Here is a 461373-nt window from a genome sequence, read left to right on the forward strand (position 1 = left end):
CAATAAGAATAGTTTAGCACAAAGAAAAAGGCGTTCGAAAAATCGAACGCTCTTTTTGCATATTTTTTAAACTAATTGTAATTGCTTTTCTTCTTGGTAAGCAGCATCAATATTACCGCCGCCTAAACATTCTTCACCCTTGTATAAAACAAGTGCTTGACCTGGTGTAACTGCACGAGCTGGCTCATCAAAGTAAACATCAGCAGTATTGTCTGCGGCATGATACTTAACAGTCACGCCGATATCACATTGACGATAACGGAACTTTGCAGTACAGTGCATCTCAAAATCATGATCTGGCTTACCAGTAAAGAATGACATATCACTTGCCTTCAAGCGACTAGCATATAGAAGTGGACTATCATAGCCCTGCTCTACAATTAATTCATTCTTCTTAAGATCCTTGCCGACCACGAACCATGGATCAGTTGATTCCTTAGTTGAGCCCAAGCCCAAGCCCTGTCTTTGACCAATGGTGTAGTACATTAAACCAGCATGCTCACCAACTACTTTACCATCAGGAGTGACCATCTTACCTGATTTAGCTGGTAAGAATTCACTTAAAAACTTTCTAAAGTTTCTCTCACCAATAAAGCAGATACCTGTAGAATCTTTTTTCTTCGCGGTAGCTAAACCATTAGCCAAAGCAATCTCTCTAACTTGTGGCTTAGTTAGGTTAGCTAGAGGGAAAATAACCTTACTAATCTGCTCTTGACTCAATTGGCTCAAAAAGTACGTCTGGTCCTTGTTACCATCCTTAGGACGCATCATATGAGTAACACCATTGGCATCCTTAACAGTCTTAGCATAGTGCCCCATTGCAATGTAGTCAGCATCCAAGTCCATCGCAAACTCCAAGAACGACTTGAACTTAATCTGACTATTGCACATTACATCAGGATTAGGGGTTCTTCCCTTCTTGTATTCATCCAAGAAATATTCAAAAACGCGGTGCCAATACTCTTTTTCAAAATTAATTGAATAATATGGAATACCAATCTTATCGGCAACCTTTTTTACATCTTCATAGTCTTCAGTAGCTGTACAGACGCCTGAATCATCGGTATCATCCCAATTCTTCATAAAGACACCAACAACATCGTAGCCTTGTTGTTTAAGTAAAAGTGCTGAAACAGACGAGTCAACGCCACCACTCATACCTACAACTACTCTAGTCTTGCTATTGTCAACCATTATTCAATCAATCCTTTACTTCAAGCAAAATCTTACGCTCCTCAAGATCCTTTAAAATATAATCTAAAAGTTCTACAGTAGGAGCTAATTGCTTATTTTTAAAAATATTAACCTTCTGCAAACCGTTGCGATCAGTAATAACCATAGTTAAATGCGACAAGTCCTTATTAATGGTCATCTTTAACTTAGTAGGCGCGTTATAAGGTGAATCATTGTAAAGGGGATGTTCATAATTAAAATTACCCTTAGCTGTCTTCACAAAGCCAGCATCAATCAAAGCATAAAGCTTCAACTCAGGATTCAAAGTAAACTTACGTTTATCACCATTAATCACAACTGTATTTGCCATAATTTTCCTCACTTATTTATAATAAGATACTTTCTTTTTGAAAGCAACTATTTATTTTTAGATTGAATTCTTTGTACAATTTTTACTAATTCTTGAGCGAATTGCTCAATTTCTTCATCCGTATTATAACGCCCAAATGAAATTCGGATCGACTCATTTATTCTTGGTGAATTTTCTCCAAAACAAGCAATTAAAACATGTGATGGCTCCAAAGAACCAGCAGTACATGCTGAACCGCCTGACACGGCAAATCCATTCAAATCAAGATTTGTTTGTAAAGAAGTAGTAGATACACCATTGAGATGCAGATTAAGCACATGATGTGAGTAACCCGGACCATACCCACCATTAATTTCATAATTAATTTGATGATCGTCTAATTCCTTTAAAATAATGTCTTGATAATGAGCATATTTCTTTTGCAAAGCATCACGACCAATCTCGGATACTTCACGAACAGCTTCGCCAAAGCCGGCAATTCCTGGTACGTTCTCTGTTCCAGCTCGACGTTTGGTTTCCTGCTCACCGCCTAAAATCAAATTTGGAATATCGATATCCGCATTTTCATATAAAAAGCCTAAAAACTTAGGTCCATTAATTTTATGTGCAGAAACAGACAGAAAATCAATGTTCATGTCCTTAACATCAATTTTAATTGTGCCCATTCCCTGAACATTGTCAACATGAAAATATGCATTGGAGTCCTTTACCATTGCCCCGATTTCTTTGAGCGGCATAATGGTACCAACTTCATTGTTAACGGCCATAATCGATACTAAAATAGTGTCTGGCGTTAATTCCTTTTTTAACTGTTCTAAAGAAATTTGCCCGTTTTCATCGACATTCAAATAGACAATGTTGTAGCCCTCATTTTCCAAACGTTTCATTGGATTAAGAACCGAGGGATGTTCGATCGGCGTAGTAATAATCTTTTTACCAATATTTTTACGAGCATAGGCAGTTCCAAGAATCGCTGTATTATTGCTTTCTGAACCACCTGAAGTAAAAATAATCTCTCCATCTTGAGCATTAATATCTTGAGCAATCTGGTGACGAGCTCGATCAATTACATTTCTGGCCCTACGACCTAATTCATAGGTACTAGAGGCATTACCAAAATCATTTTTCATTTCATCGGTAATAATATCAATTACCTTGGGTGACATTGGTGTCGTTGCCGCATTATCTAAATAAATTTCACGCACGTTTAATTCATCTTTTCTACATAATCACTAATTAACTTAGCTGCCTTAGCGCCGACTTCCTTGACAAACTTGTCAAAATCATTGTCTGCATTAGCATCCCCATTATCGGAAATTGCACGCATAGCAACCAACGGAGTTTTAAAATGACGAGCAACTTGTGCAAAAGCAGCTCCTTCCATTTCTACTCCTAAAGCTTCTGGAAAGTTTTTCTTGATTAACTCTTTTTGTTCTTTTGATTGAACAAAAGTATCTCCAGTAACAACAAGCCCTTCCTTAAAATCTACGTCTTCTTCACCTAAATATTTCTTAAATGCTTCCCTTTCAGGCGAATTCAACTTAAAGGTAGCAGGCTCTCTTGGAATCTGACCTTCTACATATTCACCGGCACTAACACAGTGAGCATCGTGATAGGCAAAATCATTTACTAAAATCACATCTTTACGATGAACATCATCTTGTAATGATCCAGCAGAACCGGTCATAAAAATTACATCAATTTTTTCTTTAGTTAGTAAACTAGTCAGATTCATAGCGGCATTCACTTTACCGATACCACTTAAACCTAAATATACATCATTGCCATTAACAGAAAAATGTTCGAATTCTGTTGATCCGAACATTTCTTTTGTTTCTGCATGGAAATGATCACGATAAAATTCAGCTTCTTCCGCCATTGGGACGATAATCGCAATCTTCAATTTATTTCCTCAGTTCCACTATAAATGAAATAGTGCTAATAGCACCAATATAATTAAAACAATCACTATCAGGATAGCACGATTCAATCTTTTTTTCAGTCTTAAAGACTTCTCTTGGCGAATCGTTTCCTTATCACTCGATTGATTATGCTGATAAAATTCTTGTCCATCCCCAGCCAGAGGGCGTCTTCTAGGTTCCTCTTCAGAGCTATCCCGCTTAAAGTCAGGATTTACATCTACTTCTTCTGAATCATTATCAGAAAAGGAAGATTTTAGCTTACTAAGTAGGCTTTTTTTCTGCCTTTTACGATAATCAGAGCGTTTTTCTACCATAACTAATCCTTATTATCGGTCTGAGCATTACGCAACATCATATTCTCCCAAACAGTAATTGCATAAATTGTCTTTGCATCAACAATTTTTCCTTCAGCCAATAAAGTTTTTAATTCATCTAAACTATACCAACTAGAAGTTAAAAATTCATCTGCATCCAGTGCCCGCTTATCAGTCAATTTAGTTAAGGTATCACAATAGAAAAGATACATCTTTTCATCACAAAAACCAGGAGAAGAATAGAATTCACTGACCTTTTCCCAGTAATCTGCGCGATAGCCACCTTCTTCATTCAGCTCACGCTTCATTGCATCAAGCGGACTTGCATCAGTGGAATCAACCAAACCAGCTGGAATTTCCAAAGTAATCTGCTTAATTGGTTCCCGCCATTGCTTTACTAACAACATCTTTTGTTCATCATTAATTGCAATAACAGCCGATGCAGGCTTATGCTTAATAACTTCTCTAGTTGCAGTTTCACCATTAGGAAGCTTAATTGTACGAACAGCCAGATCCAAAATACGTCCTTGAAAAATCTGCTGTGACGAGATTTCTGTTTCCTTTAAATCCAAAATCCCAGCTCCTTTTTAGGCTAAATAAACATTTACACATTGCAGACCATTTTTACCTTGAGCTAACTGATATTTAACTCTTTGACCTACTTGCAAAGTTTTATAGCCTTCCTCTTTAATTGCTTTATAGAAGACAAAATATGACTTATGATTACGATCATCTTCAATAAAGCCATAGCTACTGCCTTCATCAAATTGTTTTACAGTACCTAACCGCATTAGTTTTCAAATCCTTCTTGAACAGCTTCTGGGTAATCTGCTTCAACGATTTTAGCACAACGACCACAAAGCATTGGTAATTTTGGATCTACACCAATATCAGTTCTAATCATTCGGCACCGCGGACAAACTTCGCCATCAGCACGTTCCACTACGATACTTGCATTATTAAGCTTCTCCGCTTCTGCTGGAGCTTCGCCGTCAGCAATAGTTAACTTAGATACAATTAAAATTTGTCTAAAGTCAGCACCCAAATCATCCAACATTGTCTTAGTTTCTTTATCTGGGTAAATAGTTACTGCTGCTTCAAATGACTTACCAATTAGCTTCTTGTTTCTTGCGTCCTCTAAAGCCTTCAAGACATCATCACGAAGCTTCATAAATTTGCCCCAGTTTTCCAAAAGTTCATCATGGTTAGCAAATTCTTCAACCTTTGGCATATTAGCAAGTTGAACGTAATCTTCAGGTTCTTTCAAAAAGCCCCAGATTTCTTCCATAGTGTGTGGCAAAATTGGTGTTAAGATCTTAGCCAATTTAACAGCAGCATCGTAAATAACAGTTTGCATTGAGCGACGATCATGGCTGTTTTCACCATCAATGTAAAGTACATCCTTAGCAAAATCAAGATAAAATGCAGAAAGATCATTAGAAACAAAGTTGAAGACCTTCTTGAAGACAGTAGTAAAATCAAACTTGTCGTAAGCAGCAAGACAGTCTTTAACTAAGTCATTTAATTTCACTTCCATGTATTGATCAACTGAACGAAGATCAGCATAAGCAACGCGATTTTCTTTTGGATCAAACTCACTAGTGTTGGCCAACATGTAACGGAAGGTATTTCTGATCTTACGGTAACTTTCTGCAGACTGCTGCAAAATTCCCATTGAGACTGCAACATCAGAAGTAGTATCAGCTTGAGCTACCCAAAGACGAATAATTTCAGCACCCATCTTCTTAATTACATCGTTTGGTGAAATTACATTGCCAAGTGACTTAGACATCTTGTGTCCCTTATCATCAAGCACAAAGCCTTGTGATAATACTTCTTTATAAGGTGCCTTACCAGTTACTGCAACAGACGTAATCAAACTCGAATTGAACCAACCACGGTATTGGTCACTACCTTCAAGATAAAGATCAGCTGGATAGTGTAAACCATCACGTTTTTCCATTACGCCTGACCAAGATGAACCAGAGTCGAACCAAACATCAAGAATATCTTTTTCTTTAGTAAACTCGCCATTTGGTGAATGTTCTGAAGTAAAGCCTTCTGGCAACAGTTCCTTAGCTGTATGAGTGTACCAAGCATTTGAACCTTCTTTTTCAAAGATCTTGGCAATATGGTCAATCGTTTCTGGAGTAACAATTGGGGTACCGTCTTCTGCATAGAAGATCGGCAATGGTACACCCCAAGCACGCTGACGAGAAATTACCCAGTCGCCACGATCTTTAATCATGTTGTAAAGACGAGTCTTCCCCCATGAAGGAATAAAGTTAGCTTGTTCAATTTGATCCAGAATTTGATCTCTAAACTTAGAAATTGAAGCAAACCATTGAGTAGTTGCTCTGAAGACAACGGGCTTCTTAGTACGCCAATCATGTGGGTATGAGTGAGTAAAGAAGCTTAACTTGAGCAAAGCGCCAGCCTTTTTAAGCTTATCTGCTACCACCTTGTTAGCATCATCATAGAACATTCCTACAAGATCTGGATCTGGAATATCTTTAGTAAAGCGACCTTGTGCGTCCATTGGACTGAAGACCGGGATACCATACTTTTGACCAACACGGTAGTCATCTTCACCAAAACCAGTAGCGTTGTGAACTAAGCCGGTACCGTCATCATCAGTAACATAGGTGTCATTCATTACCAAACCATATTGGCCTACACCGGTCTTACCATAAAGGGGATGCTTATAAGTCATCCCATCAAAATCAGTACCTTTTAATTGTTTAAGTACTTTGTAGTCCTTCCAGCCTAAGTCTTCTGCAACGGCTGACAAACGATCTGAACCAATTACATACTTCTTACCGTCAACTTCTACTAAGGAGTAGTCAAATCTTGGATTAACGGTAATACCCACGTTACTTGGAATAGTCCAAGGAGTAGTAGTCCAAATTACTAATGAAACATCTGAATCTAAGATACCTTTACCATCTTTAATTGGAAAAGCAACATAAATTCTAGGTGATTTAATATCATGGTATTCTACTTCAGCTTCAGCTAAAGTGGATTCACTTGACCATGACCAGTAAACTGGCTTCAAGCCCTTATAAATATAACCTTTTTTATACATTTCTCCAAAGACGCGAATTTCTTGTGCTTCAAAGTCATGTTGCAAGGTAATATATGGATTATCCCAATCTGCCATAACGCCTAGACGCTTAAAATCGGCCATTTGCTTTTGAACTTGTTCTTCAGCATATTGTCGACAAAGCTCGCGATACTTAGCACGATCCATTGTCTTACGGTCAACGCCTTGCTTAGCTAATTGTTGTTCAACAGGCAAGCCATGAGTATCCCAACCTGGTACGTATGGTGCATAATAACCGTTCATATTCTTGTAGCGAACAATGATGTCTTTAGAAATCTTGTTCAACGCATGTCCCATATGAATATTACCATTAGCAAATGGAGGACCATCATGTAAATCAAAACGAGGCTTACCTTCGTTTAACTTTAATCTTTGTTCATATAACTTGTTATCTTCCCATTCTTTTTGCCATTCAGCTTCACGAACAGGTAGATTACCGCGCATCTTAAATTTAGTTTTACCTAAATTAAGAGTATCTTTGATTCTCATTAACAAAATTCCTTTCTAAAAAAGAAAGCCTCATCCTAAAATTAGGACGAGGCTAACCGTGGTACCACCTAAATTGAACTTATTATAAGTTCCACTTAACTTTGCGTAACGTGCAAATACCGTTTAGATTAATTAGGCAGCTGATCAGCTCTTAGGCTCTTATGCTAGTCTTCCACCATCACTAGCTCGCTGAATTGCCTTCAAGCTTTACTGTCAATCTAATATGCTTATTTTTTATAGTCGTCAGGAAAAACAATTGTTGGGCCTAAAGGATCTGATTTCATTTCAGGCTTAACATTAATTGTTTCATGACTTGGACTGTCCCCGGTCATTGGTTTAGGTGCAGCATTTTCTTCATTATCTGCATCGTCAGAATCATCCGGTTGATCCAACTCCAAATCATCAGGGCCTTGAGAAGAGTTTACGTCATTTTCATCATCATTGTCAACATCTTCATCTTCAACGTCTTCATCATCAGCACTTACTGGCTCCGAACCATCATCTGGATAATAACGCTCTAAGTTGAAGTAATCATCCAATGCATGTTGCCACTTTTCATCATTCAAATTATCGATTTCAGTCTGTAGCATTTCTTGAATATTACTACGAAATTCACTAACTTGCTCTTTTACACGCATATAATCCGTAGAAATAGTATCTTGTTGATGCTTTTGGAAGTTAATATTATCTTCCGCTTGCTTTTTGGCATCCGCAATAATCTGCTTAGCCTCTGCTTCTGCTTTCTCTCTAATTTCATCAGCAGTTTGTTGTGCCGAAATTAATGATTTATTTAAAGAACGCTTTTTTTCGTTATATTCATTAACTTGATCTTGATAATCATCTACTTTTTCTTGTAAATCAGTTAACTTTTTATTTAAAGAAACTACTTCATTCTTCAAGTCAACCACTTGATCAAGTGTATCACCATAATCATCAACAATCTGATCTAAGAAGCTATCTACTTCAAGACGATCATATCCATTACGACCACGCCGTTTAAATTCCTTGTTGTGAATATCCATCGGGGTCAATTGTGTTTCTTTGTCTGCCAAAGTCTGAGCACCACCTTATATTTACCTTTTCTTGTAGTCGAAACATCCTCAATCAAAATCCGACCAAAGTGTCTTAAACTCAAGACATCGTCTTCTTTAATCATTATATTAGAATCTGCTATTTCATGCCAATTTAATTTAACCAGCTGACTATTAATCATCTTTTGAATTTGACCGCGGCTTTGTCTGCTAATACCCGATAATACAGCATCAATTCGCATTGAGGCAACTATTTCCGTTTTTTCAATCGAATCATCCTCAGGAACCAAAACTTCTTTGAAGCTAATCGGTCTCAGCTTTACTTTTGCTCTGCCAATGCGGTCAATTTGCTCTTCAAAAAATTCCGTCATTTCTTTTTTAGTGAAAAACTGCCATTTTCCTTGATTATCAGTAATAATATCGCCAAAAATACTTGTATCAATACCCGAATTCGCCAAGGTACCTAAAATAACACTATGATTTATTTTAGTAAATTTTTGCGGATATTCAATTTCATACGGCTGAATCTGATAATCACTCGGTCGCAGATTAAGCCATTCTTCACTTAAATAAACTCGCTTTTTCTCTGCATTAGGATAGCCACCATACTCTTGAACAAATGCATCATTACCAACAATTGTTCTTAAAATTGCTCGTTTTCCCGGATCCAAAAAATCAGTCAAAATTGGCTCATGCTTAAAAATCAGCTGATTAAAAAGACCAGTAAAATAGTCAATTACTGGTCTTTCCTCTTGATTAAAATGTGGGTAAAACTTACTTGCCTGTCTGCGTTCCATTACACCATCATCCTCAATAAAATATCAAATATCCATCTTAAAACATAGTTTTGAATGAAATATAAGATAAATAAAGCAATAATTGGCGAGACATCAATTCCAGTTGAATAAGCTAATCTCGCAAATGGACCTTTTCGAAACAAATTTAAATATGGATTTACAACCTTGTCTAAAAAGCGACCAACAACAGAATTACTTAGCATTGGTAGCCAACTCATAATTGCATCAATCACGATCAGCAGACTATAAAGCCATAAAATCCACGTAAGTGCCAAGTAGATTAAATTTAATATATTAACCATTAGCTTAAATTGTCTTTCTTATCCACTAAATCACTAATTTTGCCATCAGTAACAAACTTTGGTGGAGTTGCTAAAAAGATTTTATCACCAATACGTTGGATTTCACCATTTAATGCATATACAGTACCCGTGATGAAATCAACAATCCGACGTGCTGAACTGTCTTCCATTCTGCTAAAATTAATCACTACTGCTTTATTATTTAATAAATTTTGTGCAACATCCTTAGCATCGGAATATACCCGTGGTTCATATAAAACAATCTTGCTTTTAGCCGAATTCAAGCCTGATTTAATTGAAACCACATTATCGCGATTAACTGAGTTCAGAGGCAAGTCTTCATTTTCATTTTTAGTCTGTGAGGCATATTCTTCGTCATTTTCTAATTCATCATCATTAGAAATTCCGAAAAATCTTCCTAATTTATCAAAAGCCATTTATACTACCTCCAAAACTAGTTTTCACTACGATGTTTAAAAAATGGAATATCACTGTTATCGTCACTATCGTCCTGAGCGCTAGTTTCAATTTGAGAAATACTATCCTGGTCTTCATCACTAAAAGTATCAAAACCCTCATAATCTTTCTTAGGCTCAGTAGGTTGGGTATTTCTTCTTTGATTGTCTTCGCTATCATTTAGTCCCCAAACACTGGTTGGATCAACCATCGTTTGCTTAGGCTGCTCAGGTTCTTGTTTTTCAGCAGCAGGCTGAACTGTTTGTGGTCGATCAACTGGTTGCTTAGGTTCTTCAGCCTTAGGAGCTTCTTCTTTTTCTTTAACTGGTTGAGCCTTAATTTGGTGGCTACGACCTGGTAATTGCTTAGAAGCAGCTTCTTCAGCCTTAGAATCAATTCCAGTAGCGATTACAGTTACTACCACCTCATCGCCCAAGTTAGGATTAATTGAAGTACCGAAAATAATGTTTACATCGTCACCAGCAGCCTTAGAAACAATCTCTGAAGCATCTTGAGCCTCAAATAATGTAAGGTCAGGTCCACCAGTAATGTTAAGTAACACTTGCTTAGCACCATCAATAGAAACTTCTAATAATGGTGAAGAAATCGCCAGCTTAGTAGCTTCAACTGTTCTATTTTCACCGCTAGCACGGCCAATTCCCATTAAAGCTGCACCTTGATTTTCCATTACAGTCTTCACATCAGCAAAGTCCAAGTTTACGTAGTCAGTTGAAGTAATCAAATCAGAAATACCTTGAACACCTTGCTTCAAGACATTATCAGCTTCCTTGAAGGCATCCATCATAGGAGTCTTCTTGTCAACCATTTCAAGCAAACGATTGTTAGCTATAATAACCAAAGTATCAACATATTGCTTTAGCTGAGTAATACCTTCTGCAGCGTTTTTAGAGCGCTTAGGGCCTTCAAAACTGAATGGACGTGTAACTACGCCTACAGTTAATGCGCCCGTCTCACGCGCAATTTTTGCCACTACAGGAGCCGCACCAGTACCGGTACCGCCACCCATACCAGCAGTAATAAAGATCATATCTGCACCCTTAAGTGCATCTTCAATCGTTTGTTCACTCTCTTCTGCAGCTTTTTGTCCTACTTCAGGATGTGAACCAGCACCCAACCCACGGGTCAACTTAGGCCCTAGTTGAATCTTGTTTTCAGCTTTGTTGCTGTTCAAAGCCTGAACATCAGTGTTTGCTGCAATAAAAGAAACACCTTGTACGCCATCGTCAATCATTCGGTTAACAGCATTGCCGCCGGCACCACCAACACCAATTACTTTGATGACAGCATTCTTATTGTCGTCTGAATCGAATGTAAAATCCATTAAATTAACCACCTTTAATCAAAGAATTTCTTAAAGAAACTCTTCAAGCTATTAGTTTTTTCTTGCTTAGTATTATTTTCATCGTCTGGCGCAGATTCTGTTCTGGCAGACATTTTGCTTCTATTATAAGCTTCTTTGGCTTCACTTTCACTATTAGAAGTCGTACTTTTAGAAATCTTGGTACTTTTTGGCTGAGAAACGGGGTCTTCCACAGCGGGTTCACCAAAACCATAGATTACGCCATTAACAAGATAGTCAACTTCAGACATCTTATATGAATAGTGGACGATACCATAAGCAGCTGTATAAATCGGATTACGCATACCAATTTGATCTGGTTCATAAATTCGGGCCTTAACATTTAACCCATTAGCAGTCAGACTATCAATTCCTTGTAATAGGCTACTACCACCTGTAATCACAATACCACCTGGTTGCTTCAATGCATTATGCTTAACTAAACCTTTTCCTAAACGAGTCAAAATTTGTTCTAAGCGTGCATTAATAATTTCACTAAGATATACTTCGTCAACCATTTGCTGACTATTTGCACCAACACTATTAATAGCAAATTTATCGTTTTTTGAGGCAAATTGTGGATCCGCAAATCCATAGTCCAACTTAATTTGTTCAGCGTCCTTTTTCGAAATACTTAAAACAGCAGAGATATCATTAGTAATATCGCTTCCGCCTTCTAAATCGATGTTGGCATACTTAATTTGGCCATTTTTAATAACAGTTGCCGTACTTACGCCACCACCAAGATCGATAATTACCGAACCAAAAGTTTTTTCACTTTCATTCAATGCTACACTTGAAATTGCTAAAGGCGTTGGCACAAAGAAATTATTATGATAACCGGCTCTTTCAATAGCCTTCTTGATATTGTGCAAAGGACTAGTAGGTGCAGTTAATAAAATTCCACTAACACCCAAGGAACGTGCAATCATTTTTCTTGGATCATCAACTTCAGTTTTACCATCAATCAAAAAGCGACTCGGCAAAAATGTAATTGCTTCACGATCATCCTTAGCTGCTGAATGAATCGCAGATCTAATCGTTCTTTTTACATCATCATTATTTACTTCTTGCCCTTGTTCACCAACATTAGCAAAACCAGTTGCAGTTTCCAGTTGTAACATCCCTACCGGAATTCCTGTAACTACACTATAAATCTTGGCGTTTGTTTTTTCTGCTACACCTTTTAATGCACGACTAATTGCACTAGCAGTTTGATCAATATCTACTATTTGACCGTGTCGCATTCCTGAATTTGGCGTTGTAACTGCACCGATAACCTTACCAGAATCTGCAACAACGGCTTTTACACTTGTGGTTCCTATATCTAAACCCACTAAAAGATTTGAATTCTCCAAAATTAAGCCCCCATTAATATTTGCCTTGAAAAAATTCTAACATAAATAAACTTGCAAAACAGCTACGATATGCCATAAGCTTTCTTTTCACTAGAAGTTAATGGTCTACTAAATGCACCTATTTCTAAATCAATAAGGCTATGTTTACCAGCTTTAATTCTAATAGAATCATAATATTTTAGTTTGCTATTCAAAGTAGCAGTATTGCCAATCACTACATTACCGTCCTTCATTACTAAAATAATTTGTGAATTTCGTCTGGTATTCCCACTTAATAATTTTACCTGATTTTTAAATGAATTAGGTAAACTGTTAAATAACTTTAAATCATTTTTTAATTCATCTGATTTATTATAGCCAACAAAAATAGGTTTATCTTGGTTCACTTTTGTCCAAGGTAGAGCTCTCGTACCTATTTTTCCATTATCCAAAATCTTTCGGTAAGAATCACCATCTTTTAAGTAGCCCACGGTTTTACGTTCATTAATTTGTAAAATCAATTGATTAATATGACCTAAATGAACTTGTGCACTTTGAATTTCTGGATATTTTTGGGATAATCTTTGACTCAAATCTTTTTGTTGAAACAAGTAATCAAAAACTTTATCGCTAGCCTTGATCTTGGATACCTTAACAATTTCTTTAGCAGGTAAATGCTCTGCACCAATTATTTTAACAGTACTGATATTCGCTAAAGGTGAAATATAGTATCCTAAACCAGCTATCGCCAAAACTGAAACCGTCATTATCAGACCTAGCCTACGTCGTAATGATCGTCGTCTTTCTGCCTGTAAATTTGAGAGTGAGGCAGAAATCTTGGTCTGCGATTTTCGACTATTCCTTTGTTGGTTAAATTCATGATTCAAGTACGGAGACAACTCTTTTCTTGGATCAATCTTAGTTACTGGCTTTTTTGCCATCTGCCTCACCTACTTTTCTTAGCGTGAAATCTCTTCCATTACTTTAATTACTTGATCAGATGCATCAGGAACACCCAGTGCTTTAGAAGCCTTACTCATTTCTGTAGCATACTTTTCATCAAGTAAAATATGATCAATTGAAGAAACAAAATTATTTGGATTCAAGTCATCTTCTGGAATAACTAAGGCTGCACCTGCTTTTTCAAGATCGAGTGCATTTTTCATTTGGTGATTATGAGTTACGTTAGGACTAGGAATCAAAATAACGGGTACACCTAATGCAGTAAATTCTGCAATACTTGTTGCACCAGATCTTGAAACAACACAAGTCATTTCTGGCAATAGACCTGGCATGTTTTTAATGTATGGCAAAACTTTAATATTATTACCAATATCAACATTCTTAATTTTTTCTTGTACCTTATCAAAATAAAAAGTACCTGTTGCCCAAATAATTTGATATGGCTTTTGCTTTAGCGTCATTAATGACTTAAGCATAATTCTGTTAATTGCTAATGCTCCACGGGACCCACCAAATACTAAAACAGTTGGCATTTTTGGATTTAATCCCCATGTTTTTTCAAGATCAATTTTTTCTTCGTGCAAGCTTAAAACTTGTTGTGACCGTGGATTACCTGTCTTAACTAGTTTCTTCTTTTCTGAGAATTCCTTTGCAGCATCATCAAATGTATAACAAATTTTATCCACATAATGACCCAAAAATTTATTAGCTAATCCAACCACTGAATTAGATTCATGAATCATTGTTGGAATATGCATTTTAGCTGCTTCATAAACCATAGCACCGCTAACGTAACCACCTGTACCTAAAACGACATCTGGTTTAAAGTCCCGTAAAATTTGGCGTGCGCTTTTAGTAGCTTGTAAAAATAGCTTGATAGTCTCAAAGTTTTTTAACGGATGTTTACGGTTAAAGCCTTGAATCTTAATTGTTTTAAAGTTAACACCGGCTGCTGGAACAATTTTTGATTCCAATCCTTTTTGTGTACCTACAAATAAGATTTCATCGTTTTTACTAATACCGCGTTCTTTCAAACGTTCAATAATTGCCATAATTGGGTAAATGTGACCGCCTGTACCGCCACCTGTAAAAATAACTCTCATTTTATTTAGTCTTTAATTCCTCAACAAATCTAACAAAGTAATCGCCACGTTCTTCAAATGTTCTAAATTGATCCCAAGAAGCACATGCTGGTGAGAACAATAGTACATCGCCTGGTTCAACTAATTCCCAAGCACGAGGAACGGCCTCTTGTAGTGTATTAACAATTACAATGTCCTTAATTCCTGCTTTTCTAGCTGCGTCAGCTAACAAATATCTAGTTTCACCATAAAGAACAATTGACTTAACATGTTTTTTAAATAATGGTACCAAATCATCAAAAGTGAAGCCACGGTCTAACCCACCAGCAATCAATACTTCCGGTTGCTTAAATGATGGAATAGCTACAGTTGCTGCTTCAATATTAGTTGACTTAGAATCATTATAAACCTTGCAGCCATCAAGTGTTGTTACATATTGCAAACGATGCTTAGCGCCAGTAAAGGTGCTCAATACTGCGGCGATATCATCATTATCAGCGCCCATAATTTTAGAAATTGCAATAGCGACTAAACTATTTTGCAAATTATGAATACCTGGTAATTTAATATCAGAAATCTTCATAATCTTTTCGTTTTGACTTTCAAGATATTCATCGCCAATGAAATAATCAGCATTATGATCTGTCTCAGAAAAAGTTTGCATTTTAGCTAGTGAAACTTCTTTTTCCTTAGCCAAAATATCTTTTTGATCATAATTAGCAATAAAGTAATCATTACTGTTTTGCGTTCTAGTTACATTCAACTTTGCATTGACATAATTTTCAAAAGTCTTGTGATAATCTAAGTGGACGTTGTTGTAAATATCAACAATCGCTGCAACTTTAGGATCAATATCAGTTACACCCAAAAGCTGGAAACTAGAAATTTCAACTACTAAAATATCATCCTTAGTTGCCTTAGGTACAACTTCAGAAATCGGTACGCCAATATTACCAACTGCATAAGCATGATGACCAGATTTTTGCAAATGATGGTCCAAAATTCTTTGTGTCAGCATTACCGTAGTAGTTTTTCCATTTGAACCAGTCACACAAACATAGGGAGCATCACTACAACTTAAGGCAACTTCTGGTTCAGTAATAATCGGGATATTCAACTCCTCAGCTTTTTGAACCATCGGATTTTCATAGGGAATACCTGGATTTTTAACTAAATAATCAAAATGTTCTTTTTCAAGCAAATCAACTGGATGATGACCGCCAATTACGCGTACGCCGCGACTTTTCAATTCTTGTGCCTTAGCATTTTTCTCCAAATCAGCTTTATCATTTAAAGTTAAATTTGCTCCTAATTGCAAAAGGAGTTCGCTAACAGCAAAACCACTTTTACCCAAGCCTAGAACCAAAATGTTTTTATTATTATAAGTTTTAATATCCTTCATTTTATGATTATCCCCAAATTACTAAATACAAAATACTGCCAATTAATCCAACTAACCAGAAGACAATATCTACTTTCCATTCTGACCAACCCAACATTTCAAAGTGGTGATGGATAGGTGTCATCTTAAAAATACGCTTACCCGTAGTTTGGAAAGAAATTACTTGTAAAATTACACTAGCAGTTTCACAAACAAAAACAATCCCAACTAACAATAATGACCAGGGACGGTTAAGCATAATACTGATTGTTGCTAAACCGCCACCTAAAGCAAGTGAACCAGCATCACCCATGAAAATTTTAGCCGGCTTATGGTTAAAAATAAAGAAGGCAATTAAACCACCAATTACACTCATACAAAAGGCCAAAACAGCAAAATTCTTTTGTTTGAATGCGATATAGGCATATGTACCATATGCTACAACTGATAAACCTGTTGCTAAACCATCAAGACCATCGGACAAGTTAACAGCATTTGAAAAACCAACCAGCCAAAAAATAATAAATGCCACAAATAAAACTAAGCTATGGACAACCCCAGCAAAAGGAATATATAACCCAAATTGAAAATGATCACTTGTAGCAATCAAGACAATTAAAATTGCAATTATAATCTGTAATGCTAATTTTTGCCATGCACGCAAGCCTAAATTACGTTTGAAGTAAAGCTTAATACCATCATCAAGGAAACCGATAATACCGTAGCCTAAGAGACTGATTACCAAAATCCAAACAACTTTATTCAAGCTGTGCTGCATAGCAGCTACCCAAATAACAGAAATAACTGCTGCAATTACAAAAACGGTCCCACCCATTGTAGGTGTGCCAGACTTTTTTTGATGCCATTTAGGACCTTCATCACGAATTTCTTGTCCTTCGTGATGTGACCGCATAAATTTAATCAACAATGGAATAAAGATCACTGTCAAAACCAGTGAACTAACTAGGGCAATACAACTTGCCAACATCATATTCATTCTGAGTTACTCCTTTAACTTAATGTTTAATTTTCTTCCAGCTTTTAATTCTGTTCCTTTAGCCACGCTTTGACTCGCAACAGTGCCGGTACCTTTTATGCTTAACTTAATATCTGTCAAACTAGCAAATTGGTGTAAATCACTATAAGTCCATCCCGTCATATCAGGACAAATGATTTTTCCTGAAGTATTGACAAAAATCTTAGACCCAGACTCTAACTTTTCGCCACTCTTAACTCCTTGATTGCTAATCCGATCACCGCTACCAATTTTAACCAAATTAAGTCCTAATTGCTTAGTTTGACTTTCAGCTTGTGCAACGGTTTTAGTTTTTAAGTTTGGTACTTTTACAGTAGTTGATACATCATCATTTTTAGCAATCGAAATGATTCTCTGCATCATCGGTTTGAAAATTGAAGCCAAAATCTTTTCAGCTCCGCCTCCAATTAAGTGTGGTTGCTTAATTGTCAAATAAATACAGTAACGTGGTTTACTTGCTGGATAAATACCAACAACAGAGAAAATATAATTACTATCACCCTTTAGATAACCTCCACCTTTAGGGTTAGCAATCTGCGCAGTCCCCGTCTTAACAGCAATATCGGCGTTTCCCATCTTATAAGCAGAACCAGTTCCTGATTGCTTATTAAGTACCTTTCTCATGTTAGCCACAATTACTTTTCTGGTTTTAGCACTATATACTGGAGTACCAACTTTTTTAATCTGATAGCCTTGAATTGTATTGCCATCAGAGTCAGTAATTTTATTAACCAACTGTGGCTTTACCATTTGACCATTATTAGCCAAAGAACTATAAGCTTGCATCATTTGCATTACATTCACAGTAACGCCTTGACCAAAAGCAGTAATTGCTTGGTCAACTGGTGTTTTAAACGAAATCATCCCCGGCTGCTCACCTGGAAGACTGACTCCCGTCTTTTCACCAATTCTGAACTTCCTCAAGTACTTCTTCCAAGTCTTAGCACCCATCTTTTGTTCTAACTTAACAAAACCAGTGTTACTTGAACGTTCAAAAGCTTGAGAAAATGGAATTGTGCCCCAACCTGAAGTCAGCCAGTCATGGATAGTCGAACCAGCAATATTAACAGAACCAGACCGGTAATACTCATTAGGGTTGTAATTGCCACTGTTGACTACTGCAGCGAATGACAAAATCTTGAAAACTGATCCTGGTTCATAAGTATCTTGCACCAAGATATCCCGATACGACTTAGTTAATCCCTTCATAGTTTGAGGATTAAAAGTAGGGCGTTGAGAAGCTGCCAAAATTTTCCCAGTCTTCATGTCTTCAACTGTAGCAGTAATTGATGTTGGTCGGTAAGTTTTCTGTACTTCACTTAAGCGAGTCTCAAGCAAACTCTGCAACTGAGAATCTAGTGTTAAATACAAGTTGTTTCCATTTTTAGCAGGCTTATAAACCTGATTACTATTTGGAAGCTGATATTCAGATGCATCTACCGAAGAAATCCGGTAACCATCTGTCCCAGTCAAAGTCTTATTGAAATAGGCTTCAATTCCCATAGTTCCGACTAAGTTTTGTGCATTAGTCTTTTTATTCCAAATTGGTTGAGCCAATCCAACAGTATGTGATGCAAAAACACCATTGGGATACAATCTAGATGGTGTTTCCAAGAACTTAATTCCTGGTAATTTCATTGCTTCAATCTTTTTCTTTTGCCGCAATGTCAGTCCACTACCACCTGTCCCAAATTGTACCTGAAAGACCTTCTTTTTTGGGGTTAAATATTGGTAAATTTTTTCCGCAGGCAATGGTAAAACCTGTGCCAGCTTTTCAGCTGTCTTGGTTTTATTCACTACATACTCAGGTTTATTCTTATAGTTGATCGAAGTCTTATCTAAAATCGCATAAACCGTATACAAATGCGAATCTTCCGCAATTGTTAATCCATTTCGATCATAGATAGTCCCTCGCGTGGCCTTAATTACCTGATTGCGCTTATAAAGCTGCTTGGTACGCTGTGATAAATTTTGACCATTAACTGTCTTGGATATTCCGATATATAAAAATCTAGCCGTAAATACAAGAAAAACCAAAGCCACGGCCATTTGGAGAAATCTCCCCACCGTAAAGCGGTAGCCGTGGGCTTTGGATTTTTGTAATTTTAAATTACTGTTTTTTTTCATTAACGAATCGTCCTAATATTTTTGTTAATTAGAGTTAATCCTTTTTCACGTGCAATTTTATTTAAACGTGAAGTAGAGGTCAACTCCCCAATCTCTTGACGTAAATCGGTAATCTTATTCTGTTCCTTAGCAACTGTTTGTTGAGTTCTAGTCAAATCATGTTGAGCCGAAGTTGCAGAAATACTAGAAGAAACTAGAAAGATCATCATGCCCAACGTAATGACGCTTCCAATAATCATCAAAGCTTTTTCTATGCCACTATAAGGAACTTTACGCGGATCAAGGATAATTCGTTGTCGTCTTTGCGAACCATTTCTACTACTTGGTTCATATTCAATTTTTCTTGCTGAGCTATCAGCCATAACATTTTCCTCTTTATAACTTCTCTGCAACCCGTAGTTTTGCACTGTGTGAGCGGTTGTTGTTCTCTAACTCAGAAGTAGAGGCTACAATTGGTTTGTGATTTACCAAACGTAGCGTTGGCTTCATACCGTCCGGTATAAATGGCATTCCTCTTGGCACCTCAACTTCTGAATACTTCTTAAAAATCCTTTTAACGATCTTGTCTTCATGAGACTGAAACGTAATTACACTGATTCGACCACCTGGACGCAATATCTTAATTGCTTCCTCTAGCGAAGCTTGTAAAACATCAAGTTCGTGATTAACAGCGACCCGCAAAGCTTGAAAACTCTTCTTTGCCGGGTGCCCTCCAGTCCTTCGTGCATACGCAGGAATCGCATCTTTAATCACATCAACTAATTCAAAAGTCGTTGCAATTGGCTTTTCCCGTCGTCTTTCTACGATTCTGTGAGCAATTTGACGAGAAAACTTTTCATCGCCATATTGATACAAAATATCTGCCAGTTCTTTTTGACTTAAAGTATTAACTAACTGATAAGCATCTAAGTCCTGACTTTGATCCATCCTCATATCTAATCGCGCATCATAACGATATGAAAAACCGCGATCTGCTTGATCAAATTGAGGGGAAGATACACCTAGGTCATAGTAAATGCCATCTATTCCATCTGAGTAACCCAGTTTTACCAGGTCCTTTTCCAGATTACTAAAGTTGTCATGTACCAATTCTAACCTTGGCTCACTATCCGGTTGTAATAAATTCGCAAAGTTCAACTTCGCCGATTTTATCGCATATTCATCTTGGTCAAAACCTACAAGCGTACCGGTGTCAATTTTGCTGAGCAAATATCTAGCGTGTCCACCACCGCCAAAAGTTGCATCTACATAAAGACCACCGTTTTTTGGTTTCAAATTGTCGATAGTTTCGTGTAAGAGTACACTGGTGTGTTTGAATTTCATATTTTTTATAGTTCAATGTCGTCCAAATTTTCAGCAATATCATCATAGTCTTCGTTAGCTTCTTCTTCAAAACTAGTCCAACGTTCTTTTGACCAAATTTCAATTCGATCAGAGACACCAATGATGACACATTCTTTAATGAGTTTGGCATGCATTTTCAACGTTGTTGTCAGATTAACGCGACCTTGCTTATCAAACTCACATTCCATCGCACCAGAGTAGAATAAACGCATAAATTTACGTGTATTCCTCTTAGTCAACGGAAGTTTTGCTAATTTAGCTTCAATCTTCGACCACTCCTCCATCGAGTAGCCAAAAATGCAGCCTTCCATTCCTCGCGTGAATATCATCTTGTCGCCAATCTGATCGCGAAGTTTCGCTGGTATAATCAGGCGACCCTTGCTATCAAGATTGTGGTGATATTCACCCATGAACATGGTCTAGCCCCCTTCCACTAAATAATTTACCACAATTCCCCACTCTCTACCACATTCATAAGAAAAAAATACAGATTTTTAAATTTCTTTTTTATTGTGATTTTTCAAAATAAAAAAAAGTCACAAAATATTGAAATTTTGCGACTTAAGCATATACAAGTAATTTTATTTTATAACACTAGCATCAATAAAAGTCCGATATACCAGAAAACAGTACAGGCAGTCAAATAATCCCATAATTTTCTAACTGTTTTTCCTAAAGAAATATTTTTATTTCTAATCGCATCGTTCAGCGACACAACAATCACTAATACAAAATAGCATAAAAAACCATAAGGTAAAAAAGAAGGTTTATTCATATGTAAAGTAATTAATCCACAAGCTGAAAGAAAGAAAAATGGCATAACATCGTACCCTCTAAACTGTGCTTTAGGGAAAATTTTATTGATAAAAAAAGCAACTACTAAGCCAATAATTGGAATTAGGAAAATATAAAGCATAAGCATTCCTCCATTCTTTTTATTCTAAACTATAATTGATTTGAAAAAAACCGTTAATAAGCATAAAATATTGTTCAAATAGGAGGGCTGTTTATGGCACGAAAAAAGAAAAAGAAATCAGGTTTTCAAAAATTAACTATTGCAATGGCTTGGATCATGGCAATTATTACTTTAGCAGCTGTTATTGCTCAAGCTGCTATCTCACTTCAAAGTTTTTAAGGATTAAAAAGACGCGAAAGAAAAAATCTTCCGCGTCTTTTTTAAACTCGATAAGCGTTTAAATCAATTAAGAATGGATAATCCTGAGCTAAATTGCCCCAAATCCAATACAAGAGAAAAAAGAAGACAACTGCCCAACCTAAACTGACTAAAATGCTCATTAATAATACGTGTGCTGATGCAGCACTAATACCCACCATATTAAAAATGAGCCAACTATACGCAACAAAAACTGCAGTTCCTAATAAAACGACAATTAATCTAGCCCATAACATTTCCGGTAAAAAACGAGCTGTTTTTTGACAGATCCAGCAACTTGCAGGTAGGAAAACTGTATAAACACCGATAATGCCATAAAAATAGATATCAGCAACAATTCCTGCACCTAATGCTAACCAAATTTCATTATCATTAGTATCATCAAACAGACCAATCAACATTACACTGATTGGCAAAATGACGCTTGACGCTGCAAAGTTGTCATAAGTCATAAACTGATGTAAGTAAAGTGCACATACACCGTCTACTACCAATGCAATAAATAAGCCAATTGCCAAAACCCATTTTCGAAACGTAGACATTAATTAGCCACCTGTCTTTCAATTACAGTTACAACAGATGGATCACTAATATCACCTGCTGGTTTAATTCTAATCTGATCAGATAGACCAAATGAATCACGAGTTGTCGTAGTAACTGTCCCAATTAACAAGCCTTTTGGTGAGTTACCGCCCATACCACTAGTATAAACTCTCGTGCCGGCCTTCAGTTTGCGACCATCAACCACCTGTGTAAAGGCAAGATAATTATTGGAAGTAACTGTAATAATACCATGTACTGTTTTTCCATTCGCAGCATCCGCTTGAACAGAGAAGCGATTAGCCGACTCATCAGTAGTAGTAAGTAATTCCACCTTGGAAGAAGCAGCATTTGCTTCTACAATTCGACCAATAACACCGCCATCGCACATGACAGCCATATTCTTTTTAATTCCAGCTGAACTTCCTTTATTAATCACTAATAAATCTGACCATGTATCAGGCGACCGAGAAATAACAGAGGCGTTGACCATGGTATAGCCACTTAACGTATCTTTTAATTTCAATGCAGACTTCAATTGCCTATTTTCTTTTTCAAGAGCTGAATTGCGAGCCTTCGTCTGGCCTAAATTAGTAACTTCTCGCTTTAGATGATTGTTTTCTTCTTGCGTATTTAAAATATCATGAACACTATTTAATCCGCCTGACACGAGCCCTACTGGTACATCAACAATTCTAGTACCTAAAGCAACGACATCGTTACCCAAGCTTTGAATCAGTAAAGGTGTATTGCGCCTATTGCGCAAGCTAACACTCCCACCCAAAACGGCTAAAATAACAACTATTATAATAAATGCTGATAATAACTTTTTATTTTGCAGAAATTTTTTCATTAAGAATTGATCCTATAGAAAAACCGGCAACAGCCGGCTTTTTTATTATTTGCGACTTCTACGCATTACTTCAATATTCTTGAGTGATTCACCAGTACCAATTGCTACACAATCAAGTGGATCTTGAGCAATAAACACAGGAACCTTAGTTGCTTCAGAAATAACTTCTGGCAAATTCTTCAAGAGTGCACCACCACCAGTTAAAACAATACCATGATCAATAACATCGGCAGCAATTTCTGGTGAAGTTTGTTCCAAAGTCTCCTTAATAGCTACGATAATGTCTTGAACTACATCTTGAATAGCCTTGGCAACATCAACTGCTTCAATATCAACAGATTTTGGTAAACCAGTTACTAAATCACGACCACGAATATTCATTGATTCAATTTCTTTAGCCTTTTCAACTGAAGCTGAACCAATTTGAATTTTAATGTCTTCTGCAGTTCTTTCACCGATTAATAAGTTAAAGTTTGAGTGAACATAGTTAACAATCGCATTATTAAACTCATCACCGGCTTGACGAATTGAAGTTGATGAAACGATTCCACCTAATGAAATTGTAGCAACATCAGTAGTACCACCACCGATATCAACAACCATTGAACCAGTAGGGTCCATAACTGGAAGACCAGCACCGATTGCAGCTGCAAATGGTTCTTCAATTACAAATGCTTCACGAGCACCTGCAACTCTAGCTGCATCAATTACGGCACGCTTTTCAACTTCAGTAACACCTGAAGGAACACATACCATTACTGAAGGCTTGGAATTACCAACAGTCTTTTCCATAAAATATTTAAGCATTGCTGCAGTAGTATCGTAATCAGCGATTACACCGTCCTTCATTGGACGAATAGCTACAATGCTGCCTGGTGTTCTACCAATCATTTCTTTTGCTTCTGAACCAACGGCGATTACTTCGCCTGTTTGTGTATTCTTTGCTACTACTGAAGGTTCTCTAAGAACAATGCCCTTACCTTCCATATAAACAAGTGTATTGGCTGTACCTAAATCGATACCAATATTCTTTGTACCTAATCCAAACACAAAAATCTCTCCTTAACTGTTGCGGTCTCTAAATCTTGACTAATTATAGCATACTATAACTTTAAAGGCGCCTTTCACACAAATTTTAAAGAACTTTAAAACAATTTTTCTCACGCAAACTTAAATATTGACCTTCTCCCACGATAAAATGGTCTAAGAAATCAATTTTCATCATTTTTGCAGCTTGACGTAAACTTTCAGTTAATTCCAAGTCACTTGCAGATGGCGTTAATTTACCACTAGGATGATTATGAGCAATAAAAATTCCAGAGCAGCCATAAATAACTGCCCACCGAAAAATTTCCCGCGGATGAGCAATTGATCTATTCAAAGTCCCTTGAAATAGTTTCTTCTCAGCAATAATGTGGTTGCTATTGTCAATATACAATGCCCACAATTCTTCCTGCTTGTGTCCTATCAGCTTATCAGCTAAATACGTACCTACTTCAATGCTAGATGTCAAAATTGTCTTTCTCTTAGGTGAAGCGCAGCGCAAACGATCTAGTACTGCCTCAGCCGTAATAGCAAGTTCATCCGAGCATTCTGAACTGGTAATAAACTTTAATAGATCATTAAACGAATTTAACCCTGCGTTTTTCAGAAAAACATTTAAGTCCTGCAACGTATGAATTCCTTTATTTTCTAGTTGTTCAAATAATTGTGTCAATAGCTCTAAATCTGTTTTGACAAAGTAATGATTTGGTTTTCTTTTTAACATAAAATCCCCCTCATTACTTATTACGCAAAAAAGAGCTAAATTTTTTTCAGAAATTCAAAAAAGTTTTGACAAATCATCGTTGCATTCTGCTTATCTTTAACAGATGGTGCTTTCAAATCTGGTACCATCACACATTTTAACCTTGCATTAGCAGCTGCTTGAACACCGGTTGATGAATCTTCAAAAACTAAAATATTTTCTTTAGGTAAATTCATTTTCTTAGCTGCTTCTAGATAAATATCTGGTGCCGGCTTAGCCTTAATGTGACCTCTTTGTACATCAAGATAACTAAGATGAAAATCAAAATAATTTCTGATTCCAGTCGCCCACATAGCATGCTGAACTACATTTTCATAATTACTTGAAGCAATCGCCATCTTCAAGCCACGCTTTTCAAATTCGTCTAATGCTTCTTGAACACCAGGTTGCAGCTTTAACTTTCCCTCATCAGTCCATTGCCACACCAAGTCATCAGTTCGCTTAATAAAACGATCACGGTCTGCTTCAGTTTTAAAATATTTATGATAAAAATCCTGCATCTCTTTAACTGTAGCACCAGTTAACTTGAGATAAGCATCCCGCGGCGTACCCAAATTCTCTTCTTCTGCCGCCTGAATATTAGCATCCCAATACAGCTTCTCTGAATTAACTAGCAAACCGTCCATATCAAAGATAATGCCTTGAATATCATCATCTAGCCCTTGTACGCGCATCACGTTTTCCTTTCCAATTTAAAATAGCACTAACCAAATAAAAGGATCCACTAACAATTAAAATATCATTAGCTCCCAAGTGATCTCGCAGCTGGGTAAAAGCAGCTCGATAATCTTTTTCATAATTATATCTTTTTTGTACATCAATTGGAAAATCATCTTTTTTAGCTACTCGCGGATAAGATAAAGTTGTCAGTAAAACTTCATCTTTATCATCAAACAAGCTAAACACCTGCTCAAGATCCTTATCTTTCATCATAGTCACTAAAGCATAAAGCTTGCCATGCTTTTGCTGGATCATACGATGAACGACTGCCAGCAAATTACTCATTGCCTGAATATTATGTGCTCCATCTAAAATGATTAGCGGATTTTCTCGTAAAATTTGATAGCGCCCTGGAATAATCGTTTGATTAATCGCTGTTTCAACTTCTTCATTTGATAAAGGCAGTTTCAACAAAAAGAACGCCTGGCAGGCAACGGCAATATCATAGGCTTCAACTTGTGGTCGTAAAGCAAAAACTAGCTTTCTTTTGTGATCTTGATAAACAATTTGATTATCAAGTAAAACACTAAAGTCTCGTCCTAATTGATAAACTATCGCATGTTCTTCTTCGGCTTTACTTTTCAAAATTGGCCAAACAACTTCTGGCACGTTACCTAAAACTACTGGTCTTTTTGCCTTAATAATGCCGCTTTTCTCACGTGCAATATCCTGAATTGTAGGTCCAATAATTTTTTCATGATCGAGACCAATTGTAGTAATAATACTTACTTCTGGCATAATTACATTAGTCTTGTCATGTTCTCCACCAATTCCTACCTCGATAACAGCATAATCACACTTTTTTTGAGCAAAATAGACAAAAGCCAGTGCGACTTCATATTCAAAGGTTACTAACGAAAAAGTTGAGTCCTGCTGCTGCAATTTCTCATAAGTACCCTGCACAATATTAGCTGTTTTAACTAAATCCTGATCACTAATATTTTGATTATTTAACTGTATTCTCTCATTAAATTCATAGACATACGGTGAGACAAAAAGGCCAGTCTTTTGACCAGCCTTTTTTAGTAGGTTTGATAAATAGTATGAAGTTGAACCTTTACCATTAGTGCCCGTAATGTGAATCGTTTTAACTAGATCTTGAGGATTGCCTAATTCCAACAATAACCGCTTAATAAAAGACAAATTATTTTTAGGATGTAAATGAGGCAAAGCATATAAGTAATCGATTACTTCTTGAGCTTTAGTAAATTTCAATTATTTACTCTCTTTCAAATCTTGAATTCTTTCACGAACACCGGCTAATTGACTTTCGTAGTCAGCCTTCTTTTCCTTTTCCTTGTTAACAACTGCTTCTGGAGCATGATCAACAAAGCCCTTATTAGCAAGTTTCTTTTCACAGCGAGTTACCTCACCAAGCAAACGCTTTTCTTCTTTTTCCATCTTTTCTAATTCGTCATCAACATTAACCAATTCAGTCAATGGAACAAAGATTTGAGCGCCTGGAATTACAGCAGTCTTAGCTAATTTTGGTGCTTCAACTTCACTAGCTACAGTCAATTCCTTTGGATGCAAGAAGTTTTCAACATAATCAGCATTTTCGTCCAAAACGCGCTTGTTAGCTTCATCGTCTAATTGAATCATGATGTCGATTTGACTTGACATTGGTGCATTAACTTCCATGCGGATGTTACGTACTGCTTTAATAGTTTCAATTAAGAAGGCCATGTCTTGATCTGCTTGCTTGTTTTCAAATTCCTTGTGAGTAGTTGGATATTCAGCAACCATAATTGACTTACCTTCATGTGGCATTGAAAGCCATAATTTTTCAGTTACAAATGGCATAATTGGGTGAAGCAAACGCAAGATTTGGTCAAGAATCCAAATTAAGTTTTCTTGCTTTCTTGCCTTTAATTCTTCATCGTCACCATTCAAAGCAACCTTAGAAATTTCGATGTACCAGTCACAGAAGTCATTCCAGATAAAGTTGTAAGCTTCACGACCAGCTTCACCAAATTGATATTCATCAAACAAGCGAGTTACTTCACTAACCGTGTGATTCAAGCGGTCAAAGATCCAACGATCTGATAAGTCAAACTTAGAAACATCTGGCATATGAGCTGGCTTAGCATCTTTTGGCAAGTTCATAATTACGAAACGACTTGCATTCCAAATCTTGTTGATAAAGTTCCAAGCAGCTGACAATTTCTTAGGATCATAACGAGTATCTTGACCAGGAGCAGTACCATTAAGCAAGAACCAACGAAGGGCGTCGGCACCGTATTTATCAACTACATCCATTGGGTCAACACCGTTACCAAGTGATTTACTCATCTTGCGACCTTGTTCATCACGCATTAAACCGTGTAAAACAACATCATTAAATGGACGCTTGCCGGTGAAATGTAAACTTTGGAACATCATTCTTGATACCCAGAAGAAGATAATATCGTAACCAGTTACCAAGGCATTAGTTGGGAAGTAGCGCTTAAAGTCTTCTGCATTAGTATCAGGCCAACCTAAAGTTGAAAATGGCCATAATGCACTTGAGAACCAAGTGTCAAGTACGTCTGGATCTTGTTCCCAGTTTTCAATGTCCTTAGGTGCTTCTTCACCTACATAAGTTTCACCAGTTTTCTTATTGTACCAAGCTGGAATTCGGTGCCCCCACCACAATTGACGTGAAATACACCAGTCGTGAACATCTTCCATCCAGTGATCAAGAGTTTGTTCAAATCGTTCTGGAACAAAGTTTACTTTGCCATCAGTCTTTTGATTTTCCAAAACTTTGTCAGCAAGTGGCTTCATCTTAACAAACCATTGCTTAGAAAGACGTGGTTCAACTTGAACGCCAGAACGTTCTGAGTGACCTACTGAGTGAACAATTGGTTCTATCTTAATCAAGTAACCTTCTTCTTTAAGATCCTTAACTAAGGCTTCACGGCAATCAAAACGATCCATACCAGCATACTTGCCAGCTTCTTCGTTCATCGTACCATCATCGTTCATAACATTGATTCTTTCAAGATTATGACGGTTACCGACTTGGAAGTCGTTAGGGTCGTGAGCTGGAGTAATCTTAACTAAACCAGTTCCGAATTCTGGGTCAACATGTTGATCCTCAATAATTGGAATGTGACGACCAACAAGTGGCAAGATCAATTCTTTTCCAACAATATCCTTGTAGCGCTTATCACCAGGTGCTACCGCAACAGCAGTATCACCAAACATGGTTTCAGGACGAGTAGTAGCAATTTCTACATAACCTGAACCATCAGCAAACGGGTACTTAATATGGTAAAAGGCACCCTTATCATCTTTGTGAATAACTTCGATATCACTTAAAGCGGTTTGAAGTGCTGGATCCCAGTTGATGATGTATTCACCACGATAAATTAAGCCCTCATTATAAAGTTGAACAAAGACCTTCTTAACAGCCTTTGAAAGGCCCTTATCAAGGGTGAATCTTTCTCTTGAATAGTCAAGTGAAAGTCCCATTTTAGCCCATTGCCCCTTGATAATAGCTGCGTATTCATCTTTCCAGTCCCAAACTTGCTTAACAAAAGCTTCACGTCCCATTTGGTGACGATCTTTACCTTGCTTACGTAATTTTGCTTCAACCTTAGCTTGTGTAGCAATTCCAGCATGGTCCATACCAGGAAGGTAAAGAGTATCATAGCCTTGCATACGCTTAAAACGAATTAAAGTATCTTGAATTGCAGTATCCCAAGCGTGACCCAAGTGCAACTTACCAGTTACATTTGGTGGTGGAATAACAATTGAATATGGGTGAGCTTTTTTGTCACCTGATGGCTTAAACAAATCTTCATCAAGCCAGGTTTGATATCTACCTTTTTCAACCTCGTTTGGGTTGTATTTAGGTGCTAAATCTGTCATTAAAATTCCTCCAATAAAAAAGTCCTAGACATATTGTCTAGGACGATCAGTTAAACCGCGGTACCACCTATGGTTAAGCAAAATTATGCTTCTCTCAATAGCGATAACGGCGCGTACCGGATTAACCTACTTTTTATTTTCAATTAATCAGCTAATCAAGCTACTAGTCAACCTTCGGCCTCTCAGCTGTCTGGCTTTTCTCTGTTAATAAAGTCGACCTCTCTTGATTCTTGCTTTGGTTATGATTATAGCATGAATCAATTTGTAAAAAAAGTATCGACTTTATGAGTATTATCTTCTTGTCTAAATTATGCTGGCACCACTGTTAACTTCAAATTAAAACCTAGTCCTGCAGCATACTTACCTAGTGTGGTAAATGTTGGGATCACATCTAAATTCTCAAGACGTGCAATTTGAGGTTGCGTTAATCCAATTTTTCGACCAAGCTCTACTTGTGAAATCTTCATCTTAATTCTTGTAGCATGTAAAAATGCTAAAGTATCAATTAAAGTTTCTTCTTCTTTACTCATATTAGTAAATGTTGAAGGATCATTTTTAAAATCTTCCCATGTTCGCATTATCTACCAAACCTTTCAAACCAATCATCAGCTAATCGAATCGCATGATTTAATTGTTTAATATCTGTTTTGTTCTGATCTTTTGTGTAATGTGACAAAAGTACAAAGTTATCTTTCTGCCACGCTATAAAAAATACTCGTTCCGGTAAGGGTCTTAACTCCCAAATTGGATACTTTAAGCCTCTCAAAAACCTTGCTTGTGGATATTCTATTTGAGGCCCTAGTAGTTCTAATAATTCAAGTTGATAGCGTAACTTTCCAGCAACCCGTTTATCATTTAACTGCTTACTTGAAGAAATTCTCTTCAAATATTCTTCAACTTCTCGTCTACCATTTTTATCTTGGTAAAAAACGATTTTATACATCTGTACCTCTTTCTTAATTATATCATTTATGATATATACCACAAATGATATAATTTCTGTCTAATATTATTGTCTTCACTACTTATTACGCAAAAAAGTAAGGTTATTTTTTTGCGATTAGTTACTTTAGAAATTCTTAATATTTGTTGAAGCAAAGAAAAAACGCTATCTAGAAAAGATAGCGCTAATAAATTAGTATTCGACTAAAAATTTTTCTTATCGTTGGCTTAAAGCTTGATGATGTACCAAATTCCTTTGATAACGACCAACTTAAATGCAGACCAGCTTCTCTTTGCTCTTTGGTATCGATGGCAAAGAAACCACTAGAGATTCTCGTATTTCCAACAATTTGATCTAATTTTTCGATTGCAATTACGCTTAAACCATTGGAAACTGCCGCATCAGCTGCTGCTAATCCAGTTCCACCTGTACCTGCTACATCTACTGTATATTCCTTGTTCATTTTATTTATCTCCTCTGTAATCTGGTTATTTTTTGTTAGCGATTACATGATAAAGTGAAAAGAGTTACAATTGTAGAGTAAAAATTAACTAATAAATATTGTTTATATATCTTTTAAAGAGACGACAAAAACATGCAGGTTATTTATTATGATTCTAACAGTGTTTTAAAAACACTTAATTTACAACAGAACAAAAGCAAAAACTTTCACATATAATTTATTGAAGCCCTAAATCCATGTAAAATATTGGCTGGTAACACGGAATTTATTTTGGATCAATATGATATTGTTATTTCAAAGCATTTTCAGAATGTTAAGGTTATTGGGCAAACTAATCCAGTTATCCGCTGGTATGCAGTTGAATTAAAGTATCCAGCTCCATTAAATCAATACTTGGTTGCAGATAATGCATTAATTCACGACCTAATGAACATCAAAAATCAAAAAGTTAATTACATAGTCTTTCGTAATCTTGACAATCAAATTTGTCATAGTTATTTGAATTCATTAGAACTAATTATTAATCAATCAGATCATGATCAGTATTTTACCTTTCAAGCCCAAGGCATTACGGGATTGCTATTCACAGAATTGTTGCACAAGCATCGAGAGAAAATTGGAAAAAGTGTGTCCCGTTTTCCTTCAAATGATGTCAAATATGCCAGTCGCGATTCACAGTCCGGTGCGATTATGACCTATTTAGCGGTAAATAATGGCAACGTCACTCTACAACAAATGGCTGATCATTTTGGCTATCAAAAAAATTATCTGTCAAGATTATGTAAAAAGTTATTAAGGCTAAGCATATGACTCCTGCTTCTTATCGCAATCTTTATCAAAAACAGCAAAGTGAGAATGCCCATCCGGAAGACCCGTAAGATACAATTCTATTAAAAATGCGAGTCACTACAGGTGTCTACATCCATTTTTTACAATCCTCTATTAAACTTGCCAGCAAGCTGCTCTAATGGAGAAAGCTGCTTTTCTTCCTTCCCATTAAATTTTTCATGGAACCAATCAGTAGTTAAAGCCTGCCTAATATCATCTGTTTCAGATTTGCCTAACTGATATTTCACAGTCACAACTCTTAACTTGCCATTAGAAATATAACAATATTTTTCAGATGCATGTTGTTTGCCATCTTGAGATTTTTGCTCTAGTTCTTTACCCAACGCAACAATGTCTTTAACTAAATCAGGATGTTCTTTCAAAATTTTCAGTCCTGCTTCTCTTTTTTGCTCAAGATCTTTCTGTTTTTCAGCCTTATTCTTCTCAAGCTTCTCCTTTTCAGCACTATAATCTAATGAGTCATAACTATTGAAGTTTTCATAATCTGTACCTTTGTGACATTCAATTGGTAGCGGAGCATCCTGAGCTTTTTGCCATTGTGCAAAACCATCCATGAAATATGCTACAAGAGGACGTTGATTATTCAAGTAAAACTTATAGTTAAGATTCATTATCATTCCTATTTGAGCTCTATGATCTTCAGGCAATGGCTGCGTCTTTTTATCTACCAATAACTGGACCTTGCTAGGATAGGTTAATTCGTAGTCAACCTTGTCTTTATTGATAAAACCTTTATTGTATTGTGACACGCGCCCATTAAATTGGATAAGATCACCCGTCTCAAGCAAGCCCAAGTTTGCAAATCCTTTAGTCAAATTTAACCAAAGATGATCAGTCACCATCTTAGGATTCTCTGGATCATCAACAATTCGCACATTTCTTACTACCATAGTTGGACTATACAAATCGCCACGACTTTTGTCGTAATATCTTTTATAACCATATTTTCCAAATTCAGCCTGAAACGTATGACGTTCATCTGAACCAAGATTACCTAATATTTTTCGCATAATTCTTACTTTCTATTTTTATTATTCAAACATACGTTCAATTGTATCATAACAAAAAAGACGCCTCAATAAGCGTCTTAAAATTTTATCAAATTATTTTCTAACTATCTTAACAGCTTGAATTAAAATAGTTGGAATCAATGCTAAACCAGCAATCCATAATACTTCTTGACCGGTCAATGGTGTTACAGCAAATAAGCTGTGCAATCCTGGCACGAATAAAATTAAGGCGAGCAAAGCGGTACCTAAAGCAAAGGCAGCTAAGCTGTACCAGTTATTCTTAAAACCAATCTTAAAGATGCTGTGTTGTGAACGACAATTGAAACCATGCAACAATCTAGCAAAAGTCAAAGTTGAAAAGGCCATAGTAGTAGCCACAGCAGGATTATCCTTTAAGCCAATCAAGAATGCTGCAATAACACTTATTGAAATGATCAAACCTTGAATAGTAATTTGACTCACAAAAGGTTTATTCAAAATTCCTGCCTTAGGATCACGTGGCTTACGTTTCAAAATGTCTGGATCACCTGGCTCCATCCCAATTGCAAGAGCTGGAAGTGAATCAGTTACTAAGTTAATGAAAAGCAATTGAACCGCTACAAATGGCACTGGTAAGCCAGCAAGTGAAGCAAATAAAACAGTGATAATCGCAGAAAGGTTACCTGATAACAAGTAGCCAATAGCGTTTTTAATATTTTCATAAACTGTTCTACCGTTAGCAACAGCTTTGATAATTGTGGCAAAATTATCATCGGCCAAAATCATGCTGGCAGCATCTTTAGATACTTCAGTACCAGTAATCCCCATCGCGACACCAACATCGGCCTTCTTCAAGGCTGGGGCATCGTTAACACCGTCACCAGTCATTGATACGATACGATCTTTTCTCTGCCATGCATTAACAATTCTGATCTTGTTTTCAGGCGATACACGAGCATAAACCGAAATCTTCTCAATGTTTTGATCAAGTTCTTCATCGCTCAAAGCATCTAATTCAAGGCCAGTTAAAGCCATGTCACCTTCATTGAAAATACCAATTTTCTTGGCAATTGCAACGGCAGTCACCTTATGGTCACCAGTAATCATCACAGTCCTAATCCCGGCTTCCTTAGCACGAGCAACTGCAGCTACACTTTCTTCACGTGGTGGATCCATTTCTGAAACAAGACCAATGAAAGTCAAACCATCTTCTGCTTCAGTAGAAAGCTCTTCATCACTTTCTTTATAAGCAAAAGCCAAAACACGCAAACCATTTTCTGAAAAGTAATTGTTTTGTGCCAAAATTTCTTTACAATCTTCTTCAGTCATTGGACGAATTTCATCGCCGAAACGAATATTGACACAGCGTTTCAAGAGCACATCAATTGCACCTTTAACAAAAATAGTTGGTACAGTATGAATCAAATGCTTAGTACTCATCAGCTTACGATCTGAGTCAAATGGTACTTCTTCCAGACGCTTAGAATGTTCGCGTAATTCTTGTTCTGATAAGCCTAAAACACCATTACCTAAGTCAATCCCGGGCACTTGACGATACATTTCCAGCAAGGCTGACTCAGTCGGATCACCAATTGCCTTATCTTCGGACAAACTTGCATCGTTGTTAAGCACTACATCATAAAGCAAGTAGCGGTGAAGTTGATTACTCAAATCCAGCTCATTTGGCTTTAAAACTTTACCACCAATATAGATGTCCTCAACAGTCATCTTATTTTGAGTTAACGTACCAGTCTTATCTGAACAAATTACTGATACAGACCCTAAAGATTCTACGGCTGCCAAGTTTTTAATAATAGCATTTTCTTTAGCCATTTTTTGCGTACCCATTGCTTGCACAATAGTTACGATAGAGCTCAAGGCTTCAGGAATTGCAGCAACAGCTAAAGCTACTGCAAATAGCAGTGAATCAAGCAGCGGTTGACCACGCCACATTTGAATACCAAAGATCACAGCACACAAGATTAAAATAGCAGTAGCCAATCGTGATGAAAACTGGTCAAGTGATACTTGCAGCGGAGTGCGACGTTCCTTAGTTTCATTCATCAAGGAAGCAATCTTACCAATTTCAGTCTGCATCCCCGTTGCCGTTACCACAACCGTAGCACGCCCATAAGTTACTAAGGAACTGGAGTAAACCATGTTAACCCGATCAGCTAGCGGCACTTCTTTTTCAAAATCAGTGTCCAACTTGTCAACATTAGTCGATTCACCAGTTAATGAACTTTCGTTGACTTGCAGAGAATAATTTTCTAAAATTCGACCATCTGCAGTAACTAAATCCCCTGCTTCTAACAAAAGAATGTCGCCAGGTACCAGGTCCTTGGCCTCAATCTCCATTTTTTGGCCATTACGTAAAACTTTAGCTGTTGGCGCAGATAATGATTTTAGCGATTCTAGCGACTTTTCCGCCTTAACATGTTGTACCGTACCCAAAATCGCATTCAGAATCAATACAACAATAATTACCAACGTACTTTCCAGACTGCCCGTAAAAGCAGAAATTATTGCCGCGATAATTAGGATGATCACCATTAAGTCTTTAAATTGTTCTAAAAAGACCTGAAAAGTACTTTTCTTCTTTCCTTCAACTAAAGCATTTGGACCAACTTGAGCTAATTTCTCTTGAGCCTCTTTAGCGCTCAGCCCCTGCTTTAAATCGGTATTTAACTCTTTAGCTATCTCGTCTTTTTTCTGACGATAGTATTCCATGTAAAGCCCTCCCTAAACATAAGAGAAATAACTAATCAAAGATAATATATTATAAAGTGTTACTATAGCTTGTTAATATGTGATATAATCTCATCGTAAGGCGGTGAGATTATTTTTTATGACTGACTATTCTAATCGAATTATGTATTTAAAAGAAGCTGCTGCTTATGTTGGCAAAGCCCCTTTTACCCTTCAAAGCTGGGATCGTGCTGGTAAGCTAAAAGCGCACAGAACCGAGAACAATAGACGCTTTTACTATCAATCAGAGCTTGACGCTTATCTAGGCATTAGACATGACAAAGTTGATCATCGAAAAACTGTCGCCTATGCAAGAGTTTCTTCTAATGGTCAAAAAGATGATTTGCAGGATCAGATAGCCTTCTTAAGGCAGTTTATTAATGCCAAAGGTATTATTGCAGATGAATTTATATCTGATATTGGGTCAGGACTGAATTATAAGCGTCCTAAATGGCTTAAGCTGGTCAAGGAAGTGGATCAAAACAGAATTAAAGAAATCTACGTTACTTATGAAGATCGGTTTATCAGATTTGGCTTTAAGTTCTTTCAAGAATTCTGCTCTTGGCACAACTGCAAGATAATTGTGCTTAACAACGAAGATACCTCGCCAGATAAGGAAATGGTTGACGACTTGATAAGTATTATCCATGTCTTTTCTTGTCGCTTGTACGGCTTAAGAAGATACAAGAAAAAGATACAAGACGACCCTGCTTTAAAGAAAAAATAGGTCTATGAATAAAGAGAAAGGCGGTGAAATTATGTCTGATTATTATATTAAAACCCGCAGCTATGAGGTGTTTGCAAGCAAAGCAATGAAAAACATCTTAGACCGCAATTGCGACTACCGCAGATATTGTTGGAATCAAGCTTTGGCTTTATGGAATGACTTGTATTCAGCGCATCAAATCTATGACAAGATCTGCTATACTACTTTCACTCCTAAAAAGAATAAGAGAAGCAACAAGCTAAAGATCATCCAAAAAGATGTTCATTTAAATCCTAGTCCTAATTGGCGCTTAGTTCGTGACAGGCTGGTTGAAGACAAAGAAGATTGGCAGTTCACCTATTCTGCTCACTTGCTTCAACTAGCAGTACAAGACTTGGGCAAAGTTTGGAAGAGCTTTTTCGATAAAGCCCAGCCTGATTGGGGCAAGCCTCACTTTAAATCTAAGCGTGCCCCAAGACAAGGCTTTAAGAGCGATCAGGCCAAGCTGATTGATGGCCGGCTGTTCTTGGAAAAGCCACAAGGCTTAAAGAAAGATTGGGAGCCGCTTATTCTGTCAGAAAAGCCAATGAATTATCCTACTGGAGTCATGAGCTTTTATCGTGAAAATGGATGTTATTTTGTGTCTATTCCATATAAGATTCCAAAGCGCAAAATAATTAAGAAAGCTGATACCGGCAAGGCAACAGGAGTTGATCTCAATGTGGGTCATTTCAACTATCTTGGCGGAAATAAAAGCATTCTGCCTAAAAAGCTTGAGCAAACTTATGAAAAAATAAAGCATTATCAAAGACTGTTAGCTAGAAAACGTGAAGTCAATGGAAAAGAACAAGCAATGCAAAGCAAAAAGTACTTGAAGACGAAAACCAAGCTTCAAGCGGCATATCAGCGTGCTTCAAATATCCAAAATGACTTAATGCAAAAATTTACCACTATGCTGGTTGATAATTATGATTCGATTGTCATTGAAGACTTAGATGTCAAAAAGATGATGATGAGCCATGTTGCCTCAAAAGGAATGCACAGATCAATGTTTGGCAAGTTTAGGCAGGTTTTATCTTATAAATGTGAATGGTATGGCAAGAAACTAATCGTAGCCAATAAACTGTATCCTTCAACTCAAAGGTGCGCAGTTTGTGGATTAGTCAAAAAAGGTGATGAAAAGATCACCCTTTACGGTAATAAAAAGCACGGCACTAAACATAACGAATTTATTTGTTATAATCCAAACTGCCCTAACTATAATAAAAAGGTTGATCGTGACGAAAACGCCATGCTCAACTTAACAATTTTGATAAAACATCCAGAATTAAATAAAGCATTATAAATAAAGATTACGGGCGAGGCTACGTCCGATAAAGAAGCCAAAAGAGTCGGTCAATACGATTACTCCCAAGTTGGAATATCGGAAAACCGATGAAGACGTTGGTAAGAAGAATAAAATGCACGAAAGTCCAAAACGTATTCAAATCTAAATCGAGGAATACATTTGCATATGTTTTTCATAGCAGTAATTTAAGCAAAAAAATAGAGACTACTGGCTAAAACACTGTTTAGTCAATAGTCTCATCATTTAAACTTACAGCGGAAAATAAATTTCGTTCTGACGCCGTAAATACAATTTATGCCGATTACTCCCTATTTACTTGTACATAATTAAACCATATCAAGTAGGTAGTTGGCAAGCTATTTTAACTTTCTTTTAGGAAGTTTTCTAATTCCCGGATTTAAAATTGAAGTGCAACACCAAGTGTTAAACAAAAAGGCCATGAAGACCTAAACTTGAAGTGACGAAAAATCAAGAAAGGAAGATCTTCATGACCAATTCAAATTCTAGCATTTCTAAGCACTATCATCAATTAACCAGCGTACAACGTGGACAAATTCAAGCAATGCTGGATTCCGGCATAACTTCCCGTACTGTTATCGCTCAAGAAGTCGGCTGCCATAAGTCGACAATCAGTCGCGAAATCAAACGCGGAAGCGTCCTGCAAAGAGACAGCAGCTATTTATTGTATGAGCACTATTACGCTGATACTGCACAGCTTTATTATGAGAAGCGTCGCAAAAACTGCTATCAGCGCAATCCATTGAAGCATTATGCTGTCTTTTTGAGAATGCTCTCCAGACGCTTCAAAGCTAAATTTGATGCCACCAGCATCGATGAATTCGTTGGTGAATTCAAAAGGACTATGCCAGGCTACCCTTGTCCCAGCACACCAACTGTCTATCGCTATATTGATCAGGGCTTGCTGGACATAAGCAATATTGATCTGCCTATGAAGCTCAAAAGACGCAGGAACAAGCGTCATCACGGCCAGAGCGGTCATGCTTTGCACAAGAAGAATCTTGGCAATTCCATTGAACAGCGTCCTAAAGAGATTGAAGACAGAAAAACGCCGCTGCACTGGGAAGGAGATCTGGTTAAAGGCGTCAGACGCAAGAATCAGCCTGCTTTAATGACTTTGACCGAAAGAACCACACGCTTTGAAGTAGTTATCAAGATTCCTGACTATCGGGCAAGCACATGCCAAAGGCTGCTTCAAAATGAGATTGACAGACATCCTGCCTGGTTTAAATCGATCACGTTTGACAATGGCTCTGAGTTTGCGGATATGACCAAGATCAAAGGCTGCCAGATCTACTTCGCCCACCCATATTCTCCATGGGAAAGAGGCACCAATGAGAACTGCAATGGACTTCTGCGTCAATTCTTCCCTAAAGGCAAAAGCATGAAAGATAAGTCAGCTGCTTATGTTCAACAGGCAACTGATGCCATTAACCGCAAACATCGTCGAATCCTTCAATATCACACAGCAGAAGAACTCTTCAAGCAATATATTTCCTCATAGCCTAACTGTTGCACTTAATTTGACAATTCAGGAAGTTTTCTAATTGTTCATCGGTAAAATCAGAACCGTAATTTTGTTCAAGGAGATTCATGATCTCTTGCTTGGTATTACCAGCTCTTTTAAGTGAAGAAACTAAAATTTTGACACCTCGTTTAAGCCCCTCTTCACGCCCTTTTACCAATCCTTCCTCACGAGCGTCTTGTTCTCGCTCCAGTATTTTCTCTTCGTAGTCCATGATATAATCACTCCATTCCGAGCAATAAGATAATCATTTGTACTTCTTATCTTTCAATAATCCGTTAGCAATATCGGCCGAACTAACTGGTACACCGACTAAACGCTCATTTTGCCACAAATCAAAAAAATCAGCTGGCATCATTTGATCAAATTCATCATCTGAATTCATTAAATCCTTATAAACACGTGACTTCTCAAATAAATTTAGAGCCTGCTTAGGATAAATGTTTAATCTCTTAGCAATTAAGTCGCTAATTGCTTCAGCTAGTTGCTGATGAAATTGCTTTTCACTAATTTCGGGAATCATCTAACCAACTCCTTATCTATGAACGTTAAAGCTTTGAGAGCTCTTTCTGTCTTGAAACAATACTGCTCCGAATAAACACTCGGTTTTAATTTTAGCAGAGCCTCATCTAAATCTAGATTACCATGTTTCCAGCAATTAACAACAGAAAAAAGTTTACCATCTGCTGTTGGGCCAATGACGATATCAGAATTATCTTTTATATTATTCATTCTATTTTGAATGACAAACTTAATCCAATCAATATCTGCTTGGTAAACTAATATTTTCAAGTCGGGTTGATCAGCATCGAATACATATCTATTTAATGTCGGTTGACCTGAATATCTAGCCTTACGCTTTGCCCATTTTTCTGCTTGTCTACGATTAGCAGTCACATAAAAGCCATTACCAAAATCAGTTGTAAAAACATTTTTATTTATACGAGGCTGATAAACAGCCTGATTGCTTCCATGATACAAAATGACTTTGGTATTGCTTTTCATGAATCGTGATGTATGCGTATTTTTCATCGCGCACCTCTTTCATAAATAGTAGGACAGAATTATCCCTCACCATTTATTACGCAAAAAAGCACGCTTTTTTTGTGAGAAATTAAAATTTACAAACAAAAACGTCTGAGAATTATATCCCAGACATTCAACAATTTACGGCTCTTTCTCATTTCTCTTCCTTCACAATATAAATTGGTCGTTCTTTAACTTGTAAATAGATTTTACCAATATAACGGCCAATAATTCCGATACACAAAAGCTGCAAGCCACCAATCAATAAAATAATTGAAATTGTGCTGGCCCAACCCAAAATACTAGAACCAGGAACTATTAGTTTACGAACAATCACAACCAGGAGACCAATAATTGACAAAATGAATGAAGTTGTCCCAATCCAAACAGCTAAGTTAAGCGGTGCTTGAGAAAAATCAGCAATCCCGCCCAACGCATATTTGAATAATTTGTGAGTCGTCCAATCAGTTTCACCAGCTACGCGCTCGACATTGTGGTACTCAAGATACTTAGTCTTAAAACCAACCCAAGCAAAAATACCTTTAGAAAAGCGGCTGTATTCTTTCATTGATAAAACTGCGTTAACCATCTGCCTGGTCATCATGCGATAGTCGCGTACGCCTGAAACAATTTCCACTTTAGAAATGCGATTAATCACCTTATAAAATTGATTGCTCAAGAAAGACTTAAACTTACCTTCCCCTTTACGATCTACTCGTCTGCAGCCAACTGCATCATATTCACCAGTTTGCAAAATTTTGTACATTTTCGGCAATAGCTCCGGTGGATCCTGTAAATCTACATCCATTAAGACAATATAATCTCCCGTTGCAGCTGATAGGCCCGCATAGATAGCGGATTCCTTACCAAAGTTACGAGAAAAAGAAATATAGTGAACATGTTTGTCCTGCTCATGCAATTTTTTCAATTCGGTCAGTGTGTTATCATTGGAGCCATCATCTACAAACCAATATTCGGGCGTCACTTTGGGCATTTTAGCTAATACTTTTTGCACTGTTGGATAAAAAAGTGGAATTGTTTCTTGTTCATTAAAACAAGGAACCACAATTGATAATTTTTCCATTAGATTTCTTCTTTCTTAGCTTTTCTAAAAGTAACTACTTTATTAATTACAAATTGAATTAAGGTTGCTACAAAAGTTGCTACTATTTTAACGATTAAGTGCGGATAACCCAATTTAGTAACGAAAATAAATAGGGAAACCGTAGTAAATACCGTGGTAATCTGACCAACGATAAAATAAGAAATAAATCTTAATATCATGCGATCATGAACTTTAAAGTTAGTATAAGAATTCCATAAAAAGTTATTGATGATCCCGCAGGTAGACGAAATAATGTTAGCTATTTCAACATTCATCTTGAAATGCGTCAAAATTGTATAAATTCCAAAATCAACGACTAGCCCTAATACGCCAATTAGAACATACTTTACTAATTGAACAAAATCTTCTGAATAGATTGCTGTTTTGATTTTTTCCATAATTATTCCTAATAAAAAATCCAGACAAGAGGTCCTGGATTTCAACATATTTAACTAATATGGTCTTAATTATATCATTGTTTTTAAGCTCTACGTTTTCATTATTAAAGTTAAAACTTTAAATAGAAAAATACCCTCATTTAGAATTTCTAAATAAGGAATTATTGCCATTAATTTCGATGTTTTAATTTTGTTTCAAGAAATTTTCTAATTGCTCATCAGTAAAATCAGAGCCGTACTTCTGTTTAAGCCGTTGAAGAATTCTCTGATTATTCTCACCGTAATCTCGCATTATGGTAATCAAATTGTGAATCCCGTATACTATGCCTTCTTTGAAGCCTTCTTCTTTACCTTCCTCACGCCCTTTTATCAAGCCTTCCTCACGCGCGTCTTGTTCTCGCTCCAGTATTTTCTCTTCGTAATCCATGATATAATCACTCCATTCCGGATCTTCATTGAATTCTTTGATCTTTGCCATCACTTTATTATATCTTCCAACTTCAATTCCAGATATTCTCCCCGCTTTAAGTTAGCAGGCAAGGTTAACTTTCCCATCGAAATTCGCTCTAGCTCAACGACTTTCATCCCTACCGCACCAAACATACGCTTGATCTGGTGATATTTACCTTCACGAATTTTAATTTCAGTTGTAGACCTATCGTGCTCTTCATCCTGGGATAATATCTTCAATTCTGCTGGCTGCAGTTTGGTCCCATCGCCTAGTGTCATTCCTGAAGCAAAAGTTTTAACAGTCGTATCATTAGCTACACCAGCAATTTCAGCACGATAAACTTTATCAACATGCTTACCAGGTGCAAGCAATTCATGATTCAACTGACCATCATTCGTCAAAAGGAGCAAGCCAGTAGTATCCTTGTCCAAACGACCAACGGGTACGATTCCTTGATAGCGATCTTGCGGCGCCAGTATGGAAATCACTGTTGGCTGACTGCGGTCTTCCGTCGCTGACAAAACACCTTTAGGTTTATTCAATAAGAAATAATGATATTTTTGATAAGCAACAGCATCTCCGTTAACAGTGACCTGATCGCTTTCTTTAACTTGCTGCTTTGGCGTTTTAACAGTCGTGCCATTAACTGCAACAATTCCCTGCTTAATTAATTGGTGTACTTCTTTTCGTGATCCAACATTCATATTGGCTAAATATTTGTCTATGCGCATTATGTCTTTCTTTCGTTCTTATGTGTTGATTAATATTAATTATATAAGAAAGTTAACCCAATTTCGAATTGCGACACTAATCAAAAACGGTCGAAAACAAAATCGACCGTTTTTACGCGCGTTTTGCGCGCGATTATTTGCTTAAAATATATTTTGTAGCTCTGCCTTCACCCATTCTTCTAATATAACCTTGTTTTTCTAGTTGCCGCAAAATCTTCAAAACTTTCGTCCTACCAAACTTACTCATTTGGCTAATTTGCTTCGTAGTATCCGCACCTTCATGAATTATTTGATATACTTTCTTTTCATCATTAGACAGATCGTCCGTAATAAACTTTAAAACTGGCAATATTATCTTTATCGAATTATCAAAAATTTTAAACTGCGGTTGAACCAAACTACTTCTATAAGAATCATTTATTCTTCTTACACCTGTACCAAATTGCTCAATTAATCCTAACCTAAAGAAAACATTAGCAATAATTGGATTACGCAAAATGGAAATCTGACCTGAAAGATATTCTTCTTTGCTAAGTCCTTGTGGCAATCCACCTGGAAATACTACTTCAATTCTATCATCATACATAGAAATTTTAATTTGCGAGTTAATGTTCCAAACTCGATGAACTAAGGCATTGGCTATTGCCTCACGAAAAGCTTCTTCTGGAATCTGACTTACAATATTTCGCGTTGCTCCCTGTATTTCTTCATGTTGATAATATTGACGATATTTTTGAATTGCTTGCTTATACTCTTTAAGAATAGATTCATGCTCATAACTTGCTCGATCAAGCATAATATTAATGCTTTCACCAAACCGAACAATATCAATTCCACGATAATTATTTTTGTCTGCCAAAAGCTCACCGGCGTTAGTGTAACTAGTATCCTTATGCTCTAAATTAAGCGTAATCAATATATCAGATGTTAAACTTTTAATTCCTATCTTTTCTTTTAATGCTTCTTCTAAAATGTTAAATGACAAATTTTGGTTCATCGCGGTTAAACTATCATAGGTTCTATTTTCACCAATTAAGATTAACTGTGATAATTCAGATCGGTCCACTTCGATCGAAGCACTGTCATTACTCTTATAGGCCTTTGATTTGTATAAATATGGAGGATTAACTCCTTGCTTTACTGTTAAAGTAACCACATTAGTTTTAGGATCAATTTCTAAATTATAATCTGGATTTGGTTTGATCGAATCGTTGATTTTATTTTCAACATTTAAACAAAATTCAACTGGATTTTTCACACCAACGATTGATCCATCATCCTTTATTCCAAATTTAATTTTGCCACTGCCATAATTTGCAAATGCACTAACCGTTTTTAGAAAAGTATTCGTCAATTTCTCTTTAAATTCTAAATTTTTGGTTTCTCTCATTTAGATCACCGTTTCTAAACTATTTATTTATAATTATACTCTTTCACGCGCAAAAAAACGGTCGATTTCACTTTCGACCGTTTTTATGCACGCTTGCGCGCGATTAATTATTCTAAAGATCAAAATTTACTCTGCTGCAATGCCACCTAATTTACGTAGATCGGCAAATTTGGTATGAGCATATTTCCTAGCAAGTTGCGGACTGCGCCACATAATATCATGCAAACCACCAGCTGTCCCAATTTCCAGCAAAACAGGCTGACCTTTTTCTTGATGGAGAGCATATACTGTCTTTTCACCAGCATTTTGACACCAACCTGCTGTATAAATGCCACTAAAGCCATTAATGTTAGTCATATTAGCTGCCGCAATGTGCATTGTTTTATTCTGGATATCACGATTTTGTCTTTGCTTCTCACTAAAATTAGCAGATTGATGATGAAGCTCAGTCTTTTCACCATCCGCGACCATACTATGCGCCGTTAATTCTACTTTAGAATCACTGCTGTACCAAACACCGCGATAACTTGCTGGAACTGTGAAAATACCAGCATCCCCAGGAATATCAGACTTATTAGTCTTTGTATCATCAGATTTAGATTCATCAGCATCACTCGCATTACTTGACGAAGAGCCATCAATCGTTACCTTCTTTTGCAAGCGACTAATTTCTGAATCAGAATTTAACTTATTCAAAAATTGAACAATTTCCTCAACTGTAGCAGCACCAAGATAATGTCCTCCCTGATACAAAAAGATTTTCTGGCTGCTACCATCACCTTGCAAAGTATAATGCGTTTGCAAATCTTTTCCAGCATTCACTTCATAAATATAACCTTGACCGCGATAATTTGAACTATCGTCTCGCTTGATCAAAGACACATTTAAGCTACTATGTTCAGCATTTTGCAATGTACTTTGCCATGCACCGCGATATTTATTAGCCGCATACACAGTAATCAAGGCTACATTTTCTTGAGGACTGATATCATTAGCGGATAAAGTTCCCTTAGCCTTATGTTTGTGCACCACAAGAGATGCTTTATTTTTATCGCTTCTATTCTTAGCTTTCGTAGTAGACTTATTCGCGCCACAAGCAGTAAGGCCTAAAGCTACTACAGCTATTAATAAAACTGATATTTTTTTCATACTTACTTCCATATTTCAATGACATTAATTAGCATGTAAACTATAATACAAAAAGGCTCTAAATATAGTTGAAACTTAGATCCTCTTTATTAAATAATAGTTTATTATCTTAAAGTTACTTTACTTACTGGAACATACTGGTTCTTACCTGAAAGCTTATAGCAAATACCATGATGCTTAATGTTCTTTTTAGCAGAAAAACTATAAGTATAATGACCATACACATATCGGTGACTGAAGCGACCACTTGAAGTATATGTTCTCACTTTATGGTTGCGTCTTACATTGATATAACCTTTGGTACTAGACTTAGCTTTAACTGAAGCAGGCTGAACATTTAATGGAACAATAATGCTAGCAGCATTATCTTGATCATTATAAGCACCGTACCAATCTAAGTCATCATTTGAATCATAATCTTGTTTAAAAGCAAAGTAATCTTCACTATCTTTTAGTCCAGTTAGAGAATAGCTTAAAATTGCTACATAATTTTCATTAGCTTTCAGCTTATCGTTTTTACTTACTCTAGCGTTTAAATCCGGAGTACCATTATCAAAAGCTTTATATACATTGAATTGTGTTAATTTAGAAACTCGACCATAATTTGAAGTCACATCTTTAACTCTTCTCTTAGTAAGACTATCTACAGTTTCACCAGCATAAGCAGTAATATATGGCGTCTTTTTGCTTAACTTAACGAGCGGATCATCTTGATTATATGATTTGTAGTATGACTCCATTAGTTCATCAGGAGTTAATGTATCAGCCTTGACTATTTGAACTGAGTTTGCACTCATCACAACTGGTACAATTGGAGCGCTTGCAAGCAATGCAGCGCTGATTAACGCTAAAAGATTTTTCTTTCTCATAAATTAATCCTTTCTTGTCCCTTGAAGGGACAAACTATTGCAAGATTTAAATAATATTATCAACAATTATTATCTTAATTTTCTTTTTCATTAGAATTAGACAATCTATGAGACTGTAAAATAGTTTGTGTAAGGATGAATGATTCCTTAAATTTATTTCTTTAAACATTAGAAAAAGGAGTTCCTTTCTCGTATGATTGGTTTGAACAAAAAAACACATACAGAAAGAAGAACTCCTTCATGAATGATTTTACCAAAGATTTTGCTCAAGCTCTATTCAATCCAGACAAAATAAATGATTTATTGCGCAAAGAGCTACAACAGGCTGTTAATAACTTGCTAGAAGCTGAGTTGACTGCCTTTCTAGGCTATGATCCCTATGCCAGAAATGGCTGGAATACTGGCAATTCTAGAAATGGTGCTTATTTCCGCAAGGTTGATACCCAGTTTGGACCAATTGAAGTGCAAGTGCCTCGAGACCGCAACGGTCAGTTTCATCAGCACACGCTGCCTGACTACAAGCAGCACTCTGATGTTTTGGAAAGCACGATTATCAAGCTATACTCCAAAGGCGTAACTACCAGAGAAATCGCTGACTTGATTGAGAAAATGTATGGCAGTCATTATAGTCCAGCTCAAGTATCAAATATTTCCAAGCAGATGCTCCCCAAGATTGAGGCTTATCACAAGCGCAAGCTAAGCGACAAGTTTTTCTGTGTCTATTTGGATGCGACATACCTTCCTTTGCGCCGAGAAACGTTTGAGCGTGAAGCAGTATATATTGCCATTGGCATTAAACCTAATGGACATAAGGAAGTCATTGACTACTGCATTGCTCCTAGTGAGAACATTGAAGTTTGGACAGAGATGCTTCAAAACATGAAGTCCAGAGGCTTGAAGCAAGTTGAGCTTTTTCTTTCTGATGGTGTTGTTGGCATGAAAACAGCCTTGGCCAGGACTTATCCTAAAGCTCATTTTCAACGCTGCCTGGTTCATGTCATGCGCAATATCTGCGCTAAAGTACGCGTCGACGATCGTGAAAAGATCATGAACGAATTCAAGCAGATACATCAACAGACAAGCAAAAAAGAAGCTGCAGCTGTCTTGCACAAATTCTATGCCAAATGGAATAAAGCTTATAGCCATGTCATCAAAGGTTTGAAGGAAATTGAGCCCGATCTGCTAGTCTTCTACAATTATCCCAAACAAATCAGAGCTTCAATTTATTCAACCAATATGATTGAATCCTTTAACAACGTCATCAAGCGTAAAGCTAAGCCTAAGGCAGAATTTCCAACTGAACAGTCGCTTGATGCATTTATTGGCATCCAGGCAATGAGCTACAATGACCGTTATTTCAATCGAATTCATAAAGGCTTTGGTCAGGTTCAGGACACCTTAGAATCCTACTTTGATTAAATAAATAATTAAAAAATCAATTTACGAGAAAGATCTATTTACACAAAAGATTTGACAGTTTCATACTTCCTAGCTAAACTTCTACTCTTGAAGAACTTAGTACCTGTATAGCCATTAGAATAATCAAGATACTTAACGGTCTTGCCATTAACCTTCATAGTCTTAGCTTTAAACATGTCCCACTCTTCAAAACCAATCCAAGGAGCAACAGTGAAGTACTTACCACCAGCACGATTAGTATAGTAACCCGCTAGTTTGTTTCTAGTTGCATGTATCAAACGATTCTGTTCTCGCATCTGTGCCTTATTACTTGGATTCCAGATTCTTTCTGGAATAGCCTTCGTATTTTGATGATAAACAGTTTTACCATTATAAGTATGAGCAGTAATTCTAACCTTTCTAGATTTAGAATACCAAGTCCCACGCAAACTCTTAGGGATTGTATACATTTTCCCCATGCCATAAATCTTTTGTGCAGCATAAACAGGCGTTGGCGTGTTGACGGCTGTCATGCCAATTGGAGCCAATGCGAGCATCCCTGCCACTATTAAGCCGCATTTAAAAATCTTCTTCATCAGTTCTTACACTTTCTAAATAACTTTAAATTCTGTCTTATTGTATCTCTTTATTGAAAAAATACAGCCTTTTCTTCATATTTGCACAATTATTTATCAGATACATTCTCATAATCCAAATCTTCATCTTGCAGAAGATCAGCAATCAACTGAGCATTCTCAAAATTATTATCTAATAATTCTTCGTAATAAGTTGCTAGAATCTTATAGATTCCAAATTCAACCTTGTTTGGTAAAAGCTTCAAAAACTTGATTGCCTGATTCATCTCATTATTTCTTTTACCTTGCTTAAAACAAAGATCTAAATATTTAACTAAAATTCTAGACACCAAACGCATCGTATATTCATCTACATTTTTGGCATGATACTTATTGAAAAACATATCAATCAAATTTCGAACTTGGTTAAAATCATAAAGATCTAAGATAAAAAAAGTAAACCAGAGATTTTCTTCATTCCAGTTATTCCCCTGCAAACAATTGTAGCTCGGATCTTGCTGTATTATCTTCTTTGCCTCTTCAGTTTGCCCTTCAAGCTTAGAAATTAGCAGAATAATAAAACTTTTAATTCTCAGATCTGCAAAATTACCTTTATGATAAATATCATTCAGAACATCTACATCCTTTTTTAAATAAGCATATAAAATTCTCTCATGATAAGCATAAATTTGAGGCCGAGTATTGCCTAATCCTTGGCAAAATTTAACCATCGGCACTTCATGGGAATACATAATTTCCATCAAATCTCTGGCGTTAATCATGTTTTCATTTTTTTCAACTCGAGAGTAAAAAGATCGACTAATAGTACCAGATACCATCTGCGTTTTATTTAACTTCAAAGATTTACGGACTTCTTTTAAACGTTCGCCTACTAACATAATTAACCCCTTTGTTTAATAAATTCTCGGTTTACATAGCTAATTGATCATTTTTAACAAATTTATCAGTGAACAGGCAAAAAGAGCATTAGCCATTTGTGGTTAATGTTCTTTGCTTTGTTATCTAAAAATCAATTACTTCTTTAAAGCTAACTTCATTACTCAAATTTACATTTGACAATACTAAACTTGTTAATGCTAAAGCAGCAACACTAGTAACTTTAATCTTTTTATTCATCCTAATAATTTCTCCCTTGTTAACAATATTTATTCCATATTTAAAATATAGATAGTTGATACAAAAATCTTGAAATCTTCGTAAATGACTATTTTTATTAGGACAAATAAAAGAATTGCATCCCCTAAGCTAAACAGCTTAAGAAATGCAATTCTTTTTTCTTACAATAAATCTTTATCTTCCTGAGCCTTATCATCCAAAAACTTTTCATTTGGATAAATTGGCGTAATCTCAATACCAGCCATTGCCCTTTCAATCAGGCCTTCAACGTCAAGACGAGCTTCATATTCACGCGCTTTTTCCAACTTTGGCTTAGTCTTAGGACGTGGCGGAGCAAAAATAGTACAACAATCTTCAAATGGTTGAATTGATAAATCAAAGGTACCAATCTCTTCAGCCTTGGCAATAATCTCCGTCTTATCCATTGTCGCAACTGGACGAATAACTGGAGTCGTTGTTACATCATTAATGGCCACCATTGATTGCAAAGTCTGAGAAGCAACTTGACCAACTGACTCACCATTAAAGATGGCTAGGCCACCACGTTGAGCACGAATGCGGTCAGCTAATTGCAACATAAAACGACGTTGCACAGTCATCAAGTAGCCTTCTGGCAACTTTTCCTTGATCGTTTCCTGAATTTCCGCAAATGGCACAGCAATAAAATTAATCTTACCAGCGTAGTTTGCCAAAATACCAGTCAATTCCTTAGCCTTAGCCAAGGCCTTTTCAGTAGTGTAAGGTGGACTAAAGAAGTGAACCATTTCAATATCTACTCCGCGCTTCAATGCCAGCCATGAAGCAACTGGTGAGTCAATCCCACCACTAAGCATCATGACAGCCTTACCAGCAGTACCAACGGGCATCCCGCCAACACCATGAAGCAATTGATTGGAAATATAAACGGCATCTTGACGAACTTCAATTCTCAAGACCAAATCAGGATGCTTCATTTCAGCCTTCAAGCCATCCATATGATCAAACAAGTAGTCACCAACCAGATTATTCAATTGATTAGTGTCGTATTCAAACTTGTGGTCACTACGCTTAGTATTAACCTTAAAGGTCATCCCTGGCTTAAAAGTCTCTTGCATCAATTCCAAAGAAGTCTTTTCAATATCTTCAAGAGTCTTAGGAATCTTAATTGCTGGTGAGTAAGTTTGAATTCCAAATACCTTCTTCAGACGTTGGTCAACATCCTTGAATGATGCGCCATTCAGGACAATGTGCATCCTATCATGACGAGGATGAAATTCAATTTGTGGGAAATCCTTAAGAACTTTTTCAACGTTACTTGCTAAGCGATTGATGAAGTCCTTTCTGTTCTTCCCCTTAGTTGAAAGCTCGCCATAGCGAACCATAACTTCTGTGTATTCCATTAATTTTCTCCCAAATGATTAATTTTAGCAAAATGATTATAAATCTTATCAAAGACCTTAATAAATTCATCCGCTTCTTGAAGCGTATTCGTCTCATCAAAACTTAAACGAATTGCACTAGTAGCAATCTTATCATCAATTCGCATAGAAACCAAGGTGCTAGCCTCATCTGCCGTCTTTGACGCACAAGCAGAAGTTGTTGAAGTATAGATATCTTGATCTTCTAGCGTATGAACCAAAGTTTCGCCCCGAATTCCCTCTAAAGCAAAGCAAAGAATATGTGGTGCAAAGCCATCGCTTACTGGTGAAAAAATATCAATCCCCGGTTTATCTTTTAGATAATCAACAATTTTAGCCTTAATTTCTGCTTCACGCTGTGCTTTTTCTGGTTCATTTTCTAAAAGCAAACGAATTGCCTTAGCCATTCCCGCAATTGCTGGTAAGTTTTCAGTACCTGAACGCAGGCCCTTTTCTTGGCCACCACCATCATGTAAAGGTGTGAGCATCTTGCCCTCTTTTTTATATAAAATACCTATACCACGTGGTGCATGGAACTTATGTGCAGATAAGCTCGAGAGGTCTACTCTTGGTGTAAAAACCTTATCCCAAATATTTTTGCCAAGTGCCTGAACGTTATCAACATGGAACTGAATCGTTGGATAATTTTCAAGCAAATCGCTAATTTCATCAATTGGTTGAATGGTGCCAATTTCGTTATTAACGCCCATGATTGAAACCAAAGTTGTATCAGAATCAATCGCGTTTCTTAAGTCATTAACGTTAACTCGGCCTTCCTTATCAACTGGCAATCTGGTAACGCGCCAACCCAAATTCTCTAACGCGTTAAAACTATTGGCTACAGATGCATGTTCCACGCTAGAAGTGATAATATGCTTACCAAATTCACGCTTTTGAATTGCAGTCCCCTTAATTGCGGCATTATTTGATTCTGTTCCACCAGAAGTGAAGAAAATTTCATGCTGCTTAGTCCCCAGCAAATCAGCAATTTGTTTACGTGACGCCTCAAGCAATTGGTGTGCACGATCACCCATCTTATGCAAACTCGAAGGATTGCCCCAAATATTAGTTGCTACTTTATTGTAAGTATCCAATACTTGTGGATCTATCTTCGTTGTTGCACTATTATCAAAATAAATCACTATCATTACCCCTTCATTTAAAAAACGGTCAATCGCTTGACCGTTTCAAGACTTTTCAATTTTAGCTTAAATAATGAATCGCTTCAATTAATTACTCTTCTCTTCTGAATAATATGCATTTTCAAGTCGTTGATAACTACCTGGCTCTACCTTTTCAATTGCTGTAGCAATTGTATCAAGGGCTTCCTTATAGTTATATTCATTATATAGCTGCATTGCTGTCTTTTGTGCTTGCGCAATTGAATCCTTATCTGCATATTTATTTGAATACTGCATCGTCAATTCAACTAGGTTAGCGGAATTAATGATGTCATCTGCTTCACGTTTAAGCCGCTCCACATCATCAGAAATTTGAATTAATTCAGCTGAGATCTTTTCCATATTAATCCGGACCTGACTTAATTCGTTGCTGACATGGCCAATCTCGTTGACTACTAAAGTATACATTTGCACAAAGCTATCAGGATTACCTGGCAAATTTCGTCTTTCAAGTCGACGGTAAACTAATGAAACTTCTTGCTTAAAGCGCTTGATTGAATCATTAGCTACATTTTCAGAATCATAAAGTCCATCAACGTCAGTTGACATCTTAGCCTGCTCTGCATCAATTTCACGCAGGCGATCTAGCATCTGGAGCCATGAATCTTGAATAGCAGAGTAAACACCCTTACCATCTGCGATATTCTGTGTATCAATAGTGTACTGATGGTACATTTCATTGACTTCTTTTTCTAAGTCTTTACTCTTTTCCAATTCGCCATGAGTCAATTCATAGCTCTCATCAATATGCCGCAACTTTTCTACCAGCTTCTTTGACGCGGTTTGCTGATGTGAGATCAAAGTCAGCATTTTACTTTGATTTTTTTCAACAAATGGTCTTGCCTTGTATTCCTTAGCTAAAACATCATATAAATCATCAATTTCGCCAGAGATCTTTTTATTTTCCTTGGCTAATTCATTCACCTTAGTCTCAGCTAGCAATTTGCGCGCACCATCAATTTCATCATGAATTTCCTTGATTCTGCCCAAAACATCTACGCTAGTAAGGTAATATTTTTCTGAAATCATTTTTTTATAAGCATCAGACAATTCCTTAAGCTGATCTTGGAACACTACTTCAAGTTGATGATAGCCCTCTTTTAGAGGTTTTAAGCGTTTTTGTAAGTTACCCAAAGACATCCGAATCTTGGACAAAACTCGCTTAGCTTCAACATGATCACCTTGTGAAGAAAGATTTTTTGCTTCTTCAAAGTCACTCTCCATTGATGCTAGTTGATCTTCAACCTGATCAATCGCAGCACCATATTCAAAGGAATTGGCTAAGATATCTTTTCTTAATTCACGATAAACTTTAATCAAAGCATCATATTGAATTTGATTTTCCTTATTTGATTCAAGTAGTTCCGTGAAAACTGCCTTGGTGTTACGAGCATCTTCGAGCGTTGGCTTGATAATCTCCTGTGCTTGTTTAATATTCTTTCTTGCTTTAAACAAGCGATAAGTTGCATTTTCATTAGCAGCTTCTTCAACTAGCTTATGCACTCGCGGTAATTTTTTCTTAGCTGCTTCAGTGTAGCTCTTGCGCCAAGTATTTAATGTAGTTAAACTTTCGCCGGCCAAATCCATTTTATCCAGTCGCGTAATATCATCTTCTAGATGCATCTTCTCAATTTCAGTCACTGCTGCATCAATCGCTTCAATTTCTTTTAGTTGTTTACGATTGATCAATAGCATTGCTGCAACTACGACAATGATTAGGATCACCACGGCAATAATTATAATAGCTTGAATTGATGACATAGTTTATCCTCCAAAACTATCATAATTATAACAAAACCTGACCCTAATAGGTGCAAAAAGCTGTTCTATTTTCTTGATTTATTATTCTGAACTCTATATAATACTATTCGTGTAAAATATTTGCAGCAATAAGTGACAAGAACGTCAACATCTTGAAACGCTTTAGTGAACGAGTAACCCGCGCTGCATTGGGCGAAAATGTAAATCCAAGATGCACGAATGTTGAACTTATGCTTAATATTTTACTCCAAAAATTATTGTTTAAATTTTATGGAGGATTTTTTATGTCAAGATATACAGGTCCAAGTTGGAAACGTTCAAGAAGATTGGGTATTTCCCTTTCAGGTACTGGTAAGGAAATTTCTCGTCGTAACTACGCTCCAGGTCAACACGGTCCTAACAACCGCGGTCGTTTGTCAGAATACGGTCAACAATTGCACGAAAAGCAAAAGTTACGTTGGATGTACGGCTTAAACGAACGTCAATTTAGAACTTTGTTCACCCGCGCTGGTAAGATTCGTGAAGGTCAACACGGTGTTAACTTCATGATCTTGCTTGAACGTCGTTTGGACAGTCTTGTTTACCGTCTTGGTTTAGCTACTACTAGAGAACAAGCTAGACAATTGGTAAACCACGGTCACATTACTGTTGATGGTAAACGTGTTGACATTCCTTCATACGAAGTCAAGGTTGGTCAAACTATTGGCTTGAAGGAAAAGTCAAAGAACTTACAACAAGTTAAGGATGCCTTAGAAGCAGTTACTGCTCGTCCATCATTTGTTTCATTTGATGAAAACAAAATGGAAGGTACTCTTGTACGTTTACCAGAACGTGACGAAATGGAACCAGAAATTGATGAAGCCTTAGTTGTTGAATGGTACAACAAGTTACTTTAATTTTTACATTTTATTTTGTCGAAAGTCTTTCTCAATCGAGAAAGGCTTTTTTCTTTGCTACAATAAGTACATAAAAAGAAAGGATGATTAGATGACTGAAGATTTAAATAAACGTGTTGAACAAGCAGCTCAAGGTATTACTCCACAAACTAAGCCTGATGAACGCCGCAGATTTTTAGGTTCATTACGTGAGCGCTGCTTAATCCGTATGGACAATACTGAAGTTAAAAATCCCGAATTAACTGCCCTATTTCTTAAACATATCACTGACTTTAAGGGCTATACTATTTTGATCAATGGCAATATCACTGATGATGGCTTCTTGGGAGACGTTGAAGCCAGTTGCAGCAAATATGATATTCCCTTCACTTTAGTTAACAATGAAACCGCAAAAACAGGACCACATGATACGGCAGTACTAGTTGTAGCGAAGAACGCTATAAATCGACCACGAATTGAGCTAAAGCAAGTTTATCCACCTGAATTTCCTAAAGAAGAATTAGCCGCACCTAAAACAAAAGAAAGTTTTTGGCATAAACTTTTTCACGGAGATAAGTAAATGAAACCATTAGCATATCGTATGCGACCAACTAATTTAGACGAAGTTGTTGGTCAAAGGCATCTGATTGGTCCAGGCAAAATTATTCGCCGAATGGTGGAAGCTAGACTTCTATCTTCAATGATCCTTTACGGCCCTCCTGGCATCGGTAAGACAAGTATTGCTAGTGCTATTGCAGGCTCAACTAAATATGCCTTTAGAAAGCTCAATGCAGCTACTGACGGCAAAAAGCAATTGCAACAAGTAGCCGAAGAAGGCAAAATGAGTGGGACAGTTGTCTTATTGCTGGACGAAATTCATCGTTTGGACAAAACTAAGCAGGACTTCTTACTGCCTTTGCTAGAATCGGGACAAATCATTTTAATTGGGGCAACTACTGAGAACCCTTATATTTCGATCTCCCCTGCTATTCGTTCACGTTGCCAAATTTTTGAATTAAAGCCTCTTTCTACAGATGATGCGCGTGCTCTTTTGATTGAAAAAGGCAACGGTGATTTGCGGTCTACTTTGAATAGTTTAGAATTAGCTGTTCTTTCAACTAAGCAAGAATTGCAAGATAAACACCAAGATGATCAAAAAATTATCATCACTCAAAAAGAAATGGCTGATTCAATTCAAATGAAGGTGCAAAACTTTGATGCTTCTGGTGATGGACATTACGATCTAGTCTCAGCATTTCAAAAATCAATTCGTGGCTCTGATACAGATGCAGCGCTGCACTATCTTGCCCGATTAATTGAATCTGGTGACTTAGTCTCTATCTGTCGAAGGCTAGCAGTAATTGCCTACGAAGATATTGGACTAGCCGATCCAGCCGCAGCTGAACACGCTATAGTAGCCATCCAAGCTGCACAAATGGTTGGCTTGCCTGAAGCACGAATTCCACTGGCTAATGCGGTTATTGAGTTAGCTCTTTCTGCCAAAAGCAATAGTGCCATTTCAGCAATTGATGCTGCACTAGCTGATATTCGAAATAAAAAGGTTGATTCAATTCCCGCCAACCTAAAAGATGCTCATTACTCTGGTGCCAAAAAGCTTGGACATGGCGTGAACTACCTTTATCCTCATGATTATCAAAATGATTGGGTAGCACAGCAATACTTGCCTAATAACCTACTTCATGCCAGCTACTTTGCACCTAAAGGCAATTCTAAAGTCGAAGCTAGATATAAGGCAACCTATCAAAAATTAAAACAAATGCAATCTGATAACTTGCGCAATAATCACTAATCTCGCGCATTCAATATGGTTGACAAGCACCTGTAATATGCGTATTATAATAAGTGATCTGAGTTGATCGACAAGCTTAAATGTATAAAGTTGACCGATCAAACTATAAGACGTGGGGGTTGGCAAATAACTACCGAATCGGAATACTGCCTTGTTGCAGGATCCATATTCGCTGCGATGCCAGCTAAAATTTTGAACATTGCGGGTTCAACAAGCGTCATTATGCTATGTTTAGTCAACTCGGATTTCTTTAGAATATTAAAAAAGGCGGTCTCAATTGACCGTCTTTTTCTATAGTGGAGACTGTTAAATGGCAATAAAGATTGTAATGATTATTTTTATCCTTCTCCTACTGTTAACCTCATGGTACATGTGGCACAGAAGGAACGGACATTTTTTAATTTATGACATTGGTGGCGATCCACGCTTGAGCAATATTCTTAAGTGGACTTCAGTCGCCCTTTTAGCTGAAAGTATTTTAGGAATTATTTTGCTATTCATGGGTAATAAATATTTGAACTTAATCACCTTATTCTTAGCTTCATTAACTATTTTGGCTTTTGGTTTATCAATTACTCAAAATAAAGAATAATAATTCACTAATGACAAGCAAAATTTTGGTAAAATAGAATATAGGAAGAGGTGCTTATATATGCTTTCACAATACAAGAATATTCAAGTTGCAGTTGATGGTTCAAAAGAAGCTGACTTGGCTTTCAGCAAGGCTGTAGCCATCGCCAAGCGTAACCATGCAACACTAGAAATCTTACACGTAATCGATACTCGTTCTTTCCAAAATGTTTCAAGTTTTGATTCAGCAATGGTAGAACAAGTTTCTAAAGATGCTGAAAAGAGAATGAAGGATTACCAAGCTCGTGCTACTAAGGCTGGTGCTGAAGATGTTCACTACTCTATTGAATTTGGTTCACCTAAGACAATCATTGGACATGACTTCCCTAAGAAGCACAATATTGATTTAATCGTTGTGGGTGCTACTGGTTTGAACGCCGTTGAACGTCTGCTCATCGGTAGTGTTACTGAATATGTAACTAGAACTTCAAAGTGCGACGTATTAGTATGTCGCGCAGAAGAAATTGCCGATGCTTTAGAGGGCTAAGCTGATTTAAACGCAACACAATTTAGCATTAGATAGTTATGATTGACTGTCTAATGCTTTTTTGGTGTAAAAAAAGACAGCAATTAAGCACCTCGTACTCAATGCTGCCTAAATTTATTCTATGAAATCAATCATCATCAGATGAAGTGGCAATCTTAGCAAAACCTTTACGAACATCTTGGTTTGCAGTTTCTTTTACTTTAATTGCATTCCCATTGGTAGTTTGATCGACTAAAGCAATTGGTTGATTATCATGAATACAGAACAAATAGGTAATGTGCTCTTCTCCTCCATCACCATCGGAATTGAATATGGAAACTACATGATAATCATAATCCTTTTTTAATTCTGGATCCCAACCAATATTGATCTTCTTATTATTGCCAATCAATTCAAAATCTTCGTCATCAAAAATATTGGGATATTTTTCTCCAGCTATTGTTTTAAGTGGTTCATCTCCAGTATATTCAACATAATCCTGATCCATTTTATTACCAAAATCATCCATGAAGTCTGCTAATTTTTCCTCTTTAGTATCGTTCCATGATAATGATTTAGAATCTACACTATTTTGTTTTGTATCTGTTGATGAATCTTTTGTACTATCATCATGATCTGATACAACTACATTTTTACTATAGGATTGTACGTCATTCTTCTGCGCACCGCTTGCAACCTTCTGAGCTAAAGCGTGAAAATAAACTGGCTTTTCTGCTCCTTTTTGACTATTAACAAATGTCACTTGAGCTTTGTTAGGATGGTCCACATCAGAAACAACATAGCCTATGTCAGGACTAACTACATAAACGATTCCACCTGCTGGTGCTTTAACGTCATAATCTCCAAAAGTATATTCAGGATAAGAGGCTATATTTAAATCACCATTCTCTGCCTTATCAAAAACTTCATCCCAGTCAGGATCATCTTGAAAATGCATATGAGCATAAGCAATAGTAAAACCTGCCATATTTTTAGATGACATCTTCTTATTAGGCGAATAACCAATCTTTTCTGCCATTTTCTCACTTTTATTGTGAGTAACAAACGGTAACGAATTGGACGCATTTTCACTTTGAAGAGTAAAGAAAACAACTCCACCTGCTGCTAGCAACACTACACATGCCGCAACTATCAAGCAATTTCGTCTAATTCTACTTCTTTTAGCTGAAAGTTGATTACTTACTGACACTGAAGCTGGCTTTTTGATTTGAGATATAGGGACCGGTCGATTAGGCTTCTTATTCACATTAGAAACATCTGTACCACATTTATCACAATATTTTGCGTTTGCATCTAATCTATTTCCACACTTTGGACAATACTTCATTTTATTCCTTACCTCATGTTTTTCGTAGTTCCAACAAAAAAAGTCCCAAAATAGGGACCAACTCAATCTTAAAATATAAAAATGTTCAAACAAAAAATACTAATTTCTAAGAAAGAGCATTATGAGGATTTGCCTCACCTATAGTATAGCAGAAATACTCAAACAAACCAATAGTTAGTAATCCTCTGATTCGTTCGTAAAAACTAGTTTTTTAGCTAACTTCTTCACCGCACTCAGATTGTTGACGACTTCAAGCATTTGATAATCATATACTCTAACTGGTTCACTTTCATCTGCGTCAAAAAATGAAACCAGTTTTTGATTACCTTTATCTTGGTAGCCCAGACCTATTCCCTTTTCAAAAACATAGATATAGTTCTGACCTTGAGCCGAAACTGTTGCATCGCCAAAAGTATAACTATCATAACGACCAACATTATAATTATTGTTACTTAAAACATCATAAACACCTTGCCAGTTATTATCAAATTTTGAATCATCATTTCGTTTAGCATAAATCAAACTTAGAGCAAGCAACTGTTTAACTGACAAATTTGCAGCCTTCTCTTTCATAGTTGGTGCTTTATCTTGTACAACTTCTGTTTTAGTTGAGTTATTATTTGCCAATTGATAAATTTCATAACCAATTCCTATGATAATTACGATTCCAACAGCAACAAAACAAGAAATCAAAATTTTCATACTTTGTCCCATTTTTAATTTTTCATTTTTTAACTGATTACTTTGCGTCTGATTAGAATTACCCTTTGAATCATTCTTGTAAGCTAAATATTCTTGATAGGTGGCTATACCAGCTGGATTGATATTTGGTTTTTTATACCAAAGTGGATGTTTATTTTGCTCATCAGTTATTTGTACATCCGCATAAGGCCAAGCTTCGTAGCCATATGCATTAACTAAATAAATTAACAAATCATGATACTGACGCAAATCTGCTAGTGCTGAAACTTGATTGACACCCGCTGCCGTATAATGTGAGCCGATATTACCATAATTTTTAACTGAAAAACACAAATCCAACATTCGTTTAGGAAGCAAATGCAAATAAGCAACGTATGCTAATTTATTACTTAAGTTCGCCATTTGCCAACTTGTCCCAGGATTAATCTTATTAAGTTGCATTAACTCGTCAACATAAACTTCTATACCTTTTCTGATAGTATTCGACATCTGATCATATAGGCCCTGCTCATAAAGATTTAGAGTTTCGTCAACATTTTTGTCAAATCGACTCATTATTTCATTTTGTTTCAGGAAATCGAAATCAAAATCTTTGGGTGGTAAGTTTTTAATATTTGCTCCTGATCGATTAAAAGTCCTACTAAGAGATTGATTTTTCGCTTGAAAATTTTGCTTGTTCGCTACTGCTTGATTATGAGCAATAAGATAATGTACTTTTCTTTCTTTAAATGAACCATCTGGAAAAGTTATCTTTATTTTCCCATTAGTATATTTATTTTCATTTGTATTCGGAGCATCAATCCATTTGAAAGTTGTGCCTTTCGGAAAACTGTCTGCATCCTTAAAAACTTTACGCATCCCTTTAAATCCAGGTACTGGACTATTTTGTTCTATCACTAAGCCATTCTTGATGCTGACATTATATTGATCAGCATCCCTTTTTAATTGAGTAGCATAATTGGTATCAGCTTTTGCTAACCAGGCTTTTTGATCTCCTACACGATAATAAACTTGACCATTGATTTCTTTAGCTTCAAAGATGGACAAGATCGTACCATTCGGTTCAGTCTGGAACTGCATTTCTCCTCGTTCGTTATATAGATGCGCTGCCACGCCATTGATGGTTACAACTTTTACCTTAGCACCAAAACCTGGTTCATTTTTCAGTCCACTACTCACAGCTTTGCCTCACTTTTTAATAAATATTCATTCAAATTATAGCAGAAAAAAGTACTGCTAAATCATCTTCGATTCAACAGTACTTTGATACGATACCATTTATTAATTATCTTCATCACGTGAACTAATTAACTTACCATCACCAATCGTATTGATGAGGTAATCATCGCCATCTTTTTTAAGAGTGCCACCTGTATATTCGACTACTTGTTTCTTAGTATGGTCATCATATTCAAAAGTGTAATTAACTCTATAGTTGACTTTACTTTGATTACCTTTATCCGGATAAATAGATTCAATAGTCACATCTGTGTCATAGCTATCCATACTATCATCTTTATCCCAACGATCATTTTGTTGTTTAATTTGCCCATACCACTTATTAGCAGAGCCATTTACAAATGAATCATCATCGGGATCATGATAATTATCATCTAACAAACTCTTGGCATCATCCTTAGAAATAAGGCCCTTCCACTTAGGTTGGACTACATAAGTGCCATTTTCTTGAGTGACATCATCACTCTCTTGATCACTAGCATCATCGCTGTAGTAGTCGTCTTCATCGCTTTCATCAGTAAAATCATCAAATGAACTTGCCATATCATTAACAATTTCGGATTTAATACCATTATATAGAACATATAATTCCATATTTCTAGTAATTGGATATGACTTAAAGGTAATTTCACCATCTTTGTCTAAAGTGCCAACTTTTTTATCATTGATATAAACTTCACCTTTTGGAACACTCTTAACCTTAAACGTCTGGGTTTTAATATCCATACTTAAAGTTTTATTTGCCCAAATATTCGTGGTTGAAGTTGCAGATAAAGTTCTTCCTTCAACTTGGGACTTAACTGTAAAATGATATTTTCCTGGAAATACTAATCCCAATTTTTTTCCAAACTTATTATCACTCCCAGTTAACTTACCAACATTTTTACCATTCATAGTAATTACAGAATCACCATGGTTGGTCTCAACTTGAGGTTGGAAAGTTTGAACTTTCAGTTGATATTTAGGGAATAACAACCAGTAACGTCCATTTTGAATTAAACTAATATGATCATTAGCTGACTCCCCATCTTTGAGTTTTTGAGCCATACTTGTGACGGTAGTTTGGTGATCTTGGTAATACTGCTGTAACGGTTTAACTGTATTATCATTGACCTTCATCGTTGAAGTATCAGCAATAATATATTGAGAAATATCAGTTTTAGTATTTCTCAAGCCATCTGTGATTCGATCAATTTGATTATTTTTACTATAGTAACTTGATCCCCAAGCATAAAAACCAATAAGAGCTATTAATAAAACACCTAATATCGAAAGCAAAATCTTAGTCCGCAATTTCATTGGCTGACGTACTTTCTGTGAAGTAACAGGTTGAGCCTCCGGAGTTGAACTAGCCTTAGGTAATTCTTTGGTAATTAAATTATAGCCACAGTTATTACAAAAAGTTGCATCTGGTTTTATTGGATGACCGCAATTTGGACAAAAAACTTGTACCTTTTTTGCATGTGACGGCTTACTCTGCGACTTTTCATCATCTTCGGATGAATTTTCTTTTTTATCCGTAGAATCAGCTGATAGTTTGGAATTATCAGTTTGCTTACCTAATACTTTAGCTTGAGTAAGTTTCTTTTCTGGAATTGTTAACTTTGCACCACAATTTGGACAAAAAACTTCTCCCAATTTTACCTGAGTACCACAGTTAGGACAAATATTGAACTTGTTTTCTAAGTCATCTGTACTTTCAGTTTTTGGTAGTTCATAACCACAATTGGGGCAAAAGGTTTTATCGTTACTAACCTTAAAACCACAATTGGGGCAAAAATTATTTTTTTCACTCATTATTTAGAACTCTCCACATTATAAACCCGGAATTGATGAGCCAATTTGACTAAAAATAGTACCACCAATAATTAGGAACAAAATGACACCAGTAATGAATTGTAAAGCAATAAACAAAAAGTACCCATAAAACTTATCATGTATTGGATTTTGATCCCCTAAAACAACAACTGTCAAAGCCATTGAGAAGAAAATAGTTGCTAACCAAAGCATAATAGTTGAAATAACAATACCAGCAGGGCCCATGAGTGCCATGAAAACAAAATAAACTACAATAAAGATTGCGGATAAATTGCTTGTTTGAACAACATGGTTAGTTAATTCTAAAAAGTCTTTACTCTTACCATAGATAACTTTGTAAGTAAGATGTGCTGCCAAGATCCAAGCAGCTTCGGCTAAAGCTAAGAATAAAATAATTTCAATTACTGTACCAAAAGTAAAGTTTGCCGAACCACTCATTAGATTAGAATTGCCTAACATAGAATCTACTGCACCAGTAGCTCTTTGTTCACCAATAAATAAACCTAATCCAATAAGAACATCTTCAACTAACAAAGTTACCCAACCATACCATCTTTCACCATTTTGATCAGCAAATGGATGCTTCCATGAGGTAACAAACCATTGCCACATATTAGCAGCATGTGCCTTAACAGCTTCAGAATCAAAAGCGGGTTGTTGTGTATTTGAAGTTTGTTGTGCAGATTTCGTCTGTTGAGTAACATTATTTTGCGCTGAACTACTATTATCTGATTGATTTGCTGAATGTTGTTCTCTTCTAGTTTGCATAACAGGTTGTTCAGGTTGAACTTCAGGTTCAGGCTTTACTTCCTGAGAATTCATAGTAGAGTCTACGGGCACGTTTCTAATGTCAGTACCACAATTGGTACAAAAATTTACATCTACATCCATTTTAGAACCACAATTTGGACACGTCTTCATTAATTTTTCCTCCAAAATATAAATTTTTTTACTTACCCGGATTTAAAATTGAAGTGCAACACCAAGTGTTAAACAAAAAGGCCATGAAGACCTAAACTTGAAGTGACGAAAAATCAAGAAAGGAAGATCTTCATGACCAATTCAAATTCTAGCATTTCTAAGCACTATCATCAATTAACCAGCGTACAACGTGGACAAATTCAAGCAATGCTGGATTCCGGCATAACTTCCCGTACTGTTATCGCTCAAGAAGTCGGCTGCCATAAGTCGACAATCAGTCGCGAAATCAAACGCGGAAGCGTCCTGCAAAGAGACAGCAGCTATTTATTGTATGAGCACTATTACGCTGATACTGCACAGCTTTATTATGAGAAGCGTCGCAAAAACTGCTATCAGCGCAATCCATTGAAGCATTATGCTGTCTTTTTGAGAATGCTCTCCAGACGCTTCAAAGCTAAATTTGATGCCACCAGCATCGATGAATTCGTTGGTGAATTCAAAAGGACTATGCCAGGCTACCCTTGTCCCAGCACACCAACTGTCTATCGCTATATTGATCAGGGCTTGCTGGACATAAGCAATATTGATCTGCCTATGAAGCTCAAAAGACGCAGGAACAAGCGTCATCACGGCCAGAGCGGTCATGCTTTGCACAAGAAGAATCTTGGCAATTCCATTGAACAGCGTCCTAAAGAGATTGAAGACAGAAAAACGCCGCTGCACTGGGAAGGAGATCTGGTTAAAGGCGTCAGACGCAAGAATCAGCCTGCTTTAATGACTTTGACCGAAAGAACCACACGCTTTGAAGTAGTTATCAAGATTCCTGACTATCGGGCAAGCACATGCCAAAGGCTGCTTCAAAATGAGATTGACAGACATCCTGCCTGGTTTAAATCGATCACGTTTGACAATGGCTCTGAGTTTGCGGATATGACCAAGATCAAAGGCTGCCAGATCTACTTCGCCCACCCATATTCTCCATGGGAAAGAGGCACCAATGAGAACTGCAATGGACTTCTGCGTCAATTCTTCCCTAAAGGCAAAAGCATGAAAGATAAGTCAGCTGCTTATGTTCAACAGGCAACTGATGCCATTAACCGCAAACATCGTCGAATCCTTCAATATCACACAGCAGAAGAACTCTTCAAGCAATATATTTCCTCATAGCCTAACTGTTGCACTTAATTTGACAATTCAGGATAAGCTTCGGACTTAAAAAAAGCAATAATTATTTTAAAGAAATTTAAAGATTAAGGATAATTCATGAAACATAAGCTTTTATCTACCACTCTATTGTTAATAGGTACGTTATTTATACTCTCAGGATGTAGTCATTCTGCTAATAAAATCGTAAAAACAAATACTAAAACAAAACAATCTTCATCACCTAAAAAACATAATAAGAAAAAAATCGATAAGATTACTCGTATTCTAAATAAAATGACACTTGATGAAAAATTAGGTCAACTATATTTTGCACATAGCACTGGCAATTTTGATCAAATGAAACAAGATGTCAAAAAATACCATTTAGGAGGAATTACACTTTTTGCACCTGATTTTACTAATAGAACTCATGCTAAATTTTTAAACGAAATAAGAGCTTATCAGTCTAACAGTAAATTTGGCTTGTTGATTGCCACTGATCAAGAAGGTGGTACAGTTACAAGAATCGATTCAAATTCTCAAATATCTAAAAGACATTTCCCTAGCCCAGCTGAAATTTACCAGCAAAGTGGATTAACTGGAATAAGGAAAGAAGATTCTACTGTAGCAAAAATTTTAAGACAAAATGGGATCAATATGAACTTTGCTCCTGTTGCAGATGTTGCACTGAATAAAGATAGTTTTATCTATAAACGGACACTTGAACAGGACTATCAAACAACTGCAAAATACATTCCTATAGCTGTTAAAGCTATTCAACAAGAACATGTTGCTAGTTGCTTAAAACATTTTCCAGGTTATGGTGATGCGGCCGACACGCATACCGGCTTTGCACAAATTAATAAGCCTTTACTAAAGTATCAAACAAATGACTTATTACCATTCAAAACTGGAATCCATGCTGGTGTTGACAGCATTATGGTTTCTCATATCATCATTAAAAGTATTGATACAACTAAACCTGCATCCCTCTCACCTGCAGTTCACTATTTATTACGCCACAGCTTAAATTATCACAATATTATTATCACTGACGACTTACAAATGGGGGCTATCACTCAGTACGCAAATAAATATCACACAATCCCTGATATTTTGGCTCTTAAAGCTGGTAATGATATGCTCTTAGGAGGTAACTATCGAGCAAATATTCCAATTATTAAGAAAGCTGTTCAAAATAATGAAATTAATATCAAGCAAGTTAATCAATCCGTAGAAAGGATTTTAAGACTAAAAGAAAAACTTGGTATTTTAAGATAAAAGCTTCAAGCATTTCGGCTTGAAGCTTTTCATCTATTAACTGACTTGTCAAGAATTATTTTATTAGCTAGATTATTGACTAATTTCTTTTGATCCATAGTTTGATAATATTCATCGATTAAATCTTCAATTCCTACCCGAATAGTTTTAGTAGGCCAATCTATGGCCGCACCTTTATCTTGAGGTTTTATATATTTAATAATAAGATCTTCCCCTGAATATTTAAACCTAGTTCCACTAACAGCGTCAGCGCCTAATTGAAGACGATATTCACCATTTTCATCATTAAACAACATTTTTTCATGATGCTTATAATTAAAATTGATTTCTTCTTGAATATTTTTTTCAGAATCATGACTTAAAGCAGCCATTATAGCTGCTGTTCTTAAAGGTAATCTATACATATCTTTTCGTCTGTCAATTTTTTGTAATTCAGCATATTTATGTTGCCTTACTTCTTGATAGGCATTCAGTGTATTAACCCTTCCAACTATCTTTTTTCCATCAGATAGAACTAGCTCTGATTGTTTATTCGTTAATTTCTTATTAGTAGTAAACACAACTTGATTATTAATTACATAGACATAATTATTACCTTTAGCCATAATTGTTGCACCATGTAAATTGTATTTCTTATATCGTTGCACATCCATGATACCTTTTAAAGCTTCATCATAAGTTCTTTCCCAAGCCAGATTATGATAATGCGAGTGCGCGTAAACAATAGTCAGTCCGGCTAGCTTATGTTGGGACATCTTACTAATTTCTTTCAAAGTTTGTTGCTTGCTTTGATAAGAATGATAGTAGGCACATCCAAATGCAATTATTAACAAAACAATACCACTAATTAAACAATAGACTAACTTAGACTTTTTAGATGGTTTTACTGGATTCTCTTTCTTTAGTAACTCAGTCGAATTATCTAAACTTTGACCACAACGAATACAAAATTTATCGTCCTTTTCTACAGGATTGCCACAATTTGGACAAAATTTTTTCATCTATTTAGGCACTCCTTAGTTTGACAACGATTTTACCTTAGCATCATACTGTTTCTTGTCTAATAATTCTTTTGCCAAAGTATCTACCTCTTGTTTTTCAGCTTCAGTAGAATAATATTTGGAAACTAGTTGTTGCAAAGGGATACGTTTAGTTACCATAGGTGAACTGCCAACACTGTCACCTGTAAGATCGTTGTGCTTAGTCACTAGCATATTCCCCTCTTGCTTGAAAGTAACCACAGTCGTTCCATCACCATGACCATCAATATAATAGTTGTCATTCTTAGAATTATATCCCATGCACATTGTTCCTACCAAATCATTATCTTTTAATTTATTGGTATTTTTAATACAACCTTTTACCCAATCTTTACCTCCACGAGCAAATCCTGCTAAGATTGCCAATTGTTTTACAGAAAAATTAGGGATTTGGGTATTGCTTGAAATACTTTTGTCTTTGTTTCCTTCAGTTTTTCCGATGTTTTGCGTCATTGCTTTGATTTTATCTGCATAAGTTCCAAACTTATTCTTTAGCTCGGACTTGGCAGTTATTGTCTCACCATCACCCGTCACTTTAACAGTATCAGTTTGAACAGTAACACCTACACTTCCAAATTTATTAGTTAAAGTATATGAATTAGTTGATTCCCTGCTTGCTTTCAAGTCACCGTTATCTAAATCTTCCTTAACATCAGTAACCATCTCAGCATTATTGCTAATGTGACGACTATGAACGTAATTGTCATACGCATAGGCCATGTAACCCATCAACATCCACTGATCAGTCGTATATTTGTTATCTTGATCATTGTTAATCTTCGTTACACTAACTGAATTCCGATGCTTATTTTTCTTAATTTCAATCCCAACTTGACTCTTACTATTCTGCTGTCTAACCTGAGAATTATTGTTTTTAGTAAAAATAAATACAAGACAGATTAAGATTACCAATACTCCAACTATAATACCGCCTATTGCCTTTTTCCTCATTACTTATTCTCCCTCTTGAACTTTAACACTGTTTTATTTTACACCTATTTTATTCAAAAAAAGACATTTAGGAATTAACCTAAATGCCTTAAGCATCTCTTTTTCTAAAAATCGCCAGCCGTACTGAACATGTAATCACGATTATGGAACTTCATCGACAAGATTAATCCAATCCCAATCATGTTTCCCATCAGAGCTGAACCACCCTGAGAAACAAATGGCAATGGAATACCTGTCAATGGCAATAAATCAATATTCATCCCAATATTTTCAAATACGTGGAACAAGATCATCATGATAACACCAGTTGCAATGTATGAATAAAATACATTTCTGGTATCGAACGAGATTTTTACCATTTGAATAATCAGGTATAAATAAATCAAAATCAATGCTACACAGCCGACAAAACCAAAGTTTTCACCAATTACCGAGAAAACCATGTCTGATCCACGAACTGGAACATAAACACTAGCTTTGCCAAAGCCATTACCAAATAGCTGACCCGAACCGATTGCCTTCATACTTTGCCATAACTGATAAGCTCCTGATGAAGTATCACCAGATGGGTCGAGCCAAGACTTAATTCGTTCAAATTGATATGCTTGAAAGAAATGACTCAACAATGATTGCCCAGCCGACGTAGTTACTAATACAATAACCCCAATAGCTGCTAAAATCACAATACCATATAACGGTACAATAATTTTCCAAGAAATCCCTGATACTAAAACCACGCCACCAACGATGGCAATAAATACTAACATAGTACCAAAGTCATTCTGTAACTTTAGTAAAATTGCTACCGGTGCCAGCCAAGCAATAATTTTGCCTAATAACAACCAATCGGTCTTAATCGTGTGACCATATTTATCATTATGCTCTTTGACCACTCGAGCCAACATCAAGATAAAAGCTGGCTTCATAATTTCTGAAGGCTGAAAAGTAATGGGCCCTAGTTTGAACCAACTTTTCGCACCTGTATCTGCAGCTACGCTTCTGTTATATAAGAATAGCACCGCAATCAGCAAAAATATTCCGATTCCAAAGAAAATTGGCGCAATCTTAAACAACTGTTCTGCATCAAACTGCATCACAACCACAATAATTGCAATTGAAATCAAGTACCATAATGCCTGCATAACTACTGCCCTAACAGGTGAACCAATATGACTAGGATCACCTAATGCAGCAACATAGATACAATACAAGCTAATTAAAGCCAAGAGTAGCACTGGTATAATAATATTCCAGGCTAATCGATCGAATAGACTCGTTTCATTTTCAACTTTTGCCATTAAACAATCACTACTTAAATTTTATTTTTCATGTAAGGTGAAGTATGAAAGTAAATCGTTAATACTGCTTTCAAGACTATTAGCAAATAAAATATTACTAGTCTTAGAAGTAGTAGCGCGATAACGACCTTCCACCTTTTCAATTAAACCAATGGACTTCTTGTTAGGAATAATAACTTCCCAAGTTGGTAAATTCTTTCCTTTAAGTTCATTAACTTCAATATCAATATTTTCTAACTTTTTAGACATAAATCCTCCTACTTGCTATCCGGATGAAACTTAGAAGATATAATCGGGTCTTCATATCGTTCCGGATGTGGATTTCGAAAAATAGTAAAATTATCAGGAACTGGATCTACTCCGCCCCTAATAAAAGGGTTACACCTTAGTATACGACAAATTCCCATAATTAACCCTAAAATTGGGCCATGTTTTTTCAACGCGTCAATCATATAATTAGAACACGTGGGATAATAACGACAACTTGGTGGTAATAACGGTGAAATCACTGTCTGATAAATACGTACAATAAAAATCAAAATCTTACGCAAGTAATTTCCTCACTTAGTGACGTTGATGCTTTTCAATATTTTTAAGCAAAGTACCAGTTCCTAAAGCTACTGCTTCCAATGGATGATCAGCAATTAAAACTGGAACTTGCAAATAATAAGAAATCAACTTATCAATATTCTTTAATAGGGCTCCACCACCTGTTAGCATGATTCCGCGATCAATAATATCTGCTGAAAGCTCTGGTGGAGTTGTTTCCAATACTTCTTTAGCTGCTGCAATGATTGACATCAAGCCTGGTTCTAAAGCCTTTTGAATCTCTGGTGCAGTAACTGTAGTCTGCTTAGGCAAACCATCAACTACGTCACGACCACGAACAGTAATTTGTTCATCTTGGTCTGGTTCAAAGGCGCTACCAATTTCAATCTTAATTTGTTCGGCAGTTCTAGAACCGATTAACAAATTATGCTTATTCTTAATGTAACTGATGACAGCCTGGTTCATCCGATCGCCAGCATAACGTAATGATTGAGAAGTTACAATTTCACCCATTGATAAAACTGCAACGTCAGTGGTACCACCACCGATATCAATCACCATATTACCTTGCGGTTTAAAAATATCCAAGCCTGCACCAACAGCCGCAACTTTAGGTTCAAAGTCTAAATAAACCTTGCCGCCACCAGACTTTTCAGCTGCCTGAATAATTGCTTTTTGTTCAATTGAAGTAACTCCAGTAGGAGCACAAATCAAAATATTTGGCTTGGACATAAAGCCTTTTACATTTAATTTTTCAATAAAGTAAGACAGCATTGCTTCGGTAATGTCAAAATCAGCAATTACCCCATTCTTCAAGGGGCGAATTACTCGAATATTACCTGGAGTTCTTCCCACCATCTCATATGCCTCTGAACCAACTGCAACTACCTTGTTTGTATCGGTATTTACAGCTACAACAGAAGGTTCATTTAATACGATACCTTTACCAGAGACATTGATCAGTACGTTTGCTGTCCCCAAATCAATTCCTATATCTCGTGCCACGATAACCCTCCATAATTATTCATCGTCCATTTTACCATAAATAATCATGACTTTCCTTTACTGTCCTTGTTTTAACACAATCTTTAAAACAAATTACTCAATTGCAATAAATAAATATAATAATTGCGTTTCAAAAACATGGCCTTTACGAATAATTTTATCTAGTTGAATTGCTTTAACTGCTTGAAAAGATAAGCCAATCGCAATCAAATATATAATGATACTAATAATGGCATGAACGCCTAATTGAAACATATATTTTCCTCAATTTTGACAAAAAAAGACGGATGCAGCATTTTGTGCATTCGTCTCTTCCTTCTTCTAGTGACCTTTAGTATTGTACACGCTAATTCTGTTCATTGCTCGTCTTAAAGCAACTTCAGCACGTGCCATAGTTTGTTCGTCATGTTTTTCCCGTGCTTCCTTCAAACGTTGCTCAGCGCGTTGCTTCGCTGCCTCAGCACGAGAAACATCAATGTTTCTTGCGCGTTCAGCACTATCTGCAATAATCGTAGCAACATTATTCGAAAACTCAATATAGCCACCGGAAATCGCAATATGATCAACTACTGAATCCATTTCACGGCTTCGCTTAATCTTAACCTCACTAATAACTAGTGGAGTTAAAAGTGGTACGTGGTTATACATGATTGAACGTTCACCATCAACAGCGCGTACATCAACGATGCTTCCACGATGGGAATAAATCATTCCATTAGGAGTTACAACATTTACTCTAAAAAGCTTTTCTGGATCTGCCATTTGACATCACCCTACTTTTCTAGCAATGCTTTAGCTTCGGGATCACTTGGAGTTACACCCATAGATTGTGCTTTCTTCAAAACATCTTCGATCGGGCCAACACCACGGAAGGCATCTTCTGGTAAGTCATCAAGGTGACCATCCAAAATAAGCTTAAAGCCCTTAATGCTTTCCTTAATTGGAACATATGAACCAGGTACACCAGTAAATTGTTCAGCAACGAAGAAGTTTTGTGACAAGAAGAATTGAACTTTACGTGCACGTGCAACGATCAATTTTTCTTCATCAGACAATTCATCCATACCCAAAACAGAAATAATATCTTGCAATTCGTGGTAACGTTGCAAAACATGTTGAACACGAGTAGCAACTTCGTAGTGTTCTTGACCAACAACTTCAGGGTCAAGGGCACTTGAAGTTGATTCAAGTGGGTCAACGGCTGGGTAAATACCTTGTTCTACCAAACTACGTTCCAAGTTAGTAGTAGCGTCCAAGTGTGCGAATGTGGTTGACGGAGCTGGGTCAGTATAGTCATCGGCAGGAACATAAACAGCTTGAATAGAAGTAATTGAACCCTTCTTAGTTGAAGTAATTCTTTCCTGCAATTGACCCATTTCAGTTGCCAAAGTTGGTTGGTAACCAACGGCACTTGGCATACGACCAAGCAAAGCTGAAACTTCTGAACCAGCCTGAGTAAATCTGAAGATATTGTCGATAAAGAGCAATACGTCTTGTCCTTCAACATCTCTAAAGTACTCAGCAAGAGTCAAACCAGTCAATGCAACACGCATTCTGGCACCAGGCGGCTCGTTCATCTGACCAAATACCATGGCAGTTTTACTTAAAACGCCTGAAGCTTTCATTTCGAAGTAAAGGTCATTACCTTCACGAGTTCTTTCACCAACACCAGTAAATACGGAAATACCACCGTGTTCTTGAGCGATGTTGTGAATCAATTCCTGAATGATAGTTGTTTTACCAACACCGGCACCACCGAACAAACCAACTTTACCACCACGTACATATGGTTCAAGCAAGTCGATAACTTTAATACCAGTTTCAAGGATTTCTCTACTGGTAGTTAAATCTTCATATTTAGGTGCTTCTTTGTGGATACCTTCACGAGGGTGATCTTTTGAAAATTCTGGACCGCCATCAATTGGTTGACCCAAAACGTTGAACACACGACCTAAAGTATCTTCCCCAACTGGAACTGAAATTGGAGCACCAGTATCTTCAACCTTCATACCACGGCGAAGACCATCGGTAGATTCCATGGCGATCGTTCTTAAGACACCATCACCGAGTTCAAGCGTAACTTCAAGGACGATGCTTTCATCCTCTGATTTGATTACGCGCAAGGCATTGTTAATATCAGGTAAATTCTTATCGATTGGGAATTTAACATCGACAACTGGGCCGATTACTTGAACGATTTCACCTTCACTCAAAACATCTACCTCCTTTTCTTTATTACTCTAAGTTTACTCTAAGGCATTTGCACCACTGATAATTTCGGTAATTTCAGTAGTAATTTGTGCCTGTCTAGCACGGTTTAATTTTGTAGTTAAACTTGATACCAAATCATTGGCATTATCAGTCGCACTTTGCATAGCTGTCATTGAACTAGCATGTTCTGCAGTCTTGGCGTCTAGAATGGCACCATAAATTGTTGAACGAGCATACTGTGGCAACAACTTAGTAAGCACACTATTAATGTCTGGTTCGATATCATATTCTAATTCTTTATGTGCTTCAGCTTCTTTTACGCCGATATCCAAATCAACGATTGGCAACATCTTTTCAACACGAAAAGCAGATGATAATGAGTTTACATGGTGAGTATAACATACGTAAAGTTGGTCATAGACACCATTTAAATACATCTTAATTGCAGTTGAAACAATTGGTAAAGCTTCATCAAAGGTTGGCACATCTGAAACGCCATCTTTTTCGTAAACAACATTAACGTTGTTTTTCTTAAAGAATTGAGCGCCGACAGAACCAACGGCTAAAACTTTAACTTCATGTCCTTGTGCACGTTCATCTTCAAAAATGCTCATCATGTTTTTGATGACATTGCTGTTGTAAGAACCTACAAGACCACGATCACCGCTAATTACTAAGAAACCTGTAGTCTTAACTTTTTTGCGGGTTTGAATCATATCAGCAGTAATACCTAAACCAAACACATCAGTATAATCGATCTTCGCAACATTGTTTTTATCGATAGAGATGCTATTTTCACGCAGATTATCTACGACTTGGGAACTGATTAAACGAGAAATCGTTTTACGAACATAGTCGTTATAAACGGTATATTCTTTATCATGATTTTCAGTTTGATTCAATTTTGATGCTGAAACCATTCGCATGGCTTCTGTGATCTTACCGGTTTGTTTTACTGAAGCAATCTTTTTCTTTAACTCAAGTAAAGATGCAGGCATAATCTACCTCCTATTTTTCACTTGGTGTAAAGCTTTCACTGAATTCCTCAACGGCTGCTGATAATTTCTTATCATCAGGCAATTCACCAGTTTCACGAATTGTCTTAAGCAAATCAGCATGACTGCTGTCAAAGTTATCAAACAATTCATTTTGGAAGCGTGCAATATCTTCTACTGGGACAGAATCAAGGTAACCGTGAACCAAAGCATAAAGAATCAATACTTGCTTTTCAACAGGAATTGGATCATGAAGTGGTTGCTTCAATACTTCAACAGTTCTTTGACCTCTGTTCAACTTAGCTTGAGTTGCTTGATCAAGATCACTACCAAATTGAGCGAAACTTTCAAGTTCACGGTAAGCAGCAAGGTCAGTACGTAAAGTACCAGCAACTTTCTTCATTGCTTTAATCTGAGCGTTACCACCAACACGAGAAACTGAGTTACCAGCATCGATAGCTGGACGAGTACCGGCAAAGAACAAATCACTTTGCAAGAAGATTTGACCGTCAGTAATAGAAATTACGTTGGTTGGAATATATGCAGAAATGTCTCCGGCTTCAGTTTGGATAATTGGCAAAGCTGTCAATGACCCACCACCAAGTTTTTCACTCAACTTAGCACTACGTTCAAGAAGACGTGAGTGTAAGTAGAAGACATCACCTGGGTAGGCTTCACGACCAGGCGGACGACGGAGAAGCAAGGAAAGTTCACGGTAAGCGACGGCTTGTTTGGATAGGTCGTCAAATACGATTAATACGTCCTTGCCATTGTACATAAATTCCTCACCCATAGCAGTACCAGCATATGGTGCAATGTAAAGCATAGGTGCTGGTTCACTTGGGCCCGCTTCAACAACAATGGTGTAATCCATTGCGCCAAAACGCTTTAAAGTTTCTACTTGAGTTCTAACGGTTGATTCCTTTTGACCAATAGCAACGTAAATACAAATTACGTCTTGTCCCTTTTGGTTAAGAATAGTATCAATAGCCAAACTAGTCTTACCAGTCTTACGGTCACCGATAATCAATTCACGCTGACCACGACCAATTGGAACTAAGGCATCGATAGCTTTAATACCAGTTTGAAGTGGTTGCTTAACTGATTGACGGTCCATAACACCTGGAGCTTTAGCTTCGATAGGACGAGTCTTATCAGCTTTGATTTCACCCTCACCGTCAACAGGTTGACCTAATGGGTTAACTACTCTACCAATTAAGGCGTCACCAACAGGAACTTCCATGATTCGACCAGTTCTTTGAACACGGTCACCTTCACGAATGTTGTCAAATTGACCCAAAATAATGATACCAACATCATTGGATTCAAGGTTTTGAGCGATACCGTATGAACCGTTATCAAATTTTAACAATTCACCGGCCAATACATCGTTAAGTCCGTGAGCCCGGGCGATACCATCACCAACGTAAGTTACAACACCAACTTCGTTAATGTCGAGCTTATCATCGTAATGTTCAAGTTGTTGCTTGATCAAGGAGCTAATTTCTTCCGCTTTAATGCTCAATGGTTTCACCTCTTTTAATTTTTATCAATTATTTGCGCACGGATCTTCTTCAGTCTATTTTTAACTGATCCATCAATCACGCGGTCCTTCACTTGGAGGACTACGCCGCCTAATATACTTGGATCAACTTTATTCTCAAGACGCACAGCGTTTAAATCATACATTTTAGCATAACTATCACCTAAACGCTTAAGTTGATCATCATCCAGTTTAACTACAGTAGTTGCAGTACCAGTTGCGATCTTCTTTTCATCGTCATAAAGTAAAGCAAATTCATCGATAATATCGATTAAATCAGCAAAGCGGTTATATTCAAGTAACAAATTCAAAAAGCCTCGTACTTCATCTGAAAAATCTTTTTCAACTGCAGTTAAAAGAGACTTTTTATCTTTACTACTTAAAATAGGATCGCTAAGGACACTGATGAATTTAGGATTGGCAACTGCTGCCTTTTTCAATTCCATCATTTCATCGTAAACAGTATCCAGTACTTTATTATCTTGCGCATAACCGAACAAAGCAGTACCGTAACGTGCAGCTATTTCTTCTCTACTTAAAGCCATTAATCATCCAACCCCTTAATAAATTGGTCGACTAAATCCTTTTGGTCTTCAGCAGATAAATTCTTAGCAATTACCTTTTCAGCAATAGCTACAGAAATATCAGCAACTTGATCACGTGCAGAATCCAATGCATCTGATTTAGCCTTAGCGGCTTCTTCATTTGCCTTCTTACGAATTGCTGCAGCATCTTCATTTGCACTTGCTACGATTTCTTTGCCAGTTTTTTGCGCATTAGCTTTAGCGTCAGAGAGAATCTGTGTTGCTTCTTGTCTTGAGTTCTTCAAGGCAGCTTCACGCTCGTTAGCAAGCGTTTCAGCCTTTTTGCGATCACTTGCAGCTGAATCCAAGTCATTAATAACTTTTTGCCGCCGCTTTTCCATCATTTCTGATACTGGACCCCAAGCAAAGTGCTTGACCAATAATATCAAGATGGCAAAACAAATTAAATACCAAAGTGCATTACCTAGGTAAATATGATGTGAGGCTGCAAATAATGTTTGAATAGTCATTTACTGCCCTTCTCTCTTAAATACTTAAATCTTTTAGTTTTAAAAATTTTATTAAAGGAAAAGAATCAAGAAGGCAACAATGATAGCCAAAATAGGAACGGCTTCGATCAAACCAACACCGATAAACATTGTTGCTCTTAAGTTACCTGCACTTTCAGGTTGACGAGCCATACCTTCAATTGTCTTTGAGATAACTTTACCGTTACCTAATGATGCAGCTAAAGCAGCTAATCCGGCTGCAATGGCTGCAGCGAGATATTTAAAAGCTTCTGACATAAAAGTCATAAATTTATACCTCCAAAAATTTATTCTGTAGTAACTTTCTTACCAATGTAAACCATTGACAAAGTTACGAAAACATATGCCTGGATAGAGCCAATGAAGACAGAGAAACCTTGCCAAATCATGGCTAATGGAGCTGCTAGAATCAATGTAAATGGTCCACCAGCATGTGCTAGATCATTACCAATTAATGTTAGCAAAACTTCACCAGCATATATATTCCCATAAAGACGTAATGATAAGGTTAAGAAGTTGGTAAATTCTTCAATTACATTAACTGGAAGTAAAAAACCAACTGGTTGCGCATAATTCTTTAAATATCCGCCTACACCAAATCTTTGTACGCCGAATGTGAACGATAGAAGCAAGGTCATCATTGCAAACGACATTGTCGCTACTGGATCAGCAGTTGGTGATTTAATAAACATCCAATCATCAACTTTGACTTCTAGGAACATTCCCAATTGGTTCATAAACCAAATGAAAAGGAATAAAACGAAAGCATATAATGACAAGTGCTTCTGAGCATCTACATCACTAACATTATCTTTGACGATACCGTTAGTAAAATCGAGTAAATATTCAAAAACATTTTGTCTTTTGTTAGGTTTCATTTCAACTTTTCTTGAAAGCCAAATGCAGATAAATAAAACTGCTAAAGCCATTAGCGTTGAACCGATAATACCAGAAAGTTCAAAATTCAAGCCCATGAATTTAAAAACAAATGATTTCTCCATTACTTCGTGACCTCCCTTCTCGTGCTGAATAAAACTCGAACACGTAAATCATCTTAACACCAAAAAAGGTCTTTGTGTAAAATGAAAGCGCATTAGAGAAAATATTTTTCTAAAAAGGACGATTACTTAGTACCAAATAGTCTGTCACCAGCATCACCCAAACCTGGGAAAATATAACCATTATCCATCAATTTATCATCTTCAGCAGCTGCATAAATGTCAACGTCAGGATTTGCTTCTTGAACTGCCTTAATACCTTCTGGAGCAGCTACCAAAACAGCAAGCTTAATTTCCTTAACACCACGCTTCTTCAATGCAGCAATGGCATCATTAGCTGAGCCACCAGTTGCAAGCATTGGATCAACGACTAAACATTCACGTTCAGCAATATCCTTTGGAGCCTTGAAGAAATATTCATGTGGCTTCAAAGTCTTTTCGTCACGGTACATCCCGATAACGGCAATCTTAGCTGAAGGAACCATTTCAAGGACACCATTAAGCATCCCCATACCGGCACGTAAAATTGGCACAATTGTCAACTTCTTACCAGCAATTTCCTTTTGGACAGTCTTACCCATTGGTGTTTCAATTTCAACATCTTCAAGTGGCAAGTCTCTAGTGATTTCATAAGTCATTAACCCACCAATTTCACCAACAATGCGACGGAATTCATTTGAACCCGTATCTTTGCGACGAATAATTGTCAATTTGTGTTGAATCAATGGGTGATCCAAAACTACGAACTTTCCCATATATGCCTCCTATTAACAAATAACATAATTCACTAAACATTTTAATCAAAAACGCAAAGGGTTTAAAGCCCTTTGCGTTTTATTTTTTTATTTATTGAAATGATGTCCACCTGCAGCTTTATTCAATCGATTCATGTAAGCTAAACTTTCTTCACCTTCATGAAATCCTTGTACATAAATAGTTTCGATATCATCTTGATCATCGAAATAGCGCAAGCCACCAAATAAGTTATGATCGGCATCAACTAAATTTTTACCCAGGTCAAATTTATTTGCTTGAGGCAAATTGATTTTAGCTAAAACTGGCGCTAAAGCTGCTACACCAGTTTTTTCATTAAAATCAATTTTTGCAAAATCAGCAGGATCATCAACCACGACTACCGGCTCACTTGGCGCATAATGACGGTATTTCATCCCCGGTGCCTTAGGTATATCTTTGTCTGACACTTTGCCCGTGTTAATTAAAACTTTTTCACCTAAAACTTCGCTTAACTCTTCTGGAGTAATTTCACCAGGACGAAGAACGATTGGTGTTTCTACCGATAAGTCGATAATTGTCGATTCTAATCCCACACGAGTAGGGCCGTCATCAATAATTCCGGCAATCTTCCCTTTTAAATCATGGTAAACGTGCTCTGCAGTAGTAGGACTAGGCTTAGTTGAGGTATTAGCCGATGGTCCTACAATTGGATAACCCAATTTAGCAATTAAATCATGAGTCAATTGATCATCAGGACAACGAAATGCTACAGTATCAAGTCCCCCAGTAACTGCATCTGGCAGAGTTCCTGGTTTAACAAACAATAGCAATGTCAAAGGACCTGGCCAGAAATGTTTAATTAATTTCTTAGCTCTTTCTGGAACTTCTTTAGCATACTTAGCCATCATTTCTTCGTCAGAAACAGTAACGATCAATGGGTTATCGCTTGGACGTCCCTTAGCAGCATAAACGCCCTTCACAGACTTTTCTTTGGTTGCAATTGCACCTAGACCATAGACTGTCTCAGTTGGAAAAGCAACCAATTCACCCTTAGCTAACAACTTAACTGCATCATTGATTTGATCTTTTTTAAAAATCTTCGTTTCCATCGTTCTTATTTTTTCCACCTTCCATGAACCATGCGTGGCTTGCCGGCCATATCTTTTCTAAATTCGATTTCAAAATCAGGCAATTCTTTAGCAAACAATTCCTTCAGTTGTTCTTCTTCGCTAAAACCAAATTCTAAGAAAAATTCTCCATGGCTATTCAAATGCTCACGCACTTGCTTAGCAAATTTCTTATAGAAGTCTAGACCATCTTTGCCAGCAAAAAGAGCTTCTTTAGGTTCATTTTGCAAGACATTTTCATCCATTGCATTCTTTTCGCTTGTCTTAATATACGGCGGATTAGAGATGATCTTATCAAACTCTTCTAAGCCCAACAGCACGTTGGCTTTACGAGTAGTTACATCAAGATCATAAGTTAAAAAGTTTTCCTCACTTGTTCTTAAGGCAGTATCCGTTACATCACTAGCATATAAAGTTAAATCTGTAATGCCTTTCTTCTGTGCTTCTTTAGCTAAAGCCACGGTAATACAGCCAGAACCGGTACCCAAGTCAAGGACTTGATCACCTGATTTAAGTGTCTGCAATGCCCATTCAACCAATTCTTCAGTTTCAAAACGAGGAATCAAGACACCGCGTTGCACCATAATTTTATAGCCCAAAAACCAAGCATAACCCAAAATATACTGTGGAGATATGCCCTTAGCCAATTTTTCGATATCTTTATTGGCCTGCTTAATCTGGTCAGCAGTTAAGTCCATTTCTTGCTTCAGTTCAAATTCACTTGGTGTCAAGCCTAAGCGCTCTGCTAGAACATAATCAACATCCTCAGGACGCGCATTTTCAGCACTCTCACCCGCTTTAATACGCATCTGCTTTAAAGTCATTTTAGGCATTTTGATCAGCCAACTCCTCTAATTGCTTAGTTTGGTTGTAAAGAATTAATGCATCAATAATTTCATCAAGTTCACCGTTCATCACACGATCAAGCTTGTTAATGGTTAAGCCGATGCGGTGATCTGTTACACGATTTTGTGGATAGTTATATGTTCTAATTCTTTCGGAACGATCACCAGTACCAACTGCATTCTTTCTCTTAGCATCGTACTGAGCTTGATTTTGACTTTCATAATAGTCATAAACACGTGATTTCAAAATTTGCATTGCCTTTTCACGGTTCTGTTGTTGACTACGTTGATCCTGCATTGCAACTACAATCCCGGTTGGCAAGTGAGTCATTCTAACGGCACTAGAGGTCTTGTTAATGTGCTGACCACCGGCACCACTTGAACGGTAAACATCAACACGAATATCCTTAGGATCAATATCAATGTCTACTTGCTCATATTCAGGCATAACAGCAACAGTGGCAGTTGAAGTATGAACACGTCCTTGAGATTCAGTTACTGGAATCCGTTGAACACGGTGTGCACCATTTTCATACTTTAATTTCGAATAAACCTTGTCACCAGTAATCATGATTGCCACACGTTTATAGCCGCCAACCTCAGTAGGTTCGGAATCAATCATTGAAACCTTCCAGTTTTGACGTTCAGCATATTTTTCATACATTCTAAGCAAATCGCCAGCAAACAAAGAAGCTTCGTCACCACCGGCAGCACCACGGATTTCCATGATAATATCTTTATCATCGTTAGGATCCTTAGGCAACATCAAAATCTTGATTTGATCTTCAAGCTCGGGAATTTCTTTCTCAATTTCAGAATTTTCTTCCTTAGCCATTTCAATTAAATCAGGATCAGTTTCACTAGAGATAATTTCTTTATTATCTTCAATCTCTTTTTTGTCCTCTTTGTACTTCTTATATTTTTGTACTACTTCACGCAAATCGGCTTCTTCCTTAGAAATCTCCATGTAGCGCTTAGTATCATTAATAACTTCAGGATCAGCCATCATTTCCTGAAGTTCTTCATAGTGAGCTACTAGACCCTCTAATTGAGCCATAACTTTATCCATAAACTAAAAATCCTCTCTATCTTTCAACACCTGGGTGAAAGTAATGATAGCGACAAACAGGATAGTAACTTTCATCGCCACCAATTTGCACTTGTTCACCCTCATAAACAGGCTTGCCATTATTAATTCTCAAATTCATTGTTGCCTTGTGTCCACAATAATGACAAATGGTCTTCATCTCTTCTATTTTATCAGCAAAAATCAATAAATTTTCACTACCTTCAAATAGATGATTTTGAAAATCGTTTTTTAAGCCAAAGGTCATTACTGGAATATTGAACACATCCACAATTTTAGCGCATTCTAAGACATGATGTCTCTTCAAAAATTGTGCCTCATCAATTAACACACAAGCTAGTTTACCATCACCATCAGCAACATCTGCTTTGTTCATCTTTTTAATATAATCAAATAGATTCATATCAGCAGTAATTGGAATTGCTTCTCGGTGAAGTCCAATTCTAGAAGCAACCGTTCCTACACCGCTACGATTATCCAAGCCACTGGTCATTAGGGCAATCTTGCGCCCCTGTGCTTCATAATTGTGAGCTACTTTCAAGATCTCAATTGTTTTGCCACTGCTCATTGCACCATAACGAAAAAATAATTGCGCCATGCTGGCCCTCCCTTTTAACAAAAAGTCTTCGCCTTAATAGTATAGAGGAAAAAATAAATTTGTGTAGGTATTAAACCTCGTTTTCATCCTCGCTCTATGCTAAACTTAGACATAGTTTTAAAGTGAGGGATGTACATGAGTTTTAAATCAGGAATTGCTAAAGTTGCCGGTAAATCAAGCTATTGGTTTTTGCATAATGCCCTTAAGGGCGGCACCAGTTTCCCAGGCAAATTAGCAATGAAAATTGATCCAGAAGTTTTAAATTCTTTAGCCAAAGGCTATGAAACTGTTATTGTCACGGGAACTAATGGTAAGACAATGACTACTGCTTTGATTGTTGAAGCTTTAAAGAAAAAGTATGGTGATGTGTTAACTAATCCATCTGGTTCCAACATGCAACAAGGAATCGTGACCGCTTTTTTGGCTCACAAGCACAAGAGAGTTAAAAGAAAAATCGCTGTTCTAGAAGTTGATGAAGCAAATGTTAAAATGGTGACCAAATTACTTCATCCTAGCGTCTTTGTATTAACCAACATTTTCCGTGATCAGATGGACCGTTATGGTGAAATCTATACCACTTATGACAAGATCGTTAATGGTATTAAATTAGCACCTGACGCTACAATTATCGCTAACGGAGATGCAAGCATTTTTTCATCAGTTGAATTGCCTAATAAGAAAATTTTTTATGGCTTTAAACTTCCTGATGACAAACCTGAAAACGACTTCAAGGCTCCAGTCAATACCGATGGTGTTCTTTGTCCAAAATGCGACCACATTTTACATTATCATGAACGTATTTATGCCAACTTAGGTGACTTCTTCTGTCCTAACTGTGGCTACCACCGTCCTGATTTAACTTTTACAGTTAACAAGATTATTGATCAAACACCTAATAGCTCAACGTTCCAAATGGGCAACAAGCAATATTCCATTAATATTGGTGGTACTTATAACATTTATAATGCCTTAGCCGCCTATTCTGTTGCACGCCACTTTGGATTAACTGAAGCTGAAGTTGCTCAAGCTTTTGCAGAAAATAAACGGATCTTTGGTCGTCAAGAATTAATTCACTATGGCGATAAGGATATCGATTTAATTCTAGTTAAAAACCCAGTTGGTTTGGATGAAGTCTTGCACATGCTTAATACAGAAAAAGATGATTATTCACTAGTTGCCTTGCTTAATGCCAACCACGCTGATGGAATTGATACTTCTTGGATTTGGGATGCTGATTTTGAAGGATTAGACAAAGAAAAGATTAAAAAGATCCTCGTCGGTGGTCAACGCTGGCATGATATGGGCTTTAGACTTGAAATTGCTGGCTTTGATCCAGGACAAATGAGTACTAATCCAGATGATGATAGCCTAATTGAAGAAATTAAAAAACTGCCAACTAAGAAGGTCTATATTCTTTCAACTTATACTGCAATGCTTGCACTTAGAAAGAAGATGGCCGAAAAGAAAATCATTAAGGCTGGTATGTAAATAGAAAGGATTCCCGCGGGAATCCTTTTTTGTGTACAAAAAAAGCTGTAGCTCTAATGCTACAGCCTTTCTAATTATTGGGATATTGGGGCTCGAACCCAAACATCCAGGAACCAGAATCCTGTGCCTTACCAATTTGGCTATATCCCAGTAAATCACCCGTACGAGAATTGAACTCATAACTCCACCTTGAGAGGGTAGCGTCTTAACCATTTGACCAACGGGCGAATCAACATTTATAATTATGCTTTTTTCTTCTATGCTTGTCAAGTAATTTTGACTATAATAATGCTAATGGATGGTGAAACATGATCGACTTTAATAAAACACAGCATTTAATTGAATCAATGGTTTTTGAACGCGTTGTTCCAGGCGTCAATTACACTTTTATCAAAAATAAGCAAATTTTTACATCAACTACTGGTTTTGCTAGTATCTACCCAGAAGTTACTCAGCTGAGCCCTTTTGCAGAATACGACCTAGCTAGTTTGACTAAGGTTTTAGCAACAGAAAATGTCTTGCTTAAGCTTTATGACCAAGGCAAACTTAACTTTACTGAGCCCTTGCAGCAATTTATTCCTGAATTTAAAGACCCGCGTGTACGCCTTTATCACTTGCTAACCCATACTAGTGGCATTCGTGGCTGGATCCCCCACCGCGACAAACTAGATCATGATGCCTTACTACAAGCAATTATCAATCTGCCAGTAACTGACGAATTTGAACACAAGATGCGGTATGCCGATACAAACTTTATCTTACTTGGATTAGTTATTAAAAAGATTTTTGGTAAACCTGTCCAAGAAGTAGTCACAGAGCAAGTCCTCAATCAAATGCCGCTTGAAAATACTACTTTTTCACCACAAAAGGATGATTGCGTGCCTACTGCCCTAGTTGATGGCCATGTCTTGCAAGGTATTCCACATGATCCTAAAGCTAGACAACTTGGAATAGATTGCGGTTCTGCTGGCTTATTTTCCAATCTTCAAGACTTAGTTACCTTCGCCCAAGGTTATTTAGGACTAAAGGATGTTTTACCTTATAGTCAAAAGACTGTCAGCCAGCTATTTGATAATAAAAATCCCCAAGGCATAAAACCACGCTCTTGGGGATGGGACCTTCGGTTTGATCCAAAGCAAAATTATCCGATCATTTTGCACACGGGTTTTACTGGTACTTTAATTATTCTTGATCGCATCAAACGCTCTGGTCTAATTTTATTGACCAATCGAGTTCATCCGACTGGACACAACACTGTTTTCTTAGCTATGCGCGAAAAAATTATCCGTAGTTTTATCAACGAAAACGCCAAAATATAATTTATAGAAAAAAGACGGCTGTGTGTCAGTCGTCTTTTTATCTCTCACTAAATTTCATCATCCGTCTAGTATTATAACTTATTTTAACGCTAATGTACTAGTCAAATATTATTTTTCTGCTTTAAACATTTTCCAGTAGCTAATTAAAATGATCAATGCCATTAACAAGGTAAAGTAAAAGGCCGCCTGACTACCTTGAGCTGTCGCTAGTGCGTAGGACGTTGCACCCTTTTTCTGCCAGATCGACATAATTGCTGCTAAGATAGTCGTTCCTACAGAACCGGCTAATTGCTGGCTAGTCTGACAAACTGCAGTTGCATCGGCGCGCAATGCTCCTTTTTCCACCTTTAAAGCTTCAGCTAGCGTGTTAGAAAATGACATTCTGTGTCCTAACATCATGATGCCATAAATAATAATGATCATCATCACAGTCAAATTTAAGCCAAAAATAGCAAATAACAAGCAGCTGATCGCCATTAAGAAGCCACCTAAATAAAGTGGCAATTTAGCTCCTTTTTTATCATATAGGCTACCAAAATATGGATTGAGTAGCCCTGCAATAATACTACCTGGTAGCAAAATCAAACCACCAACTAAAGATGTTTGCTTTCCGACAATTTGGATGTAGTTAGGCAATACAAAACTGATACCAATATTATTAAATTGCAATAAAAAGTAAGCTAACGCACCATAAACAAACGCTTTTTGCTTAAATACGGCTAGATCTAACAATTTCTTGGATGATTTTTTAGATAATCTAACAAATAGCCAAATTAAAATTGCAGTCACAATTAATAAAATCCACATTAAAGGATTAACAAATCCATTACTAATTTGATTTACGCCTAATGTCAAAGTAATAAATGCTATAGCTAAAACGATAAATGATAGCCAATCAAAACTATTTTTAGTTTGTTCATGATACTTACCGACTACAAATAGCCCGGCAACAAAAACAATGATCGCAAAAATTGTAACAAAACCAAAAATCCAGCGCCAGTTAAGATAAAAAGTAGTGATACCGCCAAATGCTGGTCCTAAAGTCGGTGCCATAGCTACTACTAAGCCGGCGATTCCCATGTAAACGCCCCATTTTTCGCGAGGCATAACTTCGGTTACTAAGTTAAACATCAACGGTGTACTTAATCCTGCACCTAGAGCTGAAATCAGCCGACCTAACAGTAAAATAGGAAAATTAGGTGCTACAGCACTAATTACGCTTCCAATCATAAAACCAACGCAAGCAACAATAAACAATTGCCGCGCAGTAAAACGTTCATTCAAATATGAAGAACAAATCATAATAATCGCAATCGCCAATAAATATCCTGTTGTCGTCCATTGAATTATATCCAAACCGACACCAAATTGCTTCATCATCGTAGGAAAAGTGACGTTTAAACTAGTTTCCGTCAAAATTCCGACAAATGACATAAATGCAGCTGATAATACTGCTAAAACATTTTTAGTATTCTCTTTCACACAAAAATCCTTTCCACAAAAAAAGAAAGAGCAAAAAACCTTTGTTTCCTACTCTTTCTTTAATTAGCACAGCTAATTATATTAATACGCATACTATCAAATATGCTGAGTATTTTTATTAAAGACGCTTAGTTAAATCGTCGTGTAAATCTTCGTAACCTGGTTTGTTAAGAAGACCAAACATGTTACGTTTGTATTCTTCAACACCTGGTTGGTTGAATGGGTTAATGCCATTCAAGTAACCTGAAATAGCAATAGCTAATTCAAAGAAGTAAATCATGTAACCTAAAGTGTGTTCAGATTGATCTGGAATGTTAACAGTCATAACTGGAACACCACCATCAGTGTGAGCCAAAACAACACCTTCATAAGCACGATCGTTTACGTAGTTCAAGCTCTTACCTTCCAAGAAGTTAAGTTGGTCAAGGTTCTTTTCATCGCCTGGGATCTTAACATCATGACGTGGATTTTCAACACGGATAACAGTTTCGAATAAGTTACGTAAACCTTCTTGAATGTATTGACCAAGTGAGTGAAGGTCAGTAGTGAAGTTAGCGCTTGATGGCCAGATACCCTTGTTGTCTTTACCTTCTGATTCACCCATCAATTGTTTGCACCATTCACCAAACATTCTAAGACTTGGTTCATAGTTTTCAACAATTTCAGTAGTGTAACCCTTACGGTAAAGGATGTTACGAAGTGCTGCGTATTGGTATGGAGTTGCCTTTGACAAATCAGTGTCAGTGTAATCAGCACGAGCGTCTGCTGCACCCTTCATCAATTCATCAATATCAGCACCAGCTGCAGCAATTGGAAGTAAACCAACAGCAGTAAGAACACTGTAACGACCACCAATGTCATCTGGAACTACAAATTCTTCATAACCTTCAGCATCAGCTTCAGTCTTTAAAGCACCCTTTTGACGGTCAGTAGTTGCGTAAATTCTCTTAGCAGCTTCTTCTTTACCGTACTTCTTAATTAACTTATCTTTAAAGATTCTAAATGCTACTGATGGTTCAGTAGTAGTACCTGACTTAGAAATTACGTTAATGCTGAAGTCCTTGTCGCCTAACCATTCAATTAAGTCGTAAAGGTATGAACCTGAAAGTGAGTTACCACAGAAGACAACAGTTGGCATATCGCTGTCAGCCTTACCATAGAAGTTACTGTTCAAGAATTCAATTGCAGCTTGTGCACCAAGGTATGAACCACCAATACCGATACAAATTAAAACATCTGAATCGTTTTGAATCTTCTTGGCAGCCTTCTTAATACGAGCGAATTCATCCTTGTCATAATCTACTGGCAAGTCAAGCCAACCACGGAAATCGTTACCAGCACCGGTACCTTCACGGAGTTCAGTGTTAGCAGCATTTACCATAACTTGCATTTCACTTAATTCATTTTCGTGAACAAATGGAGTTAATTTACTACTATCAAATTTAATTAAACTCATAAATCTGCTTCCTAACTAAATAAAATATTTTTCACAAACCTATTTTAACAATCTTGATTTATAAATACCAGTACGCGTGGTGCTAGTTAAATCTTTCTAGACAATAAGCCAAATTATAAGCTAAAATTGCAATTTCCAACCGGCTTTGAAAGCCTATCAGACTACGTGCTCGATTGTTCTCGGCATTGTAATAGGTCAGAAGCGAAAAGTCGCTTTCAATTGTTCTGCGAATAGCCATCAATTGATGATCATTGTGCTTTTTAGCTCCTGTCATATTTTTACGATATGGTGTCCAAAGTTCATAACCCATTTGTTTTAGCTGTTGATGCAGTTCTTTGCCTAAATAGCCTTCGTCGCCAAGAAGATAGTAATTAGATGGATGTGCATTTTCCATCAGTTCAACTGTCTCCTTGGCATCATGAACTGATGCTTTTGTTACGACATAATCAAGAATGTAACCGTCATCGCTAACAATGGCATGAACTTTGAAACCATAGAAGTAAATTTTCTTGGTGGCCTTATAACCAATGTTGGCATAACCGCGAAAAATTTTAGCACGATAGTTGCGAATTGGTTGGCAAACAGGTACCGGAAAGCTGTCAATGATCAAGAAATGTCCATTCAGGTCAACCTTTTTATTCATTTCTTGCCGTATCTGATAAATCAATTGCAATAGCTGACGTGAACGCCGATTAAAACGTGAGTGTGATAAACAATTGAAACATTCACAGAATCTTCTTTGTGATTCAATTCCTGTCTTAGCTTGCCAGATAAGTAAAGCCAAAATCAGACTGTCCGTAGTTTTAATTTGATCAATATTTCGCCGATGAGTAAACTCAGCCGGTGCATACAAACGATACCAGTGCCGACAAATTATCACTAAATCTTTAAAACTAACTTGTAAATGGTGGCTAAAACGCTTAAGCTTAAGGCAGTTCAATCAGATCAGACTCTTTTCTATTATTACTATTTACAAGTCGAGTCTAACAAGATTGGACTTTTTTATTAACTAAAACGATTTAACTAGCACCACGCGTATACCAGTACATTATAAGCGCATTCAGGCTTTTTTGACAATTTTAAAAATCACATAACCCAAAATTGCTCCACAAGTATTGAAGAAAACATCATCAATATCGCTAACCCCCGTCACCAGCAAAAACTGCAGAGTCTCAATTCCCACTGAAAACAGCATCCCCATCAGTACCGTCCTTAAAAACGTTGCTCTTTTTGAAAAAACAATGGGGAAAAAAATGCCAAACGGCACAAAGCACAAGACATTGCCAAAAGAATTATAAAAGAAATCCAAATGACTGGGAGCATAGACTAATTTCCAAGTTTCCTTCATGAATACCAAGTTAATATCACTCAATGGCCTAGAGAAATTAAAGTCAAGCTGCCACGGAAAGTAGGTATTTCTAAAAGTTGTCAGCATCAAAACTAAGATTATGTAAAAAGAAAAGCCCCAAACGCTAGCTTCAGACCTAATTGATCTTCTGCGGCGCACCAAAAGAAGCCAAATTAAACGCAATACAGCAAAAATTAAAAAATAAAATATTGTTTTATCCAGCGCTAATAAGGTTAATTTAACTAATGCAAAGTGGTTAATATTAGTTGCATACTGTTTAGCTAAAAAACTATAAAGTGGGCCCAAAAATAGCATACTTTGCCTCTTTCCAAAATATTCATTATAGATTATACCTATTTTCACGGCTGGAAAATCTTAAAAAAAAGATAACTCTTAGCAAATTATTGTTTTAAAAGAGGTGAACCATTAAAATTAAAAGATGTTAAAGGAGCATTATATGGAAAAAAAGAAAATTATCAGTTTTATTCAAACACGAACGGGCTTTTTAACCCTTTTAGTTGTTTGTTTCTGGCTGAAATATATTTTTGCAGCTTATTTTGATTTCAATTTAGGCTTGAGCGACCCGTATCAACATTTCATTATGTGGCTCAGTCCCGTAGGGTCCGCCATCATTTTAATCAGCTTCGGTTTTTATATTCCTAAACCGCTGATCTCTTACATCACAATGTTAATTTTAGACTTTGCCAATACGGCATTGCTTTTTGCAAATATTATCTACTATCGTCAATTTTCGGACTTTTTAACAATTAAAACGATGTCTAACGTTGGTAAAGTTTCGCAGGGTCTAGGTAAAAGTACCGTTGCCCTTCTGCATCCAACAGATATTATTATCTGGATTGATTTGATCGTTATTGTTACTTTACTGATCATTCATAAAATCAAAATTGATCAAAGATCTTACGGCTTATCCACCCCATTTGCGATTACCTCAGTAGGCGCATTTGTCCTAACCCTTAACATTTTTTTGGCAGAAACCTCTCGTCCGCGCTTATTGCGCAACACTTTTGATCGCTCCTATGTCGTTAAATACCTTGGTATTGACACCTTTACCGCTTATGATTGCTTCAAGAGTGCGCAAAATGTTCAAGTCACTAAAAATGCCAACGCTGCAGACTTGAACCAGATTTTAACTTTCACCAAAAAACAAAATGCTGCTCCATCTTCCTCATATTTTGGTATTGAGAAAAACCGCAATGTGATTATCATCCACTTAGAAAGTTTCCAGCAATTTTTAATTAATCTTAAGGTTAATGGCAAAGAAGTGACGCCGTTTCTAAATTCACTTTATCAAAATAAACATACGCTCAGCTTTAACAACTTCTACCACCAAGTTGGTCTAGGTAGAACCAGTGACGCGGAAAACATGCTAGAAACTAGTACTTACGGTATTCCCGACGGATCTTTATTCACTTCTTTAGGTTCGGAAAACACCTTTCAAGCTGCACCGCAAATTTTGCGTCAAGATGGCTATACTTCCGCTGTCTTTCACGGCAACGTCGGTAGTTTTTGGAATCGAAATGATGTTTATAAAAATATGGGCTATAATTATTTCTTTGATAAAAATTACTATAGCTCCCAAAGTAAAGATGCAAGCGGCTATGGGTTAAAAGATAAGCTGCTTTTTGCCGAAAGCGTTAAATATTTAGAGCAGATGCAGCAGCCTTTCTATGCTAAGTTCATTACGGTAACCAACCACATTCCGTTTAACTTAGATAAAGAAGACAAGGACCCTAACTTTAAGACTACAAACACTGCCGACCAAACTATCAACAATTACTTTGAAACTGCCCACTACCTAGATGAGGCATTGCGTGAATTTTTCCACTACTTGAAGTCTTCTGGTCTTTACAAAAACTCAATGGTAGTCATTTATGGTGATCACTATGGGTTAAGTAATTCTGAAAATGAAACCTTAGCACCAATTATTGGTGAAAGCTCTGACACGTGGAATACTTACAATAATGTTCAAATGCAGCGTGTTCCATTCATGATTCATGCCAATAATTTGAAAGGAAAAATTAATCATGAAATTGCTGGTGAAATTGATGTCTTGCCAACACTGATGCATTTGCTCGGTATTAACAATAAAAACTATGTCCAATTCGGTAGCGACATGCTTTCGCCTAAAAGACAAAATTGGATCGTCTTTCGTAATGGGACCATTGTCAGCTCCAGATATATCATAGTTGGTGCTAAAGGAATCAAAGGTACCGTTTATGACCGAGTTAGCGGTAAACAAATCATTAATTTTACTCCTCAAGAGAAAAAAGAAATCTCTGAGCTAGCACAAAAGGCCAAGGCATCATTACACTATTCTGACTTATTAAACAACCACAATTTGTTACGCTTCTACACCCCAACTGGCTTTGTCCCTGCTGATCCAACCCAATTTGATTATTCCGTCAATTATCAAAAAATGATCGCTATCAGAAATGAATTAGCTGGCAATTCCACCTCGCTTTATAGCAGACATCGCGGTACAACTACTAATCTTTACCGTACTGATGCCGCTGAACTAAAAGATAAAAAACAAGAAATTACCCAAGTTCCTGACAGCGTTAAAAATATTAAAGAGAATACGAAAAACAAAAACAGTTCAGAAAATACCAATAACTAAAAAGAACGCACAGACCTTTCAAAAAAACTGTGCGTTCTTTTTTTAGTTTTTAGCTACAAACTGTTCATAGCCCTTGTCATAAAAGGTCACGGTGAATGTGGAACCTTTACCTGGTGCGGAAAATACTTCTACTTTGCCACCATGTTGCTTAATCAAAGAAGAAACAATCGCAAGTCCCAAGCCTGATTCGCCAGTTCCCATTCGAGCACGCGATGGATCAGCCCTGAAAAAGCGTTCAAAAATATACTTAGTCTGATTCTTGCTCATGCCAATACCATTATCCTTAACCGATAATTGTGTTCCATGCTCTATCCGTTTACCCGAAATAATAATTTTGCCATCATGAGTGAATTGAATCGCATTTTGAACTAAGTTAACCATTACCTGGGTAAAACGGTCACGATCTGCATAAATAGGCAACTGATCAGGTGCCTCTACAACCAGCTCATCGTTGGCTTTAGTTGCATTTTGTTTTAATTGCGACTTCAAATCATGCAGAATAATTGTGGCATTAAAGTTAGTCTTAACCAGCATAATTTGATTATTTCGAATCTTTTCATAGTCCAAATTTTCATTGACTAACCGAATTAATCGTTTAGTTTCGCGCTGCATTAACGCGATTGACTTCGGTTTAGAATCCTCTGGGATAGCATCGTATTGCAAGCCCTCTAGAATGCCATTAATTGTTGTCAATGGCGTCCGCATTTCATGAGCAGCATCAGCCATGAATTGGTCTCGTCGCTCTTCTTGAGCCTTAACCTCTTCGTTCGACTGCTTCAAAGCCTGCACCATTTTATTGAAATTCTCAGCCAATTGATCAATTTCATCGCTATCTTTATGCTCAATTTGCACATTAAAGTTACCTGATGCAACTTTTTGCGTAGCACGTGATAATCGCTTAATTCGTTTAGTTGAATAATAAGAAATAATAAAGCTCAGCAACAATCCAACCGCTACAGTAATTAACAATGCACGCAACAAATTGCGTTTAGCCATTAAAATCGGTCGCTCAACATGCTTTACTCTCGATCCTATCCAAACAATGCCAACAAGATTTTTGCCATTCATCCATGGAACCAAAACCCCCGTGTAGGCATCCTTAGTTGAACTAATCGGTGAATTTTCATTATGATTATTTTGAATTCTAATCTCTTGCCCATTTTTTAAAGTAGTAAAAACTTCTTGCGAAAGCTGAATTCTAGCCTTTGTTTTGGGATAAATCTGCTCATTTTTATCATTAAAAATACGTAAATGAGCATCATCACCACGAAGAACATATTCTAATTGATTCAAGAAGTTATTGCTAAGTAATGCAGTTCCATTTTGGCTATCAGCTTCCGCCAAGTTTCCCAAAGAATTAGCATAGCTTTCCATCCGCTGGTAGTTTTGCGTATAAGCTTGATTACGCGCATAACCAATCTCCGAGTAACCAATAATCGAGATAGTTGTCACAATAATGAGTAAGAAACTCAACATATTTTGGTAAATTAATTTCATTATTTGACCTGCGAATCATCAAACTTGTAACCGACGCCCCAGACAGTTTGGATCACCTTGGCACCAACCTTCTCTAATTTCTGTCGAAGCTTTTTAATATGAGCATCAACAGTTCTTTCTTCACCATAATACTCATAGCCCCAAACTAGTTCTAGTAATTGGTCACGAGAAAAGACTTGTCTAGGCTTTTGTGCCATTGTATACAGCAAATCAAATTCTTTTGGTGTCAAACCCATTACCGGCTGATTATCAAATAAAACTTCTCGTCTATTTTTTGAAATCTTCAAATGATCGGTCGTAATCTCATAGTCTTGATTATCTTCTTGAGTATGAGCTGGTTCTTCTTCCATCATCACGCGGCGATGCAAAGCCTTAATGCGGGCAATCAAAGCAATTGGGCTAAATGGCTTAGTGACATACTCATCAGCTCCGATACCTAGCCCCAACACTTGATCTGATTCACTGCCACGAGCAGTAAGCATAATAATTGGCACTGTCGGCGAAATTGCCCGTACCTCTTTAGCTACTTGAATCCCATCTTTTTTTGGCAAATTCAAATCTAACGTAATCAGATCATACTTATCCGCGTTCTTTTTAAACATATCGACGGCTTCGACACCATCAACAGCAATGTCTTGTTGCCAACCTTCTTTTTTGAAAAACATTCCCATCATTTCAGCTACGGAAGTGTCATCTTCGACCATTAATATTCTCAAACTCATTATCAATCCCTAAACCCTTTTGTTCTCTTATGCTTCACTTGATCAGGATCGACATAGTCATGTGGCAATTCATGTCGTTTAGACAAAAATGTTTTCAAACTTTTTTCGGTATAAACAATTGGCAATAAGATAAATAAATAAAATGTTAACAGCCAAATGAGAAAATAGCGATCCCAATTCAAATAGTGAATGATTACTCCTAACAGTGCTTGAATAAACCCAAACAGGATACAATACCAGCTTGCCCGTTTCTGAGCAAACTTAAAACTATCCTGGTTAACTTGCGCAAGATAAGATAAATAGCCATAAATTCGGTTGGGCCTTTTGGCTGGCGTAATCAGCCAAATCAACCCTACCGCCACCATAACTAAGCCACAAGCGACATAGATCACGATTTCTCACTCCTAATTCTGATAAATTTAAACGGTTATTCCTCACCTGGTGCAGACATAACTATTCTCATTTTACCAGTGAAAGTGAAATTCTTCATCTCATTTGGAATAATTAAATTAGTTCCCATCTTCAAATCATATGACTTGCCATCAGCTTCTAATTTTCCTTCGCCTTTGATAACGGAAACTAACAGGTATGGATGATCCTTTAAGCCGGTCTTCCAAGTACCATCAAGGTCAATTTGCCACAAATAAAAGTGTGGTGAAAGTGGTGGTTCAACCAATGTCTTAATTTCTGCATCTTGATCTTGGCTAGTCTTAACATCTAACTTAGGATCAACATGGGGAACAGTGGTCACATCAATTGACTTTTGAGTATGAAGCTCACGCTTTTTACCATCCTTGCCCACACGATCGTAGTCATACAAGCGGTAAGTTACATCACTTGACTGTTGAGTTTCAATTACTAAGCATCCCTTAGTTAAAGCATGAATTGTACCTGCTGGCACATAGAAGAAATCGCCTGCTTTAACCGGAACTTTTCTGAGCAACTTATCCCACTCACCTTTGTGGATCATATCAGCTAATTCTTCACGGCTTTTTGCATGATGACCATAAATAATATAAGCACCTGGATCAGCTTGCATTACATACCAAGACTCAGTCTTACCAGAATCATTTTCTACTTTGCGAGCATAATCATCATCCGGGTGTACTTGAACTGATAAATTATCATTAGCATCTAATAATTTTACCAATAATGGAAATTCCTTGGCCTTAGGGTTGCCAAACAATTCCGGATGCTTCAAGTAAACATCCCGCAATGACATTCCCTTAAGTGGCCCATCTGTTACAGTTGACGCGTCATCCTTGTAACCTGAAATAATCCAAGCTTCTCCAACTTTTCCTTCTGGAATATCATAGTGAAAAATATCATCTAATTTACGTCCACCCCAAATTTTTGGTCTAAAGTATGGGGTTAAAAATAATGGTTCCATTTAAATCACCTCAATTAAAGTATAAACTTTAAGGTAGAATAAATGAAACCCTTTTCTTAGATATATGTATACTATTTGTTTTACATGTAAAGCTACTTGTTATACTTACGAATACCTGTAGCTAATCTTTGCATCCCATCCTTGACCATCGTCAAAGGACAAGCTAGATTAATTCGAATAAAGTCATGGCCATTTCCACGATAAACACTACCAGCTGAAATAATCAGCCCAGTTTCTTGGCGAATGAACTCTGCTAATTCCTGTGAATCAGTACTGATCTTTTGCACATCGATCCACATCAAATATGTCGCATTGCCCGAAATGATTTGTACTTCAGGAATGTTTTTTTCAATAAAATTCTGCACATACGCAAAATTTTGCTTTAACTGTTTTTTCAAAGCATTAAGCCAATCATGGCCTTGCTCATAAGCCGCAATCGTTGCTGGAATCGCCAATAAATTAGGCTCGGCTACTTCATCACTATTTAAACCGCGGCTAACCATATTCCGTAAGTTCTCATCAGGAACAATCGCCGTAGCAGCATGAAGAGCAGCAACATTAAAGGTTTTACTTGGAGACACTAGTGAAATCACACTATTTTGTGCTTCACCTGTTACAGAAAAGGCTGGCGTGTAATCTGGACCTTGTCTAACTAGATCACCATGAATCTCATCCGATAGTAATGTTACATGGTATTGGTGACAAAGATCCGCAATTTTTTGTACTTCTTCACTAGTCCAAACTTTTCCCACTGGATTATGCGGATTACAAAAAATCATCAAAGTCGTTAACGGCTCAGCTAATTTTTGTTCCAAGTCAGCCCAGTTGATCGAATAACTTTTACCATCGAAAGCTAAATCACTCGACAAAACATGGCGCCCATTATTCAAAATGGAATTATAAAAAATATTATAAACTGGCTCTTGTACTAAAACATTATCACCAATATGTGAAATACGGCGTACAATTGATGAAATAGCAGGGACTACTCCAGTAGTAAAAATCATCCAATTTGTTTGTGGCCGATGATTATGTTCTGTTTCATACCAATCAGCGACAGCATTAAAATAATCTGCTTGTGGGAACTCATAACCAAATGCACCTAATGTCAATTTTTGTTGCATTGCCGCGATAATTTCAGGTGCCGTCTTAAAGTCCATATCGGCAATCCACATTGGTAATTCACCAGACTTCACATCCCACTTTACTGAATCAGTCTTTGACCTATCTGGTGCATTTTCAAAATCATATTGCATATATCTCACTAATCCTTTGGTGTTTGGTTCGTATCAGAATGAACAATTTTTGTACCTATTTTCGGACAATCAAGCTCGGTTTTAGATGGATCTACCTTATCTGGATCGATAATCAAAGTACCAATCTCAGGTACCGTAATTTTACCAGAAATTGGGTTTTTAATACTATCCATCTTTGTATTAAGCTCCACATCTAAATTAGAAACATATTCAAAAGCTAAATCTGTATGAATCAAGGAACCATTCTTAATCTCCAGGTGATCAATGTAGTTCAAGCCCTGATCACTTTCAATTTTACAATTAATTAACGTAATGTTGTTAGTATTCCAAGCTAAATATTCACCATCAATAATTGAATCGTAAATAGTGACATTATTGCAATTCCAAAAAGCATCTTTAGAGATAAAAGTTGAATTATGAACTTCAATGTTTTCTGCACCATCAAAAACATAATTTCCCACAACGGAAACGTGATCAAGATAAATATTCTGGCTATCTTTACCAAAATAATCACCATTAATTTGAGAATTGGTAATCTTAATATCATTACAAGTCCACATTGTTTCTTCTGCGTTAGCAAAATGAACATTATCTAAAATAATATGACTTGTCCTTCTGAATAATTTAGGTGCCTGTAAAGCACTATTTTTAATTGAAATATTCTTGGTATACCAAATTCCAGACCGTGACATAGTTTCAAACGTGGTATTTTCAACTTTCACATTTTCATCATACCAAAGTGGATATTTTCATTTAAAAATTGAATTCTTTAATCTGATATTTTTAGCTTCTTTTAAGGGAGATTCACCACTGCCAAATGTAATACCATCAAGGATTGCATCAGTTAATCCATAAAGAATTCTTTCACCTGCAAAATATTTATTCCCCGGATTTAAAATTGAAGTGCAACACCAAGTGTTAAACAAAAAGGCCATGAAGACCTAAACTTGAAGTGACGAAAAATCAAGAAAGGAAGATCTTCATGACCAATTCAAATTCTAGCATTTCTAAGCACTATCATCAATTAACCAGCGTACAACGTGGACAAATTCAAGCAATGCTGGATTCCGGCATAACTTCCCGTACTGTTATCGCTCAAGAAGTCGGCTGCCATAAGTCGACAATCAGTCGCGAAATCAAACGCGGAAGCGTCCTGCAAAGAGACAGCAGCTATTTATTGTATGAGCACTATTACGCTGATACTGCACAGCTTTATTATGAGAAGCGTCGCAAAAACTGCTATCAGCGCAATCCATTGAAGCATTATGCTGTCTTTTTGAGAATGCTCTCCAGACGCTTCAAAGCTAAATTTGATGCCACCAGCATCGATGAATTCGTTGGTGAATTCAAAAGGACTATGCCAGGCTACCCTTGTCCCAGCACACCAACTGTCTATCGCTATATTGATCAGGGCTTGCTGGACATAAGCAATATTGATCTGCCTATGAAGCTCAAAAGACGCAGGAACAAGCGTCATCACGGCCAGAGCGGTCATGCTTTGCACAAGAAGAATCTTGGCAATTCCATTGAACAGCGTCCTAAAGAGATTGAAGACAGAAAAACGCCGCTGCACTGGGAAGGAGATCTGGTTAAAGGCGTCAGACGCAAGAATCAGCCTGCTTTAATGACTTTGACCGAAAGAACCACACGCTTTGAAGTAGTTATCAAGATTCCTGACTATCGGGCAAGCACATGCCAAAGGCTGCTTCAAAATGAGATTGACAGACATCCTGCCTGGTTTAAATCGATCACGTTTGACAATGGCTCTGAGTTTGCGGATATGACCAAGATCAAAGGCTGCCAGATCTACTTCGCCCACCCATATTCTCCATGGGAAAGAGGCACCAATGAGAACTGCAATGGACTTCTGCGTCAATTCTTCCCTAAAGGCAAAAGCATGAAAGATAAGTCAGCTGCTTATGTTCAACAGGCAACTGATGCCATTAACCGCAAACATCGTCGAATCCTTCAATATCACACAGCAGAAGAACTCTTCAAGCAATATATTTCCTCATAGCCTAACTGTTGCACTTAATTTGACAATTCAGGAAAATATTTATTCTTATATTCAATCATTATGCTTCACCTTTTCGCTGATTATCTAAAGTAAGTTTTAAGTTAGTATTTATTATATGATTTCCTTCCTATAATGTTTAATACTTATTTTTATGGGTAATGCATAACATAAATTTATAATGCGAATCGAGATTTCGGTTAAACTTCGGTCAAACGGATATCTTAACAAAACAAAAAACCGCTCTAGAACAACATCTAGAACGGTTATCTATGGAGATGAGGGGAGCTATCTCTACTTTTAGTTAATTCCAATTACTTCTAAGTACTGAAATTAAGCCATTTTGATGTTGGTTGATTTTAATTAATTTTGAAGTTGGATACCTTTCTGGATACCTGATAATTTTGACAATAAAATTAAAAGCCTATATACTAAATTTTGTCAGGTTAGTATATAGGCTTCGTTTTTGTGTCACTAGATTTTGTCGCTAGTGACTTTTTTATTCTTCAAATTCATAAGAATCTGAAATAGCATTTATAACATCTTTTATAAAAGATGCAGGTGCATGATCCACTTTGTACCAGTGTCGTGCAGCTAAGTCTAAAGTTGTTTCCTGCTGTGCTTCTGCAACTCCATGGACTTTTAAGCCTTCAGGAACTGGAATATGTAACGGAAAATCATTTTCTGTTTTACTAATCGGTACTACTTTCACAAGTGATCTAGTTAACCTAGTAAAGTCATGATTAGATACAATTAAAGCAGGTCTAGTTCCTTGTTGCTCATGTCCTAAACTTGGATCAAAACCAATAATGATAATGTCACCTTGATGAACATCAATCATTTTTTCACCCCCCTTTCTATATTTTAGGTGACTTTCTTACCATTTAATTTCTTTACCTACAGGCTTGCCCCAATCAACTTCTTTGGATTCACCAGGATGTTCATTATCCCATTTATCCCAATATGCCTCATAATCAAAGCCCTCAAATCGTTGTGCTAGCTTGCTCTCTTTTTTTCTTTTCAAAATTAGTTCTTTATTCTTAACTTTTACCTCAAAAGTAGCTTTTTCAGTAGTAATTCCAAGATCTCTGAGTAGTGACTTAGAAAGTCTAATACCTTGGGAATTACCCCATTTTTGCAATGTAATCTCCATAAGAAAACCTCCAAAAATTACTTATCCTTTACTAAGTATATACTAGTGGATATACTTAGTAAAGGATAAAGTAGTAAAAATCAGTTTTATTGTTAGAATCTTTATCTCAGCATAACTACAATAAAAAGCCATCCTATGTGTCTTGATTTCTAGGATGGCTTTTTACAACAATACATATCATTTAAATATACGCTACATATATTTAAATGATCAATATCATCTACTTAATCTTCTTATTTCATTTCCAACCTTCCTTCTAAAATCACATCATTCAAAAAGCTAGAAGATGAGCTGTATCCATGTTCTTTTGCGATCTCTGTTAACTTTGTTCTTGCACTTGGTCTCAAGCTAAAGGTGTAAGGTCTTCTCTTTTCTCTCTTAATGTAATTACCTGATTCTTTAGAAGGTGCTTCCTTACTAGAGGCTTCACTAACTCTAGAAGTTTCTTTCAATACTTCTGCAAACTTTCTTCCTTGATTTGGGTTAAAACTCATTTAAAAATCCTCCTAATTATTCCTACACTGTACCTAACTTCTTGGTACCTAAAACAACATATCCTGGTACTTGCTTAAAAGTGGTCTTGTATGTGATCAAGCAATGAACCTCTCGTCCTGTGTAATTTGCGGTTGTTGGATTATACTCTTCCAACAATAGCAAATCTCCTACCTGATAATTACGATCATTTTTTCTAATTTCAAAATTTTTAGAGTTATTTACTTGTGCCTCAAAATAACTTGGAAGAATTTTTACTCGATGTTCTTTGATCTCATATATGCCACTTGATGTATATACTTTCATTAGCATTACCTCATATTTTATTTATACATTACGTATACTTAGTTTATATTTAATACGCGTGGTGCTAGTTAAATCGTTCTAGACAATAAGCCAAATTATAAGCTAAAATTGCAATTTCCAACCGGCTTTGAAAGCCTATCAGACTACGTGTTCGATTGTTCTCGGCATTGTAATAGGTCAGAAGCGAAAAGTCGCTTTCAATTGTTCTGCGAATAGCCATCAATTGATGATCATTGTGCTTTTTAGCTCCTGTCATATTTTTACGATATGGTGTCCAAAGTTCATAACCCATTTGTTTTAGCTGTTGATGCAGTTCTTTGCCTAAATAGCCTTCGTCGCCAAGAAGATAGTAATTAGATGGATGTGCATTTTCCATCAGTTCAACTGTCTCCTTGGCATCATGAACTGATGCTTTTGTTACGACATAATCAAGAATGTAACCGTCATCGCTAACAATGGCATGAACTTTGAAACCATAGAAGTAAATTTTCTTGGTGGCCTTATAACCAATGTTGGCATAACCGCGAAAAATTTTAGCACGATAGTTGCGAATTGGTTGGCAAACAGGTACCGGAAAGCTGTCAATGATCAAGAAATGTCCATTCAGGTCAACCTTTTTATTCATTTCTTGCCGTATCTGATAAATCAATTGCAATAGCTGACGTGAACGCCGATTAAAACGTGAGTGTGATAAACAATTGAAACATTCACAGAATCTTCTTTGTGATTCAATTCCTGTCTTAGCTTGCCAGATAAGTAAAGCCAAAATCAGACTGTCCGTAGTTTTAATTTGATCAATATTTCGCCGATGAGTAAACTCAGCCGGTGCATACAAACGATACCAGTGCCGACAAATTATCACTAAATCTTTAAAACTAACTTGTAAATGGTGGCTAAAACGCTTAAGCTTAAGGCAGTTCAATCAGATCAGACTCTTTTCTATTATTACTATTTACAAGTCGAGTCTAACAAGATTGGACTTTTTTATTAACTAAAACGATTTAACTAGCACCACGCGTATTTAATGTATATTTGCTTTATACTTTATTTGTAATGGAGCCAAAGATACCATTTAACTCATTGAAAAATGATCCATACATAGATTGCATTTTTTTATCTTTCATCATTGTACTGATTGCCACTTTATCTAAAGTGGAGCGGTTAAACAGCTCTCGATTGGGAATCTTAACAATGACACTTGGATCTTTTTGTAAAACTTCTACCAATTCACGAGAAGATCTAGTGTTGTTTTTAATCATGTTTCCAACAAATAGCAATTTTGCATCTACTAACGACTGTCTCGTACGATAATCGATTGTTTCTCGTTTAAGCTCCTTAAAGCGCTGCTCTAAGTTGAATTTGGCACTATAACCGTGTTCGCTCGGAGTAATAGGGCTAAGAATATCATCACTAATAATCACTGCGTTCTTTGTCGCAATTGAAAAATCAGGGTGGCAATCAATAATAATGTAATCGTATTGATCTAGTTTTCTAGTGTCATAATTATCTGCTAGCCACATGTATAGCAGCATATTTTTATCGACTTTAGTTTCAATGTCTGCTTCAATATCGTCTAAATGCATATCTCCTGCAATTAGATCAATATTTTCATTAATCTGATGGATTTTAACTTGATCATTCTTTAAGAAAATATTTCCTACTGTATACTCATTATCATAAATTCGATATGTTTGGGTCAAATTAGATTGATGGTCTAAGTCGATAAACAAAATCCGTGATCCGTGGTTAGCCAACCATTCGCCATAGTTATAGGCTAATGTGGTTTTACCTACTCCACCTTTAATAGCTGCAAAAGTAATAATCTTCATTTTCTTCTCCTTTAATTATACTGTACTCATACGTTATGTATAATTTACTTATGCTTAATTTAAACTGGTAACGCAGCAAAGAAACCTGTTGAAACTAGGTATGCCGAAACAGCAATTACTACTACCTGTGTTACTAACATCCAACCCACAAAGCTTTTATCAAACTTGTTAGCCTTATGCTTAGAAATAGTATTCATAATTGTTCCCTCCATATTCATATGCTATGTATAAGTTATTTATGTTTAACTTATATTTATATTATATATCATATTTATAATATTTCAACAACTATCGTTTTTATTTTTATAAGAATTCAAGTGTAAAATTAAAAAAGATAAAATTGCTGTTTTCCAATGTCATTAAGTTAAGGCATTGACAAATGAAGCTAGACTTTTTATGAATCGAATCATTTGGATTCGGTTCTTTTTTTTGCAAAAATAAAGGCGAAAAGACCTGCCTTTTCGCCTGCTCATTAAAATTTTAAACCTTCAAAATTATTACCAGAAAGTTGGTGTTAATTATGAAAGCCCTTCATAAGAATATTTTAGAGCGTCTTGATCAGATTATCAATAATACTGGGGAACATATTCATGATTTTATCGATAATTCACATGCTTTTACCAGAAAACGCACTTTAGATGCAGCTACAGTTCTTAAAACTACGATTAATATGCAAGGTCAAAATCTAACCAGCGAATTATTTAGAGCGTTTGGCAAAAAGGCAGCTAAAAGCAATGCCAAAGTGGTTAGTACTTCCGCTTACGTTCAACGCAAAAGTCAACTTTCTCCCGCTTGTTTTAAGCATATTTTGACTGTTTTTAATCAAGATCTATTTAATATTCAACTTCTTGATCATAAATATCGCTTATTTGCCGTTGATGGTTCAGATTTTAACCAGATATGGAATCCTAAGTCAAAGAATATTGTTCAATCTTCAACTCATAAAAACAAACCCTATTGTCAGATTCATGTTAATGCCTTGTATGATTTGTTAGATAACACTTATCAAGATTGTGTTTTTCAGCCCAAATCAGAGATGGATGAACGTAAAGCCGCTGTACAAATGCTTGAAAAATTGAATTGCGGTCCATATATCGTAACGATGGATCGTGGTTATACGAGTTTTAATATGGTTGAAAACTGTAATCGTCTACCAAATTGTCATTATGTTATTCGAACCAAAGCGAGTTGCGGCGGAATTAGAGAAGTAGCTGCACTGCCAGATCAGGAGTGCGATACTGATATTTCTTGTAAAGTAACTACTTCTAATTACTACTACATTACGCATAAAGATAGTGAAAATCTTCATCATGTCCAGCATCATTATCACCAATATATTAAGTATCGTTCTAAAAACACCCAGGATTTAAACTGGGATTTTAGCACGTTCTGTACAATAAAATTTCGTGCTTGTAAATTTAAAATTAATGATTCCAAATCAGATAAAGAAGTGTGGGAAGTTGTTCTGACTAATCTTGATCGGAAAAATTACCCGCTACACAGAATTAAAGAGCTTTATCATTTGCGTTGGGGTATTGAGACCTCCTTCAAGAAACTTAAGTATTCTTTAGGCAGCGTGGAGTTTCATTCTAAGCAAGATAAATTTATTGAGATGGAAATTTATGCTCATATGATCATGTTTAACGCAATCAGCCAAATAGATGCTCAAGCCTATATTCCACAAAGGCATTGCAAGCACCAATATGCCATCAACTTTAAGCAATCATGCTTTATTATTCAAAGCATGTATCTTAATTCTTCTTTATCTGAGACTTTTGAAAGAATTTTGATTCAAGTCAGCCATTACACAATTCCGATCAGACCAGGACGAAAAGATAAAAGAAATATTAAACCTAAATCAGCTGTATATTATTTATATCGCGTAGCTTAAAATATAAAATCTGTTCTAAGCCTTATTTGTCGTACAAAAAAACACCAATTTAACAAATCAAATGTTAAATCAGTGCTTTAAAAGGTTAGTCTCAGTTGTCAATGTCTTAACTTAATGACATTGTGCTGTTTTCTAACACCTTCTATTTTTTAAGCTTTATTTGTACCATAATGACATCATTTGTATGTTATAATGATGTCATAGCGTAAAGGAGTGATTGTTATGACATCATCAACTACAATCCGTCTTGATGACGATTTAAAGAGAAAAATGCAAAAGAATTTAGATGCTGCAGGCCTTTCAATGAATGCATACTTTGTAATGGCAGCTAAACAACTGGTTTTACAAAAAAAAGTTCCTTTTGAAATCTTGACTGAACCAGAAATTCCTAATAAAACAACCGAAAAAGCAATGCTTCTAGCTGATGCCAAAGATGAGGGCTTGGTTACAGATGATTCGCCTAGTTTTACTAATGTCAATGATTTAATGAAATCTTTGGATGAGAACTAATGTACACTATCAAATACGAGCCACAATTTAAAAAAGACTACAAAAAGTTCAAAAAAGAACATCCAGAGTTAATAAAAGATTTTAAGAATACAGTTATTCAGTTAACCCAAAAAGGAAAAGTCGGAAAGGACTATGACCTTCATCCGTTAGATAAATGTGGTGGTAATTACAGTGGTCATTTTGATTATCATTTAAGTGAAGGAACGGTCGATGTTGTAGTGATCTACAAGCCACACAAGACCAATTCAATAATTAGATTTGTGAGAATCGGAAATCATGGAGACCTATTTGAGGGTAAAGAAAAATAAACTATATAAATACGGATATATCAGTATTTTTGATATATCCGTATTTTGATATACGAATTAGAAATTTAGATTTTATTCTTTTTAAAACTCCGCTCACCATGTTGAAAAATCGATAAAAACAATGCTAAATGTAGAAAAAAGAAAAAATCATAGTAGTAAGACTTTAAAAAGGACGGTAGAACTACTTTAAGTACTACAAATTACAACAAAAATTTTATAAACTTCTACTTCATTAAGAAAAAATCCTGTAATACAGGGCTTTTTAAGCTAAAACGCAACTTTTACATTTTATTAATTAGTGATTCAGTAGTTAAAATTTCTCTATCCTTATACTTTACAGCCTCAGCAATCGTCAGTTTTTCAATTGCTCTAATGTACTTCTCCATGTAATTAAAGTCTAAATTTTTTGTATTACTTACAACTGGTAATCTTACACTATCACTTCTTATTTTGGCTTTTGAAATGGAGTCATCCCAACTATATTTTTTAGATAAAGCTTTTCTAACACTTCCTACAAAATATTGTTGAATTAGAGGGCTTTTATATCTTGAATCTTTAAAATATAGTGCCAAATTATGACTATCATTCGAACAAAAATCTTTTTCTTGATAAGTTACTACCATAGTTTTTCCACCAATGAAAACGCAATTGCCCTCATCGATCCATTCTTTAGGACAATTTATGTATTTTAAAACAGCATTATTGCCTTCTGCTGCTGTCAAGTATGGCACATTGCCATTTTCAAGGTTAGCTACTTGACTCTTCAATATACTATGAGTATTAACTACATTAAATAGATCAACTATTTTAAATTCTTGAAATATTGGCTTATATGCTAATATTTTCTTGTCTTCATCAGTTAGTCCATAGTCATTTAATCCTGTAGCTTTTAAATAGGAATCAAGCTCGGCGAGCCGTTGCTGTTCAAGCTCGGCGAGCCGTTGCTGTTCAAGCTCGGCTATATATTGTTCCATATAATTAAAATCTATTTCATCTGCATCAGTTACAGGTAGCCTCACCTTAGAGTCTCTAAACACATTATCCACGTGTCTAACAAGAACAGACAGTAACACCTTAGACAATCTACTAAAAATGGTATTAAAGTACAACGCAATTTTAGTATTAAGTTTAAATTTGGGAATAATTTTCCTTACGAACTGTCCTGCATACCAAGAACGTTCTCGATAAAAGAAAGTCATTTGTAACAGCCCCAAACTAAACGTATTAGGTTCATTGTAGGGGACATCACATACAAAGTCTGTTGTGCTTTCAATGCCATTATTCAAAGATGTTCGGGTAACATAGTCATATTCATTTGTACTTATATTAGGATTTACTAATTTAGACTTGTTGATACCTTTTACCTTTTGTATTTCAAATAAATCACCTAATTTAAATTCCTTATACTTAACCATTCTGACCACCTATAACTTGACTAACCTTCCACGATAGATAATCTGCCACAGTCCTTTTAAAGTCCTCTTCTGCAGGTGTTGTGTCAATTTTTAAATGCTGGTTATAAGTCCAATCATTGCCTTCTAGAGTGATTGTATCTTTAATTACTTTATGGTTTCGTTCAGTATAGTAATTCGTTTTAGGCTTTTTATCACTAACAATTGCAACTACTTCTTCATAACGTTCTTTGGCATGATCTGTATCACGTAAATTAACCTTCTGACCAGATTTTTTACGGTTCATTCTAGTATATCCATCTTCACTAAAATCTAAGAAGGTTACTAAATCATCTTCTTCATGTGGTCTAGCTACTTTAAATACATAAATAGCAGTCTGAACACTAGCTTTTCCACCAAATAAATCAGTTGGCATATGAATAGAGGCAACTAAAGTATTATTTTTAAGAATATTTTTTGTGTAAGGCAGCCCGTTGCCACTACCAGCGTTTTCTTGAATAATAATTGCCGCATAGCCTTTTGTCATTTGTGACAATGCTTCTTGAACAAAAATAAAACCTTTTCCTTCTGCAGAGTATGGAGGATTTAGCAAAAACACATTTGCTGGAAACTGTGTGTAATTTTTATACAGCTCATGACTATTACCATTAACCATATTGCTAGATCCATCTCCCATTAGGATCATGTTTAAAACGGCTAAAATGTAAATATTGCCCAGTATTTCTACACCCAGTAATTGATTTTCTTTAATATTTTGAATCTTGCACTCTAGTTTCTGTTTATCTTGAATTGTATTTTTAGCATCCTTAACCATAATATCCATTGCAGACACTAAAAATCCTGCAGATCCCATTGCCAAATCCCACACAAACGAATCTTTATTTGTATGAGCTAACCTAGCCATCATATTCGTTATGTATCTTGGTGTTAAAACCACATCATTTTGACGGTCATTATCAATTGATACCCAATCATTTAGAGAGTTCAAAATTTTACCAGTAAAATCTAAATGCAAATTTGATTCAAGCAAAGGAAGTATATCATTATAGACTTGCACATATATCTTATGAATCAAACTTTCACCATTTTTAGGTTGCCATAAAGCTTGTTTAGTAAAAATAGGTTGTAACAAAGCCATAATCATGTTAATTTTGCTATTTTCCGCTTTTCTTGCATTTAGGAAATCTGCAATATGATTTAAGATAATTTGTCCATCATTGTTTCTTTCAGTTATATTTCCTTTTAATTCAGCAGGCTCTAACTGTGATACTCCTTTTGTCTGTAGCCCCGCCATGATTAAACCAGTAAAAACATACAATTTTTCATTAGTTGTCAGTAGGTTTTGAATTGACTTATCGTCGTACAAAGCTTGATGAATTGATTTTATCCTTTTTTCTAATTCATCCTCAGTTTCTAATTTAATTTTTTCGAGTTCACGGTCATTTAGATTTAGTTTGTCTAATATGCCAAAAAGGGTATCTATATTGATTTGCTTAAACAAATCAAACGATGAATCTAGCTGTCTAATATGTTTTGGAACACCAGCATTAGCCTTAGAAATATAATAAGCTTTCTGCTCAGGATCTTTTAAATTGCCTTCAGTATCTAAAGTAGTACCATTAATTCCCATTATGATAACTTCATCACAGTCTGAGTTATCTAAGATCGCATTTCCATAATGCAGAGCACCATTAGTAGCATATGTAGTAATTGCACTATAATTAGGATCACCTTTTTTATGTGGATTTTTTGCGTTCGGCTTAGAATCTGAACCAAATTTAGTCACTTGAACAATTTGACCAGCCTTGTCTAATTTTTCTAACTTATTTTTGCCACCTTTAGCTTCAATCATTACTGGTACTCTTCGTGAATGATTATCTTCTAATAATAATTGAATATCAGGATAATTGTTGCCTGCACCACCAGATTTAGATTCAGCTTGTCGCAAGGCTGATGTAATTTCACTATTTATTTCTCCAGTTTTACCGTAATGCCTAATTCCTAGACTATCAAGTTCACTCTTAAAGTATTCTTCTACTTTTTCTTCAATTGATCTAACCATTTATCGCACCGCCTTTTGTTGCATGCAGTGCGTAAATGTTGACAAATGAATTATTTGCCCATAATTGATGTGATGTGATCATTTTATTCTCCTGTTCAATTCTTGCAATGGTTGATTGAATTGTATGTAACTTTTTAGCTAATTCTGTTCTGCGTTTCTTCAATTAATTTATCTAATACCCTTTTTTATGGGCAATTCCACTAGCTATATGATTTTACTTTTTTTATTATATAGCATGTCAACAATAGTTTGCCATACTAAATGGTTTTTAGGATCTTAGGCATTTGATCTTTATTTAAAACTAAATTTGTGAATCCTATTGAAAAGCCGTCAGAAACAACACTAAGTGTAGAAAAAATAAAAAATCATGGTAATACGCGTGGTGCTAGTTAAATCGTTCTAGACAATAAGCCAAATTATAAGCTAAAATTGCAATTTCCAACCGGCTTTGAAAGCCTATCAGACTACGTGTTCGATTGTTCTCGGCATTGTAATAGGTCAGAAGCGAAAAGTCGCTTTCAATTGTTCTGCGAATAGCCATCAATTGATGATCATTGTGCTTTTTAGCTCCTGTCATATTTTTACGATATGGTGTCCAAAGTTCATAACCCATTTGTTTTAGCTGTTGATGCAGTTCTTTGCCTAAATAGCCTTCGTCGCCAAGAAGATAGTAATTAGATGGATGTGCATTTTCCATCAGTTCAACTGTCTCCTTGGCATCATGAACTGATGCTTTTGTTACGACATAATCAAGAATGTAACCGTCATCGCTAACAATGGCATGAACTTTGAAACCATAGAAGTAAATTTTCTTGGTGGCCTTATAACCAATGTTGGCATAACCACGAAAAATTTTAGCACGATAGTTGCGAATTGGTTGGCAAACAGGTACCGGAAAGCTGTCAATGATCAAGAAATGTCCATTCAGGTCAACCTTTTTATTCATTTCTTGCCGTATCTGATAAATCAATTGCAATAGCTGACGTGAACGCCGATTAAAACGTGAGTGTGATAAACAATTGAAACATTCACAGAATCTTCTTTGTGATTCAATTCCTGTCTTAGCTTGCCAGATAAGTAAAGCCAAAATCAGACTGTCCGTAGTTTTAATTTGATCAATATTTCGCCGATGAGTAAACTCAGCCGGTGCATACAAACGATACCAGTGCCGACAAATTATCACTAAATCTTTAAAACTAACTTGTAAATGGTGGCTAAAACGCTTAAGCTTAAGGCAGTTCAATCAGATCAGACTCTTTTCTATTATTACTATTTACAAGTCGAGTCTAACAAGATTGGACTTTTTTATTAACTAAAACGATTTAACTAGCACCACGCGTATGGTAATATATGAAAGTACAAAAGAAGAAACATCTTGCATATGCGAGAAAATTAAGACACACAAAAATCGCTACTCTAAGTCCACAAATGAGTAACGATTTTTTTGTTTCACCAAAGTTTAAAACAAAAAAGCTATATGCATTGGCTAAGGATAGTGACGCTTGTGATGTTTTCTTGAGTTTTGCTTATGGATTTTACGCCTATGGCTATTTTGAGCAAAAATTCAACTTTTACATTTTATTAATTCTAATTGCTAATATACTTACTTAATCTTGACGCAATGCACCTTTAACCAATCTGCAGCAAAATACATATTCTCTTCTGAATCCTCACTATTAGTGATATATAAAATAAACTTTAATGCATCGTCTTTATCAGCTTTTAAGTGATATCCATTTTCTTGTAAAAAAAACGCCGCTGCATAATAGGAAGTCCGTTTATTTCCATCAGCGAAGATATGCTTTTTAGTAATCTTCTGTAAGATAAAAGCCGCTTTTAACCATAATGTTGGATATAATTCACGTCCAAATAATATTTGTTGTGGCTGTTTAACAACAACGTCTAGCCCCTCTGGATACTGCACACCTACAGTACCTTTACCAGCTTTTTCAAGCAACCGTTGATTCAAATGGATTAAATCTGTTTTGGTTAAATAGATCATTTATTCTCTAACTCTCGTGTTAATTCTTTATTTTCTTCATAAAATTGATCAATAAAGTTGTCCAAATCAGGATTAATTGAATCAACTATTTTAAACGTGATCTTCTTACCATTAGGATCATATTCTTTTTCAAGAACTGTTCCATCTTCTACATGAAACTTAGTTAAATCTTGCTTGGTTAAACGTACACTCAATGAATTACCAGCTTTAAAAACTTTAGTTGTATCTTGTAACATTTTAATCACCTGCTTTGCCATTTAATTGTTATAACGCAATAATATGATGTTATAACGTGAATGTCAATATTTTAACTTTTTTTATCATATAGCATGTCAACAATAGTTTGCCATACTAAATGGTTTTTAGGATCTTAGGCATTGGGTCTATATTTAAAACTAAATTTGTGAATCCTATTGGAAAGTCGTCAGAAAGGGCACTAAGTCTAGAAAAAATAAAAAATCATGGTAATATGAAGGTACAAAAGAAGAAACATCTTGCATATGCGAGAAAATTAAGACACACAAAAATCGCTACTCTAAGTCCACAAATGAGTAACGATTTTTTGTTTCACCAAAGTTTAGAGCAAATATGCTTAATGCTTTAGCTGTATGTTATCACGAAATCAAGTGGCTATCATAATATTGTCTAAAGTCCTCGGTACTGAAAGCACCTTCTAATCCTAAGCGAATGAAGCATCCATTTTATATTCTCATCCACCAGCTTATAATGGCTTTCAATTAAAAGAGCTTTTGCGGCTTTTTCATACTCGTCTTTCTTCATATACTTTCTCCTATAAACTGCTTATCAAGAACACGGCTAAATTATTGCCAAGGTGACTTACGTAAGAGAAGGTCAAATCCTTAGTTTCAAGATAAACTAAAGCTAAGACAGACCCACATAGTGAGTACAAAATGGTATATAAATCAATTTGTGGTTCATGTAAAAGTCCAAAAATTAATCCATTAATGAGAACAGCAATAAACAATGTTGATTTTTTGCCTGGTTTACTAAAAAACCAATTGAAAAAAATACCTCTAAAAATAATTTCTTCAAAAAGTGGTCCAATTGCAATCAGCATTACATTAATAATTGGATTCAACTGTTGCTGATGTGCAGCTATGTTTGCTTGATTAGTGGCTTCCCCTTTAATCAAAAATCCTGCTAAAATTTGCAAAATACAAATTACTAAAAATCCAAGAAAAGCTAAACTCCAATTTTTTAGAGTAAATCTTGGCATTCTAGTTTTATTGTAACTAGTAAAGTGCCAATCATTCACCTGATTAAGTCTTCTTTGGTAAATTCCGTAGGTCAAGCTCAGTAATGCAACCGTTAATCCAAATATAAATATAACGGCAACCCAGCTTAATTGTTTGGCTCTAATCATAAATAATCCTTGAACTACCGCATAAATAAGGAAAGTTACTATCATTTGACCAATACCAATTGATTTATCAAGAATCTTTTTCTTCATTTTTAAATTCCTTTGATCTTTCAATATCTGATTTCAGAGTCCCCATAGCCAAAAATCTTATTCATTTTCATAAACTACCTCTACTTAACAAATTTCTCATCAAAGCCAAAATATTTAAATTTACCTTTATAATCTTTATTTGGATTAGGCTTAATCTCCATTCGATAAGTACCTTTACGACCATTGAAAGCTACAATTTGCTTTTTTCCTGCCGCAATTTTCTTAATCTCTTCAGGGGTCCAACGATGACCTCGGTAAGTTTTCTTAAAATGATATTCTTTACCGTCTTTATATGTAATCACTACATAGACATTTGTATCTACAGGTTTAGGATTAACTCTAAAGCCCCAGAACCTGATTTTACGTCTACCTTCTTTCAATTCTTGTTCTATCAATTTTCCAGTAGCCATAAAGCTTTTTCCTTGCTTATCAGTCGCTTCAAAACTGATTTCTTCACCTGCCAACAAGCTGGTAATTTCTTCCTCACTAAAAACATGTTGTCCATATTCTTTTTTAAATTTAATCTCTTTAGCTAAAGGCTTATAGATTCCTTTAACGTGATCAGTATCTTCAGGAAACTCTACTTTCCAACCAACTCTGGTAATCTCTTTACCCGTTTTTTTACTTTTATACGTTTGTTCGGCTAAATAAGCCGTATGTTGTTCTTCTTTACCAAATTTTTCAATCGAATAGGTGATTTGTTTTCCTTCTAAAGCTTCTTGTTGCTCCACTTCAGTAGTCGTATGTCCATCAAAAATCGTAACTGGTGGGTTTACTGTTTTATTTGTTTGAGTAAAGACTCCGCTAAATCGTTCAATTGCTTTTAAATCACCAGCTAATTTTTTAACTTGTGTATCTTGCTTTAATAATGGGGCATTTTCTATCATAACTGCTTTATCATGTTCAATTGTCTTTTCTGCAACTGAGTAGACTATATCTTGCTTTGTGGGATCAGCCTTAATTTCATTTAAAATATCCTGCAATCGTTTAGTGATTTTCCCTGAAGATAAATACGTTCCTTTAGCTATGCAAGCAATCAATGCTCCAGTTCCTGTTACTTCAAATACTCCCTTTACAACTTTTAATTGGGGAATAACCTTTTTATTTTCTTTACCAATTGCTTGTAATTTACTGATTGTTTGCATTTTAGTTGCGCCAGTACCCAAGTTCCATTTATCCAAGTTATTCAAAATGAAAGTTAAAGTAGGTTTAGTTGGGGGCGTATTTGTACCTTGATATACTTCAGGGCTAGCGTTTTGAGTAAAATGTGTAGCCTTATTTTCTGATTGCTTTTCTTCATTTAAATCATTTTCGTTAAAAATCAGCTTATAGTTTAGTTCCTTAGGAACATTAATCGTACTCGTAAAATCAGGATGGTTTGCAATATGGGCTTTAACTTGAGTATATACATAGTCCTCAGCTAACATTGCTAGATATGATTTAGCAACTCGTTCATAAATATCTCGACCACATTTACCATATTTGTCTTCAACTTCTTCAAGTGATTGTGGTACTAATTTGGTTGGACGATTGGCTCCGTGATCCTCACTCTTAATTATGAATTTTTTGCGTGGGTCTTTATGACTTAAGAGTTTTGAATCAATTCCAACGACTGCTGCAATTTTATCTGCATATGGTAGTAACTCGTTAAAATCATCAATCGTAATTGCGTTGTCTTCTGTTCTCGGATAAGAAACAATCTTATCATCATACATTTTTTGATAAGTCTCAGTAATTTGTTCAGTTGTATATTCCTTTTGGAAAATCTTACCCAAGTCAGCCAAGTTGACTAACTTTGGCGGCTGGGTTCTTTTTTCAGTTGTGCTATCAATAATAATTTGATCTGTTGCATAATTTACTAAATCTTGTTCTGCTAAACTTTTATCTGAAAAACGCCAGCTGTCTCCGTCTTGATAGTCACGCTTAAACGTATTGCCATTAGCATCCTTATATCTTATTTCATAGAAAGGCTTTTTAACGTATGCCCTTCTTGCTCTATTTTGTTCATCAACTAAGCATGTAATATACGTCTGCAAGCGTCCTATTGAAAGCGCCTTACCTTTATTACTATAACCCCGTTCTCTTGCCAACTCAGTTGCAATTCTTGATTCTTCTAATCCTGTTAGAAAATCAAATCTCTGTCGTGATTTTCCTTTTACTAAAATTCCTTGAGCATCTTGTTCACTAACTGTAACCTTCTCAGGCTTATGTAAGGAATCAATTACATAGTTAGCTGAGTCATCACCTTTAAAACGAATTCGCCAGACTTCATTTTGCCAGTTTAAATAATCTACTATTTCCCAACCTAATACATCACCTTCACCAGATGGGTCATTATCGCTTGCAATAATAATTACATCATGTCCAGGCAAATTACTCTTAATATTATCAATGTATCTTTGCTTGGACTTAATAACTTGCTTTGACCAATTTAAATCGAGAGGATTCCAAGGAAAGTTATCTAAATTCTGCCAATCCGCATATTTAGCTGCAAGGTTTGGGTCAACCATTTCATTAGGCGCATTGAGTTGTAATAAATGTCCTGCGGCATAAACAATATCATATGGATTTCCTTCAAATTCGCCACTCATTCCACCTAAATAATCCGCAAATTTTTCTGCTTGAGACTTTTTTTCATTTAAAATAAGTAATCTTGTCACGTTACTATTCCTTTCTACAAAAAAAGAATACCTCACGGTATTCTTCACATAGCATACTCATTATCCAAAAATAGATTAATGGAGGTATTTATATTATATATCATTTTCGCGATATATAAAAGACTAGTTAATTTGTTTAATGCTTTCCAGAATGACTTTATTCATTTGACTAATCATCTTTCTAAAGTAGTTGTACAATTGTTGATCATTGTTACAATTGAGGTACTTAGAGTAGAAGTAGAAGTCAATTCCCTTGCTCTCTAGCTTTGCTTTTTCTTCCTGATAAATCTTGTCACTAATTACATAACCATAATTTTTTAGATAATCTTGGTTAATGTAAGTAATAAAGTCACTAGCTTGATCATGCTTTAGATTTTTAACATCAAAACCATATCTAATCAATTTCTTTTTGATCACAATCAAGGTATCTGATTTATTAAGTTGTGCTGGTTGAACGATATCAATTACATAATAGGAATTGGATAAGTCCTTAGCATAACCTTTTTTATTAGGTCTAACAACGTTAAACAATATATCTTCTAAGCTTGTAACTTCTTTCATAACTGACTATTATTTCTCCTTATCATAATCCAGACATTTCATTTATATCATATATTGAATTTGTAGTATACGATATTGCACTAACTAAAAAAATAAAGCGCCAAATTATATATTGTTACTTATATATTAAGCATAGGTAACATATATGCTAATTATAAACACGCAAAAAAACAGCCAGCTCTAAATACAACAACTTTAAAGCTAGCTGTTTTAACATAAAATTATTTTTTAGCGTTTTTACGAAGAAACTTAACTAATCTATGTGTGTCTTGATCACTTAATCTACCTATACACTTAACATTAGTATCTTTTTTAGATACCGAATAACGTCTATAAGTATCAATCCACGAATGTTTTTTCAAACCTGTAGTTTCATATTCTTTTATTTCGAAATAATACTTTTTAATTTTTTCGGATTTATTCTTAAACTTTGTCGTTATGTCAAAGAAAAAGACCTTATCCTCATTTTCCTGTAATATAAATATTGGTCGTCTTTTACCACCTGAAACCTGAACGAAACGAACATATGCTGTAGCAATATTTTTACTCATCTTTTGACATCCATTCTTGCAGTTTCTCAGGGCTATTCAGGTCTTCTGTTGTCCAATTTTTTGTTAAGTTTTGAATTTCTAATTCATCTTTCTCTCTTTCAGTTAAATTGGTTGAGAATGGTAACCCATTCTCAGCAATAAGACGCTTATAGAACATTGTGATAGCAATAGTAGGTGTTAAACCTAATTTTTTTAGAACAGCATTACCTTCTTCTACAACACCATCATCAATTTGTACTTGAATTCTCTTTTTAGTAATTGAAGCCATAGTAGTGCACCCCTCATATCATTTATACTGATATTATACTACTAAATCAATGGAATCAACCTATATAAGAGTAATATTTAGAAAATTATTTACTCACCACTTGTTCAATAAATTACTAACTGCTTTGCAATCCTCATATCAAATTTTGCATTTTTGATATTTTTTAACGATCTAATTCCTGTTCACCTTTTTGAATAGCAATTTCTTTTGCTTTTTCATTGGTCAGCGAACTGTTTACTGTAGCAACATGTGGCTTGCTAGTTTGCACTTCTTTATCATCAAGCAATTTAGACTTTTCTTGATTTTTTTCAATTTCATTTTGTAAATTGTCGGTTAACTTGCTATAGTTGCCATCTGCTGTCCAGCACTGCGTTTTATTAAATGCATCATCCAAATTTCTAACTGTATCTATTGTCATACTTTTTTCGATTTTTCTTAGTGCCGTCAATTCGGTCTTAAAATTAGTTCCATTAGTCTCATTGTCAGTAACTTCTTGCTCCATTTTTTCTTTTTGCACATACCATTGCGAGTGTTCAGGAGTATCTAAGAAGTTTTCCTTGACAATTTGACCCAATTTTTCTTGTTCTTTTTCGAGTAACTTATCGGTACTATTAGTTAGTGTCTTAGTAGCTGAACCAACATGCGTCAAAATTTGCCCTTTTACCCCACTTGGTAACTCATTAAACTTTTGTCCGTTGCTTGTCCAATTAGCTATATAATCAACTGTCTCTTGCTTAACATCAATTCCATAATGAGAACAATAAAGATAACTTGTAAGCTCCGCTTGCATCTCTTTTAATTCTCTAGGCAGGCCCTTTTCTTGTTTTTGGCTATTATGTAGCTGTGCATGTCCCAATTCATGAGCAAGCACTGATACATTCTCCGTTGAAGTGTTGTATCCATTTAACACAATTTCGTTAGTAGCCCTGTTAAAGTATCCCTTAGCATTTTGCGGATCCTTATATTTATCCCGAATATCTGCATTAAATGGGTCATAAGTAATGACTGGCATTTTCATGTCATTAGCTACACTTCTTAATCCATTCTCTAAGGAGTCAATCTGTCCTGGATTCTTCATATTAAAATCTTGGTGTCTATTAGGGTAAAGTTCTGGGTATTTTTCCTTTGGCATATTGGTTTGTGGAGCATCGAATACAGTGCCAATCTTATAAAAAGTTTTTTGGTAAGTTTCTATATTACCCGCCTCAATTTTTTGTTTTTCGTCTTTAGTGGCAGTCTTTAAGTTAGCTAATTCTTTGTTGCCATCCTTATTTTTACGATAGAAAACTGTAGCTTTAGTAGGAACAAATATTTTAATTCCTTTTTCACCTTTGTTGACCTTATAGCCCATGCTTTTAAACTTTGCAAATGATCCCACCGCAGTCGCACCTGGGCGCTGCATCTGAATCATCATTGCATTTCTTGAGGAATAGTTATGAAACTTATCCATAAAATCAAGCATTTCTACAACTTTCTCTGGTGATTGAGTATAATTATCTACTTCTTTAAGTAGTCCATTTTTTAAATCCTCAACGGTTTGAGTATGTTTCTTTTTCCAAGCTTTACGGTCAAAAGTCTTTCTAGGTCGTCTTTCAGACTTTAAAGCATTTTTATCCATATCCATTTTATCTTTAACTTGACCTGATACTAATTCTGGTTTTGATTTTTGAAGGCGATCAAGATATTATGACTGAAGTGAAATATCATCATTAAGACTCGATATCTCTTTATCAGTTAATGGTGCTGCCCAATCAGAAGTAAAACTAGATTTATTCCAATCTACATCGGCTAAAGTTCCACTTTCTTTTTCACTATCAATAACTTTTTGAGTTAGGGGCTTAATACCATTTCGATTAATCGTGTGCCATTGATAATTTCCTTCAGCGCTTGGTGAAAAAAGATAATGATACTCTACATCTGAATTAAGGTACTTACCGTCATTCTTTGATATATCGTTAATCATCGCAGATAAGTCATGATACTGTTTTCTAACAGGATCATCGATTCTTTGTCCATTAGAATTATATTCATCCATAAGTTTAGTAGCAGCTGTAGGATTTTCTGGAATATGGTTATCGTTATAGTTCCCTGTTTCAATTAACTTTTTGGCATCGTCTAAAGTACGATAATTATCTAGTAAATTTTGTCCTGTGAAAGTAAGTCCACCATCCATATGAAAATACTGAGTAGTAACTGAACCATTTGGATTTAAAATTGATACATTTGATCGTGTTGACATAATTTTTCCTTTCTAAGAAAACAAAAAAGACGCTTCATAATGAAGTGTCCTGACTACATACAAGTTATTTAGTTTTTACTACTATCACCTTCTTTCTAGTAATTTTAAATTTACACGTTTCTGCTGAAGATAATTTACTGTCTTAGCTGAGAATAAAAAACGCTGAAGTTTTGATAATTCAATGATTTCAGCGTTTTTTATACCATCTATTTAAGCCTTGGTGCGATTCTTTAATGTTACCTATCTAATTCTTGATTTTGGTAGAATGATTTAATTCTTTTAGTTTTTAGGTCATTAATGTCAATATCTTTTTGCGAAATTTCGTTGCTCAAATGATACGCAACTTCGTTCTTGCTAGGTAAAGTTTCTATCATTCGGTCCAAAGCTTTGTCTTCTTGTTCTCTAGTATCTGCACGATAAAATCTCATGAGGCTAATCATAAATTCAGCGTGGTCTATGTTGTCAAAAGGAAGGGTTAAATAATCTCTGGTTTCCCAGGTATCTCGAGCAGAGTTTGCGGCAATTAGCGCTGTTCTTTTATTTCCGTCCTGGAATGGTTGAAGCTTGGATAAGCTTGCAAATACTCTCCACGCATCTTTAGTAGTCTGTTTAGACGAGTTGTATTGTTCAATTATTTCATCTAAGTCTTCGGGGTAGACGTTTTCTGGAGCAAAGTATGCACCTTTAGCTGTGCCTTTAGGGTCTGTGATAATGACAATTGCGTCGTCTGGATTATAACTTGCATGTCTTAAGCGCCCTGGAATACTTGGGTCTTCTTCTTCGCTATGGGTAAAGGCTTTATTAATTTCAATAATTCCTTGTCTTGTAAATCCGAATTTCTTTGCTGCAGCTATGCCATCTAAAGCATCTTTTAAGATGGCACCATCGTGGTGTTGATGTACAAGCTTAGATAGGTCATTAAGATCTAAGGCTCTTTTTGTTTGCAACACAGTACTACTGTAGTCATTCATACTACCAAAAGAGACTATGAAGTTTGCAAGGTCTAGGTTTTCACTCATTTGTTCTCACTTACTTTCCATTTAGTTAGATTACTTACAATTTTAGCACTATTTAATTAATAATCCTTGTTTTTGGAGCGGCACATACGCAAGCGGTATGTGCTTCTTTTTTACATTAAATTAGCAGTTAGTTTTTGATTAGCTGCTCTTTCTTATTATTTATCTTTCTAATCTTTGATCTCTTCTTCGCATAATATGATATCCATGAGGTATATATTTAACCTGCTTATTCAAAGTTTGTTCTAATCTCTTCACTTTTTTTCTCCTTTACACTACAATAAATTTAATTGAAGAAGCAATTTTCAAATTAAGGTTTTGAATTTTCAATTCAGGTGGCTCGCTGCCTTGTCGTATGGCAAAAGAGAGCGTAGTGCATTGCTTTTCAAAAAGTCCTTCGATGTTTGGAGGGACTTTTCTTTTACACTTTTTCTTATTGAATATGTGTTAAAAAAAGTTTAAGAATAGCAGTAGAAATTAAGGATCATTACTTGATCATGTTGCCCACTGCCTTGACGATATGCTAGTCAGAATGTCTATTATTCATTAATTTATCCTTTCATGTTACAATGTAGGTAAAGATCACAGTGCAAATTAAAGAGTTGTATTTACAACTTGGCTGCCTACTACCTTAGCGATATGCTAGCTTAAAGAAGGCGAGGAATAGATCAGTGAGACTCATTAAAGAGCGGCGCATACGGAAAGCGGTATGTGCTTCTTTTTTTGCATTAAATTAGCAGCTAGTCACTGACTAACTGCTTTTTCTATATGCTTATCTTTCTAATCCTTGGTCTCTTCTCAAATAAGCCGATCGCTTTTCAAATTCTTGTCCTGGTAATGTTCTGGTTGTATGCTTAGATTTTTGTTTTCCTTGTTGCATTTTCCGAAAAGCTTTTAAGGTGTCATTCCAATCTTTACCTAATTTTTCACTAGGTTTACAGTATTTAACTTTAGGAAATTTAGATTGAATATCTTTAACAAATCTTTTTCCAGCTTCATCATTATCTACACCTAAACCTACACTTTTAAGAATTCGACCTTCTTTTTGTAATTGTGCTGCTGTTTGTGTTATATACGAGTCAAACACTTCTTTTTTAAGGCCATCCATCGAAACAAACCTAGTATTTTTCATTCCACCCTTTACTTTTACCTTAGACAAGTCAAAGAAACTAATTGCATCAATTGGTGATTCAAAAAATCTAATATTTTCTGGAGTTTTTCCATTCATACCTGGTGAATCGAATGAAAAACCATATCCCTTGGTAGAATTTTTTTCAATCATTTTGAGGGTTCCTCTTCTACCATATTTTTGATGATTAATTTTTGTACCTTGTTTTGATACTCCTTTAACTTGTCGTCTATCTTGAGGATCAAGCCACAAAAAAAGTGCGTTACCCAATTTATCTTGTGCAAGCACTTTGTCTCTATGTAATTGATCTATAGTTTGACTCGAAATTCCACGTTGATTGTGCAAGTATCCCCATACTCGATTAATTTTATTTTCTGAATCTATTTGATTTTTATCAAACTTGAAGGATTCTTTTTGGACCTGATAAACTTTGCCATCACCTACTCCACTAGTTAACACCTTATCCATTGCCTTTAGGAATTTCTCTTTTTCATTTAAATTGCTACCTGACAATTCATACAATGTAGAAAAGCTTAATGCACCTTTTCCATGAACTTGTCTTGAATTCCAGTAAAAAGAATTTTTGGATGGTGTAATTACCAATGAATCATGTTCTACCCCTTTAAATTCATCGCTGCCTGTTTGACGTAAATCAATTCCTGCACTCCTTGCATATTCAACAATACTTGCAGAATTTGCTGCTTTAATTTGTTCTTTTGTAAAAGCAAGCATTTCAATTTCTCCTATCTTTAACAATAAAAAAACAAGTAGTACAAACTACTTGCTAATTTCCCACCTATGCCCGACTAATATTTTTAGCCAATAATTAAGATGATCTTATTCTAATTCTTGCTCAACTTCATTTTGTAATTTTTCAAACTCACGTAAATTCTTTTTAGTTTCCTTATCTGCATTTATTTTTTCGAATACTTTTTCTTGATTCGATTTTATTTTTCGGATTTGACTTTGACTAATAAAAGGCTTTTTTAAATAATTGTGTCTTTTGAAAGACTTTTTAGACTTTGCACGCAAATGTGGTCTATATGAATCATCTAATTTTGACTTTTGTTCTGCTGCATCCTTCCGAATTTCTTTTAATGCAGATTGAATGTAGTCATTTGGATCAACTTTATCTTTAAAACTGATCCTGTGTCTTTGATTGTGGTTTGCTTCCTTATCGATTTTTCTTAAGTCAGCAAGCAACGCATTACCATTTCTTGCATAAATACCTTCTTTGCCATACAGTTGGTTGATTGCATAATTTTTATTTTCACGTTTACTTTTACCGTATAAAGCTTGTCGGTCATCCTGCATTTTCCAAACTAAATCTTTATATCTTTGAAAGTCGGAATTATCCTTTAACAATTCATCAACCAAATGATCCGACATTTTTTGTTGGCTTTTATCTAATTTGTTGTAAAACCATTCTCTTCTTGACTCAGGCAATGCTCTAACAAATTGATTTATCTCTGCTTGAAAAGTTGGCTGTTCAACTTGACTAGTCAAATTAACCTGAATTGCTTCTCTAATAGCTTGACGTCTCTGAGATAATTCTTTAGTCATCTCTGAAGAACCAATCAGTTCATTTGCAAAACCACTTTTCATATGATCAATTATTTTTTGTGGTCGCCTACCCTTAGGTTGACTAATCCCTTCACGGTTTATAATTTTTCTTCTTGGGTCTTTCTCAACTGTTGCAATGTGAATATGAACATTATCAGTATTTCTATGAATGGAAGCCACCCAGTACATCTCATTTAATGGTGGATCCATTTCCTTTTGAAAAATACTCTGCATTTTTTTAGTTGCCTTTTGTAGTTCTTCCTCATTTAATATTCCAGTTGTACTAGATAAAATCCCCTTCTTTTTTAAAAAACTATTATCAAAACTAACAACATCTTGCCACAAGACAGAATTATTCTCTTGTCCTTCATTTAATTGCTCACGAATATAATCTAAATCTTTCAACTGAACAATATCTTTGTCAGAGCTAAATACTCCATCTAAAACTTTTTCTTTGGTTGGATGAATTTCACTCAGCTTACTTGCAGCTTGCCCTATTCTTTCCAATTCAGTTTGTTCTTTGGTATTTAGTCCCGTTTCGTTCTTTTTCTGATTTAATGCATCAATTCGTACCATATACCCAAGATACTTATCAAATTCCTTATCATTCAAATCAAAAAAATTTCTCTTTTCCATTAACTTTTCAGCAGCTGCTTCTCGTTCAGAATGTTCTTCACTTTTTACTCTAGTAAAGTTGTTTTCCTGATTTAATTTTCTTACTTGTTTTTTAACTCGACTTAATTCATCTTTTTCTTCTGCAGTTAAAAATTCTTTTTCTTCTAATGCTTCTTTTCTGGCTATATATCCAACGTAACGTCCAAAAGCTTTTCGTGAACTCGGCACAGAAAATTTTGAAGTTAAAATTATAGCTGGTCGTCCCAAAAATTACCTCCTACAAATAAAAATTCTATGAAGCAAGTTGATTAATTATTTTGCTCTTTCAATTTTAAAAGCCGTAGAATCGCAATCTCAGCATCAAAACTTACTCAAGTTGTCCGCCATTTTCCTCCATTCTATTATTAATTCTTTCTTTTACTTTTCTCTTTGCAGATTTATAAACTTCTGCATCAATTCCATTTCCGACAATTTGCATTCCTTGAGTCATCAAAAACTCACTTACCATTTCTGTTAGAATTGCAACTTGTTCTTTGGTAAATCGCTGTTGTTTTCTAATATCACTTAAATCTTTTGTCCACTTAGAATTTTTTTCATTTTCTTCTGCTAACTTCATAAGATGATGAATTACTTCAGCATTATTTTTTAAATCGTGTTCCTCTTTATAATCTTGAATCCAATCTAAATCTGTATCAGAAATTGTCGCTCTAAAAGTTGTCTTAATCATTTTTTCTGGTCCTCTTAATCAGCGTAAGTTTCTTGTCTTTTTTTCAAAGCATTATCAATCTTTTGATTAATTTTTTGTAACTCTTCCAGTTCTTTTTCTTTTTGAACACCTAACATGGCATTGAAGAATAAGAACTTATAAAGTTGACCATTATTATCAAAGCAATGTTCTTTTCTAATCTGCCTAATTTCTTCCCATTGCTTATCGTTGAGTCGAAATTGCAAAAAGTGCTGTCGTCCCATTTCTTGCCCTCTTTCTAAATTTAATCATCTTCTTTTGCCGTGTCTTCTGACAAACTATCTAACAAATTTAATGCTCGTTCGGTGTCATTAACATCTCCACTAATGAAATACTTTGCAAGAACATTCAGCCCTAATAAATTTTCCTGCAGAAGTTTATTCTGCTTCTGAATCAATAAACTAGTTTGCGAATCTTCATTTTGATTTTGAAAATTAATTGGAATTTGTTCAATTTGTTCTCTCAAAAATTGATTTCTGGAAATTTTCTTACTTGAATTTTGATTTAATTGATTAACAATCCGATCAATTCTAGCCAAGTTTTGTTCGCTGATTCCACGGATTAAAACTTTTACCATAATTTTTCTTTCCTCTGATTTCTAGTTTCTAGTTTTCCTTCTAGTTTCTACTCTGAAATTTGACTAAAATCTGCTTCTTTTAGTTATCTCTAGTAAAGAGCATAAGGGAAATCTGACCCCACGCCTTTTATCAAGGTGTGCTGGGCTTGGTTGTACCAAGCGATTTCGCATTTTTAGAAGTGATATCACTTCTGATTAATTTGACGTCTGTATACTTCTAAATTGTTCGTCTTTTACCTGACATTACGTCTTGATACGTAATGTTTTTTAGTGATATCCGAACAGGACGTATTCTTACGTAGCTCATTACGTCCAAGACGTAACATTTTTTAGCTAAATTTTGCACCTAATTATCAAAATCACCGTCCTTAATGTCTCTGATTGTGTCTTCATATTTAGAAATTGCTTGCTGACTTTGTGTGATAGCTGCTTTGTTTTCTGAAATATCATTTTCCAAACTACTAATTTGTGTTTGGTAATTTTCTTTTTGACTATCACCAACTTTTTCTAACTTTGCCTTTGCAGAATCTAAATTATTTTGAGAATTTTGAATCGTAGCTTGAGCATCCTTAATTGTATTTTGTTCTTGACTAATCTTCTTTTTATTCCAATTAATCAGATATTGACGATAATCAAGGATATAGTTTTGATAGCTCTTAGTTACTTTGCTTGAAGTCAGATCAACCTTATTCTCTTTAATGAAGAACTCAATATAATTATTTTCAGAGAAATCTTGCATGTTAACTCGCTTATTAACTTTTTGTGGCAGAATATCAATCTTTAAATCTCCAAAGCCATTTTTGATTCCGCTAACCTCAATTACTAAAAAGTGATTATTGATTTTCTGTGATTTGATCGCAAGCTCTTCTCCATCTTCTCCGCCACGTGACATGTTTACTACTCTTATAGCATACTTTAAGTTGCTTAAGTCTGAATCGTCACTAGTAGATGTTACGTCTGTAGAGTCCCCAAGATAATACTCTAGCAACATCTTTTCGCTTTGCTTATTGTAAATAGAATTTGCTAGGTAAAATGATGAATTGCCTGTCACTACATTAACAGTTTGCTCAGTGTCAATTGATTTTCCTGTCCAATAGGGACTAGCAACGATTGCAATAAAAATTGCAGCCACCACTCCAATGAATGATAAATAAATTTTGCGATACTTATGTTTTTGGTGTCGCTTCAATTCATTTTTGTTTTTGCTTTGAATCATTTTTTGCCTTTCTAATTGTCATCCGAATGTACACGATAGTTTTTGCTATCATTTAATTCCTGTTTTAATTCAGTAATCTGCTCCTGTTGATCTCGAATTTGTCTTTGACTTTCTGAATCTGGATTATCACGATTAAAGTAAACTGTTGCCATTAGTTGTGCTGCTGATAACAAAAACAAAACTAAGGCAACTAATTTCAAACGATGATTTGATTTTTTTAGTTTAGTTTTTTCTGATTGATATACAATTCGACTAGACATTTTTAATCACCTCTTATGACCTGATCTATCTTTTCTATGTTAGTTCCCGTATATTTTTCTACTTGTTTTCCATACTTTAAATGGATAAAAGTTGGTACCTTAGTTAACTTATACTCCGTAATATAGTGTCGGTTTTGTGGTTGATTAGTATTTACAAACTGTATATTCTTTCTAAATAAATCTTTTTTCATTACAGCGTATGAAAAAATAGAACGACAGCTTTTGCAGTCATCTCGATAAAATAAAACTGTTGAGTCATCATTAGTTTTGATTTTAACGATGTTTTTTTGATTTAGTTCATGATTAACATGTTGATTAAAACCAATAACTCCTATGAACAACAAAAAAATCATTGCACAACTAACTGCAATGATTTTTACCTTAGTTTCTTTTTTCGGTTGCATCTTAATCTGCCTCACGATCAATTTGATAGCGACCAAAATACTTAATTGAAGTAATTTGATTAGTCGCTGTATCATAAATCAGCTGGTAAGCATCAGTTGGTGTTCCCAAAGTTCTATCATCTTTTGTCATTTCAAAATAAACTTTGGCATATACAGGCACTTGGTTATTTTCTAAAATACCTGTCTTCAAATCTAGTTCATCAATCTGACCTGTCATATCTGCCCCACTATATTGGAGCTCTAATTGCTTATCATTTTTAAACATAGAATTGTTCTTTAAGACTTTTTCACTTACTAAATGTGTATCTTTCACCTTGTCTGGTATTTTTAATTTTTCATCACCACTATCATACGTGTAAAGCAGTTTTAGCAGTTTACTTACCTGTTTCTTGGCTTTTGTCTGTGCTACATCCTGCTCAGCTAGTTTCTCTTTGCTGCCTCCTTCCTTCATAGCAATATGCTTTTGCGAATTTCCAATTTTAGCATCTACATTTTTTAACTCATCTTGCTTTTTAGCCAACTCAGTTCTTGCCTGATCAACATGATAGTCGATAGCTTTTTGCTTGTTAGTCTCATAATTGATTACGCCTAATTCGAGCATGATTCCGAGGATTGCTCCACCTAAAAGATATTTTTTATTCATCTTAGTTCCTCTCTATGTTGATTTCTTTAAAGCTATTTATTCTTTGGGTCTTAAGATTATAATCAAAGTCCCAACCATAAGTAACTTCTTTTTTATTGGCACTTTCGACTAGGGTTACTACTGTAATCTTAGTATGACTTACATCTGTTAAGTCACCAAAGTAAACCGTTGTACTCTTGTTTCTTAAATAACCATAAGAATCTCCATTATTTTTGATGAAGTTTTTGCCCTCTTTACCTGGAAAAATTTTTGTCCAAGCACTAAATTCTTCTTTTTGTTTAGCTGACGAAAATTTTCTTTTAGTATAGATAGCTGGTATCACTTTTAGAAACTTGTCACGTGCCTCTTCTTCTGCACTCACCACATCAAACTTTTGTTTATATGCAGAATTCTTTGTTTGACTATTTTGCTCTTGAACTATTTGCTTCTCAACAGTTTTAATTTCTGCCCTAATATCATTCAGTTCATCATTTTTAGGAACTCTGGCAATTGCAAACATTCCCAGAACAGCGAATAATACTCCAGCTGTCATCATCCATACTTTCAGATTGGACTCTCGCTCCTTTTTCTGCTGCTTCATCTTTATCCTTCTTTCTTGGCATTAATACCAGGTATGTTTCATCCAGAATTTTTGTGCATTACGCCATGAACCATATCTGCCTTTTACATATTTATTTGCTACCCTTGTTTGATTCTTATGACTGTAATCACCATTAAGATATTCTCTCTTTAATTGATAACGTCCATAAACACTTGGGTTAGCTGGGTTAACTGCGTCCCATCTACCTCCAGATTCTCTCTGAACAATCCAGTCACGTGCTTCAGATTCAGTTTTTGATAAGCCATCATCTTCTTCAGATTCTGCATCATTGTTCAAACCATCTTTAATTAATTTAATTGGGTCTTTCCAAGTACCATCATCTTTGTACGCAGAGAGCTCTGCGGTAGCAAAATCTTTTTTAGTTGCACCAATGTGAACGTGAGTAATACCATGTGCATTACTTGCTAAGTGACCTATTTTATCTCCTACTGAAACTTTGTCGCCTACCTCTACCTTGACGTATTTCAAATCTGCTTCATCAAAGCCGAATTCCTGATAAATGACATTCCAACCATCGGAGCCTTCTACCCAGACGTACATTCCTAGACTATCTTGAGTATGTCCTTGAAATGCAATTTTCTTAACGGTTCCACCATGAATTGCCAAAATATCTTGTCCACCATATGGAACAGTACCAAAGTCAACACCATCATGAAAGCCACCTGTTCTTGTAGATGACTTACCAAATAATTGCTCACCTGAGATTGTATTACCTGGTCCTTTTTTAGGAATTGACTTGAATGGCCACCCCCATTTGCCGCTTATTGGCTTACAATCTTCCTCAGCTGAATTATCTGAGCCACTAGACCCATCACCTTTAGCTAGTGATTTATTGCCTTTCAAGGCATCATATTTTTTAGCTTGAGCTTCCATACCTGCTCGGTAATCACTTTCAGCTGCGGTATAGTATCCTGCTTTTTTCATTGCATGAGCATATTGAGCAACTGTAGCATCTTTTCCTAATCCAGCTTTTTTAAAACCATTCTGAACTGTTACAGCCCACTCGGTCGCAAAATCACTTAAGTTCTTGTAGTGAACGTAATTACCACCTTCACTACCACGGCTTTCACCTTTGGTACCGATAGTGCTTCCTTCTGAATAAGTCATACCACCAAAGTTATGATCATGCTTGGCAACGGAACTATCACCATTACCTGTTTCTTGTCCCATTTGAGCAAAAAGCAATCTAGCACTAATCCCTGTTTTTTCATGTACAGCATCTGCTATATGCATCATAGCTGTCTGCCCATACTTAGGTGATTCAATGACACTAATTCTTCCTTCTACTACCCCTCCTTGTTCTCCTCCTGTGTCACATTCATCATCTGTTGCAGCACCCATTGCTGCAATCAAAATTACAATAAAATATACAACTGATAAGACAGCTAAAATTCCTAATAAAAAAGCGGCTAATCCAGCCCATCTTTTTGTCTGTCTTAACCGCTTAATATTTGTTATCATTATTGACCACCTGCAAAAATTTCAAGTTGTCGTTCAGATGGTTTCATCTTGACTTGATATCTTTCTCTTCCTCCCATCGTGACAATTGCTTGTCCTGTCTGCAAGTCAGGAATGTTACTGTAATCTGAACTATTTAACGCTTCGCCTAATAGACTTTTAATTTTCTTAAGTTGAGATGGATCCATACTCATTAGCCATTTGTATTGGCAAAGTTCAAATACCACCTTTAAGCTTGATAGTTGAGCTGATTCTACTGAATCGGGAACCATTTCTTCTGGTGATTGTGTTGCAAATATAATACCTGCATTAAACTTTCTCATTTCTCGTTCAAAGTTTTTAACATAATCAACCGCAAAAATATTTTCATAATTTATGATGTTATGACATTCATCCAGGAACACATCAAAATACTGTACATCTTGACGTGTGATTTTTCCTGCCTTTAACAGAGCATTCTGTTTTCTACCATTTATCAATGCATGACTCCAAATCAAACTTAGAGCCATATACAATTGTGCCTGATAAACATTTTGGTTCATTGTTGAAATGGCTGAAGAATCAAATAGCAAAAGCTTAGTATCTGTTAAATCTCTCATTGTAGAATAGCCATCAAATAATTGACCGTAATTTTCAATCATTGATTCCAATGCTACCTTGATTTTCTCATAAGTTCTTATTCTTTCAGCTGTGAATTGATGTTGCTGATAGTACATTGGCGTAGCCAACTTTTTTAGCCAATTTAAAAACTGACTAAAAGTTGGATATTTTTTACTATCTAAGTTAGTAATTTTTATATTTTCTTTGTTTTGTTGAAAATTTCTAGGTAATAATCCCATGTCTACATAAAATCCACGTAACAATGAATCAAATTCTTGCATTTCAATATTTGCAAAGGATCCCTTATTAATCATTTGAAATAAGATATCAACCTTAGAAATATGTTGATAAAAGCTTGATAGTTCATCAACTTTACCAGTATTTTCATCTACAGTAGTCGCCATTACTTCAAGTGGATTAATCATACCTTCTGACCCATCCAAGCTAACCACGGTTCCACCATAATGTTTAATCAAGGGAATATATTCCTTAGTTTTGTCGATCCCCCGAAAGTACATATTTCTTGCTATTGAACCTTCAACAAGCATTTTCATTAAAGTTGATTTTCCTGCACCCATCTTCCCTAAAATCATCATGTTAAATGATCTTCTAATATTGGTTGATCTAAATTGATCAAAATAAAAGGCTCCTCCAGTTGAAGTACGACCTAACCAAACACCTCTTGGATCTTTTAAACTTTGAGCAGAAAATGGATTACCAGCACCAACCGTTAAAGCAGGAATTGGTTGTTCTGGCAATGCTGCCAAATCTTTTTCTTGTTCTGATAGGGGCAATGCCATTGACTTAAACTGCTTATCTTGCATAAACATATAAACTGCAACATTATAACCTTCACCCCGAAGTTTGCCACGAAGATTAGACACCGATTGATCTAATGCTTCAATGGTTGGAGCATAAACAAAAATTCTAGTTAGCATCAATTTAGGAATTTCACCGCCTTGGCTTAATTCCAATGCATACTTTTCTAGTGATTGCATATCCTTTTGTGCATTTAATGCATCAGTAGCTTTTCTCGCATTAACTTGTCTATCAGCTAATTCTTCAATTGACCTGTTCAGTTGTCGCTTAATTTCATAGCCAGAATCAGTTTTTACATCAATTGTAGTTAACGTTGAATCATTCAATGCCACTTGAGTCATCCAAAGTAATAATGGATCGTTAGGATAATGAATTACCGATAAACAAGCCGCATATCCATCACTAGCAATTGCATAATTGTCTGCAAAAGTAATCCCGCCTTGTGGCTGGACTTCTGCTAAAAATTTGGTATTATAACCATTTTTTTGCAGTTCTCTTTGCTTTTTTAAACTAGTAACCTGTCTTGGATTTAACTTTACAGTTACTTTTTTCTTTTTATGTTTCTTTGCTTTCAATAAACTAGAAATTCGCATTTTTTCTCCCTTACTTACTATTCAAATTATTTTCTCTAAAGAGTACCTTAACTGTTTCCTTATAGTTCAATGGTCTTAATCCCATTAATCCCTGATCAGCAAATTGAGCGGTTCTAGTGTTAACTCTAATATCGTGCAAATCTTCTCCAAAAATCATAATGTAAAACTGCACATCAGAGTAATCTTCTGTATTTCTTGACAGCATTACTGATTGCAACAACATTTCATTAACTAATCGTAAACGCATTTTTTCATATCTGGTTTTGGGTGAACGAATCCCATTCTTTAAATGGCGAAAATACTGTTGTTGTTCACTAGTATCAATTCTCGTCGACATGACTACAATTTTATAATCGTTGCTATAAATCCGATTAAATGTAGTAAATGAATCTAGGTATTTACTTCTGGTTTCATCATCAAGTGAATATAAATCTGTCGAATGTACACGCAAATAGCGTGCTTGGGTGCCATCTACTAAATCAAGTATCCCGTCTTTTGAGCAGTTACTATAGCCCAAGTATTCAACTATTGATTGATCTCTTGCATCTTGTCTTGATCCTTTATCTAAGCCAAAAGCTCTAAACAAGCTAGGAGCTTTGCTCCTACTGTTTCTACTTTTTCTTTTTGTTCGCATTATTTTCTCCTTCTAAAAATAATGGATAATATCTGCTTTGGTCTTGTCGCATAATGCTTAACAAAACACGATAATTTCTAATCTTTGGTGCTAATGGGGTTCGCATTACTAGCAGAATTCCTACTACAACTCCAAAACCTGTCATTACTAATTGCCAAGTCGGTTGTAAATTAAATAGAAAAGAAATTTGTTGTCCTGCCATACCCCCAATGAAAAGAGCAAAAACATCAAACATATCTAGGAAAAAGATTTGGATAGATACATTAGTTGACTTAGGAATCATTATTTTTTGATATTTATCCATGCACTAATCCTTTCTTCTGCTATCTCCATGACCTAATTTGCCAATGTTGGTAGAACTTGGTGATTTAGTTTCAGCAGAGTTTTCAACTTGCTGATTGATTGTGGTCTTATCATGCTTAATTTCAGTCACCGTGTTAGTATTGCCTTGAGTTTCAACGGTTCTATTAGTGTTTGAAGGTACGCTGCTCTTCATAGCATCCTTCACACTACTCATTCCTTGATTGCCTACATCATGAGTAGATACTTCAGTTCTGCCAGCCTTTCTTTCAATATCTACATGGTTGGTACCAGCAGTTTCAGTTACTTTACTATGACTGTCTTGTCCCTTAAAGTCTGAAACATTGCTTAAGTGTCTACCGCCTTCACCAACTGGTTTTGGCGGTGTGGTTTGTTGATTTGAACGGTGTTGACTTGCTAACTTACTAGTGGATTTTTGAGTATCTCTCAAGCTTGGTAATTCATCGACCGCATTACTACTTGTTGGTGAGCTTGAAGAGCTATTTGCTTCACCACGCTTTGAACCTGAACCAGTAACTGAAGCACTGTTAGTTCTAGGATCATTTGCTGTTTCTTTTTTACCAGTCTTTGAACCATTCGTTGCTTCACCAACTGTGGTATTTGGAATTTTTGCATCATTACCAGTTGTCTTAGCTCCACCTGTTGACTTAATAGAGCCGTCAGTTGAACTTTCCTTAGCAGCATTTGATTTAGGCTTGCTATCATCGGTCTTAATGCCTTGGTTTTGAATATTATCAGGTTTAACTGATGTATTCTTACCTTGGTCATTTACATTTTTAGCTGAATCAACATTGCTTGTTGCAACTGTTTCTTTCTTGCCATCATAGTTTGGATTTCCTACAAATGAAGTATCACGTCCAATACCTGTTGGTTCTGCACTGCCACCATTCTTTTCAGCTCTGTTTTGCATGTATGGATTATGATGTAAAGTGTTGTACTGATTATCAGTTAAACCACCATTTCTCATCATTCTAGCGGCTTCATCTTGTACAGTTTCAGATACAGCGCCAGAATTTACTGCCCTGTTCCAATCAACTGCACTGCCACCATTCTGCTTAAAGTCGCTATGAGCTGAACGAAAGGCTCTTCTTGCATAACTGCCAGCTTGTTTTGCTTCACTATTGCTTGCTCCATTTTCTTTAGCAATAGCCTTAGTAGAGCTACCAGCTTGCCAAGCTTGAGCTTCACCAATCGCTGCCCCTGCTAACTTACCAGAACCTCTGGCAACTCCAACAGCGCCTTCAGCTAAATTTTTACCTTTACCAGCAATATATTCAGTTGCTGCAATTCCTCCAGCAACTTTACTCCAACCTTGCTTAAGTCCAGTATCCAAACCAAAGAATTTTTGCACCTTGCTTGAACCTTCCCAAAGTGCCCAAGTTAAAGCAATCATTCCAACTGCATATAAATAAGGATTATCATGAATCTTTCCTGCATCTGATGAACTCATCCACACGGCTACAATTCTATAGAACGCTAATTCAAAGCCTTGGAATGCAATTAACAACGCTGAACTAAAAATATCTTGTACCGCAGCTTTAGTACGCTTTCCAGTTTCCAAATCAGTGGAGAAAATAATGATTGATAATACTTGCATAATTGCCAATTCCACGAATGCTCTTACTGAAACAAAGCAAACTAGTAAGAAGGCAACTGTCATTGAAAGTAAGGCAACTACAACTGGGAAAAATTGTACTGAATATCGTTCATATCCACCGTTAAAAATTTTGAAAAAGGCAGTATTGCTTTGACTTACTTGGGTTGCATAATATCCTGAATATGCTTTTCCCTTTACATTTGATTTCGTACCAACGCCTGTAGGAGCTAATTTATAACGCAAATTGTCAGGATCCCATGCTGGTTTTTCCTTAGACTTATTTGCTTTATTACTTAATTTCTCAGCTAAATCAGCTGAAATAGTAGTTGATAAATCGCCTGATGTTGCAGTATCAAAATCAGACTTGTTCATAGCAAATGAACCATAGTGAACATCTTTTTGTCTCTGGTCTTTAATTTCACCATTTTTATCTTTAGAAACACCTTCCCATTTGGTATTAGTATCCCCATTATTGATTTTGAAGCCACTAAAATTATTAGCTATGATTGCTAATAGGTCATTAGAATTGGCTTGTACTACCTGATATGGCAAGCTTGACGTCCCTTTATCATTATCAGCCTGTACAAAGCCTTTATATACACCTGTAGACTGATCAACCACCCAATTTGTAATTGGCTGAATATTTCCGATTAAGAACGCTGAAATTGCTAATTGCCAAACGACATTTTTTAATTGAGGAGCTTTACTTGAGGTACCAATTTTAATTCCGATCCAAGTTAAGGTTAAAATCATCAACCCTGCAGCAATTCCCATTACCCCATTAATTAAATTAGTATTTAATCCTGTGGATTTTAAGATTCCTGAGAAATCCAAACTATCTGTTGCTAGTTCACTTGCCCAATTGGCAAATCCATAAAAGATCTTAACTATGCCCCATTTTGTCTGATTCAAAATACGTCCCAAAAAATCATCATAATGTAAATAAGGTGCCGCATTTTGTAGAGCTTCAGTTACTTTTTGTAATTTGGCTGGATCATAATCACCTGAATTGGTTGATTTTTGCCACCAATCTACCAAACCACTAAAAATATCAAGATACTTAGGATTGATGAAACTAGTTAAATAGAATAACCAATTTGTCATTAATTTTTCCTTTCTTTAAACAAAAAGATAAGTAGTCATTATCGCTACTTATCTTGATAATATTCATTAAAGCTTTGGCTAAATTCCTGTGTTAACTCATTCTTTTCCTTGTTCTTATCTTCTAATTTTTTATCTTTATAGATGATATTAACAAAAGCTATTGAACTTGGTTTTTGTCCTTCAGGCACATCTTTTAATTTTATAGCCTCGTTCAATATTGCTTGTTTTGTTCCATCACTAATATCACCATCATGTTCCGTTAACCAGTTCGTGATAAATGGTGGAATCTGATTTTCTTCTTCCTTTAAAGACTTCTTCATTTCTTGTTCTTCTTTAGCATCTTTAGTAGTTGCTTGAACATTTGCGTCACTTTGATGATATTGGTTATACGCCTGCAAAGCCAAATTTTCTTCTTCTACTACTGCATTTCCATCTTCATCTTGTTTGGTAACTTGCTCAGTCCAAGTTAACCATTTGCTCCAATCGATTTCTAATGCTTTTAAATTAATATTGGCGTGTGCATCAATCTTTTCAACTAAATCTGGATTAGTTTTAGGATTAAAGTCATCAGTTAAGAATGTATGTGCAAACGGCATTAATGTTTTTCCTGTGTTAAAAATAGGATGTGAAACTACCGCCCAGCCCCATTTATTCATTCTTGTTAAAGGTCTCAAAACTAATCTTTCACCGCCAGCTAAATGTTCTAATCGTTCTGGTAGTATCAACGGTACTTTATCTACGCTAACACTAACATTTTTGGCTAAACCATTTTGATCTTTAGAAATATTGCTTGTCTCAATCGTTTTATTGCCACAAGCTTCTGAAAATTCTTTGTTAGTGGCTGAATCAGTAGACATAATCAAACATTTATTCTGACAATTTTCTTTAATAACTTGTCCGTCTTCTTTGCCATACTTACTGTAGAGCTGGGCATAAGACTGGATAACTAAAGTAAATAGAATATTACGACCTGCTGAAACTGTCATAATCTGATCCATATTCTGCAGCGGAATCATACTACCAAACTCATCAAAAATACATTGTACTCGTCTAATTGTCTTTCCACCTTGAACCAGCCGACACTGACGTGATAATTCTGTATATAATTGATTAACAAAAATTGTAGCTAGCAAGTTGTTTGAAGCATCTGAATCTGGAATTTTCATAAAGACTGCAATTGGCTTATCACTATAATGCATCTTAAAGTTTTCCATCTTAATTTCAGGTTTTCCTACCTGACTTACTTCAACCTTTTTAACTTTAGGATTAATCTTTAACTTAAAAGTATTCTTCAAACGCTTATGTCCTGCAATAGCTTCAATTTCAACAAAGCTTCCTGTTTTTAGATTGACATCAAAGTTGTTTTCAACAAATCCTTTTTGACTAACACGAATCTCATTCGTTTTCAGTTTTTTATTATGATTATCTCTAAAATTGATTTTAATTAACTCACCATATAGTCGTTGATCAAGCAATTGAAACTCCAAATATTTTGGAAAACCAATTGATTTCATTTCTAGTGTGTTCATACTGGTCATGCGTGAGTTTTTCGGTAAAGTGAAAATATCTAGTTTCTGTACAACAGTTGAAAAAATTGAGCCTCTTGCCTTATCACCTGAGAAATTTGTGGAACCGAATTCTTTTTTAGCAATAGATCCCTGTTCCAAATGCTTAAAGTATTCACTTAAAACGTTGTGTTGAGTATATGGATCTGATGGATTAGTATAATCTATCTGTCCTAACTGATTAACTAAATCAGCGATATTTACAAAAGTAATATATTCTGGATGGGCTTTTTTATCTCTAAAGTTTTTAGGATTCATGCAATACTCAATCAAAGCAATAATCATACCATTAACAGCTGATTGTGCGCCGTCATTAACCCACTTGTTTTGACCTGCTTGTTTATCAAAATAAAGCGAGTAGGTAATTGAGTTAACTAATTGCATTGCTCCTTCAACATCGCCCTGCTCCCAGCTTCTAATGATTAACTGTAGCGGATTAAATGCGATTCCTTTGTTTGGGTCATCTAAATTTAATTCATAAACATCATAGCCACGCTTCCTCAACGTATTTACAGAAGCAACATACAGTTCTCCTTTAGGATCATTCACGACTAGTGACGATTGTTTTTCAGCCCTACTTACTAGGTCGATTTGTTCTAATATAGTAGTTTCACCTTTACCAGACCGTGAAGTACCAACAATCAAATTATGAACTGTACTTGTATCAATGAAATAATAGCCATGTTTAGTAATAAATGGAAATTTTTGGGTTAATCCTAATCTATTAATGTGAGCAATGGGAAACCCACCAAAACCTTTAAAGCTAGGCTTTTTAGGATCTAACCCTGGTTGACTATGATCAGGCACTTTTACATAGGTGTCTTCTAATTCCTTAACTGTAGTAAAACGGGCATTTCCCTTTTGCCCATGAGCGACTTTTTGACTTTCAAAGTGAAATTTTTGACTTAACAATCCACCAATAATTACGCTAGCAGCAAATACCTCTAAAATTTCCATGGGCTTCAACTGTGTCTTAAAGAAATTCAAGCCAGCTAATCCCACTTTATCTAAATCGAGACCATTCGTGAATAAGTTATAGTTTTTACTTTTAGTTTGTAACATGACATTATGGAATGCTCCTAATAACCACATTATTACTAGAAAGATAAAAATTCCTATAACCAACGTTGTTATCAGCTTCGTATAATTAAAATTAATATTGCTAGACTGCTTGTTTTCATTTTTGGGACGATGTAATTGTCTTTCAACTTGATACAAGCCCTTTTTTACAAGATTCTTTTCCTTGTTTCTAGCATTTTTTAGATTTATTCGTGATCTTCTTTTTTTAGTACGCATATCTAGCTAACCACCCATCTTGCCAATCAGCAATATCATAGAAAGCCAATGCGACAGCTTTTTTAGCTGAGTTGGAAATTTCTGTTCGCTGATCATCAGTTAAACTTAGCCAAATATCCCTTGTCTGAGCTTTGTCTTCATTAGCAATGGCACTGTACAAACTAGCAATTGGATTTGAATATATTGTAGCAATCTTCTTTAAATTTCTTGCGTCACCTTGCCCTAATAAACCATCTAGCATATCTCTCTTTTGTGCCCAAGTCTTAGTTTCACGATATTGTTTTAAAATAGCTTGTGACCTAGTTAAATAAGTTGGAGTAGATTTAGTCTTTGATTTAGCATTAGTTTTTTGATTTTTAGCAATATCTTTTTTAGCAGATTGCTTACTACTTGATTGCTTGTTTTTCTTGACATGCGAGTTTGAACTTGATCGTTCAATTGAAGCTTTTTGTTCATTATTAGAATGGTTATTAGTATAAGCCCATGTACCACCCAAAGTCGCAGCTGCAAGGCAAACTAATGAGATAATTTCAGATTTATAGTGATGTTTCTTAGGACTGTTATCCTCGGTTTCTGGCTTTAACTCTGAATCTTCTTCATTTGATTCAGAATCAATTGGTGCATCATTTTTCTTAGTATCATCTAAGTCTACTATTTCACCATCAACATGTGGCACAGGCACTAAAGCATTCTTTCCATCATTATTTAAAGTAATTTTTACGTTAGGATTTTCTAAATTATTTTGAGTAATTGCTGCAGCAATTGCTTTCGCAAATTCCTCAGGCAACTTTGCCATATTTTCTTGTTGCAATTTTGCTAAAGACTCATTCTGCTCAATTGCTTTTTGCTTTAAATCAAGTTCACGTTCTTTGCGAGCAGCTTCTGCTTCTCGCTGACGCTTTTCCTCAGCCTTTTCTTGATCAAGTTGCTTTTGTTGATTTATTTGTTCTTTAGCTAATCGAACTTTTTCTTGAACCTTCTTTAAATTGTCTTCAAATAAATCATTATTCTTGTCATAGTTATTTCTAACTGCATGATCAAAATCATTACTAATGGTTGTTCTACTATCATCTAACTCAGAATTTCGTTTTTGTACTTCTTCATCACGCGCAACACGTTCTACTTTAGCTTTATCAGCCTTTAATTGCTCATCAATTTGTTCATTAGCATTACGAGTTTTAAGCTCTTCTTGATCATTAAAATTTTTCAAAGCTATATTGCGTTTTTCTTCTAATTGCTTCTTATACTCAGCTAATGCGGCTTCATCATTAGTCTTTAGTTCTAGTGCCTTGTTTTCTTTTAATTTACTCAAGTCAGATTGATTATTTTGCTTTTGATGAGTTGCTTTAACTACCAGTTGTTGAATCTGTGCCGCTGTTCTGTCTTCAACAATTTTATCTAGTGACTCTTTAGTAACTCTGTTATATGCTTCCTTTAATCTATCTACAATTGCAGCCTTTGATTTCGCTAAACCTTCATCATATACACGTTGAATATCTTGCATTGAATAATCTCTTAACGCCTGATCAATTTTATCATTCAACGCTTGATCATATTGATCTTTAGGATTATCTAAATAGCCTAAATCATGACGAATATTATTTAGAGCAAATTGATTTTTATCATATCCTCTTGGCAAACGGTCAAGAATATCATTGGCATCGGTATATTTGCCATAGCTAATTACTTCACTGCGACTAGTTTCTGTTTCAGTTGTTTGACCTGCTTGAATTGGTAAAGCATCAACCTCTTCAGGTAATTGTGTAGGAACATTATTCAAACTAGGATTGGTTGCGGCATTACTATTTGATTCTTCTGTTGGACTGTTATCCTCAGTCTCATCATTTACATCATTTTCAGGAGGTATTTCATCACGCACTTCATCATCTGAATCTAGAATTTGATTATTATTAAACATGAACCCATTGTCTTTATTTAAGTCCTCTTCATCATCACTCAAACTAGGTTCAAGTTCATTAAAGATTTGATCCTTTAGTGTTGTTACTGTTTCTTCTTGATCACGAGTTAAATTTTCATTCTCTAAATCACGATCAATCAAGTTTAAAATACCCCCGTCTTGATCCTCAGGTAAAATTTGTGCTTCAAAGCTGCTCTCTTCACGATCCTCATCTTCATCATCAAAGATAGTAAATGTAACATTAGAATCAGCTTCTTCTAAGCTCTTTGCATAGTCCTTAACTGCATCATCTGCAGTTTTAATGTCTAATTCAGGCGATTTTCTACTTAATTTATGCTTAAATTGAAAATATTTTTTCGCCCCTTTTGGTACCTTATCAAAGGTAACTAATAGCATAATCTTCTCTCCTTCTTCAACGCCCACCATCAACCCAGTAAGTCTTACTTACTTCACCTTACTTATAAATTAACTATCTAGCATTCCAACCAAACATATTTGCGAATGATGGTACTAAACTTGCAGCTAAAGCAACAATGGCAACACCTACCAGCGCATACATCAATAATTGCTTTGCATTTTGCGACATTCTGTTACCAAAAGCAAAAAGAATACCAGCCAAGATAATAACGACAATGAACAGACCTTTGGCGATATTCTTCAGGTTCTTTTCGGTACTACCAGTAGCCTTATTAATATTTCTCCAAACATCAAGTAAAACTGGATGTTCGTTTAAAAAAGCCTGGGTACCGATTAAGCCGCTCCAAAATAAGTAGGTCAATTTGGTATAAACAGCTAAAAACATTGTTAATCCTCCTTGTATAAAAAAAGCATTTAGTTAGCTAAACTAAATACTTTTACTTGTCCCATTAAAATCACTTGTAAGCTTATTATCATCTTTTGATGACGTAACCTTATCATTTAAAGTCTTATCAGGTTCAGCAATCTGTAGTTTCTCCAGCTGCTCAGATAATTCTTTTTTACCTGCCACTTCTAAAACTGCATCTTTATATTCACTTTTATTACCTGAAATCAAATCTTTTACAAACTCAATCATAACTTTTTCTTCCCAAGCCTTTTGTGTTAAGCCTTGGGAATTATGTAGCTTGCGCAAAATGGACTTGTCTTGTTTACTAAGAGCCATTTGATCCTCCTTAACTATTGCCCACCGTCTCACCCGAAAGAAACAGAAGGATTAGACTTTCACACCATTTTATCTAATCCTTTATATGCTATTCATCTTTGTCATTAGGTAATGTTTCAGTTTCACGTTTATTATCTTTATCAGTGTTTTTGTTCTTGTTCCCATCTCCTGTTGGGTCAATATCATCACTGGTATAATCGCCTGAAACCTCAATCTTCTTATCTGCAGAAGCCTTTGGCGTATTTGGCGTTACGTGAGTAATATTACTTGGAATGTCTTCTTTATTGAACAAGAAATGAGATTCGTTTGGAACTTCAATCATATTGTTGTCCTTGTTCAAATAATCCAAAAGCTTTGGTGTGTTAATTAAAGTAGTATCAATAAACATCTTTAAATGTTTACCATGCCAATTTGCTGGATTATTGGCAGTCCATGACACTTTTCCTGTCTTATTATCGATTTCAAGTTTACCTTGATCAGTAATTTCTTTTGCGTTTCCTGCAGCATTCTTGTCATCATAGTCATAAACTTTAACGCCCTTGATATTTTGAACTTCTGGTTCAATAGTATCTTTAAGAGCTAAGTAATCAATGTCTACATTATCTGGAACCGTAGCTTCAACACGATAAGTATATTTCTTACCAAAATCTACATCCTTAAGAGACTTAGTATCTCCTAAACCGTCGTATGATACAAATTTTTCGTCTTTTTCATTAGTGAACGGGATATTCGTGGTAACAATATTTGAATCAGCTGAACCATTATCAGTAATTACCTTTGACTGGTTATCAATTACGGCTTGATTTTTATGCTTAGGATCAGCGTGATCCTTTAGACTCTTACCTGGTTTAACTGTAGCATCAAAGCTGATCTTATAAGTTTCACGGTAGAAATCATTAAGAGCCAATGTATCACCATTAGCAATTACTGATAGATTATTGCCACTGGATAGAGTTACAGTGAACATGTGGGTAACATCTTGATTTTCACGATTATAAACACGGATTGAACCAGTATCAATGTTCAAAATATTATCTAAATTATCAGTAATTCTATATTCACTATATTTAAATCTATCACGTACATCTGGTACAGAATGAACAATTTGATAGTGATATTGTTCATAACGATTTTCTAGCATATCGTGAGTTACAGATTTAATACCACCAATTTCACTAGGAACATTAGTACCTTCATCCTTATCTGACACAAACTTTTTAGGATCAAGCGGTTTATCTGGAAGTATAGCCCTGCCACCAAAAGCTAAATATGCATGGTTAAAATTACCATTCCAAATTGATGAAGCAATTGTTCCAATTTTATTTTTTTGTGCATCAGCGTCATAATTAGAATCATTTAATTGCCAATATCCATTATTTGCTAACAATTCATTTTGTGATTCGACAGCATGTTTACCTGTATTAGTACCATAAACCCAGGTAATATTCATATGGTCTGTATTGGATAAACTAGTTGTAAATCCACCATATAGGTTAGAAGATTTTACAGTACCTGACCCATCAGGTAAGGCTTCATGGTGAAGGTTGGCATCAGAATAAATATATTTTTTACCCATTTTATCCATATATGATAACCAATTTTTACCCTCTTGATCGCCATAGTAAACATTATCAATATGACTATAAGTCGAGGAGTCAAAACCTACCCACTGATTACCGTCAATGTCGAGAAATGTCATTTGAGTATTTAATTTTAGTGGTTTTCCTGTATCATGATCAATAAAATCAACACGATAAGCCAAGGCACCATCACCAGGAGTAAAAACTTCAAAATCATCAACACCAAATGCAGCATATGGATTTTCTAAAGCTACCTTTTTGGCATGATCAGTTGAATGATCCCATTTATAAGCATTAATCTTCCAATCATTTAAAGTTATTTTCATATCAAGTGTTTTGCCAGAAACTGGATCTGAGCCAACATTTGAATAATAAACACCGATTTTACCCTTTAAATTTTCATTACCTTTAAGCCTAAAAGCGTCCCAAGAGTGTGATTTACCTTCTGTATTTGTAGATGAAGTTGCCCAATCTGCAGAAGTACCACCAAAAGGACTTACCTTAGTAATTCCTTTCATAATTTTAGGTCTAAAACCATACTGTCCTGGAATTTTAGCACCTTCAGCTTTGACTCCCTTAGGTAAATCTTGCATTTGTGCATTATCAGCCTTAACAGTCGTACTTGTAGCAAATCCTAATGAAACGATTGCTAGAGCCGCTCCTGCTAAGCCGATTACCTTAGTATTTTTTAATTTTGTAGCGTCTAACACTTGGATCTCTCCTTTACTTCTTAATCAATTTATTCTTGATTCCAGTGATCTTTTCTTTGAAATCATCATTTGTCTTGTAAAGATAACTACCAATTCCACCTGCAATGGCAACTAATGCGGCAATAAACCATCCCGCATGTTGCATCATAAAGTGACCAGTTCTAGGTAAGAATCCATTTTTACCTGTAATAGGGTTATTTGATCCTGGATTGTTTGACCCTGGGTTATTAGGGTTGTTAGGATTCTCTGAGCTATTTGTAGGGTTCTTAGGATTATTGACATTACTTGGTGATTTCTTATCCGCTTGTGGTGGAATTACATTAACAGTATTTGACTTAACGTCTCTATCATTAACTTTCATGTTTGCAACGTTTGGAATTTCACCATTTACCTTTGAGTTCTTCTTCAACTTAGCTGTAATGTTAGCAGTGTACTTTTTGCCACCCATCTTGCCTACTAAATCAGCCTTAGGCTTCCATGAGAACTTTTCAGTATTCTTATCAAGCGTAAGTTCACCTTGGCTAGTTATATCATTCCCATCAGCATCAGTAATGGTTACCTTTTCAAGATCAAGGACATCTTCTAAGTCGTCCGCAAATTCAACAGATTTAACATCTTGTTTATCACCGACAGTATATTCAACCTTGTAGTCAAAGTCTTTGCCTTCTTGAACCTTATCTGATTCACCCCATTGACCTGATTCAGCCTTAACTTGCTTATTTACCAAGTTTCCATATGGGTCTGGGGTCTTACCATCTGGTTTAGAAGGATCGTTAGGCTTATCCTTCTTAGGATCTTCAGGGTTTTTTGGATCACCATTAAGCGTAGTATGAACAACATTAGTTGGAATATCTTGACCGTTAATTTGCATATGACCTGTATTAGGAATACCGCTATTGTCATAGCTTGATACATCTGCATTTGGTTTAATGTTAGAAGCAATTGCAACATATAGTTTCTTACGTGAGAATTTAGCTGGATCATTAGCAGTCCAAGTAAAGCTTTCATCTTCATCTGAAGTAACTAGCTTACCTTCATTAGTTACATTATTGCCATCACTATCAATGATGACAACATTCTTTAAGTCAAGCACATTTTCCAAATCATCACTTAATACAAGTGACTTCATATTTTGAGAATTACCAATATCAAACGTCAACAGATAATCTACAGCATCACCACGTGAAGCCTGATTGCTATCTACTGTTGAAGAATTAATAATTTCTTTCAAATCTTCCTTAGAAGTTGGAGATTTAGTAGTAACTTCACTAGCGTTTTGTGATGAAGACTTAACAGGATTCTTGTACGGCGTTTGAAGAATTTTTACAGCTTCTTCATATTGCTTGTCTGTTACCTTATCGTTTGCCTTGCTCCATACACCAGTATTAGGGTCAACCTTAACGTATTCCTGCGCCTTTTGATAATCCTTTGGCAATGCACCATCACCATCAGAGTCTTGCCCTGAGGAAGTTTCAGACTTGTTGCCAAAGAATTTTGCCCAATCTGAAGGATTCTTAACAATTCCTTTATGCGTCTTAGGTTCCTCTACCTTTGGGGTCACAACTGGAGTATTTGATGGTGTGTCTTTACCATTCGCCTTAAAGTGAGCCGTATTTGGAATTTCGATGGTATTGTTTTTAATATACTTTTGTAAATCTGCATTGTCTTTGACTTTAGCAGTAACTTCAACTGTATATTTCTTGCCAGGCATAATCTTAACCAAGTCAGCATTTGGTTGCCAGTTAAAGCTTTCATTCTTTTCATCAAGCTTAAGTGTACCTTGTTCAGTGGTAATATCTTTACCATCGGCATTCTTAACAACTACCTTTTCAAGGTCAAGGACATCTTCTAACTTATCGGTAAACTCAACATCGGTTAAATGTTGCCCTTCACCTGCAGTATAGTCAATCTTATAAGTATAGTCCTTGCCAACCTCAACATTGTCTTTATCTTCATGATAGGAACCTGATAGTCCCTGAACACTCTTAACTACCTTATTTTCGGCTGGAGGTGGAGTTTCAACCTTAACAGGATTTGAAGGAATATCTTTATTGTTGTACTTCATATGAGCAACATTAGGAATTTCGTAATTCTTTGTTGCTTTATTCAAGTAACCACTTAAATCTGCATCGGTCTTCAGCTTGACAGTAATATCTGCAGTGTAGATATGCTTTGGCATTTGAGTTAGATATTCTTTAGAAGGTTGCCAAGTAAAACTTTCTTTATCTTTATCAAGTTTTAAATCCCCTTCTTTAGTAACTTCATTTCCCTTGTCATCGGTGATCTTAACGTCTTCAAGATCAAGAACCTTTTCCAAATCGTCATAGAAAACAACATTACTAATGTCTTTACCATTTTCAGGAATTGAATATTGAACTCGATAATGGAATTCATCACCAGCGTCATGCTTGGCTTTTTCACCATATTGACCGTTCTTATCCTCTACTTGCTTAATTGCAGTAGGTTCTTCATCATTCGGTGTATGAACATAAACAGGTGGGGTCTTGATCTTTTCATCGTTATAGATCATTTGACCAACATTAGGAATGTTGTATTGATTCGTATTCTTATCCAAATACCTGTCTAAGTTAGCATTCTTTTGTAGCGTGGTCTCAATTCTCATGCTTAACTTTTTACCAACCCAATCTTGAGGCTTTTTAGCTGTCATATTGGTAGTATTCGTACCTTTATCAAAATCAGCTGTAAATTGATCAGTAACATCGGTATTACCATCAAAAACTCTGGTTTTATTATGAGTAAACACTGGCTCCAATTTATCGAAAAGAACCAATTTCTTTAGATCTACATTGTATGGAACTTGGTAGTAAATATCAAAAGCAATATCTGATCCCTTTTTAAAAGTAGCATCACTCACATATTTCACATCAGCTGCTGCATCAGCTTTAACAATATTAGGGTTTGCATTATGATTAGCGACAGCTACACCAACGCCAACACTACCTAGAGTAGTTACTACACCTAATGCAGAGAGTAATTCTCTAGTTTGCTTTTTTGATAGCTTTTTCAAGGCTATTCCTCCTTAATTTAACAAAAAAACACCTGCATTTTTGTCAATGTCACAAATCAAAACATTGATTCATATGTAGGTGTTTTCTAATAATATATAATTATTGGCAATTACTTGTCTTTTGATAATTGCTTGATTTTGATAGAAAATGGTTTATTTGTACCATCTTCTAACCATGCATAATCAAGTTGTGCATTTTCACTATCAGCGAGATCATTAGCTTTTTCTGTATCATAGTGTAATTCAATATTATTGTCATACAGCTCTCTTAAGCAAGCATAACCAAGAATTGCCAAGAAATAATTCTTATCCTTAGTCTTATCTTCAAAGACATCTGGATACAAACGACTCATTCTTTCCATTGCATCAATATATTCACTTTCCAACATTACGGTTTGAAAAGCATAAGGTCTATCTACCGCTGTATAAGGAGTATATGCTACATATGGAAAACGTCCATCATACTTGCTAGCCAAACCTTCCGAATACTTAAGGAATAACCAGCCAGCCCACAGAATTCGAACTGAGGCTACTCGGTTATCTTTTCTATCTACTAGCCATGCAGGAAACTTCTCTTTAATAATTTTATTTGTATCAGCAAGCATAGCTTCTGGTAATTCGAAATCTACAAAAACTTGTTTTGCCATAACATTTTCCTTTCTAAAAATTAAAGGAGCCTCTAACATACTTAGAAGCTCCCTTATAATCTTGTGAACCAGTGTATTTACCACGAATAAAAAGTCTGCCTTGACCTGTCCAGTCACAAGTAAACAATGATATCACTGGTTTTTTCTTAAACTCTTTATTATTCCAAGCTAATCTTAAATTATAAACTGAAATAAATTGTGAAGATGTGATCTTGTAATAATAAACTTTCTTATAATCTGTTAGTAAGATTGTTGTTCCATTAGGTAAATTTCCTCTGACCTTTGCAGTATATAATGGGCTAAAGAACGAACGCCCATCATCCATATTATGACCTGCTAAAGCGTAGTTTCCTTCACCCATCTTTTGATATTGGTTCATTGTTCCTGCACCTAAGTTCAGTTCCACATTACCAACTCCACGATAGATATTTAATAGAACATTATGATCTCTTATTGCTATCTGTCCTACAGCTCGATAATCTCTTCTATGCTGATATGCATTGGCAAGAGATTGAGGTGATACAGGTTGGACAGCCTTCATATTAAAACTTGGCTTTTTCTTCTGTTTGTTTTTTCTTTGACTCGACAAATGATTAGTTGCCACATAGTTAGCAGCTTGTCCTTGAATATGGTCAAAATTAGCAATGCAGTAAATCGCAACCCCAATTAAAATTAACGCAATAATAGCTATTACTGTACCAATTTTTTTCTTTTTATCACTTTTTCGCTGTTGATTAATAGCTAATCTACTTTTTTTTATTTTCATTTTAGGACCCGGATTTAAAATTGAAGTGCAACACCAAGTGTTAAACAAAAAGGCCATGAAGACCTAAACTTGAAGTGACGAAAAATCAAGAAAGGAAGATCTTCATGACCAATTCAAATTCTAGCATTTCTAAGCACTATCATCAATTAACCAGCGTACAACGTGGACAAATTCAAGCAATGCTGGATTCCGGCATAACTTCCCGTACTGTTATCGCTCAAGAAGTCGGCTGCCATAAGTCGACAATCAGTCGCGAAATCAAACGCGGAAGCGTCCTGCAAAGAGACAGCAGCTATTTATTGTATGAGCACTATTACGCTGATACTGCACAGCTTTATTATGAGAAGCGTCGCAAAAACTGCTATCAGCGCAATCCATTGAAGCATTATGCTGTCTTTTTGAGAATGCTCTCCAGACGCTTCAAAGCTAAATTTGATGCCACCAGCATCGATGAATTCGTTGGTGAATTCAAAAGGACTATGCCAGGCTACCCTTGTCCCAGCACACCAACTGTCTATCGCTATATTGATCAGGGCTTGCTGGACATAAGCAATATTGATCTGCCTATGAAGCTCAAAAGACGCAGGAACAAGCGTCATCACGGCCAGAGCGGTCATGCTTTGCACAAGAAGAATCTTGGCAATTCCATTGAACAGCGTCCTAAAGAGATTGAAGACAGAAAAACGCCGCTGCACTGGGAAGGAGATCTGGTTAAAGGCGTCAGACGCAAGAATCAGCCTGCTTTAATGACTTTGACCGAAAGAACCACACGCTTTGAAGTAGTTATCAAGATTCCTGACTATCGGGCAAGCACATGCCAAAGGCTGCTTCAAAATGAGATTGACAGACATCCTGCCTGGTTTAAATCGATCACGTTTGACAATGGCTCTGAGTTTGCGGATATGACCAAGATCAAAGGCTGCCAGATCTACTTCGCCCACCCATATTCTCCATGGGAAAGAGGCACCAATGAGAACTGCAATGGACTTCTGCGTCAATTCTTCCCTAAAGGCAAAAGCATGAAAGATAAGTCAGCTGCTTATGTTCAACAGGCAACTGATGCCATTAACCGCAAACATCGTCGAATCCTTCAATATCACACAGCAGAAGAACTCTTCAAGCAATATATTTCCTCATAGCCTAACTGTTGCACTTAATTTGACAATTCAGGTTTCATTTTAGGAACAAAAAAAGGCAATTAGCATAACTAATTAACCTTTATTTCTAATTTCTACTTAGCAGCTTCCCAAGCCTTAATCCATTCTGGCGAATAACTTCCCACAACGGTAAAGTTTAATTCCAAACCGTGATCGATATAATCTCCCTCATTATTGAATCTAACTTTTAAAGCAGCATAAGCATATTTATCTTTATGTCCTTCAAGTGTTCTCAAGTCTATGTTGTCTTCTTCTCTTGTATAAGCATTAAAGATTTCATCTGCGACTTTCTTGGGATCTCTTTCTTTTAGATTAATGAAGTGCTGTTTCACATTATTATATCTGAAGGCATCTAAATCATTAAGACTTCTCGCACTATCCATTCCTAACGCCTTTAATTTAGGTAAAAATTTAGCTAAGGTATCAGTATTTTGAAATGTACCAATACCATCACCTAAAGCGTTATATTCAGGAGTACCTTTTTGCATAATTCGATTTACAAAGTTATTCAACTCTGGATTTGTCTTGTAGGCAGGATAACCTTTACTTTGGCGATAAGCATTGATTTTTTGCCATAAATAATTTTGAATTTGGGATACTTGGTCATCAGTAAAGTAGATATAACCTTTTTCTTTGATCCATTCTTGTTTTTTAGATTGAGAATTTGAGCTATTATAATTATTAGTCTTTTTTTCTGCTGTTGCAGAATTGCCAGTAGTATTACCTACTGCAGTATCCGTAGCATTATTGTTTACTTGGTTATTAGCACCTTCAGCCGAAGTTGATTGTGCATTTGCAGCCTTGACGTATTGACCATTGCCTAAGAATAAGTAATTCTCACCATTAATAGTCTTGGTGCCAACTACTGTAAAAATATGACTCTTCTTTAAAGTGTCAGCGCCTTTAATTCTCTTGCCTTCTGCATTATAAACATAAGCATTATGAGTTAAATAGTATTGTCCACCAACTGCATTAGCTTTACTGGTCTTCTTAGCAAAATTAGCAACCTTAACGTATTGATTCTTACCAATGCGGTAGTATTTCTTACCATAAATCTTCTTTGTACCGAGAATCTTAACTGTTTTGCCCTTCTTCAATACTTTCTTGCCATAACGATTGCCATTACTCTTATAAATATAGGCATTATGAGTAAGCTTGCCATTTTTTACTGCTGCTTGTACAACATTTGTATTATTAGCAACACCATTTATTTCATTAACACCTACTGCTCCAACTGATAACAATGTTGCAACAGATAAACTTACTAATACATTCTTTTTCATAAACATAATTTGCTCCTCTTTCCTTCAAATAATTCAGCTTAAATTACTCGCTAACTTTTCCCCGCTCTCACCTGCTTTCATTATACTACATACGCAACATTATAGCAGCGGGATATCCGTTAATTTTTATTATTTTAAAATATACTCTTGCGTACATCTTCCAAAACGATCATATGTAAAAGATAACTTCACTTGATCATTCTTTCGGGAAAGTAATGCACGTAATGCTAATGTTTCTTTTTGCCTTAAAGGCGTAAAATCTTTAGGGTATTCCCTCGCTAATTGATTGCGATAACGGACATACTCATCCGCCGTTAATCTTGTAACATCTAATTTTTTCATTACATTAACCAATCGATCAACGTAATCAAAATTATTCATAACTTTTCATCTTAATTTCCCTATTATTATAGTTTGTGATCTCTTTTTAATTACCAACGGTTTTACGCTATGACCGATAACGATGATGGTTTCTTAGTTAGCCATCAAACTGTAAGTTTTTGTACAGTACGTAGCAGATAGCTTCACCTATCTCTAACCTCTCGCTTCACGCATTCCGCAAGCTATCCTCTTATCAATCCTAATCAAAGACTCTTTCTTGCCCTTCAGTTACTACAACACTTAAATAATTAAGTTTATTGACTCACTTACTGTTCTTGATCACACTCCGACTTTTTATTTACTCTTGAGTTTTTCATCAAGGTATTCACATGTTAAAACAGCCAAAAAGAATGTATGCTTATCTTTTAGTAGCCTATTACAGCTATTACTATTACTTTAAATTTTAAATTTCGTTCAAACTAAGACTTATCATCAAGCCAAAAATAATAGTAATCTTTATTGATGGACGGCTATCTCCATCTCGGCAGGTGTGATTCTTTCTTCTTCCACCCGTTGTGCCTTCAATTCTCTGTCTTACAAATCCTATTGAGTCGGCTCAATAGTCATGCACACGTCCTACACCCGTTGCAGAGCATAGTTGACGCTTATTCTGTTTTCAATGTACTAGTGGACTGTCTACCAGTCCTAAAAGAAATAGCTGAGTTGAACAGCTAAATTATTGATCAAAAATCAATAATTGTACCGACTTTCTTAATGATTAACATTCTAAGGATTTTGCCTCTTTTACTTGATTTGTCACGACTACTGCCACAATAATTGCTCCTGTCACAGCTAACGCAGTTAAAGCAAACTTGCTAAACTTTTTCACGTTTATCATCTCCTCTGATTTTCGTTTACCCATTTCTTCAATGCTGCTTTATCAATTTTTCCTTCTTGATAGCTTCTCAATAATTTCAAATAATTGCTTCTAGCAACTTCTTTTTGTGTAATTCGTTGCAGTAGCTTTTCTTGTTGCTTCTTGGCTTTCTTAAGCCCCCTATTAACGGAAAAACTTGGTGGGAAGCCCTGATTTCTTGCGATTGTTTCATTAACTTCTGTTAACTGTTTTCGCAAATCATTAATTTGACTGTCATACCTAATAAGGAGTTCTTTAGGATTATCATCCATATTTTTCTTCAAATTTTTCATGTTTGAATACGCTCGCCAGACGTAATAAACAATATAAATACCTACTGCGACTGTTATTAACTTATACATATTTTTCCTCACTAGATTAGAGCGGAAAGATTCGAACTTTCATTGCAAGTATTAAGTATTGAGTATTAAAGTATTAAAAATAGGGATATATATGAATATCAACTTTTTGATTCAAAAGAGGAGCAATTCCTTTAACAAATATTCATTCCAACTTGCATTTTACCTATTAAATTACGCCCTAGTTTTACATTAAATAGCTCCAGTAATATCCGATAAATAAAATCATGATCCATAGAATAATTCCAAGAATCGATAGCAGAACTGTCACTAATTCATCCAATTTTTCAAAAAAGTTAGCAAACCTTGTGCCTGCTAAACTTGGCAAAGATGATATTGCCATAAGAATAATTATGAATAAATTCCCCGCTCCAAATGCGATCACTATGTATCGAAAATGTTCTAATATAAATGAACTGATCATAATATCTTACTTGCTAACATCAATTAGCGGCTTTTTCCTATGATGAGATTCAGGATATTTTCTTTTACACAATAACCTGCGATGTCCTAATTTAGGATTTACTTCAAATCCAAAGCCTAAATAAATTTGATCATAAATCTCACTTACTCGATAAAAAGTTACTTTTTTATATCCAGTATTGTATTTATAAGACTTTAGAGACAAAAAATTTTTTGGATTTTTTATAAATAACCCGTCAATATTCCAGTAATGGTACCCATCTATCGTCAGAATTTCATAAACTTCTTTTTCCACTCTGAATACGCTAAAGCGTCTATTTTTTACTGATTTTTTTGTCATCCAATACTCACCAATCGCATTATCTTTATTAAAATGGTAAATCAGCATCTGTTAGTTGTACTTCTTTCTGACTTCCAAAAGGTTCTTCTGCCAATTTATCTTTTTTGTTTGCTTCCACAATGGTACGGTCAGCTTCTGGCTCTTCATCATTTGCTTGATTTGAATTCTGAGGAATAGCTTTTGTAGACACTTCATTTTGACTTGTTAAAACATCAAATGAGTTAACCCAGATATATTCATATGCAACCTTATTACCATTTTTATCAATAAAGCTTCTAGTCCTTTGTTCACCAGCTAGAATAACTTTTAAGCCTTTATGTACTTTAGCAACGAGATCTTCAGCTACTTTATTCCATGCAACTGCATGATGCCATTCACCAACATAACATTTTTGAATCTTACTATAACGATTTTGACAAATGGTAAAAGACACATATTTCTTTAAGGATTGTGTCGTTTTTAACTCTAAATCTTTTCCAATATAGCCATCCATTACGATCTGATTAATCACTCTCTTACTCCCCCCTATTTTTAAATGTTTTCTGATATTTATATTATATATCGTTTTTACGATATTTCAAGACAAAAAAGAATATACATAATTTTTATATTAAGCACAATACTAAAAACAATCCACAATAATACTAATAAGATATTCATTTTATTCTTCCTAATTATGAACTGTGTATTTTTGCAGTTCTCTATTTACTTTCTTCTGAAGCTCCTTTTCCTGATGCTTTTTCAGCCATTGTTGATTGATAACGGGCTTCCCATTTTTATCAATTCGAGGTGTGATTCCTCCATCATTTTCAATCAAGACATACTCAACGCCTGTTTTTTCGTCAACCATGATCCTTTCAACACCTTGATCAATTTCTTCACCAGCTTTACCCTCCACTTTTAAATCAAATGCTCTAACACCAAAAACAGAAGTATTATTGAAAAGAAAACTATAACTAAAGGTATTAACACACATAGCGCCTTCACATACTTACGTTCAAAAGTTAAACCTGGTTGCTTTAAAATCCAAAAGCATACCAACATAAATAAAACTAAGATAGGAATTGCTACTATACAGGTAATTGCTAACGATTTTGCTTCCGCCATTTCTACTTCACTCTTTTCAAAAACTCACTTAGCTTACGTCTACCTAGCACTCTTTTAAACTCATCACTCATTGCTTGGCTAATATAAGCTGCCTGTTTTTCTTTAAAATCTTTTTCAGTACCACCTTGAGCTAAATATTCATGATACATAGACATTAAAATTTGATCATCAATTTCGAGATCCATTTCATTCATTCCTAAAATTGGTAACTGCTCCGAACCATATGGATGAAGCCTAATTATCTTAGTCATGCTTTTACCTTCTTTGTTTCCTTGTTCTGCTTTATTTTCCGCTTAATCCAAGCAATCCCCATAGATAAACCCTTAATTCCTAGAAAAATCACACCAATTACCAGCGCAATTCTCCATACACCATCCATCAGTGTTAACAGAGCTGGAAAAATCAGATAGATTCCGAAAGCAAGCCAAACCAATTTCCAGAGATGGAATGCTGAAGCAAGAATAAAGACCCAAACCATAATCCAAAACCAATCTGTTTGTGAAAGTACTAAAAACATAGCGTTCTCCTTAGCATTAATAAACTCTTATTACCTTTGTCTGAACTTGAGGAATATTACCTCTAGTATTGATAACTACTTGCAAATCGGCTTCAATTTGCCTTGCTTGCTTAGCTTTAAAAACTTTTATTTGATTTTTAGGTACGATTGCCTTAATCACTATAGGGGTATCGTCCTCAAAAGAATGATGATCATTTGATAATAATTCAAGCATCGAACATCCTTGATTCATATCAACATTCATTACTTTAAGCGAGACAGACTTATAATTCACAGTTTGTTTGTCTCTTTTGGTAACTCTATTAACATACTTTTCTTCTGCGTCTGTCTTGTTAAAGACTACTGCTATCCAAATCAAACTCGTAAGAAAGTAAGCCAAATATATGCTTAAAAATAATTTCATAGCTAGCTCTTTTCAACTACTACGAGCCATTTTCCTTCACCAACATACTTAATCTTTTGATTAGCCTTAATGCTGATAAAATGACCATTAAGCTGCTTAACGCGAACATAAAAGCTATTACTATCCAACGGTTGAATTCCAAGCACCTCACTTCTAAAGCGCCAAGTAAAAACTTTAGCTAATTCTGCAGGTGTAGCTAGCATTCCAGGATATAAATCATATTTATTCATCATGAACCCCCGACATATTCATATAATCTACAAAAGCTTTCTCAATCAATTTACCCATTTTTGCTAGATAGTCTGGGTTATAAATTCTATTGTTTAATACTTCTGGACTGTTTCCCATTAAGCCCAATGCTTCCCCTGCTAAATAGCTGTTTAACTCTAGCTTCCGCTTACTACTAAGTCGTTGCCCATCTAGTTCAAGATCATCTGCCATGCTAAGAAACGCAATGGAAAACAGTCTATCTTCAATTTCTTGAATATCAACTTTTCCATCAAGCAAGTCTTGTGCAACTTTTTTATTTTTAGGATTCATTCTTACAACCTCATATCCGTCTAATTATCTATTTATCAATATCTTACGATCTTATACAAAAGTATCGCAAAAATGATATATTAATAATGATTTACTACATAGAATTTAAATTTTTAAAGGGGCATATTATGAAAGATAAACTTAAGCAATCCATCATCGCAATTACTAGTGCCAATCTCAAAAGAATTTTGTACAATCAAAAACTAACTCAAAGAGACTTAGCAGCACTAACAGGAATCTCGATCCCATCAATTAATCGCTATTATTTAGGAAATGGCGCCATACCACAAAATAACTTGGTAAAGATCGCTAAAGCCTTGCATGTTTCACCTAATGAACTTGATCCTTCATATCAGCCCACTAAAGACTTTTTATCTCAACTAGCTGAAAAAACTGATGACCCAGATTTAAAATTTAGAACTGATTATCTTAAACAGTTAATTCAGACCAGCAATTTATCTGTTCAGGAAATTGCCAGTAGGCTCAATATAAAGCCTATTACAGTCTATAAGTGGCTGGCAGGGGTAAATACCCCTAGCAAGGAAAATACAGCCAAATTAGCCGATTTATTTAGCGTCAGCGTTAATTCCTTAGCAGATGCCTCTAAAGAAATTCGATTAACTCCTCAACAGAGCAAAATATTAAACGCTCTGCCATCAGATTTAACCAATCAGCAAACAGATCTAATCATTTCTCTGATCAAATCCGTTTTAGAAAATGCTAATTAGTCTTTTGGGCATTCATACATGCTTGAAATTCCACTAATTAGTGCTAGCTGGCAGTTAATTCTCCATTGCCACCAGTTAAGTATGTATTCGACTTGATCATTTGAATCTAGCATGGTTACTGAGCTAGTTGATACTTGTAATTCCATATCTTGAATGGTTGTCTTAATCTGAATTGCAACATTATCAGATGTCGTTACAGTTTCTTGCTTAATCTTAAGTCGCTTATTACCTAACATCTCATTTAATAATCTAGCAGAGTCGGTTAAACTCAATGGCCAGTTGATAGGCAGTGAATCATTAATGGCATAACCAAGTTCATCTACTTTAACCAAAAATTTATCAAAATTTTCTTTTTTACCTGTTAATTTTAAATTCATTTGTTTTTTCTCCACTTTGCTATATTATTACGCTCTGCTATTCTGTAGAGCGTTTTTTGATACTAATTTGATAATCCGATGTCTTTAATATCTTCCACTAAATATTCTTAATTAAAATATTCAAACTCAATAAACATTGTTGCATTTCTGGTTCCAGAATATAATTCCCAGAATTCATCTGAGTTTTCTTTAATCATTACTTAGCCCTCCTAACTAGTAATTTTGGCGTTCCAATCAATTTCATGTTGATGCTTCTGCATCCATTCACAGGCTTCTTTAGCAAAAATAATTGTTGTTTTGCCTTCAGAAGTCTTTCTAGGATTTACTACAAAACCACCATTTTTGTAATTAACTTCTGGAAACTCATCGAAGATAAAAGTTCTCACCCAGTTATCACCCTTACCTCGACAACAAGTCTCCCTAAATTGCTTAATATTCCAAGTTTTGCCAGTTAAATCTTTTTTATCCTCTTCGACAGCTTCTTTGACAATACTTTTTACAAAGTTTGTAAGACTTGGAATGTTGATTAAAGCTTTAGTCATGTCTTCTTGCATCTTTATCCCCAGCTTTCATAATTTTGGTCATTTGCCAATCCATCTCTTAATAGCTTTAACAAATATGCAAATGGCTTGCCGACCATATCCCACTCCATTCGCTCTTTGAATTTATCTTTTGTAACTTGCAAAGTACTAACATCACATTCATATAGCAACTTTCTCATTTGCTTAATTTCATCAAGAGATGGTCTAGTTGTTTGATTTTTACGGTTATCGTTCATTCTTGCAATAAAGAAAAAATCTTTGTAGATTTTTTCTCTTTCTGGATCTTCTTCTTTCTTCGCAGAAGAAGATTTATTAACTGTTCTATTAGATGATCTATTAATACTGCTATATTTATGTGACGCTGGTGACACTAGGGGCATGTCATCAATGTCATTACCCTCATGACACTCAGTTCCCCACCCTAGTGACATATGTGTCATGAGGGCTGATCCAGCATGAATTTTTCTTCCTAAGACTGCACCATTTTTATCACTAACAACTTTTTCACGCTCAATTAATTTTTTCTTTTCAAGCAAGTCTAAATATCTATTCACTTGGCGAATAGATACTCTTAAATGCTCTGCTATTTTTCTGTTACTCATGAAAAACTCTCCAGTAACATTAAGCATTGAGATAATCTCACCCATTAAAAGTATTGATTTAGGGTTTTTTAGTAAATCCTCATCTCGTGAAATTGATGGTGGAATCATTAAAAAAGCTCTAACACCTTTAAATTCATTTTCCATTCAGTTTCCTCTTAACCATTTTAATTAGTTATATGATTCAATTCATTTAGTATTTTACTATTTTAAATAGTTAAAAGCGCTAAAAAAAATATCGTCTTTGCTAACTCCAAAATAATCAGCAATTTTCTGCATCATAGGCGGTCTTGGAGTAGATCTGCCTGTTTCCCATGCTGATACTGTCACTTGTGTTGTACCTAAAGCTTGTGCAAGATCCGATTGACTCATACCTTTTTTTACTCTTAAAATTTTTAGTTTAGTTAACATTTGCTACCTCCCTTTAACTACATTTATATATTATACTAATCTAATTAGTAAATCAAGGCAATAGCCAAATTATGACTATTTTTATTAGTATTTAACTAATTTTATTAGTATTAGTAGTAATATAAATATAAATTATTAGTTAAGGAGTCTAGGAAATGAAAGATTATGATAGAGCAATATTAGCAAATAACATCAAAACACTCAGAAAACAAAAAAATTTAAATCAAGCAGAATTAGGTAAAATTTTACATGTTTCTCAACAAACCATTGGGTCTTGGGAAACAGGTAGAGCAATTCCTGGATCTGATACACTAAACATATTAGCTGACTACTTTCAAGTAAGCACTGATGAATTACTCGGAAGAAAAACATCTGATTCTGTAAATGACTCGGACTTAAGCAAAATGATTGAAAATGCTAGATTCTTTGATGGTAAACCTATTGATGATCATGATAAAGACCTAGTTCGAGGCATCTTAAAAAGAATTTATAATGAGAAATAGAAAAAGGTGTGCATTATGGACACTGAACTAAAAAAATTGCTCAAAGAATCAAACATAAGATTGGAGTTTGCTCCCTTACATTGCCCAGGACTACTTGTACATGGAAAAAACAGCAAGCCTGACGTAATGATAATTAATTCAAGCTATGATGATGAACAAGCTAAAAATGTAATCTTGCATGAACTAGGACATATGATATATGACAAAGATGTTCAAGGAGATTACCAAACTAATGATTGTGCTCATACTTACAGTGAACATGGAGCAAATTCTTTTTTAATACGTGAGAGAGTCAAACAATATATTGCCTTAGGCAATGATCTTCAAACTACTAACTGGTTAGACTTTGCTAAAAGCATCGGCACACAAGACTACTTTCAAGTGCAAGAAGAACTAAATAAATATAAATTTGAAGAGTGAACATATGCTTATAACAATTTCAAATTATTTAAAACACCCACCTACTCAAACAAGTAGGTGGGTGAATTCATATTAAAGCACATATAAGTAATTTATACGTAACACTTAAATAATATATAAGTAACGTAAGTGTATGAGGTAATGAATATGGCACATTTTGAAAAAAGAGGTACTAAGTGGCGCGCACAAGTATCTTGGTATAACCCTCAAGGTAAACGTCAATTTAAAACTAAACAAGGCTTTTTAACTAAATCAGCAGCTAGAAAATGGGCTAATGAAATGGAAGTTGCAAAAGACGATAATCAAATATCTAATCAAGACCCTATTTTTGCTGAGTATTTTAAAGACTGGTACGAAACCTATAAAATTCCAGGTAAATCAAATAATACTCAAAATAGATATAAGCACATTTATGTACTACTACAACAGAATTTTGGTAAAACCAGAATTTCAAAAATCACTCGACGTTCTTACCAGAATTTTATGAATTCGTATGGAAAAAAGCATGTTAAAGATACAGTCTATAAGACTAATGGAACAATACGGACTTGTGTAAAAGACGCAATGAGTGAAGGATTAGTTAAAATTAATTTTACTGAGCGAATAAATCTTACATGGAATGAAGAACGTTCAAGAAAGATTGAATATTTAAGCTTTAAAGAAGTCCAAAAACTTAAAAAATCACTTTTGAAAGATATTACTCCCTCCTACATAAGCCGCTACATGTTACTAACAATAATTTATACAGGAATGCGTCCAGGTGAAATTATGGTGCTAACATGGCATGACATTGACTTTAAGAATCACACTATTAATATCTCTAAATCGTGGGACTATGATAATAATAAAATAATCAACTATGATTCTGATGAAATAAATAAAGAAACTAAAAATAGGTCATCTACTAGGATCATCAAGGTAGACCAAAATTTATTGAATATTTTAGATCAACTAAAGGTTAATCATCATGAACGACTATTCATTGGAAAGGATGGAACTATACCTTCATCAAATGCCGTAAACAAAGTTCTTAGAAAACAACTGGTAAAAAATAAGATTAAAAAAGATGGTTTTCATTTTCACAGTTTAAGACATACTCATGTAGCAATGTTACTATTTAAGGGAGTTGACTTATATTCAATAAGTAAACGACTAGGTCACTCAAATATGAGTATTACAGCTAACACCTACGCTTACATGCTAGACGAATTAAAACAACAATCTGATCAACAAATAGTAAATATTTTAGATCAAATTTAATTAAATAGATACCTTTGGGATACCTTTGCAAAACAAAAACCGCTCTAGAATAGCATCTAGAACGGTTTATCTATGGAGATGAGGGGAATTGAACCCCTGTCCAAACGCATCTCGTCACTGACCTCTACGATCATAGTTATATTACTTGAACTTCACTAGCTCAAAACGCCATATAACAGGGCTAGGATGGGCTAGCTAACCTGTTAAGACTCTTTTTAACTATTCAGGTGAGGTAGTTAAACGTAACTCGCTAAAGTTGATACTCGGTGTCAGCCACGAGTAAACCGACAAGGAGCAACACATGCGCTTAAATTAAGCAGCTAATGCGTAAGAATTTTTGTTATTTGCAGTTATATTTAACTGTAACGTTTTTACGTAGTCGTAACCTACGAACCGCAGTCAATGCGGGTCTACGCCTGTCGAATCCCAAAACATCCCCTTGAGATACTTATTCATTATAGCATAGACACACATTACATGCGATAAAAATGCTTAATCAATATTAGTCAAACGTACCACATCACGTTCAATCATCAATTCTTCATTAGTTGGGATAACCATTCCTGCAACTTTGGAATCTGTTTTTGTGATTAGTCCTTCACTAACACTTTCATTAGCTTCATTATCTACAACAACACCCATATATGCGAAAGCGTCAAGAACCGCTTTTCTCACACCAGTATCATGTTCACCAATACCAGCAGTAAAGATAATTGCATCAACGCCGCCCATTTCGGCAATATAAGCACCAACGTAGCGAATAATACGATTAATGAAAATTTTTCTTGCTAACTTAGCCCGTTCGCTATCACTTTCACGCACATCGCGCATATCTGGTGAAATTCCTGACAAGCCCAACAAACCAGACTTATTATTCATGATATAAATCATTTCATCCATCGACTTATGCTCTACCTTCATTAGATGTTGCACGAGTGAAGGATCGATATCACCGGTTCTAGTAGCCATTGTAATTCCGGCAATTGGACTAAAGCCCATTGAGGTATCGTAAGACTTGCCATCCTTAACTGCAGTAATTGATGCGCCTGATCCCAAGTGACAGATGACTAACTTTAAGTCTTTTAAATCTTTACCTAGTAATTTAGCAGCACGCGGTGCTGTATAGCGAATTGAAGTACCATGAGCACCATATTTACGTACACCATATTTTTCATAATATTCATAAGGAAGTGAATACAAATAATGTACTGGATCAAGATTACGGTGATAAGTAGTATCATAAACCGCAACTTCTGGCACATTTGGTAAAACATTCATAAAAGCTTCAATTCCGCGAGCCTCAGCAGGATTGTGAAGCGGAGCATAATCTGACAATTCGTAGATCTTAGGCAGATTTTCCTTAGTAATAATAGTAGAATCCTTAAAGTACTCTCCACCATTAACAACACGATGTCCTACACCGACAATTTCAGTTAGTTCTTCAACAACATGGTATCCTTTTAAAAACTTGATCAATAAGCTAACTGCAGCTTCTTGATCTGGGATTTCAGTTTTTTCAACGTGCTTAGTACCATCAGCTAACTTAATCTCAAATGATGAATTTTCAAGACCTACACGATCAGCCATTCCTTTGGCAAGAACCTTTTCATCTGGTAATGAGAATAATTTGTACTTAAAAGATGAACTACCAGAGTTAATTGCCAAAACTTTTTTCATAAAAATTAATTCCTCTTCTTTCAAAAAAATAAGTGCTTTATCAATTAATGGTTAATCTTTGCATACCACTCGTTAAGTTTAACATTAAATTGAATTAAAGCCTCTTCTTTTTTCAAGGAACCGAGTTTGGTAAGTAAAACTTCGCTTGCTTTAGCCTCATCACCGTGATTTTGGAAAACTAAAACCGATTTTTGATTAAACTTGTTCTTAAACATATCATCTGGCAATTCTACAATTGCCTTCAAGTAAATTTTCTTAGTTAACCATGGCATAAAATCAGCGCCAATCTTGCCTGACAAAATAGACTTAGGAACTACCAAAAAGGCATAGCCATTAGGCTTTAAATTATTAATAATTTGTTCGATTAACAACAAATGAGCAAAAGAATGACCTTTCTTAGCCTGATTTTCAAAATTCTTGGCATTCTCATCAACTGGATAATAGCCTACAGGTAAATCACTTACAATTGCATCAGCGTTAGGACACATCCAAGGCATTAAAGCGTCTTGATGATATAACTCAATGTCAATATTATTCAGATGCGCAGCCACATCTGTCAAACTTAACATATCTTCATCGTTATCAATCCCTACCAATTGATAATTATCCTTAGAATGATTGAGTGCCTTAAGTTGAGAAATAATTGAAAACAACAAATTCCCTGTACCCACAGCAGGATCAACGATTTCCATCTTTTGATCTTTTAATAATTTATGCATCAACATTGCTACTACTGTAGCAATTGCAGGTGGAGTAGGCATTTGGTTAACATCAAAGCCATCATCATTAACTGCCTTTAAAGTTAGAAAAGTAAAGACTTGAGCCTTTTCTTTTTGGCTAATTTCGTCATAATCTATTGCTTGATACTTTTGACTTAATTCAGCCACTGTTTTTTCATCCGGTGCACCATTTTCAACCTTAATCTTGCCACTTTCTAAGTTATCAAAAGTCTCTACTAAGGCTTCTGTAAATGAAACATTTAATGCCGTTTGCAAAGTTTGCACACAGTCTAAAAACTGATTAAAAAGTTTTTCAAAATTTTCCATAGCGGTCCCTCCATACCTTAATTATTTTATAGAAAGGGATAAAGAGGTGCAAGGAAAGTCAATCATCCGTTAAGCATTCGATAATTAGGCGATTGTTCTCCATGCTAGCATGATAAATATCTTGATACATTTTGATAAACAAAAGCGTGGTCATTAAAACTAATACACTACTTAGTAAGGCACTGCCTTTTACGTTATGCGTCTTTTTCTTTGGTTTTAGCATTTTTCTTTTCCTGTTCCTCATCAAGCTGAAAAACTAAATCTGATGCACCCTTATTTTTCTCTGTTACCCTAATAATGATGCTATCTTTAGTGGTTTTAAAAGCAGCCTTTTCAACGTTAAATAATAACGGCATATAGCCTTTCCCTGCACCAGATACTTTAAGTACGTTCTTTTTATAGTATTCAATTCGGTAAGTAGTTGCATCGCCTTTTTGATCGATGCACTTAAAGGAAGCACTATTACTTATAGCTAATTTAGTTACTGGATACACTGCCTTAATTTTGTCAGCCCGCATAAAATTTTCTAGCTGTACATAAGCATAGGCTACTTCATTGACATGCTGATTTTGATTCAAGTTTGCTTTTTTAACACTCAACAATAAATTTTGTAAAATTAGCAGCACCATCATAGTAATAAAAAGCGAAAACATTGCTTCAGCTAACATAAAACCTTTACTCTTTGACCGCAAAAGTTTGTTTAGTCGTTGCATCCCAAACATGATTACGTCCTGCCTTTTGATAAATTCGATCGTGAACTGTTACTTGCTCCAGGTCAGTTTTAGTCAGTATATGGTAAGCATAAGCACGATCTGTTTTTAATTCCATCTCACGACCATTTTTCTGATTTTCAGCTACAGTTATATAAAAGCAACTAACAGCAATCACAGCAATTATAATTGCTATAAAGCTCTCAATTACTAGAAATCCTTTAACTTTTATCATTCCGCTACTCTCCCCCACAGCATTTGATATTTCAGGCTTTTTTCCATTCCGTAGCCACTAAAAGTCACCGTACCTGGTTTAGAATAACCAGTCAGGTTGAATTTAAAATGATCCAAGCCAGTAATTTTGATATTTTGATCAACTGGAATACTTTTGTGATATTTTCCGCCAGAGAATAAAATTTGATTGGATCTAGCTAGATATGATACGCCAATAGTAACCTCCTTGATCGTACTGTACCTCGAAGTTTGATCAAGTGCCGTCGTAACTCTTTTAACAGTATTATCAAAAATCAGTTTTTCTTGATATCTTTTTAACTGCAAACTACCAATCAACAAAATGCCACAGCAAACACCAAGTGTAATTATTACTTCTAGTAGGGAAAAGCCGGCTAATTTATTTCTTTTCAACGACTTCGCCACTGTCTAACGTGAAATTCTTTTTAGCTTTAGTAATTTGATCACCAGTTAAGTAATCGTCCTTTTTTAGATCTTCAAAATCTTTAGGTTCACCATATTTATCCTTATATAATTCAACTTGCGTTTGCACAGTAGTCCTAAATGCATCCGCAGTTTTAGTTTCAGCATTCTTCTTTTGATTAATCAAATTAGGCACAATTAGCAAAATCAAAATCACGATAATGGCAATTACCACAACCATTTCAATCAAAGTAAAACCCTCTTGCTTGCGGCGCTTAGCCATAATGTTTGCTAAATACTTCTTCATCTTCTCTTTCATTTTTAACTTAATCCTCTTCTTCACTCTATTTTTTTACTTTTATCTTTAACGTCACTTTTTCTATAGTCCTTGCATCATTGAATACATTGGTAATAACAGCTTCAAATACATTCCAATAATGCATAAGCCAATTAAAATAAAACAAGCTGGTTGAACATTGACGACTAATTTCTCAATTTTTTCAGTTAAATCCAAAAATAGGCTACGTCCTAATAACAAACAGCGCTTACTCAAGCTCTTTCGCTCAGAGCCAGTCTGCAATAAAACTAATAAACTATTAGGCAAAAAATCCTCTGCATTAATAATTTCTTCTAAATTTTTTCCTTCAGCTAAATCGTGCCCTATCTTTTGTCCCAGTGCTTGCTGCAATGAACCTTTCTCTTGATCTGCCGCATATTCGCACATTCGCTGCAATGAAAAGCCACTAGCTAGCAGCAGTCCAATGTCATAAACCAACAAATAATGAATATACAGCATAACTACCTGCCCAATTAACGGATATTTACTCAGTTTTTTCATTGATGAATAATCCTGTTTATTGAGCAAAGTAACGATCTTAGCAAAAAAATATAAGCCCAGCAATACAATAATGATCAGACCAATCATGACCATATCTCCTGAATGATCACTGCTATCGCTGAATTGTGTCGAAATAAACGATTGCATAAAGACCAGTAAAATCACCATCATTATCGCTAAAACCAACGGATAAGATAATTCAGCCCGCAGTTTTTTCATCTGCTCCTGTTTTAGTCGATTCAACGTTGCTAAATGCTGCAAACATTCAACTAGGTTTCCTTGCTGTAAAGCCAAATTAACCTGAGTTACTGTCGTTTTAGAAAAGCCTAGTTTAAGCAGTTCAGTACTAAAACTTGCTCCTTCTTTCATGCGACTAGCCATTCTTTCCATCAACTGACGCCTTTTTGGCCACAATGCCGGCATTAATTCAATTGAATTGAGCAAAGAAAAACCATTATCTAAACTATGTTTTAAATAATCCAAAAAGGCCAATTGTTCTTCGCCATTTAACTTATCCTTTTTGGAATTGCCAATATACTTCATGATTAATTTCTCCTCCTTTCCACAAACGCTCTAGATTTTCCTGCCAATTAACGAATTCACCACGAACCGATTTGCCTAGCTCTTTTTTTAGCAAAGAATCTGCCGCAATATCCATCAAGCACTTTAATTTTCCTTGACTGACTAATAATCGCTGATACGACACTGCAGTTAGACAATTTGTCAGTTCGTCAAACCTAATACCTAATCCCTCTAGTCGAGAAATAGTTTGCAAAGTACTTTTAGCATGAACTGTCGCAAAAACCAGGTGTCCACTTAAAGCTGCATCAACTGCTAAACGTGCTGTTCCTTGATCACGAATTTCTCCAATAATTAAAATATCTGGACGATGCCGTAATGCCGCCTTTAACAGGTTTTGGTAATCAATTCCCGCTTCGTTATTGACTTGTGCTTGCAAAAAAGAAGACTCATGAATTTCAACAGGATCCTCGATTGTCATCACTACTTTGTTTTGGCTCATTTTCTTAGCAATTTCATACATTGTCGTTGTCTTGCCCGAGCCAGTTGGACCACTAGTAATAATCAATCCGCGACTCTTAGCCAGCTTTTCAATTGTTCCAAGCTGCTCTGGAATAAAATATTGACTATGGTCAATCCCATAGATGACTCGAATAACCAGTGACTCTTGATCGGAAAAATCTCCTAAGCTAGATAAACGCAAGAAATATTCATGTCCTTCATTCTCATATGTCATTGCGCCAACCTGCGGGCGACGATGTTCTGCAATATCCATCTGAGCACTGTACTTAAAAAAATTGATAATTTCCTTTCCCGTCTCCAAAGTAAAACCTGCATATTCAATTAGACCCTTACCGGTCCGAAATTTAACCATCAAGTTTTCTTTTTTCGGGAAAAAGAAAATATCACTTGCTTTAACTTTAATTGCCTCAATCAATAATTCACTGACAATTTCTTTGATCTTCATAAAAATCCTCCTTTTTTGCCTCACATTATTTATTACGCAAAAAAAGTCGATTTTTTTGTGAGAAATTGAAAAAAACACAAAAAATTTTCTCAACTCTAAAAAACGTTGATCTAACAGCATTTCAAGATTAAAAAGTAATTAAAAAAGTACACAAAAAAATAGCTTAGCCATTGGCTAAGCTATTTCATCATTAACTAATTAATCTTCATCAGCCGCTGCAGTATAAACATTTTGAACATCGTCACTATCTTCAAGAGCATCAACTAAATGTTCAAATTGTTCCTTCTTATCTGCTGGAACTGGAGTGGTGTTTTGTGGAATCATAGTTAATTCAGCATCTGCTAGTTTGTAACCATCCTTAATTAAGGCGTCACGTACACCTGCAAATTGCTTTGGATCAGTGTAGATTTCGTATGCATCATCACTAGTTTGAAGATCGTCACCACCAGCATCCATAACATCAAGTAATACTTGATCTTCATCAGCATCAGTAGTTGAACGATCAATTACAATGTAGCCTTTACGGTCAAACATGTAAGCAACTGAACCAGTAGCACCAAGTGAACCACCGTTACGAGTGAAAGCAACACGAACGTCTGAAGCTGTACGGTTCTTGTTATCAGTCAAAGCTTCAACAAAGACTGCAACACCACCTGGAGCGTAACCTTCGTAAGTAATTTCGTCGTAGTGTTCTTCTGAACCACCTTCGGCCTTCTTGATGGCACGCTTGATGTTATCCTTAGGCATGTTGTTTGAACGTGCCTTATCAATTACCATACGTAATGTAGGATTCCCATCAGGATCAGGACCACCACTCTTTGCAGCCATATAAATTTCACGAGATAACTTTTGGAAAATTTTACCTCTCTTTGCGTCTTGCGCATTCTTGCGGCCTTGAATATTGTGCCATTTTGAATGTCCTGACATAAGGATCCTTCTTTCTTTTTTCTAATATTAATTAACGTTATTATCTTAACTCACAGTACTTTAAAATTCAATGGTGTCAACCATTTAAACTTGTTTTTTCTGGTCAAAAAATCTGTGTTTAATAAACAATACTAGCATTATCAGCAAAATTGCCGTTAAAGCCCCTGCTCCATCAAGCATTACATCGTGCACGCTCGGTGTTCTATCACCTGTTAAAAATTGATGATATTCATCAAACGCAGCAAATGCAATTGCCATAAACCAAGTTAAAACTGGTGCTACCCATTTGATTTTGAAAATTCTTCTTAATCCTAAATAGCCAAAACCACCTAGTAAAAAATAAGAACCAAAGTGAGCCATTTTACGTAAAACAAATTGGGCCAGCCCTGCTCGACCATCAACTTGCACATTGTGAATACGACCACCGTAAGTAAAATCCCAGCCAGCAACGATATTCTCTAACCAGCCAAAATAACGGTTAATTTTATTGTCATGAATTTCCTGCTGTTGATAAGTCATTGAACTAGAAATGAACAATGCAACTAGCACCAATAAAGCAAGCAGTAAAAAGATTTTTTCTCGTTTAGTAAAATGAAATTTATCCATTGCTATTTCTTCTCTCTTTTTTACTTCTTACTTTAACAAAAAAACGGGTTAAACTTGACCCGTTTTATAAATTATTTAACTTTGCTTAATGCTTCATCAATTGGTGTGTCCCCATCATGCATAATAATTACTTGATGAATCGTATTATCATACTTTAGGCTATCAACCAATACCTGAGCAACATCATCAATCGAATTTTCTCCACCTTCTGGAGTAAATGATGTCTTACCCGTTGCTGGCTTCTCCATTAAGTTACCTGGTTGAATGATCGTATAATCCAAATTAGTATTATGAATTAACCATTCATCGGAAAAGTACTTAGCAATATCATAATCAATAATGCTTGCAAGAGAAGGAATTTCTGCCCACTTGTCTTGGTCAAGCGCAAAGGCGGAGCTTAGTTGAACGTAACGCTTAACGCCATTAGCTTCAGCAGCCTTCATCAGCTTAACTGCGCCATTTAAGTCAGTTTGCAATAAGTCCTTTCCACGAGAACCTGCTACAAAAATCACTGCATCTGGGTGACCAATTTCATCCTCAATCTTTGCCAATGAATCATGAAAATCTAAATGTTGAACAGTCACATGTTCTGGATCGACGACTTCTACAGCATTTTCACGTCTAGCTGCAGCAATTACATCGTATCCTTCATCAACTAATCTTTTAATGACAGCCTTACCAACACGACCTGTTGCACCTGCTACAAGTACTTGCATAATCAATTTCTCCTATTCATTGTGAAGTTTACCAACTAGCCTTCTTAACACCTGGAAGTTGACCTTGATGAGCCAATTCTCTCATGCATTCTCTGCATAAACCAAACTTCCGATAAACTGAATGTGGTCGCCCGCAGCGTTCACAACGGGTGTACTCTCTAGTTGAATATTTTGCTTTTTGCTTATTACGAATAATTTGTGATGTTTTTGCCATATTAAACCTCTATCTACGTCTTTCTATTCTTTGAGGCGACGGCTTCTTATCTCTAGTTAACAATCCCAACGCCAAAATAATAATTCCAATTGCCATTACTTGTCCAGTCATACGTTTTTCTTCCTTTCAATTTGCTTTATTAGTCTCTTACTTTTCGTCAGTAATTATTATACCACTTACATTTAATAAGTGAAGCATTTTTATCAAAAAAATAGAAAGCGTTTAACACTAGTCATCAACACATATAATAGTTAGAATCTATTTAGATACTTTCACAATGAGGAGAAAAAATGAACGAAAAATGTAAAAACAAATCGCCAGCCTTCTTATTCTTTTAAGAGAGTAAAAGTTTTTAAAGAGAAGGATGAGAATTAATTGGACGATTTAACTTCAACAAATAAAATGAAGACCATCACTTGGCCTGTTTTGACCCTAATGGCTTTATGTACAGTTATCGGTTTAGACGATATCATGTACAACTTTCAAAACCAAGGGATGCCTGTTATCACCTCTTGGATTATCATGTGTTTACTTTATGTCACACCTTATTCACTAATGGTAGGGCAACTAGGTTCTACTTTTGATAAAGAAGGCGGCGGACTTTCTTCATGGGTACGTGGTACTGACGGTGAATTCTTAGGTTACTTCACGGCTTGGACTTATTGGGCTGCTTCCATTCCTTATGCAGTTGACTCTGCCAATGAAATTATCGTTGACTTGGGTTGGGCTGTAACTGGAACTAAAGACTTTCAAGATAAGATCCCAACTTCACTGTTTGCTATTTTAACTTTTGTAGTGTTTATTGTTTTCATCATCGTCGAACACCACTTTTCTAACTCAATGGAATTTCTTTCCACGATTGGTGGTGGATTGATGATTATCATGGTTATCTTATTCGTGATTTTAGCCTTCTTCGGCTTGGTTAAATCTGGTGGCCATATGGCAACCAAAAACTTTGGCTTCCATTCAATTGTGCCTAACTTCAACTTACACTACTGGTCAACAGTTGGTATGTTGATTTACGCCATGAATGGTTGTGAATTGGTTGCACCATACGTAACCAAGATGAAAAAACCTAAAACTGATTTTCCTAAAGCCATGATTGCTTTAGCCGTAATGACTGCCTTCTTGACTATCTTAGGTTCATTTGCCCTAGGTATTTACTTCGATGCCAACCATATTCCTAATGACTTGAAGATGAATGGTGCTTACTACCTCTTCGATATGTTAGGTAAACAATTCGGCATGGGCCACTTCTTGCTTTACTTCTGGGCTTGGACATCATTGTTCTTCAACTGTGCTTTGGTTGCCGTCTTACTTGACGCAATGACCAGAATGTTGATTTCAGATACTGGCGACAAGTACATGCCTAAATTCTTGCGCAAAAAAGACAAGAACGGCTTACCAGTTAACGGTTATATCCTAACCGTTGCTCTTTCATCATTCATTATGATCTTAGGTATTTTCTTACCTGATATGAATGATATTTTCAATTGGTTATTAAACCTTAACTCAATTATTTCACCAGGTGTAACCTGCTGGATCTTCTACTCATTTATGCGGGTTAGAAAAAACGCCAAGAAGTATCCATCAAAATATGTTTACATTAAGAATGATAAGATTGCCTGGCTAGTTGGTCTTGCACTTTTAATCGTAACTGCTGTCGCCAATATTTTGGGCTTTGCACCACAAGATGTTAAGCAAGGAACTGGCTTATGGTGGTATGAATTAATCATTAATATCGTTGCCGTAGTTGTCTTAATTGGTTTGGGTGCTATCTTACCAGGTATTAGACGTCGTGAAGTTGAATACGGTGTTGCTTTTGATAAAGCTCAATGGATTTGGATGGGAATCTTGATTATCGGTTCAATCATCTTAGATATTTGGTTAGGTAGCACAAAATTACCGATGAGAATTGCTTTGATTGTTATCGAAGCAGTTGTTGCTTTGATTTTGACTTGGTTAGTTGGCCGAAGAAAGCCAGCTAATGCTACGAAATAATAAATTATTCTATTCAAAAAGGAAGGCACGCACCTTCCTTTTTCTTATACATATTTTTTCAAAAATTCACTTACACGACGTTGATATTCTCTAGGGTATGTCTCAAAAGAACGAGCATGTTTTGCCTTTTTAGCAATCCACAACTGTTTTGGTCCTTTAGCTGCCTTGTAGTTTGCATAAACCATTTTCGTCGGCACAAACGGATCTTTCCCACCATGAATAAACAACATTGGCTTATTGTTTTTCTCGACAGAATTAACCGCCGAAGCATCCCCTAAATAAAAGCCTAGATTTGCTTTAGCAATAACACTCAATCCATTCACAAAAAATGGACCAACTGGACCGGGCAAATGATAAATATCCTTAGCTTCATGCAAAAATTCATCCCTAACACTAGTATAGCCACAATCTTCAATATAAGCCTTAACCTGGCTCGGCATCTTAATACCACTTGCCATCATCGTCGTGGCTCCACCCATGCTGACACCGAAGATGACAATCTTCTGCTTTTTGCCTTCCTCAGCAATCAACTTTCTCACCCATTTACGCACATCATACTTTTCAGGCCAACCATAGCCAATATATTTTCCCTGACTTTGCCCATGTGCACGCGCGTCTGGCATCAACACGTTATAACCCATTTGATGGAACATTGCTGCATACGGTCCCATCGTATCCTTGTTATTGGTAAAGCCGTGCAACAAAACAACCGTCTTATCAGAATTTTTCTTCGGAATATAATTTGCATCTAGCCGATAATCACCAGTATTAGACTTAATATACCATCTCTGTTTTTTAGCATCTTCATACCAGCGCTTCTTCTCCGCTAACGGATCTTTTTTATTTTTACTCGAGTATTTATTCAAAACAGCTTTTTTACCAGGCACAAAGGCCACATTGAAAAAATATGCTTCTCCTACTCCAATGAACGCAACTAATACAGCAACGATAATTTCAATCGTCACCCAAAATCTCTTTATGTGTTTTCTATTCAAAATGTCAACTCCTATATAAAACAGATAGAATTAATTATACGCTTTTGAATTTTATATGGTATATTGACATTTTTATCAAAATATTGTTCAGCCCTGTACACAAAACTTCTAATTTTAGAATAAAAAGATGATGAGATCTGCTGTCTCATCATCTTTTTAACTAGTATAGCTTTAATCTAAATCTGCACCATTTGAAGCAATAACTTTCTTGTACCAGTAGTAAGAATCCTTTGGCATTCTATCTAAAGTACCTTTACCTTCATCATCACGATCAACATAGATAAAACCGTAACGCTTAGACATTTGACCGGTACCAGCTGATACTTCATCAATACAGCCCCAAGTAGTGTAGGCACGGACATCAACGCCATCTTCGATCGCACGATTCATTGCCTTAATGTGCATTCTAAGGTAATCAATGCGGTAATCGTCATGAATCTTACCATCATCACTAATCTTATCAACGGCACCTAGACCATTTTCAACTACCATCATTGGGATTTCGTAACGGTCATACATAACTTCAAGGTAGTATTGCAAGCCATCTGGATCAGTTGCCCAACCCCATTCTGAATACTTAAGGTATGGATTCTTAGCACCAGCGGCGAAGTTACCACCAACCTTATCTTTTACTTCATGAGTTGTGATAACGTTGCTCATGTAGTAAGAAAAGGTGTACATATCAACTTTACCTTCCAACATATCCTTCTTATCTTGCTCAGTAATGTCTAAGTGAACATTGTGTTCTTTCCAAAGACGCTTAGCAAATGTTGGATACTTACCCTTGCATTGTGCATCCCCACAGTAGAAAATATTTTGTTCCCACATATGGCGGTTAGCCAAAATATCCTTTGGATCTGGGGTTAATGGGTAATCAACGATCCCACAAATCATATTCCCTACCACATAATCAGGATCAATTTCATGAGCCAACTTAACTGCCCGAGCACTAGCTACGAATTGATAGTGCAATTTCTGATATGCATGTTGGTATGCCTTATCATCAGTCACATTATTGCCAAAAGCACTAAGCATCAACAGGGTTGAATTGATTTCGTTAAAAGTAAGCCAGTACTTAACTAATCCCTTGTATTCTTCAAACAAAGTCTTAGCATATTTCACATACATATCGATCATTTTACGATCTTGCCAGTCATGATATTTTTCACTGAGGTAAAGTGGATCTTCATAGTGAGAAATAGTAACTAAAGGTTCAATATCATATTTTTTACATTCTTCAAATACTCTGCGATAAAAGTCAAGTCCAGCTTGATTTGGCTTTTCCTCATCACCCTTAGGGAAGATCCGAGTCCAAGCAATTGATAAACGGAAGGTTTTGAAACCCATGTCCGCAAACATCTTAATATCATCTTTGTAATGGTGATAAAAATCAATCGCTACATGGTTAGGATAATATTCATTAGGATCAATTGCACCAACTGCCCCTTCAGGAAGTCCCGCACCTGGAACTCCTGGTGTTTTTTCTAACTTACCATTTAACTTGTAAGTCAACATTCTAGGTGCATCTAAGCTACCTGCAGTAGTAATATCTGTTACTGATAGGCCTTTACCATCTTCATCATATGCACCTTCGATTTGGTTAGCGGCAGTTGCTCCGCCCCATAAAAAGTTCTTTGGAAATGACATTATGATTCTCCTTTTTTGAAAGCATTTACATTAATTATAGACTAATTGGTTTGAACTTGACCAGTTGTTTTAACTTCTGCGTTACTGCCTTGCAAAGACAAAATTTCTTGACCAACTTTAACTTCACCTTGAGCTACTTGCTGTACAGATTCATATTTCTTAGAATTCGTAACAACAACTGGAGTAGTCACTTCATAGCCAGCAGCCTTAATTTCTTTAATATTAAATTTAACCAATGGATCACCTGCTTTAACCTCTTGACCTTTTTCTACTAAAGTCTTGAAGCCCTTACCTTGCAGATTAACGGTATCCATTCCAATGTGCATTAACACTTCTGCGCCATCTGTAGTGTTAAGTCCGACAGCGTGTCCTGTTGGGAAAACTAAAGCAATCTTACCATCAGCTGGGGCATGAAGCACACCTTCGCTTGGTTCAATAGCAACGCCTTCCCCCATTGCACCGCTTGAGAATACTTCATCTTTAATTTCTGACAATGGTTTTACTTCACCGTCTAATGGTGAAACTAATTTGGTTGAAGGATTTTCCTTTTCTTCACTTAAAATTGCTTGTACAGGAGCACTCTTAGTAATATTAGCTGCTTCATTAGCGGCGTCAGCAACTTTTTGTGCTTGTTTTTTATTATATTCAGCATCAACTGATTTTTTACCAAAGAGCATTTGAAGTGCAAAACCAGCTATAAATGCTACAATACCGGCAATAATTACGCCGACAATTGTTGTCATTGATCCTCCCTTAGGATTAATGTAGGCCGGAATTGCAAAGAATCCCATTGATGGCATAATGTACAATACTGAATGAAAGGCACCAATGATTGCACCTGAGACTGCACCAGCAATACAGCTTAAAACAAACGGCGTTTTTCTTGGTAATGTAATACCATAAATTGCTGGTTCAGTAACACCGAACAGTCCTGAGAAAAATGCACCAGTAGCAGTTTCTTTAAGTTTTTTGTCCTTAGTTTGACGGATAATAGCTAAAACAACACCAATTTGCGCATAACAAACCATGCAGGATAAACCTAGAATTGGGTCATAACCTAATGCGGCTAAATCTGCAGTAGTTACGGCAACGATTCCCCAGTGAACACCGAAAATAACAAGTACTTGCCAAAGAGCACCCATTAATAAACCAGCAATAATTGGACTAAAGTTGTAAACACCTGACATCACTGCACCAATTGCGTCCCCAACCCAAGTCATTACAGGACCAATTACTATAAATGCAACTGGTAAAGCAATAATCATAGTGACAACTGGAACCAAGAACATTTGAACAACTGATGGAATCCACTTTTTAGCCCAGTGCTCAATAATTGAAGCAAACCAAACGGTAAATAATACTGGTAAAACTGTAGAAGTATAATTCATCGTGATAACCGGAATGCCAAAGAAAGTCGTGTGAATCTCTGAGGCAAAAGCCGTTCCTTTAAACAATGTACCTAGAACAGTCTTACTTGCAGCTAATTGAACCATAGTTGGATAAGTTAAGGTTGCACCAATTGCTAATCCGATAAATTGATTCATGTGAAATCTACGTGCTGCAGTTACCCCTAAGAATACTGGTAAGAAGTAGAAAATACTATCACCAATTGCATATAGAATTTGGTAAGTACCTGATTTAGTAGATAGCCATCCCATTGCACCTGCTAAAACTACTAGACCTTTAATAATACCGCCAGCACTAAGTGGAGCTAGAATATCTGTAAAAATGCCTGAAATCAAAGCAACGGCTTTATCCACAAAGCTAGAATTATCTTCAACGTCATCATCAGGAACTTGTCCACCGCCATTAAAGCCGCCTTCTTTGACAACAGCATCATAAACATCAGCAACTTCATTACCAATGACCACTTGATACTGACCACCAGCTTTAACAACGGTTACAACACCATCCGTATCTTTTAAAACATCATCGGTAGCCTTTTTTTCATCCTTTAATTTAAAACGCAAACGAGTTGCACAGTGAACAACACTGGTCACATTATCTTTGCCACCAACATTTTGAATGATGGTCTTGGCTAATTCATCATAGTTCTTAGCCATTTGCCTTTCCTCCTTAAAATAAAAACCCAAGCTACTCAAAAACTAAAGAACATAAATGTTCAACGTCTTTCAGTAACTCGGGTTCATGCCTAATTTTTTAGTAACATACCTAAGTAACTTAGATATTTAATTATCTTGACGACTAGTTACGCGCCAAATATGTAAAACAAGATAAAATTCATCATCTGAATCTAAATCCCATCCCATTTTTGCATGTAAGTAAGTGGTGATCCGCTCCGCTGTCTCATACGCTTTGCTATATTTGATTTTCATAAAACCTAGCATTGCAGGATCAAGTGAAGCCTCCTCCTTTTGCTTATTTCGTAAAAATCTAACTAACAAAATGCGCAAATGCGAAACAAACCTACTATAGTTAAAGGAGCTCGTATCAAGTTGCATTGAATATTGCAATTGAATAATATCGATTATCCCACGAATCAAATTTGTAATCTGAATTGTTTCTTGTACTTGAGAAACATCACTCTTAGCATTAACCAGGTGATAGGTCATCAAAACCGACTCACTCTGCGGCAATTTAATCTGCATCTCCTGATTAATTAGATTGACCACTTTTTTAGCTGCCGCAAATTCTTTTGGAAAAAGATTTTGAACTTCCCAACTATTGTTAGCGGGAGCTATATCAATATGATCTTTAATTCGCGTAACTGCAAAATCAATGTGATCTGCTAAAGCAAGATACTGAAAGTCATTGAACTTAATCTGAAGCAGAGATTCGACCAGCTGAAGTACCTTATTAGTTACTTCAATTGTTTTAGGGTCAAAGCCCTTAACTTGATCCACTTCGTCTTTAGTAACGAAGCGACGTTCAATTTTGCTTTCATCAACAGGATCACCTTTTTTTAGACCAAATCCTACGCCCTTGCCTAGGACTATTTCTTCTTGACCTTGGTTATTTTCAATTAAGGCAGCACTATTATTAAATGTTTTAAGAAATTTCATAATAATTCACCACCTTAGCAAAAAAGAAAAAGCTATCACAAATAATGATATACCAACGCAACATTATTTGTAATAGCTAAGACCTGATCGTATCAGTAATCCGCTCACTTACAGTTATTATAATAGCCAACATTGTAAGCGGTGTCAATATAATTTTGTGAAAAAATGCAAAATATTTTACAATGAACTAAAAAGCGAGGTAATTAAAATGAAATTCGTTCTTGCACCTGATTCATTTAAAGAAAGCATGACAGCAAAAGAAGTCTGCATTGCAATGAAAAATGGTATTCAAAAAGTTATTCCCAATGCACAAATAATTGCGGTACCAATGGCCGATGGGGGCGAAGGTACAACTGATTCACTCGTTGATGCTACAAACGGTCGAAAATACCAAATAAATGTTACCGGTCCGCTTAATCAAAAAGTATCAGCTTATTATGGCATCTCAGGTGATGGACAAACTGCAATCATCGAAATGGCACAAGCTAGTGGTCTCTCCTATGTTGCAAAAAGTAAACGAACTCCCGAAACAATTTTAAAGACTACAACTTATGGAACCGGCGAATTAATTAACGCAGCTTTGAAGCACAACGTCAAAAAGATTATTATCGGCCTTGGTGGCAGCAGTACTAATGATGGCGGTGCTGGTATGGCACAAGCACTTGGTGTTAAATTTTTTGATCAAAATCATCATGAAATCACCCAAAAGTTAGCAGGCGGTGCTTTAGATCAAATTGCTAATATTGATCTTTCTTCAATTAATCCTCGTATTAAAGATACCAAATTTTTATTAGCCAGTGACGTAACCAATCCTCTAACTGGACCTAATGGTGCAAGTAGCGTCTTCGGCCCACAAAAAGGCGCAGATGATACAACTGTTAAAATTCTAGATCAAAATTTATCTCACTATGCACAAGTAATTGAACAGACTATTGATAAAAACGTCGCCCAAATTTCTGGTAGTGGTGCCGCTGGCGGCCTAGGCGCTGGCCTGATCGCCTTTACTAACGCCAGTATTCATCCAGGCGTGCAATTAATTGCCCAAGAAACTAAGCTTGAAGCCAAGATCAAAAAAGCTGACTATGTTTTTACCGGCGAAGGCGGAACTGATTTTCAAACTAAATTCGGTAAAACCCCTTTCGGAGTTGCCAAAATAGCCCAGAAATATCACGTACCAGTTATTTCTTTAGCAGGCTATTTAGGTCAAGGTATTGATCAACTCTACAATGAGGGTTTTACCGCTATTTTCGGGATTCTTGCTAAAGCAGAAGATATTGAGCAAGCCCTAAAAGATGGACCAACAAACGTAACCCGCACAACTGAAAATGTTGTCCGTTTAATTGTACAAAAATAAGATGAGCTCGATGCCCATCTTATTTTATTTCGTTAATTTCTTAATTAAGCCTTCACAGCCACGATAAATTTCATTATACGCTGTTTCAAAATCATTTGTATACCAAGGATCATCGACATCAGCATAAGAGCCAGCAAACTCTAAAATTTTATGTTCTTTATGCTCTGGGTCTCCACCAGTAATGCGATTCATATCTGCGAAATTTTCTTCATCCATGCAGATTAAATATTCATAATTATCATAGTCTGAGCGAGTCATTTGACTAGCACGATGACCACGATCATATGGAATATGTTTTGCAACTAATTCCCGTTGTGCACGAGCATCAATCCCATGACCTAAAGCATCCTGCGTAGTTGCTTTAGATTCAGCAGTATATTGATCTGCTAGGTTATTTTCTTTTAACAAATATTGCATCACGGCCTCTGCCATTGGTGAGCGGCAAATATTGCCATGACAAACAAACAGAATTTTTTTCATTACTTTTTCTTCCTCTTAGTTAGTCTATTTATAACCGGCCAAATAATCGCCGTAATAATTCCAACTGTTAAGCCAACCCAAATCTCCTGCGACAAAGTTACAAGAATGCCACTATAAACTCGACTTTGCAATGCGGTCATCGCCTCATTTGAGGCAAGCCACAATGCCACAAATGAAGCAATAGTAGTTAGTGCTAGTGGAATTGACGCCGAAGAGCGACCAAATAAAATCAAAATTGCGGCTAACAAAAATAACAAAGCCACTGCAAAAATTGAATACTCATAAATTGTAATAATATGGTTCACATCTTCTGAATCTTCCTTCAATTTATGATTAATTTGCTTGACTAAATATTCATTGATAATTTCTTCCAACTTACTTTTACTAGTTAAGCCTAAATCTTTAGTGGTCAATTTTCCCTGATCATTATATTTTTCACACAATCTATATAGATCAGCATATGATAAGTTAACTTGATATTTCGGCGGCAATTGTTCTAACAATGTCTTTTCCAAACCAGATGCTTCGAGTAACTCAACCCCTGCCTTCAAATTAGGATTATCTGAGTCATCCACTACTCGATTGATTACTTCTTTGCCCATCGCCTGTGTATCGTTTATTTTTAAACTCACATTGCTATTCATTAATAACCAAAAAGATACTGCGGCTAGGCCGACCATTATCAAACGTAGTATTATTTTGACGATGTTCTTCATTTAAAAATCTTCCCCTAACATCTACTTTTTTCAGATGGCAAACAATTGCAAGGCACCATGTCAGGAGCATCCTTTTCTTTCAATTTAAGTTCTTGCTGCATCGTCTTAATATCGCCCTTAGAAAGCGGTGCTTCTTTTAGCAACTGAATTAATACCTCACCCTTGTGCATATCACACATGTTTTGCATCATATGTAAAGTAACTTCAGACATCATTTTGCGCTGACTAATAGTCGGCTTATAAACAAAACACCGGCCTTCTTTACGCGTCTTTAGCAAGCCCTTTTGCACTAAACGCCGCATTAGCGTTTTAATTGTGGAATCGGACCAATCCTTTTTATCTTGTAGTTCTTTGATTACTTGGCCAGTACGAACTTCTCCTAAGGTCCAAATAATACGCATAACTTCCCATTCTGATTGGGTAATGGAATTACGATCGTCTTTAGTTTCTGCCATAAAACATCACTTCTAAATCCAAATTTTTTACTAAAGAACAAATTTTTTCAAAGCCTTTGCAATCCCGTTGTGATCATTATCATCAGTAACATAATCAGCCTTATCTTTGATCTCACTAATGGCGTTACCCATCGCTACTTTCATGAAGTTGGGATTAGAAAACATCGAAAGATCATTGCCTTGATCACCAAAAATCATCACGTCTTTTTGGGCAATTTTTAGCCGTGAAGCCAAATCCATTAAAGCATTACCTTTTGAAGCTCCCAAGGCATTTAATTCAATAATACTGTCAAAACTGCGAACAATGTCATAAGTCTGAAAAGCCCAGTCGGGGAAACTATTCCACAGTTTTTCTACCTGGTCAGCTCCTTCAGTTGAAGTAAAACCGACTTTGTTAAAAGTAAAATCTTTTGGAATTTCTTTTCGGTCTCTAACTTTCATAATATTATCGGTCAAAGCCGCATTAATTTGCATTTGCACAGATAAATCCCGATCAGTTGTAATGAAATACTTAGTCGTCTCAAAATGTACATTTACATGACTTAAACGCTGAAAACGCAACATATTATTGAAGTCTTGATAATTCAATTCCTGACTCATTAAAACACGACCAGAAATTGTTTGAATTACTGCACCATTAAAGACGATTGCGTATTGATCATCACCTTCAATTCCTAATTGCTTAGCAAAGTTCAATACTCCTGATAATGGTCGTCCAGTAGCTAAAACAACCTTAATCCCATTTTGTACTGCGACACGCAACATTCTTTGCGTTTCTGGCAAAATAGTATTATTGCTTGATAATAAAGTTCCATCTAAATCAACCGCGATCAATTTAATAGCCATTTTAACCCCTCGGATCTTAAAAATTACATCTAGCATTAATTATACAAAAAGCCGTGATTTAACTCACGACTTTTTACTTATCGATTATTCAATTAGGATTTTACTTACCCATTTCCTTTTCGACCACTTTAACGATACGGTCTACATAGGCATCAGTTTCTTCTTGAGTTGGTCCTTCAGCCATTACTCTAAGCAAGTCTTGAGTACCTGATGGACGAACAAGTACACGACCATTTCCAGCCATATCCTTTTCCACTGCAGCAATTTCATCAAGAATTGGTTGGTGTTCTTTCCAGCTCTTCTTGTCAGCAACCGGAACATTAACTAGGCATTGTGGGTAATCTTTAAAGTCTTTCAAAAGTTCACTTAATGACTTACCAGTCTTCTTCATTACGAGCATTAAATGCAAACCGGTTAACATACCATCACCAGTATTATGATAATCACTCATAATAACGTGACCTGATTGTTCGCCACCTAGATTGTAGCCGTGAGCACGCATTTCTTCAGAAACGTAACGGTCACCAACTTGGGTACGAACATTCTTCAAGCCTTCTTTTTCAAGAGCCTTAGTAAAACCAAGATTACTCATTACAGTAGTAACAATGGTATCTTTCTTCAAACGACCATGTTCTGCCAAGTATGAGCCGAGTACGTACATGATGTGGTCACCATCAACTTCATTACCATTTTCATCAACAGCAATGCAACGGTCAGCATCCCCATCAAAGGCTAAACCAAGTTGAGCACCTTGCTTAACAACTTCTTCTTGTAACTTTTCAGTATGCGTTGCACCAACATGATCGTTAATGTTCAAACCATCTGGGTGAGTTGCAATAGTAGTAAAGTCAACGCCACAATCAGCAAACAGTCTTGAGATCAATGCGCTTGAAGCACCGTTAGCTCCATCAATAACTACCTTAATTCCACCCAAGTCTTCTGGAATAGTATTTTCAATAAATTGCAAGTATTTAGCTGAACCTTCGTGGAAGTCAGTTACAGTACCTAATCCCTTAGCAGATGGACGAGGTAATTTATCTTCCTTAGCGTCAATTAATTTTTCAATTTCGCCTTCCATTTCATCTGAAAGCTTCAAACCATCGCTACCAAAGAACTTAATCCCATTATCTTCTACAGGGTTGTGTGAAGCTGAAATTTGCACCCCTGCATCGGCGCCTTGTGCTCGTACTAAGTATGAAAGACCTGGAGTAGTAATTACGCCAACCTCAAGCACTTCAATCCCAACTGAAAGAAGGCCTGAAATCAAGGCATATTCAAGCATTTGGCCTGAAATACGAGTATCACGAGATACTAAGACCTTAGCTTGTTCGCCGTCTTTTTTGTTCTTAGTTAAAACATAACCACCATCACGACCTAATTTAAAAGCCATTTCTGGAGTTAAGCCTTGATTAGCTACGCCACGAACACCATCAGTTCCGAAATATTTTAACATTTAATAAACAACCTTTCTCAAATTAATTATTTGCATTCTTTACTTTAATTGATATCTGTACATTTTCAGGATCAACGCGAGCAACTCCCTTAGGTAAAACTAAAGGGTAATTCTTTACAGTTGAATATGAGATCCCTTTCAGATCTACATCAACATCCAACTGCTTAATCTTTGCTAATGTTTCCTTTTGTCCATACAGTGTTACCTCATCATTCTTGGCAGTAACCGAATAGACTTTATTATTTTTTTCATTTTTAGGCTTTAAATTTAGCTTAACTTTCTTTTTGAAAAGCGATATTGGCAAACTAGCTTTTACTGTAGATGGATTAATCACTGCATTTAATTGACGCCCTTTTTTATCTTCAGCTATCAAAATAACTTGACGCTCATAATCATGATTAATGCCATTAGGTAAAGGCAACTTGGCAACGATCTGATCAATCTGATTTACTTCGCTTCTAGCACCAGTAACCTCAACTTGCTGCGGATCAACACTAGCCGTACCAATATTATATCCATTAGCAACAGCATTTTTATTATACTCTATTTGAACGGGCATGGTACGAGATTTTCGCCGTTCAATATCAACATTAACTGTTGCCGGGTTAATCGTGTAAGATAATTGACTATTTAGTCCCGTAACTTCTACCTTTACGGTTTGCTTACCTATTTTCTTATGAGTTAGATCAATATAAGCACGGAAGCTTTGAGTATTAACAGTCGAAGTAACTAACGCATTCGAACCCTCCAAAGTTATCTTAACCTTTTCAGGATAACCAACAACATAGTATTTATCTGTATTAACCGAAACTTGCAGAGGAACACTAATTGTCTGCGTTTCATTAGCAGTTTGCCGTGTCTTCTTAGATTCACCCTGTGTAACAAAACCTGTTTGAGTAGAGTCAATGTAAACCACTAATAAGATCGCAAACAGCAATGAGATTATTCTGATTACCCAGCGTTTATCCCAAAAGTCTTTCATCGATCTGCACCCCATTTCCAGACTTTATTAATCACACGACGAATCCATGGAACCTTCTTCTCTTCCTTAGGAACAAGTTGAGCATTCAAATACTTCAAATATTCTTCACGAGACAAATCTACTAAAAAGCGCCCGTTTCTAGTAATAGTTACGCCACCAGTTTCCTCTGAGACGACGATCGTTACCGCATCGGTAACTTCAGAAATACCAACGGCAGCTCTGTGACGCGTGCCTAAACGCTTAGGAATCATGCTGTTATCTGACAGTGGTAAATATGCTGCCGCAACAGCAATTCGATTATTATTGATAATTACCGCACCATCGTGCAACGGCGTATTAGGGATAAAAATATTAATTAACAATTCACCAGAAATATCCGCATCCAGCTTGATTCCAGTTTCAATATAATCATCTAGCCCCGTATCTTGTTGAATCGTGATTAAGGCACCAATTCTTCTTTTAGACATGTATTGAATCGCTTTATCGAGCTCCTGCACCATCTTAACCGACTGTGTATGAGCACTCTCACCTCGGCCATTAAAAATCGGCGTGCGTCCTAGCCGCTCTAGTCCACGACGAATTTCCGGCTGGAAAATAACGATAATTCCGATTACTGCCCAAGAAACAATTTGGTCCACAATATAAGTTACCGCATGCAGTTGCAATAAGCCGGCAATAATTCTAACAATAAAGATAAAGACGATCCCTTTTGCCAGTTGTACTGCTTTGGTACCACGAATCATCATGATCAAACGGTAAACTAAATACCAAATGATTAAAATATCTAAAGCAATGGAGAAATTATTCCAAGTAAACAGATTAGAAATATTAAAATGCATTGATTGCTCCTTTCTTCTTTAATTATAACCGCCCCAATTTACCGTGCATACATTTTAAATTCTAAAAATAGGTCATTATATTCTTGGGTCTTCTTAGGACCTAAATCTCTAAAGACCTGTAGATTCTTCAACGTACTTTGAATAGGATAAAACTGCCGGTCATCTCTAACTCTTTTCGGCAATAATTTTTGGGCTGCGGTATTTGGGGTTGCATATCCAACATATTCCGCATTTTGCGCTGCATTTTTAGGTTCAAGCATAAAATTAATAAACTTAAGTGCAGCTTTTTTATTTTGTACAGTTTTAGGAATAACAAAATTATCAAACCACAAATTTGATCCTTGCTTAGGCACAACATAATGCAAGTGAGGATTTTGTTCCATCATTTCATGAGCCTCACCAGACCAGGTAACGCCAATTGCTGCCTCATTTTGCACTAGGTACATCTTCATTTCATCTGAAATAATCGCCTTAATATTGGGTCCCAGACTATTAAGCTTAGTTTGTGCCAAATGTAGTTTAATACTAGATGTGGTATTCATTGAATATCCTAAAGAAACCAATGCCATCCCCATTGCATCCCTAGCTGAATCAACTAGTAAAATTTGCCTGCGATACTTTTTACTCCACAGGTCATTCCAAGTCTTAATTGCCCCTGGCTTGACGAATTTATCATTATAAACAATTCCTAGTGTCCCCCAGAAATATGGCACAGAATAATCATTATTTTGATCAAATGACTTATGTAAAAAACTCTTGCCAATATATTTCAAATTAGGAATTTGCTTTTGATCCAACTGATCAAGCAAATGAGCCTTGCGCATTTTAGTTACCATATACTCAGAAGGAATGGTCAAATCATATGCCGTTCCGCCTTGTTTGATTTTGGTATACATCGCTTCATTGGAATCAAAGGTCTCATAGACAACATGATAACCTGTCTGCTTTTCAAACTTTTTTATTAACTTTGGATCTAGATAGTCGCCCCAGTTATAGATAATCAAGTTTTGTTTATTTTTCCCGGTAGACGATTTCTCCAAATGATGGGATAAACCCCAAAGGCCTGCACAGGCAATTAAAATAGCTGCAATTGCCATCATAATCTTTTTCATTTAACTAGGCCTCCCATCACACGATGATTTTTCTTTCTGCCCTTTTTAGTAGTAATAAAATAATAGATTCCTACAAGCAACAAGACAAAAATGAACATTACGGTACTTAAAGCATTAATCTCAAGATCGATTCCTTGTCGTGCCCGAGAATAAATTTCAACTGAAAGAGTTGAAAAACCATTCCCAGTAACGAAAAAAGTTACGGCAAAATCATCTAGTGAATAGGTCAACGCCATAAATAAACCGGAAAAGATGCCTGGCATAATAACTGGAATTAAAACATCACTAAAAACCTGCCATGAATTCGCCCCTAAATCACGTGCTGCATCAATAAGCGACATATCCATTTCATTAAGTCGCGGCAAGACCATCAAAACCACAATCGGAATAGAAAAGGCAATATGACTTAACAATACAGAACCAAAATTTAAGCCAATTCCCAATGCTGTAAAAAAGATCAAAAAACTAGCACCAATAATTACATCAGGTGACACCATTAAGACATTGTTTAATGCTAAGGTTGTTTTCTTATTAGATTCTTTTTTCATCGCAGCAATTGCAATTGCACCAAATGTCCCAATAATTGTTGCTATTAAACTGGACAACAGCGCTAGTAGGATAGTTTCCAAAAATATCGCTAATAAGCGATTATCTTGAAATAAAGTCTGATAATGAGCCCATGTAAAGTGCTCAAATTTATTCATGTTTTTACCACTAGAAAATGAAAAGTAAATCAAATAAAAAATGGGTACATATAATAGGATCAAAGTAAAAACAAGATAGATCTTAGCGATTAAATGTCTGTTTCTCATAAATCTACCTTCTTTCTTCTAGCCTTTTTGCTAGTAATCAACATGACTACCACCATCAGCACGATTAAAATTACTCCAATTGTGGCCCCCATATTCCAGTTCATTGTGGTCATAAAATACTCTTCGATAGCAGTCCCTAATGTGATTACCCGATTGCCGCCGATCAGCCTTGTTAACATAAATAATGACAATGATGGGATAAAGATGGCCTGAACGCCGCTTTCAACTCCTGGACGAGAAAGCGGCCATAAAACATAGCAAAAAGTTTGCCATTTACTAGCACCCAAATCCTCAGAGGCATGAATGACTGCAGGATTAATCTCTTTAATCGCATTAAAAATTGGCAAAATCATAAACGGAATTTCAATGTAAGTCGCCACAAAAATAAAAGCAAAATCAGTAAACAAAATATTTACGGGACCAATACCAAATAAATGTAAAAATTTATTTACTAAACCGTCATTACCTAAAATGCCAATAAATGCATATGCTTTAAGCAGCAAATTAATCCATGTTGGCAAAATGATCAATAACAGCCACAGCTGCTGGTTTTTCATTTTAATTAAAAAATACGCTGCCGGATACGAAATTACCAACGTCAACAAGGTGATCAAAAATGCATACCAAAATGAGTTAAGCATCATTTTTAAAAAGGTACCATTTTTAAAAAATTCAACGTAATTTCTGAGCGTGAATGCGTTATTACTATCAGTAAACGAATACCAGAGAATCAATAAAATCGGCAAAATGACAAAGAGAATAATCCACAGCAGATATGGAATCATAAAAAACATCTTTTTATTTTTCATTTTCATCCGCCTCATACTTTTCTAGTCGAGCATCAAAATCGTGTTGGCTTTCATTTAACCGCATGACGTGAATATCTTCTGGATCAAAAAAGAGCCCAACACGTTGTCCCAATTTAACTCCATTAGTAGAATGGATCAGCCATTCATTTTCATTGGCATCAATTGCCTTAATCTCAAAGTGATCACCTAAAAATAATTGCGTCTGTGCTGTAACCACAATCTTCCCATCTTCTGGTTTAACAATATCCAAGTCTTCGGGACGAATAACTACTTCAACCTTTTCATTAGGCTTCATCCCACCATCGGCACATTTAAATTTATTATTAGCAAATTCCACTTCGTAATCATGAATCATTCGACCAGATAAAATATTGGAGTCACCAATAAAACGTGCTACAAAGTCATTCACTGGCTCATCGTAAATTGCTACCGGATTACCACTTTGTTGAATCTGCCCATCATTTAAAACAAAAATTTTATCACTCATTGATAGAGCTTCTTCTTGATCGTGCGTAACAAAAATAAAGGTAATGCCTAGCTTTTTCTGAATTGCCCGTAATTCAAATTGCATGTCTTTTCGTAAACGTTTATCCAAAGCAGATAGCGACTCATCTAATAGTAAAACCTTAGGTTCATTAACAATTGCCCGGGCAATAGCTACACGCTGCTGCTGTCCTCCACTAAGTTCCGAAATTTCGCGGTTAGCGTAACCGTCTAGACGAACCATATGCAAAGCATCTTTAACAGCTGGCTTGATTTCACTCATTGGTCTTTTCTTAATTTTCAAGCCAAACGCCACATTTTGAAAAACATCCAGGTGTGGAAACAAAGCATAATTTTGAAAAACTGTATTGATATGTCTTTTTGAAGCATCAAGGTCAGTAATATCATTACCATCAAAGAGGACTTGACCACTAGATGGCTGAGTAAAGCCAGCAATAATTCGCAAAATTGTCGATTTTCCCGAGCCACTAGGACCAAGTAGTGAATAAAATTTACCAGATTCAATAGTTAAATTTATATCTTTTAATGCTACAAACCCATCATCATATTTTTTGGTGATGTGTTTTAGTTTGATAATATCCATTTCCATCCCTCACATAAAAAACAGCTGCAAGCCTTCCAGCCTGTAGCTTGTCTTTGCTAAAATATTTTACTTTTCTTTGCCGATAATCCTAACTTCTGTGTGTAAGTCAATGTCAAACTTTTCTTTAATTACCTTTTGGATCAAATGAATTAAATTCAAATAATCTGTTGCAGTAGCACCGCCTTTATTCACGATAAAACCTGCATGTTTCATTGAATCTTGAGCGCCACCGATTTGTTTACCTTGTAAACCAGCTTTAATAATCATCGGACCAACAAAGTGCCCAGTAGGCCGCTTAAAGACACTGCCACAAGATGGATATTCAAGTGGCTGCTTATAACGACGTAAAGCATTTAAATAATGCATATGATCTAAGATCTCTAACTTATCGCCTGACTTGAGTGCAAAAGTGGCGCTTAATACAATATCGCCATTTTCTTGAACTAATGAATGTCGGTAAGAAAAGTTCATTTCTGCGTTTGAATATGTTTTAAATTCTCCTGCTCTGGTTAAAACATTAACGCTTTGCACTACTTCTTGCATCTCACCGCCATAGGCACCAGCATTCATAAAAATACCACCGCCAATACTACCAGGAATTCCAGCAGCAAATTCCATTCCGCTCAAACCATGATGAGCAGCCGCAAAAGCTGTATCGATAATCCGTGCACCAGCATCAGCTGTAACTTGATTATCTTCTACTTTAATCTCTTTTAATTCAGTCAAAATAATTACTAACCCATCAATTCCGCCGTCACGGATGATTAGATTTGAGGCATTGCCAATAATTGTTAATGGAATTTCATTTTCACGTGTGACTTTTACTAATTGTTCTACTTCATCAGTCGTCTTAGGAAAGGCCAAATATTCAGCTGGTCCACCTGTCTTAGTAAAAGTATATCTGCTTAATGGGATTTGCTCTTTAATATCAATCCCTTTTTCTTTCAAATCAAGTAATTCCACGCTGTTGCCTCCTTAAAGTTTCTTGTTTTATTTTACCGCATAAAGGCGTTAGCTTCATTAATATTAATGATATACTTTTTTAAAAGGAGAATTTTATGAATTTTATTGCAATGGACTTTGAAACAGCCAACCATTATCCAGAAAGTGCCTGTTCACTTGCTTTGGTAATGGTGAGAAATAATAAAATTGTTGATCGCTTTTATACAGTAATTAATCCTCAAATGCCATTTGACGCGCGAAATATTCAAGTACATCAAATTACAGCTGAGGACGTTAAAAACGCTCCAACAATGGCAGAGGTCTGGCCCCACATTAAAGAATTGTATCAACCAGGAATGCTTGTAGCCGCACATAACGCTCGCTTTGATACTAATGTCATGCGGCAAAGCCTGGCACGTTACGGTATTGAGGAGCCCCACTATTTGGTCATTGACACTTTAGCTAGCAGTAAATTACTCGAACCAGAACTGCCTGACCACAAATTAGACACAGTTTCTGAGGCCTTAAACGTTGAATTGTGGCACCACCATAACGCATTAAGTGATAGTGAAGCATGTGCTGGGATTTTAATCAAGCAAGAAGAGCAATTTGGTGATGAAGCAATCAAAAATTTGGTTTATCAGATATGAAAAATCTCTAGGAATTTTGATCCTAGAGATTTTTGCTTTACTTATTAAATTCAGTTAACGCAGCTTTGACCCATTCTTCATTGCGCTTACCATGAGGAGTAAATTCAACAACCCGTTTAGTTGAATCCCAACTATCGTCCACTCTGGTAATCGTGAGTTGCAAATACTCATCTGGCAAATCATTCATTACTAGTTGTGGCCATTCAATTACCACTAAACCTGGTTCTGCTAAATAGCCCTCCAAATCAATCGAGGATAAATCATCATTTTCCAAACGATAAAAGTCCATATGAAAGAGCGGCAACTTAGCTTCTCGATATTCACGCACAATGGTGAATGTAGGACTCTTAACAGGCCGATGTATGCCTAATGCTCGTCCTAATCCTTGAGTCATGGTTGTCTTGCCTGCACCCAAATCACCATTTAATAGTAATAAATCGTGGGGCTGGGCCGTTTTGGCTAGGGATGCACCTAATTTCTGCATTCCATCAGCAGAATTAATTTCTAACTTTGTCATTACTTTTCATCCTTTGCTAAAGCTTGTGCGGCAGTAACAATTGCTAAATCATAAATATCTTGTTCACTGCAGCCTCGAGATAGGTCATTCACTGGAGCTGCTAAACCTTGCAAAATTGGGCCAACAGCAGTGAAGCCACCTAATCTTTGAACCATCTTATAACCGATATTGCCTGATTGTAATTCTGGGAAAACAAAGACATTCGCATGTCCAGCTACCTTTGAGTTTGGTGCCTTCTTTTCACTAACTGCAGGTACAAAAGCGGCATCAAATTGCAATTCACCATCAGCTGGAATTTCTGGATGATCCTTTTGGAACATAGCTGCTGCATCATGTACCTTATCAACCATTGGTCCTTCGGCTGAACCCTTAGTTGAAAAGCTCAAAAATGCGACCTTAGGATCAATTTCGGCCATCTTGGCAGTCAGAGCAGATTGATAGCCAATTTCAGCTAAAGTTTCTTCATCAGGATTAATGTTGATGGCACAGTCGGCAAAAATGTAACGCTCATCGCCCTTTTCCATTACGAAAGCGCCGGATACTCGATGCATCCCCTTAGCTGCATGAATTAATTGTAAAGCTGGCAAAACAGTGTTAGCCGTTGAGTGAGCAGCACCGGAAACCATACCGTTTGCTTTTCCCATCTTCACCAACATGGTACCAAAGTAATTACCTTGGGCTAACTTGAGCTTTGCTTCAGCAATACTGGTATCTTTTCGTCTAGCTTTAACAAATTCCGCTGCCATTTGATCAAGTTCATCATAATGATTGAGGTCATAAATCTTAACACCAGCTAAGTCTAAATTATTTTCTTTAGCTAACTTAGCAATCTCATCTGGATTTCCAATTAAAATTGGTTCGATAATGCCATCTTTTTTCAAATTAGCTATGGCAGTAAGAATTCTTAAATCATCGCTTTCTGGAAAAACAATTCTTTTCTTATCTTTTGCTGCTTCAACTTGTTTTTTGAATAATGAAAATACGCTCATTTTTTACCTCTTATGCTAAATCAGACTTACTTATCGTTTCTGGCAATTGCCAGTCAATCGGCGTTTCATCAAAGTTCTTCAATGCCATATTACACCGCGAAAACGGTCGCGAGCCAAAGAACCCTCGATCAGCCGAAAATGGACTTGGATGTGATGATTTAATGATAAAATTCTTACTTTGATCAATTAATGGAATCTTGTTTTGAGCAAATCGACCCCACAAAATAAAGACGACTTTTCCACGCTCACTCAGAGCCTTAATTGCAGTATCAGTCACATCTTCCCAACCTTTGCCTTGGTGACCGTTAGCATGCCCATACGGTACCGTCAAAACCGCATTCAGCAAAAGCACACCTTGATCGGCCCACTTTTTTAAGTAACCGTGATTAACAGGCCGAGCTCCGACATCATCATAGAGTTCCTTATAGATATTTTTAAGTGATGGCGGCAAAGTTGTACCTGGCATGACGGAAAAACTCATTCCATTAGCTTGACCAGGATTATGATATGGATCTTGACCCAAAATTACCACTTTAGTTTTAGCAAACGGTGTTAATTTAAAAGCCGTAAAAATATGATACATATCAGGATAAATTTGTTTAGTAGAATATTCTTCTTTTAAAAAATTATGCAATTCGTGATATTTCTCACTTGCAAAAACAGGATCCAATACTTGATCCCAATCGTTGCCAATTAATTCTTTAGCCAAGTCTTACACCCTCTTTTCTTCTCCTCTTTATGGTATCATTAATTTAATACTAAATGGGAGAGAAATTATGATCAAATTAGTTGCTTGTGATCTTGACGGCACGTTGTTTAATTCAGAGATGGCTGTTTCTGCTGCTAATGCAAAAGCTGTGAAAAATGCACAAAGTAGCGGCATTGAATTTTTAATTGCGACTGGCCGGGCCCCACGCGAATCACGTTCAGTTCTCAAAGATGCTGATTTGCATACCGGTTTTATCAATCTTAATGGTGCCCTGGTTTTTGACGAAAATGAGCAATTAATGATCAAACACAGCATTCCCAAGGCAAAAGCACAACAGCTAGTGCATTTACTACATCGAGCAGGCTTTTACTTTGAAATTTTAACCGCCAATCAGGTTTATAGTGAAAATCTAGATCAACGTATTTCAAATGTAGCTCATTTAATGGTAGATCTAAATCCTCTACTTGATTTTCGTCAAGCTGTAGCAATTTCTGCTGGTAATAAGACTATTATGAATATGAAACAAATCCACAGTTTCGATAATTTATTGCAAGATCCTAAAATAGAAGTAATGAAAATTATTGCTTTTGACTCTCGGGGACATGAAGCTTTTACCGATATCAAAAAAGAAATCGCTACAATGGGCGATCTAGTAGTAACTTCAAGTTCATCTTCTAATATTGAAATCAATGAGCAACATGCTCAAAAAGGTCTTGCCTTACTTGATTATGCCAAGTTAAAAGGTATCAAGCCTGAGGAAATCGCTGCAATCGGTGATAATTTAAATGATGAGAGTATGATCCGAACAGCAGGTACTGGCGTTGCGATGGGCAATGCGATTCCAGCTATTAAGAAAATAGCTCAGGTAGTCACCAAGCGAAACAATGAAGATGGAGTAGCTTATATTTTAAATAAATTTATTGCAGATAATAACAATATTTAAAGTTATGAGGTGAGTAAGTATGCGATTTTGGCTAGAACTTAATCAGGAAAAGGATTACGGTCAAATTCCTGTGCTTAATCAAAATGGAAAAGCTGAATTTTTTATTCAAGGCAATCTTGATAATCCAAACCACACTTTATATCTAAATAATTTCCGTAAACAGGAAGTGGGACGTCTGTTTTCTGATGGTGCGGGCCTAATTGCTTCGTTCACAATTGATGTCGTCAACCACTCTTTAGTAGGCGTAAAAAAGTTAAACACACCTACTGCAAACATATTCTATTTGACCCAATTAAAGTATATTGTTACAGGTAGTATTAAACGTGGTACTTATACTTTTCGTTCTGGAATCAAGAGTGTAGCAAGTGTCCAAACAATCATGGGAGATCGCGGAGGCGTTTTAATTTGTGATATTACTAAGCCTGAAGACGTCCCCTTTATTCTTTTGACATCCGTTCTATTTACACAATGGCATGTTACGCCTTTGAAACTGCCTAGTTTTCCGCCAATTGGATTTGAGGTAAATCCAAATTAAACAAAAAAAGCAGTCATGAAAATTTTCATAACTGCTCTTCTAGAAAGTGATATAGATGTAGATGTATCTTCTGCCATAAAGTTTATATTTATTAAGTAATAAGGAATTATTAGGCAGAGACTGAATAATGAAGGTTAAATCTAATTTGATTCAATCTCCATAGCTTATTATACTTCGTTCAGCCAAAAATACAAGGGCTAGATGTTATTATTTTACTTTAAAGACAGCTAAATAATGTCTTTAGAGCTAGCTTATAGCTTAATAATTTGTTATTTAACTTAGTACATCTATTTTTCTAAACAAGACAACTTTAATTTCTATTAAAAAATATAGTGAAATGATCAAGTGATTTATCAATGGCTTGATCATTTTTATTTACTTTATCAACGAACTTGTTTTTAACTATCAAACTATATAAAAAAGAGCCAAATCTAATGATTTGACCCTAAAAATTCTAGATTATTAATCTAAATTATTTTTTATGAATTAGTCTTGGTAGTTTACCAATTCTAAGAATGATTCTGGTACTAATGAAGCACCACCAACCAAGCCACCGTCAATATCAGGCTTAGCCATTAATTCCTTAACGTTAGCTGGTTTTACAGAACCACCGTATTGAATACGAACGTTTTCTGCAGTTTCTTCGTTGTACAAGTCCTTAACAGTTTCACGAATAGTCTTGCACATTTCTTCAGCTTGATCTGATGAAGCAGTCTTACCAGTACCGATAGCCCAGATTGGTTCGTAGGCAATAACAAGTGAAGATACTTGTTCAGCAGTTAAGCCGTCTAAAGCAGCCTTAATTTGAGCAACTACCCAGTCTTCTTGCTTGTTAGCTTCACGAGTTTCAAGTGATTCACCACAGCAAATGATTGGCTTCAAGCCATTAGCAAAGATTGCCTTAGCCTTCTTGTTAATGTCTTCGTCAGTTTCGTGGAAGTAACCACGACGTTCTGAGTGACCAATAATTACGTAGTCCATACCCATTTCTTTCAAGACCTTAGGTGAAGTTTCACCAGTGTAAGCACCTTCGTCTTCAAAGTAACAGTTTTCTGCACCGATATGTAAGTTTGAGCCTTCAGCAGCTTTTCTCAAAGCGTCAAGGTCAACTGCAGGTGCACAAATAAGTGATTCAACCTTACTTGGGTCTGGTAACTTATCCTTAACAGCGTTAACGAATTCAGTAGTTTGTTCTGGATTCATATGTAACTTCCAGTTACCAGCAATAATTGGTGTACGACTCATTAATCTATTGTCCTTTCCTTACTATTACTTGTCTGAAACGCAAGCGATACCTGGCAATTCCTTACCTTCAAGGTAGTTAAGTGAAGCACCACCACCGGTAGAAATGTGGGTAATCTTAGGAGCAATGCCTAATTGCTTAGCAGCAGCAGTTGAGTCACCACCACCGATGATAGTAGTTGCATCCTTAAGGTCTGCCAATGCACGACCAACTTCCAAAGTACCTTCAGCGAAGTTAGGCATTTCGAATGCACCCATTGGGCCGTTCCAAACAACAGTCTTAGCATCCTTCAAGATTTCCTTGAACTTTTCAACAGTCTTAGGACCGATGTCAAGACCCATCATGTTGTCAGGAATATCATCACCAACAACTTCACGTGAAGCATCATTTGAGAATTCAGTTGCGGCTACGTTATCTACAGGAAGAACGATCTTGTCGCCAGCCTTAGCAAGTAATTCTTTAGCAAGGTCTACCTTGTCAGCTTCAAATAATGATTTACCAATGCTGTGGCCTTGAGCTGCTAAGAATGTGTAAGCCATACCACCACCGATTAAAATGTGGTCTGACTTAGGAATTAAGTTTTCGATAACACCAATCTTGTCTGAAACCTTAGCACCACCAAGAATAGTTACGAATGGGTGTACTGGGTTTTCAACAGCATCACCTAAGAACTTGATTTCCTTTTCAAGCAAGTAACCAGCTGCTGCAGGCTTGCCAGCTTCCTTCATAGCAGTTGCGATACCAACGTTTGAAGCGTGACTTCTGTGAGCAGTACCAAATGCATCATTTACAAACATGTCGCCAAGACTTGCCCAGTATTCGCCAAGCTTAGGATCGTTACCTGATTCACGCTTACCAAAGTCGTTGTCGATGTCTTGGAATCTAGTGTTTTCAAGAACGATAACGTCTCCATCCTTCATGTTGTTGATAGCGTCTTCAACTTCTTTACCTTCGTTTGATGGTACAAAAGTTACAGGCTTCTTAAGAAGTTCACTTAAACGTTCAGCAACTGGCTTTAATGATAATTCCTTCTTGTCAGCATCTGACTTAACACGACCTAAGTGGCTAAGTAAGATAGCCTTGCCACCGTGTTCAATGATGTACTTAATAGTTGGAAGTGCAGCAACGATACGGTTGTCGTCACCAATAACGCCATCCTTAATTGGAACGTTAAAGTCTACACGTACTAAGACCTTTTTGCCTTTAACATCAAGATCGTCAACGATTAATTTAGCCATTATAATCCTCCGATTATTTTGATATTTTTTCTTCAAAAAAAGGCGGAAGGAAGAATCTCCCTCCGCCTTCTCAATTACCACTTAACTATATAATCAGTTAATTAAAATTAATGATTAAAGAGTTGCAAAGTGTAATAAAGTACGTACCATTTGGCAAGTGAATGAGTATTCGTTGTCGTACCAAGCAACAGTCTTAACTAATTGCTTGTCACCTGCAGTGGTTACCATAGTTTGAGTTGGGTCAAAGATTGAACCAGCAGTCATGTTAAGAACATCGCTAGAAACAATGTGGTCACCGTTGTAAGCAAATGATGGGCTTTCGTACTTCTTCATAGCTTCGTTAACTTCGTCAGCAGTAACCTTCTTGCTCAAGATTGATACTAATTCAGTTTCTGAGCCATCTGGAACTGGAACACGTTGTGCGTGACCGTTCATCTTACCGTTCAAGTTAGGCAATACCAAGCCGATAGCCTTAGCTGAACCAGTAGTATGAGGAATGATGTTTTCAGCAGCAGCACGAGCGTCTTGTTCCTTACCACTACGTGAAGGACCATCCAAAGTCATTTGAGTACCAGTGTATGCGTGGATAGTAGTCATAGTAGCAACTTCGATACCGAATTCCTTGTCCAAAGCGTTAGCCATTGGTGCAAGTGAGTTAGTAGTACATGAAGCAGCTGAAACAATCTTGTCATCAGCAGTCAAAGTGTCTTCGTTTACTGAGTAAACGATAGTCTTCAAGTCGTTACCAGCTGGAGCTGAGATCAATACACGCTTAGCACCTGCATCGATGTGAGCTTGTGACTTAGCCTTGCTAGTGTAGAAACCAGTACATTCAAGAACAAAGTCAACACCATCGTTCTTAACCCATGGAATGTTTTGTGCTTGTGGTTCTGCGTATACGTGGTAACTCTTACCGTCAACTACGATTGAATCTTCAGTTGATGAAACTTCGTGGTTGAAAGTACCATGAGTAGTGTCGTACTTAAGCAAGTAAGCAAGCATTGCTGGAGTAGTCAAGTCGTTGATAGCAACAACTTCAATGTCCTTTGACTTTTCGCCAAGGTCCATAATACGACGGAATGCTAAACGACCGATACGGCCGAAACCGTTAATACCAATTTTAACTGTCATAACCTAAAGTCCTCCTTAAGAACTATAAACAACATTTATTTTAAACGGGATTTCATTTCCCCTTTAAAATCATATTTGAGGCGCCCTCATCAGTGATTAGCCAGGTTTGATGAGGCGCATTAGGCATATAAGCTTTAATTGCTTGAGCCTTTCGGGCACCACAAGCAAAAGCAAATATGTGGGGTATTTTGTATAGGTTCTCGAACTGCAATCCAACCTGGGTGATGCGGTCAACAACCTTGCCATGTTCATCGAAGAAACACCCGAAACATTCGGTGACGGCTCTCTTCTCACGAAGTTCAGATAGCTTAATTGAATTATAGCCTCTGCGCTGTGCCATCTCTTGAGCTAACCCAATACCATGAATCACAGCATCACTTTGAGAAATGTCTTGCAGAACATCTGCGATCGAGGACTCACGAATCAAAGATTTGTAAGCATCATCTGAAACCTGCTCAGGTAAATATAATGTCTTATAAGTACCTGAAGTCTTAGCAGCCATTTCTTGGACGATTGTATTACTTTGCGTCTCTACATTTTCGCCCAAAGCTCCTCGACCTGGAACAAATTCCAACTGGCGATTGTTAGCTAAATCTGGTGATAAATACTTAGCAGATCTAGCTAACGCCGCTCCACCTAGAATTGTAACTATTGAATGGCCTAAAGGCAAGAGTAAATTCAAAGCTGAACTTAATTTTTCTCCCATCTCCTCATATACTCGGTCTTGGAAATCCGCATTACCAGGAACGATCAATGTTCTTTCAATCCCTAATTTTTTGGCTAATGCTACTTCCGTTTCACCGGCATTAAAGAGGCGATCAAGCAATGGTCCTGCATCTTTTAATGTTTTCTCACCCTTTTCAGTTAAAAACATCCCAAAACTTTTTGTTTCAATCAATCCTAATTGACTTAAGTACTCAGTCTCAGTTCTGATGTTTCTCTCTGAAAGCCCTAAATGCTGAGCAACACTCCGGCGTCCAATTGGCGCATGTAGCGAAATCTGCTCAAGGACAAGATACCTTTGTCGAAGAATCTTTAAGACGTCGGGAACGAGCGCTTCGAGCAAAGAAAAGTCCGAATCCATCGTTCCCTCCTTTCCATGGGACATCTATCGACCACCTACGTGTCGTTTTGTGTCCCAGAATGCTTAAAAATATAAGAGAAACGTACTTTTCATTCAATTCATACATTTCCCAATCGACACTGTTAGTATAACAATGTATTTTTCGTAATTCAAGAAAAAGATACACGATTTTAAAAAAGTCGTAAATCGAGTAAAATCATTTTTATTTCATTACTTTTTTTGATATACTACCATTTGAGAATCATCTGGGCCCTTAGTGTAATGGATCGCACATAAGATTCCGGTTCTTAGAATCTGGGTTCGACTCCCAGGGGGCCCATATAACTACATGTTGAAGAATACCGCCATCTCGGTATTCTTCTTTTTTTTATACCAAAAAAGCATTCCTCACGGAATGCCTTTTTCAATATCACAATTATTTAGTGCTTGTAGTCATCAACTCAGCACGTTGTGCTAACTCAGTGTACAAAGTTGAGCCTGAAACAGATAAACCTTCAATTTCACGGCGAGTGTTGAAATGATGGCTACCCTTATAAGTACCATTTGCTGCTACACGGAAGATGTAGTCGTTAAAACCAATATAGAATTGATTGTGGTTGCTGTCATAAGCAAAACCTTGAACTGGTGAACCAGTTACGAAATTACTTTGAGTAGCACCGATTTCTTCTGGAGTCCAAGTGTCACCATTTCTAGTTAACTTCCAGTATTCATATTGGTGACGACCACCATTGTGGAACAATGCATACATAGTGTTGTCGCCAACAAAGGTTGCATTATGGAAGTAACGAGGATATGCACTGCTGCCGTTCCAGGTCTTAACAGTCCAGATTTTGTTAATCTTCATATCACTCTTTCTTACTTGCATAATTTCTTCTGAAGCTGTTGAATTAGCAGTCTTATTGTTATTAGCCAAAACATAAATGTAGCTTGAAGAAGAGCCAAGTGATTGACCATGACCTAGCTTAATGTATGGTGAAACTTTAATATTGTTTGCGTAGCTTCTAAAAGTGCTCCATCCCATAGTAGTTAAGTTTTGAGCAGCATATTTACTCTTAATTGCATTCAAGTTGTAAGAAACAAGATGTCCTCTTGAGTCGCTACTGCTAGTGTACATAGAAGCTGTAAAAATACCATCATTAACAGTAATACCTTCAGGAATTACCCCAACTTGTCCCATTGCATCAGCAGCTTGACCATAGCCTAAGCTGACAAAACGTGGTTGGAACAAACGAGTGCGCAAAGTCATGCCGTTACCTGAATAGCTATTTGAGCTAGTTTCTGAACGATAACCGTGTGCCTGATTCCAATTTCTTGATGATCCCTTTGAGCCACCATTCCAAGTATGAACTGCCTTAGGACCACTCTTAACAGAAGCACCTGCACTAGTAATTCCTTCATTTGTATCTGAACGAACAGTTACATTAACGCTTGCCTTTGCCTTACCATATGAATAATCTACCTTAGTAGTGCCGGCACGGCTTGAACTAACAGAGCTATGTGAAACATTAACCCTATCTGGATTAATTGCAGTACCTTGTCCATCTGTTGCATAGTTAATTGCATCCCTAGTTGGAAAACTGTAGTTGCTGTTGTGAACTAAGCTAACATCTTGAGCTACTGAAATTTGGTTTCTAGCAAAAAAGTTTTGACTTACCCAACCTACATTGCGTCCATCGACAATAATGTACCAGAAGTTACCTTTCTTGGTAGAAACATACTTCTTAGATTGAATTTGACCATGCTTAAAGTACTTGGTATTTGAAAATGCACCTGATGGTCCTTTTTTAGATACATTATGATAAATAGCGTAATTACCATTGCCAGCAATCTTAGTAACTGCCTTGCTGTAGCTTTTGGCATCTACCTTGCTTTGACTAATGGCAAAAACACCACCAACTAATGCAGCACTGGCCACAAAAGTTAATAACATCTTTTTCCCTTTTAACATCCTTATTAATCCTCCCATATGAAAAAATCACGTTCATTTTAGCACAAATTTATCAAATGAAACATCTAATTATTAAAAAATTTCCTGAACAACAAGACTTTGAAAACGCTTCTGTTATATAATTAAAAAGTTCACATAAATATATAAATAGTAATAGGGAGAAATTTTATGGTCGAATCACAAAATAATTCCAAAAAGATGATGTGGACCACCCTAGCAATGATGGCCTTCTCTACCGTGTGGGGCTTTGGTAACGTTGTTAATGGGTACGTCTACTTTGACGGGACAAAGGTTGTCTTTAGCTGGATCGTCATGTTCCTTCTCTACTTTGTCCCTTATGCCTTAATGGTTGGTGAACTTGGAGCTACCTTCAAGAATGCTGAAGGTGGGGTTTCCTCTTGGGTAAATGCCACTATGGGCGCAAAATGGGCCTACTACGCAGGTTGGACCTACTGGGCTTGCCACGTTGTTTATATTTCCAGTAAAGGTACTGGTGGTTTAAGAGCGATGGCCTGGGGTATCTTCGGAAATACAAAATGGTATGATGGCTTACCTACCGCTTGGACACAATTTGCTACATTAGTAGTCTTCTTGCTTTTCTGTTGGGTTGCAAGTCGTGGTATTCCAGTATTGAAAGGCCTAGCAACAATTGCTGGTTCTTCAATGTTTATCATGTCAATCTTATTCATCATTATGATGTTTGCCGCACCAGCTATTAATCCTTCTGCTGGTTTCCACAGTATTGACTTTAACTGGAAGAATTTGATGCCAACCTTCAACGTAAAATGCTTTACTTCTCTTTCAATCCTAGTATTTGCCGTTGGTGGTTGTGAAAAGATCTCCCCTTATGTTAATAAGGTTAAGGATCCTTCCAAAAACTTCCCTAAGGCTATGATGGCTTTAGCAATCATGGTTATGGTATCTGCTATTTTAGGTACTTTTGCCATGGCATTAATGTTTGACCCTAAGGTGGTTAATGCCAACCTTAACGAATACATCTCTAATGGTGCCTACATGGCATTTGACAAGCTGGGCGAATATTACCATGTTGGCGGCTTGTTCATGTACATCTATTCATGGTGTAACGTAATCGGTCAATTCTCAACATTAGTAATCAGTATCGATGCACCACTTAGAATGCTTTTGGGTAGTAAAGAAGCTAAAGAATTTATTCCAAAGGGCTTATTAAAACTCAACAAGCATGGTGCTTACATCAACGGTATCTGGATGGTTGTTGTCCTCTCTGGTGGCTTAATTGCTATTCAAGCTTTAGTACCAAATGCTCAAGCTGTTATGGCACAATTAGTTAAATTAAATTCAACTACTATGCCACTTCGTTACCTTTGGGTATTTGCGGCATATGTTGCTTTAAGAAAACAGCAGCAAAAGTTCAACACTACTTATCAAATGACTAAACATCAAGGCTTAGCCTATACTGCCGGTATTTGGTGTTTTGTAGTTACTGCTGCATGTTGTATCTTGGGTATTTACTCACCAGATCCATTTACCTTATTCCTTAATATCTTGACGCCAATCGTCTTGATTGCATTAGGTTTAATTTTGCCAGGAATTAAGAAACATCAAGAAGCAAAGGCAAAATAAAATTTAAATACAGAATTTTAAAAAGGAAGCAATTTCAAAAGACTGCTTCCTTTTTAGTGTATATTTTTATTTATTAGCCCAAGCATTTACCAATGCCTTGTACTTGGCAACGCTAATTCCTGCACCTTTACTGCTTCCTAAATACGAATCAGCATTTCCATAACCAGTATTGCTTACATTGGCAAAGCCCATTACTCTATAATTTCTGTTAATCAAATTCAAGTAGTGTCCTGCCATTTTATAGCCATTCGTGCCCTTTACGGCCGCATCATAAGTTGCCGTCCAAGTTGGACTATACTTCGCCGGCTTCAACGAATGATTCTTTTTTACATCATAATTCCAACTTTTCTTTTCAGAGAACCAAGTATCAACCGGATCTAAACCCACACTTTGAGTAGCGATGTTTTCCAAACCAATCGACTTGAAATAATGAGTATGCTTTAAGCCACCACGTTTTTGATAGTCAGCATTTAACATTGAGGCTGCTGTCAAAAGTGGTGACACCTTTAATGACCGAACCCCTTCACTTCTACGTGCTCTATTGACACTATCCAAATAAGGCAATACAGCTTTAATATTCTTTGCACTAGTTGCATCATCATTTGAATGCAAGTCAACATATTCATTGTACCAACTTGCCTTAGGCTTTTTACCTAAGCGACCTGTTTTCAATAATTTCACTGCTGATCTAGCAGAGCTTCTTTGCCCTTTAGTCAAAGATTTGTTTTTAGATAGATATGTCATAAAATCGACGGCTTTTTTGGCTGCCTTAACTGGCTTGGAATTCAATGCAGTTAATGACAAGGTCAACATCACAGCAGAAGCACCTGCAATTAAAAATCGTTTCTTCATTCTTTTTCTCCCATAATATATGTGAACTACGATTTAATTGTAGCACATACACTAATGGAAGATTTTCCTTTTAAATTGCATTATTATTCATCTTTACCATTCCGCTTTTTAATCTGACGATTAATTTTTTGAATATCTTTTTCTTGCGTCAATCTAATCACAATCCAAATTATGATATATACAAAAATGAAGATACATAAAGTTTGCCAATCTATAAGCCAATGATTGAAAAGCATCATAATAGAAAACAACGTAAATGTACCAATTAAATGTAACAACAACGCAATTAAATATGACAGGTTAGTATCAAATAGAAAACTCAATTCACCAATCAAACCACTACAAATGAAAACAACAATTACGCTCATTAATGGGATATTAATTTCACCTACACTATTTGATACTATTCCTAAAATAAGCAAGCAAGTAATTGCACCAAATCCCATTCCAGTTACAAAAAAATCTAAAATTTTATGCCAAATTTTCATTTTATAATCCCAGTTTCTTTTCTAATTCAGGTAAATATCTTCTTGAAACATCAGTCTTCTGTTTAAAAGCCAGTTTTGCAATCATATTGCCCGTAAATCCCGCCTCGAGTGCTTCAAGATAATTCAAATTAATAATCCCATGTTTTGATACCTGTACAAAGTCATTATTTAATTTCTCTAAAACTTGATATAAGCGACCTGTAGTTTTAATGACAGCACTTTTAGTATAAAAAGTTAATTCTGTTTTTTCAACCTCAACTTTGATAATTTCTTCAATTTTAATAGTTAAAATCCGATCTTCAGTTTTTACCGGCAGAATTGAATCTACCTTTTTACCAAAATCTTGAATATAAGCCAATAATTTTTTTACTTCTGCTGTTTCCTCTAAAGAAATTACTTTGATCTTAATTTGATCTTTTTTCAAATTAGAATCTGACTGAAATTCTACATTCACGTGTTAGTTCTTCCTTCTATCAAGCATGACTGCGAGACATATTACTATAACTGTCAATAAGAGTGACATAGCTATTATTACCAATACATTATCCCCGTTAGTTAATTGATGAGACCCAAATTTAAAATGAATCCCTAAATATTCAATCAATTTTTGACGCATTTCATCTGGAACATCTTCCTGACTTAATTTATTTAAGAGCAAGCTTCTAAAACTTGCCGCTTCATAACTACTTGGAAACAATTTTACTATATTTTGCGCAGTTTTTGATAAAGTTCCATAAGGCATGTAAGTTGCAACCATAAATCCAGCTGCTGCTCCAATTACCGCCGACAAACGACTAAACGTTGTTGAAGAATTGATAAATAAAACGATAACTAAGTTTAATAAAGTTGCGCCAATTGCACCTAATAACATAAAACCTAATGCTGACCAATATACAGTTGATTGAATATTCACCTTATCAACCACTGAAAAGTAAATTTCCATCACTAGAAAAGTAATAACCTGCATCAAGAAGCTTATTATTAATGCTGAACCTACGTAGGCCATGCTTTCACTAATTGGAGTTAAATTCGTTAACTTCATATCATCAATTGCTCGGCTTTCCCTATCCTTCACCATTTGACCAAGTGCTTGAAACGAAGTAGTAATGCCTGCAATTGAAACAATACCGCCAAGCATCCAGAGGTCCAATAATTGTTTTGCATGACTAACATTTTGCCAAGAATCAACAAGATTTTGTTGTAAAAATCCAATATAAATTACAAATGAAATTAGTGCACCAAAACATGACATTACTACACCTGGTTTATTAGCAAAATAAATTTTGATATTTCTCTTCATTAAGGCGAACATTATTGAAGCTCCTTTCCAGCAATCTTGATAAATGCATCATCAATTGACCCTTTTCGATATTCAAATGTATCAATCTTATCTTCAAACTTATGTAAAAGGTCTATGACCTGATTACTATTAAGCCCATCGATTTCAATTTGATCATCTGACTTAGAAATTTGTTTAAAATTAGTAGAAAAAGTTTGCCCTTGTTTTAGGCGAATTAGCAGCCGATTGGGTGCATACATCTCTTTAATTTCTTCTGCAGAGCCTTCTGCTAAGACATTGCCATTTTCCAAAATATACATCTGATCAGCATTTTCGGCTTCCTCTAAATAGTGCGTAGTTAAGAAAATAGTCAGCCCCTGTTCTTTTTGAAGCTTTTGCAATAAATCCCAGATAACAATTCTTGTTTGTAAATCTAACCCTGTTGTTGGTTCATCCAAAAATAAGATATCTGGATGATCAATTAACGCTCTAGCAATATCCACTCTTCTTTTTTGCCCACCAGACAAAGTACCGTATTTTTGATTGAGGAAACTTCTAATACCAATCAACCCAATCAATTTTTCTAACCACTCTTTAGAAAAAGTTTTGTACATCCTTGCCCTTAAATATAGATTATCTTTGACAGTCAATACATCATCTAAAACACTATTCTGAAAGACTACCCCGATTTTTAGATCCTTAGCATACGTGATAGTGCCACTAGTTGGTTTCAATAGGCCAATCAGGATGTTAATAGTAGTAGATTTACCTGCACCATTCGTGCCCAAATAAGCTACCAACTGTCCACGATTAGTCTTCAAATTAACCTTGTTCAAAGCTAACTTCTTACCATATTTTTTAGTTAGATTAAAAGTTTCAATTAACATAAAAAGACTTCCTTTCTGAATTCATAATCAGAATACAGAAAAGAAGCCCTTTTGTACTTAAACCTCAAATAAGTGGTTCATTTTTACACACAAAGTGCAAAATAGCTAAATCAAAATTGCATTATTCATCCATCTTAACGTATTGTCCTTTTTCATCTACAACACCTTTGAAATGGTGCATGCTGCCATCTTCAGCCTGAAATTCACCTAAGTCAATTTCCCCATAGCCCTTTGTAGAATCAGTAACCTTAACATCATCAAAAGTTTCTCTGAAAAATTGATGAACAATTCTACTCTTCAACCGTATATCCTTTGAATGCTCAAAGGCTGCAGACAACGTAAAGCCCTCATCTAATTGTTCCTTGATAAAAACAATTAGATACAAGGTCGCTAAATTATAGCGGCGCACACCACTTTGATCATCTGAAATCGGCTTAATGTAGCCCTTAGTTTCCCAATAGCGCAATTGCCTTTGAGAAACACCAGTCAATTTACTAACTTCACCGATTCCAATTTCTAAATTTTTAAAAATGTCATGCATAATTTTTTTAGATTTCATCCTGATACCACCTTACAGTATAGTTATATTTTATATATTGTTGTTATCTTTTGCAACACAAATGTTAATTTATCTAACTTATTTGTAAGATTATTTGACAATGGCAAATTTTAAGCCTATAGTTTTTATAGTTAACTTTTATAAGAGAAAGGAATATTACATGAATAAGCAACCAACGGATATTCATGGAAAAGCTTATAATCGAAACCTACTAGTTTTAGTTTTAATTATAGGTTCTTTCTGTACTGTATTAAACGGAACACTGCTTTCAACAGCGCTTCCTTCAATTATGCGTTCATTTAACATCAGCACCGCAACTGCTGAATGGCTTTCAACAGCCTTTCTGTTAGTTAATGGTGTTATGATCCCAATTTCTGCATGGCTAATCAATCGCTTCGGTTCAAGAAAAATGTATTTGTCAGCCATGTCAATCTTCTTTATTGGAACAGTGATCGCCGCAATTGCACCCAACTTTGGCACCCTGCTTGCTGGGAGAATCATTCAAGGATTAGGCGTTGGCGTTACTATGCCACTTTTACAAACAATTATGCTTTCTATCTTCCCAGCTAATAAGCGTGGTGCAGCAATGGGAACTGTTGGGATTGTTATTGGCTTAGCACCGGCAATTGGACCAACATTATCTGGTTGGATTGTTGATAACCTTTCTTGGCGTTACCTCTTCAGCATCATTGCCCCAATTGCGGGAATAGTAATTATCTTAGCTTTCTTTTTAATTAAAGATGTTTTACCAACTAAGAAAGAAAAAATTGATGTTTGGTCAGTAACAACCTCTACTCTAGGCTTCGGAAGTCTGTTGTATGGTTTTTCAGAAGCTGGTAACAAAGGCTGGACCAATCCCGAGATTTTAGGATTTATTGGATTTGGAATTATATTTGTAATCCTATTCGGTATCCGCCAATTGAAAATGGATGACCCATTTTTGGACATTACCGTTTTTAAACACTTTGAATTTTCACTGGCAGCTGCCTTAAGTGGTATCACCAACTTAGCGATGGTCGGCATTGAAATGGTTTTACCATTATATATTCAAAATTTGCGTGGCGTTTCTGCCTTCCATTCAGATTTAATGTTACTACCTGGTGCATTGATGATTGGTATTATGTCGCCAATTACTGGCCGTTTATTCGACAAATATGGTGCACGTAAAATGGCAATTACTGGTATGACTTTGTTGACCATTGGAACCATTCCATTTGTCTTTTTAACTGAGCAAAGTTCGTACACGATGATTATCATTCTTTATGCAATCAGAATGGTCGGTGTAGCTTTGGTAATGATGAATGTTACTACATCTGGTATGAATTCTTTACCATTAAACAAGATTTCTCACGGTACTGCTGTTAACAACACTTTCAGACAGGTATTAAGTTCAATTGGTACTGCAATTTTGGTATCTGTTTTAACTACAACTACCAATAATAATATGCCTGGTAAAAGTTTACTTCATGCACTGCCACTTGAATACAAGACTAGAGCAATCAGTGCAACTTTAGACGGTTTTCATGCTTCATTTGCAATGAGTATCCTCTTCTCATTAATCGCATTAGTTCTTGCATTCTTCTTAAAGAAGGGCAATCGAGCACGTGAACATCAAGAAAAGGTGGATGGTTAAATGATACTTTTAATTCTAATCGTAGCTGCAATTATGTTTATTTACTTTAACATCATCCCTGGAAAAAGGCATACTTTTATTGCATGGCTATCATTAATCATAACAATTCTTTGTGTTGTCGGCATTGTAGAACATGATTATAATCACTGGGGAATGAAAACTAAAACAACCTCAAGCACTAACACTCTAGTTTCCAGTGCTACTCCTCGCCTGCCAATTTTGCTTTATCAGCCTTTAGGTAATGGAACTGAAAAAGTTTACCTTTATAAAACTGGTCAGCTTCAAAAGAAGCCAAAATCTATTAAATTAGATAAAGTATCGACAAAAGTAAAACGAAACAGCCAACCAAAAGTAACGATTAAGACTACTCGCTACACCTATAGCAATACCTTTAATCAAATAATGTTTGGCGTCTTTGGTCATGACAAGGAGTTAAAACACAGAGAATATATTTTTTCTATTCCCTCCAACTGGAAAGTAATGTCAGTTAACGATGCCAAGCAGTTGCAAAAACAAATGATGAAAAAACAGCAGTTTTTAAAACAAAAATCAGCCCAATAAAATAATGAAGCTCAAACTTTGATCATGATATGAACCCCGAAATTCGGACATGAATTTCGGGGTTTTTTATTTATGGCTAAATTATCTAAACATGACAAAATTGATATTTACAATAGCTGGAAAAATTAAATTCATTTTAACTCAAATTTTACCATATGATTTAAGTTAACTTAAATCACCTTTACAAACGCTTATGAAATATAATTTAACTAAATCTAAATGTAGAAAATTATTTTTATCACACTGCCTATTTCAATTGCATCCTATCATTAAAGTAATTTTTATAAGCCAAATAGCCACTAATCACGGCTCCAAGGCCAGTGGCAGAAAGCAACATAAATGTAATCATAATCTGATACTTAATTGCATAAATGGGATTTACACCAGAAAAAATTAAGCCGGACATCATTCCTGGCAAATTTACTAATCCTACAGTTTTAGCCGAATCTATCGTAGGCTGCATCGCAGTCTTAATGCTCCTTCTTAAAATTGACATCGATGCAGTTTTAATATCACTACCCAAAGCCAACTTTTCTAAAACTTGTTGATGCAGATCATTAAAGCTATCATTCAACGCTTTATAGCATAAGCCAACTGCCACCATTTCATTTCCAGCAATCATCCCCGTAATGGGAATGACCTGCATAGGGACTGGTTTAATTACGCCAGAAAAAATCAGAATTCCTAATGTCACGTAAGTCCCTACCGCTTCGGCTATTATCGAATTCCAAATATTCCGCCCCGGATTAGGATCACGCTGATTAGCATTCCAAGATGCATTAAAAATTATCACAATAGTTGAAACCAAAGTTAGCCACAAGGCATTAACATGAAAAATAAACTTCAAAACGTAGCCGATTACGACTAACTGAATTATCGCCCTAATCACGCTAATTAAAATATCCTTGGTTAGTCCTAATTTTTCTTTCGCAGAAATTCCAATGGAAACTAACACCAGTGCAAAAGCTAATACTAACGACCAGTTGCTAACTACAACATTTTTCATTCGATTATTCCGCCTTTTTTTACTCTTAAAATATTGCTTGCTTCATCAATTTCACTTTGATCATGTGTAACTTGAATAATTGTCACGCCTTTCTCAGAAACATCTTTAATCAAATTATGTACAATATCTTTACTTTGATTATCAAGCCCGGTAGTTACTTCATCTAAGAGCAATATCTTTGGTAAAAATATTATGTTTCGAATTAACGCAACTCTTTGCTTTTCACCACCTGATAAAGCAGTAATCTTTTTATCTAAAAAATCAGCAGAGAGATCAACTTGATTAAGTAAATCAGCTATTTGCTTGTCATTTACATCTACTTTTCTAATTTCATACGGGAAAATCAAATTATCTCTTACTGTTTGCCCAAATAAAGACGGCTGCTGAAAACAATATGAAACTTCTCTACGATATTGAACTGGATTTAAGGAGCTAATGTTTTTTTCTTGATATAGAATATCGCCTGAATTAGCACTAATTAAATTTGCAATCAATCGTAAAATCGTACTTTTTCCTGCACCTGATGGGCCAATTAAGGTTAGAAAATCGCCTTTATTAACCTTAAATGATACATCTTGCAATATTTGTTTTTTATCTGCACTATATTGGATATGTTTTAATTCTAATATTTTCATGAAACTGTCAAATCTTTTGTGTAAATAGATCTTTCTCGTAAATTGATTTTTTAATTATTTATTTAATCAAAGTAGGATTCTAAGGTGTCCTGAACCTGACCAAAGCCTTTATGAATTCGATTGAAATAACGGTCATTGTAGCTCATTGCCTGGATGCCAATAAATGCATCAAGCGACTGTTCAGTTGGAAATTCTGCCTTAGGCTTAGCTTTACGCTTGATGACGTTGTTAAAGGATTCAATCATATTGGTTGAATAAATTGAAGCTCTGATTTGTTTGGGATAATTGTAGAAGACTAGCAGATCGGGCTCAATTTCCTTCAAACCTTTGATGACATGGCTATAAGCTTTATTCCATTTGGCATAGAATTTGTGCAAGACAGCTGCAGCTTCTTTTTTGCTTGTCTGTTGATGTATCTGCTTGAATTCGTTCATGATCTTTTCACGATCGTCGACGCGTACTTTAGCGCAGATATTGCGCATGACATGAACCAGGCAGCGTTGAAAATGAGCTTTAGGATAAGTCCTGGCCAAGGCTGTTTTCATGCCAACAACACCATCAGAAAGAAAAAGCTCAACTTGCTTCAAGCCTCTGGACTTCATGTTTTGAAGCATCTCTGTCCAAACTTCAATGTTCTCACTAGGAGCAATGCAGTAGTCAATGACTTCCTTATGTCCATTAGGTTTAATGCCAATGGCAATATATACTGCTTCACGCTCAAACGTTTCTCGGCGCAAAGGAAGGTATGTCGCATCCAAATAGACACAGAAAAACTTGTCGCTTAGCTTGCGCTTGTGATAAGCCTCAATCTTGGGGAGCATCTGCTTGGAAATATTTGATACTTGAGCTGGACTATAATGACTGCCATACATTTTCTCAATCAAGTCAGCGATTTCTCTGGTAGTTACGCCTTTGGAGTATAGCTTGATAATCGTGCTTTCCAAAACATCAGAGTGCTGCTTGTAGTCAGGCAGCGTGTGCTGATGAAACTGACCGTTGCGGTCTCGAGGCACTTGCACTTCAATTGGTCCAAACTGGGTATCAACCTTGCGGAAATAAGCACCATTTCTAGAATTGCCAGTATTCCAGCCATTTCTGGCATAGGGATCATAGCCTAGAAAGGCAGTCAACTCAGCTTCTAGCAAGTTATTAACAGCCTGTTGTAGCTCTTTGCGCAATAAATCATTTATTTTGTCTGGATTGAATAGAGCTTGAGCAAAATCTTTGGTAAAATCATTCATGAAGGAGTTCTTCTTTCTGTATGTGTTTTTTTGTTCAAACCAATCATACGAGAAAGGAACTCCTTTTTCTAATGTTTAAAGAAATAAATTTAAGGAATCATTCATCCTTACACAAACTATTTTACAGTCTCATTTTCATTCTTTTGCCTAACTAAATAACTCATTTTTCTAATTATACAACTAAAAAAATAAAGGAAATCCAATATTTTCATTGAATTTCCTTTATTTAAATTAATATCGATAATGATTACTTAGTCAACTTTTGTTTACTTTCAAGTAATTCAGCACGTTGAGCTAAGTTCATGTATAACTTGTTGTTGTAGGTTGCGATACCTTCAATTTCACGACCAGTGTGGTATTGGTAAGTATCCTTAACTTCACCATCAGTTGCAATCTTAGCAATTACGTCATTGAATGCAAGGTAGAAGTTATTGTTCTTGGCATCATAAGTAAACCCTTGAGTGTATGTGTTTGCTACAATGCCACCCTTAGTTGCACCTACCATAGTTGGATACCAGTTATCGCCTTTGCGGTTGAATTCCCAGTATTCAGTTTGGTCTTTTTCTTTATTATAAAGAGTTGTGTAAAGCTTGTGATCATTTACAACAACACCATTATTGAAGTAACGACCGTCTGAATCACTACCGTTCCAGCATTTAATAGTCCAAATCTTGTTAATGCACATATCGCTCTTCCGAATTTGGATTAACTCTTCAGACATATTGCTCTTGTATGAAACCTTATTATTGTTATTTAGAACGTAAATGTATTTATCAGTTGAGCCCATTGCTTGACCGTGACCAATTGGAATATATGGACTAACTTTAATGTTCTTAACGTAAGAATTGAACTTCTTTTGGCTCATATCAAGTAAGTATTGTCCGTTAAATGCATTGGTTAAATGGTTAAGATTATATCCTACAATATGACCATTGCTAATCAGAGTACTGCTTAATAAACTAGTGTACAACCAGCCATTTGACATGGTAATTCCTTCAGGAATATGACCTACACGGTTAATATAGTCATCATTTTTAATGTCACGGTAAACACTTAATAAAACTGGTTGGAAGAAGCGAGTAGTGAAATCTAATTTTCCGCTTTCACTATCATAAGCATGCTTATTCTTATCAGGAGTAAAATCAGTCTTAGTTACATAGTTAGCAGAACTTCCGTAGTAAGTCTTCCAGGATTTCAAATCGCCGTTAAATGGCTTAGCTTGGACTCTATCAGCATGAGCAATTCCTTCCTTAGTACTCTTTCTGACAGTTACCTTAACAGTTGCCTTTGCTTTACCATAGCTATATTTAACATTATAGGTACCTGGAGTTGAGCAATCGATTGCATCTTCTGAAATCTTAATATCTGCTGTATCAATTACAGTACCCATATAATTGGTTACATAACTTACTGCATCAGTTGGATCAAAATCGTAGTGACTATTTTGTACTAAACTGATAGTCTTTGGTACAGCGATAGCATCTCTTGTAAAGTAGTTTTGGTTAACATAACCAACTTTACGACCATTTACATAAATACGCCAATAAGTTGCATCCTTTGTCTTAATTCTCTGGTCAGATTGAATATGAGCATATTGATAATCGCTAGCATCAGCAATCTTACCGCTAGGTTTACCATTACTAATCTTTTTATAAACAGGATAATTCTTATTGCTACCTACTTTAACCATTAAGTCATAAGAAGTACTTGTTTGAGCTGGTCCCTTCTTCGCACTGGAATCAGTCTTAGCAGTATCTGTATTACTATCAGTAGTTTTAGAATTATCTGCAAATACTGCATTTGTAGAACCAATTAACAAACCAACACCCAGTGCTACAGCTGAAGTAGCAGTTAAAATTTTATTTGAATACTTCAAACCTATCCTCCGTATCTTATATTTTGCATTTTACTTTTATATTATAATATATAAACACTGTTAGCTAAAATACATTTTTATTACCATTGTTACCATTGAGCTTATTTATTTGACACTTTCATTACGAAGTGATTTAATTAGCACTGTACTTGAAAGAGTGCTAATTAATACGAAATCAATTAGGAGGCAAATTTATGCTAGTACCTACAGTTATTGAACAAACTGCTCGTGGTGAACGTGCTTATGACATTTACTCACGCTTATTAAAAGACAGAATTATCATGCTTAGCGGTGAAATTAATGACCAAATGGCTAACTCAATCATCGCTCAATTACTCTTCCTTGATGCTCAAGACAATACCAAGGATATTTCACTTTATATCAACTCACCAGGTGGTGTAATCACCTCCGGCTTAGCTATCATGGATACCATGAACTTTATTAAGTCAGACGTATCAACTATTGCAATTGGTATGGCAGCTTCAATGGCTTCTATCCTCTTGACTAGTGGTACTAAGGGTAAGCGTTTTGCACTTCCTAACTCAACTGTTTTAATTCACCAACCATTAGGTGGTGCTCAAGGTCAACAAACTGATATCCAAATTGCAGCTAACGAAATTTTGAAGAGCCGTAAGAAGATCAACGAAATTTTGCACGAAACTACCGGTCAACCTTTGGAAAAGATCCAAAAGGATACTGAACGTGACAACTACTTAACTGCTGAAGAAGCCAAGGAATATGGTTTGATTGACGAAATCATGGTTAATAAGAAGAAGTAATTAATTATTAAAAATTATTCACACTCTAAAAGGAGCTTGCACTCATTGTGCAGGCTCCTTTTTCTTATTCTCTTAAACTCTCAGCTAACTCATGTAGTTTCTTAAATCGGTGATTAACTCCTGACTTCGAAATCGGACCATCCGGAATTTGATTAGCTACTTCCTTTAAAGTTAATTCTGGATGCGCCAATCTAAAACGCGCTAAAACTTGCAATTTCTCTGGTAGATCATCTAAGCCGTTTTCTTGTTCAATCAGCTGGATGTCTTCTACCTGCTTAGCTGAAGCTGAGGCTGTTTTTTTCATATTCGCGGTATCACAATTAACCAAGCGATTAACCGAATTTCGCATATCTCGCATAATACGCAAATCTTCAAAGTTAAGCATTGCATTAAGTGCACCCACTATATGCAAAAAGTCGCCAATTTTTGCGGCTTCTTTTAAATAAACAATATAGCCTCTTCTACGTTTAGTTGCTTTAGCATTTAAATAAAAATAATTATTCATCAACTTACATAAATCCTCATTATGGTCCTCATAAGTTGAATAAATCTCCAAGTGATAACGACTCGTTTCTGGATTATTGACACTACCTCCGGCTAGAAATGCACCGCGTAAATAGGACATTGCTCCTTCACGTGAAGTCATAATTCTCTGCGGAATTCGCGTTACCAAACCTCTTTCAGGATCCCAGATTTGTAAGTTTTCTAGGATTTCTTGTACCTTCTGATTCAATCGTACCAAATATTGATTATTTTTTTTCAATTTCATCTTGCGCGAGACAATCAGCAATGGCTCAATACCATAAGCAATCTTAATCAGCTTAAAAATTCGTCGAGCAATCGCAGGATTTTCTGTAGTGATATCCAGGCTAAATTGATGATCGTGCAAGTTTAATACACCATTCATTCGCAAAAAAGCAGCTAACTCCGCTTTGGCATGCTCTGGATGCACCTCAAGCGAAGTTAGCTCCTTTTTGACTTCACTAGCATAACTAGCCATCATTTTCCTTCATTCTTTTACGTGACATTGATTCAAATGCCAGATTAATAATTTCTTTTCCTACCTTTTCACCATCATGAAATACCAATCCATGACGTTGATCGATAAAGTCATCAGTAATGACACGGCAGTTTTGCTTTCTTAAGCCTTCAAAGTCATTCTTAACAGGCTCAAGATAAGCATCATAATCTTCTGGGTGAAATTTGCTCATATCAATTTTGGCACCATTAACCAGAGCGGTATTGATATAATTTCCACCTAAGTGATCGTTAATTACCTGTACGTGTTCCGCATCACTAAAGTGATCTGTCTCACCACGCTGAGTCATGATATTGCAAATATAAATAACCTCGGCGTCAGTCTCACGCACTGCTTCACCTAAATTAGAGATCATTAAGTTAGGTAAAATTGAAGTAAATAAACTACCTGGCCCAAGTACGACTGCATCAGCTTGCATAATCGAAGCCAGTACTGGTAAAACAGCTCTAGGCTCTTCATCCGAATCAGTATCGGTCACCCAGACACGCTTAATCCGCTTATCTTTAGATGTGATTTCAGTTTCACCAGACTCCGTAGTTCCATCCACGAATTCTGCGTTTAAAGTCAATGGTTCATTGGAAGCTGGAAAAACATGACCATCAATTTTCATCATTTTTGACAAAGATTGAACTGCATCAAAGATATTGCCATGCATTTCATTCAATGCCGCAATAATTAAATTACCGATTGCATGTCCTGAAAAAAAGGAATCGGATGAATCAAATCGATACTGAAAAATATTCTTTTCTTCCTGAGGTAAGTCACTAAGTGATACCAAAACATTACGGATATCACCAGGTGGAACTACGTTAATAAAGTTACGGATTGAACCAGATGAACCGCCGTCATCTGAAACCGTTACGATTGCAGTAATTTCCGCGTTTTGATCTTTCAAGGCATTCAAAATAACTGGTAAACCCGTACCGCCACCAATTACGACTACACGGGGACGTCTGCCTTTAATCACGCGAACAATCCTTGTTTCTCCATATGGCACAGGTGCGCACCTACTTTCTAATATAACGACTCACTTCACGGTGAGTAATATCGACTGGATATTTTTTAGCTAAATCTCGTGCCAACTGTTGGGCAATTGAAACACTCCGGTGTTGACCCCCAGTACAACCAATTGCAATGGTCAACTTTTCCTTCCCCTCTTTGATATATCCAGGGATAGCTGTTTCAAGCAAATCAAGCAATTTTTTATAAAAGACCTGTGTTTCTTCTTTGTTCATCACATAGTCAAATACACGCTTGTCCAGTCCCGTAAATGGTCTTAATTCTGAAATATAAAATGGGTTAGGCAAAAAACGCACATCCATTACAATATCTGCATCAATTGGCATCCCATACTTAAAGCCAAATGACATCACTTCAATTGAAAATGGTTGCCGCTTGCGATCACTAAATGTATTGATTAATTTTTGCTTTAATTCCTTAGTCGACAAGTTTGACGTATCGATAATATAATTTGATCTATTTTTAATTGGCATTAAAATACGACGTTCTTCTTGAATGCCATCAAGCAAGCGACCTTTGCCATTATTGGCTAAAGGCGGAAGACGCCTTGTTTCTTTATAACGAGCAACCAAGACATCATCGGAAGCATCCAAAAATAGGATAGTAGCTTGCACATTGCCATTATCTTCAAGTGAATTAACTTCATCCAATAAATCGCGATAAAAGAGACTGTAAAATAGTTTGTGTAAGGATGAATGATTCCTTAAATTTATTTCTTTAAACATTAGAAAAAGGAGTTCCTTTCTCGTATGATTGGTTTGAACAAAAAAACACATACAGAAAGAAGAACTCCTTCATGAATGATTTTACCAAAGATTTTGCTCAAGCTCTATTCAATCCAGACAAAATAAATGATTTATTGCGCAAAGAGCTACAACAGGCTGTTAATAACTTGCTAGAAGCTGAGTTGACTGCCTTTCTAGGCTATGATCCCTATGCCAGAAATGGCTGGAATACTGGCAATTCTAGAAATGGTGCTTATTTCCGCAAGGTTGATACCCAGTTTGGACCAATTGAAGTGCAAGTGCCTCGAGACCGCAACGGTCAGTTTCATCAGCACACGCTGCCTGACTACAAGCAGCACTCTGATGTTTTGGAAAGCACGATTATCAAGCTATACTCCAAAGGCGTAACTACCAGAGAAATCGCTGACTTGATTGAGAAAATGTATGGCAGTCATTATAGTCCAGCTCAAGTATCAAATATTTCCAAGCAGATGCTCCCCAAGATTGAGGCTTATCACAAGCGCAAGCTAAGCGACAAGTTTTTCTGTGTCTATTTGGATGCGACATACCTTCCTTTGCGCCGAGAAACGTTTGAGCGTGAAGCAGTATATATTGCCATTGGCATTAAACCTAATGGACATAAGGAAGTCATTGACTACTGCATTGCTCCTAGTGAGAACATTGAAGTTTGGACAGAGATGCTTCAAAACATGAAGTCCAGAGGCTTGAAGCAAGTTGAGCTTTTTCTTTCTGATGGTGTTGTTGGCATGAAAACAGCCTTGGCCAGGACTTATCCTAAAGCTCATTTTCAACGCTGCCTGGTTCATGTCATGCGCAATATCTGCGCTAAAGTACGCGTCGACGATCGTGAAAAGATCATGAACGAATTCAAGCAGATACATCAACAGACAAGCAAAAAAGAAGCTGCAGCTGTCTTGCACAAATTCTATGCCAAATGGAATAAAGCTTATAGCCATGTCATCAAAGGTTTGAAGGAAATTGAGCCCGATCTGCTAGTCTTCTACAATTATCCCAAACAAATCAGAGCTTCAATTTATTCAACCAATATGATTGAATCCTTTAACAACGTCATCAAGCGTAAAGCTAAGCCTAAGGCAGAATTTCCAACTGAACAGTCGCTTGATGCATTTATTGGCATCCAGGCAATGAGCTACAATGACCGTTATTTCAATCGAATTCATAAAGGCTTTGGTCAGGTTCAGGACACCTTAGAATCCTACTTTGATTAAATAAATAATTAAAAAATCAATTTACGAGAAAGATCTATTTACACAAAAGATTTGACAGTTTCCGATAAAATGTCTTAACTCGTAAATCAATTACTACGGCTACCTTATGAAAGTCATTGGAATTATTAATTAAATCCCAAAAACTACCTAATAAAGTTGGAGGAAGATTATCGACTACAAAGTAGCCCATATCTTCTAAGTCATGAGCGACCACAGTTTTACCTGCTCCGCTCATGCCTGTGACTATTAATAATTGTTTTTTCTCATCAGCCATGCTAAAATCCTCCTCTTTACAAATTATATCATACCGGGTGTGTCATAATTGTGCAAAAAAAAGAAGCCTTTCGGCTTAAATTTTTATCAAATATTAACGGTGCATAAATGCAACCACAATTTCATTAATGCCAAAGACTAATAACCAGAATGCAACTAACCATACTAAGCTTAAGGCTGCGATTACTGGATTAATAATTAAGAAGAAGGCAATAATCAAACTTAAAATATTCAAAATCAAGTTAAATACAAAGTATCCGGTTGAAAATGCACGTAAGTGCCATGACCAAGCAATACCTACAACTGAATCAACAAAGAACCAGATTGCAAATAAGTAAGCGATAGTCAAACCACCAATATCATATGAGCAAATGAACAAGATACCGATAATGATATCTAATACACCTGACACAATTGCTACCCAACTACGTGAGAAAAATTCACGAAAGCGTGAGTAAGCAGCCAACCATACAATACCTTGAACGATTGATACAATAGCAAAAATCAAGACAAATGCATGCAACCCTTTAGCTGGGTGACGTAATAACACGAACGCAACTACGACCATTAAGATACCGGCAATAAATGCGCCCCAGTCAAAGCCGCGATTATCTCTAGAACTAGAAAAAATATCCATTTTTATTCCTCCTTGCAGACTATTTTACACTTATTCAAGGTTAATAAAAACTATTGGCTATTGTCTTCTAGCCTATTTTTTTGCTTCTTTTGTTAGTTTAGTATCGCGTTCTAAGACTGGTTTCAAATACTGACCAGTATAGCTTTCTTTAACTTTCGCTACTTCTTCTGGCGTACCGGTAGCCACAATTTGACCGCCACGTTCCCCTCCTTCAGGACCTAAGTCAATCAGCCAATCTGCATTTTTAATTACATCAAGATTATGCTCAATAATTAAAACCGTATTGCCTTCATCTACCAACCGCTGCAAAACTTCTAATAAACGCTTGATATCATCGGTATGCAAACCGGTAGTTGGTTCATCAAGAATATAGAAATTTTTACCAGTAGAAAGTTTTTGCAATTCAGCAGCTAATTTCATTCTTTGAGCTTCACCACCAGATAAAGTTGTAGCGGATTGACCTAATTTCACATAGCCCAAACCTACATCAACGATAGTCTGGAGTTTACGCTGAATCTTAGGAATATTTTCGAAAAACTTAGTTGCCTCATTAATCGTCATATCAAGCACTTGAGCAATATTCTTTCCCCGATAAGTTACTTCCAATGTTTCAGAATTATAACGAGTGCCGTGACAAACCTCACATGGTACATATACATCAGGCAAAAAGTTCATTTCAATCTTGATAATTCCATCACCATGACAGGCTTCACAACGTCCACCTTTGACGTTGAACGAAAATCTTGCTTTAGTATAACCACGCAATTTTGCTTCATTAGTTTGAGCAAATAAGGTTCTGATATCATCAAAAACACTAGTATAAGTTGCAGGATTACTACGTGGTGTTCTACCAATAGGGCTTTGATCGATATCGATGATTTTTTCAATATTCTTGTAACCCTTGATTGACTTATACTTACCTGGCTTAGTTGAATTATTGTTTAATTTTTGGGCTAAAGCGCGTTTCAAGATCATATTAACCAAAGTAGATTTACCAGAACCTGAGACACCACTGACCACAATAAATTTGCCCAACGGAAAATCAACATTAATATTCTTTAAATTATTTTCTTGAGCTCCAGTAATTGTAATCTTTTTACCATTGCCTTTACGACGCTTCAATGGAACCGGCACAAATTTTTTACCAGACAAATATTGCCCCGTTAAAGAATCAGGATTCTGCTCTACTTCTTTAGGAGTTCCTTGTGCCATAACTTTACCACCGTAAACACCGGCACCAGGTCCCATATCAACCAAATAGTCAGCTTGCCGCATTGTTTCGTCATCGTGCTCCACCACAATTAAAGAATTGCCTAAATCACGCATTCTCTTTAAAGAAGCGATCAGCCGATCATTATCGCGTTGATGCAAACCGATAGATGGTTCATCCAAAACATACATAACTCCCGATAAGTTTGAGCCAATTTGAGTTGCCAACCGAATACGCTGAGCTTCACCACCAGACAAGGTATTAGCTGATCGAGAAAGAGTTAAATAATCTAATCCTACACTATCCAAGAATGAAAGACGATCGCGTACTTCCTTTAAAATTGGCTTAGCAATCATAGTCTCTTGCTCGCTTAATTTGACGTCCTTAAAGAAATCAAGTGCTTTATCAATAGAAAGCTCCGAAGCTTCCGCGATATCCTTGCCCATGACTTTCACTGCTAATGCTTTTTCATTCAAACGCTTGCCGTGACAAGTTGAACAAGTAAGTTCAGTCATATATTTGCCCATCACATCACGCATAAACTTGGACATTGGTCGTTTATAACGCCGCTCAACATTGGCCATTACTCCTTCAAATGGTTGAACGGTATCATTAACGCCAAAGTCACCAGTTACATGGAATTTCACCGGCTTAGTTGAGCCATGCAGAATAATGTCGCGTTGACGTTTAGTTAGTTTATTAAAAGGCTTATCCATCGGAATTTTTAATGCCGTGCAAGCTTGTTCCAACATTTCAGTATAGTAATTGGAAGTCTTCCATGGAGCCAGTGCACCTTCAGCTAAAGATTTTGTTTTGTCCGGAACAACCAAATCTTCGTCTACTGCTAACTTCATCCCTAACCCATCACAATCAGGGCAGGCACCAAATGGTGCATTAAAGGAGAACAGTCTTGGTTCCATTTCACCCACAGTAAAGCCACACTTTGGACAAGCATAATACTCAGAAAAGTTAAGCATTTCACCGCCAATTACATCAACATTCATGTAGCCATCTGACAAACGAAGTGCAGCTTCAACAGAATCAAATAAGCGAGACTTAATGCTATCCTTAACAATCAAACGGTCAACGACAATATCGATTGAGTGGCGCTTGTTCTTAGCTAATTCAAAATCCTCACCAATTTCGTGCATCTCACCATCAACAATTACACGAACATATCCTGCACGTTGTACTCGCTTAAATACTTCCTTGTGTTCTCCACGCTTAGCACGAATAACTGGCGCTAAAATTTGAATTTTCGTTCTTTCTGGTAAAGCCATCACTCGGTCAACCATCTGATCAACTGATTGTCGTTGAATCAGCGTCCCATCATTAGGACAAATTGGATGGCCTACTCTGGCCCAAAGCAAACGTAAATAATCATTAATCTCAGTGACGGTCCCAACTGTTGACCGTGGATTATGTGACGTTGTTTTTTGATCAATTGAAATTGCTGGATTTAAACCATCAATTGAATCCACATCTGGTTTATCCATTTGCCCCAAAAACTGTCTAGCATAACTAGAAAGTGATTGCACATAACGTCTACGCCCTTCTGCATAAAGCGTATCAAAGGCTAAAGAACTTTTACCTGAACCAGATAAGCCAGTAATAACTACTAACTTATCCTTAGGAATAGTTAAATTAATGTCTTTTAAATTATGTTCACGTGCTCCGCGAATAACGATCTTATCATTTGCCATTAAAATTCTTTCCTTTTCTTGTCTTCGGTTTTCTTGATGATTTTTGCAATTCCATAATTGCATCCCGCAAGTTAGCAGCTTCTTCAAAGTCAAGCTTCTTAGCTGCTTCTTGCATTTGCTCTTGCAAGTTGCTAATCATTGTCTTCTTTTGCTTAGCCGTCAATTCATCAAAATTAAGATCTGCAAAACTATCAGATTTTTCTTCTTTTTCACTCGACGGTTTAGTAATCGAAATTACGTCTTGAATCGGCTTAATGATTGTCTTAGGCGTTATGCCATGCTCCTTGTTAAATTCCATCTGAATTTTACGCCGACGCTTGGTAGCTTTAATCGCTGCTCTCATGGAATCAGTAATCGTATCAGCATACATGATTACTTCACCATTGGCATTACGGGCGGCCCGTCCCATAGTCTGAACCAGCGGCCGATATGCTCTCAAGAAGCCTTCCTTATCTGCATCCAGAATTGCTACCAGTGAAACTTCCGGTACATCGATTCCTTCCCGCAACAGGTTAATTCCAATTAAGACATCGAACTTACCTAACCGTAAGTCACGCAAAATTTGCATTCTTTCCAGCGTCTTAATATCAGAGTGCAAATAACGTACTTTAATTCCTAAGTCCTTCAAATAATCGGTTAAGTCTTCCGCCATTTTTTTGGTCAAAGTAGTAACAAAGACTCGTTCATGACGGTCAATCCGTTTATTAATTTCGCCAACTAAATCATCAATTTGCCCCTCAATTGGCCTTACTTCAATCTTGGGATCAAGCAATCCGGTTGGTCGAATAATTTGTTCAACCTTATGATCTGTTCGTTCAAGTTCATAATCACCTGGGGTAGCTGAGACATACAAAATTTGATTAACATGCTTTTCAAATTCGGATAGCTTTAATGGACGGTTATCAAGTGCAGATGGCAAACGGAAACCATAGTCAATCAAGGTTTGCTTACGATTACGGTCACCATTGTACATTGCTCTAATTTCAGGCATAGTAGCATGTGATTCGTCAATTAAAATTAAGAAATCATCTGGGAAGAAGTCCAACAAAGTATACGGTGGCTCTCCTGCTTTTCGTCCTTCCATATGCCTTGAATAGTTTTCAATTCCGTTGGTATAGCCAACTTCACCCATCATTTCCATATCATAGGTAGTACGTTGCTTGATTCTTTCAGCTTCAAGCAATTTGCCTTCGCCTTCGAACTTTTTAACCTGCAATTTCATCTCTTTAGAAATTGCTCCCAAAGCTCGCCGCAATTGCTCGTCATTGGTCATAAAGTGCGTAGCTGGGAAAAGCGAAATACTCTCACGCTCACCGATCACCTCACCGGTTAACGAATCAACTTCAACAATGCGATCAATTTCATCACCAAAGAATTCAATTCGATAAGCATGATTAGAATTGCCGGCTGGAAAGACCTCAACTACATCCCCGCGGACCCGAAAACGACCGCGTTGAAAGTCAATATCATTACGATCATATTGAATATTTACCAAATCACGCAACAAGGTATTACGGTCATATTCTTCGCCTTCATGGATCATCAAGACACTGCGCGCATACTCTTTAGGATCACCCAAACCATAGATACAAGAAACCGAAGCAACAACTACTACGTCATTACGCTCCATTAAAGCTGAGGTAGTAGCATGCCGCAACTGATCAATTTCATCATTGATTGCCGAATCCTTTTCAATATAAGTGTCTGATTGTGGAACGTAAGCTTCTGGCTGATAATAATCATAGTATGAAACAAAATATTCAACTGCATTATTAGGAAAGAAACTTTTAAACTCACCATATAGCTGCCCTACCAAGGTCTTATTATGCGTAATAACTAATGTAGGCTTATTCAGCTTAGCAATAATATTGGCCATGGTGAAAGTTTTCCCAGTACCAGTTGCACCTTCCAGAATCTGTTCTTTATATCCTTTTTTAAATCCAGCAGTCAGTTTATCAATAGCTTGCTCTTGATCACCGGCTGGTTTAAACTTTGATACTAATTCAAATTTGCGATTTTTTTGTCGTTTAATCATAAAAAACTCCTCAAGAAAAAAGTTGGACAAGCATAGTCCAACTTTTTAATTAGTATCTATATTTTACTACCGCGAACGTGCTTTCGCACGAAAAATGCTTAATTATTTAAGTAAATCTGCTAAAGCCTTTTGATAATCTTCAGCTGCCTTTTCTGCAGTAGCAATGTCTTTTTTGTTTACACCAACATAGGCCTTAATTACTGGTTCAGTACCTGATGGGCGAAGTGCTACCCAGGTTTCATCATCTAAGAAGTACTTCAACACATTAGATTCTGGGAACCCTTCTAATGGTGTCTTCTTACCATTTTCAATAGTTTCTTTTTGCAAGAAATCTTGAATCTTAAGCACTTTACTACCGCCGATTTCGGTTAAGTGCTCATTACGCAACTTGCTCATTAATTCGGCCATCTTCTTTTGACCACCAATACCTGGCATTTCAATTGCACGGGTAATTTCATAAGCAACGCCATACTTTTGCCAAATTTCTTGCAAACCATCAAAGACAGTCATCCCACGTGAAGCATAGTATGAAGCAACTTCGGCAAACATCAATGCACCCTGCATGGCATCCTTATCACGAGCAAATGGTTTAAACAAATAGCCATAGCTTTCTTCAAAGCCCATCAAGAACTTAGCATCACCAGCTTTATTCATCCGGTCAACTTCTTCACCAATGTACTTAAAGCCCGTCAAAACATGCTTAGTCTTAATACCAAAGTCCTCTGCAATCTTAAATGGCAAAGCACTAGAAACAACTGAAGTAACGATCTCATAATCAGGGGTTAATTGACCATTTTCCTTCATATGAGCCAATAGGTAGTAAGCCATCAAAGTAGCAATTTGGTTACCAGTCAAAACTTGGAAATCACCATCAGTTTTTCTAACTGCTGCACCCATTCTATCAGCATCCGGGTCAGTAGCAATAATGACATTAGCATTTACCTTATTTGCCAACTTAAAACCAGGTTCAAAAACATCACGGTATTCTGGATTAGGCTTAATTGTGGTTGGAAATTCTGGATCAATGATTGATTGACTTGGCACAGGAATCACATTATCAAAGCCGCCTTGTCTGAAAGCACGATCATAAAGCATCTTGCCTGTACCATGAAGTGGAGTATAAATGATCTTTAACTTGTCAGCGTTGGCCTTAACCATCTCTGGATCAACAGTTACTTGCTTCAATTCATTCAAGTAATCTTCATCAACATCTTCACCTATTAACTGCAAGGTGCCATTAGCACGCAATTCTTTTACTGGTGCAGCCTTGACAGCAAAAATATCAGTTACTTTTTGAGCATAAGCAAAAAGTCGATCTGCATTATCTGGTGCCATTTGTGCACCATCTTCACCGTAAACTTTATAGCCATTGTATTGCTTAGCATTGTGTGAAGCAGTGATATTAATTCCAGCGAAAGTATGCAAATGACGTACTGCATATGAAAGTTCTGGTGTCGGTCTTAAATCATCAAATAAGTAAACATGAATTCCGTGTGCACCTAAAACTCTGGCAGCATGTTCTGCAAACTCTCTTGAGTGATATCTTGAATCAAAGGAAATAGCTACCCCACGCTTTTTAGCATCAGCACCATTTTCTTCAATTAAACGAGCTAAGCCTTCAGTTACTCGACCTACAGTAAACAAGTTAATCCGGTTGGTACCGGGTTCAAGACGACCACGCATCCCCGCAGTACCAAAATTAATATCCTGTCCAAAGGCATCTTCGATCCATTTTTCATCCTTGCCCAAAGTATTTAATTGATCTTTTAAATAATCTGGTAAATTAGTAGCTTTTTGCCATTCTGTATAAATTTCTTTAGCGTCCATCAATGTCCTCTATTCATTAAAAATCGGATTTCGAAACTGTCAAATCTTTTGTGTAAATAGATCTTTCTCGTAAATTGATTTTTTAATTATTTATTTAATCAAAGTAGGATTCTAAGGTGTCCTGAACCTGACCAAAGCCTTTATGAATTCGATTGAAATAACGGTCATTGTAGCTCATTGCCTGGATGCCAATAAATGCATCAAGCGACTGTTCAGTTGGAAATTCTGCCTTAGGCTTAGCTTTACGCTTGATGACGTTGTTAAAGGATTCAATCATATTGGTTGAATAAATTGAAGCTCTGATTTGTTTGGGATAATTGTAGAAGACTAGCAGATCGGGCTCAATTTCCTTCAAACCTTTGATGACATGGCTATAAGCTTTATTCCATTTGGCATAGAATTTGTGCAAGACAGCTGCAGCTTCTTTTTTGCTTGTCTGTTGATGTATCTGCTTGAATTCGTTCATGATCTTTTCACGATCGTCGACGCGTACTTTAGCGCAGATATTGCGCATGACATGAACCAGGCAGCGTTGAAAATGAGCTTTAGGATAAGTCCTGGCCAAGGCTGTTTTCATGCCAACAACACCATCAGAAAGAAAAAGCTCAACTTGCTTCAAGCCTCTGGACTTCATGTTTTGAAGCATCTCTGTCCAAACTTCAATGTTCTCACTAGGAGCAATGCAGTAGTCAATGACTTCCTTATGTCCATTAGGTTTAATGCCAATGGCAATATATACTGCTTCACGCTCAAACGTTTCTCGGCGCAAAGGAAGGTATGTCGCATCCAAATAGACACAGAAAAACTTGTCGCTTAGCTTGCGCTTGTGATAAGCCTCAATCTTGGGGAGCATCTGCTTGGAAATATTTGATACTTGAGCTGGACTATAATGACTGCCATACATTTTCTCAATCAAGTCAGCGATTTCTCTGGTAGTTACGCCTTTGGAGTATAGCTTGATAATCGTGCTTTCCAAAACATCAGAGTGCTGCTTGTAGTCAGGCAGCGTGTGCTGATGAAACTGACCGTTGCGGTCTCGAGGCACTTGCACTTCAATTGGTCCAAACTGGGTATCAACCTTGCGGAAATAAGCACCATTTCTAGAATTGCCAGTATTCCAGCCATTTCTGGCATAGGGATCATAGCCTAGAAAGGCAGTCAACTCAGCTTCTAGCAAGTTATTAACAGCCTGTTGTAGCTCTTTGCGCAATAAATCATTTATTTTGTCTGGATTGAATAGAGCTTGAGCAAAATCTTTGGTAAAATCATTCATGAAGGAGTTCTTCTTTCTGTATGTGTTTTTTTGTTCAAACCAATCATACGAGAAAGGAACTCCTTTTTCTAATGTTTAAAGAAATAAATTTAAGGAATCATTCATCCTTACACAAACTATTTTACAGTCTCCGGATTTCTAAAGCGCTTTCAAATTATTAACGATTTTCTATTATCTGCTATTAATTATAGAACTTATTAGTCATTAATTTAAGCTTTAGACAAAAAAAGACATGTCCAATACGAACATGTCTTAATGAAAAAACGAATAAATTTAATTTTTCTTGTCTTGTAAGTCTTGGTAGTAATTATATGCAGCTTGACCAGCTACACTACCTTCACCAACTGCATTAGCAATTTGGCGTAAATCTTTTTGACGAACATCACCTAAAGCAAAGATACCAGGCACCTTAGTTTCCATATGATCATCAGTTACAATCCAACCATGGTCATCCAAGATACCAAGATCCTTAAAAGGTTCAGTTTGTGGTAAAACACCCACGTAAATAAAGACACCAGCAACTGGAATTTCTTTTTCGGCACCAGTTTCCTTATCGCGGTACTTAACCCCTGTGACTTTCATGTCATCGCCTAAGATTTCTTCAGTTTGTGCATTCCAAATGAAATGCATCTTCTTGTTTGCAAATGCACGCTTTTGCAAAGTTGGTTGTGCTCGCAATTGATCACGGCGGTGAATAACTGTAACGCTCTTAGCTAATTGTGAAAGATAAATTCCTTCTTCAATTGCTGAATCACCACCACCGATGACAGCTACATCTTCATCTTTAAAGAAAGCGGCATCGCAGACGGCACAATATGAAACACCTTTGCCTGAATATTCTTCTTCTCCAGGCACATTCAAATGCTTATGATCTGAACCTGTAGCAATAATTACGATCGGTGCACGATACTCATTGCCATCATCAGTTTTAACTAACTTATCCTCGCCATCGAGTTCAACACTTTGTACGTTGCCATACTTATAATCTGGTTCAAACTTCATCATTGTGTCGTACATCTTTTGACTAAGTTCTGGACCTTTGATTTCAGAAAAACCAGGATAATTGTCGATAGCATCAGTATTGTTCATTTGACCGCCATAGGGACCGCGATCAAGAACAAGAATCTTTAAGTTAGCACGCGCAGCATATAAGCCAGCAGTCATTCCACCAGGACCTGCACCAATAATAATTACGTCGTATTTATCAGCCATAATCTATCCTTCTTTCTACTTACTTTTGATAAGTAAATAATACAATAGATTTACCTTCTTGCCAACTATTTTGCTTATCTTTTATAAACGAATTTCAGGCTTTGGTTCTCTACCCATCATTTTCTTAATTTCTGTATCAACATCAGCATCTTCATAAAGAACACGGTAGATTGCCTCTGAAATTGGCATATCAATGCCCTTTTCTTCACATAATTCGTGAACAGCTTTAACAGTAGTAGCGCCTTCGACAACTTGTCCCATATTTTTCAAAACGTAATCTAAAGTCTTGCCTTCGCCGATTTGTTTACCAGCACGCCAATTACGTGAGTTTACTGAAGTACAAGTTACAATTAAGTCACCAATACCTGACAAGCCTGAGAAGGTCATTGGCTTAGCACCAAAGTATTGCACACCCAAACGAGTGATTTCTGCTAAACCTCTAGTCATCAAGGCAGCTTTGGCGTCATCACCATATCCTTGGCCTACTAAAATACCTGCAGCAATCGCAATTACGTTCTTAACGGCACCACCAACTTCTACACCTACTAAATCATCGTTAGTGTAGAAACGAACGTAGTCATTGGAGAACAATTCTTGTACCCGCTTAGCATTTTCTTCATTAGTTGATGCACATGCAATCGCGGTTAAATCTTTTTGAGCAACATTTTCTGCGTGACTAGGACCTGAAATTGCAACAATCTTATCTTCATCATCTGGATAAATTTCTTCAGTTAAAATTTCAGAAATAAGCTTCTTACTGCCTGGTTCAATCCCTTTAGTTGCAGTAACTAACAGTGGCTTAGCACCCGTCTTATCTAAAACCTTGCGTACGTTTTTAGCAACGATTCTAACTGCCTTAGTTGGCAAAACAAATAAAACAAGTTCTGCCCCATCAAGAGCTGCTTCCAAATCACCAGTAGCCTTGGTATTCTCATTTAATTTCCAATCCTTCATATAATGGCTATTGGTGTGGTGAGCGTTAATTTCTTCATTAACACTATCAATGTTACCGTAAAGAGTTACATCGTTACCATTATCGGCTAACATTGAACCCAATACTGAACCCCATGAACCATTACCTAAAACTGCAATCTTTATCATTTTTTCTCTCAAACTTTCTAATTAAAATCTTTTATTAATTCTAATCTCTTGAATACGGGTATTTTAATCCACTACCATCCAAATACCATTTTGGCTTAACGACTTTCCGCCGATAAATCCATAAAATAATTGTAGCAATAAAGAGGATTAAACTTAATGCCTGTGATACTCGTATTATACCAAAAATATACAGACTATCTGTCCTCATTCCTTCAACGAAGAACCTTACTACACTATACCAAAGAAGATAGGTCATGAAAACTTCTCCCTGCTTGAAGAGATGTTTTTTATGACGCAAGGATAGAATTAAGATTAAGCCAATCAAATTAAAAAATGATTCGTACAAAAAAGTTGGTTGATAATACGTCCCACCTATTTTCATTTGCTCAATAATAAATTGTGGTAAGTGTAAGCTTTGTAAAAAATGAAGAGTAGTTGGTGCGCCGTGCGCCTCTTGATTAACAAAATTACCCCAGCGCCCCAAAATCTGAGCTGCCATGACTCCAGGAGCAATGATATCCAGCATTAAAAATGGAGGTAGCATTCGTTTATAACAGAAAATCAACAGCACAATTAAGCCGGCAATTAAACCACCATAAATCGCAATCCCACCATTCCAAATCGCAATAATTTGCTCGGGATGCTGTGAATAATAACCCCATTCAAAAATCACATAATAAATACGTGCTCCAACATACCCTAACGGTACTGCCCACAATAGCAAATCGACAAAATCATCTGGAATAATTTGACGTTTTTTTCCTTCGTTAATCGCCATCCAGCAAGCTAACACAATGGCTACTGCCATAATGATGCCATACCATTTGACACTTAAATTCCCTAAATGAAAGGCCACCGGATTAATTACTAAATTAGTCATTATGCGGCACCTTATTCGTATCTTCTTTTGAGTGCTCTGAAATCAGACTAGTCAAATTATTATCAAAAGTTTGAGTTGCATCATAGCCCATCTTCTTAGCTCTGAAGTTCATCGCTGCAACTTCAATAATAATTTCAATATTGCGTCCAACCTTAACTGGAATATTAACCTGTGGAATTGGTACATTGCAGATTTCACGCGTATTTTCTTGAAAACCTAGGCGATCATAATTAGCTTTTGGATCCCAATTAACCAAATTAATTACCAGTTGGATTTCCGTTCTATTTTTTACGGCACCGGCACCAAATAAATTCATCACATCAATAATGCCAATTCCTCTGATCTCCATTAAGTGCTTTAAGATCTTTGGTGCTTCACCCACAACGGTATTATGGTCTTTTTGAAAAGCATCTACTCGATCATCCGCAATTAATCTGTGTCCTCTTTGAACTAATCCCAAAGCAGTTTCAGACTTACCAACACCAGATGCACCAGTTAACAGCACACCCATCCCTTTGATTTCAACTAAAACACCATGAATGCTGGTTCTTTTGGCTAAACGAGCACGCAAGTATTCAGTTAAAATACTGGATATATAGGTAGTTGACTCTCTTGTACGCAAAATTGGGATTTTGTGTTCCTCTGCTGCCGTAGTTAATTCTTCCGGTACAGGCAAAGATCGAGAAATCAAAAAACACGGTGTAGCCTTAGTACACATTTTGTTAAAGACATGCATTCTAATATCATGGTCCAAGCGTGCCGCATATGAAATTTCTGTCCGACCCAATAACTGAATTCGTTGCGCAGGATAAAAATCAAAATAACCAGTTAATTCTAATCCAGGGCGATAAATATCAGAAACATAAATTTCTTCATCTTTGATATATTCCTGTCCTTGGTAAACTTCAAGGATACTCTGATTGTCCTGGATCAATTTGCTTAATCTAACTTCATCAGCCATATTAGGCCTCCTAACTATTTATCAATATCTTTAGTGGTGACATTTCTAGCTTTTTTTCTTGGTCTAGGACCAGAAGTACTAGTAGCCTTAAACCACTCACGATAACTTCCACTACTTGGCATATTATCTTGATTTTTCCTTCCAGTAAACCGATAAATAAGCCAAATGATTAAAATCGCAATTACAGCTACTGGTAAAAGTAAAATAAATGCCTTAAATAGAACAAACAATAAACTTAAAATAATTAGCGCTACTAAAACAAGCGTTACAATTCCCATTAAACTCATTTTTTAACCTAATCTGGATTCTCTTGACTAAGCAACCACTGTAAATAGGAATAAATAAACGGTTGCAATTTTCCGTCCATTACTCCTTGAGCGTCAGCTGTTTCATGACCTGTCCGCAAATCTTTCACTAGGTTGTAAGGATGGAAAACATATGACCTAATTTGTGATCCCCAGCCAATCTCCTTTTGATCGCCTTTCAGAGCCTGCTTTTGCTTACGCTTTTTTTCTTCTTCTAAGTGAAAAAGCTTTGCTCTTAATTCATTCATCGCAGTTTCACGGTTTTGCAATTGTGAACGCTGTGCCTGAGACGTAGTCACAATTCCTGTTGGTAAGTGCGTAATTCTAACGGCACTAGAAGTTTTATTAATATGCTGCCCACCAGCACCACTAGAGCGGTAAACATCAATCCGTAAATCCTTAGGATCAATATCAATTTGAATACTGTCATCAACTTCTGGAATCACTTCTACAGAAGCAAATGATGTATGCCGTCTTTTAGCCGCATCAAATGGCGAAATTCTAACCAAACGATGGACACCATTTTCTGATTTAAGCATTCCGTAAGCATTTTTACCTACAATTCGCGCACTAACGCTCTTCAGCCCAGCTTCTTCACCAGGCTCATAATCGTTGATTTCAAATTTAAAACCAGCTGTATCACAATAACGTTGATACATTCTTAGAAGCATCTGTCCCCAGTCCATCGCTTCTGTACCGCCAGCACCAGGGTGAATTTCCATCAAAGCATTATGGCTATCATACTTACCCGACAAGAGCAGGTCTAACTCATAATTATGAAAATCTTCTTGCAGCGTAGCTAGATCCGCTTCAACTTCTTTTTGCAAGTCAGGATCTGGTTCTTCACGCAAAAGTTCAACCGCAGTAGTTTCGTCTTCGTAGCTAGTTTGCAATTTTAAAAATGAATCACGTTTTTCCTTTAATCGGTTGGTTTCACTAATTAATTTTTGCGCTTTTTCCTGGTTATTCCAAAAATCAGGCTGCGCCATCTTGTTTTCATTAATTTCGATGCTTTCATCAATCGCATCTAAGTCAAAGAGACCCCCTAAAGTGATTTAGACGTTTTTTTAGTTCATCTAACACACTTTGAATTTCACTAATTTCCATTTTTACCTACCATCTTTTATTTTATTGCAAAAAAAGGGAAGCTCTTAACTCCCCTTTTTCTTTATTAACGACTAAGATTTTGTCTAATTTCAGCCTTCATGAACAAACGAGTTACATCAAATTCAATATTTGAAATCATTTCTTCAAACATTCTGTAACCAGAATCTTGATATTCAACTAATGGGTTCAATTGACCGTATCCACGAAGACCAATTGATTGACGCAACTGATCCATTGCATCAATATGATCAGTCCAACGATCATCAACCACACGCAAGATAACTACCTTTTCAAATTCAAGCATTTGGCTAGGATCGCCTAAGGCCTTTTCCTTATCTTCGAAGTTTTGCTCAACAATGTCATAAAGCTTCTTCTTCAAATCTTCAACACTAATAGTCTTGAAGTCAATTGAGTCAGTTACCTTGTCTGAAGTCAAACTTGAGGAAATGAAATCGCGTAATGAGTCAAGACGCCATTCCTTGCGTTCACCTTGAGTAAACATTGCTACTTGGTGATCAATTGTTCTGTGAATCATTGGAATTAAAACATTCTTCAATGACTTATCAGCTTCAATGACCTGCATTCTTTCGCCGTAGATAATTTCACGTTGAATACGCATAACATCATCGTATTGCAAAGTTTGCTTACGAGTATCATAGTTATTACCTTCAACACGTTTTTGAGCAGATTCAACTTGGCGAGTAATCAAGCGACTTTCGATAACCTTATCATCATCATTATCTGATAAACGATCCAAGAAGTCCTTAACTCGATCACCACCAAAACGCTTCATCAAATCATCTTCAAGCGACAAGTAGAATCTGGTGTAACCTGGGTCACCCTGACGACCAGAACGACCACGAAGCTGGTTATCAATACGACGTGATTCGTGACGTTCAGTACCAATAACTGCCAGTCCACCAAGTTCCTTAACACCAGGCCCCAACTTAATATCAGTACCACGACCAGCCATGTTAGTAGCGATAGTTACCGCACCACGTTGACCCGCATTCATAATAATTTGAGCTTCTTTAGCGTGGTTTTTCGCGTTCAAAACTGCGTGCGGAATACCAGCTTCATCAAGCAAATGACTAAGTCTTTCTGAACTTTCAATGGCAACAGTACCAACCAAAACAGGTTGACCATTAGCGTGACGCTTCTTAATTTCTTCAACTACAGCGTGGAACTTAGAGTCCAAAGTTGGATACAAAATGTCTGGCATGTCTCTTCTGGCAATTGGACGGTTAGTAGGAATCGTGATTACCTGCATGTTGTAAATTTCACGGAATTCTTCCTCTTCAGTCTTAGCAGTACCAGTCATACCTGACAACTTCTTGTACATTCTGAAGAAGTTCTGGTAGGTAATAGTAGCTTGCGTTCTTGATTCTTCTTGAATCTTAACGCCTTCCTTAGCTTCAATAGCTTGGTGCAAGCCATCTGAGTAACGACGGCCTTCCATTACACGACCAGTGAATGAGTCAACGATCAAAACTTCGCCATCTTGAACAACGTAGTCGATATCCTTAAGCATGATGTAGTTGGCACGAAGAGCTTGGTCAATGTGGTGAACCAACTTTTGGTTTTCAACATCGTACAAGTTCTTTAGGCCAAAGTGTTGACAAGCCTTTTCAATACCAGTTCTGGTAAGTGAAATAGTCTTAGTTGACCAGTCAATCTTGTAATCGCCGTGATCTTCATCATCGTCGGCATCATCATCGCTCTTGTCTTCAGTCAAAGTCTTAACAAAGCGGTCAGCACGGATGTAATCACTGTTTGCTTGTTCAGCTTCACCAGAAATAATCAAAGGAGTTCTAGCTTCATCGATTAAGATAGAGTCAACTTCGTCGATGATAGCGTAGTTCAATGGACGTTGTACCATTTGTTCCTTGTAAACAACCATGTTGTCACGCAAATAGTCAAAGCCAAGTTCTGAGTTAGTTGAGTAAGTAACATCACAGTTGTAAGCTGCACGCTTTTCGTCTGGTGACATTGAGTTCAAGTTCAAACCAACAGTTAAGTCAAGCCACTTGTAAAGTTGACCCATTTCTTCTTCGTCACGACTTGAAAGGTATTCGTTAACAGTAACAACGTGTACACCCTTGCCTTCAAGTGCGTTCAAGTATACTGGCATGGTTGCTGTCAAAGTCTTACCTTCACCAGTCATCATTTCGGCGATGTTACCGTAGTGAAGTGCAATACCACCCAAAATTTGTACGTGGAATGGGTAAAGTCCTAATACACGCTTAGCACCTTCACGGGCAACCGCAAAAGCTTCTGGTAAAATATCGTCTAAACTTTCACCTTTCTTTAAACGATCACGAAATTCTGGTGTCTTTGCTTGCAATTGCTCATCAGATAATTTGCTCATCTCATCTGCATGAGCTTCCACCTTATCTGCTATTTTTTCAAACTTTTTAAGTTCTCGTTTATCATCGTTATATAGTTTCTTTAAAATATTTGCCATTAAATCGGTCCTTATATGTCGTAAAGTCTAAAAATACAGATTAATTTTAACATGATTGCTATCAAAAGAAAAATATCTCACACAAAAAACCCCACGCAAAACTCACGCGAGGTTCCAATGTGTAAAAGTATTTTAACTCAATTATTCGTTAGTTTCAATCAAACCGTAACGACCATCGTTTCTACGGTAAACAACGCTAGTGCCGTTAGTTTCTGCATCTTCAAATACGAAGAAGTCATGTTCCAACATGTCCATTTGTAAAATAGCTTCTTCTGGATCCATTGGCTTTAAGCTTACACGCTTGTTACGAACAATATCAAATTCGCTAGGCTTCTTTTCTTCTTCTTCAGGTTGTTCTACAAAGAAATCTTGTAATCCCTTTTCACGACTCTTTCTATTTACACGAGTCTTGTACTTTCTAATTTGACGTTCGAGTTTTTCAGAAACGAAGTCAATGCTACGATACATGTCATCCGTGGTTTCTTCGGCTCTCAAAACTAAGTATGGTAAAGGAATAGTAACTTCAACTTTAGCTGAGTGATCACGGTATACTCTCAAGTTTACGTGTGCAATCACATCTTGATTCAATTCGAAGTACTTCTCTAACTTGTTTAACCGCTTTTCTACATAGCTTCTCAAAGCATCAGTTACTTCAATATTTTCTCCACGAACATTGTACTTTAACATATAAGATTCTCCTTTCACCGCTATACGGTTTTTCTTTACAAATTTATTATACCAAAAAATGTAAGCGTTTCATAACAAATCTAATGACAAATTGAAAAGCTTTCAATTTTCATTTCAGGAAAACCTTGCTGCAAACAGTCTCGCGCGTGGTATAACGTGCGCCCAGTCGTGTAAATATCATCCAAAATTAATACTTTTCCTGAAATTATATTTTCCTTGATTTTGATATTTTTATCAATTAAAAAGCTTTGAGGCGTTTTAAGCCGTTCCTCTTTGTTTTTCTCCCCTTGGGCATGACTACCCGACTTTTTAATTAAAAACGGCGTCAGTGGCAAAATATCAGCATAAATAGCAAAAATTGTATCAAACTGTCGTCTTGATTGATGTTCAGGTGAAGTGGGCACGGGCACATAAAAGTCATAGTTAGTTTTACCCAAATAGTCATAACACAAATCTTGCAATACTTCCCGCAAAACATAATCTCCACGCCGCTTATAAGCAACCATCAAATCATGAAAAGCAGAATTATAACGATATAAAGCATGATTATGCAGAATATTTTTGCCATAAATGGCTTGCCAGTTTCGACAATCGCTACACATAAAGCCTTGACTTAGTTCCTTATCACAGCCAGAGCAGCGATTGTCTGCTAGCTTTTCAAATTGTTTTAAACACTGTAAACAAATCTTATTTTTTCGCGCTGGTTTAAAAGAAAAAAGCTGTGCAAATTGTACTGGTGGAGTAAACTCCTGCTCACATAATAAACAAGTTCTCATCTATTCATCCCCTTGATCTGCTTAATACTCTGTCGAATATTCTTGGTATAACGATGATAACAATACAAAACTAAGCCCGTTTGGTCATCGTGAGCCCGACCAACTCGACCTGCAATTTGCACCAAACTAGCAGCAGTATAAATTGCATCATCTGCTGCAATAATAATTACCCAAACATTTTTAAAAGTTACACCACGCTCTAAAATTGTGGTTGTCAACAATAAGTCATATTTACGATCACGAAAAGCCTGTACTTTTTCTAATCGTTGCGGATCTTGTGCATGAACACCGGCCAATTTAATTTTATTTTGCAACTTTTTTCGCAAAGCTTCTTGATAAAGCGGAATTTCTTCAATCCGTGGTACAAACAAAAGCAAAGGATGACCACTTTGAATGACTTTTTTAATCTCCTGCATTAATTTAGGATGAATTTGTCCCTTCCGCAAAAACGGCCTGATAAAAAGCCTTTCTCTTGGTACAGGCAATAATCCACCATGAAAACGCCGATTTAAGCGCAAAATTTCTAACTTCCCTGTTTTAGCTTCCAAAAGCAAATCGTTCGTTGGCGTTGCGGTTAAATACATTCGAGTCCCAGTTGTTTTAACCGCATTTTTGGCCGCAAAATGTAGTTGCGGATTACCTACATAAGGAAAAGAGTCTACCTCATCAATTACCAATAAATCAAAGGCACGATAAAACTTCATCAATTGGTGTGTAGTACAAATTGTCAACTGCTCTAGCCCTATTTCCTTAAATTCACGGCCATGATACTTACCGATCTCAACTTGGGCAAATGCTGCCGAAAATCTTGGAAACAGCTCATTTACCACATCAATTCTTGGTGTAGCAATACAAGCGCGCTTTCCTTTTTTCATACATCGAGCAATCAACTGAAACAACATCTCAGTTTTACCCGCCCCAGTTACAGCATGAACCAATGTATTTTTTCTTTGTTCAAAATTTTGTACTAATTTATCCGAAATATTCTGCTGCAATGGGGTTAGTTTACCTTGCCAGCTTAATCCCCCGTTTTTAACATGAGAAAAAGTATTATTACTGTCTTTTCTAATAAGCCAATCGCCCTCATTTGCACGTCCCAAGCCAATACAACCACGACAATAATATTTACCATTAGGCAGTCGACTATTAACTTGGCTGCCACAGCGATTGCATTTACCTTTTTCAATTACTGGAATTTTGCGGCATCCCTCAAATGTGCTAGAATCCTCTTGACTAACAATCCATTGACGACCTGATAATAGAGTCAAATCTTCCATATTTTTACCTCCCTATTATCTATTACGCAAAAAGAGGCGATTATTTTGTCAGAAAAGGAAAATTTTTTAACTATTAAAGAAAACGGCACCGGTGAATTAATTATCAAAAAGAGCAGATTCATTGCCAATATTGCCCGCACCACTACTACTGATGCGGCAAACGATTTTATTCAAAAAATCTCTAAAAAATATCGCGATGCTTCGCACAATACCTTTGCCTACACGATCGGCTTAAATGACGACCAGGTCAAAGAAAGCGATAATGGTGAGCCATCAGGTACGGCTGGTGTTCCTGAATTAAAAGCATTGCAATTAATGAATTTAAAAAACGTTACAGTCGTAGTAACCCGTTATTTTGGTGGAATCAAATTAGGAGCAGGCGGTTTAATTCGTGCCTATTCCAATAGTGTCACCAATGTTGTTGAAAAAGTCGGCGTCATTAAACGCGTTTTACAACAAGAATTAATTTTTAGCGTACCCTATAACCGCTTCGATGAAGTTGATCATTACCTAAAACAGCAAAAAATTTTTATTGTCAATACCGAATACGGTGTAGATGTTAAAATTCATATTTTTGTTAACGATGACCAACAAGCTAAACCTAAGGAAGACCTAACTAATTTATTGGCCGGACAGGTTACCTTTACTAATGGTGAAAAACGCTATAATGAAATTCCTGTTGAAGCTAATAATTATCATGAACAATAAAAAGAGCATTTGGATATTTCCAAATGCTTTTTTGCTACTTATTATTTTTTTTACTCTTCAATTGATCTGGTTTTTCGTCTCCTAAGTGCCAAACTTCAATTGTTGGATCAGTCTTACTCTTTTGATTAATAATTTTCTGAATTACATGCATCAAAGGATGGTATTTTTCACCCAATAAACCAATTGATTCCACAAAATACTCTAAGGCAATCAGCAAGCCTAAGATCAGAAGCCAAGTGCCCCAAGTTGGCGAAAGCAGGAATAATAAAGAAATAAATGAGAAAACCAATGATAATGCATAAATAGTCAATACCGTCTGTCGGTGCGTTAACCCCATTCGCATCAGCTGGTGATGTAAATGATGCTTGTCTGCTTCTGAAATTGGCTTTTTGTTTAGCTTTCTCCGAATCATTGCATAAACGGTGTCAGTAATAGGCACTCCCAAAATGATAATTGGGACCAACAATGAAATAAAAGTTACATTCTTTAACCCCTTCAGAGATAAAACGGCGATCATAAAACCAATATAAAGTGCACCCGTATCACCCAAGAAAATTTTTGCTGGATGGAAATTATATGGTAAAAAGCCCAATAAACAGGCAGCTAACATAAAACAAGCAATTGGGACATATAGCTGATGAGTGTGCAAGAAGAAATAACCTACGATCCCCATGGTAGTCAGAGAGATCATTGAAACCCCATCAGCTAGACCATCAAGTCCATCAATCAAGTTAACTGCATTAGTTAAAGCTAAGATCCAAAAAATAGTAATTGGGAAACTCCACCAACCTAGATTTACTTCATGTGCAATGAATGGCACCTTTAACACATTCATTCTGATTCCAGCTAAAAAGTAGATAATCAATGAAGCGATAAAAATCCCAAACATTTTTTGTCTAGGTTTTAACTCCAAAATATCGTCGATCAATCCCGTCAAAACAATTACGCTTGAAGCGAGTAAAATCGAAAAAATTTCATGAGTCGGAAATTGCTCACGCAACAGAACAAAAGTACCGATATTAAAAGTAACAAAAATCCCCAGTCCACCAATCGTTGGCATTGGTTTCTTATTAACTCGCCGGGCATTAGGATTATCAACAGCTCCTAAGACAAAGGCAAGACGTCGAATAAACGGTGTAATTGCCGCTGAAATAATTACTAATAAGAATAATTCAACAATAATTTTAAACATATTTGGCTACTTTCCTTATTTACTTGTTCTAATTATACAAGTAGTCAGTATTTTGCACAAATAGCAAAAAAAGTTTGGAAAAATTATCTTCCAAACTTTTTAATTTATTTAGCGATCGCCACAACTCTTTTTTCACGGATAACGGTAATCTTAATATTACCTGGATAATCAAGTTCTTTTTCAACCTGATTACGAATATCACGTGCCAAAATAACTGTCCGATCATCTGAAATTTCGTCAGGTTCAACCATCACACGAACTTCACGTCCCGCTTGAATTGCATAAGCCTGCTTAACGCCTTGGTAGCTCTTAGCAATCTTTTCCAATTCGGTCAAACGTCTAATATAATTTTCCAAACTCTCGCTTCTTGCACCAGGACGAGCACTAGAAATCGTATCTGCTGCAACAACAAGTTCAGCAATAAACGACAACTTAGGCACATCGCCGTGGTGTGCAGCAATCGCATTTACTACAACATCTGGTTCATGATATTTCCGAGTTAGTTCAACCCCAATTTCTACATGGGAACCTTCAATATCATGATCGATGGCTTTACCAATATCGTGTAATAACCCCGCGCGAACTGCTAATTTTTCATCCAAGCCTAATTCTGCAGCCATCGTGCCTGCTAGCTTACCAACTTCAATTGAATGTGACAAAACATTTTGTCCATAAGAAGTACGATATTTAAGACGACCTAGCGTCTTAACTAATTCAGGATTCATCCGGTGAATTCCCAGCTCCATCAAAGCACTTTCACCTGCTTCATAGATGTCATCGTTAACTTCTTTTCTGGCCTTATCGACCATTTCTTCAATTCTAGCTGGGTGAATGCGGCCATCCTTGATTAAGCGTTCCATCGCTCTTTTGGCAATTTCACGTCTAATTGGATCAAAACCACTCAAGGTAACAACCTTTGGCGTATCATCAATAATTAGATCTATTCCAGTCAAAGCTTCAAATGAACGGATATTGCGTCCTTCACGACCAATAATCCGTCCCTTCATCTCTTCATTTGGCAGATCAACAACAGATACAGTTGTTTCGGCAACTGTATCTGCCGCGCTACTTTGAATAGCATCCACAATGACCTGATTAGCATAATGATCAGCTTTAGCTTTTACTTCTTCGTTACTATTTCTGATCATCTCGGCTCGTTCTTTGACTAGTTCATCAGATAATTGACTAAGCACAATCTTCTTGGCTTCTTCCTCATCCAACTTAGCTACGTCATAAAGCTTTTGCCGTCTAGTTTCTACTAATTCTTCAGCCTCAGTTAATTTTGCCTTTAAGCTAGCATACTGCTGCTTTAATTGGTCTTCCTTTTGCGTGAGTCCACTTTCACGTTCATCTAATAAAGAATTCTTATGATCTAAGGTATCTTCACGTTGTTGTAAACGATTTTTCTCCCGAGCTAAATTATCTTTCTTGGAATTTAACTCATCCTCGGTCTTTTGCCTAAAATCACGAATTTGTTCTTGAGCTTCAAGAATTTTTTCTTTTTTAGTATTTTCTGCACTTTGCTTAACAGCCGCTGCTGCTTGCTTTTGTGCATTAACTTCAGCTTGTGCTGCAGCAACCTGTGCCTTAGCATCAGCTAAAATGTGGTCAGCATCATTCTGGGCATTTTGAGCTTTTTGTTCCCAAGAATGCTTGCGAATTGCATAACCAACCACTGAACCCACCAAGAGTGAAACAATGGCAGTTGCGACGGGAATCATAATTGTTAAAATATTATTCATGATTACTATCGCCTTTTTTAGAATTATTCACACAACTTTTATGATAAAGAACCTATCTGTTCATGTCAATTAAATCAAAAAACCTTGGAAAATAAATCCAGGGTTTTTGACATAATTATTTAGCTTGATCAGACTTTTTATCTGTAGCAGCTTCTTTTTCTGTCTTGGCTTCTTCGCGCTTCTCCTTGATCTTTTCTGGATCTTCACGATCAGCAATTGACTTTTCATCAATCCCGTAAGCTTGACGCACTTGCTTTTGGATATCTTGATAAATATCTGGATGCTCTTCTAGATACTTCTTAGCATTCTCACGTCCCTGACCAATTCGATCACTCTTGTAAGAGTACCAAGAACCTGCTTTATCGATAATGTCCTTATCAGCAGCCATGTCCAGTAATTCACCACTTTGTGAAATTCCCTTACCGTACATAATGTCTACTTCTGCCACCTTAAATGGTGGAGCAACCTTGTTCTTAACAACTTTAATTTTAACTCTGTTACCAAGAACATCTCCTGATTGCTTAATCTGTTCAGCTCTTCTTACTTCCAATCTAATAGTTGAGTAAAACTTAAGAGCACGACCACCTGGGGTAGTTTCAGGATTACCAAACATTACCCCAACTTTTTCACGAATCTGGTTAATAAAGATGGCAATAGTTTTGGTTTTAGAAATATTACCTGATAGCTTACGCAAAGCTTGACTCATTAATCTCGCTTGTAAACCAACATGGGCATCCCCCATCTCGCCTTCAATTTCTGCTCGTGGTACTAAGGCAGCAACAGAGTCGACTACTACAATGTCAATTGCCCCACTGGAAATCAAAGTATCAGCGATTTGCAAACCTTCTTCACCAGTATTAGGTTGTGACAAAATTAATGAATCAATATCTACACCTAAAGCTTCAGCATAAGCAGGGTCCATCGCATTCTCTGCATCAATATAAGCTGCAGTACCACCACGCTTTTGTACCTCAGCTACAGCATGAAGGGCTACAGTAGTCTTACCAGATGATTCTGGGCCATAAACTTCAATAATACGACCACGAGGATATCCACCTACACCGATAGCAGCATCTAAAGCTAATGAACCTGTTGGCACTGTTGAAATTTGCGTATCAGCTTTTTCGCCCATCCGCATTACAGCACCCTTACCGAAATTCTTTTCGATTTTTTTAAGCGCTGCATCTAAAGCAGCCTGTTTTTCGTCTTTGGCCATTAATGTCCTCCTATTTTTCGTACCTAATAATTATACTTTGACCGCCGTCCAATTTGCAAGAGAAATGCAAACGAACGTTCAAAGGATTTTTTACCCTCTATTATTTATTACGCAAAAAATCGCCATTATTTTTTTACAAAATAAAAAAGAAGCAAATGCTTCTTTTAATCATTCTTGACTTAATACTATTTTACATTGAGCCCTTGAATACGCCCCATGATTGGTGGAAGTAATCGTAACCTGAGTAAATAGTAAAGATCAACGCAAGGTAAAGTAAGATAGTACCAATGTGGAAGAAGTCACCAATCAATAAGAAAATGATTGATAACATTTGGCAAGTAGTCTTAATTTTACCAGGCATCTTTGCTGCTAAAACTTGTCCTTCATTTTCTGCTAAGATCAAACGCAAACCAGTAACAGCCAATTCACGACAAACGATGATAGCTACTACCCATGCTGGAGCAAGTTTCAATTCAACTAAGAAAATGAAAGCAGTCATAGTTAACATCTTATCAGCTAATGGATCAGCAAACTTACCAAAATTGGTTACCATATTACGTGAACGCGCAATGTGACCGTCAAACCAATCAGTAGCCGAAGCAACAGCAAAAACGATAGCAGCAATAACACGACTCCAAACAACAGTTGAGCCTGCTGCTTGAACACTAGCATTCCCACCAAAAATGATGATTAACATAAATACTGGAATCAAAAAGATTCTAAAAACAGTAAGTTTATTAGGTAAATTCATTCTAACACTCCTAGATTTTAATTGTTGTTATTATTTCCACCATCATTGCCATTGTTAGTGTCTGCTGATGATTGAGTAGTAGATGATTGTTGAGTTTGACTACTTTGTTGGGTTTGTTGGCTACTTTGAGTAGTAGTAGATGATTGTTGACGACTGCTTTGATGAGTAGCACTGCTTTGAGTAGTTGTACGGCTTTGGGTAGAACTACTATTGGTTGTATTGTTATTAGTAGAGCCCGTATTATTAGAACTACTATTATTTTGACTAGTAGTTCCCTTAGCCTTACCAATCAACAAAGTAATTGTCCTGTACGCATTGTTTGCTGTATATGGGATTTTCTTACCTGCAATAGTGATTGAAGTACCATTATCGTTGCCTAAAGTAATCACTACTCTCTCTGCATTGCTTGGCAAAGTCATAGTGTGCTTTTGATTAGCAAGTAAAGTTGATTGCCAGCTATTAGCATTACCATTGACTTGTACACCTGCTGAAATATTTTGGTTTTCACCAGCACGCACAACTAGGCGACGGTTTTTATTCAAGCCAGTAACTCGGTACTCATTGTCACTAACCTTAGTAACCTTAACTTTATTGACTACTACTTTTTTAGCTTTCTTAGAAGATGACGATGATGACTTTTGTGATGAAACAGTTACATCATTATTATCAGCTTGGTTCTTTTGACCACCTGAAGAAAGACGAGCATACAAAACGTACACTACAAGAATTACGATAATTACACCAAGTCCGATCGCAATTCGTGGCAAGTAATTCTTCCACAAATTTTTCTTATTGTCGGTGGTTTCTCGTACTTCTTCACTCTTATTATCAATCGAGTTTTCTACGTACTCATCTGGCTTAGCTTCTGGTACATCATCGTGGTAATCACTTAATAACTCCTTACCATCCAAGCCAACAACTTGTGCATATTGACGAATAAATGCTCTAACATAAAAATCGCCTGGAAGTTTATCAAATTCATTCTTCTCAATCGCTTCAAGATATCTGCTCTGAATTTTAGTAGCTTTTTCAATATCTGCAATTGAAAGTCCCTTAGCCTCTCTGGCGCTCTTTAATTTATCTCCGATATCTGCCATATTTACCTCTTCAAATTTTAATTTATCATGTTGAGTATACCATAAAATTCTTATTACAACGTCTTAGTTATAAAAGCCATCCACCTGTAACATAAATTGTCTGTCCTGTTAAATAACTACTACGTCGATCTAGCAGTGTTCTAACCCAGTATGAAATATCACTGCCATTGGCCCAACGACCAACTGGGATTTCATCTTTTACCTCTTGAATCGTATCCTCAGAAAAGAATGCATTCATTTTGGTTTTAACCGCACCAGGCGCAATTACATTAACCGTTAAGTTATTGGAAGCAACTTCACGCGCATAAGCCTGAGCGAACCTGGTTAAACCACCTTTAGTTGCACTATAGACGCTTTCTAATGCACTACCTGCACCACCATAGACTGAGCCTAAATAAACTATACGACTAAAATCTCGTTTCATCAGTTGTGGCTCTAACAATTTAGTTAACTTAATTGGCACAGTAAGATTAATATTAATCAGATCAGTGATATTTGCTAATTTTTCATCACCTAAAAAACCATACTTAGTAATTCCTTGAGCAAAAACTACTGCATTAACTGGCAACAAGTTTTTAACAAAATCTGTTAACTGTGCATCCCCTGTCGCAAAATCCAACTGTAGCGACATAAAATCCTGGTCAGGATGCTTAGCAAACAGCTCTTGAACTAAATTTTCAGCTTTTTGAGAATTAGAATGATAATGCAAGTATAATGACCAACCGGCATCTGCCAAATCTCGACAAATATCTTGACCAATACCGCCAGTTGCACCAAAGACAATTGCTCGCTTCAACTTTATCAACCCCTTACTTGTTTTCTAAGTAAGCAGAACAAAGTTCACTGTCTTTCATAATCTTTTGGCAGTAGTCATAAAACTGATCAAAATTCATCGCCTGCAATTTAGCTATATTTTGTGTTAAATTTTCATGATCTAAATTTTCTTCAATTAATTCAATTGCCAAATAAGACAGGTCATTACTTGTCCTAGCAGTGCGTGCTAACCATTCTTTCTTTTGCAAAATGAAGTTTTGTCTAATAAAACGGTATTCCGCTGAATTTTTCTTAATTGGTTCCGTCAATACCCTCTTTATTTCTGCAATTACTTCTTGAGCTTGAGGACTTACACCAAAAATAGTAGCAAAATCGCCCTGCCTGGTGTAATTAACAGAAATCTGCAGCGAATCCATTAACAACTGCTTTTTTCTCATTTCTTCAAACCATGGTCCCATTGCACTTAGTTTTGATTCTAACATTATTTCTAACAGAATTTGAGTCAAATCAAAGCTTAATAATACTTTCTTAAAGTTTTTAAAGCGAATTCCTAAACCAAAGGAATTAGAATTACCTCTGGCTGGCAAGACTTGATCATGTAACATGCGAAAACTAACTTGTTTTTCAGCTGTGCTTTTACCTTTCCCGTGCAAATATTTTTGCTGCAGCTTTCCTACTTGCCGCAAAATCGTTTGCACTTGATTATCAGAAAAATCACCGCAAGCAACAAATTGCATCTTTTCTGGCACATAATTAGCCTCATAAACTTGGGTCAAGTTTTTCACTGTAACTTGATTAATTGATTCTTTCGTACCTACAACTTCGATCCCTAGATTAGAATCACCAAACATATCATGCATAATCGCATTATTTACGCTCCAAGTTGGGTCATCCTGATACATGGCCAATTCTTGTTCAATAATCGGAGCCTCTTGCGCGATATTTTCCTTAGTAAAATACGGCTGCCCTACCAATTCAAACAAGAGATCGATCATTTTAGGCGTATGCTCAATTCCACTACAATAAAACATTGTTTCATTAAAAGACGTGAATGCATTAACGTCAGCACCAATATCTTCAAATTGCGTTGACAGATCACCATCTTTTTTGGCAAATAGCTTATGCTCTAAGAAATGAGCCGAACCGGCAACCTTTTGTGGATCACTACTACCAAAGTCAACAATTATACCGAAAAATCGTTGATAAAAATGTGGCTTTAAAATAATTTCGGCTTTAAAGCCTGACTGATATTCTTTTTTGATAATTTTTGGTGTCATCATTTTAAAACATAACTTTCATTAAAGAATAAATTTTGTACGAAAGCTACTAACTGCTTAGGTGTAGCTCTCCTAATTGCATTTTCACGATCAAAGTCTAAATATCCCGAGAACAATTCATCACGCAACATTTGACCCATCTGCCAGTTTTGACCGTCTAGACCAATCTTCATATTACGCAAAATTGCCTTTTTAGCCTTTTTAAATAAATCATCTTCTACTTCGCCCTGAACTAGTTTACCCATTTCGGATAAAATAATTTTTCGAGCCGCTGCAATCTTACTAGGATCAAGTCCTGCACTGACTAAAAACAAAGAATTATTGGCAAAGCAGCTTGCTTCAACATTATAAGCTGCTCCCAATTGCTCCCGAATTTGCGTAAATAATTTAGATGATTGATCACCTGCCAAATATTGCGATAATAATATTCCCATTACTTGACCGCGATAATCAATACTTTGTTCTAAACCAAAGCCCATTAACAATTGAGCTTGCACATTTCCTTGATCATCCTCTTTTTCAATCAACTTTCTTTTAGCTGGAATAGTTAGACTAACTGTTTGAAATGATTTAGTTAAACCAGTTTGTTGAAACATAGCCTGAGCTAATTTAGAAACCAGATTATTATCCCTGGTCATTCCTAAAATTTGCATTGGTACATTAGCTAAATTACGCCAATAATGCATCATAGTCGTGCTAGTCGCAGCTTTGATTTCATCTAGTGAGCCAATAAATGTCTCCGCATAATCAGGTTGATCCTGATACCACAATTTAAAAAACTGCTCCAACGCATAATTAGATGGTTGTTCAATCAGTTCTTGATATTCTTCTGCTAATTGACGTTTAGCATATTCCACCAAAGGTTCCGCAAAATTAGGTTGATTAACTATTTGTGCAATCACATTAAGAATTTCTTCATACGTATAATGTGGATCCAAAATCTCAATCGGCTCAACAAAATTGGCATAATAAGTCAAAAGTATTTCTTTACCAAAAACTTGTGGCATAATCTCCAGCTGTAAATCATATAATTCTGCCAATCTTTTTTGTTGTAAAGCAAGTGACGGATAACTTAAGCTGCTATTCATCTGTATTCGCGCTAGCAAACTAGCATAAGCTAAATTATGTTTAGTCAGCGGCAAACGCAAAAAACAGCCAATAGCGGCTGTTGTAAACTTTTTATTTTTTCTAATTGCAATATTAGTTGTGAGCATTGTTTGAATTACCTTCATTCTTTATTGGTGGCACTAAAACTTGTCGTGGCTTAGAGCCTTCAGATGGACCAACAATCCCTTTAGCTTCCATTTCATCAACAATTCTAGCAGCACGATTATAACCAATTCTAAACCTACGCTGCAACATTGACACGCTAGCCGTCTGTTGACGTCGTACTAAATCAACAGCTTGCTCATAGAATTCATCTGCTGGCTCATCATCTTTACTATCAGCATTTGATGAATTTTCACCTTTTTTAGGAATCATTGTCTCATCATAACTAACCTCTTGTTGCTTCTTAACCCATTCAATCACGCGTTCAACTTCATCACTAGCAATATAAGCACCTTGAACACGTTCAGGTTTAGATGCCCCAATTGGCATATAAAGCATATCACCACGACCAAGTAATTTTTCTGCACCTGTTTGATCCAAAATAGTCCTTGAATCCACTCCACTTGATACAGCAAAGGAAATTCTCGATGGTACATTTGCTTTAATCAGACCGGTAATAACATCAACACTTGGACGCTGAGTTGCCAAAATCATATGAATTCCGGCAGCACGTGCCATTTGTCCTAAACGAACAATCGCGCCTTCAACATCGTGACCACCAACCATCATCAAATCACTAAGTTCATCAACTACAACTAGAATATAAGGTAACGGCTTCATCACTGGTTTAGTTTTATCACGATTGTTTTCAGCAACTTTTTGATTATATTCACTCATGTTTCGCACGCCACCAGCCGCAAATAGCTTATATCTGCGCTCCATTTCTTTAACAACTTTGCGCAGTGCATTTGCGGCTAGCTTAGCATCGGTCACCACAGGGATCAATAAATGCGGCACACCATTATAAACTGAAAGTTCGACCATCTTTGGGTCAATTAAAACTAATTTAACTTCTTCAGGCCACGCCTTCATTAAAATACTGGCTAAAATTGTATTAATCGCTACGGACTTACCAGAACCAGTTGAACCAGCAATCAATAGGTGTGGCATCTTAGCTAAGTTGGCAGAAATAATGCTTCCAGTTACATCTTTACCCAATGGTACATCCATCGGATCGCTTTTGGCTTTATTATCTTGATGTTCCATCACGTCTTTGAATGAAACAACAGACGTTGCTCGGTTAGGTACCTCAATTCCGATAAAGGGCTTACCAGGAATTGGTGCTTCAATTCGAATATCTTTAGCCGCAAGCGCCAAAGCCAAATCATCCGCTAAGTTTACAATTCGACTTACCTTAACGCCAACAGCTGGCTGGACTTCATAACGCGTAATAGTTGGTCCTAAAATAGCTTTTTTAATAATCACCTTAACGCCAAAACTCTTAAACGTTGATTGCAAAACTTGGGTATTTTTCTTAATTAAATCACGGTCAGTACTCTGATCAGTCGATTTAATTGGATCAAGTAAGCTTAAAGGTGGCATCTTATAAGCTTTATTGACTGGCGCATCAGTTTTTAGTTCACCATGATCGACATCGGCTAATTCCTGCTTTAACTTTTGATCATCTTCCGCAAAAGAATGTGACTTAGGTAGTTCCTTTACCCCGTCATCATGTTGTGGTGCAATTTGAATTTGCGGTTCTGGATCAGGTGTGGTCTCTGGCTCAACTTCTACGTCTTCAGCCGTCGGCGTTACATCGTCATCAGTTGGATCGGCAGGGTCAAAGTCTGCTACATTAGGAAAAATCGGTTTATCGTCATCAACTAAATCTTCGTCTTGTTCCTCTTTTTTCTGACGCCGCTTTTCCAAAACGTCATTATATTTATCTTTGACCTTTACCCCAGCTTCTTTATTCTTTTTGATGAATAATTGACTAACTGTCTGGAATTTTTCGATAATTGTTCTAAATTTAACATCAAAAAACATCAAAATTCCAATTGGCAGCAATAAAATAGCAAAAACACGGACACCGATTTGCCCTAGTAGTGGATAAAAAAGTTGATAAGCTAATGAACCAATTAATCCACCACCAATGCTCTCAGTGACTCCAGCACGACCAAACTCCGCGGCCATTGCATGCCAAAAAGAATTCAGGAAATTACTGTTAACTAATTCATGTTCAAAATACAAGTTACATTGAATTAACAGAATTCCCAAAAAAGCGATTGCTAACCCCAAGCTACGCTTAATTGTTAAGTGAATCGGTTGATTATAGATTAAATTTACTAGGCCAAAAAGTCCCAGTAAACCTGCCGCAAACAAATAGGAATCCCCGAAGAACATTCGAATCAAATTTGCAATTTGCTTACCCAAAATACCGAAACGGACAAAAGCTAGCCCCGCTATTAAAATCAAGACTAAACCACAAATACTCCAATTAAGATTTTGCTTTTTGTTTGCTTTTCGCTTATTGTAGCTCTTTTTGGCCTTTCTTTGTTTCTTTTTTGCAGGCATGTACTCACCTGATTAATTATCGAATTCAGCCTTGAAGTTCAAGTTAACCGGCTGACCCAAAGTTAATTGGGTTGTTTCATAGATCAAGGTCTCAAGTTGCTCAACTAATGGTCGAGTTAGTAACTGCCAATCTGAATTACTAATGTCAGAGCCATCACCATGGTAATCTTTTAATTGCACGATTTGATGAATCAAGCCGCTTGCTTCAAACATAGCTGGTGCAGGAATTACATCATATTGAATAGCAACATCATAGTAACTACCATTTTCTTCTGAATGCTCATCGTCACCGCTAACATCTAATTTTCTAATTCCTGGTCTAACGTCACTAATTGGTTTGGTATCTTCATCAACTAAATCATAATGAAATGCCTGTACGATAATATCTGTCTGTTTTTCAAAATCCATTATTTATTCTCCCCTAGATTACGTTCATATCTTTCAGGACGATCATAGTCATCTTTTAACTTGTCATTTTCATAATGATGGGTTGTTTCCATATTAGGAAAACCTTGCTGGCGTAAAGCTTCTAGCAAAACCATTGCTACAGAATTAGACAAGTTATAGCACCGAATGTTATCAGACATTGGGATACGTAAATTACGGTCATAGTATTCACGCATAAAAGTTTCTGGCAAACCAGTTGTTTCTTTACCAAAAACAAAGTAATAATTCTTGTTAGGATCAGTATAATCGACTTGTGCATAATTTTTTGATGAGAATTTAGAAATTAAATACATCTCATCATTAGGCCCTAAGGTCTTCAAAAAGGCATTCAAGTCATCATGTCTGCGTACATCGACCTTGTCCCAATAATCAAGACCTGCTCGCTTCATTTTTTTATTATCGATTTGAAAACCAAGTGGTTCAATCAAATCAAGGACAGTGTTAGTCCCCGCACAAGTACGAGCAATATTACCAGTATTAGCTGGCATCAATGGTTCATACAAAACTACATGATTAGTCATTCAAAAAACTCCTTATCAAAAAAAGCGTAGCTTTTAAGCCACGCTTTAAAACTATCTAGTATTTATTCGCTTTCGTCATGATCTGCATCCCCCGTGGTCGAAGAAACAGCATTCTCTTCAAAGAGTTTAGACTCTCTTCGATAATAATTGTACACGCGAGACACAATAATCTTCAAGATCGCATAAATTGGAATACCGAAAACTACACCCCATAAGCCCCAGACGGCACTAGCACCAATCAAGAGTAAAATTGTTGTAATTGGGTGCATTTCCATTTTATTCCCCATTACCCATGGGCTAAGAATTCTTGATTCAATTGTTTGTTCAATAGCAAAAACAATTAAGACCTTAATTAACATTGAACCTGAAGTCATAATTGAAATTACAATTACAGGAATCATTGCTAATGGTGTACCAAAGTATGGGATTAAGTTCATAAACCCAGCTAAAATTGCCAAAGCCACGCCATATGGTAAACCAATTAGAATGTAACCCAATGAGAACATCACACCTACCCAAAAGGCAACAGTAATTTGACCACGGACATATGAAGCAACAGCATAGTTAATATCATATAATAATTTGCTAAAACTAGGTTGCCACTTTTCAGGTGCAAACTTGGTAATATATGGCCGCAGTTGATGACCATCTTTTAACATGAAGAATAAAATAAACGGTGCAGTTAACAAAGTCATAGCCACCATTGTAATAATGCTGACGGCAGATGAAATATTGCCGATAGTTGCATTGATGGTACTTTGTCCAGATTTAAATAAGGTCTTCTGCGTATTATCAATCATGCCTTTGATACTGCCTTTAAATGAATGTAAACGCGGATCTTGCAACGCATTTTGTGTTGCATTAACCGCATCATTCCAAATATGAGGCCAGTTCTTTATCAATGAATTAATCTGATTCTGTGCAATTGGAACCAAGATATTAATAATCCAAATTAATGCGACAACTACTAGTAAGAATAAAACTATAATTGTCACCACTCGCGGAATCTTAAATTTTCTTTCACACCAATCAACAACCGGATTCATGATATAGTACTGAATTACCGCTAATAATAATGGCGGTAAAATTGCACTAAAGAAGATCCAGGCAGGATTCAATACAAAAGATACCTTATTAAAGACCCAAATAATTAAAAAGAATAGCAGGACGTTTAATAAAACAATACTAAAACGATTATCTAAGAACCATTTTTTAAAAACAGTTCCACCCCTATGTTGGTTATTTTCCATCTATTCATCCTAATTTTTAAATGTGTTCATAAACAATATCATCATCAACCTTAAAATTAGGTAATGGTTGATCAATATCCGGATCAAAGTAGATCGCATTAGCAAGTGGCGTCTTAGAAACGGGACGGTTAAAGAACAAGGTTGCGTGTCCCAATGCCTTCATGTTGCTCTCTACCATCGGACCAACATAGTTTGCAACATAGGTTTGACCATCAACAGTGATTGTATCGCCTTTTTTAAAAACAAAACCACTAACTGGCGTCTCAGTACTGAATTTTTGAATGACAGAAACGTCTTCCAAATCCTTATTAGCACCCTCGCCAAATAAAATTACCATGCCATCTTTATTATCGACGGCCTTTTTACCAATTTTTTTAATATTTGCAATCCATTTCATAATATAATCTCTCCTTAAAAATAATTTTAGCATAAGAAAAGCTGCTTAAAAACTTAAGCAGCCCAAAATCGGCGATTATTTTTTGCTCAACAGGAAATCGTGTTTTTAAGCGTCTAATCCGCTTTCATGCTATACTTTATTTTAGACTTATTTTTATTTAGAGATGGAGGCCCACATATATGAAGGTTTTAATCGGAGGTTACACCAAAAAAACTTCCAAAGGGATTTATGAATTACCTATTACCGGTGCAGCAAATGATGCCCGTTTAGGCAAAGCTGAGAATATTATTAGCGTTGGTGGTCCAACTTATTTCCGAAAAGATGGTAATTTAATTTTTACTGTTAATAACGCTGGCGATAAAGGTGGAATCAGCGTCTTTCAATTAAGTGATCAAGGCGCAAACGAAGTTGACCACTATTTAACTCCAGGCTCTTCGCCAGCTTATGTAGGAATTAACCGCACCAAAAAGTTGATTTACACTGCTAACTATCATACTGCTGTCTTGTCCGTTTTCCGCTACAACGACAGTGGCAAGCTCGATCTAGTTGATACTATAACTCACAAAGCTGAAACGTTGGGTCCGCGTCCTGAACAAGTTGACGGTCCTCACCCTCACTTCTTTGATGAAACCCCAGCTGGTAACTTGGTTAGTTGTGATCTAGGCAATGATACCGTTGATTTTTATAGATTAGAAAATGATCAATTAAAACACATTGCTCAATATAAGTGCGAAACTGGCTTTGGTACACGTCATATCGTCTTCAGTAAAGATGGCAATTACTTCTACGTTGTCGGTGAACTTTCTAGTCAAATCAATGTCGTTAAATTTAACGAAGACACTTGGGACTTTGAAAATATTGCTACTTATAAGACAATTCCTGCTGATTTTACTGACCATAACGGAGCTGCTGCTTTATATATTAGTCAAGATGGCAAATATGTTTACACTTCCAACAGGGGACATAATTCAATTGCTGTCTTCAAAGTTAACGACGATCATACTTTGAGCCTGGTTCAACGTGTATCCACTTTTGGTGACTTCCCTCGTGATTTTAATTGGGATAAAGATCAGCGCTACGTCGTTGTCGCTAATCAAAATACAGATAATGCTACTCTTTACACAAGAAACGCTGGTACTGGTAGCCTAACTCCTATTCAAAAAGAAATTTCCGTACCAGAAGGCACTCGCGTTCTTTTCACCAAATAGTAATTAACATTAGTACCAAAGTCATGGCGCAATAGAACGTCATGGCTTTTTTATTCCTACAACTTAAAGTAAAATAGAAATAAATGAAACAAAATATAAGAAGGTGACAAAGTGAAAAGAAAAATAATTCGAATATTACTTTTCATTCTTGGCGGGATATTAGGGTTACTACTTCTGTATAAACTCTATTTAAATTACCGTCCTGAATTGAATTTATTACTTCATTTTGATCACCATAATGAAGAAGTACTCGTTAACATGGTCCGTAGCCATGGTATTGAAGACTTAGCCTTTTTATTTTTACTTAATGCGATCTGTGTAGCAATTCCTGGCTTATCCAACGGAATCTTTTGTGTTCTCAACGGAATCCTTTATGGCCCTGCCTGGGGATTTATTGTTAATTGGATCAGTGACATTTTAGGCCAAATAATTTTAATGGAACTTTTGCAAAAACTCTATGACATGAAAAAGATGTCTAACAGTAAAGTTTATAAGTTATTGACTGGATTAAAATCACCAATGCTTGGATTAATTATTGGATATATGATTCCATTTATTCCGAGTGCGACAGTTAGCTATGTCAACATTATGATTAATAAGGGGCAACGTAAAAAACAGCTAATACCAATCATTATCGGTGTCATCCCCTTCGCTTACTTATATGCTTATGGTGGCGATTCAATCTTGCACTTAGACGGACCACGATTGATTAAAGTTGTAATCTCATTCGTTGTCATTGCTTTAATTGCAGTAGCTATTTTGCTTAGTCTGAGAGCAATCAAAAAGCGTACAAAAAAAGCTTGAATTTACTCAAGCTTTTTTATTATGCCTAGCATATTTAAACTAAGTTAGCTTCTTCTAACAGTTCTTCGACCCAAGTTCTCTTGATTTTCTTCATCCCTGTTTTGAGAGCTAACTTCTCAGGTAATGGCATCTCTTGATCAACTAATTTCTTCTTGTCAGACATGTAGTACATCGCACGAAGCAATTGACGAATATCATAAATTGAGTCAAATACTTCAGGTACACCACGGTCAACGTTAAGCAATGTATAAACAGCTTCCATGGCAGTTCTGACAGAATATTCGGTGGTAAAGACAGTGTCTCTAGTTGGTGATTCGGCAAAATTGCCAATAAAGGCAATATTAACTGATCCTTCTGGAACAACATCTGGACGGTCCCCATCATGACGAGGCATAAAGTAACTAGTGATATATGGCATGTAAACTGGTACGGTATTCATATTTTCTTCACTAGCCAATTCGCTGATTTGACTCTCTGGTACGCCTAAGTGATAGAGCATTTCCTCGGCAATTTCTTTACCAGTACAGTCAACGACTCTCTTCTTGATGTAATTACCCTCAGTATCAGAATACAAAGCATAAATCCAAACAACGATTTGATCTGGATTCTGGCTCTTAAAGTGAGGTTGACGGTGAATAGTAAAGCTAAGTTCCCAATTAGAGTCAACAACAGTGATAATTCCACCAGTATTAACTTTACCATCGTAAAGGCTGCGCTTAGTCAAGCGTTCAAAGTATGGAGCTATTTTCTTATTTTCCAAGGTAGCTGTAGCTGATACGAACCAACTACGCTCTGGCAAGTTTTCACAGAAGACATCTGGATGACCAAAGTCAGGATCTTGTTTAGCCAAATTTTCCCATAATTTCCATGAAGAGCCCTTGTCGTGAGTAATTGGTGCTGGGGTATTTTGATCACCATAAGTAGAACTTTCAGTGATTGAACCGTTAGTCACAAAGACAATATCATCTGGGGTTAAATCAATATCACTTTGCTCACCATTCTTGGTCATCACGATCTTCTTGGCAACCTTTTGCTTGCCCTCATGATCAACAACCACGTTATCAACGTGACAATCATATTCAAATTGAACACCGTGATCTTTTAAATATGCCAAAAGTGGCTTAACCATGGACTCATATTGGTTATACTTGTTAAACTTCAATGCGGTAAAGTCAGGCAAACCATCAATATGGTGAATAAAGCGCATTGCATAACGCCGCATTTCGGCTGCTGAGTGCCATTTTTCAAAGGCAAACATTGTTGCCCAGTATGTCCAGAAATTAGTCTTAAAGAAGTCATCACTGAAGAATTCTTCAATTGTTTCACCTTGGAGTTCCTTTTCCGGTGTCATGATTAACTTCAAGATTTCATTAGCGCACTTACCTAGACCATATTGACCATTACTTGGTAAGCGATCACCGCGATTATAAATTAGACGGCAATTGGATGAGTTAGGATCTTCTTTATCAAGCCAATAATATTCATCTAAGTATGATGCGCCAGGGATTTCCAAACTTGGAATCGATCTGTACATATCCCACAAACATTCAAAGTGGTTCTCCATTTCGCGGCCGCCCCGAACCACGAAACCTGCATTAGGACGCTTAGCACCATCAAGTGAACCACCAGCTACGGGTAGCTCTTCTAAGATATGAATATTTTCACCCTTCATTTGTGCATCACGAACTAAAAAGACAGCTGCAGAAAGACCGGCTAAACCACTACCAATAATATAAGCAGATTTTTTATCTACGCCTGCGGGCTTTTTGGCATCCGCAAAAGCCTCATAATTACCATTGGAATAGTACATAAAGATATCCTCTTTTCTGTATAAGTATAGTTTTTAACATTACGCTTTAATTCTAAAGAAAGCGGTTACTGGATGCAAGTTTTTTAGAAGTTTTAGCTAATAACTTTAGAATTCTTTATTAATTAGTTTCTGCCACAGTTCTTGCATATCTTTTGGATCATTCAACTCAATTGTTTTACATTTTTGCTGGCTAAATGGATCCGGAAAATTTAAATAAAAGCAATTTAAGGCTTGGCGTGAAAACCCATCTTGAATTCCATATAAAGGATCACCATATAAGGGGTGTCCCAGATAAGCCATGTGAACACGGATCTGATGGGTTCTACCGGTAAGCAAGCGTAACTCTACCAAGCTAGCACCTGTAACCTGATCTAGGACTCGATACGCGGTTTGAGCGTCCTTTCCATCTGCCACTACCGCACGTTTAACCCCACTACCCTTTTTGCCAATCGGTTGATCAATTAAACCAGTTAACTCATTCGGAGCAAAATTGCCATGTACAATTGCATGATATTTTTTGACAAATTTCTTCTTGCCAATTTTACTAAAACGAGCATGGGAAATTGCATTTTTCCCCACCAATACTAAACCAGATGTATCTCGATCTAATCTAGTAATAACATGCGGCTTCAAATTTTTCTGTCCTTTTTGGGCAAAATAACCCAACAATCGATTGACCACCGCATCATCATCTTCATAGCGTGAGGGAATTGACAACACACCTGCAGGTTTGTTAACTACAAGATAATTTTTATTCTCCAACACAATTGATACTGGATTATTCGATGGCTTTAAAAAATCATTTTTCTTTTCTTCACCACTGATAAAAATCACTTCATCCCCAGCACGCAAATTAAAGCTAGTATATCTTCTTTTATGATTTACTAAAATCATGCCATGATGGTGTTTAGCATTGTTTAACGCTTGATGCGAAAAACCATTTTTTAACAAAAAAGGACCCAGCTTTTTGGGGTCTCTTTCTTGCACAATTAGTCTAAATAAACTAGTCATTTTTTTCATTATCTCCAATAAACGCATTTTGTACGCGTGACCAAAAATGATGGTGGCCAAATTGATCAAACTGAATCGAATGCCGCGAAATTCGATATTCAATCTTCTTAGCATTACGTACATCAATTCTTGCTCCATCAACTGTCATCACAAAATGATCTGCATTAGGAACAATCGAAATCCATTGATCAGGCGCAATCACAATTGGTGATGACAAAGTTCTAAAAACTCGATTATTAATTGAGGCAATTTCAGTCATTTGCAACGCTTTTAGCCGGGGATGAATTACTGCACCACCTAGTGATTTGCCATAAGCAGTCGAACCTGTTGGTGTTGAAACGCAAAGACCATCGCCTCGAAAGTTTTCAAATAATTGATCATTAATGTACACATCGGCCTCTAATGTATGTGAAACTCTTTTAACCGCTGATTCATTGACGGCTAAATGGTAATGAGTTTCACCTGATTCAGTGAGCATCTTTATTTCTAGTAAAGGATACTTCGCTGGTTCACCCTTGGTTACTGCTAAAGCATCAACCATTTTTTCAATATCATAGTTACGCCAATCAGTATAAAAACCTAAGTGGCCAGTATGAATCCCAATAAAGCGCACAGAATCTACTTGATTTTCATAACGGTGGAAGGCATTGATGAGGGTGCCATCACCGCCAACAGTGATCACTACATCAGGATATCTAGCATCAAAGATAAAGCCCTTTTCCTGAAGCAGCTTCTTAAGCTGCGCAACTGTCTTTAACGTTTCATCATAGTTATTATGCGCTATTGTTACTTTCATAATTTTTCTTTGCCCTTATTTTTGGTAAAAATTTTCTGAGCTTCTTGGACCTCATCCTTAATTGATGACATTTCTTCGTCTAGTCTATAAGCGGCTTCAGCCGTTGATTTTAATCTAGCTGAAATGTCATCAGGATAGACACCTTGATATTTGTAATTTAAAGTATGCTCGACAGTAGCCCAAAAGTTCATTGCCATAGTTCTAATCTGAACTTCCGCAATTAATTTTTTCGGACCTTCTGGTAAGTAAACCGTATAGTTAATCACCATGTGGTATGACCGATATCCACTCGGCTTAGCATTTTGAATATAATCACGCTCCTCAACAACTTCCATATCATCTCGAGCATGAATCAAATCTACTACCTTATAAATATCGTCTACAAATTGAGTAACAATCCTAATCCCTGCAATATCTTGCATATCAGTCTCAATGACATCAGGACTAATTACTCGCCGTTTCATTTTTTCCTTGATAGAATCAACTGTCTTTACCCGGCCAATTACAAATTCAATAGGTGAATGTTCTCCCTTAGTTAAAAAGCCTTGTCTAAGGGAACGAAATTTAACCTTTAACTCGCGAACAGCTTCGTTATAAGGCCACAAGAAGTTATCCCAATCTAATTCCATGAGAAAACATTCCTTTCTTAAGCAAACAAACTCATTTTACCATATAATTAAGTTAAACAGTTCGGAGGAAAAACAGATGAGTAAAAATCGAGAAATTGAAGCAAAAATTCTTTTAAATAAAAGCGTTTATGATCAGATCACTGCCGCTTTTCCAATCAAAAGTGACTTTACCCAAGAAAATTATTATTTTGATACAGCAGATGATTTATTAAAAAATCATCAAATTAGCTTGCGTATTCGAATCTATGCTACTCACGCAGAGCAAACAATGAAGGTACCGGATCCTAATCCTGTACAAAAGAATTTCCATGAAGTAATTGAAATTAATGATGAATTAACTCACGCTCAAGCTAAAAAATTAGTAGCAAAAAAGCATTTTAAATTCACTGGTAATATTGGCGCATATCTAGATAATCATTTTGCCAATGACCAAAAAAAGCTACGTCTTTTCACCTGGAGCAAAACCCGCAGAATTTTGATGAACGGGCCACAAAACTGTGAATTAACTCTAGATGCTACGTCTTATCCAGATAACTATCAAGATTTTGAATTAGAAATCGAAAATACTAATCCTGCTTTAATTCAAACAGTATTAACTAAACTTGAACAAGAATATGACTTTGAACAAACGGCTGCTAACACTAATCAAAGCAAAATAGCTCGTGCAAGCGCTCACCAAAAATAGTATATAGAAAATAAGGCATATTTTTTGTCACTTATTTTTTTTCTTGCTAAAGTAACTAATAGTAAATCACCAAAGAGGTCGAGATTATGTTTGAGATTTTTCTATTCATCAATCCAATAGGGATTTATTGTTATAACACTGAAAAACAGATTCGTAAAACCGTTGATGAATTAGGGGTCGACGTTTGTTATCACTATATTCCCATTGCAAATGTTTGTTTAATCAATGATGATGCGATTCGCCGACGCAAAGATGACCAGAAGTTGCCTGATATTAGTAATTTTTCTAGAGCAACTTATGAAGCATTAGAAAATTACCACGCGATTAGGCTGGCCTATGGCAACAAAAAAGCCCGTCAATACCTGTATGAATTACAAAAAAACTTGAGCAAAGATGCTTCCGCTTATACACCTGAGCTGCTTAAGCGGATTGCAAACAAATTACATATCAAGGATGCGGATATTCAGGCAATCAAACAAACTGATTACCTGCGTACTTCTATTGAAGAAGATCAAAAACTAGCCAACCAATGGAATATTAAAGCTACTCCTACCACCGTTATCTTTAACGAAGACAACGAGCAAAATGGAGTATTGCTAGAGGGACCAATCAATCAACAGGATTTAGTTAATCTAATGCTTCCAAATTGTCAAAAGTGTTTTTCAGACTATTTACCTGCGGAGCATCATTTACGCCTTATCTAAAGGCGTTTTATTTTTGCAAAAAATCACTAACCCGATCTCTTTCACCTGGGTTACGCCAAGTAGCAAAAACTTTATCAGGTAAATCATCAAGAGTTAATTTGCGTTCATAAAGCATCTCTCCTATTTTCAATCCTAACTTTGTTTTTTGCATAATTTGCTGGCGTAAATATTTTCTTTGAGTTGCAATGTTCAAAGAATATTCTTTTTTGAATGGCTTAAAGCGCCAAAAATCTTTTATCCCCAATTCATCAAGGAAAAATGATTTACTTTGATAAACCAATTTATTAGCTATCGGTTCTTCTAAAACATTATATTTTAAGCAAAAACGATTTCTCTGTGGATTAATTTCTAAATAGTAATTCCCCCAAGCTTTATTTTGTCGAAAGAAAATCAACTGTGTGCGTTTCAATCGCCGTTTCAAATAGTGTCGCTGCCCCACAATCCAAATATCTTTTACACCAATTTTTTGATAAAGCTGATGCCGATGGTTAAATTCTTGTTGACTCAACGGCGCACATTGAACTTCAAACGCTAACTTAGCAGTTGCTAAGACATCTGCACGCAATTGTCCTTCAGCTAATGGAATCTCAACTTCTGCCGGAAAACCAGCTGCCGTCAAAGCTGACTTCAACAGCATTTTCGATTGGTGATGCTCCTCTTTTTCACCCATTAAGTTACTGTACTTCACAAGATGCTTAAAAAAGGCTGCTTTTTGCTCCGACATAACCAAAATTACTTTTTTATTGCAATGTGGACAGTGATAATTATCACGATTCAATTTCTTTTGCCTTGCATTAACTAAACATGCTTCGTCAACTGCAAGGACTAATTTCTTATTTAACATGGCTGCATACATTTTTCTCACCCATGTTTTATTACGTAAAAAAGAGACGGAATTTTGTCCCGTCTCTTTTTCTTTAAAGAATCTTAATAATTAGCTGCTTTTAAAAAGTAATGTCGAATCTGGCCTAAAGCATTTTGCATCAATAAGCATTTGCCTGTTTCTTCAACTACACGCATCTTATCACTATCGACCTTAAAACCAAATTCGTTGGCTATTGTCCACGCATCTGCTGGTTTAAGCTCCTCATATTCTTCATCAAGAAATGCCAAATTTAAGAAATATTGTCCATGCAAGTAATACAAGCTAGAAGCTAAATCATTTGCCTTAAGGTTATCAGCTAATTCAATTAGACTACCTAAATCATCAAAATAGTAAGCCTGAGTCTTGCGCGATCTCCAATCAGTTGGCTCATTGTTTTTATCATCTTGGTTAAAAAAGTTGTGAGTAGCTGGTCCTTGAGGAGCCGAATTTGAATTCGTACTCTCCTCATCTAAATCAAAGAAACTTTTTGAATCATCCGAATTCGTTGATGATTGCTCATCCTTAGGAAAGCTATCACCCATTAGTTTCCTTAAATTCTGTGCATCGTCCGGCTTAACTTTGGTGATCATCAAATCTAATCCCCCATTATTAGGCATTACTTGAAATGATACTGGAGCACCATTGGCAAATTCATGGTCTTCATCGACCTCATCAAGAATTTTATAGAAGAAGTCTTGAATCTTTTGTCTATTACCTAATAAATCAAGCATTCCCATCCCACGACGAGCCAATTCAGCTTTATCAATTCGAACTCTGATAGTATTCTTATCAATATGATCTACCTGCACAGGATCTCACCTCCATGAATTAATATATCTATTGTAGCGTATTTTTCGTTTAAAATAAAAGTGTTAGTCTCAACAAAAGCCTTAACTAACACTTTTCAATCATTTTATAAATCTGCAATCTTTTGTGCTTCAGCCAATTCCAACCGACGAACTTTTCGTGGCAAGAATCGACGAATTTCATCTTCATTGTAACCAACTTGAAGTCGACGATCATCCATAATGATTGGTCTTCTTAACAAGCTAGGATTCTTTTCTACTAAATCAAGTAACTGATCAATTGATAAATCATCTAAATTGATTCGCAATTGTTGAAAAGTTCTTGAGCGGGTAGAAATGATTTCCTCAGTACCATTTTCAGTCATCCGCAAGATCTTTAATAATTCTTTTTTAGTCAATGGTTCAGAAAAAATGTTTCTTTCCTCGAATGGAATATTATGTTTTTCAAGCCACGCTCTTGCCTTGCGACATGAAGTACAACTAGGAGAGACATATAAATCTACCATAAAAATCACGCTCCTCAGAACAAATATTTGTATACGTTTCATTACTCATAGCTAGTATACCATATAAGCTTCTTTTTCGTAAGTGCTTAATTTATCGTTTACCTCTGCTATTTACTTAATACTAAAGATAAAACGTGAATTATTTGTGAAGATTTCGTTCATTTTGTTTAAAATTATTAAAAATAAAAAAAGAGACATCACAGTCTCTTTTTGCAAATTAAAACTACTTGTTCAATTTTTTCATTAAATTATTAACTAATTTTTCGTTGTCTTCAGCAGTTTCTGATACATAACAAGCTTCGTTAGCTAATTTCTTAATGTCAGCAGTGTTCAATTTCTTCATTAAGCTTCTGATACGTAAGATTGAAGTTGCACTCATTGAGTATTCATCAAGCCCCATTGAAAGTAAGATTGGGAACATAGTGTTATCACCAGCAGCTTCACCACACATACCACACCAAATACCGTTTTCATGAGCACCATCAATAGTGTGCTTAATCAAACGAAGTACTGATGGGTTATATGGTTGGTACAAGTATGACACATTATCATTACCACGGTCAGCAGCCATAGTATATTGAATTAAGTCATTAGTACCAATTGAGAAGAAGTCAACTTCCTTTGCAAATTGATCAGCTAAAACGGCTGCAGCAGGTACTTCAATCATCATACCGACTTGCAAGTCATCACCAATCTTAACGCCTTCTTTAGCGAGCTTATCTTTTTCTTCAGCTAAAATTTGCTTAGCTTCACGTAATTCTGCTAAAGTACCGATCATTGGGAACATAATTCCTAATGGACCGTATGCAGATGCACGAAGTAAAGCTCTTAATTGAGTTCTAAAGATATCCTTGTATTGCATAGAAAGACGGATAGCACGAACACCTAAGAATGGGTTCATTTCTTCTGGAAGATCCCAGTAATCAAGGTGCTTGTCACCACCGATATCACAGGTTCTGATAATGGTTTGTTTACCATTCATACCTTCAATAACTTCCTTGTAGGCATCAAATTGAGCTTCTTCAGTTGGAAAGTCACTAGAGTCCATGTACAAGAACTCTGTTCTGTACAAACCAATGGCTTCCGCACCATTATCCTTTACACCTGGCATATCATTAGGTGTACCAATGTTAGCAGCAATGATAAATTTCTTGCCATCTGCAGTAACTGATGGTTCATTCTTAAGCTTAGCCCATTCTGCCTTTTGCTTAAGGAATGCTTCACTCTTTTGCTTGTAATCAGCTACTTGAGCGTCACTTGGATCAATAATTGCATCCCCGTCAAGACCATCAGCAATTAACATATCGCCGTTCTTAACATCCTTAGTAATTGAGTCAGTACCAACAACAGCTGGCAATTCAAGTGAACGAGCCATAATTGCTGAGTGTGCTGTACGACCACCAATATCAGTAACAAAACCCTTAACATACTTTTTGTTAAGTTGAGCAGTGTCACTTGGAGTTAAGTCGTGAGCTACAACAATTACTTCATGATCGATTGAAGCAGGATTTGGTAATTCCTTACCAAGAAGGTGAGCCATAATACGCTTTGAAACATCACGTACGTCAGCAGCACGTTCTTGCATGTAAGGATTATCTGTCATCCCTTCAAAAATAGCAATAAACTTCTTAGCAGTCTCATCAAGAGCAGCTTCTGCGTTGATCTTTGAATCCTTAATTTCATTCTCAATGGCACCAGTAAATTCTGGGTCATTTAAAATCATTAAGTGTGCTTCAAAAACTTGAGCTTCTTCATCGCCCAAGCTTTCTTTAGCAATATCATGAATCTTTTCAACTTCAGCAGTTGAAGTCTTAATTGCATCGTTGTAACGAGCTACTTCAGCTTCAACATCAGCAATTGAAGATTTAGAGAATGAAAGATCAGGCTCCACAAGAAGATATGCTGGAGCAATAGCGATACCATCACTTGCAGCAATTCCTTTTAAAGTCTTGGTCATTATTCAGCTAAACCTTCTTTTTTCATAGTGTCGGCAATTGCGTCCAATGCGTCCTTTTCGTCATCACCTTCAGCAGTGATAGTAACATCAGCATTTTGACCAACACCAAGTGACATAACACCCATGATTGACTTCAAGTTTACTGACTTACCGTTGTATTCCAAGTTAACATCTGAGCCAAACTTTGAAGCAGCTTGTACTAAAAGAGTAGCTGGACGTGCATGAATACCTGTTTCTGCAATGATATGAAAATCGCGTTTTTCCATTATAAATATCTCCTTTAAATTGAAAAATTAAACTGGTAATAAATACCCATTCGAGTATTAGATTATCATGTTTTTACAGATTAGACAACTGCAATGTAACAGTTTACATTATTTACGCGTGGTGCTAGTTAAATCGTTTTAGTTAATAAAAAAGTCCAATTAGACTAGACTCAAGTTGTAAGTAATTTAAATAGAAAAGAGTCTGATCTAATTGAACTATCTCAAGCTTAAGCGTTTTTCTCACCATTTACAAGTTAGTTTTAATCGGTTAAGTGTGATTTGTCGCTCGCTATATAAGCTTTATGCACCTGATGGACTTAAAGATCGTAAAAATGTTGATTAGACCAAGCTTCCTGATAGTTCTATCTTAGTGATGCTCATTTGGCAAACTGAAATTGGAATTGAATCTCAACGAAGATTCTGTAAATTCTTCGTTGGCTTATCTCATTCTCGTTTTAACCGTCGAGCTCGAATGCTCTTGCCTCTAATTCGTTGTATCCGTCAGGCTTGGAATCAAGAAGTAAAGACAGCTGGAGAATTTTTGATTATTGATAGTTTCCCAGTGCCAGTTTGCCAGCCTGTTCGCAATTATCGTGTCAAGATCTTTCGGGGCGTAGCTGATATTGGTTATAAAGCAACCAAGAAAGTCTATTATTATGGCTTCAAGGTCCACGCAATAGTAAGCGATGATGGCTATCTGCTTGACTATGCAGTTACTAAAGCGTCAGTACATGATGCCAAAGAGACAGTAGAATTGATGATCAATGCTCATCCAGCCAACCATTATCTTTTAGGAGATGAAGGTTATTTAGGCAAAAATCTAGCTACTAATCTAAAGCGCATGGGATATGTGCTTTGGACGCCATATCGTAAAAATATGCAAGGAGCTAGAAGGCATAATGATCATCAATTGATGGCAATTAGAAGAAGCATTGAAAGCGACTTTTCTTTGCTTAGTTATTACAACGCTGAGAATAATCGAGCAAGAAGTCCAGTAGGCTTTCAACAGCGGCTAGAAATAGCTATTTTAGCTTATAATATGGCATATTGTCTAGAACGATTTAAAATTGAAGTGCAACACTAAGTGTTAAACAAAAAGGCCATGAAGACCTAAACTTGAAGTGACGAAAAATCAAGAAAGGAAGATCTTCATGACCAATTCAAATTCTAGCATTTCTAAGCACTATCATCAATTAACCAGCGTACAACGTGGACAAATTCAAGCAATGCTGGATTCCGGCATAACTTCCCGTACTGTTATCGCTCAAGAAGTCGGCTGCCATAAGTCGACAATCAGTCGCGAAATCAAACGCGGAAGCGTCCTGCAAAGAGACAGCAGCTATTTATTGTATGAGCACTATTACGCTGATACTGCACAGCTTTATTATGAGAAGCGTCGCAAAAACTGCTATCAGCGCAATCCATTGAAGCATTATGCTGTCTTTTTGGGGACGCTTTAAAGCTAAATTTGATGCCACCAGCATCGATGAATTCGTTGGTGAATTCAAAAGGACTATGCCAGGCTACCCTTGTCCCAGCACACCAACCGTCTATCGCTATATTGATCAGGGCTTGCTGGACATAAGCAATATTGATCTGCCTATGAAGCTCAAAAGACGCAGGAACAAGCGTCATCACAGCCATGGCGGTCACGCTTTGCACAAGAAGCATCTTGGCAATTCCATTGAACAGCGTCCTAAAGAGATTGAAGACAGAAAAACGCCGCTGCATTGGGAAGGAGATCTGGTTAAAGGCGTCAGACGCAAGAATCAGCCTGCTTTAATGACTTTGACCGAAAGAACCACACGCTTTGAAGTAGTTATCAAGATTCCTGACTATCGGGCAAGCACATGCCCAAGGCTGCTTCAAAATGAGATTGACAGACATCCTGCCTGTTTTAAATCGATCACGTTTGACAATGGCTCTGAGTTTGCGGATATGACCAAGATCAAAGGCTGCCAGATCTACTTCGCCCACCCATATTCTCCATGGGAAAGAGGCACCAATGAGAACTGCAATGGACTTCTGCGTCAATTCTTCCCTAAAGGCAAAAGCATGAAAGATAAGTCAGCTGCTTATGTTCAACAGGCAACTGATGCCATTAACCGCAAACATCGTCGAATCCTTCAATATCACACAGCAGAAGAACTCTTTAAGCAATATATTTCCTCATAGCCTAACTGTTGCACTTAATTTGACAATTCAGGTATTAATTATGATCCTCAGGAGCGCTTCAATGGCAAGAGCGCAGGTAAGGTTAGAAAAGAAGCTAAGAATAATCCAGAGAATATAATTTCATATCCAATAAAACAAGATAAACGATATAAAGACTTTTGGAAAAAGATTGATGAAAAGAAAAATCAGCTCGCACAATAGCGAACTGATTAATCAAATTAATTTATATATTTAAGCTGTCTACTTGACACGGTACGGATCAGAAAAGCAAAGCGTTTTTTAGCATAAGCAATATTTGCATTAACCCTTATCGGCACCAGCAGTAATTCCGTTAACGTAGAACTTCTGCATGAAAACGAACAAGATAGTAATAGGGATAGCGATGATTACACACCCTGCAACGAATTGAGCGAAGTATGCAGTCGCGTTACCTTTAGCTGTGTGCACCATGTTATACAAACCATAAGCAACTGTATAAGTCTTAGCATTTCCTGAGGTTGAAAGAATAATACCTGAGAAAATGAAGTCTGTCCATGGAGCGATGAAGGCAGTCAAAGCAGTATAAACAATCATTGGCTTTGAAAGTGGCAAACCAATATGTAAGAATACTTGCCACTTAGTAGCACCGTCGATTTCGGCAGCTTCGTCGATTGACCGAGGAATAGTATCAAAGAATCCTTTAGCAACGTAGAAGCCCAAACCGGCACCACCAACATAAACTAGTAACAATCCGAAGAGGTTTAACATGTTAAGACCCTTCAAGATGTAATACAAAGCGATCATTGACATGAAGCCTGGGAACATTCCCAATACCAATGCGATCTGTAAGAATGGCTTTCTAAATGCAAAGCGAAGTCGTGACAGAACGTAGGCAACTGAAATAGTTAAGAAAGTTGAAATTACCATTGAAAGCAATGAAATAACTAAAGTATTAATGATCCAGTTACCAAATGGATATTGTGGATTAGTAAAAATCCCAATATAGTTCTGCAATGTGAATTTTTCCGGCCAGAAGGTCGAAACGAATCCAGTATCATTGAATGAAAAACTTGCTAAGACGATCCAGACAATCGGTAAAATCCATAGAATCGCTAAAACAATTAATAGGATATACCGAAAGATTAATGAGAGCCGTCTTTGATTTGAATATGACTTCATGTCTAGCCCTCCTTAAATGCATTAGTACGACGATATGCAATCAGTGAAACAGTTGCACTAATAATGAAGATTAAGATACCCAATACGGCACTGGCGTTATAACGCTGTTCCTGACCGAAGGTCAAGTTATATAACCACGTTACCAACAAGTCAGTCGATCCAGCACCGTTATACTTACTGTTCATTGGTGCACCACCTGTCAGCAAGAAGATAACATTGAAGTTGTTGATGTTACCAATAAATTGTTGGATAAGTGAAGGTGCCATCACAAATAAAATTTGTGGAAAAGTGATTGAACGGAAAATTTGTGCAGCATTAGCACCATCAATCTTAGCAGCTTCAATTTGATCTTGTGGCAAGTTTTGAATAATCGCTGTTGAAACCAACATAGAAACCGGAATACCGATCCACATGTTAACAAGAATAACGGTAATTCTTGCAACTAAAGGTGAAGCTTGATTATCAATAAAGTGAATTGGTGAACTAATCCAATGCAAGTTCATCAAGATATTGTTCAAAGCACCTTGGTAGTCCAAGAACTGCGCCATCATCAAAAGTGAAACGAATTGTGGTACAGCCCAAATGATAACAAAGATTGTTCTCCAGAATCCCTTGTGCTTGATTCCTTTTGATTCAATCAGAAGAGCGAGCAAAACACCAAAGAAGAAAGTCGTAGCAGTAGCTGCCACAGCCCAGATCAAAGTCCAGCCTAAGACTGGGAAGAAAGTACCAGCTAAGTCACCACTCAAAACATTGCCAAATGCTTGGAAGCCTGTCCATGAGAAAGCGATTGGGTGTTGACGATCATAGTTGGTAAAGGCCATTGAAATCATGAAGATCGTTGGCAAAATCGTAAAGAACAAGATACCCAATAATGGAATAACCATCAAGGTTGCGTGTAACCGAGTATCAAGCAAACTCTTAAGTTCTTCAACGTTAGTTGGAATATGGTCCCCATCACGCTTCAAAATATAATTATGTCTAGTTGAGCGTAAGTTGACAATGTATAGATAAATGATTGCTACACATAAGATCAAGGCCAATACACCGAATAACAAAATCAAAACTGAGTTTGATGGTTGCTTGGTTACATAAACGCCTTGTGCGGCATCATAAACAACTTTTTTGGTTTTAATAGTACCTAATGTAGCTAATGAATTTAAAGTAGGGATACCACTGAGGATAAACCAAACAATAAAGATAATTTCTGAAAGTAAGAATGAAATACCTTTTACCCATTGTTTGTTTGCCAAGGCGTTACTACCCATTAAGAAGAATGATAACTTGGTAGCAATGTCGCCTTTTGACCAAACCTCGCGATATGTTGCTTTAGGAGCTACATGCTTTTTCTTTAGAAACATAACTTCTCCCCTTCTTAGGCAAAAAGGTTGGACAATTTTTATTTAGCCCAACCCTTGCTTATGCTTTTAGCAAATTATTTCTTTTCAATATTCTTAGCGAGCTTAGCAAGTTGTGCCTTGTATTGTGATGGCTTAATCTTACCGTCGTAAGAACCACTGATAAGTGGAGCTGAACCGTTCCAGAATGCAGCCATTTGTGGAAGTTTAGGTTGCAATACTGAGTTACCTGGCTTAGCCATTTCAATTACAGCTTCAGCAACCGGGTCACTCTTAATAGCACTTGAGTTGACAGCGCTCTTCAATACTGGAATTTGACCAGCGTTCTTATGAGCAATTAATTGTGACTTCTTGTTAGTAATGTAAGCAGCTAAATCTGAAGCAGCCTTAGCATTCTTGGTGTTAGCATTAACTGCGAAGCCTTCAATACCAAGGAATGCTTCCATTTGTACGCTCTTACCACCAACTTCAATCTTAGGATACTTAGCAACTGCGAAGTTCTTACCCAAGATCTTCTTGATATTAGCAGCGTTCCAAGGACCGTCCAAAATAGCTTGTGCGTTACCCTTCTTCAATTGGTTCAAAGCGTTTGAAGTTTGCATTACGCTCTTGTTCTTCTTTTGAGCTGCGTACCACTTCAAAGCATTAACACCGTTTTGTGAGTTGAAAGTTGAGCCCTTAAGGTCTTCACCATTCTTACCGTAAAGTGTAGTACCTGCTGAGAACATTACTGGCCACATTACGTAAGCGTTAGTAAAGTCGGTAGCTACAACACCCTTTGAAGTTAAAGTCTTCCAGTCCTTAACGTCGTTAGCTGATAACTTAGACTTGTTGTAGTAAATGGTTTGAGCTTGTTGTGCGTATGGGAATGCGTAAACCTTGCCCTTCCAAGTTACACCCTTTGAAGCAACATCGACATAGTTGTCTTGGATATCCTTAGTTGCTGATGGTGAAAGTGGGTTAATGTAACCAGCTTCAGCCATTTGACCTAATTGATCGTTAGGAACTTCAAAGACATCAGCAGCCTTTGATGGGTCCTTACCAACGTCTGTCTTAGCGTTAGCTGAACCGTTAGGACTTTGAACTACACGAACCTTAATATTCTTGTTCTTCTTAGTAAAGTCCTTAGCAATTTGCTTGTAGTAAGGAACTTGTTCAGTATCCACCCAAAGAGTCAAGTTAGCCTTCTTGTTTGAATTACTGCTACTTGATGATGAATTACTTGAGCCGTTTGAACATGCTGCTAATGATAATGCAGCAAGAACAGCAGTACTACCTAAAGCCATTTTCTTCCAAATCTTCATGACTTTTTCCTCCTAAAAATCAAAACAATAAACAATTCTTAACAACAGTAGCTTCTGCTACATATGGTTGTAAGCTTAATTAATAATTATCTGTACTGCGTTTTCAGTACCAGATTAGTTAACAATCGCCTTCGTGGAATCTTTATCAAAGAAGTGAGCTTTGTTAACATCAAAGCCCATCTTAACCTTGTCACCTGGCTTGTGATAATCACGTGAATTTACAATAGCAGTAAATTCAGTACCATCAACTTCTTGGTGAAGCTGAATAGTTGCACCTAGAAGCTCTGAAACAACAACCTTTGATTCAATTACTGAATCTGGCCATGTTTCCATAAATGCTTCTTCTGAGTGAATATCTTCTGGACGAATACCGAAGACCAAGTCTTTATCGTTGTAGCCCTTTTCTTCCAGCAGTTTTGCCTTACCTTCAGGAATACCAATATTCAAGCCTTTGCCATCAGAAATTCGACCGTCCTTGTAGTGAACATTGAAGAAATTCATTTGTGGGGAACCAATAAATCCGGCAACGAACATGTTAACTGGATTGTTGTAAACTTCAAGTGGTGAGCCGATTTGTTCAACTCTACCAACAGACATTACAACAACTCTATCAGCCAAAGTCATCGCTTCAGTCTGATCGTGGGTAACATAAATAGTTGTAGTACCCAAGTCTTGGTGAAGCTTAGCAATTTCAGTACGCATTACCACACGCAATTTAGCATCCAAGTTTGATAAAGGTTCATCCATCAAGAAGATAGGTGCCGCACGAACGATTGCACGTCCTAATGCAACACGCTGTCTTTGACCACCGGACAAAGCACCTGGCTTCTTATCCAAGTACTCTTCAAGGCCTAACATCTTAGCTGCTTTTTTAACCTTTTGATCAATTTCATCTTTAGGCGTGTGACGCAACTTTAAACCGAAGGCCATGTTGTCATAAATGGTCATGTGTGGATACAAAGCGTAGTTCTGGAAAACCATCGCAATGTGTCTGTCCTTTGGAGCAACATCGTTCATTACTTTATGATCGATTTCCAAAGTACCCTTACTGATGTCTTCCAAACCAGCAACCATTCTCAAAGTAGTTGACTTACCACAGCCAGATGGACCAACGAAAACGATGAATTCCTTATCCTTGATATGTAAGTCAAAGTCGTTAACAGAATATCTGTCGTTACCTGCATATTTTTTGTAAATATGGTTTAAATCAACCTCAACCATTGTTTCCCCTACTCTCTTTAATTATTTTTCATTAAAAACTTTTTCAATTTCACTCAATTTCAACTCAGCAGTTGTTGGAACGATGTAATCAGCTTCTTTCAAAAGCTCCTTATCACCAATTCCTACGGCAAATTGACCTGCGGCCTTGATTGCTTCGACCCCAGCTTTGGCATCTTCAAAACTGATTACTTCATCAGCCTTTAACCCTGCAATTTCTTGCGCTTTGATGTAAATTTCAGGATCTGGCTTACCATGATGAAGCGTTGCTGGATCAACAATGCCATCAAATTCATCCATAATACCTAATCTAGTTAAAATCTTAGGAGCATTCTTAGAAGCAGAAGCAATTACCATCTTTAAGTTTTGCTTCTTAGCATCTGCCAATAACTCAGAGATCCCAGGCAAAATGTCCTTTGGCGTCATTGTTTCTACTTGTTCAACAAATTTAGCGTTCTTTTCTGCAGCAAACTTTTCTTTTTCTGCTTCGGTGTATTTGTCTTCTTGACCACCGTACTTCAAGATCAGGTTAAGTGAATCCATTCTTGAAATACCACGCAAGCTATCAAGTTGAGCATCTGTTAAGGTAATGCCTAATTCCTTAGCTAAATTGTTCCAAGCTGTAAGGTGAAACTTAGCTGAGTTAGTTAAAACACCATCTAAATCGAATAACAATCCTTTAAGCATTTGTAGTTTCACCTTCTTTAAGAGTAACTTTCTTATCGTGAACTAATACATCAATATCTTCACCCTTAAGCAAAGTAAGCTTAGTTCCTTCATGATCAACATAAACTTCGATCAAGCGACCACGGTAGTTGATCTTGAAGCTGTAGTGATCCCAACCTTCAGGAACAAATGGGTTAAACTTCAATTGGTTGTGATCGTAACGCATGCCTGCGAAACCTTGAACAATTGTAAGCCATGAACCACTCATTGAAGTGATGTGCAAACCATCAACGGTGTCGTTGTTGTAGTTATCAAGGTCAAGACGAGCAGTTCTTTGGTAAAGCTCAACAGCCTTCTTTTGCTTGCCAAGTTCAGCAGCTAAGATTGAGTGAATACATGGTGAAAGTGAACTTTCGTGAACTGTTAATGGTTCGTAGAAGTCGAAGTTCTTTTCCTTTTGTTCCACAGTGTATTCATCGTTCAAGAAGTAGATACCTTGTAAAACATCGGCTTGCTTGATGAATGGTGATCTCAAGATCTTGTCCCATGACCAGTGTTGGTTAATTGGACGTTGATCTTCGATTTCGCTAACTGGACGAATATCCTTGTCTAGGAAGTCATCTTGTTGTAAGAAGATGCCTCGTTCCTTGTCTTCTGGTAAGTACATGTTATCTACGATGTCTTGCCATTTAGCCTTTTCTTCGTCAGTTACGCGAACTCTTTCTTGAGCTTCCTTAGTAGCAAGTGGCAAACGTTCCAAAGTGTATTTGAGAAGCCATCTTGCCATGGTGTTGGTGAACCAGTTGTTGTTTACGTTGTTTTCGTATTCATTAGGACCCGTTACACCGTGCATTACGTACTTGTTACGCCACTTTGACCAGTGAACTCTAGCTGCCCAGAATCTTGCGGTACCAACTAAAACGTCCATACCTTCGTTCTTAACGTAGCTGTCGTCGCCAGTGTAATCAGTGTACATAGCGATTGCGTGAGGAATGTCCGCATTTCTGTGAATTTCTTCAAAGGTGATTTCCCATTCATTGTGACATTCAATCCCGTTGAAGGTAACCATTGGGAACAATGCACCTGGTAAGCCTTGTTCTTTAGCGTTATGGTATGCGCCTGGCAATTGATCGTGACGGTATTGTAAAAGTGCCCGAGTAACACTAGGATCAGTAACACATAAGTACATTGGAACAATGTAGGCTTCAGTATCCCAGTAAGTAGCACCACCGTATTTTTCACCGGTAAAACCTTTAGGACCAACGTTAAGACGTTCATCTTCACCGTAATAAGTCATGAATAATTGACAAATGTTAAAGCGGATACCTTGTTGAGCGGCATCATCACCAGCAATTACAACATCTGATTTGTCCCAGCGCTTTTGCCAAACGGCTTCATGATCAGCTAAGTTTTCTTCAAAACTCTTAGCTTGAAGCTTGGTCATCAATTCAGCTGCCTTAGCATCTTGATCATCTGGTTTGACGTCACGACTAGTAACAACAATGACATCTTTTTCAAGATCGTAGCTTTCGCCTTCATTTAACTCAACTGAAAGCTTTTCATGAAGTTGGGCTGCTTCAGTTGAAACATCACCCTTAACTACTTCACCATTATGACGAAGACTTTGCTTAAGGAGGACTGTAAATTGTGGAACCTTGTATGGGTTAGCCTTAGTTTCAACCTTAATAGTTCTTGCTTCAGCATTTTCACCTAAAGGCATCCAGAATTTTGCATCGTAGTTACTGTCTTCGTTAACAACAGTTCCATCAAGTGCTGCATCAAAGTCGATCTTAGCTTTACCACTTAAAACGATAGCCTTAACTTTAATTAAAGCTGCTTCTTTTAAGGTAATATGTAAAAACCTTTCGAATTCGAATTTAACCTTAGTATCCTTACCTTCATAAGTAAAACTTCTAGTCAGAAGACCTTGGTGCATATCAAGTGCTAAGTAGAAATCACTAAACTTAACTTTAGCTAAGTCAAGTTTTTCACCATTAATCGTAATTCCCATGTTGATGAAACTTGGTGAGTTAGGAACCTTACCAAAGTACTTTGGATATCCGTTCTTCCACCAACCAACACGCGTCTTATCAGGGAACCAAACACCAGCAAGGTAAGTACCTTGTAAGCTGTCACCTGAATAGCCTTCTTCAAAGTTTCCTCTCATACCCATGTAATCGTTGCCGATTGCAGTCATACTTTCTTGCAATCTTTTATCTTTTGGTTCGAACTTATGGGTAACGACCTTCCAAGGATCAATTTCAAAAATTCGTTTCATATATTCTATCTCCCGTAATATTCGAGGTGCTCTCTTGTCTACGCTTTCATTGTCCTTTAGTTGAAAGCGGTTTACAATATTAAATCTACTGTTACCGTTATCAGGATTAGTTAATAGAAAAAGAAGGTAGATCTTAATCTGCCTTCTTTTTTTGCTTATTAAAAGTAACTTTTAATGAACACTCACTACAAAGCCTTTTGGTGCCAATTGATTATTCTCATAATCTTGACTAAACGTGTTCTCACAATTGATCTCTACTGGATGATCGGTCGTGTTAAAGTATGCTTTAATGCTTTCATTCCCCTCACGATCGACCTCAATTAACCCATTCTCTGTTACGTGTAACTTAATTCGACCTTTACCGAAAGTTTCATCATGTTGCAAACGAAAGTCAATCAATTGATGAACTCGTTGCCAAACCGGGCCGTCTTCTTTTGCCCAATCCATTGGTTTACGACAATCAGGATCGTTGCCACCAGTCATACCCATTTCAGTTCCATAATAAATGCATGGACTACCCTTTTGCATAAATTCAAAAGCTAAGGCTTGCAAAGCCAAATCTTGGTCTCCATTAGCTACTGTCAAAATTCGGGCTGTATCGTGTGAATCAAGCATGTTCATCATGGCTGCATTGGTAGCATCCCGGTATTTCATCAACTGGTCGGTCAGACGACTAGTTAATTCTTGTGCTGACAGCTTATGCTTGAAAAAGTGATCTTCAATCTGCAATGTATATGGGTAATTCATTACGCCAGTAAATTCATCACCATTAAGCCATGGCTGAGCTGAGTGCCAAACTTCACCTACAATATAAAAATCAGACTTGATATCAGTAACGGCCTTGTGGAATTTCTTCCAGAAGTGGTGATCAACTTCGTTAGCCACATCTAGCCGCCAAGCATCAATATCAAAGTATTTTACCCAGTAAGTAGCAATCTCTAACAAGAAATCCTGTACTTCTGGATTAGCTGTGTTCAGCTTTGGCATATGCTTTTCAAAGGCAAAAGTATCGAACTTAGGACTACCCTCACCCTTTAATGGATCGCGGTAAGGTTCAACTGGATATTCATTAATGTGGAACCAACTAGCAAAACGAGAACTTGGACCATTTTTAACAACATCTTGCCATTGCATTGATTGATCACCCAGGTGGTTGAAAACCGCGTCCAGCATGACCTTCATTCCGCGGGCATGAGCTTCATTAACAACTTTCGCAAATAAATCCTTGTCGCCGAATGCCGGATCAACTTGCAAATAGTCAATCGTATCATATTTATGGTTAGAACTGGCTTTAAAAATAGGACAGAAATAAAGGCCATTAACACCCAGTTTCTTCAAGTAATCTAGATGGTCAAGCACGCCTTGCAGGTCACCACCATAGAAGTCTTCGCGGCCAGGATGATCCTCCGGATTCCACGCTTTAACCCCTTGGGGATCATTAGACTTATCACCGTTTGCAAAACGTTCTGGAAAGATTTGGTACCAAACAGTATGTTTAACCCATTCTGGCGTTTTCACCATATCAATTTCATGGCAATATGGCACTTTGAAATAAGAACCATCTTCCATAATGGCCTTGTCTACATCACCGCTAATTGCACGATCACCGACAACTACACTAGTGCCATCACTGCCAATTACTTCAAAGGTATACTTCAAGCGATGATATGGTGCTTCAAGCGTAATGCCCCAATGATCTTCACATTGCCCTACGCCAATTTTTTCCATCTCACATGTTTTAGCCTGTTCAAGTGGCAAATAATTATCGCAGTAGTGAACAATTACTTTTTTAACGTCATTTTTAGCACTGTGAAAACGCACGCGAACATGACTTGGATCAACTACAAAACTATCTTCACTTTCAGTTCGGTGTCTTAAAGCTGCTAATTGCATATATTAATTCTCCTTTTTCAACACAACACCTGCATAAGGCATCAAAGTTAATTTTTCATTAGTTAATTGATATTCTCCCGCTTTTAGTGTTGCAACAGTATAACCGGCTGGTATTTCAACAGTTGTCTTTTGATCACTCAATGAAACAGCTACAATGGCACTTTCATCATGTAAATCACGTTGATAAACATAGCTATTCTTATCCGTTGAAATCATATAATACGTTCCAGTCTGGAATAAGGCTTCTTTTTTGAGTTCCAGCAGTTCTTTGTAAAAATTAAACATGCTGGTGGTATCGTTAATCTCGTTAGCTACGCAAGCATCATCCTGTTTAATACCTGTTATCCATGGTTTAACTTCACTAAAACCATGGTTCTCAGTTGCATCCCACGGCATTGGACCACGGGCCGGCAATTTATGTGTTTCACTAACCATAGCTAAGGCCGCATCTTTGCTCAAAACTTTTTCTGCATCCTTTAACCATGGCGCTACAGTTTGATCTTCGAATTGATCTGCACTAGTGAAATGTAGATTCTTTAACCCTAATTCTTCACCGTAATAAATTACTGGAATTCCGCGTTGCAAATACATCAACATCGCCAAGCTCTTAGCCTGAGTCTGTGTTCTAGCTACGCGTGTAGCCAAACGGGCCATATCATGATTATTCCAATAAAGAGTAGGCTGCGATACGCCTGCTAATGTTTGTTGCCAAACCACTTGATTTTGTTTAAAGGCCGTCAAGTCTAACTTTTTAGGCTGATATTGCTTTGAAAAACGCTGATCACAATTAGAATCATCATCGGTAAAGTACCGGAAGGTAATTACACTATCCATTAGGTGATTACGCTTAGTCGTGTAATCAACAGCTAGATTGACACTAGCACTTGCAGCTTCACCTAATAAAAGCGTATCTGGATAATCCTGCTTAATCTGCTCACAGAAAGGCCGCATCCATTCCTGCACCTGTGGTAAGTTAGCGAAAAATGGTTCCGCAACAATTGGCTTGTTCACGTCCCCATCTCCAGTTGGATAATTTTGTCGCAAATCTGCCTTGCCAATATGGATAAAAGCGTCTAAACGCAAACCATCAATCCCTTTTTTCAGCCAATACTCTGCCACTTCCAACATAGCATGTCGAACTTCGGGATTTTTCCAATTCAAATCAGGCATCCGTTTATCAAACAAGTGAAAGTAAGATTGACCTGTGCCTGCTGGATCTGGCTCCCATACACTGCCACCAAAGAATGAACCCCAGTTATTAGGTCGCTTGCCATCATGACCAGCGAAAATATAGTAGTCTCGATAAAGGCTATCGGGGTTCTTGATGGCATCTTGGAACCAAGGATGTTGATCAGATGTATGATTCAAGACAAAATCCATGATGAGGTGAATTCCTGCTCGATGTAGATCCTTGATTAAGTTCTCCATATCTTCCATTGTTCCCATGTGTGGATCGATTGCGAAGTAGTTTGAAACGTCGTAGCCATTGTCCACCTGTGGTGAAACAAACACCGGATTTAGCCAAACAGCGTTAACTCCTAGATTTTTCAAATAAGGGATGCGTTTGCGAATACCATTAAGGTCACCAACGCCATCGCCATTGCTATCTTGAAAAGACTTAGGATAAATTTGATATATAATTGCGTGATCGTACCAATGTGCCATAATTAATTTCCTCCACGCATAGTGGAACGGATTGAAGAAACCGTTTTCAATATCGTATCTACTGTTATCGGTATCAAAAAAGCACAACTCGCTTTTGAGTTGTGCCTTTTCTTCTATTCAATTACTAACTTTTAGTTGTGCTTACGTTTCCGATCAACACCAAAGCCTAAAAGACCTGCAATTGAAGCTAATGCTAAACCAATAATAGATACTCTGTCTTGTTTTTCACCGGTTTGTGGTAATGTCTTAGCATTCTTTTCAGCTTGAACAGCAGTATTATTACTGTTTGCGCGCTTACCATGAACATTGCTATTGTAGCTGTGATTTTCACTATTCAATCCTGCGGCCTGATTATTCCCTGAATTATGCTTAGTCTCGGTCCGAATATTTTGACCATTATTTTTGGCTTTATGATGATCTACTTTCTTACCCGAATTATCATCTTTTTCAGGTGTCTTATCAGTTGGGTTATTATCTGAAGGTGTAGTATTACCTCCATTATCAGTCTTAACAACTGGAACAGTAATTGATGAACTTACTGAAGCTGAAGTTGGAGCATTGTAACCATCTTTGATCTTATATCCGGCTGGCACACCGTTTTTAATGGCACTTGAAGGATCAATAGTTGAACCTTCAGTACCTGAGATAGTAGTTCTGCCAACTTCATTGCCATTAGCATCACGGTAGATAATAGTTACTTGACCTTCAGTTGGGCCAGTAATATCTCCACCACCATTATTGTCATTAGTATAGGTAATGGTTACAGTCTCAGCTGGAGTTTCTGCAGATACTGTCTTTTTAGCAACTGTACTTTGACTTGGAGTGTAACCACTAAATGTTGGAGCAGTAAATTCAGGCCATTCAGCTTTACCAGTTGGATCAGCAACAAACTTATCATTTTCAACCTTACCTAATTGCCACTTACCATAAGTTGGTTTGACATTTGGATCAGTTGAAACAGTCTTGGTACGGCCGAACCATACGGTTTGATGAGTAGTTTCAGTTTCACCAGTTACTGGGTTTTCAACATTGATTGTTCTAGTTGGACTAGCAAACATGTCACTGTTGTCGCCTGGCTTGTTTGGATTGATTGTTGGATCAGTTGGTTGCAAAGTTTGAGTGTAAGTTACATTAACAGCTGCACCATTTTGTGGGACACCATCTTTTTCTGTTACTGCAGCTGCTGAAACTTCAGTTGCCTTTGTTCCATCTACGTATGAATCATAACCTTTAATTTGTTCTACGCTAGCTGAAGCAAATTCTGCTTTGCCACCTTCAACGAACTTGTTGTTTTCAATCTTACCAACTTTCCAGTCTCCGGTACCAGTTACTACACCAGTTACTAGGTCTTCAACACCATTACGTCCAAAATCAACGTATTGAGTATCAATCTTAGTCCTAGTTTCACCTGGTTTAGTTTGGTAAATGTCACGACTTACACTAGTGAACATATCCTTGTATTTAGGATCAGTTGGGTTAACACTTGGATCAGTTGGAGTAATATTCTTAGTTCCGTGTTTAACATTGTAATCTACAGGTCGTGGATCATCTGAACCGAACTTGTAAGAACTGATAGTTTGTTGATTTGGAACTAGTTTCCAGTTAGTTGGAACATGTCCAGGTACATCAACATTAACAGTTTCATCAGTCTTACCAGGAACATTGTAAGTACCTTCTACAGTACCGTTACCATCAACATAATTAATTACTAAAGTATGTTCGTTAGCAGTGTAAGTTACATTAACAGCTGCACCATTTTGTGGGACACCATCTTTTTCTGTTACTGCAGCTGCTGAAACTTCAGTTGCCTTTGTTCCATCTACGTATGAATCATAACCTTTAATTTGTTCTACGCTAGCTGAAGCAAATTCTGCTTTGCCACCTTCAACGAACTTGTTGTTTTCAATCTTACCAACTTTCCAGTCTCCGGTACCAGTTACTACACCAGTTACTAGGTCTTCAACACCATTACGTCCAAAATCAACGTATTGAGTATCAATCTTAGTCCTAGTTTCACCTGGTTTAGTTTGGTAAATGTCACGACTTACACTAGTGAACATATCCTTGTATTTAGGATCAGTTGGGTTAACACTTGGATCAGTTGGAGTAATATTCTTAGTTCCGTGTTTAACATTGTAATCTACAGGTCGTGGATCATCTGAACCGAACTTGTAAGAACTGATAGTTTGTTGATTTGGAACTAGTTTCCAGTTAGTTGGAACATGTCCAGGTACATCAACATTAACAGTTTCATCAGTCTTACCAGGAACATTGTAAGTACCTTCTACAGTACCGTTACCATCAACATAATTAATTACTAAAGTATGTTCGTTAGCAGTGTAAGTTACATTAACAGCTGCACCATTTTGTGGGACACCATCTTTTTCTGTTACTGCAGCTGCTGAAACTTCAGTTGCCTTTGTTCCATCTACGTATGAATCATAACCTTTAATTTGTTCTACGCTAGCTGAAGCAAATTCTGCTTTGCCACCTTCAACGAACTTGTTGTTTTCAATCTTACCAACTTTCCAGTCTCCGGTACCAGTTACTACACCAGTTACTAGGTCTTCAACACCATTACGTCCAAAATCAACGTATTGAGTATCAATCTTAGTCCTAGTTTCACCTGGTTTAGTTTGGTAAATGTCACGACTTACACTAGTGAACATATCCTTGTATTTAGGATCAGTTGGGTTAACACTTGGATCAGTTGGAGTAATATTCTTAGTTCCGTGTTTAACATTGTAATCTACAGGTCGTGGATCATCTGAACCGAACTTGTAAGAACTGATAGTTTGTTGATTTGGAACTAGTTTCCAGTTAGTTGGAACATGTCCAGGTACATCAACATTAACAGTTTCATCAGTCTTACCAGGAACATTGTAAGTACCTTCTACAGTACCGTTACCATCAACATAATTAATTACTAAAGTATGTTCGTTAGCAGTGTAAGTTACATTAACAGCTGCACCATTTTGTGGGACACCATCTTTTTCTGTTACTGCAGCTGCTGAAACTTCAGTTGCCTTTGTTCCATCTACGTATGAATCATAACCTTTAATTTGTTCTACGCTAGCTGAAGCAAATTCTGCTTTGCCACCTTCAACGAACTTGTTGTTTTCAATCTTACCAACTTTCCAGTCTCCGGTACCAGTTACTACACCAGTTACTAGGTCTTCAACACCATTACGTCCAAAATCAACGTATTGAGTATCAATCTTAGTCCTAGTTTCACCTGGTTTAGTTTGGTAAATGTCACGACTTACACTAGTGAACATATCCTTGTATTTAGGATCAGTTGGGTTAACACTTGGATCAGTTGGAGTAATATTCTTAGTTCCGTGTTTAACATTGTAATCTACAGGTCGTGGATCATCTGAACCGAACTTGTAAGAACTGATAGTTTGTTGATTTGGAACTAGTTTCCAGTTAGTTGGAACATGTCCAGGTACATCAACATTAACAGTTTCATCAGTCTTACCAGGAACATTGTAAGTACCTTCTACAGTACCGTTACCATCAACATAATTAATTACTAAAGTATGTTCGTTAGCAGTGTAAGTTACATTAACAGCTGCACCATTTTGTGGGACACCATCTTTTTCTGTTACTGCAGCTGCTGAAACTTCAGTTGCCTTTGTTCCATCTACGTATGAATCATAACCTTTAATTTGTTCTACGCTAGCTGAAGCAAATTCTGCTTTGCCACCTTCAACGAACTTGTTGTTTTCAATCTTACCAACTTTCCAGTCTCCGGTACCAGTTACTACACCAGTTACTAGGTCTTCAACACCATTACGTCCAAAATCAACGTATTGAGTATCAATCTTAGTCCTAGTTTCACCTGGTTTAGTTTGGTAAATGTCACGACTTACACTAGTGAACATATCCTTGTATTTAGGATCAGTTGGGTTAACACTTGGATCAGTTGGAGTAATATTCTTAGTTCCGTGTTTAACATTGTAATCTACAGGTCGTGGATCATCTGAACCGAACTTGTAAGAACTGATAGTTTGTTGATTTGGAACTAGTTTCCAGTTAGTTGGAACATGTCCAGGTACATCAACATTAACAGTTTCATCAGTCTTACCAGGAACATTGTAAGTACCTTCTACAGTACCGTTACCATCAACATAATTAATTACTAAAGTATGTTCGTTAGCAGTGTAAGTTACATTAACAGCTGCACCATTTTGTGGGACACCATCTTTTTCTGTTACTGCAGCTGCTGAAACTTCAGTTGCCTTTGTTCCATCTACGTATGAATCATAACCTTTAATTTGTTCTACGCTAGCTGAAGCAAATTCTGCTTTGCCACCTTCAACGAACTTGTTGTTTTCAATCTTACCAACTTTCCAGTCTCCGGTACCAGTTACTACACCAGTTACTAGGTCTTCAACACCATTACGTCCAAAATCAACGTATTGAGTATCAATCTTAGTCCTAGTTTCACCTGGTTTAGTTTGGTAAATGTCACGACTTACACTAGTGAACATATCCTTGTATTTAGGATCAGTTGGGTTAACACTTGGATCAGTTGGAGTAATATTCTTAGTTCCGTGTTTAACATTGTAATCTACAGGTCGTGGATCATCTGAACCGAACTTGTAAGAACTGATAGTTTGTTGATTTGGAACTAGTTTCCAGTTAGTTGGAACATGTCCAGGTACATCAACATTAACAGTTTCATCAGTCTTACCAGGAACATTGTAAGTACCTTCTACAGTACCGTTACCATCAACATAATTAATTACTAAAGTATGTTCGTTAGCAGTGTAAGTTACATTAACAGTTTCATTTGATGAATCTGGAGTAATTGGTGCTGAAGCTGGAACATATTGCTTACCATCAACAGTTTCAATAGTTGCACCAGTTGCAGTAGCAGTGTAGCCAGGTTTAGTTACTTCATATTGTGAGAACTTCGTTACTGCTTGACTTTCACTATTCTTAGCAGATGCCCAGGTAGTGTAAGTTACTTGTTGACCTGCTGGCTTAGAAAGATCAGTTATCTTAGCACGACTGTAAATTACATGTTGAACAACTGGAGTACTTTCGCCTTCAACATTAATCGTACGAGTAATATCACGATAAATGTCGTGGTTAGTCTTATCATCAACACCTTGATCAACCTTGATTACATTTACAGCTACTGGAACATCAAGGTAACTCTTATCAGGGAAGTTAATTCGTACTGTTGCAGGAGCTTGAGCATTAGCTTTATCAAGACTTGGTAAAGTTTGCCAGTTTACTGAACTAATTTCAGAATTATGATCAGCAGTTAAATCACTAGTATTTACAAGCTTCGAAGCATCCCCTAAAGCAGCCCTCAAATCAGTAACGTCGGAGTTAACACTTGGAATAGTACCGTTAGCTTCTGCACCATAAATGTAAACTGATGGGAATGGATAAGTTGATACTGGACCATTACCATAAATTGGCCAGTTTACACTTGAACTGTCAACAACAGCTGAATACTTAGGATAACCAAATTGATTATTTACCCGGTTAGTATAAGTAATCGTCTGAGTTCCACCATTGTTCTCTGATACCAAACTTGTTGGTTGACCATTACCCTTGATTGCACCTAATGCATTATTGAATAGAACAGTGCCTGCTTCAGTCCAACTAATCTTAATGTCACTAGCATTAATAGATTGTGGAGCATTAACAGTTACACCAGCTGGATTATCACCAGTTTGGGTAAGAACATATGCAGTCTTGTCAGCATTCAAAGTGTAAATATATGGCTTGCTGTAGTTTTGACCACCTTGGTAGTAGCTTAACTTGAAGTTTTCAATTACTGGTCCACCAATGATGTTCTTGTCAGAAGTCTTGTGAGTTACAACATTATTGGCATGAAGGCTGAAGACATGACCATTATCGATAACAGTAACATCACCTTGACCATTTACAGCAACCGGAATTGTTACTGTTTCAGTAGTACCATCTGGATAAGTTACAGTTGCCGTGCCAGTAGTTGCACCAGGCTTTGAAGTATTTGGTTTAGTAGTCCAAGTTGCACTTGTTGGATAACCGTCAACTGGAGTAGTACCACCATCATTCAAGTTGGCAATTCCTTCAGTGGCAGCTGGATTACCGCCAACAGTAGTAGTAATTGATTTAATCTCTGGCTTAGCATTAACAACTACATTAGTTGGAACTTTGTCCTTAGAACCATCTGGGTAAGTTACTACAATAACTGCTGATTTCTTACCTGGAGTAGTAGTTTTGGGAGTAGTTTGCCAAGTATAAGTGGTTCTACTTGGCAAAGTTTCCTTATTACTAATAGCTTCATCAGCCTTGTTAGTTAAATCTTCGCCTTTATTGGCTTTAACATCTTGTCCTTTTGGAATGTACTTTTCAGCATCAGTAGGTCCAATAATATGTAATGGAATCTTGACAAAGTCAACTGAACCATCAGCATAAGTCACCTTAGCCCAAGCCGAATCATTAGTCGTCTTCAAATTACCTGTTGGGTTTTGTGGTTCTGAATAAGGAACTTTGGCACTTGGATCCTTGCTGTCAGTCGGCTGGATCATGATCTTGTTCCATTCAATCTTATCAGTGCCTGAATTGTACCAAGTAACTTTATTAACTAGATTATCAAAATCAGTAATTGCCTTTTCGTCAGGGCCAATTAAGTCCTTAATACCTTTCTTAGCATCAAGATCATCTAAAGTTTGATTAGTTTTACCATTAATGGTTTGTACTTCTGGTTGATATTTATCAAAATCATTAATCTTAACATTTGGGGTATTATTTAATTTGCTACCCATGGCAATTCTTTGTGGACGCCACCAGTTAAAGTTGTTTAAGAAACTGTTTAAGTGCAGTGCTTCTTCAACTTTAGTTGGAATAGCACCATTTTCGTACTTATCAGCGCCTTGGTTTTTTGACATTAAAAAAGTAGCATTAGAATTATAAAGAGTATCAACACCTTTATGGGCAATTGAAGTATTAGGCTGTTGACCTTTACCCATAAATTGACCAGAATTGTTACCCCATTGGTTCTTTGTGTTCAAGTATCTTACATACCAAACATCATTAGGAGTTGTAGTCTTGTTACCTTGATCCCATTGAGCAATTGGAGTTGGTCCGCTAATAGTTGAATTGTTGTACACACCTTCCATCCGGATCAAAGTACCACGAATACTGCCAGTCCGTTGTAAGTTGACATATGCTGGGTTATTAATTTCTAAGACATCAGTACCACTAGTTCCCCATAAATTAATTAAACCAGTAAATGGTGAGGCAGGTTCAGTACCAGCTTTAAATGTACCTGCATTATCTTGTAAATCGAGAGTAGCACCATCACCAACAACAAATTTCAAAGTGGTATTAGTACTTAAACCACCATCACCCATTGAAATTAATGGTACAAGTGTCTTTTCAGTAGTATCACGTATAATAGTCAAACTACCATTGTTAATTAAGCTGGCCGTTTGCTTAGATAATGGACTGGCAACACTAGTCATTGGACCAGCATCTAATGAAATTGGAGCATAGTGGGTACCATTATAATTAGATACTGAATTAGAAGTATTATTTTCAACACCATCAGCCTGATTTGTTTGCTTGGTATGGATAGTTACATTACCCTTTTTACCAATTTCAAGATCATGTGACCAAATTGCAGTTGAGTGACCAGCTGCCATGTTGGCATTCAGAGTACCATTAATAACAGTAACGCCATAGATTGGCTGACCAGCTAATGTTTGACGCCCAGCATAAATACCACGTAAGTCATCTGACTTAGCATTAATAGTAACCCTTGCCCCTTCATTAATTAAAGTTGAAGGATTTTCACTATCACTAGCATTTTCAGTTGAACGAATTACCCAGTTGTTAGAATTAATAGCTTTTCCAGTTACTTTACTATCAACATTAAAAATAGTATCACCAGAGTCAAATCTTACAGTCTTACCAGTTACTAGATTGTAACCACTTGACATATAGTTAAGTGTAATATTGTTTTTACCAGCAAAGTGAACTGGTAAGTTTTCACCATACTTATCAACTAATGGCCGATCATTCAAGTTTGCAGTAACACCATCAAAAGTTAATTTACTCTTTTCGGTATTAGCTTCACTACCATAGAATGACAATGGTGCATAGTCATACTTGCTACCTTCAATTGTTACGTCCTTTAAAGTAATATTCCAAGGGCCAACAGCATTAGTATAGTTCCTGTCTTGGAATGCCAAACTAAAGCCAGCAAAGTTAATGGTGTGACCATTACCATTGATCACTAAATCACGAGCTGAGCCTTTAGAATCAAGCCTAAGGTAATGCCTCTTTGAATCACTTAATCCACAAATAGTTGTACCATTAACCTTATCAGTAATGGTAATGTCACTAGTAACGTTGATCGTGCCAACATTACCATTGTTCATAGCATTAATTAAACTTTGGAAGTCATTTGCATCTTGTGACTGAGTATTTTGAGGAGCTTCTATGAAAGCACTACGTAATGCACTAGCACCTTCCTGCGTTACTTTAGATTCTGCGAGAGTCTTTGCTACATCTTCACTAGCCTTAGTTTGTGCTTTTTGTACGTTTAATACATTTCCACTCTTAGACTTAGCTTGATCTACTGTAGTTTCATTAGCAACTTTAACAGCAGCATTTTCTTGTTGTACTGGCTTACTGATTTCTAAATCATTAGCATTTTGCGTGTCCTTATCAGACTTAGCAACATCAGTAGTGGTCTGCGATTGATCTGCAACAGTTTCACTTTGTTTTGCAGCTTTATTAGCCTTAACTTCTGAAGTCTTATCTTTCAGATCATTGACTTGAATGTCACTCGCCACATTATCACTGGTAGTAGCATTCTCATCTTTTTCAGTCGATGTATTAGTATTATCAGTTGTATCAGCCTTAACTGTTTGAGTATTATTCAAGCCAAAAATTGTAAACCCAATTAATACTGAAGCAGCACCAACCGTGAATTTTCTAATTGAGAACCGTTCTCTTCTTGGCTCCATCTTGCGTAAGCGTTCTTTATAATTATTTTTTGAAAGCATTATAGCAATCTCCTTTTTAACCTAATTATTTATTGTGTCAAATCCAAGTAGAGAAACACTACCCCTACATTTCACTTTTATATCATAACACGCGTGGTGCTAGTTAAATCGTTTTAGTTAATAAAAAAGTCCAATCTTGTTAGACTCGACTTGTAAATAGTAATAATAGAAAAGAGTCTGATCTGATTGAACTGCCTTAAGCTTAAGCGTTTTAGCCACCATTTACAAGTTAGTTTTAAAGATTTAGTGATAATTTGTCGGCACTGGTATCGTTTGTATGCACCGGCTGAGTTTACTCATCGGCGAAATATTGATCAAATTAAAACTACGGACAGTCTGATTTTGGCTTTACTTATCTGGCAAGCTAAGACAGGAATTGAATCACAAAGAAGATTCTGTGAATGTTTCAATTGTTTATCACACTCACGTTTTAATCGGCGTTCACGTCAGCTATTGCAATTGATTTATCAGATACGGCAAGAAATGAATAAAAAGGTTGACCTGAATGGACATTTCTTGATCATTGACAGCTTTCCGGTACCTGTTTGCCAACCAATTCGCAACTATCGTGCTAAAATTTTTCGCGGTTATGCCAACATTGGTTATAAGGCCACCAAGAAAATTTACTTCTATGGTTTCAAAGTTCATGCCATTGTTAGCGATGACGGTTACATTCTTGATTATGTCGTAACAAAAGCATCAGTTCATGATGCCAAGGAGACAGTTGAACTGATGGAAAATGCACATCCATCTAATTACTATCTTCTTGGCGACGAAGGCTATTTAGGCAAAGAACTGCATCAACAGCTAAAACAAATGGGTTATGAACTTTGGACACCATATCGTAAAAATATGACAGGAGCTAAAAAGCACAATGATCATCAATTGATGGCTATTCGCAGAACAATTGAAAGCGACTTTTCGCTTCTGACCTATTACAATGCCGAGAACAATCGAGCACGTAGTCTGATAGGCTTTCAAAGCCGGTTGGAAATTGCAATTTTAGCTTATAATTTGGCTTATTGTCTAGAATGATTTAACTAGCACCACGCGTATTATTTATTCATCGGTATTCGTAGCGGTATACACAATCGCGCCGCCTCTTTCTGCCCTACCGGTAATATATTGTCTTTTTCCATAATTTCTAATAGTCTTTTGAAGATCAAACGCATCTTTTGGCTCAACTTTATACTCTTTTATCTCACCTGAGACTAATTGATCTAGAATTTTCTGATAATCCAAAAATATCACCACTCTTTTAAAATTTTATAATTTTTCCACTATTAATTCTACTATTTATATTCAATTTTCAAAAATATTAATATTTTGTTTGCGGTAACAAAAGCATTTCTTACAAAAAATAAGTGTTTGAGTCTTAGCACTTGACTACAAAGAGTGCTAATAATATAATTTTGGTACAGTTGAAAAGAAAGGCGGTACTATATTTTGCTTTGCCAAAATTGTCATGAGCGGCCCGCTTCTATTCACCTTTTCACTAAGGTTAATGGCCAAAGCCGCGAAATAGATTTATGTCAACACTGTTATCAAGAATTAAAAAATCAACAAGGAAATCAAGGAAAAATGAATAATAATGAATTTTTTGGCGACTTTGATGATTTATTCAACGCATTAAACGGAAATAACAACAATGCCGCAAACAATAATAATGAAATGAGAAATAACGACCCTAGAATGCAAATGGGGGGAGGCGCTGGTAATGGTGGTCAAAACGGCAGAAGCCTACTTGACCAATACGGAACAGACTTAACTGCCCTTGCTAAAAAAGGCAAAATTGACCCAGTAATCGGTCGTGATAAAGAGATTGCTCGGGTTATCGAAATTTTAAATAGAAGAACTAAGAACAACCCTGTTTTAATCGGTGAAGCAGGTGTTGGTAAGACTGCCGTTGTCGAAGGCTTAGCTCAAGAAATCGTAGATGGATCAGTACCAGCAAAATTGCAGAACAAACGAATTATTTCATTAAATGTTGTTTCACTTGTTCAAGGTACCGGTATTCGTGGTCAATTTGAACAAAGAATGGAACAATTAATTAAAGAATTACAACAAAACGACGATATCATTCTTTTTATTGATGAAATTCACGAAATCGTTGGTGCCGGTAATGCTGAAGGTGGCATGGATGCCGGTAACATTATTAAGCCAGCTTTAGCTCGTGGCGAATTGCAATTAGTTGGTGCTACTACCATCAAAGAATACCGCGATATTGAAAAAGACTCTGCTTTAGCTAGACGTTTTCAACCAGTTGAAGTTAAAGAACCTTCAATTGACGAAACAATTCGCATCTTAAAAGGTATTCAAAAACGCTACGAAGACTATCACCATGTTCACTACACTTATGAAGCCATTGAAGCTGCCGCAAAACTTTCAGCACGTTATATTCAAGATAGATTTTTACCAGACAAGGCTATTGACCTTCTTGATGAAGCAGGTTCTAGAATGAACTTAACCATTCCTTATATTGATAAGGATAAAATGCAAGAAAGAATTAATGCCGCAGAGCAATTGAAGGAAGAAGCCTTAAAAAACGAAGATTACGAAAAAGCAGCCTACTACCGTGATCAAATTGAAAAATATGAAAAGGTTAAAGATCAAAAGGTAGATCCTGACAAGTCCCCTGTTATTACTGATAAGATCATGGACAAGATCGTAGAAGAAAAAACAGGGATTCCTGTTGGTGATATTCAAAAGCAAGAAGAAAACCAACTGCAAAATCTAGCTGCTGATTTAAAGGCTCACGTTATCGGCCAAGACAAGGCTGTTGAAAAAGTAGCTCGTGCCATTCGTCGTAACCGAATCGGTTTCAACAAGTCAGGCCGTCCAATTGGTTCATTCCTCTTCGTTGGTCCAACTGGTGTCGGTAAAACTGAGTTAGCTAAGCAACTGGCTAAGCAAATGTTTGGCTCAGAAGATGCAATGATTCGTTTCGATATGTCTGAATACATGGAACAATACTCAGTTTCCAAATTAATTGGTTCTGCCCCAGGTTACGTAGGCTACGAAGAAGCTGGTCAATTAACTGAACAAGTTAGACACAACCCATATAGTTTGATCTTGCTTGATGAAATTGAAAAAGCTCACCCAGATGTTTTGAACCTCTTCTTGCAAATTCTTGACGATGGTCGTTTAACTGACTCACAAGGTAGAACAGTTTCATTCAAGGATACCATCATTATTATGACTTCTAATGCAGGACAAGGCATTAAGAACGCTAGCGTTGGCTTTACAGCAGAAAACGAAGATGAAGCTAATGAATCTGCTAGAAATAATATGAGCCAATTCTTTAAGCCAGAATTCTTGAACCGTCTTGATGATGTAATCGAATTTAATGAATTGACTAAGCCAGACTTGCTTAAGATTGTTGACTTAATGTTGCAAAATACCAACAATATGGTTAAGGATCAAGGCCTACACATTGATGTAACTGCTGCTGCAAAAGATAAATTAGTTGAAGATGGCTTTAATCCTGCCTTAGGTGCTCGTCCTCTTCGTCGCACCATCCAAGAAGAGATTGAGGATAATGTGGCTGATTTCAAACTTGATCATGCACAGGCTAAGAATTTAAAAGCCGATGTTGTTGATGGTAAAATTGTAATCAGTGATGAGGCAAATAATGAATAGGATTTAATAAAAGACAAAGTCCAAGTTATACCAAAGGATTTCGAAGCAATATTCGAAATCTTTTTTCTTAAAAATAAAAATATGCTACTCAATTTGAGGTATACTAAATTAGAAGAAGTAAAGCTAACAGAAACAGGTGAATTCCATGCATTTAATTGATGTAACCAATAATTACTCTGATTTGGTTCACAGTCAGCTCAACACTACCGATGCAAACTATGTTAAAGTTTATTCTCTTGGTAATACTTCAGTTATTTATACTGAAAGTAAGGATTCTATCGGTATTGCACTTGAAAACCATGACCGTCGTGTTCGCGAAGATGAGATTGAATTCGTAATCAAGCGTTTAATTAAAGATTATGATTCTTCATACACTTTGACTGTAGACAAGAGTCGTCATGTAATCGAAATTCACGTTGACAAGTAATCCAAATATTGTTGTATCAAAAGTGTCTGGAAAAAATAACTTCCAGATGAATGAAAACGATCAAGATTTTCTTTTTCAAGAATCTTGATCGTTTTTTCGGTCTCTTTAAATTTTTAACAATAAAAGATGGTCCTTCATCCATCTTCTTTGCCCATATTTGTTCAAAACCATCATAAAGGCTATGCCAATATCGGTTTCGACCTCTTTTTGCCTCGCAGATGCGTTCTGCGCATGCCAAATACGTTCTTCAAATGCCCGAAAACTGGCTCTAAGGTTTTAAAATCTGTTGGGTTAGGAAAAATGGCATAATCTACTACATATTGATCAGTAGTCGCTGCTTGAATATTGTAGCCTGGCTTCAACTGACCGTTTTTCATGTGGTCTTCCTTCATATGCATAAAAGTAGCGTCATGATCGGTCTTAGAGTAGCTGTTACGCCTAGCAGAAATTCTTCAGTCAGCTGGTTAATTTCTTCTTCAGTTTCTCGAGCCAATTTCTCCAAGCCTTGACTAGTTTGAACCTTTTCTTTTTCCATTTTTTTGACTACTTCTTTTTCTTTAGTAATCAATTCATCGTAAAGCTCAACTGCTTGACCTTTCAGCTTTTCATGATACTTTTCAACCGCTTTGCGCCAAACAAAAGTATAGCGGTTGGCATCAGCTTCGATTTTCGTACCATCGATAAAGACAGCACCTTCATTGATTAAGCCTTCATCTTCCAAAAGGTTGGTAAAGTAGATGAAGCTCTTTTTAATCAGTTCATTGGCATGATTGCTTGATTTATTTGTCCAATTAGCCGGTAAAGTATCTTACACGCGATTGTACTGCCATGTTTAGTAATGCTTAAACTTAGAGTTCATCTCTCCAGATTGATACCGCTCACGATCGATCCCAATAAAGACACTGATCTTATTTAGATTAGAAAATCTGCGTACATCGCCTAGTTCAGCCAGGACTCTGACTGCCATGTTTTGGGCAAAAACAGGTATGCTTTCCAAGCTTTCTCTTTTTTGACTGAGCTTGATCAATCTTGTTACATAATATTTACCTGCAAGATTTCTACGCTATAACTGGCAGCCACAGGGTAAGCCTCTAACATTTCTTTAGCTTAGCAGCAGTATTTCGTGCATATCTTGTACCAAAGCCCTTTAAATCTAATAGCCAGTTAACAAGATTCTCTTCTTATGTTTGCCGCACTAAATTGCAGTGAGGACAGTACTCGATTATTTTCCAGTAATTATAGCCTGAAGTCGTACTGAATAAAGTTTCTATTTCAAGCAAAGTGGATTGCAGTACTTGATATAACAGTTACTTGCGGTCCGTTATTACCGATTTGAGTATTACTAAAATCTAATTAAGAAATCTTACACTACGGTAGTTATTACTGCATAAAATGGTAATAAATTTTTATTACGTTTAAATTTGTCTATCTTTTCCCAATTTTTTGGTATAACTTGCTTAACCGGTCTATTTACAACATGATTACTAGAATTATTCATACATATAGTCTGTGCAAGAGCACCTATTTTTTCAAGGTAAATTTCCAAATTGTGAGTATTACATACACTTAAGTTTAATGCTAAAACTGTAATTACAGATTCGAAAGTGGGATGCAAAAATGGATATTCCTTTTGAATAAATTCATCGGTTAAATAATTCTTTGAATTTTTATGATTCGTATAAGAAATAGGAATTACACTTTGAACATTTTCATCTGTTAATTTTGAAATTCTAGCTATATCAAAATTAGAAATTTCATTAAACTTATAGTTATTACGATTTAAATTCCAATTTGAAAGCATCCCATAGTATCTACCACTAGAGCGATGCTTAAATTTATCTATTACGAACCCAAATTTATCATAAATATTAGCTAATTTTGAAATATTTGTAAATGTAACAGTATTATAATCGAAACTGTCAAATCTTTTGTGTAAATAGATCTTTCTCGTAAATTGATTTTTTAATTATTTATTTAATCAAAGTAGGATTCTAAGGTGTCCTGAACCTGACCAAAGCCTTTATGAATTCGATTGAAATAACGGTCATTGTAGCTCATTGCCTGGATGCCAATAAATGCATCAAGCGACTGTTCAGTTGGAAATTCTGCCTTAGGCTTAGCTTTACGCTTGATGACGTTGTTAAAGGATTCAATCATATTGGTTGAATAAATTGAAGCTCTGATTTGTTTGGGATAATTGTAGAAGACTAGCAGATCGGGCTCAATTTCCTTCAAACCTTTGATGACATGGCTATAAGCTTTATTCCATTTGGCATAGAATTTGTGCAAGACAGCTGCAGCTTCTTTTTTGCTTGTCTGTTGATGTATCTGCTTGAATTCGTTCATGATCTTTTCACGATCGTCGACGCGTACTTTAGCGCAGATATTGCGCATGACATGAACCAGGCAGCGTTGAAAATGAGCTTTAGGATAAGTCCTGGCCAAGGCTGTTTTCATGCCAACAACACCATCAGAAAGAAAAAGCTCAACTTGCTTCAAGCCTCTGGACTTCATGTTTTGAAGCATCTCTGTCCAAACTTCAATGTTCTCACTAGGAGCAATGCAGTAGTCAATGACTTCCTTATGTCCATTAGGTTTAATGCCAATGGCAATATATACTGCTTCACGCTCAAACGTTTCTCGGCGCAAAGGAAGGTATGTCGCATCCAAATAGACACAGAAAAACTTGTCGCTTAGCTTGCGCTTGTGATAAGCCTCAATCTTGGGGAGCATCTGCTTGGAAATATTTGATACTTGAGCTGGACTATAATGACTGCCATACATTTTCTCAATCAAGTCAGCGATTTCTCTGGTAGTTACGCCTTTGGAGTATAGCTTGATAATCGTGCTTTCCAAAACATCAGAGTGCTGCTTGTAGTCAGGCAGCGTGTGCTGATGAAACTGACCGTTGCGGTCTCGAGGCACTTGCACTTCAATTGGTCCAAACTGGGTATCAACCTTGCGGAAATAAGCACCATTTCTAGAATTGCCAGTATTCCAGCCATTTCTGGCATAGGGATCATAGCCTAGAAAGGCAGTCAACTCAGCTTCTAGCAAGTTATTAACAGCCTGTTGTAGCTCTTTGCGCAATAAATCATTTATTTTGTCTGGATTGAATAGAGCTTGAGCAAAATCTTTGGTAAAATCATTCATGAAGGAGTTCTTCTTTCTGTATGTGTTTTTTTGTTCAAACCAATCATACGAGAAAGGAACTCCTTTTTCTAATGTTTAAAGAAATAAATTTAAGGAATCATTCATCCTTACACAAACTATTTTACAGTCTCTTATAATCATCATAGTCTTTAAAAACAAAACTACAATCAAATAAAGTACTAATATAATTATAACATCCTAAAACATGCCCACTTTCAAGTACTTGCAGTGAATTATGAATAGAACTATAAGTACTTAGTGCTATTTCACGTTCTTTTACTATGTAAATTCTATATTTCTCAAACTCTAAACTATTACTTACATAATGACCCACATTTGAAGTTCCTGGAATTAATCCTACTAACTCTCTATTAGATATTCCAACAAAAATTTTAATTGTATAAAATGAACGTGCAGAAGGATAGCCTAAATGTTCAATTTATTATTGCAATTTACGTTAAAAAATATTTACCAATTTTCCATTTTCTAAGTCAAAATGATGCGTAAATTTCTTCATCGTCGTTGATGAAATATGGTGGTCAATTTCAATTACTGTTAATGGTGAATTCAAAAAGACATTATGAATTTGCTCAGCAGTTTGCGGATCAAGTGAGGCAGTTCCTTCATCAACTACTAAAATTTCTCTTTGGAAGAGAAAAGCACGCGCTAATTCAATTCTCTTTCTTTCCCCACCTGAAAGATTATGCCCATTTTCTTCAATTACGGTATCTAAGCCATGTTTTTGAAGGTAATTAGTTAATCCTGCTTGTTGAGCCGCAGCCACGATTTGCTTTTGATCAAATTGTTTACCAAGAGTTAAATTAAAGCGTAAAGTCTCATTAAAAATTTGCGAAGATTGTTGAACTTCACTAAAAATTTGCGTTTCAACAGCCTGATCATTAACCAAAACTCTTCCCTTCTGCGGAGATAATTTACCCATTAACACCTTAAGTAAAGTAGATTTGCCTTCACCAGACTTTCCAGTTAACAGAATTTTATCTCCTTTATTAACACATAAACTCACATTATTAAGCACTGGACTATCAGCTTGATAGCCGAAAGTTACATTGTCCATATTTAATTGCTTAAATTTGACTGAAGCTTCATCTTGCTTAGTCGTTAAAGGCTTGAAAGATAACAACTTAGCGGTCATTGGTTTAGTAGCAGCAATCTGATTACGAATACTATTAATACTAAAGAAACTATTTACAATCCAAGCGCTAGAGTATTGAACGGCAACAAAAGAAGCCAAAGCAATGTGTCCTTGAATTACCATAATAATGCCGATTCCAATTGGTAAGAAGTCTAGTGAGTAAGCTAATAAATCAACGTAAAAATCACTTTTAGCAATTGTATCGTCACGTTCACGTTTATTCTCAACAGAATTTTTAATTACTTTACTACCCTTCTTTACAAATAGAGATAATACATTGTAATTTAAAACCGTATTGATATTTTTGAGTAAATCCGACATAAACGTTACATAACTACCTGTTGATTTACTCCAATTGGACGACTGCTTGGCTGTTTTCTTGCTAAACAAACTAGGAATAAGGCTTGAAAGACTGGCAAAAGCAACAAAGACTAATGTCAGGACTACACTATTTATCAGCGCAACAGTAACGATACCAACAATTTTAACCACAGTAGATACTAGTGAAAATAACTGTCTAAAGTACTTTTCTTCAATCAGGTTAAGATCATTATTAATGAAAGAAATTCGATTAGAAATTTCTTTTTCTCCTGTTTTTACAAAATCCGTCTGCATCAGATACTCACGAACTTCTTGATTAAATAGTGCTACATTACGATTAATTACTCGATTATTTAAGTATTCTACAATTACAAGTAAGATTTGCAATACTGTAATTACGATAATCATTCTCACCGTATTTGGAATACTTTTACCTGTAATTAACGCAAAAATTTCGGAGTATGACCATGTGCTAAAAGGCAAAGATAATCCGCTTAAACATGACAGAATAATACTGAGCGAAAACCATTTGAGGTCAATAAACTTTTTCATAAATGAATCTCCCTTTCAATTAAGTTGGATTCATTATCTGCTTTAGTTCACGATAAAAATAGCTTTCTGCAAAAATGATCTTCAATCTGCATATATGCAGATTATTCTGGAAGAATAGACAGAATATTTTCTAAATTACTTGCCTTGATCAATTTCTTAATAGCTAATACCTGCTCTGTATCTCCAGCAAAATAGCATTGATAAAAATGACCAATGATTTTATATAAGACTAGAGATGGCGTTTGACTTAATTGCCCAAGTAAATAAATAGGCTCTTTATTATCTTTTACAAATTTATTTTCAGCACAAGTATATAAATAATTCACACAAATAGTGGCAATTGTTGTTTGCATTTTTTCTGTCTGCTCAGACATTTTATCATTATAAGTAGTGAAAATTTTTTGAAAGAAAAAAGTAAAATCATCATGAGTAAAGATAGAAGCACCAAAATTTGCTAACAAATCTAAACTAAATTCATCTTGAAGCCAATTATCGCCTGCAAATAAACGCTGCAATATTATATTTTTATCTTTGACATCAAATTTACGTTTTCCTTCAAGTAAGGTAAAAATCAACTTAGCTTTGATTTTTAGAAGATCATGATGCGGCAGTTGTTGAATTTTTGTTACCAATTTTCTAACTTGGTTAAGATCTTGATTATAATAAGCAATCTGTAATTGATCACCTAAACTGTTTTCATCGTCAGCTTGTGAGATCATATTTTGCTTAAAGAATTCAGCAAATGAAATTTTATTTTTCTGCAAAATTGCCATTAAGTCCTTAGCTGATATGTCATGCAAGCCACGCTCAATTTTAGAATAATGAGCTGGTGATAAAATTCCTGCTACAAATTGTTCTTGTGTCAGTCCCCGCGATTGACGTGCTTTTTTTAGTGCCGCATTAATTCCCATAGCTTTTATTTTGCTTAAAGTTTTTCAGTTAATTTAACATCTGGATATTTATCGTGGAAGAAGCGCTCAGCAAATTCATTTTCAAACAAGAACAATGGATTACCATAGCGATCTTTTACCAATAAGTTACGACTATTGGACATCCGCGGATCAAGTTGCTCTGGATCAATCCAGCGCGCAACACGATGACCAATACTGTTCATTTCAACTTCAGAATTATATTCATTCTTCATTCTGAATTGGAACACTTCAAACTGCAATTGACCAACAGCACCAAGAATATACTCATCCGTTTGATAATTGCGGTAAAGCTGAATTGCACCTTCTTGGACTAGCTGGTTCATCCCCTTATGGAATGATTTTTGCTTCATCACGTTCTTAGCAGTTACTCGCATAAATAATTCAGGTGTAAATTCTGGTAATGGTGGATAAACAATCTTGCGCTTACCAGCATAAATACTGTCACCAATTTGAAAATTACCAGTATCGTATAAGCCAACTATATCGCCAGCTACCGCATCAGAAACTTGTACTCGCTCGCTTGACATGAATTCAGTCGCATTATTTAAACGAATTGGCTTATCAGTTCTAGCTAAAGTTACGTCCAACCCTTTCTTGAATTCACCAGAACCGACTCTAACAAAGGCGATTCGGTCACGGTGATGAGGATTCATATTAGCCTGAATCTTGAAGACAAAGCCTGAAAATTCTGGATCTTCTGGACTTAGCTCCTCATCCCCATTAACTGTGTGACTCTCTGGTGCTGGAGCCAAATCAACAAAGCTGTTCAAGAATGTCTCAACCCCAAAATTGGTCAAAGCTGAGCCAAAGAAGACAGGAGTTTGATCACCCATAGCAATCTTCTCGCGGTCAAACTTATTCCCAGCTTCTTTAATCAAATCAATTTCATCCAGAGTATCCTGGAATTGAGGATCTTGACTAAGTGGCTCACTATCAGGCAACTTACCATCTTGATCTAATGGTAAAAAGCGATCTTGATCATTTTTGCGGTAAAGCTCAACACGATTATTAGCGATATCATATAGACCCTTTAAAGTTTGACCTGAACCAATTGGCCAGTCCATTGCTACACCCTCGATACCAAGCAAATCTTCCAATTCCGCAATTAAATCTAATGGTGGACGTCCATCACGATCAAGCTTGTTCATAAACGTGAAAATTGGAATACCACGTTGCTTAACAACCTTAAACAACTTCTTTGTCTGTGGCTCGATACCTTTAGCAGAGTCAATTACCATGACTGCCGAGTCCACTGCCATTAAAGTACGGTACGTATCTTCTGAGAAATCTTGGTGACCTGGCGTATCCAAAATATTGATCCGCTTGCCTTGATATTCAAACTGCATAACCGAACTAGTAACAGAAATCCCACGCTTCTTTTCGATTTCCATCCAGTCACTAGTAGCAAAATTGCCAGTTTTACGTGCCTTAACCGTACCTGCTTTACGAATTACCCCACCAAACAAAAGCATTTGTTCAGTAATCGTTGTCTTACCTGCATCGGGGTGAGAAATAATTGCAAATGTTCTTCTCTTTTTTACTTTATTTGCTAACTCTTTGTCCATTAGTCCTCGCTATCTTCTTCCTTTTTTGATTCATCAATCGTTAATAATACCGTCAACAAGCGTGACCCCTTCATCCTTCTAGTGGTCAAAGTCATCCCATCACCAATATCAACTGTTAACTTTTCTTCCTTAGCTGGAATCACTTTTAAAGTATTGATCACATAGCCTGCTATCGTATCAACATCTTCCATTTGAAGATTAGTACCAAATTGCTCATTAAAATCATCTAATGGCATCTTACCGTAAATAATGTACTTATTTGGAGCTATTTGATTAAAAAGAATCTCAGTGTGATCAACCTCATCATCAATATCGCCCACAATCTCTTCAACCAAATCTTCAATTGTAGCTAATCCAGTTACACCGCCATATTCATCTGTCAAAATTGCTAATTGTCGTTGCGTTTGCTGCATTTCCATCAACAAATCGCCCAGCTCGGCAGTTTCTGGTGCAAACAGCGGCTCAGTCATGACATCTTTATAGTCAAGATTATCAAAACCCTTTTGTTTAGCCTTTCGTAAAACCGTTCTGATATGAATAATCCCTACAATCTTATCCTTATCACGTTGATAAACGGGAATTCTAGAATATGGCTCACGAAGGATTTCATCTAGATTGTCTTGAAAACTGACTTCTCGATCAACCATGAAAGCATCCGTTCTAGGTACCATTACTTCACGGGCTGTCTTACCCTGAAAGTCCAAAATACCTTCTAGCATTGAAAATTCTGTATCATCAATTTTATGACTTTCATGTAAAGTAACAATTTCTTTTTCTAAATGATCTTTAGTCCCCACTTTTTTATCGCCGGATAATCTATTTTTTAAGCGACCAAACAGAGTTCCCGCTCCAGGATCACTATTCATTTTCGTACTCTCTTTCTTAAAAAAGTTATCTAAATATAGCTATTATAGCATAGAGCCAATAACAATTATGTTAAAATAGCACATAAGACTAGGAGGTTCGTCATGAAAAAAAGTCATGTCTTACTCGTTTTTACATTTCTTTTGCTAATTCCATATATCTGTAGCTTAGCTATTATTGGAATCGGCTATAATGCATTAGTTTTACATTCAGCTGAACTTTATCGCACATTAATCGGCTCATTAGTTGGCGCAATCATTATGTTTGCTGTCAAGGCTACTATTCAACGGCCTGTTGATTTATTAGCTGTTCAAACCAACGATGGCTTACTGAAGCAGCTTTTACGTTTCTTCAGTATCAGACGACGCTACTGGCTTTTAGCAGCTAATATTATCTTAGACTTTGTTCTTTGCTTTGCTGCTACCTACATAATACGTGCTCTTTTAACACTTGATCAAATCGTAGGCAGCTCCATCGGCTTTGTTTTGTTAATCATGTTTGTTTCAACTTGTCTTGGCGCTTATGTTGAATACGATAACCTGTCAATCGACCCTGAGCAGCATTAATTACTTGCTGGCCTTCAAGTACATTACTTGGGCCAGTTTTTTTGTATCCATGTCAAGATCCCAAGTAATATATGGCGTGTCACTGTCACCCAAATTTTCATGTACTTCAATTCCGCTAGCAACTACTTTTTTGGCAAAATTTGGCACGGTACTAGTCAACGGTAAGTTGAAAAAGACTAAAGTTTGATTCTCTTCTACTTCCTCCGCTACCTCTGCAGCTGGTAATTCAAACTTCATTAAACCCGTTGGCACTTCATCTTTTGCTACATCTGCTAAAACGCCATACCAATACATAAAGCTGTCCTCACCTGATACCACTAGGACAGAACGCTTATTTTCTAAATTATGATCAGCTAAAAATTTTTGAAAAGTTTCATCATTTTCCATTTGCTGATTAGCTTCCATAAAGCTCTTTTGAGCATTCATCAAACCAGCTGGAAATGGACGACCAATAAATAATCTTGATTCAATATTTTTCTTCATTTTTTCTCCTAATATTCTACTAATTCGTCTAAATCAATTATTTCACCGTTTAAAAAGGCATCAATCTCACCTGATGAAAAACCGTGACTAAACAAATATTTTTTTATTTTAAAATTGCGTTCAATTTCTGGAAGATTTCTAAAACGTTTGTAAGCCTTAATTCCTTGTTTCTTCAAAGCTTCTGTTTGTGCATTCCCATCTTCTTTAAGATCCATTGCATCAATAATAACGTTACTAATCCCGCTATCAAAGCCATGCGTTAATAATTTAGTACGCATCTTACGCTCTAATTCACGCTGTGAAATCTTGCCAACTTGATGGCTCATCGACTTAATCACGCGTTGGCCCACTTCGAGCCAATCTTCTTCATCAATTTCATCTAACTTATCCTGACTAATTTCAGGATCAACGCCTTTTTGCGTCAACTTTCGTAATAAACTTTTAGGGCCATCAGAGCCAACACGCAAATCATTTTTGATAAACAGCTTGGCATATTGACGATCATCAAGATAGCCTAATTCATTCAATTGACTAACAGCACTATTGGCTGCTTCATCAGAGATTTCGTGTTTTTTTAAATATTGCAGCACCTCAAAGATGGTCCGAGGCTCGTAACTCAAAAAATGAGCCGCTAAATCACTAGCCTTAGCATCAGCATCAAATTGCCTAATCTTTTCAACCTGCTCATCATTTAATTCTTTACCTTTAAGCAGCACAAATTCTGCCAACGTTTTCTCTCCGGCAGAAAAAGCATATTTTCCATCAATAAAAATATTATAGCGACCTGGCCGTTTTTGTGCACTTACTTTGGTTATGATCAACTTGTTTCACCTCGCATATTTTTCTACATCCATGCTAGCAAATTTTGCTAAAGCTTGCTAAGAACTTTTTCCAGGTAGTACAATTAATTGAACACAATTTAGTTTTTAGTAGAAAGAATTAACGATGAACAGAAAATTTACCCATAATAAACCAAAACATGAAAAAGACGTCATCATCACTATTAAAAGTTTAGGAATTAATGGTGAAGGAATTGGTTACTACAAGAAAAAGATTATCTTCATTCCTGGTGCCTTGCCAGACGAAGTAGTAGTTGCCAAGATTGTTAAATCATATCCACACTACATCCAAGGCGAACTGGTTAGAATTAAAGAAAAAAGTCCAGATCGCGTAGACTTCCCTGAAGGTGTTGATCCCGAGATTGGTGGCTTAGAATTAGTACACTTGTCTTACGACAAACAACTTGAATTCAAGAAGAACAATATGCTTGAATCATTACGCAAGTACCATCCTCGTAATTACAATAAGTATAAAGTTAAAAATACTATCGCTGCTCCTGACCCATGGCATTATCGCAACAAGGCTCAATATCAAATTGAAAAAGATCATGGTCAACTTAAGCTTGGACTTTTTGCTCCAAATTCCCACCGCTTGATTGACTTACCAAAGATGCCAACTCAAAGTGAAGATACACAAAAAACGGAACGTAAAATCAAGGTTTTAATTGAAAAATTGCATGTTCCTGTTGCCAACTATCGTCGTCATTTACCTGGCATTAAGACCGTAGTTGTCCGTCAATCAGAAGCAACTAAGGAAATCCAGGTAACCTTGATCACGATCGGCCACAAGATTAAGAACTTAATCCCTCTTGCTAAAGAAATTATGAAACTTGATCATGTAGTTTCTGTCTATCAGAATGAAACCGAATGGCAGAATCCACAAGTTTGGGGAAATAAAACCGAAAAGCTTTTGGGCAAGAATCAAATCACCGAAGAAATCTTAGGTAAAAAATTCGCCTTATCACCACGTGCCTTCTTCCAATTGAACCCAGTTCAAACCATCAATCTTTACTCAGAAGCATTGAAATACTTAGACCTAACCCCCGATCAAACCTTGATTGATGCCTATAGTGGTGTTGGTACCTTAGGTATTTTGGCAGCTGACCGCGTTAAGCAAGTTGTTGGAATCGAAACCATTCCAGAGGCAGTCAAAGACGCACAACATAATGTCGAGCTTAACCACATCAAAAACGCTGATTATATTCAAGGCAGTGTTGAAAAGGTTTTGCCAGAATTACAAAATAGTGGTGTTGCAATCAATGCTTTAATCGTAGACCCACCAAGAACGGGCTTAGCTAAAAGCTTGATCAAAACCCTCTTGCGGGTTAAACCTGAAACTTTTGTCTACATCTCATGTAATCCCTCAACCTTAGCTCAAGACTTAGTTTTACTTAGCGAGGCATATGATGTTCGGGTCATCCAAAATGTAGACATGTTACCACAAACCCCACGCTGTGAGGCAATTGCTAAGTTAGTGCTCAGAAAAGATAGATAAATCCAACAACCTAGTCTTGGGCTAGGTTGTTTTTGTATATAAAAAAGCGGCTACTGGACAATCCTGTCCCTTAGTAGCCGCAATTTCAAGTGGATGAGGTAGCTCATCAATTGATAGTCACGATTTTTAGTTGTTTGGTATGTATTTAAACAATGGCATTATCGCAACCAATATTAACATTCACTTGTTCGGGTCTTTACATAAAATGTAACTTTTAATAAATTGGAGTTGTTGCGAACAGCCAATGATAATTAATCAAATAATTTTTAATTAAGCTATTTATGGCTGACACCTCTACGTATAGAGAATCTTTCAAGTTTCCAATAATAATACAATTCTGGAGATAAAAACTTACTTATATTTTTTTATAGTTGTTAACTTTTATTTCTACCTCTTCCACACTATTCATTATATCTAGTTGTGAAACCGTTTACAAGAACTAACCCACATATTTTTGCAAAAATCTTTCTACTTGTTGTCGATATTGCTTTGGATACATTGGATAAGACAAAGCATGCCCTGCAAGTGGCGCAAGCCAAATTTGCTTTGGAGCAGCTGTTGCCGCATAATTTTGCCAGACCATCTTAGTTGGCACAAAGTGATCCTTGCCGCCATGAATAAATAAAAATGGTCGCGTATTTTTATTTAACTGAGCAACCGCAGAAGCATCTTTTAAATAAAAGCCATTTTTCACTCTATTAATTCCACTAACCAAATCAACTATTGGAAACCGTGGAAAAGCCTTCATATGAAATAAATTTTGAGCTTGATAGTTAATTTCACCTTTCACGGTTGAATAACCACAATCTTCAATAAAAGCTTTCACTTGTGGTGGCAAAAGCATACCGCTTACCATCATTGCCGTTGCACCACCCATGCTTTGACCCATAATTACAATTTTGGCATTTGTACCAGTTTGATCAATTACTTGATAGATCCAACGCAAAATATCATCTTTTTCAACCCAGCCATAGCCGATATACTTACCTTCGCTGCGCCCTTGGGCACGTGCGTCTGGAACGAGAACATTATAACCAAAATCATAAAACATTTTGGCAAAACCAGCCATACTATCTCCATCACTCATAAAGCCATGTAATAAAATTGCGGTTTTTTTGGCATGTTGATCAAGGTACTGGGCGAACAAAGTTATGCCGCTATCAGTTTTTAAAGTCCATTTTTTCTTAGAAAAATCTCTAAACCAAACCTTATCACGATAAAGTGGATCCTTGCCTGATAATTCTTTGGAGTCAGCTTTTTTATTAAACGGTGTCATCGCCATCTTGAAAAAGTACTCGCTTGCCGCAAACAAGCCAGCTCCAGCAATTAATGCGGAAGACAATAATAGTTTCTTTTTCATCTTTTAACACTTCCAAATTCAATTATTTCACTTTTCATTTTATAATTAAATTGCTGAAAATTTACAATCCTTATGACTTAATTATACTGAAAAATGCGCTTAACAGACTTGCTTCAATTAATCGATGACCTGAACCTGAATACTAAATTTTATCTAAAGCATGATGACAAACTACTTAAGTGGGGAAAACTCACTATTGCCGAAGGAAAATGTCTGCTGCTACCCGGGCAAACAGCAATGACCAAACAAAAATTGATTAAATTAGTTGGCCGCATGCGTGGTCGCGGCATCCCCTTGTTAATGGTCATTGACCAAAAAGAATATTCCATTTTCGGCCTACAGATTCGCGAAGATACTGGACAAGCAATTTTAATGTAAAAAAAGAGCACAAATGTGCTCTTTTTCTTATTCTTTTACGCGGTATTGACGAATATGATCCTTAGTACCAGCAAAATACCAAGTACCTACTTCATCGTCGCTAGTTAATTCTAAACCATCCTCAGGATCTAACAAAGCCGTATTGAAGACGTCTTCATATTGCTTAACTGTCAGCTTCTTCCGCCGATCAAGCATTGCTTGATCAGCTGTAGGATCAATTTGTTTTTCATATCCTTCAACCAACTTGCCACTATAAAACTCAGCCATTGCACCTGAACCATATGAAAACAGGCCAATTAATGAGCCAGCGGGTAATTCACCATTCTCTAGCAAACTAAGTAAACTCATATAAAGTGAAGCGGTGTAGATATTACCTACTCGGCTTGATAATTGTTTAGCAGCCGCAAAACTACGCTCCAACTTGATCATTGTTGCTTGATCTTGCCACTCAATAGCAATATTGTTAGCCTTCATCCCCATCTTAGTAAATGGCAAATGGTAAGTAATCGCATCAAAGTCGCTTGTTTTCAATCCTTTTTGCTTCTTATAATCAGTAAAGGTCTTCTTGAAGAAATCCAAGTAAACTTGAGTCGAATACTTGCCGTCAACTAAAGCGGTGCGAGAATAATTTGGTCTCCAGAAGTCGTTAATATCTTCGCTGTAAGCTGAATGACCATTATTTAGGGCTAAAATGCTTGGGTCAGCTTTGATGAGCATTGCCACGCTACCGGCTCCTTGTGTTACCTCACCAGCAGTATTAACACCATAGCGAGCAATATCACTACCGATGACAATTGCGGTTTGTTCAGGATGTACCCGAACAAAATCACGTGCCATCATTAAGGCTGCCGTTAAACCAAAGCAAGCTTCCTTTACTTCAAAAGTTCTTACTTCTGGCTTCAACTTTAAGGCTGTTTTTACAAATAAAGAAGCTGACTTTGATTGATCAATACTGCTTTCAGTCCCAAAAATTAATAGACCAACTTTGTTCTTATCAATCTTGTCAATAAACTTTAAAGTCGCATTAATTCCCATTGAAACTGCATCTTGCGTAATATCCGCAACACTCATCTCTCTTTGACCAATGCCAACTAAAAACTTATTTGGATCTTGCTTTCTTGCGTTCGCCAAATCGACCATATCAACGTACTTGTCTGGCGTAAAAAGTCCAATTTGATCAATACCTACTTGCATTATTTTTCCTTTCTTATTTTTGCTAAAAGCTCCTTAGCATGACTTTCAGAATAATTTTTTTCACTAATCATCGCAGCTAGTAGCTGCTTGCGCTCATGTTCGTCATCGGTTAATTCAGTGACTACATTTCTAGCCTGCAATTTCATATGCCCTGCTTGAATGCCGACAGTAGAAATTGCCAGTAAAGCGGCTAAATTGTTTGCTAGAGCAACACTAACAATGATCTCGGCTAATGTTTTACTCGTGATTTTTTGCCCCAAAATAGCAAAGCTTTGCTGGACATCATGCCGAGCTTTAATTGAACCGCCAACTACTCCAATCGCCATTGGCAAAGTCAATTCGCCAACTAAATAACTACCCTGCATCGTCCACTTTGATAAACTGCGATATTGGCCATCATGATTGGCTAAAACTGCAGTGGCTGCTTCAATTGCCCGATAATCATTGCCTGTCGCAATCAATACGGCGTCGGCACCATTCATAATTCCTTTATTATTGGTAACTGCGCGATAAGGATCATCAAGCCCTATTTTCCCCAGTAGAGCAACACGCCGTGCAACTTGCAATCCCCCAATCGTCTCAGGATCAATTTTTACCTTAACTGTGGTCAATTGACTAGGATAATTTGACAAAATGGCAAATAATTTTTCATCAATTCCCGCATGAGCTTCTAATTTAGTAGCTAAAAATTCTAGAATTGAGTTGGTTTTATTTGCGCCCATTGCTTCGGCTGGATCTACCAGTACTTTCAAATAAAGTAAATTTTCCTTTTGAACAGCTGTGATTTTTTTAACGCCACCGCCATGACGCACTAGGCTAGTAAATTTTTGATTAACCAACTCAACCAACTTAGGAAATTCCTTTTCTAATCCAATTAGTGAAAAGGAAGCATTCACCTTCAAAACGATTTGACCATAAATCCCTTGTCGGTCGCTGCTAGCTGTCACACCACCATTTCTAGCAAAGATACTAGCTCCATGATTGGCGGCAGCAACTACTGAAGGTTCTTCAACAGCCATTGGCACCCAGTATTTTTGTCCATTGACTATTAAGTTTTGTACTACGCCTAAAGGCAAACGCAGCTGCCCTACAACATTTTCACTCAATTCATCTAGACGTCTCAAAACCGTATCATCGATTTGCCCTAATGCAATACCTTCGTCCTGTAATAACTTACGTCTAGCTTCAGGCTCTAATTGATAAAATTTCATTCTGCATTCTCGATTTCATAAGCAATCGCCTGACCGCCACCGATACACAAAGTAACCAGGGCACGTCTGCCTTTTCTCTTCTTTAATCCACTAATTGCACTAGCAACTAAGCGTGTACCCGTTGCACCTAAAGGATGACCTAACGCGATTGCGCCACCCATAATATTCAATTTATCAGTTGGAATTTGTAAGTCGCGAGCTACCGCTACGCTTTGGGCCGCAAAAGCTTCATTTAATTCGATAATATCATAGTCATCAAAATTACGTCCCGTCTTCTTAAGCAGTTTTTTAACCGCATAATATGGAGTATAACCCATCAGTGCAGGATCAAAGCCAGCTTCCGCAAATTCACCTAACTTGGCAATTGGCGTTAAGCCTAACTCTTTCATTTTCTCCTTAGTTGCCAGAACTAACATACTTGCACCATCAGTCAAAGGAGACGAGTTTCCGGCAGTCACTTCACCATCCGCCTTAAAAACAGGCTTTAAGTTACTCAATGCCTCAAGCGTTGTATCCGGACGAATTGGTTCATCATGATCTAAACTTTGACCATCAATCTCCACATCCAGGATCTCATTATCAAAAAATCCGGATTTAACTGCTGCAGCTGCCTTTTTATGCGACTGCAATGCAAATTCATCCATATCCTGACGACTAACATGATATTTTTCTGCTACGTTTTCGGCAGTAATTCCCATATGCTTGCCAGAAAAAGCATCCATCAAACCATCGTTAAGCATAGTACTTACTAGGTGATCTGCTGGATCATTTTTGTTTTCTTTTTTAACAAAATAAGGCGCATTAGTCATGCTCTCACTACCGCCGACAGCTACTAGATCCAAATCGCCTAGTTCCATCTGTCCTTGAGCTAGACGTAAAGCTTTCAGACTTGAGCCGCAGACTTCATTAATTGTAACGGCTGCAGAAGCTTCACTCATCCCTGAATGTAAGGCAACTTGGCGAGCCATATTCTCACCTAAGCCGGTATCCAAAACATTCCCCATAAACAGTGCTTGAACATCAGCTGGCTTAATATTGCCCGCCTTCATTGTTCCTTTCAAGGCCATTACACCCAAATCAATTGCAGAAGCATCCTTAAAAAATCCTCGGTACTTGCCAAAAGGTGTTCTTTTAGCCGCAACAATATAAATGTCCTTCATATATTTTCTCTCCATAATGTATATTTTTTAACAAATATGATAATAGCAAAAAAATATTAAGAAAAACATAAAAAGACTACGCCGCAGCGTAGTCTCCCTAATAATTAAGCTTATTTTTTATTTTGCTTACCTTCGGCTTCAAACTTCTTGCTCAATTGCATGATATATGCCCGCAATTGTTCCTTAATTTCTGGGTGCTTCAAACCATATTCAATTGAAGTTTCAAGGTAGCCTTCTTTGTTACCAACATCATGACGTTCGCCTTTAAAGACATGAGCAAAGACACGTTGAATCTTGTTCATTGTATCAATCGCATCAGTCAATTGAATTTCACCGCCACGACCTGGTTTTTGGTTAGCCAAAATATCAAAAATTTCAGGTGTTAATAAGTAACGACCAATAATGGCATAATCACTAGGTGCTTTATCAATATCAGGCTTTTCAACGAATGACTTAACATTGATCAGTCCTGGCATGATCTCATTTTCCGGTTCGATGACACCATACTTAGAAACTTCTTCATGTGGCACAGGCATAACTGCAATTGTAGAACCATGCGTCTTGTTATAGCGATCGATCAATTGCTTGGTCAATGGCACCTTATCTTCCATTAAGTCGTCGCCCAACATAACTACAAACGGTTCATCCCCAACAAAACTGCGAGCACGGAAGATGGCGTCTCCTAAACCTGCTGGATGCGGTTGACGAGTGTAATACAAGTTAACGCCTAAATCAGTAATTCCTTCGGTTAGGCGAAGCAATTCTTTTTTACCCTTTTCTTCCAAATCTTGTTCTAGTTCTGGATTAGAATCAAAGTGATCTTCAATTGGGCGTTCGTTCTTGCCAATTACAATTAAAATATCTTCGATTCCTGACTTTTTAGCCTCTTCAACGATAAACTGAATTGTTGGTTTATCAACGATAGGTAACATTTCCTTAGGTAAAGCCTTAGTTGCAGGTAAAAATCTAGTACCCAAACCAGCTGATGGGATAACGGCTTTTCTTACTTTCATAAAAGCACACTTTCTATTTCAATTTTATAAGTTCATCATAACAAAATATGCATTTTCCAGCTACTTAGTTTTTCGTCTTTTCTTTTGAATATAACTGGCAATACGACCAGCAGAATATTCAACTTGTCCAACACGGTTTCGCACAATAGCAGCGTTAACACCAACGCCAAATAAAAATAATACTGCTGCAATATTCAACCAGAGCATAAAGATGATAAACGTACCAACAATGCCATAATTCTCCCAAGTAATCGGGAAATGGTGTAAATAGAAACTAAAAAGAAATGATAGGGCTAACCAGCCTACAACAGTTACAAAAACTCCTGGCCAAATTACTCTCTTTTTGAGTTTTATATTAGGCAAAACATAGTTCAAATACCATAATGCTAGCATTATAACCAATATTAATACTGGATAGCGATAACTAAAGATCTTGCTAATTTCATTAAGTGGTAGCTGAAAAATCGGTCCTAAAAAGTTGAGTACTTGTTGCCCAAAAACCAAGGCCAATGTAGCAATTGTAAATACTAGAATCATCAATCCTGTAAAAACAAAAGTAATAGTTCTAGTCCAAAGAAAATTAAGCATTGATAATTTTAATTCAACTTGATGAACCCCATAAAGTCTATTTTCTCCAAGACGAATTGCATTAACCATATTTGATAATGACCAAACTGCAAACACAATACCAAAAGAAATATAGCCTGTTGATGTAGTTTTCAATAAAGAATTTATAATTGGCATAATGAATTTAGACACTTGGTCTGGAAAAACCAAGTTCAAATATTCAGCAATAGGCGCAGTATCAATGTGAAACAACGGTAACACGTTACCAATGATAATAATAATCGGAAAAATAGAAAACAAAATGTAGTAGGCAATAATAATTGAACTAGCAAATATCTCTCCTTGAGATAAGGTGGTTCGTAATGTAGAAATAAATTGCCCAATTTTTAAACCAAAATGGTTTTTACCATTTTTCATCCATTATCCTAATCATCCATCTCATCAAAGTGAGGGATGTACTTTTCTAAGCCATCGTAAGGATGCTGCAGAGTCAAGATCTTAGGACCATCTTTTGTAATTGCAAAGGTGTGTTCAAATTGAGCAGCATTAGAACCATCTGGAGTTGCGTAGTAAACCCAATCATCGTTAGGATCGTCAACAGTACGTTGGTCGATGTGCCAGTCGCCACCAGCTTCTACCATAGGTTCACAAGTAATAGTCATGCCTTCACGCAAGCGAAGACCATGACCTGCCTTGCCCCAGTGAGGAACTTCTGGATCTTCATGAATTGATGGTTGAATACCGTGGCCAATTAATTCACGTACATCACCGTAATGATTTTCATCTTCAACATAATGTTGGATAGCAGCACCGATATCACCAATTCTGTTACCTAAAACAGCTTGGTCAATTCCGAGATACATTGCTTTTTTGGTTACTTCAATTAATTTCTTATCAGCTTCGGAAATTTCGCCAACTGGATAAGTAGTACATGAATCTGATTCATAACCGTTCAAGTTGCAAGTTACATCAACCTTAACAATATCGCCTTCCTTTAAGATGCGATCTTTTCTTGGAGTTTGGTGGGCAATTTCATCGTTAACCGAAATACAAGTACCATACTTATAACCTTCAAAACCTTGTTCTGAAAGGCGGCCGCCACGACTTGATACGAAGTCTTGACAAAACTCTTCAATTTCCCAGGTAGAAATGCCTGGCTTAATCACATCACGTAAGCCTTCAAACATAGTTGCAAGAAGATGTCCTGAAGCTTGCATGCCTTTAAGTTCACGAATTGATTTAATTGTAATCAAAATAATTTCTCCTTTATAAATTTTTATTTAGTTTCAGATATTTCTATTATACCGTTTTCCAAAATACTTTTAAAAGGTCGGGTTTTTGTAGAATCAAAACAAAACTCTAGAAATACCTGAAATATTTTCCCGGATTTAAAATTGAAGTGCAACACCAAGTGTTAAACAAAAAGGCCATGAAGACCTAAACTTGAAGTGACGAAAAATCAAGAAAGGAAGATCTTCATGACCAATTCAAATTCTAGCATTTCTAAGCACTATCATCAATTAACCAGCGTACAACGTGGACAAATTCAAGCAATGCTGGATTCCGGCATAACTTCCCGTACTGTTATCGCTCAAGAAGTCGGCTGCCATAAGTCGACAATCAGTCGCGAAATCAAACGCGGAAGCGTCCTGCAAAGAGACAGCAGCTATTTATTGTATGAGCACTATTACGCTGATACTGCACAGCTTTATTATGAGAAGCGTCGCAAAAACTGCTATCAGCGCAATCCATTGAAGCATTATGCTGTCTTTTTGAGAATGCTCTCCAGACGCTTCAAAGCTAAATTTGATGCCACCAGCATCGATGAATTCGTTGGTGAATTCAAAAGGACTATGCCAGGCTACCCTTGTCCCAGCACACCAACTGTCTATCGCTATATTGATCAGGGCTTGCTGGACATAAGCAATATTGATCTGCCTATGAAGCTCAAAAGACGCAGGAACAAGCGTCATCACGGCCAGAGCGGTCATGCTTTGCACAAGAAGAATCTTGGCAATTCCATTGAACAGCGTCCTAAAGAGATTGAAGACAGAAAAACGCCGCTGCACTGGGAAGGAGATCTGGTTAAAGGCGTCAGACGCAAGAATCAGCCTGCTTTAATGACTTTGACCGAAAGAACCACACGCTTTGAAGTAGTTATCAAGATTCCTGACTATCGGGCAAGCACATGCCAAAGGCTGCTTCAAAATGAGATTGACAGACATCCTGCCTGGTTTAAATCGATCACGTTTGACAATGGCTCTGAGTTTGCGGATATGACCAAGATCAAAGGCTGCCAGATCTACTTCGCCCACCCATATTCTCCATGGGAAAGAGGCACCAATGAGAACTGCAATGGACTTCTGCGTCAATTCTTCCCTAAAGGCAAAAGCATGAAAGATAAGTCAGCTGCTTATGTTCAACAGGCAACTGATGCCATTAACCGCAAACATCGTCGAATCCTTCAATATCACACAGCAGAAGAACTCTTCAAGCAATATATTTCCTCATAGCCTAACTGTTGCACTTAATTTGACAATTCAGGCCTGAAATATTTTTAAAGTTTGCTAAAACTAAACGTTTTTGCAATAGTTTCATGTATAATAAGATGTCGTATAATGCAGTGAAAGGTATGAAAAATCATGAAAGCAAGAATTGTTTATGCCAGCATGACTGGTAACGATGAAGACATGGCTGATATTTTAGAAGAAGATCTTCAAGATTATGGCTTTGACGTTGAAACAAGTGATGTCGGCTTCACTGATGCCAATGACTACTTAGATAGTGATCTTTGCATTTTTATCACCTACACCTATGGTGAAGGCGTAATGACTGATGAATTGGCAGACTTTTATGGGGAGTTAAAAGACTTAGATCTAACAGGCAAACATTTTGCTGTGATGGGTTCTGGCGATAAGACCTACGGTGAACACTTTTGTGAAAATGTTTTTGACTATGAAAAAGCATTCAAGGATTGCGGCGCAACTGAAATTACTAAACCCGTAACAATTGAAAATGCGCCAGATGATGATGCAGTCGCTGCAATCGATCAAGCTGCAAAGGAAATGGCCGATAAGTTAAATGGCTAATAACAAAAAAGACGTCACAGCTGTTGATCAGGCACAAATACGCCGTCTAGGTCAAAAATTAATCAAGCGACACCGTAATCTTTGGGTTTACATGGTTTTCGGCTTTGTCGCTGCATTAATCAATACCTTAGTCTTCATGGTCTTACACTCATGGTGGCATAATGTGATGGTAATTTCTAACACCATCGCCTTCATCGTCTCCAACCTGGCATCTTTCTGGTTTAACCAAAAGGCTGTTTTTATCAATAATGTCGATCATGAACACAGCACGTGGCATAAACTAATCGTCTTTTTCACTTATCGCGTCATCAGTTTAATCCCTGATACATTAATTATGTTAGTCGGCTTATCCTGGCTGCATTTAAACGCATTACTAGTCAAAATTATCGACCAAATTTTAGTCGGTGTATTCAATTACTTAACTACTAGATCAGTCTTTCAAAAGCAAGAACATACTATGATTGAACGTGCAAAAATGCGCATTCAAGAACAAAAAAATAAAAGAGACAGCAAAAATTAAAACTGTCTCTTTATTTTTTTACTCAAAATCCTTTGGTTTACTTTCACTATCTTGATTAAAGTAATAATAAATATCATCCATAATTCGATCAGCTGCATGTCCATCTCCATATGGATTTTTGGCATTCGCCATCCGATCATATTCGTTTTTGTTTTCTAACAAAGCTAGCATTTCTTCACGCACCTTGTCGACTTCAGTTCCAACTAACTTCAAGGTACCGGCCTTTACGCCTTCAGGACGTTCCGTCGTATCACGTAAAACCAAAACTGGTTTACCTAAACTAGGAGCTTCTTCTTGTACGCCACCTGAATCAGTCATGATAAAGTATGAACGTTTAGCTAAGTTATGGAAATCTACTACATCAAGCGGCTCAATCAAATGAATCCTTGGATCACCACCAAGCACTTCATTAGCCACTTTTTGTACTCGTGGAGATAAGTGAACTGGATAAATAATTTCTACATCAGGATGCGAATCAATTACTTGCCGCATTACTTTAAATACTCGGCGCATTGGCTCACCTTGATTTTCTCGACGGTGCATAGTAACCAAAATCACCTTATTACCAGGAGTAATTGCGTCCATTACCTCATGATGATAATCTTGTTGTACAGTCTGTGCTAAAGCATCGATTGCCGTATTTCCAGTAACGAAAATAAAATCAGAATGGTGATTTTCCTTCAGTAAATTAGCCTTACTCAATTCGGTCGGTGCAAAATATAAATCGGCTAAATCATCAGTCATCTGCCGATTCATTTCTTCAGGATATGGTGAATACTTATTCCAAGTTCTCAGACCTGCCTCCACATGTCCCAATGTAGTTTGCTGATAAAAAGTAGCTAAAGAAGCCGCAAAACTAGTCGTCGTATCGCCGTGAACCAAGACAATATCTGGTTTCTCTTCTTTGATCACCTTAGATAAATCAATCATCACTTTAGAAGTAATTTCTTCTAGAGTTTGATTTTGGTGCATAATATTAAAGTCATAATCTGGTTTAATTTTAAAAATATCTAGCACTTGGTCCAACATTTCGCGGTGTTGTGCGCTAACGACCGTTACTTCTTCAAAACGATCATCTTTTTTTAGTTTCAAAACAAGTGGTGCCATCTTGATTGCCTCTGGACGCGTTCCAAAAACAGTCATTACCTTAATTTTCCTCATTAAAAAATTCCTCCGCTTAACTATTTTACTATACCTGATTTTAGACTATCTTGCACCCGCTTTCTGTGTTTTAATGGAAGTATTAAATTGAAAGTTGGTCGATGCATGAATTCATCATTACTATTATTAATTACAACTGGTTTAATTATTTTGATTGGAACGTTTTGCCTTGTTTTTGGTATGGACAAAAACAGACCCGCTAAAACTAGAAAATATTTACTTTATACTGCACTAATCTGTGTTTTCCTAGTTTGGGGCTTAATTACTGCAATTATGCTTCAACCCTTAGGATAATAAAGATATCTTTTGGATAACCAAAGCATGTAAAAAGCCTGCAAGACCAATACTTGCAGGCTTATTTCTATGACCCCGGTGAGATTCGAACTCACCTCTACGGTTTAGGAGACCATTGTTCTATCCAGATGAACTACGGGGTCAAACCTAAGATTAACTTTACCAAAAAAAGTGGTAATAGTTAACCTTTTTTTAGAATTGTGGATTAAAAAATGTTTTCGGATGGTTGGTATCAGCAATCTTATCAGCTGCTTTAACAAAAGGCATCCAAATTAGCAAAGTAACAATCATATTTAAAATGCTTAAAACAATTGCACGCCAATCATAATTGCAAGCCAGAAATGGGCCAATAACTGGTGGCATGATGCTAGGTACTGCCACTTGAACTGGATTAACCAATCCCATAATGCTAACCCAATAAGAAAAGGCAACATTAACTAGTGGCGCTAATACAAATGGAATTAGATACACTGGATTTAGCACTACAGGCAGGCCCAAGAGAATTGGTTCGCCAATGTTAAAAATTCCTGGAGCTAGTGAGATTTTGGCAATTGTGCGATAATCACTGCGTTTAGAAAACATTAAAATCGCCACAATTAGCATTAAGGTTCCACCAGCACCGCCAAACCAGGCAAAGACATCAAATGAGCCACGTACCCATACATATGATGGAATATTTCCATTACTAATCGCTGTGATGTTATCATTTTGAGCAGTCATCCAAATTGAATCCAAAATTGGTGATAGAACCCCTATACCATTAATTCCAAAAAACCAAAATAACTGCACTAATAAAGTAACGACAATTACCGTACCAAAGCCTTGTCCCCACTTTACTAATGGAGTTTGAATTGTGGTAAGCAACCAATTTCCAAAATATTTACCGGTAAGAATTTGGAACAAATAATTAATTCCGCCTACACCAAATATTGCAATCATTGCAGGTAATAAAGAATCAAAAGCAGCTTGTTCAGCATGGGGCAAGTTCGATGTCACATGCAAAATAATCCTTGCTTTATAGCAAGCATAATAAATAAAAAAGCCTAATGAGCCAAACAAAATAGCAGTAAAGAGGCCAGTAGTTGAGAACTGACTAATGTCAAATGCATTATGCAGTGTAACATTATCACCATGAAATTTAATCTTAGCTATATTGGCAATGCTTAGTGCAAAAGAAGATAATGCCACAATTGAAGCAGCAAGTCTATTTCCTTCAAAAGCTTTTGCTAGTTGATAGCCTAAAGCCAATGCTAAGAAAAAGGCAAATAATGAAAATGTTCCTCGCCAAACTAAATTACTGATTGCTACCAATGGCTGCATCGCAAAAGCAAAGGCATACCAACCTAAATGATCATGAGCTGCTTCAATTAAGCTCTTAATTAAAACTGCTAATGATCCTGCCATTGTAATTGGCATTAATGAGACAAATGCATCCCGTAAAGCAACTAGCCATCTTATCTGACCCCATCTACTAGCTAGCGGCAAAACATAGTCCTCTAGCCATCTAACTAAACGAATCATTTCTTTCCTTTCAAGTAATGTGGATGATATCCCTTGTTCTTATTACGTTTCTTGCGTTTTTTAGTTTTATTTTTCTTAGTCGAAGTCTTAATGGGCTGCTCTTTAGCCTGCTTCTTTTCCTTCTTGAGTTTAGGCTTTTCAGTTGTTAAATGATAGCCTGCAAAGTAGACACGCTCTATTTGTAATTGATCTGCCAATAATTTCTTCAAATCACGAAAATCGTGATCATCGCCTAAAGTAACCACATAACCTTCAGCGTTCATTCGACCTGTTCTTCCTGCCCGGTGCATGTAAGTATTAGTCTCGCTCGGAATATCAAAATTAATCACATAGGTAAGGCCTGGAATGTCCAACCCACGCGCAGCCAAATCCGTTGCCAGCAGCAATTTCGTCTTACCAGTAGCTAGGTCATTTAAGGCTTTTTCACGGCGTTCTTTACCAAATTCATTAGCTAATAATTCGAACTTAGTCTTAGTATGCCCAAAAATACCAGCAAAGCGCATCATCGTTTTATTTGAATCAAAAAACAAAATTCCCTTAAAGTGATCCAACTTAGTCATTCGCTGCAAAAATTCAATCTTGTGTTGATTGTCTACTTGCAAAAAATAATGTTTAGTCGCTGAAGCTTGTTCATTTCTGACATCTACTAACAAGAAATGACGGTTAAAAACTTGCTCCGCATCCCGTGTAATCTCAGAATCTGTTGCTCCAAATAATAAGATTTGACTGTCTGGACCCAGATTTTGCCCTAATGCTGATAACAATTCCATTTTAGTAAATTCTAAAATATCATCGGCTTCATCAATAATCAAAGTCTTGATCTGGTTTACTTTAATTCGACCACTTGAGAAGAAGTCAAAAAAACGGCCTGGTGTAGCTACGACCACTTCAGGATGCTTTTTCTTCAGATTGTCTTCTTGTCTCTTTCTATTGCCAGCACCAACCAAGCTGACGCCTTTTAATCCTAAAGCGTGGATGTAAGGATTAATTGCATGACGAATTTGTACAGCTAATTCAGTCGTTGGCGCAATAATTACCACGCTGTTAGCATTACCTGGCTGTGCTTTTTCCAAACTAGGAAGTGCATAAGCCAATGTCTTACCCGTACCTGTCTTAGCCAATCCAACCAGGCTCGCGCCATTGCGAATGGCATCATAGCTTTCTTTTTGAATTAAAGTTGGCTGGTCCTTGTGTTCTCTAATTAAAACTTGTTTGATTTTTTCTTGATACATTATTACTGTGTTAATTGCCCATACTTTTGCTTATATTGACCAACGGTCCCGTTATACGCGTACATCGTTACCTGGCTTTCTAAGCCTGAAACATTCCTTACGCGTCCGTTAGTAGTGTAGCACCAAAATGAATACTTTAATTTATTCGGTGCCTTACTGTCTGATGACATAAATAACGTTTGCGGATTAAAGTAATGTTGATATTTATGATCAACTTTCACCATGACTCTTTTGCCAGCTGCTTGCAATAAAGCCGCAAACTGCCCCATTGACCGCAAATATCTCGCTGAACGAGTAGTCACTGCCGGTACAATTAGAATTGGCAGCGAGCCCGTATTTTGTCCTACTTGCTTAAAAAAGTAGCGGTAATGCTGCATCGGAGTCGATTCATTGCTATAGGAAATCTCACTACCAAATGCCAAGTTCGTTCCTAAAATTTGGTCACGATAAGACAGATAGTTTTCATCAAAATATGATCTGCCTTGGGTTGCTTTCAAATATATAAAGGAAACGCCATTAGATTGCAATTTATGTAAATCAACATAGTCAATATCTTGATTTAACTCAATCCCAATCGCACTTGAATTAGCATCTGGCGGTAAAGTTGTTTGCCGCTTAAAATTGAAAAAGCCAATCAAAAGAAATGCAATCGCCAGAATTAATAAAGTCAAAATCGCTGGCAAAGTATACTTATGCTGAAATCTTTTCATCGGCTAAATTCCTCCCTTAATTATTTTAACCGAAAAGCCTATCAATACAAAAATTTCTAGTCGATGTGCTAAAATTTAAATAATGTAAACGAAGGGCAACAAATAAATATGAAACGACAAATCTCATTCGGCCAAGCATTGGCTACCGTAGTCGGTTCTGTCATCGGAGCTGGCGTATTTTTCAAGATCGGAACAATTACTGCACAAACTGGCAGCACTTCAATGACCCTGTTTGTATGGATTTTAGCTGGGATCATTTCAATTGCATCAGGTTTGACCATTTCAGAAATTGCCGCCAGCTTAAAAATTAATGGTGCCATTAAGTATCTTGATTATACTTACGGCCGCGTGTGGGGTTTTCTTTTTGGCTGGGCACAAATGATTGTTTATTTTCCAGCTCAAATTGGTGCCCTAAGCTCAATTTTTGGCGTTCAGTTTGTCTCCTTATTTGGAATTAAGGCGAGGTATTCTAACCTAATAGCTATCTTGCTAGTGCTTTTTCTCTTAGGAATTAATCTAATCGGAACTAAATTTTCTAGCAAAATGCAGTCGGTCATCACTATCCTAAAAATCATTCCAATTGCTTTAATTATTATTTGGGGATTATTTAATCCTACCAAAATACCTGCACCAATTATTCCGTTAACAGTCGGCACTGGACATTCATTTCCAACCGCCATTAGTCAAGGGTTACTTTCTGCGTTATTCGCCTTCGAAGGCTGGATTGTAGTGACTAATTTGGCTAACGAAGTCAAAAATCCAGAAAAAGACCTTTCACGGGCAATTATTTTAGGTCTTTCAGCAATTACATTGATTTATGTTTTAATCAATTATACTTTCATGACCGTTTTACCTATTGATCAATTAACTAATAACAATAATGCCGCGTTTCAAGCTTCAATGAAATTGTTTGGTCAATTTGGTGGAAAACTAGTCACTGTGGGAATTTTAATTTCTGTTTACGGTGCGGTTAACGCATTCATGCTGACAGGGATGCGCACGCCTTATATCTTGGCTCAAGACAATTTATTGCCATTCTCCAATAAAATTGGCAAGGCTAATATCCATACCGGTGTCCCAGTAGTTGGCGCGTTTATTGTTGATGCTATTGCAATTGTCATGATTCTACTAGGTAATTTTACTGTTTTAACTGACATGCTAGTCTTCGTTATGTGGACTTTCAACACAATGTTGTCAGTTGCCGTAATAATTTTGAGAAAGCGTGAGCCAGAATTAAAACGTCCATTTAAGGTTCCATGGTATCCGATCATTCCAATTATTTCCGTGATCGGTGGTATCTTCATCGTTGTCTCAACAATTATCAATCAATTTGTTCTTTCAATTATTGGTATTGGTTTAACATTGTTAGGACTGCCAATTTACTATTACATGCAAAAGAAAAATAATTAACGAAAAAAGCCGCCGATTTTGGGCGACTTTTTGTTTAAGTAAATATATTTATTAATGTTGTGAAGCACCGCTAGTTGCATCATTTTCTTGATGATCTTCATAGGCAGTATTGGCAGCAATTCGACCAAAAGTGAAAATATCTGCCAAGGAGTTACCACCCAAACGATTACCAGCATGAATGCCACCAGCATTTTCACCAGCAGAATATAGGCCATCAATAATTTGACCATCTTTATTCAAAACATGTGCCTTAGTATCAATTACTAAGCCGCCCATAGTGTGGTGAATAGCAGGCTTTCTCGGAGTAGCATAGAATGGTGCAACTTCACATTTGAGGCCTAATACATTCTTATGGAAGTCTGGATCCTCGCCACGATCAACGTAAGAATTATAATCCTGGATAGTTTTAACCAAAACTGCTGGATTCATTCCAATTTGTTTTGCCAAATCTTCAAGCGTATCAGCTCTAAACAAGGTTCCAGCCTTAACTTGCGCATCAAGTGACTCTTGGGTTGTATTGTAAGCAGTGTCCTTAATCTTATCGTCCGCAATTTGATAAATCAAACCACCATTTTCGATAACTGCCTTAGCCAAAACATCCCGTTCCGCAAATTCATTAACAAACCTCTTACCCTTTTTGTTAACCATAATATAGTTAGCAGGCGGAGTTACAACACCAGTGAAAAGCTCACCGGTCTTTGGATCAGCTACTGGCATTAATTGGATAAAGCCCATACCGAATAAGTCTGCACCAGCTTCAAGACCTAAGTTAATCCCATCGCCAGTAATTGCAGGTGAATTAGTTGTTGTACTATCGTCTGCAATGTTTGGCCAATAGGTATTGTATTTTTGAACCATCTTAGTATTGGCACCAAAGCCACCTGCCGTTAAAATTACTGCCTTAGCATGCACAGTCAAAGTACTACTGTCAGCGCGTGTTGCAATTACACCGCGTACTTTGCCATCTTCAATAATTAGTTTTTCAACACGAGTTTCAAGATATGGATCGACACCATGCTCTCTTATCCAATCACCCAAAACGTGAATAAAGGCATAACCTAATGGCTCTACTGGCTTATGACCTCTGCGCCACAAACCACCAACTGGTTCTGTAACTTGAGAATTATCAAACTTAACACCCAAATCTTGGAGCCATTTAACAGAATTTAAAGCATTAGTTACCAATTCATGTACCAAAGCATATTTACCATGAATTTCGTTACCTTTTAAATCCGTCCTTTTACCACCTAAATAAGTTTGAATTTCATGGAGTAAAGTCGAATCAAATAAATAATCTGTACCAGAATCAATATATTCTTTGATTTGTCTTTGTAATCTTTCAAAATCAAAGCGGTATTCTAAATCAATTTGTTCAATTGGCGTATTAGCCAAGTCTTCTAAAGTCTGTTTTTCACCAGGAAGAGCCTTAAATTTACTTTGCCATTCTGGTTCAGCCGCATTCATTGGACCACCAGCACGGCTAGTATTACCACCGATCTGTGGATACTTTTCGAGAACAGCCACCCTTTCACCATGTTGAATTGAGCGAACTGCAGCTGCTAGACCAGCGCCACCTGCACCAACTACAGCTACATCAACAGTAATTTCTTCATCTTCTACCTTTGTAGCAGCGGGCTTTTCACGGTTTTTCCATTCGGTTGAATCGCCGCCTGCTTCATCAATTGCTTCGGCTACGCCATCAATCACACCATGACTGGAAATAGTCGCGCCACTGACCGCATCAACGTTTAAAGTTTGATTTTCCACAATTGTTTTAGGCAAACGTCTAAATACTTCATCGGCTACTCCCTTAGTTTCACCTGATGAATCTACTTTGATTGAAGTAACTTTATCGCCATCAATGTCAACTTCCATTGGCATTGATTCGGAACCATGACCTTTAGCTTTTACTTGATATTTTCCTGACTTCATTGTTTACACCTCTAATAAGTTTAATTTTATCCACAAGTTAATATTAGTGCGTCATCTGTTGATGTATCAAATATCAATTTCACTATACTTTCATAACAAAATTATTATGAAATAACTATGTTTCGTTCTCCAAATAAAAAAAGCTTAATGCAAATAGTTATCCACATTAAACTTTTTAATTGCATGCTTTAATTAATAAACTGAAACTTGAAAGCTAAGATTAACGCTCCTTCCCCGCGCCTCTTGGCTTTTTCTTATCAAAAATAAAAACGCAGGATCTCTCTGCGTTATACTTTAAGTGTCGAAATAAAAAGTAAAGGAGATCCTACGCAATGAACAGTATAGAACAAATCGACACAGAAAACGATACTAAATCCTTAATTTCTTCATTTATCAAACTAATCGGTCTAGCTAAGTTAACTAAACAAGTCAACTTTAAGCGTAAATCTACCGTTTCATTAACCATGATCATCTCTTGGTTGATGTCAGTACACTTTGCTCGGCTTTCCTTATTCAGAGCTAAGAGTGACAAGCGTTTTTCCGTTAGAACTGCTCGCAATGTACTTAACGATGGAAGAATCAACTGGCAAAAACTATTATGCTTGATTGCAGCTCGGCTCATTGGCTGCTTCAAACATCCGTAAAAAGAAACATTATCTTTATTCAAGCATAGTTGAGGCTCAATATCATGGACATAGCTTTTTATTAAAGCTCGTCTTTGTCTCCAACCGTGGAAACAAGAACAAGTATTTGGTTTTAGCTACTATTCAGACAAAGCTTAGACCTGAAGAAATCGTCCAACTTTATGGCCGTAGATGGCAAATTAAAACATATTTTAAGACGTCTAAGCAATATCTTACTCTAGATAAATCTCAAGCTCAAAGCTATGACGGCCAATGTGGCTATATCGCAGTTACAGCAATAACTTATGATCTATTGGCCTGGCAGGAAAGACAAAATACAGATGATAAGACAATCGGAGATTTATTCTATCTAATGAACGAATCCTTACCTGATATTAGATTCGTAGATGCATTGGTCTACTTAATTTCAGAATTAAAAGAGCTTAAACAGAATAGTTTTGAAAAGATAGATGAAGTAATCAATGACTTTATTAACCAACTGCCACGATTCATACAAATTGCACTGAAACAGATCATATAAAAACTAATTACGTCTAGAAAAGCTCAATAGTGACAGGACTTGAGCTTGATTTTGGTGCTTTCAAGTTTCAGATATTTAAATTAAGCTTCAGAGGCGCCTGATACAGCATCTGCTTCTTGTTCATTTGAAACAGTAGAATAATTATAATTGGTATTATCCGCAGCAGTCGTACCTGCAACAAAACCAGAAGCATAGCTCCAAGAATTCATCATACTTGGCATTGAATCATGACCATTAGCACCACCAACAATTTCTCCTGCAGCATAGAAGTTACTTACGGGATTCATATCATTGTCAAGAAGCTGCATTTGATCAGTAGTTTCATATCCACCCAAAGTTGTGCAGAACAGAAGTTTTTGTTCAATTACATAATATGTATCGCCTTCGAATTCATGCATAAACTTCTTGTCTCTACCAAACTCAGGATCATAATCTGCTTTAACATCTTCAGTATAGTTATCAACAGTTTCCTTCAGCGTTTGATAATCAATACCTGCTTTTTCTGCCACGGTCTTCAAGTCGCCTTTGACCAGAACTGGACTCTTCTCGCCATTCAAATCAAAGAATGATTGAACTTCTTCTTTGGTAAAGCCATACTTAAGCATTAATTCATAGAAACGGTCCCAGGTTCTTTGATCCATGACAATGTAAGCTACCTTACCCTTTTGTTCGGCAATCGCATCCCTAAAATGCGTATAAGGTGCAGATTCGTTAACTATTCTCTTACCATCAGTATTAACAAAAATAGCCCCCATATCGGTCGCCTCTTTAGTTGAATAAGTTGTTAGCTTAGCAATACCAGGTTCAACTTCCAATCCATGTGGATATACCTTATACCAGTCTAAGTTACGAGTAACCAAATTCATATTTTTGGCAAAATCAAAATAATCACCAGTTGAAGTCATTGGACCATAATATGGAATATCAGTCTTATGAGCCTGATAATCACGTGCACCCCAACCACCAGCAGCTAAAACAAGTGACTTGAAATTGACATTAATTGTCTGGTGCTTGCCTTCAGCGGTTAAAGATACCAGTTTGCCAGCCTTATCTTTATTCAACTTTTCAACACGGGTATCTAAGATAATTTGTCCGCCTTTTTTTTCAAATGCCTCAGCCGCCTTAGTCACTAATTCATATGAGCTTTCACTAGGCATTTCAATTTGACGATTTACACTATGTTCAACTGTTTGGGTTTCCGCTTTTTGATAAGTCAAATTTGCAAATTCAGTAATAAAGTCTACGGCCCTACCAATATTGTTAGCTAATAACTTTGACAAGATTGGATAATTGGTACCGCGGCATTCACGAGTAATATCTTCAACTAGTCTATTTGGCGAATCCTTCTTTGCCGTTTCACCAAATAATTCTGCAGAAACTTTAGAGCCAGTTCCTACAACATTTGAGCCATTTAAAATAGTTGCTCCACCTAAATAGCCATTTTTTTCAAGTACAACTACTTTTTTACCCATCGAAAGAGCACGACTTGCCGCCATTAACCCGGCCATACCGGAGCCAATTACAGCCACATCAACATTTAGTTGCCTTTCTTCATGTACGACTTCTGGCTTTTTTCCGTCAAGAGCAATGTTATTTTCGGCTAATGCTTTTTTACCAGAATCTAGCATTGCTTGAGTCATCAATGATGCCCCAGAAACAGCGTCCACGTCAAAACTTTGATTATCAATAATATTTTTCTTTAATTTACCAAAAGCTTGATTAAAAATTGCAGGAGTTTCCGAATTCTTGGTTACTTTGACATCGCTAATTTTATTGTTTTCTAAGTCAATCTCAAAATCAATTTGACCATTGCGACCATCTGCTTGAGCTTTAATAGTTTGTTTGGTCATAAAAACTACTCCTTTACTTGTTCTTTTTACTAAACCGCCTACATTATAACCACAATATTAAATCTAAAAAATAAATTTAATTTGATATTTTAATAGAATTTTTTTATCAAAAGCAGTAAATAAAAGCGAGTGATCATTCTCACTCGCTTGATTCTTTATCTAATTTTCATCCTTATTTATTAGCGTAATGTTGAATAACTTCTGGCTTCAATACCCCAACATAAGGAAGGTTACGATACATATTTAAAAAGTCCAAACCATAACCCACTACGAATTCATTGCCAACCTTTGAACCATAATATTCTAATTCAACATCGGTAGTTCTTCTGGCTTCCTTATTTAGCATTGCACAACACTTAACGCTCTTAGCGCCACGTGCCATAATGTGTTCTTTCATGAATTTCAAAGTTAAACCCGTATCAACGATATCTTCGACAATTAAAACATCGCGATCCTTCACGTCAGTTACCAAATCTGATACTATCTTGACCTTACCAGTTGACTCAAAGCCATCACCATAACTAGAAACATCGAGAAAATCCAGTTGATGTGCTACGTCCATTTGTCGAGTTAAGTCAGTCAAGAAGTAAATTGCACCCTTCAAAGCCCCAACAACTACCGGCTTTTTACCAGCATAGTCCTCAGTTAATTGCTTACCTAAACGGACGCACATCTCATGAATGTCATCTTCTGTGAATAATTTGTGATCTATAATTTGGTCAATATTGTCGCCTTTTGCCATTTAATCTACCCTTCAATTCAATTTACATATATTATTCCTAATAAAAAGAATTATAACATCTTTAAACAAAAAAAGCGTCATTTTCAACGCTTCCTCTGAATAATTTCTAATTTTCATCCTTTGATTGATCGCCTTTTTGATCTTTATCCTTAATCGGTTCAACGATAAACCAGCGCATAAAGCCTTGTTCGATACTGTCTAAGGTAAACTTATATCCTTCAAGTTCAATTGATTCACCCTTTTTCAAGTTAGGATAATGTTCCATCATGTAACCACCAATGGTAATAATATCGCTATCTTGAAAGGCCTTCAGATCTGTATGGAAGAAACGCTCAAAGTCATATAAAGTCGTCTTACCTGAAACATGAACTTGACCATCCTTGTCCTTGATAATGTAATCATCTGAAACATCATCAATTTCATCCTTAACAGAACCGAAAAGCTCTTCATAAATATCCTTATCAGTAACGATCCCACTAGTACCACCATATTCGTCAACTACTAAGACAATTGGTGTGTGCTTAGAAATCATCAAGTGCAAGATATCTTGAATTGGCATTGATTCAGGTACCGTGATAATAGTTCTAATAATTCTTGTTACTGGTACGTTGCCATCAATTTGGCTTTGTTGCACAATGTCGTACGCATAAACATAACCCACAACGTCATCTTTATCATTATCACGCACAACTGGAAAACGACTGTAGCCTTCTTCCAAGTATTTTTTCAAGGCATAGGCAATTGTATCAGTTGAATCAAGTACTGACAATCTTGTTCTGTCAGTCATGATATCCTTAGCAACCTTATCGTTTAATTCGAAGGCTCTTTCCATATAAGTTAAGTCTTCTTTATCAAGCGAACCACCATGAACCGCATTACGTGACAACTTGATGATTTCAGATTGTGAATAAACTTCATTTTCTTCATCAGCTGGAGTAAAGCCCATCAATTTTAAGATTCCATTGGAGCTAGTATTTAATAGCCAAACGAATGGATAAACAATCGTATGGAAAATATGAAGTGGCGTAACGATCCCCATCATCATCGGTACTGGCTTGTCAATCGCAATATTCTTAGGCACAACTTCAGTTAAGACAACTTCCAAATAAGTTAATAAAACTACGCCTAAGATTGCACTAACTGACTTGATGAGTGATTCATTCATTGGCGTCAAATGGAAAAGATCTTCCAAGATGGTTGCGAATGTATCAGCCGAGAACCAACCCAAGACTACACCAACCAAAGTGGTACCAACCTGAGTAGTTGACAAGTACTCATTCAAGTTGTGCGTCATATGCAAAGCACGACGCAACTTTTTCTTATTTCCTTGACCCTTAGCAAGCATATCTTCGAGCTGACTTGGTCTAGTTTGAACTAACGCAAATTCCGCAGCAACAAAGAATGATGCAACGATAAATATTAATAATGTTGCAACTAAATTAGTTACTATTTGAGCTGGACTCAAAGTATTATCACCTTTTTTTACAAATATATTACTAAAACCTATTTTACCATTTCTTGCCTAAAATAGTGCAGTTTTACACAAGGGATAACGGTTTTTTGTAATTTATTCGACCACCTTGTAAATTTCATTAAACGGTACACGCTTTGGAATAAATTTAGGATCATTAATTTCAGCATTCTTGTCGATATAGCCAACTGCAATTGCCATTCCGACAGCTTCATCATCTGGAATTTGGGCATATTCTCTAACCAATTCTGGGTATGAAACCATTGAATGAGCTGGCATCACACCTAAGCCACGGTTAATGGCTAAAAGCATGATACTTTGTGCAAAAATTCCTAAGTCAAAAACGGACCAAGCTGGAGATTTCTTCGGAACCGTTAAAAAGATAATTGCTGGTGCATTGAACATTGTTTTATTCGCATCATTAAATAATTGAAGCTTATTTCTGAAAAAGAAACTTTGGGATGCACCCATCGTAGCCATATTACGACTTGGATAAGTATCCCAGTCTAGTGATAGCATTGAAGCAAAATCTTCATGTGCAGCTTCTTTATCATCAATCTTTTTAGCTGAAGCAGCCTTAAACTTGCTTAAAGCATCCCCCATCAAAACATATGCACGCCATGGCTGAGAATTAAGCAATGAAGGTGATTGCTGTGCCATTTTAACGATTCCAGCAATTGTTTTTTCTTGTAATTTTCTATTAGTAAACTTCCGCGTTACATGTTCCTTTTCATAAACATCCTTAAAATTCATTTTTCCTCAATTCCTTTTTGCTTATATAATAACAATCTATATTTTATTATAGTAAAAAAACTGTTAAAAAGCTTAATTATTGCTCTTTTCTTGCTTTTTCTTTTCTGCTGCCTGTTTTTTTAAATAAGCACTCATTGCAAGATCATTTTTTCGCATAGCAATAAACGCAGTAATGGTTAAAGTTAATCCGCCAAGACAAATCACAAGTAAGCCAATCGGAAACAAGAAGTCTGCTCCCTTAGGAATAAATGATGCCTTAATTACCCAGCATGCTATACCAATTAACATCAAAACTATACCCACAATGACTGCCTTAGTGTTCGGTCGATATCTTTTCATAAATGCCCTTCTTTCTTAATTAACATTCTAACAGAAAAAGCTTAGCTTCAACGTAGAAGCTAAGCCGAAAACTAGAGAAATAGTCGTTAAATTTTTACATGAGAGAGGGGAAAGTTGACTATTTAAGTTCGATAGTTTGTACTTTTTGGGAATGTTCAACACTGCCTTTTTCAATCGAAGTAACTGACTTAATCAGGTCCATGTTGGTGTAGACAACGATGCAGCTGTCATCGTATCCCTTGTCTGTAATCATTTGGAAATCCATTGTGGCTAAGGGTTGACCTTTCTTAACTTTATCGCCTTGACTAACATTCACTGTAAACGGAGCACCTTTTAGTTCAACAGTATCAAGACCCAAGTGAATCAAAAACTCAATACCTTGGTCATTCGTGATACCAATAGCATGTTTAGTTGGGAAAAGTGTGGAGATACTACCATCAACTGGTGCATAGATATGATTATCCTTAGGCTTGATAGCATAGCCATCACCTAACATCTTAGTTGAGAAGACATCGTCTTTTACATCAGTAATTGGCATAATGTCGCCATCAACTACCGCATCTACTTCAATACCCTTATTCTTTTTCTTAAAGAAATTAAACATAATTAATAACCTCTGGATTTCTAAAATTCAAGTAATAATATCAACATAAAGCTTGCGAGTAATAAACCAGCTGCAGTAAGTGAAATTGCGATTATTACTCGACTAACACCATCTTGCGTTTTCTTCAAAGCTTTTGCTCGATAAAAACCTAAGATAGCTAATACTACGCAAAGCAAGTTGCCAACAAAGAGCTGAGCAATCATCTGACTTCCCATCAAGAAGCGATAAGTCTGTCGATTGATTAAAAACTGCTTGTGGTTTAACAACATATAGTAGCCTAGTATGAAGTCAACGATAGCAACGATTGTACTAATCGCAATCATCGGCTGCTTCATAATCATCATCCGAATCGATTGACCAGAAGCACCGCTTCGTAGTGCAATCATCGCCCAAAACAATAGTGGAGCAATGAAAAGTACGTATGAATACCAAGTCAAAATCTTCTTAGTATCCAAGTGCATGCTTTCGGTTATTCGATCGATAAAGTTGCCAACTTTTCGTTTACTAATTGCCCACATTGATCTCTACATCCTCTCCTTGACTCTGTTGCCAAGCTACATATTCACTAATTACCAAATCAATTAAGAAGTACGCTGGGGTAAAGGCAACCTTCCCGCTCTTAAAGTCGGCATCATCAGTAAAGGCAATCGTTGGAAAATAAATGTTGTGCTGCACTAATGAAGCTAATTTATTTTGCTTCAGGTTAGTGAACGAAACATATTTGAATTTATCATTCACTAGTTCCAACTTAGTGATTTCCTCATTGATCGTTTTATTATCACCCGTAAACGAGATAATAAACAAAACATCGCCTTTTTGAGCAAAGCGTCCCGCAGCTTTTAATTCCTCTAATGCTGATGGCAAAACAGTTGCATGCTTGCCAACTACAAACAATTCATGAGCCAAATATTGTGCGATTAACTCTTGTTGCCAACCAGTAGAGTAAATGTAAATTGTCCCTGCATTATCTAAATCGCGATACAAGCTATTGAAATCACGTTGCTTGAAATATTTCAGTACATCTAAATTTACTTTACTAAGTTCCCGCGCAAAATTATTTTCAATTTTGATTGGTTTTTGCTTCGATTCGGCTAATTCGACCAAATCAAATTTAAGCTCACTGTAGCCACTTAGTCCTAGCTTTTTACATAACCGGAAAATTGCGGATTCGGATACATAAAGCTTTTTAGCTAATTTGGCTAAGCTTAACTTGCTACAGTCTCTCGGATTATTTAGAACATATTGAACTATCTGTTTTTCAGAATCATTCAACTTATGACTATTGTCATAGACCATTGATCTCAAATTTGCCATAATACCTGTGCCCTTATCAATATATAATTTATATATTAATGATAACACAAGCGCTTTCAGATTATAGCAATTGTTTCATTTGATCAACAACTTGATCGGCATCCAATCCGACAACGATGTCAACCTCGTTGTTATCTTTATGTTGTACTTCGTAAGAATCTGCGATCTTCTTGAATTCTGAATCTGGAGCGACCTTCTTAGGATCAACGACATGAGTTCTTACTCTAGTTGAGCAAGCAATGACATCTTGAATGTTGGAGTCACCACCAAGCAAGTCAACGATACCAGTAGCTCTTTCAATATAAGGATTATCTTGTTCAGTTGATACCTTAGCGTCGCCACCTTGTTGTTGCATTAAAGTGTTCATTTCATCAAGAACTTGAGGTACGTCCAAACCTACGATAACTTGGATAGCCTTACCGTGGTGTACGACATTGACAGCCTTGTTTGCTTTAAATGCGGCATCTGAAGCAACTTTATTTGGATCGGCAACAGATACACGTAATCTAGTAGCACATGAACTCAATTCTGTAATGTTTGAAGGACCACCTAATAATTCAAGGTAAGCAGTTGCTCTTTCAATGTAAGGGTCATTAGCGTCCTTACCAGCAGCTTCTGCAGCCTTCTTAGCCTTGTATTCTTTCTTTGAAAGAAGGTGAACATCTTGATCATCGGCTTCACGACCTGGAGTAATGTAGTTGAACTTCTCGATCATGATCTTGAAGACGAAGTAAGTGATAATACCGAAGATAATACCAACGATAAATTCCATGACGTAGGTCTTCCAGTGGTTTTGCCAAAGTGGAATCCAGTTCATTGAAGCGATACCGATCGCACCATCTGACATGAATCCTCTTAAACCAAAGGCCCACATAACTGTGTTCATCGTGGCTGACAATACTGAGTAAACTACCCAAAGAACTGGAGCAGCAAACAAATAAGTAAAGTCGATAGGTTCAGTAATACCAGCTAATACTGAGGTTAAAGCAGCTGGGATAAGCAAAGCTGAAGTTTGCTTCTTCTTGTTCTTCTTAGCAGTTGCGTAGAAGGCAAGACAGATAAATGGTACTAAGAATACCTTTTCGTTACCGTAAAGTTGGAATCCTTCAACTGAAGCGATTTGTGAAAGTGGTTTAGTACTTGCAGCGTATTCAGCAAGGTGTTTCAACCAGTATGGTTGCAAACCGCCGGCAACAACGGCTGGACCGAATTGGAATGGAATGTATACCAAGTGGTGAAGACCAGTAGGAATCAATACACGGTTCAAGAATTGGTAAATCCAAACACCGATAAATCCACTATCTACGATGAAGTGTTGCATGCTGGTGATACCCATTTGAACTTTTGGCCAGCCCCAGCAGGTAATGAGTGCTAAAGGAATCATTACGAAGAATGCTAAAGCGTAGACATAAGTTGAACCTTGGAAAGTACCAAGCCAGTCTGGCAACTTCTTGTCAAAGTACTTGTTGTGTAGCCATACAACAATCAAAGCAACAACCAAGGCACCTAAGATACTAGTGTCAAGAGTCTTGATACCAGCAATGTTAGTTAAACCGTGGTTAGTAGCGTTAGCAACAATTTGAATCTTGTCAAAGTTAGGAATACCAAATGCTGCACCCCAGTGGGTAAGCATTGCACCGATGAAGTAGTTGTAAGTCAAGTAAGCAATAACTGCTTCCATGGCTGCTCTACCTCTAGCCTTGTTGGCTAAACCGATTGGCAAACCTACAGTAAACAAAATACCTTCTTGGTTGAACACTGTCCAACCACCAGCTGAAATTGTGTCCCAAACTGAATTCCATGTAGTTCCCGGGTTGGCAATTGAACCAAACAGAGTCGGGTTATTGAACAAACTACCTAAAGCTACGACAATACCCGCAAACGAGAACAGCATAACTGGGACGAACATAGCGGCCCCAAACCGCTGTATTTTCTGCATCATAATCGTTTACCTCTGAAGAAAAAAATTAAATCAATAACTTATTCTTACATCTACACCTGCATCTACATCTTTATTTCATCAGATCAAGTCAACCGCAAGGTGCTCATACAATTGACTTTTGCCATTTGTGCTTCACACAAATATTTACTCCTCAAAAATGTTTTAAGATAAAACGTCCAGTTGATATCAAATTCTGAACTTAACTCTATCTTAGTAGCTAGCTTACATTTTTATTTATACCATAGTTTTAAGCTAATGTAAGCGTTTTTTAAAACTATGACTTATTGTTTCATAAAGTTAAGATGATATTTCATTTCATGAAATTTATTTCAGCCCTTCAATGATGTATATACCAATATTTATACCCCCTTTATTTTGCTTGTCGCGCCTATGTTTAATCATTTACTTTACATACAAAAATAACATGTCAATAAATATGCTATAGACATTCTCTATTTATACACATAAAATCCTCTGCAATATATTTCATTTCATGAAACGAAACAAGTGATAAAACCTTTTTCCTTTCCAAGATGAACTACTTTGCTTACTGAAATAACACAAAGTCTGGCATAATTAACGGTAAGTTAAATGCACAGGAGGAATTATTATGACAATCAAATTTATTGCACTTGATACCGATGGTACCTTGCTTAATTCAACAGGTAAGATTTTGCCCAGTACAAAAAAGGCAGTTAAAACAGCTTTAGACCAAGGAATAAAAGTTGCTTTATGTTCTGGTCGGCCAATCGCAGGATTAAAACATTTTATGGACGAATTAGGAATTATTGGACCTGATCAATATGCTATCACTCTTAATGGCGCAATTACCCGCACAGCAGATGGCAAGATAATGACTAAAGATCTAGTTTCTAATCGACTTTATCGTAAAATGTATGCTTTTGCTAACGAGCATCATTTACCTTTTAACGTTGTTTCCCCTGATTCAAAAATAATTACAGGAGATCATGATGTTGATTTAATGGTTTATACTCAAGCTTACGAAAATAGTGCGACTTTATACATTAGAGAGCCAGATGAATTGCCTAGTGATTTTGAAATTGCTAAAGGTTGTTTTGCCACTAAAGCTAAGTTGTTAGACCAATGGGAGGATAAAATTCGCCAAGAATTTGGGCAAGAGCTGTATATTGTTCGTGCCGACGATTGCTTCTTAGAGCTACTTCACCCTAATGTTAATAAAGGAACCGGATTAAAAGAATTAACTGAAAAACTTGGCATTACTCCAGAAGAGGTCATGGCAATTGGAGACGAAAGAAATGATATTACCATGTTTGACTTTGCTGGAACAGCTGTTTGCATGGGTAATGGCTCCGAAGAAGCGAAAAAGCATGCTGATTATGTTACCACTTCAAATGACGAAGATGGCATCAGCAATGCTTTTGAGAAATTTTTATAATCAACCTAAAACAAGTATCTGAGAAGTGATTAATCTTTCCTAGATACTTGTTTTATTATTTGTTCAAATATTCACGCAAAGTTGGCAAAATTTTCTCCGCCTCAACTCGTCCGCCCTCATACACTCGTCGCATCTCTTTTTTATCTGTTTCTAAAGTGCCAATTTCAAGCGGAAACGGTGGACGAATAATAAACGCCTTGCCAGCTTCTTCATCCTTTTCCATTTGGTCAAGCACTGCGTTATAATCCTCAGCTCTAGTAGCCAATTTTTTTACTACTGCAGGGTATTTCCTTAAAATTACTTTTTCCAGTGGATAGAGCTTACTCTGCTTTTTGCGATAAGACTTCGGCTGTGTAGCAATGACTACCTTTTTATCACAGTTTTGCTGCTCTAAAAAATCATACGGAATTGAATCAGATACACCGCCATCAAAGTAATAATGCCCATGAATTGCAACTGGATGAGCAAAAAATGGAATCGACGACGAGGCTCTAATCCACTCTAAGTCAACATAACCTGCATCATGTAATTGATGATAAACCGGCTCACCTGTTGCAGCATCAGTTGCAACACACCAAAAGTCCATTGGATTAGTCATAAATTTTTCTTTATCAAAAACATCCAACTTATCAGGCAAAATATGGTAACAAAAGTTAGCCGCATACAAATTGCCTGACCGCCGCCATGACTTCCAACTAGCATAATATGGTTTCCCCGCAAAGCGCATGTTGTAGCGCAATACTCTTCCCTTTTGCTCCGACTTCAAGTTTACGCCAAAGGCAGCACCGGCTGAAACGCCAATTGCTAAATCAAAGGTTATGTCATTTTCTAAAAACGCATCAATTACGCCAGCTGTAAACAGCCCACGCATTGCTCCACCTTCAAGTACTAACCCACTTTTCATATTTTCCCTCTTTATCAAAAAAAGACCTACGCTTTTCGCATAGGTCTAATTTATTCTTATTTTAATTTTACTTCAAGCCCGACCATTGCCATTCAGTTACTTCTGGCATATCCTTACCATTGTCACGAATGTATTGATGGTGCTTTTCAAGCAAGTCATCCATGTGACTTATGAAGTCCGCATTCTTGCCCTTCAAAGCTGGGATGCTTTCTACGGCATCCTTAGCTAGGTCAAAGCGATCAAGATGATTCAATACCCGCATGTCAAATGGGGTAGTAATATCACCATTTTCTTCATAGCAGTGAATATGAACATTGTAGCGCTTGCGAGCAAACCAGATGGATTCCATCATGCTCTTGTAGCCATGCCATGCAAAGATTACTGGCACATCCTTAGGGAATAATCTGTCAAATTCTTCAGTTGAAAGACCATTCTTGTTGTCCTTAGGATCCATGAGCTTCATGACGTCAACTACGTTAATGTAGCGAATCTTCAAATCTGGGAACTTCTTGTGCAAGATATCGATTGCGGCTAAAGTTTCAATAGTTGGTTCAGTTTCAGTTGAAGCAAAGACAACGTCTGGCTTAACGCCCTTATCAGTTGAAGCCCAGTCAATGTAGCTTAAGCCCTTGTCAACCAACTTTTGTGCTTCTTCAATTGAGAACCATTGTGGACGAGGCTGCTTAGAAGTTACCAAGACATTGATGCATTCTCTGTCTTGCAGTGCCTTGTTGCCCACTGCCAAAAGCGTATTAGTGTCTGATGGCAAGTATTCATGAACAAGATCTGGACGGTTCTTTTCATACAAGTGAGTCAAGATACCTGGATCTTGGTGAGTGTAACCATTGTGGTCTTGTTGGAATACAGTTGAAGTTGCGACAAAGTTAAGTGATGGATAATCATGACGCCAGTATTGTTCCTTAGCTTTTCTTAACCACTTCATGTGTTGCGTGAGCATGGAGTCAACTACTCGGCCAAAGGCTTCATAAGTAGCGAAGAAGCCATGACGACCAGTCAAAACATAGCCTTCAAGGAAGCCCTCATCTTGGTGTTCTGACAATTGTGAGTCAATCACACGGCCACTTGGAGCCAGGTTTTCATCATTTGGTTCATGAACTTCTGGTTCCCATTGGCGCTTTTGATCATCAAGTAATTGGAACAAGCGGTTTGATTTAGATTCATCTGGACCAAAGCCGCGGAAAGTAGTTGGGTTGAGCTTAGCAACTTCATCCAAGTACTTAGCCCATTCAACCATGTCTTGGGCTTCAACTGAACCTGGCTTGTCAAACTTCAAAGCAAATTTGCGGTAGTCTGGCAAGTTAAGCCGCTTAGGATCAAGACCACCGTTAGTGATTGGGTTCATGGCCATTCTATGTTCACCCTTAGCAGTGTTTTCAGTTACGATTTCCTTAGGTGAACCGTCTTCATTAAACAATTCTTCCGGCTTGTAGCTTTCCAGCCAATCAGTAAGCATATCAACGTGTTTCATATTGCCTTGAGCAACTGGAATTGGAATTTGGTGAGCCCGGAATGAATTTTCAATTGGGTTGCCATCCAAGTCCTTCTTTGGACCAGTCCAGCCCTTAGGGCATTGGAAAATAATCAGTGGCCAATGTGGCAAGGTAGCATCATTGTTTTCACGGGCATGCTTTTGAATAGCCTTGATTTCTTCAATGACTTCATCCATGGTCTTAGCCATTTCTTCGTGAACCTGCATTGGGTCCTTTTCACCGTCAAAACGGCCGCCCTTAAAGACTGAAACAAAGTGAGGATCCCAACCCATGCCGCGGAAGTATTCGGTTAATTCTTGATCGCTCATGCGAGAAACAATGGTTGGGTTAGAAATCTTAAAGCCGTTGATTTGCAAGATTGGCAGAACTGCACCATCTTTAATTGGGTTAATGAACTTGTCACTAAACCATGAAGCAGCTAAGGGACCAGTTTCAGCTTCACCATCACCAATTTCAACAGCGGCAATAACATCTGGATTATCCAAAACAGCACCAGTACCGTGTGAAAGTGAGTAGCCTAATTCCCCACCTTCATGAATTGAACCTGGAGTTTCAGGAGCAGCGTGAGAAGCAACACCACCTGGGAAACTAAAGCGTTTGAATAGCTTAGCCATCCCCTTTTCGTCCTGGGTAATCTCTGGGTAACGTTCAGTATATGAACCATCAAGATATGAGTTAGAAACCATTACCTGACCACCGTGACCTGAACCCTCAATATAAAACATGTTCAAGTCATACTTCTTAAGCACACGATTCAAGTGAGCATAGATAAAGTTTTGTGGTGCAATCGTGCCCCAGTGACCAATTGGCTTAGGCTTAACGTCTTCTGCCACCAACGGAGTCTTGAGAAGCGGATTCTTCATCAAGAACAATTGACCAACTGACAAGTAGTTGGCTGCGCGCCAATATGCATCAACGCTCTTTAAATAGTCTTTTGAGTCATAATCAACTGCCATCTTATTCTCCTTTGAGCATTTAAGAGTGCTCTTGTTCATTTGTTCTTTTGTTTACACTTATATCATACCAAATTATCTAAAAAGTTCAACTATTTTTATAATTGGATCCTACCAATTTAAAAAATAAGTATTTAATTTAAAATTGCATCCCTTTTTTGTTGCTATATCAACCTTTTAATGCTTTGATATAAGTATTTAATTGCTTAAATACTGATAAGTACAGATAAACAAATATCAAATACTGACATAATCAGTGCAAAATTATTCATTCATGTTAAATTACTAAATGGAGGGCATGAGATGACCCAAGAAGAAAGATTAATACAAATTAAACAGTTACTTGAAAAAAAGCACCAATTATCAACTAGACAGATTGCAGCTCACTTCAATGTATCATTTGATACGGCAAGACGAGATGTAATTCATCTAACTGAAACTGGTCAAGCAATTAGAGTTCATGGTGGTTTGATGGAAATTAATTGCAACAGCGTACCTGATTTTTTAGCAAGAAATCAAGTACAATCACCGGTTAAGATGAAAATGGCTAGAATGGCAAAGAGATTTGTTCATCCAGGTCAATGTGATTTCATCGGTTCATCAACTACGTTAAAGCAGCTCTGTCCAATGCTTAATGGTATTGACATGCAGATCGTCACGAATTCAATCGACAACGCATTAAGCTTATTAGCAACAGAAATCCCATCAGTCAGATTGTTGGGCGGCGTTATCAACAAAAAGCAGCGTTTCATTTATTCTGAAACAGCATTAGAAATATTGCGTCAAATCCATTTCAATACTGCATTTATTGGTGGATCTCGAATCAGAGATGACGGCGTATATACACCAAGCATGGCTGATTCCAAAATTATCGAAACCGCCGCTAGTCGCGCTAATCAAGTTGTATTAGTTGCCGAAAAATATAAATTTACTAATCAATCCTCTTCGCCATACATGTCTGTCCCCCTCAATCAGATCGATGTCCTTATTACCGACACCCCATTGCCTGAGGAATTAAAGCATCATTTTAATCCAAAAACGCAAATTATACCTGTTTTAAAGGAGTGATAGTTATGTTCAGTCTCTTTAACCAAAAGAAACAAAGCGAAAGTCGTGAAGTATACCAAGATTTGAGGCATTTTTATAATAGTTTTTTTAGCAATATCTACAATGAAATGAATATTGGTCGCTATCGGCAGATTCGCGATGCAATTGGGCTTGTTCTTAATAAGTTCGACAGTGGTGATCATCCTCTTGAATACACTAGCAAATTGGTCATGTATATTCAGGCTCGAGTTGCCATGAATCACCTGCATCTAACTCATGAACAGCAAGACCTAATGAAAAAGCTAAGTGACGCTACCAAATATGTAAATCTTTCTTATGTTTATCTGAGTCCGCTCACTTCGGTAGAACAATTTGTTAATATTTAAGTGTATCTAGAACCTGCTCTAGATGAAAAAATGAATCCAAAAAGACCGAGTAGCTGATCTGCTCGGCCTTTTTATGCAATAATATTGTTAAAAGATATAGATTTTTTCAAAGGAAATAATTATGACAAAATTACCATTCAAAGTTGTTGCTGTCGATATGGATGGCACTTTCATGCATGATGATCAAACTTTCGATCACAAGCGCTTTGACCGCATCTTAACAGAATTACACAAAAAGGGGATTCACTTTATCGTTTCAAGTGGGCGCCCTTATACCAGATTACGCAAAGATTTTGCTGGCTTTTTAAACCGAATCGACATGATTGCTGACAATGGCTCGCTTTTGCTTCAAGATAATCAAATTATTAGCACTCATTTGCTCACTTATAAAACAACCTTAGATCTAATAAGTTTTATCAAAGAGCATTATTCCAAGAGTTCAATTATTGTCACTGGGATCAACAATTCATATACAACTATTAATGCTTCTCCTAGTTTTAAGCAGACGATGAACTTCTATTACCCCGATCGAATTGAAGTTACTGATTTAGCAGCGGCTATCAATCCGCAGGATATGATTACTAAAATCACCTTAAGTTATCAATATGATTTTTCCGCGGAATTAGAAAAAGAATTCAACCAAACCCATGCCGAGAAGATTCACTGTACTTCTAGTGGTTTCGGTTTGCTTGATATTGTGCCTTACAGCGTTAATAAAGGGAGCGCTCTAAAATACTTCTTACGCTATTTTGGTGCTAAACCCAATGAATTAATTGCCTTTGGCGACGGAATGAATGATGCTGAGATGTTAAAACTAGCCGGTTACAGTTATGCGATGGCTAATGCAGAAGATCAAGTTAAGAAAATCGCCAAGTATGAGGCCCCGAATAACAATGATGATGGGGTTTTAGAGGTGCTTGATTCATATTTAGCTAAAGTAGAGAAATAATAATTACTGTAAACTAAAACCGTCTGAATGAGCAAAATAAAAAAGTAGCCAAGTTTTCTTAAACTAATTGACTTAAGAAAACACAGCTACTTTTTATTTACCCAAATTAACAAAGGTATTAAAGTTCATATAATGATAATGCACGCGCATATTTGATACTTCAAACGGCGTCCCATCATCCAAGAAGAAGATCCCTTCCATTACACCAACAGGTTCAGTCGACTTCAAATTTAGCTTCTGCTGATCTTCTTCATTCGATGGTTCAACAGTGATATTCAAGAATGACTTAGTAACGGTCTTTCCCTGTTCATCTTCCAAATAGTTAAACAAAGACTTTTGTAAAGTCTCTGGCTTTAATTCCGGCACAATTTTAATCGGCAAATATCCAGTCTCAATTAAAAATGGTTGTTCATCTAACAGTCGTAGACGCTTGAATTCATAAACAAAATCATTTTCATTTAAAAATAAGTCTTCCGCAATTTCTTTAGTTGCCTTAATCACATGAAAATCAAGCAACTTAATTTGTTGTTTTTTACCAGGGACTTTAAAAGAATCAGTGATTCCAAGATTCGATCCATCATAACGAAACATTGCCCGATTGCGCAAATATAGTGGATTAATAAAAGTTCCACTACCTCGCTTTTTAAAAACGATCCCTTGTTGAGCCAACAGCTCCAGCGCACGCTTCATTGATGATCGACTTACCTGATAGTGTTCGGCTAGACTGCGTTCATCAGGCAGTCGCATCCCCTCATACTGATTATTCAAAATATTCTGTTTAATGTCATGCATAACTGTCCGATAAACATAATCTGCCATTATTCTCGTCCTTGATCTGCCTTTTTAATACTATCAATAAACCAAGTTGCAAACTTATCCAAGTCCACATCTGTCGCAATCTCCGCATTGGCATGTTCTTGGTCCATAAAATCCATTACGCTGGCACCATAAGTATATTGCCCGCGCAATTCAATATTCACGTTTGCCTTTTTCATTGTAAACATTTCCGGATGAAGCATAATTCCAACTGCAGTCGGATCATAAATCTTAATTCGCGGATCACCGTCTGGTTCATGAATGTTAGAGAAAAGTGAATACAACATATTACCCACTTCACCACATGTCTTAACTTTATCCATTTGCTCTGGTGTTAAATGGGCCTTATTTCCAATTTCAAGTGGAGCAACCTTAACTGGTAATCCACTATGAAAAACTACCTGCGCTGCTTCCGGATCTCCCGCAATATTATATTCCGCAAATGGGCTATGATTTCCGTGACCAATATTACCACCCATAATTACAATTTCCGCAATATTTTCTTTAACTTCAGGATATTGCTTAAAAAGTAAGGCAAAGTCAGTTAATGGTCCAATGCCCATCAGAGTTATTTTTTCTGGACTACTTTTAATTTCCTTAGCCATCAACGTTGCAGCAAGACCAGGTTCAATTAAAGAATCATCAGCTTGTTCAAATTCAAAGCCGGCAATCCCTGTTTTACCATGAACCGAAGCAGCACTAATCATTGGTGCCACCAGTGGTTGATTAGCACCCACTACGACAGGAACCTTAGTATGCAAAAACTTTTCTAAATTTAAGGTATTTTGCAAGGTATATTTCAGTGCCACGTTACCCCAAGTAGGCACAATCATGCGCACATCAAGTTCTTGTGCAAAAAGACTAATCGTCATGGCAGCAATGTCATCAATGCCAGGATCAGTACTGATAATTAAAGGTCTCTTGTTCATAAAATTATCCTCTCGTATTAAGTACTTTTATAATAGCAAAAAACCAACCAATTAAGAAAGTGGTTGGTTTTATTCTAATAATTATTTTTCTTTTTTGGGTTTAATACGTTGAATGTGTTCTTCTTCATGGTCACCTAATACTAATGGCACACGCTCAACCACAGTATCGGCATACTCCAGTCCGAACCAAGATGCAGGGTTAGAAGATAAATTCTGCAGCCATACTCTTGCTTCAACCATGAACTTTTCATAGCCTGTCAATTTAGTTAATGGACTAATTACGTCGTTAACAATTACAAAGGCGAAGTCCCCTACATCACGACCCGGTGTAGTAGTGAATTGTTGTGGTTGAACTTCAATCGTTCCATCAGCGATCAAATCATGAACAATTTGCCGCAAATAAACATTTACACTGGTTTGTTTTCTAAAACCTAAATACAACTGAACGTTAATTACATTCTTAGTACCATAAGTATTGACCGCGTATTCTGCAGTATATGGCTCGTTAGTAACATTAACAGTTACAAACCAGTAAGCCTTAGCCCGTTTAGGTCTCTTATCCAAAATTGAATAAAGCATTTCGCGCTTAATGAATTTATTATACTTAACCTTAGCCATATAAACTACATTCGTAGCGTAAACTGGATAATCATCACAGTGGCTCAACTCAGTCAACATATCTGTATATTCATCTAAGCGAACATAAGCATTCTGCTCCTCACGCTTATCACGGATCTTATTGCCATAGAACCACACGTACATGATTGCCAAAATAAAACCAGCAATTAAAACAGTGACGTAACCGCCATGCAAAAACTTAGTTAAGCTTGAGAATAAGAACATCCCTTCAATAAAGGCAAAGACTACTAAGAAAATGCATCGTATTGATAGCGCGGTACCTTTTTTACCCAGATATTCAAATAATAAGATAGTTGTCATCAACATGGTAACCGTGATGGCCAGACCATATGCTGCTTCCATATGATGTGAAGTTCTAAATAAGAAAACAATTGCAACTGTAATGACACAGATCATCTTATTAATTGAAGGAATATAAATCTGTCCCTTCTCATTTGAAGGATAGATAATATTCATTCTTGGTAAAAATTTTAAACTACTTGCTTCAGCTACTAAAGTGAATGAACCCGTAATCAAAGCCTGAGAAGCAATAATAGCGGCAATCGTAGCCAAAGCAATAGCAAACAATCTTAGACTACTTGGTACTGCTTCAAAAAATGGATTGAAATCACCATTACCAGCATGATAATTAGCATTTTGTAAAATCCAGACGCCTTGCCCTAAATAGTTTAAAATCAAGCAAACAAACACATAAGGCCAAGAGCCCATAATATTACTTTTCCCGACATGTCCGACATCTGAATAAAGAGCCTCAGCACCAGTAGTTGCCAAGAAAATTGAACCTAAAATCAAAATACCCACTTTATTAGCAGGACTAAATAAAATACGCAAAGCATGAATTGGATTAATTGCATCAAGCAAACTCCAATCATGGCTTAAGTTCATAAGTCCAATAAGCCCTAAAAAAGTAAACCACAGGAGCATGATTGGACCAAAGGCCTTACCAATCACACTCGTTCCCATTCTTTGAATTGAAAATAGTAAAACCAGGATAACAATAGTAATCAAGATAACCATATCTTGCGACGAAACTGGAATTACATCACCAAAGCGCATATTTTTCAAGCCTTCAATTGAAGTTGTAACAGTCACAGCTGGAGTTAATGTCCCATCAGCTAACAATGCTGCTCCACCAATTAAAGCTGGGATAACTAGCCATTTAGCCCTCTTTCTAACCAATGCATAAAGAGAGAAGATCCCTCCTTCACCATGATTAGTCGCCTTCAAGGCAATTATCACATATTTGACCGTTGTCAATAATGTAACAGTCCAAAAAATCAACGAAATGGAGCCAACAATTAGTTCACGGTTAACATTACTAATTCCACCATTTTCAGTCACAATCGACTTCATAACATACAAAGGACTAGTACCAATATCACCATAGACAATGCCGATAGCAATTAAAAGGCCAGCAAAAGACACCTTTTGCTTACCAGATATTTTATTCATAAGTTTTTATCCTCTATTTCACTTAAAAATTAAAATTTTTACTAGTATAGAAAAAGTCTAGATTTTTTGCAATAAAAATATATCTTTTTTGAAAAAATAAAAAAGGAGATGAAATCTCCTTCAGTCACTTAATTTACTTTTTCTTATCTTCGATGGTGCCATCACTATGAGCAATAATTACTTCGTCACACATATCCAGGAACAAGCCATGTTCAACTACGCCAACAGTATGATCAAGGTAATCAGCTAAACCATGAGGTGCTGGAACAGGATCTGCAGCCAAATCAATAATATAATTTCCATAGTGAGTCACATAACGTTGATTGCCATCCATACGCCACCGAGGCTTTAATCCTTCTTGTTCAAAACGTTTAAAGTTTTGTTCACAAGAAATTGGTAAAACTTCAACTGGTAATGGGAAGCCGCTTAAACGATGCACTAATTTTGATTCATCAACGATCCAAATGATCTTCTTAGAATTGATTGCTACATTTTTTTCTAAAGTTAATGCACCACCGCCGCCTTTGATTCCATCCAAGTTATTGGCAACCCGATCAGCACCATCTACAGTTAAATCAGCTTGATCAATATCGGCCAATTCACTAACTTTAAAGCCTAAGCCCTCAAGTTGTTTTTTACTACGGTTACTAGTAGTTACGATAGCCTTCAGTTTTAAGCCGTCTTCATCTTTGCGCTTACCTAAAGCATCAATGAAAAAGGCAACGGTTGAACCTGTACCAACGCCCAATACCATACCTGATTTAACCATGGCAGCTGCTTTTTCTGCTGCTTCTTTTTTCAAACGATCTTGTTCTTGCTTGTTCATTATTCATCATCCTCCATCGCCTGTTTAACTTCCTGTTCAGTTGGAATTGAAGGCTGAGCACCTAAACGTTGTACGGCAATTGAAGATGCACGACTTGCAATTTTAGCTGCTTCTTCAAAGTTAGATAGGTCAGAATTCAAATTGCTTACCAAATATCCAATAAAGGTATCTCCTGCACCAGTAGTATCGGCTGCTTCAACTTTATAAGCTGGTATTAATTCTTCAACATCGGGAGTTGAAATATACGCACCCTTATCACCATAGGTAATAACCACGTTTTTTACACCAAGCATGTGTAGTTTTTCTGCATTAGTGGCCAGCGTTGAATTATCTTTAATTGCAATGCCAGTGATCTTGGCACTTTCAGTTTCATTCGGTGTAATGATATCAGTATATTGCAGTAATTCTTTAGGAATCTCATCAACTGCAGGAGCTGGATTTAAAATAGTGATTTTTTTGGCCTTTTTAGCAATCTTAAATGCTTCAAGCGTCACATCTAATGGGATTTCGAATTGAGCAATTACACAATCCCAACTCTTAATCAAATCACCAGCTGCACGGATATCTTCCACTGTCAGTTCATAATTTGCGCCGTGATCAATAATGATGTCATTTTGCCCAGCTTCATTCAACGTGATATAAGCATGGCCTGTCTTTGCTCCCATTGTGGTTTGCACATAAGTTGTGTCCACGCCATAACTCTTGAGCTGATGCGTGATAAAATTTCCTTCACTATCTTCACCTACACGGTTAATAAAGTAAGTTTCAGCTCCACTTTTAGCAGCTGCAATTGCCTGATTAGCACCCTTACCGCCACCAGCAGTAGTAATGTCTAGCGCATTAATTGTTTCACCAGGCTTAGGAAAGTCTTTTACATGTAATGTTGTATCAACATTACTTGAACCAATAACTACAATCTTCTTCATTATGAGCATCCTCTTCTAAAAATGGATTTATTCAACCTCAATTATAACAAAAAACGTATTCAAAATATTGAACACACATTTTTGAAATCTTACTGTAAAATACCACCATTAACGAAGCCTTTTAAGCGCTCAGCTTCCCACTTCAATGTATCTGAATCGTCAACTTGCGAGATCTTATACCCAACGAAATATGGTGAAGCATAGAATCGTGGAATAATCTTGCAACAAGTACCTTGACCATCATTAATTGGATAGAAAAATAAGTTATAAGAATCAACACCATGTGACAAGACTGAACGCACATATTGTGTGCCCTTTTGAATCAAATCGGCCCAAGTATTCAAATTAGTATTATCATGTGTCAAAATATTTACTTCTTGGTAGCCTTGAACTGGACGCGCTGATAAGTTCATTTCAACTGAACCCGAACGCCCGACTTCAAATCCTTTAAAGTTATCAGCGCCAATATCGTGATAGCCATCTTTATGATATAAGCCCACGATCTGCATATGTGGATGAGTTAAAGAACCATCAGACTTGGGACCAAAATTTTTATACCAAAGCACACTCTGATAACGGCCTGAATTATTCATTTTTTGAAAACACTTCAAGCCAAACTTCATCAACTCTTGATTATCTTCACGCGTATAAGTTGAAATATCTCCCTGGTGATCACTTGATTCAATTAAAATTGTTTGATTAGTATCCTTTAACGTAGGGTACTTATTCTTCAACCAAATCTTATCGCCATCTTTTTCATAAATATTAATTAGATGCTGCACATCACAAAAAGGACAGCCAGCATTCTGATTTCCTTGCCGATTACCATAATCATAATCATATGGCTTACGCTTACCAATTGAATATTCATACACTAAAGGATTCTTGTCCATATTTTTCACCTGCTAAACCAAAGATATCATACATTTAACATCATTTTAACAATTTTATCGGTTAATTGTGAACATTTTTATTAATAAAGCTAGGAATAGTACGTCTATCTATGATAAACTACCTTTGTAAAAGAAATACATGATATACATGAGAGGAAGAATCATGAAATTCTATAAAAAATTGGTACTTACTGGTGCCGCAGCTTTAGCTGTTCTAGGCTTGAGTGCATGTTCAAATAATAATTCTAGTTCATCTTCATCTAATAAGAAGATTCCAACTAAGATTAACAAGAAGACTACCGTTACCTTTTGGTATTCACTAACTGGTAATGCGCAAAGCAGTTTGCAAAAATTGACTAAAGATTTTGAAAAGAAAAATCCTAACATTACTATCAAGTTGCAAAGCCAAGGTGGCAACTACTCTGATTTACAATCTAAGTTGGTTTCAGGTTTGCAATCGCCAAAGGATTTACCGACAATTACTCAAGCTTATCCTGGCTGGCTTTACAATGCTGCCAAGAACAATATGCTTGTTAACCTAACCCCATACATTAACAATTCTGAAATTGGCTGGGGCTCATATGCTAAGAGTGGCATTAAGAAATCTCTTTGGAATGGTGCAAACATCAACGGTACACAATATGGTGTTCCTTTCAACAAGTCAGTTGAAGTACTTTTCTACAATAAGACCTTACTTGATAAGTATGATGTTAAAGTCCCAACTAACATGAGTGAATTGGCTTCTGCATCCGCAAAAATTTACCGTGAAAGTCACCACAAAGTACGCGGTGTTGGATTTGATGCTTTAAACAATTACTACATGATGCAAATGAAGGAAACTTACGGCAAAGACTTCAATAAGAACTTAAACTTTGCTGCCAAGGATTCCGTTAAAGCCATCAACTACTACGCTAATGGAGTAAGAGCCGGCTACTTCATGCAAGCTGGTACTGAAAAGTACATGTCAACTCCATTCAACAATGGTCGCGTTGCTATGTTCATCGGTTCAACTGCCAATGAAGCTTACCTTAAGCAAGGACTTAAGAAGGGTTACACTTATGGTGTAGCTGCTCGTCCAAGCACGATGAACGTACAACAAGGTACTGACATTTATATGTTAACCGCAATGCAAAAGTCAGCTGCGTTTAAGTACCTTAAGTTCTTAACTTCTAAGTCATCACAACTTTACTGGGCTAAACAAACAGGCTACATGCCAGTTAATACTGCTGCTATCAACGACAAGGTTTACCAATCTGCCAAGAACAGCAAGATCCCAGCAATTATTGCCAAGACCTCTAAGAACCTTTACTTCTTACCAGTAACTAAGAATGCTACTGCCGCATATGATCAAGTTAATGCTAACATGCAAACCATTTTAGCTAAGGCAAGTAAAAAGCAATCATGGAATAGCGATATCAAGACTGGTAAAGATAAGCTTGATGCTGCTTGGAAGCAATAATTTTTCAAATAAAATATATATCAAAAAAAGAAGTTCAGTATTAATTGAACTTCTTTTTTTACCTAATTATTTACTAAAAATGGATATTGAATTTGATCATTATCAGTTACATTCAACTTGTAACGAGCACGATATAAAGCCTTTTCTACCGCTAATTGCCCTGCAGTTGTGGCCATTGCAATCGAATATGACTTGTGTGGTGAATTGATCAGGATTTGACTGATAGAATGCTTAATGTATGACTGGATTAGAATGACATAATTCGATTCCTTACATGCACGTAAAACATTAGAAGCCTGTTTCATCTCGATAATTCGAGCTACTCCATTGTGTGCTTCAATCACCTTAGCCAAGTTAGAGGTTAAGCTCTTGTCTCCTATAACTCGTTTTTTATCGAGGTCAAAATCAATTCGGGAAGTATAGTCTTCATTTTGCTTTTCAGACGACTGCTTCTCCTTTTTTTCTAATTGATGCAATAAAGACTTGTGTCTACCTTTAGTCTTGTGCTTTTCCGTTTCTTTATTTTTATCCGGCTTTTCCTTCTTTTCTGGAATAGTAACTTCAGCTTCGGCATAACGCCATCTAACCCTAATGAAGGATGGATCACTGACTCGCCAAACAATACTAATCAGGTCATTTTCGTGTAAGTTAAAGTGACTTACAGTATTCATGTCTAAGTATAAAATAGCTTTTTCAGGATTTACTTGACTTAGGTTTTTGCCATTAGAGTCCTGCTTGATGTATAAACCAAAAGAATCACGGTGAACTACCGCTGGACCAAATTCGATAATTTCCTCATCTGGCGCAAAAGACTTTGCATGATGCTCAACTTTAATAATTGGACGATTGCCACTGTCATTTAAGTGATCTAGCAAAGTAACTGTATCACCGTTTTCCAGCTTTTCAATTCTAGTCAAGTGTTCATTAAAATATTGTACTGAATGACCATTCTCATCCACTGCTTCTGCACCTAGCAGCTTACGTCTAATCTCATATTGTTTTTCCTTTGGTTTAGCCACAGGAATTATTTTCTTAACCACAGGCTTAGGAATAGGAGTTATGGTCGCATATTTGTTTTTATTCTTTAAAACCGTAGGACTCAGAGCTTTAGCAGCTTCTTCTTTTTTAGCTTTTTCTTTTTCAAGCTCTTCCTTCGTTTTTTTCGGCTTTATTTTTTCTACAGTATTTTCATCATTTTCTTTTTTAGTTTCTATTTCAGTTTTATTTTCTAGCTTATTCTCAGTTTTTATTTCTGGCTCATTTTTTACAGCCTGATCAGCTTTTTCCGCAATTTTAACGACTTCATTCTTATTCTCAGGTGGATTGCCTAGTACTGCCTGGTTATATATTTTACTAATAATTTTCAACGCAATCATTGACTGCTTCAGTGATTGGGGATCGCTCCCCGTCGCCTGCATTAAATCAATAATATCTTTTCTATAATCAATCGTCATATATTTACCTTCTTATTTCTTAAATATGAATATTATACAAAAATTCGAGACTGTAAAATAGTTTGTGTAAGGATGAATGATTCCTTAAATTTATTTCTTTAAACATTAGAAAAAGGAGTTCCTTTCTCGTATGATTGGTTTGAACAAAAAAACACATACAGAAAGAAGAACTCCTTCATGAATGATTTTACCAAAGATTTTGCTCAAGCTCTATTCAATCCAGACAAAATAAATGATTTATTGCGCAAAGAGCTACAACAGGCTGTTAATAACTTGCTAGAAGCTGAGTTGACTGCCTTTCTAGGCTATGATCCCTATGCCAGAAATGGCTGGAATACTGGCAATTCTAGAAATGGTGCTTATTTCCGCAAGGTTGATACCCAGTTTGGACCAATTGAAGTGCAAGTGCCTCGAGACCGCAACGGTCAGTTTCATCAGCACACGCTGCCTGACTACAAGCAGCACTCTGATGTTTTGGAAAGCACGATTATCAAGCTATACTCCAAAGGCGTAACTACCAGAGAAATCGCTGACTTGATTGAGAAAATGTATGGCAGTCATTATAGTCCAGCTCAAGTATCAAATATTTCCAAGCAGATGCTCCCCAAGATTGAGGCTTATCACAAGCGCAAGCTAAGCGACAAGTTTTTCTGTGTCTATTTGGATGCGACATACCTTCCTTTGCGCCGAGAAACGTTTGAGCGTGAAGCAGTATATATTGCCATTGGCATTAAACCTAATGGACATAAGGAAGTCATTGACTACTGCATTGCTCCTAGTGAGAACATTGAAGTTTGGACAGAGATGCTTCAAAACATGAAGTCCAGAGGCTTGAAGCAAGTTGAGCTTTTTCTTTCTGATGGTGTTGTTGGCATGAAAACAGCCTTGGCCAGGACTTATCCTAAAGCTCATTTTCAACGCTGCCTGGTTCATGTCATGCGCAATATCTGCGCTAAAGTACGCGTCGACGATCGTGAAAAGATCATGAACGAATTCAAGCAGATACATCAACAGACAAGCAAAAAAGAAGCTGCAGCTGTCTTGCACAAATTCTATGCCAAATGGAATAAAGCTTATAGCCATGTCATCAAAGGTTTGAAGGAAATTGAGCCCGATCTGCTAGTCTTCTACAATTATCCCAAACAAATCAGAGCTTCAATTTATTCAACCAATATGATTGAATCCTTTAACAACGTCATCAAGCGTAAAGCTAAGCCTAAGGCAGAATTTCCAACTGAACAGTCGCTTGATGCATTTATTGGCATCCAGGCAATGAGCTACAATGACCGTTATTTCAATCGAATTCATAAAGGCTTTGGTCAGGTTCAGGACACCTTAGAATCCTACTTTGATTAAATAAATAATTAAAAAATCAATTTACGAGAAAGATCTATTTACACAAAAGATTTGACAGTTTCAAAAATTTTTAATGCTAATCTAATTCTTTATAGATTTTTATATTATTTTTCCTGTAAAACCATTATAATAAAAGTAGTTAAAATATCCTTTATTAAACGGAGGAAACTACTATGAAAAAGAAACTATTACTTTTCGTACCCTTTTTAGCCGGTTTATTGTTCTTGGTATCTACATCAACTTATGCTAGCAAGCTTCCTAAAGGCTATGGTATTGCTAAAACCTTTACCACACCAAAAGCAACCCGTGGCACCTGGTATTATCGCGAAAAGGGTGATAAAACAATTTCTAAGGTAAAGATCACTGCTCATAGCGTAGATGGTAAAAAGCTTTACGTACCTTCACAAAAGTTCTTCGAGAAAAATGTTTACAACGTTTCAGCTAAGAAGCGTAATCAGTTCATCAAAAAAACTGAAAATATTTATGCTGCAGCTAACTATAAAAAGGGCTTCAATGTCAACAATTGGGTTAACTTAGCTGGTGATGGTGAATACTACATCCCTGTTACTAGAACTGTTAACGGCAAAAAGGTTAAGGCATTAAGAATAGCTACTGGTGCTGGTCCTTATACTGCTGCATATGCATACAAAACTAAGGCATTGGTTAAATAATCATTGTCTAACGAAAAAGCAAATTAGCATAATTTGCTTTTTTTCTACCCAAAGTCAAGTATTATCAATGATTTAAGAAAATAAATTTACTTGTTTTAATGATGCGAATAAGGTTAAAGCAAATAAGAGTTTAAATTTAAGAAAAAGCGAAAGTACCACAAATAAGCCTATGAATACTTGTAGTTTTTCCATAGGTTGCTTATACTTAAGTTGATTATTTGATTTCAGCTAAAGTCTTTTATTTTCGGTGGCTATGTTGTAATCATATAATTGATCATGTTTGATAAGAGCAAACATTGTGCGTATCAGTTTATGGACTGATGCAATGGCGATTTTCTTATAGCCTTGGCTATTTGAAGATCGTTTTTTCTTGTCATAATAATCAGTTATATGGCAAGGCTGCGTAGCCTTTACCGTCTCCATTTGAGTAATAACTCGATAAAGTATTTTTCTGGCAATATGATTGCCATGCTTGGTAATGCCAAGAGAACTGTCTTTTTCACCAGATTGGTACCTTCCTGGATCAATGCCAACAAACGCATCAATTTGAGCTGAAGTGCTAAACCGTCTTAGATCACCGAGCTCTGCTACTAATCTCACTGCTGTAATTCTAGCAACCCCTGGGATACTCAAATAGATGGATAAAGCACGAGCGTTTACTGCTTTAGCCAGCTTTTCCATGTAGTTAATTACATAGTCGCGTTCTTGCTGGAGTGAAAATAAATTAGAAATGTTCCTTTGAATAGCTCTAACGATAATACTATCTTTGGAATCATAAGGATAAGCTTCTCTAGCAAAAGCGTATAATCTTGTGGTTAAGTACCGTGCCCTTTGTTGTCCTATTCCAGAAATAGAATTAAGCATTTGAGTTACCTGTGTCTCATTCTTTTCTAGAACATATCCAGCATGTGGGAAAAGACTAACAAGCGCCCAATAAATTCTGCCAGATGGATGAGACAGTATTTCTTCAATTTGTGGGAAAGTGGATTGGAGGTTGCGGTGCAATTGATTTTTAGTAGTAACTATACTCCTAGTAAGTTCTTCATAATAGCGACTGGCATTCTGAAGTTCATGATACTCTCTGGGCTGTGGATCACGCAGCTTTTGCGGGGCATTAAATTGAATTAAAGCCAGGCGATAAGCATCTACCTTATCAGTTTTATTATGGCGTAAATTATTGTCCATTAGCTTTTTCGCTTTAAGCGGATTAAGCTTCAAATACTTAATATGATAATCCTCTAAGAAAGCTTGCAGGCTTAGAGAATAAACACCAGTAGCTTCGAAAACAACTAAAGGAGTTATCAAATATTGGTTCAGTTGCTCATAAAGTTTTTGATAGCCAAAGGAATCATTAGAGATTCTAAAAGATTCGCCTTGTTTGATCCGGTCATTAACCACACAAACTGTGGAAGATTTACTGCTAACATCAATACCGAAAATAATTTGTGATTCCATAATATAACCTCCGCTGTGAAGATAAACCTCTTTATCAACCTATTAATTCTAATTTTCTAAACACGGCATCTAAGTGCCCACAGACTTCGAAGAGACTTAAGAATAGGTGGTAAAGCAGTCCGTTTCTTTTACGACATCAAGTGTCTAAAAAGCTGAAGACTTGATTTGCTTTATCTTCACTTTCTATTTTAGACAAAATAAAAAGTGCCAGATCGTGAATCCGTCGATTCATGATCCAACACTAGGTTAGTATGTTTCTTTTACCGATTTTTACCTTTCCGTATTTCTGCTATATAAAATGTAGAAAAGCATGGAAGAATGGTATTTTCCATACTTCAAAGGCTTATATTTTTCCTTTCCATTTTACATTCGCCACCGTTAAAACGCCGGTATTCTGATATTCCAACTAGGGAGTAATCGCATTGACCAACTATGATGGCATCGTTATCGGTCATAGCCTGACCGTGGATAATTTATATTGCTTTATTTAATTCTGGATGGCTGATTAACAGCGTCAAGTTCTTCATGGCATTTTCATCGCGATCAACTACTTTGCCATAATTTGGGCAGTCCGGATTATAACAAATATATTCATTATGCTTAGTGCCATGCTTTTGATTACCCTTTAAGGTGACTTTTTCATCACCTTTTTTGACCATACCACAAACTGCACATCTTTGTGTTGACGGATAAAGCTTATTAGCCAAGATCAGTTCTTTATCATACCAATCACACTTATAAGCCAATAGCTGTCTAAACAGTCCAAACATTGATCGATGCATACCTTTTGAAGCAACGTGACTCATAAGCATGCCTTTTACGTCTAAGTTTTCAATTACTATTTGGTCATAATCATTAACCAGTTTGGTTGTAAACTTGTGCATCAAGTCGTGCTGAATATTGGAAACACGTTCATAACAAGATTGAAGCTTGGTTTTCGTCTTCAAATACTTATTACTTTGTGTCCCCTTGATTCTGCCATTAACTGTCCGCTTCTTAGCTAAACGCTTTTGATAAAACTTGATTTTCGCATAAAGCCTCTTTAGTGACTTAGGCAAGACTAAACACTGTCCATCTTGATAATTAAAGTGACCTACATTAATATCAACTCCTGTACCTTTGCCAGTTTTAGCCTTGGGTAAAGGCTTTTCTAGCTTATAAGGTATAGAAGCATAATACTTATGGTTTACTTTAAAAATTGAAACTACACCAATTTTACCCGATAAAGGCTTATTTGAAAGCTCGATCCCTGCCCAACGATCCTTATATGGGGTATCTCTAGGCATTTCTAACCAAAGTAGTCCATCCTCTATCTTTGCTCGATCAGTTTTAAAGCCTTGGCGCGGATTTTTCTTAGAGCGGAACTTAGGCTTGCCCCAATCAGGCTGTGCTTTATTAAAGAAATTTTGCCATGCTTTGCCTAAATCCTGTACCGCTAACTGTAAAGTGCGAGCAGAGTAGGCATACTGCCAATCTTCCTTTTGTTCAATCATTAGATCTCTTACTAAACGCCAATTAGGACTAGGATTTAAGTGATAATCTTGATGAGTCATGCGCCATTTCTTAGTCTTTTTATTCTGCTTAGGAATAAAGGTAGTGGCAACTACTTTATCAAAAATAGTATGTGCCATATACAAGTCTTGCCATAAAGCCAAGGCTTGATTCCAACAGTATCGACGGTAGTTACACCAATCGTCCAAAATTTGCTTCATCGCCTCATCTGGTTTTAGACGGTAAACGCGTGTTTTTACTATCATTTATTAGTCAACTCCTTGTCTTCGCTAATCTTATGCTTGTATTTACGTAAGCCGTAAAGACGACAAGAAAAGACGTGTAAAATACTTAAGACATCTTGAACCAATTCTTCATTAGGTGACGTTTCTCGATTGTTTAAGACTACTATTTTAGTGCCATTTTGATTACATAGTTTTTCAAACCAATCATAACCAAAGCGGATAAAACGATCTTGGTAAGTAATGTAAATTGTTTTAATCTTTCCTTGCATTACTTCATCAAGAAGCTTATTCCACTTTTTGCGCTTATAATTCAGACCGCTACCAATATCGGTGATCATTTCATCAAGAATAATCCCTTTAGTGTTGACAAATTCGCGTATGAACTCTTCTTGATCTTTTAAATCATCCTTTTGATTAGCAGTTGAAACGCGTGCGTAGCCAACTACGTTGCGCTTATCCTTCTTAGGATCAGAATTATTATTAATGTACTTAAGATAATCCTGTTCAGTATAGTAGCGCTTATTTGTTGGAGTACGATGTGCTGGAAAAATTCCTTTACGATCCCACTCCTGTAAAGTGCGCACTGTCACACCCAAGCGTTCAGCCATCTCTTTAGGTTTAAGAACTGCCATAATCTTCATCTCCACATATTATCTTTAGTAAAGATTAAAGCATTTGCTTCTACTAAATTCTATAAATTTCTATTTCTTTCTATGGCTTAATTTATCATTTCTTTCTATGGCTTAATTTATCATTTCTTTCTCCTTCAAAAAGAGCGGCCAATTTTGCCAAACTCTTATGATCAGGATAGCGTTGAACTAATTGCTCAATTTTATCGGTAGCTAATTTTTTTACTTCTTCGGCTGAGCCCATTTTCTCTAAAAAATCTGCCAAATCACCTGAACGAGCAAGTAACTTACGCTCACTACGACTTTCTGCCAGAAAAGCTTGATCAACCTTACGTAACTTCAAACTACCATCTGCATTAAAGTTATATCCTCCCCACATATGCTGCTTAATTGGTTGCATCGGTTCGCTATCCACATAACACAATTTTCCTACCATATGGTGCGTCTCAGTAATTCCTAACGTAACCGGGTCATAAATATCGACATAGTTAAAAATTTTCTCCCGCATTTTAGCCACCTGACGTCGTTCAGCTGGCGTCAGTAACAGCCAAATATTGGTTCCTTCATACAGATAAGCAGCTGCAATTGCTTCTGGATGACGACAATTAGCTAAAGCAAACTGAGCATTAATTGAACCTAACGAATGACCATAAATATAAATTCTACTACCTTTAAATTGATTAATTGTCTGATTCAATAAGTGAGCAGCTGACTTTAATTGGCTAGGAATCGTCCGTTTTCGTGCAAGCAGTGCTTTTAAAATTGGTAGATTAGTTTTAATCCATTCATCACGCCAAGTTTGTGGAGTCCCCTTTTTAAAACCATATGATCCTTTAAATAAGATTGTTATTTCATTCGGACTTGAAATGACGAAGGCTCGCATCCCATCCTTAGCATAAACATTACGACAAACAGTTCCAAGATAATGTTGATCTATTTTGATAGTATCACCCAGCTGCAATTCATCATATGCCTTTTTAGTTAATTCAACTCGTTCACGATCTGTTAACTGTGCATTTACACTCATAATTTTTCCTAAAATAAAAAACTAACTCTTACTATTATGTTAGCATGAGTTAGTTTTTTGGATAATTTGAGCCTTTAATCATATTTTTTCTGCAAGTAATTTGCAATCGTTGACAAGCAGAAACAGACAATAAAGTACATGATTGCAATAATCACATACATTGGAATTAAGTAAGTCGTGTTCTGACTGTAAATAATTTGTGCGTGGTATAAAAGCTCTGGCAAAACAATGATAGTTGCCAATGAAGTATCCTTAACCAATGATACAAATTGTGATAATAATGCCGGAATCATATTGTGCAAAGCTTGTGGCATAATTACATGATACATAGCCTGACCATACGACATCCCGTTGGAACGGGCACCTTCCATTTGACCCGAATCAACTGAGCCAATTCCTGAACGAACAATTTCTGCTAGCATTGCACCTTCAAAGATGACTAACGCTGCAATTGAAGCTGTCGTTGGATTCGTTACAATACCTAATTGAGGTAAACCAAAATAGGTAAAGAAGATGATCAACAATAGCGGCAAGTTTCGAATAATATCAATAATAAAGCCTACAATTGCAGACACATACTTAATTTTCATGTAGCGAACTAATCCTAAGATTAATCCTACTACGAAGCTTAATGCAATTGAAATTAATGAAACATAAATCGTTACCCAAAGTCCTTGTAATAAGAAGCGGATATCGACCCATGAATATGCATGAATAAAAGTTTCCATTCTCTATCCCCTTCCTATTAGTTGACTAATTTTTTCTCTAAATGACGCATGTAGTAACTAAGCGGCAAAGTCAAGATCAAGTAGAACAATCCAACAATAATATAAGTATCAATTGTTTGGAATGTTGAGAACGCAATCAATTGTGCTTGATACATCAAGTCAAAACCGGCAACAAAGGCCAAAACTGAAGAGTTTTTAACCAAGTTGACAAACTGGTTGCCTAGTGGTGGAATCACTATCTTCATCGCTTGAGGTAAGATGACATAACGCATGGCTTGCACATAGGTCATACCGTTGGAGCGAGCACCTTCCATTTGACCAGTTCCAATTGAATTAATTCCCGCACGAACAGTCTCTGCAATAAACGCTGATGTATAAAGCGTTAAACCAATTGTCCCCGCTTGAAATCCTGACAATTTCACAATATAACGTGGAACGATCAAATAAAAGATCATGACAATTACCAGCAAAGGTATATTTCTAAAAATCGCAATATAGATCTTCGCGATCACTTGGCCAAATTTAGATGGTGCTACCTCAAGCAAGGCAAAAATCACGCCTAAAATCAAACTGAAAACTAGAGCAATAATACTACTTAAAATAGTATTCCAAAAACCTGTTAGGAAGCTGCCCCAGTTGTTAGTAATAATTTGCCACATTATTTCAAAACCCCCTTTAGACTAAAACCAGGAATTCCAGCAAACCACTTTTTAATCAAACGGTCATAAGTACCATTCTTTTGTAATTCATTCAAAGCTTGGTCGATATGATCAGCCATTTGTTTTTGTCCCTTATTAACAGCAATTCCGTAAGGAGCATTACTATAGACGCCGCCGACTAACTTATAACCAGGATTTTCTTGAGCGATACCGGCAAGCAAACCATTGTCAGTAGTTAATGCCACACCTTGGTTAGCCTTCAATGCAGACATTGCTTGACCATAGTCATCATATTGCAAAATCCGCGCTTTAGGGGCATACTTATGTACATCATCAACTGCGGTAGTTCCTTTAACGGCCAAAACAGTTTTGCCTTCCAGATCCTTAACATTCTTGATCTTACTATTATTAGGCACTAACAAAGATGAACCGGCTGGAAAGTATGGCTTAGAGAAGGTTACTTGCTTGGCACGTTCTGGTGTAATAGTCATTGTGGCTAAAACAGCATCAACATTTCCATTTTTTAAAAGTGGGATTCTAGTGTTGGCAGTAGTAGTAACAAAATCGGTTTTAGCATCTTTACCTAGCATTTGCTTAGTTAAAGCCTTAGCCAAATCGATTTCAAACCCTTCAATATGTCCTGTCTTAATGTTCGTTAAGCCAAACAATCTAGTATCTGCTCTAACGCCCCAAACAATTGTCTTACTTTCTTTTACCTTTTGATAAACATTATTGCTAGCATGCTTGCCACAAGCTGTTAAGGTAAACGCTAATAGAATCAGCAAAGGCAAGAAAAGAAATCTTTTTATCTTTTTCATGGCGTGTCACCTTAATCTTTAGAAATAACTTTGCTTAAAAATTGCCGAGCACGTTCAGTATCTGGATGAGCAAAGAATTCTTCTGGCTTGCGATCTTCTAAAATATGACCATTATCAAAGAAAATTAAGCGATTGCTTACTTCTCTAGCAAAACCCATCTCGTGGGTAACCACAACCATAGTAATGCCTTGTTCAGCAACATATCTCATAACTTCTAAAACATCTTCAATCATTTCTGGGTCAAGGGCACTAGTTGGTTCATCAAATAAAATCACCTTAGGGTGCATTGCTAATGATCTAGCAATCGCTACTCTTTGTTTTTGTCCACCAGATAATTGACGAGGATAAGAGTCAATTTTATCGGCCATACCTACTTTTTCAAGATATTGCATCGCTACTTTACGGTTCTCATCATCAGGACGCTTTAGCACAATCTTAGGCGCCAGCATAACGTTCTCTAACACAGTGTGATTATTGTAGAGATTAAAGTGTTGGAATACCATCCCAACATTTTTACGAATCTTATTAATATCGGTCTTTTTATCAGCCAAATCATACCCAGTTACAATTAATTGACCGCTATTAATTGGTTCCAAGCCATTCATAGTTCTAATTAAAGTACTCTTACCTGAACCAGATGGACCAATAATTGAAACCACTTGGCCTTCATCAATCTTTAAGTTAATATCTTTCAATGCATGGAGCTTTCCATAGTACTTATCAACATGCTTAAATTCAATAATTGCTGTCATGGCTTCTACCTTTCTTTCCTTTGTCTACACAATATAATTATTTTACTCTTCTTAAAGCTAAAACTAAATATTTTAGCAATTCAAAATAGTATAATAGCCTGCTAATCTTATAAATTTATTCGGTTTTAGCAAAATATATTTGTATTTAGCTAGATTAAAATAATCATATTAACGCTACTTACGAATTTATTAACTACTAACTTTTAGGATAAAGAAAAAGTCCCTCATCCCTAAACTGGGACGAAAGACTTCTTTCCGCGGTACCACCCACATTGCCTATTAGATATAGACCTACTCATGAAGCACTATCATGCTTCACCGGTGTGGTAACGTACCGGAGACGTCTCAACCTACTCTAAGAATTGTTATTTCGGTGAGCTGCTAAAAGTGTTTTTCAATAGTTCAGGGTCTATTGGCTTTTCACTAGCACCAACTCACTGTTAGAAATAAACTATCTACTTGTCTTTTTCATAGCCTTTTAATTTATTTATATGTATTTAACCTTATTTTGGGATAAAAAGCAAGCAAAATTTCTTATACTTCAAAATGAATCCGTTTTTAATACAAATAAATGCTGTTAATATTCGGAAAATAGCTTAAAATATTTAGTGATATATTGAAAAACAAAGGAGTTTGAAATGGGAAAACTTGAAAAACCCGTTATCATTGGAATTGCTGGTGGTTCTGGAAGCGGCAAAACTACCATCGCTCATGAAATTGCGGATAATATTAATGATCAAGATCGCATTATGATCATGACCCAGGATTCTTATTATAAAGATAATACTGGTGTATCAATGGAAGAAAGAATGAAAATTAATTATGATCATCCTGATGCTTTTGATATGCCGCTACTTGAGGCACAATTAAGTCAGTTAATGCACAGAAAACCGATTGAAATGCCAACTTATGATTTTACCGCTCATACTAGAAGCGATGAAACTATTCATGTTGAGCCGGCCGATATTATTATCTTAGAAGGAATTTTAGTCCTCTTCAATGAAGATATTCGCAATTTGATGGATATTAAAGTTTATGTTGATACCGATGATGATATCCGTTTTATTCGCCGACTTGAGCGCGATATGAAGGAACGTGGTCGTTCACTTGACTCTGTTATTAATCAATATTTGGGTACAGTTAAGCCAATGTACAAACCAATTTATTGAACCAACCAAGCGCTATGCCGATATCATCGTACCTGAAGGTGGGGAAAATGATGTTGCAATTGACATGTTAACTACTAAGTTACAATCTGTTTTGAAATAAGCAGCAAAAGACCTGATAATCACAAAGCGAAGATTATCAGGTCTTTTCTTTATTCTAAATTATCTTAATTTTGATTATCATCTTGTGCATTAGCTGTGTCCAAAATTCGGTTATACTTCTTGGCAAAGAAGACCAAAAGCAAGACACTAGCAATAACATAAATTACCGCTGCAATGTAATAGGCATTTGCATAACCATCTTGGGTAGTAAATAAGTAAAATTCGGTGAAGAGTCCATCAATGACACCGACAACAGCATAAGCAATCTGAACCACACCGGTAAAGGCTGGACGCAAGTCCTTATCAACAATAACCATCTGAACTTCTTGTTGAATTGGCATTGTGGCATTGGCTAATCCTGTTCTTAAGAAGAGCAAAAGACCGACAATTACAAACAAAACTGTCCCGCTACCTAAGCGACGACCGTTAGCCAGCAACAACATAACTGGCACACAGGTCAATGTACCTGCAGCAACAGAAACAATCGCCCCCATCTTCTTTTCCAAGAATGGCGCAAAGAAATATCCAATTAGCATCGCTGCTTGAACAAAGGTGTTAATGGTAGAAGTAACATCACGTGGAATGTGCAAATAACTATTCAAATAAATCGGCACATAAACAGCAACTAAACGAGCACCAAGTTGAATACCGGCAATATAGACAATCCACATCAATGTCTTCTTGCTCAAAAGCTTTTTATACATAGCCATCTTCTCTGCTCTGCTAGGCTCCTTGTCATCTGCAGTAGAACGATAATCACGTGGCACATCATGAATAAACAAAGCCAAAACAAAGGCTAACATGGTTACGGCAGCCGTAATGTAAAGCAGGATTCTGTATGAATTTGTATAATCTGCTAAAGTTTGACCAGTTAACATCTCTGACTTACCAGAAAGAACAGATGCCTCATGATAAGGAATGCCTCTAATCAAACCAAAGAACCAAACGACAGCTTTCCCACCTAAAAACGTACAGATCGTTTGTGTAATCAAATTAACAATCATTACTGTTGAGAACATCTTAGTTCTAATTTTTCCCGGAACATATGAGGTCCACATTAATGGATACATCAAATCATAAACCCCAATTGCTGTCCAAGAAATAGTATAAGCAATCATGATAACGAGCTGGTTAGTCGTGATACAAGTTAAAGCCATAAAAATCGCAGTCATTGGCGGCAAAATCAACAAAATCTTGCGATAACCCCACTTGTGAACTGTAGCGATCATTACTGACATCAAAATAGCAGTTGCCGCATTAAAAATGTTTAATCCAGAAATCAGGTGTGGCGCTACAATTTTGTAATAAGATAGAGCCGCATCATTCGTAATCCCAGTTACTGCACCCAAAATGCCGTAGATCCATAAATAAATAATAACATTATGTTTGTAACGCGGATTCCAGTTCTTAATTGCTTCTGCCTCAGCTTCCTTTTCTGCATTACTTCGTCGAGCCATATAAGTCCCCTTTTTTTGAAAACGCATACAATACATCTAACCTTATTCTATCACTCAAATGGTATTAATAAAGTGTGTGTATACGAAAAGGTATGGTTTATAGTTTCTAGGCAACTTTAGGTTTTAATGCTTTATCGAAAAGATTGGTAATCAATTTCACTAGGACACCATCAAACAGTAATGATGAAATCATACTTACAATAAACATCAAAATTTGTACATTAACCTGATAATGACTCCAACCAAACAAAAAGTAACTTGGTATAAAACCACCTAAATTGGCAAAGAAAGCACCAGTCAAAACGCTCTTCCATGAGAACTTTTCATAGCGTTCTTTTTTAGGGAAAAAGCCGATCTCGTTCATTGCTCCTTGAATTAACCCCTCAAAAATAGTCAAGGCTCCCCACTGGCCACCGATCGCCATCTCAACCGTGGCAGCCAGCAATTCACCAATAGTTCCAGCTCCCTTAGTTGGTACAAAATACATCGCTAAAGGAGCAGCCATATACCATAAGCCAGTAAAAACGTTGTCAACAACCGGTGCATAACCGGTGGGTAAAAAGCTTAATTTTACTAAGTTATACACATTGTTAAAGCCATAAGTGTAAATCACACCCATGATGATCCCGATTAAGGCAACTAAAATAACTGATTTTACATTCCATTTTGACGATCTAGTAAACATAAAAAATGCTCCTTACTAACATACTGTCAGTAGGAGCACACAAATAAAAGTTAATTCTCTTGTTAGCACTTTCCCTTGCGCAAGTATTATCTTGTTCAGGTTCGAAGGGTATTATCTCAGCATTACGCACCCCTAGTGACATTTCATTTATTTATCAATTAAGTCAAGTATAGCACATTGTTAATCAAATGCCATTTGATCTGTGTAAAGTTTGTAATAAAATCCCTTTTCTTTAAGCAGTGCCTCGTGGCTGCCTTCTTCGATCACATTACCATCTTTTAACACAACAATCTTATTAGAATTCAAGATCGTCTTTAACCGGTGAGCAATCACAAAGCTTGTTCGTCCAGCAATCACAGTATCCATTGCCTTTTGAATCTTTTCTTCTGTTACCGTATCTACGTTAGAAGTTGCTTCATCCAAGATTAGGAATGGTGGATTCGTTAAAATTGTCCGAGCAATTGACATTAATTGCTTTTGCCCAGTTGAAAAGATTGAGCTAGCATCGCTAACTTGAGTATCGTAACCATCAGGCAAAGTCTCAATAAAATCATGGATATTAGCCTGCTTAGCCGCTGAAATCACTTCATCCATTGAAGCATTCGGCTTACCATAACGAATATTGTCCGCTACAGTACCAGTAAATAAGACAGAGTCCTGCAGGACGATCCCAACATTATTTCGCAATGATGTTAGTTGAATATCACGTACATCTGTCCCGTCAAAGGTTACTTTACCTGAATTAACATCATAGAAGCGATTTAACAGGTTCATAATCGTAGTTTTACCTGAACCGGTTGGTCCGACCAGAGCCACTGATTGGCCCTTATCAACCGAAATATTTACTCCGTGCAAAATTTCTTTATCTTTATTGTAGCCAAAATGAACATTTTCTAGCTTGACACCATGATTCAAACCACTAATGACCTTACCATTTGGCACTTCGTTTTCATCTTTTTGTTCTTCAACTGTAGCTAATCTTCTTGCCCCAGTTAAAGCTAATTGAATCATGGAATAAATTGAAGTAATTTGTGTCAAAGGTTGGAAATAAACTTGTGAATATTCAACGAAAGTTACAATCAAGCCCAATCCAATAGCCTGAGAAATTTGACCGGAAATAATCATCCAAGACCCCATAGCGATGACAATTGCCAAATTAAGTAAGTTCAATCCGTTCATCAATGGGAATAGGATTCCCGAATAAAATTGCCCCTTAAACAAAGCGGTTCTTACTTTATTGTTGTAGACCTTGAAGGCATCAACCGATTCTTGACGCAAACCATTGGTAATAATCACCTTTTCACCATTGATCTGTTCGGTAATATAACCATTTAAATCGCCAATTTCATCTTGCTGCTTATCGATATAAACGCGAGCTTTTTTCATTAAAAGGACACTAATAATCAAAATGAATGGTGTTGTCGCAATCGTAGTCCAAGCCAAAGTACTATTAATCGTGAACATCACAATAATTGTTCCCACGAACATAATTCCCTGGGAAATAATTTCAAAAATCGCATTGTTCATTGCGTTGAAAATATTATCCAAATCGGAAGTAAATAGCGATAAAAGTTTACCATCCTGATGAGTATCAAAGTAGCGCACTAACATCCGTTGAAACTTGGCAAATAGATTCTCACGCATGTCATTAGTTGAATCCGCATTGAACTTGGACATTACCATCCAAGCAATAAAAATCGCTATCTGGCTCAATAAGTAAAACAAGAACATCGACCATAACGCGCTATAGAACGTGTTCATGGATGCTGTACCCTTTTTTAAATCAACCAAATAAGTAGTTAAAGCGGTAACTGAACGGCCTAAATATGTAGGTGCCATAACCTGTGCACCACTCGAAATCAAAGAAAGGATAACCACAATAGTGATTCCCTTCCAATAAGGCTTCAAATACTTAGCAAAATAGCGCAATGCCTTTTTCGTATTACTCATTTATTCATTTCCTCCTTTCTTACCTTTTTGTGTCTTGAAGATTTCTTGGTAAACCGGCGAAGTCTTAAGCAATTCTTCATGCGTACCTTGTGCCACTAATTTACCGTCATCTAACACTAAAATTGTATCGGCATTAATCACTGAAACAATCTTTTCCGCAATGATAAAAGTAGTAGTATCAGGCAGCTCATGCTCTAAAGCTTGCTGTACTTTCTTCTCACTTTCCGCATCCAGAGCAGAAGTTGAATCGTCCAAAATCAAAATTGGTGCTTTAGCAATCAAGCCACGTGCAATAGATAGACGTTGCTTTTGCCCACCGGAAAAGTTAGCAGAACGCTCCTCTACTTCATGATCGAAAGAATCGTTATAACGCTCAATAAATTCTGATGCTTGCGCCATATTGGCAGCACGCTGCAATTCATGTAATTTAGCCTGAGCATTACCTTGACGCAAATTAGATGCTATTGTACCTGAGAAAAGAACTGCTCGCTGCAGCACAAAAGAAACAGTTTTGCGTAATGCAGCTTCAGTTACATCCTTAATATTTTGACCGCCAATTTTTACTTCACCCTTAGTTGGATCATATAAACGAGCAATTAATTGGGCCAAAGTTGATTTACCAGCACCTGTTGCCCCAACGATACCAACCATTTGACCTGGCTTAATCTTAAACGAAATATCCTTTAAAGTAGGATCATCCCCATCAGGATAAGTAAAGGAAACATGATCAAACTCTACGCTACCGCTAAGAGGTGCAACCGAACCACTTTCCACAAACTTGACATCTGGTTCAGTCTCCAATACCTCACGAATACGTCCAAGAGAAATATTAGCTCTTGAAAATTGCATTAAGGTCATTCCGGCAATCATGATCGTAAATAGCAGGGTTAAAACATAGTTAACGAATGGACTGACTACCGCAATATCACTTGGATGTGCCGTAATATTTTTACCAATTAAATAAACAATTAAAGCAATTACGGTATAAGCGATCATCTGAAAAGCTGGCATAATTGCAGAGAACCAGTAACCAATCACAATGTTGTAGTCATTCAATTGGTCCGAAGTTTGATCAAACTTTTTAATTTCTTGTGGACCTTGATTAAATGACTTAACCACTCTCACACCTTGCAATGTTTCTTGTGCTTGATTAGAAATTCGGTCCATCATTTCTTGGAATTTGGTAAACAAACTATTCATTTGTCTTAAAACGTAAGCGCCAAAACCAAAAATAAGTGCAACCATGACCACTGGTGCCCACCAGAAGCGCGGAATAATCACGATACAGAAGATAAATGAACCGACAATTAAAATCGGCAACCGCAACATCTGCATAAATAGCTGCATCATCATGTTCATTACCTGGTTCATATCGTTGATCAACCGTGTAGTTAGAGAACCTGCTGAAAATTTCTTAATATTACCAAAAGAGAACGTTTGAATCTTAGCATAGGTATCTTCACGTAGATCACTAACTACTCCTTGTGCAATTTTCGCTGCAAAATAAACGTTAAAAATACCCGAAATAATTGCAATTATACCTAGGACTACTAGCCAGATTCCATCAGACAAGACTGCTTGCTTCTGATTCGCCATCAATGCCTTTTGAATATTTTCCAATAATTTAGGCTGATATAATCCAGAAAACGCTGAAACTAAGATAGCAATAATTGCACAAACAACATCTTTTTTATAACGCTTTAAGTATGGAAGAATTATTTTAAAGTTTTCCATTTTTACTCCTTTCTTCACTTAAAAAATGCCAAAAAGTAGTGCTCCATTCTTCTGAAAGCTTAGCTAACAATTTCATTTTGTCAGTTCCCATGGCTTGAGCCGTTTTTTCCTCTAACTCAAATAGAGGACGCAACCTGTCATAAGCATATTTCCGCCCTGCTTCGGTAAGCTGGCAAAATCGAACTCGCTTATCGCTAGGATCAACAGTCATCGTGATATGATCATGATCACGCAGAATCTTAATTCCTTTGTTAATCGACTGCTTGGGTAAATCACTCAGATTTACTAATTCTCTTTGCGTCAATTTTCCCCGAATCAGTAATTCATACATGATTACCACTAAATAGTCCGGCAAGTCATGATCCTGCTCCCATTGGCTATAAGCACGGCTGCCATGGATAATTGATAGATTTAATTTTTCTGTCTCACTAATTTTCATTACTTCACCACCATATTTAGTCTACATGCATACCAAATATATTAGTATGCACATGGACTATTGTCAAATCATTTTGTCAAAAATAAGACTATAATTAAAGTAAAGAAACAATTTTTGCATCTAAATTTCAAATTGGTATAATAAAAAAATCATCAAGTAAAACAAGGCAGGGATTATATGCGTAAAAAGTTTTTATTAATAATTTCAATAGTGGTCCTATTTGCTTTGCCATTAAGTGGCTGTAAGCAAAACAAAAAGCAAAACGTTTATCAAGCAGTTAAAACTAGTAAAACCATTAACTGGGGCGTCAAAGCCGACACGCCATTATTCGGCTCAATAAATATTAAAACAGGCAAACTTAATGGCTTTGAAATTGATTTAGCTAATGCATTAACCCATGAAATGCTAGGCAAAAATGCCAAAGCCAATTTCATAACAACAACGGCCAACACCAAGATTCAGCTTCTAAAAAACACGAATGTCGACGCCGTCATTGCAGCAATGACCATTACGCCTGAACGTAAAAAACAAGTCGAATTCAGTCACCCTTACTTTCCTGCTGGACAGTCAATTATGGTTGCTGACAGTAGCGCCATTAAAAATGCTAAAAATTTGAATAACAAGAAAGTGCTTGTAGTTAAAGGAACTACTGCCGCCGATGCTATCCATCAAGTTGCTGCTAAAGCGGAAATTTTACAATTCGATGATTACGGCCAAGCTTTTGCCGCATTAAAAGCTGGACAAGGAGATGCCTTTGTAACTGATAACGGAATTTTAGCTGGGATTTTGCGTGATAGTTCCGGCTATAAATTAGTTGGCGGCACCTTTACCAACCAGCCATATGGTATTGCAGTTAATAAGGGGCAAAATGACATGCTCAAGCATATCAACACTGCATTAGCAAAACTAGAAAAGAATGGCACATATAATCACCTAGTTAAAAAATGGTTTGGCAACATTCCTGGTATGAACATTAAAGAACTAGAAAAGAAGTAAGAAAAAGGCTAAGATCAAAATTTTGATCCTAGCCTTTTCGCTTATTTAGCAATGAAATCAAGTAAAGTAAACATTACATCTTTATTTTTCTCAGGCACACCATGATTAATAATCTCTGTAGGCGTTTGATGTAAATCATTATTTTCTAAAGCATATGCTCCATCATTAATAGCAATCTCACGCACATTATCAATTTGCGGTTCAAAGTGGAACTGCAACCCAATTACATTATCTCCCAGTAAAAAGCCTTGATTCTTAACTAGATCACTAGAGAATAATAACTTAGCTTCGGTTGGAATTTCACTCATTTGTTCATGCCAATGAAGAGCTGTTAACTTATCCGGAATTCCTGTAATAGTCTGATCTTGCAAATAAACTGGTGCCCAACCTACTTCCTTAGCGGGTGCATCAAGTACCTTATAGCCCAAAGTTTTAGCAATCTGCTGGCTACCAAAACAAATTCCCAAGATCGGCTTGTGTTGATCTAACATTTGTCTAATCAACACACGTTCATTTTTGACCCAATCAAGATCATCATTAGGACTGTTTGGACTGCCTAGGACTACTAATAGATCTGTTTCATCAACAGTTGGCAAAATACCAAAATTCCCTGGATGGTAAACGAACATTTCGTTATCTCTAGCATGGCACCAGGCTTGAATAGAACCAGGTCCCTCATTAGGTGCATGCTGTAATACATTAACGCGCATGAAATCCCTTTCTCACTCAACAAATATTTTTGTTTTTCATTTTATACTCAATTCTAGTGGTAAACAAGAAGAATTCAGTTAATCTTTTACTGTATCTTTAGAAACTATATGTCACCTTATATGATATAATGTTATACATATTTTTACATCTGGAGGACTTTTATGGACAATCACCTTAAACGCAGTATTGGCTTAGGTTCTGCACTTTCAATTATCGTTGGAACCATTATCGGTTCTGGAATTTTCTTTAAACAAGCTTCAGTTTTAGATAGCGCAGGCTCAACCTTTATGGCACTTTTAGCATGGATTTTAGCTGGGATTATCACATTAACCGCCGGCTTAACGATTGCGGAAATCGGTGCCCAGATGCCTTATACTGGTGGACTTTACGTCTATATTGAAAAAATTTACGGCCGCGTTTTAGGTTTTATGGCTGGTTGGATGCAGGCTATTGTGTACGGTCCTGCTATGATAGCTGCAGTTACCGGTTTTTTAAGTATTATGGTGACTAATCTCTTTGGCATCGGCACCGAATGGCGTATTCCCATTGGTTTGATCACTATCATCGCTATCGGCGGTTTAAACTTTTTAGAAAATAAAGTCGGTGCAGCCTTTGCTATAATCACTACAATTGCTAAGATGATCCCTATTTTTGCAATTATCTTCTGCGGCATCTGCTGGGGTGAGCAAAACGCTGTCGCCCAAACTGTGACTGAGCTGAATCGATCAACAGGTGGTCTTGGCGTAGCTGTTCTCGCTGCCCTTTTTGCCTATGACGGTTGGATCTTTATTGCAAATTTAGGTGGTGAAATTAAGAATCCACAAAAATTATTACCCAAAGCAATCATCATTGGAATCACTACAGTATTAGTAATTTACGCGTTAATTACTATTGGTATTTTTAGTTTCATCCCTGCCGATAAAATTCATGCATTAGGTAAAAATTCAACCACTTATTTGGCTGACGCTATTCTTGGTCCAATTGGCGGTAAAGTTCTATCTGTCGGCATTATTATCTCAATGCTAGGCACTCTTAATGGAGAAATGCTCACCTTTCCTCGTGTTATTTACGCTATGGCTAAGCGCGGGGATTTGCCTTTCTCAAGATTTTTATCATACGTTACACCTAAGGGAAAAGCACCAGTTATGGCTACTATGCTCTTAATTACCTTAACTGGAATTATGATGACTTTCTTCGATCCTGATTACCTATCAAATCTCTGCGTCTTCACAATTTATAGTTTCTATGTTTTAGCATTCTTTGGCTTATTCATTTTAAGATACAAAAATAAGGACCAACGTCCTTTCAGCGTGCCATTTTATCCCCTAATTCCTTTAGTAGCAATTGCAGGCGGGCTCTTCGTTTTAGTCAGCCAATTCTTCAATGATCCCGCTGGCGTTTTGCTTTTTACTGGAATTACCGCTGTCGGCTGGCCAATTTTCTTTTTAGTTAAAAAGATGAGCAAAGCACAGAATACGATTATCGAAGACTAAAAATCTCAAATTTTTCTTGTTCATTTTTAATAATTATGATATTCTAATTAAAATTAATTTAGGAGATTCAATTATGATTTATCAAGACACCACATTGGCATACTCATCTAGCTCAAGTTCCAACTGAACTTGAGTGATTTTGGTGTACGTAAATCAGCAGCCGGATTCACTCAATCGTTTCTAGACGATAAGGTGAATCCGGCTATTTTTGTATAAAGGAGAAAAAATGGACAACAAGCTTAAACGCAGTATTGGTTTCGGCTCAGCTTTTTCAATTGTAATCGGAACTATCATCGGCTCTGGTATCTTTTTTAAGCAGGCTTCTGTTCTTGACAGTGCAGGTTCAACTACAATGGCCTTACTAGCTTGGATTTTTGGTGGTCTAATTACCTTGGCTGCAGGTCTCACCATTGCCGAGATAGGGGCGCAAATGCCCTACACTGGTGGTCTTTATGTCTACATTGAAAATCTCTATGGCCGCATTTTAGGCTTTATGGCTGGTTGGATGCAGATCATCGTGTATGGTCCTGCAATTATTGCCGCCGTTGCTGGTTTTATGAGCATCATGATGACTAACTTTTTTGGTTTGAATCATTCATGGCGCATTCCTTTGGCTTTAATCACAGTTTTAGCAATTGGAATCATGAATTTCTTCGAAAATAAGGTAGGTGCAATCTTTTCGGTCATAACCACGATTGCCAAAATGATTCCGATTGCTGTAATCACCATTTGTGGAATCTGTTGGGGTCAACAAGATGCGATTAACCAGACTGTAGCAGAGGTTAGTCAACACACTAGTAACTTCGGTGTTGCTGTTTTAGCCACTTTATTCGGCTACGATGGCTGGATTTTAATCGCTAATTTAGGCGGCGAAATGAAAAATCCCCAAAAATTATTACCTCGAGCAATCATTGCAGGAATTACAGCTGTTTTGGCTATTTATACCCTAATTACAATTGGGATTTTCCGCTTCATCCCCGCTAATCAAATTCACCAACTAGGCGAAAACACTACTACTTATCTAGCTAACGCGGTTTTCGGTGCAATCGGAGGTAAAATTCTTTCCATTGGCATCATCATTTCAATGATGGGAACATTAAATGGGAAAATGCTGACCTTTCCTAGAATCGTTTATGCCATGGCTAAACGAGGAGATTTACCTTTTTCTAAATACTTAGCCTATGTTACTCCTAAAGGAAAATCTCCCGTTGTTGCTACTTTGTTTATCGTCCTTTTAGCCCTTTTAATGATGATTTTCTTTGATCCAGACCACTTATCAGATCTTTGCGTCTTTACAGTTTATTGCTTCTATCTTTTAGCCTTCTTTGGAATTTTTATCCTAAGAAAAAAGAATAAAGCAGAGCGTCCTTTCAGTACTCCACTTTATCCTTTTGTGCCTATAATTGCTATTTTAGGCGGTTTGTTTGTCTTAATCAGTGAATTAATTAATGATCCAGCTGGTGTTTTACTTTTTGCTGGAATTGTCATTATTGGATTACCAATTTTTTACGCCGTTAAGCGCATGAACAAACATCGTTTGCATTAAAGCGACCTTTCTACACTGTAGCTTGCTCGCCACAACTCTTCCATTTTAGCTAAACGATGCCAATCCCCTTTTTGACACATTGTATATAAAGCATGTGCAGGATCATAGGCAATTGGATTACCTTCTGTTTCCTTCAAATAAGCTCCAACAATGTTGATTAACATCATCCGAAAGCGTTCAATCTCATTTCGGCTAAAGTAAGTTTCAAAATACTTGCTGGTTAAGCAATCAACCGTTGCTTGCGAGGCCTTATGCAAAGAAGCCGGATTCTTACGATAGTTATATAAAGTATAGGTTGAAATTCCTGTTGCCTTACTTAAACTAGTAATCTTCACATTGCGATCAGTTACCAATTTTTCTGCTCTTTGTACATCGGTTAAAATTTTCGGATGCTTAATGTGAGGAGGCATCGGAATACGTTTGCTTAACTCTGCAATTACTTTTTCAGCAGCTTCCCTCATTTGCTGAGTAGCTACTGTCTCACTTACCTTGTCATCAAGCAATTCTCCTACAACGAAAGTATGATCAGTCACTTCATACCTTCTAGTAATTGCATTATAAAAATGGCCTTCAACTCCTGTGATCTTAACTGCATCAGTTCCAGCTTTCTCATAGTCAAAAAAGATGTGTTGTTGATCACCAGTTAATGGTGAAAATGGTAAATTATCTAACGTAAAAACTTGTACATTTAAAGTATAATCTGAATGAACGGAATCTTCTGCATCACTACGATACATTTTCACTTCCCGATCATGAATAAAATCTTCAAAAATAAGATTTTTTCCATATTTTTTTTTCATTTCTTAATCCCCTTTTATATAGTCCTATTATCCATTATAAGCAAAAAACTAGCTTTTAAAAGCTAGTTTTTTGTTTTTATTAGAAAATATTCGGTTTAGGGCAAATAATTACCAGCAGCTAAGTATAAATCGTACCACTCTTGTCTAGTCAATCGAATCTTGGCACCTTTAGCAGAATCCCTAATGTGTTGCGGATTCATTGATCCAACTAGCATTTGAATATTTGCAGGATGACGTAAAATCCAAGCTGCAGCGATCGCATTTTTACCTACCTCATACTTATCGGCCAGTTTTTGCAACTCTTGATTCAACTTGGGGAAGTCATCATTATCAATGAAGGTCCCTTCAAACATGCCATACTGGAATGGTGACCAAGCCTGCACAGTAACTTTGTGTAGACGGGCATAATCAAGAAATTGGCTATCACGATCAACTGATGGTTTATCTACCATATTCATATGCATCCCAAAGTCAATCATTCCTGTATGTTTCAGGCTAAATTGTAATTGATTGAACATCAAGCGCTGGCTCAAGCAACTTTGTAACAATTTAAATTGAGCCGTATCAAAATTAGATACGCCGAAAAAGCGCACCTTACCTGCTGCCTGTAGTTGATCAAAAGCCTCAGCTACTTCTTCTGGATCCATCAATGCATCTGGTCGGTGAAGTACTAATGAATCAAGATAATCTAGTTGCATTCTTTCCAAAATTTCATCAACACTATGCAAAATATGTTCTTTAGAAAAATCATAACGTTTTCCTGGAACAATTCCTGTTTTAGATTGAATAAACATCTCTTCACGCTTGATCTGCATTTGGCTAAAAGCTTGACCAAAAATCTCTTCTGATTTTCCACCGCCATAAATATCAGCAGAATCAATGAAGTTGATCCCAGCATCATAGGCGGCTTGAATTGCCACTTGAGCCTCTGGAACTGATTTTTGATTCATTCGCATAATGCCAAGTGCCATCGCTGGAATGCTTAAAGTAGTACATCCCATTTTAATTCGTTTCATAATGTAAGTCCTTTCATTCTTTATTTACCTCACATCATGAACCAAAAATAGCTAAGTTTCAACCACAAGAAATTCAATAATCTTTTATTAATATATCTTAGCTACTGCCGATTGAATTGATTCTTTATCCAAAAATTCATCATAACTCGTATCTTGGCGACTAACAATACCTTTAGGTCCAACTTCGATAATGTGGTTAGCAATAGTCTGAATAAATTCATGATCATGTGAGGTGAATAAAATTGAACCTGGATATGAAACAAGGGCATCATTTAATGCAGTGATTGACTCAAGATCTAAATGATTAGTAGGATCATCCATGATCAATACATTAGCCGGTTCAAGCATCATTCGGGACAATTGACAACGAACCTTTTCCCCACCGGAAAGTACTTTGATCTTCTTTTCAATTTCTTCCCCACTAAAGAGCATTCGACCCAAGAATCCACGTAAGAAAGTGTTATCGTCTTGTTCCTTAGTAGCATATTGACGCAGCCAGTCCAAAATTGTTAAGTCATCATTATTAAAGTTAGCGTTCAAATCGCGTGACATGTAGTTAAAGGCCGTTGTTTGACCCCATGTAACGGTACCAGTATCTGGCTTAAGCTTACCAGCAACGATATCAAGCAGCGCAGTCGTTGCTAAAGCGTTACGTGATAAAAATGCTACCTTATCACCAGGACGCACGATGAAAGACACATTATCCAGAATCTTTTCACCATCAACTGAATAAGAAACATTTTCTACCTTAACTAGGTCATTACCTAAATCACGGTGCATTTCAAACTTTACAAATGGATACTTACGACTAGATGGCTTAATATCATCTAAAGTAATCTTATCAAGTTGTTTCTTACGAGAAGTTGCCTGACGTGATTTAGATGCATTAGCAGAAAAGCGGGCAATAAATTCTTGCAATTGCTTCATCTTTTCTTCTTTTTTAGCATTTTGGTTAGCAGCTAATTCATTAGCTAGTTTGCTTGATTCATACCAAAAGTCATAGTTACCCACATAAAGCTGAATCTTACCACGATCAACGTCACACATTTCAGTACATACTTGATTTAAAAAGTGTCGGTCGTGAGAAACAACAATCACAATGTTAGGGTAATCAGCCAAAAAGTCTTCTAACCATTCAACGGTATGAACATCCAAACCGTTAGTCGGTTCGTCCAATAGCAAAATATCAGGATTACCAAACAAAGCTTGGGCCAATAAGACCTTAACTTTTTCGCTTTCAGGTAAATCCTTCATCATCATTTGATGTTCTTCTTCAGGAATCCCTAATGATTGCAGCAGCTTAGCCGCATCCGCTTCCGCATTCCAACCATCAAGTTCTGCGAACTTGCTCTCTAATTCAGCTGCCTTAACCCCATCTTCATCACCAAAGTCAGGTTTGGCATAAAGAGCATCTTTTTCTTTCATTACTTGATACAGTTCCTTGTGCCCTTGAATTACTGTGTCCATGACAGAGAAGTCTTCGAAAGCAAAGTGGTCCTGGTTCAAGCTGGACATGCGCTCATTGGGATCAATTGAAATTGAACCTGTTGTTGGTTCCAGTTTCCCCTCTAACAATTTAAGAAAAGTTGACTTACCGGCACCATTGGCACCAATTACGCCGTAGCAGTTGCCTGGAGTAAATTTTAAGTTAACGTCTTCATAGAGTGTGCGGCCACCAAATCGTAAACTAACGTCGGATACTGTAATCAATCTCTTTACCTCGCTTAAAATATAAAATTATGTTTAAGTATATCAAAAAAGATGGTCCCTTATAATAGAGAATCCATCTTTTTAAGCAATTTATTAAAACTTTTTGAAGCTATTTAGCTTTTCCTGGGTAATATCACGAATAATTGCAGTAGCTAAATCAACTGAAGCCTTAAAGTCCTTATAACTACTGAAACAATATGGTGAGTGTTCATAGCGCACCGGAATACCGATGACAATTGTTGGCGCACCATTTTCGTAGTAAATTGCAGCACCATCCTGACCGCCACCGGTTCTAACTGAACGAGTATATGGAATATTATTTTTATCAGCTAAATCACATGCATATTGTTGGAACTTAGGATTTGGTAAAAATGTCGTATCCATATCGCGCAACATTGGGCCACGTTTTAGACCAGTTTGAGAAAGCCAGTCAGGCGTAAAAGTATCATCAGCTGGACAGCTTTCGAGTACCAGACAAAGATCTGGCTTAACTTTTCTAGCCGTTACATAGGCGCCACGCAAGCCAACTTCTTCTTGACTAGAAAGTGCAGCCACCACGTCAAAGTTAGTTTCTTCACCCTTCAAATTATCAAGCACATCAACCATCGCACCAGCACCAAAACGATCATCAAAGTCTTTACCGAAGAATAAACCGGACTTTTCATGATATTCACACTTAACATCAACAAAGATAGGGCAACCTGTATCAATCTTGTAGTCCTTGATTGTCTCCTCACGGCTAGAAGAACCAACATCAATTGACATATCTGCCACATCAGGTACATTATTGCGCTCAGCTGCTGTCATGAAGTGAGGCGGCTTAGTTGCTACAACGCCAGGGATATATTCTCCATCACGATTGCGCACTTTAACGCGCAAGGCTGGAATATTATATTTTACCCAACCACCAAGTGGAACAAACTTAATTAAACCATTAGGGCGAACAGCTTGCGTAATGAAGCCTACAGCATCTGAGTGCGCATCAAGTTGAATTACCGGTCGATTTCCCTTATTTTCTTTCTTGGCGGCATAAACATTGAGCATCCCATCTACCTCAATATCTGCCGTTTTTTCCGCATAACTAGTAAACAGCTTAACGAATTCTTCCTCAAAGCCCGAAGTTGAATTGGCATCTGAGAATTCTTTCAACATTTGGATTTCTTGTTCTTTTTGCATAATTTTTCCTTTCTATAAAAAACGCTTAATTTAATTTTACCGAGAAAAACAGTCAAAGTAGACTATAATTAAAAATAATTATTGCAAAGGAAAAATAAAATATGAAAAATAAATTTTCAATGATAATTCTTTTCCCCCTGTTTTTTAGCCTATCAGCCTGTTCCAACCGTTCTAGTCGTCCCGCTACGGTTAACGAAACAGTAAGCAGTTCTGCGACACATAAAGCATCCAAACGGGCAAATGAGTTTAAGCCTAATTTAAAAAAGAAATATCCTGGCTCTAAGTTAACCAGCATCCCCGAACAATTTCGCGGTACCTGGTATCGTAGCGATCCACTGAGCAAATCAGCTCGCAAATTAATTATCAACAAGCATACAATTGGTGACTCAGTAGTTTATCGACAAGTGGATAAGTCCATTAAACTAGATCATAATTCTGAGCAAAAGAATAAAACCTATTCTGGTGGTGATTCCATGATCGCCATCGAACAACATCAAGGGCAGACTTGGATGCGCGTTCGTGAGTTTTTAACAACTGTAGATATTATTTATATTACTGGTCAATTTAAAGGACATCCTTGTTTATATCTTGCATATTCTTCCGGAGATATCCACAACGCACTTTTCAAAAACAAAGCACTAGCAATTAAGTATAAAAACTATGACTTTTCTAAAATTAAATCATGAAAGATATTAACAATCTACTACAACAAAAAAGTAACTTACTCTTAAAAATTAGCTCGTTACCCTTAAACCTATTCCCTTATTTAGTATTCAGCTTAATTATTAAACAAAATACTGCAATCAACGTGCTGCCTTTTGCACTCTTCTATGCCTTTCGGCGCACAACATTGTTTCTATTTAAAGGCGGCAAAAATGAAGATAATGTTATTGGCTGGTTCGGTTTATTGGCAGCATTATTTGGCTATTTCTTAGGGATTTTCGGCATCTTTTTACCAGCCCTTTACTGCATTAGCGCATCCCTTGCCGGAATAGGCGCCGCATGTTTTCCTAGCGTTCAAAAACAAATCGCCATTCAAAGCGACTATCATCCAAGCAAGAATGATCTTTTTGCTTATTTTGGCGCAATTTTAATTTTACTAGGAATAGTTGTCTTTGTTGAACCACATCTGCCAACAATTTCATTTATCGCAATGCTCATTTATACGCTAATTGCTATACTCGGCTTTAAATATTCTCCATTTAGAGCACATTCACGGGAAATTGTATTGCAGTGGCAAAATGTCTGGTTAACTCTTGGTTTGCTACTGGCTATTCTCTTAATTCGAGAAGGTTGGAACTCGGGAAAAGACATCTTCTCTATTTTTGGCATTATCGTTTCAGCAGTAGTTGTTATTAGCTATCTGATCAAATTAGCTTTAAGCCAAAAACATGGTAAATTATCTCGCAAAATGCGGTATCGCCTGACAATCGCAGGCCTCTGCCAAGACTTTACCACTATCTTTTCAGCCGTTTATATTTCTGTTTTATTTGGTGCAAAAAATTACTACTGGTTATTTGTCATTATCTTAATCGCCAGCTTTATCAAACGTCCATTATTAAAAACGCTACGTGAATATTTACCATTTGATGACTTCACCATTCAAAGTTGGGGCATTGTTCTCGGTCTAGTTATTACGCTCTTTAGGCCAACATACTTTGCAGGGATTTTTTTGATTCGAATTTTCTACAGTTTACAAAATACTGACACCTTAGATCTTATCCGTGATCATGTCGATACAAATATTTATATGATCAACTATCGTTTTCGCACTGCTGGAGGCTTCTTAACTCAATTAATTCTGTGGGGTGGCTTGCTTTTATTCAATGGACCGCACATCTTTGAGCAAATCTTTAACTACCATATTAATAAAAGCGTTATGAATTCTAGTCAGCCCTTATTTTTAACTCACTTAATCTTGGTGCTATTCATAGTCAGCTTTACAATTTATACTTTAAAACTTAACAAAGGGAATAAAAATGAATGAAAAACCTATTTGGAAAAAGAATCTACTTGTCTTATCTATTGCGGTCTTTATCGCTGGTATCGCCTTCTCTGAAGTAATGCCGTTTCTGCCATTATATATTGATACGCGTGGTGCTAGTTAAATCGTTTTAGTTAATAAAAAAGTCCAATCTTGTTAGACTCGACTTGTAAATAGTAATAATAGAAAAGAGTCTGATCTGATTGAACTGCCTTAAGCTTAAGCGTTTTAGCCACCATTTACAAGTTAGTTTTAAAGATTTAGTGATAATTTGTCGGCACTGGTATCGTTTGTATGCACCGGCTGAGTTTACTCATCGGCGAAATATTGATCAAATTAAAACTACGGACAGTCTGATTTTGGCTTTACTTATCTGGCAAGCTAAGACAGGAATTGAATCACAAAGAAGATTCTGTGAATGTTTCAATTGTTTATCACACTCACGTTTTAATCGGCGTTCACGTCAGCTATTGCAATTGATTTATCAGATACGGCAAGAAATGAATAAAAAGGTTGACCTGAATGGACATTTCTTGATCATTGACAGCTTTCCGGTACCTGTTTGCCAACCAATTCGCAACTATCGTGCTAAAATTTTTCGCGGTTATGCCAACATTGGTTATAAGGCCACCAAGAAAATTTACTTCTATGGTTTCAAAGTTCATGCCATTGTTAGCGATGACGGTTACATTCTTGATTATGTCGTAACAAAAGCATCAGTTCATGATGCCAAGGAGACAGTTGAACTGATGGAAAATGCACATCCATCTAATTACTATCTTCTTGGCGACGAAGGCTATTTAGGCAAAGAACTGCATCAACAGCTAAAACAAATGGGTTATGAACTTTGGACACCATATCGTAAAAATATGACAGGAGCTAAAAAGCACAATGATCATCAATTGATGGCTATTCGCAGAACAATTGAAAGCGACTTTTCGCTTCTGACCTATTACAATGCCGAGAACAATCGAGCACGTAGTCTGATAGGCTTTCAAAGCCGGTTGGAAATTGCAATTTTAGCTTATAATTTGGCTTATTGTCTAGAACGATTTAACTAGCACCACGCGTATATTGATACACTAGGCAATTTTACCCATAAGCAGTTAAACTTTTGGTCTGGATTTATCTACTCCGGTACTTATTTTGTATCGGCGATAATTTCTCCCTGGTGGGGAAAACTAGCAGACAAAAAAGGCAGAAAGCCGATGACATTACGAGCTTCATTGGGAATGGCTATCGTCCTTGGCTGTATGGGGCTAGTTACCAACGTTTATCAATTATTTATTTTAAGAATGTTACAAGGTGTTTTTGCAGGCTTTGTTTCTAATTCCAATGCTCTAGTTGCGACTGAAACTCCGAAGGAAAAATCTGGACAAGCACTTGGCACTATGGCGTCTAGCTTTACTGCTGGCAACTTACTCGGGCCATTTATTGGTGGAGCCTTAGCGTCTATTTTCTCCTATCGCGTTACCTTCTTTATTACAGGTGGTCTATTATTAATTGCATTTCTTTTGTCATTGTTCTTTGTCCATGAAACAGACTTCAAGCCAGTAACTGAAAAGAAACTTGATAAAGCAAGCGGAGTAATTAAAGAATTACGCTCACCGCAATTAATCTTTGGCTTGCTTTTAACTACTCTAATTATTCAAGCTGCAAATAATTCGATTAACCCGATCGTTTCACTCTATGTTAAACAATTGATGGCTAACCACGGTAATGTCGTCTTTATTTCCGGGGTAATAGCTGCTTTGCCAGGAATTGCTACATTCCTTGCGGCATCGCGCTTCGGTGCACTCGGTGACCGCATTGGAACTCATAAAATTATTATTGCTGGCTTTATTGGAGCCACAATCCTCTTCTTTTTGACTGCTTTTGTACAAAATACTGTTGAACTTGGTATTTTACGCTTTTTAGTCGGCTTTACTGATGCTTGCTTGTTCCCTCAAGTGCAGACTTTGCTTACTAAAAATACGCCAGCAAAAATCACGGGGCGAATTTTTTCTTGGAATCAGTCAGCTATGTATATCGGTAATATTTTTGGACCGCTACTAGGTTCAACTATCTCTGGATTAACTAATTACAGTACCATTTTTATTGTTACTGCTGGAATTGTCGTCTTTAACTTGATTTTGTTTAGATTTAATGTGATCCCGGATTTAAAATTGAAGTGCAACACCAAGTGTTAAACAAAAAGGCCATGAAGACCTAAACTTGAAGTGACGAAAAATCAAGAAAGGAAGATCTTCATGACCAATTCAAATTCTAGCATTTCTAAGCACTATCATCAATTAACCAGCGTACAACGTGGACAAATTCAAGCAATGCTGGATTCCGGCATAACTTCCCGTACTGTTATCGCTCAAGAAGTCGGCTGCCATAAGTCGACAATCAGTCGCGAAATCAAACGCGGAAGCGTCCTGCAAAGAGACAGCAGCTATTTATTGTATGAGCACTATTACGCTGATACTGCACAGCTTTATTATGAGAAGCGTCGCAAAAACTGCTATCAGCGCAATCCATTGAAGCATTATGCTGTCTTTTTGAGAATGCTCTCCAGACGCTTCAAAGCTAAATTTGATGCCACCAGCATCGATGAATTCGTTGGTGAATTCAAAAGGACTATGCCAGGCTACCCTTGTCCCAGCACACCAACTGTCTATCGCTATATTGATCAGGGCTTGCTGGACATAAGCAATATTGATCTGCCTATGAAGCTCAAAAGACGCAGGAACAAGCGTCATCACGGCCAGAGCGGTCATGCTTTGCACAAGAAGAATCTTGGCAATTCCATTGAACAGCGTCCTAAAGAGATTGAAGACAGAAAAACGCCGCTGCACTGGGAAGGAGATCTGGTTAAAGGCGTCAGACGCAAGAATCAGCCTGCTTTAATGACTTTGACCGAAAGAACCACACGCTTTGAAGTAGTTATCAAGATTCCTGACTATCGGGCAAGCACATGCCAAAGGCTGCTTCAAAATGAGATTGACAGACATCCTGCCTGGTTTAAATCGATCACGTTTGACAATGGCTCTGAGTTTGCGGATATGACCAAGATCAAAGGCTGCCAGATCTACTTCGCCCACCCATATTCTCCATGGGAAAGAGGCACCAATGAGAACTGCAATGGACTTCTGCGTCAATTCTTCCCTAAAGGCAAAAGCATGAAAGATAAGTCAGCTGCTTATGTTCAACAGGCAACTGATGCCATTAACCGCAAACATCGTCGAATCCTTCAATATCACACAGCAGAAGAACTCTTCAAGCAATATATTTCCTCATAGCCTAACTGTTGCACTTAATTTGACAATTCAGGGATTTAATGTGATTAAAAATTTGCAGTAAAAAAAGTGTTTGAGTTTCTCTCAAACACTTTTTCTCTATTCCGCAGCTTTCTTTGCTTCATGATGATTATAAATAAAGTTTGCAACATACCCACAAATAATTAGCAACAACGATACAATCATAATTTCTCTGATTCCAGTATGAAAAATAGTTCGCATTGTTGGCATTAACGCCTTAGGCAAACTCTTCGCAGATTCTGCGTCACTCAACTTATTCATCATGGTCATCGTAATATTGTGGTGTCCAGCAATTCCACGTGCTAGGGCTAAATTCATAATCACCCCATAAACGGCAGCCATAATAGTTTGCGCTAAAATTCTAATCAAAAAACTAAGCGATGTAGCAGGTGCCATATCCTTTTCACCAGCGTCAATCTGCACTTTTATTTGAAGAATAACGAAGATTGAGCCTACACCTAAACCAGATAACGCTGCAATCGACATCAAAATCTGATATGGCGTACTAATCGGTACAATAATTAAACCGATTACTGTTATTGCAATCAATGTAAAATCGAAAATTAACAAATGATAATTATTAAAATGTCTGAGTAAATGCGGCGTACTTTGTGAACCAGCAATATCAAAGATTGAGTTAGGAATCAACGTCATCCCACCGATTAAGGCCGTTGTCCCTAAGATTGCCTGCGACCACATTGGCAAATAAGTGTTAACTGCAATATATGCACCCCAGGCAAAGGCAAAAAGAATGAAGTCACCAACTAAAGCTTTATTAGTAAAAACCGATAACGGCACGATAGGACTAGCAGCTTTTTTCTCAACTAAGATGAACCAGACAAGCATTACGATCCCGATAATCACGAAAATAGCCACTAGAAAATTACTAGCTAGTCCTAACATCTGAATTCCAATCAAAAAGCAAGTCAAACCGCCAATTAGGGTAAAAGCACCTAGTCGGTCAAAGACAGTATTGATGTTTGGCTTACGAATGCCACGATAAAAAAGAAAACTCAAGATAATTGATATCAATCTTAATGGAACATTGATATAAAAGACCCAGTGCCAGGACAAAGCATCAACAATCCAGCCACCAACTAGTGGACCAGCAATACAAGCGGCCGAAAAACTAGCTGCAATATAACTCAAGATGACCGTCCTGCGTTTGATATTCGGATAAATATAGCCAACAATCACATAAGGAAGAGAACCCATTCCACCAGCACCAACGCCCATCAGCACTCGAGAAATAAGGAAAAAGTAAATATCAGGAGCAACCCCTTCTAAAACTGAACCTAAAATAAATAAGGCTAGTGACAATTCGAAGGCAAATTTGTTACCCATTCTTTCACCAATTTTACTCCAAATTGGCACTGAGACCGACATTCCCAGTAAAAAACAGGCAACAATCCACCCCATATACTGAATTCCGTGTAGATCGGACACAATTGCTGGAATCGCCGTATTAATAATTGTCGCATCTAGCCCTGACATAATATTAGCCAGCAACAAAGACAAAGTAACCATTGATATTTGCTTCTTAGTCATTTAATCCCACCTTTTTAACTCTAAAAACTACTATTACTCATAGTATGCAAGATTTAACTAGCAAAATAAAGCACAATATTTTTCCACTAAATCTTGACAATCTGTGTTTTTCCGAGTTAAATATAAAGAAAATAATAGTGATGACCTTTAAAGTTAGTCCCGTGAGGCTAAGAAGGAAATCTGCACAAGCTAATACTTTTTGTCGTTAGCTAATACAGAAGGACCATCTTGAGCCATGCGCTCTTGGTGGTCTTTTTCTTTTGGTCATCCAGAAAGGAAAAACTATGGCAAAAGAAATAATCGATGCTTTAAGCATGAAACGCGCCTTGATGCGAATGACCTACGAAATTGTCGAACGCAATAAAGGTACTAAAGATCTTGTATTAGTCGGAATTAAAACTCGCGGCTGGTACTTGGCCGAGCGAATCGCCAAAAATTTGAAAAACTTGGAAGATGTTGAAGTCCCTGTAGGGGCAATTGACATTTCTCAATACCGCGATGATTTACCAGAGGCTGAGAAGGAAAAGATGATCCACAGCCAACAACTTGACTTCGATATCACCGATAAAAACGTTATCTTAGTTGACGACGTTCTTTTCACAGGTCGGACAATTAGAGCTGCACTTGATGCATTAATGGATCAAGGCCGTCCAGCTAAGATTAATTTAGCTGTCCTAGTTGACCGCGGTCATCGTGAATTGCCAGTTCGTCCTGACTTTATTGGAAAGAATATCCCAACGGCAATGAACGAGAAGGTCAAAGTTGCAATGACTGAAGTCGATGATAAAGATAGTATCGAAATCGTTAAATAGGAGTTTTTTGAATGAATAAAAAAGAAAAGTACAGAAATCCGGAGGCCGTTTTAGACGTCTATGAAAAGCCGGAATTCGGCCAAGGCGTACTGCTATCCTTACAGCATATGTTTGCTATGTTTGGTTCTACCGTTTTAGTGCCAATTTTAATTGGAATTAACCCAAGCATCGCTCTACTTTCATCAGGAATCGGTACCTTGGTCCACATGCTCTTGACCCACTTCAAGATTCCAGCATACCTCGGATCAAGTTTTGCCTTCGTTGCTACAATGCAAGCCTTAATGAAGGCTGATGGCTACCCGGCAGTTGCCCAGGGTGCGATCGCTTCTGGTTTAGTTTACGTAGTTGTTGCGATCATCATTAGCAAAATTGGTTCAGGCTGGGTTAACAAAGTTTTACCACCAATCGTAGTTGGACCAATCATCATCGTTATTGGTTTGTCACTAGCAACTACTGCCGCTAATGACGCTATGATGAATAATTCTAAGTATGATTTGACTTACTTCGGTGTAGCTATCTTCACTTTGGTCATGACTTTAGTTTTCCAAATGTGCTTCAAAGGCTTCACCAGTTTGGTTTCAATTATGCTAGGAATTATCTGTGGCTATATCTTATCCTGCTGCCTCGGAATTGTTGATTTCTCTGGCGTGGAAAAAGCAGCTTGGTTCACATTGCCAGCACTTGATGTGCCTGGAATCAGTTACCACTTCAAATGGTATCCTGCCGCTATTTTAGCCATGGCACCAATTGCCTTCGTTACGATGACAGAGCACATGGGCCATATTATGGTATTGAATTCATTAACTAAACGTGACTTTTTCAAGAATCCTGGCTTACACAGAACGATGATGGGTGATGGTCTTTCAACGATTATCGCTGGTTTCATTGGTGGTCCTCCTACCACTTCATACGGTGAAAATATCGGTGTGTTAGCTATGACTAAGGTTTACTCAGTTTGGGTATTAGCCGGTGCTGCTGTTTCAGCAATTATCTTCAGCTTTGTCGGTAAACTTGCCGCATTGATCGAATCAATTCCAATGCCAGTTATCGGTGGGATTTCCTTCTTACTTTTCGGAACAATTGCATCTAATGGTTTAAAGATCTTAGTTGATGATCAAATTGATTTTGGTGAAAAGCGCAATATGTTGATTGCTTCTGTCATCTTGGTTATCGGGATTGGTGGAGCTTACTTACAACTGGGCAATTTCCAACTTACCTCAGTTGCCCTTTCCACCATCATCGGAATGCTTTTAAACTGGATTTTGCCTAAGAAAGCAGCTAGTGAAAAAGCTCAAGAAGAAAAGATTAAGCAAGAAAAACAAGAAGGTAAAATTTACCAATAGATAGAATAAGCCATTCAAAAACCCGTTAGTTATCGCAATGATAGCTAGCGGGTTTATTTTTTACTCTCACTTTGCGCGCGCAATGTTGTAAGTTGCGCGAAAGTTGGCGAAAGTTCGTGTAAGTTACGAGAGCAATAGTATATAATTTATTTACACAAATAAGTTTAAGTCATGAGGTGACATTAAATGGACTTTTTAAACTTCAAAGCAATTACACAAACTGGTAATTTTAAAACACCATCTGAAAATGAAAACATCGAATACAAAGAAGCTAGTTGGAAATTACCTAAATCATTTTGGGAAACTGTTAGCTCTTTTGCTAATACTTTAGGTGGAATAATAGTATTAGGCATAGCAGAAGATAAGAGTAAACATGAATTTAGTATAACTGGTGTAGACAATGTTGAAGACATTGAAACACAAATTTTCAATGAAAATAACAATATTTCATGCCTTAATCGACCTGTAATCCAAAATAATGGAGACTGTAAAATAGTTTGTGTAAGGATGAATGATTCCTTAAATTTATTTCTTTAAACATTAGAAAAAGGAGTTCCTTTCTCGTATGATTGGTTTGAACAAAAAAACACATACAGAAAGAAGAACTCCTTCATGAATGATTTTACCAAAGATTTTGCTCAAGCTCTATTCAATCCAGACAAAATAAATGATTTATTGCGCAAAGAGCTACAACAGGCTGTTAATAACTTGCTAGAAGCTGAGTTGACTGCCTTTCTAGGCTATGATCCCTATGCCAGAAATGGCTGGAATACTGGCAATTCTAGAAATGGTGCTTATTTCCGCAAGGTTGATACCCAGTTTGGACCAATTGAAGTGCAAGTGCCTCGAGACCGCAACGGTCAGTTTCATCAGCACACGCTGCCTGACTACAAGCAGCACTCTGATGTTTTGGAAAGCACGATTATCAAGCTATACTCCAAAGGCGTAACTACCAGAGAAATCGCTGACTTGATTGAGAAAATGTATGGCAGTCATTATAGTCCAGCTCAAGTATCAAATATTTCCAAGCAGATGCTCCCCAAGATTGAGGCTTATCACAAGCGCAAGCTAAGCGACAAGTTTTTCTGTGTCTATTTGGATGCGACATACCTTCCTTTGCGCCGAGAAACGTTTGAGCGTGAAGCAGTATATATTGCCATTGGCATTAAACCTAATGGACATAAGGAAGTCATTGACTACTGCATTGCTCCTAGTGAGAACATTGAAGTTTGGACAGAGATGCTTCAAAACATGAAGTCCAGAGGCTTGAAGCAAGTTGAGCTTTTTCTTTCTGATGGTGTTGTTGGCATGAAAACAGCCTTGGCCAGGACTTATCCTAAAGCTCATTTTCAACGCTGCCTGGTTCATGTCATGCGCAATATCTGCGCTAAAGTACGCGTCGACGATCGTGAAAAGATCATGAACGAATTCAAGCAGATACATCAACAGACAAGCAAAAAAGAAGCTGCAGCTGTCTTGCACAAATTCTATGCCAAATGGAATAAAGCTTATAGCCATGTCATCAAAGGTTTGAAGGAAATTGAGCCCGATCTGCTAGTCTTCTACAATTATCCCAAACAAATCAGAGCTTCAATTTATTCAACCAATATGATTGAATCCTTTAACAACGTCATCAAGCGTAAAGCTAAGCCTAAGGCAGAATTTCCAACTGAACAGTCGCTTGATGCATTTATTGGCATCCAGGCAATGAGCTACAATGACCGTTATTTCAATCGAATTCATAAAGGCTTTGGTCAGGTTCAGGACACCTTAGAATCCTACTTTGATTAAATAAATAATTAAAAAATCAATTTACGAGAAAGATCTATTTACACAAAAGATTTGACAGTTTCAAATAATGATGTTCAGATCTCTGTTTTTCAAAATAAAACTATTATTCAAGTAATAATTCATCCAGAATCCTTTAATACCCGTCCAATAACTGCTTTCGGTAAAGCATATATCAGAACCGGTGACGGAGATCGAGTAGCTACTAAAGAGCAACTTAAATATTTTACAGTTGAAAGTCAAAGCGAGATTAATACTCACTTACTCCCTTCGACCTATACAATAGAAGATCTAGATGCAGAAAGTATCAAAGAATATCGCAAAATAATTGAAGAAAAAGGTATTATTAATACTAATTCTCAACTTAGTGATCAAGATTTTTTATATTCAATCGGTGTTTTCAGAAAAGACCGATTAAGTAATTCAAATGAATATCATCTTACAGATGGTGGTCTCCTTTTCTTCGGAAAATATATTTCGATAACAGATCGTTTTCCACGCTTTCAATTGGATTACCAGCAATATAATAGTGATAATTCCACTAACTGGAATGATAGAGTTTCTGCAGGTGACATGAATTATCCCACTTTAAATATCTTTTCTTTTTATAATTTAGTTTTAGCTAAAATAGAAACAAATATACCTGATCCATTTATTCAAGGTAATGACCTTAGTAGAACGTCCTACCATAACGATTTAATCATTGCAGCTAAAGAAGCTCTAGTTAATTGTTTAATGCACTCATATTATGATGGTATGGTAGGTGTCAAAATTGTGGACAGACCTAGTTACTTCGAATTTACAAATCCTGGTACTATGCGTGTAAGTAAAGAATCATTTTTACGTGGACAATATTCTTCTATTAGAAACACTGAAATCGCTAGTTTATTTAGACGAATTGGTGTCTCTGAAACCGCAGCTAGTGGCGGCCCTAGAATTCTTAATACTGTATTGCAAAATAATTTAAATGATCCTGAAATTAACATTGATTATGAAATCAATACTACTCGCATTCGTATTTTTAAGACTTTTGCAATTGATAATCAAGAAAAACTAACTGAACCAGAGAAATTTATTATGTCGTTTGCTAGAAGAAAATCTAATTTTTCAATAAATGATATTGTTAAGGATCCTCAGAATCACTTTGGTAAACAAACCACTATTAGAAAATATGTAAATTCATTAGTGGAGAAGCATTTACTATTCAATGAGAAAATTGGCAAAAAATATATCTACAATTTACAGAAAAACAATGATTATCTAAATCGCGTTAAGCACCTTAAACATCTTGAAGATAATTTACTCAAATAGATCATTCAAAAAGCTCAACCTACAAAATTCATGCAGATTGAGCTTTTTCATCTTATTTATCTTCAAATATTCTAGGCTTATCGTCATCAAGTGAAACATGCGGAATTTCGGTGTTATTTGTCTCAACTTGATCCTTCTCAGACAATTCTGCCTTCATTAACTCACTTTTGGCTTTACTAGAAGTATTGCCTAAAAGTAAAGTTTTCTCCTGCGGCGTATTCACCATTGCCTGTTTTTCTTTGAATTTTTTATAAACAATCGCCGCTACTGCACCAATAGCTCCAGCAACACCGATAATTGTGCCGATTAATCTCATCTTTTTCATAGGGATCACCTCGTATTTTGAAATCACTTTCTTGTTCTTAATTATATCTAATTACGAGGCTGAACACATTTTTAATGCCTACTACCGAAAACTTTCCGCAATTTCCGGATCCATCTCATCTTCTAAAACACTGTAGCCTTGATCCAAAGTCTTGATCAATGCCATATCCTCATCATCTAGTTCAAAGTCAAACACATCAAAGTTTTCCATTAATCTGTTTTTATGAATTGACTTAGGAATCACCACATAATTTCTTTGTAAAAACCATCTCAACATTACCTGAGCAGTAGTCTTATGATGCTTTTCTGCAATCTTTTGCAAGACAGGATTAGTGAAAATGTGGTTGGCTCCTTCCGCAAATGGTGCCCAGGCTTCAGGTTGCACGCCCTCTTTTTCCATATATTGCTGTGATTTCCATTCTTGATTCCAGACATTAGTCTCAATCTGGTTCACAGCCGGCTTTACATCATTAAAAGTAATCAAATCAGCTAAGCGTTCATTCCAAAAACTACTTACACCAATTGCCCGAATGCGTCCCTCTTTATATAAACGTTCTAATGCTCGCCAAGTGCCATAGTAATCGTTATATGGCTTATGAATCAGATACAAGTCGATATAATCTAACTGCAACTTTTTCATTGAATCATCAAAAGCTTGCAAGGTATGATCATAGCCATACTTATCGACCCAGATCTTGGAAGTGACGAAAATATCCTCTCGTGGGATGCTGCTATGCACAAGTGCATCTCCAACCGCCTGTTCATTTCCATAAATTTGGGCAGTATCCACAAGTCGATAGCCGACTTCTAAGCCGTTTTCCACAACTTGCTGCGTTTGAGCCAAGTCATCAATTTGATAAACACCAAAACCCAAGCGAGGCATTTTGACACCATTATTTAAAATTACATAGTCTTTCATATTTCTTCTCGTTTTCTAGTTAATTATTGCATTTTCATTTTATTTTAACATACATCATACAGTTTAGATTATATCCTATTCAAAAAACTTAGTTAGCAATCTTATGAGAATCACTAACTAAGCTTCTTTCAATTTTTATTATCATGTTTACGAAAATAATCTACTGCCATCTTGCTTACATATAGTCTAGCTTCAATAGGGGCGTGCGTATCAAAAGCAAAAATAGTACACATCTCGGTCTTAGTTTTGAAGTATTCAAAACAAGACAAAAATTCATTCCAGTTTACACACATGCTAAACTTTTTTTCTAATAAATAAATTGCAATAAAATCAGGTAGAAATTCTCTATAAACTTGTTTTAAATTCAAAAATATTTTTTTCTTATCAGTCCTTAGATTTATTTGACTATACTTTTTTCCTAAATAATAAAAGATATCTTGTATCATCTTTATTTTATAGATTTGAGGTGAATTTTGATCTAAAACAGCATGTCCTAATTCGTGAAACAGAAAGAAGTTAAATATCTCATGGTCTAATATGTTATTACTACTTTTTAATAACATAAATTTATACGGTAAAATTATCTTATTCTTGCTTACCACATAAAATGGTGTTACTGCCTCAGTATCAAAATCAATTTCGATTTTAACTTTAAAATTAAAATTAATTTCAAGAAATTCTTTTAGCCATTTTACTGCTTTTTTATTACACAAATTTTCCATTTCTTGAAGTTCACAATACGTATACTTCACATTTAAATTTTCAATTTGATTATGGATTAGTTTTACAAATAATGATATATGGTGTTCTTTGTTGTTTACTAAAACATCATTTGCATAAAAAAGTGCCCAATCATTCATCAACTTAATCCATTCTTAGTTAATTTTCGGATTTCAATACCATACTGCTTAACTAACTCGGCATCGATATTGTGTGCAACCTCTACAGTCATGATTGGTAAAGTGTAAATCAGCTTTCTGATCGCATGCGAATTTTCTTTATCTAAGCTTGAAGTAATCTCATCAAGCAAAAATAATCGTTTATGTCTCAATAATCCTCGAGCAATTGTTAGTCGTTGAGCCTGTCCACCTGACAAATTGCTCCCTTCACTCTCAATTTTAAATTGTAGTGGTTTATCTCCTAATTCATCCCAAAGATGGACCTTTTTCAAAACTTCTTCCATTTCTTCATCAGAAAAATTTTCATACAATGAAAGATTATCAGCCACGTTTCCAGCAAATAACCATGACTTTTGAGAAACCAAAATCGAATCCCCAAGAGAGATTGACCGGTTGCCAAATTCTACTTTACCTTTGGTTGGCTTTAGCTGACCTGAAATAATATTCAGTAAAGTTGACTTACCTACTCCTGAATCACCATTGATAATGACTTTATCACTGTTCTTCAATTGTAAGTTTACATTTTGAAAAATTTCTTTATCACCACGATCAAAAGCCACATCTTTTAAAGTTAAGCTATTTTCGCCAACTTCTGAAGCCTGAACGCTATTCTTATCTTCTTCAATTCCAATATCTCTAATACTCTTAGTACTACTAATTTGCGTTTGGTAACCAACGATTTCACGTACTCCACCCAAAACATGGTCAGCAGTTAAGGTTAATGTCACAATTGTCCCGATCTCAACACCACCAAAGTGGTTGACAACCATCAATAATCCAATACCCATTGGTATTACACTTGCTAGAACTGCACAAACCCATGCACAAAATTGAACTGTAAACTGAACTTTGTTTAATTGAAAATAATTTTCTTCCTCAGTATTTAACGAATTGGAGAATTTTTTGAAGAAGAGATTCTTAACATCAAATTTTCTAATCTCATTTTTCCCTTCAAAAATGTCTTTCATGATTGTGACTAAAGATGAATTAGATTGACTCCAATTGTCTGTTTTTTGATTCATCTGTTTTTTACCAAGCTGGTTAGGAATCATACTTAATGCTGAAAGCAATACATATATCATACCTAATAACAGATTGGTCTCTAATACTACAAATGTTGTAGAAATGACCGTCATAATGGCTTGAATCAAATAAAACAAAGGCTGGAAATAATGTCCTTGAATTTGATTGGAAATGTTCGTCACATTATTAATTACATCAGAAGAATTTGAATCAGCTTGATTTTCTTGATAAAAGCTAGAAGCAAAAAAAGCAAATTTTAATTTTTGATTTAAAATTTGAATTGCCTTTTGATTCGTTAGCAAAAATAAATACGCCGAAACATAGGTAATCAAATAGGCTGCTAAAACCAATAAAACAAAAGTCCCAACACCAGCGAAATTATTAAAAGCAATGTTAGTCATTTGTCCCATAACATACCCATTGATCACTCCCTCAAATGAACTAGTGATTGATAAAACTATAATCGCAATTGTAAACCTAACGGGCAAAACTGATAGAACCCATCTTAAATTAATTTGTATTTTCTTTTCATTCATCAGGTAGCCACCTCCAATTAAATATCCATAAATTTATCATAAAAACAAAAAAATAATTTAATCGTGGTCAAAAAACCACAACTAAATTATCCATTTCCTAGCTATTTCATATCCAACATCAATTAATTCTCGCTTTATTTGCTCAGCTCGCTCTTTATCCCCTCGTATCGCAGCTAAACTTAATTTGACTACACCTTTATATACGAGGAAAGAGGAATCATCAATCTCCATAATATAGTTTTCAATTTCTAGCATAGAATCATTTAAAGGAATTTTTCTTTCATAGCAAGCTCTCAAATAATTGACACTAGCAATTGCAAATCTTTTTTGATCCGAAATTGACACGTCATTTCTTTTAATAATTTTTGAAATATAAATGTGCATTAAGTAATTCAACTGCTCGTTGGTAAACACTGGCATTGTATTTGCAAACAGCTTAATCGCCTCAATATTATTGCTCAAATCATCATTCTTATCTAATTGATCAAATATTGCTTTTTTAGTTTGTTCGCTCAAATTTTCAACGTTATTTTTTAAATACGCAATTGCGACTATAGCTCTTAGCTTAAGAACAGGCTTTCCTTTAAGCTCTTGAATTTTCCTACATACTTCTTCTGCTTTCTTAAGATCGCGCTGGTTAAAAGCCACTCGCATCTGCTGATCTAAGTATTTCTCACGTACAGTAAATGCAGGCGCATAAGAATCCTCTAATTTGGAGAAAAATTCATTGATATCTATGTTATGCAAAAACAATAGTCTGACTAGTGCATCAGATCCGATATTTCGCATCCCTTTTTCCACCTTATTATATGAAGAGGGATCAATAATATCTCCTACCATTTTTCTAATTGATAATCCTCGCTTAATTCTTTCTTCTTTCAGAGCTTCTCCTATTGTCATCATATGTGCCTCCCTTCTTTGTTAAGTTCAAGAATACCGCAATAATCAAAAAAAGCCTAGCCAGCAATCTGATCTGCTAACTAGGCTTCTTTTATTTTTCAACTTTTGCTTGATAAAATCCAAAGCTCATCTGCTTCAACATTCTAGTAAAACTATCAATGTCTAGCTTTTTACCGGTAGTCAAAGCTTCAAATTCACCATCAGGATCAACCAATTTGCGGTCAGTCCTGTGAAATCCATTTCTTTCATAGAATTTTAGGCGACTAACACGCTGCTTATAATTTTTCGCTTTCTTGGTAACTGGCTCAATATCAATGACAATTTGCTTATCAGGGAATCGATCCTCTAACATCATCAAGATCTTGGAACCATAACCTTGTCCTCGCAATTTTTCATTAATGGCTAAATAGGTCAAATAGACTGTATTATCATTCTCAGCATAATAAGTAATGCCGCAAAACTGACCATCATTATAAATTGCGTGAAACTTAACATTTCGGTGTAATGACATTGCTAAAAGAGAAAACATGGAGAATCTTTCCCAAGCTGGAAAAGCCTTCATATATAACTTCTTAGCGTCACGATATGCTTTTGTGCCCCATCGGGCGGGTTTAGAGTCTAAAATAGTATCCTTCTTTTCTAATTAAAAATTGATTGTTAATAACTCTGAATAACACTATTATACACAAAAAATTTGATAGTTTCTTAAAATTATTTTATATCCGTTCAAGCTAATCTAATTCAAATTAGTTTAATTTTTACCTCAACTTTAACCTGTAATTCAAATTAATTTTAATCTCTTAAGACTTTTGAGATAAGTTTTAAGTTAACTTGAATTTGCTGAAAATTTTACTGCTAGATTTAAATAAAAAGAAAGCTTGTCATCTAACAAACTTTCTTTTTTCATATAATAATCGTTAACTACATCAACTTATATTTCTTCATCAATTCTTCGATATAAGTGCCTTTAACCTTCTTAAGCATCCCTTTAATCGCAAACTTTTCAGGCATTGGCAAATCAAGATCAGCCAACTTCTTCTGGTCATTCAGGTAATACATCGCATTCATCAACATTCTGACATCAAATGCGGAAGCGAAGACTTCTGGTACACCGCGGTCAATATTAAGCAAAGTGTAGACAGCTTCCATTGCCGTCCGAACTGAATACTCTGTCGTAAAGACAGTGTCTCTTGGAGTTTCGGCAAAGTTACCAATAAAGGCTAAGTTCTTAGAATGATCTGGAACAACCTTTGGGCGGTCGCCTAAAGCTCTTGGCATAAAGTAAGAAGTAATATATGGCATGTGAACCGGAATTGTTGTAGCTGCGGCAGCTATTTCAGGAATTCTTTCTTCCGGCACACCCATGTGATAGAGCCACTCTTCACACATTTCGAGCCCATTACAATCAGGCATCGTCTTTTCCACATAATTACCTTTGGTATCAGAGAACAAACCATATAACCAAACAATCAATTCATTTGGTTTTTGCGCCTTAAAGTGTGGCTGACGGCTGATTGAGTAACCTAATAGCTAATTAGAATCCTTAATAGTAGTTGGTCCACTAGTTACGATTGAGCCACTGTGTGGATCCTTTTTATTAACAGCTTCAATAAATGGCACAACATCATCATTCTTAAAGGTAATAGTTGCGGACATCCGCCAGTTTGCCTTTGGAATATCTTTGCAGAAGACATCAGGGTGGCCAAAGTCTTCATCTTGAGCTGCTAAGTTCTTCCACAATTGCCAGCTTGCACCCAATTCATGCTCTGCTGGAGCGGGATGCAGTTGATCTCCATAGGTAGTACTCTCAGTAATTGAACCATTAGTAACGAAGACTAAGTCATTTGGTGTTAAGTCAATGGTCTTCTTTTCGCCATCTTCGGTTAAAATAATTTGTTTAGCAACCTTTTCGCCGTCAGAGCGGTTAACAAAGATATTATCAACCACCGTATTATAGTGGAAGATTACACCACGATCCTTTAAATACTTGACCAGCGGCAAAATCAATGATTCATATTGGTTATACTTGGTAAAACGCAATGATGACAAGTTCTTTAATGTAGCTACGTGTTGAACGAACCGCATCAAGTAACGGCGCATCTCCATCGCACTTGCCCATGGTTCAAAAGCAAACATTGTTGACCAATATAACCAGAAGTTAGATTCAAAGAATTCCTTAGTGAAGACTTCATTAATTTTCTTATTTTGCAAGTCTTTTTCGGGAGTTAAACAAAGATCAACAATTTCCTTCACTGCCTTTGGTGTCAAAAGAAGTTGCCCATCAGTCGGCAAAGCTTGACCACGATTTACAATTACTCTAGTTTTAGCATAACTTGGATCTTTTCTATTTAAACGATAGAAGGAATCCAAAATAGATTCACCTTCATGGTCAGGCGAAGGGATTGATCTAAATAAATCCCACAAACATTCAAAGTGCGGCTCCATTTCACGACCGCCACGAATGATGTAACTTTCCTTTTCTTTATTAAAGATCCCATCCATTGAGCCACCAGGCAGACCTAATTCTTCAAAAATGTGAATTTTCTCGCCCTTCATTTGGCCATCACGAATTAAAAAGACAGCAGTAGCTAATGCAGCCAAGCCACTACCAACAATATAAGCAGATTTTTGATCAACATCTTTAGGTTTATCAGCCTTAACAAAGGCTTCATAATTGCCATTACTATAATGCATAATTGACACTTCTTTCAATAATCGTTACACTTGTAACTATTTACGCTTATAATATAATGTAAGCGGTATCAGTTGTCAAACATTTTACATTTGGGGATGATCTTGATGAATATGAAGAGTCTGCATACGCAGCAACAAATTGAACATGCATTATTCAAATTACTACAAAAAAAGCCTTATACGGAGATCTCTATTGCAGAAATCACCCGTAAGGCTAAGGTATCTCGTACTTCCTTTTATCGCAATTATGACCAAAAAGATGAAGTCATTGCGCAATTTTTATTTAATCAATACCATAATTTTATCGCTGATATTGATCAACATAATTTGAGAACTTTTAAGCAGCAGCTTACTGCCTACCTTGAATTCTTCAAAGATAATCCTCAACTAATGAAATTACTGCTTGATGCAGGATTTGAAGGAGAATTACTTAATTTTCAAACTAAATATTTGAAAAAGCTGATGTCAGTTTACCATTCTGATGTCCACCTACCCGACTATGCAATAGCCTATCAATCTGGTGGAATCTATATGCTGTTAGTCTGGTGGGTTAAGCAAAATTATCAGACCAGCTTGACTGATTTAATCACTTATGCCGAAAAACACATTATGCTGTAACTAAAAAAGAAGAGCTCACAAATCGAGCTTTCATTTTCAAAATTATTACAATTTCTTGCATTTTTTACCAAAGTTAAAGTAGAAATTCATTACAAAGGCGATAATTAACAAAATCAATGAAACCAACATAATTTCCTTAATACCGCCGTGGAAAATAGTTCTCATTGTTGGCACTAAGTTTTGCGGCAAACTCTTGGCACTTTGCGCATCACTCAATTTATTCATCATGGTCATCGTGATTCCCTTGTGCGTTTGAACTCCGCTGGCCAAGTTCAGATTCATAATTACGCCATAAACAGCAGCCATTACTGTTTGAGCTAAAATTCTGATCAAATATGAAGTTGAAGTGGCCGTTGCCATATTCTTTAGTCCCGCATCAAGTTGTACCTTTAATTGCAAAGCAACAAAGATAAAGCCAACCCCAATGCCAGAAAATGCACCAATAAAGGTCAACATCTGCACAGGCGTATGTATGCCAGAAATAAACAAACCAGCTGATGAGATAATCATGGCAACTATTCCAATCAAAACTAATTTAAAGGTTGTCATATGCTCCTGAATCGCTGCTACACTTTGAGATGCGATAATTTCAACAATCGAATTTGGAATTAACGTCATCCCACCAATTAAAGCTGACAAGCCTAGTAATGCCTGAGCCCACATTGGCATATAGGTGTTTACTGCTAAAAAGGCACCCCAAGTAAAGGCAAATAATAAAAAGTCGCCATCTAAATCTTTATTTTTAAATAAAGAAATTGGAATAATTGGATTGTCTGCATGACCTTCGCGAATAAAGAAAAAGACGATGAAGACTAAACTAATTATAATCAATCCAATTATGATCCAGCTAGCGGTTAAACCAACTAGTTGCACGCCCATCAAGAATAAAAGCAGTCCGATTACTAATAAAGTAGCACCAGGGATATCGAAAACCGGTGTCTTTTTTGGAGTAACCGGTTTGTAGTAAATTAAACAAATCAAAAATGCGATTAAGCCAATTGGAATATTGATATAGAAGACCCAGTGCCAAGAGAAAGCATCAATTAACCAACCACCAACAAGTGGCCCTAAGATCGCAGCCCCATTCCAGCTGGCAGTTAAATAGCCTAATACTTTGGTTCTCGTTTTAATATTTTTAAACACATAACCAGCAATGATATAAGGTAAAGAACCCATACCACCTGCACCGATTCCCATGATAAAGCGAGAGCACAGAAAGAAAATAATATTTGGCGCTATCCCTTGTAGAGCCGATCCCAAAACAAAGAGTAGCAATGAAAGCTCAAAGGCTCGTTTGTTAGTGATTTTCTCTCCGATCTTTGTCCAAATCGGAATCGAAATCGACATTCCTAATAAGAAAATTGCCACAATCCAACCCATGAATTGAATTCCGTGCAAGGCCGCGACGATGGCTGGAATAGCGGTATTAATAATAGTTCCGTCTAGCCCCGACATCACGTTGCCAAGCATCAAGGCTGCCGTCACCATTGTAATCTGTTTTTTATTCATGCTTAACTTCTTTCTATGGTATGTAAAAAGCGTTAGACAAAAATTTCTAACGCTTTTGAGTAAAAAAATATGGAGGATACAGGGCTCGAACCTGTGACCTCCTGCTTGTAAGGCAGATGCTCTCCCAGCTGAGCTAATCCTCCATTATGGGGCGGAATGTGGGAATCGAACCCACGCATGCTGGATCCACAAACCAGTGTGTTAACCCCTTCACCAATTCCGCCATCAACGGTCCATATGGGATTTGAACCCATGATCTCCTCCGTGACAGGGAGGAGAGATAAACCACTGCTCCAATGGACCAAACTAGAGGAGGATGTGGGATTTGAACCCACGCGCGGCATAACCGCCTAACGGTTTTCAAAACCGTCCCCTTAAGCCACTTGGGTAATCCTCCATAGCCGAACAGATACTAGTATACCAAAGTGAGAAGATAACGCAAGACCTTTTTTAAAAAAAAGCAAAAAAATAAAGCCTTTCGGCTTCATTAACTATGTAAATTTTTCTGGAACAGCAAATACTTATATTCTTTGCCAGCAATTTCAATAAAACGTTGGGTAGCAATATTACGCCAGCCAAAGTGCTTAAAGAATTCTTGTGCATCTTTATCTTCAGCCAGACACCACAAGTAAATCTTGCCATAACCCATCTTCTTCAGTTCATTTTCTGCGGCATTTAGCAAGGTCTTACCTACATTGTAGCCTTGAAAATCAGGTTTAACATATAATGCCATCAACTCACCGCAGCCAAGCATTCTAGTGTCACGTGGACGACCATAGCTAACGGCTGCTTGAACCTCGTTATTATCGTCTTTAAAAACTAAATTATGACGACCACTCTCATTGAGTCGTTTTACCCAAGCAGTAGCCGGAATATTATCCAAAAATACATCTGGTAGCACGCCTTTATACGTCTCTTGCCAAGTTGTTTGGAAAAGCTTACTTGTTTGTTTTGCTTCGTCTTCACTAATTAATGGTTTAATAATCATATTTACTTCTTCTTTGTCAAAACAGTCACAGCCTCTACATGTGGCGTTTGTGGGAACATATCAACAGGATCGATTCGCTTAAATTCATAACCTTGTTCTTGGAACAAAAGCAAGTCGCGAATCATTGTTGCAGGATTGCACGAAATATAAACGACCTTCTTAGGTCCAGTCTTAACTGTCGCATTAATAAATTCAGGTGTCAACCCTTTTCTCGGTGGATCAACAAAAACCACATCGGTCTTCATACCCTTTTTAGCCCAACGCGGCATTATTTCTTCAGCCTTGCCTAAGTAATACTTTGCGTTTTCAATACCATTTAGCTCGGCATTGTCCTTGGCATCCTTGATCGCATCCCGGACAACTTCGATTCCACGCACGGCCTTCACATGCTTAGCTACACTCAAACCAATCGTTCCAATTCCCGAATATGCATCAATTACTACATCATCCGAACCTAAATCTGCTTGCTTAATCGCTAAATCATACAAGCGCGGTGTTTGCAGCGAATTAATCTGGAAGAAACTTTGAGGTGAAATTCTAAACTTTAAATCACCAATTTGATCAGTAATCTGGTCATTACCGAAAACTAGGTAATCCTTTTTACCCAAAATCACATTGGTCTTCTTAGGATTATAGTTCAAGACTAAACCTGAAACCTTAGGAATCTGGCTAATCTCAGCTGCAACACCCGTCATTTGTGGGAAATCCTTAACCCGGCTGACCAAAATAACCATTATCTCGCCATTAGCCTTACTACGACGCACATCAAGATAGCGTATAATTCCCGTATTGTTTACCTCGTCATAAGGCGCAATCTTGTACTTGCGCAACACATCACGCACTGCAACCAATACACGATCAATTTCCGGATCAGTGGTAAAGAAATTTGTCAAAGGCACTAAATCATGTGAATGTCGTCTAAAAAAGCCAATCTCAAGTTGTCCATTATATTCTCGCACAGGAACTTGGGCCTTGTTGCGATACCCTGTTTGCTCAGGACTAGGCAAAGTTTGTCCTACTTCAATCTCATCTAAATGTGCCTTCTTAAGTAAGTTAACAACTTGATTACGCTTGAATTCAAGTTGCTTATCATACTTGATATGAGCTAAAGAAGCGAGTCCCGTTTGAACCCATTGATTCAACTTGATCTTAACTCGATCAGGACTTTCTTTTTTTATTTCTTCAATTTTAGCAAAAGCAAAGTTCTTCTTAACCTTTAAAATCTTTGCACTAACCACTTCGCCTGGAAGTGCATTAGTAACAAATACGGTCATTCCCTCGTAATGGGCCACACCCATTGCTTCATACGAAAGATCGGTAATTTCTAAATCTATAATTTGATTCTTTTTCATACTCACTCAACCTTAAAAAAATAGCTCTCTATTATTATAATACTTGACCAATCTTTGTGCTTCAAAAAATAATCGACTGCTTTTTAGAACCAACTATCACCCATATACGCATGCAAAATGTGGTTAGCCGCTACTTTCAACCTCAAATAATTAATATTATTAGAAAATAGCATAATCATACGCTTGGTCTTGTAATTCGCAACAAAGCAGCAATTATAACCAGGGATACTGCCATTAGCGCGAATGATGTCACCATTAAAATACACTCCACCAAAATAAGCTACCGTCTGATGCTGGGCTTGGTGGTAATACTCGTTTACCATTTTAGGATTTTTCAGCACATCGTTATATACAAACTTCCAATAATCAATTGGTGACATGAATAAGTTCCCTGCTCCAAAGTCCGACGACGTCGTCACTGTCACTTGGTGCCAGTCAACATTTTTACTCATTGGCTGAGGGATCTCGTTTTGGTTAACCTCAGAAAAATCCTTAACTTTCTGGAGCTTAAGTGGCTTAGCAAAATCGGTCTGAATATAAGCATTATAACTTAAATTAGTCTGCTTGCTAATAATAGCTGCTAGCAATTCATAATCAACATCTTGGTAATCCCAAGTATGAAGATGATCATTCTCCATGTGATTAAGCATATAAGCTATTTGCTCTTTCTGATTTTTAAGCGGAGAAGATGGTCGAGCATTGTTAACCAAGCCACTAGTATGATTCATCAGCTCATGAATTGTAATATCTTTACTACCTGAAACTTGAGGATAATAGTTAGATAAAGAGGTATTCCAACCTAATAACTTTTCTTGTTGCAGCTGATAAATTGCAGTTCCTGTCATAATTTTTTGTAGCGAAGCAATCGGAAACAATTGATTAGCGTTAACTATTTGGCTTGAATCAGTGGTCTCCTTATTTTGGACAACAATCGGTTGCCCCTTTTTATCATTAATTAACATTACACCGTTGATATGATGAAACTTCATATAATCATGCAGCTGTTCTTTCTGATTCTTAATGCCATTATCCAGCTTATCCCCTGGCTGCACAATGAATAAAAATATTGCAAAGGCACAAAGTGCCAAAAAGATGGATAAAGCTCGTTTTTTATGCATAAAGATTCCTCTTAATTACTATCCCAAGCAATGTAATAACTATATTTCCTCAATTGTAAATCTAGTATCTAGGAAGACTCAACTATTTGGTTAATTTTTGCATCTAAAAATATTTTACTTAAATCTATTGACATACTTTTTTAATCTTGCTATCATATTGCTCAACAAGAAACGAAAAGTAGCAACTTTGCTCAGCGTTCAGAGAACTGGTGGTAGCTGCAAACCAGGCAGGCAAAGCTTGACGAAATACATCGTTATAATGTTGTTCGGAAAAATTCAGAACCGTTACCATCTGATAGAGATTCAAGTTCTTATGCTTGAAAGAGTGGGTGGTACCACGGCTATTGTCGTCCCGTTGACTAATAAGTCAACGGGATTTTTTATTTGGAGGAATATAAAAATGAAGAAAAAGAAAGTTTCCTTTACTGAATCAATTATTATCTTAATTGCACTCCTCACTATTCTGGGATTGGCAGTTATCAAGCTTGCCCTTTCTCCAGAAGTGCCAGTTTTATTCATTGTCCTTTTACTTACCTTTTGGGCTAGACTGCGTGGCTTTTCCTGGCAAGATGTTCAAGATGGCATCAAAGAAGGAATTAGTGTAGCCATTATTCCGATTTTTATCTTTATTTTAATCGGCGCTTTGATCGGGATCTGGATTAAAGCGGGAATCATCCCTTCCATCATGGTCCTGGGTTTCCACTTAATCAGTGGTAGTTTCTTCGTTCCATCTGTTTTTATTGTTTGTTCAATTATTGGGATGGCAATCGGTAGTGGTTTTACCACAATCTCAACTGTTGGGATTGCGCTTTTTGGGATCGGAACTAGTATGAACCTTAATCCTGCCTTAGTTGCTGGGGCAATTATCTCTGGAGCTGTTTTTGGCGATAAGATGTCTCCTTTATCCGATTCAACCAACCTTTCTTCAGCAGTTGCCGAAAGTGAATTATTCGCCCACATTAAAAATATGATGTGGTCAACCATTCCTGCTTTTGTAGTTTCATTAATTTTATTCTGGATCTTAGGCAACAGTGGCAACATGGATCCAACTAAGATTGAACGTACTTCACATATTTTACAAACTAACTTCAGTATCAGCTGGTGGGCAATTGTCCCAATTATCTTGATGATCTTTTGTGCTTGGCGCAAAATTTCCGCAATCCCTACGCTCTTTTTAAACATTGCGATTACTGTAATCATGATTTTTATTCAAAGTCCCCACGAATCTATTCAATCGCTTAACAATTTAGTTATGAACGGCTTTGTGGCTAAAACTAGTGATGCTTCTGTTAATGCCTTATTAACCCGTGGTGGTATTTCCAACATGATGGCTACAGTAGCTTTGATCATTTCTACCTTATCTTTGGGTGGGATGCTCATGAAGTTCAACATTGTTCAAAGTGCAATGGAACCACTCGTTAAACATTTAACCAAGCCTGGTCGTTTAATTACGGTCACCATTTTATCTGGTATCTGTATCAACCTTTTTGTTGGTGAACAATACCTATCAGTTATCTTACCTGGTCGTGCATTTAAGCCGGCTTTTGATAAAATTAAGCTTTCACCATTAGCCCTTAGCCGCGTACTTGAAGACGGCGGTAGCGTAATTAACTACTTAATTCCCTGGGGTGTTGCCGGTTCATTCGCCGCTTCAACTTTAGGTGTGCCAGTTTTACATTTCTTACCATTCGTCTTCTTCAGTCTTCTTTCACCAATCTTCTCTATTTTGAGCGGAATCACCGGAATCGGCTTGAAGTGGGCTAAAGAAAAGTAGAAAATAATCATATCAGTAAAAAAGTTCCTAAGACCATCGTCTTTAGGAACTTTTTTACGCAATCTACTAGCTAACGGTTGTGTCATGTTGCAACCAATTATTACTCTTTTCTTGACATTACCATTCGATCATTCACAGCAGCTCTTTTTGGTATCACTTTATAACCTCGTCAAATTCACTTCACCAGCCTTCATTTTTGGGATTGTCTTTACCGTAATTAGGAAAAATGACCAGCAGGCAAAATTACCTTTAAAATCATATTTTTCCGACCAGTGGGATAATAACTTCTTTCCTACTTTTGCTTGGACTTTATTTTATCTCATTGCTATGCCTAATCTGCAGCAACACGGGCATTTTCACAATATTGCCACATTCATCTGGCAATTCTTCAGTGATAATGCCACACCTCATCTTTGGTACAGCGTCATGATGCTGCAATTTTTGCTTATCATGCCTGGAATCAAATCAGTCTGCAACTGGGTCCAGCATTCTTATCGACGACTACTAATCGCAGTTATTAGTTCCGGAATTATTTACTTTGCCTGGTTAATTTTTTATGATCACTTCATTTTAAATGGTCCCGAGGCTACCCATTGGTATTTATTAGATCGTATCTTTATCAGCTTTTTGATCTTTGGGCTCTACGGTGGCTTAAGCTGGAATTTTCATCATGAAATTCAAACTTTTCTGTTTACATATTGGTGGCTAATTGTGGGATTTTACCTTTTAACCTATTTTAGGACCAGAGATTTATTTTTAGCCACTTTCAAATTAACAGACCTAACCAACGACAGTTATTACCTACCTTCAATGGCAATTTATGCTTTAGCGGTTATCCTCTTGATTTACCTAATCTGTATTGCACAAAAAGTCTTTAATATGAACTACTGGCTAAAATCAATTCACTTTCTAGCTTTTTATGCTTATCGAGCATTTTTAGCCAATGTTTTTTGGGATCGTATCTTTTGGCAATATTTTAATTTTAAACAGCTAGCTTTACAAAATATTTATTTAGCTGTCTTACTACTTTGGATTTGTACATGGTGTGCTTCATATTTATCTGTTTATGTAGTTCACCACCTTTGGCTTAAAATTAATGGTTCTGTCGGTCCATCCTAATTTGCGCACGTCGATATTCCTGACTGTCACGCGTAGGTTGAGCAACTATATCTGTAATTATTATTTCATGATCATTTCGTTCAAAGACGATTGCTTGGTCTAATTCCGCATTTACTTTTTTATTGATAGTGGTATCTTGATTAAATTTTAAATCATCAAGCTCCCGATCAATAAATGTTTTTTGCGAACTCGTCAGCTGATGATATTTTTCTGCCGCTTCTGGAGTAAAGGACAAGATCGTCTCCCGTCTGAATTCACCTATTTTATCTGGATATTCACTTCTTTGACCACGGATGCCATTGTCAATATATCTTTTTTCCATCAAAATCACTTCCTTTATATCTTCACTATACAGGAGGCGATTTTCTTTAGACATCTTTCTGCCTACTTTAGTTTTTTCATAAGAAAAACTTTACTATTATTCATTTGACCACTAAATACGGTAAAATAGATAAGACAAGTAAATAAAAGGAGTGTATATTTCATGGATAACTTTTCAAATACTCCAGGACGGCGTCAAGTCCAGGATATTTCTGCAGTTAACAGCTTCTTGACTAAGATGTACAGTCTCATGATTTTGGCTGTTTTAGTTTCTGCAGCAACTGCATTCTTGACTACGACTGTGTTTGCATCTGCAATTGCTAACATGTCACAAGCCGTTTACTGGATCATCGTATTTGTTCCAATTGTTTTATGTATGACAATCAGCTTTAAGGCAGCAAAGAACCCAACATTAGGCATCGTTCTTCTGTTGATTCTTTCCGCAGTCTACGGCTTCGAATTTGCCTTTATCGCAGGAGCATTTACTTCCGCTTCAATCGCTGGTGCCTTTTTATCAGCAGCTGGCGTGTTCGCAGCAATGGCCGTCTTCGGTTCTGTAACTAAGCGCGACTTGAGCAACTGGGGTTCATACCTTGGCGCAGCTTTGATCGGGTTCTTAGTTGCATGGCTCGTTAACGCCTTCTTCATTAGAAGTGGCGCTGCAACCTTTATCTTCTCCTGCATCGGTGTGTTAATCTTCACTGGCTTAACTGCCTACGACGCACACAATGCTAAGAAGATTTTCATGACCTACGGCGGTCAAGTTTCAGATACTGGTTTAGCCGTTATGGGGGCTTTAAGCATGTATCTCGACTTCATCAACATCTTCATGTTCTTGCTACAAATCTTTGGCATGGGCGGAGATCGCGATTAATTAATTTCCATACAAACATAGCGTTGATTAGCTTTTACACTAGTCAACGCTATTTGTTTTGCTTAAATTTTATCCACCAACATAAAATTCAATATGCTGTTGCAAATTGTTAAATTCAACTGGACAATAACCACCGATCTCACCATCAAGATTAACTGGTAAGTCTTGCCCTTCACTTTTACCAATCAACTCGGCCTTCAGGCTACGCGTTTTGGTATAAATGATATTGGGATCATCAACATGTTTACCATTCAAAGCCAATGCCATCAACTTCATCATGCTAACAGGGTCAGAAGGCTTGACCACGATCAATTGGAATAATCCATCACTAAGCTGTGCATCAGGCATAACTTGCTCAAAACCACCAATTGAATTAGTCATTCCTAGTAGGAACATTGATAATTTTCCTTCATAAACGCCATCATCATAAGTCAAACGCATCTCATTCTCAGTCAAGTGTGGCAACATTTCTGCCCCCTTGATTAAGTATGCGGCATAACCCAAAGCTGACTTAACCTCAGATGGTACGCCATATGTTAACTCAGTTAAAGAACCGCTGGCAGCAATATTAACGAAATATTGAATTTGGTCACCAAAAACAGCTTTACCGATATCCATTTTACGAGTTTTATTCTTTAAGATTACTTTAGCAGCATCTGGAATATTATCACGTGGAATGGCTAATGCACGAGCATAATCATTAGTAGTCCCAGCAGGAATAATTGCCATTTTAGGCCTGTTTTCTAAAAAGGCAATCCCGTTAACTACTTCATTGATTGTACCGTCCCCACCAGCTGCTACGATTAAATCAAAGCCTTCCTTAGCAGCACGAGTAGCTTCATTGCGAGCACTATTTTCTTCAGGTGTAGTTCTAAAAGCACTAGCTTCGTAGCCTGCTTGTTCTAATACATCTAAAATATCGGCCACATTCTTTGGCATCTGTTCGTGACCTGATACAGGATTATAAATTAATCTTGCTTTTCTAGTCATAATTACTACCTAACGTTCTAAAAATTAACGACTTTGCAATTCTTGGTTAAGTAACTTGTTAACCATCTTAGGGTTAGCCTTACCACGAGTTTGCTTCATGATTTGACCAACTAAGAAGCCGATTGCACGATCCTTACCATTCTTAAAGTCTTCAACAGATTGAGGGTTATCATCAACAACCTTCTTAACCATTGGAGCTAAAACAGAAGTATCTGACAATTGAACCATACCATTATCTTCAACATACTTCTTAGGATCAGTACCATTTTCAATAGTTTCGGCAAAGACCTTCTTAGCAATCTTAGATGAAATAGTACCGTCCTTGATTAACTTGATCATTTCTGCCAAGTGTTCAGGAGTTAACTTAATATCCTTCAATTCAATACGGTGATCATTCAAGTAACCATTAACTTGAGTGTTCATCCAGTTAGCTGCAAGAGTTGGATCTGCGCCAGCTGCAACAGCTTCATCAAAGAAGTCAGAACTTTCCTTAGTTTGAAGCAAAACGTTAGCGTCATATGGCTTCAAACCATATTTATTTACATAGTCATCGTAACGAGCAAATGGCCCCTTTGGTAATTCCTTAGCAATTTCATCGATCCATTCTTGTGAAATATGATCTGGTGCAATATCTGGTTCTGGGAAGTAACGGTAATCCGATGCGCCTTCCTTAACACGTTCCAAAACAGTCTTACCAGTTGCTTCGTCAAAACGACGAGTTGAAAGTTGAATATGACCACCAGCTAATAGAACTTGTTCTTGACGCTTTTCTTCGTAGGCAAGTGAACGACGTACGTGATCGAATGAGTTCAAGTTCTTCATTTCGACCTTAGTACCAAGTTCCTTTTGACCTGCTGGACGGATGGAAATGTTAGTATCAACACGCATTGAACCTTCTTCCATCTTAACGTCTGAAGCACCAGTAAACTGAACAATCTTACGTAACTTTTCAAGGTAAGCGTAAGCTTCTTCTGGATCTTCCATATCTGGTTCAGAAACAACTTCAAGAAGTGGCACACCCTGACGGTTTAAGTCAACGTATGAATAACCGTTAGTTCCGTGAGTGTTCTTACCGGCATCTTCTTCAATGTGCATTTCGTGAATACCGATTCTCTTCTTCTTACCACGAACTTCAACTTCGATGTAACCATCACGAGCAAGTGGTTGGAAGAACTGAGTAATCTGGTAAGCCTTAGGGTTATCAGGATAGAAGTAGTTCTTACGGTCGAAGTGAGTAGTTGGCAAAATGTGAGCGTGGGTTGCGATGGCAACCATGATTCCCAAACGGTAAACGTTCTTGTTAACCATTGGCAAGGTACCAGGCATAGCCCAGTCAATTACATTAGTCTCCGTGTTTTGTTCAGCACCATATGTTACTGGTGAAGGAGAGAAAATCTTACTCTTTGTCTTTAATTCGAAGTGGACTTCAAGTCCGATAGTCGATTTAAAATTCATTCAATTAGTCCTCCATTCCAGTTGGTGTTTTTTCATAAAACTTGTTAGTGCGTTCGATAAAGTCAGCAGTCTTGAAGACATTACCTTCATCAAAACGCTTAGCCATAACTTGTAAACCGACAGGCATCCCATCAACTAAACCAGCTGGAACACTAGCTGCAGGAATACCTGCTAAGTTGGCAGAAATAGTTAAAATATCATTGTTGTACATCTTAATTGGGTCTGAAACTTCTTCGCCAATACCAAATGCTGGCTCAGTAGTAGTTGGTCCAACAATTACATCATTTTCTGCAAAGATCTTGTCAAAGTCATCACAGATCAAGGTTCTAACCTTAGCAGCTTGTCTAAAGAAACGGTCATATGAACCAGCTGAAAGGGCAAATGAACCAAGCATAATTCTACGCTTAACTTCAGCACCAAAGCCTTCAGAACGTGATTTAACGTAAACATCAAGTAAGTTCTTAGTGTCCTTAGCACGGTAGCCGTAACGAATACCATCGTATCTTTGCAAGTTTGAAGAAGCTTCACTTGAAGCAATGATGTAGTAGTCAGGAACAACGTATTTAGTATGTGGCAATGAAACCTCATTGATCACTGCACCAGCATCCTTCAAAGCATCGATTTGCTTTTGAATAACTTCACGCATCTTACCGTCAACTGCTTCCATGTATTCCTTAGGAACAGCTACACGGAGACCCTTAACATCTTGACCGATAAACTTAGTAAAGTCAGGTACTTCACGGGTTGAAACAGTTGAGTCATGCTCATCTGCACCAGCAATTACGTTTAATACTTCAGCTGAATCCTTAACGCGCTTAGTCATTACACCAATTTGATCAAGTGAAGAACCAAATGCGATAAGACCCCAACGTGATACACGACCGTAAGTTGGCTTAATACCAAAAATACCGTTAAATGCGGCTGGTTGACGAATTGAACCACCAGTATCTGAACCAAGTGCTGCTACAACTTGACCACTAGCAACTGCAGCTGCTGAACCACCAGATGAACCACCAGGAACTTTATCTAAATTCCATGGGTTGTGAGTAGCACCATAATATGAGTGTTCAGTTGATGAACCCATGGCAAATTCATCCATGTTGGTCTTACCTACAAAGGTTACGCCAGCCTTCTTAAGCTTAGAAATAACTGTTGCATCATACATTGGCATGTAGTTGTACAAAATGTGACTAGCAGCAGTTGTCTTAATCCCGTTAGTGATGATGTTATCCTTAATTGCGATTGGAATACCTGCTAACTTACTCTTGGAGTAGTCAAGGTTATCTGCAGGCTTAGCATCATCTAAAACAGTGATCCAAGCATTTAACTTCTTATCTGTATCCTTAATGTTTGCCACAGTGTCTTTAGCTAACTTATCTGCTGACAAGTCACCGCTGGCAAGCTTTTTGTTTAATGAATCAATATTTTCGTTTAAGTAATTCATTACTCGTCCTCATCCTTATTAATAATTACAGGAACCTTAATGTAGCCGTTTGCCTTTTCAGGAACGTTAGCCATCAATGTTTCTCTGTCTTGTCCTTGCCAGTGTTCAGGTTTATCTTCTCTGAAGACAGTATCACGATCAACAACTTGAACTGTTTCATCAACACCCTCAGTATCAACTTCACTAAGTTGATCAGCCATATTGATAATTGATCCCATTTGATCAGTAAATTTATCTAATTCTTCTTCATTAAACGCAAGTCGCGAAAGAGTCGCAACGTGTTTAATGGTATCTTTTGTGATTTCCACGCAAATACCTCCTATTCGCCGCCATAAACATGGACTTGATAATCACTATCGCCGGTTTCTTTTGCAACTAAAGCTTGTACATCATCTACTGAACCAATTTTGATTTCAATTGGGATATTGCCAGACAAGTACTTTTTAGCTGACGACAAAACCAAACGGGTAAAACTTTGAATTTGTTCATAGCCATAAAATTGCGTTGTTACGGAAATGTTTTCTTGTGAAAGCTTACCGTTTGTATAACGCAAAGTTGCCGTTACCCCACTAATATTAGGGAAGTAGTTTTGAATAGCCGTCTTGAAATCATTGAAGTGCGATGCATCATCACTGTTAATTGCTTTTTCACTACCAGTTGTCGGTAAAACTTGCATTTTTTCCGACATGGATTTCCATTTAGATATTTTACTACTATTAGCGGCCGCTGTCCCGTAAGCGAAGTAAGTTCCACCAACTAATGAATCTTTTCCAGTCTTGGAGAATAAACCAATCGTAATCGGAATATTCTTTAAAGCTTTCTTCTTACGCAAGCGAGCAACAATTTCATTAGCTATTTTTTCACCTTGAGCTTTTTGCTCAGCACGTGAAATAGTAGTTTGAAATTCTGCACCGTTACGCTTTTTCTGATAATAATCAACCGAATTCATGGCTAAGCCCAAGCTCATACCACCTAAATTATACTTGGAACCAGATCCAGTCAAATAATCTTGTTCGATAATTTCTTCCAAATAAATTGGATTACGCGTATCGGTTCCGGTCTTACCATTATTTACTGGGTTTAAACCATCAGGATTTGATTTGGATTTACGCATTAACCAATCAGTTACAGTTGAGGTATCCAAATATTGTCCTTCTTGGAAGACGTATTGATTAGGCGAAAATTGATTCTTAGAAATTTGAATCAGCCCTCGCTCTAATTCACGCGTATCAACAGAATTATCATTATCAGTAGCTGTTAATCCTGCAATCGGACTAATATTATAGCGACCATTTTTCATTAAAACGGTATAGCCATTCGTTCCCGTGTTAGTAGTTTGATAGCTTTTTTTCTTAGTGGTTGAAGTGGTTGTCGCATTATTTGCTAAACTAGAATCCTTCAACTTACCACAACCACTTAGAGTAAGCGCGATTCCAGCTAAAGCCATTACTTGCAAATATTTTTTCACAATAATTGTCCTTTATTCAATTTGTGCAATTGCTTCTTCTTCAGTCAAAAGTGGTACGCCTAAAGTCTGCGCTTTAGTATACTTAGAACCAGCATCTTTGCCATAAATCACGTAATCGGTCTTATGCGAAACTGAACCCGTAACTTTGGCACCTAAAGCTTGTAATTTTTTCGTAAACTCACTTCTAGTATAATGCTCTAATTTACCTGTTAGCACTACAGTCTTATCCTTAAATGGATTATCTTCAATTTCTGCAGGCTCATCTGCACCTAGGTAATCCATATTCAGGCCGCTCTCACGCAGCTCATCAATTACCTTCTGTGCTTCTGGTTGAGCAAAATATGTTGTCATTGATTCCGCAATCGTCATGCCTATTGTATCGATAGAAGCTATTTCTTGCACGTCTAGAGACATAATCTTTGCCAGATTTTTAAACTTTTGAGCAATTAAGCGTGCTGCTTTGGCCCCAACATGGTCAATTCCCAATCCAGTAATCAATAATTCAACTGAGTTTTGCTTTGAATTGTCTAAGGCAGTTAACAAATTATTGATCGATTTTTCCTTAAAATGATCGAGTTGTGCTAAATCATCTGCAGTTAAGTGATAAAGATCAGCCACATTATGCACTAAATCTTTAGCAATCAATTGTTTAACGATCTTTGGCCCCAAACCGGCAATGTTCATAGCTGGTCGAGAAGCAAAGTGCGTAATGCCCTCCTCAACTTGAGCTGGACAAGATGGATTGATGCAGCGCAAAGCTACTTCATCTTCTAGGTGAACTAATTTTTGCCCACAGGATGGACAAGTCGTTGGAATCTGATAAGCTACAGAATCTGCCGGTCTTTTAGCCATGACGACTTCAGAGATTTCTGGAATAATATCGCCTGCTTTATGCAGTTTAACGGTATCACCAATCCTGATGCCTTTTTCATTCAAATAATCTGGGTTGTGCAATGAAGCCCTAGCTACAGTTGTACCAGCTAGTTGCACCGGATCCATGACCGCAGTTGGAGTAACTACTCCGGTACGGCCGACAGTCCAAACGATATCCCGCACTACAGTTTCTTGTTCTTCAGGTGGAAATTTATAAGCAATTTCCCAGCGAGGCACCTTAACAGTGTTGCCGAGCTCTTGTTCAATTCCTAGATCATCAATTTTTAACACAATGCCATCAATACCATATGTTAGGCTGTTTCGTTTAGCTGTGTATTCATCGATAAAGGCAAAAACTTCATCTAATGTTTTTAACTTACGACCGGTTTCATTGGTATGAAAGCCTAAATCATGCATTTTTTGAATTGCTTGGTGCTGACTAGTAATTTCTTCAGGCGGATTAACCCAAGTATAAATAAAGGTACTAAGTTGACGCTTCTTGGTAACTTTAGGATCAAGTTGACGCAAAGAACCCGCTGCAGCATTACGTGGATTAGCAAAAACTGCTAGACCTTGCTCTTCTCTTTCTGCATTCAACTTGGCAAAGGCTTCCTTGCTCATGTAACATTCACCGCGCACTTCAGTTGTTAACGGTTCAGGCAAAGTCTGTGGAATATCACTAATATACTTAGCATTAGCTGTTACATCTTCACCAACATAACCGTTACCCCGCGTTGAGGCACGAACCAACTTACCATTTTCATATTCAAGCGATAGTGATAAGCCATCGATCTTTAATTCCACGTTATATTCAACTGGATGACCAACTAATTTTTGCATCCGTTGATCAAAATCCTTCAGTTCAGCTTTGGAAAAGACGTCCCCCATTGACAGCATTGGAATCGGGTGCTCTACCTTGGTAAAATCACTATCAATCTGTCCCCCAACTCTTTGGGTAATGGAGTCAGGTGTCACAATCTCTGGAAATTCTTTTTCTAATTCAAGCAAGCGGTTGTAGCTTTGGTCGTAAACATTGTCTTCAACCTCAGGCGCGTCCTTAGAGTAATAGGCCTCAGCCCATTCATTAAGCTGTTTTCTAAGTGAAGCCGCTTCTTTTTTAGCTTCATCAAGAGTAATTTCTGCCATTTTTCCCTCCTGATCCAAATCAATCTTTCTTTAATTATACCTTCTTAATTGGCGCAAAGGCAGCCAAAAGCCGTTTGATTCCTTTACCAGGGAAAGCAATATCCAGCTCCATATCTTCACCAGTGCCATTAACTTTAGTTACAACACCATGTCCCCAAGCTTTATGCTCGACTTGGTCGCCTACATTCCAGCCCTTCTTTTCAGCACCGACAGCGCCTGAAGCTTTCTTAGCAGTATAAACTTCGGCTTTGCGAGCAAATGGTGCCGTCTGTTTCTCAAAGCTAGATTGGATAAAGCTGCTTTGTAATTTTTCATTTTCTTCTTTGTGCAGATCCTGTTCATCAATTTCGTCCAAGAATCTTGAAGGCGGATTATTTTGCATTCTGCCATACATCATCCGTGAGTAAGCATTAGTTAAAAACAGTTCTTGCTTAGCCCGAGTAATTCCCACGTAAGCTAGGCGCCGCTCTTCTTCTAATTCATTGTCATCCATCATTGCACGTTGCAACGGGAAAAGCCCATCTTCCATGCCAATTAAGAAAACCACTGGGAATTCTAGTCCCTTAGCTGCATGTAAAGTCATTAAAGCTACTTGATTGTCATCTTCATCAAGATCATCTTGATCGCTAAGTAGAGATACTTCAGCCAAGAAGTCGCTTAATGGATTAGACTCATCTTCTTCGGGCTCATAATGATCATCAAAACGCTTAGTAACTGACAAGAATTCATCCAAGTTTTCTAAACGCGTTTCTGATTCAATTGTATTTTCAGCTCGCAAGGCATCGGTATAATCAAAATCAGTTAAGATTTTTTCAGTTAAACCAGTTACTGTACCATTTTGAGCATAAGTAATTGCATCACGTAATTTAGTACCAAAATCGCTTAATTTCTTGGCTGCTCTAGTATTAATTGAACTTTCAGCCACATGTCCCATCGCATCTAAAATGTTGTAGTGATTTTCATCCGCAAATGTTATCAACTTATCCACAGTAGCGGCACCGATTCCCCGCTTTGGAGTATTAATAATTCGGTTCATACTCATCGTATCAGCTGGATTAGCAACTAACTTCAAGTAAGCCATCACATCTTTAATTTCTTTGCGGTCATAGAATTTATGTCCACCAACGATTTGATAAGGAATATTGCTTTTAACGAAAGCTTCTTCGACTGTTCTAGACTGAGCATTAGTCCGATAAAGAATTGCGAAATCTTTATAAGCCCGTTTTTTATCTTTAACTTCTTCTTGGATCTTTGAAATGATGTAGTGAGCTTCATCATCACCGCTTTGGGCTTGATAGTAGGTTACCTTTTGCCCATCACCTTGATCAGTCCACAAGTTCTTAGCCTTCCGGTTCTGGTTATTTTTGATGACCGAGTTAGCTGCGGATAAAATGTGACCAGTAGACCGGTAATTTTGTTCTAGCTTCACAGTCTTAACATCATATTTCTTGTAATCCTGCTCAAAATTCATGATGTTTTCCATATTAGCACCGCGCCAGCCATAGATTGACTGATCGGCATCCCCAACTACACAAATATTCTTGTATTGTGCAGCCAAAGCATGACAGAGTTCATATTGAGCCTGGTTAGTATCCTGATATTCGTCAACTAAAAGATAACGGAACTTGTTTTGATAATAGTGCAAAACTTCGCTATCTTTTTTAAACAAAACTAGGGTCTGCATAATCAAATCATCAAAGTCCATAATTTGATCACGGCGCAATCTACGTTGATATTCTTCATACACCTTAGCCGCCATCTTCTCAAATGGTGACGATGCACTCTGCATAAAAGCTTCAGGATCCAGCAAGTCATTCTTGCCATTAGAAATTGCGGCTAAAATACCGCGTGGATCATACATCTTAGGATTGATATTCAAGTCTTTTTCAATATGCTTAACCAAAGTTAATTGCTCGGCCGAATCAGCAATTGAAAAATTATGACCATAACCAATCTTATCTGCATCCCGACGCAAGATCCGCACACATAAAGCGTGGAAAGTCGACATCCAAATGTCGTTAGCTGCTGGCCCCAGCAACTTTTGCTCACGCTCACGCATTTCACTAGCCGCCTTATTGGTGAAGGTAATGGCTAAAATATTCCAAGGTGCAACATGATTTTCTTCAACTAAGTAGGCAATTCGTCTCGTTAAAACAGAAGTCTTACCTGAACCCGCACCAGCAACGACTAATAAAGGTCCTTCAGTGGTTTCTACCGCTTCTTTTTGTTGCGGATTCAGACCAGCTAAGATAGATTTTTCGCTCATTATTTTCCCCTTCACTAAAAATTATTTCATTAATGCAACTTGAATATTATACCAAAAAAGCAGCGACTAATTCGCTGCTTTAGATTTACTTATCATATTTTTCAAGATCAAACTGTTCAATCAAATTAATCAGCTTATCGGCATAGTCCGGATCAGTCGCATAGCCGTCGGTAACCAAAGCTTTAGCTTGTGTCTTATAATCTTTGGATGCTAGAACATGCTTATACTGATCGTGGTTCCACGTTGTCCCATTCTGGAATAATCTAGCGTGAGCCCGAATAGAAGCCTCATATGAGTCATATATTTGGAAACGCGCCTTCACGGTAACCCACTTATTCTTTACATATTCCTTAGTTGTCATCACTGCCGAAGTGTTCGGGTTGGATCCTTTAACACCAAAAAGATTGTTGTATTTTTGCGACAAATCACTTTGTCCATAATTACTTTCTAGGCAGGCTTGAGCAATCGTGATGCTTGGCAATAAGTCATACGACTTGTCCACTTCGCGCGCAATCGGACCAATTTTTTTGATAAAGTCTTTTTTCTGTTTTAATAGTTTTGCTGCTTCCTGTTCTTTTTGCAGCTGTGCTTGTCGAATCTGCTCTGATTGAATCGCGTAACGCCTATAATATCTAAAGCCGACAAAAGTAACCATCAGAATAAATAGAATTACGAATACACGCACAACGGTTTTGACACTTTTTGGTACTCTTGATTTACGTTTTCTTGCCATAGTTTTATTCCCTTTAATTACTAATTAAAGTATAACCGATTTGTGAGTAAAAAAAAGAAGTCGCTCACTGCGACTTCTCAATCAGTGCGGGCGAGAAGACTCGAACTTCCACGATCTAAAGCGATCACAAGATCCTTAGTCTTGCGCGTCTGCCATTCCGCCACGCCCGCGGCACATCAACTATAATAGCCTAAATACAGTTGAGATGCAAGAAAAAATATAAATTATTTTAAATTTCTGATCATTTTACGCAAAAGTTTGCGCTAAACGCAGGTGTCCCCTACATTTACCACAACGATACTTTTGTGTATTAATCCTGCGCATTCTTGGATATCTCAACCCACAGTTTTTACAAAGATATAGGTAACGATATTTTTTCTTTTTACGTAAGCCAATATCAGGTGCATAACGACTGCCTCCAACTTTTTTCAGCAAGATTTTAAAATTGCGATCACGGTGTCGGTAACCCAAGCCCAATAAATGCAAATGATAGTGGGTTAATTCATGCTTAATGATTCCTACTAGATAATCATGATATTGTGGTACTAAAAAATGCGCGTTGATTTCAAGATGGTGATCATCCAAATGATAACGCCCACCTGTTGTGGTCATTCGCCGATTAATTTTTACACGGTGCTTAAAAGGGCGATCAAAATATTTTAACGAAATTTCTTCAACTAAATTTTGTAATTCATTCTCATTCATGGATAAAATTTTATTCCAAAAATAAAAATCAGCAAGAATTTAATCTCGCTGATTTTTTGCTACCTAAATATCTTGGCATACATCCCCGCCTGCTTAGGCGTACTAATGTGTCGTTTCAAGAAAGTTACTAAGTCATGTTTGAATGACTTTTTACCATCCATCCAGGTTCCAGTGAATAAGTGAATCGATTTGGAGTCCTTAGAAGGATTACACAGAACTCCATCTGAATAGACATGAATGCCATCTTTTAACACTTGCTCCTGATTACCTAGCTTTAAGCCATACTTATTTACCAGCATTTCAGTAACGGAAATACTATTTACTCCCGCCATCTGATTCTTAGTGTCATATTCAAAATCACGATCTTGATAATAATCCAAAATATCCTGCATAAATGGGTGGCCTTTTTCTGCACCAAAAATTGCAGCTGACAGATAATCATGGTTTTCAAAACCAATAAAGGCAGAATCATTCAAAAGACTATCTAACTTATCCACGACTCTAACATCAGTATCTAAATATATCCCACCTTGTTCATAAATAGCCCGTGCTCGAACATAGTCTGACACGAAGGCCCATTTTTTTGCAGCATAAGCTTGTTCAATATAACGGTTCTCATGCATATCAAAATTATCTTCATTCCACTCAATAATTTGATAATCAGGCAATTTTTTCTTCCAGGTTGCAATACATTCTTCAATTATCGGGGATTTAGGATTGTGTCCTACCCAAACATAATGAATTTTTTTAGGAATCATTTTTAACCTCGCTTCAAAAAGTTCTTAATTAGCTTCACAATATCAGCATTAAAATCAAGCTTGAACAAGAACATCAATGTCAGATAAATAATTAACATGACAATTGACTTAAAAGCCATATTGAAAAAGGCAGACGGAATTATATTAGGCATAAACATTCCAATAGCCAAGGTTAGCACCGCAATTAACAAATACTTGGGCACGTCATGGAAAACATAACTAAATTCATAGCCATCACGTACAACCCAGAGCCGCAAAATTAAAACTACTGCTTCAGTAATTAATATTGCAATCATAGCCCCAACTGCGCCATATGGCCTATCTAAGAGATAACTCAAGACAATTTCTAAAATTGCCCCAATAACTACTGGCACAGCATAATCCTTGTCTCGCTGGTTAGCCAAAGCAAATTGGTTAGCAAATACCCCGCCAGTCGGAATCATGATAATTGTTAAGGTAAACCAAAACATTAATGGAGTCATCGGAACATATTTATTCCCAAAGAAAAATGGTACAAACTGTTTGGTATTTGCCATAATAATTACGGCGAACAAGGTACCCAGCATTACAGTAGCTTCCAGTGATTTTTTCATCACTATCTTTTGTGCCTTTTTTCCTTCGCTCGCCATCTTGGGCATAATAACTAGCGAAATACTGGTAATTACACCCAGGATCATATTTGAAATTCGTTGTGAATTGTCATAAAAAGAAACCTGAGTCGAATTAGAAAACCAACCCAAAATTGGTTTATCCAGCGAAGTATAAATTTGAGTCGCAATCTGTGGAATCATCAAAGTACCAATTGCAATTGCCGTCTGTTTAAATTTGTAAAAATGAGCAACTGGTTTTCCTACATAGCGCCGAATATCAAACCAAAAGACAAAGGAACCTAGCATTGTCGACACTGACATGATCAATAAATATTTCCACAAGTCAGCGGGTGATTTTACCCATAATAAAATTAGAACCACACTAACTAACTTTACCGCCGTGTTTTTCAAAACAACACGACCAAAGTCAGCTAGTCCTTGAAAGAACCATGAAATATCAACCTGTGCTGAGATCAAGTATGGCACCATCAACAAGATATAAAACCAATATTGAACGTGAAATACAGTCGCTACAAAAACCGTGACTAAAATGGTGATAATACCGGCGATTCCTTGGAAATACCATAACCCCCAGAAAGCATTGGTTAGCTCCTGCGGTGTACCATAAGTGCGCGTCCGTGAAATTGTTCGCATCCCTACATACGACACAGACAGAATACAAAAAATCATCAAGAATTGCACCGTATTGTTCACACTGCTATAAATCCCATAAGTCTTAGGACCTAAGACACGCGATAAATACGGTACAGTAATCAGTGGCACCAATACAATAAAAATCTGATAAACCGCATTATATAAGATGTTTAAAAATGTTTTACGCATTTTAACCTCGATATTCCTGCGTCATGTACTTAAAGACGTTCTCACAATATGAATCACCATGCACCTGGTTAGTCAAATGTAGCCAGTAAAGACGGCGATTAGCAATCTGCTGGTTATCAAGTTGATCCAGATTGCGAATTAGTTCATCCTCTGAATTAACACAGATTCCGGGAGTAATCTCAGCATATGGTCCCATTAGTAATCCGCGCGTTTTTTCATATTGCTCTAAAAAGTTAGTCACAAACACAATCGGTTTGTTCAAGTGCAAGTAATCAAAGTAGATTGACGAAAAGTCTGTCATCAAGAAATCAGTATCACCGAGCAATTCGTACAAATCATAATTATGGTCAAACAAGTAATCATTGTTCATGAAAGAAATGTTAGAATAACTGCTCTTGAAATTGGCAAATAAACGCATTTCATAGGGATGCAATTTTACAATCAGATATTGATGCCGCTTCTTTAATTCTGTATTTAATTTTTCAACATCAAAATCCCGAAAGGCAAAAAAGTTTCTCTCTTTGATTTTCTCCATAATGGATTTATCTTCCAATTCATAACGAAAAGTTGGCATATAGATCCCGATCTGTGCCTGATCGTCCTCAGTTTTAAATAAGTCAGCCAACAATTGTTTCTTCGAAATTACCGGCTTAGCCAATAAATCCAAACGCGGAAAGCCCAGCTTGCGGTATTTTTTTGTCTCAATTGCCATACAAGCACTCATTAGTGATTCATATAGATCAGAGCTAGAAGCAACAATATCCGCATTCTTGTGCCACAATTTTTCGTTACGGCGATTGTCGCGTCGCTTAGTATTATTAGCCATAATTCCCATGCGCTTGAGTGGAACGCCATGCCACAACTGGACATTAATTTGATGCTTGCGCACCTTAAATGGTTGGTGCGTTGTAATTACATATCGCGCTGCTCCGATTTTCTGCCAGGTTTTCCACTTCAAGTGTGACGATGGCCACGGCTCAACTAATGTAACGTTATATTCAGGATGATTCAATTGCAGCCACTTGTAAAAAGCATAGCCGTTAGATCCAGACCTACCTGAACCATTCAGGATAACCACATTATTGTTTTCCATCGTGGTAAATCTAGCCAAAAAACTCATCCAAGCCAAATAAAGACGGAATAAAAAGCTTTTCATTAAAATACTTCCTTAAAATAGTCTAATACCTAAAGCATATAAAAAAAGCTTGAGCAAACTCAAGCTTTTTTCTTTATTTTTGTTAAACTTTATTCTTTACCCATTTTTCTCTGGCAGAATTTAACAATTTCAACAATCAAAACCATCAAAATTCCGGCAATTAAAATGACTAACCACTGTGGTCCATCAAGTTCAGTCACATCAAAGAACTTAGTCATAAATGGCAATTCTACCGCTGCCATAATTACAGCAGCAATGATAATTGCACCATTGAACCACTTGTTAGAAAAAGTATGCGGTCTAAAAATCGACTGATGTACATACTTGGAATTAATTGCATGGAACAGCTGAATCAAGCCCAAAGTCAAGAAGGCCATTGTCAATGCATCCCCATGTTGCAACGATGGATCACCCACATGTGGACCGACATGCAAACCAATTTGGTATGCACCTAAAACTAAAATTCCTTCCAAAATTCCTTGGTAAATAATTGAACTGGCAACACCACCGCTAAAGAAGTTAGACTTCTTACCACGCGGCTTGCGCTTCATAATTCCAGCTTCCACTGGTTCAACACCTAAAGCAATAGCTGGCAAAGTATCCGTTACCAAGTTGATCCACAAGAGCTGCACAGGAGCTAAGATATCCCAACCTAGCATTGTCATCATGAAAACTGTTAATACTTCACCCACGTTACAACTCATTAAATATAGAATGGCCTTTTGGATATTACTGAAGACCTTGCGTCCTTGCTTTACTGCTTCAACGATCGTGGCAAAGTTATCATCAGCCAAAACCATATCGCTGGCTCCTTTAGAAACTTCGGTCCCAGTAATTCCCATGCCAATTCCGATATCAGCTTGCTTCAAACTTGGAGCATCGTTTACCCCATCACCAGTCATTGCAACAATCTTGTCATTAGCCTGCCAAGCCTTGACAATTCTAACCTTGTGCTCTGGTGAAACACGAGCATAAACGCTGTAGTCACCAACATGCTGTTTGAAATATTCATCATCTAGTTTATCAAGTTCAGCCCCAGTTAAAACGCGGCTATCCTGACCTTTTTCAATAATACCTAGGCGTTCCGCAATTGCTTGAGCAGTTGTTTGGTGATCACCAGTAATCATTACTGTTCTAATACCAGCACTCTTTGCTTCAGCCACGGCCGCTTTAGCTTCACCACGTTCTGGATCAATCATTCCGACTAACCCAGCAAAAATTAAATCTTGTTCAACATTATCAGTTGTTGGATCGGTGTACAATTGGTCGACTTTCTTATAAGCAAGCCCTAAGACACGTAAAGCTTGTTGTGCCATCTGCTTGTTTTGCGCTAAAATATTTTGCTTCTGCTTATCTGTGATCGGCTCTACTTGACCACCATTTTCAATCCTAGTTACTCGCTGTAACAACATATCTGGTGCGCCTTTGACCGCTACAAAGTATTGCTCGCCATCTTTATTAACAGTACTCATCAATTTCCGTTCTGAATCAAAAGGCACTTCTTGAATTCGTTTGTATTTTTCAAGCAAGTCAGTTACATCAATGTTTTGATCAAAAGCAAATTGAATCAGGGCGGTCTCTGTTGGGTCACCCAATAAGTCTCCGCCATTTTCAATCTTAGTATCATTAGCCAAAGTCATTGCCAATAAAGCTGGGTTATTTTCGCTAATACTTTCACTATTATCATGTAATTTTTTATCATAGAAGACCTTTTCAACTGTCATCCGGTTCTGGGTCAACGTACCAGTCTTATCAGAACAAATAATGTCTGTAGCACCCAATGTCTCAACAGCAGGCAATTTACGGACAATCGCCTTATGTTTGGCCATCGTTTGCGTACCTAGTGCCAAAATAATCGTTACAATTGCTGGCAAGCCTTCCGGAATTGCAGCTACAGCCAAGGAAACGGCAACCAAGAACATGTTAATCATTAAAGTAGAGTTACGCTCTGCTGGATCAGCCTTGAGCACTCCTACGATAAAGACAATCACGCAGATTGCCAAAATCATGATGGTTAGGGTCTTTCCCAGTTGATTCAAGTTTCGCTTTAACGGTGTATCAGTTTCATCAGCATTGTTCAACATTGTAGCGATTTTACCAACTTCGGTGTGCATTCCCGTACTAGTTACGATTCCTTCAGCACGACCATAGGTCACATTAGTATTGGAATAAGCCATATTTACGCGGTCAGCTAAAGCAATGTCTTCACCTTCTAAAGTTTCTGCATGCTTTTCAACTGGAACTGATTCACCGGTTAACGCTGATTCCTCAATCTTCAAGCTGTGGGCTTGATTCAAGCGTAAGTCAGCAGGAACCACATCCCCAGCTTCTAGTAAAACTACATCTCCAGGAACCAATTCTGTGCTTGGAATAGTAACGATTGTATCATCACGGCGCACATGCGCATCCGGCGTAGCCATTTCCTTCAAAGCATCAATCGCAGCTTCGGAACGTGCTTCTTGAAAGACGCCTAAAATTGCGTTCAAAATGACCACAATCATAATAATTGCGGCATCAGTCCACTCATGAGCTAATACCCCAGACAAAATCGCGGCAATGATCAAAACAATAATCATAAAGTCTTTGAACTGATCAATAAAACGCATGAACATGCTTTGCTTTTTCTTGGAAGCAAGTGCATTAGGTCCATACTTTTCTAACCTAACTTTAGCATCGCTAGCACTTAACCCATCTTTGACAGACGTGTTCAGGTCTTTTTCAGTGTCGGGAATTGACTCGACATAGTATTTCTTAGCCATTTTTCCTCTCCTCAAAATAAAAAGAGACTTACATGCTTGTAGCACATAAGTCTCACAAATTAAGATAAATCCAGAAGTATCTTACTTCGGCTGTTGGATTCATCGCAAGCAATTGCTGTTACTCCCTTATGACAAGCTAATTATAAGCAAAATTTTAGCTATCTACAAGTTTTAGCGAATTGCTTTTACTTTTTATAAAAGTCATCAAAGACAGTAACCGGCAAATGACGCTTGTGTTTACTCTTATTCCATAATTTTTCAATTTGATCAGCTGCCTTATCTGATACTTCCTTACCCTCAAGGTAATCATCAATCTCTTGGTAAGTTACACCGAGGGCAACTTCATCTGGCAAATCTGGCTTTTCTTCTTCAAGGTCTGCGGTTGGAGCCTTTTCATATAAATGCTTAGGACAACCTAATTCCTTAAGCAAAGCCTTGCCTTGACGCTTGTCCAAACGGAACAATGGCGTCAAATCAGCGGCACCATCACCAAACTTAGTGTAAAAGCCACTAAAGTTTTCTGCAGCATGGTCGGTACCAACAACGGCACCCTTATTAGCACCAGCGATGGCATATTGAACTACCATTCTTTGCCGCGCCTTAATATTGCCTTTGTTAAAGTCAGTAATCTTTTGACCAGTTGCTTCTACAACCTTCACCATAGCATCAACTGGTTCCTTAATATTAACAATTAAATCCTGATCTGGCTTTTGAAAAGCGACTGCATCTGCGGCATCTTGGGCATCTGCTTGAACGCCATAAGGCAAACGAACAGCGATAAATTGATAAGAATCATCGCCAGTTTCCTCACGCATTTCTTCAATTGCCATTTGACACAATTTACCAGTCAAAGTGGAATCTTGACCACCAGAAATACCTAAGACGTATGACTTAAGAAATGGATTAGCCTTTAAATAATCTTTCAAAAAATCAATTGAACGTCTAATTTCTTTTTTAGGGTCAATTTCTGGTAAAACATGTTCATAAGCGATAATTTCTTTTTGTAATTCTCTCATCGACCAATGCTTCTTTCTCTAATTTTACGCCGAATGTCTTGAATCAAATCCATCTTGGATTCGTATAAGTTTTGTGATAAATCCACTGGATATTCCTGCGGATTCAGGCTACGCTTATATTCATCCCATAAACCATCAAGGTTGTCAGCACAGAATTTTTTAATTTCATCAAGACTAGGTTGATCATAAACTAATTTTCCATCTTTAAAAATATCATGTAAAAGTGGAATAGCAGTGTAATCAGTTACCACCTTATTAATATAGTTATATTGTGGGTGGAACATGAAGAGCGCGTCAAATTTGCGTGGATCTTCATTATACCGAGATACCCAGTCACCTTCATTTTTCTTAGCAGTGTTTGCGCTAATCCGCCATACTTGTTTTTTACCTGGGGTGGAAACTTTGATGGCATTTGAAGAAATCTTCAATGTATCCCGCATGGCGCCTAATTCATCTTCCATGGCAACCAACTTGTAAACAACACCAAGGGCTGGTTGATCATAAGCAGTGATATACTTGGTCCCAATGCCCCAGACATCAATTTTAGCGCCTTGCATCTTTAAGTTAGTAATGGTGTTTTCATCAAGGTCATTTGAAGCAAAAATCTTGGCATCTGGATAGCCAGCATCGTCTAACTCCTTACGAACTTGCTTAGAAATGTAAGCCATATCCCCAGAGTCAATTCGTACGCCCAAGAAGTTAATCTTGTCGCCCATTTCATTAGCCACCTTGATAGCATTAGGCACACCACTACGGACAGTATCGTAAGTGTCAACCAAGAAAACACAATTATTATGTGTTTCCGCATATGCCTTAAATGCGTCATATTCACTGCCAAATGCTTCAACTAAAGCATGAGCATGAGTCCCTGAAATAGGAATACCAAACAATTTACCAGCACGAACATTACTAGTTGAATCAAAGCCGCCAATATAAGCAGCTCGAGCACCCCAAATGGCCGCATCGGTTTCTTGCGCACGACGAGAGCCAAACTCCATTAGACCATCATCTTTAACAGCTAACTTGATTCTAGCAGCTTTAGTTGCCAATAAAGTTTGGAAGTTAATAATATTTAAAATAGCAGTTTCAACTAACTGACACTGGGCAAGTGGACCTTCAACTTGCAAAATTGGTTCGTTAGCAAAAACCAGCTCGCCTTCCTTCATTGAACGAATAGTGAGCTTTAATTTTAGATTGCGTAAATAATCAATAAAGTCATCATCGTAACCTTCATTTTCTTTCAAATATTGCAGGTCACTTTCGGTAAACTTTAAATTCTTTAAATAGTTAATGATGTGTTCCAAACCAGCATAAACAGCATAACCGTTGCCGAATGGTTCCCTGCGGTAAAAACTTTCAAAAACGGCATTGCGATCAGCAATCCCTTTCTTGAAATAGGTATACATCATATTAATTTCGTATAAATCAGTGTGTAAAGCCAACGAATCGTCTTTGGCTAATTCTGGATAAAACATTGCTTCTCTTTCTGTCATTAAAAATTAACAATTTCGTTTTTCATTATACAGCCATTACAGTCCATTGGCTATTCTCAAAACTATTTTTACCTCAAAGTCAGATACACTTTTTCAATTGAGTCCAGTTGATTTTTAATAGAAAAATGCTCTTCCGCATACCGCTTTTCTGTATTAGCCATCTGGCGTAACTCTTCATGGGTTTTATTAACGGCCAGATTAATCTCTTTAGCAATTGAATCAATGTCTCCCGTTTTAGCAATGAAACCATATTCGGGTCCTGGAATCATTTTATGAATATCACCTACATCTGTGGACAAAATAGGGATTAAATTGTCTGTTGCCTCTAAAAGCACAAGTGGAAAACTCTCTGAATATGAAGTTAAGACGGCTAGATCAATTCGCTTATATAATCCGCTCAATTGGTGTTGAGTCATAAAACCGTGAAAAGTTACTTGTGGTGCCATGTCCAATTGCCGCGTCAAGGCCTTCAATGCTTCAAGCTGACTACCATCACCCGCGATATGCAGACGAATATGCTGATCATCTAATTTTTTCACAGCTTTTAAGAGCAATTCTTGTCCTTTAACCTTTTCCGTACGAGCAACGTTAATAATATTAAAATAGGTATGTTCATATTTAGCTGGAATTTCACTATCACTGTGGAAAAAGATGCCATTATAGATGACATGTACCTTGTTTTTATTCACATGTGCGCGATTAATTAGTAGCTTGGCAAAACGCTGAGTTACTACGAAAATACAATCAGCTTTTCTCAACGCACGTAAATTAAGTTTAGTAAAAATATTGCCAATGATTCCCCTACCTTCAAAGTCTAGATAAGGATCTGAATGTACAGTAATACACCAAGTTGCACGAATTCGCTTGTGAATCAAAGATAAAAATAAGTTGGCACGCGCACCATGAGTATGCACAATATCATAGTGCCCCTCATTGATAAACTTAGTCAGTCTACCTAAACTGCCTAAGTCATAACGACTATTAGCTCCTAGCACATGTGTAGTAATCCCAGCCGCTCTTGCTGCTTGTGCTACTGGTCCTTCTGCCAGCGTTAATAATTCAAAATCTTTGCCTTCATTTTTGGTTTCAGTTAACAAATTAACAATATGTGATAAACCGCCGCCATTTTCTAAACCAGCATTTACATGCAAAACCTTCATCTTAGTAAAATTATTTTCCCTTCTTTTTTGACTGTTTAACTCGCACAACAAACTGTGGCAAAACTAACATCCGCTTAAATCTGCTAGGATTAGTAATCAAGCGATAAAACCACTCTAAATGCGTCTTTTGAAAAGCTTCTGGTGCTCTTTTAACGATACCTGAAAAGACATCAAAACTGCCACCCACACCCATCATCAAAGCTGGTGTTTCGTTCTTACGTAAGATTGATAGTAGTTTTTCTTGCTTAGGAAAACCTAATGCTGCAAAAACCATATCGGGTTGTGCCTTCTGAATGCGCCGTGCCACTAGTTCCAAATCTTCAGTAAAGTAGCCGTCTTCTGCACCAACTAGATTAATATTTGAGTATTCCTTAGCAATTTTGCTTTGTACTGCATGAATTACTTGTGGCTTAGCTCCAATTAAGTAAACTCGGCTACCACGATCGTTAGCAACATCCATCAGCCAAGTAAACAAATCATATCCAGTCACCCGCTCAGGTAACGGCTGCTTAAGCATTTTAGCTGCTTTTACAATGCCAATCCCGTCAGCAGTAATATAATCGGGATCATTTTTTAGAATTTTCATAAATTCAGGATTCTCGTTTGCCGCCATCACAATCTCCGGATTAGCGGTCACAACAAAGGTCGACAGGTGATTATTTAGTCGATTAATAAATTCATTTTGGAATTGGTTAAAAGTTTTATTATCAAAATCAACACCTAAAATATTAACTTTGCTCATTTTCACACCTCATGCGTTTTCTTATCTAGTTTCTATTCTACCATTCCGACACGCAAGTACGAGAAACATGTTCAAGTTTTATATTTTATTCAAACATGATAAGATTGTTTTAATAAAGGAGAAAAAATGAAAAGAGTTATTACCTATGGCACCTTTGACCTACTTCACTACGGTCACGTGCGACTGCTTAAAAGAGCTAAAGAATTGGGCGACTATTTAATAGTAGGTTTATCTACCGATGAATTTAACGAATTCAAAAAACACAAGGAAGCCTACAATACCTACCCTGAACGTAAATACATTTTGGAAGCTATCCGTTATGTCGACCAAGTCATCCCCGAAAAGGATTGGGATCAAAAAATCACCGATGTACAAAAATACCATATCGACACTTTTGTCATGGGCGATGATTGGAAAGGAAAATTCGACTTCCTTAAGCCTTATTGTGATGTGGTTTACCTGCCAAGAACGCCAGGAATTTCCACTACTAAAATTAAAGAAGATCTTAAATAAAAAAATACTCCAATTCCATTCAATTTGAATGAGATTGGAGTTTTTGTTTACTTAGAAAAAGTGAATTCAAATCGTTCTGCAACGTAACGTGCGCGGGTGTATTCGAATGGTTGCCCATCTGCTAGTTCAGTTACCTGTCGTCTAGTAATTAACGGTTCACCTTTTTTAGCTTTAAGAAGACGCGCATCTTGCTCGTTGGCAATTGATGCAGAAATATGTTCCGTCACTCGTCCAATGGCAAAACCACCGCGCTTTTCTAAGGTTTTATATAAGTGCGTTGAAACATCTTCTTTAGAAAAATTCTTTACTAAGTAGTATGGCACCGTTACGACTTCATAACAAATTGGTGTCTTATCAGCGTAGCGAATCCGCTCCATCCGCAAAACGTTCTCATTATCTTTTAGCGCAAGACGCTCTTTTTCAGATAAAGATGGATTGCCAATCTGATAAGAAATTAACTTACTTGAAGGAACTTGACCATTAGCCTTAGTAATCTCAGTAAAGGACATAATTCCTGACATTTTTTCTTGAACCTTCTGACTAGCTACATAGGTTCCGCTACCCAAGCGCCGTTCTAAAATTCCTTCATCTTCTAATGTTTTAATCGCTTGGCGTAAAGTCATTCTCGAAACGCCAAACTTAACTGCCAATTGACGTTCTGCTGGAATACGATCCCCTACTTGATAAACGTGATTCTCAATATCACGCTTAATCTGATTGTGAATCTTGATATACATCGGTTCTTCCATAGTCGCCACCCCCAAAGTTTAGTACTGCTATTATTATAATCTAAATTGGTCTAGCTTGCATTAATAACACTGCTTCAATTTTACAGACTATTTTTTCTTAGCGGTCCACTTTACTCCAAGAATATAAACATTTGGACGCTTGTTATATTCCACTTCAACTTGTTCATTATCATTAGCAACTACACTGGCACTAAATTTTGCTTCATCTTTAACAGCTAAGTTAGCCTGATTAGGATTCAGCACAATATTGTGGCCCTTCATATTAGCTTCACCGCTCAAAGCTAAAAAGTACTCATAGTTCATATTCCCAGTGAAGGTAACACGTGTAGCATCACATTTCGCCTGATCTTGAAAATCTGCATGAGCTAAAATTACGGCATTATTCATTGTAACTTTTGCTTCATCAACTACTATCATTCGATTGATGGTTGAATTTTGAATGATTGTCCGTGTCTTTTTATCAATATAAACCCCACCCAAAAAAGTAGAATTCATAATATTGCTCCAGCAGTCGTCACTTAAATAAAGGCAGGAATCGCTAGCAGACTTAACTTTTGAATTAAGCATATTCATCCAAGTTTGCCCATGCAGTAATACATAATCTACTTCCGAATTATTAAGATCCAACTCCGCATTCGTTTTGGCAAAAGTATTAATACTGCCGTGAATCTTTGAATTATTTACAATTGCTGTTCCTTCGCCTTCAATTGCCAAAGCACAATATTTGTCCGAGAAATAATCAATTTCTGAATCATTCATTTCCAAACGGAAATTGGCATGGTCATACATGGAAACTGAACCGTTAACAATTTTGGTTGAATAAAGTTCCAACGTGATCTTACCATTAACCGCGATAGCTGCTGTATCAGTTCCCGTGCCCTTAATAAAGCAATTACGCAAAGTTAAATAGCCATCAACGCCTACTGGTACAGATAGGCTATTATGTTCGGTAGTTGTATCAATGCATAAATTTTCTAAAGTTACATAACGACTATCTTCTGAAACACTAATATAGCCATAAATAGTCGTGTCTTCTGGCAAAGAGCCTGTTCCCTTAATTGTGATATCTGTTAGTGTGATGCCCTGCGGCAAATAATAATATCCGGGGCCCAGCATCAACACATCATCGGCACGCAAATCCTTTAAAGCCTCGTGCCAACTGACTGAACTGCTAGATCCCCCTACTCTAATTATCCTAGCCATCCATTATCCTTTCATCTCGTAAAAACCGATTACTATTGTACTAATTTTCTTCAATTTATGTTGTATTTTTGCTCATCAAAAAAGCTAGGTTCGATTCCTAGCTTCTTATACTATTTCATTTTAACATTCCAGTAATAAGCCACATTACCATAAGGAGAAAGTTGGAAACCTTTCACTCTCTTATTCAATAAGTATGACGTACCTTGTTGGAATAGTGGTGCCGCAAAGGCATCCTTTTGAATTAATTGTTTTTCAGCGTTAACTAAGGCATTCAATCTCTTCTGCGGATCAGTGGCATAAGTTGAACGAGCCAAGTCAATTTGCTTCCAGAAATTGGCGTTGTGATAATCTGGCGCTAAATTAAACAAACCACCAACTGTCAAGAAATCAATTGGATCTTCATAACTTGGCTGCCAAGTTCCGTAAACAAAGTCGTAATTGTGATTAGTTGTGTTAGATAGCCGTGACTTCAAAGGAATTGACCGTACCCGTAGAGTTAGACCAGGTAAATTTTTCATCAAATTGCTTTGAATAAATTCACCCACGCGCTTAGCATCGTCAATATCTGAAGTAAGCAATTCTAAGGTTAGCTTATTCTTACCCAATTGCTTCAAACCAAGTTGCCATTCCTTTTTAGCTTCCTTGGCATTATAGGTAACCAAGTCGCCAGCATCCTTGCGGTAATCGTTGCCAGTTGCCTGATCGGTAATAAAGTTTGCGGCAACAATTCCATTTGACACCTTGCCTTGATGCAAAACGGTCTTGACTAACTGTTGCTTATTAATTGCCCGGCTAATGGCCCGACGAATATGAACATTGCCTGTACTCTTACGCTTCAAGTTGAAGGAAAGATAGCCATTAGTTGGCGTAACTTTGGTATGATAGCTAGAATTATTTTGATACTGCTTAACAAAATCAGAAGTCAATGTCGTGTAATCAAGTTCACCACTTCTGAACAAGTTAACCCCAGTTGAAGGAGTTTGAACCACTTGTACGTTAACTTTATTCAAATCAACAATTTTCTTGTTCCAGTAAGTTGGATTTTTCTTGTAAGTCCACTTCAAATTTGAACCTGTCCAACCAGATACGGTAAATGGACCATTGTAAACTAGATTCTTACTGCTAGTCCCATACTTAGAGCCTAACTTTTTAACCAATTTAGAATTCTGAGGATAGAATTGTGCACCCTCTAAGATTTGTGGCAAATATGGAATTGGATTAGCTAATGTAACTTGCACCTTATACTTGCCGAGTGCTTTGATTCCCAATGAATTTACCGGTGCTTTACCTTGAGAAATTGCCTCACCGTTTTTGATAATGGCATAAGAATCGGCATCTAAAGATGAATTTTTCGGGTCAACGGTTCTGCGCCAAGCCGTTACATAATCCTGCGCAGTAACTGGATCACCGTTAGACCACTTAGCATTATTGCGTAAGGTAAAAGTATAGATCTTCTGGTCTTTAGAACGTTCAACTTTTGTCGCACCAGCTAATTCTGGCTGATTTTTCTTATTAAAACGGTAAAGACCTTCCATGGAATTCTGCAAAACTTCTGAACTAGTCGTATCTCCATACTTGCTCGAATCTAAAGTTGAAACTTCATTTGTGACAGAGGTATTCATTGTCTTAGTCGGTGCAGCATTGCTGCCATTGTTAGAGCAAGCTGCCAGCACCAATGCGGCAGCTGCTGTCATCACTCCTGAAAAAATCCATTTTTTACGTCTCAATCTTCTCACCCTTTACTTACTTTTTGTTTAATACTTACATTTTACAAGTATATCTAATACGGAAGAAATTTCAAATACTTTTTCCGTATAATAGCTATAATCAATACGTATACAAAAATGGCAAAAAAAGAAACGTCACATAGGACGTTTCTTTTTTCGGGTTGGGTGTTCTTTTAGAACTATTGGGTTAGCTGGATTCGAACCAGCGCATGATGGTACCAAAAACCATTGCCTTACCACTTGGCTATAACCCAATACCAGCTGAACTTTTTACTTGTCGTTCAACAATGGAGGAGGGTGGATTCGAACCGCCGAACTCAGAGAGAGCGGTTTTACAGACCGCCGCGTTTAGCCACTTCGCTACTCCTCCGTTAGCTGACTTAATTATAATAACGAAAATCCAAATCAAATGCAAGACTTTTTTGAAACTTTTTTCAAAAAAAGAAGAAGCCATGACGACCTCTTCTCAAAATTTAAAAATTGATTTATATCTAAACAGTTAATTTTAAGCCTAATGCCTTTTGTGCTACTTGATTTACCAGACTCCATTGCTTGTCATAAGTTGGTGAAAAGAAGAAATCTGCTTCTGCTAAATCTTCCAGTGTCAACTTATTTCTAATAGCTAAGCTCAAAACATTGGCTTGGCCACTAATGTCATATGATGAAAGTACGCTACCGCCTAAGATTTGGTGGCTGTCTTCATTATAAACAACAGCAATATAGCAAGTAGGATTATCTTTTTCAGGAATATAGTCTGGACGAAGATAACTCTTTAAGACTGTTTCTTTTGCATTAATTCCTGCTCGCTTGGCATTCTTTTCACTGAGTCCTGTTGTTACTGCATGTAAATCAAAGGCTTCAAGCAATTGTGCACCAACTAAGCCCTTAAAGACACGTTCTGGCTTGTCTTCAAATAAGTGCTCAACAACATATTGAGCCTCATGCCGTGCAGCAATGGCAGATGGCATCGGTACTCTTCTGTTAGCTGGAATGCTAAACGGGAAGATTGCATCCCCAATTGCATAGACATCCTTTACATTGGTTCTAAAGTAATTGTCTACCTTAATGTAGCCATTGTCATAAAGATCGATCGTGTTTTTCAACCAAGCAGTATTTGGCTTAATACCAACTGTAATAATGACACAATCAGCAGTAATATCACCCTTATCAGTCTGAACTGCATTGACCTTTCCATTGCCAACAAAGCCAGTAACTTTAGTGTTCATAGCCAGGTTAACACCATGATCAGTCAATTCTTTTTCAAATAAGCTAGTATAAGTATCATTCAAATAATTTTCTAGTGGTTTTTGCCCACCGTCAATTAAAGTAACATTCTTGCCTGCTTTAGCGAAAACCTCGGCAGCTGCAATTCCGTTACCAGCACCAATAACTGCAACATTTTTAATAGCTTCATCTTGAGCAGCTGCATTGATCTCTGTAGCGCAATCATAGCCTCTCATCAACATAATATTTTTCAGGTCTGCTCCAGGAAGAGGCAAACTTGCGGGGTTAACACCTGAAGAAATAATTAGCTTATCATAACTAACTTCTTTGGTTGTACCATCTTTTACGTTTTTGACAGTAACCGTCTTTTTAGCTGGATCAAGAGCTGTTACTGCTGTGTTATTAACAACTTTACCACCCCGTTCAGCTAGATCTTCAGGAGTAAAGTTTCTAACGTTGTCTTGGCCTGTAGTTTTTCCTTCAAGGAATAGCTTCATTCCGCAAGACATAAAGGAAACGAAGTCGCCTGCTTCATAAATCGTAACGTCTACATCATCATAACGATCTAAAATTTCATAAGCTGCCTCTTGGCCGCCGTGGGATGCACCTACAATAATGATTTTCTTTTTTGACATAGCCTGACCTCCTAATAATGCAGCAATAATTGTCGTTTTTAAGTAATAGCAGTTATTGTAACTGGTTACATTATTTATCTTTTAATAAGATATTTCAATTAATTTGCTTTTGATTAGTGCGAAGCAGCAATATATTTTTTATATAAAAAAGAGCACTACTGATAGTAGTACTCTAGAGGGAAATTTTCCAAAATTATCTTATTTAGCTAATTCTGCTGATAGATTTCGTTCACTAATTTAGTGATTTCATTACGATTAAGAACTTCATCATACATATCCATTGTTTCCTGGATTGTATTTTCTAAATTAGTACCATGATTTTTGGCATAGCCAATAAACTTTTTTGCATCTACTATTTTAGCTTCTTTAATCGCTTTTTCTGCAGCTCTTTTAGCAACTTCATTCATCTCATATTCTAGCTTATTCATGTCTTCGACCCATTTTCCGCTATTCACGTAGTAGTCGATATCCTTCTGCAGGCTGATATCCCTGCGTAGTACATCATCCGTTTTTCTAGATCATTTTTACGTGTTGTTTGCATCTCAATATCATACACTCGACTTTGATCATCTTGTGCCCAGATATCTAAGCGAATGTTTTTGGATTCTAGTCCAATGTTGCCGTCATACTGGGTAATGACATTAACTTTTGTCAATTTTAATTCAGGAAACATCCGACGTAGCAGTTCCAGACAATTCTTTTTATTGCTCATAACATGACCGAATACCAAGTCGTTAGTAATTCGAGGATATCGATTAATTCTTCTCCTCATATTTTACCTCTTTTCTTTTTCTTAAGTAGGAAAATTACCCTCCACTATTTATTACGCAAAAAAGTGCAAATTTTTTTCAGAAATTTAAAAATTTAGACACGAAAAAAGCCGATGCAAATGCATCGACTCTTTCAGTTAAATTATTCTACTTTTTAATAGAAGTTTACAGCCTTGATGTAACGCTTGTTGTTGTTTCTGCAGCCTTCAATTCTGTAGTACTTCTTACCGTTCTTAAATCTCATTTGACCACCGTAAGTAGTTACAGTTTGACCTCTGTACATCTTACCAGTACCTGGAGTACGACGGTATGATGACCAATAAATGTAGGCATTGTGCTTCAAAGTACGTTGGTTACCAGTAATGTTGGTTACACGAACGTATTCGTCCTTGTTAGCCACCTTGTAGTAAGTCTTACCGTTGATAGTTACAACAGTTGGAACGATTTCAATGTCGTTGTAAGCGTAGTACATGTGACCTAAGTAGTTACCGTTCTTGTCATAAGCTCTTGAATCAACCATTACTGGCAAAGTCTTGGTGTTAGTGTCACCAGCTGGCTTAACAAGTGATGAAGTCTTAACCCAAATGTTGCTTGAGTTAGCATCTGACTTAGACTTAGTTGAAACTTGTGAGTATGATACATTGTTAAGGGTTCTAGTTTGATCAGCAACGTAAACAGTGTCACCATCTTTGAAAGTAGTTGAAGCTGGTCTTACATTAATGCCATAAATGTGGTAAGTTGCGATTGAGCTTGCGCCATTAGCATATAGAGCTTGTTTGTGGCTTGAAGTAATTAAAACAGTGTATGTTGCAGTAGTCTTCTTACCAGTTAAACCAGTAGCAGTTAAAGTTACATTATAGTAACGTCCTGCTTCTGAAGTATTAACAGGATTTGAAGTTGCTTCTAGTGAAGCAGCTGTATTATTATTGCTGTTTTGTACAGCTGAAATAATAACTGGCTCACCATTACTATTTACAAAATTAGTTGGATTAAATTGTGAACCAACAGCTACTTGGAATATTTGACCATTAACACTCCCCTTGCTTTGACCATTCAATGACCAATTGATCACTGGATTTTGAGTAGTATCTGTAGTTGAACTTGAACCTGAAACTACAACTGGGATTTGAACAGTAGCTGTTTGCGTAGAAGTAGAACCTGTACCAGTTAAAGTAAGATTGAAATCACTAGTTGGTACCGCAGTAATATTCTTGTTATCTTTATCAAGAGTTACACCTGCATTCTTAAGAATAGCAGCAACTTCACTATCTTTAAGGTTAACTTTTTCTCCACTGGCATTATTCGTACTAAAGAAAACTAATCCTAAATCATTAATTGCCTTAGTAACACTAGCTACAGTATCTTTAGCCTTAATAGAAATAGTAGTTGGTACAACATTAGCTGTTTTATCGGTAGTACTTGCAGCATCAATTACTTGATTGCCATATGTAAAGTATGATCTATCTGTTGGCTTTGCTGTTGTTGCTGTAGTAGTACTTGTAGTACCAGTAGTGTTAGTTACTGTACCTAAACTAATAGCAGCGTTAACTGGAACAGCTGAAGCTGCTACAGGAGCAACTGCCAACAAAGCGGCAGCAGCCATACTTACAATTCTTGTATTCTTTCTCATAATTATGTGGCCTTTCCTTTCTGAAACAGAAATTCATCCTAAGCAGTAAGTTATATCTTCTTCTGCTTGTGAAATAATTATAGCATGTTACGAACCCGATTACTAAAAACAGGATCGACTCGTGTGTGTGATTTTAAGAATACCTCCTAAAATCACCAGTAATACCCTACCCTTTATTTGTTAAACTGTAGTTACCGGACTTTTACAATTAAGATTCAAAACATTACATTTTTGTGAAGTTTTAAACAAGTTATTGATTTATGACAGAACTTATGTGTGTTAAGAAAAGGTAATTTTAACACTTGTTCGCTTAAAAAAATTAAAGCTCTTAGATTTTTTGATTAGAAATAATTGCTTCATGTTCTTTAATATGCTCAACTCGCCCTGCATCCCCCGCAATAAGTAACAAATATAATGCCTCAATCATTGTCATACTTGCCACGCGTGAGAAATAATACTGCGATTGCATCACCGTCTGCCGCACTGCTGTCTTTAAATGCACATCAGCTAATAGCGCAATCGGTGAATCATCGCGATTGGTGATCGCAATCACCGGCATCCCTTTTTGTTTGGCTACCTTAATTTGCTTAATGATTCCCGCTGCTTCACCTGAATTCGAAATCACCAACAAGCAATCCTTTTTACTCAGGTTCATTGTCTGCGCAATTGCCGTTTCAATCGTGCCACCCGAATCAATTGCCAACAAGCCAATCTGATTAAACTTATACACTGCATCAGCGGCCACCGGATAAGTATCGCCCTCCGCACTAACCTGCACAATTCTGCTTTCAGTCAAAAAATGCAGCACCTGATCTAATTTGGCTTCAGTCACATTCTCCAAAGTCGCCTTAATCTCGGCGACTTTATTTTTCTCAATTAATTCCAAATTAGCACTAGCATCATCACGTGACATATTTTGAAGTGACACACTTTCAGTTGCATTCTGAGCTAGTTGAATTTTTAAATCATGAAAACCTGTCAAATCTAAATTATGACAAAAGCGCGTCACCGAAGCATCACTCACCTCAGCTTCAGTTGCTAATTTTGAAATTGTATAATTTACCACCTGTTCGGGCTGTTTTAAGATCACTTGAGCAATCTTCTGATCACTGGCTGACATTGTCGCTAATTTGCTATAGATTGTATCGATAATTTTAGTCATCATTCTCACCTTTTCTGTGCCAAAATTATATCATCAATGTAATTAATTTTCACAATTTTATTTTTAAAGAAAATAAATTTATATTTTGATTGACGAAAATCATTTACCAAGGTAGTATGTATTTGTAAATAATTTTCACAGGAGAAAATAAAATGAAAATTAATTCGATAAGTGACCTCGCTTTAAGTAAAATCAAGCCGAAAATGACTATTTCTCTTGGCGGCGGAAGCAATGTATTTAAGTTAGCTCAAGCGATTGCACAGCATAACTTAGACATCACATTATATTCTCCATCCGAACTTACTCGCTTTAGGTGCCAAGAACTCGGATTAGAGCTTCTTCCTTCTACTGCAGCGACTAAGATCGATATTGCTTTTGATGGTTGTGATAGTATTGATAAGAATTTTAATGTTCTAAAAAGTTTGGGTGGAATTCATCTTTTTGAAAAACAGGCAGCACAAATTGCCAAACAGTTTATCCTACTCTTACCCAGTGAAAGGATACAACCGATTCTGAATCCTAAAATTCCACTTTGTCTTGAAGTGGCACCGCCTTGTGTTAATCAAGTACAGAAGTATTTAAGCAGTTTACATTTAACTAGTAAGATTCGACAAGATAGTTCAGTAGCTGCATTTGCCCGTACGCCTTTGGGCAACTACTTAATCGATGTTTTTAACGAAGATTGGCACAATATCACTGAACTTAATCGTCAACTTTGTTTACAAAATGGCGTAGTCAGCTCTTCACTATTTGAAAACTTAGCTACTTCATTAATTACCGAAAAAGATGGAAAAATTATTGAACTTAAGAGAGGTAATGATCATGAAAAAATTTAATTGGGGAATTATTGGTACTGGCTGGATTGCACATGATATGGCTGATGCTTTGAACAAAGTCAACGGCGAAATTTATGCTGCCGCCAATCCCAATGAAGAAGCACTGCATGTCTTTGTCCAAGAAAAACACGTGCAACATGCTTTCACTAATCCTGATGAAATGATCAACGATCCTAACATTGATATCATCTACATCGCTACCCCGCACACTTTCCACTACGATTACATTAAGAAGGCCCTCAATGCGGGCAAGCACGTCTTTTGTGAAAAAGCAATTACCATCAATGCGCGCCAATTTGATGAGGTAGCTCAATTAGCTAAAGAGAAGCAACTAATCTTAATGGAAGGTTTTACCCTTTATCACATGCCAATCTACCCAAAGATGCAAGCCCTGATTAAGGCGGGCAAATTTGGCGAAATTAAAATGATCCAAATTAATTTTGGCTCACTCAAGGACTACGATCCGCAGAATCGCTTCTTTAATAAAGACCTTGCTGGTGGTGCATTGCTGGATATTGGTGGCTATGCAACAGCTTTTGCTATTAGTTTCATGGATGAATATCCTGAAAGTATCAATACCACGGTAAAATTCTTTGAAACTGGCGTTGACGAAGAAAGCGGCATCATTTTGAAGAATTCAAAAGGTCAAATGGCAGTGATGTCCCTCTCAATGCGGGCTAAGCAGCCTAAGCGTGGTTTAGTTTCGGGTACCAAAGGTTATTTTGAAATCAATCAATACCCACGCGGCACTGAAGCGGACATTACTTACACCCAGAGTGCCCATGAAGAAAGCTATGATAAAGTGACTGCTGGAGAGGCTGACCAAGCACTTGAATATGAAGTCACTGATTTTCAAAAGTATATTGAACAAGGTCATGACGAAGGCGAATTAGAAAAATCTCGCATGATCGCCCATATTTTAACCAGTATTAGAACTGCCTGGGGCATGACTTATCCATTTGATAACGAGGAATAATTAGTTGGATTTCAAACGGGATCGATACATAACATCGGTCCCTTTTATTTGCACTTATTGCTTATTTTCTGCGACATATTTTTCTAGTCGTTTCAAGCCTTCTTTGATCTGATCCATCGACGTTGCGTAAGACAAACGAATATATCCTGCTCCACCTTTAGCAAAAAATGAGCCCGCAATTACAGCAACATGCCCCTTTTCAGCCAGGTCATAAATAAACTTGGTATCATCTTGTTCCAAGCCTGCTGGAATTTTGGCAAAAATGTAGAAGGCACCTTTAGGCTTAACGCATTCAAAGCCTAACTTGGTTAATCCTTCATAAAGCACATCACGCCGCTTTTGGAATTCTTTCTTCATCGGCTGTGCATCGTTCATTCCATTGCCTAGTGCTTCTTCAGCTGCATCCTGCATTGGCGTTGGTTCCGTCGTTGTGATTGCTTGGTGAATCTTAGCCAGTTGATCCAAAATCGGCTTAGGCGCAGCTACCACACCGATTCTATAGCCAGTCATTGCCCAAGCTTTTGACACGCCATTCATTAAAACAACTTGATCATGTAAAGTCTTTTCCATCGAAGCATGTGGCTGATCATAATTCAATTCGCTATAAATTTCATCGGCAAGAACAAAGATTGGTTTGTCGCGCACCACATCAGCTAGCGCATCGAGCTCAGCCTGCGAGTACATAACGCCTGTTGGGTTAGTCGGATAGTTCATCACCAATGCCTTAACTCGATCGCCATATTTATCCAAAGCTGCTTGCAACTTAGCCGGCGTTAACTTGAAGCCATCATCAGACGTGTCGATTTGTTCAACCGTTGCGCCCATTGATAGTGCATCCCCGATATAAAGCGGAAAAATCGGTGTCGGCATCAAAACAGCGTCGCCCGGATTAAGCACCGCGGTCAAAAAGTCATAGATCGATTCCGTTACCCCATTGGTGATCAGAATTTCGCTTGGATCATACTTTTGCCCATATTTTTCAGCTAAAAAGTCGGCTGCTGCCTTACGCAAACCTGGAGTCCCGTTAGATGGCGCATAGTGTGAATGGCTATTAGCAATGCTGGCTTCAGCCGCTTTTTTAATATGCTCTAGCGTGTTAAAGTCAGGCTCACCAATCGTGAATTTGACGATGTCCGAAATTTTGTTGATGTAAGCTGCAAAGGCCAAAATCTGCCCTGGCTTTTGTTCAGCCAAGCCTTTTTTCATATGTTTTGTTAAGTCGACCATGATTTTTCCTCCTTATATCTGAACTAAATTAATTCAAATATAGGAGTCTTTTTAATCTTTGTCAAAGGAAATATTAATTTTGATATCTAAAGTGCACATTAAATCCAATAATTAACAAAGCATAAATACTATAAATAACCGTAACAGGCGGATACATTGCCTGACACTTTATCAGCAAAAGAATAATTAAAACTATCACCCAAACAATCGTTAATATTCTAAAACGTTGAAAATATGACAAATCGGTAAAGCCACTGTCAAAGCTATATCAGCTATTAAGATAGTAAAATCCACTGGATATGATTTGATATAAAAAGCTTGAAATATCGGCAATGCCTCTGACAGTAAAAAGATAGAACTAATAATCCCACATATTAAAAGCAACTAATTAAGTATCTTTTTATAGTCTTTCATTAAATCAAGAACTTCTCTTTCTTCATGTACCAGTGCTTAATCACCGTAGTCAATGCAATGTACAAAGTCAAAAGTACAAGAACTACCAGAACATAATATTCTGGGATCGGACCGAATTTCATTACCTTAGCCAAGCTTGGGATGTAAGGCATTGCAGTACCGATCAATCCTGCACCGATCGTAGCGAGCATGACAACTGGTGAAGAATGTTGTTGGATAAATGGAACGGCTGGATCACGCAATGCTTGAATAACCATTTCTTGTGTCCAGAGTGATTCGATGAACCAGCCACTCCAGAAGATGGCCATAAAGACAGCCTTTTGCCCTGGAGTAGCAGCCACATAACTTGTGCCCACAGTACTTGGACAAATCCAGAAGTAAAGCAAGGCAAACGTAATGACATCAAAGATTGAAGATGTCGGACCAAAGAAGAACATGAACTTAGGCAACTTCTTTGTCTCCCACTTACGTGGTACTTCCAAGTATTTTTCACCAACTCTATCAAATGGAAGTGACAAACAAGATGTCCCATAGATCAAGTCTAGAATCAACAATTGCATTGGAAGCATTGGCAAAAATGGTAGGAATGATGAAGCAACCAAGATCGATAAAATATTACCAAAGTTAGATGACAACGTAATCTTGATGTATTTCATCGTGTTGGCAAAGATCTGACGGCCGATTCTGACACCGTGCTCCAAGATGAGGAGACTCTTGTGCAGCAAAATAATGTCCGCACTCTTTTTTGCAATATCAACAGCCGTATCAACTGAGATTGCTACATCGGCCTTCTTCATAGCTGGCGTATCGTTGATACCGTCTCCCATGTAAGCAACCGTGTGACCATTTTCCTTCAAAATCTGAATAATTCTAGCCTTTGACTCTGGTGAAAGCTTTACAAAGAGGCTACATTCTTCAACCATCTTTTTAACTTCATCGTCGCTCTTACCAGCAAAGTCTTTTTCACTATAAATATACTTGGTGTTCAAGCCTACTCTTGAAGCAACACTCTTAGTTACAGCAGCGTTATCACCAGTCAAAATCTTCACGGTAATACCGTCTTGCTTTAACTTCTTAAGCACGTCCTTAACGTCATCCTTAGGTGGATCAAGGAAGGCCAAGAATCCGGTTAGGATCAAATCTTTTTCATCGCTAACATTGAATTCACCGGCTTGAGCAGGATTGTTCTTGTAAGCTAACAAAACAACTCTCAAACCATCTTTGTTCAAATCTTCAATGTGCTTTAAAACTTTTTCTTTGTAATCATCAGTTAAATCGTTGATGTGACTGCCAACTTGCACACGATTGCAGCAAGCAAGCATTTCTTCGGCAGCACCCTTAGTTACCAGGATACGACCATCGCCGTGGCGCTTGACCACGACACTCATGCGACGGCGCTTGAAGTCGAATGGAATTTCATCAACCTTAGTGTAGTCGTGTTTAATTTCATTAACATCTAGCTCATCGCTAGCGGCATCGATGATGGCTTGGTCCATCAAATCGTGCATCCCCGTTTGGAAGTACGAGTTCAAGTAAGCCAAGCGCAAAACCTGTGGATTTTCCTTCATATCCAAGTTGTAGTGCCGTTCCAATACAACCTTGTTTTGGGTTAAAGTACCGGTTTTATCAGTACAAAGCACGTCGGCGGCACCGAAGTTTTGGATGGAGTTCATCTTTTTAACGATGGTGCCGTGCTTGGACATTTCTAGCGAACCCTTAACCAAATTACTAGTAACAATAACTGGCAACATTTCTGGAGTAAGTCCAACGGCTGTGGCAATCGAAAACAGCAAAGCGTTGAGCCAGTTACCTTTAGTTAAACCGTTGATGACCAAAACTAAAGGTGCAATGATCGCGGTCATTGTTAACAATAATTTAGAAATATTCTTGATACCAACATCGAAGTTAGTTTCCTTAACGTCGTTGTTTGAAATATCCTTAGCCAAACGACCAAAGACAGTTTGTTCACCGGTGGCCAAAACAACGCCAACACCTGAACCTGACACAATAGTTGTTCCTTGATAGATTACATCAGGATAGTCCAAATATTGATCCATGTCTTTTTGATCGGGCTTCTTAGTCGCAATCTTTTCCACAGGCGTTGATTCACCGTTCAAAGAACTTGATGAACAGAACAAGTCTTTAGTTTTGAGCAATCTAATATCTGCTGGCACCATGTCCCCAGCGTGGATATTAATAATATCGCCGACAACTACTTGCTTGGTAGAAATTTCTTCGTCCTTTTGATTGCGACGAATATTGGTAGTTACAGACACCATGTTTAAGAGGTCTTCAACTGCGTCATTAGTTTTCACATTCTGGATAAAGGATGTTAATCCAGAAATGATGATCATCGTAATCATAATGATCACAGTACTCAGGTCCTTTTGATCTGCCGGCACGAAGACGTAGTCGGTAAACAGCGACACCGTTGCTAGCAGCAACAGGACCATTGTGAAAGGAGTGAAGAATGATTCAATGAAGAAATGCAATTTCGTGTTGTGCTTCTTGGTCGCAACTTCGTTAAGACCATTCTTCTCTAAACGCTCTTTAGCTTCCGCCGAAGACAGACCGTCTAGCGAACTATGTAGCGTCTTTAACGCTTCTTCGGGAGTTTGCCTAGCGATCTGCTTAACAAACTCTGTATCGGCTGTCTTCTTATTCATCAACAACTTGTTTTTTGCCATGTTAATCCCACTTTCTGATTAAACATGCAAACAAACTAAAAAGGAGCTAATACCAATTAGTATTAACTCCTTATCTAAGCGATGTTTCCTCGTCGTTCAGTTTTGACACTACGTGACGTAAGCACAGGCTAGCTATCTGGATCTCGCCTTATCTCGACAAGAACTATTTTACTCGTTGGCATCTCTGGATGTTTCCGGGCGATAGCTTGTGTTCACGTAGGAGCCTCACCTAACAGTTTATTTGCTTTTTCAATTTTCATGTTTATTATATGCATATTATTTGACAATGCAATTATCTTTACTAAATCGTTAGAATTTGTAAAAGACTTTAAGAAAGATAAAAAACTCGCGTTTGCAATGAACACGTGTTTTTTATAATTTAATTTTGATATACTATTTTATAGACATGGATATGTTGCAACTATTTGTGTTTAGTAGTTTTAGCATAACTAACCACCCCTCACACATTTTGAAATTACGGAGGTGAGAGTTATGCATAACCGGATAGTTTGGAGGTTTAGTGCTCCGTGGTAGCTTGGGCTATTGCAATCAGCATCGTTCTAGGTGCTTTAGGCAAATTAGCTATCAATTTGGCTATAGCCTATGCGATAACAAAAAAGCTAATCGCAAGGATTAGCTAAACCAACAGTTATCTGAAACTACGATCGAAGTCAACGGATTGCGACCGTTGGCTTCTTTTCATATACAGATTATAACATGAATTATCCGAAACGAATAAAAAAGATCAGGCTCACTGCCTGACCTTGCTATTGGGTTAGCTGGATTCGAACCAGCGCATGATGGTACCAAAAACCATTGCCTTACCACTTGGCTATAACCCAATCTTCAAACCTTTTACTTGATTGGTTCTATTTGAATGACCTCTCGATCACTCAACAGATAATATTATAGGGGAATGAAGAAAAAATAGCAAGAAAAAATTCAAAAAAGTTTTGTTTTTTTAAAAATACCTACATTTGCTCGAAGGATACTGAATCTTTCTTTTATGAATTATAAAATTAATTTGTTTTTTTACGATTATAACTTTTGTGACTTCTTAACCTTATTCATTAATTCAAAGTCGTTGGTAAAAATTCCAGCTACACCAAGTTTAAAGTACCTTTTTGCTATGCTTACTTTATCTACTGTCCAAATTCTTTGCGTAACTTTGCTAGGTAAATACCAATGCGGATGGATCGCTGCAAAATGATTCTTAGCCGCAAACTGTTCAGGAAACGGCACCGGCCATTTGGTTAAAAAGCAATATTGTTGGTGGGGATCAATTCGCTGGCAATTTTTTAAGGTTTGATAATTGAAGGAAGAGAAAATAATGGGATGCACAAAATGGTATTCTTGTGCTAACGCTAAAACGATGGCTTCAATCCCCTCATCATGAATCTTGTTAGTCTTAAATTCCAAGTTAACATACAAATCCTGTCCCTGAAGAATTTCAAATAATTCACTTAACATCGGTACCGGTTCACCGTTAGCTAAACGAAATCGCCTGATTTCACTTAAGGTATAGTCCTTAATGTAACCCGTGCCATTAGTTGTGCGGTCAATTTTTTCATCATGCATTACTACTGGCACCTTGTCTTTAGTTAAATGCACATCAAATTCCACGCCTTCTGCGCCATGCTCTACCGCATATTTAAATCCTTGCAAAGAATTCTCCGCAAATTTCACCGGCAGTCCTCTATGAGCAAATACAATTGTCTGACCCATTTTTCACCTATAAAAAAATACCGCTCTCGCGGTATCCCTTCTATAACTTAATCTAATACGATTGCACCTTGAGTTGCTAAAGTATCACGTACAAGATCCTTAACATCTCTTCTAGCCACCATTCCATCAGTATTTTCAATGTATTCAACATATTGTGGTGACTTGATATGAGCGTCATAAGCCTTGTCATCAAAGTAAACTTCAACGAAGTACCATTCGTTTTCGTTCTTCTTATTGACTCCAGACATCATAATTTCCATGCCTGGTTCAGCAGCCATGCTGGTGGTCATTTCTTTCTTAACTTCATGTGCAAACTTTTCTGCGTCTTCAGGCTTAACTTCAACCTTAACCAAGCGCATAACAAAGTTGTCGGCATGGTCATTCAAAGCATCATGAGCCTTGGTAGTAATTACCTCAGGCTTCAATTCAATAATTTCCTTGTCAGTGGAAATCTTGTTAATAGTTTCCGCAAAATTGTCGGCATGTGCTGCTGCAATGTGCAAATCTTCTGCCAAGCTATTCCGGAACAATTCGATTTCGTAATTGTCTTCACCATGAGCATCGTCATGTGCGCTTCCAATTAACAAAGTTCCTTCTTCAGCTGGAATTGAGTTGTGCATGTTATTTTCAACTTCACGGATATATTCACCGCGATCGTTTTCCTTGATATTTAATTTAGTAATTCTAAAAATTGGTGTTTCATCCATTTTTCTTGCCTCGTACTATAATCTTTCCACACCTATCATTATAAACTAATGCAGAAAAATAAAAGCCCCTATTCACCAGTTATTTGATCAATTTTAACCGCTTTAGCTGGCCATTCAGTCCGTACATATTCCAATGTACTGCCTTCATTGCTAGTTAACTGCACAAAAGAACAATTGGGCAGACCTAAAAATTCACGATGGTTAGTTTTTTCATTAATGTATTGCGACAAACTATCGCCATGACCAACAACTAAAATATTATCGCCATCTTGTGCATCCCGCATGATCAAGTTAATCCCGCGCTCCATTCGTTCAACTACCTCATGATTATCTTCCACGCGAAATTTGCCCAAACGATGCAGCGGCCAAAGTAGCACATTGCGTGCCTCAAAAGCGCCATAGCTTTTCTCTTTTAATTCCTTTAATCGAACATACTCCATCTCAGGCCCAGCAATAATCTCTAAAGTATCACTTGCCCTTTCTTGGGGTGAGCAATATGCTCTAGCAAAATTAATTCCCTGATCTTGAAAATAATCCCGCACGGCTTCCGCCTGCTTAATGCCTAATGGTGTTAGCGCTGAATCACAGCTCCCCTGCATGCGGTGTCCTTTATTAAACCAAGTTTGACCATGCCTAACTAAATATAAATTAATTGCCATTTCGTCTTACTTTAAACCCTCTGCTGGCCACACGTATGAATCAAAATGGATCTTTTTACCATCAACTGTTAGCTTCACGATTGAAGCATTGCCAAAACCGCCAAAGTTCTTATTCTCGGTAGCATCGCGCACAAACTTAGCTAAAATATCACCATGTCCTACAACTAAAGCAGTTTGACCATCCTCTAAGCCGCTTAAAATCTCGACTACTGCACGGTGCATTCTAGCAACAACGTCTTCGTCTTTTTCCATAGTTGGGTCTACGTTAGGATTATTATAATTCCAAGGCAATAAGAACTCATCACGACCTTCAAAAATGCCATAACATTTTTCTCGTAGGTCTTTTAAACGCGTATAAGGCATTTGATGATCAGTAATAATTTCCAAAGTATCGCAAGCACGCTCTTGGGTTGATGAAAAAGCTTTGTCAAAATGAATACCCTGCTTTTTAAAATAATCGCGGGCCATTTCAACCTGGCGGATGCCTCTTTCATTCAATGGTGAATCACAACGTCCCTGAACTTTATGGTAATAGTTAAAATAAGTTTGTCCATGGCGGACTAAATATAAAGTTTTTGTCATATTTTCCTCGCTAAATCGTTTTTTCCTTTATCTTATCAAAAAAGCACGCGTCGTGCGTGCTTTCATATTTTTTTCGTTAAATTTTGAAGTTCTTGTTGTATTCACTCGAATTTACAACAAAACTTGGCACACTAATGAAGTGCATTGAGTAAATATTGCCAGTCTTGGAAATGCTAAAGCCATAATAATTGTAGTCCCCATCATGACGTGAGCCCTGTGTATTAAATAAATCACCGGCATGCTCCCATTCGCGGTAAAGGCTCTTATCATTACGCTGATTTTCCCCAGCTCCTGCAAAGCCAAAGATCATTTGCTTCAAGCCAAAGTAAATATTCCGCTTCATTTCAGCCATAGACATAATCTTCTTATTAGTAGAAAAACCAGCCATATCTTCGACATAATTATCGTTTAATTCTAAGCCATGTTTTTTGCAAGCCCGTACAATTCCGGCAACATAGTGATCGCCATCTTTGATACTCTTGCCATTTTGCTCGTATTCTTGCGCAATTGAATTAGCTAAGGACTCTACTCCAGAACTATAAACCCACGGCTTCAAACCTAATTGACTACGAGCGCTATTAATTAGGCGCAAAGAGAATTCTGCCAGTTCTTTTTGCTCACTAGCGGAAAGATCAGCAGGATTAATCATCTTTTGATCGGCTTTGCTTTCACCTGAGCTAACACGTGAAAAGTCGTTTTGTTCCATTCCTTTCATGCAAGCCTGAATAAAACTAGCACTTGGCTTCCCCTTATATGCTTGCAATAAACTAGCTTTTGTATAGCCGCTCGGCATCTTCATTGTAGCTGTTACATAATTCTGTGTTGCAGCAGTCTTTTTAACGAATTTGGCATTTTTAGCTAATAGCCATTGAGAGTTATTTCCAATCTTATAAGCCAAATATTTTTTCTTTCCCAGCTTCAAATACTTTTTAGCAGAATAAGAATACTCTCTTTTAGCTACAGCATAATACTTAGACTTCTTGCCCTTATTTGTATAAAGTCTAACTTTCTTAGTTCCTTTAACCTGAACTTTTCCCTTAACTGCTGCTTGAACCGTTTGTGGTGTCGTTTCGTGTATTACACTAGCCGTCCCCATCAGGCAAACACTAGTCAACAAAGTCACAATTAATTTTTGCTTCATAGCTGTTCCACTTTCTGTATGTTTTGATTATTAATATTTGTTATTTAAATTATATCGTAATTATTTAATTAAAAAAATCAAAAAGAGACACACTATCATTTTGACAGCATGCCTCCTTTAAGTTAGTTTGATTTTATTTAGTTTTGAAAAGAGGTTTATTTTTAGTACCAGCCGTTTGCTTGCCAGAATGCCTTAGCAGCAGTCCATGAGCCATAACGACCTTTGACATAGTTATCAGCTACTCGCTCTTGGTTAGCTGCTGAATAGTCACCATTCAAGTATGAAGCTGAAAGTTGGTATTTACCAACGTATTGACCATTTGAAGCACCGTATGAGCCACCAGATTCTCTACCGGCAATCCATTCCTTAGCACTAGCTTCTGAACCACTTACAGTTGAAGTAGTAGTTTGAGTGTTGGTGTTATTTGCTGCAGTAGTAGTTGCTGCAGAATTAGTATTTTCAGTTTGAGTTTGGTGTTGTACTGGAGCTTGGGTCACAGCAGCTTGAGTGTGGTAGCCGCGAGTTACATACTTAGCACGAACCCATTGGTTCTTGCCTAAGTCATACCACTTGTGACCTTTGGCATCGTAAGCAGTCTTAATTACTTTCCATGAGGTGTTGCTTGCCAAAGTTTGGCCAGTAGCCTCTGGCTTCTTGTAGCTGTTGTAAACAGTGATTGCGTTGTCTGAAATGTTCTTAACTGTTACAACATCTGTATCGTTTTCTACAATAGCAGCTTGAGCAGTATTAGTGTTGTTATTAGCTGCTACTAAACCTGTAACTGATAAAGCAGTTACTGCAATTGACTTAACTAAGATAGATTTAATTTTCAAAAAAATTCTCTCCTTAAAATTTTAAAAGTCATAAGTAACGAATTTTCACCTTATTCGTCCGTCCCATTCAATTGACACAGCATATACTACCTTGCTTAAATTGCAGAACTATAACAGGAATATCACCTGCAGATTAAGAAACTATTGCAAAGTATGACAAAATTGTAACAATTGTAATATTTATGTAAATTTATTCAGATGATACAAAACCGCATCAGATCGCCATTTAACGCGATTTTTAATTTTTATTTGCTATGTGCAAAAGCTTGTTCGCATTTAATATATTGAAACACTTTTGCAAAACGAAAAAAGAAAGAGTTTCCTCTTTCTTTTTTAATTCTCACAAATTTTTTATTAATTTATTCCATTATTCTGCCTTATCCTCTTCTATAAGTTGACGTTTATTAAGTGCCACAATAAATGGCAGGTAAATCAAAATGTCTAAGATAATATTGATTACTTGCAACATTGAGCCCGCAATACTGCCTGTTGCCAAAAAACCTGAAATAATTGGCGGCATTGTCCAAGGAATTACAGTCCCATTACATAATGGAACTAAGCCTAGGTTCATTGCACAATAAGTGGTAATCGCATTTACCATTGGCGCAATCATAAGCTGAAAAACTCTTAGCTACAGCAGGTGGCACAGTAGCTGGCATTTTAATTTGGATATTATGATTAATAAACCATTGGAAAATCCATGCACTTAGGAGACCAAAGATAATAGCTACAAATAATCCTCTACTACCTAAGTAAGTGTAAGGGAAGCCTTCAACTGGAACTTTATCTCCACTCATAATACTTGGCGTCAAAATGAAGAATACAGATGCAGAAACAATTCCGGCAGAAACACCATCTGTCTTATATTGATTAGCATAACTCCAAGCAATTCCAAAAGCTGCAATTAAGCCCATGATCCCAAAGGAGCCATTAGTAATCTTGGCTAAAATCTGTGCCAGGCTTATACCATGAACAGCCGTTTTTGATAGCCAATCAGACCAACCGGCAACTGGAAATGAATTAATGATCATGAATAATGATCCTACAATAATTAACGGCATAGCCATGGCGATACCGTCACGAACAGCAATTAAAGGTTTAAAACTGCCTATTTTAGCGGCTACAGGCATAATGTGTTTGTTAACAAACGCATTCAAACCTCCGCTCGATTTACTATTAGCCATAATAATTCCCTCTTCAATCTAAAAATGAGCTCGTGTTTCTTTGGTATATACCTTTTGTAATATAATAATATCATGAAAGCGATTTTATTACTACTATTTTCAAAGATAATTTTTTGCTTATATTTTTAACCAAAGATTGATTAACAAAATATTGCAGTTATGGCTGTAAGTGCTATAGTTTACATGTAATCATAAAAATAAAGCGAGGAAATAAAATTATGGCTAAATACGAAGTAAAGTTAAGCGAAGAAGATTTACAAATGATCAAAGATTGTCATTCAAAGAACCCTTCAATCATGAAGGCTATGAACGAAGCAAAGAAAGTCGAAGATTAAGCAAATTTTGATCTCTAAATCGAAAAAAGGCGTCCGCAAGGGATGCTTTTTTATTGGTTTTCAAATCTTGTACCGTGGGGATGCTTCCAGTTATAAACACGGACTATTTTACCCATGCCATCTAGCACTACAACATTCCCATCATTATGTGGATAAATCAATGGATCAGAGTGTGAACCACCGTCAGTAAAAATTCTTGCTGGCTCACCTGGGTATTGCACTGTTCTAACGATACAATCATCAATCGATAGCCGCCTCATTTGTCGACCATCATCATATTTTCCTTCTAAAGCAGCTGTTGGCGTATGACCAGTCACAATTGTTTTGCCCGTTTTGTTATGAGCCATCATTTTCAATAAGGAATCGGAATACCAATATTTATCTCGCGCCCAAATACGGTAAAAATCATAGTCAAATTTCAAGCCATACTCTATCTCAGAGTAAGTTTCCGGATCATTATACTGTTCATCTGGCCGCACACCCGCATGAACAAAAATCAAGTGTGGCGTTTCATACATAATAGGACAGCCTTTTAGAAAGCGATAATACTCACTATCACGCAACTCATCAGGCAAAACTGTACTGCCGAACAGACTAACTAGGCTCTTGCCACCACCGTTATAAAACCAAATGCCATCTTGATGTTCCTGCTTCTCCGCAAAATTGAGTAACATTTGCTCATGATTACCCAGTAGTACGATTGCTCCTTCGCTTTTTTGTTCAATTAAATAATCCAATACTTCTTTCACATGCTCGCGGCCATCAACATAGTCACCGCCCGCAACTAATTGTGCTTCTGGAAAATCTGCTGTTGCCTGCTTGATTAAGTCTAAGGTTTCTAAGTTGCCATGAATATCAGAAATGAAGATATAGTTCTCCTTTACTCGATCATCCAACAGCGTTCGATTGATAATTTTTTTCATTTCATACTACCCCATGGGCTAAATTAAACTAACATTCTTTTCTTAATTATAGCAGATGTACACTGGTTCTTTTTCTATGTAATCCTAAAATTAACCTCCGGCAAAAAAAGGCTACAATAGATATGAAAAGAAGTGATTGCAATGTTTAATGAAGAAAATGCAATTGATGCAAAGGACTTACATGTTGATTCTTTCAAATATCAATCAACTGAAGACATGCCATCTGATGCTTATTCTAGCTGGGAAGAAAAACATCCAAACGCCAGGGTATTCAAGCTTGAATTTCGCAACATCGGCGAAAGCAATGAATGGCAGGAAATGATCATTATCTACACTGAATAAATAAAAAGTGGAAGAACTCCAAGCCTAGTGTGTTTCTTCCACCTTTTTACTTATTTTGATTTTCTTTTTCCTTCAATTTGTGCAGAATCCGTTCATTTTCCTTAGTACGTTTTTCAACTGCTGCATCGATGATCGAATCAAACCAATGATTATCAGAATCATCGCTTGTTTGATCCTTCTTTTGAGGACTTTCATTTTTTACACGTTTGTCAGTTTCTTCATTAATAATGGAATCCAGCCAATCAAAATTATCTGGATCATGGCTCTTATCAGTCATTTATTTTTCCTCCATTTTTGATTTAAATTAATTTATTTACTATTCTTTTTGACTATAATTGAGTTAACAAGATGAAACAAGAAAGAAGTGTTCGAAATGAAAATTACATTCACTGACAAGGCGCTTGACTACTTAAAAAGACGCGAAATCTTGAATAAAATTCTAATTTTAATCGCCGACGATGGTGGTGGTAAATATTCTATCAAAGGCGGCGGTTGTGCAATTGGCAGTCACTTTTCCATTATTTATGTAGACAAAGTTGATCCTGATTATCCAATCAAATTTGAAAATAACCAAGGAATCAATATTTACACTTCTAAATACGACACCACAATGATGGGACCAAATTTAGTGGTTGACTACGCCAATGCATCCCTCAACTTAAAGAGTGACGAAGGATTGCTTGATGGCGGCGTTGATATCGGCAATGGCGCCGAGTTAATTAAAGCTCAAAAGAATGTAAAAATGACCGGCGTTGAATGGCGTTGCTAGATTAAGATGATCAGAAAAGACAGTAGTTTGAAATCAACTACTGTCTTTTTTCTATAGAAATTGACCACTATTAGGATCGAATCCAGTACGATCTGTCGCGGTAATCTTTCTAATTACCTTGCATGGATTCCCCGCTGCAATTACATTATCTGGGATGTCATTCACAACTACACTGCCTGCACCAATAATTGAATTACGTCCAATAATTGTATCTGGAGTTACGCTAACCCCGGCACCTAGCCAGACATTGTCACCAATGCCGATCGAATGTGCAACACAGCCACCGGCTTTTCGCTCGGCTGGATCAAATAAATGGTTGCTGGTATACAAGCCAACCTTAGGACCAAATAAAACATTGTTTCCAATATAAACAGGCGCACCATCTAAAATCGTGCAGTCATAGTTGGCATAAAAGTTATCCCCGACATGAATATTTTGTCCGAATTCGCAACGAAAATTAGGATTTACGAAGGGATGCTCACCTGTTGAACCAAAGAGTTCTTTGATTAATATTTCTTTTTTAGCGTGATCATTCTCATTATTAATATTATTGGTCTTCAAGGTAGCAAGGTCTCTCAAGGTGTCAAGGCGAGGATCCGCATCATTATAAGGACGACCAGTTGCCATGTAATTAAATTTTGTTCTAAGCGACATGATTCTTTCCTTTCATTAGTTCTTCTATTTTTATTATAGAAAAGAAAAAGCGCTTTCGCATGTTTGACGCATAATATTTAGCACACTAGCCCTAATCTTATTGCTTATTCTATAATGGTAAAAAAGAAAGGATTAAAGCCATGAAAAACTTCAACAAATTTACCGCTAAATTTGCTCGCCTTTTACAGAATCTACTAGTAGTCGCAATTGGTTTACTCGGGATTATTCTGATCATACTCTTATTCCGCGATCTAATTCCACTTTGCCAATCATTATTTTCAACTAAGATCGAAGAAAGCAACTCCGAGATTATGTCAGAAATTATCGTTTTCTTCCTCTTCTTTGAATTTACTGCAATGATTATTTCAGCCTTGCGTCATCACGGTCACACTAGCATCAATTTTCTATTGGGCTTAGGTGTTACTGCGCTAATTCGCAGTCTGATTACTTCTCATAGTAACATTTGGAGTACGCTTGCCACTTCTGCTTCAATTTTAGTACTAGTAATCGCAATGATTATTTTCAATAAAAATCTGCGTAATATGTAAAAACTGTATCACTCTAGGCTAATGTCATTGGAGTGATACAGTTTTTTGTTTTACTAATTAACTTTGCACCATGAACTCATTAAGTTGTTTCTTAGAAAAAACATTGCCATATCTGCATACTACGTTTCCTTTCATTATTGAACGTAATTCATACAACCAAAAAAAGCATCATTTATTAACAATATTGAAAATAAATAATGCTTTTTAGTAATACTCTGATGCTGAATGCCAGAGTCGAACTGGCGACCTTCTCTTTACGAGGGAGATGCTCTACCAACTGAGCTAATTCAGCGACCTCACAACAAATGAATTATACCAAAACAACGCACCGGGTGCAATCACCACAGCATTATTCTTGTTGCAATTCTATTTCCAATCTAAACAAAGGCCTTGTTTATGCAATTCTTCCGGCAATTGATCCCGATCGGTCTCATGATCATCAAGCTTTTTACCAGTAATCTGCTTGGTAAATGAATCAATCCGGCGATTAGCATCCCGCAAATCATAATAAGTCGTCACTACATCATCGTATCCCTTAAGATCCTTCACATCAAAATCCTTCTTATAACTGCCCTCAAAACAGGTAAATTCAAGTGGCAAGCGCGGCTTCAATTGTGGTTCTTGATCTGGCACACCAACTTGCATCCCCAACACTGGAAAAGTCAGTTTTGGCAAATCTAAAGTCTTAAGCATCTCCAAAGGATGATCATTCACCGTACCAAGTGGCACATAGCCTAATCCCATGCTTTCTACCGCATTAGCCACATTCTGAAAAGCAAGCAGTGTATCTTCCATAGCTTGGAAAAAGATATCAGTCGTATGAACACGGCCATCATCTTTGCCAAGTTGTTGACGAATTTGTTGATTACGGTACAAATCAACAATGAAGATAAATAAGTCACCTTCGGCGCCAACATACTTCTGATTGCAAAGCTCTTGGATTTTCTTTTTCTGTTCAGGATCAGTTACATGAAGCAAACTGGCATTTTGCATAAACATGCTCGTTGCAGTATGTTGAAAAACTGTGTATAAAGTTTCCAATTGTTCCTTATTCAGCACTTCATCTTTAAATTTTCTAATTGATCTATGATTGATTTGTGCATCAACTGTTGAATTATGTAGCATTGCGCTCCTCTTTTCACTTACTTCTTTTTTATAAGTAGTGTACAAAATTATAGTCTCCTTTGTAAAGTTACTATTTAAAATTGAGCCTAACAAAAAATTCCCGCCAAATTGAGCAGGAATTTTTTTACTTTTTATCCAATTTAACCATTTGTGCATTAACTAAGGCTGCAGCTTGCTCAGCTTGATTTTTAGCTTGAGCATAAATCGTCAAATTTTCATCGCCTTCACTCAATACTCGAGCAAAAGCAATTTGTTCTGCCATCAATAAGTTGAACAATGAATCCCATTGCTTATCATCAAACTTAATTTTCTTAGCAGTAATTCTTGGCATTAATTGACGTGTTTTGTTAAATGCTTTCTCCAAAATCTGTTCATCGGCATCAGTCAAATCACGCACATTATAAGCTTGATGAACTTGGTGCACCTTGATTAATTCCTTAAGCAAATCACGTGCCTGGGCATCTTTAGAAACAGATTGATTAATTTTTAAAGCCATTTTTATTCTCTTTTCTAATCAGTTTTTTTCTATTATAACAGAATTCTACTTATTCTCTTGATAGTCCTCTGCCATTGCCTTAACACACCGTCTCATTTCTTGAATATCCAAAACGCTCTGCGCAAATTCTTTTCTAAGTAATTCATCTGGCAAATATTGATCATACTTATCAATTCCAGGAACTTCCTTAGGATAAACCAGGTCTAAGGGATCAAAGTCTTTTTGTGCTTCTTCATTAATGATCCGCCAGAAGTCATCCTCATCGGCATCCATTGCAAAGTACATGAAATATGGACGAGAAGAATTAAAGCCACGAATATTTAGTTTTTCACCGCATTTAATTCTAATTAACCGTTCCAATGCTAAAAATGCGTAAGTCCCTGTCCAAGGAAAAAGACACCACATATTGCCACCTAATTTGATCAGATTCTTCTTTGGCAACTCAGCCAAGGCGGCAGTGTCACGTGCTTGGGTTAATCTTGCTTGAGCATTCTGCATTAAATACGGATACATCCCCTTTTCAGTCAGCACCTTTTTCATTCTTTGCAAAATTTTCGGCTGAATATCCCCCGGCACGTCCCCAAAGAAAGCAGGAATTCTTCCCTTCACCTCATGGCAATATACTTGATGGCGCTTGCGATCAACATCTTCAACTACCCAAACGCGACCAGCAATTGCAATCTTATCCCCAACGGGAGGGGGCTTCACGATTGTTCCTAATTCTTCACTGCCGGCATGCACACTGAATTCCTCATTTTCCTGAAAAACAGCGTAAAATTTAAAGTTATTCACAACTTTTTCACCAGCAAGACCAACAATTAAGCCATGATTTTCAGTCCATTCAATGTGACCAGTTTTAAGCAGATGCTTTAATAAGACGCGATAGTCTTCTTGCGAAACATTATGAAAATACGATAGAGTTAATACCCTTGAAGCTAATTCTGCTGGTGTCATTTCCCCGCCTGATGCCAGCGTACTCATAGTTTGATGATAGAGTAAACTATAGGGAAGGCGGTTAGGTGCAGGCGGTTCAACCCATTTTTCTTCTGCATAAAGCTGCACTAAGGCAATCCCTTGCAACAGTGGCCATGGAATCAATTCCGGTAACATTGCCCGCGATTCAGGATGCTCTTCACGCATAACAAAGTGCATTTCCGGGGGATTGCCACGGCGACCTGTGCGTCCCATTCTTTGTAAAAAACCGGATACGGTAAACGGAGCATCAATTTGAAAGGCTGCTTCTAGTTGTCCAATATCGATTCCTAGTTCTAATGTTGCCGTAGCACAAGTTGTCATATAGACATCTTCATCTTTCATCGCTGCTTCTGCCGTTTCACGCAATGCAGGTGACAAATTGCCATGATGAATCATAAAACGATCGGATTCATGATTATATGCACAATAAGCCCGCAACTCCTGACAAACTGCCTCACACTCTTCTCGACTATTGGTAAAAACTAAACATTTTCTGCCACGCGTATGTTCAAAAATATAGCCAATTCCTGGATCTGCCAATTCGGGGGCCTGATCAGTTTTAGGTTCAATCTGGCTTGGATCATAATCTTTGCTGCTAGCTTGGGGATCTGTCTGATAAAAATGTTCCATCGATAGATGCCAGATTTGAGGTTGATTTTGCACTTTGGGCGCGACAGTTTTCCGATTAGAACCTGCACCTAAAAAAGCACTAGCCTCTTTCAAATTGCCAATCGTTGCAGAAAGTCCGATTCTTCTTGGATTGACTCCAGCTAACTTGCTTAGCCGCTCGATTAAACAGAAAGTCTGTCCACCACGATCACTTCGCAAAAATGAATGTAGTTCATCTACTACAATATATTTCAATCCACCGAATAAATGCGGGATGTCCATATGCTTATTAATCATAAAACTCTCGAGTGATTCTGGGGTAATCTGCAAAATTCCCGAGGGATGTTTGAGCAGCTTTCTCTTCTGCGTTTGAGCCACATCACCGTGCCAGCGCCAAACAGGGATATCCACATCCTGGCACAACTCGATCAACCGATCATATTGATCATTAATCAAAGCTTTTAATGGTGCAATATACAGCACCTTAACAGAATCTTCCGGCTCTTGATAAATATCCGACAAAATTGGGAAAAAGGCCGCTTCTGTTTTTCCTGATGCAGTTGAAGCTGAGAGCAATACATTATCCTCAGTTTCAAAAATTTCCTCAGCTGCAGCCACCTGAATCGGGCGCAAGGTACGCCATCCATGTTCATAAATATAGTCTTGAATAAAAGGCGCGTAATGTGAAAAAACGTCCATAATTAATCCTTAAATTTGAAATTCAGTGTAATCTTTTTCTTGATTATCAGATACTGTTTCAGACTTAGCATATGAAAATTGGTCTGAATTAAGCAAAGTCTGAATATCTGTCTGTGGATTTTGCCAAACAATGTCTAACAATTCAATAAAGTCACGAATAATTTCACGCGGCGTAATATTAGTATCCGCACCAACCCGCGCATATTCAATCTTGATAAATTGCGCTAAATCATCATCCGTAATTGTCCGTTCATAGCCATAAAGTCCCGCATGCATGTCAGCCAATTTTTCCGTTAAAACCAACATCTCTTCTGCGGTTAGTGGTTCCAGCTTAATCACTGGCGCATACATATCACGCGCACCTGCTTGAGCAAATTTTCCAGTTGCTAATCTACTACGCAAAGCTTCATATGAATAAACGCCACGGCGACGATCCTCGATTGCTTGCGGTGTACCACACATGATGATTCCCAGGTATTTTGCCTTTCCCTGCAAGGTATCGTTATACATCGTCAAAATCTTTTCATAGTTGTACTGGCGGCTAATTGCATTCGGAATTTTATAGATATTAACCAATTCATCAATCATAATCATTAAACCAGCATAGCCCGCTTGTCTAAAGAAAGTCGCAAATAACTTTAAATATTCATACCAATCACTATCACTAATAATGATATCAACGCCTAATTCCTTTTTAGCCTCAGTCTTATGGCTATATTCTCCTCTGAACCACTTGACTACTTTAGCCTTAGTCTCATCATCACCACTCATATAAGCGTGATAGTACATGTTCAGCAATTTAGCAAAATCAAAACCATGAACTAATTCGTTTAATGAAGAAATGACGCCATAGATTTTCTGGTCAACTGCTTGCTCAAATTTAGGATCATCATTATTTAAGCCTGTTTCTTGCGAAACTTGCATCTGCACTGAATTAATCCAGCGATCTAGAATCAAAGTCAAGGCACCACCTTCAGGCCTAGTCTTAGTTGATAAGTTCTGAATTAATTCACGGTATGTTGCTAAACCCTGTCCTTTTGATCCTTGCAGCCGACGTTCAGGTGATAAATCACCATCTACAACAACAAAATTTTTATCCATCACATAGTTACGGATCGTTTGAAGTAAAAAGCTTTTTCCTGAGCCATAACGACCCACGATAAAACGAAAGCTTGCCCCGCCTTCTTGAATAACATCCACATCGTGTAATAGGGCCTCAATCTCGGCCTTTCTCCCCACGGTAATATAAGGTAACCCTATTCTTGGCACTACCCCACCCTTTAATGAATTAAGGACAGTTTGCGCAATTCTTTTTGGTACTCTTCTTTTTTGTGGCATGATTTCATCCCTTCAAAAACATATCTTTTAAGTCATCTACATAATCGGTAATTACTTGTGGTTGGTCCTGTTCGTTATTTTCTAAAACCACATCACCGAATTCATCAAATAATTTTTCATTAATATTATCCATCAAAATTGATGCCATTAAGTGGTGCTGCTTCAAATAGGTCTGCCAAGGCTGCTGCATCAGCAATGCAGTTAAGAAAAACATTTCATTTTCATCTAAGCCATATTCATTATCAACTTTGACAGTTTCATCTGCTTGTTTTTCTACTTCTTCTTGCGCTTCTGCCTGCTCTAGCTGCTTTTCCTCATCCGTTAACAAACTATCACGCGTCTTCGAAGCATTGGCCCGAATTTGATCCAAATCGGAAAAATCAATCTTAATCTGATCAATCTGCGCCTTTTTTTCTTGAATGCGATATTCAGCAACCCCCGCGTTAATTGCCTTAAGTACAGCTTGATCAATAAATCGCGGCTTAATCGATCGACCTAGTTTAAATTCTGTTCGCGCCACTCTATCTAATTCATGGAGAAAATTATTTAAATTAACCCGCTGACGGCTGATTTGTTGATCACAATGAATTTGCCATTTTCCTTGGTAAAAATGATACTTTCTTACTGCATCAATCTGATGGTCAGCTACTTGTTGTTTTCGCAGATAAAAAACACTGCCTGCAAAGATTGGCTTTTCAATTATATCAGGCTTGCCCACAAACGCACTGTAATATGCAATGCCGTATTTTTTAGCATCCAGCAGCTCCAGCCACACGTAACGCAACAGTTGAACAAATAACTTTTCATTCTTATTAATAACTTTAGATGAATTCCAATAAGTCGTTTTCTTTGCAAAGACTGCTGCTAACTCTTGCGCAGTAAATTTTTCTGGATGGTGTAAAACCTCATAATCATGATCACGCTTAATCTCAGATGCAAAGCGCTGCTTAATAATTTTTTCGTCTAAATCATAATAAAGAACATAATCTTTGAGCCAGTCTTGTAAATATACATCAATACTAATGTCAAATTGTCGCACATATTTTCCTTCAAATTCTAACAGCTTTTCATATCCATCTTGTGCGTCATCAACACCAATATTGTTCAGTAATTCATAAATATAAACAAAGGCATAGGATGTACTCGTTTTTTCAAAAACATGCTGGCGAATCTTGCTGCGCCAAGTAAAGTAACTTCTAAGCTGCCCAGTATTCATATCATGATAAGTTGGATAAAAACGCTTAAAGGCAAAAAATTCAGGATAATCATCATCATAGTCGGCCATCATCCTAGCCTGTTGATAAAAATTCTTAGCTCGGCCACGACTGGGCAAAATGCTGTAGTCATAAATTTCTAGCATCTTTCTAATTCTATCTGGAACCAGACTATTGTTATGCTTCTTGCAAAGATTTTCACTTGGTTTAATTGCTTGGGCTTGATAGCGGTCATCTACTTTATCTGGTGCAATATAAAAATATTGATTCTGGGCGATATTTACTTCATCACCATTCATCGCCAGTTTAAAAGCAAAATCAAGTGCTTTTTTGAGTGAATCTTCACTAACTTTTTCTAATATTGCCCCAACCCAATCTGCCGCCTTGATCTTCATTGGATCAGTGAAGCCAGGCAAATCTCTTATTAGTGCAGCCATTGCACCACATTTCAGGTCCAATATACTCTGACCTTGCCCACGTGATAACATCGCAAAATAACCACTATCAACTGGTGACATTAAAACGTAAACGCTAGTGGAACCTGGTACAGCAGGCTTAAATTTCAAACCATATTTGGCATAGACATATTTGAAGAGTTGATTTGAATCCATTTTGTCTCCTTTTTTCGCACGTACGTTCATTATATCATCGATTTATTTTTTACCAAAGTCACGCATGTCAGCTCCTCATGTATATTTTTAAGTTTCATAAATTTTATATTTGTGTGGTTATTAACAAACAATTATGTTACTATAGTTTATGTAAGTTATTGAAAGCGTTTTTATAAAAGCTTCCTAGAGAGGACAAAAACTTAATATGAGTACAAAAGAACGTTATTCTCAAGATGAATTAAGAAAAGATAATCCAATGTTTAGCCGCACTCGTGCCACTATTGAAAGTGCATTTTACGGCAACAATGTCCACGAAGTAACCAGTGTTGCAGAAGCTTATAACTTAGCTAAGAAGCAATCAGGCGTTATTGTTACTGACTTGCCAATCTTACACACTAAGGAATTAGGTTTGCCACATGGTGCAACTCAATTGGTTTACAACCACGGCAAGATTTTAGGTAGAACTGCCAGTGCTCGTCACTTCGTTGACAATCCTAATGAAGATGCTGAAGCATTAGACGGCAACTTACGTGAAGATATTTACAAGGGACATGAACAAAAATACTTAAAGGCTACTGTTTTAGTAGGTCTTGACCCATCATTCACTGTAAAAGCTCACATCATGATGCCCGAAGATCAAGCCTTTAACCTTCTTTCATACATCCTCAACTTCCATTTCTTTGACGATGAAGCTGAAAAATTATACGAAAAGTCAAAGTTCTACGATGAACCAGACATTTACTTCTACTTTGATCCAAATGTTCAAGATGAAGATTACCCTAAGGGCTTAGGCGTATTTGACGCTCCACATAACTGTGCCGCTGTCTTTAACCTTCGCTACTTCGGTGAACTTAAGAAGGGTACTTTAACCTTAGCTTGGGCAATTGCTCACCGTCACGGCTACACTGCATGTCACGGTGGTGAAAAGTCATTCCACTTTGACGACAAAGACGACAAGACCTTTGCATTCTACGGCTTGTCAGGTTCAGGTAAGTCAACTTTGACTCACGAAATGTACGATGGTAAATATGACATCACTGTTTTACACGATGATGCCTTCATTATTTCACGTGAAGACGGTTCTTCAGTAGCTCTTGAACCTTCATACTTTGACAAGACTCACGACTACCCAGCAGGCCACCACGAGACTAAGTACTACACCACTATTATGAACTGTGATGTAACCTTAGACAAAGACGGCAAGAAAGTTATCGTAACCGAAGACTTACGTAACAACAACGGTCGTGTTATCAAGACCCGCTACACTAGTCCTCACCGTGTAGACTTTGAAAAGTCACCAATTACTGCATTGTTCTGGATTATGAAGGACGGTTCATTACCTCCAATCATCAAGATCGATGACCCAGTATTGGCAACTACTATGGGTTGTACTTTAGCAACCAAGCGTACTTCAGCTGAAAACTTACCTAAGGGCTTTGACATGAATACTTTGGTTATTGAACCATTTGCAGACCCATTTAGAGCCTACCCAGTTTCAGGTGACTACAGAGACTTCAAGGAATTGTTCACTAAGCGTGGTGCTAGTTGCTACAGCTTGAACACCGACGCATTCATGGGCAAGGATATTCCTAAGGAAGTTACTAAGAAGTTAATCGAAGACTTGGCTAACGGCAACATCAAGGATAGCGACTTCAAGCCATTCGGTAACTTCAAGGGTGTATCATACTTACCTATTGATGGTTATGAAGTTCACCTTGAAGACCCAGAATACCAAAAGACCTTAGCTAAGAGAATGCAAGATCGTTTGAACTGGCTCAACAAGTACGATGAAGAACACCCAGAAACACCAATCCAAGATGAAGCTAAGAAGACCTTGGAAGCTATCATCAAGGAATTGAGCTAATATTAAGGAATAAAATATTGCCTCAGATAATTGAAAATTTAGTTTCTTAATGACGAAAAGACGAGAGTTAATTAAGCTCTCGTCTTTTTTAGCGTTAATCATTTTCCCATGTTATTACATGATCAAACATAGCTTTTGTAGTTTTATCCAAGTTATGTGCAATGAATAATATAGTCTTATTCGTTTTAAGAATTTGAGAAATTATTCTAGATGACCCAGCCTGATCAATTGCACTAGTTCCTTCATCAATTAATAAAATTTTACTATTATGAATTTCTGCTCTAGCTAATATAATTTTTTGTCTTTGACCACCTGAAATATTATTTTGGTCCAAATTAATTTCTGTATTTAGACCCATAGGAAATTTTTCTAAATCATCTTTTAATTGTACTTTTTTTACTACTTCTTGAGCATCATTAACTAGCGTAGAATCAAACATAGTTATATTATTCATAACAGTTGTAGGAAAAAGAATTGGATACTGTGGTAAATAGCCAATTTTACTGAAATCTGGATTTATTTCTTTACCTTTTTGATTAAAGTATACAACTTTACCAGTATCAGGTTGTAATTCTCCTAAAATTATTTTAAATAATGTAGATTTACCTATGCCACTTTTCCCAGTTAATAATATTTTTTCTCCTTTTTGAATCTTGAAATTAGGAAATCTTATTTTCTTATTGTCTTTAAAGGTAATTGCTAAATTCTCAACCGAAAATGCTACTGGAGTTTTACCTTGATTGTTAGATGCGTTAGCTACACTTTTTCTAACTTGTAATATTTGCTCATTAATTTTAGTTGTACTTTTAATTCGTCCCGTAAAATTTGATACTGCCATTAAAGAGCCGAACAAAAACCAATTAAAATTACTAATACTTGAAATTAAACCAAACTGAGTAATTTTCTTAATAACTAAATAACCTGTCAGAATTAAAATTAACATATCCCCTAACGAATAGACTACTTTATTTAAAAAATCCAAGTTTGAATCTACAATTTGATTTTTTTTAATCGCTTTTTCAGGCTGAGTAGATGCTCTCGAAAGAACGTCAAATAACTTAGCACCAGCCATAAATCGCCTGATTTCGGAAATTCCAACAAGCCAATAACCTATTTTTTTAAGATATTGGCGATTAGCAGTAGAGATATTCTGACCTGCCTTTTCTAATTTTTCCTCTAATATCTTAGGCATTAAAATTTGAATAAATGCAACTACTGCAGATAAAACACCAATGCTCCAATGAAAGCTTAGTAAGGAAAATAAAACACCAATTGCAACTGTTGAATTATAGAAAATTTGTAGCCATGAATTAGCATAATTTTCTTTAACTAAGGATAAATCATTAATCATTTGATTTTGCATTAAAGCAATATTGCTTGTCGTTTCAAAATAATGATTAGATAACTCCTGACGAACTTTATGATTTAATTCTTCTACCTGCTTGGACCATATATATCGTGGGTAACATCCAAAGAAATAAGCTGTAATTAACATAAGTGTCTGAATTAAAATCATATAGAGAAAAAGATTTAAATTCTTATTTTTTATTGCATCAAACTGCCATGTTAATGCATAAGAAGATATTATTGTAACTGAAGCATTAAATATACATAAAATGATGACAAAAATAAAACGAATTGGATTAATTTTATATAAATCATATATTGTCATTTTCGTCACTACCTTTCTTGAAAAGGTGAATTTCTCTATCAAATGTTGCTTTCTGCTCTGGAGTTAAATTATGTGCAATCATAATAATTGTTGATGGTAATTCTGATATTACTTTTAGAATTTTAGTTGTTGCTATAGTATCAATTGCACTTGTAGGTTCATCCAAAAAGATTATACTTTTAGGATCAATTATTTCTCTTGCTAAAACTATCTTTTGTTTTTGCCCACCAGAGAGGACAATATTATCAGGCTTA

The 461373-nt window shown here is 36.9% G+C and carries 431 protein-coding genes, 13 tRNA genes, 1 other RNA gene, 14 pseudogenes, 2 riboswitches and 1 other annotated feature (1 of these 462 cut by a window edge); of the genes and pseudogenes, 89 read left to right on the forward strand and 370 right to left on the reverse strand.

Translation table 11 applies throughout. The features are described from left to right. Positions 1-66: 66 nt before the first annotated feature. The 23 genes from mnmA to J6L97_RS06775 all read right to left on the reverse strand — a co-directional run bounded on the left by mnmA (position 67) and on the right by J6L97_RS06775 (position 21503). Positions 67-1194 carry a tRNA 2-thiouridine(34) synthase MnmA gene (gene mnmA / locus J6L97_RS06665; protein WP_013086164.1) on the reverse strand — a complete coding sequence of 376 codons (1128 nt, stop codon included), beginning with the start codon at positions 1192-1194 and terminating at the stop codon, positions 67-69. A gap of 7 nt (positions 1195-1201) precedes the next feature. Then, on the reverse strand, positions 1202-1543 hold the full coding sequence (locus J6L97_RS06670; protein WP_013086163.1) for a DUF1831 domain-containing protein: 342 nt from the start codon (positions 1541-1543) through the stop codon (positions 1202-1204). 47 nt (positions 1544-1590) lie between these two features. Further along, positions 1591-2748 carry a cysteine desulfurase family protein gene (locus J6L97_RS06675; RefSeq protein WP_005718858.1) on the reverse strand — a complete coding sequence of 386 codons (1158 nt, stop codon included), beginning with the start codon at positions 2746-2748 and terminating at the stop codon, positions 1591-1593. Positions 2749-2750: 2 nt separating this feature from the next. After that, positions 2751-3446, reverse strand: a complete 696-nt coding sequence (locus J6L97_RS06680; protein WP_057726415.1) for a 5'-methylthioadenosine/adenosylhomocysteine nucleosidase — start codon at positions 3444-3446, stop codon at positions 2751-2753. A gap of 18 nt (positions 3447-3464) precedes the next feature. Then, entirely contained in the window at positions 3465-3779 is a 315-nt protein-coding gene (locus J6L97_RS06685; RefSeq protein WP_057726417.1) for a hypothetical protein, read from the reverse strand. 2 nt (positions 3780-3781) lie between these two features. After that, the gene (locus J6L97_RS06690; protein ID WP_005724551.1) at positions 3782-4351 is read right to left on the reverse strand and encodes an NUDIX hydrolase; all 570 of its coding nucleotides are present in this window, start codon (positions 4349-4351) and stop codon (positions 3782-3784) included. Between the two features lie 15 nt (positions 4352-4366). After that, positions 4367-4570: a cold-shock protein gene (locus J6L97_RS06695; RefSeq protein ID WP_005721332.1), complete on the reverse strand. Its 204-nt coding sequence runs from the start codon at positions 4568-4570 to the stop codon at positions 4367-4369. Then, on the reverse strand, positions 4570-7371 hold the full coding sequence (ileS, locus tag J6L97_RS06700) for an isoleucine--tRNA ligase (RefSeq protein ID WP_057726419.1): 2802 nt from the start codon (positions 7369-7371) through the stop codon (positions 4570-4572). The genes J6L97_RS06695 and ileS overlap by 1 nt, the downstream gene beginning before the upstream one ends. A 227-nt stretch (positions 7372-7598) precedes the next feature. Continuing rightward, positions 7599-8423 (reverse strand): DivIVA domain-containing protein, encoded by an 825-nt coding sequence (locus J6L97_RS06705; protein WP_005718847.1) that lies wholly within the window; start codon positions 8421-8423, stop codon positions 7599-7601. Next, entirely contained in the window at positions 8399-9199 is an 801-nt protein-coding gene (locus J6L97_RS06710; protein ID WP_013086159.1) for a YlmH family RNA-binding protein, read from the reverse strand. Before J6L97_RS06710 ends, J6L97_RS06705 begins: the two co-directional genes overlap by 25 nt. After that, positions 9199-9501, reverse strand: coding sequence for a YggT family protein (locus J6L97_RS06715; RefSeq protein WP_005718845.1), 303 nt, complete (start codon positions 9499-9501; stop codon positions 9199-9201). Before J6L97_RS06715 ends, J6L97_RS06710 begins: the two co-directional genes overlap by 1 nt. Next, the gene (locus J6L97_RS06720) at positions 9501-9938 is read right to left on the reverse strand and encodes a cell division protein SepF (protein WP_005718844.1); all 438 of its coding nucleotides are present in this window, start codon (positions 9936-9938) and stop codon (positions 9501-9503) included. Before J6L97_RS06720 ends, J6L97_RS06715 begins: the two co-directional genes overlap by 1 nt. Before the next feature lie 17 nt (positions 9939-9955). Beyond that, positions 9956-11299, reverse strand: a complete 1344-nt coding sequence (ftsZ, locus tag J6L97_RS06725) for a cell division protein FtsZ (protein ID WP_057726421.1) — start codon at positions 11297-11299, stop codon at positions 9956-9958. 14 nt (positions 11300-11313) lie between these two features. Beyond that, a complete protein-coding gene (gene ftsA / locus J6L97_RS06730) occupies positions 11314-12675 on the reverse strand; it encodes a cell division protein FtsA (RefSeq protein ID WP_013086157.1) in 1362 nt (453 codons plus the stop codon). A 62-nt stretch (positions 12676-12737) separates the two neighbouring features. After that, a complete protein-coding gene (locus tag J6L97_RS06735; RefSeq protein ID WP_057726423.1) occupies positions 12738-13595 on the reverse strand; it encodes a cell division protein FtsQ/DivIB in 858 nt (285 codons plus the stop codon). A gap of 18 nt (positions 13596-13613) precedes the next feature. Continuing rightward, positions 13614-14720: an undecaprenyldiphospho-muramoylpentapeptide beta-N-acetylglucosaminyltransferase gene (murG, locus tag J6L97_RS06740; RefSeq protein WP_023488121.1), complete on the reverse strand. Its 1107-nt coding sequence runs from the start codon at positions 14718-14720 to the stop codon at positions 13614-13616. Position 14721: 1 nt separating this feature from the next. After that, positions 14722-16101: a UDP-N-acetylmuramoyl-L-alanine--D-glutamate ligase gene (gene murD, locus J6L97_RS06745; protein WP_023488120.1), complete on the reverse strand. Its 1380-nt coding sequence runs from the start codon at positions 16099-16101 to the stop codon at positions 14722-14724. A 7-nt stretch (positions 16102-16108) separates the two neighbouring features. After that, complete coding sequence (gene mraY, locus J6L97_RS06750; RefSeq protein ID WP_005718838.1) at positions 16109-17077, reverse strand: phospho-N-acetylmuramoyl-pentapeptide-transferase; 969 nt, start codon at positions 17075-17077, stop codon at positions 16109-16111. 6 nt (positions 17078-17083) lie between these two features. Continuing rightward, positions 17084-19243, reverse strand: coding sequence for a penicillin-binding transpeptidase domain-containing protein (locus J6L97_RS06755; protein ID WP_057726426.1), 2160 nt, complete (start codon positions 19241-19243; stop codon positions 17084-17086). Then, a complete protein-coding gene (ftsL, locus tag J6L97_RS06760) occupies positions 19243-19605 on the reverse strand; it encodes a cell division protein FtsL (protein WP_023488118.1) in 363 nt (120 codons plus the stop codon). Before ftsL ends, J6L97_RS06755 begins: the two co-directional genes overlap by 1 nt. A 13-nt stretch (positions 19606-19618) precedes the next feature. Beyond that, complete coding sequence (gene rsmH / locus J6L97_RS06765) at positions 19619-20566, reverse strand: 16S rRNA (cytosine(1402)-N(4))-methyltransferase RsmH (RefSeq protein ID WP_013086151.1); 948 nt, start codon at positions 20564-20566, stop codon at positions 19619-19621. A gap of 5 nt (positions 20567-20571) precedes the next feature. Continuing rightward, complete coding sequence (mraZ, locus tag J6L97_RS06770) at positions 20572-21003, reverse strand: division/cell wall cluster transcriptional repressor MraZ (RefSeq protein ID WP_005718833.1); 432 nt, start codon at positions 21001-21003, stop codon at positions 20572-20574. A gap of 170 nt (positions 21004-21173) precedes the next feature. Then, positions 21174-21503 carry a DUF3397 domain-containing protein gene (locus J6L97_RS06775; RefSeq protein WP_005718832.1) on the reverse strand — a complete coding sequence of 110 codons (330 nt, stop codon included), beginning with the start codon at positions 21501-21503 and terminating at the stop codon, positions 21174-21176. A gap of 93 nt (positions 21504-21596) precedes the next feature. On the opposite strand from J6L97_RS06775, the gene J6L97_RS06780 reads away from it, so the two are divergent. Then, a complete protein-coding gene (locus J6L97_RS06780) occupies positions 21597-21722 on the forward strand; it encodes a DUF4044 domain-containing protein (protein ID WP_005718831.1) in 126 nt (41 codons plus the stop codon). Positions 21723-21763: 41 nt separating this feature from the next. Here the strand turns inward: J6L97_RS06780 and mreD are convergent, their stop codons facing one another. From mreD to J6L97_RS06830, 10 genes and pseudogenes are all read right to left on the reverse strand, one after another. Next, a complete protein-coding gene (mreD, locus tag J6L97_RS06785; RefSeq protein WP_005718830.1) occupies positions 21764-22303 on the reverse strand; it encodes a rod shape-determining protein MreD in 540 nt (179 codons plus the stop codon). Further along, complete coding sequence (gene mreC, locus J6L97_RS06790; protein WP_013086149.1) at positions 22303-23154, reverse strand: rod shape-determining protein MreC; 852 nt, start codon at positions 23152-23154, stop codon at positions 22303-22305. The genes mreD and mreC overlap by 1 nt, the downstream gene beginning before the upstream one ends. Before the next feature lie 45 nt (positions 23155-23199). Then, positions 23200-24204 (reverse strand): rod shape-determining protein, encoded by a 1005-nt coding sequence (locus J6L97_RS06795; protein WP_057726428.1) that lies wholly within the window; start codon positions 24202-24204, stop codon positions 23200-23202. An 85-nt stretch (positions 24205-24289) separates the two neighbouring features. Continuing rightward, positions 24290-24922: a JAB domain-containing protein gene (locus tag J6L97_RS06800; RefSeq protein WP_013086147.1), complete on the reverse strand. Its 633-nt coding sequence runs from the start codon at positions 24920-24922 to the stop codon at positions 24290-24292. Between the two features lie 35 nt (positions 24923-24957). Beyond that, entirely contained in the window at positions 24958-25635 is a 678-nt protein-coding gene (locus J6L97_RS06805) for an HAD family hydrolase (protein WP_013086146.1), read from the reverse strand. After that, complete coding sequence (locus J6L97_RS06810) at positions 25613-26896, reverse strand: bifunctional folylpolyglutamate synthase/dihydrofolate synthase (RefSeq protein WP_057726429.1); 1284 nt, start codon at positions 26894-26896, stop codon at positions 25613-25615. The genes J6L97_RS06805 and J6L97_RS06810 overlap by 23 nt, the downstream gene beginning before the upstream one ends. Next, on the reverse strand, positions 26897-29536 hold the full coding sequence (locus J6L97_RS06815) for a valine--tRNA ligase (protein ID WP_057726430.1): 2640 nt from the start codon (positions 29534-29536) through the stop codon (positions 26897-26899). It lies immediately after the preceding gene. A 308-nt stretch (positions 29537-29844) separates the two neighbouring features. Continuing rightward, positions 29845-30114, reverse strand: a complete 270-nt coding sequence (locus J6L97_RS06820; protein WP_023488108.1) for a helix-turn-helix domain-containing protein — start codon at positions 30112-30114, stop codon at positions 29845-29847. Continuing rightward, positions 30114-30479: a type II toxin-antitoxin system RelE/ParE family toxin gene (locus J6L97_RS06825; RefSeq protein ID WP_057726432.1), complete on the reverse strand. Its 366-nt coding sequence runs from the start codon at positions 30477-30479 to the stop codon at positions 30114-30116. The genes J6L97_RS06820 and J6L97_RS06825 overlap by 1 nt, the downstream gene beginning before the upstream one ends. A gap of 268 nt (positions 30480-30747) precedes the next feature. Continuing rightward, positions 30748-30942: pseudogene (locus tag J6L97_RS06830) on the reverse strand (FAD-binding protein); the annotation flags it as partial. Between the two features lie 246 nt (positions 30943-31188). On the opposite strand from J6L97_RS06830, the gene J6L97_RS06835 reads away from it, so the two are divergent. Continuing rightward, a complete protein-coding gene (locus J6L97_RS06835; RefSeq protein ID WP_083554560.1) occupies positions 31189-31752 on the forward strand; it encodes a hypothetical protein in 564 nt (187 codons plus the stop codon). A gap of 119 nt (positions 31753-31871) precedes the next feature. Here J6L97_RS06835 and J6L97_RS06840 read toward each other — a convergent pair whose 3' ends face one another. After that, positions 31872-32801 (reverse strand): hypothetical protein, encoded by a 930-nt coding sequence (locus J6L97_RS06840; RefSeq protein ID WP_057726437.1) that lies wholly within the window; start codon positions 32799-32801, stop codon positions 31872-31874. 93 nt (positions 32802-32894) lie between these two features. Then, a complete protein-coding gene (locus tag J6L97_RS06845) occupies positions 32895-35510 on the reverse strand; it encodes a cation-translocating P-type ATPase (protein WP_057726439.1) in 2616 nt (871 codons plus the stop codon). 118 nt (positions 35511-35628) lie between these two features. On the opposite strand from J6L97_RS06845, the gene J6L97_RS06850 reads away from it, so the two are divergent. The 3 genes from J6L97_RS06850 (at position 35629) to J6L97_RS06860 (ending at position 39104) form a co-directional block, all read left to right on the forward strand. Then, positions 35629-36255, forward strand: a complete 627-nt coding sequence (locus tag J6L97_RS06850) for an IS607 family transposase (RefSeq protein WP_081036402.1) — start codon at positions 35629-35631, stop codon at positions 36253-36255. A gap of 4 nt (positions 36256-36259) precedes the next feature. Further along, complete coding sequence (locus J6L97_RS06855; RefSeq protein ID WP_081036403.1) at positions 36260-37579, forward strand: RNA-guided endonuclease InsQ/TnpB family protein; 1320 nt, start codon at positions 36260-36262, stop codon at positions 37577-37579. A gap of 490 nt (positions 37580-38069) precedes the next feature. Beyond that, positions 38070-39104, forward strand: coding sequence for an IS30 family transposase (locus tag J6L97_RS06860; protein ID WP_123811765.1), 1035 nt, complete (start codon positions 38070-38072; stop codon positions 39102-39104). 1 nt (position 39105) lies between these two features. On the opposite strand, the gene J6L97_RS06865 is transcribed toward J6L97_RS06860, so the two are convergent. From J6L97_RS06865 to J6L97_RS06910, 10 genes are all read right to left on the reverse strand, one after another. Then, positions 39106-39339: a hypothetical protein gene (locus J6L97_RS06865; RefSeq protein WP_057727023.1), complete on the reverse strand. Its 234-nt coding sequence runs from the start codon at positions 39337-39339 to the stop codon at positions 39106-39108. Positions 39340-39372: 33 nt separating this feature from the next. Further along, positions 39373-39648: a hypothetical protein gene (locus J6L97_RS06870; protein WP_005718809.1), complete on the reverse strand. Its 276-nt coding sequence runs from the start codon at positions 39646-39648 to the stop codon at positions 39373-39375. Continuing rightward, on the reverse strand, positions 39645-40157 hold the full coding sequence (locus J6L97_RS06875; protein ID WP_005727083.1) for a DUF3990 domain-containing protein: 513 nt from the start codon (positions 40155-40157) through the stop codon (positions 39645-39647). The genes J6L97_RS06870 and J6L97_RS06875 overlap by 4 nt, the downstream gene beginning before the upstream one ends. Before the next feature lie 148 nt (positions 40158-40305). Further along, positions 40306-41235: a glycosyltransferase family 2 protein gene (locus J6L97_RS06880; protein WP_057727022.1), complete on the reverse strand. Its 930-nt coding sequence runs from the start codon at positions 41233-41235 to the stop codon at positions 40306-40308. After that, entirely contained in the window at positions 41235-41654 is a 420-nt protein-coding gene (locus tag J6L97_RS06885) for a GtrA family protein (RefSeq protein WP_005718806.1), read from the reverse strand. Before J6L97_RS06885 ends, J6L97_RS06880 begins: the two co-directional genes overlap by 1 nt. A gap of 184 nt (positions 41655-41838) precedes the next feature. Continuing rightward, the gene (locus tag J6L97_RS06890) at positions 41839-42132 is read right to left on the reverse strand and encodes a hypothetical protein (RefSeq protein ID WP_223845443.1); all 294 of its coding nucleotides are present in this window, start codon (positions 42130-42132) and stop codon (positions 41839-41841) included. After that, positions 42132-42836 (reverse strand): pseudouridine synthase, encoded by a 705-nt coding sequence (locus J6L97_RS06895; protein WP_054833026.1) that lies wholly within the window; start codon positions 42834-42836, stop codon positions 42132-42134. Before J6L97_RS06895 ends, J6L97_RS06890 begins: the two co-directional genes overlap by 1 nt. 133 nt (positions 42837-42969) lie before the next feature. Further along, positions 42970-44226, reverse strand: coding sequence for an ATP-binding protein (locus tag J6L97_RS06900; RefSeq protein ID WP_054833025.1), 1257 nt, complete (start codon positions 44224-44226; stop codon positions 42970-42972). Positions 44227-44352: 126 nt separating this feature from the next. After that, a complete protein-coding gene (locus J6L97_RS06905) occupies positions 44353-45375 on the reverse strand; it encodes a hypothetical protein (RefSeq protein ID WP_057727021.1) in 1023 nt (340 codons plus the stop codon). A gap of 104 nt (positions 45376-45479) precedes the next feature. After that, positions 45480-46244 carry a hypothetical protein gene (locus J6L97_RS06910; protein ID WP_054833024.1) on the reverse strand — a complete coding sequence of 255 codons (765 nt, stop codon included), beginning with the start codon at positions 46242-46244 and terminating at the stop codon, positions 45480-45482. Positions 46245-46484: 240 nt separating this feature from the next. Here J6L97_RS06910 and J6L97_RS06915 point away from each other — a divergent pair, with 240 nt between their 5' ends. Continuing rightward, positions 46485-47663: an IS256 family transposase gene (locus J6L97_RS06915; RefSeq protein WP_005728142.1), complete on the forward strand. Its 1179-nt coding sequence runs from the start codon at positions 46485-46487 to the stop codon at positions 47661-47663. 38 nt (positions 47664-47701) lie between these two features. Here the strand turns inward: J6L97_RS06915 and J6L97_RS06920 are convergent, their stop codons facing one another. The 5 genes from J6L97_RS06920 to ezrA all read right to left on the reverse strand — a co-directional run bounded on the left by J6L97_RS06920 (position 47702) and on the right by ezrA (position 53693). Then, positions 47702-48238, reverse strand: coding sequence for a hypothetical protein (locus J6L97_RS06920; RefSeq protein ID WP_057726892.1), 537 nt, complete (start codon positions 48236-48238; stop codon positions 47702-47704). A gap of 89 nt (positions 48239-48327) precedes the next feature. Beyond that, complete coding sequence (locus J6L97_RS06925; protein ID WP_057726893.1) at positions 48328-49116, reverse strand: helix-turn-helix domain-containing protein; 789 nt, start codon at positions 49114-49116, stop codon at positions 48328-48330. 399 nt (positions 49117-49515) lie between these two features. Continuing rightward, entirely contained in the window at positions 49516-50733 is a 1218-nt protein-coding gene (gene thiI, locus J6L97_RS06930; RefSeq protein WP_054832946.1) for a tRNA uracil 4-sulfurtransferase ThiI, read from the reverse strand. Next, positions 50733-51893, reverse strand: coding sequence for a cysteine desulfurase family protein (locus J6L97_RS06935; protein WP_035443061.1), 1161 nt, complete (start codon positions 51891-51893; stop codon positions 50733-50735). Before J6L97_RS06935 ends, thiI begins: the two co-directional genes overlap by 1 nt. Positions 51894-51980: 87 nt before the next feature. Continuing rightward, positions 51981-53693, reverse strand: a complete 1713-nt coding sequence (gene ezrA, locus J6L97_RS06940) for a septation ring formation regulator EzrA (RefSeq protein ID WP_057726894.1) — start codon at positions 53691-53693, stop codon at positions 51981-51983. A gap of 284 nt (positions 53694-53977) precedes the next feature. Here ezrA and rpsD point away from each other — a divergent pair, with 284 nt between their 5' ends. The 5 genes from rpsD (at position 53978) to J6L97_RS06965 (ending at position 57495) form a co-directional block, all read left to right on the forward strand. Beyond that, entirely contained in the window at positions 53978-54589 is a 612-nt protein-coding gene (gene rpsD, locus J6L97_RS06945) for a 30S ribosomal protein S4 (protein WP_005721374.1), read from the forward strand. Between the two features lie 91 nt (positions 54590-54680). Then, positions 54681-55148, forward strand: coding sequence for a YueI family protein (locus J6L97_RS06950; protein WP_013086117.1), 468 nt, complete (start codon positions 54681-54683; stop codon positions 55146-55148). Further along, positions 55149-56378: a replication-associated recombination protein A gene (locus J6L97_RS06955; RefSeq protein ID WP_057726895.1), complete on the forward strand. Its 1230-nt coding sequence runs from the start codon at positions 55149-55151 to the stop codon at positions 56376-56378. A gap of 310 nt (positions 56379-56688) precedes the next feature. Continuing rightward, positions 56689-56970: a hypothetical protein gene (locus J6L97_RS06960; protein WP_005718786.1), complete on the forward strand. Its 282-nt coding sequence runs from the start codon at positions 56689-56691 to the stop codon at positions 56968-56970. Positions 56971-57030: 60 nt separating this feature from the next. Next, the gene (locus J6L97_RS06965) at positions 57031-57495 is read left to right on the forward strand and encodes a universal stress protein (protein WP_023488081.1); all 465 of its coding nucleotides are present in this window, start codon (positions 57031-57033) and stop codon (positions 57493-57495) included. Between the two features lie 127 nt (positions 57496-57622). Here J6L97_RS06965 and J6L97_RS06970 read toward each other — a convergent pair whose 3' ends face one another. The 4 genes from J6L97_RS06970 to J6L97_RS06985 form a co-directional block, all read right to left on the reverse strand. Then, a complete protein-coding gene (locus J6L97_RS06970) occupies positions 57623-58822 on the reverse strand; it encodes a DUF4767 domain-containing protein (RefSeq protein WP_057726896.1) in 1200 nt (399 codons plus the stop codon). Positions 58823-58996: 174 nt separating this feature from the next. After that, the gene (locus J6L97_RS06975; RefSeq protein ID WP_057726897.1) at positions 58997-60703 is read right to left on the reverse strand and encodes a Rib/alpha-like domain-containing protein; all 1707 of its coding nucleotides are present in this window, start codon (positions 60701-60703) and stop codon (positions 58997-58999) included. Between the two features lie 102 nt (positions 60704-60805). Beyond that, the gene (locus J6L97_RS06980) at positions 60806-62560 is read right to left on the reverse strand and encodes a zinc-ribbon domain-containing protein (protein ID WP_057726898.1); all 1755 of its coding nucleotides are present in this window, start codon (positions 62558-62560) and stop codon (positions 60806-60808) included. An 18-nt stretch (positions 62561-62578) separates the two neighbouring features. Next, positions 62579-63502 carry a zinc ribbon domain-containing protein gene (locus tag J6L97_RS06985; protein ID WP_057726899.1) on the reverse strand — a complete coding sequence of 308 codons (924 nt, stop codon included), beginning with the start codon at positions 63500-63502 and terminating at the stop codon, positions 62579-62581. Between the two features lie 132 nt (positions 63503-63634). Here J6L97_RS06985 and J6L97_RS06990 point away from each other — a divergent pair, with 132 nt between their 5' ends. After that, positions 63635-64669 carry an IS30 family transposase gene (locus J6L97_RS06990; RefSeq protein ID WP_123811765.1) on the forward strand — a complete coding sequence of 345 codons (1035 nt, stop codon included), beginning with the start codon at positions 63635-63637 and terminating at the stop codon, positions 64667-64669. A 96-nt stretch (positions 64670-64765) separates the two neighbouring features. After that, on the forward strand, positions 64766-65929 hold the full coding sequence (locus J6L97_RS06995) for a glycoside hydrolase family 3 N-terminal domain-containing protein (protein ID WP_057726797.1): 1164 nt from the start codon (positions 64766-64768) through the stop codon (positions 65927-65929). Between the two features lie 29 nt (positions 65930-65958). Here the strand turns inward: J6L97_RS06995 and J6L97_RS07000 are convergent, their stop codons facing one another. The 20 genes and pseudogenes from J6L97_RS07000 to J6L97_RS07095 form a co-directional block, all read right to left on the reverse strand. Beyond that, positions 65959-66930: an Lreu_0056 family protein gene (locus tag J6L97_RS07000; protein WP_057726798.1), complete on the reverse strand. Its 972-nt coding sequence runs from the start codon at positions 66928-66930 to the stop codon at positions 65959-65961. Between the two features lie 15 nt (positions 66931-66945). Continuing rightward, positions 66946-67920 carry an Lreu_0056 family protein gene (locus tag J6L97_RS07005; RefSeq protein ID WP_054832881.1) on the reverse strand — a complete coding sequence of 325 codons (975 nt, stop codon included), beginning with the start codon at positions 67918-67920 and terminating at the stop codon, positions 66946-66948. A 104-nt stretch (positions 67921-68024) separates the two neighbouring features. After that, the gene (locus tag J6L97_RS07010) at positions 68025-69218 is read right to left on the reverse strand and encodes an FtsW/RodA/SpoVE family cell cycle protein (protein WP_013086115.1); all 1194 of its coding nucleotides are present in this window, start codon (positions 69216-69218) and stop codon (positions 68025-68027) included. Positions 69219-69239: 21 nt separating this feature from the next. Beyond that, the gene (locus tag J6L97_RS07015; protein WP_013086114.1) at positions 69240-69467 is read right to left on the reverse strand and encodes a DUF2969 domain-containing protein; all 228 of its coding nucleotides are present in this window, start codon (positions 69465-69467) and stop codon (positions 69240-69242) included. An 8-nt stretch (positions 69468-69475) separates the two neighbouring features. Then, positions 69476-69769, reverse strand: a complete 294-nt coding sequence (yidD, locus tag J6L97_RS07020) for a membrane protein insertion efficiency factor YidD (RefSeq protein WP_013086113.1) — start codon at positions 69767-69769, stop codon at positions 69476-69478. A 13-nt stretch (positions 69770-69782) separates the two neighbouring features. Next, positions 69783-70772, reverse strand: coding sequence for a rod shape-determining protein (gene mreB, locus J6L97_RS07025; protein ID WP_013086112.1), 990 nt, complete (start codon positions 70770-70772; stop codon positions 69783-69785). Between the two features lie 99 nt (positions 70773-70871). Beyond that, positions 70872-71027: pseudogene (locus J6L97_RS07030) on the reverse strand (DUF1146 family protein); the annotation flags it as partial. Positions 71028-71093: 66 nt separating this feature from the next. Beyond that, positions 71094-71534 carry a F0F1 ATP synthase subunit epsilon gene (locus J6L97_RS07035; RefSeq protein WP_023488076.1) on the reverse strand — a complete coding sequence of 147 codons (441 nt, stop codon included), beginning with the start codon at positions 71532-71534 and terminating at the stop codon, positions 71094-71096. A gap of 11 nt (positions 71535-71545) precedes the next feature. After that, positions 71546-72985, reverse strand: a complete 1440-nt coding sequence (gene atpD, locus J6L97_RS07040) for a F0F1 ATP synthase subunit beta (RefSeq protein ID WP_035443063.1) — start codon at positions 72983-72985, stop codon at positions 71546-71548. A 33-nt stretch (positions 72986-73018) separates the two neighbouring features. Further along, a complete protein-coding gene (locus tag J6L97_RS07045) occupies positions 73019-73981 on the reverse strand; it encodes a F0F1 ATP synthase subunit gamma (protein ID WP_023488074.1) in 963 nt (320 codons plus the stop codon). A gap of 10 nt (positions 73982-73991) precedes the next feature. Next, the gene (atpA, locus tag J6L97_RS07050) at positions 73992-75503 is read right to left on the reverse strand and encodes a F0F1 ATP synthase subunit alpha (protein WP_054832882.1); all 1512 of its coding nucleotides are present in this window, start codon (positions 75501-75503) and stop codon (positions 73992-73994) included. 14 nt (positions 75504-75517) lie between these two features. Next, positions 75518-76066, reverse strand: a complete 549-nt coding sequence (gene atpH / locus J6L97_RS07055; protein WP_023488072.1) for an ATP synthase F1 subunit delta — start codon at positions 76064-76066, stop codon at positions 75518-75520. After that, positions 76066-76575: a F0F1 ATP synthase subunit B gene (gene atpF / locus J6L97_RS07060; RefSeq protein WP_023488071.1), complete on the reverse strand. Its 510-nt coding sequence runs from the start codon at positions 76573-76575 to the stop codon at positions 76066-76068. The genes atpH and atpF overlap by 1 nt, the downstream gene beginning before the upstream one ends. A gap of 51 nt (positions 76576-76626) precedes the next feature. Further along, the gene (gene atpE, locus J6L97_RS07065; protein ID WP_054832885.1) at positions 76627-76851 is read right to left on the reverse strand and encodes a F0F1 ATP synthase subunit C; all 225 of its coding nucleotides are present in this window, start codon (positions 76849-76851) and stop codon (positions 76627-76629) included. Between the two features lie 29 nt (positions 76852-76880). Further along, entirely contained in the window at positions 76881-77594 is a 714-nt protein-coding gene (gene atpB / locus J6L97_RS07070; protein ID WP_035443070.1) for a F0F1 ATP synthase subunit A, read from the reverse strand. Between the two features lie 122 nt (positions 77595-77716). Then, positions 77717-78346, reverse strand: a complete 630-nt coding sequence (gene upp / locus J6L97_RS07075; protein WP_005718766.1) for a uracil phosphoribosyltransferase — start codon at positions 78344-78346, stop codon at positions 77717-77719. 87 nt (positions 78347-78433) lie between these two features. Continuing rightward, on the reverse strand, positions 78434-79435 hold the full coding sequence (locus tag J6L97_RS07080; protein ID WP_023488069.1) for an L-threonylcarbamoyladenylate synthase: 1002 nt from the start codon (positions 79433-79435) through the stop codon (positions 78434-78436). Between the two features lie 5 nt (positions 79436-79440). After that, a complete protein-coding gene (prmC, locus tag J6L97_RS07085) occupies positions 79441-80286 on the reverse strand; it encodes a peptide chain release factor N(5)-glutamine methyltransferase (RefSeq protein ID WP_013086109.1) in 846 nt (281 codons plus the stop codon). Beyond that, positions 80279-81367: a peptide chain release factor 1 gene (gene prfA, locus J6L97_RS07090; protein WP_005718763.1), complete on the reverse strand. Its 1089-nt coding sequence runs from the start codon at positions 81365-81367 to the stop codon at positions 80279-80281. The genes prmC and prfA overlap by 8 nt, the downstream gene beginning before the upstream one ends. 16 nt (positions 81368-81383) lie before the next feature. After that, positions 81384-81983 carry a thymidine kinase gene (locus J6L97_RS07095; RefSeq protein WP_005718762.1) on the reverse strand — a complete coding sequence of 200 codons (600 nt, stop codon included), beginning with the start codon at positions 81981-81983 and terminating at the stop codon, positions 81384-81386. A gap of 135 nt (positions 81984-82118) precedes the next feature. Between J6L97_RS07095 and J6L97_RS07100 the strand changes: the two genes are divergently transcribed. Continuing rightward, positions 82119-83471, forward strand: a complete 1353-nt coding sequence (locus tag J6L97_RS07100) for a Mur ligase family protein (protein ID WP_005718761.1) — start codon at positions 82119-82121, stop codon at positions 83469-83471. A gap of 77 nt (positions 83472-83548) precedes the next feature. Here J6L97_RS07100 and J6L97_RS07105 read toward each other — a convergent pair. Next, positions 83549-83621, reverse strand: a tRNA-Gln gene (locus tag J6L97_RS07105). A 5-nt stretch (positions 83622-83626) separates the two neighbouring features. Beyond that, a tRNA-Glu gene (locus J6L97_RS07110) sits at positions 83627-83698 on the reverse strand. An 81-nt stretch (positions 83699-83779) separates the two neighbouring features. Here J6L97_RS07110 and J6L97_RS07115 point away from each other — a divergent pair. Next, entirely contained in the window at positions 83780-84790 is a 1011-nt protein-coding gene (locus J6L97_RS07115) for a serine hydrolase domain-containing protein (protein ID WP_057726800.1), read from the forward strand. 108 nt (positions 84791-84898) lie between these two features. Here the strand turns inward: J6L97_RS07115 and J6L97_RS07120 are convergent, their stop codons facing one another. From J6L97_RS07120 to J6L97_RS07135, 4 genes are all read right to left on the reverse strand, one after another. Continuing rightward, the gene (locus J6L97_RS07120; RefSeq protein ID WP_057726801.1) at positions 84899-86272 is read right to left on the reverse strand and encodes a DHA2 family efflux MFS transporter permease subunit; all 1374 of its coding nucleotides are present in this window, start codon (positions 86270-86272) and stop codon (positions 84899-84901) included. A 118-nt stretch (positions 86273-86390) separates the two neighbouring features. After that, positions 86391-87728 carry a glucose-6-phosphate isomerase gene (locus tag J6L97_RS07125; protein ID WP_054832884.1) on the reverse strand — a complete coding sequence of 446 codons (1338 nt, stop codon included), beginning with the start codon at positions 87726-87728 and terminating at the stop codon, positions 86391-86393. An 82-nt stretch (positions 87729-87810) separates the two neighbouring features. Continuing rightward, positions 87811-88668 (reverse strand): IS982 family transposase, encoded by an 858-nt coding sequence (locus J6L97_RS07130; protein WP_118992340.1) that lies wholly within the window; start codon positions 88666-88668, stop codon positions 87811-87813. A 120-nt stretch (positions 88669-88788) separates the two neighbouring features. Next, positions 88789-89391: a VanZ family protein gene (locus J6L97_RS07135; RefSeq protein ID WP_057726989.1), complete on the reverse strand. Its 603-nt coding sequence runs from the start codon at positions 89389-89391 to the stop codon at positions 88789-88791. Between the two features lie 124 nt (positions 89392-89515). Here J6L97_RS07135 and J6L97_RS07140 point away from each other — a divergent pair, with 124 nt between their 5' ends. Further along, entirely contained in the window at positions 89516-91714 is a 2199-nt protein-coding gene (locus J6L97_RS07140) for an LTA synthase family protein (protein WP_191088334.1), read from the forward strand. A 42-nt stretch (positions 91715-91756) separates the two neighbouring features. On the opposite strand, the gene J6L97_RS07145 is transcribed toward J6L97_RS07140, so the two are convergent. The 6 genes and pseudogenes from J6L97_RS07145 to J6L97_RS07170 all read right to left on the reverse strand — a co-directional run bounded on the left by J6L97_RS07145 (position 91757) and on the right by J6L97_RS07170 (position 97514). Further along, positions 91757-93211: a sensor histidine kinase gene (locus J6L97_RS07145; protein ID WP_057726987.1), complete on the reverse strand. Its 1455-nt coding sequence runs from the start codon at positions 93209-93211 to the stop codon at positions 91757-91759. Then, a complete protein-coding gene (locus J6L97_RS07150) occupies positions 93211-93933 on the reverse strand; it encodes a response regulator transcription factor (RefSeq protein WP_013086101.1) in 723 nt (240 codons plus the stop codon). The genes J6L97_RS07145 and J6L97_RS07150 overlap by 1 nt, the downstream gene beginning before the upstream one ends. Positions 93934-93935: 2 nt before the next feature. After that, entirely contained in the window at positions 93936-94325 is a 390-nt protein-coding gene (locus J6L97_RS07155) for an SdpI family protein (RefSeq protein WP_005721386.1), read from the reverse strand. A 35-nt stretch (positions 94326-94360) separates the two neighbouring features. Beyond that, positions 94361-95323 (reverse strand): mannose-6-phosphate isomerase, class I, encoded by a 963-nt coding sequence (gene manA / locus J6L97_RS07160; RefSeq protein WP_057726986.1) that lies wholly within the window; start codon positions 95321-95323, stop codon positions 94361-94363. A gap of 92 nt (positions 95324-95415) precedes the next feature. Further along, the gene (locus tag J6L97_RS07165; RefSeq protein WP_057726985.1) at positions 95416-96579 is read right to left on the reverse strand and encodes a MalY/PatB family protein; all 1164 of its coding nucleotides are present in this window, start codon (positions 96577-96579) and stop codon (positions 95416-95418) included. A gap of 8 nt (positions 96580-96587) precedes the next feature. Next, positions 96588-97514: pseudogene (locus J6L97_RS07170) on the reverse strand (DUF3737 family protein). Positions 97515-97561: 47 nt separating this feature from the next. Here J6L97_RS07170 and J6L97_RS07175 point away from each other — a divergent pair. Further along, positions 97562-98596, forward strand: coding sequence for an IS30 family transposase (locus J6L97_RS07175; RefSeq protein ID WP_123811765.1), 1035 nt, complete (start codon positions 97562-97564; stop codon positions 98594-98596). Positions 98597-99092: 496 nt separating this feature from the next. On the opposite strand, the gene J6L97_RS07180 is transcribed toward J6L97_RS07175, so the two are convergent. From J6L97_RS07180 to J6L97_RS07210, 7 genes are all read right to left on the reverse strand, one after another. Beyond that, positions 99093-99434, reverse strand: coding sequence for a type II toxin-antitoxin system PemK/MazF family toxin (locus J6L97_RS07180; RefSeq protein ID WP_005724829.1), 342 nt, complete (start codon positions 99432-99434; stop codon positions 99093-99095). A gap of 36 nt (positions 99435-99470) precedes the next feature. Further along, entirely contained in the window at positions 99471-99746 is a 276-nt protein-coding gene (locus J6L97_RS07185) for an AbrB/MazE/SpoVT family DNA-binding domain-containing protein (RefSeq protein ID WP_005724831.1), read from the reverse strand. 233 nt (positions 99747-99979) lie between these two features. Then, entirely contained in the window at positions 99980-100240 is a 261-nt protein-coding gene (locus J6L97_RS07190) for a hypothetical protein (protein WP_054833085.1), read from the reverse strand. 22 nt (positions 100241-100262) lie between these two features. Continuing rightward, positions 100263-100544, reverse strand: coding sequence for a DUF3850 domain-containing protein (locus J6L97_RS07195; protein WP_223876402.1), 282 nt, complete (start codon positions 100542-100544; stop codon positions 100263-100265). A 64-nt stretch (positions 100545-100608) separates the two neighbouring features. Next, positions 100609-101466 (reverse strand): IS982 family transposase, encoded by an 858-nt coding sequence (locus J6L97_RS07200; protein ID WP_216786108.1) that lies wholly within the window; start codon positions 101464-101466, stop codon positions 100609-100611. A gap of 115 nt (positions 101467-101581) precedes the next feature. Next, positions 101582-102373, reverse strand: coding sequence for a ParA family protein (locus J6L97_RS07205; protein ID WP_057727081.1), 792 nt, complete (start codon positions 102371-102373; stop codon positions 101582-101584). A gap of 59 nt (positions 102374-102432) precedes the next feature. After that, positions 102433-102570, reverse strand: coding sequence for a hypothetical protein (locus J6L97_RS07210; protein WP_005725973.1), 138 nt, complete (start codon positions 102568-102570; stop codon positions 102433-102435). 323 nt (positions 102571-102893) lie between these two features. Between J6L97_RS07210 and J6L97_RS07215 the strand changes: the two genes are divergently transcribed. From J6L97_RS07215 to J6L97_RS07225, 3 genes are all read left to right on the forward strand, one after another. Continuing rightward, positions 102894-104264, forward strand: a complete 1371-nt coding sequence (locus tag J6L97_RS07215) for an IS4 family transposase (protein ID WP_054833091.1) — start codon at positions 102894-102896, stop codon at positions 104262-104264. Between the two features lie 222 nt (positions 104265-104486). Next, positions 104487-104774, forward strand: coding sequence for a type II toxin-antitoxin system RelB/DinJ family antitoxin (locus J6L97_RS07220; protein WP_020992880.1), 288 nt, complete (start codon positions 104487-104489; stop codon positions 104772-104774). Next, positions 104774-105082 (forward strand): type II toxin-antitoxin system mRNA interferase toxin, RelE/StbE family, encoded by a 309-nt coding sequence (locus tag J6L97_RS07225; RefSeq protein WP_005721397.1) that lies wholly within the window; start codon positions 104774-104776, stop codon positions 105080-105082. The genes J6L97_RS07220 and J6L97_RS07225 overlap by 1 nt, the downstream gene beginning before the upstream one ends. A gap of 281 nt (positions 105083-105363) precedes the next feature. Here the strand turns inward: J6L97_RS07225 and J6L97_RS07230 are convergent, their stop codons facing one another. From J6L97_RS07230 to J6L97_RS07245, 4 genes are all read right to left on the reverse strand, one after another. Continuing rightward, on the reverse strand, positions 105364-106497 hold the full coding sequence (locus tag J6L97_RS07230; protein WP_020992881.1) for a restriction endonuclease subunit S: 1134 nt from the start codon (positions 106495-106497) through the stop codon (positions 105364-105366). Beyond that, the gene (locus J6L97_RS07235; RefSeq protein ID WP_005723183.1) at positions 106490-108556 is read right to left on the reverse strand and encodes an HsdM family class I SAM-dependent methyltransferase; all 2067 of its coding nucleotides are present in this window, start codon (positions 108554-108556) and stop codon (positions 106490-106492) included. The genes J6L97_RS07230 and J6L97_RS07235 overlap by 8 nt, the downstream gene beginning before the upstream one ends. After that, on the reverse strand, positions 108549-108719 hold the full coding sequence (locus tag J6L97_RS07240; RefSeq protein ID WP_005721401.1) for a hypothetical protein: 171 nt from the start codon (positions 108717-108719) through the stop codon (positions 108549-108551). The genes J6L97_RS07235 and J6L97_RS07240 overlap by 8 nt, the downstream gene beginning before the upstream one ends. A gap of 222 nt (positions 108720-108941) precedes the next feature. Then, on the reverse strand, positions 108942-109799 hold the full coding sequence (locus J6L97_RS07245) for an IS982 family transposase (RefSeq protein WP_216786108.1): 858 nt from the start codon (positions 109797-109799) through the stop codon (positions 108942-108944). A gap of 107 nt (positions 109800-109906) precedes the next feature. Here J6L97_RS07245 and J6L97_RS07250 point away from each other — a divergent pair, with 107 nt between their 5' ends. Beyond that, complete coding sequence (locus J6L97_RS07250) at positions 109907-110167, forward strand: hypothetical protein (RefSeq protein WP_005721403.1); 261 nt, start codon at positions 109907-109909, stop codon at positions 110165-110167. Here the strand turns inward: J6L97_RS07250 and J6L97_RS07255 are convergent. The 33 genes from J6L97_RS07255 to J6L97_RS07415 all read right to left on the reverse strand — a co-directional run bounded on the left by J6L97_RS07255 (position 110160) and on the right by J6L97_RS07415 (position 146854). Beyond that, complete coding sequence (locus J6L97_RS07255) at positions 110160-110558, reverse strand: type II toxin-antitoxin system death-on-curing family toxin (RefSeq protein ID WP_005721404.1); 399 nt, start codon at positions 110556-110558, stop codon at positions 110160-110162. The two genes, J6L97_RS07250 and J6L97_RS07255, sit on opposite strands and share 8 nt — an antisense overlap. After that, a complete protein-coding gene (locus tag J6L97_RS07260; protein ID WP_005729399.1) occupies positions 110555-110794 on the reverse strand; it encodes an AbrB/MazE/SpoVT family DNA-binding domain-containing protein in 240 nt (79 codons plus the stop codon). The genes J6L97_RS07255 and J6L97_RS07260 overlap by 4 nt, the downstream gene beginning before the upstream one ends. Before the next feature lie 554 nt (positions 110795-111348). Continuing rightward, the gene (locus J6L97_RS07265) at positions 111349-112029 is read right to left on the reverse strand and encodes a CPBP family intramembrane glutamic endopeptidase (RefSeq protein ID WP_020992882.1); all 681 of its coding nucleotides are present in this window, start codon (positions 112027-112029) and stop codon (positions 111349-111351) included. A gap of 80 nt (positions 112030-112109) precedes the next feature. Beyond that, the gene (locus J6L97_RS07270) at positions 112110-114689 is read right to left on the reverse strand and encodes a DNA topoisomerase (protein ID WP_057726562.1); all 2580 of its coding nucleotides are present in this window, start codon (positions 114687-114689) and stop codon (positions 112110-112112) included. 123 nt (positions 114690-114812) lie between these two features. Next, the gene (locus J6L97_RS07275) at positions 114813-115250 is read right to left on the reverse strand and encodes a PDZ domain-containing protein (RefSeq protein ID WP_057726563.1); all 438 of its coding nucleotides are present in this window, start codon (positions 115248-115250) and stop codon (positions 114813-114815) included. 221 nt (positions 115251-115471) lie between these two features. Further along, positions 115472-115801, reverse strand: coding sequence for a type II toxin-antitoxin system PemK/MazF family toxin (locus J6L97_RS07280; protein WP_057726564.1), 330 nt, complete (start codon positions 115799-115801; stop codon positions 115472-115474). Next, positions 115794-116069 (reverse strand): type II toxin-antitoxin system RelB/DinJ family antitoxin, encoded by a 276-nt coding sequence (locus J6L97_RS07285; RefSeq protein ID WP_057726565.1) that lies wholly within the window; start codon positions 116067-116069, stop codon positions 115794-115796. The genes J6L97_RS07280 and J6L97_RS07285 overlap by 8 nt, the downstream gene beginning before the upstream one ends. A 163-nt stretch (positions 116070-116232) precedes the next feature. Next, entirely contained in the window at positions 116233-117687 is a 1455-nt protein-coding gene (locus tag J6L97_RS07290; protein WP_223876347.1) for an ArdC-like ssDNA-binding domain-containing protein, read from the reverse strand. A gap of 66 nt (positions 117688-117753) precedes the next feature. After that, on the reverse strand, positions 117754-118308 hold the full coding sequence (locus J6L97_RS07295; protein WP_005728987.1) for a hypothetical protein: 555 nt from the start codon (positions 118306-118308) through the stop codon (positions 117754-117756). Between the two features lie 236 nt (positions 118309-118544). Further along, a complete protein-coding gene (locus J6L97_RS07300) occupies positions 118545-119327 on the reverse strand; it encodes a Fic family protein (protein ID WP_005724850.1) in 783 nt (260 codons plus the stop codon). Between the two features lie 769 nt (positions 119328-120096). Further along, on the reverse strand, positions 120097-121185 hold the full coding sequence (locus J6L97_RS07305) for a DUF3991 domain-containing protein (protein ID WP_057726566.1): 1089 nt from the start codon (positions 121183-121185) through the stop codon (positions 120097-120099). A gap of 105 nt (positions 121186-121290) precedes the next feature. Beyond that, the gene (gene mobP2 / locus J6L97_RS07310; protein ID WP_005723203.1) at positions 121291-122859 is read right to left on the reverse strand and encodes a MobP2 family relaxase; all 1569 of its coding nucleotides are present in this window, start codon (positions 122857-122859) and stop codon (positions 121291-121293) included. Positions 122860-122998: 139 nt separating this feature from the next. Then, on the reverse strand, positions 122999-123358 hold the full coding sequence (locus J6L97_RS07315) for a hypothetical protein (RefSeq protein WP_005723205.1): 360 nt from the start codon (positions 123356-123358) through the stop codon (positions 122999-123001). Positions 123359-123372: 14 nt separating this feature from the next. Continuing rightward, positions 123373-123600: a hypothetical protein gene (locus tag J6L97_RS07320; RefSeq protein WP_005721425.1), complete on the reverse strand. Its 228-nt coding sequence runs from the start codon at positions 123598-123600 to the stop codon at positions 123373-123375. A gap of 20 nt (positions 123601-123620) precedes the next feature. After that, positions 123621-123953, reverse strand: coding sequence for a hypothetical protein (locus J6L97_RS07325; protein ID WP_005723210.1), 333 nt, complete (start codon positions 123951-123953; stop codon positions 123621-123623). A gap of 346 nt (positions 123954-124299) precedes the next feature. Beyond that, the gene (locus J6L97_RS07330; RefSeq protein ID WP_005724856.1) at positions 124300-125169 is read right to left on the reverse strand and encodes a hypothetical protein; all 870 of its coding nucleotides are present in this window, start codon (positions 125167-125169) and stop codon (positions 124300-124302) included. Positions 125170-125180: 11 nt separating this feature from the next. Then, the gene (locus J6L97_RS07335) at positions 125181-125429 is read right to left on the reverse strand and encodes a hypothetical protein (RefSeq protein ID WP_005724858.1); all 249 of its coding nucleotides are present in this window, start codon (positions 125427-125429) and stop codon (positions 125181-125183) included. Between the two features lie 2 nt (positions 125430-125431). Then, the gene (locus J6L97_RS07340) at positions 125432-125833 is read right to left on the reverse strand and encodes a thioredoxin family protein (RefSeq protein ID WP_005728982.1); all 402 of its coding nucleotides are present in this window, start codon (positions 125831-125833) and stop codon (positions 125432-125434) included. Position 125834: 1 nt separating this feature from the next. Continuing rightward, complete coding sequence (locus J6L97_RS07345) at positions 125835-126476, reverse strand: hypothetical protein (protein WP_005727285.1); 642 nt, start codon at positions 126474-126476, stop codon at positions 125835-125837. A gap of 1 nt (position 126477) precedes the next feature. Then, the gene (locus J6L97_RS07350) at positions 126478-127056 is read right to left on the reverse strand and encodes a hypothetical protein (RefSeq protein ID WP_005724861.1); all 579 of its coding nucleotides are present in this window, start codon (positions 127054-127056) and stop codon (positions 126478-126480) included. 21 nt (positions 127057-127077) lie between these two features. Continuing rightward, positions 127078-128538, reverse strand: coding sequence for an aggregation-promoting factor C-terminal-like domain-containing protein (locus J6L97_RS07355; RefSeq protein WP_057726567.1), 1461 nt, complete (start codon positions 128536-128538; stop codon positions 127078-127080). Continuing rightward, on the reverse strand, positions 128538-130547 hold the full coding sequence (locus J6L97_RS07360; RefSeq protein WP_057726568.1) for a VirB4 family type IV secretion system protein: 2010 nt from the start codon (positions 130545-130547) through the stop codon (positions 128538-128540). Before J6L97_RS07360 ends, J6L97_RS07355 begins: the two co-directional genes overlap by 1 nt. Positions 130548-130557: 10 nt before the next feature. Further along, on the reverse strand, positions 130558-131181 hold the full coding sequence (locus tag J6L97_RS07365) for a hypothetical protein (RefSeq protein ID WP_054832742.1): 624 nt from the start codon (positions 131179-131181) through the stop codon (positions 130558-130560). Then, positions 131159-131485, reverse strand: a complete 327-nt coding sequence (locus tag J6L97_RS07370) for a hypothetical protein (RefSeq protein WP_005721436.1) — start codon at positions 131483-131485, stop codon at positions 131159-131161. Before J6L97_RS07370 ends, J6L97_RS07365 begins: the two co-directional genes overlap by 23 nt. A 3-nt stretch (positions 131486-131488) precedes the next feature. Beyond that, positions 131489-134203: a pLS20_p028 family conjugation system transmembrane protein gene (locus tag J6L97_RS07375; protein WP_057726569.1), complete on the reverse strand. Its 2715-nt coding sequence runs from the start codon at positions 134201-134203 to the stop codon at positions 131489-131491. A 44-nt stretch (positions 134204-134247) separates the two neighbouring features. After that, a complete protein-coding gene (locus J6L97_RS07380) occupies positions 134248-137064 on the reverse strand; it encodes a VirD4-like conjugal transfer protein, CD1115 family (protein WP_057726570.1) in 2817 nt (938 codons plus the stop codon). Next, a complete protein-coding gene (locus J6L97_RS07385) occupies positions 137054-139378 on the reverse strand; it encodes a hypothetical protein (RefSeq protein WP_057726574.1) in 2325 nt (774 codons plus the stop codon). The genes J6L97_RS07380 and J6L97_RS07385 overlap by 11 nt, the downstream gene beginning before the upstream one ends. Before the next feature lie 73 nt (positions 139379-139451). Next, positions 139452-139784, reverse strand: coding sequence for a TrbC/VirB2 family protein (locus tag J6L97_RS07390; protein ID WP_005728948.1), 333 nt, complete (start codon positions 139782-139784; stop codon positions 139452-139454). Positions 139785-139826: 42 nt separating this feature from the next. Further along, the gene (locus tag J6L97_RS07395; protein WP_057726571.1) at positions 139827-140123 is read right to left on the reverse strand and encodes a hypothetical protein; all 297 of its coding nucleotides are present in this window, start codon (positions 140121-140123) and stop codon (positions 139827-139829) included. 88 nt (positions 140124-140211) lie between these two features. Then, positions 140212-142413, reverse strand: a complete 2202-nt coding sequence (locus J6L97_RS07400; RefSeq protein ID WP_057726572.1) for an isopeptide-forming domain-containing fimbrial protein — start codon at positions 142411-142413, stop codon at positions 140212-140214. Positions 142414-142426: 13 nt separating this feature from the next. Next, a complete protein-coding gene (locus J6L97_RS07405) occupies positions 142427-145441 on the reverse strand; it encodes an isopeptide-forming domain-containing fimbrial protein (protein WP_083554562.1) in 3015 nt (1004 codons plus the stop codon). Positions 145442-145551: 110 nt separating this feature from the next. Continuing rightward, the gene (locus J6L97_RS07410; RefSeq protein ID WP_223876346.1) at positions 145552-146088 is read right to left on the reverse strand and encodes a hypothetical protein; all 537 of its coding nucleotides are present in this window, start codon (positions 146086-146088) and stop codon (positions 145552-145554) included. A gap of 13 nt (positions 146089-146101) precedes the next feature. Further along, positions 146102-146854 (reverse strand): class A sortase, encoded by a 753-nt coding sequence (locus J6L97_RS07415; protein WP_057726575.1) that lies wholly within the window; start codon positions 146852-146854, stop codon positions 146102-146104. Between the two features lie 104 nt (positions 146855-146958). On the opposite strand from J6L97_RS07415, the gene J6L97_RS07420 reads away from it, so the two are divergent. Beyond that, complete coding sequence (locus tag J6L97_RS07420) at positions 146959-147993, forward strand: IS30 family transposase (protein WP_123811765.1); 1035 nt, start codon at positions 146959-146961, stop codon at positions 147991-147993. A 92-nt stretch (positions 147994-148085) separates the two neighbouring features. Here J6L97_RS07420 and J6L97_RS07425 read toward each other — a convergent pair whose 3' ends face one another. The 11 genes from J6L97_RS07425 to J6L97_RS07475 form a co-directional block, all read right to left on the reverse strand. Further along, positions 148086-149300 (reverse strand): SLAP domain-containing protein, encoded by a 1215-nt coding sequence (locus J6L97_RS07425; RefSeq protein WP_057726504.1) that lies wholly within the window; start codon positions 149298-149300, stop codon positions 148086-148088. A gap of 123 nt (positions 149301-149423) precedes the next feature. Then, positions 149424-149675 (reverse strand): hypothetical protein, encoded by a 252-nt coding sequence (locus J6L97_RS07430; RefSeq protein WP_005723232.1) that lies wholly within the window; start codon positions 149673-149675, stop codon positions 149424-149426. An 834-nt stretch (positions 149676-150509) separates the two neighbouring features. Continuing rightward, positions 150510-150893 carry a hypothetical protein gene (locus J6L97_RS07435; RefSeq protein ID WP_005723233.1) on the reverse strand — a complete coding sequence of 128 codons (384 nt, stop codon included), beginning with the start codon at positions 150891-150893 and terminating at the stop codon, positions 150510-150512. A 427-nt stretch (positions 150894-151320) separates the two neighbouring features. Further along, positions 151321-151701, reverse strand: a complete 381-nt coding sequence (locus J6L97_RS07440; protein WP_005723235.1) for a hypothetical protein — start codon at positions 151699-151701, stop codon at positions 151321-151323. Beyond that, positions 151682-152164, reverse strand: coding sequence for a single-stranded DNA-binding protein (locus J6L97_RS07445; protein ID WP_057726503.1), 483 nt, complete (start codon positions 152162-152164; stop codon positions 151682-151684). Before J6L97_RS07445 ends, J6L97_RS07440 begins: the two co-directional genes overlap by 20 nt. Before the next feature lie 159 nt (positions 152165-152323). After that, positions 152324-152629: a DUF6440 family protein gene (locus J6L97_RS07450; protein WP_054832684.1), complete on the reverse strand. Its 306-nt coding sequence runs from the start codon at positions 152627-152629 to the stop codon at positions 152324-152326. 133 nt (positions 152630-152762) lie between these two features. Beyond that, a complete protein-coding gene (locus J6L97_RS07455; RefSeq protein WP_054832685.1) occupies positions 152763-153011 on the reverse strand; it encodes a hypothetical protein in 249 nt (82 codons plus the stop codon). After that, positions 153008-153277: a hypothetical protein gene (locus J6L97_RS07460; protein WP_054832686.1), complete on the reverse strand. Its 270-nt coding sequence runs from the start codon at positions 153275-153277 to the stop codon at positions 153008-153010. The genes J6L97_RS07455 and J6L97_RS07460 overlap by 4 nt, the downstream gene beginning before the upstream one ends. A gap of 16 nt (positions 153278-153293) precedes the next feature. Continuing rightward, positions 153294-153680, reverse strand: coding sequence for a hypothetical protein (locus J6L97_RS07465; RefSeq protein ID WP_005721456.1), 387 nt, complete (start codon positions 153678-153680; stop codon positions 153294-153296). 2 nt (positions 153681-153682) lie between these two features. After that, positions 153683-153910 (reverse strand): hypothetical protein, encoded by a 228-nt coding sequence (locus J6L97_RS07470; RefSeq protein ID WP_021355765.1) that lies wholly within the window; start codon positions 153908-153910, stop codon positions 153683-153685. Further along, positions 153903-154220 carry a hypothetical protein gene (locus J6L97_RS07475; protein WP_057726501.1) on the reverse strand — a complete coding sequence of 106 codons (318 nt, stop codon included), beginning with the start codon at positions 154218-154220 and terminating at the stop codon, positions 153903-153905. The genes J6L97_RS07470 and J6L97_RS07475 overlap by 8 nt, the downstream gene beginning before the upstream one ends. A 128-nt stretch (positions 154221-154348) precedes the next feature. Between J6L97_RS07475 and J6L97_RS07480 the strand changes: the two genes are divergently transcribed. Further along, positions 154349-154948, forward strand: a complete 600-nt coding sequence (locus J6L97_RS07480) for a helix-turn-helix domain-containing protein (protein ID WP_021355763.1) — start codon at positions 154349-154351, stop codon at positions 154946-154948. On the opposite strand, the gene J6L97_RS07485 is transcribed toward J6L97_RS07480, so the two are convergent. From J6L97_RS07485 to J6L97_RS07500, 4 genes are all read right to left on the reverse strand, one after another. Then, the gene (locus J6L97_RS07485; RefSeq protein WP_057726498.1) at positions 154945-155325 is read right to left on the reverse strand and encodes a hypothetical protein; all 381 of its coding nucleotides are present in this window, start codon (positions 155323-155325) and stop codon (positions 154945-154947) included. The genes J6L97_RS07480 and J6L97_RS07485 overlap by 4 nt on opposite strands. 209 nt (positions 155326-155534) lie before the next feature. Beyond that, positions 155535-155867, reverse strand: coding sequence for a DUF771 domain-containing protein (locus J6L97_RS07490; RefSeq protein ID WP_225907780.1), 333 nt, complete (start codon positions 155865-155867; stop codon positions 155535-155537). Between the two features lie 14 nt (positions 155868-155881). Next, entirely contained in the window at positions 155882-156613 is a 732-nt protein-coding gene (locus J6L97_RS07495; protein ID WP_057726496.1) for a helix-turn-helix domain-containing protein, read from the reverse strand. Positions 156614-156670: 57 nt separating this feature from the next. Then, the gene (locus J6L97_RS07500) at positions 156671-156877 is read right to left on the reverse strand and encodes a helix-turn-helix transcriptional regulator (RefSeq protein ID WP_057726494.1); all 207 of its coding nucleotides are present in this window, start codon (positions 156875-156877) and stop codon (positions 156671-156673) included. Positions 156878-157032: 155 nt separating this feature from the next. On the opposite strand from J6L97_RS07500, the gene J6L97_RS07505 reads away from it, so the two are divergent. The 3 genes from J6L97_RS07505 (at position 157033) to J6L97_RS07515 (ending at position 159060) form a co-directional block, all read left to right on the forward strand. After that, positions 157033-157380 (forward strand): helix-turn-helix domain-containing protein, encoded by a 348-nt coding sequence (locus J6L97_RS07505; protein ID WP_057726492.1) that lies wholly within the window; start codon positions 157033-157035, stop codon positions 157378-157380. Positions 157381-157395: 15 nt separating this feature from the next. After that, on the forward strand, positions 157396-157800 hold the full coding sequence (locus tag J6L97_RS07510; RefSeq protein ID WP_057726490.1) for an ImmA/IrrE family metallo-endopeptidase: 405 nt from the start codon (positions 157396-157398) through the stop codon (positions 157798-157800). 147 nt (positions 157801-157947) lie between these two features. Continuing rightward, positions 157948-159060: a site-specific integrase gene (locus J6L97_RS07515; protein ID WP_057726488.1), complete on the forward strand. Its 1113-nt coding sequence runs from the start codon at positions 157948-157950 to the stop codon at positions 159058-159060. A 70-nt stretch (positions 159061-159130) separates the two neighbouring features. Here the strand turns inward: J6L97_RS07515 and ssrA are convergent. From ssrA to J6L97_RS07585, 14 genes are all read right to left on the reverse strand, one after another. Beyond that, positions 159131-159499, reverse strand: a transfer-messenger RNA (tmRNA) gene (ssrA, locus tag J6L97_RS07520). A gap of 53 nt (positions 159500-159552) precedes the next feature. Further along, positions 159553-160737, reverse strand: a complete 1185-nt coding sequence (locus J6L97_RS07525; protein ID WP_057726486.1) for an acetate/propionate family kinase — start codon at positions 160735-160737, stop codon at positions 159553-159555. A gap of 44 nt (positions 160738-160781) precedes the next feature. Beyond that, on the reverse strand, positions 160782-161783 hold the full coding sequence (locus J6L97_RS07530) for a class I SAM-dependent methyltransferase (protein WP_057726484.1): 1002 nt from the start codon (positions 161781-161783) through the stop codon (positions 160782-160784). Between the two features lie 58 nt (positions 161784-161841). Beyond that, positions 161842-162006: a hypothetical protein gene (locus J6L97_RS07535; protein WP_005718746.1), complete on the reverse strand. Its 165-nt coding sequence runs from the start codon at positions 162004-162006 to the stop codon at positions 161842-161844. Beyond that, positions 161978-162505: a ComGF family competence protein gene (locus J6L97_RS07540; protein ID WP_005727833.1), complete on the reverse strand. Its 528-nt coding sequence runs from the start codon at positions 162503-162505 to the stop codon at positions 161978-161980. The genes J6L97_RS07535 and J6L97_RS07540 overlap by 29 nt, the downstream gene beginning before the upstream one ends. Then, complete coding sequence (locus tag J6L97_RS07545) at positions 162459-162728, reverse strand: hypothetical protein (RefSeq protein ID WP_005728527.1); 270 nt, start codon at positions 162726-162728, stop codon at positions 162459-162461. The genes J6L97_RS07540 and J6L97_RS07545 overlap by 47 nt, the downstream gene beginning before the upstream one ends. Next, positions 162725-163150 carry a hypothetical protein gene (locus J6L97_RS07550; RefSeq protein ID WP_035443089.1) on the reverse strand — a complete coding sequence of 142 codons (426 nt, stop codon included), beginning with the start codon at positions 163148-163150 and terminating at the stop codon, positions 162725-162727. The genes J6L97_RS07545 and J6L97_RS07550 overlap by 4 nt, the downstream gene beginning before the upstream one ends. After that, positions 163125-163466, reverse strand: a complete 342-nt coding sequence (gene comGC, locus J6L97_RS07555) for a competence type IV pilus major pilin ComGC (RefSeq protein WP_005721477.1) — start codon at positions 163464-163466, stop codon at positions 163125-163127. The genes J6L97_RS07550 and comGC overlap by 26 nt, the downstream gene beginning before the upstream one ends. A gap of 60 nt (positions 163467-163526) precedes the next feature. After that, positions 163527-164528 carry a type II secretion system F family protein gene (locus J6L97_RS07560; RefSeq protein WP_057726482.1) on the reverse strand — a complete coding sequence of 334 codons (1002 nt, stop codon included), beginning with the start codon at positions 164526-164528 and terminating at the stop codon, positions 163527-163529. Next, entirely contained in the window at positions 164497-165471 is a 975-nt protein-coding gene (gene comGA, locus J6L97_RS07565; protein WP_057726481.1) for a competence type IV pilus ATPase ComGA, read from the reverse strand. The genes J6L97_RS07560 and comGA overlap by 32 nt, the downstream gene beginning before the upstream one ends. Positions 165472-165669: 198 nt before the next feature. Next, complete coding sequence (locus tag J6L97_RS07570; protein ID WP_005718738.1) at positions 165670-166398, reverse strand: YebC/PmpR family DNA-binding transcriptional regulator; 729 nt, start codon at positions 166396-166398, stop codon at positions 165670-165672. A gap of 84 nt (positions 166399-166482) precedes the next feature. After that, positions 166483-167004, reverse strand: a complete 522-nt coding sequence (locus J6L97_RS07575) for a VanZ family protein (protein ID WP_005722771.1) — start codon at positions 167002-167004, stop codon at positions 166483-166485. A 71-nt stretch (positions 167005-167075) separates the two neighbouring features. Further along, a complete protein-coding gene (locus J6L97_RS07580) occupies positions 167076-167720 on the reverse strand; it encodes an SDR family oxidoreductase (RefSeq protein WP_023488033.1) in 645 nt (214 codons plus the stop codon). A 28-nt stretch (positions 167721-167748) separates the two neighbouring features. Further along, positions 167749-167934 (reverse strand): type Z 30S ribosomal protein S14, encoded by a 186-nt coding sequence (locus J6L97_RS07585; protein ID WP_005718732.1) that lies wholly within the window; start codon positions 167932-167934, stop codon positions 167749-167751. A gap of 375 nt (positions 167935-168309) precedes the next feature. Here J6L97_RS07585 and J6L97_RS07590 point away from each other — a divergent pair, with 375 nt between their 5' ends. After that, positions 168310-169935 carry an APC family permease gene (locus J6L97_RS07590; RefSeq protein WP_057726479.1) on the forward strand — a complete coding sequence of 542 codons (1626 nt, stop codon included), beginning with the start codon at positions 168310-168312 and terminating at the stop codon, positions 169933-169935. Between the two features lie 44 nt (positions 169936-169979). Here the strand turns inward: J6L97_RS07590 and J6L97_RS07595 are convergent, their stop codons facing one another. The 4 genes from J6L97_RS07595 to J6L97_RS07610 all read right to left on the reverse strand — a co-directional run bounded on the left by J6L97_RS07595 (position 169980) and on the right by J6L97_RS07610 (position 175600). Beyond that, on the reverse strand, positions 169980-170930 hold the full coding sequence (locus J6L97_RS07595; RefSeq protein ID WP_057726476.1) for an alpha/beta hydrolase: 951 nt from the start codon (positions 170928-170930) through the stop codon (positions 169980-169982). A gap of 171 nt (positions 170931-171101) precedes the next feature. Next, positions 171102-172577, reverse strand: coding sequence for a glycoside hydrolase family 1 protein (locus J6L97_RS07600; protein ID WP_057726474.1), 1476 nt, complete (start codon positions 172575-172577; stop codon positions 171102-171104). Between the two features lie 41 nt (positions 172578-172618). Further along, entirely contained in the window at positions 172619-174640 is a 2022-nt protein-coding gene (locus J6L97_RS07605; RefSeq protein ID WP_057726472.1) for a beta-glucoside-specific PTS transporter subunit IIABC, read from the reverse strand. 126 nt (positions 174641-174766) lie between these two features. Then, on the reverse strand, positions 174767-175600 hold the full coding sequence (locus J6L97_RS07610) for a PRD domain-containing protein (protein WP_057726470.1): 834 nt from the start codon (positions 175598-175600) through the stop codon (positions 174767-174769). Positions 175601-175808: 208 nt separating this feature from the next. Here J6L97_RS07610 and J6L97_RS07615 point away from each other — a divergent pair, with 208 nt between their 5' ends. Further along, on the forward strand, positions 175809-176954 hold the full coding sequence (locus J6L97_RS07615) for a glycerate kinase family protein (RefSeq protein WP_057726468.1): 1146 nt from the start codon (positions 175809-175811) through the stop codon (positions 176952-176954). Between the two features lie 24 nt (positions 176955-176978). Here the strand turns inward: J6L97_RS07615 and J6L97_RS07620 are convergent, their stop codons facing one another. The 12 genes from J6L97_RS07620 to murB form a co-directional block, all read right to left on the reverse strand. Then, positions 176979-177434: a low molecular weight protein-tyrosine-phosphatase gene (locus tag J6L97_RS07620; protein ID WP_005718721.1), complete on the reverse strand. Its 456-nt coding sequence runs from the start codon at positions 177432-177434 to the stop codon at positions 176979-176981. Beyond that, positions 177434-178150 carry a hypothetical protein gene (locus J6L97_RS07625; protein WP_054832690.1) on the reverse strand — a complete coding sequence of 239 codons (717 nt, stop codon included), beginning with the start codon at positions 178148-178150 and terminating at the stop codon, positions 177434-177436. The genes J6L97_RS07620 and J6L97_RS07625 overlap by 1 nt, the downstream gene beginning before the upstream one ends. A 14-nt stretch (positions 178151-178164) precedes the next feature. Further along, on the reverse strand, positions 178165-178605 hold the full coding sequence (locus J6L97_RS07630; RefSeq protein ID WP_023488025.1) for a CopY/TcrY family copper transport repressor: 441 nt from the start codon (positions 178603-178605) through the stop codon (positions 178165-178167). 30 nt (positions 178606-178635) lie between these two features. After that, positions 178636-179451, reverse strand: a complete 816-nt coding sequence (locus tag J6L97_RS07635; RefSeq protein WP_005721484.1) for a Cof-type HAD-IIB family hydrolase — start codon at positions 179449-179451, stop codon at positions 178636-178638. 100 nt (positions 179452-179551) lie between these two features. Continuing rightward, entirely contained in the window at positions 179552-180904 is a 1353-nt protein-coding gene (gene glmM, locus J6L97_RS07640; protein WP_005718714.1) for a phosphoglucosamine mutase, read from the reverse strand. A 22-nt stretch (positions 180905-180926) separates the two neighbouring features. Further along, positions 180927-181886, reverse strand: a complete 960-nt coding sequence (locus J6L97_RS07645; protein ID WP_005718713.1) for a CdaR family protein — start codon at positions 181884-181886, stop codon at positions 180927-180929. Beyond that, positions 181883-182725, reverse strand: a complete 843-nt coding sequence (cdaA, locus tag J6L97_RS07650; protein WP_005718712.1) for a diadenylate cyclase CdaA — start codon at positions 182723-182725, stop codon at positions 181883-181885. Before cdaA ends, J6L97_RS07645 begins: the two co-directional genes overlap by 4 nt. A 38-nt stretch (positions 182726-182763) precedes the next feature. Then, a complete protein-coding gene (locus J6L97_RS07655; RefSeq protein WP_057726465.1) occupies positions 182764-183837 on the reverse strand; it encodes an ABC transporter substrate-binding protein in 1074 nt (357 codons plus the stop codon). Next, positions 183834-184649, reverse strand: a complete 816-nt coding sequence (locus J6L97_RS07660; protein ID WP_013086080.1) for an ABC transporter permease — start codon at positions 184647-184649, stop codon at positions 183834-183836. Before J6L97_RS07660 ends, J6L97_RS07655 begins: the two co-directional genes overlap by 4 nt. Beyond that, positions 184646-185458: an ABC transporter permease gene (locus J6L97_RS07665; RefSeq protein ID WP_035443106.1), complete on the reverse strand. Its 813-nt coding sequence runs from the start codon at positions 185456-185458 to the stop codon at positions 184646-184648. Before J6L97_RS07665 ends, J6L97_RS07660 begins: the two co-directional genes overlap by 4 nt. After that, positions 185448-186545 (reverse strand): ABC transporter ATP-binding protein, encoded by a 1098-nt coding sequence (locus J6L97_RS07670; protein ID WP_080668506.1) that lies wholly within the window; start codon positions 186543-186545, stop codon positions 185448-185450. Before J6L97_RS07670 ends, J6L97_RS07665 begins: the two co-directional genes overlap by 11 nt. Positions 186546-186611: 66 nt before the next feature. Then, the gene (gene murB / locus J6L97_RS07675) at positions 186612-187508 is read right to left on the reverse strand and encodes a UDP-N-acetylmuramate dehydrogenase (protein ID WP_013086078.1); all 897 of its coding nucleotides are present in this window, start codon (positions 187506-187508) and stop codon (positions 186612-186614) included. Between the two features lie 95 nt (positions 187509-187603). On the opposite strand from murB, the gene J6L97_RS07680 reads away from it, so the two are divergent. Continuing rightward, a complete protein-coding gene (locus J6L97_RS07680; protein WP_005718706.1) occupies positions 187604-188137 on the forward strand; it encodes a 3'-5' exonuclease in 534 nt (177 codons plus the stop codon). 37 nt (positions 188138-188174) lie between these two features. Here J6L97_RS07680 and tsaE read toward each other — a convergent pair whose 3' ends face one another. The 3 genes from tsaE to J6L97_RS07695 are packed head-to-tail and all read right to left on the reverse strand — an operon-like array spanning position 188175 to position 190352. After that, complete coding sequence (gene tsaE, locus J6L97_RS07685; protein ID WP_013086076.1) at positions 188175-188654, reverse strand: tRNA (adenosine(37)-N6)-threonylcarbamoyltransferase complex ATPase subunit type 1 TsaE; 480 nt, start codon at positions 188652-188654, stop codon at positions 188175-188177. Next, positions 188654-189643 carry a phosphate acetyltransferase gene (pta, locus tag J6L97_RS07690; RefSeq protein WP_057726463.1) on the reverse strand — a complete coding sequence of 330 codons (990 nt, stop codon included), beginning with the start codon at positions 189641-189643 and terminating at the stop codon, positions 188654-188656. Before pta ends, tsaE begins: the two co-directional genes overlap by 1 nt. A gap of 10 nt (positions 189644-189653) precedes the next feature. Continuing rightward, positions 189654-190352, reverse strand: a complete 699-nt coding sequence (locus tag J6L97_RS07695) for a uracil-DNA glycosylase (RefSeq protein ID WP_005718702.1) — start codon at positions 190350-190352, stop codon at positions 189654-189656. Between the two features lie 67 nt (positions 190353-190419). Here J6L97_RS07695 and J6L97_RS07700 point away from each other — a divergent pair, with 67 nt between their 5' ends. Both J6L97_RS07700 and J6L97_RS07705 read left to right on the forward strand, forming a co-directional pair. Next, a complete protein-coding gene (locus J6L97_RS07700) occupies positions 190420-191295 on the forward strand; it encodes a Cof-type HAD-IIB family hydrolase (RefSeq protein ID WP_057726461.1) in 876 nt (291 codons plus the stop codon). A 19-nt stretch (positions 191296-191314) separates the two neighbouring features. Further along, positions 191315-191830: an LURP-one-related/scramblase family protein gene (locus tag J6L97_RS07705; protein ID WP_005721490.1), complete on the forward strand. Its 516-nt coding sequence runs from the start codon at positions 191315-191317 to the stop codon at positions 191828-191830. 486 nt (positions 191831-192316) lie between these two features. Here the strand turns inward: J6L97_RS07705 and tpiA are convergent, their stop codons facing one another. The 4 genes from tpiA to J6L97_RS07725 all read right to left on the reverse strand — a co-directional run bounded on the left by tpiA (position 192317) and on the right by J6L97_RS07725 (position 196526). Continuing rightward, positions 192317-193075: a triose-phosphate isomerase gene (gene tpiA, locus J6L97_RS07710; RefSeq protein ID WP_005718695.1), complete on the reverse strand. Its 759-nt coding sequence runs from the start codon at positions 193073-193075 to the stop codon at positions 192317-192319. Positions 193076-193099: 24 nt separating this feature from the next. Next, on the reverse strand, positions 193100-194311 hold the full coding sequence (locus J6L97_RS07715; protein WP_005721494.1) for a phosphoglycerate kinase: 1212 nt from the start codon (positions 194309-194311) through the stop codon (positions 193100-193102). 114 nt (positions 194312-194425) lie between these two features. Beyond that, positions 194426-195442 carry a type I glyceraldehyde-3-phosphate dehydrogenase gene (gap, locus tag J6L97_RS07720; RefSeq protein WP_005718691.1) on the reverse strand — a complete coding sequence of 339 codons (1017 nt, stop codon included), beginning with the start codon at positions 195440-195442 and terminating at the stop codon, positions 194426-194428. A gap of 52 nt (positions 195443-195494) precedes the next feature. After that, on the reverse strand, positions 195495-196526 hold the full coding sequence (locus J6L97_RS07725; protein WP_035443110.1) for a sugar-binding transcriptional regulator: 1032 nt from the start codon (positions 196524-196526) through the stop codon (positions 195495-195497). Between the two features lie 247 nt (positions 196527-196773). Between J6L97_RS07725 and J6L97_RS07730 the strand changes: the two genes are divergently transcribed. Next, positions 196774-196845, forward strand: a tRNA-Arg gene (locus J6L97_RS07730). A 96-nt stretch (positions 196846-196941) separates the two neighbouring features. Here J6L97_RS07730 and J6L97_RS07735 read toward each other — a convergent pair. Beyond that, on the reverse strand, positions 196942-198474 hold the full coding sequence (locus J6L97_RS07735) for an LBA0864 family S-layer associated protein (RefSeq protein WP_057726459.1): 1533 nt from the start codon (positions 198472-198474) through the stop codon (positions 196942-196944). A gap of 168 nt (positions 198475-198642) precedes the next feature. On the opposite strand from J6L97_RS07735, the gene J6L97_RS07740 reads away from it, so the two are divergent. Then, positions 198643-200076 (forward strand): APC family permease, encoded by a 1434-nt coding sequence (locus tag J6L97_RS07740; protein ID WP_054832692.1) that lies wholly within the window; start codon positions 198643-198645, stop codon positions 200074-200076. Between the two features lie 66 nt (positions 200077-200142). Here J6L97_RS07740 and J6L97_RS07745 read toward each other — a convergent pair whose 3' ends face one another. The 6 genes from J6L97_RS07745 to J6L97_RS07770 all read right to left on the reverse strand — a co-directional run bounded on the left by J6L97_RS07745 (position 200143) and on the right by J6L97_RS07770 (position 204141). Then, on the reverse strand, positions 200143-200928 hold the full coding sequence (locus J6L97_RS07745) for a CAP domain-containing protein (protein WP_057726456.1): 786 nt from the start codon (positions 200926-200928) through the stop codon (positions 200143-200145). Between the two features lie 83 nt (positions 200929-201011). Next, a complete protein-coding gene (locus J6L97_RS07750; protein WP_057726454.1) occupies positions 201012-201416 on the reverse strand; it encodes a DUF3021 family protein in 405 nt (134 codons plus the stop codon). 1 nt (position 201417) lies between these two features. Continuing rightward, positions 201418-201870: a LytTR family DNA-binding domain-containing protein gene (locus J6L97_RS07755; RefSeq protein ID WP_057726453.1), complete on the reverse strand. Its 453-nt coding sequence runs from the start codon at positions 201868-201870 to the stop codon at positions 201418-201420. A 3-nt stretch (positions 201871-201873) separates the two neighbouring features. Further along, positions 201874-202728 carry an ABC transporter permease gene (locus J6L97_RS07760; protein ID WP_054832693.1) on the reverse strand — a complete coding sequence of 285 codons (855 nt, stop codon included), beginning with the start codon at positions 202726-202728 and terminating at the stop codon, positions 201874-201876. Further along, positions 202728-203582, reverse strand: a complete 855-nt coding sequence (locus J6L97_RS07765) for an ABC transporter ATP-binding protein (protein WP_057726451.1) — start codon at positions 203580-203582, stop codon at positions 202728-202730. The genes J6L97_RS07760 and J6L97_RS07765 overlap by 1 nt, the downstream gene beginning before the upstream one ends. A 121-nt stretch (positions 203583-203703) precedes the next feature. Next, positions 203704-204141, reverse strand: a complete 438-nt coding sequence (locus J6L97_RS07770; protein WP_057726449.1) for a MerR family transcriptional regulator — start codon at positions 204139-204141, stop codon at positions 203704-203706. Between the two features lie 160 nt (positions 204142-204301). Here J6L97_RS07770 and J6L97_RS07775 point away from each other — a divergent pair, with 160 nt between their 5' ends. Beyond that, a complete protein-coding gene (locus tag J6L97_RS07775; protein ID WP_057726447.1) occupies positions 204302-205774 on the forward strand; it encodes an MDR family MFS transporter in 1473 nt (490 codons plus the stop codon). Beyond that, positions 205775-206335 (forward strand): DUF4811 domain-containing protein, encoded by a 561-nt coding sequence (locus tag J6L97_RS07780; protein ID WP_013086065.1) that lies wholly within the window; start codon positions 205775-205777, stop codon positions 206333-206335. A 247-nt stretch (positions 206336-206582) separates the two neighbouring features. Here J6L97_RS07780 and J6L97_RS07785 read toward each other — a convergent pair whose 3' ends face one another. The 4 genes from J6L97_RS07785 to J6L97_RS07800 form a co-directional block, all read right to left on the reverse strand. After that, on the reverse strand, positions 206583-207341 hold the full coding sequence (locus J6L97_RS07785) for an ABC transporter permease (protein WP_057726445.1): 759 nt from the start codon (positions 207339-207341) through the stop codon (positions 206583-206585). Beyond that, entirely contained in the window at positions 207338-207976 is a 639-nt protein-coding gene (locus tag J6L97_RS07790) for an ABC transporter ATP-binding protein (RefSeq protein ID WP_005718667.1), read from the reverse strand. The genes J6L97_RS07785 and J6L97_RS07790 overlap by 4 nt, the downstream gene beginning before the upstream one ends. Before the next feature lie 62 nt (positions 207977-208038). Then, on the reverse strand, positions 208039-209217 hold the full coding sequence (locus J6L97_RS07795) for an IS256 family transposase (RefSeq protein ID WP_005728142.1): 1179 nt from the start codon (positions 209215-209217) through the stop codon (positions 208039-208041). A gap of 247 nt (positions 209218-209464) precedes the next feature. Next, positions 209465-211093 carry an SH3-like domain-containing protein gene (locus J6L97_RS07800; protein WP_054833049.1) on the reverse strand — a complete coding sequence of 543 codons (1629 nt, stop codon included), beginning with the start codon at positions 211091-211093 and terminating at the stop codon, positions 209465-209467. A 194-nt stretch (positions 211094-211287) separates the two neighbouring features. Here J6L97_RS07800 and clpP point away from each other — a divergent pair, with 194 nt between their 5' ends. Further along, positions 211288-211872 carry an ATP-dependent Clp endopeptidase proteolytic subunit ClpP gene (gene clpP / locus J6L97_RS07805; RefSeq protein WP_005718663.1) on the forward strand — a complete coding sequence of 195 codons (585 nt, stop codon included), beginning with the start codon at positions 211288-211290 and terminating at the stop codon, positions 211870-211872. 64 nt (positions 211873-211936) lie between these two features. On the opposite strand, the gene whiA is transcribed toward clpP, so the two are convergent. From whiA to rapZ, 3 genes and pseudogenes are all read right to left on the reverse strand, one after another. After that, positions 211937-212872: a DNA-binding protein WhiA gene (whiA, locus tag J6L97_RS07810; RefSeq protein WP_057727047.1), complete on the reverse strand. Its 936-nt coding sequence runs from the start codon at positions 212870-212872 to the stop codon at positions 211937-211939. Further along, positions 212865-213908, reverse strand: coding sequence for a gluconeogenesis factor YvcK family protein (locus tag J6L97_RS07815; RefSeq protein WP_005718658.1), 1044 nt, complete (start codon positions 213906-213908; stop codon positions 212865-212867). Before J6L97_RS07815 ends, whiA begins: the two co-directional genes overlap by 8 nt. A gap of 10 nt (positions 213909-213918) precedes the next feature. Next, positions 213919-214596 (reverse strand): annotated as a pseudogene (rapZ, locus tag J6L97_RS07820) (RNase adapter RapZ); the annotation flags it as partial. 131 nt (positions 214597-214727) lie between these two features. Between rapZ and J6L97_RS07825 the strand changes: the two are divergent. After that, on the forward strand, positions 214728-215906 hold the full coding sequence (locus tag J6L97_RS07825) for an IS256 family transposase (RefSeq protein WP_005728142.1): 1179 nt from the start codon (positions 214728-214730) through the stop codon (positions 215904-215906). A 55-nt stretch (positions 215907-215961) separates the two neighbouring features. On the opposite strand, the pseudogene J6L97_RS07830 reads toward J6L97_RS07825, so the two are convergent. From J6L97_RS07830 to J6L97_RS07905, 16 genes and pseudogenes are all read right to left on the reverse strand, one after another. After that, positions 215962-216180 (reverse strand): annotated as a pseudogene (locus J6L97_RS07830) (RNase adapter RapZ); the annotation flags it as partial. A gap of 93 nt (positions 216181-216273) precedes the next feature. Next, positions 216274-216816 (reverse strand): HdeD family acid-resistance protein, encoded by a 543-nt coding sequence (locus J6L97_RS07835; RefSeq protein ID WP_005722726.1) that lies wholly within the window; start codon positions 216814-216816, stop codon positions 216274-216276. A 72-nt stretch (positions 216817-216888) separates the two neighbouring features. Further along, the gene (gene uvrA, locus J6L97_RS07840) at positions 216889-219729 is read right to left on the reverse strand and encodes an excinuclease ABC subunit UvrA (protein ID WP_005722725.1); all 2841 of its coding nucleotides are present in this window, start codon (positions 219727-219729) and stop codon (positions 216889-216891) included. Further along, positions 219719-221764 (reverse strand): excinuclease ABC subunit UvrB, encoded by a 2046-nt coding sequence (uvrB, locus tag J6L97_RS07845; protein WP_005722724.1) that lies wholly within the window; start codon positions 221762-221764, stop codon positions 219719-219721. Before uvrB ends, uvrA begins: the two co-directional genes overlap by 11 nt. Positions 221765-221866: 102 nt before the next feature. Continuing rightward, positions 221867-223591, reverse strand: a complete 1725-nt coding sequence (locus J6L97_RS07850; protein WP_057727008.1) for a phospho-sugar mutase — start codon at positions 223589-223591, stop codon at positions 221867-221869. 94 nt (positions 223592-223685) lie between these two features. Further along, positions 223686-224864 carry an IS256 family transposase gene (locus tag J6L97_RS07855; RefSeq protein WP_005728142.1) on the reverse strand — a complete coding sequence of 393 codons (1179 nt, stop codon included), beginning with the start codon at positions 224862-224864 and terminating at the stop codon, positions 223686-223688. Positions 224865-225137: 273 nt separating this feature from the next. Continuing rightward, positions 225138-226076 carry a thioredoxin-disulfide reductase gene (gene trxB, locus J6L97_RS07860; protein ID WP_005718646.1) on the reverse strand — a complete coding sequence of 313 codons (939 nt, stop codon included), beginning with the start codon at positions 226074-226076 and terminating at the stop codon, positions 225138-225140. A gap of 81 nt (positions 226077-226157) precedes the next feature. Continuing rightward, positions 226158-227177: an NAD(P)H-dependent glycerol-3-phosphate dehydrogenase gene (locus tag J6L97_RS07865; protein ID WP_013086058.1), complete on the reverse strand. Its 1020-nt coding sequence runs from the start codon at positions 227175-227177 to the stop codon at positions 226158-226160. A gap of 40 nt (positions 227178-227217) precedes the next feature. Next, positions 227218-228057 carry a prolipoprotein diacylglyceryl transferase gene (gene lgt, locus J6L97_RS07870; protein ID WP_013086057.1) on the reverse strand — a complete coding sequence of 280 codons (840 nt, stop codon included), beginning with the start codon at positions 228055-228057 and terminating at the stop codon, positions 227218-227220. Next, entirely contained in the window at positions 228050-229018 is a 969-nt protein-coding gene (hprK, locus tag J6L97_RS07875) for an HPr(Ser) kinase/phosphatase (protein WP_005718642.1), read from the reverse strand. Before hprK ends, lgt begins: the two co-directional genes overlap by 8 nt. A gap of 14 nt (positions 229019-229032) precedes the next feature. After that, positions 229033-229305 carry a hypothetical protein gene (locus J6L97_RS07880; protein ID WP_013086056.1) on the reverse strand — a complete coding sequence of 91 codons (273 nt, stop codon included), beginning with the start codon at positions 229303-229305 and terminating at the stop codon, positions 229033-229035. 8 nt (positions 229306-229313) lie between these two features. Then, positions 229314-230430 (reverse strand): peptide chain release factor 2 gene (gene prfB, locus J6L97_RS07885; protein WP_098034847.1). Its coding sequence is split into 2 segments (ribosomal slippage): positions 229314-230357 and positions 230359-230430, totalling 1116 coding nucleotides; the frame shifts between segments, so codons are not numbered across the junction. 64 nt (positions 230431-230494) lie between these two features. Then, positions 230495-232894, reverse strand: coding sequence for a preprotein translocase subunit SecA (gene secA / locus J6L97_RS07890; RefSeq protein ID WP_057726538.1), 2400 nt, complete (start codon positions 232892-232894; stop codon positions 230495-230497). A gap of 141 nt (positions 232895-233035) precedes the next feature. Beyond that, on the reverse strand, positions 233036-233581 hold the full coding sequence (gene hpf, locus J6L97_RS07895; RefSeq protein ID WP_005718638.1) for a ribosome hibernation-promoting factor, HPF/YfiA family: 546 nt from the start codon (positions 233579-233581) through the stop codon (positions 233036-233038). Between the two features lie 80 nt (positions 233582-233661). After that, on the reverse strand, positions 233662-234357 hold the full coding sequence (locus tag J6L97_RS07900; RefSeq protein WP_057726539.1) for a ComF family protein: 696 nt from the start codon (positions 234355-234357) through the stop codon (positions 233662-233664). Next, complete coding sequence (locus J6L97_RS07905; protein WP_057726540.1) at positions 234354-235634, reverse strand: ATP-dependent helicase ComFA; 1281 nt, start codon at positions 235632-235634, stop codon at positions 234354-234356. The genes J6L97_RS07900 and J6L97_RS07905 overlap by 4 nt, the downstream gene beginning before the upstream one ends. A gap of 45 nt (positions 235635-235679) precedes the next feature. Between J6L97_RS07905 and J6L97_RS07910 the strand changes: the two genes are divergently transcribed. Then, positions 235680-236342, forward strand: a complete 663-nt coding sequence (locus tag J6L97_RS07910) for a YigZ family protein (protein ID WP_057726541.1) — start codon at positions 235680-235682, stop codon at positions 236340-236342. Between the two features lie 34 nt (positions 236343-236376). Here the strand turns inward: J6L97_RS07910 and J6L97_RS07915 are convergent, their stop codons facing one another. From J6L97_RS07915 to J6L97_RS07975, 13 genes are all read right to left on the reverse strand, one after another. Then, a complete protein-coding gene (locus J6L97_RS07915; protein ID WP_005718634.1) occupies positions 236377-237534 on the reverse strand; it encodes a glycosyltransferase family 4 protein in 1158 nt (385 codons plus the stop codon). Between the two features lie 104 nt (positions 237535-237638). Continuing rightward, the gene (gene rny / locus J6L97_RS07920; protein WP_057726542.1) at positions 237639-239276 is read right to left on the reverse strand and encodes a ribonuclease Y; all 1638 of its coding nucleotides are present in this window, start codon (positions 239274-239276) and stop codon (positions 237639-237641) included. A 115-nt stretch (positions 239277-239391) separates the two neighbouring features. Beyond that, complete coding sequence (gene recA / locus J6L97_RS07925) at positions 239392-240492, reverse strand: recombinase RecA (RefSeq protein ID WP_013086050.1); 1101 nt, start codon at positions 240490-240492, stop codon at positions 239392-239394. Positions 240493-240682: 190 nt separating this feature from the next. Continuing rightward, positions 240683-241243, reverse strand: coding sequence for a CDP-diacylglycerol--glycerol-3-phosphate 3-phosphatidyltransferase (gene pgsA / locus J6L97_RS07930; RefSeq protein ID WP_005718631.1), 561 nt, complete (start codon positions 241241-241243; stop codon positions 240683-240685). Positions 241244-241260: 17 nt separating this feature from the next. Beyond that, positions 241261-242340 carry a helix-turn-helix domain-containing protein gene (locus J6L97_RS07935; protein ID WP_013086048.1) on the reverse strand — a complete coding sequence of 360 codons (1080 nt, stop codon included), beginning with the start codon at positions 242338-242340 and terminating at the stop codon, positions 241261-241263. A gap of 67 nt (positions 242341-242407) precedes the next feature. Further along, entirely contained in the window at positions 242408-243136 is a 729-nt protein-coding gene (gene ymfI, locus J6L97_RS07940; RefSeq protein WP_035443121.1) for an elongation factor P 5-aminopentanone reductase, read from the reverse strand. A 13-nt stretch (positions 243137-243149) separates the two neighbouring features. Beyond that, the gene (locus J6L97_RS07945) at positions 243150-244394 is read right to left on the reverse strand and encodes a M16 family metallopeptidase (protein WP_013086046.1); all 1245 of its coding nucleotides are present in this window, start codon (positions 244392-244394) and stop codon (positions 243150-243152) included. Beyond that, entirely contained in the window at positions 244391-245605 is a 1215-nt protein-coding gene (locus J6L97_RS07950) for a M16 family metallopeptidase (RefSeq protein ID WP_057726543.1), read from the reverse strand. The genes J6L97_RS07945 and J6L97_RS07950 overlap by 4 nt, the downstream gene beginning before the upstream one ends. After that, positions 245592-248015: an FtsK/SpoIIIE family DNA translocase gene (locus tag J6L97_RS07955; RefSeq protein WP_057726544.1), complete on the reverse strand. Its 2424-nt coding sequence runs from the start codon at positions 248013-248015 to the stop codon at positions 245592-245594. The genes J6L97_RS07950 and J6L97_RS07955 overlap by 14 nt, the downstream gene beginning before the upstream one ends. Before the next feature lie 12 nt (positions 248016-248027). Beyond that, on the reverse strand, positions 248028-248423 hold the full coding sequence (locus J6L97_RS07960) for a DUF1149 family protein (RefSeq protein ID WP_005718624.1): 396 nt from the start codon (positions 248421-248423) through the stop codon (positions 248028-248030). Beyond that, the gene (locus J6L97_RS07965; protein WP_005718623.1) at positions 248423-248983 is read right to left on the reverse strand and encodes a tRNA (cytidine(34)-2'-O)-methyltransferase; all 561 of its coding nucleotides are present in this window, start codon (positions 248981-248983) and stop codon (positions 248423-248425) included. Before J6L97_RS07965 ends, J6L97_RS07960 begins: the two co-directional genes overlap by 1 nt. Positions 248984-249045: 62 nt before the next feature. Continuing rightward, complete coding sequence (locus tag J6L97_RS07970) at positions 249046-250233, reverse strand: AI-2E family transporter (protein ID WP_005718622.1); 1188 nt, start codon at positions 250231-250233, stop codon at positions 249046-249048. A 16-nt stretch (positions 250234-250249) separates the two neighbouring features. After that, entirely contained in the window at positions 250250-250630 is a 381-nt protein-coding gene (locus J6L97_RS07975) for a PTS glucitol/sorbitol transporter subunit IIA (RefSeq protein ID WP_005721518.1), read from the reverse strand. A gap of 179 nt (positions 250631-250809) precedes the next feature. On the opposite strand from J6L97_RS07975, the gene J6L97_RS07980 reads away from it, so the two are divergent. Further along, entirely contained in the window at positions 250810-251838 is a 1029-nt protein-coding gene (locus tag J6L97_RS07980; RefSeq protein ID WP_057726545.1) for a lactonase family protein, read from the forward strand. A gap of 111 nt (positions 251839-251949) precedes the next feature. Further along, positions 251950-252642 (forward strand): TVP38/TMEM64 family protein, encoded by a 693-nt coding sequence (locus J6L97_RS07985; RefSeq protein ID WP_035443123.1) that lies wholly within the window; start codon positions 251950-251952, stop codon positions 252640-252642. A gap of 34 nt (positions 252643-252676) precedes the next feature. Here the strand turns inward: J6L97_RS07985 and J6L97_RS07990 are convergent, their stop codons facing one another. The 4 genes from J6L97_RS07990 to yjbM all read right to left on the reverse strand — a co-directional run bounded on the left by J6L97_RS07990 (position 252677) and on the right by yjbM (position 256888). Then, complete coding sequence (locus J6L97_RS07990; RefSeq protein ID WP_057726546.1) at positions 252677-254452, reverse strand: oleate hydratase; 1776 nt, start codon at positions 254450-254452, stop codon at positions 252677-252679. 105 nt (positions 254453-254557) lie between these two features. Next, entirely contained in the window at positions 254558-255463 is a 906-nt protein-coding gene (locus J6L97_RS07995) for an RluA family pseudouridine synthase (RefSeq protein WP_057726551.1), read from the reverse strand. Continuing rightward, positions 255456-256259 (reverse strand): NAD kinase, encoded by an 804-nt coding sequence (locus tag J6L97_RS08000; protein ID WP_005718616.1) that lies wholly within the window; start codon positions 256257-256259, stop codon positions 255456-255458. The genes J6L97_RS07995 and J6L97_RS08000 overlap by 8 nt, the downstream gene beginning before the upstream one ends. Further along, the gene (yjbM, locus tag J6L97_RS08005; RefSeq protein WP_005718615.1) at positions 256256-256888 is read right to left on the reverse strand and encodes a GTP diphosphokinase; all 633 of its coding nucleotides are present in this window, start codon (positions 256886-256888) and stop codon (positions 256256-256258) included. Before yjbM ends, J6L97_RS08000 begins: the two co-directional genes overlap by 4 nt. A gap of 76 nt (positions 256889-256964) precedes the next feature. Here yjbM and J6L97_RS08010 point away from each other — a divergent pair, with 76 nt between their 5' ends. Further along, the gene (locus J6L97_RS08010; RefSeq protein ID WP_013086040.1) at positions 256965-257573 is read left to right on the forward strand and encodes a CYTH domain-containing protein; all 609 of its coding nucleotides are present in this window, start codon (positions 256965-256967) and stop codon (positions 257571-257573) included. Between the two features lie 86 nt (positions 257574-257659). Beyond that, positions 257660-258277, forward strand: coding sequence for a DsbA family protein (locus tag J6L97_RS08015; protein WP_057726547.1), 618 nt, complete (start codon positions 257660-257662; stop codon positions 258275-258277). A 7-nt stretch (positions 258278-258284) separates the two neighbouring features. Here the strand turns inward: J6L97_RS08015 and J6L97_RS08020 are convergent, their stop codons facing one another. From J6L97_RS08020 to J6L97_RS08040, 5 genes are all read right to left on the reverse strand, one after another. Next, the gene (locus J6L97_RS08020) at positions 258285-259133 is read right to left on the reverse strand and encodes a competence protein CoiA (protein ID WP_057726548.1); all 849 of its coding nucleotides are present in this window, start codon (positions 259131-259133) and stop codon (positions 258285-258287) included. Between the two features lie 71 nt (positions 259134-259204). Continuing rightward, on the reverse strand, positions 259205-259951 hold the full coding sequence (locus J6L97_RS08025; RefSeq protein WP_057726549.1) for an adaptor protein MecA: 747 nt from the start codon (positions 259949-259951) through the stop codon (positions 259205-259207). Positions 259952-260055: 104 nt separating this feature from the next. After that, positions 260056-260454, reverse strand: coding sequence for a transcriptional regulator SpxA (spxA, locus tag J6L97_RS08030; RefSeq protein WP_013086037.1), 399 nt, complete (start codon positions 260452-260454; stop codon positions 260056-260058). A 223-nt stretch (positions 260455-260677) separates the two neighbouring features. After that, on the reverse strand, positions 260678-262411 hold the full coding sequence (gene ptsP / locus J6L97_RS08035) for a phosphoenolpyruvate--protein phosphotransferase (protein WP_057726550.1): 1734 nt from the start codon (positions 262409-262411) through the stop codon (positions 260678-260680). Next, positions 262411-262677 carry a phosphocarrier protein HPr gene (locus tag J6L97_RS08040; protein WP_005718606.1) on the reverse strand — a complete coding sequence of 89 codons (267 nt, stop codon included), beginning with the start codon at positions 262675-262677 and terminating at the stop codon, positions 262411-262413. Before J6L97_RS08040 ends, ptsP begins: the two co-directional genes overlap by 1 nt. Before the next feature lie 211 nt (positions 262678-262888). On the opposite strand from J6L97_RS08040, the pseudogene J6L97_RS08045 reads away from it, so the two are divergent. Together J6L97_RS08045 and J6L97_RS08050 are read left to right on the forward strand one after the other, a co-directional pair. Beyond that, positions 262889-263761 (forward strand): annotated as a pseudogene (locus tag J6L97_RS08045) (IS982 family transposase). A 67-nt stretch (positions 263762-263828) separates the two neighbouring features. After that, a pseudogene (locus tag J6L97_RS08050) lies at positions 263829-264852 on the forward strand (IS30 family transposase). A 300-nt stretch (positions 264853-265152) separates the two neighbouring features. On the opposite strand, the gene J6L97_RS08055 reads toward J6L97_RS08050, so the two are convergent. From J6L97_RS08055 to J6L97_RS11120, 9 genes are all read right to left on the reverse strand, one after another. Beyond that, positions 265153-266010: a sugar ABC transporter permease gene (locus J6L97_RS08055; RefSeq protein ID WP_005720055.1), complete on the reverse strand. Its 858-nt coding sequence runs from the start codon at positions 266008-266010 to the stop codon at positions 265153-265155. Between the two features lie 2 nt (positions 266011-266012). Beyond that, a complete protein-coding gene (locus tag J6L97_RS08060) occupies positions 266013-267371 on the reverse strand; it encodes a carbohydrate ABC transporter permease (protein WP_023487722.1) in 1359 nt (452 codons plus the stop codon). Positions 267372-267445: 74 nt separating this feature from the next. Continuing rightward, complete coding sequence (locus J6L97_RS08065; RefSeq protein WP_057726963.1) at positions 267446-268672, reverse strand: extracellular solute-binding protein; 1227 nt, start codon at positions 268670-268672, stop codon at positions 267446-267448. A 114-nt stretch (positions 268673-268786) separates the two neighbouring features. Then, positions 268787-269893 (reverse strand): ABC transporter ATP-binding protein, encoded by a 1107-nt coding sequence (locus J6L97_RS08070; RefSeq protein ID WP_013086992.1) that lies wholly within the window; start codon positions 269891-269893, stop codon positions 268787-268789. Positions 269894-269914: 21 nt separating this feature from the next. Further along, entirely contained in the window at positions 269915-270577 is a 663-nt protein-coding gene (pgmB, locus tag J6L97_RS08075; RefSeq protein ID WP_054832993.1) for a beta-phosphoglucomutase, read from the reverse strand. Continuing rightward, the gene (locus J6L97_RS08080; RefSeq protein ID WP_057726964.1) at positions 270570-272834 is read right to left on the reverse strand and encodes a glycoside hydrolase family 65 protein; all 2265 of its coding nucleotides are present in this window, start codon (positions 272832-272834) and stop codon (positions 270570-270572) included. Before J6L97_RS08080 ends, pgmB begins: the two co-directional genes overlap by 8 nt. Positions 272835-273005: 171 nt before the next feature. Then, positions 273006-274727 (reverse strand): glycoside hydrolase family 13 protein, encoded by a 1722-nt coding sequence (locus J6L97_RS08085; protein ID WP_013086994.1) that lies wholly within the window; start codon positions 274725-274727, stop codon positions 273006-273008. Between the two features lie 3 nt (positions 274728-274730). Further along, the gene (locus tag J6L97_RS08090; RefSeq protein WP_150399411.1) at positions 274731-276392 is read right to left on the reverse strand and encodes an alpha-glucosidase; all 1662 of its coding nucleotides are present in this window, start codon (positions 276390-276392) and stop codon (positions 274731-274733) included. 131 nt (positions 276393-276523) lie between these two features. Further along, positions 276524-285415: a Rib/alpha-like domain-containing protein gene (locus J6L97_RS11120; RefSeq protein WP_225907781.1), complete on the reverse strand. Its 8892-nt coding sequence runs from the start codon at positions 285413-285415 to the stop codon at positions 276524-276526. Between the two features lie 186 nt (positions 285416-285601). On the opposite strand from J6L97_RS11120, the gene J6L97_RS08105 reads away from it, so the two are divergent. Next, a complete protein-coding gene (locus J6L97_RS08105) occupies positions 285602-286450 on the forward strand; it encodes an IS982 family transposase (RefSeq protein ID WP_150398787.1) in 849 nt (282 codons plus the stop codon). A gap of 24 nt (positions 286451-286474) precedes the next feature. Here the strand turns inward: J6L97_RS08105 and J6L97_RS08110 are convergent, their stop codons facing one another. Further along, positions 286475-286657, reverse strand: a complete 183-nt coding sequence (locus J6L97_RS08110) for a hypothetical protein (protein WP_005721524.1) — start codon at positions 286655-286657, stop codon at positions 286475-286477. Between the two features lie 204 nt (positions 286658-286861). On the opposite strand from J6L97_RS08110, the gene J6L97_RS08115 reads away from it, so the two are divergent. Next, positions 286862-289054, forward strand: coding sequence for an ATP-dependent Clp protease ATP-binding subunit (locus J6L97_RS08115; protein ID WP_057727049.1), 2193 nt, complete (start codon positions 286862-286864; stop codon positions 289052-289054). 145 nt (positions 289055-289199) lie between these two features. Continuing rightward, positions 289200-289481, forward strand: a complete 282-nt coding sequence (locus J6L97_RS08120; RefSeq protein WP_005728539.1) for a DUF1827 family protein — start codon at positions 289200-289202, stop codon at positions 289479-289481. Between the two features lie 257 nt (positions 289482-289738). Here the strand turns inward: J6L97_RS08120 and J6L97_RS11345 are convergent. From J6L97_RS11345 to J6L97_RS08160, 9 genes and pseudogenes are all read right to left on the reverse strand, one after another. Then, positions 289739-289926: pseudogene (locus J6L97_RS11345) on the reverse strand (IS5/IS1182 family transposase); the annotation flags it as partial. Between the two features lie 165 nt (positions 289927-290091). Next, positions 290092-290262 (reverse strand): annotated as a pseudogene (locus J6L97_RS11350) (IS5/IS1182 family transposase); the annotation flags it as partial. Positions 290263-290313: 51 nt separating this feature from the next. Continuing rightward, positions 290314-290478 carry a transposase gene (locus J6L97_RS08130; protein ID WP_013086033.1) on the reverse strand — a complete coding sequence of 55 codons (165 nt, stop codon included), beginning with the start codon at positions 290476-290478 and terminating at the stop codon, positions 290314-290316. A 366-nt stretch (positions 290479-290844) separates the two neighbouring features. After that, a complete protein-coding gene (locus J6L97_RS08135; protein WP_057727048.1) occupies positions 290845-291282 on the reverse strand; it encodes a hypothetical protein in 438 nt (145 codons plus the stop codon). Positions 291283-291455: 173 nt separating this feature from the next. After that, on the reverse strand, positions 291456-292634 hold the full coding sequence (locus J6L97_RS08140) for an IS256 family transposase (RefSeq protein WP_005728142.1): 1179 nt from the start codon (positions 292632-292634) through the stop codon (positions 291456-291458). A gap of 457 nt (positions 292635-293091) precedes the next feature. Beyond that, positions 293092-294660 carry an ATP-binding cassette domain-containing protein gene (locus J6L97_RS08145; protein ID WP_057726886.1) on the reverse strand — a complete coding sequence of 523 codons (1569 nt, stop codon included), beginning with the start codon at positions 294658-294660 and terminating at the stop codon, positions 293092-293094. A 101-nt stretch (positions 294661-294761) separates the two neighbouring features. Further along, the gene (locus J6L97_RS08150) at positions 294762-295571 is read right to left on the reverse strand and encodes a helix-turn-helix domain-containing protein (RefSeq protein ID WP_013086029.1); all 810 of its coding nucleotides are present in this window, start codon (positions 295569-295571) and stop codon (positions 294762-294764) included. 14 nt (positions 295572-295585) lie between these two features. Then, a complete protein-coding gene (locus J6L97_RS08155) occupies positions 295586-297157 on the reverse strand; it encodes a peptide chain release factor 3 (protein ID WP_057726885.1) in 1572 nt (523 codons plus the stop codon). Beyond that, on the reverse strand, positions 297157-298023 hold the full coding sequence (locus tag J6L97_RS08160; RefSeq protein WP_005726242.1) for a hemolysin family protein: 867 nt from the start codon (positions 298021-298023) through the stop codon (positions 297157-297159). The genes J6L97_RS08155 and J6L97_RS08160 overlap by 1 nt, the downstream gene beginning before the upstream one ends. Positions 298024-298125: 102 nt before the next feature. Here J6L97_RS08160 and J6L97_RS08165 point away from each other — a divergent pair, with 102 nt between their 5' ends. Further along, positions 298126-298587 carry a hypothetical protein gene (locus tag J6L97_RS08165; protein WP_005718600.1) on the forward strand — a complete coding sequence of 154 codons (462 nt, stop codon included), beginning with the start codon at positions 298126-298128 and terminating at the stop codon, positions 298585-298587. On the opposite strand, the gene J6L97_RS08170 is transcribed toward J6L97_RS08165, so the two are convergent. Both J6L97_RS08170 and recX read right to left on the reverse strand, forming a co-directional pair. Next, a complete protein-coding gene (locus J6L97_RS08170; protein ID WP_005722693.1) occupies positions 298588-299070 on the reverse strand; it encodes a hypothetical protein in 483 nt (160 codons plus the stop codon). An 8-nt stretch (positions 299071-299078) separates the two neighbouring features. Further along, complete coding sequence (recX, locus tag J6L97_RS08175; RefSeq protein ID WP_057726884.1) at positions 299079-299891, reverse strand: recombination regulator RecX; 813 nt, start codon at positions 299889-299891, stop codon at positions 299079-299081. 124 nt (positions 299892-300015) lie between these two features. Between recX and rlmD (J6L97_RS08180) the strand changes: the two genes are divergently transcribed. Then, the gene (rlmD, locus tag J6L97_RS08180; protein ID WP_057726883.1) at positions 300016-301404 is read left to right on the forward strand and encodes a 23S rRNA (uracil(1939)-C(5))-methyltransferase RlmD; all 1389 of its coding nucleotides are present in this window, start codon (positions 300016-300018) and stop codon (positions 301402-301404) included. A gap of 439 nt (positions 301405-301843) precedes the next feature. Here rlmD (J6L97_RS08180) and J6L97_RS08185 read toward each other — a convergent pair whose 3' ends face one another. Then, on the reverse strand, positions 301844-302764 hold the full coding sequence (locus J6L97_RS08185; protein ID WP_013086024.1) for an alpha/beta hydrolase: 921 nt from the start codon (positions 302762-302764) through the stop codon (positions 301844-301846). Between the two features lie 93 nt (positions 302765-302857). Here J6L97_RS08185 and J6L97_RS08190 point away from each other — a divergent pair, with 93 nt between their 5' ends. After that, positions 302858-303142, forward strand: a complete 285-nt coding sequence (locus J6L97_RS08190; protein ID WP_005722686.1) for a hypothetical protein — start codon at positions 302858-302860, stop codon at positions 303140-303142. A gap of 27 nt (positions 303143-303169) precedes the next feature. On the opposite strand, the gene J6L97_RS08195 is transcribed toward J6L97_RS08190, so the two are convergent. The 6 genes from J6L97_RS08195 to map all read right to left on the reverse strand — a co-directional run bounded on the left by J6L97_RS08195 (position 303170) and on the right by map (position 309540). Then, positions 303170-304336: a hydroxymethylglutaryl-CoA synthase gene (locus tag J6L97_RS08195; protein WP_054832938.1), complete on the reverse strand. Its 1167-nt coding sequence runs from the start codon at positions 304334-304336 to the stop codon at positions 303170-303172. Beyond that, the gene (locus J6L97_RS08200; protein WP_057726882.1) at positions 304336-305547 is read right to left on the reverse strand and encodes a hydroxymethylglutaryl-CoA reductase; all 1212 of its coding nucleotides are present in this window, start codon (positions 305545-305547) and stop codon (positions 304336-304338) included. Before J6L97_RS08200 ends, J6L97_RS08195 begins: the two co-directional genes overlap by 1 nt. After that, on the reverse strand, positions 305544-306707 hold the full coding sequence (locus J6L97_RS08205) for a thiolase family protein (protein ID WP_005724262.1): 1164 nt from the start codon (positions 306705-306707) through the stop codon (positions 305544-305546). The genes J6L97_RS08200 and J6L97_RS08205 overlap by 4 nt, the downstream gene beginning before the upstream one ends. A 110-nt stretch (positions 306708-306817) precedes the next feature. Beyond that, positions 306818-307720: a UTP--glucose-1-phosphate uridylyltransferase GalU gene (galU, locus tag J6L97_RS08210; RefSeq protein ID WP_057726881.1), complete on the reverse strand. Its 903-nt coding sequence runs from the start codon at positions 307718-307720 to the stop codon at positions 306818-306820. A gap of 60 nt (positions 307721-307780) precedes the next feature. Then, positions 307781-308704: a YihY/virulence factor BrkB family protein gene (locus J6L97_RS08215; protein WP_057726880.1), complete on the reverse strand. Its 924-nt coding sequence runs from the start codon at positions 308702-308704 to the stop codon at positions 307781-307783. A gap of 8 nt (positions 308705-308712) precedes the next feature. Continuing rightward, a complete protein-coding gene (map, locus tag J6L97_RS08220) occupies positions 308713-309540 on the reverse strand; it encodes a type I methionyl aminopeptidase (protein WP_005721525.1) in 828 nt (275 codons plus the stop codon). Between the two features lie 225 nt (positions 309541-309765). Here map and J6L97_RS08225 point away from each other — a divergent pair, with 225 nt between their 5' ends. The 3 genes from J6L97_RS08225 to J6L97_RS08235 all read left to right on the forward strand — a co-directional run bounded on the left by J6L97_RS08225 (position 309766) and on the right by J6L97_RS08235 (position 311896). Continuing rightward, the gene (locus J6L97_RS08225; RefSeq protein WP_123811765.1) at positions 309766-310800 is read left to right on the forward strand and encodes an IS30 family transposase; all 1035 of its coding nucleotides are present in this window, start codon (positions 309766-309768) and stop codon (positions 310798-310800) included. A gap of 129 nt (positions 310801-310929) precedes the next feature. Next, positions 310930-311376 (forward strand): flavodoxin domain-containing protein, encoded by a 447-nt coding sequence (locus tag J6L97_RS08230; RefSeq protein WP_005718584.1) that lies wholly within the window; start codon positions 310930-310932, stop codon positions 311374-311376. Then, positions 311369-311896 (forward strand): GtrA family protein, encoded by a 528-nt coding sequence (locus J6L97_RS08235; RefSeq protein WP_005718582.1) that lies wholly within the window; start codon positions 311369-311371, stop codon positions 311894-311896. The genes J6L97_RS08230 and J6L97_RS08235 overlap by 8 nt, the downstream gene beginning before the upstream one ends. Positions 311897-311914: 18 nt before the next feature. Here the strand turns inward: J6L97_RS08235 and wecB are convergent, their stop codons facing one another. Then, positions 311915-313057 carry a non-hydrolyzing UDP-N-acetylglucosamine 2-epimerase gene (gene wecB, locus J6L97_RS08240; protein WP_005724265.1) on the reverse strand — a complete coding sequence of 381 codons (1143 nt, stop codon included), beginning with the start codon at positions 313055-313057 and terminating at the stop codon, positions 311915-311917. A 105-nt stretch (positions 313058-313162) separates the two neighbouring features. Between wecB and J6L97_RS08245 the strand changes: the two genes are divergently transcribed. Beyond that, positions 313163-313351, forward strand: a complete 189-nt coding sequence (locus J6L97_RS08245; RefSeq protein ID WP_005724266.1) for a hypothetical protein — start codon at positions 313163-313165, stop codon at positions 313349-313351. 70 nt (positions 313352-313421) lie between these two features. On the opposite strand, the gene J6L97_RS08250 is transcribed toward J6L97_RS08245, so the two are convergent. The 4 genes from J6L97_RS08250 to J6L97_RS08265 all read right to left on the reverse strand — a co-directional run bounded on the left by J6L97_RS08250 (position 313422) and on the right by J6L97_RS08265 (position 316814). Next, positions 313422-313494, reverse strand: a tRNA-Arg gene (locus tag J6L97_RS08250). A gap of 49 nt (positions 313495-313543) precedes the next feature. Beyond that, positions 313544-314872 (reverse strand): PTS sugar transporter subunit IIC, encoded by a 1329-nt coding sequence (locus tag J6L97_RS08255; RefSeq protein ID WP_057726552.1) that lies wholly within the window; start codon positions 314870-314872, stop codon positions 313544-313546. Then, the gene (locus J6L97_RS08260; RefSeq protein ID WP_005718576.1) at positions 314869-316104 is read right to left on the reverse strand and encodes a DEAD/DEAH box helicase; all 1236 of its coding nucleotides are present in this window, start codon (positions 316102-316104) and stop codon (positions 314869-314871) included. The genes J6L97_RS08255 and J6L97_RS08260 overlap by 4 nt, the downstream gene beginning before the upstream one ends. Positions 316105-316106: 2 nt before the next feature. Further along, on the reverse strand, positions 316107-316814 hold the full coding sequence (locus J6L97_RS08265; protein WP_005724267.1) for a GH25 family lysozyme: 708 nt from the start codon (positions 316812-316814) through the stop codon (positions 316107-316109). Between the two features lie 108 nt (positions 316815-316922). On the opposite strand from J6L97_RS08265, the gene J6L97_RS08270 reads away from it, so the two are divergent. Further along, positions 316923-318224, forward strand: a complete 1302-nt coding sequence (locus tag J6L97_RS08270; RefSeq protein ID WP_054832746.1) for an APC family permease — start codon at positions 316923-316925, stop codon at positions 318222-318224. Positions 318225-318275: 51 nt separating this feature from the next. Here J6L97_RS08270 and J6L97_RS08275 read toward each other — a convergent pair whose 3' ends face one another. Further along, positions 318276-320156, reverse strand: coding sequence for a flavocytochrome c (locus tag J6L97_RS08275; protein WP_005718568.1), 1881 nt, complete (start codon positions 320154-320156; stop codon positions 318276-318278). 332 nt (positions 320157-320488) lie between these two features. Between J6L97_RS08275 and J6L97_RS08280 the strand changes: the two are divergent. Further along, positions 320489-321320, forward strand: a pseudogene (locus J6L97_RS08280) (transposase). A gap of 80 nt (positions 321321-321400) precedes the next feature. On the opposite strand, the gene J6L97_RS08285 reads toward J6L97_RS08280, so the two are convergent. The 9 genes from J6L97_RS08285 to J6L97_RS08325 form a co-directional block, all read right to left on the reverse strand. Next, positions 321401-323170, reverse strand: a complete 1770-nt coding sequence (locus tag J6L97_RS08285) for an FAD-dependent oxidoreductase (protein ID WP_057726553.1) — start codon at positions 323168-323170, stop codon at positions 321401-321403. A 172-nt stretch (positions 323171-323342) separates the two neighbouring features. Beyond that, a complete protein-coding gene (hpt, locus tag J6L97_RS08290) occupies positions 323343-323912 on the reverse strand; it encodes a hypoxanthine phosphoribosyltransferase (RefSeq protein WP_005718562.1) in 570 nt (189 codons plus the stop codon). Positions 323913-324018: 106 nt separating this feature from the next. Then, complete coding sequence (locus J6L97_RS08295) at positions 324019-325377, reverse strand: hemolysin family protein (protein ID WP_057726554.1); 1359 nt, start codon at positions 325375-325377, stop codon at positions 324019-324021. A gap of 102 nt (positions 325378-325479) precedes the next feature. Next, complete coding sequence (locus J6L97_RS08300) at positions 325480-326136, reverse strand: nitroreductase (RefSeq protein ID WP_013086012.1); 657 nt, start codon at positions 326134-326136, stop codon at positions 325480-325482. Positions 326137-326208: 72 nt separating this feature from the next. Then, on the reverse strand, positions 326209-326475 hold the full coding sequence (locus J6L97_RS08305; protein ID WP_005718555.1) for a hypothetical protein: 267 nt from the start codon (positions 326473-326475) through the stop codon (positions 326209-326211). 118 nt (positions 326476-326593) lie between these two features. After that, positions 326594-327079: a PTS sugar transporter subunit IIA gene (locus tag J6L97_RS08310; RefSeq protein WP_054832748.1), complete on the reverse strand. Its 486-nt coding sequence runs from the start codon at positions 327077-327079 to the stop codon at positions 326594-326596. Positions 327080-327099: 20 nt separating this feature from the next. Then, the gene (locus J6L97_RS08315; protein ID WP_013086011.1) at positions 327100-327597 is read right to left on the reverse strand and encodes a hypothetical protein; all 498 of its coding nucleotides are present in this window, start codon (positions 327595-327597) and stop codon (positions 327100-327102) included. Further along, positions 327584-328393: a MurR/RpiR family transcriptional regulator gene (locus J6L97_RS08320; RefSeq protein WP_013086010.1), complete on the reverse strand. Its 810-nt coding sequence runs from the start codon at positions 328391-328393 to the stop codon at positions 327584-327586. Before J6L97_RS08320 ends, J6L97_RS08315 begins: the two co-directional genes overlap by 14 nt. 61 nt (positions 328394-328454) lie before the next feature. After that, positions 328455-330335 carry a PTS sugar transporter subunit IIBC gene (locus J6L97_RS08325; RefSeq protein ID WP_005724271.1) on the reverse strand — a complete coding sequence of 627 codons (1881 nt, stop codon included), beginning with the start codon at positions 330333-330335 and terminating at the stop codon, positions 328455-328457. Between the two features lie 610 nt (positions 330336-330945). On the opposite strand from J6L97_RS08325, the gene J6L97_RS08330 reads away from it, so the two are divergent. Beyond that, complete coding sequence (locus J6L97_RS08330; protein WP_057726555.1) at positions 330946-331752, forward strand: Cof-type HAD-IIB family hydrolase; 807 nt, start codon at positions 330946-330948, stop codon at positions 331750-331752. A gap of 55 nt (positions 331753-331807) precedes the next feature. Here the strand turns inward: J6L97_RS08330 and J6L97_RS08335 are convergent, their stop codons facing one another. Then, a complete protein-coding gene (locus J6L97_RS08335) occupies positions 331808-332656 on the reverse strand; it encodes a patatin-like phospholipase family protein (protein WP_057726556.1) in 849 nt (282 codons plus the stop codon). Positions 332657-332723: 67 nt separating this feature from the next. After that, entirely contained in the window at positions 332724-335123 is a 2400-nt protein-coding gene (locus J6L97_RS08340) for a phosphoketolase family protein (protein WP_054832749.1), read from the reverse strand. Positions 335124-335423: 300 nt separating this feature from the next. Here J6L97_RS08340 and J6L97_RS08345 point away from each other — a divergent pair, with 300 nt between their 5' ends. The 3 genes from J6L97_RS08345 to J6L97_RS08355 all read left to right on the forward strand — a co-directional run bounded on the left by J6L97_RS08345 (position 335424) and on the right by J6L97_RS08355 (position 337502). Then, positions 335424-336188, forward strand: a complete 765-nt coding sequence (locus tag J6L97_RS08345; RefSeq protein WP_057726557.1) for a DeoR/GlpR family DNA-binding transcription regulator — start codon at positions 335424-335426, stop codon at positions 336186-336188. 5 nt (positions 336189-336193) lie between these two features. After that, positions 336194-336553, forward strand: a complete 360-nt coding sequence (locus J6L97_RS08350) for a bacteriocin immunity protein (protein WP_013086004.1) — start codon at positions 336194-336196, stop codon at positions 336551-336553. A gap of 121 nt (positions 336554-336674) precedes the next feature. Then, positions 336675-337502, forward strand: coding sequence for a Cof-type HAD-IIB family hydrolase (locus tag J6L97_RS08355; RefSeq protein ID WP_054832751.1), 828 nt, complete (start codon positions 336675-336677; stop codon positions 337500-337502). 93 nt (positions 337503-337595) lie between these two features. Here the strand turns inward: J6L97_RS08355 and J6L97_RS08360 are convergent, their stop codons facing one another. The 6 genes from J6L97_RS08360 to J6L97_RS08385 all read right to left on the reverse strand — a co-directional run bounded on the left by J6L97_RS08360 (position 337596) and on the right by J6L97_RS08385 (position 343983). After that, positions 337596-338321 (reverse strand): GntR family transcriptional regulator, encoded by a 726-nt coding sequence (locus J6L97_RS08360; protein WP_054832752.1) that lies wholly within the window; start codon positions 338319-338321, stop codon positions 337596-337598. After that, positions 338321-339247: a nucleoside hydrolase gene (locus J6L97_RS08365; RefSeq protein WP_013086003.1), complete on the reverse strand. Its 927-nt coding sequence runs from the start codon at positions 339245-339247 to the stop codon at positions 338321-338323. Before J6L97_RS08365 ends, J6L97_RS08360 begins: the two co-directional genes overlap by 1 nt. Positions 339248-339328: 81 nt before the next feature. Next, positions 339329-341338: a KUP/HAK/KT family potassium transporter gene (locus J6L97_RS08370; RefSeq protein ID WP_057726558.1), complete on the reverse strand. Its 2010-nt coding sequence runs from the start codon at positions 341336-341338 to the stop codon at positions 339329-339331. 133 nt (positions 341339-341471) lie between these two features. Further along, positions 341472-342164, reverse strand: coding sequence for a ribose-5-phosphate isomerase RpiA (gene rpiA, locus J6L97_RS08375; protein ID WP_013086001.1), 693 nt, complete (start codon positions 342162-342164; stop codon positions 341472-341474). After that, the gene (gene rbsK, locus J6L97_RS08380; RefSeq protein WP_013086000.1) at positions 342164-343090 is read right to left on the reverse strand and encodes a ribokinase; all 927 of its coding nucleotides are present in this window, start codon (positions 343088-343090) and stop codon (positions 342164-342166) included. Before rbsK ends, rpiA begins: the two co-directional genes overlap by 1 nt. Positions 343091-343179: 89 nt before the next feature. Further along, complete coding sequence (locus J6L97_RS08385) at positions 343180-343983, reverse strand: DUF4931 domain-containing protein (RefSeq protein ID WP_057726559.1); 804 nt, start codon at positions 343981-343983, stop codon at positions 343180-343182. Positions 343984-344146: 163 nt separating this feature from the next. Here J6L97_RS08385 and J6L97_RS08390 point away from each other — a divergent pair, with 163 nt between their 5' ends. Beyond that, a complete protein-coding gene (locus J6L97_RS08390) occupies positions 344147-345442 on the forward strand; it encodes an extracellular solute-binding protein (RefSeq protein WP_057726560.1) in 1296 nt (431 codons plus the stop codon). 62 nt (positions 345443-345504) lie between these two features. Here the strand turns inward: J6L97_RS08390 and J6L97_RS08395 are convergent, their stop codons facing one another. Then, positions 345505-346896, reverse strand: coding sequence for a hypothetical protein (locus tag J6L97_RS08395; protein WP_057726561.1), 1392 nt, complete (start codon positions 346894-346896; stop codon positions 345505-345507). Between the two features lie 177 nt (positions 346897-347073). Here J6L97_RS08395 and J6L97_RS08400 point away from each other — a divergent pair, with 177 nt between their 5' ends. Together J6L97_RS08400 and J6L97_RS08405 are read left to right on the forward strand one after the other, a co-directional pair. After that, positions 347074-348252: an IS256 family transposase gene (locus tag J6L97_RS08400; protein ID WP_005728142.1), complete on the forward strand. Its 1179-nt coding sequence runs from the start codon at positions 347074-347076 to the stop codon at positions 348250-348252. Positions 348253-348425: 173 nt separating this feature from the next. Continuing rightward, positions 348426-348923, forward strand: a complete 498-nt coding sequence (locus J6L97_RS08405; protein WP_054833095.1) for a hypothetical protein — start codon at positions 348426-348428, stop codon at positions 348921-348923. 228 nt (positions 348924-349151) lie between these two features. Here the strand turns inward: J6L97_RS08405 and J6L97_RS08410 are convergent, their stop codons facing one another. The 8 genes from J6L97_RS08410 to J6L97_RS08445 all read right to left on the reverse strand — a co-directional run bounded on the left by J6L97_RS08410 (position 349152) and on the right by J6L97_RS08445 (position 356727). Beyond that, positions 349152-350381 (reverse strand): IS110 family RNA-guided transposase, encoded by a 1230-nt coding sequence (locus J6L97_RS08410; RefSeq protein WP_080668519.1) that lies wholly within the window; start codon positions 350379-350381, stop codon positions 349152-349154. 470 nt (positions 350382-350851) lie between these two features. Next, positions 350852-352135, reverse strand: a complete 1284-nt coding sequence (locus tag J6L97_RS08415) for an RNA-guided endonuclease InsQ/TnpB family protein (RefSeq protein ID WP_023488285.1) — start codon at positions 352133-352135, stop codon at positions 350852-350854. Next, the gene (locus tag J6L97_RS08420; RefSeq protein ID WP_054832840.1) at positions 352132-352746 is read right to left on the reverse strand and encodes an IS607 family transposase; all 615 of its coding nucleotides are present in this window, start codon (positions 352744-352746) and stop codon (positions 352132-352134) included. Before J6L97_RS08420 ends, J6L97_RS08415 begins: the two co-directional genes overlap by 4 nt. A gap of 94 nt (positions 352747-352840) precedes the next feature. Continuing rightward, positions 352841-353770 carry a DUF2974 domain-containing protein gene (locus J6L97_RS08425; protein ID WP_057726756.1) on the reverse strand — a complete coding sequence of 310 codons (930 nt, stop codon included), beginning with the start codon at positions 353768-353770 and terminating at the stop codon, positions 352841-352843. A gap of 74 nt (positions 353771-353844) precedes the next feature. Then, positions 353845-354498 (reverse strand): amino acid ABC transporter permease, encoded by a 654-nt coding sequence (locus J6L97_RS08430; RefSeq protein WP_005724282.1) that lies wholly within the window; start codon positions 354496-354498, stop codon positions 353845-353847. A 17-nt stretch (positions 354499-354515) separates the two neighbouring features. Further along, positions 354516-355157 (reverse strand): amino acid ABC transporter permease, encoded by a 642-nt coding sequence (locus J6L97_RS08435; RefSeq protein WP_005720819.1) that lies wholly within the window; start codon positions 355155-355157, stop codon positions 354516-354518. Continuing rightward, positions 355157-355975: a transporter substrate-binding domain-containing protein gene (locus tag J6L97_RS08440; protein ID WP_005724283.1), complete on the reverse strand. Its 819-nt coding sequence runs from the start codon at positions 355973-355975 to the stop codon at positions 355157-355159. Before J6L97_RS08440 ends, J6L97_RS08435 begins: the two co-directional genes overlap by 1 nt. A gap of 11 nt (positions 355976-355986) precedes the next feature. Beyond that, on the reverse strand, positions 355987-356727 hold the full coding sequence (locus J6L97_RS08445) for an amino acid ABC transporter ATP-binding protein (RefSeq protein ID WP_005720821.1): 741 nt from the start codon (positions 356725-356727) through the stop codon (positions 355987-355989). A 233-nt stretch (positions 356728-356960) separates the two neighbouring features. Continuing rightward, positions 356961-357208, reverse strand: a binding site (T-box leader). A 157-nt stretch (positions 357209-357365) separates the two neighbouring features. Between J6L97_RS08445 and udk the strand changes: the two are divergent. Further along, positions 357366-357996: pseudogene (udk, locus tag J6L97_RS08450) on the forward strand (uridine kinase). Between the two features lie 64 nt (positions 357997-358060). On the opposite strand, the gene J6L97_RS08455 reads toward udk, so the two are convergent. The 5 genes from J6L97_RS08455 to J6L97_RS08475 all read right to left on the reverse strand — a co-directional run bounded on the left by J6L97_RS08455 (position 358061) and on the right by J6L97_RS08475 (position 364260). Further along, positions 358061-359452 carry an MFS transporter gene (locus J6L97_RS08455; protein ID WP_005724286.1) on the reverse strand — a complete coding sequence of 464 codons (1392 nt, stop codon included), beginning with the start codon at positions 359450-359452 and terminating at the stop codon, positions 358061-358063. 106 nt (positions 359453-359558) lie between these two features. Next, the gene (locus J6L97_RS08460; RefSeq protein WP_057726755.1) at positions 359559-360137 is read right to left on the reverse strand and encodes an ECF transporter S component; all 579 of its coding nucleotides are present in this window, start codon (positions 360135-360137) and stop codon (positions 359559-359561) included. Between the two features lie 53 nt (positions 360138-360190). Continuing rightward, a riboswitch (TPP riboswitch) is annotated at positions 360191-360281 on the reverse strand. A 36-nt stretch (positions 360282-360317) separates the two neighbouring features. Then, a complete protein-coding gene (locus tag J6L97_RS08465; RefSeq protein WP_057726754.1) occupies positions 360318-362087 on the reverse strand; it encodes an ABC transporter ATP-binding protein in 1770 nt (589 codons plus the stop codon). Beyond that, positions 362088-363821 (reverse strand): ABC transporter ATP-binding protein, encoded by a 1734-nt coding sequence (locus J6L97_RS08470; protein WP_013085988.1) that lies wholly within the window; start codon positions 363819-363821, stop codon positions 362088-362090. Next, on the reverse strand, positions 363808-364260 hold the full coding sequence (locus tag J6L97_RS08475) for a MarR family winged helix-turn-helix transcriptional regulator (protein WP_005720830.1): 453 nt from the start codon (positions 364258-364260) through the stop codon (positions 363808-363810). The genes J6L97_RS08470 and J6L97_RS08475 overlap by 14 nt, the downstream gene beginning before the upstream one ends. Before the next feature lie 177 nt (positions 364261-364437). Here J6L97_RS08475 and J6L97_RS08480 point away from each other — a divergent pair, with 177 nt between their 5' ends. After that, positions 364438-365256, forward strand: a complete 819-nt coding sequence (locus J6L97_RS08480) for a transporter substrate-binding domain-containing protein (RefSeq protein ID WP_057726753.1) — start codon at positions 364438-364440, stop codon at positions 365254-365256. Positions 365257-365297: 41 nt separating this feature from the next. Here the strand turns inward: J6L97_RS08480 and J6L97_RS08485 are convergent, their stop codons facing one another. Beyond that, positions 365298-365966 carry a type 1 glutamine amidotransferase gene (locus J6L97_RS08485; RefSeq protein WP_005720832.1) on the reverse strand — a complete coding sequence of 223 codons (669 nt, stop codon included), beginning with the start codon at positions 365964-365966 and terminating at the stop codon, positions 365298-365300. Between the two features lie 162 nt (positions 365967-366128). Between J6L97_RS08485 and J6L97_RS08490 the strand changes: the two genes are divergently transcribed. Then, positions 366129-367460 carry an APC family permease gene (locus tag J6L97_RS08490; protein ID WP_057726752.1) on the forward strand — a complete coding sequence of 444 codons (1332 nt, stop codon included), beginning with the start codon at positions 366129-366131 and terminating at the stop codon, positions 367458-367460. A gap of 226 nt (positions 367461-367686) precedes the next feature. After that, the gene (locus J6L97_RS08495) at positions 367687-369006 is read left to right on the forward strand and encodes an APC family permease (RefSeq protein WP_057726751.1); all 1320 of its coding nucleotides are present in this window, start codon (positions 367687-367689) and stop codon (positions 369004-369006) included. On the opposite strand, the gene J6L97_RS08500 is transcribed toward J6L97_RS08495, so the two are convergent. The 4 genes from J6L97_RS08500 to J6L97_RS08515 all read right to left on the reverse strand — a co-directional run bounded on the left by J6L97_RS08500 (position 369003) and on the right by J6L97_RS08515 (position 373708). Beyond that, positions 369003-369806, reverse strand: coding sequence for a helix-turn-helix domain-containing protein (locus J6L97_RS08500; protein ID WP_005720835.1), 804 nt, complete (start codon positions 369804-369806; stop codon positions 369003-369005). The two genes, J6L97_RS08495 and J6L97_RS08500, sit on opposite strands and share 4 nt — an antisense overlap. Positions 369807-369901: 95 nt before the next feature. Then, positions 369902-370822, reverse strand: a complete 921-nt coding sequence (locus tag J6L97_RS08505) for an aldo/keto reductase (protein ID WP_054832841.1) — start codon at positions 370820-370822, stop codon at positions 369902-369904. A gap of 87 nt (positions 370823-370909) precedes the next feature. After that, positions 370910-372532 (reverse strand): ABC-F family ATP-binding cassette domain-containing protein, encoded by a 1623-nt coding sequence (locus tag J6L97_RS08510; RefSeq protein ID WP_057726750.1) that lies wholly within the window; start codon positions 372530-372532, stop codon positions 370910-370912. A 93-nt stretch (positions 372533-372625) separates the two neighbouring features. Further along, complete coding sequence (locus J6L97_RS08515; RefSeq protein WP_054832842.1) at positions 372626-373708, reverse strand: M42 family metallopeptidase; 1083 nt, start codon at positions 373706-373708, stop codon at positions 372626-372628. A 101-nt stretch (positions 373709-373809) separates the two neighbouring features. Here J6L97_RS08515 and J6L97_RS11125 point away from each other — a divergent pair, with 101 nt between their 5' ends. From J6L97_RS11125 to J6L97_RS08540, 6 genes and pseudogenes are all read left to right on the forward strand, one after another. After that, the gene (locus tag J6L97_RS11125) at positions 373810-374394 is read left to right on the forward strand and encodes a hypothetical protein (RefSeq protein ID WP_057726749.1); all 585 of its coding nucleotides are present in this window, start codon (positions 373810-373812) and stop codon (positions 374392-374394) included. A 164-nt stretch (positions 374395-374558) separates the two neighbouring features. Further along, positions 374559-375695: a hypothetical protein gene (locus J6L97_RS08525; protein ID WP_223876364.1), complete on the forward strand. Its 1137-nt coding sequence runs from the start codon at positions 374559-374561 to the stop codon at positions 375693-375695. Further along, the gene (locus tag J6L97_RS11240; RefSeq protein WP_256381428.1) at positions 375688-375816 is read left to right on the forward strand and encodes a hypothetical protein; all 129 of its coding nucleotides are present in this window, start codon (positions 375688-375690) and stop codon (positions 375814-375816) included. Before J6L97_RS08525 ends, J6L97_RS11240 begins: the two co-directional genes overlap by 8 nt. A gap of 79 nt (positions 375817-375895) precedes the next feature. Further along, a complete protein-coding gene (locus tag J6L97_RS08530) occupies positions 375896-376753 on the forward strand; it encodes an IS982 family transposase (protein ID WP_118992340.1) in 858 nt (285 codons plus the stop codon). A gap of 9 nt (positions 376754-376762) precedes the next feature. Then, positions 376763-377881 (forward strand): annotated as a pseudogene (locus J6L97_RS08535) (MFS transporter); the annotation flags it as partial. A 60-nt stretch (positions 377882-377941) separates the two neighbouring features. Next, the gene (locus J6L97_RS08540; protein WP_123811765.1) at positions 377942-378976 is read left to right on the forward strand and encodes an IS30 family transposase; all 1035 of its coding nucleotides are present in this window, start codon (positions 377942-377944) and stop codon (positions 378974-378976) included. Between the two features lie 96 nt (positions 378977-379072). Here J6L97_RS08540 and J6L97_RS08545 read toward each other — a convergent pair whose 3' ends face one another. Next, positions 379073-380542 (reverse strand): MFS transporter, encoded by a 1470-nt coding sequence (locus tag J6L97_RS08545; RefSeq protein ID WP_057727054.1) that lies wholly within the window; start codon positions 380540-380542, stop codon positions 379073-379075. Positions 380543-380826: 284 nt separating this feature from the next. Here J6L97_RS08545 and pyrR point away from each other — a divergent pair, with 284 nt between their 5' ends. From pyrR to J6L97_RS11130, 5 genes are all read left to right on the forward strand, one after another. Further along, positions 380827-381354, forward strand: coding sequence for a bifunctional pyr operon transcriptional regulator/uracil phosphoribosyltransferase PyrR (gene pyrR, locus J6L97_RS08550; RefSeq protein WP_005720844.1), 528 nt, complete (start codon positions 380827-380829; stop codon positions 381352-381354). A gap of 11 nt (positions 381355-381365) precedes the next feature. Further along, a complete protein-coding gene (locus J6L97_RS08555) occupies positions 381366-382697 on the forward strand; it encodes a solute carrier family 23 protein (RefSeq protein WP_005720845.1) in 1332 nt (443 codons plus the stop codon). Between the two features lie 186 nt (positions 382698-382883). Further along, positions 382884-383234: an AlbA family DNA-binding domain-containing protein gene (locus J6L97_RS08560; protein ID WP_150398779.1), complete on the forward strand. Its 351-nt coding sequence runs from the start codon at positions 382884-382886 to the stop codon at positions 383232-383234. Positions 383235-383309: 75 nt separating this feature from the next. Continuing rightward, positions 383310-384488 carry an IS256 family transposase gene (locus J6L97_RS08565; RefSeq protein ID WP_005728142.1) on the forward strand — a complete coding sequence of 393 codons (1179 nt, stop codon included), beginning with the start codon at positions 383310-383312 and terminating at the stop codon, positions 384486-384488. Positions 384489-384539: 51 nt separating this feature from the next. Then, complete coding sequence (locus tag J6L97_RS11130) at positions 384540-385796, forward strand: ATP-binding protein (RefSeq protein WP_225907782.1); 1257 nt, start codon at positions 384540-384542, stop codon at positions 385794-385796. 52 nt (positions 385797-385848) lie between these two features. On the opposite strand, the gene J6L97_RS08575 is transcribed toward J6L97_RS11130, so the two are convergent. From J6L97_RS08575 to J6L97_RS08605, 7 genes and pseudogenes are all read right to left on the reverse strand, one after another. Beyond that, positions 385849-386121, reverse strand: coding sequence for a hypothetical protein (locus J6L97_RS08575; RefSeq protein WP_005728568.1), 273 nt, complete (start codon positions 386119-386121; stop codon positions 385849-385851). 81 nt (positions 386122-386202) lie between these two features. After that, positions 386203-387039, reverse strand: coding sequence for an aldo/keto reductase (locus J6L97_RS08580; RefSeq protein WP_054832650.1), 837 nt, complete (start codon positions 387037-387039; stop codon positions 386203-386205). A 128-nt stretch (positions 387040-387167) separates the two neighbouring features. Beyond that, the gene (locus J6L97_RS08585; protein ID WP_057726171.1) at positions 387168-387899 is read right to left on the reverse strand and encodes a hypothetical protein; all 732 of its coding nucleotides are present in this window, start codon (positions 387897-387899) and stop codon (positions 387168-387170) included. Beyond that, positions 387899-389497: an ATP-binding cassette domain-containing protein gene (locus tag J6L97_RS08590; RefSeq protein ID WP_057726170.1), complete on the reverse strand. Its 1599-nt coding sequence runs from the start codon at positions 389495-389497 to the stop codon at positions 387899-387901. Before J6L97_RS08590 ends, J6L97_RS08585 begins: the two co-directional genes overlap by 1 nt. 81 nt (positions 389498-389578) lie before the next feature. Further along, positions 389579-390397 carry a helix-turn-helix domain-containing protein gene (locus J6L97_RS08595; RefSeq protein ID WP_057726173.1) on the reverse strand — a complete coding sequence of 273 codons (819 nt, stop codon included), beginning with the start codon at positions 390395-390397 and terminating at the stop codon, positions 389579-389581. Between the two features lie 91 nt (positions 390398-390488). Then, positions 390489-390959: a GNAT family N-acetyltransferase gene (locus tag J6L97_RS08600; protein ID WP_005720850.1), complete on the reverse strand. Its 471-nt coding sequence runs from the start codon at positions 390957-390959 to the stop codon at positions 390489-390491. Positions 390960-391318: 359 nt separating this feature from the next. Next, a pseudogene (locus J6L97_RS08605) lies at positions 391319-393091 on the reverse strand (oleate hydratase). Positions 393092-393196: 105 nt separating this feature from the next. On the opposite strand from J6L97_RS08605, the gene J6L97_RS08610 reads away from it, so the two are divergent. After that, positions 393197-393709 (forward strand): TetR/AcrR family transcriptional regulator, encoded by a 513-nt coding sequence (locus J6L97_RS08610; protein ID WP_005725250.1) that lies wholly within the window; start codon positions 393197-393199, stop codon positions 393707-393709. 45 nt (positions 393710-393754) lie between these two features. On the opposite strand, the gene J6L97_RS08615 is transcribed toward J6L97_RS08610, so the two are convergent. From J6L97_RS08615 to J6L97_RS08650, 8 genes are all read right to left on the reverse strand, one after another. Then, a complete protein-coding gene (locus J6L97_RS08615; RefSeq protein WP_023488309.1) occupies positions 393755-395218 on the reverse strand; it encodes an MFS transporter in 1464 nt (487 codons plus the stop codon). A gap of 70 nt (positions 395219-395288) precedes the next feature. Next, positions 395289-395361, reverse strand: a tRNA-Val gene (locus tag J6L97_RS08620). Between the two features lie 4 nt (positions 395362-395365). Next, positions 395366-395441 (reverse strand) — tRNA-His (locus J6L97_RS08625). Positions 395442-395447: 6 nt separating this feature from the next. Further along, a tRNA-Asp gene (locus J6L97_RS08630) sits at positions 395448-395521 on the reverse strand. A 7-nt stretch (positions 395522-395528) separates the two neighbouring features. Continuing rightward, positions 395529-395615: transfer RNA gene (locus J6L97_RS08635), tRNA-Ser, on the reverse strand. Between the two features lie 90 nt (positions 395616-395705). Then, the gene (locus tag J6L97_RS08640; RefSeq protein WP_005720949.1) at positions 395706-396206 is read right to left on the reverse strand and encodes a GNAT family N-acetyltransferase; all 501 of its coding nucleotides are present in this window, start codon (positions 396204-396206) and stop codon (positions 395706-395708) included. Between the two features lie 2 nt (positions 396207-396208). Beyond that, on the reverse strand, positions 396209-397558 hold the full coding sequence (gene rlmD / locus J6L97_RS08645; RefSeq protein ID WP_013085973.1) for a 23S rRNA (uracil(1939)-C(5))-methyltransferase RlmD: 1350 nt from the start codon (positions 397556-397558) through the stop codon (positions 396209-396211). 83 nt (positions 397559-397641) lie between these two features. Then, a complete protein-coding gene (locus J6L97_RS08650; RefSeq protein ID WP_054832648.1) occupies positions 397642-398676 on the reverse strand; it encodes a serine hydrolase domain-containing protein in 1035 nt (344 codons plus the stop codon). Positions 398677-399076: 400 nt separating this feature from the next. Here J6L97_RS08650 and nhaC point away from each other — a divergent pair, with 400 nt between their 5' ends. Both nhaC and J6L97_RS08660 read left to right on the forward strand, forming a co-directional pair. After that, positions 399077-400450 (forward strand): Na+/H+ antiporter NhaC, encoded by a 1374-nt coding sequence (nhaC, locus tag J6L97_RS08655; protein ID WP_005725243.1) that lies wholly within the window; start codon positions 399077-399079, stop codon positions 400448-400450. An 84-nt stretch (positions 400451-400534) separates the two neighbouring features. Then, positions 400535-401569, forward strand: coding sequence for a cation-translocating P-type ATPase (locus J6L97_RS08660; RefSeq protein ID WP_057726169.1), 1035 nt, complete (start codon positions 400535-400537; stop codon positions 401567-401569). Here the strand turns inward: J6L97_RS08660 and J6L97_RS08665 are convergent. After that, positions 401544-401891 (reverse strand): hypothetical protein, encoded by a 348-nt coding sequence (locus J6L97_RS08665; RefSeq protein WP_057726167.1) that lies wholly within the window; start codon positions 401889-401891, stop codon positions 401544-401546. The genes J6L97_RS08660 and J6L97_RS08665 overlap by 26 nt on opposite strands. A 162-nt stretch (positions 401892-402053) precedes the next feature. Between J6L97_RS08665 and J6L97_RS08670 the strand changes: the two genes are divergently transcribed. Then, positions 402054-402764, forward strand: a complete 711-nt coding sequence (locus J6L97_RS08670) for a Bax inhibitor-1/YccA family protein (RefSeq protein WP_005725237.1) — start codon at positions 402054-402056, stop codon at positions 402762-402764. A 69-nt stretch (positions 402765-402833) separates the two neighbouring features. On the opposite strand, the gene J6L97_RS08675 is transcribed toward J6L97_RS08670, so the two are convergent. The 18 genes from J6L97_RS08675 to J6L97_RS08760 all read right to left on the reverse strand — a co-directional run bounded on the left by J6L97_RS08675 (position 402834) and on the right by J6L97_RS08760 (position 424361). Continuing rightward, on the reverse strand, positions 402834-403754 hold the full coding sequence (locus J6L97_RS08675; RefSeq protein WP_005724311.1) for a diacylglycerol kinase family lipid kinase: 921 nt from the start codon (positions 403752-403754) through the stop codon (positions 402834-402836). A gap of 24 nt (positions 403755-403778) precedes the next feature. Next, the gene (gene gatB, locus J6L97_RS08680) at positions 403779-405209 is read right to left on the reverse strand and encodes an Asp-tRNA(Asn)/Glu-tRNA(Gln) amidotransferase subunit GatB (RefSeq protein WP_005720937.1); all 1431 of its coding nucleotides are present in this window, start codon (positions 405207-405209) and stop codon (positions 403779-403781) included. Positions 405210-405213: 4 nt separating this feature from the next. After that, positions 405214-406653: an Asp-tRNA(Asn)/Glu-tRNA(Gln) amidotransferase subunit GatA gene (gatA, locus tag J6L97_RS08685; protein WP_005720936.1), complete on the reverse strand. Its 1440-nt coding sequence runs from the start codon at positions 406651-406653 to the stop codon at positions 405214-405216. Further along, entirely contained in the window at positions 406653-406961 is a 309-nt protein-coding gene (gatC, locus tag J6L97_RS08690; RefSeq protein ID WP_005720935.1) for an Asp-tRNA(Asn)/Glu-tRNA(Gln) amidotransferase subunit GatC, read from the reverse strand. Before gatC ends, gatA begins: the two co-directional genes overlap by 1 nt. An 11-nt stretch (positions 406962-406972) precedes the next feature. Then, positions 406973-408121 carry a CamS family sex pheromone protein gene (locus tag J6L97_RS08695; RefSeq protein ID WP_005720934.1) on the reverse strand — a complete coding sequence of 383 codons (1149 nt, stop codon included), beginning with the start codon at positions 408119-408121 and terminating at the stop codon, positions 406973-406975. Between the two features lie 12 nt (positions 408122-408133). Continuing rightward, a complete protein-coding gene (gene ligA, locus J6L97_RS08700; RefSeq protein WP_057726166.1) occupies positions 408134-410140 on the reverse strand; it encodes an NAD-dependent DNA ligase LigA in 2007 nt (668 codons plus the stop codon). Positions 410141-410174: 34 nt separating this feature from the next. Further along, positions 410175-412406: a DNA helicase PcrA gene (gene pcrA / locus J6L97_RS08705; protein WP_083554554.1), complete on the reverse strand. Its 2232-nt coding sequence runs from the start codon at positions 412404-412406 to the stop codon at positions 410175-410177. Between the two features lie 85 nt (positions 412407-412491). Continuing rightward, complete coding sequence (locus J6L97_RS08710) at positions 412492-413139, reverse strand: glycoside hydrolase family 73 protein (protein WP_057726163.1); 648 nt, start codon at positions 413137-413139, stop codon at positions 412492-412494. Positions 413140-413224: 85 nt separating this feature from the next. Next, a tRNA-Leu gene (locus J6L97_RS08715) sits at positions 413225-413309 on the reverse strand. A 76-nt stretch (positions 413310-413385) separates the two neighbouring features. Then, the gene (locus J6L97_RS08720) at positions 413386-413844 is read right to left on the reverse strand and encodes a SprT family protein (RefSeq protein WP_057726162.1); all 459 of its coding nucleotides are present in this window, start codon (positions 413842-413844) and stop codon (positions 413386-413388) included. A gap of 59 nt (positions 413845-413903) precedes the next feature. Beyond that, positions 413904-414602, reverse strand: coding sequence for a glycosyltransferase family 32 protein (locus J6L97_RS08725; protein ID WP_057726159.1), 699 nt, complete (start codon positions 414600-414602; stop codon positions 413904-413906). A 2-nt stretch (positions 414603-414604) separates the two neighbouring features. Next, complete coding sequence (locus J6L97_RS08730; protein WP_057726157.1) at positions 414605-416035, reverse strand: oligosaccharide flippase family protein; 1431 nt, start codon at positions 416033-416035, stop codon at positions 414605-414607. A 1-nt stretch (position 416036) separates the two neighbouring features. Next, positions 416037-417191: a CDP-glycerol glycerophosphotransferase family protein gene (locus J6L97_RS08735; protein ID WP_057726156.1), complete on the reverse strand. Its 1155-nt coding sequence runs from the start codon at positions 417189-417191 to the stop codon at positions 416037-416039. Between the two features lie 89 nt (positions 417192-417280). Next, the gene (locus tag J6L97_RS08740) at positions 417281-419950 is read right to left on the reverse strand and encodes a calcium-translocating P-type ATPase, SERCA-type (protein ID WP_057726154.1); all 2670 of its coding nucleotides are present in this window, start codon (positions 419948-419950) and stop codon (positions 417281-417283) included. A gap of 185 nt (positions 419951-420135) precedes the next feature. Continuing rightward, positions 420136-420966 (reverse strand): ammonia-dependent NAD(+) synthetase, encoded by an 831-nt coding sequence (gene nadE, locus J6L97_RS08745; protein WP_005727201.1) that lies wholly within the window; start codon positions 420964-420966, stop codon positions 420136-420138. Further along, positions 420963-422441 carry a nicotinate phosphoribosyltransferase gene (locus J6L97_RS08750; RefSeq protein WP_057726153.1) on the reverse strand — a complete coding sequence of 493 codons (1479 nt, stop codon included), beginning with the start codon at positions 422439-422441 and terminating at the stop codon, positions 420963-420965. The genes nadE and J6L97_RS08750 overlap by 4 nt, the downstream gene beginning before the upstream one ends. Positions 422442-422527: 86 nt before the next feature. Further along, the gene (locus J6L97_RS08755) at positions 422528-423619 is read right to left on the reverse strand and encodes a glycosyltransferase family 4 protein (protein WP_054832643.1); all 1092 of its coding nucleotides are present in this window, start codon (positions 423617-423619) and stop codon (positions 422528-422530) included. A gap of 10 nt (positions 423620-423629) precedes the next feature. Further along, positions 423630-424361, reverse strand: a complete 732-nt coding sequence (locus J6L97_RS08760) for a WecB/TagA/CpsF family glycosyltransferase (protein WP_023488291.1) — start codon at positions 424359-424361, stop codon at positions 423630-423632. A 126-nt stretch (positions 424362-424487) separates the two neighbouring features. Between J6L97_RS08760 and tagD the strand changes: the two genes are divergently transcribed. Next, positions 424488-424874, forward strand: coding sequence for a glycerol-3-phosphate cytidylyltransferase (gene tagD / locus J6L97_RS08765; RefSeq protein ID WP_005720918.1), 387 nt, complete (start codon positions 424488-424490; stop codon positions 424872-424874). 47 nt (positions 424875-424921) lie between these two features. On the opposite strand, the gene J6L97_RS08770 is transcribed toward tagD, so the two are convergent. The 10 genes from J6L97_RS08770 to J6L97_RS08815 form a co-directional block, all read right to left on the reverse strand. Continuing rightward, positions 424922-425623, reverse strand: a complete 702-nt coding sequence (locus J6L97_RS08770; RefSeq protein WP_005720917.1) for a GntR family transcriptional regulator — start codon at positions 425621-425623, stop codon at positions 424922-424924. Between the two features lie 87 nt (positions 425624-425710). After that, positions 425711-426826: a hypothetical protein gene (locus J6L97_RS08775; RefSeq protein WP_023488289.1), complete on the reverse strand. Its 1116-nt coding sequence runs from the start codon at positions 426824-426826 to the stop codon at positions 425711-425713. A gap of 110 nt (positions 426827-426936) precedes the next feature. Next, complete coding sequence (locus J6L97_RS08780; protein ID WP_054832641.1) at positions 426937-428520, reverse strand: peptide ABC transporter substrate-binding protein; 1584 nt, start codon at positions 428518-428520, stop codon at positions 426937-426939. 215 nt (positions 428521-428735) lie between these two features. Then, positions 428736-428807: transfer RNA gene (locus J6L97_RS08785), tRNA-Gln, on the reverse strand. 34 nt (positions 428808-428841) lie between these two features. Beyond that, positions 428842-428923 (reverse strand) — tRNA-Tyr (locus J6L97_RS08790). Between the two features lie 121 nt (positions 428924-429044). Further along, positions 429045-430412, reverse strand: coding sequence for an FAD-dependent oxidoreductase (locus tag J6L97_RS08795; RefSeq protein WP_057726151.1), 1368 nt, complete (start codon positions 430410-430412; stop codon positions 429045-429047). A gap of 206 nt (positions 430413-430618) precedes the next feature. Continuing rightward, complete coding sequence (locus tag J6L97_RS08800; protein WP_005720911.1) at positions 430619-430867, reverse strand: hypothetical protein; 249 nt, start codon at positions 430865-430867, stop codon at positions 430619-430621. After that, the gene (locus J6L97_RS08805; RefSeq protein ID WP_005724328.1) at positions 430864-431184 is read right to left on the reverse strand and encodes an Rpn family recombination-promoting nuclease/putative transposase; all 321 of its coding nucleotides are present in this window, start codon (positions 431182-431184) and stop codon (positions 430864-430866) included. Before J6L97_RS08805 ends, J6L97_RS08800 begins: the two co-directional genes overlap by 4 nt. A 152-nt stretch (positions 431185-431336) precedes the next feature. After that, a complete protein-coding gene (locus tag J6L97_RS08810; protein WP_005727191.1) occupies positions 431337-432812 on the reverse strand; it encodes an SLAP domain-containing protein in 1476 nt (491 codons plus the stop codon). 328 nt (positions 432813-433140) lie between these two features. Further along, the gene (locus tag J6L97_RS08815; RefSeq protein ID WP_005720908.1) at positions 433141-433974 is read right to left on the reverse strand and encodes a MurR/RpiR family transcriptional regulator; all 834 of its coding nucleotides are present in this window, start codon (positions 433972-433974) and stop codon (positions 433141-433143) included. A gap of 152 nt (positions 433975-434126) precedes the next feature. Here J6L97_RS08815 and J6L97_RS08820 point away from each other — a divergent pair, with 152 nt between their 5' ends. Beyond that, on the forward strand, positions 434127-434810 hold the full coding sequence (locus J6L97_RS08820) for a ribose-5-phosphate isomerase A (protein ID WP_013085942.1): 684 nt from the start codon (positions 434127-434129) through the stop codon (positions 434808-434810). After that, positions 434797-435786 (forward strand): Gfo/Idh/MocA family protein, encoded by a 990-nt coding sequence (locus tag J6L97_RS08825; RefSeq protein ID WP_054832639.1) that lies wholly within the window; start codon positions 434797-434799, stop codon positions 435784-435786. Before J6L97_RS08820 ends, J6L97_RS08825 begins: the two co-directional genes overlap by 14 nt. A 54-nt stretch (positions 435787-435840) precedes the next feature. Here the strand turns inward: J6L97_RS08825 and J6L97_RS08830 are convergent, their stop codons facing one another. The 11 genes and pseudogenes from J6L97_RS08830 to J6L97_RS08880 all read right to left on the reverse strand — a co-directional run bounded on the left by J6L97_RS08830 (position 435841) and on the right by J6L97_RS08880 (position 448203). Further along, positions 435841-437013, reverse strand: coding sequence for an aminotransferase class I/II-fold pyridoxal phosphate-dependent enzyme (locus J6L97_RS08830; RefSeq protein ID WP_057726150.1), 1173 nt, complete (start codon positions 437011-437013; stop codon positions 435841-435843). A 413-nt stretch (positions 437014-437426) separates the two neighbouring features. Continuing rightward, on the reverse strand, positions 437427-440114 hold the full coding sequence (gene mgtA, locus J6L97_RS08835; RefSeq protein ID WP_035443451.1) for a magnesium-translocating P-type ATPase: 2688 nt from the start codon (positions 440112-440114) through the stop codon (positions 437427-437429). Between the two features lie 80 nt (positions 440115-440194). Further along, positions 440195-440358, reverse strand: a riboswitch (M-box (ykoK) riboswitch). A gap of 526 nt (positions 440359-440884) precedes the next feature. Beyond that, positions 440885-440956 (reverse strand) — tRNA-Gln (locus J6L97_RS08840). A gap of 196 nt (positions 440957-441152) precedes the next feature. Then, entirely contained in the window at positions 441153-441839 is a 687-nt protein-coding gene (locus tag J6L97_RS08845; RefSeq protein WP_057726149.1) for a glycerophosphodiester phosphodiesterase family protein, read from the reverse strand. A gap of 47 nt (positions 441840-441886) precedes the next feature. Next, the gene (locus J6L97_RS08850) at positions 441887-442546 is read right to left on the reverse strand and encodes a putative quinol monooxygenase (RefSeq protein WP_054832638.1); all 660 of its coding nucleotides are present in this window, start codon (positions 442544-442546) and stop codon (positions 441887-441889) included. Positions 442547-442614: 68 nt separating this feature from the next. Next, entirely contained in the window at positions 442615-443205 is a 591-nt protein-coding gene (locus J6L97_RS08855) for a histidine phosphatase family protein (protein ID WP_005720899.1), read from the reverse strand. Positions 443206-443211: 6 nt separating this feature from the next. Next, the gene (locus tag J6L97_RS08860) at positions 443212-443787 is read right to left on the reverse strand and encodes a histidine phosphatase family protein (protein WP_005720898.1); all 576 of its coding nucleotides are present in this window, start codon (positions 443785-443787) and stop codon (positions 443212-443214) included. 76 nt (positions 443788-443863) lie between these two features. Beyond that, positions 443864-444928 (reverse strand): SEC10/PgrA surface exclusion domain-containing protein, encoded by a 1065-nt coding sequence (locus tag J6L97_RS08865; protein ID WP_057726148.1) that lies wholly within the window; start codon positions 444926-444928, stop codon positions 443864-443866. 161 nt (positions 444929-445089) lie between these two features. After that, positions 445090-445761: an aggregation-promoting factor gene (gene apf / locus J6L97_RS08870; RefSeq protein WP_054832637.1), complete on the reverse strand. Its 672-nt coding sequence runs from the start codon at positions 445759-445761 to the stop codon at positions 445090-445092. Positions 445762-446128: 367 nt separating this feature from the next. Then, positions 446129-446945 (reverse strand): annotated as a pseudogene (locus J6L97_RS08875) (PTS transporter subunit EIIC). Between the two features lie 385 nt (positions 446946-447330). Continuing rightward, complete coding sequence (locus J6L97_RS08880; protein WP_023487910.1) at positions 447331-448203, reverse strand: metallophosphoesterase family protein; 873 nt, start codon at positions 448201-448203, stop codon at positions 447331-447333. Between the two features lie 141 nt (positions 448204-448344). Between J6L97_RS08880 and J6L97_RS08885 the strand changes: the two genes are divergently transcribed. Then, positions 448345-448545: a hypothetical protein gene (locus J6L97_RS08885; RefSeq protein WP_005720890.1), complete on the forward strand. Its 201-nt coding sequence runs from the start codon at positions 448345-448347 to the stop codon at positions 448543-448545. A 46-nt stretch (positions 448546-448591) separates the two neighbouring features. Here the strand turns inward: J6L97_RS08885 and J6L97_RS08890 are convergent, their stop codons facing one another. Continuing rightward, positions 448592-448822, reverse strand: coding sequence for a hypothetical protein (locus tag J6L97_RS08890; RefSeq protein ID WP_057726146.1), 231 nt, complete (start codon positions 448820-448822; stop codon positions 448592-448594). Positions 448823-448918: 96 nt separating this feature from the next. On the opposite strand from J6L97_RS08890, the gene J6L97_RS08895 reads away from it, so the two are divergent. Beyond that, positions 448919-449314, forward strand: coding sequence for an iron-sulfur cluster biosynthesis family protein (locus J6L97_RS08895; protein ID WP_013085921.1), 396 nt, complete (start codon positions 448919-448921; stop codon positions 449312-449314). A gap of 51 nt (positions 449315-449365) precedes the next feature. Here the strand turns inward: J6L97_RS08895 and J6L97_RS08900 are convergent, their stop codons facing one another. Beyond that, a complete protein-coding gene (locus J6L97_RS08900; protein WP_023487909.1) occupies positions 449366-449968 on the reverse strand; it encodes a sugar O-acetyltransferase in 603 nt (200 codons plus the stop codon). Between the two features lie 140 nt (positions 449969-450108). Here J6L97_RS08900 and psiE point away from each other — a divergent pair, with 140 nt between their 5' ends. Next, positions 450109-450516: a phosphate-starvation-inducible protein PsiE gene (gene psiE, locus J6L97_RS08905; protein WP_013085919.1), complete on the forward strand. Its 408-nt coding sequence runs from the start codon at positions 450109-450111 to the stop codon at positions 450514-450516. Positions 450517-450735: 219 nt separating this feature from the next. On the opposite strand, the gene J6L97_RS08910 is transcribed toward psiE, so the two are convergent. The 6 genes from J6L97_RS08910 to J6L97_RS08935 form a co-directional block, all read right to left on the reverse strand. Further along, a tRNA-Thr gene (locus J6L97_RS08910) sits at positions 450736-450808 on the reverse strand. Positions 450809-450882: 74 nt separating this feature from the next. After that, the gene (locus tag J6L97_RS08915; protein WP_054832636.1) at positions 450883-451641 is read right to left on the reverse strand and encodes an NADPH-dependent oxidoreductase; all 759 of its coding nucleotides are present in this window, start codon (positions 451639-451641) and stop codon (positions 450883-450885) included. Between the two features lie 124 nt (positions 451642-451765). Continuing rightward, positions 451766-452137 carry a hypothetical protein gene (locus J6L97_RS08920; RefSeq protein WP_054832635.1) on the reverse strand — a complete coding sequence of 124 codons (372 nt, stop codon included), beginning with the start codon at positions 452135-452137 and terminating at the stop codon, positions 451766-451768. Positions 452138-452182: 45 nt separating this feature from the next. Further along, positions 452183-454420, reverse strand: coding sequence for a DEAD/DEAH box helicase (locus J6L97_RS08925; protein WP_057726144.1), 2238 nt, complete (start codon positions 454418-454420; stop codon positions 452183-452185). Positions 454421-454429: 9 nt separating this feature from the next. Then, a complete protein-coding gene (locus tag J6L97_RS08930) occupies positions 454430-455758 on the reverse strand; it encodes an ATP-binding protein (RefSeq protein WP_057726142.1) in 1329 nt (442 codons plus the stop codon). A 4-nt stretch (positions 455759-455762) separates the two neighbouring features. Then, a complete protein-coding gene (locus tag J6L97_RS08935) occupies positions 455763-457583 on the reverse strand; it encodes a TerB N-terminal domain-containing protein (RefSeq protein ID WP_057726140.1) in 1821 nt (606 codons plus the stop codon). A 205-nt stretch (positions 457584-457788) separates the two neighbouring features. On the opposite strand from J6L97_RS08935, the gene J6L97_RS08940 reads away from it, so the two are divergent. Beyond that, positions 457789-459447 (forward strand): phosphoenolpyruvate carboxykinase (ATP), encoded by a 1659-nt coding sequence (locus tag J6L97_RS08940; RefSeq protein ID WP_054832632.1) that lies wholly within the window; start codon positions 457789-457791, stop codon positions 459445-459447. 94 nt (positions 459448-459541) lie between these two features. Here J6L97_RS08940 and J6L97_RS08945 read toward each other — a convergent pair whose 3' ends face one another. Further along, positions 459542-461119, reverse strand: coding sequence for an ATP-binding cassette domain-containing protein (locus J6L97_RS08945; RefSeq protein WP_057726138.1), 1578 nt, complete (start codon positions 461117-461119; stop codon positions 459542-459544). Continuing rightward, positions 461106-461373: the 3' end of an ATP-binding cassette domain-containing protein gene (locus tag J6L97_RS08950; protein ID WP_081036399.1), read on the reverse strand. The gene runs 920 nt beyond the window's last position; the window shows 268 of its 1188 coding nt (coding positions 921-1188); its start codon lies beyond the right edge, outside the window; its stop codon occupies positions 461106-461108. The genes J6L97_RS08945 and J6L97_RS08950 overlap by 14 nt, the downstream gene beginning before the upstream one ends.

This window comes from Lactobacillus crispatus, assembly GCF_018987235.1.
Lineage (GTDB): Bacteria > Bacillota > Bacilli > Lactobacillales > Lactobacillaceae > Lactobacillus > Lactobacillus crispatus.

Excerpts from the sequence above, each read along its gene's own strand:
- J6L97_RS08480 (WP_057726753.1), top strand. The coding sequence starts at position 364,438 with ATGCGTAAAAAGTTTTTATTAATAATTTCAATAGTGGTCCTATTTGCT.
- J6L97_RS07905 (WP_057726540.1), bottom strand. The coding sequence starts at position 235,634 with ATGGAAGATTTGACTCTATTATCAGGTCGTCAATGGATTGTTAGTCAA.
- J6L97_RS06845 (WP_057726439.1), bottom strand. The coding sequence starts at position 35,510 with ATGGAATACTATCGTCAGAAAAAAGACGAGATAGCTAAAGAGTTAAAT.
- J6L97_RS08335 (WP_057726556.1), bottom strand. The coding sequence starts at position 332,656 with ATGAAAAGTGGGTTAGTACTTGAAGGTGGAGCAATGCGTGGGCTGTTT.
- J6L97_RS07975 (WP_005721518.1), bottom strand. The coding sequence starts at position 250,630 with ATGAAATGGATTGCAAATATTAAAAAAATTGGTAAAAAGGCCGTCGAT.
- J6L97_RS07760 (WP_054832693.1), bottom strand. The coding sequence starts at position 202,728 with ATGTTCGCCTTAATGAAGAGAAATATCAAAATTTATTTTGCTAATAAA.
- J6L97_RS11120 (WP_225907781.1), bottom strand. The coding sequence starts at position 285,415 with ATGCTTTCAAAAAATAATTATAAAGAACGCTTACGCAAGATGGAGCCA.
- J6L97_RS08490 (WP_057726752.1), top strand. The coding sequence starts at position 366,129 with ATGGACAATCACCTTAAACGCAGTATTGGCTTAGGTTCTGCACTTTCA.
- J6L97_RS07080 (WP_023488069.1), bottom strand. The coding sequence starts at position 79,435 with ATGGAAACGAAGATTTTTAAAAAAGATCAAATCAATGATGCAGTTAAG.
- J6L97_RS06805 (WP_013086146.1), bottom strand. The coding sequence starts at position 25,635 with ATGCGCGTACAAGGGCTAGATGATGATATTCAAGGCATTATCTTTGAT.
- J6L97_RS07440 (WP_005723235.1), bottom strand. The coding sequence starts at position 151,701 with ATGCTGATTTACCATTTTAATAAAGATAATGCGATTGGTGAGTATTGG.
- J6L97_RS07340 (WP_005728982.1), bottom strand. The coding sequence starts at position 125,833 with ATGCAACCGAAAAAAGAAACTAAGGTAAAAATCATTGCAGTTAGTTGT.
- pgsA (WP_005718631.1), bottom strand. The coding sequence starts at position 241,243 with ATGAATTTACCTAATAAACTTACTGTTTTTAGAATCTTTTTGATTCCA.
- J6L97_RS06880 (WP_057727022.1), bottom strand. The coding sequence starts at position 41,235 with ATGGAAAAATTATCAATTGTGGTTCCTTGTTTTAATGAACAAGAAACA.
- J6L97_RS07715 (WP_005721494.1), bottom strand. The coding sequence starts at position 194,311 with ATGGCTAAATTAATCGTTGACGATCTTGATGTTAAAGGCAAAAAGGTC.
- J6L97_RS07785 (WP_057726445.1), bottom strand. The coding sequence starts at position 207,341 with ATGAAAAATGTTGTAGTTAGCAACTGGTCGTTAGTATTAGCTTTTGCA.
- J6L97_RS07450 (WP_054832684.1), bottom strand. The coding sequence starts at position 152,629 with ATGTGTGTTAATACCTTTAGTTATAGTTTTCTTTTCAATAATACTTCT.
- J6L97_RS07515 (WP_057726488.1), top strand. The coding sequence starts at position 157,948 with ATGGCACATTTTGAAAAAAGAGGTACTAAGTGGCGCGCACAAGTATCT.
- J6L97_RS07335 (WP_005724858.1), bottom strand. The coding sequence starts at position 125,429 with ATGTCTAGTCGAATTGTATATCAATCAGAAAAAACTAAACTAAAAAAA.
- J6L97_RS06910 (WP_054833024.1), bottom strand. The coding sequence starts at position 46,244 with ATGAGAAAGAAAAATCTTTTAGCGTTAATCAGCGCTGCATTGCTTGCA.
- J6L97_RS11240 (WP_256381428.1), top strand. The coding sequence starts at position 375,688 with ATGAATGAAAAACCTATTTGGAAAAAGAATCTACTTGTCTTATCTATT.
- J6L97_RS07180 (WP_005724829.1), bottom strand. The coding sequence starts at position 99,434 with ATGATTGATGTTCATCAAGGTGACATTATCATTATTGGTTTTGATCCA.
- J6L97_RS07210 (WP_005725973.1), bottom strand. The coding sequence starts at position 102,570 with ATGAATACTATTTCTAAGCATAAGGCTAACAAGTTTGATAAAAGCTTT.
- J6L97_RS07350 (WP_005724861.1), bottom strand. The coding sequence starts at position 127,056 with ATGAAGCAGCAGAAAAAGGAGCGAGAGTCCAATCTGAAAGTATGGATG.
- J6L97_RS08920 (WP_054832635.1), bottom strand. The coding sequence starts at position 452,137 with ATGGCTTTAAAAATTAATCAATCTGTTTCTAAAGATGCCCAGGCACGT.
- J6L97_RS07320 (WP_005721425.1), bottom strand. The coding sequence starts at position 123,600 with ATGGGACGACAGCACTTTTTGCAATTTCGACTCAACGATAAGCAATGG.
- J6L97_RS08325 (WP_005724271.1), bottom strand. The coding sequence starts at position 330,335 with ATGATGCAGAAAATACAGCGGTTTGGGGCCGCTATGTTCGTCCCAGTT.
- J6L97_RS07540 (WP_005727833.1), bottom strand. The coding sequence starts at position 162,505 with ATGTTTGGGATGCAACGACTAAACAAACTTTTGCGGTCAAAGAGTAAA.
- J6L97_RS07510 (WP_057726490.1), top strand. The coding sequence starts at position 157,396 with ATGGACACTGAACTAAAAAAATTGCTCAAAGAATCAAACATAAGATTG.
- J6L97_RS07625 (WP_054832690.1), bottom strand. The coding sequence starts at position 178,150 with ATGAAGAACATCGTCAAAATAATACTACGTTTGATAATGGTCGGCCTA.
- J6L97_RS08590 (WP_057726170.1), bottom strand. The coding sequence starts at position 389,497 with ATGAATGAAAAGAAAATACAAATTAATTTAAGATGGGTTCTATCAGTT.
- ezrA (WP_057726894.1), bottom strand. The coding sequence starts at position 53,693 with ATGTCATCAATTCAAGCTATTATAATTATTGCCGTGGTGATCCTAATC.
- J6L97_RS08425 (WP_057726756.1), bottom strand. The coding sequence starts at position 353,770 with ATGAGTGTAAATGCACAGTTAACAGATCGTGAACGAGTTGAATTAACT.
- atpH (WP_023488072.1), bottom strand. The coding sequence starts at position 76,066 with ATGGCTTTAAGTAGAGAAGAAATAGCTGCACGTTACGGTACTGCTTTG.
- J6L97_RS06895 (WP_054833026.1), bottom strand. The coding sequence starts at position 42,836 with ATGCGCATAGACAAATATTTAGCCAATATGAATGTTGGATCACGAAAA.
- J6L97_RS08940 (WP_054832632.1), top strand. The coding sequence starts at position 457,789 with ATGAGTACAAAAGAACGTTATTCTCAAGATGAATTAAGAAAAGATAAT.
- murD (WP_023488120.1), bottom strand. The coding sequence starts at position 16,101 with ATGAAGGATATTAAAACTTATAATAATAAAAACATTTTGGTTCTAGGC.
- J6L97_RS07660 (WP_013086080.1), bottom strand. The coding sequence starts at position 184,649 with ATGAGAAACAGACATTTAATCGCTAAGATCTATCTTGTTTTTACTTTG.
- J6L97_RS08805 (WP_005724328.1), bottom strand. The coding sequence starts at position 431,184 with ATGAGGAGAAGAATTAATCGATATCCTCGAATTACTAACGACTTGGTA.
- J6L97_RS11125 (WP_057726749.1), top strand. The coding sequence starts at position 373,810 with ATGAAAAATAAATTTTCAATGATAATTCTTTTCCCCCTGTTTTTTAGC.
- J6L97_RS06980 (WP_057726898.1), bottom strand. The coding sequence starts at position 62,560 with ATGAGTGAAAAAAATAATTTTTGCCCCAATTGTGGTTTTAAGGTTAGT.
- J6L97_RS08665 (WP_057726167.1), bottom strand. The coding sequence starts at position 401,891 with ATGGAAAAAAGATATATTGACAATGGCATCCGTGGTCAAAGAAGTGAA.
- J6L97_RS08390 (WP_057726560.1), top strand. The coding sequence starts at position 344,147 with ATGAAATTCTATAAAAAATTGGTACTTACTGGTGCCGCAGCTTTAGCT.
- J6L97_RS06875 (WP_005727083.1), bottom strand. The coding sequence starts at position 40,157 with ATGAAAAATACGCATACATCACGATTCATGAAAAGCAATACCAAAGTC.
- J6L97_RS08675 (WP_005724311.1), bottom strand. The coding sequence starts at position 403,754 with ATGACTAGAAAAGCAAGATTAATTTATAATCCTGTATCAGGTCACGAA.
- J6L97_RS07125 (WP_054832884.1), bottom strand. The coding sequence starts at position 87,728 with ATGAGTTTAATTAAATTTGATAGTAGTAAATTAACTCCATTTGTTCAC.
- J6L97_RS07235 (WP_005723183.1), bottom strand. The coding sequence starts at position 108,556 with ATGGTTAGATCAATTGAAGAAAAAGTAGAAGAATACTTTAAGAGTGAA.
- J6L97_RS06710 (WP_013086159.1), bottom strand. The coding sequence starts at position 9,199 with ATGGAACGCAGACAGGCAAGTAAGTTTTACCCACATTTTAATCAAGAG.
- J6L97_RS06670 (WP_013086163.1), bottom strand. The coding sequence starts at position 1,543 with ATGGCAAATACAGTTGTGATTAATGGTGATAAACGTAAGTTTACTTTG.
- J6L97_RS07260 (WP_005729399.1), bottom strand. The coding sequence starts at position 110,794 with ATGTTACAAGATACAACTAAAGTTTTTAAAGCTGGTAATTCATTGAGT.
- J6L97_RS08915 (WP_054832636.1), bottom strand. The coding sequence starts at position 451,641 with ATGCTACATAATTCAACAGTTGATGCACAAATCAATCATAGATCAATT.
- J6L97_RS06735 (WP_057726423.1), bottom strand. The coding sequence starts at position 13,595 with ATGGCAAAAAAGCCAGTAACTAAGATTGATCCAAGAAAAGAGTTGTCT.
- J6L97_RS08315 (WP_013086011.1), bottom strand. The coding sequence starts at position 327,597 with ATGTGGGCAATTAGTAAACGAAAAGTTGGCAACTTTATCGATCGAATA.
- J6L97_RS06860 (WP_123811765.1), top strand. The coding sequence starts at position 38,070 with ATGACCAATTCAAATTCTAGCATTTCTAAGCACTATCATCAATTAACC.
- whiA (WP_057727047.1), bottom strand. The coding sequence starts at position 212,872 with ATGGCTAGTTATGCTAGTGAAGTCAAAAAGGAGCTAACTTCGCTTGAG.
- J6L97_RS07220 (WP_020992880.1), top strand. The coding sequence starts at position 104,487 with ATGACATCATCAACTACAATCCGTCTTGATGACGATTTAAAGAGAAAA.
- J6L97_RS07305 (WP_057726566.1), bottom strand. The coding sequence starts at position 121,185 with ATGCTTGCTTTTACAAAAGAACAAATTAAAGCAGCAAATTCTGCAAGT.
- J6L97_RS08140 (WP_005728142.1), bottom strand. The coding sequence starts at position 292,634 with ATGAATGATTTTACCAAAGATTTTGCTCAAGCTCTATTCAATCCAGAC.
- J6L97_RS07525 (WP_057726486.1), bottom strand. The coding sequence starts at position 160,737 with ATGAAAAAAGTTTTGGCAATTAACTCTGGTAGTTCATCTTTTAAGTAC.
- J6L97_RS06715 (WP_005718845.1), bottom strand. The coding sequence starts at position 9,501 with ATGGTTAATATATTAAATTTAATCTACTTGGCACTTACGTGGATTTTA.
- J6L97_RS08485 (WP_005720832.1), bottom strand. The coding sequence starts at position 365,966 with ATGCGCGTTAATGTATTACAGCATGCACCTAATGAGGGACCTGGTTCT.
- murG (WP_023488121.1), bottom strand. The coding sequence starts at position 14,720 with ATGAGAGTTATTTTTACAGGTGGCGGTACAGGCGGTCACATTTACCCA.
- J6L97_RS07255 (WP_005721404.1), bottom strand. The coding sequence starts at position 110,558 with ATGATCTATTTAACCAAAACAGATTTAATCCATTTGAATCAACGGTTG.
- J6L97_RS07360 (WP_057726568.1), bottom strand. The coding sequence starts at position 130,547 with ATGCGAATTTCTAGTTTATTGAAAGCAAAGAAACATAAAAAGAAAAAA.
- nadE (WP_005727201.1), bottom strand. The coding sequence starts at position 420,966 with ATGAGAGAATTACAAAAAGAAATTATCGCTTATGAACATGTTTTACCA.
- J6L97_RS08470 (WP_013085988.1), bottom strand. The coding sequence starts at position 363,821 with ATGGAAAACTTTAAAATAATTCTTCCATACTTAAAGCGTTATAAAAAA.
- J6L97_RS07010 (WP_013086115.1), bottom strand. The coding sequence starts at position 69,218 with ATGGCAAAAGTTGAAAATGAAACGAGTCTATTCGATCGATTAGCCTGG.
- hprK (WP_005718642.1), bottom strand. The coding sequence starts at position 229,018 with ATGGCTGATGAAGTTAGATTAAGCAAATTGATCCAGGACAATCAGAGT.
- J6L97_RS07295 (WP_005728987.1), bottom strand. The coding sequence starts at position 118,308 with ATGTCAACACGATCAAATGTATCAATTTTAAATCCAAATGGTTCAGTT.
- J6L97_RS08930 (WP_057726142.1), bottom strand. The coding sequence starts at position 455,758 with ATGCCACAAAAAAGAAGAGTACCAAAAAGAATTGCGCAAACTGTCCTT.
- gap (WP_005718691.1), bottom strand. The coding sequence starts at position 195,442 with ATGACAGTTAAAATTGGTATTAACGGTTTCGGCCGTATCGGTCGTTTA.
- J6L97_RS06970 (WP_057726896.1), bottom strand. The coding sequence starts at position 58,822 with ATGAAGTATTGTCCAAAGTGTGGAAATAGATTAGATGCAAACGCAAAA.
- J6L97_RS07300 (WP_005724850.1), bottom strand. The coding sequence starts at position 119,327 with ATGAGTGAAAACCTAGACCTTGCAAACTTCATAGTCTCTTTTGGTAGT.
- J6L97_RS08190 (WP_005722686.1), top strand. The coding sequence starts at position 302,858 with ATGCGCTTAACAGACTTGCTTCAATTAATCGATGACCTGAACCTGAAT.
- J6L97_RS07965 (WP_005718623.1), bottom strand. The coding sequence starts at position 248,983 with ATGACTAATCATGTAGTTTTGTATGAACCATTGATGCCAGCTAATACT.
- J6L97_RS08245 (WP_005724266.1), top strand. The coding sequence starts at position 313,163 with ATGAATTCATCATTACTATTATTAATTACAACTGGTTTAATTATTTTG.
- J6L97_RS08500 (WP_005720835.1), bottom strand. The coding sequence starts at position 369,806 with ATGAAAAAAAAATATGGAAAAAATCTTATTTTTGAAGATTTTATTCAT.
- J6L97_RS08815 (WP_005720908.1), bottom strand. The coding sequence starts at position 433,974 with ATGACTAAAATTATCGATACAATCTATAGCAAATTAGCGACAATGTCA.
- J6L97_RS08720 (WP_057726162.1), bottom strand. The coding sequence starts at position 413,844 with ATGAATGAGAATGAATTACAAAATTTAGTTGAAGAAATTTCGTTAAAA.
- J6L97_RS07740 (WP_054832692.1), top strand. The coding sequence starts at position 198,643 with ATGGTCGAATCACAAAATAATTCCAAAAAGATGATGTGGACCACCCTA.
- J6L97_RS08160 (WP_005726242.1), bottom strand. The coding sequence starts at position 298,023 with ATGAATAGTGATCCTGGAGCGGGAACTCTGTTTGGTCGCTTAAAAAAT.
- J6L97_RS08155 (WP_057726885.1), bottom strand. The coding sequence starts at position 297,157 with ATGGACAAAGAGTTAGCAAATAAAGTAAAAAAGAGAAGAACATTTGCA.
- J6L97_RS08855 (WP_005720899.1), bottom strand. The coding sequence starts at position 443,205 with ATGGCAATTAATTTATATTTAGTTAGGCATGGTCAAACTTGGTTTAAT.
- J6L97_RS07435 (WP_005723233.1), bottom strand. The coding sequence starts at position 150,893 with ATGTATAAGTTAATAACAGTCGCAGTAGGTATTTATATTGTTTATTAC.
- manA (WP_057726986.1), bottom strand. The coding sequence starts at position 95,323 with ATGGAACCATTATTTTTAACCCCATACTTTAGACCAAAAATTTGGGGT.
- pgmB (WP_054832993.1), bottom strand. The coding sequence starts at position 270,577 with ATGCTTAAAGGATTGTTATTCGATTTAGATGGTGTTTTAACTAACTCA.
- J6L97_RS08225 (WP_123811765.1), top strand. The coding sequence starts at position 309,766 with ATGACCAATTCAAATTCTAGCATTTCTAAGCACTATCATCAATTAACC.
- J6L97_RS08065 (WP_057726963.1), bottom strand. The coding sequence starts at position 268,672 with ATGAAGATTTGGAAGAAAATGGCTTTAGGTAGTACTGCTGTTCTTGCT.
- J6L97_RS07100 (WP_005718761.1), top strand. The coding sequence starts at position 82,119 with ATGAGTTTTAAATCAGGAATTGCTAAAGTTGCCGGTAAATCAAGCTAT.
- J6L97_RS08120 (WP_005728539.1), top strand. The coding sequence starts at position 289,200 with ATGCATTTAATTGATGTAACCAATAATTACTCTGATTTGGTTCACAGT.
- J6L97_RS07355 (WP_057726567.1), bottom strand. The coding sequence starts at position 128,538 with ATGATAACAAATATTAAGCGGTTAAGACAGACAAAAAGATGGGCTGGA.
- J6L97_RS07545 (WP_005728527.1), bottom strand. The coding sequence starts at position 162,728 with ATGATAAAAGTTAAAGGATTTCTAGTAATTGAGAGCTTTATAGCAATT.
- J6L97_RS08585 (WP_057726171.1), bottom strand. The coding sequence starts at position 387,899 with ATGAATGATTGGGCACTTTTTTATGCAAATGATGTTTTAGTAAACAAC.
- J6L97_RS08305 (WP_005718555.1), bottom strand. The coding sequence starts at position 326,475 with ATGAAAAGATATCGACCGAACACTAAGGCAGTCATTGTGGGTATAGTT.
- trxB (WP_005718646.1), bottom strand. The coding sequence starts at position 226,076 with ATGGCTGATAAATACGACGTAATTATTATTGGTGCAGGTCCTGGTGGA.
- recA (WP_013086050.1), bottom strand. The coding sequence starts at position 240,492 with ATGGCCAAAGACGAAAAACAGGCTGCTTTAGATGCAGCGCTTAAAAAA.
- J6L97_RS06870 (WP_005718809.1), bottom strand. The coding sequence starts at position 39,648 with ATGATTCCCGAAATTAGTGAAAAGCAATTTCATCAGCAACTAGCTGAA.
- clpP (WP_005718663.1), top strand. The coding sequence starts at position 211,288 with ATGCTAGTACCTACAGTTATTGAACAAACTGCTCGTGGTGAACGTGCT.
- J6L97_RS08435 (WP_005720819.1), bottom strand. The coding sequence starts at position 355,157 with ATGTGGCAAATTATTACTAACAACTGGGGCAGCTTCCTAACAGGTTTT.
- J6L97_RS08900 (WP_023487909.1), bottom strand. The coding sequence starts at position 449,968 with ATGTCGCTTAGAACAAAATTTAATTACATGGCAACTGGTCGTCCTTAT.
- spxA (WP_013086037.1), bottom strand. The coding sequence starts at position 260,454 with ATGGTAGATTTATATGTCTCTCCTAGTTGTACTTCATGTCGCAAGGCA.
- J6L97_RS08865 (WP_057726148.1), bottom strand. The coding sequence starts at position 444,928 with ATGAAGCAAAAATTAATTGTGACTTTGTTGACTAGTGTTTGCCTGATG.
- J6L97_RS07265 (WP_020992882.1), bottom strand. The coding sequence starts at position 112,029 with ATGAAGAAAAAGATTCTTGATAAATCAATTGGTATTGGTCAAATGATA.
- J6L97_RS08895 (WP_013085921.1), top strand. The coding sequence starts at position 448,919 with ATGAAAATTACATTCACTGACAAGGCGCTTGACTACTTAAAAAGACGC.
- J6L97_RS07490 (WP_225907780.1), bottom strand. The coding sequence starts at position 155,867 with ATGACTAAAGCTTTAATCAACATTCCAAGTCTTACAAACTTTGTAAAA.
- J6L97_RS07375 (WP_057726569.1), bottom strand. The coding sequence starts at position 134,203 with ATGACAAATTGGTTATTCTATTTAACTAGTTTCATCAATCCTAAGTAT.
- J6L97_RS06925 (WP_057726893.1), bottom strand. The coding sequence starts at position 49,116 with ATGTTAGTAGGCGAACGTTTAAAAGAAGTCCGTAAATCTTTGAAGTTA.
- J6L97_RS07035 (WP_023488076.1), bottom strand. The coding sequence starts at position 71,534 with ATGGCAGATCCAGAAAAGCTTTTTAGAGTAAATGTTGTAACTCCTAAT.
- J6L97_RS08505 (WP_054832841.1), bottom strand. The coding sequence starts at position 370,822 with ATGAAACGAATTAAAATGGGATGTACTACTTTAAGCATTCCAGCGATG.
- J6L97_RS07185 (WP_005724831.1), bottom strand. The coding sequence starts at position 99,746 with ATGGAGATTACATTGCAAAAATGGGGTAATTCCCAAGGTATTAGACTT.
- J6L97_RS07775 (WP_057726447.1), top strand. The coding sequence starts at position 204,302 with ATGAATAAGCAACCAACGGATATTCATGGAAAAGCTTATAATCGAAAC.
- J6L97_RS08650 (WP_054832648.1), bottom strand. The coding sequence starts at position 398,676 with ATGCATAAAAAACGAGCTTTATCCATCTTTTTGGCACTTTGTGCCTTT.
- atpE (WP_054832885.1), bottom strand. The coding sequence starts at position 76,851 with ATGTCAGAAGCTTTTAAATATCTCGCTGCAGCCATTGCAGCCGGATTA.
- J6L97_RS06820 (WP_023488108.1), bottom strand. The coding sequence starts at position 30,114 with ATGCGAACATGGGAAGATTTTAAAAATGATCCTTCAACATTTACTAAT.
- J6L97_RS07005 (WP_054832881.1), bottom strand. The coding sequence starts at position 67,920 with ATGAGGAAAAAGGCAATAGGCGGTATTATAGTTGGAGTATTGGTAATC.
- J6L97_RS07325 (WP_005723210.1), bottom strand. The coding sequence starts at position 123,953 with ATGGTAAAAGTTTTAATCCGTGGAATCAGCGAACAAAACTTGGCTAGA.
- J6L97_RS07900 (WP_057726539.1), bottom strand. The coding sequence starts at position 234,357 with ATGAGAACTTGTTTATTATGTGAGCAGGAGTTTACTCCACCAGTACAA.
- J6L97_RS07600 (WP_057726474.1), bottom strand. The coding sequence starts at position 172,577 with ATGTCATTTCCAAAGAACTTTTTATGGGGCGGAGCAACTGCCGCTAAC.
- J6L97_RS08610 (WP_005725250.1), top strand. The coding sequence starts at position 393,197 with ATGAATATGAAGAGTCTGCATACGCAGCAACAAATTGAACATGCATTA.
- prfA (WP_005718763.1), bottom strand. The coding sequence starts at position 81,367 with ATGGATAAAGTTATGGCTCAATTAGAGGGTCTAGTAGCTCACTATGAA.
- J6L97_RS07770 (WP_057726449.1), bottom strand. The coding sequence starts at position 204,141 with ATGAAATCTAAAAAAATTATGCATGACATTTTTAAAAATTTAGAAATT.
- J6L97_RS07500 (WP_057726494.1), bottom strand. The coding sequence starts at position 156,877 with ATGTTAACTAAACTAAAAATTTTAAGAGTAAAAAAAGGTATGAGTCAA.
- J6L97_RS07195 (WP_223876402.1), bottom strand. The coding sequence starts at position 100,544 with ATGAAAGTATATACATCAAGTGGCATATATGAGATCAAAGAACATCGA.
- J6L97_RS07560 (WP_057726482.1), bottom strand. The coding sequence starts at position 164,528 with ATGAAGTATATTGGCAATTCCAAAAAGGATAAGTTAAATGGCGAAGAA.
- J6L97_RS07630 (WP_023488025.1), bottom strand. The coding sequence starts at position 178,605 with ATGGCAGAAACTAAAGACGATCGTAATTCCATTACCCAATCAGAATGG.
- pyrR (WP_005720844.1), top strand. The coding sequence starts at position 380,827 with ATGGCAAAAGAAATAATCGATGCTTTAAGCATGAAACGCGCCTTGATG.
- J6L97_RS07915 (WP_005718634.1), bottom strand. The coding sequence starts at position 237,534 with ATGTTTAAAATTATTGTTGAATTATTCTTATTAGTAATTATTTCAGCG.
- atpB (WP_035443070.1), bottom strand. The coding sequence starts at position 77,594 with ATGGAGAAATCATTTGTTTTTAAATTCATGGGCTTGAATTTTGAACTT.
- J6L97_RS07575 (WP_005722771.1), bottom strand. The coding sequence starts at position 167,004 with ATGGATAAATTTCATTTTACTAAACGAGAAAAAATCTTTTTACTGCTT.
- J6L97_RS06915 (WP_005728142.1), top strand. The coding sequence starts at position 46,485 with ATGAATGATTTTACCAAAGATTTTGCTCAAGCTCTATTCAATCCAGAC.
- ligA (WP_057726166.1), bottom strand. The coding sequence starts at position 410,140 with ATGGCAGAAATTACTCTTGATGAAGCTAAAAAAGAAGCGGCTTCACTT.
- J6L97_RS07165 (WP_057726985.1), bottom strand. The coding sequence starts at position 96,579 with ATGCAATATGATTTTGAAAATGCACCAGATAGGTCAAAGACTGATTCA.
- J6L97_RS06840 (WP_057726437.1), bottom strand. The coding sequence starts at position 32,801 with ATGCGAAAAATATTAGGTAATCTTGGTTCAGATGAACGTCATACGTTT.
- J6L97_RS08300 (WP_013086012.1), bottom strand. The coding sequence starts at position 326,136 with ATGAATTTTAAGGATGTTTATGAAAAGGAACATGTAACGCGGAAGTTT.
- J6L97_RS08255 (WP_057726552.1), bottom strand. The coding sequence starts at position 314,872 with ATGATTCGTTTAGTTAGATGGCTAGAGGACTATGTTTTGCCGCTAGCT.
- J6L97_RS07465 (WP_005721456.1), bottom strand. The coding sequence starts at position 153,680 with ATGAAATTATTTTTAAGCATATATTTGGCTTACTTTCTTACGAGTTTG.
- ptsP (WP_057726550.1), bottom strand. The coding sequence starts at position 262,411 with ATGACCAAGACTTTAAAAGGAATTGCTGCAAGTGATGGTATCGCTATT.
- J6L97_RS07735 (WP_057726459.1), bottom strand. The coding sequence starts at position 198,474 with ATGTTAAAAGGGAAAAAGATGTTATTAACTTTTGTGGCCAGTGCTGCA.
- J6L97_RS08230 (WP_005718584.1), top strand. The coding sequence starts at position 310,930 with ATGAAAGCAAGAATTGTTTATGCCAGCATGACTGGTAACGATGAAGAC.
- J6L97_RS08545 (WP_057727054.1), bottom strand. The coding sequence starts at position 380,542 with ATGACTAAGAAGCAAATATCAATGGTTACTTTGTCTTTGTTGCTGGCT.
- J6L97_RS08235 (WP_005718582.1), top strand. The coding sequence starts at position 311,369 with ATGGCTAATAACAAAAAAGACGTCACAGCTGTTGATCAGGCACAAATA.
- upp (WP_005718766.1), bottom strand. The coding sequence starts at position 78,346 with ATGGGAAAGTTCGTAGTTTTGGATCACCCATTGATTCAACACAAATTG.
- J6L97_RS08560 (WP_150398779.1), top strand. The coding sequence starts at position 382,884 with ATGGACTTTTTAAACTTCAAAGCAATTACACAAACTGGTAATTTTAAA.
- hpf (WP_005718638.1), bottom strand. The coding sequence starts at position 233,581 with ATGTTAAAGTACAATGTTCGTGGAGAAAATATTGAAGTAACTGATGCT.
- J6L97_RS07615 (WP_057726468.1), top strand. The coding sequence starts at position 175,809 with ATGAAATTCGTTCTTGCACCTGATTCATTTAAAGAAAGCATGACAGCA.
- J6L97_RS06885 (WP_005718806.1), bottom strand. The coding sequence starts at position 41,654 with ATGGAAAAAATCAAAACAGCAATCTATTCAGAAGATTTTGTTCAATTA.
- J6L97_RS08760 (WP_023488291.1), bottom strand. The coding sequence starts at position 424,361 with ATGAGCAAAGTTAATATTTTAGGTGTTGATTTTGATAATAAAACTTTT.
- J6L97_RS07505 (WP_057726492.1), top strand. The coding sequence starts at position 157,033 with ATGAAAGATTATGATAGAGCAATATTAGCAAATAACATCAAAACACTC.
- J6L97_RS08185 (WP_013086024.1), bottom strand. The coding sequence starts at position 302,764 with ATGAAAAAGAAACTATTATTGTCTTCCGCATTAATTGCTGGAGCTGGC.
- J6L97_RS06815 (WP_057726430.1), bottom strand. The coding sequence starts at position 29,536 with ATGACAGATTTAGCACCTAAATACAACCCAAACGAGGTTGAAAAAGGT.
- J6L97_RS07990 (WP_057726546.1), bottom strand. The coding sequence starts at position 254,452 with ATGTACTATTCCAATGGTAATTATGAGGCTTTTGCGGATGCCAAAAAG.
- J6L97_RS07865 (WP_013086058.1), bottom strand. The coding sequence starts at position 227,177 with ATGATAAAGATTGCAGTTTTAGGTAATGGTTCATGGGGTTCAGTATTG.
- J6L97_RS07825 (WP_005728142.1), top strand. The coding sequence starts at position 214,728 with ATGAATGATTTTACCAAAGATTTTGCTCAAGCTCTATTCAATCCAGAC.
- J6L97_RS08165 (WP_005718600.1), top strand. The coding sequence starts at position 298,126 with ATGAAAAAAAGTCATGTCTTACTCGTTTTTACATTTCTTTTGCTAATT.
- J6L97_RS07045 (WP_023488074.1), bottom strand. The coding sequence starts at position 73,981 with ATGCCTGCATCTTTACTTGAGTTAAAGAAAAAGATTGCTTCAGTAAAA.
- J6L97_RS07230 (WP_020992881.1), bottom strand. The coding sequence starts at position 106,497 with ATGGTTAAGTATAAGGAATTTAAATTAGGTGATTTATTTGAAATACAA.
- J6L97_RS06985 (WP_057726899.1), bottom strand. The coding sequence starts at position 63,502 with ATGAAGACGTGTCCAAATTGTGGTTCTAAAATGGATGTAGATGTAAAT.
- J6L97_RS08670 (WP_005725237.1), top strand. The coding sequence starts at position 402,054 with ATGGATAACTTTTCAAATACTCCAGGACGGCGTCAAGTCCAGGATATT.
- J6L97_RS06850 (WP_081036402.1), top strand. The coding sequence starts at position 35,629 with ATGACTGACTATTCTAATCGAATTATGTATTTAAAAGAAGCTGCTGCT.
- J6L97_RS07365 (WP_054832742.1), bottom strand. The coding sequence starts at position 131,181 with ATGCGAACAAAAAGAAAAAGTAGAAACAGTAGGAGCAAAGCTCCTAGC.
- J6L97_RS07285 (WP_057726565.1), bottom strand. The coding sequence starts at position 116,069 with ATGGCTTCAATTACTAAAAAGAGAATTCAAGTACAAATTGATGATGGT.
- J6L97_RS07635 (WP_005721484.1), bottom strand. The coding sequence starts at position 179,451 with ATGGCTATTAAATTGATCGCGGTTGATTTAGATGGAACTTTATTATCA.
- J6L97_RS08085 (WP_013086994.1), bottom strand. The coding sequence starts at position 274,727 with ATGCAATTAGCAGCTTTAAGACACCGAACTGAAAGTGAAGATAGTTTT.
- J6L97_RS07380 (WP_057726570.1), bottom strand. The coding sequence starts at position 137,064 with ATGCGTACTAAAAAAAGAAGATCACGAATAAATCTAAAAAATGCTAGA.
- J6L97_RS08495 (WP_057726751.1), top strand. The coding sequence starts at position 367,687 with ATGGACAACAAGCTTAAACGCAGTATTGGTTTCGGCTCAGCTTTTTCA.
- J6L97_RS08555 (WP_005720845.1), top strand. The coding sequence starts at position 381,366 with ATGAATAAAAAAGAAAAGTACAGAAATCCGGAGGCCGTTTTAGACGTC.
- J6L97_RS07850 (WP_057727008.1), bottom strand. The coding sequence starts at position 223,591 with ATGGACGCTAAAGAAATTTATACAGAATGGCAAAAAGCTACTAATTTA.
- J6L97_RS08200 (WP_057726882.1), bottom strand. The coding sequence starts at position 305,547 with ATGAAATTTTATCAATTAGAGCCTGAAGCTAGACGTAAGTTATTACAG.
- J6L97_RS08860 (WP_005720898.1), bottom strand. The coding sequence starts at position 443,787 with ATGACAAAAACTTTATATTTAGTCCGCCATGGACAAACTTATTTTAAC.
- J6L97_RS08340 (WP_054832749.1), bottom strand. The coding sequence starts at position 335,123 with ATGGCAGTTGATTATGACTCAAAAGACTATTTAAAGAGCGTTGATGCA.
- J6L97_RS07475 (WP_057726501.1), bottom strand. The coding sequence starts at position 154,220 with ATGAATCCTAAAAATAAAAAAGTTGCACAAGACTTGCTTGATGGAAAA.
- J6L97_RS07970 (WP_005718622.1), bottom strand. The coding sequence starts at position 250,233 with ATGGAAAATAACCAACATAGGGGTGGAACTGTTTTTAAAAAATGGTTC.
- J6L97_RS07880 (WP_013086056.1), bottom strand. The coding sequence starts at position 229,305 with ATGAGTTTAATGGGAATTGTAACGCTTGTTTTAGTAGCGCTAATTATT.
- J6L97_RS08370 (WP_057726558.1), bottom strand. The coding sequence starts at position 341,338 with ATGAATAAAATATCTGGTAAGCAAAAGGTGTCTTTTGCTGGCCTTTTA.
- J6L97_RS07385 (WP_057726574.1), bottom strand. The coding sequence starts at position 139,378 with ATGCTATTAGTTACCTTTGATAAGGTACCAAAAGGGGCGAAAAAATAT.
- J6L97_RS07145 (WP_057726987.1), bottom strand. The coding sequence starts at position 93,211 with ATGAAATTAATTTACCAAAATATGTTGAGTTTCTTACTCATTATTGTG.
- J6L97_RS07670 (WP_080668506.1), bottom strand. The coding sequence starts at position 186,545 with ATGGATATTATCAAACTAAAACACATCACCAAAAAATATGATGATGGG.
- J6L97_RS06950 (WP_013086117.1), top strand. The coding sequence starts at position 54,681 with ATGACTGAAGATTTAAATAAACGTGTTGAACAAGCAGCTCAAGGTATT.
- J6L97_RS08055 (WP_005720055.1), bottom strand. The coding sequence starts at position 266,010 with ATGAAGTCATATTCAAATCAAAGACGGCTCTCATTAATCTTTCGGTAT.
- gatA (WP_005720936.1), bottom strand. The coding sequence starts at position 406,653 with ATGAATTACTTAAACGAAAATATTGATTCATTAAACAAAAAGCTTGCC.
- wecB (WP_005724265.1), bottom strand. The coding sequence starts at position 313,057 with ATGAGGAAAATTAAGGTAATGACTGTTTTTGGAACGCGTCCAGAGGCA.
- J6L97_RS08090 (WP_150399411.1), bottom strand. The coding sequence starts at position 276,392 with ATGGCACATTGGTACGATCACGCAATTATATATCAAATTTATCCTAAG.
- J6L97_RS08755 (WP_054832643.1), bottom strand. The coding sequence starts at position 423,619 with ATGAAGGTTTTGCATGTAAATGCTGGTTTAGAAAATGGCGGCGGTTTA.
- glmM (WP_005718714.1), bottom strand. The coding sequence starts at position 180,904 with ATGTTAAAATATTTCGGAACTGATGGTGTTCGTGGCGTAGCTAATCAA.
- J6L97_RS08445 (WP_005720821.1), bottom strand. The coding sequence starts at position 356,727 with ATGACAGCAATTATTGAATTTAAGCATGTTGATAAGTACTATGGAAAG.
- J6L97_RS08400 (WP_005728142.1), top strand. The coding sequence starts at position 347,074 with ATGAATGATTTTACCAAAGATTTTGCTCAAGCTCTATTCAATCCAGAC.
- J6L97_RS08660 (WP_057726169.1), top strand. The coding sequence starts at position 400,535 with ATGTTGCAACCAATTATTACTCTTTTCTTGACATTACCATTCGATCAT.
- J6L97_RS08820 (WP_013085942.1), top strand. The coding sequence starts at position 434,127 with ATGAAAATTAATTCGATAAGTGACCTCGCTTTAAGTAAAATCAAGCCG.
- J6L97_RS06965 (WP_023488081.1), top strand. The coding sequence starts at position 57,031 with ATGCTTTCACAATACAAGAATATTCAAGTTGCAGTTGATGGTTCAAAA.
- J6L97_RS06755 (WP_057726426.1), bottom strand. The coding sequence starts at position 19,243 with ATGAAAAAAAACAGTAATTTAAAATTACAAAAATCCAAAGCCCACGGC.
- J6L97_RS07280 (WP_057726564.1), bottom strand. The coding sequence starts at position 115,801 with ATGAGTAAAAATATTGCTACAGCATATGTTCGTTTCGTTCAGGTTTCA.
- J6L97_RS08270 (WP_054832746.1), top strand. The coding sequence starts at position 316,923 with ATGAAACGACAAATCTCATTCGGCCAAGCATTGGCTACCGTAGTCGGT.
- uvrA (WP_005722725.1), bottom strand. The coding sequence starts at position 219,729 with ATGGCAAATGATAAGATCGTTATTCGCGGAGCACGTGAACATAATTTA.
- cdaA (WP_005718712.1), bottom strand. The coding sequence starts at position 182,725 with ATGCATTTTAATATTTCTAATCTGTTTACTTGGAATAATTTCTCCATT.
- J6L97_RS08150 (WP_013086029.1), bottom strand. The coding sequence starts at position 295,571 with ATGGGAATTAATGCGGCACTAAAAAAAGCACGTCAATCGCGGGGACTG.
- J6L97_RS08275 (WP_005718568.1), bottom strand. The coding sequence starts at position 320,156 with ATGAAGTCAGGAAAATATCAAGTAAAAGCTAAAGGTCATGGTTCCGAA.
- J6L97_RS06825 (WP_057726432.1), bottom strand. The coding sequence starts at position 30,479 with ATGTATAAAATCGTTTTTTACCAAGATAAAAATGGTAGACGAGAAGTT.
- hpt (WP_005718562.1), bottom strand. The coding sequence starts at position 323,912 with ATGGCAAAAGGCGACAATATTGACCAAATTATAGATCACAAATTATTC.
- J6L97_RS08285 (WP_057726553.1), bottom strand. The coding sequence starts at position 323,170 with ATGACCAAACAAACTATTAAAGCTCAAGCAGATGGTCGCAATGGTCAA.
- J6L97_RS07190 (WP_054833085.1), bottom strand. The coding sequence starts at position 100,240 with ATGAGTTTTAACCCAAATCAAGGAAGAAAGTTTGCAGAAGTATTGAAA.
- J6L97_RS07015 (WP_013086114.1), bottom strand. The coding sequence starts at position 69,467 with ATGTCTAAAAAGTTAGAAAATATTGATATTGAAGTTAATGAACTTAAA.
- J6L97_RS07655 (WP_057726465.1), bottom strand. The coding sequence starts at position 183,837 with ATGAAAAAGATTATGATGGCAATTGCAGCTATTTTAATTGCCTGTGCA.
- J6L97_RS08145 (WP_057726886.1), bottom strand. The coding sequence starts at position 294,660 with ATGAAAAAGTTTATTGACCTCAAATGGTTTTCGCTCAGTATTATTCTG.
- J6L97_RS08455 (WP_005724286.1), bottom strand. The coding sequence starts at position 359,452 with ATGGCTCGACGAAGTAATGCAGAAAAGGAAGCTGAGGCAGAAGCAATT.
- J6L97_RS07275 (WP_057726563.1), bottom strand. The coding sequence starts at position 115,250 with ATGAAAGAAGTTACAAGCTTAGAAGATATATTGTTTAACGTTGTTAGA.
- J6L97_RS08020 (WP_057726548.1), bottom strand. The coding sequence starts at position 259,133 with ATGTATGCAGCCATGTTAAATAAGAAATTAGTCCTTGCAGTTGACGAA.
- J6L97_RS08725 (WP_057726159.1), bottom strand. The coding sequence starts at position 414,602 with ATGATTCCTAAAAAAATTCATTATGTTTGGGTAGGACACAATCCTAAA.
- J6L97_RS06960 (WP_005718786.1), top strand. The coding sequence starts at position 56,689 with ATGGCAATAAAGATTGTAATGATTATTTTTATCCTTCTCCTACTGTTA.
- J6L97_RS08475 (WP_005720830.1), bottom strand. The coding sequence starts at position 364,260 with ATGAAAATTAGTGAGACAGAAAAATTAAATCTATCAATTATCCATGGC.
- J6L97_RS08430 (WP_005724282.1), bottom strand. The coding sequence starts at position 354,498 with ATGGAAACTTTTATTCATGCATATTCATGGGTCGATATCCGCTTCTTA.
- J6L97_RS07370 (WP_005721436.1), bottom strand. The coding sequence starts at position 131,485 with ATGGATAAATATCAAAAAATAATGATTCCTAAGTCAACTAATGTATCT.
- J6L97_RS08640 (WP_005720949.1), bottom strand. The coding sequence starts at position 396,206 with ATGATTATTAAACCATTAATTAGTGAAGACGAAGCAAAACAAACAAGT.
- J6L97_RS07495 (WP_057726496.1), bottom strand. The coding sequence starts at position 156,613 with ATGGAAAATGAATTTAAAGGTGTTAGAGCTTTTTTAATGATTCCACCA.
- J6L97_RS08595 (WP_057726173.1), bottom strand. The coding sequence starts at position 390,397 with ATGACAATAGGAGAAGCTCTGAAAGAAGAAAGAATTAAGCGAGGATTA.
- J6L97_RS08135 (WP_057727048.1), bottom strand. The coding sequence starts at position 291,282 with ATGCTTTCAAATTGGAATTTAAATCGTAATAACTATAAGTTTAATGAA.
- mgtA (WP_035443451.1), bottom strand. The coding sequence starts at position 440,114 with ATGGCAAAAAACAAGTTGTTGATGAATAAGAAGACAGCCGATACAGAG.
- J6L97_RS08575 (WP_005728568.1), bottom strand. The coding sequence starts at position 386,121 with ATGAAAAAGATGAGATTAATCGGCACAATTATCGGTGTTGCTGGAGCT.
- J6L97_RS08780 (WP_054832641.1), bottom strand. The coding sequence starts at position 428,520 with ATGACAGCAGCTGCCGCATTGGTGCTGGCAGCTTGCTCTAACAATGGC.
- J6L97_RS07790 (WP_005718667.1), bottom strand. The coding sequence starts at position 207,976 with ATGAAAATATTAGAATTAAAACATATCCAATATAGTGCAGATAAAAAA.
- J6L97_RS06775 (WP_005718832.1), bottom strand. The coding sequence starts at position 21,503 with ATGCTTTATATTTTCCTAATTCCAATTATTGGCTTAGTAGTTGCTTTT.
- pcrA (WP_083554554.1), bottom strand. The coding sequence starts at position 412,406 with ATGAGCGAAAAATCTATCTTAGCTGGTCTGAATCCGCAACAAAAAGAA.
- J6L97_RS08405 (WP_054833095.1), top strand. The coding sequence starts at position 348,426 with ATGAAAAAGAAACTATTACTTTTCGTACCCTTTTTAGCCGGTTTATTG.
- J6L97_RS08265 (WP_005724267.1), bottom strand. The coding sequence starts at position 316,814 with ATGAAAAGATTTCAGCATAAGTATACTTTGCCAGCGATTTTGACTTTA.
- J6L97_RS07645 (WP_005718713.1), bottom strand. The coding sequence starts at position 181,886 with ATGAAAGACTTTTGGGATAAACGCTGGGTAATCAGAATAATCTCATTG.
- J6L97_RS08415 (WP_023488285.1), bottom strand. The coding sequence starts at position 352,135 with ATGATAGTAAAAACACGCGTTTACCGTCTAAAACCAGATGAGGCGATG.
- J6L97_RS07960 (WP_005718624.1), bottom strand. The coding sequence starts at position 248,423 with ATGGATTTTGAAAAACAGACAGATATTATCGTACAGGCATTTCATTAT.
- J6L97_RS08600 (WP_005720850.1), bottom strand. The coding sequence starts at position 390,959 with ATGAAGGCTTTTCCAGCTTGGGAAAGATTCTCCATGTTTTCTCTTTTA.
- gatB (WP_005720937.1), bottom strand. The coding sequence starts at position 405,209 with ATGAATTTTAAATCGACTATCGGACTTGAAGTCCACTTCGAATTAAAG.
- rsmH (WP_013086151.1), bottom strand. The coding sequence starts at position 20,566 with ATGAAATTCAAACACACCAGTGTACTCTTACACGAAACTATCGACAAT.
- J6L97_RS07345 (WP_005727285.1), bottom strand. The coding sequence starts at position 126,476 with ATGAATAAAAAATATCTTTTAGGTGGAGCAATCCTCGGAATCATGCTC.
- J6L97_RS06800 (WP_013086147.1), bottom strand. The coding sequence starts at position 24,922 with ATGTTAAAAAGAAAACCAAATCATTACTTTGTCAAAACAGATTTAGAG.
- atpF (WP_023488071.1), bottom strand. The coding sequence starts at position 76,575 with ATGACTATTCAAACATTATTTGCAGCCTCACATCATATTTACCTAGGT.
- J6L97_RS07390 (WP_005728948.1), bottom strand. The coding sequence starts at position 139,784 with ATGTTTTTAGCTGTTTATACCAAATTGACCTACTTATTTTGGAGCGGC.
- tpiA (WP_005718695.1), bottom strand. The coding sequence starts at position 193,075 with ATGAGTCGTACACCAATTATTGCTGGTAACTGGAAGTTACATATGAAT.
- prmC (WP_013086109.1), bottom strand. The coding sequence starts at position 80,286 with ATGCCTAAAATGACTTTAAAGCAGATGCGTATTAAAGCGGGTGAGAGT.
- J6L97_RS07680 (WP_005718706.1), top strand. The coding sequence starts at position 187,604 with ATGAATTTTATTGCAATGGACTTTGAAACAGCCAACCATTATCCAGAA.
- J6L97_RS08890 (WP_057726146.1), bottom strand. The coding sequence starts at position 448,822 with ATGACTGATAAGAGCCATGATCCAGATAATTTTGATTGGCTGGATTCC.
- J6L97_RS07955 (WP_057726544.1), bottom strand. The coding sequence starts at position 248,015 with ATGCCTGCAAAAAAGAAACAAAGAAAGGCCAAAAAGAGCTACAATAAG.
- rpsD (WP_005721374.1), top strand. The coding sequence starts at position 53,978 with ATGTCAAGATATACAGGTCCAAGTTGGAAACGTTCAAGAAGATTGGGT.
- J6L97_RS08925 (WP_057726144.1), bottom strand. The coding sequence starts at position 454,420 with ATGGACGTTTTTTCACATTACGCGCCTTTTATTCAAGACTATATTTAT.
- J6L97_RS07150 (WP_013086101.1), bottom strand. The coding sequence starts at position 93,933 with ATGAGTTTGAGAATATTAATGGTCGAAGATGACACTTCCGTAGCTGAA.
- J6L97_RS07535 (WP_005718746.1), bottom strand. The coding sequence starts at position 162,006 with ATGCTAAAACCAAAGAAAAAGACGCATAACGTAAAAGGCAGTGCCTTA.
- J6L97_RS06905 (WP_057727021.1), bottom strand. The coding sequence starts at position 45,375 with ATGAAAAAAATATCAGTTTTATTAATAGCTGTAGTAGCTTTAGGCCTT.
- J6L97_RS08060 (WP_023487722.1), bottom strand. The coding sequence starts at position 267,371 with ATGTTTCTAAAGAAAAAGCATGTAGCTCCTAAAGCAACATATCGCGAG.
- J6L97_RS08420 (WP_054832840.1), bottom strand. The coding sequence starts at position 352,746 with ATGGCAGTTCTTAAACCTAAAGAGATGGCTGAACGCTTGGGTGTGACA.
- pta (WP_057726463.1), bottom strand. The coding sequence starts at position 189,643 with ATGAGCGTATTTTCATTATTCAAAAAACAAGTTGAAGCAGCAAAAGAT.
- rbsK (WP_013086000.1), bottom strand. The coding sequence starts at position 343,090 with ATGAAGAAGATTGTAGTTATTGGTTCAAGTAATGTTGATACAACATTA.
- ftsZ (WP_057726421.1), bottom strand. The coding sequence starts at position 11,299 with ATGGATTTTACATTCGATTCAGACGACAATAAGAATGCTGTCATCAAA.
- J6L97_RS07115 (WP_057726800.1), top strand. The coding sequence starts at position 83,780 with ATGATCGACTTTAATAAAACACAGCATTTAATTGAATCAATGGTTTTT.
- J6L97_RS07330 (WP_005724856.1), bottom strand. The coding sequence starts at position 125,169 with ATGATTCAAAGCAAAAACAAAAATGAATTGAAGCGACACCAAAAACAT.
- J6L97_RS08195 (WP_054832938.1), bottom strand. The coding sequence starts at position 304,336 with ATGCAAGTAGGTATTGATCAAATTGGACTTTTTACGCCAGACAAGTAC.
- J6L97_RS07430 (WP_005723232.1), bottom strand. The coding sequence starts at position 149,675 with ATGAATAATTTTGATTACGTTGATCGATTGGTTAATGTAATGAAAAAA.
- J6L97_RS07215 (WP_054833091.1), top strand. The coding sequence starts at position 102,894 with ATGAAAGCCCTTCATAAGAATATTTTAGAGCGTCTTGATCAGATTATC.
- J6L97_RS06990 (WP_123811765.1), top strand. The coding sequence starts at position 63,635 with ATGACCAATTCAAATTCTAGCATTTCTAAGCACTATCATCAATTAACC.
- J6L97_RS08580 (WP_054832650.1), bottom strand. The coding sequence starts at position 387,039 with ATGAAAGACTATGTAATTTTAAATAATGGTGTCAAAATGCCTCGCTTG.
- J6L97_RS07000 (WP_057726798.1), bottom strand. The coding sequence starts at position 66,930 with ATGAAAAAATTTTGTCCAAATTGTGGCAATCCTGTAGAAAAGGACGAT.
- J6L97_RS08935 (WP_057726140.1), bottom strand. The coding sequence starts at position 457,583 with ATGGATTCAAATCAACTCTTCAAATATGTCTATGCCAAATATGGTTTG.
- J6L97_RS08750 (WP_057726153.1), bottom strand. The coding sequence starts at position 422,441 with ATGTTTTATCCAGAATTAGCCAAAGACGATTCGTTGGCTTTACACACT.
- J6L97_RS07410 (WP_223876346.1), bottom strand. The coding sequence starts at position 146,088 with ATGGCAAAACAAGTTTTTGTAGATTTCGAATTACCAGAAGCTATGCTT.
- J6L97_RS08040 (WP_005718606.1), bottom strand. The coding sequence starts at position 262,677 with ATGGAAAAACGCGATTTTCATATCATTGCAGAAACAGGTATTCATGCA.
- J6L97_RS08015 (WP_057726547.1), top strand. The coding sequence starts at position 257,660 with ATGTTTGAGATTTTTCTATTCATCAATCCAATAGGGATTTATTGTTAT.
- J6L97_RS08320 (WP_013086010.1), bottom strand. The coding sequence starts at position 328,393 with ATGGCAAATTTGAGATCAATGGTCTATGACAATAGTCATAAGTTGAAT.
- J6L97_RS07980 (WP_057726545.1), top strand. The coding sequence starts at position 250,810 with ATGAAGGTTTTAATCGGAGGTTACACCAAAAAAACTTCCAAAGGGATT.
- J6L97_RS08795 (WP_057726151.1), bottom strand. The coding sequence starts at position 430,412 with ATGTCAAAAAAGAAAATCATTATTGTAGGTGCATCCCACGGCGGCCAA.
- J6L97_RS08775 (WP_023488289.1), bottom strand. The coding sequence starts at position 426,826 with ATGGCTAGGATAATTAGAGTAGGGGGATCTAGCAGTTCAGTCAGTTGG.
- tsaE (WP_013086076.1), bottom strand. The coding sequence starts at position 188,654 with ATGACAAAGTTAGAAATTAATTCTGCTGATGGAATGCAGAAATTAGGT.
- J6L97_RS08730 (WP_057726157.1), bottom strand. The coding sequence starts at position 416,035 with ATGCGTAAAACATTTTTAAACATCTTATATAATGCGGTTTATCAGATT.
- comGA (WP_057726481.1), bottom strand. The coding sequence starts at position 165,471 with ATGAAGATCAAAGAAATTGTCAGTGAATTATTGATTGAGGCAATTAAA.
- J6L97_RS06855 (WP_081036403.1), top strand. The coding sequence starts at position 36,260 with ATGAATAAAGAGAAAGGCGGTGAAATTATGTCTGATTATTATATTAAA.
- J6L97_RS07700 (WP_057726461.1), top strand. The coding sequence starts at position 190,420 with ATGATCAAATTAGTTGCTTGTGATCTTGACGGCACGTTGTTTAATTCA.
- J6L97_RS07415 (WP_057726575.1), bottom strand. The coding sequence starts at position 146,854 with ATGAAAATAAAAAAAAGTAGATTAGCTATTAATCAACAGCGAAAAAGT.
- J6L97_RS07395 (WP_057726571.1), bottom strand. The coding sequence starts at position 140,123 with ATGGCTCTTAGTAAACAAGACAAGTCCATTTTGCGCAAGCTACATAAT.
- J6L97_RS07570 (WP_005718738.1), bottom strand. The coding sequence starts at position 166,398 with ATGTCAGGACATTCAAAATGGCACAATATTCAAGGCCGCAAGAATGCG.
- J6L97_RS06995 (WP_057726797.1), top strand. The coding sequence starts at position 64,766 with ATGAAACATAAGCTTTTATCTACCACTCTATTGTTAATAGGTACGTTA.
- uvrB (WP_005722724.1), bottom strand. The coding sequence starts at position 221,764 with ATGATTAAACGACAAAAAAATCGCAAATTTGAATTAGTATCAAAGTTT.
- mreC (WP_013086149.1), bottom strand. The coding sequence starts at position 23,154 with ATGAAAAAATTTCTGCAAAATAAAAAGTTATTATCAGCATTTATTATA.
- J6L97_RS08260 (WP_005718576.1), bottom strand. The coding sequence starts at position 316,104 with ATGTATCAAGAAAAAATCAAACAAGTTTTAATTAGAGAACACAAGGAC.
- tagD (WP_005720918.1), top strand. The coding sequence starts at position 424,488 with ATGAAAAGAGTTATTACCTATGGCACCTTTGACCTACTTCACTACGGT.
- J6L97_RS07745 (WP_057726456.1), bottom strand. The coding sequence starts at position 200,928 with ATGAAGAAACGATTTTTAATTGCAGGTGCTTCTGCTGTGATGTTGACC.
- J6L97_RS06780 (WP_005718831.1), top strand. The coding sequence starts at position 21,597 with ATGGCACGAAAAAAGAAAAAGAAATCAGGTTTTCAAAAATTAACTATT.
- J6L97_RS07420 (WP_123811765.1), top strand. The coding sequence starts at position 146,959 with ATGACCAATTCAAATTCTAGCATTTCTAAGCACTATCATCAATTAACC.
- J6L97_RS08885 (WP_005720890.1), top strand. The coding sequence starts at position 448,345 with ATGTTTAATGAAGAAAATGCAATTGATGCAAAGGACTTACATGTTGAT.
- J6L97_RS08365 (WP_013086003.1), bottom strand. The coding sequence starts at position 339,247 with ATGAACAAGAGACCTTTAATTATCAGTACTGATCCTGGCATTGATGAC.
- J6L97_RS08395 (WP_057726561.1), bottom strand. The coding sequence starts at position 346,896 with ATGACGATTGATTATAGAAAAGATATTATTGATTTAATGCAGGCGACG.
- J6L97_RS08080 (WP_057726964.1), bottom strand. The coding sequence starts at position 272,834 with ATGAAACGAATTTTTGAAATTGATCCTTGGAAGGTCGTTACCCATAAG.
- J6L97_RS07530 (WP_057726484.1), bottom strand. The coding sequence starts at position 161,783 with ATGGAAAATTTTGAAAAACTTTTTAATCAGTTTTTAGACTGTGTGCAA.
- J6L97_RS07725 (WP_035443110.1), bottom strand. The coding sequence starts at position 196,526 with ATGGATTCGGACTTTTCTTTGCTCGAAGCGCTCGTTCCCGACGTCTTA.
- J6L97_RS07935 (WP_013086048.1), bottom strand. The coding sequence starts at position 242,340 with ATGGCAGATATCGGAGATAAATTAAAGAGCGCCAGAGAGGCTAAGGGA.
- J6L97_RS07780 (WP_013086065.1), top strand. The coding sequence starts at position 205,775 with ATGATACTTTTAATTCTAATCGTAGCTGCAATTATGTTTATTTACTTT.
- J6L97_RS08945 (WP_057726138.1), bottom strand. The coding sequence starts at position 461,119 with ATGACAATATATGATTTATATAAAATTAATCCAATTCGTTTTATTTTT.
- mraY (WP_005718838.1), bottom strand. The coding sequence starts at position 17,077 with ATGAATATGATGTTGGCAAGTTGTATTGCCCTAGTTAGTTCACTGGTT.
- J6L97_RS06900 (WP_054833025.1), bottom strand. The coding sequence starts at position 44,226 with ATGAGAGAAACCAAAAATTTAGAATTTAAAGAGAAATTGACGAATACT.
- J6L97_RS06865 (WP_057727023.1), bottom strand. The coding sequence starts at position 39,339 with ATGGACTACGAAGAGAAAATACTGGAGCGAGAACAAGACGCTCGTGAG.
- J6L97_RS07605 (WP_057726472.1), bottom strand. The coding sequence starts at position 174,640 with ATGGCTAAGAACTATGATGAATTAGCCAAGACCATCATTCAAAATGTT.
- J6L97_RS08770 (WP_005720917.1), bottom strand. The coding sequence starts at position 425,623 with ATGGAAGAACCGATGTATATCAAGATTCACAATCAGATTAAGCGTGAT.
- J6L97_RS07580 (WP_023488033.1), bottom strand. The coding sequence starts at position 167,720 with ATGCAAGTACTTGTAGCAGGTGCAACAGGTCGTGTTGGTAAGGCTGTC.
- rny (WP_057726542.1), bottom strand. The coding sequence starts at position 239,276 with ATGAATAATATTTTAACAATTATGATTCCCGTCGCAACTGCCATTGTT.
- J6L97_RS08735 (WP_057726156.1), bottom strand. The coding sequence starts at position 417,191 with ATGAAAAGCTTTTTATTCCGTCTTTATTTGGCTTGGATGAGTTTTTTG.
- J6L97_RS07585 (WP_005718732.1), bottom strand. The coding sequence starts at position 167,934 with ATGGCAAAAACATCACAAATTATTCGTAATAAGCAAAAAGCAAAATAT.
- thiI (WP_054832946.1), bottom strand. The coding sequence starts at position 50,733 with ATGGAATACACAGAAGTTATGGTTCGCTATGGCGAGCTTTCAACTAAG.
- J6L97_RS07855 (WP_005728142.1), bottom strand. The coding sequence starts at position 224,864 with ATGAATGATTTTACCAAAGATTTTGCTCAAGCTCTATTCAATCCAGAC.
- J6L97_RS08850 (WP_054832638.1), bottom strand. The coding sequence starts at position 442,546 with ATGGATGAAACACCAATTTTTAGAATTACTAAATTAAATATCAAGGAA.
- ileS (WP_057726419.1), bottom strand. The coding sequence starts at position 7,371 with ATGAGAATCAAAGATACTCTTAATTTAGGTAAAACTAAATTTAAGATG.
- J6L97_RS08205 (WP_005724262.1), bottom strand. The coding sequence starts at position 306,707 with ATGAAGGACATTTATATTGTTGCGGCTAAAAGAACACCTTTTGGCAAG.
- J6L97_RS07205 (WP_057727081.1), bottom strand. The coding sequence starts at position 102,373 with ATGAAGATTATTACTTTTGCAGCTATTAAAGGTGGAGTAGGTAAAACC.
- J6L97_RS08810 (WP_005727191.1), bottom strand. The coding sequence starts at position 432,812 with ATGAGAAAGAATACAAGAATTGTAAGTATGGCTGCTGCCGCTTTGTTG.
- J6L97_RS08215 (WP_057726880.1), bottom strand. The coding sequence starts at position 308,704 with ATGAAAAATGGTAAAAACCATTTTGGTTTAAAAATTGGGCAATTTATT.
- J6L97_RS08460 (WP_057726755.1), bottom strand. The coding sequence starts at position 360,137 with ATGTTTACTAGATCGTCAAAATGGAATGTAAAATCAGTTATTTTAGTT.
- J6L97_RS08170 (WP_005722693.1), bottom strand. The coding sequence starts at position 299,070 with ATGAAGAAAAATATTGAATCAAGATTATTTATTGGTCGTCCATTTCCA.
- J6L97_RS08740 (WP_057726154.1), bottom strand. The coding sequence starts at position 419,950 with ATGGCTAAGAAATACTATGTCGAGTCAATTCCCGACACTGAAAAAGAC.
- J6L97_RS07175 (WP_123811765.1), top strand. The coding sequence starts at position 97,562 with ATGACCAATTCAAATTCTAGCATTTCTAAGCACTATCATCAATTAACC.
- J6L97_RS07610 (WP_057726470.1), bottom strand. The coding sequence starts at position 175,600 with ATGAAATTTCTTAAAACATTTAATAATAGTGCTGCCTTAATTGAAAAT.
- J6L97_RS08000 (WP_005718616.1), bottom strand. The coding sequence starts at position 256,259 with ATGAAAGTAACAATAGCGCATAATAACTATGATGAAACGTTAAAGACA.
- J6L97_RS08010 (WP_013086040.1), top strand. The coding sequence starts at position 256,965 with ATGAGTAAAAATCGAGAAATTGAAGCAAAAATTCTTTTAAATAAAAGC.
- rpiA (WP_013086001.1), bottom strand. The coding sequence starts at position 342,164 with ATGAACAAGCAAGAACAAGATCGTTTGAAAAAAGAAGCAGCAGAAAAA.
- mnmA (WP_013086164.1), bottom strand. The coding sequence starts at position 1,194 with ATGGTTGACAATAGCAAGACTAGAGTAGTTGTAGGTATGAGTGGTGGC.
- J6L97_RS06890 (WP_223845443.1), bottom strand. The coding sequence starts at position 42,132 with ATGGCAAAGATCAAAGAATTCAATGAAGATCCGGAATGGAGTGATTAT.
- J6L97_RS08845 (WP_057726149.1), bottom strand. The coding sequence starts at position 441,839 with ATGGGTCAGACAATTGTATTTGCTCATAGAGGACTGCCGGTGAAATTT.
- psiE (WP_013085919.1), top strand. The coding sequence starts at position 450,109 with ATGAAAAACTTCAACAAATTTACCGCTAAATTTGCTCGCCTTTTACAG.
- J6L97_RS07290 (WP_223876347.1), bottom strand. The coding sequence starts at position 117,687 with ATGGATAAAAATGCTTTAAAGTCTGAAAGACGACCTAGAAAGACTTTT.
- J6L97_RS07485 (WP_057726498.1), bottom strand. The coding sequence starts at position 155,325 with ATGAATTTAAAATTAACAGGTAAAAAAGAAAATTTTGATAAATTTTTG.
- J6L97_RS08330 (WP_057726555.1), top strand. The coding sequence starts at position 330,946 with ATGACAATCAAATTTATTGCACTTGATACCGATGGTACCTTGCTTAAT.
- rlmD (WP_013085973.1), bottom strand. The coding sequence starts at position 397,558 with ATGAAAAAGAATCAAATTATAGATTTAGAAATTACCGATCTTTCGTAT.
- J6L97_RS08350 (WP_013086004.1), top strand. The coding sequence starts at position 336,194 with ATGTTCAGTCTCTTTAACCAAAAGAAACAAAGCGAAAGTCGTGAAGTA.
- J6L97_RS08540 (WP_123811765.1), top strand. The coding sequence starts at position 377,942 with ATGACCAATTCAAATTCTAGCATTTCTAAGCACTATCATCAATTAACC.
- J6L97_RS07620 (WP_005718721.1), bottom strand. The coding sequence starts at position 177,434 with ATGAAAAAAATTCTGTTTGTTTGTCATGGCAATATTTGCCGCTCACCA.
- J6L97_RS06920 (WP_057726892.1), bottom strand. The coding sequence starts at position 48,238 with ATGAAGAAGATTTTTAAATGCGGCTTAATAGTGGCAGGGATGCTCGCA.
- J6L97_RS07225 (WP_005721397.1), top strand. The coding sequence starts at position 104,774 with ATGTACACTATCAAATACGAGCCACAATTTAAAAAAGACTACAAAAAG.
- J6L97_RS07425 (WP_057726504.1), bottom strand. The coding sequence starts at position 149,300 with ATGTTTATGAAAAAGAATGTATTAGTAAGTTTATCTGTTGCAACATTG.
- J6L97_RS07795 (WP_005728142.1), bottom strand. The coding sequence starts at position 209,217 with ATGAATGATTTTACCAAAGATTTTGCTCAAGCTCTATTCAATCCAGAC.
- J6L97_RS07995 (WP_057726551.1), bottom strand. The coding sequence starts at position 255,463 with ATGACTAGTTTATTTAGACTAATTGTGCAAGAAAGAGACCCCAAAAAG.
- J6L97_RS08465 (WP_057726754.1), bottom strand. The coding sequence starts at position 362,087 with ATGAGTAATACGAAAAAGGCATTGCGCTATTTTGCTAAGTATTTGAAG.
- J6L97_RS07665 (WP_035443106.1), bottom strand. The coding sequence starts at position 185,458 with ATGAAAAATAAAAAGATGTTTTTTATGATTCCATATCTGCTGTGGATT.
- J6L97_RS08385 (WP_057726559.1), bottom strand. The coding sequence starts at position 343,983 with ATGGACAAGAATCCTTTAGTGTATGAATATTCAATTGGTAAGCGTAAG.
- J6L97_RS08830 (WP_057726150.1), bottom strand. The coding sequence starts at position 437,013 with ATGGTCGACTTAACAAAACATATGAAAAAAGGCTTGGCTGAACAAAAG.
- J6L97_RS08565 (WP_005728142.1), top strand. The coding sequence starts at position 383,310 with ATGAATGATTTTACCAAAGATTTTGCTCAAGCTCTATTCAATCCAGAC.
- J6L97_RS08310 (WP_054832748.1), bottom strand. The coding sequence starts at position 327,079 with ATGTTTAATTTCTTTAAGAAAAAGAATAAGGGTATTGAAGTAGATGCG.
- J6L97_RS07705 (WP_005721490.1), top strand. The coding sequence starts at position 191,315 with ATGCGATTTTGGCTAGAACTTAATCAGGAAAAGGATTACGGTCAAATT.
- J6L97_RS08615 (WP_023488309.1), bottom strand. The coding sequence starts at position 395,218 with ATGAATAAAAAACAGATTACAATGGTGACGGCAGCCTTGATGCTTGGC.
- J6L97_RS07095 (WP_005718762.1), bottom strand. The coding sequence starts at position 81,983 with ATGGCGCAATTATTTTTTCGTTATGGTGCAATGAGCAGTGGCAAAACA.
- J6L97_RS07250 (WP_005721403.1), top strand. The coding sequence starts at position 109,907 with ATGAAAGTACAAAAGAAGAAACATCTTGCATATGCGAGAAAATTAAGA.
- J6L97_RS06955 (WP_057726895.1), top strand. The coding sequence starts at position 55,149 with ATGAAACCATTAGCATATCGTATGCGACCAACTAATTTAGACGAAGTT.
- J6L97_RS07140 (WP_191088334.1), top strand. The coding sequence starts at position 89,516 with ATGTTAAAGGAGCATTATATGGAAAAAAAGAAAATTATCAGTTTTATT.
- J6L97_RS07945 (WP_013086046.1), bottom strand. The coding sequence starts at position 244,394 with ATGATGACACCAAAAATTATCAAAAAAGAATATCAGTCAGGCTTTAAA.
- J6L97_RS08515 (WP_054832842.1), bottom strand. The coding sequence starts at position 373,708 with ATGCAAAAAGAACAAGAAATCCAAATGTTGAAAGAATTCTCAGATGCC.
- J6L97_RS06685 (WP_057726417.1), bottom strand. The coding sequence starts at position 3,779 with ATGGTAGAAAAACGCTCTGATTATCGTAAAAGGCAGAAAAAAAGCCTA.
- J6L97_RS08070 (WP_013086992.1), bottom strand. The coding sequence starts at position 269,893 with ATGGTTGAGGTTGATTTAAACCATATTTACAAAAAATATGCAGGTAAC.
- nhaC (WP_005725243.1), top strand. The coding sequence starts at position 399,077 with ATGAAGAAAAAGAAAGTTTCCTTTACTGAATCAATTATTATCTTAATT.
- J6L97_RS07950 (WP_057726543.1), bottom strand. The coding sequence starts at position 245,605 with ATGCTCACAACTAATATTGCAATTAGAAAAAATAAAAAGTTTACAACA.
- J6L97_RS07765 (WP_057726451.1), bottom strand. The coding sequence starts at position 203,582 with ATGTTAATTGAAACTTTTAATCTAACTAAAAAATATGGTAAGAAGTTA.
- J6L97_RS08825 (WP_054832639.1), top strand. The coding sequence starts at position 434,797 with ATGAAAAAATTTAATTGGGGAATTATTGGTACTGGCTGGATTGCACAT.
- J6L97_RS07750 (WP_057726454.1), bottom strand. The coding sequence starts at position 201,416 with ATGAAAATTTGGCATAAAATTTTAGATTTTTTTGTAACTGGAATGGGA.
- rlmD (WP_057726883.1), top strand. The coding sequence starts at position 300,016 with ATGAACAGAAAATTTACCCATAATAAACCAAAACATGAAAAAGACGTC.
- J6L97_RS07480 (WP_021355763.1), top strand. The coding sequence starts at position 154,349 with ATGAAAGATAAACTTAAGCAATCCATCATCGCAATTACTAGTGCCAAT.
- J6L97_RS07835 (WP_005722726.1), bottom strand. The coding sequence starts at position 216,816 with ATGGATATTTTTTCTAGTTCTAGAGATAATCGCGGCTTTGACTGGGGC.
- ftsL (WP_023488118.1), bottom strand. The coding sequence starts at position 19,605 with ATGGCTGATAGCTCAGCAAGAAAAATTGAATATGAACCAAGTAGTAGA.
- comGC (WP_005721477.1), bottom strand. The coding sequence starts at position 163,466 with ATGAAAGAGAAGATGAAGAAGTATTTAGCAAACATTATGGCTAAGCGC.
- mraZ (WP_005718833.1), bottom strand. The coding sequence starts at position 21,003 with ATGTTCATGGGTGAATATCACCACAATCTTGATAGCAAGGGTCGCCTG.
- yjbM (WP_005718615.1), bottom strand. The coding sequence starts at position 256,888 with ATGGAATTAGATTGGGATAACTTCTTGTGGCCTTATAACGAAGCTGTT.
- lgt (WP_013086057.1), bottom strand. The coding sequence starts at position 228,057 with ATGACTAATTTAGTAATTAATCCGGTGGCCTTTCATTTAGGGAATTTA.
- secA (WP_057726538.1), bottom strand. The coding sequence starts at position 232,894 with ATGGCAAATATTTTAAAGAAACTATATAACGATGATAAACGAGAACTT.
- J6L97_RS07135 (WP_057726989.1), bottom strand. The coding sequence starts at position 89,391 with ATGCTATTTTTGGGCCCACTTTATAGTTTTTTAGCTAAACAGTATGCA.
- galU (WP_057726881.1), bottom strand. The coding sequence starts at position 307,720 with ATGAAAGTAAGAAAAGCCGTTATCCCATCAGCTGGTTTGGGTACTAGA.
- J6L97_RS06720 (WP_005718844.1), bottom strand. The coding sequence starts at position 9,938 with ATGGCTTTTGATAAATTAGGAAGATTTTTCGGAATTTCTAATGATGAT.
- J6L97_RS08360 (WP_054832752.1), bottom strand. The coding sequence starts at position 338,321 with ATGGCAGATTATGTTTATCGGACAGTTATGCATGACATTAAACAGAAT.
- J6L97_RS07315 (WP_005723205.1), bottom strand. The coding sequence starts at position 123,358 with ATGATTAAGACAACTTTTAGAGCGACAATTTCTGATACAGATTTAGAT.
- J6L97_RS08345 (WP_057726557.1), top strand. The coding sequence starts at position 335,424 with ATGACCCAAGAAGAAAGATTAATACAAATTAAACAGTTACTTGAAAAA.
- J6L97_RS08880 (WP_023487910.1), bottom strand. The coding sequence starts at position 448,203 with ATGAAAAAAATTATCAATCGAACGCTGTTGGATGATCGAGTAAAGGAG.
- J6L97_RS08440 (WP_005724283.1), bottom strand. The coding sequence starts at position 355,975 with ATGAAAAAGATAAAAAGATTTCTTTTCTTGCCTTTGCTGATTCTATTA.
- mreD (WP_005718830.1), bottom strand. The coding sequence starts at position 22,303 with ATGTCTACGTTTCGAAAATGGGTTTTGGCAATTGGCTTATTTATTGCA.
- J6L97_RS07455 (WP_054832685.1), bottom strand. The coding sequence starts at position 153,011 with ATGACTAAGATAATTAGGCTTCATCCATATGGTTCGGAGCAGTTACCA.
- J6L97_RS07460 (WP_054832686.1), bottom strand. The coding sequence starts at position 153,277 with ATGTTTTTAGTACTTTCACAAACAGATTGGTTTTGGATTATGGTTTGG.
- J6L97_RS08355 (WP_054832751.1), top strand. The coding sequence starts at position 336,675 with ATGACAAAATTACCATTCAAAGTTGTTGCTGTCGATATGGATGGCACT.
- J6L97_RS08710 (WP_057726163.1), bottom strand. The coding sequence starts at position 413,139 with ATGGCAAGAAAACGTAAATCAAGAGTACCAAAAAGTGTCAAAACCGTT.
- J6L97_RS07470 (WP_021355765.1), bottom strand. The coding sequence starts at position 153,910 with ATGAATAAATATGATTTATATCCTGGAATGCTAGCTACACCTGCAGAA.
- J6L97_RS06695 (WP_005721332.1), bottom strand. The coding sequence starts at position 4,570 with ATGCGGTTAGGTACTGTAAAACAATTTGATGAAGGCAGTAGCTATGGC.